We start from the raw sequence: 328,541 nt of genomic DNA on the forward strand, positions 1-328,541 counted from the left end.
ATTCTTCGTGGTTCACCCGCGCGGTGACAAAGTGATCTCCTGATGCGCCATCGGCAGCGATCGCAAAAGCTTCGGGGCGAATGAACATCATGGCGTCATCGCCCACTTTCAGCTTTCCTTGGTTGGCGGTCGAGATACGTGCAACCAATTCACCAGACCGGTTTGTTGAAATCAGCGCTTCGTTCCCCATTATCTGTTTAATTTTGCCGCGGAACACGTTGTTTTCACCTACGAAAGAGGCGGCGAATGCAGTGTTGGGGTCATTATAGATGGTCTTGCCATCGGCGATTTGATCGATGACACCAGCCCGCATGACCGCGATATTGTCTGACATGGTCAAGGCTTCGCCCTGGTCGTGGGTGATATAGATGAAGGTGATGCCGACGCGCTTTTGAATCTCACGCAGCTCGGTGCGCATATGCTGGCGCAGTTTGAGGTCCAGCGCGGACAACGGCTCATCCAGCAGCAGTACATCCGGTTCCGCACATAGCGCGCGGGCGATGGCAACCCGTTGTCGCTGACCGCCGGACAGTTCACTTGGCAGCTTGTCACCTTGATCGGGCAGCGCGATCATGTCCAGCAGCTCATCGGCACGCTTTCGGCGCTCTTTTGCGCTTGCGCCACTGATCTCCAATGAGAAGGTGATATTTTCCCACACTTTCATCAGCGGGAACAACGCGAGGTTCTGAAAAATCAGGGCGGTCGGGCGTTTGTTCGGGCCGATGCCCCGCATATCCTTGCCGCCGATCAGAACTTTGCCTTCGCTTGGTTCAAGAAAGCCCGAAACTGCCCGCAGGATCGTTGTTTTGCCGCACCCCGAGGGACCGAGAAACGAAAAGAAATCGCCCCCGTTGATGTTCACGTTTGCATCCCTCACGGCAACAAAATCACCGAAACGGATCCACAGGTTCTCAAGATCTACACCGACCCCTGCACTCATTTTTGGTATCTCCGTCAGGTACAGTCCATGACCGCACCGAAATAGCGTCCGTCACGCCGTTTTGGCATGCGGGTTGATAGCCCTCCGCACAGTGGCGGAGGGCACCTTGTCAAAGCAATCAGGCGCTTTTGAACTTGTTGACGAACTCGGTCCGAGTTTCGGCATACCACGGAGCCTCAGCAGGCCATGGGTTCAGGTTTGCCAGCGAGTCGCCCGGATAGGCCTCGGCGAAGTTCTTCTTGTAGGTGTCGCCCGCATATTGGTCGGCACCCAGTACTGGCGAGTTGTACCCGTGGCTGTCGATGGCGACACCTGCAGGCTTGGCCTGATAGGCGAAATCGATGAAGGCATAAACCTGATCGATGTTCTGCGCACCGGTCGGCATCGACATTCCGTCGACCCATGCCATCGCACCTTCGACCGGAGCCTGATAGTGCACCGGCTCACCCGCTGATTTCAGCGCCAGCGGCGGACCATCCCAGGTCTGGCCGACAATAACGCCTTCGTTCAACAGGCCGTTTTTCTGGGTGTCGGCATCGTTCCAGATCAGCTTGATCCGGTTCTTCCGCTCGACGCACCAGTCAGTGATTTGGCCCCAGACCTTGCGCATGGTGTCTTCGTCGCCGTACGCGGCCCAGACAGAGCCAGGCTCCATCTCGCCAGAGGCTTCCATATACAGACCCGCACCCAGCATCATCGAATGCGCGCGGCCCATGGTCTTGCCTGCGTTTGCTTCGGACCAGACGTCCCCATAGGACGGGGCGTCGCCCTCGGGCAGCCACAGGTCGGTGCGGTAGGCAATACCTTCTGTACCCCAGATATGCGGCAGCCAGTGCACGCCGCTGTCAGCAAAGTTCCAGGCGTCAGTGCCGATCTGCGCCATCGCAGGGTTCACCAGATCAATCGGAACCTTATTCATGTCGAAGGGCTGCAACAGTTCTAGCGGCCCCCACTGAAGCGAGCGGTTGTTCGTCGGCGACACGATGTCAAAGCCTTGACCCTTGGTGGCCTTCATCTTGTTGATGATTTCTTCGTTCGACCCGATACCGGTATAGTTCACCTTGATTCCGGTCAGAGTTTCAAACTCTTGCAGGAATGCGGGCGGCAGATAGTCCGACCACATCAGAATGTTGATTTCACCCGAAGATGCCAGCGCGCTTTTGCTGTAAAGCGGTGCTGCCAGCGCTGCTGCGCCTGCGCCTTTCAGGACCGAGCGTCTGGAAACGGTTTTCCGTTCAGCCATATTTTGTTCTCCCGTTATTGGACTGTGTTGTTTTGTTATTATGGTTGCCACGCTAGAACTTTGCGGGAGCATTGTCAGGCCAAAAGTGACGGATTGGCAATTTCGTATGTCCAGATTGCGATTTAATCTAGCAAATATGGCTAGTTACCCCCTGGGATCGCAGTCACATATTGAGACCGGAGCAGCTTATTTTGGCAATGTTTCGTAAGAAATTGACACGGCTGCCCGTCAAGCTCGGGACTAGGCTTTGCGCCGCAATTCAAAAGGGGAAAAGAAGTATTTGCCATGCCCGACCGAAAGAATTCACACCAAAAACAGTCGTAAACTGCATGCATTTGGCAACGCACGCAGAACTCGGGACTTACTACTGCGGGGCATAGACAACGTTCCACACTGTACAGTAAGCGGCATTCGCGTACTGTGCCGCACCTTTCGATCATCAGGCGCGGCTCGCGGTCATTTCCTCATAGACAGGCCCTGGTGAAACAGATGAACTTTGCCCGGATCTGCCGAAATGGCAACGGTTTGGCCCCGCATGTTTTTTTGGACCCCCGGCAGTTTTGCGATTGTGGGGTCCTCCCCGTCCTTGGCCGCAAAATACAACAGCGTGACCTCGCCAAGTGCTTCGGTAAAGTCCACAATTCCTTCCATAATCGGATTGCTTTCAACGGGGTGAAAGTCTTCGGGACGCACTCCGATATTTACCTGTTTACCCTCGTCAGCTGCATCGGTTGGGATGCTGGTCACCGCAGTCCCACCGCCATCCAGTTTTACGACGGTGCGCTCACCAGTCTGCGTGATGACCCCCGGCAACAGGTTCATCGCAGGTGAGCCAATAAATTGCGCGACAAACTCATTGTCGGGCGTTTCATACAACTCAAGCGGAGTGCCGACCTGCGCGATCCCCTTGTTGGCCAGGACGACAATCCGGCTGGCCAATGTCATCGCCTCGACCTGATCGTGGGTGACATAGACCATCGTGCTGTCGGGCATTGCCTCTTTCAGACGCGCGATTTCAATGCGGGTCGCGACGCGCAGCGCTGCGTCAAGATTGGAAAGCGGTTCATCGAACAGATAGACCTTTGGATCGCGCACGATCGCCCGACCGATTGCAACCCGTTGCCGCTGGCCACCAGAAAGTGCCTTTGGAAGCCGATCCAGAAACGGTTCCAGCTGAAGGATACGGGCGGCGCGATCAACCGCCGCGTCGACCTCGGTTGACGGCATTTTGGCAATTTTCAATGCAAAAGCCATATTTTCGCGCACCGTCATGTGCGGATACAGGGCATAGCTTTGAAAAACCATCGCAATGCCCCTTTGCGCGGGCGGTACATCGTTCATCACCTGACCTTCGATCTCAAGCGTTCCGCCCGAAATCTTCTCTAATCCCGCAATCATGCGCAGCAACGTAGATTTTCCACAGCCAGAGGGCCCGACAAAAACGATCAGTTCACCGCGTTCGATGTCCAGGTTGATGTTTTTGAGCACATCTACGTTGCCATAGGTCTTTGCCACATCCGTGAGATTGAGTTCCGACATGGCTTACTCCTTTTCGCGCATCATCAAACAGAATTGAGCCGCGTCGAGGGTGATTGTCCCCGCCCCTTCGACGCCGCCCAACTCTTGCCCGATTGCCTGCCAGTTACCGTCGGGCAGTGTGATTTCCGCGCTGTCAGATCCCAGATTGAATACGCAGAATATCTGTTGGACATTGTCCTCACGCAGGAAGGCAAGGATCGGTCCAGACTGCGCCATCTCGCGCTGTTGGCCTGACATCAATGCGGAATGCGCGTGGCGTAGCGCAATGGCACGGCGATAATGTTGCAGCATGGAGTTTGGGTCTTGCTCTAACCTGTCTACTGCACGCTCGGCCTGCGTTTGGCTGACGGGCAACCAGGGGGCTCCAGTACTGAACCCGGACTGTTCGTCCTGCGCAGCCCAAACCATTGGAGTGCGGCAGCCATCACGGCCCTTGAACTCCGGCCAGAATTCTATGCCGTAAGGGTCCTGCAGATGTTCAAATGGTACGTCCGCCTCGGGCAGGCCAAGCTCTTCTCCTTGATACAAGCACGCTGACCCACGCAGGCACATCATCAAAACGACGTGCTGACGGATGGCAGCGTCGTCTAGCGCCCACCGCGACGCGTGGCGCTGAACATCGTGGTTCGAGAAAGCCCAGCATGGCCATGCATCGCCAGCCTTTTCTTCCAACTGATCAAACACCTGCTTGGCGTACGCGGCGGTCAAAGCGCGTTTTTCGAGAAACTCAAAAGCATAACACATATGCATGCGTTTATCGCCGCTGGTGTACTCGCCCATGATCTCAAGACCGCGCTGCGCGTCGCCAACCTCGCCCAAACAAGCGCGGCCTTCGTATTCGTCCGTTAGTGCACGCAACCGCTCGAGGAAGGCGATGTTTTCCGGCTGGCTTTTGGAATGAAGGTGATCCTGATGGTTATAGGGGTTCACCATCGGCGCGATCGAGGCATTTCGCTGATCCATCGGCAGGCCAGGGTTGTCGCGCAGTTGTTTGTCGTGGAAATAGAAGTTGATCGTGTCCAGACGAAAACCATCAACGCCCAAGTCCAGCCAGAACCGTGCAACATCCAGCAATGCATCCTGCACGTCCGGGCAATGGAAGTTCAGATCCGGCTGCGACGTCAGAAAGTTGTGCAGATAATATTGCAGGCGTCGGGAATCCCACTGCCATGCGGACCCACCAAAAATCGACAGCCAGTTGTTTGGCGGCGTGCCGTCGGGCTTGGGATCAGCCCAAACATACCAATCGGACTTGGCATTTTCGCGATTGGATCGGCTCTCCTTGAACCATAGGTGCTGATCCGACGTGTGCGACAACACGAGGTCGATCATCACCTTCAGCCCAACTGAATGCGCCTGATCCAGGAGATACTTAAAGTCCTCCATGCTGCCAAACATCGGATCAACATCACGGTAGTCGCTGACATCGTATCCAAAGTCCTTCATCGGCGATTTGAAGAATGGCGAGATCCAGATGGCATCGACGCCAAGCGAAGCGATGTAACCAAGCCTTTGGGTGATACCCCTGAGGTCTCCGATACCATCGCCGTTGCTGTCTTGAAAGCTGCGCGGATAGATCTGGTATATCACTCCGCCCCGCCACCAATCGGCGGACGCTTTGGTTGCTTTATGTAGTTCTACGGTGTTCTGCACGTTCATCAGACGCCTCTACTTGACGGACCCGGCCAACAGACCGCGGACCAGATATTTTTGCATTGCGAAGAAAACAATCAGCGGGACGATGATCGAAACAAAGGCCGCTGTGGCAAGGATTTCCCAATTCCCACCGCGCGTGCCTAAAAGCTCAACGATGCGGTTGGTCATGACAGTGGTCTGTCCGGATGCGTCGATCAGGAACACCTTGGCGACCAGCAAGTCATTCCACGTCCAGAGAAACTGGAAGATCGCAAAAGACGCCAACGCTGGAAAGCTGAGCGGCAAGATCAACTTGGTAAAGATCTGAAACTCGGTCGCGCCATCGACCCGCGCGTTTTCGATCAGATCGCGGGGCAGACCCGCCATGTAGTTACGCAAAAGATAAATCGCCAGCGGCAACCCGAACCCGGTGTGTGCCATCCAAACCCCCAGATATCCTTTGCCAATCCCGATATTTAGGTGGAATTTCAGCAACGGGATCAGGGCCAGTTGCAGCGGGACAACCAACAGGCCAACGACAGCCGCAATAATCAAAGCGCGCCCGGGGAAATCCATCCAAGCCAGCGCGTAGGCTGCAAAAGCCGCCACGAGAATCGGAATGATCGTTGCCGGTATCGTCACGGTCAACGTGTTGAAAAATGCGCGTCCCATACTGTCGGTGCTGTCTTCTGCCAGAAGAACCTTGTGATAATTGTCTAAGGTAAACTCAGGCGGCAATTCTGCAGTTACAAAAACACGCGATCCGCGGCTGCCGGTGAACTCGTCCGGGTTCTCCATGCGGTAATTCCCTGCGGCATCTACGGTGATTGTGCCGCCCTTTCGCAGCTCAGCTGTTTCGCCGGGGGCAAAGGCATCAATCGCGCGAGAGCTGATCCCCCATTTTGAGATTGTCGCCTTCGTCCCTTCGTCAAACAGATTGCCTTCGATCACGTACAGCCCGTTTTTGAGTACCTGGGTATCCGGGGCAGCGCTGCGCAGTGTCAGGTTCTGCTCGGACGGAAACAGCGACCGCCACCAGCCGCTGGTTGCGATTTGATCCGCTGTCCGAAAAGACGAGATCAAAAGACCCAGAGTTGGCACAACCCACAGCACCACCAAAAAGAGGACCGAGGCATGGACGACCCAGCGAAGGGCGGGTTTGGTTCCTGCAATATCGCTCATGACCCTACTCCATCTCTTTCCGCGCGTTGCGCACATTCCAGACAAGGATCGGAGCCACTAAGAGCATGATCACCATGGCCGAAGCCGACCCGACGCCCCAGTCGTTGGCGCGGAACAGCTTGTCATACATGTAGTTGGCCAAGACCTGCGTTTCCCACTGGCCATTGGTCATTGCAAAAACGATGTCAAAGACCTTGAGGACGGTGATCGTAATCGTGGTCCAGACGACAAGGATAGTGGTTTTGATCTGCGGCACTTTGATCCGGAAAAATATCTGAAACGGATTAGCCCCATCCAGAATTGCGGCCTCAATCGTTTCCTCGGGGATTCCGCGCAGGGCGGCCGATAGGATAACCATGGCAAAACCGGTTTGGATCCAGATAAGGACAACCATCAGCAAAAAGCTGTTCCAGAACGGTATCGTCAACCAAGTCTGCGGCTCGGTCCCGCCAAAGAAAATATAGAGCGCATTGAGCATGCCAATCTGGTCTTGCTCAGCCGGACGAGTGTCATAGACCAGCTTCCAGATAACCGATGCCCCCACGAACGAGATCGCCATTGGCATAAAGATCAGCGACTTGGCGAGATTGCCCCAACGAATGCGGTCAGTTAGCTGTGCCACCAACAGGCCAAAGGCCGTCGACATTGCAGGCACAATGATCAGCCAGAACATGTTGTTGCGCATCGCCTCCCAAAACTTGGGCTCCTTGGCCATCTGGACATAGTTGTCCAGCCCGACCCATTTGTAGCCGCCGCCCGGGACACGATCAGTCAGTGACAGGCGCAGGGTTTCGACAACCGGATAGGCCAGATACAAGCCCAAAGCAGCCAGCGCTGGGAACAGAAACAACCAAGGCCGGATCATGTTCGCGCGGTTGATATTGCGGCCAGCATTCGGCCCCCGAGGCGGGAAAAGAACTCTGTCCAGAAACTGATTGGATAGATAGAAATAGCCCACGCAACCTGACACGCCGATGGCGATGGTCAGCAGGCCTTGAAATGCCGGGTGCATGCCGCTCTCCCTTGCGACGATGGGTTCGGGCAACCCGACAGAGCGGGTTGCCCAATCTCAGACGCTTTAGTCCAGCGCGTCCCATGAGGACTGGATTTCGTCGGCGACGTCCTGGGCAGGTGTTCCGCCCGTATAGTCGACCATTCCAGTCCAGAAGGTGCCTGCACCCACGCCGCCCGGCATCAGGTCGGAACCGTCAAACCGGAAGGTGGTGGCCCCCAGAAGAATGTCGTTCATCTTCTTCAGCGTTGGGTCTGAGAAGACCGAGGTATCGACGCCTTTGTGCGGCGTCAGGAACCCGGTCAGAGCCATCCAGGCTTCATGCGCCTCGGGCGTTTCCAGGTATTTCATCAGCGCATGCGCGCCCGGGCTGTCATTGGTAATGGCCCAAACTGTGCCGGCCCCAAGGACCGGGCTGCCGAGGTCTTTGCCTTCATAGGCCGGGAAGTAGAAGAAGTCAGCATCCTCGCCCACAACCGTACCTTCGGGGAAGAAGGCGGGAATGAACGAGGCCTGACGGTGCATGTAACACTGCGGAGGCGAGCTGAACATACCCTTCGGGCTGTCGCGGAAGTCAGTTGTCGCGACCGCACCGGCTCCGCCGGCCACGTAATCATCGTTGCGCGCAAACGCTCCGAATTCTTCAATCGCGGCGACAACCTTAGGATCGTTAAATTTCAATTCGTTGGCGACCCAGGCGTCATAATCTTCGGGCGGCAACGTGCGCAGCATCATGTCTTCAACCCAGTCAGTCGCTGGCCAACCGGTCGCTCCGCCGGACCCCAGCCCGATGCACCATGGCGTTTCACCATCTGCAACGATCTGATCGGTCAGCGCCTTCAGTTCTTCCATTGTGGTCGGGATTTCATAGCCGGCGTCTTCGAAGTTCTCCGGCACAAACCAAACCAGCGATTTCACGTCGACCTTGTAGAAAAACCCATACAGATGGTCCTGCCCGTCCGGGCCCTGATAGGTTCCCAGATCCACCCACGACTGGCCGGCCGCATAGTTGTCGCGAATCCAATCCGCAGTTCCTTCACTCAGGGGCGTCAGGAATCCCGCCTTGGCCATATCTGATGCCAGACCGGGTTGGGGAAACACTGCTACGTTGGGCGCCGATCCGGCTTCGGCATCAATTCTGATCTGCTGCTCAAAGCTGTCCGAGCCGACATAGCTGTACTCATGCCCGGTCGCTGCGGCAAAGCCGTCCAAAACCTTTTCGACATTTTCCTGATCAGGCCCCAGCCACGGGCCGAACACGGTGACCTTGTCGGCATACGCTGCGCCCGCCATCAGGGCGAACGTGGCCGCGCCCGCATAAAGCGAGTGTTTCATGAAGTTTCCTCCCAACTTTGCTCGCGCTTTTGAGACTCTTTTTCAAAGCGCTTTGGATGACGCACTTTATCCGCTAACATTCAAATTTTGTCAATAATCTGTTTACTGATGCCCATATTATAAATATTCAGGGCAGTGTCAGCAAGATGTGACAGTCGGGCGGGAAGCGCCTGCAAATCTGCAAATGATCAAATTTGAAGGCGCTTTGAGGCGAAGATGAATCTAAAGCAGCTCTCAGAAATCCTTGGTTTATCTCAAACCACTGTCAGCCGCGCGCTGAATGGCTACCCCGAGGTGAACGAGGACACGCGCCTGCGCGTCCAAGCCGCCGCTGCCAAGCATGGCTACCGGCCGAACAGCCGGGCCAAGGGATTGGCAACAGGCCGCTCGATGGTGATTGGGCACGTGATTCCCTCCTCATCCCAGCATGAAATGGTAAACCCGATTTTTGGTGATTTTGTCGCCGGTGCTGCACGCAAGTATTCGGATCATGGATATGACATGATGTTCACAAATGCAGATGACACCTCGATCGAGGAAGCCTATCGCAGTCTTTTCCAGCGTGGCGCGGTCGATGGTATTGTTTTGCAAGGCCCCAAAGTCAACGAACACCGGATCGAGGTCCTGACCAGAATGGGCGTGCCCTTTATTGTTCATGGCAGGTCAACCGGGGTGGACGTGCCTTATGACTGGATCGACGTGAACAACAAAAGTTCGTTCCTGCGCGCCACCCGGTTTCTGATCGACCTTGGGCATCGTCGCATTGCCCTGATCAACGGGCTTGAGGATATGGATTTCGCTCAACGTCGCCGCGACGGATATCTTGAGGCCCTGCATGAGGCAGGTCTGTCCCCCGACCCGGAATTGATGCGCAGCGCCGAGATGACCGAGGTTTATGGCCACCATGAATCCCGCGATATGCTTCGCCTGGATGACCCACCTACGGCCATCCTGACCGCATCCATGATTTCCGCGATCGGTGTGCGCCGTGCTCTCAACGAGGCGGGGTTGAAGATGGGCAAGGACGTATCAGTCATCGCCCATGACGACGATCTTTCTTATCTGAAAAACGGTCAGGATGTGCCAATTTTCACGGCCACACGGTCATCCGTGCGTCGAGCCGGAGAAATAGCCGCTGAAATGCTGATCGAACGCATCAAATCTCCGGAAGACCCGGTAAAAACTAGATTGCTGGAGGCCGAACTGGTAGTTGGCGGCTCGACCGGCCCCGCTCCCAACAGGTTCTGAAAAATGAAATACACTCGTTCGGACTTCCCCAAAGACTTTCTCTTTGGTGTCGCAACCTCTGCCTATCAAATCGAAGGCCACGCACAGGGCGGTGCGGGGAAAACACATTGGGATAGTTTTGCCGCTTCACCCGGAAACGTAGTGCGAAACGAGAATGGAGATCTGGCCTGTGACCACCTGAACCGTTTTCCACAGGATTTCGATCTGGTGCGGGACGCGGGTTTTGATTGCTACCGGTTCTCGACAAGCTGGGCGCGCGTTTTGCCTGAAGGGCGTGGCCCGGTAAATCAGGCAGGTCTGGATTTTTACGACCGGCTCGCCGACGCGCTGCTGGAACGCGGCATTCGCCCCTGTGCGACCCTGTATCATTGGGAATTGCCCTCTCCGCTTGCAGATCTGGGCGGCTGGCGCAACCGGGATATCGCAAATTGGTTCGCCGATTTCACCGAGGTCATCATGGGCCGCATTGGCGACCGTATGTACAGTGTTGCGCCGATCAATGAGCCGTGGTGCGTCAGCTGGCTGAGCCATTTTGAAGGGCATCACGCGCCCGGAATGCGCGACATCCGCGCCACGGCTCGCGCGATGCACCATGTTCTGCTGGCTCATGGCCGCGCCATCGAAGCGATGCGTGGTCTGGGCATGTCAAACCTGGGCGCTGTGTTCAATCTGGAATGGGCCGAACCTGCCGATGACAGCCCCGCTGCACGCAAGGCGGCCGACCTTTATGACGGGATTTACAACCGGTTTTTCCTAGGTGGTGTGTTCAAAAAAGCCTATCCGCAAAATGTTCTGGACGGGTTGGAACCTCATCTTCCGTCCGGCTGGCAAGACGACTTTGACACCATTGGTGCACCCGTCGATTGGTGCGGTCTGAACTACTATACCCGAAAACTGATCGCGCCTACCGATACCGTATGGCCAAGCTTGGAAGAAGTACCCGGCCCGCTTCCCAAAACACAGATGGGGTGGGAGATTGAACCCGATGCCCTGACCCGCTTTCTGACCCGTACGAAGCGCGATTATACCGGCGACTTGCCGATTTATGTCACCGAAAACGGCATGGCGAGCCCGGAACGCAAGCAAGATGACGACCGAATTGACTACCTCAACCAGCACCTTGGTGCGGTACAGACGGCGCTGGACGAAGGTGTTCCGGTCAAGGGCTATTTCATCTGGTCGCTGCTGGACAATTACGAGTGGTCCTTTGGCTATGAAAAGCGGTTCGGGTTGGTTGATGTAGATTTCGATACGCTCGAACGAACGCCAAAAGCCTCGTACAACGCGCTGAAATCGGCCTTGGCCGGTGGGTCTGTTTCCCTGCCGATGGCTCAGCCTGCCGGAACCATGCACGAGCACTGGAATCTTGTCGCGGACATCGGTGGCACAAATACACGACTGGGTGTCATCTCGAACGGACAACTGACGGACCTTCGCAAATACCCAACCGGGTCGTTGCAAGAGCTTCTGGATGCATTTCACAGCCTTCGTGACGAGGTTGGCACAGACCCACGCGCCGTCGTTGCGGCCGGAGCAGGTCCGGTCAAAGATGGGACAATCCGCCTGACAAATGCGCATCTTGATTTGTCCGAAAGCGACATCGGCAAGGCAACAGGCGCGCAACACACCTTTGTTATCAATGACTTCACCGCGGCCGCCTGGTCGGTCGCCGAAATCACCGGTGACCATGTCGAGGTCCTGCAAGGGGCTGAGACACCGCCGGTCGGAACCCGGCTGGTTGTCGGCCCCGGCACTGGCCTAGGCGTAGGCGCATTGCTGTATTCCCAAGGGCGATACCATACCGCGTCGGGCGAAGGAGGCCATGTCGGGCTGTCCCCACGCCACGAGGATGAGGTCGAAGTCTTCAAAGCGGCACGCCATATCGCGCCCGAATGCTTCTTTGAAGACAGCCTAGTGCTCGAAGCGGAAATGTTCCTCAGCGGAACCGGCCTTCCCATTCTGTACCAAGCCGCCAGCATGGCCGCTGGACAGTCCGATGCTCCAAGGCGCAACGCCAAGGATATACTGCAGGACGCGCTGGCGGAATCCGACCCGATTGCGGTCAAATCTGCGCATATGTTCAAAACCCACCTTGGGGCTATTATGGGCGATCTGGCTGTCGCCTACATGCCGACAGGAGGTGTTTTCCTTGTGGGTGGCGTCGCCGAGAAAAACCGGTGGCTGTTCAAGGATGCGTTCCGGGATGCCTTTAACGCCGGCGGGCGGTTCAGTGACTTGCGGCGTTCAATGAACCTGTATGTGTCCGAGCAGGATGAATTTGGCATTGTTGGCGCTAACAATTTCTGTAAAAGTGCGCTCGCGCGGTAAACTGGCCGCCTGACCCTGTTACAGAAAGGACCACGGCATGATTCTGTGCTGCGGTGAAGCCCTGATAGACATGATCGCCGAGCCAACCGTTTCTGGGTCGCGCGGATTCGTGCCCCACTCCGGCGGCGCAGTGTTCAACACAGCCGTAGCGCTGGGTCGGCTAGGCGCGCCAGCGGGTCTTTTGACCGGGCTATCGTCGGATATGTTCGGACAGCAACTGGCGGACGCGCTGCAAACCAGCCATGTAGACGCCAGCCATGTGATCCGATCGGATCGCCCAACGACATTGGCGTTTGTCCAGCTGGAAGATGGCCATGCCAGCTACAACTTTGTCGACGAAAACTCGGCCGGGCGCATGTTGACCCCTGAGGATATGCCAAAACAATTGCCTGCTGCATCGGCGCTGTATTTTGGCGGGATTAGCCTGGCGTGCGAACCCTGCGCTGATGCTTATGCAGCCCTGCTTGAGCGTCACGGAGCGGACCGAGCGGTCATGCTGGATCCAAATATCCGGCCGGGATTTATCAAGGATCAAACGCGGTATCGCACCCGGCTAAACCGTATGATTGCACAATCTGACATCGTCAAAGTCTCGGATGAGGATCTGGACTGGATCGTTCCGGGACCTGAAACACTGGCGGAGAAAGTACCTTTGCTGCTGCAAGCAGGACCGTCCGTAGTTATCGTAACACGCGGCAGTGATGGGGCCTCGGGATATCTGGCGGACGGGTCCGAAACCTCGGTGCCAGTCAAAGCGGTCGAGGTGGTCGATACGGTGGGTGCCGGTGACACGTTCAACGCCGGAGTCCTTGCTGAATTGGACCGAACAGGTCGATTGACCAAGTCCAATCTGCGGACGTTGGGCCAGGACGACTTGCGCGCGGCGTTAGCCAAAGGTGCAGACGTCGCCGCCATCACCGTTTCCCGCGCAGGCGCAAACCCGCCCTGGGCGCATGAACTTTGACCCCCTGAGGGACCGAGATGAAAAGATCAGATATCAACAACATCAAGACCGAAGCCGAGGCCTTCATTCGCTCGTTCGGGGCCGTCCTGCCCCCCTTTGCAAACTGGTCGCCGGAACAAATGCGCAGCGCACAGGCACAAGGCATCCGTGACCGCGGCCTCGGGTGGGACATTACCGACTATGGTCAAGGCCGGTTTGATGAACTCGGCCTGTTCCTATTTACCCTGCGCAATGGCGATGTGCAGGATCTGAACAAAGGTCGCGGAATGCTATATGCGGAGAAGCTTTTGGTTTCTCGGGACAAACAACTATCCCCGATGCATCGCCACATCATCAAGGCCGAAGACATCATCAACCGGGGCGGAGGTGATCTGGTCATGGAGATTTATACCTCGGACCCGGACGGCGGTATAGACCGGGATAACCCGGTGGTTGTTCCCAGTGACAACTGCCCTGTCACCATCCAGCCTGGTGAGTTGCTGCGGCTGAAACCCGGTCAGAGCGTGACCCTGATGCCGGGTATCTGGCACGCATTCTGGGCGGAACAGGGCGACTGCCTGATTGGCGAGGTATCGACTGTCAACGATGACCGGACCGACAATGTGTTCGAGGATCCCATTCCGCGCTTTGCAACGATTGAGGAAGACACAAAGCCCGATTTCCTGCTGGTATCGGACTATTGATAAACGGATAGCGCGTGCGCCGGCTTGATCACATCCGGACCGGGTGCTGATCGCTGCATCGGGATAACACCCTTTCCCGAATTCAAAAAATCGAATTAACATGGCCCTCGACAAAGGAAAAAGTCGCGAGCCTGATTTTTGCGCGACCATCAAAGGACCCAAGTGATGGTAACCAAAGCACAGCTAGAAGCCGAAGTCGCAGAGTTGCGGCGTCAGCTGGCCGAACAGTCCAGCGCACGAGATGGCGTCGCAGATTCGAACAGCGGTAAACAAGCTGATCCACACAAATCGATGACGGACGGAATTGTCGAAAGTTTGGATGAGTGGTCAACGCAGTTAGAAGAGGTCATGACTGAGCTTGAGGAGTTTCCACATAAAAGGCCGATCCTATTCGCCCTTGGGATTTTCACGCTTGGCTATCTTCTGGGCCGTTCCCGGTAGGAGTCTGAATTATGAGCCGTATTTCACGTAACATTTCGATCATCCTGCGCGCTGAACGGTTGATTGCACAACGGCAACTGGCCGTCGCGGCAAAGCGCACGGGTTTTTATGCCGCTGCCGGGTTGGCCGTTGGGCTGGCGGTTATCATGCTAAACGTCGCCGGGTTCTTTTGGCTGTCCGAGACCATGTCAAAGTCTCTGGCGGCAATCATAGTGGCCGGGGTGAACTTTGTTCTGGCCGTAATCCTCGCATTGGTCGCAAATTCCATGACGGCCGAAACTGATACCTCAGCGGCCGTCGAGTTGCGGGATATGGCGCTGCACGACATTGAGGATGAAGTCCGGGACAATGTCACCGAAGCGCGCAACATGATTGTCGGTCTCAAACGCGATCCGATCGGGATGCTGTCGCCTGACATTATCAGCACGGTTCTTGGCGTCCTACTCAGATACGCGCGGCGTGGAAAAAACAAAACGAATTAGTAGCGATTATGCCATTCTGGCCGCTGCACGCGCGATCACCATCTCTTCGTTTGTGGGAATGGCCAGAATACGCACCCGGCTGAAATCAGTGGACAGAACCGTGGCGTTGTCTGCATTTCGGTTCGGGTCCATATCAATCCCGATCCAGCGCATCCCTTCGCAGACCATCTGTCGGATACGGGCGGCATTTTCACCGATACCTCCGGTAAAGACCAAAGCGTCGATGCCTTCCAGCGCAGCAGACAAGGCACCCAGTTCCCGACGGATGCGGAAGACGTAATACTCAATCGCTTTGCGCGCATCCGGAGTGTCAGCAGCCAACAGGGTGCGCATGTCTGAGGACATGCCGGACAGACCAAGCAAGCCAGACTTTCGATAAAGAAGCTCGGCGATTTCGTCTGCCTCCATCCCTTCTTGCTGCATCATGTAAAGCACGACCCCCGGGTCCAATTGCCCGCTGCGGGTGCCCATGGGCAGACCGTCGAGCGCCGAAAACCCCATGGTTGAGGCCACGGCCCGACCGCCCGACACCGCACACATCGACGCGCCATTTCCCAGGTGCGCAATGACGACGCGGCCGTCGTACAAACCCGGCGCAATTTCTTTAAGCTTTTGCGAGACATAGTCGTAGCTCAGCCCGTGAAACCCGTATCTGCGCACACCCTTCTCGTAAAAACGTTGCGGAAGGGCGAAAGTATCATTCACCCAAGGATGCGTCCGGTGAAACGCGGTATCGAAGCACGCAATCTGGGTGGTACCCGGAAAGGCTGCCGCGGCCGCCTTGATACCCGCAAGGCTGTAGGGTTGGTGCAAAGGCGCGAAGGGAATGAAACCGCTTAGCGTATCAAAGACGTGCTCGTCCACCACGACAGGTTCCGAATAGACTGGTCCGCCGTGAACGACGCGGTGGCCCACGGCCCGGACGTGAATGTCCGGCAGGTATTCGCGGGTAAGTTCAAGAAACGCATTGATGGCCTCGTCATGTGTTTTGGCTCCAGACAACTGACGGTCGACAGACCGCCCCCCTGCTGATTGGGCCAACAAGCGTGGTGCATCCCCCAACCGCTCGATCTGACCGCGCCAGCGCATACTGGGACGTCGGTCCTCGACCAGTTCGTAAAGCGCGAATTTCAACGAGGACGACCCGGCATTCAGTGCCAAAACATGTTCAGCCATGGATTTTGCCTTCATTCGCAATTGCATGCAGCGCCGCGACAGCACAAGACGCCAGCCGCGAAGCATCATCATCTGCCCGAGATGTCAGGATAATCGGTGCCGCAGCACCTATCACGACGCCGGCAGCCTCGGCATGCGAGATATATGTCAGCTGTTTGGCTACCATGTTGCCGGCTTCGATATTCGGAACAACCAGAATGTCTGCGACCCCCGCGACCGGTGAGGTGATGCCTTTTGTCCGCGCGGCGTTCAGATCAACCGCATTGTCCATGGCCAAGGGGCCATCGACCAGCCCGCCGGTGATCTGTCCACGCTCGGCCATTTTCGACAACAGCGCCGCATCGACAGACGACGGTAAATGCGGGTTGATGGTCTCAACCGCCGACAAGACGCCAACCTTGGGCATCTCGATGCCAATAGAATGCGCAAGATGGATGGCGTTTTGAACGATATCGGCCTTGGTTTCGAGATCCGGTGCGATATTCACCGCCGCATCGGTAACCATGATGGGCCGGGACATGCCCGGCACGTCCATAACGAACACATGCGACAAGCGTCGCCCGGTCCTCAGGCCGTTTTCGCGGCGAAGAACGGCGCGTAAAAGGACATCTGTGTGCAAGTGACCTTTCATCAGCATCCGGGCCTTGCCTTCGACGACCAGATCGACGGCGCGACGAGCAGCCACATCGTGGCCTTTGGCTTGGATAATTTCAATTCCGGCCAAATCCGCTCCAAGCTGGGCGGCAGCGGCGGTGATTTTGTCCGGGTCGCCCACCAAAATCGGCGTAATGATGCTGTTTTCCAACGCCAGCAACGCCCCGCCCAGCGAATTTGGCTCCTCTGGCGCAACGATCGCTGTGGGCATCGGGTCCAGAGGACGTGCCTTTTCCAACAAAGCGTCGAAGTGCCGGTGACGTTGAACGATCAGTCCCGGCATCTCAACCGAGTCGAAGGTCAAATGCCGCGACGGTGGTGTGACCTGTACGGTACCGCTCAGGATCAATGCGTTATCCCCGACCCGGCGCACCTCGGCGGAACAGGTCAGGTCGCCGTCTTCACGCTTTTCGGTAACAGCCACAAAGGCGGTCAGTTCTTCGCCCGCCATAACCGGAGCATGAAAACTCAGGTCCGCCCGACGTGTTTGCGTACCGGCCCCCGGTAAGATGTTTCCAATGACTGCAGCCACCAGACCCGCGGGCCACAAGGCGGGCGCGACAGCCTCGGGGTGTCCATCTCCATCTCCGTCATAGGCCGCCAGATTCAGCGGGTTGTGGTCACCCGAAGCCGAGGCAAACGCGTACAAGTCGTCCACGGTGCACAATCGGGTGACCTGCGCCTTGTCGCCTACCTTCAGTTGAGAATAGGTTCTGTTTTCTTGAATTTTCATCTCAACCGGCTTTGTTTACGAATGCGTGTTCGTCGTTTTAAACATTGGATGTGCGGCCCTTCCGGAACCAGAACATATCCACCTTTGTCCCTACATTTCTGCGACGCAGCGTAGTCAGATCGTTGGCAAATGACAAATGACCTCTGTGCGTGGGGCGCTGAGTATTATCGCTTGACCCAAAATCGGAACTCGGGCAAGCATCACCCACGATGGTTCCCTATGGTTCGCCAAGGGATGAAAAGGGAATACGGTGAGGTTGCCAACAAGCGCCAAGTCCGTGACTGCCCCCGCAACTGTAAGCGGTGAGCGACGCCAAATACCCACTGACCCCAAATGGGTCGGGAAGGATGGCCAAGCCACGACCCGCAAGTCAGGAGACCTACCATCCGATGTTCAACCAACCCGGGGCGGGGCGTCCTGGAAGGAGGCTTTATGACACGTCTAAGACGTGATGACATGATTGGCACCTTCTGCCCGCGCTTGGCAACAGGCGGAGTGGGCTATGTCGATCAGTCCTGATCATTTCCTTCTGATTTGCGAGACCTGCGAGGGTTCTGACCGGGCGGATTCATTGCGCGCTGCGCTTGCAAGCAAGCTTCCATCCAGTTTTGACATCCAAAGCGTTTCCTGCATGGCCGGTTGCGGTCATCCCACAACCGTCGGGTTTCAGGCATTCGACAAAGCGCAGTACCTTTTCGGTGACATCCAATCGACTGAGGACGTGGATGCTTTGGCCGAATTTGCACATCAATACCATCGCAGCGCGGATGGGTGGACCAACGCAACGCAGCGCCCGCCTGCCCTTCTTGAAAAGACCCTGGCGCGCCTGCCCCGGCTGAAGCTGGAGACAAGCGCATGACCTGCGGAGCTTTCCTTGAGGCGCGCGGGCTGGAGTATTACGCCCTGAACGGCGACGTACTGCTGCAAAACATCAATTTCGAACTGAGTGAAGGGGCCACTCTGGCAATTGCCGGCCCAAACGGTGCGGGTAAGACAACGCTGCTGAATCTTTTGTGCGGCGGTGAAGAGATTGTGCTGGGGGACGTTTTGGTAAAGGGGCGCAGCCTTCGGCAGCTTTCGGCGATGGACCGCGCCCGAATGATCGCCGTGGTCAGTCAACAGGAATCGCCGGACGGGCGTTTGTTTCTGCGCGACTACGTGGCCCTTGGGCAAATCCCGATCCGCGCCGATCGATCTGCGGCTGAGCACGCCTTGGAATTGGACCGCATCCTGAAGCTTACCGGACTGGTTGCCCTCGCTGACAAGCGGATGGCCGTATTATCCGGGGGGGAACGCCAGCGCGCTCATATCGCAAGGGCGTTAGCGCAGAACCCGTCGCTGCTGTTTTTGGATGAGCCGACGAACCATCTGGACCCGGACGCCAAGGGACGCATGCTGTCGCTGGTGGCTCAGCTGGGCATTACGGTGGTCATGATCGTCCATGATCTGGTCATGATCCCGGAATTCGCGACCCATGTCGCGTTGATGAAATCCACACGCCTGACCGGTTTCGGCCCAGTGCACGAAGTGCTGACACCCGAAAGGGTCCGTGAAACGTTCGGTGTCGATTTTCTTAGCTTTCAGCATGAAGGCCGCATGATCCCGGCACTGGATATCCGAAGAACCACTACCTCAAACTAGGGAAAGTAACATGAACAAAACTCTCTGGTGCGCTGCACTGATCAGCGGCATTGCAAGTGCCGCAACAGCGCGCGAGATCACCGTCGACAATTGCGGCGAGCCGATGGTGTTTGAAACTCAACCCGAGCGGCTGGTCGTGCACGACATGAACATGACCGACATGGCTTTTGCACTGGGTTTGCAGGACAAGATCGTGGGCCTGACGGGCATCACCGGCTGGTACAAAACCAGCCCCGAGTTTGAAACCCTGCGCGGCGACATCCCGGAACTTGCGCCCAAGTATCCAACAGTAGAAAATCTGGTCGCTGTCGAACCCGACCTTTTCTTTGCGGGCTGGTACTATGGCATGAAGCCGGGCGGTGACGTGACCCCCGACACTCTTGCGCCGTTTGGCATCAAAACGATGATCCTGACCGAAAGCTGCGTACATCTGGATAAGGATCGCCCCGAAGCCAGCATGGACCTGCTGTTCACCGACGTTCTTCGCTTGGGCAAAGTCATGCGCGTTGAGGACAAGGCAGAAAAGCTTGTTTCCGGCTGGAAAGAGGAACTGTCCGAAATTGAAACACAGACAGCCGACCTGCCGAAACCCCGCGTTTTCCTGCTGGACGGCCCCGCCGATGCCCCGTTTACGGCTGGTAAGTTTGCCATTCCCGACGCGATGATTGCTGCCGCTGGCGGCGAGAACGTCACCCATGATATGGACACCAGCTGGGGTCGTTCCTCGTGGGAGGCTGTTGCCGCTTCGAACCCGGAATTCCTGGTTTTACTTGATTATCAAACTGGAAATGGCGCCGCAGATACCTTCAAGTTCCTGCAGGACCATCCCGTGATGTCTCAGACGGATGCGGTCAGGAACGAACGCTGGATTGGTCTGCGCTACGAAGAACTGACACCCGGACCGGCAAATATCGAAGCAATTTCGAAAATGGCCAAAGCCATGCACCCGGGCCTGAACTGATATGGGCCGTCTTGGCCTTACACTCTTGCTGGGGGCGGCTGTATTGGCCGCCCTTTTGCTGACCTCGACTATCTACGGAACCACATCCATTCCGGCCTCTGACGCGCTAGCCGGTGTCTTGTTGGGCACAGGATTGATGGACGGAGAGATGTCTCCGCTCCACCGCATCGTGTTTGACCTGCGCTTACCACGCGCGCTGTTTGCCGCGGTGATCGGTGCCGGATTGGGCGTCGTTGGCGTTGTCCTGCAAACCACCACACGCAACGATCTGGCGGACCCGTTTCTGTTCGGACTGTCCTCTGGCGCTGCGGCGGGAGCTGTCTTTGTCATTACAGTAACCGGAGATGTGCTGGGCTTTTGGACCCTGCCACTGGCCGCGTTTTTCGGAGGGCTTGTCGCATCAGGCATTGTGCTGGCTTTAGTTCATGGGCTGCGCACAAGCGCGCCCGAAAAACTGATCCTTGCAGGGCTTGCAGTTTCGTTTTTGTTTTCAGCCATTACCAATTATCTCATTTTCGCGGGCGACAGCCGTGCGGCCCATTCGGTAATATTCTGGATGCTTGGGGGTCTGGGTCTTGCCCGGTGGGAGACATTCCCGCTTGTCTGCGCCGGTTTAGTATTGATCCTCGCCTATGCGATGTACCGCAGCCGCTGGCTTGATGCGCTGCTGACTGGTGATTTGACCGCCGCCACCCTGGGTGTGCCCGTTCAGGGCTTGCGGTTCCGAATGTTCTTCGTGGCCGCTCTTGCGACTGCTGTGTTTGTCTCCGTTGCGGGCGTGATCGGTTTTGTCGGCTTGATGGTTCCCCACATCGCGCGCGGTATCGCAGGGCCATTGCACAGCCAGCTTGTGCCTACCGCCGCCATTGTTGGGGCAGCGTTGCTTACAGGTTCGGATATCCTGAGTCGTCTGTTGCTTGCCCCGCAAGAGCTGCCTGTTGGTATTGTCACGACATCGCTGGGATCGGTTTTTGTCTTTCTTCTGTTGATCCGAACCGCTCGACCTCGGCGCTGATCGCCAAAGGTCGCATAGGTGCAAAAGTTAAAGTTTCCCAAATGACTAATAATAATCGGGCAAAATGACCTAAATCAAAAAAGACCCCCACAGATCACGGTATGCGATACACTCGATTACAGGAATCGAGTGTAGCCAGGTCGCATGCAATGCAACAATTGACCAGCCGACGCGCGTTTCTAAGCGCCAAAATTAGACCAGAGGACGGCAATATCGCCAGACCTCCGGGCTCGGTTGAGCTGTGCTTTGTTGAAACATGCAGCAAATGTGGTGATTGCGCAGATACTTGCCCCGAAGATGCGATCGTCATCGGGACAGACGGATACCCCCTGTTCAAGCCAACTGACACTCCCTGCACCTTCTGCGGTGACTGCGCCCGGATTTGTCCAACCGAAGCGTTATCGATTGACCGTCTGCCAGATTGGCCATGGCGCGCCGCGCTGACAGCGGACACCTGCCTATCCATGAACGGCGTGAGTTGCCGCATCTGCCAGGACAACTGCGATCAGGGCGCCATCCGTTTCAAACTGATGACCGCTGGCCGCGCAGAGCCCGTGCTTGACCTTGATACATGCAATGGGTGCGGGATTTGCCCAAGTTTATGTCCCGCCGATGCCATTGCGCTTAAACGCCAATCTCAACCACAAATGGAAACTACTCAATGAACATCTGCGGTTGTCTTGCCCATGTCGCACCTGATCACACAAGCGCAGCAGCGCGGGTGATGAGGGACACACCGGGTATCGAAATTCACGCCGAAACAGACGATGGGCGATTTGTTGTCGTTGTCGAAGACACGCCATCACGCCTTGCGTCCGAGATCATCATGGATCTGCACCAGATCCCGGGCGTCATCTCACTGACACTGACTTATCACCATTTCGAGGATCCTGCGGACGCCCGTCCGCAGCCCGATGCCCCAAGCCCAACCCCCAGCCGGAGGCCCACGCAATGACACATTCTGAATCCCGTCGGACTTTTCTCAAGGCCTCTGCGGCCGCAGCAACGGCGTCTGCCGCTGGTATTCCGCTGGCAGCCGGTCAAGCCAATGCCCAAGCCGGAGCGCCGGACATCCGCTGGGACAAGGCGGCCTGTCGGTTCTGTGGTACAGGCTGCTCTGTTCTGGTTGGCACCAAAGAAGGTCGCGTCGTTGCGACGCAAGGCGACCCCGACGCGCCCGTGAACCGAGGGTTGAACTGTATCAAGGGCTATTTCCTATCCAAGATTATGTACGGCAAGGATCGACTGACCACGCCTTTGCTGCGCAAGACCAACGGCGAATACGACAAAAACGGTGAGTTCGAGCCGGTCAGCTGGGACGAAGCGTTCGATGTCATGGCCGCAAAATGGAAAGAAGCGCTGGTCAAGAAAGGCCCGACCAGTGTCGGTATGTTTGGTTCCGGGCAATGGACGGTTTGGGAAGGCTATGCGGCCTCCAAACTGATGAAAGCCGGGTTCCGGTCCAACAACATCGACCCCAACGCCCGGCACTGCATGGCCTCGGCCGTCGTAGGTTTTATGCGAACCTTCGGCATTGATGAGCCGATGGGGTGTTATGACGACTTTGAGCACGCGGACACCTTCGTGCTGTGGGGCTCGAACATGGCTGAGATGCACCCGATCCTGTGGTCGCGCCTGACGGACACGCGCCTGACCAAGCCGGGATGTGAGGTGCATGTGCTGTCCACTTTCGAACACCGCTCGTTCGAACTGGCGGACAACGGCATTGTTTTTGAACCGCAAACCGATTTGGCGATCCTGAACTACATCGCCAACTACATCATTCAAAATGGCGCGGTAAACGAAGACTTCGTCAAAAAACACGTTAACATCACCAAAACCGCCACCGATATCGGCTATGGCCTGCGCGACACCAACGCGCTGCAGCAAGAAGCCGAAAATCCGAACTCGGGCAAGATGGATCCGATCAGCTTCGAAGAATACGCCGAAGCCGTCGCGCCCTACACGCTGGAATATACCTCTGAACTGTCTGGCGTCCCTGCAGACAAGCTGGAGAAACTGGCCCAGCAATATGCCGACCCGAACCGTAAAGTGATGAGCTTGTGGACCATGGGCTTCAACCAACACACCCGCGGGTCCTGGGTGAATTCGCTGATGTATAACGTGCACTTGCTGGTGGGCAAGATTTCCGAACCCGGCAACTCTCCCTTCTCGCTGACGGGTCAACCGTCGGCCTGTGGCACGGCGCGTGAGGTGGGGACCTTTGCCCACCGTCTGCCGGCGGACATGGTTGTTACGAGTGATAAGCACCGCGAAATCTGCGAAACCGCATGGAACATCCCCGAGGGCACTATCCCGCCCAAGCCCGGCTTCCACGCCGTGTTGCAGCACCGCAAACTGAAGGACGGCGAACTGAATGCCTATTGGGTCCAGTGCAACAACAACATGCAAGCCGCGCCCAACATCAACGAAGAAGGCTATCCTGGTTACCGTAACCCGGAAAACTTCATCACAGTCTCGGATCCTTACCCAACTGTCACCGCAGTTTCGGCCGACTTGATCCTTCCCACGGCCATGTGGGTTGAGAAAGAAGGCGCCTATGGCAACGCCGAACGCCGTACGCAATTCTGGCGCCAGCAGGTGCAGGCACCGGGTGAGGCCAAGTCGGACCTGTGGCAGCTGATGGAATTCGCGAAACGTTTTACCATCGAAGAGGTCTGGGGCGAAGAGCTGCTGGCCAAGATGCCCGAGCATCGCGGCAAGACCATGTATGACGTGCTTTATGCCAACGGTAAGGTCGACCTGTTCCCGCTGTCGGAAACGGCGGAAGGGTTCCACAACGACGACGCGGAGCATTTCGGCTTCTACGTTCAGAAAGGTCTGTTTGAAGAATATGCCGATTTCGGACGCGGCCACGCGCACGACCTTGCTCCGTTCGAGATGTATCACGAGGCCCGTGGCATGCGCTGGCCTGTCGTCGACGGCAAGGAAACACTCTATCGCTTCCGCGAAGGGTATGATCCGTATGTGCCGGAAGGCGCAGACGTTAAGTTCTACGGCTACGAGGACGGCAAGGCCAAGATCATCTTTGCCCCTTATGAGCCTGCCGCCGAGGAACCGGATGAGGAATTCGATCTGTGGCTGTCCACCGGTCGTGTGCTGGAACACTGGCATTCGGGTTCGATGACCCGCCGCGTGCCCGAACTGCATCGCGCGTTTCCGTCAGCCGTTGTCTACATGCACCCGGAAGACGCCAAGGATCGCGGTCTGCGCCGTGGGCAAGAGATCGTACTCTCCACCCGCAGGGGCGAGGTGACCAGCCGGGTTGAAACGCGCGGCCGCAATAAGGTGCCACGCGGATTGGTCTTTATGCCATGGTTCGACGAGCATCAGCTGACCAACAAGCTGACGCTGGACGCAACTTGCCCGCTGTCGAAAGAGACCGACTACAAGAAATGCGCCTGTAAGGTCGAGCGCGCGTAACGGACAAGCGAGGCAAAGGCCGTCCCCATGCCCTTTGAAGGTAAACCTCTTTCGCCGCAAAGGCGTCGCTTCCTGCAGGATGCGGCGCGTGCGTCGGGCGGCTGTGTGGTCGCCGGGTCATTGTTGGCCTGGCTTGCCCGCGATGCTCGGGCGTTACCGGCCGAAGCGTTGCGCCCCCCCGGCGCGCTACCGGAAGAGGCGTTTCTGTCTGCATGCATTCGCTGCGGGCTTTGCGTGCGGGATTGTCCTTACGACACATTGAAACTGGCGGAATTGGGCGTGGATGCGGTTGCTACAGGGACGCCCTATTTCACAGCGCGGGATGTGCCTTGTGAAATGTGTGACGACATCCCTTGCGTGGCCGCCTGCCCCACCGGTGCATTGGATCCAGCCCTCTACAATATTGATGATGCCAAGATGGGCGTTGCCGTCCTTGTCGATCAGGAGAACTGCCTGAACTTCCTCGGCCTGCGCTGCGATGTCTGCTATCGCGTCTGCCCCGTGATTGATGAGGCAATCACGCTGGAAACGGCCCATAACGAACGTTCAGGCCACCACGCACTGTTTATCCCAACCGTTCATGCGGACCACTGCACAGGCTGCGGCATGTGCGAGAAAAGCTGTGTTCTGCCCGAGGCCGCGATCAAGGTCCTGCCTGCGCGCTTGGCCCGCGGCAGCAGTGCCGATCACTACCGCAAAGGCTGGGAAGAGAAAGAGGCCAAAGGCGGTCCCCTTGTTGAAGGCCTCATCGATCTGCCGGACCGACTGCCCGGACCGGGCACCGACAACCTTGCCGCACCGGGCGGGTTCGCACCAGCATACGATTTGCCGGGGGTCGGACAATGAGTGCACGCACACATATGCCGGCCGGAATGGAGGCCATCGAAGAAAAAGGTTGGGTGCGCGCCCACAAATACCTGCTGCTGCGCCGCGCAAGCCAGTTGCTCTTTCTGGCTGTGTTTCTTCTGGGGCCGTGGTTCGGCATCTGGATCGTGCAAGGCACGCTCGCGGGTTCTTTGACGCTGGGCGTGCTGCCGCTGACCGACCCGCTTATCCTGCTGCAAAGCGTGATCGCTGGGCATTGGCCGGAATGGACGGCCCTAATCGGGGGTGTAATCGTTCTGGTCGCCTACGCTCTGATTGGTGGGCGCGTCTATTGTTCGTGGGTTTGTCCGATCAACCCAGTCACCGATGCAGCCAACTGGTTACACAGACGTTTGGACCTGCCCAAAGGCTGGCAACCCAAGCGCAGCACCCGCCTTTGGATACTGGCCACTGTTTTAATCGTCTCGGGCATGACAGGCGTGATCGCCTGGGAGTTGGTCAACCCGATCACCATGCTGCATCGCGGGCTGATTTTCGGCGCGGGGTTCGTGTGGGCCATGATCATTGCCATCTTCGTGTTCGACCTGTTCGTTTCGCGCCACGGCTGGTGCGGTCACATCTGCCCGGTTGGCGCATTTTACGGCCTGATTGGTGCCAAAGGTTTGCTGAAGGTCAGCGCCTCAAATCGCGCAGCCTGCGATGATTGCATGGATTGCTATGCCGTTTGCCCAGAAAATCAGGTCATATCTCCTGCGCTGAAGGGTAAGTCGGGTTCCACACCACTGATCCTTTCCCCTGACTGCACCACCTGCGGTCGTTGCATCGACGTATGCGCTGTCGACGTTTTCAAATTTACTCACCGGTTCGACGACAAGATCGCCGCACCTACCGATCCAGTTCCCGCGCCCGATCCGCGCGCAGCCAGACCTATCTGAGGGAGTGCCAAGATGAACAAGCCAACCCGAACAGGCCTTACAGCCCTTATCCCCGTTTTGCTTTTGGGCGGATTCGCCCTTGCGCAATCAGCTCAGGTAGAAACCCTGCGGGGTGCCGATGTGGATGAACTGATCCCCTTGGAACAGATCCACAAGAACGTCGAAGGGCGCATGCAGCGCAACTATCGCCAACAACCGCCGCTGATCCCACACTCGGTCGAGCAATATCAGATCGACACGCGCACAAATCAGTGCCTGTCCTGCCACGACTGGACCAAAGCCGGCGAACGCAACGCCCCGACATTGTCGATGACTCACTATCTGGATCGCGACGGCAACGAGTTGGATCACATCGCAGGCACCCGTTATTTCTGCAACCAATGCCACGTGCCGCAAGCAGACGCACCGCCATTGGTTGACAACGTCTTTCAACCGTCCTCGGGCAATTAATCCAACGCAAGAATGAAAGGGGCACCAACATGGCAGACTCTCCTGAAAAACGTGGGTGGATTGGCCGCATCTGGAACTGGATCTGGACCCCGGCGGTTGCCTTTAGCTCGGGCTTTCTGATCCTTGCAGGCTTTTTAGCTGGTATCCTGTTCTGGGGTGGCTTCCACTGGACGCTTGAGCTGACGAATACCGAGGAGTTCTGTACCTCGTGCCATACGATGGAGACCAATCTGGGCGAGTATCGCGAGACGATCCACTACAACAACCACTCCGGTGTGCGGGCCATCTGTTCTGATTGCCATGTGCCGCATGAATGGAACCACAAGATCAAAGCCAAGATCATGGCGGTCAAGGACGTCTATCACGAGCTGGCAGGCACGATCAGTACGCCCGAGAAATACGAAGAGCACCGTCTGAGCATGGCGACCGCCGTCTGGAAGAAGATGAAGGCCTCCGACAGTCGCGAATGCCGGAATTGCCACAACTTCGACTATATGGATTTCACGTTGCAGGAAACGCGCGCTGCCTCTGAGCACCAACGTGCCATTGATGAAAACATGACCTGTATCGATTGCCACCAGGGCATCGCCCATAGCCTGCCACCCGGCTATCAGGAGCGGTATCAGGAAGTGACCGAAACCCTGGCCAGCAAAGCGCAGGGTTCGTTGCAACAACAGGCCGCAGCTGACGGCGATGACATCAAATCATTCCTGAGTACTCGGGCAGACTGAAAAAGGGACGCGACATGCTGGAAATTCTGGGAACAATCGGGGCCAACGTCATCAGTCTGCCGGGTATCCTTGGGCTGGCCCTTGGAATGATGACTCGCCGCGTTTGGCTGGGTGCATTGATGGGGGGCATTGTCGGGGTGTTGGCGACCTTCGTTTTCGCCCATGGTTCATTTGCCGCGGTCGATACATTCGAGCTGTTGATTGCTATTGGCATTGGCCTTTGCGCCGGTAGCGTGGGATCGGCCATACGCATCAAGGGCGCAACGGTCTGACATTATTGGCGAACTAAGCTCCCAATAAATCTACTTTGCCGCATGTGAAACTGCGGCAAACACGCCCAACGATGCCTCAACGTAAAAGTTCAGGAAACGCGACAAACGAAATCAATTCAGTAGTATAAACCTGTTAGGGCCTATGGGCTTTGCGTGATGGTCAATAAAATCAAACCATTCAGACGGGGGCATCTATGCTGCGAACATTACAATATTTGCGTTTTTTGACCTTTGTTTTAGCGGCTTCGATTGCATTTACGTTTGCTGACCAAAGTTTGGCCCAGTCAGATGCAGTAGCACCCGGCGCGACCATTGTCGACAAGCAGGAAAATGCAGACTGGGCCGACGTGCAGGATATCCTGAACCACCGCTGCGTGGTCTGTCACAGTTGCTACGACGCGCCCTGCCAACTCAAGCTGACATCCCCTGCCGGCCTTTTGCGCGGTGCCAGTAAAGAGGCAGTTTACCACTCCGAACGACTAAAAGATGCGCAACCAACGCGGCTTGGAATCGACGCGCACACAATCCCTGGGTGGCGGGATCTTGGGTTCTTTTCCGTTCTTCCGTCGTCCGAGGTGACCGGCGCGGGTGGATCGGTGTTAGAGCGCTCCATTAAGCTCGGCAGGCAAGCTCGATTGACGGCTAACACGCCTGTCCCAACCCAGCTTGGTTTGTCGATTGATCGCCCCCTGACCTGCCCTACAACACAGGAATTCGACGCCTTCAGCACGGCAAACCCAAGGGCGGGAATGCCCTACGCCACGGCCCCACTGAGTGAACAAGAATACCAGACCCTCATGTCATGGCTTAAAAATGGTGCGCCCTTGCCATCGGCCACACCACAAATCCCTCAGGACATTCAGGATCAGATCACAGAGTGGGAGGCCTTTCTGAACGCGCCCGACCTGCGCCATCAATTGATGAGCAGATATATATACGAACATCTGTTTCTGGCGCGTCTCCATTTTCCGTCCGACAATCCAAGACTGTTTTTTCAGCTGGTGCGGTCCGCCAGCCCGCCAGGATCAAAGATTGAGATCATCGCGACACGCCGTCCCTTCGATAGCCCCGGCGCAGGGCCGTTCTATTATCGACTGCAGGCATTCGACGAAACGATCGTGCACAAAGATCATCTGGTCTATAGTTTTGGTCCGGATCGTCTGGCGCGATACCAGCAGCTATTCCTTGATCCGGCGTGGTCCGTCACCGAGTTGCCTGCGTACGGAGAAGACGAAGGCGGCAACCCGTTCAGCACCTTTGCCAACATACCGGCCCGCAGCCGTTATCAGTTTCTCTTGGACGACGCATTGTTTTATGTGCGCAGCTTCATCCGCGGACCGGTCTGTCACGGCGAAACCGCTGTTGACGTGATTGAAGACCGGTTCTGGGTCAGTTTCCTTGATCCGGATGCCGATCTGTCCGTCACAGAACCCAGCTTTTTGGCGGACGGGGCGGCCTTTCTGGAATTGCCGGTGAGTACTGCAGATATAGGGTTCTTGGGGGACATTCAGGGAATGTCCCATGAAAACCAGATTAAGTATCTTGAGTTCCGGGATGCCCGATATCGCAACAGCGCGGCGCACAAAAACGGGTTTGGATATGACGCAATCTGGGATGGCGAGGGCACCAATCCCCAGGCGCTGATTACCGTGTTCCGGCATTTCGACAATGCCTCTGCCATGACCGGGTTCCACGGCGGCATCCCCGAAACCGCATGGGTTATCGATTATCCGGTGTTCGAACGTATCTATTACGACTTGGTCACAGGTTTTGATGTTTTCGGTCGGCTCGAACACCAGCTTTCAACCCGGTTATACATGGATGAGTTGCGGATGGAGAGTGAGGACACTTTCCTGAACTTCATGCCGCGAGGCGACAGGCAAAGGATGCATAAAACCTGGTACCAAGGAGCTCTGGCCGAGCTGCACACCTATTGGCACCGGCGTCGTGCCGATGACAGTTTTCCGACTGGCATAGATTTTGGAACGGACAAGCCAAAGCAGGAATTCCTTCTGGAACTTCTAAATCGCGGCAACGGTCTTTGGGCCCTCGAGGACACGATCAACAGATGCAAAGGTGCCGACTGTTCGAATGGCAATTCAGAAGTTGTGGACGACTTGCGGGCGCTCGCGGATCAAACCGGCGATTGGGTCAGGTATCTGTCAGATGTTTCCCTGCTTTTGGTGGACAACGAAAATGGTTCCACGTCTCTCTATTCGCTGCTCCACGACAAGGCCCATTATAATGTGGCGTTCCTGTTTGAAGAAAAAGATCGCAGGAATCCGCAAGCCGACGTGCTGACCATCCTGCCAGGGGTGATCGGAAGTTATCCAAATTTCTACTTTCGACTTCAGGAAGCCCAGCTGGCGTCCTTTGTAACCGACCTCAAATCAGTGCGGTCGCAGGCCGAATGGCTCGATTTAGTAGCCACTTATGGCCTGCGCAGGACAAGCCCGGGTTTCTGGGAAACCAGCGATCAGGTGATGACCATGTTTCTGGCAAGCGACCCCATTCAGGCAGGCGTGCTGGACCTGAACCGGTATAAGGACCCTCGATCCGATAGCAATCCTGAAAACAACTAAGTCTGCCCATTGAAACAGGGTCACCATATCATTCGCACTCTCTCAACGCGACGCAGAAAGAAAGCCTAATACCTGTGCCAAGTTATCGGGCCAAACTGAAGTAGCGGTAAGCACAGCAAACGCGGTTGCTGCGGCAGTTTTAAAAGCCAATGCGGCCTCGTTTGCTTTATTTTCTGTCATGACAATATATTGTACGCAAGAGTTCGGTTAGCCGCAGAAAATCAGCGGGAAATCTTGTCTGCAACCCGAGCGAAATCAGAGTGAAAATACGCCCGGGCAAGCGAATAGCAAGATGGCGGAGTATTGGTCTGCACCTTACTTTTCACCCGTCAGGTAACCTAAAATGCGTTTTAGGCGCTGCGCGATGTCCTCGGCGGTTATTGGCATCCCGGCTATGCTTTGCTGGATGTAATACCGATAGGCGCCGTCCAGCATCACATAGATTTCGACACCACGCACATCATCAACAGCAAATTTCTTTCCGAGCTCATCACAAATTGCGACAAACCGGGCCTCGACGTCAGCAACTCGCGGCCTGAGCTGGTCATCGAACATGGCCTGATTGCGGATGTCATACCAAAGCCTGTGCAGATGCGCATAGTTGACGATCGAATAGGCAAACAGCTCGATATACGCGCTGCGTGCCTCGCGAGGGTTGAGTTCTGCATTCAGAATCTCGTTCAGCTGTGACGTGAACTTGTCGACCGACAGATCTACGCAATACAACAGCAACCCCTCTTTTTCGGGAAAATAATACTGTATTTTGCCCAGCGATACGCCGGTCGAGGCCGCAATGTCCCGCAAGGTGGTGTTGGCGTATCCAGCCCGCGCAATTGTCGCAATCGCGTTCTCGGCAAGTTCACGTCGCTTCTGTTCTCGGTTTCTGTCGCGCTGTTTGGCCCGATTCTCTGTCAAATTTTGCGTCATCCGCCTTTCCTAGCGCAAATCCCGCAAAAGTGTGAGCGGAACCCTGGTGATTGTGAGAATTGGATCAAAGCCCTGAAAATACAACGTTTGCCACGAAATAATATTCCAATTCAAACGTACAATACAAACGTATTGAAAAGATATCAGCTATGTGCAACAAATAACTGTCAGAACCGACAAACAAATAGCCAGCAGGCAAGCAACAGGGGCAGTTCCATGACCAATCCACGATACATTCTGGTCGTTGGTAGGGTTCGCGCAGAACAGTTGTTCCGCAACGCTGCGCAGACCCAAGAGGAACGCGCCAATCAAAACATCTAAGCAACGAGGAGGTGTCACCCCGGGGCCACTCGCAACGCAATAATCAGACCAAAAACCCGGCCTAAGACTGGGCTGCAAAAAAACGACAGGGACTATGAAAAAACGCGCAATCGGCTTGTTTGCCGAACCAATTGGTATTGCCTGCTGCAAAACGGCCCGCTTCAGAGGCGCGGCGTTGCATTCAGACGGAAGACCACATTCCCGCATCTCATGCAATTGCGACGGCCACACGCTGCGCGCCTCCCTACTGCACCGCAAACAGTTCCACAGGCCAGAAACGCAATCATTTGAAGACACATCATTCGATGGTTGCACGACCATGCGCAAACCACGGCGCTTTCAACAGGCCGAAGCGCCCTTGCGCCACGGTCATATCAGATCCCCTCGGCACAATTAAAGAAACAAAGCCGAGGAAAGGGAGGGAAGAATGAAGAAAATCGCAACTTTGGCATTGGGCGCAGGCTTGATTTCAGGCCCTGCATTTGCTGGCGGAATCGAGGGGTTTCCGTCGGCAAACCGGTTCCTTTTTGAGCAGGGCCGATATGTCGAGATCACCGGAGGATGGGCCGATTCAAAAACCGAAGGCACTGAATTCGGCCAACCGACCGGTGACGTCACACCCAGCATCAGCGGCCTGTCCCTGGCTTACAAACAGGACGTAGGCGACAAATGGGCAGTCGCAATCCACGGGTTCAATTCGGTCAACTATAAGCTACTATACCCAACCGGTACGGGTGCTCCGTCTGCTGGCACCAACGTCCGGTATCGCGGCACCGAAGTCGCGCTTATGGCACGGTACAAGTTCAATGAAAATTTCAGTGCCTTTGCTGGGGTGCGCTTTGAAAAGTTGAACGACTTCAGCGGTGCCTTGATCAATCCTTCACTTAGCTACTCGCTGGACTCCGAAGGGGACTTCAATCCTGGCTTCCTCGTGGGTGCTGCGTATGAGATCCCGTCGCTCGCGTTTCGCGCCGACCTGACATACTACTCGGAAATCAAACACGATCTGGACGGCGTCGAACAGTTGCAACCTCTTGCTCCAGCTGACGTGACCACGCAACTATCCACTCCTCAGACGGTCGCCCTGAACGTACAAAGTGCAATCAGCGGTCCTTGGGGCGCCTTCGGGTCGGTCCGTTGGAGGAACTGGGATGACGTCAGCGTGGAGTCTCCGGCCCTCGGCGGTCCGCTTGCGGAATTCGCGGAAAACTCGATCGATTACCAAATTGGCGTCGGATACTTGCTGAACCCGAAGTGGTATTTCTACGGCATTCTATCTCGGTCGCAACCTGAAGGCGGTTTTGTTGGCTTTGACTATGAAGGCGGCGGCAAAGGTATCACGCTTGGTGCCGTGCACTCGATTGGTCAGACCCGAATTCTGGTTGATGTCACATATGGTACGCTTGGCGATGTGAACGAACCTGACGCTGCCCTACAGATCCGGGATGTTTCCGGGACCGCTGTACGTGTGAGCCTGTCACATAACTTTTGATCAAGCACCCGACTGCGAACGCGGTCGCGATTGACACTCCACTACGCGAATGGCCGCTGGCTGTTGCCTGTTGCTTCGGCGGTCATTTGCTTCTCAAACGGGGTCGTTAGGTACCTTTATCTAACACCTTTGACAAAAAACGATCCTTGTGATCTGCTTTGAGTGATCGATCACTCACCGTCTTGCTGCAAGAAGATCCGGAGGAAAAATGAATACCAATACTGAAAGCCCGCCGGTCGGCATGCAGCTGTTTTATGGGGTGGGCGGCATAGCCAACGGCATCTTGTCGAACGGGCTGAGCTTTTTCCTGCTTATCTACTACAATCTGGTCATCGGCCTTCCGGCCGAGACGGTGGGTTTTGCGCTTTTCATTGCTCTGATGTTCGACGCTGTATCCGATCCTGTTGTCGGTTACCTGTCGGATAACACGCGTTCTCGTGCCGGCAAGCGTCACCCGTTCATCTACGCGGCGATCATTCCTGTCGCACTCCTGTTCTGGTTTATTTGGAACCCACCTGCAGCACTGAGCTCAGAGACCCAGCTGTTCTGGTTCCTGCTGATCACAACGATCCTTCTGCGGACGGCGATGACGTTGTTTGACGTACCACACAACGCGATGGTGCCAGAGTTGACCAAGGACTATGGTGGACGAACCATGTTGTCTGGCCTCAAGGTCTCGGTCACCTGGATTGCCGGTCAGATCATGGTCATCGCGATGTATGTGATCTGGTTGGTTCCGACCGACACGATGCCTTACGGCATCCTCAACCAAGCCGGCTATCAGGAAGCAGGCCTTGTCGGTGCAATCCTCATAGCGCTGGCTATCACTATCACCGCATTGGGCACGCGCAAATGGCAGAACAGAATGCTGGATATTTCGCATGCGGCAACCTACAGCATCTCTGGATTTTTCAGACAGTTTTTCGCAGCGTTCAAGCTGCCTGCACTACTTGCCATCTTTGTCAGCTCGGCCGTTTTCGCGGTGGGCGCCGGGATCGGAGCAGCTTTGTGGACCTACCTGACCTCGTTCTTTTGGGAGCTAAACAATGACCAAATAGCTCTGATCCTGATGGCCAACCTGATCGGCGCTTTGATAGCGGGCGTAACCCTGAAACCTATCGCACGATCCGGCGACAAAAAATCGAGCGCCATATACTTGTCGATCCTCTCGGCAATTGTCGGTGTCGCCCCTTACGTGCTGCGTGAAATCGGGTTCTTCCCTGCAAATGGCACCGAACTTCTGATCTGGTTGCTGTTTGTTCACGGCATTCTGCAAATCATCCTGATTGTCTGGACCACATCTCTGCTGACGTCGATGACCGCGGACGTCGTTGAATTGGGTATCAGCCAGAACGGTTTCCAGAACGAAGGGATCATCACATCGGTCATCACATTCGTGCTTAAGGCGGGCACGGCTGGCGGGTTAGCGATCTCCGGAATGTTTCTGGCATATGTAGGCTTTCCGGAAGCGCCAGACCAATCGAACCTGACCCCCGAGGTCACCCGTGCACTGGGATGGAACTATGCCTGCCTTAGCCTCTTCATTTACATGGCCTCGATTGTTGCCCTGATGTTCTACCGGTTGGACAAGGCGCAGTTCGACCAGCTTCAGGCAATCCATGACTAAACAGCTGGCAGGTCGCCCACGTGGACGGAGCTTCAACTGATCTGCAATGGGCGTAAGCCAGAAAATTACACTGCCTCTTCAAAGCCACGCAGTTTTTTGAGGCATAGGTATCCCTTCGTCGTGCCCACTTTGATGCGGGCACAAACCCCGAAAATAGATAGAGAAGTTCAATGCAATACCTCAAATCCCACCCTTTTTCCTGGATCATCTTCTTATGCTTGCTGTTGGCAACATGGTTTCAGATCTACGCAATCTGGGGGCTGCTGTTCATGTGGTGGGCCGCCTCATCCTTCATGACAGGCCAGGCCTTTTTGATTGAGACAATCGACAGCCAGGAAAACCCGCCCCTTTTCTACGCCATCACGATCATGTGGTTCGCCTTCGGGCTGCTTTACGTCGTGCAGGATCTCGCATGGCGTCTGTTTGGAATTTACATCGGTTAACTGTTCAGGAGAAACTCAATGACCAAAACTGCATTCATCGCTGGCCTTATGGCTCTTGCAGCATCTCAGGCGGCGGCCGGGGATATACAGATCGATATCTCTGGTGTCGATGCTGGACGCGGAGGCGTCATTCACATCCTGGCCTTTGACGATAAGACCGCGTTCGACCAAAGCCAGATGGCGAAAATCGTAGGCTACGCGAAGATCCCCGCCTCAGGTAGCACAGTTTCCGGCACGCTCGAGAACCAGAAACCCGGACAGCTTGCGATCATGATACACCACGACCAGAACGACAACGGCCAGTTCGAGATGAAAGGGCCGATCCCGCAAGAAGGTTGGGCATATTCCAAGGGCGCAGGCGTCAGATCGTTGCCGGCGTTCGAAGACGCGGCGATTGAATACGATGGCAATACCTCATCGCTTGGTTTGAAAATGAATTACGCAAACTAAAGCTACCTTACAAATTTGACCCCAACTGCCCCGGGAACGGGGCATTTTTTTGCGGATATCGAATTCTTCGGGTTGAAACGGCGGGGCTAAGTTTTATTTTGTCTCACATGACAATTTATGCCAATCCCAGCTACTGTCGTCAGATCTAAAGGACCGCCATCCACCATGAAGTCATCCTTGGAAGACACCAGTCGATTCTTGATGCAGGCCACGCTTGGGGCCGATCAGAGGTTACTGCATCAGGTTAGCAAGACCGGCCCGGAACGCTGGTTGGATGATCAGCTGAACGCCTCGATCGGTAACAAAGGGCCGTTCGAAAAGTCCACTCGCAAGATTTGGAAGAGCTTCCGAAAGCGCCTAAAACGCGCGCATGGCGAATGGGCGATCAACGGCGACGGCAACAACCCCGCCCTGCCCTATAAATGGTATTTCCACATGGCCTGGTGGAACCACACCCTGACGCAACGCGACGATCTGCTGCGCCAGCGTGTTGCGCAGGCACTGTCCGAGATCCTAGTCATCTCGGACGCGTCATCGTTGGAGCTGGATGCCATCGGGATGGCGAATTACTATGACCTGCTCTATAAGCACGCGTTCGGCAGTTATTCAGACCTTCTGTACGATGTGTCGGTGCACCCGATGATGGGTATCTACCTGTCGCATATGACCAATCAAAAGGCGAACGAGGCCAAGAACACCCATCCGGATGAAAACTATGCGCGTGAGATCATGCAGCTGTTTTCGATTGGCTTGTTCGAGCTGAACCCCGATGGCACGGAAAAACTGGATGCCAGTGGGGATCCGATCCCGACCTATGACAATCGCGACATCAAGGAACTGGCTCGGGTCTTCACCGGCTTGCTGCCCGCAGCCTATGAATACGAGTGGAACACGTCGTTCTGGGAAGACAGCTATAATGGTTATCCAGTTCAGTTCGATGATGGGGTCGAAAAGGCCTATAAGACAGTGCCCTTCATTGACGCGACCAAACCGATGATCGTGGAAGAAGCCTTTCACGACCGCGGCGCAAAATCCCTGCTGAACGGTCGTCTGACCTTGCCCGGCGATCAGTCCGGCCCGAAAGAAATTCGTTCGACCATCGACCAACTGGTTGCCCACCCTACGACCGCGCCGTTCATCGCAACCCATCTGATCAACCGGCTGGTCACATCCAATCCCTCGCCCGCCTATGTCGAAGCGGTGTCGCAGGCATTTGGCTCAAACGGAGATCTGAAAAGCGCGGTTCGCACAATCCTGACCTACCCATTGACCAATGAGGTTGCCGCCAAACGTCTTCCTTCGGCATACAAATCCCCGACAAAATTAGTACAGTCCCAAAAGCTGAAATCGCCCCTGCATCGAGTCACGCAGGTTCTGATTGCGTTTGGAGCGCATAACCAGACCGGCAAGCTGTGGCTGCTGGGTGATGACATTCAAGAGGCGCTGCAGATGCATCCACTGTCCGCGCCCACGGTGTTCAACTTCTACAAACCCGATTTCACCCCGCATGGCGCATTGCAGAAAATGGGCTTTCGCGCGCCCGAGTTCGAGCTGCACACGGCCGCGACCTCGGTCGCTTATGTCAACAACATCTACTATTGGTTCTTTGGTGGCTACTTGCCGCTGGTTTCGACGCAAATCGGCGCGGGTCCCGAGCAGATGATGGTGATGGAGTTTGACCCTGATACACTATGGGCCAATTCCAAGAACGCGCTGCGTTTCGAATTGAGCGAAGAGATCAAAATCGCAAAGAACCGAGGCCGTCATGATGAGCTGATAGATCGGATTTCGGTCCTATTGACCGGTCGGACTGATGCCGAAGTGCGCAAACGGATCAAACAGGCTTATGTGCAATATGCGGACAATCCCGAATGGGTGGTGCAGACCATCGCCTTCATGATTGCCGTTTCCCCAGAATTCACCGTGCAGGAGGCCTGAGCCCATGCTGACCAAATCCTTTACGCGCCGGCAGTTTTTGGCCTCGACTGGTGCTGCCGCAACTGGCGCAATGATGGGTGCCGCCCTGCCCGGCTTGGCGCAAGCTGGGACGGGAATGATCAAGCCCGCCCGCAGGGCGCTTGTTTTTGTTATGCTGGATGGCGGAAATGACAGCTTCAACATGCTGGTACCAAATGACAAAATCGCGCACGGCCAATACTCGGAAACGCGGGCAAATCTTGCCCTTTCGCGAGGTGAGTTGCTGGACTTGGACACGCCCAAGGATCAGTTGGGCCGCAGCTTTGGCCTGCACCCGTCGATGCCCGAGATGGCCGAGCTGTTCGATCAAAGGCGCCTCTCTTTTGTTGCCAATGTTGGGCCTTTGGTCGAACAGGTCCGGAAAGAGCAGTTCTATGACGGCTCGGCCGCACTCCCCCTGGGACTGCTGAGCCACGCGGACCAGTTCAAACACTGGCAAACCTCGCGCCCGGATCTGCGTGTGAACGACGGATGGTTCGGGTTCTTTGCTGATGACCTGCAGCCCTCAAAGTCGGCGCACGAGATCGGAATGAACATCTCATTGGCCGGAAACAACATTGCGCAAAACGGCAAGATAGACTTGCCATATGCAATCACGGACAAGGGCAGCGTCGGTCTATACGTGAAAGAAGAGAAGAGCCCACTCAACGACCTGCTTTTGGACAGTTTCAACCGAATGATGAACGCCGATCAAAACGGCGATCCCTTCCGCGCGACATATCTGAACCTGACCCGCGACGCGCAGTCCAAACACGAGACGTTCAAATCAGCGACCCGCGGGATCAAGATACCCCGGTCCTTCCCGTCTTCGGACCTTGCACAGCAATTGCGCATGGTCGCCAAAACGATTGCCGCCTCGGACCGGCTAGGCCACGAGCAGCAAACATTTTTTGTGCGCTATATTGGCTGGGACCATCATGATGAACTGTTGGCGAACCATGCCCGTATGCTGCGCGTATTGTCCGAAGCGTTGGGAGCGTTTCAGGCAACGCTTGACGATATGGGCTTGGCGGATCGTGTTGTGACGTTCACGGGATCAGATTTCGGCCGGACGCTGACGTCGAATGGCAACGGTACGGATCATGGTTGGGGCGGCAATACCCTGGTTATGGGCAATGCTGTCAAAGGCGGGCAGATTCTGGGGGACTACCCCGAGCTTGGCCTGGCCAGCGACAACGCGCTTGATGTGGGCGACGGCGTTTTGATTCCAACGACCTCGACCGATCAACTTTATGCTGACCTGTCTCTTTGGTTTGGTGTGCAACCATCGGCATTGAACACTCTGTTCCCAAATCTCAACAGATTTGCGGATGTGGCGGGCGGAGAAAGGCTTGGGCTTTTCACCTAGGCCCACCGCCCTCAAACACTTCGCCCCACCGGGACGCTTGAACAATGCTTGCGTTAGATTATCGTCTGGAACGATGGGCACTAATGTAGAAAGCGCTGAAGAGTGGTAGACACTCTAATCTTAAATTGACTGTCAGTCTTGACAGTCAATTTCAACTAAGATATCTCTAAAATTCCGTTTCTGTGTAAGGGTAATCGCATGGGTCGCCCCTCGGTACAAGATCAACGTAAAAAAGAAGTCCTCGATGCCTTTATGTCGTGCGTCGTTCGCTACGGCGTCGAAGGCGCCACACTTGAACATATCGCGGCACAAGCCGGGCTGAAGCGCCCACTGATCCGCCATCACCTTGGCAACCGCAAAGCCATGGTCCTGGCGCTAGGTGAGCATGTCGTCGAAACGTTTAGCAAACAGACCGAAACATTGCGCGTTGCGCTGGACGAACATCCCGATGTGCGCAATCTGATCGAGGCTCTGTTCAACTCTGACGGTGAGATGGATCCCCGGATCAACATTTGTTACCAGGCCCTCGTCAACTCGATTGAGATCTACCCAGAGCTTCGCAAACCGTTGTTGGAATCAATGGAGGCTTTTTACAAGGTCGCGATAGACATCGTTCTTGCCTCACACCCAAAAGCCGACAAACAAGCCTGTGAGATCGTCGCGCACGGAATCATAAACCTTTTTATCACCACGGATGCTTTCATTCCGCTTAAACCTCCGAAAACATGGGGTTATTCGTCCTATTTCGCTGCGCTGAAATTGGCTGAAACATTGGAAGAAAAAACCTGACAGCGACTGCCTGGCCAACGGCCGGGTTAATCGTAACTAACCGCAAGCTTGTCTGTCGTGGCAACCGCCTGGCAGGACAGCACGGCACCTTTCGAGATCTCATTATCATCCAAAGCGGTTCGTGCCCGCATATGAACCGAACCCTTTTTCACCTTACACCGGCACGCCCCACAGACCCCAGACTGGCAGGAATATGGCGGCTCCAACCCCGCCTGTTGAGCAGCTTGTAAGATCGTCTGACCAGATGCCATCTGAACCGATTGTCGCTGACCGTTCAGCGTTATGTCCACAACAGCATCAACGCCCTTGATACTGTCATCGGTCTCTTGCGCGCCGCCGTAGCTTTCCATGTGAATCCGATTGGCGGGCACATCCAAAGACATAAGCGCGTCTTTGACCGCTTTGTTCATCCCGCCGGGACCACAGATGTAGTACTGGGCATTCTGGGCATAAGGCGGATTTTCCGTGATCAGCGCCTCGATCGCATCCTTGTCGATGACACCCCTACGCCAATAGGCGAAACTGGACCACATTGAGGGTTTGGACAGAAGGTGATGCACCGTCAGGCGTTCCGGAAACGTCTGCTGGTATTCGGCAAACTCGTCTTTGAACAGGATACTGTCCGCGTTCGCATTGCCATAGGCCAGATGTGCAACCGACCACGGTTCGGCCAATAGCACAGACTTAAGCATGGAATACAATGGGGTGATACCGCTGCCCGCCCCAAAGAAGTAGTGTGTGCGCCGTTCCTCCGGGTCTGTATCCAGACAAAAACGGCCGAATGGCGGCATGACGTCGATCACATCACCCTTTTGAACCGTATCGTTGATATGGTTGCTGACGAGCCCCTTTTTCACCCGTTTGACGGTGATACGCAGCGGATCGCCTGGAACGGGCGAAGACGAGATCGAATAGCTTCTGCGCACCTCTTCACCCTTGATCCAAAATCGAAGGGTCAGGTGCTGACCGGCACGCCAGGCAAAGTCTTTGGCCAGATGTAGCGGCACGTCAAACATGACGGATTTGGCCTGCCCGCCGATCTCACTACGCGTTTCAAGCACCTCAAGCGGGTGAAAATCTCTGGTCATTTGAGCCTCCGAAATTCGTGCCGTGCGAAAGGGCAGGATGTGTGATGATACCCGATATGGGACGGGTGTTTGAATTGAACGGTTTAGGCATTGGCACCCTGTTTCGATGCCGGTGCGTTGATCCGCTCGGTGATCTCGGACAAGCGCGCGAGGCTTTGCAGGACCATCGGTAAAATCACGACCGATTGCACAAACTCGAACGAATAGGTGACAACCGAGAAGATCTGCCCTGCCGTCGCCCCGCTTTGCGTCGCCGCAAACCACAGGTTGAAGGCCAGCATGCTGAGCAAGACAGCAAAAATCGCAGCATAGACAAGTGCCTCGGAATCCGACAACCGAACCTCATGCGTGCGCAATCGGAACAAGTGCTGGCCGATCTTTTTCAGATCCATGCTTTGCAACGCAGTCACCTGTCTTTCTGACTGGTGGTTCAACAGCCCATTCAGGCGGAAGAAGCGACGCGAAAACAGGGTAAAGATGATCAGGATAATCACAGCAGCGGCCCCTGCGGCGGTGGCAAGTGCCCCGTGAAAGGACATCAGAATACCAACCGAGACCAGAACCTGCACGACTGCACCCATCGATTCAGGGGCCTCATTCTCCAGAAAATCAACCAACTCGCGGGCCATCAGTACCCGCGCATTTAGCACCGAGACCTCGCGCCCCGCATCCCGTTTGGCCTGCGCCTTACCCAATTCGACGCGGATCGTGCCATAGGCCCGCGTGTCGTAAACACGCCGCAACGTCGACACAACCAGCAGCGCTGCCATCGCAACACCGAAATGGATGAACGACGTGTAGTCCCCATTCGACAGGCCGTCGATCGAATAGCCGATCAACAGGGGAAGGAAGATAAACAACCCCGTTTCAACCAGGGTCAGACCCCAGGTCGTTACGATTTTTGTGCGGAAGACCCGCAGCAAGGTCGCAATCGACAACCGGTCGTCGGGGTTGATCATTCTTCTTGCAACCAATCGCGAACGACCCTTTGGTGTTGAACCACGGGGCTTTCCCCAACGGCGGCTGGACCAACTTCGAAATAAGGCGAGGTCAAGGATTTCTGTTGCTGTTCACAGGCATAGATGTCCTCTTGCGTGAAATCGCCCGAGGCCATCGGATCGTTTTCATCATACGCATCATCACCTTCATATTTGCCTTTGATGCCAAAATTGTTCCAGAAGGACGCCGACCGGGTGGCCTGTTTCGAAAACTCCCAGCCCGATGCATTGGCAACACGCGTCCGGTTCAGAATCCGCGTCCTGTCCGGAGCAAGCGGGGTAATGATAAAGACGTTCCATACGTCCTCTGACGCGCCAATTCCGACCCCTGGAAACAGCATCGGCACCCATGCACCATTCTGATCTTCGGGAACGACCCGCGGCATCTGAAGCTTTTTGTTCTGATCTTTGGCGAACTCTTCGACCGGCGGCTCCCAAAAGATGTAGTGCGGCCCGTACCAACCATATTGCGCATTGGCGTGGTCATACATTTGTAGGGTGTTCGAATGAAGGTGGCTCAGATGGTAGACGTCGATGTAATTCTCGACAACGATCTTCCAATTGGCCTTGATTTCATAGGTGTTCGAGGTGTCCTCGTGTTCCACCAGCTCTTCTGGCACATGTGGTCCGACCTTATCGTCCACGTCGCCAAACCATTTCATGATCGACCCTGCGTTCGGGTCGGGATGCACAAACAACATACCTTTCCAGATATCGACCGAAGCAGGTTTCAGGCCAAGGCAGGATTTGTCGACGGACTTATATTCGCGATGCTCATCCGGGACTGAGATCAGGTTGCCCTCAAGATCATAGGTCCAGTCGTGATAGGGGCAGGTCAGCGCTTTTTGGGTCTTTCCCACGGCGCGGATCAATTGGGTGCCCCGATGTCTGCAGATATTGTGGAAGGCCCGCAGCCTGCGATCCCTCCCCATGACGATGAACAAGTTGTTCAATCCCGCCTGAACCGAAAGATAATGGCCTGGCTCGGGCAAATCTTCCATAAAGCCAGCAAAACGCCATGTTTTTGAGAATATCTCTCGCTGTTCACGGTCAAACCACTGCTGCGATGTATAAGCTTCTGCGGGTAACTCATGGTACATTTGTGGCATGCTGTCCCCTCCTAGGGCCGTCGTCTTCACGGTTGGCAAGCTAAACGTTTTGACCCCAGCAACAGTGTTTAACACATGCCCGATCTTACGGTGCTTTGAAACGAAATAGGCAAACAGCAATCAACTGTCAATGGTGACAATTTAAAGAATAAGATCGGCCGAAACGAGTAAGCGCATTGTTGCAATGTCTGCCGTTTCGATCGGTGTCATCTCGCACAAGACCTAACGATACAACGAGATTTAGGCACCTGCGGAGATTTGGCACTCAACAAAATATGTTTGGCACTATACAGAGCGGCACCACTTTCAAGACGGACAATTCACCGATGCCCTCACTCAAGATTTACGTCAAATTCGTTCTCTTGCTGATGTTAACCGCCTGTGCCGGCAGCTATGATCGTTCAGCACTTACACCGACGTCCGAAAATTACGAGACCTTTCTGCCGGTTGTCACAACCCCGGACAGCCGGTATTTCGAAGATGATAGCCGCGACCGTCTGGCAACTCTCAATGCGGAAATGCACAAGACGCTAGCACAGGTTCCAAGGGGGCAAGGCCTGAACATTCTTGCGCTATCGGGCGGCGGCCAGCACGGCGCTTTTGGGGCCGGCGTTCTAAATGGTTGGACCGACAAGGGCACACGCCCGTCCTTTGATGTGGTCACCGGAATCTCCACCGGCGCGCTAATTGCGCCCTTTGCATTCCTCGGCCCGGATTATGACAGCCGCCTGAAGCGGTTCTACACCGAAACCGCGACCCGGGATGTCGTGCGATTAGACGTTTCGGGTGCCGTCTTTGGGCGCGGTTTTCTGACCAAAGCAACGCCACTGAAAGCGGCAATCAAGCAAGAACTGACCGACGATCTGATCCGCGAGATCGCGGAGCAGCACAGATTGGGCCGCCAGCTTTTGATCGGCACCACCAACATCGACGCGGAACGTCCGGTGCTGTGGAACATCGGGGCGATCGCCCAAACCGACACGCCGGGCGCGCGGGATCTCATCCGGGACGTAATTCTGGCCTCGGTCTCGATACCTGTCGTGTTTCAACCCGTTACAATCAAGGTGACCAATGGCGAAGTTCAACGCGAAGAACTGCATGTGGATGGCGGTCTGACCCGCGAGATCTTTGCCTATCCATACGACTTGCAGATGCGTCAGCTATTGCGGGACGCTGGGCTGAGCAACCAAAAGAACCGCATTTGGTTAATCCACAACAAAACGCTGGAACCGAGTTTCGATCCATTGCCCGGAAATGCAACCGCAGTGGCTAACCGCGCGTTCGAGATGCTGATCCGTTCGCAAAGCCTTGGCAATATCGAAAGCATCCTGACCCTCGCGAACCGGGACGGGTTTCAAGCCAACATCACCTATATCCCCAAGGAATTTCAAAGAAAGCCGCAGGAACCCTTCGACCCCGAATTCATGACCAAACTGTTTGCGATCGGTTATTGGGCCGGACAGCATAAGGAAGGGTGGATCTATGATGCGCAGCAGTGGCAGTGACGAGGACTTAAGGCCCGGCCAATTACTGAAGCAGACAATCAACAAGATGTTTGAACAAAGCGCAAATAACTGCAAGATAACGGGGCAATTCATGAGCAGACCGCATAGATGGTAACGCCACGCCGCCTCTTCCCCTCAATTTCATCACTCCGCGCCCTTGAAGCGCTGGATCGCTTAGGCTCGGCTTCTGCGGTCGCTGATGAGCTTGCCCTGACCCAAAGTGCCGTCAGCCGGCAATTGCAAACATTGGAAGCCCAGCTAGGTGTCGATCTGATCCGTCGGGATCGCAAGCGCCTGCTGCTGACGCCAGTTGCGCAGGAATATGTTGCCGAAGTTCGGCAAGGCCTGAACCAGATCGCTCAGGCCTCGCTAAAGCTGCACATGGCTCCTATTGGTGGCACCTTGAACCTTGCGATTTTGCCGACGTTCGGAATGCGGTGGCTAGTGCCCAGATTGCCGGAATTTGCCCGCATGCACCCGGAAATAACCATCAACATGTCGACACGCCTGCGTCCGTTTAGTTTTACCTCTGAACCCTTCGACGCGGCGCTGCATTTTGGTGAACCCGATTGGCCCGGCACGGATCGGCTGTTGCTGCGCGTGGAAAGTGTATTGCCGGTTTGCGCGCCATCCTTGCTGCCCAAAGGCGCGCCGTCATCACCGCGAGATCTGCTGAAACTCCCATTGCTGCACATCCAGACTCGGCCCCATGCCTGGCAAGAATGGTTCAGCCATATGGGGACAAGCCATCCCGACGCGTTGCCCGGAACGATTTACGATCAATACACAACGATCAATCAGGCGGCGGTTCACGGTCTCGGCGTTGCGTTACTGCCAAATTATTTGATCGAACAGGACCTCGCGACAGGCAAACTGATCGCAGCCTTTCCGGACGCGGTCGAGATGATGGGCGCCTACTATCTTGTTTGGCCAAAAACCAAGTCGGACGATCCGTCGCTGCGCAGCTTTCGTCACTGGCTGTCTACGCAGGCCCAAACTGAAGAGGGTCTGCCGCGCTGACGGTGTCGAATGCGACCCGACTTGGCAATTACAAAGTTTCCGTCAGCAATGAAACCGCCCGCTTCAATTCAGTACGCCAATTTGACGGCGCATCAAGTGCGGCCAGTGAATCGAGGGACAGGAAGATCGTTGAAATGCCCTGCGCCACGGCCCTGACCCGTTCTGGTCTGGCATCGGGCGACACGCGACCAAGGAACTTCTCAAGAACCGCCACAAAACGTGCCAGGACTTCCAGCAACGGCTCGGCAAGTTCGGGATGATCCCCGACTGATGCGGATAACCCCTGCCACGCAGCAGCAAGCCGAGGGTCGATCTCTTCATCTTCGGCAAAAAGGATTTCCAAGAGCTGATCGCCTGTTTCTATCTGTGTAAGATGACAGTCCAGCTCCAATGTCAGCTCGTTGAGCGCGTCTGCGACATGCTGATTCAGCGCAGCGATCATCTGGTCACGATTGCCAAGGTAGTGCCGTAGCAATGGTCGCTTCACACCAGCCTCGGTCGCGACACGCTCTTGGGTGGCACCATCAAGCCCGTACCGGGCCACGCAGGTCATATAGGCATCAAGGATTTCTTCTGACCGTTGCGGTTTTAAGCTCGGGCGCGGCATGGCGTTTCCAATCCCTTCATCAGGCTCAGGACAAGAGCCTATGAAATCTTGATTAACCGCAATTTTTGCGGCCAATTTCTTCCAATTTTTCCACTTTAGTGAACGATCACTTTGCATTGACATATGGCGCATCTACAGTTATCTGTCAACAATGACAATAATGAAAACTTAGCAGCCATTTGTGAGAACATTCATGCAACAGCCGAACCAAATGCCAGAGGTCGCCACCCAGGAATTGCCTTCTGAAGCCTACACATCGGATGAATGGTTGGCGCAGGAAAACAAAAACCTGTTTTCGCGCAGCTGGGTGTTTGCTGGCGTCGAGTCAAAGGTTGCCAACGCGGGCGATTACATGACGGCCAAGGCAGGGCACTTTACCCTGGTCGTAATCCGCGGGAACGACGGCGAACTGCGGGCGTTCCACAACATTTGTCGCCATCGCGGAACCGAATTGCTGGACCGCGGCTGCGGAAATGCAGGCAAAACGATCGTGTGCCCCTATCACTCGTGGACTTTTGGCCTGGATGGCGCGCTGCGTGGCATCCCTGACCAGAAGGCCTGTTTCCCGGACATCAACAAAAAAGAAAACGGCCTGCACAGAGCTTCGGTCGCGGTGTTCAAGGGCATTGTCTTTGTCAATCCCGAACCCGATCAGGACCTGTCCGATTGGCTCAGCGGATTGGAAGATGTCGTCTGGCCGCACGACATCACCAGCCCTGAACTGATATCTTACGGTGAACCTGTAACCTATGAAATGCAGTGCAACTGGAAAGTGTTCTTCGAGAACGCCATCGACGGATACCATCTGGCCTATCTGCACAAGAACACCCTTGGCGGCCCAACTCAGGACAAGAACATCTGGGACCCCTATGGCGACAATCAGGTTTGGTACTCGACCGAGAATGAAACCGTGCGTTCGCGTGTTCCGAATTTCGTGTGTACGCGCATGGACAAATGGAACGCGAAGAAGATCCCGCATGCAGAGAAAGAAGGCTATGGCGGCGTCTACATGTTGTTCCCGACGACCCTGATCGTGGCAAGCCCCTGGTCTTTTTCGATATCTGTGATGGAACCTGTAAGCGCCGGTGTGACACGGTTGCATGCTTATGTCTGGGCCGCAAAATCATGGATGTCGAGCCGCGGATCCGTCAAGGATATCCCAGGCTATGACAAAGTATCCGGCATGATCAAAAGCTCGCACTGGAAAGTGCATCCGCTGGAAACGCAAGACTTCCAGACTGAAGATGTATATGTCGTCGAGAAAATGCAGCGTGCGATGATGTCGCCCAAATACACGGTCGGCAAAATGGCCTCTGGTCCTGGGGCGGAATCTCCGCTGACCTACTTTCAGAGATCGGTTCTGCGGCACATAGAGGCGTAGGTACACGCGGCAAGCGACAGAGATTTCACCGGGTCGCTTGCCCAACCGAATGGCCTGCATCATTTGAGTTGGGCCATTGAAACGAAGAGGCTTGATCGCATTTCAACGATCAAGCCTCACACTGTTTTTCGAACTTTCATCCCCTGACCATGAGCATTCAGTCAGGAACGGTGCTTAAGCCGCACCGCTTTGATCGTCGCGGCTGCAAATCTCGATGATTTCGCGCTTTTGAATTTTGCCGGTCGGTCCTTTGGGCAATGCGTCCCAAATCTCGATATCTTTCGGGACTTTGAAGTTGGCAATCTTACCCCGGCAGTACTCACGCAGTTCTGCGCCACTAACAGCCGTATCAGAGTTCAGGGTGACAACGGCATGAATCCGATCCCCCCATTTCGGATCCGGCAGGCCGAACACACTGACTTCGTCGACTGCATCATGTTCAGCCAGACAGTTTTCGACCTCGACCGGGAACACGTTATAGCCGCCGGACTTGATGCGGAACTTTGCCCGGTCCTTGAGATGGACGTAGCCCTCTGCATCGATAACAGCGATATCCCCGGTATGCAGCCAACCATCGCGGACGGTTTCCGAATACTCCACCGCCTGATTCCAATAGCCCGGGATCACGTAAGGCGAGTGAATCAGCAGCTCACCTGCCTCTCCGCTGGGAAGGTCATTGCCCTGCTCGTCAACGACACGGACGTCCACGTAGAAAAGTGGCCGGCCCGCGCTTTCGAGACAATTGTGCCCGTCTTTCAACGCGCGCTCATGATCCGTTGCGGTCAACATCATGCCCATGCCCATCAGCTCGGTTGTGCCAAACATCTGCAAGAACTTGCACCCGAAAGCCTTGAGCGCATCGCGCACTGTCGCGGGTGGAATTGGCGCAGACCCATACCCCAGCTGCCGGATCGACGAGCAATTGTATTGCGTAATCAGGCCGGACGACAGCAGGTCGTTCAGCATCGTTGGCACCAGAACGCAGATCGTCACCTGCTCACGGTCAATAAGCTTTAGCGCCGTTTCAGCATCCCATTCGCCGACAATGGCGCATTTGGTACCGTGGAATATGTTACGCAGCAGGTGAATGATCGGAACGCCCGATGCCGGCATCGCGTGCAACCAGACATCGTCCGGGCCCGCACCTTCCGTCAGAGCGATTACACCCATCGACTCGATCATCAACGCGTGAGGATAGATCGCACCTTTCGGCAAACCGGTTGAACCGGTGGTGTAGCAGATCATCAATTGCTCATGCGGAGCATGGGTGAAAGCCCCGCGATCAGATGCCGCTGCGATCAGGGTTTCATAATCCCGCTCCAGCGTATGCTGGGCACCGACACCCACCAGCACCGGTTGGCGCTTGCTGAATGTCAACGCGTCTTGGGCGATTGCAACTTTCGTGTCCTGCACGATCAGAACATCCAAGCCCGCGTCGTCAATCAGCGCGCCGATTTCGCGCGGGGCGAGGCGATAGTTCAGACCCACTCGAATCGCACCGGCCTTGGCGCAAGCGCCTATGGTTTCCGCAACCTCTATGCAGTCAGGCAGGATCACCCCGACCCGATCACCTTTGCGGACATCCAGCGACCGCAACGCATGCGCCAGCGCATCCGTTCGCTGGCCCAACTCGCGCCAACTGCGACGGCGATCCAGTTCCACATAAGCATCCTGATCCCCAAAGCGGTCTGCGTTTCGGTCGATCAGTTGTCCAAGCGTCGGCATTGGTGTCTCCTCCCGGGCATCATCACGGCAATTCTTAAGTTACGTGATTGTCGTTTTTTTGGTGGTGTGGGGCGTGCGAAGTCAGTTGAAAATTCACTTTGACCCTACATCAGCCTTCCAGCGGTGTGAGTTTGTGAAATCCCTTGCGCCCATAAATAAGCGCCGACTTTTCCGGGTTCAGGTGAACTTCTTTCACCATACCGAAGAACACCGCATGTGTCTTCGTATTTGCCCAGTTGTCGACCACGCATTCAAAGGACACGACGGACTCTTTCAAAACAGGCAGACCCAGATCTCCTTTGATCCATGTCCCGGCTGCCTGGAACTGTTGTTCCTTGTCCATTTTCGACGAAAAGGCACCGACAACCTCGGTCATGTCATCAGGTATGAGGTTTACGGCAAACTTTCGGCTGTCCATCACGACGCCATATGTTCGCGCTGTTCGGTTGATGCAAACCAACAAAGCTGGCGGATCGGCCGTTAGCGAACATACCGCCGTCGCCGCCATTCCAGCGCGCGAATCTTCGAATTCTGAAGTGATGATGGTCGTTGAGGCCGCCAGCAACTGCATGCCGGTCTTGAACCTGTCTTCTGTGGTCAGGGTCATACTGCGCTCTTGCTAATTAGTGAACGATCACTTACCTTCCACATCGCCGGATAAATGTCAACGCAGACTTCGCAGCCCGGCGGCAAAGAAACGAAACCCGACCCTTGTGACCAAGGGGACAGAACGGGCACACAGACCAACAGGAAGGCGGTTGCGCACCGCAAAACCAACCGCAGGAGACGCGTATTGAACCAGCATAGCCCCAACCCCGCCGAGAGCCTCGCGACGCTTTTGGAGACACAAAAAGCCCACCAGGCCGAATATGACGCGCCAAACGCGGCTGAACGCAAGGATCGCATCACGCGGTTAATCGACCTGGTACTGGATAATCGCGATGCCATGATTGACGCGATCTCGGCCGATTTTGGCAATCGGTCACAACATGAAACGATCGCGGCCGACATCGTTGGCACGGTAAAACAGTTAAAATTCGCGCGGGACAACCTTGATCGCTGGATGCGCCCTGAGAAGGCAAAAGTCGAGTTCCCCCTTGGATTGCTGGGCGCGCGCGGTCGCATCCATTATCAACCCCTGGGTGTCATTGGAATTGTCAGCCCCTGGAACTTTCCGATCTATCTGGCCATCGGCCCAATGGCCGAAGCCTTTGCGGCAGGCAACTCGGTTATGCTGAAGCCGTCAGAGTTCACACCCCGCACATCCGACCTTTTGAAGTCGCTGATAGAAGCAGACTTCGCCCCGCACGAAGCCGTGGTTGTGACCGGTGGCGTCGACGTCGCACAGGCGTTCACTGCCCTTCCCTTTGACCACCTGCTGTTTACCGGCGCCAGCACCATTGGTCCGCACGTCCTTCGTGCAGCAGCTGAACATATGGTGCCGACAACACTGGAACTTGGTGGCAAGAACCCGGCCATCATCGCCCCCAGCGCAGACATGAACCTTGCGGTCGCCCGGATTGCGGCGGGCAAAGGGTTCAATGCGGGTCAGGTTTGCCTGGCACCGGACTATGTCTTGGTTCCACGCGCAAAGATGGAAGAATTCGCCACCCAGCTTGCAGCAAAACTTGCCGAGGCCTTCCCGACTCTGTCCGGCAACCCGGATGTCACCCATATTGTGACCGACCGCCAATTCGATCGGCTCAAGGGCCTTGTGGAGCAAGCACGCTCGGCAGGGGCGAGGGTCGTTCAGGTCAATCCCGCCAATGAAGATCTCTCAGCCACAAATGAGAAAATTCTGCCTCCGACACTGATCGTCGACGCCGATCCGGCGCTGGACGTCATGCAGGATGAAATCTTTGGGCCGATCCTGCCAATCCTGCCTTACGACTCGCTGGATCAGGCCATTAGCTTTGCCAACACCCGTCCGCGCCCTCTGGCGGCTTACGTATTTGCCAAGGACGCGGCCGAGCAGGAGCAGGTGATGGAAAGTACCATTTCCGGCGGAGCGTGCATCAACGAGACCATCATGCATTCGACGCAGAACACCCTGCCCTTTGGCGGTGTCGGAAACAGTGGCATGGGCGCTTATCACGGCCTGCATGGTTTCAAACGGTTCAGCCACGCAAAGGCTATCTTCAAGCAGATCAACATGGATGGTGTCTTCAAGGCTCTTCGCCCGCCCTATGGCGAGAAATTCTTTAAGACAATGGCACCGTTCCTGAAAAAATAATCTGGTGCACCAAAAAAGAAGGGAACTCCGCATTTACGAAGTTCCCTTCAATCTTTTTGCGGTATTGCTGACAGCGCAGCTTACTATGGGCAAGGTGCCTGTGGCACTGCCTCAGACCTCCAGCCATTCCTTCCGGATTTCGTCATTTTCGCGCAATGCCTGCGGGGTGCCTTCGTAAACCATGTGCCCGTGACCCATGACGTAAACCCGGTTGGTCACACGCAAAGCGATGGTCAGCTTTTGCTCGACCAACAGGATCGAGACGCCACGCTCAGCAATCTGCAGCAGCAGATCCCCCACTTGCTCAACAATCTTCGGGGCCAGACCTTCGGTCGGCTCATCGATCATAATGAAATCGGGGTTGCCCATCAAAGCGCGACAGATGGTCAGCATCTGCTTTTCGCCGCCCGACATGACTGAGGCATCCACATCCGCACGATTTCGCAGGTTGGGAAACATCTCGAACATGTCCTCGATACACCAGCGGCCATCGCCGTCCTTTTGGCCCGGCTTCAGCCCCAGTATCAGGTTTTGGCGCGTTGTGAGACCGGGAAAGATATCCCGGTTTTCGGGTACGTAGCCAATCCCCGCCTTGGCAATTTCAAAGCTCTTGCGGCCAGCGATCTCCTGGCCGCGGAACTTGATCGACCCATGAGGCGCGACCTCGCCCATGATCGCCTTGCAGGTGGTTGATCGCCCAACCCCGTTGCGTCCTAGCAGCGAGACGATTTCGCCCTCGCCCACTTCAAGGTTCACCCCCTGAAGAATGTGACTTTTTCCGTAATATGCGTGCAAGTCGGTGACCTGAAGCATTACACCGCCTCCTCTTCCAAACTTGCGCCCAGATAGGCTTCTTTCACTTTCGCCGATGCGCGCACTACGTCCGGCGTGTCGGATTCGATCACTTCGCCATATACAAGGACCGAGATCTTGTCCGCCAAATCGAAAATCACGCCCATGTCGTGTTCAACAATCAATAGCGTCTTATCCTCGGTCACGTTGCGGATCAGGTCGACGATCAGGTCGGTTTCCGAATGGCTCATCCCGGCGCAGGGTTCGTCCAGCAGTATGATATCCGCCCCGCCTGCGATCGTGATCCCGATCTCAAGCGCGCGCTGTTCGGCATATGCCAGCGTGCCAGCCAGTTCATTCCGGCGCGAACTCAGATTGATCTGCGCCAGAATACCCTCAGCCTTTTCGGTCACGTCCTGTTGGCGGCCAATCATGTGCCAAAAAGAATAGCGATACCCCATTGTCCACAACAACCCACACCGAATGTTTTCAAACACGGTCATGTTGGGAAATATGTTGGTGATCTGGAAAGATCGGCTGAGGCCACGGCGGTTGATCTCGAAGGGCTTCAATCCGGTGACATCTTCGCCGTGCAGAAACACCCCACCCGAGGTCGGCGCGAACCGCCCGGTGATCAGGTTGAACAGGGTCGATTTCCCGGCCCCGTTTGGCCCAATAACCGCGTGGCGTTCACCCCTGGCGATCTGCAGGTTCACACCCTGAATGATCTTGGCCAGACCAAAGCTTTTTTCGAGGTTTTTCAGCTCAATAGCAGGAGCGCTCATGCCCGATCCTCCGCATGGTTGGCATTGTCCCAGGCTTCACGGATTTCTGGCAAAACGCGGGACACAAGGAATAGCGAGATCGCGGCGATGATTACTGCGAACGCTACGGCCTGATAGCCACCACTGTCAAAGGCAATGCCATAGAGGTGCATCTCGTGATCGCCACCGTATCCGTGGCGCTTGTGGAAAAGGATTTCCAAAATGGCGGCCAGGGACAAGACACTCGTGATCGCAGGGATTGCCACCTTGAGATACGGCTTGATCAGCAAATTCAGTTTACCCAGGGCAAGTGGGCGTCGATGCATCGCGATCAACCCGGCAAATCCCGACGGGAAGAACATCACACAGGCCACGAATAATATGCCCAGATACAGCGCCCACAATTCGGTATGCAGGCCAAGAACCGTTTGAAGCAGGGTGAACACGACCGCCCCGATGATCGGCCCGACAAAGAAGCCTGCACCACCAATGAAGGTGATCAGCAGGATTGAGCCTGACGTTGCAAGGTTCAGGTTTTCCTCGGTCAAAATCTCAAAGTTGATCGCGAACAACGACCCGGCAACACCGGCAAAAAAACCCGAAGCACAGAAGGAAATCCAGCGAACGTTGCGCTGAGAATACCCCAAAAACTCGGCGCGTTCTTCGTTGTCGCGCACTGCGTTGGCGATCCGCCCGATCGGCGTGCGCGAGAACAGATACATCAGCAGCGCTGCCACCAAAAGCCACACGACCGTAAGGTAATAAACCTCTTGCTGTGTAAGGAATTCATAACCGAACACTGGCGGACCCATGGTCCGGTCGCCCGAGATGCCTTCTTCGCCGCCAAAGAACACGACGATGATGACGGAACAGGCGGCGATCAGCTCTCCGACACCAAGCGAGATCATGGCGAATACAGTGCCTGCCCGGCGGGTCGAAAAACTACCGATCAGGAAGGCGAAGACCATGCCGAACAAACCCCCGACAATCGGCAGAAACGGCAATGGCAACCACAGCCCGTCCTCGACCATGTTCATCACGTGCATGGCGAAGAACCCGCCAAGACCCATATAGACCGCATGACCAAAGGACAGCATGCCGCCCTGCCCCAGCAACATGTTGTAGCTCAGCGCGAAGACGATGGTGATTGCCATCTGGTTCATGATCGTCAGCGCCGAACTGGACTGGAACACAAACGGCAGGCACAACAGGAACAAAGCGGCAAAGGCCCAGGGCATCACGTTCGATAGCGATATCAGCCGCGTAGTGCCCGCAGTTAAAGGCGTCTTACTAGCGATACTCATGATTCACGGTTCCCCATAAGACCTTGCGGGCGCAGAACAAGAACGATGATCATCAACAGGTACGGTAAGATCGGACCAAGCTGAGGCAGCGTCAGTGTCCACAGATCCTGCAGCGGATGATCCCAGATCATCTCCGGCTTGGTAAAGCCGATCGCGGTCAGCACCTGCTCGGCCGTGACGTCATAGGCAGTGGCAAAGGTCTGAAGCCAGCCGATAATCAGGGATGCAACCAAGGCGCCCCAAAGCGAGCCCAAACCGCCGATCACAATGGTCACGAAAACGATTGAACCAAGCTGTACCGCCATGCCAGGGAATACGCCCAGAACCGGACCAGCGATGACGCCGGCCAGCCCGGCCATCGCGGTTCCTACGCCAAACACGCACATAAAGACCAACGGTACGTTATGACCCAGGTTCTGGACGGTTTCGGGATAGCTGAGCGCGGCCTGAATGGTCATGCCTATACGGGTCTTGGTCAGAATGTATAGCAGCGTCAGGAATATCCCCATCGCAACGGCGATCATGAAAACCTTGTAGGCAGGAAAGGCATTTCCAGCGATGGCGAAAGCTGCAAAATCCAGCGCGGCAGGTTCCGAGAAGGGAAGCTGGCTCTTGCCCCAGAAGAATTGAATCGTTTCTTCAATCAGCAGCGCAAGACCAAAGGTAAAGATAAGCTCCGGCACATGCCCGTACTTGTGAACGCGTCTTAACCCGTATCGCTCGATCAGAGCTCCGATCAAACCGACAATCAATGGCGCGACAAGCAAGCCGACCCAGAACCCGGTGACGAGGCTGATCTGATAGGCGAAATAGGCACCCAGCATGTAAAAACTGGCATGAGCAAAGTTCAGAACGCCCATCATGGAAAAGATCAGTGTCAGACCGCTGCATAGCATGAACAGCAACAAACCAGTCACAAATCCATCCAACACGTTCACGAGGAACAGCGCCATTACGTGTCTCCCTGCATTTTATTGAGTGGTAGCCTGACGGCCCGCCCGGATTTCGGACGGACCACCAGAGTGGTTAGAGGGTTATGGGCGTTTCATCTCGCACGTGGTGGGCGAGTCATTGGACGCCAGTTCGACAACCGTTTCTGCAACCATACCACGGCCAGAATTGTCATAGTCGAACGCAGCCTCAGGTGTCTGCCCTTGCACGGTCACAGTCTGGATCGTCTGGTGATCGCTTTCACGCATCACAGTCTTGCCAGTGACAATACTGTCGTATTCCATACCTTCCAGCGCGTAGGCGATCGCCTTGATGTCCGTGGCGCTGCCAACTTCGTTGATCGCGGCTGCCAGCATCGGTGCGACATTCGCCATCTGAGGCTGACCGAAGTCCAGATCCGGGAAGCTTACATAGAAGGCTTCGATGAACTCCTGCGCTTCAGGAGTTGGGGCCGGATTGACCTGACCTGCTCCGACCAGCTTGACGATACCGTCGCCTTCTTCACCAAAGGCCGCGGTGATGCCCGAGGTCGCGCCATAGTAGGTGTAGATCGGCTTGTCGAAACCGGCACCCATGACCGCCTTGCCCAGGCCGACCATATCGCCACCCCAGTTACCGGTGATCACGGCATCTGCGCCCGAACCAACAATCTTGCGCGCGTAGGGCGTGAAGTCTTTGACTTTGCCGATCGGGTGCAACTCGTTCCCGACAATCTCAATATCGGGGCGCTTTTCCTGAAGGAACCGCTGAGCGGCCGCAGCAACAGCCTTACCGAACGAATAGTCCTGACCGATCACATAGACTTTTTTGATATCCGGGTTGGCTGCAATGTCATCGGTCAAAGCGTCCATTTTGATGTCGGCATTGGCGTCAAAGCGGAAATGCCAGAACTGGCACTTGTCATTGGTCAACGCAGGGTCAACGGCCGAGTGGTTGAGGAAGATAACCGGATCATCAGGGTTGCGACGATTGTGCTTGGCAACCGCTTCGGTCAGCGCGTTCGCCACACCGGATGATGCGCCCTGAGCGATGATGCGAATGCCCTGATCCATGGCAACCTGCAACTGGATGAGCGATTCCTTTGCGCTGATCTTATTGTCGAAAGGCACCATCTCGAATTCGGCATTCCCATCCAACAGCCCGCCAGGTTCGTTCACCAGCTCTTTGACGCTGTGGCGATAGATCGCCAGGCCTTGTGTGCCCGTCGTCGCAAATGGCCCGGATAGCGGATCAATGAAAGCGATTCGTACTTTTTCCTGTGCCGCAGCGGCCCCTGCAACAAGACCAGCAGCAAGTGCGGTCGCCATCATCAAATTGAACTTGTTCATTTATTCCTCCCTATTGACACCAGGCGGTAGGTTTCAGCCTGTTGTAAGATCCACACATGGGTGAGTGATCGATCACTATCTTCATGGCTGTTTGTTAGTGTGTCAACGAATTACTGATGAATTTTTTGAACTTCTAGGCGTTCGCGAAACAAATTGAGCAATGCGCTGTCATATCGCTCAATTTTATCGCGACTAATGTGAGTTTTCCTCAATTCTCTTTGAAAATAAGGGAAAAGATCAATCGACTGAATATCCGTGATCCAATCTCCCGCCGGCGCTTATGTTAAACAAAACTGACCCAAACAAATCGTTGACATTTTTTTTGTTCGCGTAATATCATTTGTGTACTAACGAGAAATTTCTCATCAGGATAGACACTTTGCGGTATCTCTCTCCCAACACGCTCGATGATGCATTTGACTTGCTGATCAGCAATGATCTGACGGTTGTCGCTGGCGGCACTGACTTTTTCCCATCCCGGCAGCGTCATGAGCTGCACACCGACATATTGGACGTCACACGCATCAATGGTCTTTCGGGCATCCAACTTGTGGATGACCGTTGGAGAATCGGAGCCGCAACAAACTGGACAGACATTGCCCGGGCCGATCTGCCCGTCGCATTTAGGGGTCTGCAAATGGCTGCGCGGGAAGTCGGTAGCCTGCAGATCCAAAACAGCGGCACGATTGCAGGGAACCTGTGCAATGCCTCGCCTGCCGCTGACGGCGTGCCGCCGCTGCTGACGCTGGAGGCCAGCGTTGAGCTTGGCTCGGCCCGAGGCTTTCGCGAGGTTCCGCTGTCAGAGTTCATCACTGGCGTGCGCAAAACAGCGCTGTTCGACGATGAGATTGTGACCGCGATCAACCTGCCCGATCCGCCCAAAGGGACTGTTGGACATTTCGAAAAACTTGGCGCGCGGCGTTACCTTGTGATCTCGATCACGATGACTTCTGTCATCATCGGCCTGGATGAAACCTGCCGGATCAACTATGCGCGCGTCGCTGTGGGGGCCGCATCAACCGTGGCGCAAAGGCTGGAACAGCTCGAAGCCGATTTGATCGGGAAATCCCCAGAAACGGTTGAAGTTTCATCAGAGCATTTGGCACCGCTCAGCCCCATTGATGACGTCCGTGGGGACGCCGCATTTCGACTGCACGCGGTGGCAGAACAATGTGTCCGGGCAATCGCAGAGGCGGGACAACACCATGGATAAACGCGCTGATGAATTCACGACCGAATTCACCTTGAACGGCCACCCTGTCAGCACGGTGCCGCGCGTGGGTGAGCGCCTATCGGAAATGCTGCGCGAGCGGCTGTCAGCACGCGACGTCAAGATCGGATGCAATGCCGGCGACTGCGGTGCTTGCACCGTTCTGGTCGATGGTGATCCGGTTTGCGCCTGTCTGGTTCCGGCGCAACAGGCTGCTGGGCGGTCCATCGAAACGGTGTCCGGGCTGACGCAGGATGACCAGATTGCCAAAAGTCTGGCAGACAGCTTTCAGAACCACGGTGCGGCGCAGTGCGGAATCTGCACACCCGGCATGATGACCGCCGCCGTCGCTTTGCTGCGCGAAACACCTGAGCCAAACAATGAGCAGGTCCAGGATGCCCTAGGCGGCGTTTTGTGCCGCTGCACCGGGTATCGCAAGATTATCGACGCGGTTGTTGCCGCTGGTGCGCCTGCTTTTCCAGAAACAACACTGGGGCACGCGGGCGACGCCATCTGGCGCGTGGATGGGCACGATAAGGTCACAGGCACAGAGCTTTTTGGCGATGATGTTGCCCCGGCAGGTACGTTGGAAATCTATGTCATCCGTTCCCCCTATCACCGTGCCGGATTTACACTTGGCGATCTGGACACTTGGGCCAATAAGACCCCTGGGATCGAAGCAGTCCTGACTGCGGCCGACATTCCCGGGCGCAACAACTTTGGCGTTATTCCCGACTTTGCCGACCAACCTGTCTTCGCGGAAACCGAGGCTCGGTTCCGTGGCGAGGCCGTCGCCGCCATCATTGGCCTGCCCGAGGTTCTGGCAACATTCGATCCAGCAGATTTTCCAGTAACGTGGGAAGAGCGCCCCGCCGTGCTGGATTCACTTGACGCAATGACGCCCCAAGCCGCGCAGCTGCACCCAGATCGCGACGGAAACGTTATGTGCGCCGGTTTCGTGAAATGCGGGACACCAGAAACCGCGTTGGCCAACGCAGATGTTGTGGTCGAAGGCCATTTCCGCTCGGGCTTTGTCGAACATGGGTATATTGAGCCTGAGGCCGGGTTCGCCGAGATCGTGAACGGGCGGGTCGAAGTCCATGCCTGCACGCAAGCTCCGGTGATGGACCTAGACGCGCTGGAGATCATTCTGGGGATGCCGCGCGATCAGATCCGTATTGCCCCGACCGGGGTCGGCGGCGGGTTCGGCTCAAAACTCGATATCTCGGTGCAGCCTTATCTGGCACTTGCCGCGCTCAAAACCGGCAAGCCGGTGCGACTGACCTATTCCCGAACCGAGTCGATGCAGTCCACCACCAAACGCCACCCTTCCGACCTGCGGGTCAAGATCGGGGCAACCAAAGACGGTCGAATCAGTGGGATGACTTTTGATGGGCTGTTCAACACAGGCGCCTATGCCAGCTGGGGTCCGACGGTGGCCAACCGGGTCCCCGTGCATGCCTCGGGTCCCTACAGAATTGCCGACTACCGCGCCGAAGCCAAAGGCATCCATACGCATTGCCCGCCGTCGGGCGCATTCCGCGGCTTTGGCGTTCCGCAATCAGCCATCGCGCAGGAATGCCTGTTCGATGAGTTGGCGGACAAGCTAGGCATCGACGCGCTTGATTTCCGCATCAACAATGCCCTGGAAAACGGTGTACCCACCGTTTGCGGACAGATTTTCGATCAAGGTGTCGGCATTCGCGCCTGCCTCGAAGCGCTGCGTCCCGCGTGGACCGAAGAAAATGCAGCAGTTCGGGCATTCAACGCACAAAACAATACCTTGAAGCGCGGTGTTGGGCTGGCGGCAGGCTGGTACGGGTGCGGCAACACTTCGTTGCCCAACCCGTCGACGATCAAATCGGGTATCCGGTCAGATGGCAGTTTGGTTTTGCACCAAGGGGCGATGGATATCGGCCAGGGGGCAAACACCGTGATCACGCAGATCTTTGCCACGGCACTTGGTGTCCCGGTTGCGCAGATCGAAATCATCGGGGCCGATACGGATGTCACGCCAGACGCGGGCAAAACTTCGGCCTCACGTCAGACCTATGTCTCTGGCAGCGCTTCACGTCTGTCGGGTGAATCGATGCGGACGCAGATTCTGTCCCGCGTGAACGCCGGGCCTGACGCCGTGATCACCCTGAGCGCAGGAACGATTGTGGTGGACGACAACGGGCAACATCACTCTATCGACCTGGCCGTGCTGGAGCCTGACGCCGAAGGTTACGTCCTGCGCGCCGAAGAAACCTATGACCCGCCCACAAAACCGTTGGACGGAAACGGTCAGGGGATACCTTATGCTCAGTTTGGTTATGCTGCGCATCTGGCGGTTGTCGAGGTGGACACAAAGCTGGGCACGGTGAAACCGATCAAATTCGTGGCCGCCCATGACGTTGGCAAGGCGATCAACCCGATGCTGGTCGAAGGTCAGGTACAGGGCGGTATCGCGCAAGGCCTCGGCATGGCGCTGATGGAAGAATACCTGCCCGGCCGCACCGAGAACCTGCATGACTATCTGGTCCCGACCATTGGTGACATCCCTCCGATCGAAACACTGATAATCGAGGAAAAGGATGCCCACGGCCCCTATGGCGCCAAAGGCTTGGGAGAGCATGTGCTGATCCCTACGGCCCCGGCCCTATTCAACGCAATCAAGCGCGCCTGCGGCGTTCGGCTGACCCAAGGTCCCGCCACACCAGCAAAAATGCGCGCAGCAATCAAGGAATTGACAGATGGCAACTGAGCGCACAATACCGGAAAAAATCCGCTGCGACGCCTGCCCGGTGATGTGCTATATCGCAGATGGCAAAATCGGGGCTTGCGACCGCTATGCCAACCATGGCGGCGATCTTGTCCGACTGGATGCGCTGACCATCATCGAAAGTGCAGAAGACACTCGTCTGGTCCCGTTCCTGAAGGGTGGTAAGGACCCCGAAGATTGGGACGGCGACATCGTGCAGGGAAAACGGCCCTTTGTGACGGCCGTCGGCGCGGGCACGACCTATCCCGACTACAAACCCGCGCCCTTCATCGTCAGCCAGAACGTGGCGGGCGTGGATATGGTCACTGTCGTGACCGAGGGGATATTCTCGTATTGCGGCGTCAAGGTGAAGATCGACACCGACCGTCATATCGGCCACGAACGCGATGTTGTCCGCGTAAATGGTGAGCCGGTCGGGCACGTCATGACCTCGGAATACGGATCCAAGATGTTGTCGCTGGGCGGTGTGGAACACCTGACAGGCGGCACCAAGAAAGAAGGCCGGATCACCTGCGATGCCCTGCTTCGGCTGTGCAATCGCGAGGCCGTCGAAATGGTGATCGGCGATGAAGGTCATGAGACCACGGTTGTTGTACAGGCCGGCAAGGCGCCTATCATCAATGGGGTCGAGGAAAAACTGATGCGGGTGGGCTGCGGCTCGGCCACAATCGGGATGTTCGCCAAGCAGTGGATTGAACATGTGGATGAGGTGGTGGTGGTCGACGACCACATTACCGGCGTTCTGTCCGAGCATCAGGCAGGCAAACTGCTGGACGTCGAACCCACGGGGATCAAAATCAATGGCCGTCGTTCTACTCCGGGTCGCTATTTTCAGGTCGCAGAGCCCGGCACCGGCTGGGGCGGTACGGATATCGAGGATCCGTTGAAAATTCTGGGCGATTTCAATCCGAAAGTCGCGCGTGAAGGTATGAGCCTGTTGATGGTATCCACCACGGGTGAGCAATATGGCTATTTTGAGCTGGATGCCGAGCTAAAACCTCAGCCCGTCGAAATTCCCCCGGCGCTGAAGGCGTCTGCTGAGCTGATTGCCGAAAACTGCGAACCTTCGGTCTGCTCGGTTCTGTTCATGGGCGGCGCAGGCGGCAGCCTGCGGGCAGGCGTCACGGAAAACCCGGTGCGGCTCACGAAATCGGTCAAGGACTCGCTTACCTTTGTATCCTGCGGCGGGGCCGAAGCTTACGTTTGGCCTGGCGGCGGCATCACCGTGATGGTGGACATTCTGGATATGCCCACAGGATCGTTCGGATATGTTCCGACCCCGGCACTGGTCGCCCCCATCGAGTTCACAATGCGTGTCAGCGACTATGGCACGCTGGGGGGGCACATGGATGAGATCAAGCCAGTTGCAGATGTCATCTCGGACGAAACCCGCAAGGTAGATCAGTTCGAAAACCAGCCCGACCCCATGTCTTCGAACAATTACCGCTGGGCGAAAGGAGCATAGGGTCAGATGCAACCCATCTCTGCCATATTGCCGTGTGGCCGCAGATTGCATCTGCAACACGGCCCGATCGACCTGATCGTCGAGGCAGATGGGGCGCGCGATATCGCATTTGAAGCTGCCCAGTTACGTTTCCAATCCTTGCTGCAAGGCTTAGTGGATGAACTGGCTTTGTTGAAAACGCCCATGACAGCTGAATGCGCCCGCCCTCAAGGACGGGTAGCGCGCCGTATGGATGAGGCTGCGCGCCCTCATTCCAACGTGTTTGTTACACGCATGGCCGCCGTTGCCGGAGCCGTTGCAGACGAAGTACTGGCGGCCATGCTACAGGCCACGCCCCTGGATCGCGCGTCGGTCAACAATGGCGGAGACATCGCCGTGCATCTGTGCTCGGGTCAGGACTATAGCGTCGCTATGAGTGGGCTTGACGGGTGCGACCTGGGCCGCATTGCAATCCGTGCAAGCGACAAAATTGGTGGCATAGCCACGTCGGGTCGCGGCGGACGTAGTCTGAGCCTTGGCATCGCCGACAGCGTTACAGTGCTGGCCAGCAACGCAGCAATGGCCGATGTGGCAGCGACTCTGATCGCCAACGCGGTTAATCTGCCCGGGCATCCGGCCATCCGGCGCCTTCCGGCCAATCAACTGCGCGATGACAGCGATTTGGGCGACCTGCCGGTTCCGGTTTCTGTCGGCCAACTCTCTGCCCAAGATATTCAAGATGCCCTGTCACACGGCCTGAATACTGCCGAGAACATGCTTGGGCGTGGTTTGATCTCTGCCGCCCATCTGTCTCTTGGCTCTCATTCCTGCCAGACGGGCGCGTCCCGATTGGTGATCTCAACCACACAGAAGGTTCCACAATATGCCTGACGTTCAACTGCGAAAAAAGCTGTTTTCGCTTGAAGAAATCTATCACGAAGGCGGACCACTGTCCGACACGCCGCTGGTGCGGGTCGCTGCGACGGCCGTGATCGCCAACCCCTTCGCAGGGCGCTACGAACCCAAAATTCAGGGCTTTATGGAAGACCTCAAACCTTTAGGTTTGGAAATGGCGCAAACACTGATCGACATGTTGGGCGGTCCGGAAAACGTCCAAGGCTACGGCAAAGGGTCCTTGGTTGGCGAAGGCGGCGAGCTGGAACACGGCGCGCTGTGGCACGCCCCCGGTGGTTACGCGATGCGGCAGTTGCTGGGTACAGCCAACGCGATTGTGCCTTCATCGAAAAAAGTGGGCGGCGTGGGTGCGCGGCTGGATGTGCCGATCACGCATATCAACGCCTCATATGTGCGCAGCCATTTCGACAGCATGGAGGTGGGTTGCAATGACGCCCCGCGCGCAGGCGAGCTGGCTTTCTCGCTGGTCATGACAACCGGGCCGCGGGTGCATTCGCGCTCGGGTGGGCTTGAGGCCTGGGACATCAAGGGAGAGGACGGGTTAAGATGACAAAGATCCGAAAAATCGCCGTCAATATTGAAGAAACCCATATCGAGGCAGGGCGCTCGATCTCGCCCGCCACGCGCAAGGCGGTGGCCGTGGCCGTGATCGAAAACCCCTTTGCCGGGCAATATGTCGAGGATTTGACCCCGCTGATGGAAACCGGGGCTGAGTTGGGCGCCCTGCTGGGCCGCCGTTGCGTCGAGGCCCTTAACATCACGCCGGAACAGGCTGAAAGCTATGGAAAGTCGGCGATGGTCGGTGAGAACGGCGAGTTGGAACATGCCGCCGCCATCCTGCACCCCAAGCTGGGCGCACCACTGCGCAAGGAGGTCGAAAAGGGCGCCGCCTTGGTGCCTTCTTCCAAGAAGATGGGCAGCCCAGGGCAAGTACTGGACGTACCGCTCGGTCACAAGGACGCGGCCTATGTGCGCAGCCATTTTGACGGCATCGAAGTGCAGTTGAACGACGCGCCCCGCGCCAATGAGATCATGGTGGCAGTCGCGGTCACCGACAGCGGACGACCGCTCCCGCGTGTAGGCGGGCTGACGAATGAGGAGGCAGAAGGCAAAGACGGGCTGCGCTGAATGTAGCAGCTGCGCTCTTTAGGGCTGACAACACATTAAGAAGCCGGGATAACTGGCCGTGAACAATGATCATTGGGAGGAATTTGAAATGAATCTGATCAGACGCACGGTACTGGGCGCGCTTGCGGCGCTGCCCTTCGCCGGTTTGACGGCTGGGGTCAGTCTGGCCCAGGACACAATCGTTTTGGGTGAGGTGAACAGCTATACCCGTCTGCCCGCCTTTACCGAGCCCTACAAGAAAGGTTGGGAACTGGCGGTCGAACAGATCAATGCCGCAGGCGGGATCGATGGCAAGCAACTGGAAGTGATCAGCCGGGATGATACCGGTGATCCAGCCACCGCAATTCGGATCGCCGAGGAACTGGTCTCAAAAGACGGTGCAGTTCTGATCTTTGGCACCTTCCTGTCCAATATCGGTCTGGCGGTTTCCGATTTTGCCAAGCAGAAAGAAGTCCTGTTCATCGCTTCCGAGCCCCTGTCCGACGCGATTGTCTGGTCCAAAGGCAACAAATACACTTATCGCCTGCGCCCCTCGACCCACATGCAGGCCGCGATGCTGGCCGAACAGGCCGCCAAGTTGGATGCCGTGAAATGGGCGACTGTCGCGCCGAACTACGCCTATGGGCAGGATGCGGTGAAGGCCTTCAAATCCGAACTGACCAAATTACGCCCCGATGTGGAATTTGTCGAAGAACAATGGCCACCGCTGTTCAAAATCGACGCGGGTTCCACCGTACGCGCGCTTGAGGCCTCGAAACCGGATGCGATTTACAACGTGACCTTCGGCGGCGATCTGGCCAAATTTGTTCGCGAAGGTTCGCTGCGGTTCCTGTTCGAGGATCGCGACGTGGCATCATTGCTGACTGGAGAACCGGAATACCTCGACCCGCTGGGGGCTGAGGCTCCTGAGGGTTGGATCGTCACCGGATACCCCTCGACCGACATCACTACGGATGAGCACAAAGCGTTTGCTGATGCATATATCGAGAAGTTCGGCGAAGCGCCAAAAACCGGTTCGATCGTCGGCTACAACTCGATCCTCGCCATCGCTGCAGCGCTGAAAACAGCCGGCTCCACAGATACCGACGCCCTTTTGGCCGCGATGGAGGGCCTGACCGTCGACAGCAGCCCAACCGGCCCCTTTACCTTCCGCGCGGCTGACCATCAGTCCACGATGGGCGCCTATGTTGGCAAGACTGGGACAGTCGACGGCAAACCATCGATGGTCGATTGGTCGTACGCCGACGGGGCTGATTACTTGCCCAGCGAAGACGACGCAGCGGCCTTGCGTCCGGCGGAATAAGCCGGCTGTGGCGGGGCAATATCTGCCCCGCCCTACAAAAAGAACACGAACAAGGGACGGTGGCCCGATGGGGTTCTATTTTGCACAGCTACTGACTGGATTGGCGAACGCTTCTTCGCTTTTCCTGATCGCATCCGGGCTTTCGATCATCTTCGGCGTCACGCGGATCGTGAATTTTGCGCATGGCTCGTTCTATATGGTCGGCGCTTATCTCGCTTACACACTGGTCACTCTCTGGAGCGGCAGCATTCTTGGATTTTGGGTCGGCGTAATTTTGGCGGCAATAATCGTCGGGGTGATCGGCCTGATCATCGAACTCACTATCCTGCGCCGCATTTACCACGCGCCCGAGTTGTTCCAACTGGTCGCAACGTTTGGCGTCGTTTTGATCTTTCAGGATGGCACGCTGGCGATCTGGGGCGCAGAGGACCTGCTGGGTCCGCGCGCGCCGGGGTTGGATAGTGCCGTTCGCATTATGGGAGAACCAATTCCCGAATATGACCTCGCCTTGATCGCTATCGGGCCGGTCGTATTGCTGGCCATCTGGCTGCTGTTCCACAAAACCCGCTGGGGTGTTCTGGTGCGTGCCGCGACCCAAGACCGCGAGATGGTCGGGGCGCTAGGCGTCAACCAAGCCTGGTTGTTTTCGGCAGCATTCGTATTGGGGTCATTCCTGGCTGGATTGGGCGGCGCGCTGCAAATCCCGCGCGAGGCGGTATCGCTGCAGATGGATCTGTCGATCATTGGTGAGGCCTTCGTTGTGGTTGTCATCGGTGGTATGGGCAGCGTGTCCGGCGCGTTTGTGGCGGCGGTTCTGATCTCGGTCCTGAACGCATTTGCCATCCTGATCTTCCCGCAGATCTCAATCGTTTTACCCTTCATTATCATGGCGATTGTCCTGATCTTCCGCCCGCATGGTCTGTTTGGCAAACCGGGCAGCGAAAAAGGAGCACCCGAGGAGCCGGACCAACCACTTGCGCTGATGGATCAGAAATCAGCAATGGTGCTGATGGCTGCGCTGTTGGTTTTGGCCCTTAGTCCCTTGTTCACTGCAGATTTCACCTCGGTCCTGATGGTCGATGTGATGGTCGCGACGCTATTTGCCGTATCGCTTCATTTCATGATGGGCGTCGGCGGCATGGTCAGTTTCGGACATGCCGCCTATTTCGGCGTTGGTGCCTATGGTGCCGCGATGGTGGTCAAATTCCTTGGGTTCGGCATGATCTCGGCTATGTTTTTCGGCCCGGTTTGCGCGGCCATAGCAGCGCTGTTCTTCGGCTGGTTCTGTGTTCGGCTGTCGGGCGTTTACCTTGCCATGTTGACCCTGGCCGCAGCCCAGATCCTATGGGGTGTCACGTTCCAATGGCAGGAATTCACGGGCGGGGATGATGGCATCCTTGGTGTATGGCCTGCGAAATGGGCCAGCTCTGACAAGGTTTATTTTTACATCGCCTTCGTCCTTTGTATTGGCGGAATATGGGCGCTGCGTCGTGTGGCCTTCTCTCCGTTCGGCTATATCCTGCGCGGCATACGCGACAGCCAAACCCGGGCTGAATCGATCGGCATCGATACCCGGTTTCATCAATGGATGGGCTTTGTGCTGGCGGGTGGCTTTGCCGGTTTGGCCGGGGTCGTCTTTGCATTTTCAAAGGGCAGCGTCTTTCCTGACAGCCTCGGCATCGCGCTGAGCATCGACGGTCTGATCATGGTTCTTCTGGGTGGCATTCACGCGCTGGCGGGTCCGATCCTTGGGGCCGGTGCCTTTGTCCTGATCGAAGATTGGGTCACGCGGTTAGACTATTGGCGTTTCATCTTCGGGGCCATCATTCTAATCGTTGTCCTAGTGGCACCTGACGGAATTGCGGGCGGTGTCCAGCGCCTGCTGCGCGGCCTGAAAGGAGGCCGCGCATGACCAACGTTCTCGAAGTCCGCAACCTGTCTAAATCCTTTGGCGGCGTGCAGGCCGTGAAGGGTGTGAATTTCGATCTGAAGGAAGGGGAATTCCTTGCCCTGATCGGTCCCAACGGCGCGGGCAAAACCACATGTTTCAACATGCTGAATGGCTACCTGAAACCGGATGCAGGCTCGGTATCCTTGCGCGGTCAGGCCCTGATCGGCCATCCGCCGCGCAAGATTTGGCGTATGGGCGTTGGTCGAACGTTCCAGATTACGGCGACCTTCCTGTCGATGACCGTTGTGGAAAACGTCCAGATGGCGCTGATCTCGCATCACCGCCGGGTGTTCGACCTGTTTTCCCGGGCGACGCGGATGTATGTGGATGAGGCAATGGCGTTGCTGGAACTTGTTTCGATGCAGGATCAAGCCGGGCGGGCATGTTCGGAACTGGCGTATGGCGATCTGAAAAGGCTGGAACTGGCGATTGCCTTGGCGCATGAACCCGCCCTACTGCTGATGGACGAACCGACGGCGGGCATGGCACCGTCCGAACGGCTAGCCCTGATGGCGTTGACCGCGGAAATCGTGGCTAAAGGCGGCGTGAGTGTCGTGTTCACCGAACATGACATGGACGTCGTTTTTGCCCATGCCCATCGTATTCTGGTGCTGAACCGGGGTGAGTTGATCGCCGAAGGCACAGGGTCTGAAATCCGCACCAACCCATTGGTCCAAGAGGTATATCTGGGCGGTGGCTCAGTCTTTGAAGCGGAGAGCGCCCATGCTTGATGTCAAAAACCTTGGGGCCTGGTACGGCCGTGCGCAAATCCTCAACGGTGTTTCGCTGAGCGTCGGCGAAAACGAGGTGGTTGCGCTGATGGGCCGGAACGGCGCGGGCAAATCGACCACCATGAAGTCCATCATGGGATTGGTGCGTCACATCAATGGCACCATCCGCTATGCCGAACGCGAGGTTCAGGGGAATACCCCTCATGCGATCTGTCGCCTTGGCATGGGTTATGTCCCCGAAGACCGTCGGATTTTCGGGGATCTGACCATTGAAGAAAACCTCGAAGTCGGACGCCGCGAACCACGTCCAGATGCACCCGAATGGACACAGGAACACTTATTCGATCTGTTCCCAAATCTGGCTGAGCGTCGCAAGAACCTGGGCAAGCAACTTTCGGGTGGAGAACAACAGATGCTGACCATCGCCCGTACATTGATGGGCAATCCCAAGCTGGTCTTGTTGGATGAGCCATCAGAAGGGATTGCGCCGGTCATTGTTGAACAGATGGCCCGCGTGATTGCGGAACTGAAACGAGAGGGGCTGTCGGTGCTGATCAGCGAACAGAACCTACACTTTGCGCGGATCGTGTCGGACAGGGCTTATATCATCGAAAAAGGCGAAATGCGGTTTGAAGGCAGCTTTGCTGACCTCGACGAAAACCCAGAAATTTCAAACACCTATCTTGCCGTCTAATACCTTAGTCTTGTGGGAAGGACTAGGCTTTGTTTATTATAGTACAAACAATTGAATCAGGCAGGAGCCGTCATGACGGAATCCATTGAAAGCTATGCGCTTGACGAGCAGGTCGGCTACCTTTTGAGGCTGGCCAATCAGCGCCACGCGTCGATTTTCCAGTCACACACATTGGACGGCCTGACGCCCACGCAGTTTGCTGCGCTGATCCGTATTGCCGATTTGGGCAAGTGCTCTCAAAACCGGTTGGGGCGGCTGGCGGCAATGGATGTTGCGACGATCAAAGGGGTCGTTGATCGCTTGCGTCAAAAGGGATTTGCGGTTGTCGAGCCCGATCCGGACGACAAGCGACGCACACTGATTTCGCTATCCCCCGAAGGCGAGGCCATGGTCGCGCGCATGAAGGATGTTGGTCAGCAGATCACCAACGAAACGCTCAAGCCGCTGACGGCCGCCGAACAGCGCAACCTGATTCGGATTTTGCGCAAAATCTCATGATTTGAAGGGCCGTTTGGCAGACGCCTTATCCAACTGCAATTCAGACCGGGAAAACCGGATCGGAGTGCGCAGACCGGGCACGCCCTCCGGGTTAATCTGCATCTCGCGATGCTGAATCTGCGGGTCGCTTAGTGCCTCGTGCACTGAATTGATCGGGCCACCGGGCACGCCATGTTGTTCAAGGGCCGCCAACAGATCGACCTTGGTCCATTTCAGACAGGAACTCGTCAGCAATTCAGTCAACGCAGCGCGATTTTCCACACGGTCCGCATTGGACATGAATCGGGTATCGTCGATCAACCCCGACAGGCCCAGTATTTCGCACAGGCTTGCATATTGCCGGTCGTTTCCACAGGCGATGATGATGTGCCCATCCGCCACCGGAAACACTTGATAAGGCACGATATTGGGATGGGCGTTACCCAGTCGCGTTGGGCACACACCCGAGGCCAGATAATTCATCGCCTGATTGGCCAGAACGCCCGTCATGCAATCCAGCAGGCTCAGATCCACGTGTTGTCCCTGCCCCGAACGCTCTCGTTCAGCAAGTGCAGCCTGAATGCCGATTACCCCGTAGAGGCCCGTGAAGATATCTGCAAAGGCGACGCCGATCTTTTGCGGCTCTCCCTCGGGGTCGCCTGTCAGGTCCATGATCCCGCTCATACCCTGGATAAGAAAATCGTACCCCGCCCGATGGGCATAGGGCCCATCCTGACCGAACCCAGTGACGGATGCGTAAACAAGTCCGGGGTTGATCTGTTTGACGCTATCATAATCCAGGCCGAATTTCTTCAACCCGCCGACCTTGAAGTTTTCGATCAGCACATCCGCATCGCGGATCAGATCCAGCAACTTGGCCCGATCACCCGCATCCCGGAAATCCAATGCGATACTGTCCTTGCCCCGATTGGCCGCGTGGAAATAAGCGGCTGTCTTATCGCCATCGCGTTCGATAAACGGAGGGCCCCATTTTCGGGTATCATCCCCCTCGGGGCTTTCGACCTTGAGCACATCCGCCCCCAGATCGGCCAATGTCTGCCCGATCCAGGGCCCGGCCAGAATGCGGGCAAGTTCGATCACTTTCAGTCCGTGCAAGGGGGTGCTCATGGGTTGAACCTTTCAAAACTCTGCTGCGATCGGCCAACTTGTGTCCGGGATCGAATCCTGCATCTCCCCAACAGCATAAGTCCGATGTTTCGACAACCCGCTTGTCAGTCATGCCACCCTGCCGAAGCGCAGCATTTTCGTTAGCACACTAACTTTTTTCACATTTGGGTCAAGAGTCCGACTCAGGAAAATTTCATTCGTACAGAAACGTATTGACAGGCACGCACTTCTCACAATACTCATTCGTACACTAACGAATAGGCATTCCATGACTTACGTCGTCACCGAAAACTGCATCAACTGCAAATTCACCGATTGCGTGGAGGTTTGCCCAGTAGATTGTTTCTACGAAGGGGAAAATACACTGGTCATCCATCCCGACGAATGTATCGACTGCGGTGTGTGTGAACCGGAATGCCCCGCCGACGCAATCCGCCCGGACACTGAGGACGGGATGGAGACGTGGGTCGAACTAAACGGGAAATACGCAGAGGCGTGGCCCGTCATCACCGAAAAGAAAAACCCGATGCCTGACGCAGACGATTGGAACGGCAAGGACGGCAAACTGGAGCTTCTGTCCGAAGCCCCGGCAGAATAGGAGATCAAGATGTCGCTGGATTCTACGACCAAAACTGGCTTCCCCATTCCGGCGGGCGTGTTCGCCCAAACCGTGACCGAGGTGAAGCACTACACCGACCGGTTGTTCAAATTCCGCATCACCCGTCCAGCGTCCTTCCGGTTTCGGTCGGGTGAGTTTGTGATGATCGGTCTGCCGAATGCGGAAAAACCCGTGTTCCGCGCCTATTCCATTGCCTCGCCCAGTTGGGACGAAGAGATCGAGTTCTATTCGATCAAGGTTCCCGGCGGCCCACTTACCGAACACCTGCAGAAAATCCGCGAAGGCGACACGGTTTTGATGCGCAAAAAGCCCACCGGCACATTGGTCAATGACGCGCTATTGCCGGGCAAACGGCTTTGGATGTTCTCGACCGGCACCGGCATTGCGCCTTTTGCCTCGCTGATCCGCGACCCCGAAACCTATGAGAAGTTCGGCGAAGTGATCCTGACCCATACCTGCCGGGAACAGGGCGAACTGGACTATGGAAAAGAACTTGTCGCGGCGCTCAAATCCGATCCGTTGGTAGGCGAGATGGCACAGAATTTGCGGCACTATTGCACCCTCACGCGTGAGGACTATCCGTTCAAAGGTCGGATCACCGATCTTATGGCATCGGGCAAAGTGTTCGATGATTTGGACCTGCCGCCAATCTCACCTGAAACCGATCGCGGAATGATCTGCGGCTCGATGGCGATGCTGCAGGATACCAAGGCCGCGCTGGAAGGGTTCGGTCTGGAAGAGGGCGCGAACAACAAACCTGCAACTTTTGTGGTCGAACGCGCCTTTGTCGATTAACCAACCGGGGCTCTGCCCCGCCCTACACCGGGATCTGGTGAAACGCTCTCACACCAGATCCCGCGTGTCTCGGGGCTTACTGATTGTCCCGCTTTCCTGTCTTGTTCAGAAACGCCTCCATCCCGGCCCGCGCTTCGGGTGAGGATTGGGCAATCGCCGCAGCCAGGCTTTCGGTAAAGAAGCCATCACTGGCCGACATGTCATTGATGCGCGTGATCGCCTGCATCATCATGTAGTTTGACAGCGGTGCGTTCTCGGTCACGCGCCGGGCCAGCTCCATCGCTTTGTCGAACACGGTTCCGTCCGGCTCAACATAATGTGCCAGCCCCAGTTGCAACCCTTCGTCCGAGCCATAGCGGCGGCCGGTCAGCATCATCTCCATCATCCGGCTGGCCCCGATGATCCGGCCAACACGTACCGTTGCGCCGCCACCTACAAAGATCGCGCGGCGTCCTTCGGGCAGCTCATAGAATGTGTCCTGCTGCGAGACGCGGATATGTGCGGTCATGGCCAGTTCCATCCCGCCGCCCAGCACACCGCCGTTCATTGCGGCCACAACCGGAACCCGGCCGTATTCGATCTTGTCAAAAATCCGGTGCCATAGGCGACATTCATGCATCGCCCCTGCGGCGTCGCGCATCGAATGTTCCAACAGGTCTAGCCCGGCACAGAAATGCTGACCGGAACTGCGGATCACAACTGCGCCGATCTCATCGGGAAGGGTGTCAAAATAATGCTCGATCTCTAACAGCAGCCCGTGATTGATCGCATTGAACTTGGCAGGTCGGTCCAGCGTCAGGATACCAACCGGGCCGTCTGTCTCTGGGGTGATATGTGTATATTCCATTGCAAAGCCTTACTTGGGTTCCAGACGGATCGCGCCGTCCAGACGCACGCATTCACCGTTCAGCATGGTGTTTTCGATCATGTGCCCTGCCAAGCGCGCAAATTCAGCCGGCTGCCCAAGGCGCGACGGAAAGGGAACCTTGGCACCCAGACTGTCCTGAATCTCTTGCGGCAGCAAATCCATCATCGGGGTCGAGAAGATACCCGGTGCAATCGCCATGACCCGAACGCCCGAGCGCGCAAACTCCCGCGCCGCAGGCAAGGTCAGACTGGCCACCCCACCTTTCGAGGCAGAATAAGCCGCCTGCCCGATCTGCCCCTCAAAGGCCGCCGCCGACGCGGTGTTGATGATAATCCCCCGCTCGTTATCCTCAAGCGGTTCATTTTGCATGATCCGCTCAGCCGCCAGGCGCATGACATTAAAGGTGCCGATCAGGTTGATCTGAACCGTTCTGGCGAACCCGTCCAGCGCCGCCGGGCCGTTGCGCCCTACGATCCGCTCGCCATGCGTTACGCCGGCGCAATTGACGACAACACGGGGCAAACCATTGGCGGCAGTTGCCGTGTCCAGCGCCGCAGCAACCTGGGCCTCTTTGGTGACGTCGCAAGGCGCGGCAATTGCCCCCATCTGCTTTGCGGCCTCTTCCAGCTTGTCGCCGGGCAAGTCGAACAGGGCCACTTTCGCCCCGCATGATGCAAGATATTCGGCCGTCGCGAACCCCAACCCCGAAGCACCGCCAGTCACGATTGCGGATGCGTTTTCGATTCTCATTCCATGTCTCCCTGTGTGCCCCGTACGCCATGACGCAACGAAATCAGGCTTCGGTCTTGCGCGATTTCCTGATGCATCATACCCGTTAAGTCAGAACTTAGTGAACGATCAATAATACATTTGCATACTAACAAATTTTTGGATAGCCTGATTTTCAAAATATGCATCATGTCGTGTCCATGGCGACCAGATGACAGGGAGAGGAAAGATGAGCATTTCAGCCCGGCAAAGTGAAGACGGTGTTGTGCCTATCCAAAAATTCGCGCCTTCAAAGGTGTTGCGAGAAGACCTAAGCGATGGCGCCTTTGTTTTGCGCAGCCCATACCCGCTGAATGTGGATGTACAGTGCGTTTCTGAATATCTGGAACGCTGGGCGGAAGAAGCACCCGATCGCCTGTTTCTGGCCGAACGTGGGCCAGACGGTGAATGGATCAGCGTCACCTATTCCGAAGCTTTGACGCAAACCCGCTCACTGGCTGCGTTTCTTCTGAACAAGGGACTGGGTAGAGATCGCCCGCTATTGATTCTGTCAGGCAACTCGGTCCGGCACGGTCTGCTGATGCTGGCTGCTATGCATGTGGGCATTCCTGTGGTGCCGGTTTCTGTCCCTTACTCTCTGTTCGACGAGTCGCTGGCCAAGCTGCGCCATATCGTCCGGACCACAAATCCCGGCATGGCCTACGCCGATGATGCCAAGGGCTTTGCCCATGCTTTTGAGTTTCTCGCCTCGGAAGGCATCGAACAGCTGTCGGACAATGGCGCACTGACCTTTGAACACGCCCTGGAAGCCACAGCTGACGTACCGGTTGCCCAAGCGCGGGCCACGATTGACCATGACACGCTGGCCAAGATTCTGTTCACTTCCGGCTCGACCGGGTTGCCCAAGGGCGTGATCGTAACGCAGCGCATGATGTTGGCCAATCAAGAAGCCGTGGTGCGGATTTGGCCGTTTCTGGAAAGCGCCCCACCTGTCGTGGTTGATTGGCTTCCCTGGAACCATACGTTCGGCGGCAATTTCAACTTCAACATGATGCTGCGCAACGGCGGCAGCTTCTATGTCGATGATGGCAAACCCGTGCCGGGTGAAATCGAAAAGACAATTCGCAACGTGCGCGACGTATCGCCCACTCTGTTCTTCAACGTCCCGCGCGGTTTTGACATGCTTTTGCCGGTCCTGCGCGAGGACGCAGCCTTTCGCAACGCTTTTTTCAAGCGGCTTGATCTGATCTTTTTCTCTGGTGCGGGGCTACCCGACCATCTTTGGGAAGGTCTGGAACAATTGGGCGTGCAGGAACGGGGCGAGAAAATCCCGTTTGTAAGCGCCTGGGGCCTGACCGAGGCGATGATGGCCACATGTGTGCACTTCCCTATCGAAAAGGCAGGAGTCATCGGGGTGCCGGGTCCGGGATCCGAGCTGAAGTTTCTGCCCAATGGTGGCAAGTTGGAAATGCGGGTCCGCGGACCGCATGTGACAACAGGTTATCTGAACAACGCCGAAAAAACCGCCGAGGCATTTGACGAGGAAGGGTACTTCCTGACTGGCGACGCGGGCCGCCTGCAAGATCCAGATGACCCATCAAAGGGCATCGTATTCGATGGCCGCATCTCTGAGAATTTCAAACTGATGACCGGCACTTGGGTCGCCGTCGGCAACTTACGCGTTGCATTGCTGCAGGCCCTCAGCCCGATTGCCTCGGATGCCGTCATTACCGGTCATGACCGGACCGAAATTGGTGCGCTGCTGTTCCTGAACGTAGATGAATGCAAAGTCCTGACCGGACGGGGCGACACTTTGGCTGGCTATGCCGACGATCCGGCAATACGCGCCTTTCTCACTGAAAAGCTGGCTGCATACAATGCCGGGCAAACCGGCAGCGCCACACGCGTGAAGCGCGTTCGCATCGAACACGACGCCCCGTCAGTTGAAAAGAACGAGATCACCGACAAAGGCTATATCAATCAACGCCTTGCGCTAGAGCTTCGGGCTGGCGCGGTCACTGGCTTGTATGATGGAGCCGCGGATGTGATCGTATCAGGAAAGGCCGCCACATGATCGACTACACCGCCTCTGAAGCCGAGATTGCATTCGTCCTCAAGCATATCGGTCGGCCCGAGCGGCTGCCAGATTGGAGCGACGATCTGGCCGAGGCCGTAATCCCAGCCTTGGGCCGCTTCATCAACACCGAAATTGCCCCTTTGGACATGATCGGCGAGGAACACGGCGCGCGTCTGGAAAATGGCCGTGTACGGATGCCACCGGGCATGGTTGCCGCCTATAAACGCTATGCCGATGCCGGTTGGCCGGGCCTTTGTGCGCCTGAAGAATATGGCGGGCAAGAACTGCCACACATTCTGGGTGCGGTTCTGGCGGACATGCTGGCTGGCGCGTGTATTTCCTATGAGATGGTGCTGAGCCTGGCGCAGGGCTGCATTCGAACTCTGAATGCCTCGGGCAATGACGATCAAAAGGCGCGGCTGTTGCCGCCGCTGGTGTCCGGTGAATGGATGGCATCGATGTGCCTGACCGAACCGGATGCGGGGTCAGATCTGGGTCGGATCAAAACAACCGCTACGCCCGATGGTGATGACTACGTGCTCAGCGGCACCAAAATCTTCATTTCGGGCGGTGACCACGACTATACCGACAACGTCTTGCATCTGGTGCTCGCGCGCACCCCGGATGCGGCACCGGGGGTCAGGGGCCTCAGCCTGTTCGCCTGCCCTGCCGTGTTACCCGATGGGACACGTAACCGGGTTCAGACCGTGCGGATCGAAGAAAAGATGGGGATGCATGCATCACCCACCTGTCAGATGGCGTTCGACGGCGCAAAGGCCGAATTGTTGGGCCATGAAGGCCAAGGTCTGGCCGCCATGTTCACCATGATGAATGCCGAGCGCCTGGATGTGGCCCTGCAGGCCGTGGGCCAGATGGACGTGGCCTTTCAGCGTTCGCGTTTGCATGCCGCAGGTCGGCGCCAGGGAACGACATCAGAAGGCACGGCGCTGATCACCGAACACGGTGACGTTCAGCGGATGTTGCTGGATATCTACGCCTATACGCTGGGATGCCGGGCGATGGTCTATCGCACTTTTGTGGATATGGATTTGGGCGGCGATCAGGGGTTGCTGGATATCCTTACTCCGACCTGCAAGGCCTTTGCGACCGACGCAGTCAACGCGGCCTCAAGCCAAGCGGTACAAATCCACGGCGGCTATGGATTCTGCAAGGAATACCGCGTTGAACAGATCATGCGCGACAGCCGCATCATGGCGATTTACGAAGGCACCAACGGCGTTCTGGCGACCGGAGTTGCCCGCCGCGCGATCCGCGCAAATGGCGGCGCGGCGGCGCAAGCTTTTGCCGATTTGGCCTCAACGGGCCCCAGCTCGGTCGAGCTGGCCGATGCGATCGACGCCTGGAAATCCGCAACCCAAGTCATGCAAAGCTATACGGATATCGGACCGTCGGTCTCGGACTATATGCGGCTGACCGGGCTGGTATATTTTGGTCGCGCCTGGGCGGATCTCGAGGCCGCCGCGGACAATGCCCCGGAGCCCGAATTGTTGCGCGCCACTGCGGCCCATGTCCGGGCGCGCATCCTGCCGGAAGCCGGTTTGTTGCGGCACCGCATCCTTAATCCAGAACCCACGCATTCTGCGGCGATCTTTGCCGCGTGAACATCAAGGACGACACATGACTGACTTTACTCTTCCCGAAGCCAGCCCACAGGCCGACGCGGCATTCCGTGCCGGTCTGGCCGCTGGAAAATTTCTGATCCAACGCTCAAAAACCACCGGTGAATACAACTTCTACCCACGCGCCCTGTCCCCCATCACCGGAGCAGACGATCTGGAATGGGTCGAAGCCTCGGGCCGCGGCACTGTCTTTGCCTCTACCATCATCCGGCGTCCGGCAAAATACGGTGGTGACATCAACAACGTGCTGATTGATCTGGACGAAGGCCCGCGCATGTTCAGCCGCATTGTGGACGTGGACAACGAAGCGATCACCATCGGTATGAAAGTACAGGCCGTTGTCATGACCCCCGACTTCGGACCCAACGCAAAATCCGGCGAAGCCGCCGTGTTCTTCAAGCCCGCGGAATAAGGAATTCAATCATGGCACATGCACTTCGCGGCAAATCCGCAATCGTTGGCAAAGGCTATTGGGGCCTGGGCAAAACGCCCAACACCTCACCAATGGAACTGATCGCCAAAGCCACGCAAAACGCGCTGACCGATGCAGGTATGGACCTGTCCGAGATCGACGGCGTCTGTGGCGGAACATTCTACCACTTCTTCCCCACCCTCTCGATCGCCGAGTATCTGGGCGTCAAACCAGCCTGGGCGAACTCGGACATGGTGGGCGGATCGTCCTTCATGTCCTATCTGGTCGAAGCCACCATGGCGATTCAGGCGGGCTTGTGTAAGAACGTTCTGATCTGCTACGGCTCGAACGCGAAATCCGCGCGCGATCTCAACGGGTTGATCGAAACCCCGCAATGGGAACGCGCCTATGAACCAATGGTGCCGGTGCCGGGGTATGCCTTCACCGCACAACGCTATATGCACGAGTTCAACGTACCCAAAGAGCATTTCGGCCATGTCGCCATCTCGGCCCGGAAATGGGCTCAGCTGAACCCCGATGCGACAATGCAGGATGACCTGACGATGGAGGAGTATCTGAACTCGCCCATGGTTGCTGATCCACTGGCGGTTCTGGATTGCTGCCTGATGTCGGATGGCGGTGCGGCGATCATCGTGACCTCAGCCGACCGCGCAAAGGATTATCAGGAAAAACCTGCCTATTTCCTGGGTGGCGGCAATGCCATTTCCCACCGCGAGATCAGTCAGGCCGCCACGCTGACCACTACCTGTGCCACCGAAAGCTCGAAACGCGCGTTCGAGATGGCCGGCGTCACCACCAAAGACGTGGATGTGGTCGAACTTTATGACGCCTTCACCATCAATACGCTGCTGTTCCTCGAGGACATGGGCTTTGTGAAGAAAGGTGAGGCCGGGGCCTTTGTCGCCGATGGCAACATCGGACCGGGTGGCTCGCTGCCGGTAAACACCAATGGCGGCGGGTTAAGTTGCGTACACCCCGGCATGTACGGCCTGTTCTGTCTGATCGAGGCTGCGACCCAAATCCGGGGCGACGGCGGCGATCGTCAGATCGACGATGTAAATATCGCGATTGCCCACGGCAACGGCGGCACGTTCTCGAACGAATTTACGACCGTTCTGGGCAGCGAAGCTGCGCTTTAAGCGATCAAAATGGGGCGCAAATGCGCCCCCCAAAGCTTGAAATTTTGCTAATACGATAAAACGGAACCTGCCGAAGACGTACCCTCGTCAAGGGTCATCTAGCGATTGAAGCAGACAATCCAAGTTCGTTTTGTTGGTAAAGCCCTAAGCCCGACCGCCAATCTGGCGGCCGGGCTTAGGCTTCAAACCTACGTTTCCCGTGTCTTTAAAGTACAGGTACGCGCGCTGCAGGAGGGGTCGAGCGCGACCGTCCGGTACGCATCTTACCATCGATCATAACAGCCCCAACTCCGGGGATGTTACCGACGGCCATGCCTTCCAAAACGTTCTTACCGTCCGATCCTTCAGGGCGGTCCATGAACACCAAATCGGCTGGGCGGCCAGGTGCCACGATCCCTTGTGCAAGATCCCGTCTCTTCGCCACGTTTCCGGTGCCACAGCACCACGCCTGTTCGGCAGGCAATCCGCCAATACTGGCCAGCAGAGTTGCCATTCGCAGCATTCCGTTCGGCTGTACGCCGGACCCCGCTGGGGCATCTGTTCCAATCAGAAAATCGGCAAGGCGACCTTCGGCCACAGCGCCTTTCAGTGTCACAAGTACCGATTTCTCGTTACCATTGTGTACCGCTTCAAGCGCTCCTTTCGCGTGACGGCAAAGCTCTCGGATTTCATCCTGCGAAATTGAGGTTGGTCCGCCATTGATATGACTGACTACGTCCGGTTGCGCCTCTAGCACATCTGCAGCTCGAACATCGTGAGAGCCCGCAATCGAAGGGCCGCCAGTATGCATAATAGTTTCAATTCCCAATTCCCGACACCAGCCAGTGACGCGTGCCGCGTCCGGGCCTTTGGCTACTGTCCCAAGGCCGATCTCACCAATATGCCGGATACCGGCCGCCTTTATTGCCGCATAGAAATCGCGATCAAAATCAAGTTCAGGCACTGGCGCTCCCGCCAAAACCTTGGCACCGGACGGGCGGAAATTTGAATAGCAACGTTGTGCCACCATCGCCAATGCCTTAACGCCTTCGGCATCCTTGGGGCGACCGGGCAGATGGACTTCGCCCGCGGAAATAAAGCTTGTGACGCCGCCGTTAACATTCATTTCGATCCAGCCGATCTGGCTTTGGCGTGGGGTCCAATCGCCGAAAACCGGGTGGCAATGGCCATCAATCAGGCCCGGTGCGACCGCACAACCAGAGGCATCGATGATGCGATCCGCATCGCCGGCCTCGAGGCCCACAATCACTCCGTCTTCGATGAGAAGGCAATCGCTGTCCGCAATAGGCGAGTCCAGATCACCGGTCAGAAGCAAACCGATGTTGCGGATTAGTGTGCGACCCTGTTCCGGCGTGTCTTTTGGTGCGTCAGCCATCTGATCCCCCATTTGGCGTGTGATTTCTGGTTCATATTTGGATCAAAAAAAGCACGCCAAGTAACCGTTCGGCCGTCGTGCTTCCTTCAGACATTTTCATTAGTATACAAGCGATATTTAAAGGCCTGTGTCAAGGCCTTCTAGTTGGCGCTACGCCGGGAATGGCTACCCTTGAGCGGTTGATTGACCAGAGCCAACCAATCCTCGCCTGTCAGATAGAAACCTGCATTCCCCAAGCCGCAGTTTAGTACCGCGGCTTGGGGGTTGTTGGCCCCTTTTGCCCCGGTTCAGGAAAACGCTTTGATGACTTTGGCGTAGTTGTCCAGCATCTCAAGCTCTTCATCCTGCGTGAAGTATCCGACGTGATGCCAGACGACGAATTCTTCGGTCCCGTATTTCTCTTTCAATGCACCAACCTGATCAATCACCTGGTCTACGGTGCCTTTCCAGACCCGCCCCATCGGCACATGATATGGCGGGGCGTTATAGGCGAAATTGAACAGTTCCTCGAAATCGCGATAGTGCCGTTCGGCCTGCGCGTCGGTCGATCCGATTGTCAAATGCCCGCCCAAAACCAGAGTGTTTCCAACCGTCAGATCGGTATGGCCATGGTGGTGCGCTTCTTCCAGATAGATCGGCATCGTCATATCCATGAACTCATCCTTGGACACAAAAGACACCAGCTTGGCGCCTTCCTTGGCCCAGAACTTCGCTGTCTCCATCGACCACGAAAACGGCACGTAAAGCGGTGGAAAATCCCGCCCGTCGGTCCGCTTACGCGGGCGCGGAACAATACCCATTTTGCGCAACGTGCCATTATCGTCCACCGCACCTTCGCCGCCATACTTTGCGGTCGGGGGGAAGGGCCATGTGATGTTGTCGGCAGGGATGTTCCAAAACTCGCCATGATGACTGAAGGTTTCGTTGGTCCAGGCCTTTTTGACCACGGCCCAACTTTCCTCCATCAATCGACGGTTCCGGGCATCTTCCTTGGATCGGTCAGATTGAGTTGTTGTGATATCAAGATGCTGCGCCAATGTATTCAGCCAGCGCGGCGTGTTGCCCCGAACAAACCCACAGAACAATCGGCCACCGGACATGTGATCGATCATTGCCAGATCCTCGGCCAGACGCATCGGGTGATGCGCCGTCAGCGCCATACCCACCTGCCCCACCATCAGATTCTTGGTGTTTGCAGCGATGTGCATGTTCCACAAAAGCGGATTGGTCGTGGTTTCGATTCCTTCCACCTGAAAGTGATGCTCGGTCATGCAAAACCCGGCATACCCATTTTCGTCGGCAAACTTCATCTGCTCGGTTGTCCGCTCCAACAGCGTTTCATACCGATCCGGGTCCGAGCCCGGCAAAACGACATCTTCGCCCTTTGAACGCATGTAGGGTTGCACAAGGATATGGGATTTCATGGTATTACCTAAAATTAGTGACCGTTAACTAAATACTATTCTATGACCTCTCAGCGGAACTTGATTTGGGTCAAGAAACGCAAAAAGGGCGCCCTGTTTCCAGAACGCCCTTTAGAACCGCTGTCTGTGAAGAAGGAGGAGTTACAGACAGCGATCAGCCCGACATACAACGCCGGGTTCACCGGCCTGCATGATCAATTCGTGGCTGACAGCCCGGGGCAATGCCCGCGCCATAAAGGCGCGCGCTGCATCCACCCGATCCGCATAGTATTCTGGCGATTGAGAACCTGCTGCAGCGGTGGCCACCCGTGCAATCCGGGCGGACATCCAGGCCGATACGCTCAACGCCACGATTTCCAGATAGTCGCACGCCCCGGACAGCACGTCACCTTGCGCCGTGCCCAGCACCCAATCGGTCGAGCGCCCAAGCCGGGATGCCGCATCGCGCAAGTTATTCTTTAAGTCAGAGACGTCGTCGCCCAGTTTGCCCGCCTCGTCCAGCATATCGGCCACCAGACCCTTGATGGCGGCGCCATTGTCGCCGCGCACCTTACGCATAACCAGATCACGGGCCTGAACGGCATTGGTACCTTCGTAGATTTCAGTGATCCGCACATCACGCACCAGCTGTTCGACGCCGTAATCCTTGATGAACCCATGCCCGCCATGCATCTGCACAGCCTCATTCGCCATTCGCGATCCCATGTCCGAAAGGTAGGACTTGATGACCGGCGTCAGTAGCGAAAGGCGCGCGTCTGCCACTTTGCGCTGCTCGGACGTAGCGGCACGATGAGCTTCGTCCAACAGGCCCGCTCCGAAATAGGCCAGCGCACGGGCAGCGTCCATTTCGCCCTGGGCGGTCAGCAGGCGGCGGCGTACGTCCGCATGGGCAATCAGCGGATCCGCAGGACCGTTCGGGTTCAACGGTTCCCCGTCCGCGCGCCCCTGAAGACGTTCGTGGGCATATGTCGACGCGGTTTGCACAGCGGCCTCAGCCACGCCCAACCCCTGCAAGCCGACCGACAGGCGCGCGGCGTTCATCATTACGAACATCGCGGCCAGGCCTTTACCCTCGTCACCGACGATCCAGGCCTTGGTGTCTTCAAACGAAATCGCGCAGGTGGGTGATCCGTGGATACCCATCTTGTTCTCGATCCCGGCAATGGTGATCGTGTTTTGCTGGTCCGTCGTGTTGTTGTCCGCATCCAGCATGTATTTTGGTGCCAAAAACAGTGACAGTCCACGCGGTCCGGGCTGAGCGCCCTCGACCCGTGCGAGGATCAGATGGGCGACATTTTCCGACATGTCGTGGTCGCCCCAGGTGATGAAGATCTTGTTACCGGTGATGGCATAAGATCCGTCATCATTTCGCACGGCCTTGGTGCGGATCAGGCCCAGATCGGTGCCGCAATGCGGCTCGGTCAGGTTCATGGTTCCGGCCCAGTTGCCGGACGTCAGCTGAGGGCAATAGACCGCCTTTTGTTCGTCCGACCCATAGGCCATCAGCGCTTCGACAACGCCAAAGTTCAGTTCGTGGATCAGGGCAAAAGCCAGATTGGTTCCGGCCATCCCTTCACGCAGGGCGGCATGCAGGACGAAGGGCAGTTGTTGGCCACCATATTCTTCTTCCAGCGCCAGCGCGTTCCAGCCGTCTTCGCAGAATACCTTATAGGCATCACTAAACCCGGGGGCGGCATAGACCTGACCGTTTTCCAGCCGCGCGCCCGGGCTGTCGCCGGCTTCGTTGCAAGTGGCGAGGTTGTCGCGCACAAAGCCGTTGATCGCGTCAACGACCGCAAAGAACGTATCTTTGTCGCAATGCTCATACCCAGGCAGTGCCAGCGTTTTGTCGAGGTCAAGAACCTCGTCCAACAGAAAAGTAATGTCCCGCTGCGGGAGTTGATAGTCCATACCTATGATCCCTCAGTTTTTGAGCGGCTTGCCGGTCGTCATGGTGTGGCGCATTCGTTCGATTGTCTTATCCTTTCGGATCAGGCGCATCATGCCTTCGGCTTCCAGCCTGTGCAGCGCTTCTTCATCCAGAACGCCGCCCTCACCCCCGGCCAGTACGTGCGCCGTTTCACGCGCAATCTCGACCGTGTAGGGCGCGTCTGGCATAGCCTCGGCCAGTGCGGCCAGTTTGGGCTCCAGCGCGGCATTGATAGCGGCGGCATCCAGCGTGATCTCGGCCTTTGGCGCGGGTTTGTACCCGTCAGCCAGCGCCAGAGCCGCCGCCTTGGCCTCGGCCAGAAGGCGGTCGCGGTTCATGACAACGCCGTCCGTCGCGCACAGATAGCCCGCGTGTTGCGCCATCGGGGCAGAGCCGGTCATCAGCGCCACAGAAATCACATCGAACGCAGCCTCGGCCCCTTTGACCGGATCACCCAACTCCGCCGCCTTGAGCAGCAACAGGGCTGTGGTTCCGCCCCACGCGGGCAGCAGGCCAACATTGGCCTCGACCAACCCGATATTGCTTTCCAAAGCGGCCATGACCCGATCCGAGTGCATTAGGATTTCGCAGCCGCCACCAAGGGCCAGACCACAGGCGGCCGAGACAACCGGGAACGGCGCGTATTTAATCTTGCGCATCGTGGCCTGACCGATGGCTAGTTGCCCTTCGACCAGATCCAATTCCCCCGCATCAGCACGATCCAGCGCTTTTTTTAGGTTCGCGCCCACAGAAAAGTGGTTGCCGTCCGACCCGATGACCATCGCTTTGAAGTCTCGGCCTACAACGTCCAGTGCTTCGCTCACACCTGTCATCACCTGATCATCCAAAGCCGCATTAGGTGCCGTGATCGTCAGCAGAGCGACACCATCACCCATATCGCGCAGCACAACGGCCTCGGTCTGGAACACCGGAGCATCCGTCAGGTCAGATGCAAAGATCACCCCGGGGCCACGCGGCACGTCCGCCTGTTCGCCCGAAGGCAACAGCACCTTACGGTCACGGCCCTGGCCTGAATAAATCCCGCCGCGTTCAGCGGCCAGCGCCAGCAAGGGCGGCACGTCCTGACCCTCGGCCTTCAAGCGAGCCACAATCTTGTCCGCACCAATCTTGTCGATCAGCTTGAATGGGCCCATACGCCAATTATATCCCAGCTCCATCGCTGCATCGATATCCGCCGGGTTGGCGGTAATCTCGGGCACGCAGTATGCTGCGTAAGACAAAGTCGGCCCCATTACGGCCCAGGCAAAATCAGCCAACCGATCACCGGCCTGATCAATAAAGTCGACACCAAAGCTTTTGGCCGACTCCGGACCCTTGGCCTGCGCACGATACTCTAGCGTTGCCAGATCAACGGCTTCGGCGACTGGTTTGCCATTTTCGTCCTTGGATCTGCGATAGAAACCCGCACCGACCTTGCGACCGGCCAAACCATTGGCGGCCATCTGATCGAACAGCTCCAGACTGTCGGTATGGAATTGCTGCGGATCATCAGCCTCAAGCAAATTGCGCATAGACAGGCGCGATTTGCCCATCAGGTCGATACCGATCAGGTCCATCAACGCGAATACACCCGTTCCGGGCACGCCGAAGGGACGGGCCAGCACTGTATCAGCCTCTTCAACTGTGATGCCACGCGCCACGGCCTCGCGGGCAGCGGCGTTCATCCACAGCCCGCCCAGACGGTTGGCGATGAAACCGGGGCGGTCGTTGCAGGGCACGACGGTTTTGCCGAGGCGTTCATCGCTGAACGCACGCGCACGTTCCGCAGCAGCCGGATCTGTGTCCGGTCCGGTCACAAGCTCAATCAGGCGCATATAGCGCGGCGGGTTGAAGAAATGCACGATGATGAACCGCTTGCGCAGGCTGTCATCCATTTGGTTGACCAAATCGGCCAGCGGAATGGTCGAGGTGTTCGAGCTCAGCAGTGCATCGTCGCGCAGGTAAGGCGCAATTTTCGCATAGAGCCCGTGTTTGATGGCGAGGTCTTCCAGAACGACCTCAACCACCCAATCACAGGTCGAAAGCTGATCCAGATCATCATCCAGATTGCCCGCTGTCAGCCGGGCCGCATAGGCCGGGTCGGCCAGTTGCGGCGCGCGGCCCTTGGTCATGCGTGCAATGGCACCTTTGGCCAACATCGAGCGGTCTTCGGCATCCTTTGGGACGATGTCCAGCAAAACGACTTCGGCACCTGCATTGGCGAAATGGGCGGCAATGCCTGCCCCCATCACGCCCGAGCCGATGACAGCAACTTTTTTGATCGCAGTCATTTACAGAACCTCGAACAGACCAGCAGCACCCATGCCGCCGCCGATGCACATAGTGGCAACGATGTACTTCGCGCCGCGTTTCTTACCCTCGATCAGCGCGTGACCGACCATACGCGTGCCCGACATACCATAGGGGTGGCCCACGGAAATCGCGCCGCCATCGACGTTCAGGATCTCATTCGGGATGCCCAGCTTGTCACGGCAATACAGGGCTTGCGATGCAAAGGCCTCATTCAATTCCCACAGGCCGATATCGTCCATCTTGAGGCCATTGCGTTCCAGCAATTTCGGCACTGCAAACACCGGACCGATACCCATCTCATCGGGCTCACAACCCGCGACGACATAGCCCATGTAGCGACCCAACGGCTCGAGCCCGCGCTTTTCAGCCAGCTTCTCTTCCATCACGACCTGCGCCGAGCCACCGTCGGACAATTGCGAGGCGTTGCCAGCCGTGATCCACTTGTCCTCGCCCATCACTGGGGTAAGACCCTGCAGGCTTTCCAGCGTGGTCGAAGGACGGTTGCACTCGTCCCGCGACAGCGTGACCTCTTCATAGGTGATCTCGCCGGTTTCCTTGTTCTTGTTTGCCTTGGTGACCGTGATTGGCACTATCTCGTCATCGAACTTGCCCGCAGCCTGCGCCGCGGCGGTGCGCTGCTGAGATTGCAGGGCAAACGCATCCTGCGCCTCGCGGGTGATGCCATAGCGTTCGGACACAGTATCGGCGGTCGCGATCATCGGATCGTAGAACCCACGAATATTCTGCGCGATCCAGTCCTCTTTCAGGCGATAGGTGTTATCGCGGCCCATCACCAGTGAAATGCTTTCCGCTCCGCCGCCAACAACAACGTCACAGCCATCCACCATGACCCGAGAACAGGCGCGCGTCAGGGCCTCAAGACCGGACGAGCAGAACCGGTTGATGGTTTGACCCGACGCGGTCACGGGTAGACCGGCGCGCATGGCGACCTGACGACCCAGATTGCCGCCGTTTGCACCTTCGGGAACGGCATTGCCGATGATCACGTCCTCAATTTCAGACGGGTCAACACCGGCGCGTTTGACCGCCTCGGCGACAGCATGGCCACCATAAACGGCGGGGTGAGTGTCGTTGAAAGCACCACGAAAGGCTTTGCCAATTGCAGTACGGGCGGTCGAAACGATTACAGCAGAACGCATTAGATTGATCCTTTAAGGAAGTATTAGATGTCAGTGGGCAGCTTGTAGTCGGCGTATTGCTCACGCAGATGCAGCTTTGAAACTTTGCCGGTCGCGGTGTGCGGAAGCTCGGCCTGGAACACCACGTCGTCGGGCGTCCACCACTTGGCGATCTGACCCTCGTAGAGCGTCAGGACATCCTCGCGGCTGACATCCGAGCCCTCACGCCTGACAGCAACGATCAGCGGGCGCTCATCCCATTTTCGGTGTTTGGCGGCGATACAGGCGGCCTCCAGAATTTCCGGGTGGCTCATGGCGATGTTTTCCAGATCGATCGAGGAAATCCACTCGCCGCCCGATTTGACCACGTCCTTGGTTCGGTCGGTCAGGCGCAGATAGCCTTTCGGGTCGATCGCCGCGACATCACCGGTGATGAACCAACCGTCCTCGGTAAAGGCATCAGCACCGGCCCCATCCCAATAGCTTTCGGCAACCCAGTGGCCGCGCACCTGCAACATACCCGAGGCAACGCCGTCATGCGGCAGCAACTCGCCTTCGTCATTAACGATGCGCATCTCGACCCCATAAAGCGCACGGCCCTGTTTGGTCTTCAGCGCAAGACGGTCGTCGATTGGCAGTTTATCCTCGCCCCATTTGGGCACCGAAAGCGTGCCGACGGGGCTCAGCTCGGTCATACCCCAGCCATGCACCACGTCGATACCGTGGCCTTTTTCGATCTGCTCGATCAGTGACAGAGGTGCCGCTGAACCTCCCATCATCGCGCGTTTGACTGTTTTTAGCGTGGCGCCCTGCTGATCCAGATATTCGAACAAGCCCAGCCAGACAGTCGGCACACCCGAGATCATCGTGACCTCTTCGTCGTCCATAAGTTCGCGCAGCGGGGCCGGATCCATGCCCGGTCCGGGCATAACCAGTTTGGTGCCGTTCATCAGGGCCGCATAGGGAATACCCCAGGCACAGGCGTGGAACATCGGCACCACGGGCAAAGTGGCATCACGCGAGCTGAGCGCAAGCCAGTCGCCGCCAGACACGCCCATGGCGTGCAGCACGGTCCCACGATGGGAATACAAAACGCCTTTGGGATTGCCTGTTGTGCCAGATGTGTAACACAGCGCCATGGCCGCGTTCTCATCCAGTTCGGGCCAGTCATAAACCTCGGGCTTGCCCGCGATCAGAGATTCGTAGTCAAGGACCAGGGTCTTCATCTGCAGCACCTGATCCGGGCCAGTCAGGCTGAACCAGGCCTGAACGCTGGGGCAGCGGGCCGAGACAGCATCGATCAGCGGCGCAAAAGTCGTGTCGAAGAACATTTGCGTGTCTTCGGCGTCGTTGATAATAAACGCGATCTGATCGGGATGCAGGCGCGGATTGATCGTGTGGCAAATCGCACCGATGCAAGCCAATGCATAATAGAGTTCCAGATGCCGATTGTTGTTCCAGGCCAGCGTCGCGACGCGGTCACCCGGCCCCACACCAAGTTCGGTCAAAGCGTGCGCCAGTTGTTGGGTCCGTCGCCCCATATCCGCAAAGCTGTAGCGATCAATCGCCATGTCCGAGTTGCGCCAGACAATCTCCGCCTCGGGATGCGCACGCATGCCATGACGGAAAATGCTGGTCACCGTCAGTGGCATCGTCATGATCTGACCGGGAATCGTCGTTTTTTCTGCGCTCATTTTTTGCCTCTCAATGTGTTTTTCTGCATCTGCGTCCGTCACAGAGGCGCAGGCGGCATTTCTCCGATGTCCCGTTCGATCCGCCACGACATTTGCAAAACGCCCAGATCGTCAAAGCGGCGTCCGACCAATTGCATACCGATCGGCAGCCCGTTTCGGTCTAGCCCGACCGGAATACTGGATGCCGGTTGCTCAGTGAGGTTGAACAGGAAGGTATTAGCCCAGCTTTCGAACGGCTTATCGGGGTCAGACCCCGGCAGGTCAGCAGCAAAGGCGGTGTCAGGTGTCGATGGCAACAGGACAAAATGATGGCCGTCAATCAGCGCCAACGCACGTTCGCGCAACGCCTGCGTGTGATCGAAATTCCGCTGATGCTCAACAGCGGACAATGCGCGTGCATCGTTGGTCCAGTTGCGGATATAGGGCGTTTTCGCCTGTTCGGCCTCGGGTTGGCGCGTCAGTTCGGACAGGGTACGTATTTTGTAGAATGCCTCGGCGGGTTCCCAGTCCGTTCGGCTGAACGGCGCGGTTTCAAGATAGGTGACCTGAACGCCCATATCCCGCAAAACCTGTGCCGTCCGTTCCAGCGCTGCCTGAACATCTTCCGCCACCGGTTCGCCCAAGCCCAGCTCGGGGATGACCAGAACCGACATGCCTTTGCGGTCGCCGCGCGTCAGGCGCGAAACATAGTTCGCGCCGTCCCGTGCCAATGCCGCGAAATCGCGCGTATCCTCTCCGGTCAGAACATTCATATGCAGCGCGACGTCGCCAAAATTGCGGGCCAACGGCCCCGCCGTGATCGCCGGGCTGTTGCAGACGTAATAGGGCACACGCCCTTGGCTTGGCTTCAGCCCGGCCAGGCCGCAATACGAGGCTGGCAGACGGATGGATCCCACGATGTCGGTCCCAATCGAAACCGGCTCGATCCCAGCGGCAACACTGGCCGACGCGCCCGAAGATGATGCGCCTGTCGTGCGCGATACATCCCATGGATTGCGGGTAACCCCATGCTTTGAGCTCACTCCGCCTGCAAGAATGCCATAATCGCACATGGTATTTTTGCCCAGGATCACGGAACCGGCCTCACGCATGCGTGCTACCGTGGGATGATCGGTTGTGCTGACCGATGCCTCACCCGCCGCCGAGCCGCGATAGGCGGGCATACCGATGCAATCCATTGCGTCCTTGACTGTTGTCGGCACGCCATCCAGCGGCCCCATTGGTATGTTGTCGTGCCAACGTTTCTCGGACGCCCGCGCCGATTCAAGCGCGCCCTCGGCATCCACATGGTAAATCGCATTGATCCTAGGATTTACCGACTCAATACGGGCCAGCGCAGCCTGCGTGACTTCGACCGGAGACAACTCCAGCCGGGCAAAGGCCTGCACCATGGCACGCGCCGAAAGTTGGGAATATGGGGCGGTCATTCGGGGGCTCGATCAGATAGAGGGGATCAGTCTTCGGTGCGCTGGACGTAATAGACCTTGGCCGCAATCTTCCAGCCCTCGCCGGTGCGGATCAGCGACAGGTAGTCGATGAAGTATCGCGGCTGCACGGCGCAGTCGATCTTGACAAAGGCTGTATTCGGCCCTGATTGATCGATCGAGATTGTGTGCCCATAGACAGGATAGCCCTTGGATTTCGGGCTTTCGCGACCGCCGATGACCTCTTTGTATTTCTCCAGCGTCATTTGGATATAACTGCCATCCTCGTTGGCGCAGCAAAGATCACATTCCGGCAGAAACATCTGGTCGGTCTTGCTGATGTCTCCGTCATGCAGGTTTTCGATATACGCCTGCATCAGGGTTTCGATCTCGGCAAATGCGGTCATTGGATATCCTCGGTCATGAGTGTCTTGAAACGCAGGTGGTATTGGCTGTCAGGCGGCCTTGTTGGAAAGCAGGTCCTGGCGAAACCGTTTGAGGTCTTCGATTGTGCCGACCTTAAGGCCGTGCCGGGCCCCAAATTCCAGCAGATCCGGCAGGCGCGCCATTTCACCGTCATTATTCATGATTTCGCAGATCACGCCGGCATCCCCCTGCCCGGACAGGCGGGCCAGATCAACTGCGGCTTCGGTGTGGCCTTCGCGTTCCAGCACACCGTGCGGTCTCGCCACCAATGGAAACAGATGCCCGGGCGAAACCAGATCGACCGAAGAGCCGCTGTCGGATGCCAAAAGTGCAATGGTCCGCGCCCGGTCGCTGGCGGAAATGCCGGTGGTCGTGCCTTCTTTCGCATCCACCGAAATGGTGAACGCCGTATGATGTGGATCCGTGTTCAACGCTGTCATCGGTCCAAGACTGAACTGCTCGGCCCGTTCGGGCGGAATGGCCATGCAGATCAAACCCCGACCAAAGCGTGCCATGAAATTTACCGCGGCCGCATCCGCGCAGGCGGCGGGGATCACCAGATCGCCCTCATTCTCGCGGTTTTCATCGTCGACAAGAATTACCATACGGCCTTGTTCGCAATCCGTAATGATCTCTTCGATGGGCGACAGCTGATAAACTTCATGCAGATCGAACACGGTCTTCCCCTTATCCGTTCAGAGGCTTGATGACGCCTTCGGCAAATTCGATCAGAGCTTCCTGCTCGATCTCGTCGCCAAAGTAGTTCACGTGGTGCCAGACAAAGAATTCGTCGATCTGATAGCGCTCGGCCAGTTCACCGACCTGGTCCAGAACCTGTTGACGCGAGCCGTCCCAGACGCGGCCCAGTGGGACGTGATAGGGCGGCGCGTCGTAGGCCGAGAACCACAGGTTGTCGAACATTTCGCGGTACTGTTTGGTCTTGGCCGGAGTCTTGCCCATCATCAGATGCGCACCCAGAGCCAGGACGTCGTTGTTGGTGGTTTGAGGCAGCCCGTTTTCATGCGCAGCCTTCAGGCAGTTCTCAAGAATCACCGGCATGAATTCTTCTTTGTCGGCGGTCACGAAGGACACCATCTTGGCCCCTTCCGAAGCCCAGAACTTGGCAGTTTCCATCGAATACGAGAACGGCGCATATACTTTTGGGTGCGGCTTTTGCAGCGGACGAGGCACGATGCCCGATTTGCGCAGGATCTTGTTGCTATCAACCGGACTGTCACCACCCCAGAGTTTGGTTGGATTGAACTCCCACTCGACATTCGACGGGAAATTCCAGAATTCGCCCTGATGTTCGGTCAGGTCGTCCGTCCACAGCGACTTGATCAGACGCCAGTTTTCGTACAGCGCGCGACGGTTGCGCTGGTCGGCCTCGGACTTGTCGGATTCAGCCGAGGTGATGTCCAGGTGCTGCCCCATGGTCGCCGTCCAGCGCGGCGTGTTCCCGCGCGAGAACCCTGCGAAGACGCGGCCGCCGGTCATATGGTCCAGCATGGCGATGTCTTCGGCCGTCTTGATCGGGTTCATCGCGGTCAGGTTCATCCCCAACTGACCAACTTTGAAGTTCTTGGTGTGCTGGGCGATGTACATGTTCCAGAACAGCGGGTTCGTGGTGCATTCAACGCCTTCGACCTGCATGTGGTGCTCAGTCAGGCAGAAGCCGTCATAGCCCAGCTCTTCGGCAAGGACCATCTGATCACGCATCGTGTGCATCATCTTGTTGAACCGCGCAGGGTCACGTCCAGCAAGCTGAGTGTCCTCGCCATGCTGGCGTGCGAATGGAATGGCGAGAATCTTGAACTTCATGCAGGCGTCCCCTAACGTGTGATTGAACGTTCACTAACACTCCCATACGGCCGGCAATTTCGTCAAGCCCCGAATTGTTTTTCCCTACGTCGCAATGACACTGCGACGATTTCCAACTGGACAAGAGATAGGGATTTCAACATGTTGCCCTCAGGTAGGGTCCTATGGAGGCAAGCCACGTGTTTTTGTATTCCGCTGCGCAAGTTGATGAATTTATTAATAAATCGCAGCTAGATGGCGTGTGCGTTGCGTTGGCGATTGATGCTGCGCGCGAGGAACTCAAACGCCTCGGAGACACTTTGCATCCAACACTGGTCAACACCTCGGCCACGAATCTGGCAACTGCGGGACAGGGGCAAATCGAGGCTCAGGCCATCCGCATGTCGCCAGAAGATTCGCTGCTGACCACATACCGTGTCTCGATCGTTCAGGCCGGACACAATCCCGGTGAAGCCGCCACGCTGATGGAAGTGACCTGCACCTTCTCAGTCGAAGCGCAACTGGCGGAAACGCCAAAATCCACTCAGGCTGAAAAGCCGCCCCGCGCCCTGTCCGACACCGCCGAGGAACGGCGGCGGCAGATCTTTGAAGGCGCGTGCAAGGTGATTGCCAAGCATGGGTTCGGAAATGCATCGATGCGCGAGATTGCCAAAACATCCGGGCTGTCGGTTCCGCTGATGTACAAATACATCAAGGACAAGGACGATATACTGCACCTGATCACTACGATGTGCATGCAGGACATCATCGACTTTTTCGATACCGGAGAACTGTTCACCGGCCCCGCCGATCAGAACCTTGAAAAAGCGGTTGACCGGTACATCGATTACATTGGTGAAAATCGCCGCTATATCAATCTGGTCTATTCGGAAACACGGTCAATGTCTGCCGAGAACCGCGCGCGTGTATTTGATATGGAGCGTGAATTCATGGGCCGCTGGAAAGGCATTCTGGACAAAGGGGTCGAGCAGAAAGTGTTCCGCCCTATGAACACAGAGCTGATGGCCAATTATCTGTATTTCCTGTGCAACGTCTGGTCACTCCGGCATTGGAGCATCGGAAAATTCCCGGAAAGCGAAATCCGAACCAGCCTGAAGGCGCTCATCATGGATGGTGTTTTAGTCAAAGCTGCTCCCTCCAAAAAATCCTGAGCGAACTATCGACCGATCTGGTTGGTTGATGCACAAACGCTTAGGCAATCAAGATGCAAATCTCTGTCGCTTCCAGGCGATTTGGTCGCAAATTAACTTGCGACACGTCTTGGGCGTGTCAAACTGCGTACATGACACCGCTCTCTAGTCCGAACCCTCTGGATCGCCGCGCAACCGGTTGTGATCTCGTCGTCTGTGGATGATGGCAGGCGCCCTGCGCCTTTTGCCCTCTGCCCAGACAACGGACAATTCGGACACCCTCATGACATCTCAAACCTTACGCCTGGCCATTGATATCGGCGGTACCTTTACCGATACGGTGCTCGTCTCGGACGATGAGACCATATTGGCTTCGACCAAGACGCTCACGACGCACCAAAATCCTGCAGATGGCGCGATGGAGGGCGCAAAACGTGTCATGGCGGAATCCGGCCGGTCGTTGAATGAAGTGACAAGTTTCATCCACGGAACGACGCTGGCGACCAATGCATTAATCGAACGGCAAGGCGCTGTTGTGGGAACTGTTACGACTGAAGGGTTTCGCGACATTCTGGAAATCGCGTATGAGCGGCGATATGCGCAATATGACATCAACCTGGAAAAGCCGGACCTGCTGGCACCACGCGAACGGGCGCTGACCATTCGCGAAAGAATGGCTGCCGATGGGAATGTGCTGATCCCGCTGGACGCCAGTTCGATAGGCGCGCTGTTGGCCGAGTTGGACGCCAGCGGCGCGGAAGCAGTCGCAATCTGTTTAATGCATGCCTATGCCAACCCGTCGCACGAACGCAGGCTGCGTGACATACTGGCCGAACGGCGCCCTGGCCTGACAATTTCTATTTCCTCTGATGTTAGCCCCGAGGCGCGCGAGTTCGACCGGCTTTGTACCACGGTCGCAAATGCCTACATCCAACCCCTGATGGAAAGCTATCTGGCGCGCTTTGCCTCACGGTTTCAGGAGGAAGGCGTGGCCTGCCCGATCCTGATGATGACGGCAGGTGGCGGCATGTGCACCGTTCAAACCGCCTCACGCTTTCCGATCCGGCTGGTCGAAAGCGGCCCCGCAGGTGGGGCTATTTTGGCGGCCCGGATCGCGGCGCGAGCTGGGATTGACGAGGTGCTGTCGTTCGACATGGGCGGGACGACTGCGAAGCTCTGCCTGATCGACAATGCCCGGCCTCAAACCTCGCGCCAATTCGAAATCGCGCGGGCCGCGCGGTTCATCAAGGGATCGGGCATGCCGGTACGTATCCCTGTGGTCGAAATGATCGAGATTGGCGCGGGCGGCGGCTCAATCGCCGGGGTTGACCGTCTGGGTCGGTTGACTGTGGGTCCAAAATCGGCCGGATCAGAACCCGGTCCGGTAGCTTTTGGGCGGGGCGGCACAGAGCCAACCGTGACCGACAGCGACATTACCTTGGGCTATATTGTGCCGGACACATTTGCCGAAGGGTTTATCAAGATCGCCCCCGAAGCGTCTGAAGCTGCGCTGAACCGGGTCATCGCCGCGCGTCTGGGCACGAACGGCACTGCGGCAGCGGACGGCGTCAGTCGCATCGTCGATGAAAGCATGGCCAGTGCGGGCCGAATGCATGCGGTGGAGTCGGGCAAGGACCTCGGTTCGCGCACAATGATTGCTTTCGGCGGCAACGGCCCCCTGCATGCAAGCCGGATGGCCCGATCCGCCGGGGTCCGTCGCATCGTGATCCCGCCCAATCCAGGCGTCGGGTCCGCGGTCGGGTTCCTATTTGCTCCGGTCAGTTTTGAGATCGTCAGATCAAGTTATTCTCTACTTGAATCCCTAGATCTGGAGCGGGTCAACTCCCTGCTTTCCGACATGATCGACGAGGCAAGCCGGGTGGTTGCCCAAGGCGCGGGTGATGCACCCACCGAAACCCAACGCACGGCTTTCATGCGCTACAACGGTCAGGGCCACGAGATCGAGATTGCCCTGCCCGATCGCGATTTAACTTTCGAAGACATAGAGCCGCTGACTGATGCGTTCGAGGCGGAATACCGTAAACAATTCTCGCGTCCCGTGCCGGGAATGCAAATCGAGATCCTGAACTGGGCGGTCCGCGTCGCAACCCCAGATGCGGATGTTCCAGATTTGCCGGAAACACCAGTTCTGACAACGATCACACCAGCCCAGACCCGCCCCATCACCTGCGATGTAGATGGTCAGACAAAGCAGGCTGGTTTTGTGTCACGCGGCAGCCTGAACCCGGGCGACCGGGTTTGCGGCCCGGCGCTGATCACGGAACCGCAGACGACGACCTTGGTCTCTGCTGATTTCTCGGCGCATGTGGACGCCATTGGAAACCTCATCCTTATCCAAGATCAGAAAGGAGGTGTATGATGACTGCCGATCAGTCCCCCGCCCGCCTGCAAGTCATGTGGAACCGCCTGCTTGCGGTGGTTGAAGAACAAGGTCAGACCCTGATCCGCGCCGCATTCTCACCCATTGTACGCGAATGCGGCGACATTTCTGCCGGGATTTTTGACGCCGAGGGTCGGATGCTGGCACAGGCGGTCACCGGAACGCCCGGGCACATCAACACGATGGCCGAAGCCGTGATGCATCTGCGCGGTCATTTCCCGGTTCAGAACATGAAGCCCGGTGATATCTACATGACCAATGACCCTTGGCTGGCTTCGGGACACCTCAACGACTTTCTGCTGATGATGCCTGCCTTCAAAAACGGCAAAGTTGTCGGCTTTACTTCATGCACTTCGCATCTTGTGGATCTGGGCGGCCTTGGAATGGGCCCCGAAGGGTCAGATATCTATGATGAGGGCCTGCTGATCCCACCCTGCAAGCTGGTCGAACAAGGCGTCCCGAACGCTTTGCTTTTGGACATTGTCCGCGCCAACAGCCGCGAGCCTATTGCTAATGAGGGCGACATATATGCACTGGTCGCTTGTTGTGAAGCGGGCGTGAACCGCCTGCTCGATATGATGGATGAGTTCGGAATCGACGATCTGGATCAACTGGGCAGCTACATCATCGACACCTCGCGCCGAGGCACGCTTGAAGCCATCGCTGAAGTGCCCGCAGGCACCTATAGAAACTTTCTGAGGATGGACGGTTATGAAAAAGAACTGGAACTGCACGCCACCCTAACGGTCAGCAAAACGGGCATGCATGTGGATTTCACGGGAACGTCGGGCTGTTCGGGCAAGGGCATCAATGTGCCGCTGAACTATGCGACCGCCTATACCGTCTTCGCCCTACGCTGCATCGTCGGGTCTGACATCCCCAACAACGCCGGATCGCTGGAGCCGTTCACAGTGGACGGGCCAAAAGGCTGCATCCTCAATGCACAACGCCCCGCCCCGGTAGCAATGAGACACACACTAGGACAGGTAACACCAGATCTGGTGCTTGGATGCCTGCATCAGGCACTGCCGGATCAGGTCCCCGCCGAGGGCGCATCTTGCATGTTCGATCTGCCGATGCGGCACGCACCCGAAGTGGCGCGTGATGGAGGTCGGGAATTCGCGGTTGAACCTGTACATAATGGCGGCACCGGTGCCCGGCCACACGCGGATGGCTTGTCTGCCACAGCCTACCCTTCGGGCGTGTTCGGATCTCAGGTCGAGATCACGGAAAGCGTGGCCCCGGTCACAATCTGGAAACGCGAACTACGCCAGGATTCAGGAGGTGCAGGCAAGTATCGCGGCGGTCTCGGCCAACGGATCGAGATGACCTCAGCCAATGGCGCGCCTTTCCTCGTTTTCCTGTCGGTTGAGCGCCTCAAATTCCCCGCCCTCGGACGCATGGGTGGAAAACCCGGCGCACCCGGTCGTATTCGTTTCCGCGATAGCGAAAGTGATATCCCGGGCAAAGGAGAACTGCGCGTTGAAGCTGACGACTACCTGATCTTTGAAACCCCTGGGGGCGGTGGTTTTGGCGACCCGGCCGCGCGAGACCCACAGGCAATCTCCCTAGACCTCAAGCGCGGTCTGATCAGCGCAGAAGGCGCAAAATCCTATGGGGGCACATCATGATCCGCCCGGTTCCCCACATAAGTGCAATGGCGGCCTATGCGCTGGCCGACCTTGGCGGTGAAAACACTATCTCCTTGGCCCAGAACGAAAGCGCCTTTCCCGCAAGCCCCGCTGCCATCAAGGCGGGTCGTGACGCACTGGCCGATCTGCAATTGTATCCTGATCCGGAATGGTCGGAACTGCGCACAGCAATTGCCGATGTGCATGGACTCGATCCGGCACGGGTGCTGTGCGGAGCGGGCTCGATGGAGCTGATCGGCTGTTTGATTCGCGCCTATGCCGGGCGCGGTGATCGGGTCCTTGGCACGGATTACGGATATGCGTTTGTCGCCTCATCAGCAGCTCAGGTTCAGGCCGATTACGTCAAGGCGCGTGAAGTGGATCTGACCGTATCCGTCGACGATATCATCGCCGTGGTGACACCTGAAACGCGGATCGTCTTTGTCTGCAACCCTGGCAACCCGACCGGCACCCTGATCCCCAATTCCGAAATCCTTCGTCTGCGCGATGAACTGCCCACCGATGTTCTGCTGGTCGTCGATCAGGCTTATGCTGAGTTTTCCGATCACATACATGATCCGGCCGACATATTCGCGCTGAGCGATCGAGGGGACACCGTGATCATGCGCACCTTTTCCAAGGCCTATGGCCTGGCGGGCGCGCGTGCAGGATGGGGGTACTTCCCGCCCGAGATTGCGGCTGAACTGCGCAAATTGCTGAATCCAAACAATATTTCCATCGCTTCACAGGCGGCGGCAACTGCAGCGATCCGCGATCAGGCGCATATGCAAAATGTGGTTGCCCGCACGACTGAAATCCGTGAACGATTTGCCGTGGAATGTCGTGCGTTGGGCCTAATCGTTCCTCAAAGCCACACAAACTTTGTGCTATTGCGCTTTGCCTCAACGCTGGATGCGCAACGGGCAGACGCGGCGCTGCGGGCGGACGACCTACTAATGCGCGGCATGGGAGTATACGGCTTAACCGACTGCCTGCGCGCCACAATCTGCGAGACGCCGATCATGGATCGGTGCCTGACCGCCCTGAAGGGAGCATTGAAGTGACCGAAACACGAACCGCAGCCAAAATCGGTGTTCTGGTACCTTTCACCAACACCAACCTCGAACCGGATATGGAGTTGTTGAGGCCGCCCAACACCACAGTCCATTTTCAACGCATGGGCGGGTATGACGTGGATGAAATTCCCGGCTCGGATCAGATGGCGGGGTTGGGTGCATCGGATATCACTCACGACCTGCGGATGATCTCGGGCATACGCCCCGATGTGGTATTGTATGGCTGCACCTCGGCGACGCTGACCCACGGACCGTCCTTTGATGCAGAGCTGGCCCAGCAGATCAAGGCGGGCTCGGGTGCAGTTTCGCTGACCGCTGCAGGGGCGTTGATCGCTGGGATCAATGCGGTTGGCGCAACAAAGGTCGGCTTTTCATCGCCCTATTTGGGCGAGATCAATGCACAAGCGATGGATTTCATGGCCCTTAACGGCATTGAAACTGTCAAATGTGCCGATGTCGGCCGCGAGCTTGGCAATTATGGGCAAGGTGAACTGACCCCGGGCGAGGTGTTCGATCTGGCGTGCAGGGCCGATCACCCGGACGCGCAGGCAATCGTCCTAAGCTGCACAGACATGCGCTCGGTCGAGGCAATTGAACGAATTGAAGCCGCGCTGAACAAACCCGTCGTTTCCTCCAATCAAGCAATGGTCTTTGGATTGCTGAAAGCGCTGAACCTGCCGCGTCACGAAACGTTACCTGGGCGTCTGTTCGACACTCTTTGATCAACAGCGAAGGCAAGTGGCACTTCTACGCCTCTCTCACATAAGCTGCAGTTTTTAGGCGACTGTCAGGAGTTGGTATGACGCTGCCAACCAAGCAGGCTGAAACAGGCAAACAAAATGGCGGCAACACAGACAATCGAGGGCCCGGCCGGCGTGTCGAAGACATAAGCCGCCCTCAACCCAGCCACAGCAGACGTCGCCCCAATTGCCGCTGCAATCAGGGCCATCGTTTCCGGTGACCGCGCCAGATTGCGCGCCGCAGCGGCTGGAATAATGAGCATCGCCGCTATCAGCAGAACACCCACAACTTTGATCGCGACTGCCACCGTGATGGCCAGTGCAAGCGTCAATATCAGTTGTTCGCGCTTGGGGTCGAAGCCGCTGGCATAGGCCAGTTCCTCGTTCAAAGTCGCCGTCAACAACTGGGACCAACGCCAGGCAATCAAAACTACGACCAGTGCAGCGCCGCCCCAGATGACGGCCAGATCCGAACGGGAAACCGCCAGAATATCTCCAAACAGATAGGCCATCAAATCAATCCGGACACCGGAGAGGAATGAAACCGCCACAAGGCCAAAAGCCAGAGCGGAATGTGCCATGACACCCAGCAACGTATCCATTGCGTACCCACGACCTGCCAACAGCGTCACGGTCAGCGCCATCAACAAGGCGACGGCCAGCGCACCTGTAAAAACCGACATCTGAAACGTTAGCGACAAGGCCACGCCAAGAATGGCTGCGTGCGCTGTGGCATCGCCGAAATAGGCCATACGGCGCCACACCACAAAACACCCCAACGGCGCCGCAGCAAAGGCCACGCCTACACCGGCCAGCGTGGCTCGGGTCATGAAATCATCAAGCATTATTCTGCGGCTTCCTGTGAATCTGTTCCATGGTCATGATGATGATCGTGGTTGTGATCATGATCATGGCGGTAAAGGGCAAGCGCACCACCTGTTCCGGTTCCGAACAACGCGCGGTATTCGGGGGCCGAGGCCACAACCGCAGGTGAGCCCTCGCAACAGACATGGCCGTTCAGGCAGATCACCCGGTCCGAGGCGCTCATTACCACGTGGAGCTCGTGGCTTATCATGATGATAGCGCACCCTGTTTCCTGACGCACGTCTTCGATCTGGCGATAGAACGCAGCCGACCCGGGCTGATCCAACCCCTGCGTGGCCTCATCCAGCAACAGGATTTCGGGTCGGTTGATCAAGGCCCGCGCCAACAGCACGCGCTGGAATTGCCCGCCCGAAAGCTGTGACATCTGGCGCTTGAGCAGATCGGGCACACCGGCCGTTTCCAGCGCAGTCGCGCAATCCTTCTTTGACGCGCGATGGGTCAGCCGCATAAACCGTTCGACGGTGATCGGCAGGGTCGGATCGATATGCAGCTTTTGCGGGACGTAACCAATTCTCAGCCCCAGCTTTCGCTTTACCCGCCCGGCAGACGGTTTGATTGCACCGATTATGGCGCGCAGCAGGCTTGTCTTACCCGAACCGTTAGGGCCGACGATGGTCACGATTTCACCAGGTTCGACCCCCATGTTAATGTGCCGTAACACGGTATTGGCCCCATAGCTAACGCTGAGGTCTTCTACGGTAATCAGGTTCATTTCTACGCCTTTTCGGTGCAGTCGGGGCAAACGCCTTCGGCTTCTACAACGGTCCGCTCAATCTCGAAACCCACCGCCCGCGCGGCTGCGCCCAGCTCTCCTTTCGCGGGTGTTGAATGTGCTTCGGCCACGGCATCACATTTCCTACAAATCATGAAGGCCGGGGAATGCGTTGCCCCGGGATGCGCGCAGGCGACAAATGCGTTCAACCGTTCGATTTTGTGGACGAACCCGTTCTCGACAAGAAAATCGAGGGCGCGGTAAGCCACTGGTGGCTGCGATCCGAAGCCTTCGTCGCGCAATCGATCAAGGATTGTATAGGCACCCAAGGCCCGATGTTCCTGCAGCAGCATTTCCAAAACCTTGCGCCGCACGGGAGTCAGCCGCAGACCTTCTTCTTTGCACCGGGTCTCGGCAACGGTCAGGCTGCTTTCGACGCAGTGCGCGTGGTCGTGCTTTTGGAATCCGACAAGGGCGGAGTCTTCAGCAGGTGCAGGTCTCATCTCACTTGTCATGTTATTCCATATCATATATGCCGCTCGCAACGTTATAAAATCACATAGAGGGTTTGATGTCCAGAAAGCTTCTTCCTGTTTCGATCACGGCTGCGTTGATGGGGGGCACAGCAGTGGCCGATGTCCCAAATGTTGCAGTTGATATTGCACCGGTGCACTCGTTAGTGGCGCGCGTGATGGAAGGTGTTGGCACACCGAACCTGATCGTACAAACCGGCGCGTCCCCGCATGAATACAACCTCCGCCCTTCCGAGGCGGCTGCCCTGCAGAATGCGGATTTGGTATTCTGGATGGACGAGGACCTGACCCCATGGATGGAAGGCGCCGTCGAGAACCTGGCCAACGGAGCGACAGTCACCCCCCTGCTGGAAGTGGATGGCACCGTCCTACTGGATTTCCGCGAGGACGCGCTGTTTGAAGCGCACGATCATGACGATGAAGATCACGCCGAAGAGGAGGAACATGACGATCATGGTCACGAGGATCATGCCGACGACAAAGACCATGACGATCATGACCACGAAGAGCATGCCGAGGGCGATGACCACGATCACGAGGATCATGCGGAACACGACGACCACCATGACCACGCGCACGGCGATCATGATCCGCATGCCTGGCTTTCGCCCAAAAACGCCGACACCTGGCTGAACGTGATTGCCGCTCAGCTTTCCGCTGCGGACCCGGACAATGCGGGTGCATATTTCGCAAACGCGGCGGCTGCGCGCGAAGAGATGGCAGCCCTCTCTGCTGAAGTAAGTGCAACTCTGGAACCTGTACGCGGAAGCAACTTCATCGTGTTCCACGATGCCTATCAGTACTTCGAGAACGCCTTCGACATCCCCGCGTCGGGTGCGATTTCGCTCAGCGATGCGTCGGATCCAAGCCCGGCGCGGATTTCAGAAATTCAGGTGCGCATTCGCGAAGAAGGGATCAATTGTGTTCTGTCAGAGCCGCAATTCAACCCCGGCATCGTCGCCACTGTTTTGGACGGAACCGAAGCAAATACAGGTGTGATAGATCCGCTAGGTTCTGATCTTGAACCTGGGGCCGAACTGTACCCGCAAATGATCCGGAACATCGCAAAAACTTTGGCGGAATGTCTATGACCTGACCGGGCAGCCCGTTTTGGCATGAAAACCCAGAACGGGCTGAACATAGCCGGGGACACCAGGGCATCTCGGACACTTGCTTTTTTTGCGTTTCAGTGCTCGGGGTATACGCCCGTTTGGGAACGCATCCAGATGTCTTATTGAGTTCCCAACAAAATGATGCAGTCAGAAGCTTTAGCGGTGTCCGGATTAACGATCCTGACACTGTCTAGGGTCAGGCATGTGCCATCTCAGATCACGACGCGCGCCCGTAAAACCCGATGCGTTCTTCGTGTGTGAACTGAACATTTGGCCGATCATAAAAGGAAAACACGGCGATCATGCGGTCGCGGTCGCCTTGAACAGGCGAAACGCGGTGCGCCGTGTTTTTGCCTTTGAAGATGTTCAAAGTCCCCGGTTGCAGTTTCATGAGCGTGGGCTTGCGCCGACCTTCCAACAATTCAGCCACGCCGTCATAATTAGGGTTGTCATCACTACGTAGGTCCTTTTCGTACTCGAATTCACCGCCCGCTAACGGCGCTTGCAACAGCAGCGTTGTGGTGAATTCGGACCTGTCGAAATGCCAGTTCAGGGCCTGCCCGGCTGAGTAAGCCATTACATTCACGCGGGCCAGCGGATCATCCATGACAAAAAGCTTAGGCTTTTCCATGACCGCAGCCAAAAACTGCGCAAATGGCGGCCATTCATAAAGGCGGATGACAAAGGCCTGCCCCAACTGATCGGCGCAAATCGTCCTGTTAGACGTTTCAAATTGGGTCAGGGCCGGATGGTTGCTACCGAGGCCCTCGATAGACGTCCTGAAATAGATGTTGTGCCGCCGTGCATGGACAAAAGCCTCTTCAGCGAAAACCGGTTGCAGCTCAGACACCGCCGATTCCAGCGCACTGTCGCGAACAAAGCCAGGCAGGTTGAAAAGTCCATTCTCAGAAAGATCGGCTTTGCAGCGTTCGATCAGGCTGTGCCAGGCCATGCTGCCCGGCTGGTCCAGCGGATACAAATCTAAGTTTATGACATCACGCATCTTCGACCCTCCTTTCCTGTTATCCTGAGCAGGGCTTGAAACAGAGTTTTATCAATGGATAGTCTTTTTGGAGAGCATAAGAAATTCAAAAGCTCTGACCGGAAACGGATTGCCCCGCGGAAAGTGCCTGTTCCTGAGGGCGCTTGTTCAGTAGAAATAGCGGCGATGGATTTAAAGTCGGAGACCCTCATCAGGATGAGCATGTCGCCGATCCCTTTGCGGCAGGAGTACCGGATAGCTTACGCAAAAAGACGTAGATCTCCTCCAGATGTAAAAATAGTCGTAGCTGCGCTGCATAGTTAAGGCACCACTGAATTCAACAGTGGGGATCAATCTGGCACACTCGCCCAGCGACGTGAGGTAACTGCCCTGATTTGTTGACGCAGGCTATTTGCCCGCATACGAACTTGCCCACATGCAGGAAACCCACAGCCGACGCGACACAAATACCGCCGGGCATCCAAGGAATAACGCCATGAGCGAACATATCATCGTCAGCACTCAGGATCGCGTCACCACAGTCACGATTTCTCGCGCAGACAAGAAAAACGCGATCACTTTTGCCATGTATACCGCGATAGCTGAAGCCATCGAAGAATACGGTCAAACCGATCAAGCCCGGGCGCTGGTCATCACTGGTCAAGGCGATATGTTCACAGCCGGGAATGACCTGCAGGACTTTATGACAGGCGGGCTTCCGGCGGGTGACGTTGAAAATCCGATTACTCGGTTCCTGAATACGATCCGGGATTGTCCGAAACCCCTGATCGCCGCAGTAAACGGTCCTGCAATTGGCGTTGGCCTGACCATGCTGCTGCACTGCGATCTGGTCTATTCCGCGGACAGCGCTACATTTAGCGCGCCATTTGTCCAACTGGGCCTGGTGCCCGAGGCCGGTTCGTCGTTGCTTCTGCCTGCGTCCCTCGGCATGGCTGTCGCCAATGACGTCTTGCTGGCCGGGCGGGTTCTGACGGCATCCGAGGCCCTGAACCACGGGTTGGTCGCGCGCGTCTTTGCCGACAATGAGTTGATGAGCAAAGTCCAGGAGATCGCACAAGCCATTGCGGCCTCATCCCCGGTAGCGCTCAAACAGTCCAAGGCCCTGATCCGCAATCAGCGTGACACAGTGGCCGGACACATGGCCGCAGAAATCAAGATCTTTGCCGCGCAACTACAGTCCCCCGATTTTGCCGAGAGTATTGCGGCCAAACTGCAAAAACGCGCACCAAATTACAGCTGACCCGCGCCTTTGAGCGATTACGGCTTTCCACGCCCGACGGCAACCCGGACTAGATGTAACGGCAACTGAGGCACAAAACGCCGCTGCACTAAACCCAAGCTGAAACCAACCTTCCGTCATTGGCCGGCGTCGCCAATGACGGAAGGTTATCAACTTAATTTCATTACCGGGCTGGTCAATTTCGCCCGGCAATGGAATCAGTGCGCACCAACAAATTTTGATTCGTCCTGACACGCTTTCACAAGCCGAAAAGGGCGTGCCCTGCGGCTTTTGGATACCGTTTCACCCGAATGCCGCGTGAAGTCAGAGGAAAAGCATGGGCCTAACCTGCTATGACGTGATGGTACCGTCTGAGGTACAAAAGACCATTCTGCCGGATGAAAGCATCGCCACGGCCTTCAACATCATCAGGGGCAGCCGGGCACGATTTCTGCCTGTCGTGGCTGAAGACGGAACTTATGTTGGCGTCTTTACTGCCCCAACGCTGCTGAAACTGATCCTGCCGAAAGCGGCGACAATCGGTCTGAATGATGATGCGTCGCGCGTCGCGATCGACTCGCTCAGCTTCATGAACCTGACGCGGGAAGATTTCGAACAACAGATGGAGCGGCTGAAGACCGAAAAGGTTCGCGACAACATGTCGAGGCCCTCGAACATCCCCGTTGCTGCACCCGACACGCCAGTGATGGAAGGTATCTTCCTGATCTACAAATACAAACGGCACGTGATCCTTGTTGAGCCCGAAACCAACCGTTTCGTTGGCACCGTAAGCGCCAACTCGCTTTTGGATCGCGCACTCAGCTAACCCTATACAAACCGGACTAAAACCTTGGCTACGCATTCGACGTCACATGGAGAGGCCGCTCTCTCTGTTCCACAACTATTGGGCATAGATCCGCTTTGGGCCGCGACCGGAATTCTGATTTTGGTTTATGCGGTCCTGATCACAGAAAAGGTCAACCGCGCCATTTTAACGATGCTGGGCGCGTCCCTGATGGTCCTGTTTGGCATCATCAATCAGGAACAGGCCGTGGCGGGTGTGGACGCCAACACTCTGGCACTACTTATCGGCATGATGGTCATCGTGGGGATCACCAGCAAATGCGGATTGTTCCAATACGTAGCGATCAAGGCCGCAAAAGCGGTGAAAGCCAATCCAACCGGCATCCTGATCATGCTGACGCTGATTACGGCGGTGTTTTCGGCCCTGCTGGACAACGTAACGACCGTATTGCTGATCGCCCCGATTACGCTGCTGATCACTGAAGCCCTGGAAACGCGTGTGTTCCCGTTCTTTGTCGCCGAGATCCTGGCCTCGAACGTGGGGGGAACAGCGACGCTGATCGGTGACCCGCCCAACATCATCATTGGCTCGGCCGCAGGGTTGAGCTTCAACGATTTCGTGGTGAACCTGGCGCCTATCTCGGCCATATGTCTGGTTGTCCTGACCGGCATTATTTACCTTATGAACCGCAAGGAACTGGCCCGCATTCCGAAATCGGCCAGCGATCGGATTATGGGGTTCAACGAATCCGAAGCGGTTACTGATGTTGTCTTGATGATCAAGTCTCTGGCCGTATTGGCTCTGGTTTTGCTGGGGTTCACGCTGGGGCACAGCTACGGCATTCAGCCCGGTACGTCAGCGTTGGCCGGTGCAGGCCTGTTGATGCTGCTGGCCTATGGCCACCAAAGCGGTGAAGAACAATCCGAGTCGGTTCACCACATTTTTGGTGAAGTTGAATGGGTCACAATCTTTTTCTTCGGTGGGCTGTTCGTCATTGTTGCCGGTGTTGAACATGTTGGCCTCTTGGCATTCTTTGGTGAGAAAGTGCTGGAGCTGACCCAAGGCGACATGATGTGGACCGCGTTCTTCATCTTTTGGGCCTCCGGCATTTTGTCCGCAATCCTCGACAACATTCCTTTCGTGGCAACGATGATCCCTCTGATCGAGTCCACCGCAGACACGTTCGGCGGCAAGGACGCGATTGAACCCCTGTGGTGGTCGCTGGCGCTTGGCGCCTGTCTAGGCGGCAACGGCACACTGTTGGGGGCAAGCGCCAACCTTACGGTGGCTGCTTTTGCGGAAAAGGCCAAGCAGCCCATCGGCTTCATCGCCTTCGCCAAAATTGCATTCCCGATCATGATCCTGACCTTGATGATCGCAAACGTTTATATTTGGCTGCGTTACTTCTGACCCTATGGCCCTTTGAACCAAACGCATTACAGGTTCAAAGGGCGTCCGGCTCCGGACAGGCTTACTTGCCCACATACGACACGCGCCGCGCCGAGGCGCCGAATTTGGTTGTCTTTCTGGCCAATCCCCCCTAGTGACGGCCTCACCTCGGGGAGCACGGCCTGCCGCGCTGAGATGCTTATCAAGCGAACCCGTAGAACCTGAACCGGCTAGAACCGGCGGAGGGAAGGGTTTCGGTTTCATCCATCCTTGCCCTCTCGCCGCAATGGAGGATGACATGAAACATCTGCTAATTGCTGCGGGACTTCTGAGTGCAACTTCGGCTATCGCCGCCGACAAGCCTCAGCTTACCGTTTACACCTATGACAGCTTTGTATCCGACTGGGGCCCTGGCCCGCAGGTCAAAGAAGCCTTTGAGGCAACCTGCGACTGCGAGTTGAACCTCGTGGGCGTTGAAGATGGTGCCGCGCTTTTGTCGCGTGTCCGGCTTGAGGGTGAAAACTCTGACGCCGACGTCGTCCTTGGGCTGGATACCAACTTGATTGCATCGGCCCGGGAAACTGGCCTGTTTGCGCCCAATTCCGTTTCTGCCGACTTCGCGCTGCCGATCGAATGGACCGATGACACGTTCACACCGTATGACTGGGGCTACTTCGCCTTCGTTCACAAAGCGGATGCGACCGCGCCTGCGAACTTCCGGGAGCTGGCGGATAGCGACACCAAAATCATCATCCAGGACCCTCGCTCGTCCACGCCGGGTCTGGGTCTTCTGATGTGGGTCAAAGCGGCTTATGGTGACGAAGCACCCGAAATCTGGGCAGGTCTTTCCGACAACATCGTGACGGTCACCAAAGGTTGGTCCGAGGCATACGGCCTGTTTCTTGAGGGCGAGTCGGACATGGTTCTCAGCTACACGACATCTCCGGCCTATCACCTGATTGCCGAGGACGATGACAGCAAGGCCGCGTCAGCTTTCGACGAAGGCAATTACTTGCAGGTCGAAGTCGCTGCAAAGCTGGCTGCAACAGATCAGACCGATCTGGCGGATCAGTTTTTGCAGTTCATGGTCTCGGACGCGTTCCAGCAAATCATTCCGACGACCAACTGGATGTATCCGGCCGTAACCCCGGCAGACGGCCTGCCCAAAGGGTTCGAAACCCTGACAGTGCCGGCAAAGTCGCTTCTGTTCTCTCCCGATGAAGCCGCCGCCGTGCGGGATCAGGCCCTGGCAGAATGGCAGAACGCGCTCAGCCAGTAAGCCCATGGCCCGGTATCGGTGCGGCGGCCCTGGTCGCCGCGCTGATCCTGGGCACTCTTTCGGCGGTTGCACTGCGTGCTGAAACCAGCGGCGGGTTCACTCCCGCCGACTGGGCTGCGCTGCGGTTCACGCTGACCCAAGCCACACTGTCCGCATTGTTCAGCGTGGTATTGGCCGTGCCGGTTGCGCGGGCTTTGGCACGTCGGAGGTTCCCCGGCCGACGGGCTTTAATTGCGCTTTTAGGCGCGCCCTTCATCCTGCCGGTCATCGTTGCCATTCTGGGTCTGCTGCAAGTCTTTGGCCGGTCGGGATGGATCTCGGACAACCTTGGCATTTTCGGCCTGCCGCCCATACGCATCTACGGCTTGCATGGGGTCGTACTGGCGCATGTTTTCTTCAACCTACCCCTGGCCACACGCCTTGTGTTGCAAGCCTGGCAGGAAATTCCTGCAGAACGGTTTCGCCTGGCCGCACAACTGGGCTGCAATGGCATGGCCATGTTTCGACTGATCGAGATGCCCATGCTCAAACGGACCCTGCCCGGGGTTCTGGCGGTAATCTTCGCCATCTGCCTGACCAGCTTCGCCGTCGCCCTGACCTTGGGCGGAGGACCACGGGCTACAACGATCGAACTGGCGATCTATCAGGCCTTCACCTACGATTTCGACCTGGGCCGCGCCGCCCTGTTATCCGCCCTGCAACTTGCCCTGACAGCTGCGACCGCTTTAGTGGCGCTGAAGTTTGCGCGCGGGGACGGTTTTGGAACAGGTCTCGATCGCGCCTTGCGCCGCTGGGACGGGGGTGCGCCGACGATAGATATATTCTGGATCGTCGCAGCGGCCGTCTTTTTGCTGCTTCCTTTGGCATCGGTCGTAATTTCGGGAGCTGCCGGGTTGTTTGACATGCCCGCAATCGTTTTTAGGGCCGCGCTGATCTCGGTCCTTGTTGCCGCTGCAAGCACCGCAGTCCTGCTTTTGCTTGCTTTGCCTATGGCCACCGCCGTCGCGAGCGGCCGGTACGGGCTTGTGGAACTCAGCGGCATTTTGGGTTTGGCGGCATCACCACTGGTGATCGGTACGGGCCTGTTCATCTTAATCCGGCCTTTGGCAAACCCGACGACATTGGCTCTGCCTGTCACTGCTTTTGTAAATGCTGCGATGGCCCTGCCGTTTGCTTTACGCATTCTGGTCCCCACGGCGCGCGACATAACCGCTAGGCACGGACGTCTCGCGCTTTCATTGGATATGACAAAATGGACGTTTTTCACACGCATCTTGCTACCGCGCATGCGTCCACAGATCGGTTTTGCCGCTGGCCTTGGGGCGGCTCTGTCAATGGGTGATCTGGGCGTGATCGCACTGTTCGCCGATCCGCAGATCGCGACCCTGCCCTTGCAAATCTACCGCCTGATGGGCGCCTATCAGATGCAGGCGGCTGCCGGCGGGGCATTAATGCTGTTGCTGCTGTCCATGGGCGCATTCTGGCTATTGGACCGAGGAGGGCGCTGGCATGCTGAAGCTTGACGACTGTGTGATTGAAAACGGGAATTTCACCCTAAACGCCGATATCCAGATCGAGGTTGGCAACAGCATTGCCATTATTGGCCCGTCCGGCGCGGGCAAGTCCACATTGCTGGAGACTATCGCCGGATTTCGAGACCTAAAAAAGGGCCAGATTTTTTGGGGTGGGCGACAGATTTCCAACCAGCATCCCGGCAAGCGCCCTATGGCGATGCTGTTTCAAGACGGAAACCTGTTTCCGCATCTGACGGCTGAACAAAACATCGCCCTGGGCCTGCGCCCAAATGGTCGGCTGTCGAGGGACGAGGATGCACAGGTTCAGTCCGCACTGGACCGGGTTTCATTGCATGGTATGGGCGCGCGCAAACCCTCGGAACTGTCCGGAGGACAGCAAAGCCGGGTTGCCCTGGCCCGCGTACTTGTGCAGCGGCGCGACCTGTTACTTTTGGACGAACCGTTTGCCGCCCTTGGGCCAGCCCTAAAGGTCGAAATGCTGGATTTGGTGGCCGATCTGGTAGCCGAAACCCAAACGACCCTATTGATGGTCAGCCACGATCCGCAGGATGCACGCCGAATTGCCGACCAGACCGTACTTGTTGCAGACGAAACAGTGCATGCCCCCGTTCAGACAGCGGAACTCTTTGACAACCCGCCGCCAAGCCTGCGTGCCTATCTTGGCTAGCGGCGATCCCGCCTGAGACGTCAACGAGACGTTGTAACGGGTCGCCAAGCTAAATATCGTTCAAAGATGGTCAACGAAGATAGGCATACGCAGCACACTGGCGTGATCGACAAAAGCGCCCGGGCGCAAAGCTACCGCCAGTCAAGGTTGAAGATCCGAATTTCTACTCTGCTGGCGCTGACCATTGGCGGACTGGTGGCAATATCGGCTGGGGCAGTTCTGTTGGTTTCGACTTATGCCAATTTTCAGAACACGACGGAACTGTTGAATACGTCTGCCGCGATGATCGTCGAATCCATCGAAGACGATATCTTCAGCCTGACGACACCGATCGAGGAACTGGCACAATCCCTACAAGAAGACGCAAGCACGGGCGAAGTCGATCTGCACGACACCGATTTTCTGAAAGCCTACTTCAAAGGTGTGGTGGCTTCGGTCCCGTATCTGACCGATCTTGCCATCGTGTATCCTGACAGCAGTCTGTTCATTTCAACACATATAACCGATGTTGAGGGGCCACGTTTAATAACGTCATACGAGCCTCCTGCTGCAGGCACGCTTCAGTATCTTAAAGATGTCAAAGGCTATGATGGTTTGTTCTGGAACGAACCCTTCTTTGACCAGGGCCGGACACATATCTCAGCGACTGTACCTGCCTATAAAGACGGTATTTTCCTCGGGGCCGTGCTCGTTTCTTCTACCGTTCACCATTTCTCGGGCCTGGTCGACGAGTTAAGCGGGAAATACGGGGCAACCGGTTTTGTTCTGTACGGTGACAACCGCGTTCTGGCCCATCCCAAATTGCTGAACCTGTCCGCAAACACGTTAAGCTCAAACGCCCCCTTGCATTCGGTCGCAGCACTTGATGACGCGGTCATCTCACAAATGCTGATGCAGCCACCCGAGTTTCAGGGCAACGATGGAACATTTGTCGGATATGTGGTCGAGGCGCTGGACGGAGAACACCTGGTTTTGACAAGCATCGTCAGCGGCTTCGGATCTGAGCCGTGGGTGATCGGGCAGTATTCTCCACTAAGCGATTGGAGCAACCAGTGGTCCCGGCTGAGTGACGCCGCCCTGGTCAGTCTTGGTTTGCTGATCGCTTCGGTCATTGCGGCGCTTGTGTTGGCAAGACGATTGGCGGCACCCATTCACAGGTCGACCGAAGAAGCCATCAAAATCAGCGAGCTGAATCTGAACCAGATCGACCACCTGCCCCCCTCTCGGGTCTCAGAACTGAACCTTCAGGCTGTGGCCTTCAACAAGATGCTCGACGGGCTGCGCTGGTTTGAAACTTACTTGCCCCGAACCCTTGTACGGCAAATGCTAAAGACCGGGGATCCTAACCTTGTGTTGCCGCGCGAAGTCGAACTGACGGTGATGTTCGCCGATATCGTGGGGTTCACACCCGCATCCGAGGCCATGACGCCACAAGCCACGGCAGCAATGCTGAACCGGCATTTCGAGATCCTGAACCGCTGTATCGAAGCCGAAGGCGGAACGCTCGACAAATACATCGGCGACGCGGCGATGGCGTTCTGGGGCGCCCCTCAGGACCAGACGGATCATGCCGAGCGCGCCTGCCGGGCTGCATTGGCAATCAAGCAATCTCTGGCTGAGGCTGGCGTCGAGTACGGCGTCAAGATCGCGGTGCACACCGGACCGCTGATTGTCGGCAATATCGGGGCCGTCGACAGGATGAATTACACAGTGATCGGCGACACGGTGAACACCTGTGCCCGGATCGAAACCCTGGTAGGCGAACTGCCAAGTGACGAGCAAACCAGGATTTTGATCAGCGATGCCACAGCGCGACTGATCAGCCCGGTTTTTCATCTGATCGACTGCGGCGAATTCACGGTCAAAGGACGTTCAAGGAAAGTGAATGTCTACCGCCTTTGCGATGCAGATAAGACCCTTGGCCCCTCAGCATAACCTGCCAGAAATTCCGGAGGCCATATAAAGGTCATTCGGTGCGCCGCAATTGCTTTGGTGTTTTGCCGTATTCGGCCTTAAATGTCTGGGCAAGCGTAGAGGTTGATGCAAAACCGCAGGCAATGGCGATGTCAATAATCGGCATTTGCGAGTTCGAGACCAGGGTAAACGCTTTTTTTAATCTGATCTTTCTATAAAATTTTCCGGGCGATGTGCTCAAGTGCAGCATGAACTGGCGCTCTAACTGCCGGGTGGATACGCCCACGCGGCGGGCAAGACTGGCCGTTGGCAACGGGTGTTCCGTGTTTTCTTCCATGATGCGGATCGCGTTTTGCAGCCGCTTTTCTAGGAAATTCGGGTTCGCGCTCACGCCTTTGGGTTGCTCTTGCGCGTGGCCCCGAACGTCGTTCAGCATCAATTGACAGGCCAGTTCAGCCCTGTCCTGAGGCTCAAGAACCTCGGCCAGAATGCCGATGATCGCCTCGACGGTATGACCGTGCCCGGCGCAAGTCAGCACCGTTCCATTTCGGGCAACAAGACTTTCAGAAAGCATGGGGTAATCCCCAATCTCACGCAGCAAACCTATGTCGCGCCAATGTGCCGTGACCGGCCCGGATTGTTGCACTGTCGCCTTGATATATTCGCGCGCCGCGTCCGAAAACAAGGCAACCGGTCGTTTATGCTTTTGCATTGCCCGGACGCGTCGCAACCATGTACTGACATTTCCCAATTGACCGCCCACGACACACAGGCAATCGCTCAGATACTGGTCAGAGATGGCAGGCGTTGCCCGCACAATCAGGTCTGAACTGCTGGACACCAAGCCGGGCGTGTCCGACGTAATCTGCCACCGAAAAAGATCGCGGTTGAGAACATCATTTGCCGTCTGCAAAACTGCAATGATGGATGACAGCTCCAGATAGGCAAATTCCGCCTGAACAAAAATCTCGAAAGCTATTTGCTGTTCGGTCTTCGATTTGTCTGTGAGTGCTAACATTCGACGAGATCTTGTTGTTCTTTATCAGCGCGATAGCCCCTTTCAAGACCCGATCAATCTTTGGGGCAGCCGAACATCAATTGGCAAGGACCTAGTTTGAACCGATCGTGGGGTTGAAAGCAAGGAACAAGTCCGCAGGGGTCGTCGCGGCCATGCGTTTCCGATCGTAGTCGTAAAATCGAAACGCAGGGTCTGAACGACCCCGCGCCAAGTGATGCCTGGTCTACCTTGGTTTATGCCGCCGCTATCTGGCCTGCCTTTTCGACCAATACTTCTGCCTGACGGATCGAGGCATAGTCGATCAATCGTCCATCCAGCGACACAGCACCTTTCCCGGATGCCTCGGCCTCGGACATGGCGATAAGGATACGCTGTGCCTTGTTCACCTCAGCGTCAGATGGGGACATGACCTCGTTGGCCAATGCAATCTGGCTGGGATGGATGGCCCATTTGCCTTCGCAGCCCAGAACGGCCGCACGTTTTGCCGCAGCCTTGTAGCCGTCAGGATCCTGAAAGTCTCCGAAAGGCCCGTCGATTGGGCGCAGACCGTTAGCACGGGCAGCAACGACCATGCGGGCTAGTGCATAGTGCCACATGTCGCCCCAATGAGTCAGACGGCCACCATCAGCATCCGCGTCTGTCAGAACCGAATAATCCGGGTTCACCCCACCGATGATCGTCGTCCGCGCGCGGGTAGAAGCGGCATAATCGGCAACCCCAAAATGCAGGCTTTCATTGCGTTTTGAGGCGGCCGCGATCTCGCTGACGTTCTGCATGCCCAATGCAGTTTCGATAATGTGTTCAAAACCGATCCGCTTCTTATATCCTTTGGCATCCTCGATCTGAGTGACAAGCATATCAACAGCATAGACGTCTGCGGCGGTGCCTACCTTTGGGACCATGATAAGGTCCAGCCGCTCACCAGCCTGTTCGACCACATCGACCACGTCGCGATACATGTAATGGGTATCCAGCCCGTTGATCCGAACCGACATGGTTTTGGAACCCCAATCGATATCATTCAGTGCCTCGATGATATTCTTACGCGCCTGTTCCTTTTCGTCCGGGGCAACAGCGTCTTCGAGGTCAAGAAAAATGACGTCCACATCTGATTTCGCGGCCTTTTCGAACATACCAGGCTGGCTGCCCGGAACGGCAAGTTCGCTGCGGTTCAGGCGGGCGGGCGCCTGGTCGATGGAATGAAAGCTCATGGTTTGGGTCCTTCGTCTTTTGGTTCAGAGTGATCGGGGTTGGCCTCAGATCACGCGATCTCGGGGCGCGCGTCCGGCGAAAAAGTCGTTGAGGTTATCCAGAACGCGAAACCCCATCGCTTCGCGCGCCTCGCGCGTGGCGCTGCCCAGATGCGGCAGCATCACGAGGTTGTCGCATTGCAACAGGTCCGGGCTGATGCGGGGTTCGCCATCGAAAACATCCAGCGCCGCTCCGCCGATCATGTCAAACATCAGCGCCTGGATCAGTGCCCATTCGTCGATCACCTCACCGCGCGCGGTGTTGATCAGAAAGGCGTCGGGTTTCATCAGGCTTAACCGGCGCGAGTTGATCAGGTGCCGGTTCGCAACACCACCAGGGCAATGCAACGAAACGAAGTCACACTGCGGCAACAGATCGTCAATCGTATCTACCTGAGTTGCGTTGCATCGGGCCAGTACATCCGGCGCAACCTTGCTGCGGTTGTAGACAATGATATCCATCCCGAACCCGTGGTGCGCCCGGCGGGCCATCTCTTGTCCGATGCGGCCGTAGCCGATGATGCCCAGAGTTTTGCCACTGACCTTGGTGCCCACCAGATGTGTAGGCCGCCATCCGGTCCAGTTGCCCGAGCGCAACTCACGCTCTCCCTCACCTGCACGGCGCGCCACCATCAGCAGCAACGTCATCGCAATATCAGCAGTGCATTCGGACAGAACGTCAGGCGTGTTTGTCACCGTCATGCCCAATTCGCGGGCCGCGGGTTCGCAGATGTGGCTGTAGCCGACCCCGTAATTTGCAAGGATCCTGGTTTGCGCCGCTGAAACGTCCAGTGCCTCGGCGTTCAGCGTATCTGTGACAGTGGGCAACACCGCATCATAGCGTTTCAAGGAATCCCGTATTTCAGCCGGGGACATGGGCTTGTCCCCGGTATTCAGAACGACGTTGTAATTCTCGGCCAACTGCGCCTCGACGGCAGCAGGCCAGCGACGGGTAACAAGAACCGAAGGTTTAGCCATTACGCAGCCTTTCCCATGACGCGGGCGATGGTTTCGCCGATAACAGCGGGATTTTCAGCGACCGTGACGCCGGCTGCCGAAAGGATTTCGACTTTCTCGGACGCGCTTTCGCCAAAGGCCGAGATGATCGCGCCCGCGTGGCCCATCGTCCGGCCTTTGGGTGCGGTCAAGCCTGCGACATAGGCGACGACGGGTTTGGTCACATGATCGCGGATGTATTCCGCGGCTTCGGCCTCCTGTGGGCCACCGATCTCGCCGATCATGGCGATGACTTCGGTGCTTTCGTCCTGTTCGAACCGTTCAAGGATATCGCGGAACGAAGATCCATTGATCGGATCACCACCGATACCCACGCTGGTCGAAATGCCAATACCCCGTTCCTTGAGTTGGGCCGCAGCCTCGTACCCAAGCGTCCCCGAGCGGCCAATGATCCCAACATTGCCCGGCAGATAGATATGTCCGGGCATGATCCCCAATAGCGCTTTACCTGGGCTGATTGTACCCGCGCAGTTTGGTCCGGTCAGAACCATGCGTTTGTCTTTTGGATACCGATACATGTAGCGCTTGACCCGGATCATATCCTGCGCCGGGATGCCATCGGTGATGCACACGCAATAGCGAATACCTGCGTCGGCGGCCTCCATGATGGAATCCGCGGCGAACGGTGGGGGTACGAAAACAAGGCTGGCATCCGCTCCGGTGGCTTCGACGGCCTGTTTGACGGTGTCAAAAACCGGCACACCCTCGACGGTTTCGCCGCCTTTGCCGGGGACAACACCGCCAACGACGTTTGTGCCATAGGCCAGCATGTCCTTCGTATGAAAGCGCGCCATGCGTCCGGTGATGCCCTGAACGATAACCCGTGTGTCGCGGTCGAGAAGAATGCTCATTACACAGCCCTCATCTTGGTGTTTTGGGACAGATCGTTGCGCCACGCGCCGACAGCGCGTTCTGCGGCCTCCATCAGAGTAGTGGCGCGGATGATCGGAAGACCGGATTTGGCCAGAATTTTCTGACCCTCTTCGACATTCGTTCCAGCAAGGCGCACAACGACCGGAATGTCGATCTCGATCTCGCGCAGTGCCTGCACGACGCCTTCGGCAACCCAGTCACAACGGTTGATCCCGGCGAAGATGTTGACCAGCACCGCCTGAACATTGTTGTCCGACAGAACCAGCCTGAACGCCTTTGCTACTCGTTCTGGAGACGCTCCACCACCGATGTCGAGGAAGTTTGCGGGCTCTCCTCCGGCCAGCTTGATCGTATCCATCGTGGCCATAGCCAAACCAGCGCCGTTCACGATGCAACCGATATTGCCTTCCAGCCCAACATAGGAAAGACCACGATCCGCCGCGCGGCTTTCGCGCGGGTCTTCCTGGCTTTTGTCACGCAGTTCAGAAATCTGGGGATGCCGGAACAGGGCGTTGTCGTCAAAGCTCATCTTGGCATCCAATGCCAACACGCGGTCGTCACCTGTGACGACCAGCGGGTTGATTTCAACCATCGTGGCGTCCAGTTCGCTGAACGCGGCATAGCAGCCCTGCAATGTCCGCACCATTTGCTGAACCAGACGCGGTTCCAGCCCAAGGTTGAAAGCGATCTCGCGCGCCTGAAACTCTTGCAAGCCGACGGCGGGTTCCACAATAGACCGCACGATACTGTCGGGGCGCTCGGCCGAGATGTCTTCGATCTCCATCCCACCTTCTGACGAGGCAACGATCATCACCCGCTGGCTGGAGCGATCCAGCACGAAGCCCAGATAAATCTCGCGGTCGATAGGCACGGCAGATTCGACATAAACACGGTAGATACCCTTGCCCTCGGGTCCTGTCTGATGTGTCACAAGCTTGCGGCCAAACAGATCGTGGCAGGCTTGATAGATCTCGTTTTCAGTGTTGCACAGCTTGACGCCGCCCGCTTTGCCACGGCCACCGGCGTGGACCTGCGCTTTGACGATCCACTTGTCACCGCCCAGTTCGCGCGCACGGTAGGCCGCCTGTTCAGGGCTGTAAGCCAATGCGCCCGACGGCACGGCAACACCGAAATTCGAAAGAACCTCTTTCGCCTGATATTCATGAATATCCATCTGCAATCCTCCCGTTCATGCAGTGTGATTAAGCCGCGATCGACGTGCCATAGCGGCTTTCGAGCAGCGCCTCGATTTCTTCGAATTCGACCTGACCGCCCAGTTCCCGGATGGCTTCCGCAAATAGACGCACGATGCGGCTGACAGCCTGTCGGTTGAGCTGATTGAGAATGCCAATACGAACCTGAACCGGCGCGCTCAGCGTCGGCCAGATGCCAAAGCCCTGTGCCCGGCAATGCTGCACCAATTCCATTTCGCGACCGGCCAGTTCCGGCGGCAAGTTGAGCACAACAAGGCTGGGCATATCCGAGGTCACCTCGCACCCCATGGCTGTCACGGCGTCGCGCAGCACGCGCTCGTGGGTCTTGTAGGATGCCGACCGTCTGGCCAGACCTTCCTGCAATGTCAGACGCAGGGACTCATGGAACGCGGCGACGGCGTATCCGGAATGCGTTCTGTGATAGGTCCCTTTTTCAACATCCTGACCGTCGACAATGCCCCAATGGCGCGCTTCGAAAATCGGATTGTGCACGTAAGTGTAGGCACCTGTGGTCTTGAGAGATCGGATAAAGGTATCCGTAAAACTGACCGGCGCGTAAGTCAGGGGCAGACAACAAAGCCCCTTTTGCGGACATGACGCCCAACCGGCGATCCCCGGATAGTCATCGATCGAAAAGTCATCCACACCCAGCGATGAAACTGCATCAATCAGACCCATTACACCGTGACGCTCGCACGCATCCGAGAACGCGCGCAGGTCGTTGACGCGACCAGATCCGGTTTCCCAATGCGCCATGAAAGCCCATTTGGGCTTGTGTTCCGCCAACGCGTCCTCGGCCATTTCACCGGTCACCGGCTGACCATGCGGGACATCAATCACTGTGACACTTGCTGCCTGAGGATCCAGCGGATTGGCGGCATGTTCCTCTGGTGTGGCCGCCTTGATCCGCAAAGTCAGCGCGTCGATCCCGGAGAAGGTTCCGTTGGCAAAGGCCACGACCTTGTCACCGGGCATGACGGCAGAGAACATGGTGTCCAGCGCGCTCCAACCTGTCCCGGCGACGGCGAAAGTATATGCGTTTTGGGTGCCCCAGACCTTGCGAAGCATGTGTTTGCATTCAACCATGCCCCTGAGAACATCGCCCTGCATGTGATCGGCCACGCCCGCGTTGGTGAAAGCTTGCAGAACACGTGCATCCGTATTGCCCGGCCCGGGACCGGCGGCCAAGGTCTCGGGGATCTCAAGCGGAGGGAAAATCTGAAATGTCATCGGTTGACGTCCTCGGCATTTGAAGGGGCATCTGGGCCCATTGGGTTGCATTGCCAATTAGGAAACGCGGACTTGCCTCGTGACACAACGTAACTTACTACTGCTTTAGGATGGCTATTTGGGTCGGAAATTTCCCACCCTTATTGGTAAAAATACAAAGGTATACCGAAATTTCACCTACCTATACGGGTAGTTTTTGCGGAAATTGGACAGAAATCAGATGGTTGAAACCGTACAGACACAGATTGACGTCATGCTGGCCGACAGCAATCCTCTGGTCCTGTCGGCCATGTCGGAGATCTTTGAACGCGACTCACGATTCTCGCTTGTTGCGACCTCGGCGACGGCCGAAGGCTTTTTGGGGACGGTGATGCGGGTTCCCGTGAAAGTCGGAGTTATCGACTGGAATCTTCCCGTTTTGGGTGCAGCCAAACTGATTGAGGTGCTACGCGAACAGGCCAATGCACCACGGTTTGTCGTTTACGGCGATACGTCCGGTGACGTTCCAAGACTGGCAATGCAAGCGGGGGCCGCCGGGTTTGCTGCGCGATCTGGCGAGGTCGAAGGCTTGCTGAAAACTTGTGCAGACGTCGCCGATGGCAAGATGGTGTTTCCCTTCGTTGACGTCCGCAAAATGCAGCAGGACCCCATCCAAAGCCTGTCCCGCAAAGAGCGCGCGATTCTCGAGGCTCTGGCACAGGGTATGTCCAACCGGGATTTATCGAAGGAGCTTCAGATTTCCACCAACACGGTCAAATTTCACTTGTCCAACATTTATGAGAAACTGGCCGTAAAGAACCGAACCCAAGCGATTGCATACTACTATTCATCTCGGTTGTCGCGCGAGTAAGCCAAGCGTTTCCCGGCTTAGCCGGCCATGAAAGTGCTGTTCAGATCACCGCTGAGACAAACGACCGGGTTCGTCGCCAGTCTCTTGCACCTGATCGGGTTGAAAAGATCTATTCCGGATTTCAGCACACAGTGTCGACGTCTAAAGACGCTGAACGTAAGAATACTGTGTCATTGTTCCAAAGGTCCATTGAAACCCGCGGTCGATCGAGCTGCGGCAACGTCAAAGATGCTCGCACGTTGCCGAAGTTTCTGGATCAAATTCCACCAGAATAGCCAATCGGCTCTGTCACGACCGAACTGTGCGCGGGTAATCTGGACTGAGACACAGCCTCAATGGTTGTCACTGTACATGAGGCATTTTGCGAGAAACGCCATTAGATCGGGTTGTTGATGTCCGGCAAAAACCGAAAGGTGGTCGCTGAAACTTTGAAATTGCAATCCTGTCAAGCCGGGCCTTTGCAATGGCCCTGCGCCGCAGGCATAGTCCTGACAAAGCCAGTCGCCAAAGGCCGAAAAGAATGGACAGGATCAAAGTAAATCTGATCGGAGCGGGCCGGGTCGGTCAGACATTTCTGAGCCTTCTCAGCTCTTTGACGGATTGCGAAATACAGGATGTCCTTAGTGCAAGTCGGAACTCGGCAGAAAACGCTGTTCAACGCGTCGGCGCAGGTCGGGCCGAAACTGACCTATCAGATATGCGGCCAGCCGATCTCTGGGTTATCGCAGTACCAGACACGCAAATCTCTCGCGTCGCCTCCGACCTTGCCGCGACGCAGACAGCGATAAAACAACGCCCCACAGTCTTTCACTGCAGCGGATTCTTCCCGGCTGATGAACTGGCCGCGTTGCGTAGGCTGGGCTGGCGTTTGGCCAGTGTGCATCCGGTCCTTTCCTTCGCTGACCCTGATACAGCGATAAAACAGTTCACGGGCACCCTGTGCGGCCTTGAAGGTGACGCCGATGCATTAGCTATCCTTCAACCTATTTTGGAAAGAATGGGGGCCGAGTGCTTTTCGATCCGCTCTGATGGCAAGAGCCTTTATCACGCGGCGGCCGTGATCTCGAACAACTTTGCCGTAGTGCTTCAAGCCATCGCGCGCGAAGCCTGGGCCGAAGCCGGGGTCAGGGCCGATGTGGTCCCACTGCTGAATGCAAGGCTTCTTGAAAGCACTGCGGAAAATGTCGTTGCTTTGGGACCGCAACAGGCATTGACGGGCCCGGCCGCGCGCGGAGATGAACGAGTCGTGACCACTCAGGGACGCGACGTGGCAAACTGGCACCCCCAGGCCGGAGAGGTTTATCGCACCTTAAGTGACATGGCCGGGTCTTTAAAAAAGACCGGTTCGACCGATGCCACCCTTAAGTTGTCAAAAGAATAAGCCGCATCGCTCGCGTACTGAGGCCCACGCAATTCAGTTGGCACCAGTTCGGGGTGTCTTCAACACAGAGATCCCCCTCTCCTTGGGTTGCCAGCATGGTACGAGCACGTCGACCCCCGACATCTAAGTCGGCCGTCACCTGTCGCAAAGGTGTGTAGTTTGCAGTCAAATGGCTGAGAGGCTGATCAGAACTATCAGGCACAACTGAAGGCGCACATTTCACTCCGTCTTCAGTGCTCGACAAACCCCGCTGAATCTCTTTGAACAGCAGCGTTATCCCAGTTTCGTCGATTCTTATTTGGCCCGAGGCGACCTGGCGGCAATGCCGACCGAGTGGCATTCTAGGGGGCACTAAGATCTGCGCATAACCTGACCGATACATTCGATACCGCTTCGGAATTCCTGTGATAGCCTCACAGCGCTCAGGGTCTTGAAACGGCACCGTACTCCATTTCATGAAGCCGTTCGAGGAAGGATGCATTCAGAATAATGATTGAGCGATCCTGAATCCGAATTGCGTCGGCGCGCTCCCACTCTTTCAGGCATCGATTCACGTTGCTGCGGGTACTGCGGACCATACTCCCGATATCGGATTGCGTAACAAACGCCCCGATCCTGATCGCCTGCCGTCCGTCGACCGAGATCGGCTCGCCGACCTGACTGGCAACGCGCAACAAAGCTTCCGCAAGGCGCGCCGACAGGCTGTTCATTGTCAGACAACGCGTGGCGTCAACGAACGTTCGGAACCTTTCCGCGACCAGATCGCTCAGGGCCTGACAGGTCGACATATTGGAGCGGCTGAGCATGTTCAGAACATCTCTGCGAATGCGGTAGACAGTGACAGAATTCAGCGCGGTTGCGGTGCCTGCATATTGGCTTTTTTGGAATACACCCAACTCACCAAACGTGTCACCGGGGCGCAGAATAGCATAGGTAAACTCGGAACCGTTCCGTGTCAGGCTGCTCAGGCGGACATAACCATCGGCCAGAAAGTAAAGGTAGTTGGCGTCGTCTTATCGCTTTCAACGATCAAAAAACGACTTGCGTTGGTCTGTAATCAACTTAAACAGAAAAAATGAAATGCCACCAAAACCCCACCTTGCTTGAACTAGGAAACAGCCCTGTTATCGCGAAGGGAAACAGGCAATTCGTGTATGAACACCCATTTGATAAGGGGTTGCTGTTAAAGGTTCCACAACCTCATACGATGGACGCAGGTTCGAGGCTTGTAACCGACAAATGGTATGACCGGCTGTTTCGTAGAGCTACCGCTTTTAAAGGTTTCATGCGTGAGTTTGATGAAGCCTTTTTTCTGATGGTCCGCCATCAGGAAAGCCCGGATGTTATGCCCGTTTGCAGGGTGTTTGGCACTGCACCGACAGACAAGGGTCTGGCGCTGGTCTATGAACGCATTTCTGATCCGGATGGGCAGCTTTCCCCAAGTCTGTCTCAGTTAATCGCCGAAGATCGTCTCACCCCTCAGCATCTGAGCGATCTCGATAGACATTTCGACCAACTGTCAGATGAACGTGTCATCATAAGCAACAAGAACACTGGCAATCTTGTCTATCAAACATGGCCCGACGGATCCGGGCGATGGGTTTGGATTGACAGTTTTGGGTCTAAACAAGTCATTCCTCTGCGAAGATGGGTTCGCAGTTACAATGACCGCAAGCTCGGCCAAGTTCGAAAAAAGTTCTTTGATTTGATAGACGCCGCAAAAGGCTAATCGTCTGGCTAACCCAGTTGATTGTAGTCAACAGGTCCTTGTTGGTTCGGGCAGGAAGGCGCCTATTCGGCTGGTGGCTTATGAAGCGAAGCCAAATCGGCGCCAGTAGTTGGTCGCAGAGCGGGTGTTACTAGCTCAGACCAAATGCCTGGCCCATGCGCGTCCGACGACGCTCGATGGACTTGCGGAATGCTAAATCAGAAACCAGCGTCAGCGGAAACAGCACTCGTTCGCCCAAACCATCGATAACGACCAGCTTCCCATCGCGTTCTTGCGCCCGTACAATGTTTTCAAAACTCAGGTCGCCCACGATAATCCGGCCACGTTCAAGGTCGTCCATGAGTTCCATAAACTCACCGTGCAGCTGTTTGCGCTCTGACAAATCATCGCCCAATGCGGCCCGTTCAGACTCCAGCGTTGGTGCCAAATCACCATCTGGGCCGGTCATCTTTTCGACCACCAGTGCTGGTCCTTGAGATGTCGCAGCATACCCCATAAAATCCGCAAGGCGTTCAATCTCGGGGCAGCCTCGAGTCAGCGCGGCTAAGTATTCGTTTGCTTCCCGGTTCCACTGACGGAGGTTGCCATAGCGTCTCTCGGCATAACGAGGAATCACGTGGTTGCGCACCGGTTCATCCACTCTGACTTTCAACAGCGCGCGCTCAACAAACGGATGCTGATAAATCTCGTAGTTGCGGCTTCTTCGCATTGGCCGAATTTTACTTAAGTCTATCATGTTGTTTTGCCGATCCTAATAAAGAAGATCACTGATTACAGCGATCCTCTCAAACCAAAACCTCCAATTAGTCCTTTTCATTATTGAGGACAACCAGATGTCGAAGCCAATTGTTTAGTACCGGCATCCGGTGGACCGAATCGAGAATGAATCGATACGGTTCTTAAGTCCAGATTTTGCAGATTTTTCGTATGGAGCGAGGCGACTTGGTGTCTTCAATCGGTGGCGCAATTGTAGGCATATGGATTTCAGTCAAGTTCGAGCGAAGCTGGTCATGGCAGCTGGATGCCATTGACGGTCAAGGTGGTGTGGATCTGGCAGGGAACCGTTTCGAGCAGGTGCTCCAGAAAAGCTCAAGCTTCCTTTGTGTTTGCGATTTCCACCAGTTGAGCCGCAGCAAAGACGCAGGTCCAGCCAATGGCCAAATGTTTGCAACAGATCCCTTAACGAAATCGTTCGACCGGTTCCTGAGAAGTTTTGCGATTGGCCGCTAAATTCATTGTACCGTCTCTCATTCCAATGAAAATTCCCGGTCATCACACCGTGGGATCAAACGCCTAGACAAATCCCCCTGCGCATAAGAACCTGTGACCAAACAAAAACAGGGAGAAGATTGATGAAACTGATTGCTGGCCCAGCTCTGGCCTTACTTTTCTCGACGACCTCGGTGCTTGCTGCGGGCGATGGGACCTGCGCCAAAGGCAAGACCCTAACAGAGGGCACCCTGACAATCGCAACAGGTAATCCGGCCTACTATCCTTGGGTTATGAATGACGCGCCCGAAAGCGGCGAGGGATTCGAAGCCGCCGTCGCTTATGCAATCGCCGAAAAAATGGGCTTCGACCAGGACAATGTTACCTGGGTTCGTACAAGTTTTGACGAGGCGATTCAGCCCGGCGCTAAGAACTTTGACTTCAACATGCAGCAGTACTCGATCACTCCCGAACGGGAAGAAATGGTTGATTTCAGCCTGCCCTATTACACCTCGGCCATGGCGGTTCTGACCACCCAGAACGTTGTCGATTCCGGCGCAGAAGCGACGTTGGACGGCCTCAAGGATTTGAAGTGGGGCGCTGTGGCCACGACGACAGCGATCCCGATGCTGAACGACGTGATCCAGCCGTCTAGTGAACCGCTGCTTTACAACGACAATGCTGATGTGAATGCGGCCATCATGGCTGGCCAGATCGATGCCGCAATTTATGACCTTCCTACGGCACTCTATCTGTCGGCCGTCGTGGTCGAAAACGGTGCATTGCTTGGCCAGTTCCCTGCGGGGCAATCCGAAAGTCCTGATCAGTTCGGCGTTTTGATGGAAGAGGGCAACGCGTTGAAGGAATGCGTCAACGCGGCCATCACAGAACTGACCGAAAGCGGCGAGCTTTCCGCGATTGAAACCCAATGGCTTTCCGAGGCTACAGGTGTGCCGGTCATCGAGTAGATGGAAGAAACGTCATTGCAAAAAGACTCGGTTGAACGCCCTGCCGCGACGCCCACGCGTCGCGAGGTTTATGAAGCTGAGGTACGGCGTCGCTCAAATCGCATCGCGCTGATTTCAGTGGTCAGCGTGGCTCTTGCCATCGTCGTCCTCGTCCCCCTCGCGCCCGGTTGGGAGGCCGTACAACGCTCGTTTTTTAACGGCCGGGTTTTCGCCGAGACGTTTCCTGGATTGCTCGAAGCCTTTCTGATGAACGTGATGATTTTTGCCTGGTCTGCACCGCTTATCGCGATCACGGGTCTGGTTATCGCGCTGTGTCGGGACACGCGCGCACCAGCACTTTTTCCGCTGCGGCTTTTCGGCATTGCATATACGGACATCTTCCGCGGCCTGCCCGTGGTTCTTGTTATCTACATTATTGGCTTTGGCGTGCCCGGGTTGGGCCTGCCGAGGCCCTGGAACAGCCCCTACATTTGGGGCACGCTGGCGCTGGTTTTGGTCTATTCGGCCTATGTGGCCGAAGTGATCCGCTCGGGCATTGACTCTATCCATCAGTCGCAGCGATCCGCCGCGGCCTCGTTGGGGCTAAGCGATCAGGACACCATGCGCTATGTGGTCCTGCCACAGGCCATACGAAACGTCGTTCCTGCAAATATGAACCTGTTCATCGCTTTGCAGAAGGACGTGGCGCTTTTGTCCTTTATCGGCCCGGTTGAGATTTTCCGTCAGGCTGGTGTTTACAAATCGCTCTATGCCAATTTTACGCCTTATGTGGGCGCAGCGCTTATCTTTCTTGCGCTGACCATACCAGCAACGCGGTATGCGGACTACCTTATGAACAAGCAGAACAGGGCCCGTACATGACAGCGAAGCTATCCTTGCGCGGGGTGCGGAAACGGTTCGATGATCACGAGGTATGCAAGGGCATTGACCTGGATGTAGCTGAGGGCGAGATGGTGTGCCTGATTGGCGCCTCAGGCTCTGGCAAATCCACACTCTTGCGCTGCATGAACCTGCTTGAACCCATCGATGACGGCGAGATCTGGCTGGACGGGAAAGACATCTCTGAACCGGGACTTGACCCACAGCCGGTGCGTCAACAGATCGGCATTGTGTTCCAGAGCTACAACCTCTTTCCTCACATGACAGCGGCAGAGAACGTAATGCTCGCGCCACGTCGTGTACGCGGGCTGAGCAGAGATGACCTGCGCCCGAAGGTGACCCAGCTTTTCACGCGCTTTGGGCTGGGTGACCGGATGGAGCACTATCCAGACCAGCTATCGGGCGGTCAGCAGCAGCGGGTGGCTATCATCCGCGCGCTGGCGATGGAGCCGCAGATCATGTTGTTTGACGAGATTACAAGCGCGCTGGATCCCGAGCTGGTAGGCGAGGTTCTGGACGTGCTGAGGGACCTGCGAAAGCAGGGTATGACCATGGTACTTGCCACCCACGAAATGGGCTTTGCACGCGAGCTGGCGGACAAAGTGTGTTTCCTGGACGCCGGACGCATCCTGGAGCAAGGCCCGCCCGAGGTGCTCTTTTCCCAACCAAGCGAACCGCGCACCAAGGCATTCCTGTCGCGCGTGTTGTGATACCGCGGATATCGTGCAGCGTCACGCCTGGGGCCTATGTTAAACAATGTACCGGTATTCCAAACCGATGCTCATCTGCGTTTCCCACCCACGTCCAATTCGTAGGTTCTGCCAAGGCAGGCGGCTTAAATTACATGAATGAAAAGCCTATTTTGCGTGACACAATATCGACACGCTATCGATCAGCGTCAGCGGATTGTTAGCCAGTGCTTGCACTAGGATTTCACGTTCACCAGACAAGGCATAGTTTCGAGGCTGAGGCATGCACAATGGAAACCGACCGACGCACGCCAGTCCTTCATTCTTGATTGTGGAACCAAATTCTCAGATTGGCAGCGTCTAAGTGACGGGATCGGCGCGGATGACTGGTTTTGCGACCCACAAGCGGCTTATCAAAATGCACCGTCGAAACCACTCACAATAGGCTACGAAAACAGCTTCGAAGATCGAATGACCCGTCGGCGCTAAAAAATCGATACTTTGTCATCCCATCATTTCTAAGCCGTGCAAATGTTTCGGTTACGGAACATCTGCAGAAGTCTTCGAAAGCAACCCGATGGAAACACTGAACTGGATGACCCGACAAGATACGTCCGAGATCGCGCTTCAACGTGGGTTCACGTGAATTTATCTGAATGAATTGGGGTTTTCACCCTGCCGACCGGGCAATTCGCAGTTTGTTCAGAGGCTACAGTGCAGCTGTCCAGACCCGGTAACGCCCCTGCCCCGTTACCTCTCGGATCAAACCCCGGTTCATAAAACGGTCGATATTGCGTTGCACCGCAGCGCGCGAAGCCTGTGTCAGGGCCTCGGCCAGCGGTGCCGACACCATGGGCCATGCGGTCAGCGCGTCGATCAGGCGCGGTGGCGTGCGGCCGCTCAGGTCACTTGTCGCCTCGCGGGCGCGCTGATCCCAGGCGCTGACCCGATCCAGGTGCAACAAAGCCGCTAATATCGACTGCCCTGCCCCCCTGATCCAGGCCGCGAGTTTTTCCTGCGGCTCACCAACCCCACGCAACGCCCCCGGACCCGACAACGCCAACGGCATGAAGATCGCTCCACCCCGCCCCATCGACGCAGCATGTCGGGCTGCAATGATCGCTGCCTCAGTGTCCTGACCAGGGCTTTCCGAAAGGGCGCGCCAAGCATGAAACCCGATGGCTGCCTGCGTGACGGGATGCAAGCCTTCCACATTCTGCATAATCTCAGCCAAATCGGCGACGGCCTCTGGCATGTCTTCGATGCCCTGTGCCATGCGATCAAGAAACGCGGTCAGGCCAGTCGCCCAGCCGCCCTCTGATGGCCCAGCCCCTGCAGTTAGTCGGCGCACAGCCCAGCCTGCCCGGAACATCGCCTGGACATCATCGCCGGTTGCGCCAATCCGTAATCCCACCCACAACGCAAGCCGGTCGACACCGATCCTATCCCCTGTCCACCAACCCAGATCAGACACATCCATCAGCGCCAGCCGGTGTCCCCACCCGGTCGGGCCTGCGCGCAAACGTTCGTCCAACGCCCCGAACGTGGCCGCCAGTTCGGCCAGTTCATAAGACAGCTCGGCCTGGGCCGCACGCCAGTCCCTTGGATCAAACAGCAGGCGGCGATCGACCACCGGACCGGGCGGCAGAAAAACATCCTGCGCCAGGTCCTCATCCGGGGGGAGGAACCAAAGATCATCATCCTCAGGCGGATCTGTGTCATAGATGCTGGGAGGACCAACCACATCGTCGTCGTCGTCCGGGTCCGGCATCACAGGTTTCGTCGTCATGCCCGCTATATTTCGGACATTTCGTGCGGTTCACAAGACGTATTTCGCCCTGCCCCCGGTTAGCCGGCGAATGTTGTCGTCAGAATGTCCAGTTGCTGGTCAAGATCGGTCTGCTCGCTGCTGCCGATCAGCATATAGCCATATCCATCCTGCGCCCATGTCGCAGTGGCAACACCACTTATCGCCGCAAGTTCGACATCCTTTGCCGGCGCACCTTCACCCTGACGGATCACACAAAACGCCAGCGGCTGACCCTGATCATCCGCGAAGACCACCTGAATCAGAGGTTTCCCCTTAAAAGACAGAACCTGAGCACGTTTCAATTCCAATCCGGGCAGCGTCTCAAGCGCATCCCGGTTAAGCGACCGGCCCAGCTGTGCCTCAGCCCGCGCAAATTGCGCATCAAGCGCAACCGGAGAATTGTCCAACGATGCAATCGTGTCCGGCGAATAAAGTGACTGGTAGATTGCCGCCTGTTCGGCCCACCCCATCGGCTCGGGGCGTGTGGCCCAGAAAGTTGCGGACACGGCCACGATCGTCACTGACGCCGCAACTGCCATCAAGCGCCAGGGGCCGCCCGAGGTGCGGACGGTACTGACCGGCATTGGTTGCGGCAATTCAATCTGTGGCGCGTCTGCAGGAATGTTTTCGAACACTGATTGAACCACAGGTGCCAGCAGGTCCAGTGTCATCAGGCGTTGTTCCAGCGCAAGATCGGTCTCGATCGCCGCTTCGATTGCGGCGGCCTCGGCCGCATCCGCATTGCCTTCCAGATACGCCTTCAGCGTCTCGTCGGAAAACTTCATTTGCCACTCCGTCGAACGGTGTCTGCCGCATCATGCTGCATCACGTTTTTCAGTTTCTGCCGGGCGTTAGACAACCGGCTCATAATAGTCCCTATCGGAACCTCCAGCAACGCGGCGGCCTCGCGGTAGCTATATCCCTCAACAAACACAAGCATGACTGTCTCCCGCTGCGCTTCTGGCAACTGCATCACTTGTGTAAACACCTCAGCGGCGAAAATATTCGTTTCTGAATCCGGTCCGACCGAAATTAATTCGGCTTCGGGCGTCACGGACAGCGCTTGGGCCTTGCGCACCGAGCGTGCGCGCACCTCGTTCAGCCAGATCGAGCGGCAGATCGTCATCAGCCAACTGTCCAACCGATCATGCGATGTGACCTGATGATGACGCTCCAACGCTCGCAAACACGTCGATTGCAAAAGATCATCTGCAACGTCCGACGCCCCCGATAGTGCAAGACCAAACCGCCAGACCCGCTTGGAATGCGTCTGGATTGCGCCGCGCACGGCCTGTTCGGAGTTAATTTCGGGACTCATCGAATAAATCGCGACCTGTGTGTGTTTGTCATTCACGGACCGGGCCCGCGTGGTCAGGACTGACATACAAGATGGAGGAAGGAAATGAAACTTCTGTTGAAGGCGGTCACAATCGCGTCGACAATTGTTGCAACCCCTGTTCTGGCACAGAACTGGACGCTGGACCCTGAAGGCTCGCAACTGGCTTATGGTTCGATCAAAAAAGACACCGTAGGTGAGGTCAATTCTTTCACAAAACTCTCTGGTCTTGTCAGCCCTGATGGCAAAGCTGAGATTGAAATCGATCTTTCCTCGGTTGAGACCAATGTCGATATCCGCAACGAACGCATGATCGAACACGTATTCCGCAATGCCGGCACCGCGTCGCTTGTCGCAGAGTTCGATATGCAGGAGGTTTCGGCACTTGCAGTAGGCGAAACCACGACAGTCGATGCCGAGGCGGTTTTGTCCCTGGTGGGCAGGAATATCGAATTTGATGCCGAGATGTTTGTTGCCCGGCTATCCGATACCTCTGTGATGGTATCCACCAATGACATGGTGTTCATCAGCACGGAAGACGCAGGCGTAAACGCGGGTATCGACAAATTGCTGGAATTGGCCGATCTGCCGAGCATAACCAGAACCGTTCCGGTCACGGCGCGATTTATCTTCAAGTCGGAAAAACAAGAGGCCGCAGCCGCGCCAGTGTCATCTGTTGCAGTCGCCGCTGTCGATGGAGACATCAAGGCGGGCAAGAAAGTGTTTCGCAAATGCAGGGCTTGCCATCAGCTGAAACAGGGTCTGCACGAAGTTGGTCCATCGCTTTTCGGAATTATTGGTGCAGCCGCTGGTCAGACCCCGGGATACAGCTACTCGAACCCATTGCGACAGTCTCGTACCGTTTGGACAACCGACACGCTGGCTGCCTTTCTGGCTGATCCCAAAAGTTCCATCCCCGGAAACAGGATGCAGTTCTCTGGCCTGAGAAACGCCAAAGACATCGCAGACGTCATTGCCTATCTTCAATCTGAATCGCGGGGGTGACCCCCGCCCCGGTAAAAACCGGGTTTCCATTGTCCGCAGTGCCACGCTATCCATTGTGCAACTCAGACAAGGGAGACGCGCGGCATGAGCGACACGGTCACACTGACACTGGACGAGATCCGGGACCTCAGCCTGTCCATCCTGGCCAAGTCGGGGTTTGGCCCGGAACATGCGGCGGCCATTGCCGATGTATTGACGACCTGCCAGATCGACGATTGCCAATCTCATGGGTTGTTCCGCCTGTTCATGTGCAATGACACCATGAAGGCAGGCAAGATTGACGGGCATGTGGCCCCGGTTGTTGCGCCTTCGGATAATGCCATTGTTCGTGTTGATGCGCGCGGCGGCATGTCTTTGCTGGCTTTCCGTGAAGCGTTGCCTGTGCTTATCGAAAAGACCCGCACCCACGGCATTGCTGCAATGGCAATCAATCACTGTTTTCACTTCTCGGCCCTTTGGCCCGAAGTGGAAAGTCTGTCTTCAGAAGGTCTGGCCGCGATGGCGATGGTGCCCAGCCACAGCTGGGTCGCACCGGCTGGGGGAACTCGGGGCAGTCTGGGTACGAACCCTTTGGCTTTCAGCTGGCCGCGCCAGGGCAAAGATCCGTTTACTTTTGATTTTGCGACCAGCGCCTTTGCCCGTGGTGAGATCGAGCTCTATCGCCGGGCAGGCAAGCCCCTGCCCGAAGGCGTGGCCATAGACAAGGACGGCAATCCGACCACCGATCCGCAAACTGCGATGGAGGGCGCGATGCTGACCTTCGGCAGCTACAAAGGGTCTGCCCTGTCGATCATGATCGAGCTGTTGGCTGGTCCGTTGATCGACGACCTGACCAGCCTCGAAAGCATGGAATTTGCGGAAGGCCAAGGCGGAGCGCCCTATCATGGCGAGGTCATTCTGGCCTTTGACCCCGCACAGTTCAGCGGTGGTCGTGCTGCAGCAAATGATGAGCGCGCCGAACGTTTATTTACCGATATCATCGATCAGGGTGCGCGCTTGCCGTCGCAAAGACGTTTCGCGGCGCGCGCACGCAACACGTCCCGCGGTTACGTTGAGATCGCAAAAACCATGCACGACGATTTGCTGGTTTTGGCCGAACAGGCTTAACGGCTTCGATCGTCTCTTTCCCTTGGTGGAGCGGCTGGCCAAGAAGTGCCTCCCAAATGAATTCAGGGGGCATCCTTGGACCGCATCGCCCGCACCATCGCCACCGAAATCAACGCCCGCCCTGAACAGGTCGCTACAGCGAATGGCGGAAAATCGGGCTGCGCCCGCAGCATCACGATTGGCTACTGGATGTCGGCTGCGATCCCCCAATTTTTCACCAAGCGTTACTCTTCTAAAAGTTCACGAATATTGGCATCTAACTGAGCCGTGAAACCTTTGTCATTGCCTGGGTTGGCAGCGCAATGACCCCAAGGGGAATTGTAAGGGCGGAAGATGGCGCGAGGTATGTGGTGGGCCTCAAATTCATTGTCCTCTGGAGGGAAATAGAGGTCCTGAGTACAGGGCATCAGAATGGCACGAGCCTTGATGGCACTCAGCGCCAGTTCGTAATCCCCATTGTAAAGCGGCCCGGCTGAGATGTCGCCTGCCTGCCATGTGGCAAGCTTGGCCAGCAGATTGTTTGCATCCCAGCCCTGCACATGGTCCTGTTCCCAATCCTGCATCAGCTCTTCAATCGATTGGAATCCCAGCTGCCGATATAGCCCCTCGCGATAGAAGGTCTGAGAGAAGGCCCAGCCTGCGTAAACCCGGCCAAAGGCTCTAAGCCCGGCCTCAGGTGGGCTGTCATAATTGCCGCCGTTCCAACTCTGATCCGCGCAAAGGGCGGCCTTGACCCCCTCGAGGAAGACGAAATTATGCGGTGAGGTTTTGGCTGAGGCGCAGAAAGGCAGGATCGCCTGCACTATGTCCGGGTATTGCGCCGCCCACTGGTAGGATTGGCAGCCCGCCATTGACCAGCCCGCGACAAGGGCGATTTTATCGATCCCCAGGTGATCATGGATCAACCGATGCTGGGCAGTGATGTTGTCCCACATCTGCACCAAGGGAAAACGCGGGCCGTCCTGCGGCGCAGGCGCATTCGATGGCGACGACGAACGACCATTGCCGAACAGGTTCGGGCTGACGATGAAATGGCGGCTTGGATCAATCGCGCGACCCGGGCCAAAGAACCCCTCGTTACGGGAATTTGTGCCTGTGTAAAACGTGGGCAGAACGATGACGTTGTCACGGGCGGCCGACAATGTGCCATAGGTCTGATAGGCAAGCCTGGCATCCTTCAATACCTCGCCCGACAAAAGTGGAAGGTCGCCAAGCTCGTATATCTCAAAGTCCGACACCATCTGGTCATCTCCTGCCTCAGTAGAGTCGCAAATATTCCTGCACTTCCCAATCGGTGACCGATTGGTGATACCGCTCCCACTCGTCGTTTTTGTATTCGAGATATGAATTACGCATCACCGGACCCATCACATGTTCCGCCATGGCATCGCCACGCAAGGCCTCGATCGCGTTAAACAGGGTCCGCGGCAATCGGCGGATTCCGAGCTCGGCAAGTTCAGCTTCGGTCTTTGAGTAGAGATCAAAATCCGTTGGTTCGCCCGGATCGGTCTTTTCTTTGATCCCCTTCACACTGCAGCTCAGATGCATCGCCATTGCCAGATAGACGTTCATGGTCATGTCGCAGGCACGGTTTTCGATGCAGTGACGGCTTTGCGGCAGGCGGAACTGGGCCGAGCGATTGTTGAAGCCATATGTGATATTGGTCGGAGCCCAGGTGACGGTGCCGCCTTCAAAACCTCCAACGCGCGGCACCAACCCGTTATAGGAGTTCACGGTCGGACAGGTGATCGCCGTGATTGCTTCGGCATGCTGCATCAGCCCGCCAACAGCCCAGCGGCTTTCGTCGCTCCAGTTGCCATCGGGTGTCTCAAAAATGTTTTCGCCGGGGCGACTTTCATGCTGCATCGACATGTTGATATGCGCCCCGGACCGCCAGTCCCCCACAGTTGGCTTGGGCATGAAGGTCACAAACAACCCATGCTGTTTGGCCACCTCTTTCAACGTGATGCGCAGAAAAGCCAACCGGTCAGACATTTCCAGCAGGTTGGTATAGTGGAAATCAAGCTCAAACTGGGAATATGCACCCTCGGCCACCACGTCATGCAGGTTCCATCCCAAACCTTCGATGATGTCGATCAGGGTTTTAAGGAATGGCATCGAGTCGATGGAATACTCAACATCATAGCCAAATGCCTGACGACGTGGACGAAGCCCATCTGCAGGGTCATCGTCAAATGCCTTTACCGGCTGCCCGGCGTCGTCATATTTCATCACGATAAACTCGGGTTCTACCCCGGCGTAACCAGTGTACCCTTCCAGCGCGGCCTCGTGCATGGCACGTTTCAGGGCCTGACGCGGGCAGACATTATAGGGTGCGTCTTCCCAGTAGAGATCCGAGAAGATGATCGCCATCGATGTGTCCCACGGACAGACGTAGACGGCATCGAGATCCGGAACCACCACCTGATCGCTGTCGGCGGGGCTTAGCTCGGGCACGTACGAAATCGAATGCACCGCGAATTGCGGGCCTTTTCCAAGGCATAGCGGTTCAAAATCACTCATTGGTACGGGTTTGGTTTTTGGAATACCGTGCAGGTCAATCCAGGCGGCCATCACGTATTTGACACCAGCCTCCTCCAGACGTTGCCGTACCTCTGCGATACGCGGGCGGTTACGCTCGACAGCGTCATGGAAAGTCTCGTAGTAGATGCGGGTGCTGGCATTATCTTTGGGCATTCGGCGTCCTCCCATCGAATGGCAATCAGATTTGGTTCACCGAGGGTGACCCCTCAGTGTTGGTGCTGGTTTCGGTTGTTCTGTCGCTCAGCGAAAAGGTGTTCAGCCGGGGACAAAATCGTCTGGGTCGATGCCCGGAACCTGCGTGATCCCGGCAAGCTGTTTCCAGTTGTGAGGGTAGGCGGCATAGAAGATCACGCATTTGCCGTCCGACTCGTAGGAAATGTGGTTGTCCTTGGGGACAAACAGCACGTCACCACGATTGCAAACATAGCTTTTGCCATCGCAAACAAGTCGGAACGTGCCCTCAAGGCAATAAATGATCTCGTCGCAGGTCAGATCCCAAGGCACCTTGATATTGTTCAGGACGTTGATGCCACCGCACATGGACTTGCTGAATTCGCTGGTGACCATCGGTTTGATGTAGGTGTCGCTGTCGCCCATCGAGTCGTAGCGATTTTGAACCAGATCGAATTTGAAAAGTTGAGGTGTGTCACCCATTTGGTCAGCCTTCCTGTGCCAGGTGTTTCAGTATGGATTCGTTCAATTCGACCTTGTAACCGTCAGGGTCCTCGCAAAAGGCGATGACCCTAGTGCCGTTTTTCATTGGCCCCGGTGGACGGGTGATGTTTACCCCCGCTGCAGCCAGCTGTTCGCACGCGGCATAAACATCCGGCGTTTCGATGCAGATGTGACCCCAGCCGTCGCCTTTGTCATAAGGCGTGCCCTGATCCCAATTGGCGGTCAGCTCCAACGTGGGAAATTCGGCCTCAGGCCCATAACCGATAAAGGTATTGGTGAATTTGCCTTCGGGGTAATCCGTGCGCCGCTGCACTTCCATACCCAGAATTCCGCAATAGAAGTCCAGTGACTTCTCCATATCTGTGACCCGCATCATCGTATGGGCCAGACGAAACCCTTTTGATATGGACTTGTTCATCGATATTGTTCCTTCTTTCTTAAGCACCGGCCACATCACGCTCGATCAGATCCTGAAAGGCGCGGACGCTGTCCTCCCAGGCGGGCGACAACAGCCCCCCATCCTCAGCAACCGGGGATTTGCGGCCCTCAAACATGCGCTCAACCATCTCGTGATCTTCCTTGTGGACATCCCACCATAGGTTTTTGAGGGCTTGTACTTCCTCGGCGCTCAGTTCCTGGCCTTCCGTTGTGTAAAGAGCTCGGTACTGGCGCATTTTTCCGGCACCGATGGGCACGTTCAGATAGACGCCCAGCTGATCCGGGAAATAGCGGCCCAGAATGAAATTGGGGTACAGCGTCAGATAGCGAGAGCTGACGCCCAGACTGCCGGATGTGCCCAATTCTTCGTTCAGATCCACGGCGCTGCCGATGCAGTTGCCATCGATGAGCGTATAGTGGTTTTCCAACGGCTGATCGGTGGTTGAGGCATGGACAAACTGGACGTGGTAAGGCTCGATAAAGTTCTCCATGATCAGCTTCCAGTTGGTGCCAATCTCACCAAAGTCGAGCAGGCCAATTGGTTCCACTCTGGTGAAATCCATCCCCTCCAGCCGGCTGATCAAAGGCGCGGCATAATCTTCGAAATCAGGCGCGTTCCCATCAAGATTGACGAAAATCCAATCATGCCAGACATGGGTGCGCACGGGCTTCAGGCGGTGCGCTTTGATGTCAAACCCGTCGAACTCCTGCTTTCCGGTTCCGGCAAAATGCGGTGCAGCACGCAGGTGGCCATCCAGATCATAGGCCCAGGCATGATAGGGGCAGCGGATCAGCTTGCCGACATTCTTGGGCTTGTCGACCAATGTCATGCAGCGGTGCAGGCAAACATTGTGAAACACCTGAATATCGCCATCACGACCGCGCACCGCCAGCAGTGGCAAGTCTGCGCAGGTGATTGGATGTGCATCACCGGGATTGGCCATCTGATGGGCAAAGCCGATGAACACCCAGTTCTTTGCCAGGACAGTCTGGCATTCCCTCTGCCAGAACTCTTCGCTGCGATATGCCCCGGCAGTCAGCCCGTGCTGAGGCCCGCCAACGGCCTGCGCTCTTTCCTCGGCAATTGTCATTTGTCCTCCCTTCGACACTGCCACCAGCACCCGCCTGTTCAACGGTATGCGCATGGTTTCCACCGTTTCTCGCGGTCTTCCTACTTGCCGGCTCTGTCTCGCCGCGCCGGGACTTGAGGTTTTGACTGCGAATATCGAATTTCTCGTCCAGTTTTTTCCGTTTTTCGCGACTAATTGGAATTCTGAGGCAAGAATCAGAAATAATCTGGTCAAAAAACGGCATAGTGGTACGAATTTCGCATAGCGGGATCGTGTGGATTGCGAAAGGCGCAATTCCAACGGAATTTTACAGAAAATCTGGCAATCGACTCGCGTCACCGTCCTTGGAATCTACGGTGTCGAGGGCAATGGATGTCGTTTTCTGCACTTCCCGCCACAGAATTCACAGGGGAGAATTGCGGATTTCGATGTCCTCACCTAGTCTCAGCTACGAATGCAGCAATCGAGCATCGGGTATATGGCAGTCAAAAAGCAATCAAACATGCGCGCCACCGCACAGAGCATTAGGTCCCCAAAGGATGACTTGAACCAACAGATCATCCGGCTACTGCAGCAAGATGGCCGGATGGCCTTTTCTGAGATTGCGCAGCAGTTGAACGTGTCCGAAGGAACCATCCGCAACAGGGTGAGCGGTCTGCGAGACAATAACATGTTGCGGATCGTCGCGATGTCCGATCCTGTGGCCACGGAGTACACAACCGACGCGATGATCGGGTTGAATGTGGCTGTTGGTGTGACCCCACGCCAGGTGGCGGAGCGGCTTGAAAAGAACCCGAGGGTAGTTTTCATCCTGTGGGTCGCGGGCCGTTATGACCTGATTATCGAACTCGTCAGCGACGACGGTGACGCACTAAAGGAATTTCTTGAACATGAAATCCACGCGAGTGACGATATTGCCAAGGCCGACGTTATGCCGGGGCTGCAAAATTTCAAGAACCAGTTCCTGCTTAAGCAGGGTGTGAGGGAATGACTAGGGAGCTGTCCACAGATGGAAATGCCGGCGACACATAGTTCTGCCTCCAGCGAATGAACTCATCCATTTTCGCAGCGCGTCCTTCATCCAGCATCTAAACCGATTTCTTTGATCCTGACCTCGATTTGGCAAAATTGGCGCTGATTTGTAGATCAGACGCCGAAGACGACTGTTCCTGTTGATCTGCCACGTGGCGGTCGCGGATACCGTTCATCGCCACGATGTGAGGGCCGGATTTCGGAGCCCCCGCGAGATTGTTCGCACCCGAAAAAAGCGGAACGGTGAACCAAGCGGAAAGGCGACGACCGGAAAAAACCGTTGTCGCAAGTTCGTATCGAATCGCAAAATATGTTAGGATTTATCATCAAGAACGCCGGTCTATTAACCTCAATTCTTCAACCAGTATTAGTTTATCGTCGCATTTCTCCACTTGTTCTTGGAGGTCATATGTCAGCCGATTCAACACTTTACAACTTTGCCGTAGAATTCTTGCGAAACCAGGACGAGCGGCCCAACACACCAGATACCGTTCCCGATTCCAATGCCCTGGACGTGCGGCGTGCAGCGCTGACAGGGTCGAGCGAAGCCTTCGCTGCGGCGCTTTCAGGGGCTGCTCCGGCGGAAATCAGCGTAACCGAAGCTGAGGAAGCGGCTGCGGCCCTTCGAACACTTTACGTCGATAGCGCCCAGGATCGCGATACGCTTGCAAGTCTTGCAGAGCACGGGCTTTCTTGGGACCGGATCGACGGCGCGGAGAGAGTACTGCGCTCCGGCTCCGACCGCGTGGTGGCGGTGCGCCGGGTTCCGATCTTCAGTACGCAACTGAATGACGCTCTTCCGGCCTGGACCAGTGGCTTAGCGGCCGAAGCGGTCATCGGGCCAGCACGTGATGCTTTCGGTCGTGACATTTGGATCCATATATTCCGGATCGTCCGCCAGGTCCGATTTGTCCGTGCCCCCGGCGGTGTCCCGTTCCTAAGCGTCCCGCACGTCCAGTTTGCCTCAGTGTTCCATTCCGCCGCACAAGTCGATCACGACCTCGCGGGCGGCAGCTTTTGGATGGCAACGAACCAATTTGCGACTGTGGCTGGCGACACCTACACTGGCATCCGGATCAAAGGCGGCTCGCTGTCTTTTTCTTCGCCGATTGCGGTCAATGGCGACGAGGTCGTCGTCCCGACCACTGTCACCTGCAAGCTCGATATCTTGCTGGATCCGCCCGCGCGGGGCACTTCGGGCGTCCCATTGGACCACGCCGGCACGGACGCGCGCGCCTCGATCTTCGATCCACCAGAAGCCCTGCAGATCGTCATTGGCTCTGGCGGCAATCAGATTGAAGCGACGGCAGACGCCACCATTGGTGCCTTCGGTGAAGAGGTGGAATTAACGCCAGCGCAATCCGCAGCACTGTACCTGCCGGAATTCAACCGACTGTTGGTGCCAATGACCCCGACCGAAACGGAGTTCACGGTCACCGCCTCTGATGCCAAGGATTTTGCGATCGCGGGCGACGCCCCGATCACCGGCGGTGGCCTTGCACTGCCGGCCGCGCGCATCGTCCCCGCGCTTTTGGGCGAGGCGGCGGGAGTCGGCGCATTGATGCTCCGGATCGACCCTGGACTTTCGGCTCAAATATCTTCTGAAATTGCGCCCGGACAGCTTGGGCTAACCACTTTGATGGTCGATCAGGAGCGACTTGCACTCACCGCCCTGCAAGCCGAACAGGATGGTCGCCGCACACTGATCGAAATTGGCGACGTGACACCTGAGTCACGCGCTGAAATTGGGCGCGCGACCCAAGGTTCGGTGCGTTACTTCGCCCAGACTGGCGGGCAGGAGGCCGTCCAGTATGTGGCCGATGTCAGCCTGCGCCCGGACCTTCCGCGCGATGTCGCAGGCGATCGTGTGCCGCTGCGCTTACTGGATGCGGTCGTCATCATCGCTCAGATTGGGGATATCGGCGCGCTCGCAATCTATGGTCGAAATCGCGGGGACCGGCGACGGTGCTTTCAGATAAAGAATGGTCTCCTGCGCACCAACGACCCGATCAACGCCCTTCTATACGGCTTTTTCGATGGCGAGCGCATAAACTCCGGTGCCCTTTGGGCAGGCTACAGACTGGAGGGGATCGTACCGACATTGCCTGACCCTTATGCCGCCAACGTCGGTATCCGCGACACGTCCGAGAAACGGGGCGCTCAGCTTCTGATCAGCCGGTTCGCCGTCCAGCCAGGCAGCCGGACACTGGACTTTTTCCTCCCGGGCCCAGCGCCTGTAGCGGCCCCCAACGATGGCGACACCGGCGCATCCATGAACCTACTGTCGAACTCCGTTGCGGCTGTTGCCTCGGTCACCGACATCTCCTTCGCCGCGCGTCCCAACACCGCCGCGGCCGCCGCTGATCCGAGTTGGGGGAAAGCGCTTGGCGATGCGCTAGACTTCGAATTTGTCCCTAAGATCACCCTTCTCGATGTCTCCAGTGGCGCGGGCCAGTTTGGTGTCGCGCTGCGCCCACCACGTGGCCCGCGCGATCCTATCGGAGTTTCCAGCACTGCGCCGACGACTGCAGTCAACCAGGTCGTCGCCATTGAGGACCTGGCTTTCGAGGTGGATCCCAATTGGATGGTGCTGCTGACCCTTCCTGCGGTTCAATGGGAACCCGCGGTCGTCGTTCCGCCGGAGCCTGCGGACGCTATCGCCTTTCCCGAACGTGTGGTGTTTCTCAATTCCGGCGTCCCCGCGGTCATCGACCTGCCCGACGGGGACCGCGTACCATTCGCACCGGTGCCCGCCTATGACACGATCCTCGACCGGCTCCGCGGCGACACCCACCCGTCTAGCCGGGCGCGAGTCACCCTCCCCTTTGGAATGATCGCCTCCGCTCGATTGACGGCGCCGACCGATACCGAACGCGGTGTGCGGGTGCAGGAAACCCGCCCGGAGACCCCTGATGACATGCAAGGCGCCCACCAGCTTTCGCTGCGCGCGCGGGACCGCACGCTCGCAGGTCGCCAGACCCCGGCCATGCCCGGCCATACGGTGCAACTTCCCGTTGCCGTGCCTGCGGATGTACCCGGCGCGCCAGTCAGCATCCTGGGAACCAGCGCGACGAGCATCTTCAACTCTAGCCTTGGTGCTGGTTCACCCAGCACTGCGCTCGTCCCCGTCACGCGGCTCGACCTTTCGGGCTATGGCGAAAGCATCTTCAGCAAGTGGAACAACCCACTGAACGCCACAACTCAGGTCGAGAAGGTCGAACTGGACGTGCCCGTCGGACGCACCGCGCGGGAAGTCGTCACCGTCAAATCGGTTCTGGTTCCCTACGGCGTGCCTGTTGTGCGCACGATCACGCTTCAGCGTAAGGCAGACGCCATTGTCGGTCGCAGCGACACCGGCTGGGTTGCGGGCGGCGATGGCCTGTATGACTTCCCAGGTCTCGGCCTGATCACTCATCCCGGAGTCGTAAGCCGGATCACAAATGTCACCGAGATCGCCGAGACCGGCCAGATCGTCACCGCCAATGGGCAGGATTTCATGGCCGTCTACTTCCAAGGCGATCTGGTCATGGATGGCGCCGACGCTCCTGTACCGGTCAAACAGCACCTGGGCTACGTGCGCATTACCGCCGACCCGCCGGCCTTCGACGTCGCCACCTACACCGACCTGATCAATCAGGTCGGGCCGATGTGCGGCCCTGTCGAAGCGGTTTGTGCCGTCGCAGGCGGAGAGCAGAAGATGCGTATGAACCGCGTCGGCATTGCTGTCGCGGGAACCGAGTTCGCGATGACTGCATGGGGCAGCCTCGTCTTTCCCGGCGGCGAATGGTCTGTGCTCGAGACGCTCGACGCCAGCGGCGCCCCTTCGCCGGTGCCTGAGGATGAAGGCTTGCCGCTGATCCGGCGCGGCGCAGCTGGCCTGCCGACAGGAGAACCTTACCGCTTTGCCGACCCCGAGGATCTCTTCGCCGTCAACCCGGCCAAGGATTACGGCATCCTGCACTCCATGGGGATGCAGCGTGCCTTCTTTCGCCGACCCCGGATCGAGCCGACCGAACCCAATCGCATCGTCTCGACCGAACGCCCGATCATCGCCGATCCTTTCGTCCTCGCCGACTCGTTGTCCATGTTCCCCGAGCAGTCCGACTGCATCCCCTTCCCGAGTGCCAACTTCGCATTGGTGGCTGATAGCGGCAGCTTCCGCCTTGACGGTCCCGGCACTTTCAATGCGGGGATCGGGCGACGCACGACCGCGTCTGCCGGAAGCGTGCAAAGCGACGTTGATTACACCAACTCAGAGGTCTTATACGAAGTCGACACCAGTCAGCCAACTCAGTGGGAGTTCCGCCTAACCAACGCCACCCGCATCATGGCGCATACTGATATGGGCGATGTGATCACAACGGTTGCGCAGGTCAGCGCCCTTGGTGACCCAGACACCCGTTTCGAAGCGCCCGAACTCCGAATGGGCGGACCCGTACAGATCGTGCAGGACCTTCTGACAATCCTGCAGGAACTGGGTATCTCCGGCGAACCGGATGTCCGGATGGAAAATAAATGGAAATTCACGTTCGGAATGAAGGTTCCCTTCAAAACCAGTAGCGGTGCCGATCTTCAGATCCCGCCCTCACCGCTGCCGGGAGACATCATCTTTGCGGACACCGGCGTAGAAGTCCTGGTTACCTTGGCGAAGGAAAAGACCAAAGCGAAGTTCTCGCTCGGCGGCAAACCGATGTTCGCAATCAAGGCTGTTCCCGGCCTATACGCCGTCGCGATCATCAAGTTCTCGCTCATCATGTCTGTGAAGGACGGCACGACCTTCGTGGTCACTATCGGCTTTGGGATTGCCTACATGAAAAAGGTCGGACCGGGCGACTTCCTCAAGCTTAAGGGTATGGTTGGGTTCACTTTCATCGCCATTATAGGTGAAACCGTAATGGGTTGGGGCGGAGGGATTCTGCTACAGGCCGAGGCAGCCATCAAACCAATCATATCCGTCGCCATCCGGTTCGAGGCAATGGGGGCCCGACTACTCGCGCAACCGGGCACCGGCAACGAGACCGTGTTCTTCGTCTCGAAAGTTACCGTATCGATCGACATCTCGGTCTTCCTGGTCTTGAGCTTTTCCGCCTCCTGGGACGCAAAGATGGTTGAAATCACGCGCGGCCCCCTCGGCAAAGAGGATGCTCCAGATGTGCTGTAATAACCAAAAGGGGAGGATCGCCCCATGACTGCCGTGTCCCGCCTTGTGCTGCTGCCGTTCCTCCAGAATTGGGATGGCGCAAATCTCTCGCTACGTCTGATGGTGACCCCCCAGACCGATCCGACCTCGGCCCCCGCACCGGGCCTGCCACCCTATGCGACAACGGATTTCGACGTTGTTGTTCGCACCATCGCGGACCCGACGGTGCTGCCGTCACCGGCCAGCGTCGCCACCGGCGAGACTGCGATCACGTTGCCCGCAATGCCTCAGGCCGAAACGCTGTTTCAATCACTGGCGTCCGAGCTCCCCATCGACAACTCCGTCACGCCTACCGACCCACGCACCGCCTCGATCCGGATCATGAAGTACGCGCCACCGCCCTATCGCGAGGCCACAGGCTATGGCCAAGGTGCCAATCCCTTCCTTCTGACCGATGACACGTATCGCTGCGCGCTCAAGGCCGTTCCGCCAGCAGGCACGTCCATCGCCGATACGGCACCACCGTTGTCGTGGGGCCAGGTTCTGGCCGGCGTACTTCGCCAGCCTTTACTTGCCGAAGCCGTAGGTCTCATTCGCGCAATCGACATCCCCCTTCCTGCAGACGTCGTCTCACAAGGGGGCTGGGTCTATGTCGATCTCGCCCCCGGCAGTCCGTGGCAGTCGCTTGCCGGCATTCCCGGAGCGCTGCGTCTCTACGCCGCGCGGCTGTCCCCGCTATCGGGGCCACGCCCGCTGTTCACGGCCGTACAGTTCCCCGTCACAGCAGCACCCATCCCAGGCTACGACGATATCTTCGCCGAGGCCGTACGTTATGACGACGGCTTCGCCAAAGAGGTCTATGGCGCGCAACCGGCCTGGGCCGACCCCTTCGACGAGGACGGTGAGGACGAAGCGGAGCGTCCCGCGACAGAACGCGGCCTGCTTGTCGGGTGCGACGACTCGCAACTAGTCACCTGGTTCAACCGTCAGATTAGCCCCGGTGCTGCGCCGTTGGATGCGCCGATGGGCGTACGCGGCTATCGCATCGATGCCCGGGAAACCGGCAATTCAGACTGGGTTCCTTTGACGATGGGGGAAACCGCTCTTGTTCTCGGCGGCAATGACCTTGGTAGTGTTCAGGCCAACTTCCCCGTCGAGGTCGGACCGAACAAGATCCTCGGCGATCCCACTGCCAACATGTGGCTTCCCTCGTACTTTGCTGCCTGGAACGGCCGGCCGCTTGTGGGGGTCGACCGCTTCGCCGACCGGCTGATGGGCGGCGACGATGAACCTGAACCTGTCATAGGCGTGCCCCCCGATATCCCGTTGCGCTATGGCACCACATACGATCTGCGCATTCGACTTTGCGATCTTTCCGGCGGTGGCCCCGGCATCGAAACCGAGGCCCTGAACCCTGGCGCACAGCCTGTCTACACCGCAACGATGAAGCGCTACGTCCGGCCCGCTGGACTGCGTACGACGCCCGCCCTGCCTTCGGCAGCCGATCCCACCGACCCTCCAGCCTCGCTCACAGTTAGCAAACCCCGACTGCACTACCCCGCGTGCCTCGTGGCCGGCGGAACCGAGGCCGAGCTTGAGGCAGATATGCCCCAGGCCGCCGCCGAGCAGCGCGCACCTGGCCTTCCGGACCCAGATGTGGACATCCTCGAGATCTCGGTTGAAGTGCTGCGTCCAGACGTGAACCCGGAAGACGATGAGCCGGTCTACGAACAGCTCTACACTATAGAGCGCGCCTTCGATGCCGATGGTCAGGCCCTGCTAGATCTCGAATACGTTGACACCGCCGACATCGGGACCATGGCAATCCCCACAGACGGCGCGATCACTATTCCGACTTCGCGCAATGTGCGGCTGAACCTGACCCCTATCTGCTCGGACAAACCCAACTACTTCGGTGCCGATGACGTGCGCCGCGGCGAAACTGCGCGGCGCTACCTACGCAGCCCGGCCCAGGACGAACGCGGCCTCATTAGCCTGCCACGCGGATGGGTGGCCGAGGGTTTCTATCTGCAACCTACGGAACCGGGAAGCCGGGCGCTTGTCAGAGCCAACCGTGCCGGAGGTCGTACCGGTCAGGGGGCCGAGAACCCGATCGCGCGGCTTGCCTCCGCGCTCGACCTCGATCATGTGGGCGCAAGCCTGCGCGCTCGCCCGGGACAGCGCTGCCTATTCGGGCTGCACTCAAGTCTGAACGCAGTTATCGGTCCCGACGGCGGTTCAGTCCGCTTCGCAACCAAATCCGAAGTGACCAGCCAGTGGATCGTCGCGGTCGTTGTCAACATCGAAAGGGACTGGACATGGGATGGGCTAAGTGGGTTGCGCATCGAGCGTGACGGCAACCAAGTGGGCCGCGTGAGCTGGCGGCAGTCCGCCCCGCACGAAGTCGCCCGTGCCGCCGCCAATGGAGAAACGACGCTGATCTTCCTCGATGCGATCGACCCCGAGCCCGCGGACGGCAGCTTCCCGCGTCCTTTGCAGTTAAAATACACCGCCATCCCCGAATACAAAGTTGACCCCGCACAAGAGGACGGTGCCGAAGAGGTCGATCTGACCTTGCCCGTCGCCCGGCCTCCGCGCCAGGTGCCCAAAATTGTCTCGGCTGGCATCGCATTATCACCCTACTTGCGCGACCCAGCGTATTCCCACTCCGAGGAACGAACCCGGCTGGTCTGGCTCGAGTTCGACCGCCCGCCCGACGATCCGAATGATAGCCTGTTCGCGCGCATGCTCGCCACCAGTCCGGATCCGGTACTCACCGGGGATCTTACCGGCGATCCGACGCTGGGTAACACGCCCCTGCCCATCGACCTTGAACTAATCCGCACGATCATACCCGAGCAGGCCGATGACCGCAGCGGACTGGGCGCGATGCAGAAGCTTTTGCCCACGAACAGTCCCCGGCACTTCATGCTACCGCTGCCCCAAGGGCTGCCGCCCGAAGCGCCCGAACTCTTCGGTTTCTTCCTTTACGAATTCCGTGTCGGTCACGCCGAGATGTGGAGTACTGCGCAAGGCAGATACGGGCGGCCCCTGCAAGTCGCAGGCATCCAGCACGCGCCTCCTCCGCTTAACTGCGGCGTCACCCGCTCGACCCAGCGGTTGACCGTCAGCGCCGAATTCGCCGACCCGGTCAAGAATGGTCGCTCCGTGCAACCTGTGGTGCCACGCACCGACCTTTGGGTGCTGCTTTACGTACAAGCGGTGCAAGCAGATGACGAAGACCGGCGCAACGTGCTTCTGGGTCGTCGCCAGCTTGCAACTCCGCGCCGCCCGCGCCAGCCCTTCGATGACAGAAGCTTTGGATTTACCGCCACAACCGAGCCCGCCGGCCAGACAAGCTGGTCCGCCGCAGAGATCACGAGTCTTCTGGCCGACATAACGCTTGGCCCCGATGCACCGCTCAGCTGTCTCGTTGTCGAGACCCTGCCCGGCGAGGTACCGCACAAGGATCCGCTAGGCGCGCATCTTGGCTACGAACGCATTCTGCGCGCATCACCTCTGACGAAGGTGCCCGAGGTCTGTTAGGCCCAAATTTTTCTGCCTGCGACTGATCGCAGGGTTTGGCGACGTGTACAGGGGTGCTGGTCGGATCGGATACCTGCGGTAAGAGGACTGTTGCGTTAATTGGTTGAAGCTGGGTCAAGTGCAGCGCATGCGGCCGGACTATACGCGCTCGAACAGTTTGAGATGAAGCCGGTCTCTCCTCGAACACCGGTCTATTTGTGTCAAATGTGACCGCGCTTGTTGGTCCGGATCGTCTCTATCCCACTCAGTGTTGCCCTCACGGTTCGCAAGGCTCGAATGCTCTGACGGTACCTAAGTAGGCGCTTCATCGCGACATGATCACTTTCGACCAAATTGTTCCGCCACTTTCGATCAATTTGCCTGTTGCAGTCAAAATGCGGATCGTATCGGTGGTTGATTTCGCAGATGATACGCCGATAAGCGTAGGCCTTGGGAGCCTTAACGTCTCGCGAACCGAGAGCCGGAAAGCGGACCGTGGTTGGGCTCAGGACACATTGATTTTTGGTTTTAGCGTGATTCACGTTGCCGAAAACAAGCGGTTACCATGCCTGACCTTTTCTGGCTGAGCGACGAGCAGATGGCGTGCCTTGAGCCCTTCTTTCCTAAGTCTCATGGCAAGCCACGTGTAGATGATCGACGTGTTCAGAGTAGGATTATCTCCATCAATAGCAATGGGTTGCGCTGGTGCGATGCGCCAAGGAATACGGGTCGCACAAGGCGCTATATAATCGCGCTCGCGGCTCTCGTCATTTTTTGGTTACGAGGCCCGACCCTAACTGCACATAACCTAAATCAACAATTCAAAATTTTTGACTTCCGATACTGGTCAGATGCAATTTAATCGCGTCTATCAGACCATCCTCTCCGGAAAGAAGTTGGCGCCTCGCCGTAGCGTTTCTTGAATCGTACGGTCAGCTGAGTAGCGCTGCTAAAGCCAGTGGCTGCCGCAATTTCGGCGACCGACATCTCGGTTTCGCTGAGCAATGCGTATGCCCTCGCGACGCGCAGTTCGATATAGAACTGGACCGGCGAGGTTTCGACATATTTTTGAAAAAGACGTTCCAGCTGACGACGCGATATCTGCACGGCTTCCGCGATTTCAAAGATATCCAGCGGCTCTTCCAGGTTTTCATGCATGATCTGCATAGCATTGATCAGGTATTGATTGCGGCTGCCCAAGGCCACCGAGAAGGCCGATTTCTGAAGCGTTTTGCTATTGTTGGATCGAAAGTGGATGCACATGTCCGATACGATGACCGCCAGATCGTTTCCGAAATCGGATTCGATCATGTCCAGCATCATATCGGTTGCCGCATTTCCGCCGCCACATGTCATAAGCTCGTTGTCGATCTCATACAGGTTTGCCGACGGTTCGAGATCAGCAAAGTTTTCGATGAAAGCCGGGTGGTTTTCCCAGTGCAGCGTAAACCTTTTTCCCGACAGAACCCCGGCCTCGGCAAGGGCAAAAGCGCCAGTGCAAATCCCACCCAGATTGCAGCCAAAGGTTCGCTGACGACTGATCCAGGACAGAACTTTGGAGTTCGTACTCTCGGCTGGTTCAATGCCTGAGCACACAAACAGCCGCGAGGATCGCGGCAGATTGCGCAAAGCGGAGTCCGGCGTGATTTCGATCCCGTTTGAACAGGAAACCGGTGTTCCGTCTTCAGTGATCAGAAACCACTTATAAAGCTCTTTGTTGGTGACCTGATTGGCTATCCTCAGAGGTTCCACTGCGGCGCTAAAGGCCAGCATGGTCAGTTTCGGCAACAGCAGGAAGTAGATCTCTTTGGCCGATCCATCATATTCTATGCGATAACTGGCCGCACCCTTAGGGACAAAGTTTCTCGGGTTCATTTTCTCTCCTCCCAGTATCGACCAAGGCGGGTGAAGGGCACCAACACCTGTTGCGGTGTTGGTGCAAAATGGTCAGGCACTCATCTGCGCGACAGGCTCTCCGCTTTCTTCCCATGAGCGGATCTCTTCCTCGCTTGCCTTTGGTGAGAAGAGACCGGTCATGGCGTAGAGGATACCGATGACAGGTGACAGCCAGCAAGCAAATGCGAGCGGGATGTACAGCAGGTTCTCAAAGTTCCCGTCCGCGATCCCCAGGCCCAGTGCCGTGATGACAAAGGCGCCACCCGCATTCCATGGGATCAGAGGGGACACCAGCGTTCCGCCCTCCTCGACGGCGCGGGACAGGTTCAGCGGGGAATAGCCCATCGCGCGATAGACAGGCGCATACATTCGGCCCGGCAGTGCAATGGACAAGTATGGATCACCTGCAACGGTATTGGTGGCAACAGACGTCATGATAGCGGAAATCTGAATGCCGGCGAACGACTTCACCTTCGATATGACAACTTTGATGATAGCCTGAAGGCAACCCACGCGTTCAAGCGCTCCGCCGAAACCCAGGGCCAGCAGCACCAGTGAGATGGTCCACATCATCGACTGAATGCCCCCGCGATTTAGCAAAGGGTCTATCTCCGGAACCCCGGTATCGATTGAATAGCCGCTGTTGGCGAAAGTGAACGTCTCATGAAGCCCGGCCCCCTGACAAAAGATTGCTATAACACCGCCCGCAACAGCCCCCGCAAACAGCGACGGGATCGGAGGTTGCTTCATGACCGCCAGAACGATGACCAGAACCGCCGGAAACAGCATGATCGGTGAAATCCAGAATGCGTCGTCCAGCGCGGTTGTGATCGCGTGAATACGATCAAACGAAACCTGCGACGTGTCGATCAGTGTGAAACCGACGACAAAGTAAATCACCAACGCGATCAGCATCGAAGGAACTGTGGTCGGAAGCATGTTCCGAATGTGATCGAAAAGATTGGTCCCCGTCACGGCAGGGGCAAGGTTAGTTGTGTCCGACAAAGGCGAGATCTTGTCGCCGAAGAACGCGCCAGAGACCACCGCCCCCGCCGTCCAATACATTGGAATACCAAACCCGGCACCAATCCCCATCAGCGCCAAACCAACTGTACCGGTTGTTCCCCACGATGTGCCCAATGAAACAGAGACAATGGAGCAAAGGATCATTCCTGCGGCAAGGAAAAGCTCGGGCGACAATATCTTGAGGCCGTAATAGATCAGCGTCGGGACGGTGCCGCTTGCGATCCACACGCCAATGATCATACCTACCGTGATCAGTATCGAGACCGACGGCAGGGATATATTAATGACGTGGAACACGCCTTCTTCGATGCTGGGCCATTTGTGACCCAACATAAGGCCAACGATGCCGGTGATCGCGATCCCGAAGGCCAAAGGGATGTGCGGGGTAAAATCGCCGAAATAGAATAGCTGCAGCCCAAGCACACACAGGGTCAGCACGATTGGCACAAGCGCCAGCACTAAGCCGGGTTGACGTATGTTGTCTTCATTCGCAGACATATGGGTCTCCTCCATTGGAATGATCCAGAAGCGGTATGATCTGCGGAAGAAACCAAGTTTAGCAGTGTGGGACCGTCGGTCAGAGCGCACATCCTATTAGAATTTGCGACACAGATGCGTCGGGGTTCGGCTTCTTCGGGTGAACTGAAGGCCGACCAACGCGATCAAGCGCAACAAATTGGCTCCAATTACTGCGCACTCCCAAGCCCCGAACGACAGCAGGCTGTACTACGGGTATTGGCAACAACCCTTGGCAGACGTCCGCCTCATTGATCGTTGCTGCGGTACGGCAGCCGTAATTTTGATTTTTTTTGCAAAGCAGGCTTGGAAGGTGGTTTTGCGGATAGCTTACAAACGTGACTTTGTCGTTTCATGTAAATGCGCCCTTCGAAATTCCGAAGGTGTCATTCCAGTTTGAGCGCGAAAGGCGCGGTTGAATGGCCCCAGTGAGGAAAACCCCACATCGTAAGCGATGCTCAAGACCGAGCGCTCTGCCAGCTCGGGCGATGATAACATGGATTGCGCCTCTTGAATGCGGAACGCGTTCACGAAGCTCGCAAAATTCCGGTGCCCCAAGCCTTGATTGATTGCGGACCTAATGCGGTGTTCCTGTGTCCCAAGATGTTCGGCCACTTGGGCAACGGTCAGCCTTTCGCTGCGCCACAGACCCTCAGACATCGCGGCTTCAATACGCGTTATGAGCGCGGACTGCGCCGGGTTGGCTTGGTCATCCCGCTTTGGAGTGCTCGGTATCCAGATGTCTGGAACCACGCGAACCGACCACAGCAGGAACGCGCTTGCAGACAGGAAAAACGCACTTGCCTGTAGTGCAAATACCCAGACAGGAAGCGCTTTATCCAGATGGGTGATTTCAAATCCGGTAATGAGAATTCCCAAACTGAGGATCCAGACCAGAAACCAACGCCGAAACCGGCGACGGGCCTCGATCAGATCCCCTGCCTGACCTGAAACTACGATCCACAGGCCATGGAAAAAGAAGATCAGTACGCAGATACCGCGAACTGCACCAAGTTGCAGCTGTAGTTGAGAAAGCCACGCCAAACCGACTATCAACGCAGCGGTCAAAATCTGCCAAGGTTGAACAAAAACGTCATCCTGGAACAGCTCAATCACGGCCCAATAGAGCAAGACAGGGATCACACCTGCGATCATCACAAGCACAATCCGAACCGGGTTGTCGGTTAGATCAATGCTTGGTGAGGACACAATCAAGTAGGGGCCAAAACTGAGGCACAGCAAGACTACTGCCATGCTTTTGCGCTGGAATCCCCCGTTTCTCATGAAGACAGCGGCGCATAACGCGAGTGTGCCGATGGCACTGCCGCGCAGGAAGATATCCAAAATCATTGGGTCTGACATAACAGGCGCAATCGAAGTCGGATTTACCCCGCCGGTCAACGGTATAGCCATACTGAAACTGAAAAATCCTCGCCGATTTTGCAAGAAACGGATCGGTTTTCAAATTCAGCGCGCTCTGATTTGCGTCGCCAGCCAGTGTCCGCCACATGTCAATTCGCATTCGGAGCAGACAATGACTCAGTTAGCCACACTCTTATCCATCTACACGGATGTCTTCGGCGGAGACCTCTTACGGTATATTCTTGGCGCCGGCGGCACGTATCTATTGATCAATATCATGCTGGCACGGCGTCTTGGTGCGCAGAAAATTAGACCCTCTGCAGTGCCACAAGGTCAAATCCTGCGCGAGATTCTAACGAGCCTGCGCACAGTGCTTATCTTTACTGCCGCAGGGACATCCATCGCGCTTGGTGCGAGGGCAGGTGTCATCACAATCTACCAAGACATAGCCGCATATGGCTGGACCTATTTCGCGTTCAGTATCGCGGTGCTGATTATCCTTCATGATGCGTGGTTCTATTGGACGCACCGCGCCCTGCACTACCCGCCCCTGTTTCGCCGGTTTCACCGCTTGCATCACAAGTCACACCAACCGACTCCCTTCACCTCCTACAGCTTTGACGTTGGCGAGGCCGTGGTGAACGCCGTCTACTTGCCTTTCGTTCTTATCATTCTGCCAACACACCCTGTCGCGCTTTTCATCTTTGTGACCCATATGATGCTGCGCAATGCAATCGGGCACTGCGGGATCGAAATCTTCCCTGCCAATGCAAAAGGCAGGCCGGTCTTTGGCTGGCTCACGAGCGTTACTCATCACGATATGCACCATGCACATGCGGGCTATAACCACGGGCTCTATTTTTCGTGGTGGGATCAGTTCATGAAGACCGAGCATCCAAGATACTTGACCGAATTCGCCCGCGTCGCGCCGCGATTGCGCATCCGAATGGTCAAAACAGCTCTTTTGGTGATTGCGGTTATCGTGGGTATGTTGGCCACCCAAGGACATGCCTTTGACCTAAAAGGCCACTACGCGTCCCCCGGACTCGGCGTGATCGTCGCGTTTGAAGATTGCACATCGAATAAAGCAATAAAGTGTGGACGTCTTGTTTGGGTTTGGAACAAGGACGATACGCCCCATGCGCAGGTTGGTGATATGATCCTGACCGAATTGGTCTTTGACGGCACGGTATGGAAAGGCGCGCTACGCGATCCAGAAACTGGACGGACATATCGTGGATCCATCCAGCAATCGGCCAAGCATCAGTTGACACTTAAAGGCTGCGCCGGGGTATTCTGTGCATATCAAACCTGGCATTCGACCGAGTACCTCAGAACTGTGCTCAGGCGTCATGGAAATTAGGTACAAGGCCATCCCTAAAGATGGCCCATTCCGGACCTTCACACTGCCTTAACAATTCTGCGCTCGCAGTTCGCTTACCGGTCATTCGCTGCAATCGCGAAGACACAGCCCAGTGTGGATGTTTGGGTCGTTAAGGTCGTTCTGCCGGACCACCCTGATACGCTTGTTTTCTCCGCAACCGGACCTCGCGGTCACCAGCTGCTTGATCAAGAATCCAGTCAATCCCGCGCAGAAAGTCATCTATTGTCAGGGGATTGTTTTCTCCGCTGGAGGCAGAGAGTACAAACCCATGTGCATAGTCTATTAGCACGTGAACAAGGACGTCGCCGCCATCGCTGTTTTCAAGCTGGTCCGTGCTGGCCTTTAATTCCACGGCCACGTTTATGAGATCCGCGCTCATCAGCGTCACATCCTCAAGGATCGCGCGCAGAAGGTTGGCGTTCTTCAAGGCGTATCCATAGTAGGTCATCATGATGCTTTGGGCGCGTTCAACCGGAGTATCTCCGTCCACGCCATCCAGAACGCCGGCGAAAGCACTTTCCACCAGACCGGATAAAAGCTGTCTCTTGGTGCCAGCGTGATAGGTCACCGCCATCGGGGTGACCCCAAGCTGATTGGCGAGCATGCGAAACGATAGCGCGTCAACGCCTTTGCTTTGGACAATCGGCAATGCAGTTTTCAGGATCAGCTGTTTCGAAAGGCGCTGCTCAGCCTTTGGCGGCCGCCCCGGTGGGGCAGTTTTCGTCATCTGATTTTCAATCTGTATTCGAGATCCACCAGGCCAGAGGGAAAGCTGCTAACCGAAACCAGTTCTAGATCAACATCGCCTTGTGTCTCGCCGAATATCCGAATGCCTTCACCAATCAGGATGGGAATCAAGGTGATCCGCATGTCTTCAATCAGCCCGGCTTTGAGGAATGAACAGATGATGGCTCCGCCATCCACGTAAACTCGACTGAAACCACGCGCGTCAAAGCTCTTCATCAATTCGGGTGGTGTTTTGTCTGAAACCTCAACCTTCTCGCGCAGGTCACTAGGGATGTCGTCGGCTGTCATCGAACGACTGAGAACCACCACCGGTTTCGTGTATGGCCACGCTCCAAACCCCCTAACCGTCCGGTATGATCCCGATCCCATTACGATCACGTCGACACTGTCCTGAAAGGCTGTGAACCCGTGGTCTTCATCCTTGGTGGGTTGCTTATCCAACCAATCCAGCCTGTGATCCGGCCTTGCAACAAAGCCGTCTAGACTCATTGCCATCATAATATGTCCCGTGGGCATCGTCTGGATCTTCCTCATATTATTTATATGCCGTATAATATTTTTCTTGACGCCGCTCAAGGGGGAATACCATCAGGCCTGGCTCTGAACCCAATCCGAGAATGCCCGCACTGCGCCAATTGGGGCGGTTCTGTGCGGTTGAACTAAGAAATACCCGTATTCAGGCAGAACGGTTGCCGACAATCTAAACAGCCTTTCCGCATTCAAATCGTCCCCAACCAAGTCATCCATCAAAGCGATGCCCTGCCCGTCAATGACCGCTTGCACCCGGACATTCGGGTCAGGAACGATCAGCACATCTCGCCTTGATTGCCGAGGAAGCTTTGCGACGTTCAGCCAATCTGACCAGGCGCTGCTGTCATCGCGATCTCTCAGCAACGTAAGTTGCGACATTGCGCCTTCTATTCCCAACTCATTCACCAGGTCGGCTGCCGCCCGATTACCTACTGGATAGGGCCGTAAGTGCATGAACGGTGTAACTGTGCCGTCACTCCAATTCCCGTTGCCCCACCTGATTGCCAGGTCCACTTCCTGCATCTCTGCCTGCGAAAACTCGACCATCGGCTGAATGCGAAGCTGCACGTCCGGGTGGCTTTGCATAAATGACATCAGGCGTGGCGACAGCCAACGCGCAGCGAAATAGGTCGAGACACCAACAGTCAAAGAGCGCGATGAAATCCCTTTCAACGCCTGAATTTCGGTTTCGATCTCTTCGTATCGGGTCTGGCAGATTGCGAGCAGTTTCAGTCCTTCACCGGTGAGTGTGACACCCCGCGTTGTGCGCTGAAACAAGGCCATCCCCAGATCGGCCTCAAGCGTTTTGATCTGATAACTGATCGCACCCTTTGTCATATTGAGCGCCGACGCCGCCGTCGAAAAGCTGGAATAACGGGCGATCTCAGCAAATAGCCTAAGCAAGTCGTGGTGATGAAAGCGGGCAGCCATGAGTATAGCGTACAAATTTTCTAAACACTGAGAAAAGAAATTTTCGATTTTCAACATAATTTTTTAAGCCCAAAATTTGCACCTGGTTGCGCGAAACGAACAAATGACGTTGGACCCTTTGAACGCTGTAGCAGACACATCAACACTGACGGGGCACCGCAGACGCGTGCGCCGACGCCGCTTGGCCCGTGACAATGAGCCCGCTGAGGGCACGCCGTTCTCGGGGCGCAAAATACCTGCATACGATCTTCTGAGCGAAACGGCACTGACCCAGATCGAAGATCAAGCCGATTGGATTTTGAACAATATTGGTGTCGAGTTCCGGGGGGATCGTACCGCGCTTGATCACTTCGGCCAAACCGGTGCACGCATCGATGGCGAACGTGTACGGTTTGAACCGGGTCACGTCCGCGCGCTTTGCGCTACCGCCCCTTGTGAATTTCAGTTGCATGGTCGAGACCCGGCCAAAACAGTGACACTTGGCGGCGACAACGTTGTGCTGATGCCGGGATATGGCTCTCCGTTTGTCAGCGATCTGGCGAATGGCCGCCGCTATGCGACGCTGGAGGACTTCCGCAACTTCGTCAAGCTGGCCTACACTGCGCCTGCCTTGCACCATTCCGGCGGCACGGTGGTCGAGCCGACAGATGTACCGGTGAACAAACGACATCTGGACATGATGCTGGCGCATCTGACGCTGTCGTCCAAACCCTTTATGGGATCTGTCACAGCTCCCGATCGCGCCCAGGATAGTATCGAGATGGCGCGCTTGGTCTTTGGGCGCGACTTCATGGAGCGCCACGCGGTGATGCAGGCCAACATCAACGTCAATTCGCCGCTGGTTTATGATGATACGATGTCTTCGGCTCTGCGCATCTATGCGGAGGCAGGGCAATGTGTTTGTGTCTCCCCTGCCATTTTCGCGGGCGCTATGGGCCCGCTTTCACCTGCAGCGGTGTCGGCGCAAACTCTGGCCGAAGCGATGGTCGGCATTGCGCTTGCGCAACTGGTGCATCCTGGCTGTCCGGTGGTATTCGGCTCATTCCACTCCACAATGAACTTGCGCACAGGCGCTCTGACCTTTGGATCGCCCGAGGCGAATATGACCACGATGGCGCTTACTCAATTGGGACGAAGGCTTGGCGTGCCTGTGCGGTCCGGCGGCGGACAGATCACCGCCTCCAATGCGCCCGACGGGCAAGCGTTGCAGGATAGCACCGGTGCAATGTGGTCCACGCTTTTGTCCGGGGCTCATCAGGTTTGGCATGCGGCGGGCTGGCTCGAAGGTGGGCTTGTGATGTCCTACGAGAAATTCATCATGGATCTCGACCACTGTGGCGCGATGCTGAAACTGTTGCAGGGCTTCGAAACGGACGACGAGGCCTTTGGCCGTGATGCCTATTTCGAAACGGGCCCGGGCGAAAATTTCCTGTCGACCAATCACACGCTGCGGCACTACGCGACGGCGAATTTTGAGCCACAGATTTCTGACGCCGGACCCTTCGAAACCTGGTCTGAAAATGGTGCTCTTACAGCAGATCAACGCGCCGCCACCCGGTGGCGTCAGTTGTTGAACGACTATCAACGCCCCGAAATGAAACCCGACATCCAGGCCGCGCTTGAAGACTTCGTGTCAGAGCGCAAAGCGCGAATGCCGGACGAATGGTACTAGAGAGAGGAACCCCCATGGCCGAAGAACTTAGCCGCACGTCCGCGCTTGCATCCCGCCACCAGAGCCTTGGCTCGGGACTAGAGGATTGGAATGGTATGGGCACCGCCTGGACCTACCACACCGATCCCAACGATGAACACGATGCGGTTCGCGAGCGCGCGGGAATGTTTGACATGTCGCCTCTGAAAAAGGTGTTCGTGCGCGGCCCTGACGCCCAAGCGGTTCTTGATCACCTAACCACACGCGATCTTTCCAAGGTCACACCGGGAAAGGCGGCTTACCTGTGCGTGCTGACAGATGAGGGCGGGATCGCCGACGATGCCATAGTGTCCAATAACAGCGGCGACGAATGGATGATCGTGCATGGCTCGGGCAACACGATGGCGCTTCTGGAGAATTCGGCGGAAGGGCGGAACGTGCAGATCGAATTTACCGATGATCTGCATGATCTGTCAGTACAAGGGCCAGCCTCGTTGGAAATTCTCAACGCGAACGCGGATTTTGACCTGGCCGATCTGGCCTATTTCGAACATGCGCCTGCGGTGCTTTTCGGTCACCCCTGCCGTATCTCGAGAACCGGATATTCCGGCGAACGCGGCTACGAGATTTTTGCCGATGGCTCTGTGATCACCGACATTTGGGACAAACTGGCGGAGGCAGGCGTCATGCCCTGCTCCTTTACAGCACTCGACAAGGTGCGGATCGAGGCGGGGCTGCTGTTTTACGGATATGACATGACCGAAGTCAACACGCCCTGGGAGGTCGGCCTTGGCTTTACTGTCAACAAATCCAAGGGCGATTTTCGCGGCAAATCGGCCGTCATGGCCGCAAAAGGTTCCGAGAAGGTCAATAACTTCTGCCTGGATATCGATCATTCTGACATGGTCGAAGGCGGAGAAAGACTGTCATTGAATGGCGCGGAGGTGGGCGTCATCAACAGCCCCTGCTTCTCGCACCGATTGGGCAAATCGCTTGCCCTTGCGCATGTTCAGCCACAGCTTGCCATCGGAACCACGCTAAAGGTTTCAGGAAATGATTTCGCGACAAACGCAACAATTGTGTCCAGCCCAATTTACGACCCCGAAAAAGCTCGCACACATAGTTAGGGAGGTCTTGGCAGGCAGCGAGGGTTGCGTCAACGTCGGGTTATCCTCCTGGGTGGGCATGACGGATTGGAGGATCAGTCAAGGAAACACTAAACTTCCCGGCCATTCGCGCACTTCGCCCAGCCTGGAACAAAGGCCGTGTCGTGGGTCAGAAGCGCCCCCTGAAAACAAAAAATGTCTGGGCGATCCGAGTGCGCCTCGAGCTTGCCGAAAACCATCGCGATATTGCGCTCTTCAACATGGCAATCGACGGTAAGCTCCGCGGTTGCGATCTGGTAAAAATGAAAGTGGCAGATGTTATGTCATTGGTTCAGATCAAGGAACAGGCTTCAGTACTTCAAAGCAAGACGCAGAAACCTGTGCGCTTCGAAATATCCAAGGGCACCTGCGCCTCTATTGAGAAATGGATGGAAGACGAACTCATGGTCGAGTCAGAGTACCTTTGGCCGGGCGATTCACACTTTGCGGACAATGTACCAATTCCTCGATTGCGCCAATGGCCGCTTTCAAAAATTGATCGGGTCGAAAGCCTTGGTTCGTGACGGGGCTGCGACGTTTGGTTTTATACCTGCAGCCTTATTGGACAGATTCGGGAACGCGGTCCTGTCTTGGGGAACGTCCAAATTTGCGGACATACTCTCTTGAGAATTGAGCCGAGCTTTCATATCCAACCCCGTAGGCAATCTCTGAGACTTTTGAGCCGGTGGTTTGAAGCTCATTCCGGGCTTGGAGCAAACGCAGGTCTTTCTGGTATTGCAGCGGCGAGGTTCCCGTAACAGCCTTGAATTGTTCGAAGAATGCCGAAGTGCTCATACCCACGCGCCCTGCAAGTTCTCCAACGACTAGGGATTTAGCTAAATCTGACCGGATTTCGTGTGTAGCTGCGAAAATCCGGCTTGCCGTGTTTTCGTGCCACGCCAGTTTTCGGAGCGTGCCACCATGTCGCCCAATCAGCAGGCGGGCATGGATTTCCCGCACCGTGATCGGAGCGAGCATGTGACGTGTCTCTTCGGTTTCGCACTGGCGAATATATCGCAATAGGGCGCTTTTCATTTCGTGATCGGTTTCAGCGAGGCAGATCGAAAATGGATCCGACACTTGATGGGTGGACGACCGCGACCCTGACGAGGCCAGGACGCGCAAGAGTTCCAGATCGAGGGGGAACACGAGCGCGACGTAGGGACGTTCGGGTGTGGCCTCTGTGATCCTTGAGACAACCGGCAGCGCGTTACTGACGATCAGCGACTGCCCGGCCCGAACAGTGAGTGTTCTGTTACTGGTTCCTACCTCTTTGGCGCCTTGTAGGACCGCGCACAACAGCGGGCGGTAGACATTGGCGTCGGATAGGGTGGTCGACGGGTGAGTGAGAAAAACCGTCTCGCTTTCGTTCTGTGTCAGTACGCCCTGCGCGACGCCCGCGCGGTCAAGCAGAGCCAGAACATAGTCCAATAGTGTCTGAGATCCCATATACGCCTCCAGTGGTTGCTCTTATCGATAGCACGGAGGTGGGAAAACCTTTACAGAAGATCTCCGCTTCTGGAGCATTGTGCAAGAAAACTGGATAATGCTTAAAGACCCATCCGTACCCAATTACTATTATGTGTTTCGTAACTTGCGGAGCAAAAACATGAAAACCATTCTGATCACCGGGGCCTCATCCGGAATTGGCGCGGCAACCGCCCGACATTTCCAAGCGAAGGGTTGGAATGTCGTCGCCACGATGCGCAACCCTGCAGGCAGCACGGATCTTGGGGCTTTGGATAGCGTGCATCTGGCCCAACTGGATGTGACGGATGCGGACTCAATTGCAACGGCCGTGCGAGATGGCATCGAACGGTTTGGACAGATTGATGTTTTGCTGAACAATGCGGGCTATGGCGCATATGGTGCGTTAGAGGCCTTCACAATGGACCGCATCCGGCGTCAGTTCGACACCAACGTGCTCGGGTTGATGGAAGTGACCAAAGCGGTTCTGCCTCATTTCCGCCAGGACCGGTCCGGCACAGTCATCAACATCTCCTCCATCGGCGGACAGATCGCATTTCCACTCGGCGCGCTCTATCATGGCACCAAGTTCGCAGTAGAGGGGCTTTCTGAAGCACTGCACTACGAGTTGGAACCCCTTGGCATTCGGGTCCGTATCGTCCAACCTGGAATGATACGGACTAACTTTGGCGGCAGCTCTTTCGATTTCGCAATGGATGAGAACCTGCCGGACTATGCACCAATGGGCGAAGCCATGAGGCGCCTGTTCGGCAAACTGGCCGCGAACCCTTCAGCACCAGAAACTGTCGCGCAGGTCATTTGGGATGCGGCAACCGAGACCCGAAACCGCCTGCGTTTTCGCGCAGGGCCTGATGCTGAAGAACTGCTTGATGCGCGCAAACAACAGAATGACGAGACGTTCATCGGCGGTCTCAAGCAAAAGATGGCGCCTTGAAGGGCCGTTCAGTCATTCATAGGAAAAGAGGATGATCCATGTACCGCGAAGCTATCGAAAAAGGCGGCTTTGCCGTTGTAACCGGGGCGGCCAGCGGCGTCGGCAAAGCCGCGGCCCAACGATTTATTCAGGACGGTCTAGGGGTTGTGCTGGTCGATTTGGCGGGCGAGGCCTTGGCCAGCGCCGAGGCGGAATTGCGCGATCAAGCTGGGTCGTCCGCAACTGTTCAGGCAGTTCCGACTGATGTCACCGACACCTCTGCTGTGAACACCTTGGTGGATCAGGCTTTTGCGCTGGGTGAGGTGGCTGTCCTGATGAATAATGCCGGTATCGCCGCGCCAACCGGTAGTTGGGAAAACACGGAAAACTGGCGCAAACTACTAGAGGTCAATCTTTTCGGCGTCATGAATGGCGTGCATGCTTTTCTGCCGCGCATGATCGAAGCGGCGCGCCCGGCTGTCGTGATCAACACCGGATCAAAACAGGGCATTACCACACCGCCCGGAAACCCTGCTTATAATACCAGCAAAGCCGCCGTAAAGGTCATGACAGAAATGTTGGCACACGATTTGCGACAGGCTGAAGTGCCTATCACCGCTCATCTGTTTGTGCCGGGATTTACCTATACCAGAATGATTGAGAAGTTCATGCCGGAAAAACCTGCCGCCGCTTGGACCAGCGAAGAGGCAATTGACTATTTGCTGAAGCGCATGTCGGACGGGGATTTCTATATACTTTGCCCGGACAATGATGTGCCCGAAGAGCTCGACCGCAAACGGGTTGAATGGGCCGCGGGTGATATTATCAACAATCGCCCGGCTCTTTCACGATGGCATCCCGACTATGCGGATGCCTTTGCGGCGCATGAGGTCTCAGAATAGTCGAATTAAACAAGAGGTCTAAAAAACACCGAGTGTGCTGGTGGATGGCGAGAGTAAGACTGTTGTGCATACAAAAGGGTTCACGCCTCAATTTGAAACCTAGCGGAAAAACCGGGTACTGTATCCCAATCTTAGTAATCAGACGTTCGTACGACGCGCTGTCTCAAATACTTTGGACTCACAACCGACCTCAGAGGCAGCGCAGCATCAGTAGTGGCGCGGCGGGTTGGCTCATCTTTGACGGTCCCTAGCGGTCGTTCGACATTAATCACCGTCGCTGCGGTGTGGCCCGTCAAAGGAGACATTCGCTGCGCGAGCGAAACTGGAAAACGGATGGAGGTCCCAAGAGCGCAAAGATGCCACCGTTAAACAGCATTGCGTCAGCGACCGCTTTGCCTAACATTGGCAATGATAAAACCTCGCCTATTCTGTAGCCAACTTTCGAAAATTATGACAGCAACACGTTCCTGATCGCTGGGCGGTTGAAAACCCTGAGCGAGGGATTTTCACAGCGACCGGCTGCCTCACAATGGTGGTTTCGATTAATAGTCGCCCAAGCATCATTCTTATTACTATTGTTTCTCTTGTTGGAACTCCAACGCCATTTCGTCCAGAATACTGAAAGCCACCGGGTAAAAATTCTCAAATAGATCGATTACTGCAGCTTCCTCTGCTGGATGATGTTTGCCGTTGGCGCCAGTCAGCTGCCCCATCCGAAACACGATCTCGGTTCCTTCTTCTACCGGGACCAACTCATAGGTCTCCAGGTTTGTGAGGCCCTCAATGAAAGAATTGTGGAGGATGTCGGTCACGTATTCGAAAGGATGCCAGTCGACGATCAGCATCTGAAAGTGAGCCGCTTCATGCACGCAGTGCAGGCGGACGCCGGCGGATGTTCGCGACGCGTCCCCTTCCCGATAAGCGTCCCTCAACATCATCCAGCGCATCTTGAGCCGGGGGTCCGTCAGCATTTCCCAGGCCACTACCGGTGGTGCCTTCAGTGTGTGCCGGGTTGTGAACACAGCATCCTCATCGGAAACGCGGACCGGCCCGGCAATCTCGCGGTACATTTGCCAGGCGGCTGCAAGGTCATAGACCCGCATGGGCACGTCACCAAAGTGCTCGAACTGAGCGCTGTATTGCATGAGGTCAGACTCGATGCCCATTGCCCGGAACGCGTCTTCCGAGAACAGGGCGTAGCTGAGGACACCAGTATCCTCCTTCACATCTGTCTTCGCCATACGATGCACGAGTATGACGTCAGCACCGGAAATATCCTTCATCGGTCCGATCGACAGTTCTTCATATTTTCCGTGATGCGCGAGGATCTTCAGATCAAGATCGGCTACGTTGCGGCAAGCATTGCAGGGGCAAGTTGTGTTCTGCACGATGTTCCGACGGCGTTCGGCGAACGCCCGATAAAGGCTTTCACATATATTGAGGAAAGTCTCGCCAGAGGGGAAGGGCCCGCTCGAGTAGGCAAGAACGGCGTCGCCTTCGAGACCTCGCAATTTCATTGGGTCCTTTAGTTCAATTACAACCGCCTCAAGCAAAGAACGGATGATTGGGTTGGCGTGCTCCAACTCCGACCGGGTCAGATATCCGGTATAACCGGTAATATCAGCGATTAGCAGGTAACCGGTTTGAACAGACATCCGAGCTTTCCCATTTGCATTACATCCCTTGACCGTAACTTTCACCATAGTGCCGGACAAGCGGGTCTGCCCCGTCCAACATATCAGATAGAGGCTGCTGAAGCCGCAACACCTGCTGTTTGGTGTCGGACGCAGCCCAGAGAACACCACCGGCGCATTTCCATCGCGCCCCTCCGCATGGAACGGGATACGTTTGACGGCGCTGACGAAGACAACGAATATCAATTCGAACTGGACCAGGCGAATGTTTTGGAGCCCTACGAAGGGCGAGACGCGAAGTGTTGTGAGCAGCGGCAAAATTGATTCAACCGAAGTCACCGTATTTGGTGCATAGCCGACATTCGTCGCGCCGCAGCAAATTTTGCGATGCACTGATTTCCAGTAACTGTGGGCGACCCAATTATTTGTACCGCCTGCTGTTCGTAAACGATTTGCGGCATGTTCTCGGAAGTTGCTCAAATGTATCCAGCCTATTGATCGGCCCGCAGGCCGTGGCCTTGTTGGAGTTACGCACGCGCCGTGATCTAGTCACCGGCAAGGTCGATGTAGACCGATTGCACCGTCCGACTCTGGGGGCGTAATTGTTCCGTTCGATACCTTCTTTCATTCGCGAACTCCTTTGGGTCGATCCGGCTAACCGACCTTGATGGATCGAGCGGCAACTGTCGGGCCTCCGTCTCTGCTCAACGAGTTTTCCACATATGAGTCTCGTCGCGGAGTCGTCTTTTCATACAACCATGTCGGAAGCTGCGAATTCTCACACGTTGTATCCCGAATAACATTCCCTCGAGAACGAAGCTCATCAGGCATGGAATTTGACCAGCGGACCCGACCCTGGACAGTTTTCAAACTGAAGATTTGGCCGAAGGGATACGAATGTGGCAAACCTACTTGATCCGTTTCAATTGAAACATCTGGCTTTGCGCAACCGTATCGTAAGCACTTCCCATGCACCGAATTTTGTCGAAGCTGGCCATCCCCGGGACCGTTACAGGTTGTATCACGAGGAAAAGGCAAAGGGCGGAGTCGCCCTGACCATGGTCGGCGGGTCGACCAATATCGCCCCTGATAGCCCATCGGTGTTTGGCCAGCTCTATGCCGGCGATGACAGCATAATACCTTGGTTCCGTAAGCTTACGGATGGCGTTCACGAACATGGTGCCGCGATCATGTGTCAGATCACCCATATGGGGCGCCGCACAGCATGGGATGATGGGCATTGGCTGCCGGTTTTGGCTCCATCCGGTATCCGCGAACGCGCTCACCGCGCCTTTCCCAAAGTGATGGAACAAGAGGATGTCGACCGCATTATTGGCGATTTTGCAGCTGCTGCGCGACGCTGTCAGCAAGGCGGGTTCGACGGAATTGAGCTTCTGTCCCACTCACACCTTCTGGGGCAATTCCTGTCCCCACTTACCAACAAGCGCGACGATGACTATGGCGGGCCGTTGGAGAACCGCATGCAACTAACCTTGCAGGTGCTTGACGCAGTACGTGCTGAAGTCGGCTCCGAGTTCATCCTGTCGATGCGTATCACCGGTGATGAACTAACCGAGGGAGGGCTGAACTCAGAAGATTGCGTTGCCGCCGCCCGGATGTTGGAAGGCTCCGGCCATGTCGATCTGCTCAACATCCTTGCCGGCGCACCTTACGATGATCTTGGCTTGGCCGAATGGGTGTGCCCCATGGGTTTGCCAGCGGCCCCGCATATCACAGTGGCCGGACGCATCCGTGATGCCGTCGATCTACCGATTCTGCACGCCGGAGGGATTGCTGATATTGCCACGGCTCGCCACGCTGTCTCTGGCGGCCATGTCGATCTGGTGGGCATGACCCGCGCACAGATGGCCGACCCCTATCTGGTGGAAAAACTCGCACGCGGGGAAGAAGAGCGCATCCGCCCCTGTGTCGGCTTGGGCTACTGTGTGGACCGGGTCAATCAGGGCAAACCTGCCGTGTGCGGACACAATGCTGCGACGGGGCGTGAGCAGACCTTGCCGCACATCATCACCCCCAGCGACACCCCTAAAAAAGTGGTTATCGTTGGTGGCGGGCCCGGAGGCCTGGAGGCCGCGCGGATTTGTGCCTTGCGTGGCCACGACGTGGCGCTGTTCGAGGCGTCGGATCGCCTGGGCGGGCAGTTGGTTCTGGCCGCCAAGGGTTTGACGCGCAGGCAGGTCTGGGGCGTTGCTGACTGGTTGATTTCTGAAGTGACGGTGCTTGGGGTCAATATCCGCCTGAACACTTTTGCCGAAGCCAATGACGTGCTGTCCGAAACTCCCGATTTGGTGATCATTGCGACAGGTGGCTGGCCTGAAACATTAGCCATCCCCGGCGGAGAACTGGCGATCTCCAGTTGGGAAGTTTTGTCCGGTGAGGCACGTGTCTCAGGTGAGGTGCTGTTATTTGACGAAGTCGGCGATCACCCTGCGGCCGTTACGGCTGACGCGTTGGCTGGTTCCGGTTGTAGCGTAAATCTTGTAACCCCGGACCGGACCCTTCTGCATGACCTCGGCCCAACGACCTCTGCCGTTGCATTGCGCGATCTGGCCGCTAACGGGGTTGCCTTCACCTGTCTGCAAGAGCTTACCTCTCTGACGCGCAAGGGCGACCGAGTTCGCGCCAGCCTGCGGCATGTGTTTACGCGGGATGTCACTGAACGTCTTGTCGATTACGTGGTCGTTGAACATGGACTTTCCCCGATGGCGGAACTCTATCACGAACTCAAACCAATCTCGCGCAACCTTGGGCAGGTGGAACACAAGGCACTCATTGACGGAACGTTTCCATTCGTTGACACCAATCGTAGCGGTCAATTCTATCTGGCGCGCATTGGCGACGCTGTTACAAGCAGAAATATGCACGCCGCAGTTCTCGATGCCTTGCGCATATGTGCTCCGGTCTGAAAGAAACCATGCTCCTCCGCCGATAAAAAATGGGAGCTGACTATAAGTTCTGGCGCAGCGAATGACCGGAAAGTATCCACTTTCATGGGTATCGAGTGGCCCATAACGAACCTTGGCCCTGCCGCTCCTGCGTCACGGTGTGCTCATCGAACAAAACATTCGATGCACGATGTTCCAACGCTTTGGTTTCCAGTTGGCGCAACAAAACTGCCGTCATATCTATGGATCGAGAAACGCTTCTTTCGGGTGGGCATTCAATTGTCTCTTGATTGAATCTATGTCACCCAGAGCCCAAAGGCTCCCGATTTTTTTGGTCCCTAAAGTAAAGAACGCTGCCCCGGACCACTCGATCCGCTGCTCTGTTCCGTTAACCCCGAAAAATTTGCCTTGGTGCGTGCCGACGAAGGACATTCGTGCAGCTGCGTTTTCTCCTGCATCGACAATTTTTTTTATGATATTGCATTAAAATCTGAGAGAGCCGCTCGAACTTCCTCCATGTATCGAATGAATTCATCCGACCCCGAGCGCTTAGTGCCGAGGCTCCGACGACAATCGAACTTTTGGGTGTAGGATTTCCCAGGCGCAGCCATTGTCCGCGATGTTCCATATATCGTGATAAAATCTCTTAATAGGATTGGACAGCGTCATGAGGTTTCCCCAACTTTGGTGATTTAATCCAAATACCACGCCGCGAAATCCAGCGCTAAGGGCTCACTACAGACCTTAGCATCTGACGCGCCTTTCATTGGTACATTCCAGCGCCAACGTTGGATTGGCGTTGAGGCGGATAGGAGTAACGCCAAAACAATTGCGAATTTACCTGCCATTCGAGCCTGCCGACCAGCGTGGAACAAGGGCCGCGTCACTGGTCAAAAACGCCCCTTGAAGCCTAAGCACGTCTGGGCAATCCGCGTTCGCCTTTCCCGGAAAGGAGTAGGGCCGATGAAAAAGAACCGTCTCTGATCTGAGGGCTAGGGGTCAGGCTGAAATTAAGAATATTTGGGAGGGAAACGCGCGGGCTGCGTGGGAGGAACCGGGATTTTCGCGATTTCTGCTTGAGCCGCATTGGAGTTAGAAATTTGAGTCGGACAATCGGTGCGGCTTTCACTTCGCGCTTTCCCCAGGATCGGATGCGAGAGATTTTCGACCCCTGACGCCCGGAAAAACAATCACCGCAGACCGCAAGGCGGTCTGCTATCGCAAAGACAAGGGTCGCGGTGCGCGCGCTGTGGCGCGTTGGCCCCCTGCCCTGTCAATTGATCAATGTGAGCCACGCGGATCTCAACACACCCTGGGCATGACGCCGTCAGCGGCTGGATGCGTTGACTTGTTGCCAAGCGAGAAAAATCAATGGATCACCGCAGTTTGTGTCACATGACATCCAAATCACAATTTGATTGCGGTTAAGCAGGAGTACCTGTTGGGAAACAATGGGAGGTTTGACCAAGCTGGTAGTTTGGAGATAAATCCTCATATGGCTCACCACCCTATCTTATGGACGTTCCGTCGTTGCCCATACGCGATAAGGGCTCGCCTCGCATTGGCGAGTTCACGAGTTACAGTCGAGCTGCGCGAAATTGTTCTACGGGACAAACCAGAGGCCTTCTTACAAACATCCCAATCCGGAACAGTGCCCACGCTTCGACTTCCAGACAAAGTTATAGATGAAAGTCTGGAAATCATGGTTTGGGCGCTCCAACAAAATGATCCACAGCGGCTTTTGGACATGCCTCAAGAAGGTTGGGATCTGATTAGGGTAAATGATGGTCCCTTTAAGGCCGCTTTAGATCACACGAAATACGCTACGCGGTATCCGGATTTAGATGCCAAAGAGGAACGCAGGAAAGCGGCAAGCTACTTGCTCAGTCTCGACGAGCGGTTAGTTGGGCAGGCTTGGCTTTTCGGAGATCGCCCCAGCCTAGCCGACCTGGCGCTTCTACCATTTGTGCGCCAGTTTGCGTTTATAGATCGGGCGTGGTTTGACGTGCAGGAGTGGCCGAATATAACAGCATGGCTGGATCAATTCCTGGATAGTGAAGTATTTTCGCTTGTGATGAGAAAATACGCAACTTGGTCAGAAGGCGACGCTCCGATTTGGTTCAACAGCTGAGCCGAACACGTTGTATCACGGCCCAGTGCTGACCTTGGGCACCAAGTTAAAATGATGCAGTCGCAGCCATTCGCTATGAACGCAAACCTGAGAAAAGTGTCAATGAAGAGACCTAAAACAAATTTCCCTTCTACTACATCTGTCTAAATAACCGGTCCTCACCTTTTGCTACCAATTACAAGTCGTCGCCTTTTAACGCTACGACTGTGCCTCAGCCATTCAGATGCTGAGTAGGCCCAGGCTCCAGACCAATCGCTGCGGCGTCGCGCCGTTCGGATAGCATGAAATCAAGGGTTTTCCGATCGCGATCATCCGCCCGATACAGATACATCCAGTAACCCTGACCGTGTCGGGGAACTGTGGGACAATCAAAACCAAAAGTTAGGGGCACAACCAAAGCACTCATGTCCATCCAAGCTCAGAGCTTGCAACACAATCGCTACTAGCTTTCGAACGCCGCGTCGAAACCCCAAATTTGCCGCAGATAACCCAAAGTCATTTCGCTGGTCTTTTTGTCCAGCGGCACACCATCACGCACAGAGTGATGCAGTCTGAGGTGGCGATCCCCCATTAAGTCCACATCAACGATCTGAATATCGGGATCGTATTCCGAAACATCGAAGCCGCGCGCCAGGGTGTCGCGCACTTGGTGATAACCGCGTTCGTCGTGAATCGCGTCGACTGTGTAGAAGGGCTTCCCCTCGTCATCAGTTAGCGAAAACATCCGGAACCGGCGCATGACATTGGGGCTGAGGAACTGCTGAACGAAACTCTCGTCGCGATAGTGGGCCCAGGCATCCTTTAATATTTCGCGCCACGCACGGCTGCCCGCTATGTCCGGAAACCATTCCCGATCCTCATCGGTCGGGTCGGTGCAGATGCGCTTGATATCCTGCATCATCGCGAAACCCAACGCATAAGGGTTGATCCCGATCGCGTTCGGGGCGTCAAAGTCGGGCTGGGACAGAACATTGGTATGGCTGTGCAATATTTCGAGCATCGCGCCATCCGTCAGCAATCCAGCGCGGTGCAACTCGTTGGTAATATAATAGTGGACGAAGCAGGCGCATCCTTCATTCATAACCTTGGTCTGACGTTGCGGGTAGAAATACTGTGCTATGTTGCGAACGATGCGTAGAATTTCGCGTTGCCAGGGCTTCAGAACCGGGCTGTGACGTTCGACGAAATAGAGCAGGTTTTCTTCCGGCAGCCCCATTTCGCGCTTGCGCTTTTCCGCTTCTTCATCGGTTTTCGAAGACTGTGTGGGATGATCGAAGGCGTCCCACAGGTAATGGACCGCCCGCTCTTCTTCGATTTGCCGCTCACGCTGCCGGGTTCTCTCCTCTGCGAGCGATAAGTGGGTTGGGCGCCTGTGCCGGAAAACGCTGGACGGCATAAGCGCATGGGCCGCGTCGAGTAAATGCTCGACCTCGCGTTCCCCGTGCTGTTCTTCGCATTGGGCGATAAATCCGCGCGCATAGTCGAGGTAGTCGAGTATACCTTGCGCATCGCTCCACTGGCGAAACAAGTGATTGTTCTTGAAGAAGTGATTGTGCCCGAAGGCCGCGTGGGCAATCACAAGGACCTGAAGCGCCATCGTGTTGTCTTCAAGGCAGTAGGAAATACATGGATCGGAATTGATCACGATTTCATAGGCAAGGCCATTTGCGCCTTTGCTATAAGCCTTTTCTTCGTGAACAAAACGCTTCCCAAAGGACCAATGCCGATACATGAGCGGCATCCCTGTCGACGAGTAGGCATCCAGCATTTGCTGATACGAGATGATTTCGATTTGGTTCGGATAGACGTCAAGTCCGAGGTCATCAATCGCCACACGCTCGATTGCATCATAGCTGCGCTGGATGGTCTCAAAATCCCAATCCGCGCCGTCAAACAGCGGCGCTCCAGTTTCGGCCCGATCAACCATTGGAAACTCCGTTCGTCTTGCGCGCAAACAGCTCGTGCAGAACCGGGTAGATGTCACTCGCTCGCGCGATCCGTTTCATGGCGAAGTTTGGCCAAGCCTCTGCAACTTGTCGGTACGAACGCCATAGTTCCATGCCGTTTTCTTCGCTGTTCATCAGATCTGCTTCGGTCTCGTCGACAATTTCCGTATAGGCAAAGTATTGGCAGCGCTTCATCAGATCGCTGGTCAACAGGTCGGCGCATAGTTGTGAATCTCCGCTGAAATTCTCACCATCTGATGCTTGCGCGGCATAAATATTCCATAACGAAGGCGGATAGCGGGCTTCGATTATCTTTTTCATTTCGGTGAGCGCGCTGCTCACGACCGTACCGCCAGTTTGGCGCGAGTGAAAAAAGGTGTCTTCATTAACTTCCGCTGCGACCTGGGTGTGGCGGATGAATACAAGTTCGATCTTATCGTAGCGTTGCTTAAGGAAAAGATGCAGCAGGACGAAGAACTGCTTGGCAAGGTTCTTCTCACGCTCCCCCATCGAGGCCGAAACATCCATCAGGCAGAACATCACCGCGTTTGCCGCCGGTTCGGGGCGCATCTCGAAATACTTGTAACGCACATCAAGCGGGTCAATATAGGGAACGATCCGGCGTCGCCGTAGCATCTTGTCGAGCTGCTCACGCAGCAGTTGCCTTTCCGCCTTTCGCGCTGCATCTGGCTTTTCCAGCGCCTCCAGTTCTTCAACCTGTTCTGTAAGAGCCTGAATCTCGGCGTTGGTCGGTCGTCGCATCGCAAGACGTCGGCCAAAAGCATTGCGCATCGTTCGGGAAACACTGAGGTTGGCGGGCGTCCCGGCGGCAGTATAGCCCATGCGATGCGGCTTCGAGACGGTGACCTCTTTGAGACTGCGTTTGACCATGTCAGGCAGTTCGAGATCCTCGAAGAACAGGGAAAGAAACTCGTCCCGCGACAGAACGAACATGAACTCGTCCTCGCCCTCCCCTTCGGGCGCCCCCTCACGTCGCCCCTGCCCGCCCTTGCCGGACGGAGGTTTCTTGAGACGGTCACCCGCCTTAAACTTCTTGTTTCCGGTCAGAACCCTTTGTTTGGAACCGCCTTTGTTGTCATGCTGAAAATGCGGTTCACCGATCCCTTCTGACGGTACCGAGATGTTTTCCTGCTGGCCGACATCCGCGATTTTCCGGCGCCGGACACTTTCTTCAACCGCCTCTTTGACGGCAGAGCGAACCCGGCGCAGAAATCGCCTGCGGTTCCCAAGATTCTTATCTTTGGGGTTTAGCCTTCGGTCGATGAAATGGGCCATTTGAGCATAGACTCCTCATCCTGCCTTGTTGACCCGCATGTACCATTCAACCAAGCGCCTGACCTGTCGGCGCGTATACCCGCGACCGATCATGCGATCGATGAACTCGTTATGCTTGGCTTCAGTTTCCTTATCCCTTTTGGCCCCAAAACTGATGACCGGCAGCAGATCCTGAATCTGACCAAACATGCGCTTTTCGATAACGCGTCTCAGCTTCTCATATTTGCGCCAGTCGGGGTTACGACCGCGATTGTTGGCCCGCGCGCGCAGCACGAATTTGACCACTTCGTTCCGGAAGTCCTTGGGGTTGGAAATTCCGGCCGGTTTTTCGATCTTTTCAAGTTCCTGTTCCAGAACACTACGATTGAGGATCTGGCCTGTATCCGGGTCCTTGAAGTCCTGATCTTCGATCCAGGCGTCAGCAAACGCGATGTATCTGTCGAAAAGGTTCTGACCAAAGTCAGAATAGGATTCCAAGTAGGCTTTTTGGATCTCATTGCCGATGAATTCCGCATAGCGCGACGACAGATCGTCCTTCATGAAAGACAGGTATCGGCTTTCAACCTCATCGGGGAATTGTTCGCGTTTCACCGCCTGTTCAAGAACATAGAGCAGATGAACCGGATCGGCGCCGACTTCTTCGGTGTCATGATTGAAGGTCTCGGACAGCACCTTGAACGCGAAGCGGGTGGATGTGCCCGTCATCCCCTCGTCCACCCCGGCCTCATCCCGATATTCTTGCACTGATCGTGCTTTGGGATCGGTATCCTTCAGTGTTTCACCGTCATAGACGCGGAGCTTGGAAAAAGCCGGTGAGTTTTCGTGTTCCTTCAATCGTGTCAGAACACTGAACTGGCTCAGGATTGACAGCGTTTCCGGTGCACAGGGGGATTCGCCCAGACTGCTTTCCTCAAGCAGCTTCTCGTAAATCCTGGTTTCATCCGAGGCACGTAAGCAGTAGGGGACTTTGACCAGGCTGATCCGGTCCAGGAAGGCCTCGTTGTTCTTATTGTTTTTGAACTGCTGCCATTCCGCTTCGTTCGAATGTGCAACAATAACACCTTGGAAAGGGAAGGCACCGATGTTCTCTGTCCCCGCATACGACCCCTCCTGCGTGGCGGTCAGCAAGGGATGCAATACCTTGATCGGCGCCTTGAACATCTCCACGAATTCCATCAGCCCCTGCGTGGTGCGGTTCAGGGCACCGGAATAGGAATATGCGTCTGGATCGTTCTGGCTGAATTCTTCGAGCTTGCGTATATCGAGCTTCCCAACAAGCGAAGAAATGTCCTGGTTGTTTTCGTCACCCGGTTCAGTCTTCGCCACGCAAATCTGGCGCAGTTTGGACGGATAAAGTTTGACAACCGAAAATTTGGAAATATCGCCGTCGAATTCCTGTAAACGCTTGATGGCCCAAGGCGAAATCAACCCGTTCAAAAGCCGTTTGGGAATGTTGTATTTGTTCTCCAGCAGATCCCCCATTCGCTCGCGGTCAAAAAGACCAAGCGGCGATTCAAAGATTGGGCTGATCTCGTCACCTGCCCGCAGCACATAGATCGGCTGCCGCTCCATCAGGTTTTTGAGAATTTCGGCAAGCGTTGACTTGCCCCCGCCGACCGGCCCCAGCAGATAGAGGATTTGCTTGCGTTCCTCGAGACCCTGGCTGGCATGGCGGAAAAAGCCAACGATGCGTTCGATGGTTTCCTCGACGCCATATATGTCCTGGAAGGGTTTGTATCGCTTGATTGTCCGGTTAAGAAATATGCGACTGAGCCGAGCCTCTTGACTGGTATCGATAAGCTCTGGCTCGCCAATCGCGGCGACCATCCGTTCGGCGGCGGTAGCCCGCATCGTAGGGTCTTCTCGACATTCCAGCAAATAGTCCTGCAATGTCATTTCGATGAGCTTTGTCCGCCCATACCCTTCTGCAAACTGCTCGAAAATCTCCATTTTTAAAGTTCCTCTAGGTTTCGTACTCCTTCGTCCCAGCGCGCTAAGTTCATCCTAGTCTACCACAAATATGATCCGTAATTGTCTAATTTCTAATCACAATTTGTTTCCCGGCCGACGTTCTGTTGAAATTTTTTCTGATTAAAGCCTGCGAAACCCGTTGCCGCGCTGCTATTTGCAGTCGTAGCCTTTGTCTTTAGAACGCCGAATGACCGGTTGAGCATTGGCATCCGAAGGCGAGTGAAGTCTATCGTATCCTCAGCAAATTGGTTCGCACCCTCAAAACAAGCTTCTCAACTGGAGCCCGTTCGCAGGGCTTAGTTGCAAACTTTTCACGATTGACGCTCACTTCTCTTTCGGCTGGTTGGTTGCCAATCCGGCCACAGAAACAAGTTTTTTTCAATCGGCTTTGCATGCTACACTGCGCCGCCAAAACCGAACGAACCTCCAAAGACCCATGCCTTGAGGCGTCCCAAGTTTGGCCGACAGTGCACGAAATCGCGCCATAAGCGCATCCATCGGGGCAGGGTCATCAAAACACATAAACTCAGGAACCAATCATTGCGGCAGGCTGTGCAATCCACGGTGAAATTGCGAAGCCCGCTTTCTGCGCAATGCCGGCAACGGATCAGCGAGCAGCGCAAATGCCATAGAGCGCCCGTCAAACCAGACTTTCTCCGTAAGCGCAAAATCTGGAGGTGGTCGACTAACAGTCTGCTGACAAGGCGGCCGCTTGAGAGATGACAACAAGGAGCGCCTGATCTCACCTATGCCGCTGCGGTTGCTTCAATCTCAAACAGCAATCCGGGGATAGCGAGGCGTGTGACACCCAGCAAAGTCATGGGCGGGGCGACCCGATGCGGGCCAAAGCGCGTCCCCAGCAGATCGAAATTCTTCAATGCCTCATCCACATCAGTAGCAAAGACGCCCAACTTGATGACATTGCTCAGATCCATGCCGGCGCCTTTGATTACGGCTTCCAGATTGTCCAGGGCCAAGGCGATCTGCGCGCGCATATCGTTAGGGTGCTGGGGCGCGCCGTTCTCGTCAACAGCTGTCTGCCCGGCGCAAATGACCTGATGTGTCATGCCCTTGGTCACCTCGGCCTGATTGTAGCCCAGCTTGAGCGACCACTCCCAGGGGTTCACGGCTGTCCGCTCCATGTCGCATTCTCCTTTTTGTTGCGTTGCTGGACCAGGTGTAGATCAAAACGGTGACAAAACTTGTCACCATTTGTGTTATCCTGTCAGAATGAATGTTCGACTCAGACATGAAGCGATTGTGCGGACCCTCCGCCGAACCGGTACATCCACTATTGACGCCCTTGCTGATGAGGTGGGCGCGTCCCGCCGCACCGTGCTGCGCGATATCAGCGCGCTTCGGGATGAAGGCTATGTGATCCATTCCGATGTGGGGCGCGGTGGCGGCTTGCAGCTTGATCCGCAATCCATGCAGACAACAGCCAAGCTATCGGTGCCAGAGGTCTTTGCAAGCTGTTGTCACGTTAACCTCCTGTCCACCAAAGAATGCTGAAGATCAGATTTCAAGCTGCTCGAGTAAAGGACAATTCCGACAAATGTTACATTGGATGGCAGGAGAAGAATGATGGTTTCGGTGGGTCCGCGGCGCAGATTGCGCTGATACACCGAATCGTGGCGGAAGTACGCAATTGGCTGAGGGCGTTTTAGTCAAACCGGAGCAACCGTAGTCGCTCAGTTGTCACGGCCCAAAGAATACGCGGGCGGCGCCAAAACCACCGCTCGTCGATTGCGCAGCATCCTGTGTTATTGGATCGCGTCAATGTCGGGTTGTCGTTGTGGGTGGGCATGGCGGATCGGAGGATCAGTCATGGAAACACCAAACTTACCTGCCATTCGCGCACTTCGCCCAGTCTGGAACAAAGGACGTATCGTGGGTCAAAAGCGCCCACTGAAACCAAAGCATCCCTGTTCGCCTTGAGCTTGCTTACAACCATCGCGATCTTGCACTCTGCAACATGGCCATCGACAGCAAACTTCGCAGCTGTGATCTGGAGAAGATGAAGGGGGTCGATGTCATGTCATCGGGGCAGATCAAGGAACGCGCTTCCCTACTGCAAAGCAAGACACAGAGACCTGTGCGCTTCGAGATATCCGAGGGCACCTGTGCCTCTGTTCAGAAATGGATGAAAGATGAACTCATGATCCGTTCGGAATATCTTTGGCCTGGCAGAATCCACATCTCAACGCGTCAAAATGCGCGGATTGTTTGAGACTGGGTCTCATCGATCGGCGTTGAAGCAAGCACATACGGAATCCATTCAATGAGGCGCACAAAAGTCACCCAAATCTACAAGAAAACCGGCAAACTTAGATCGGTCCAGCTCTTGCTAGGCCCCGCCAAGATGGACGGTAAGGTCCGGTACCTCGGCGTCCAACTCGCGGGTACCTTGGCTATTGCCGAAGCCATTGAGACTAGTGCCAATAGGTTGCATTCGTAGGCGGCCCAGACTGGACGAGCGAAGGTGCGCATATTGATTCCACGTGTTTGATCCGGCTTTAAGAGTGGATTCCACTTACTCGAGTTCTCAGGTAATACGAAACTATGGATATCGTCGTCGTTACGACCATCATCACTTCTCTTTTTGTTGTCATCGGCGTGGCGGAACCGCTGGCCGCGCGAATGCGCCTGCCTTACAGCGTTATCCTCGCCGTCCTGGGGATAGTGATCGGGCTTGGCGCGACGTTCTTTCTCGACACAGACCTGACGGATGCATTGAACCCGGGGGCGCAGGCGATCATAGATCTGCCGATCCGGTCAGACGTCTTCCTCTATGTTTTCCTGCCCACGCTGCTCTTTCAGGCGACACTCGGCATGAACCTGCGCAGGATGCTGGATGACTGGATGCCCATCCTGATGATGGCCGTTGTGGCAGTGATTGTCGCGACCCTCTCAATTGGCTATGCGCTGAGTTGGGCAAGTGCGCTGCCGCTGGCCGCCTGCCTGTTGATCGGCGCCATTGTGTCAACAACGGATCCCTCGGCAGTTGTCAGTATATTCCGGTCGATTTCGGCACCGCGCAGGCTGTCACGAATAATCGAGGGCGAAAGCCTTCTTAACGATGCTGCTGCTGTGGCTCTGTTCGGGTTATTCATGAGCTTTGTCATGCTCGGAAGACCCAATCCATTGCTAAGTGAAGCCGTGGGGCAGTTTCCGCTGTTGATCGCAGGCGGAGCACTCACTGGTTGGCTCATGGCGCGCATGGCGGTTTGGACGATGGCTTTTGTCGACCGCTGGGAAATGGCGCAGATTTCCATTTCCATCGCGCTGCCATACCTTGCCTATATCGTTGCAGAACAAAGCGTTGGGGCTTCGGGTGTCATTGCGGTGGTGGCTGCGGGGCTTACGCTCAACCTCACAGGCCCTGGTCGTTTGTCACCGGTCGCCTGGACAAATCTGCAAGAGGTTTGGGACCTTCTGGCACACTGGGCCGGCGCGCTGATTTTTATTCTTGCCGCATTGCTGATACCGCGATTGCTGGAAGAGGTGCGGCCGTCTGATTTTGGCTTGCTGGTTGTGGTGGTTTTGGCCGCCATGTTCGCGCGGGCGGCAATTCTGTTCGGGTTGTTACCATTGCTGACAGCAATTGGACTATCGCCCGCTGTTGAACGCCCCTATCGCACCGCAATACTGTGGGGTGGGCTGCGTGGTGCCGTGACGCTGGCTCTGGCGCTGGCCGTCACCGAAAGCACACATATCCCGCTTGAGACGAAGCGCCTGGTCGGCATTCTGGCCACTGGCTTTACGCTGTTTACACTGATTGTTCAGGGTACAACTTTGCGCATGGTGATCACAAAATTGGGGCTCGACAGGCTTTCTCCGCTTGATACTGCCCTGTCGCGTCAGGTGGTCGCGGTCGCCTTGCAATCGGTTCGCGAGGACGTGTCCCGCACCGCAGAAAACTATAACCTGACCCACGATATCGTCAGAAACGAAGCCAAGCAGTTTAGCGAACGCCTGGACGAGGCGGTAAAGGCCGCCGAGGACAGCGCGCAGATCCTTGATCGTGACCGGGTCACACTTGGCCTAATCGCGCTGGCCGGTGCAGAGCGGGACTCTGTTCTGGCCCGGATGCGGGAACGCACCATGTCATCGGTTCTAAGTGAGAAGATTCTGTCCGACGCCGATCGGCTCATTGAAGGCGCACGGACTGGCGGGCGGATCGGCTATCAGCGCGCATCAAATCGGTCGGTCGTTTACGGCAGATCTTTTCGGATCGCCGTGTTTCTGCACAATCGGCTTCGAATTTCGTTCCCACTCACGCGTATCACAACGGACAGGTTCGAAAGATTGCTCATGCAACGTCTGATCTTGCAGGACCTAGATGGGTTCGTCCGCGGCCGAATCCGCCGGATCCATGGCCGCCGGGTTGCGGAATTGCTGGATGAAGTGTTGGCGCGTCGATCCGAGGCGGTTAAGACGGCGCTTGAAGGCCTGCGACTGCAATTTCCCGGTTATGCCGAAAAGTTAGAGCGACGATTCATCCAGCGAACCGCGTTGCGCCTTGAAGAACGTGAATATGCGGTCATGCGCGAAGACGGCCTTGTGGGCGAAGAACTTTATTCTGTGTTGATGCAGGAAGTGGCGACACGACGTACGTTATCTGAAGGACGTCCGAAATTGGACATCACTCTTAAAGGACGGGATCTGGTCCGGCAGTTCCCGCTATTTTCCGATCTCGACAAGTCTTCGCTTAGGAAACTCAGCCGGGCGCTGCGGACCCGATATGCCAACGCGGGTGATACCATCATTTCCAAAGACGAATTCGCCCAGAGTGTATTCTTCATTGCTTCCGGGGCGGTCGAAGTGGAACTCGGCCGGCACACCTCGCGGCTGGGTCGTGGTGAAATGTTCGGGCAATTGGCCATGTTATTGAAACGGCCGCGTCGCGTAAACGTGCGGGCATTGGCACCGTCGACGCTGCTTATGCTCGACGAGGCAAGTTTCCGACGCTTGCTGCGGCGAAGCAAGGCCATGCGAAACTCTGTCAAGATGAGCGCTGACAAGCGCATGATCGACCCCGCGGTGTTGGATCTGGATGAGGCCGAGGTATCCCCTGAAAAAGGGACCAAATCTTGAGAGGCTCTCAATTGGAAAGGAGCCGCGAAATCAAAAGTACTGGTTCACGGGCACCAGTCGGGTCCTGTTTTGTTGAACGCCTACTCCAGTCAGAGGTTTGTTCCCTCGAAAAACCCGTCACTACCCTCAACATCTTGTACAATCCGCGGCAGGTCGCAGCCCGGAGCGGAAATTGGCAACGGCCAATCACCGAAGACATAGAAAAATGGGCGTCGCCTACCCTGCCAAACCAGCTTGGCGCAGACCAGAGGCAATGTGTTCCCAATCCGACAAATTGCGCCACATCGGTTGAAAGCCACCGGCCAGAGCAATCAACGTGTTTTCCGGAACTGCCATCCCGCGGCTTGAAAACTCCTGATGGCGGTGTCGAACAAAGGCTTGCAACGAGGACTCCGCCTCTTTTTGTCGGCCCGAGTGCGCGTAGGCTGCCACTAAAAACGCAGCGGCCAAAGAGTTTAGCCGTGCTTCGCCAATCAGCTTGCTGACAGCGTCATCATATCGACCCAAAAAGAAATAAACCTGTCCGATAATCCAATCGAGAGAAGGCGGGTGCAGGGGGTCAAGTCGCATGGCCTCGACAACTATTTCATGGGCCTTTTCATGCTGCCCCAACAACAGAAAACCATATCCGCACCAGGCCATCGATTCCGCTTCATTTTCAATCAATGACAGTGTTTTTTGAAACTGCGTATCGGCCTGATCCCAGAGGCCCGCGCATAGGTACGCATATCCAAGTTGGTCTTGAATATAGACGTCCTTGTTGTCCAAAGCCGCCCCCTGACGCGCGATTTCCAATGCCTGGGAGGGCGCATCCGCGTCTGCAAGACCGAGCCAAAGGTCAACGACATAGGTATCGGCCAGATACATATAGATTCGCGCATAATTGGGATCGATGGCCAACGCTTTTTCAAAATATCCCTTGGCCGTGGCGTTGTCGGCGGCGTTCAACCCGTCTCGGAGTGCTTTCCCTCGCAGCAAGAGTTCGTATGCCTTCATCTTGTCTGTAGGCTTGTTCAAGACATTGTTGGCCACGTCGCTTTGAACCCGACCTGGAAGAACCGCGACGACGCTTTGGGTCACCTCATCCTGAACCGCAAAGATGTCTTCCAGTTCGCGGTCATAACGCTCGGCCCAGATATGTTTGCCGGAGTCAGCCGCGATCAGCTGAGCCGAAATACGCACTCTGTTTCCGACTTTTCGAACACTGCCTTCGACAAGGTATTGTACCCCCAACTTTGCCGCGATTTCACCAATCTCCAGATCTGAGTCCCGAAACCGAAACGACGAATTGCGCGCGACCACAAACAAGGTCCGAAAGCGGGAAAGTCCGGTAATGATGTCTTCGGAAATGCCGTCGCTGAAAAACTGCTGCTCAGCATTGCCGCTTACGTTTGAAAACGGCAAAACCGCGACTGAGGGCTTATCCCGTCCAGTTTGATTTGACTCGTATTTCTCAGAACCTTCATGTGCCAAATGGTATATTTGGACAGGCTTTGTTATGTTTTTGAGATGCTGGGCACCGCCATCTTCAAAGGTCTCTTCAATCAGGTTTCCCAGGCTTTCATAAACTATAGAAGAGATGCAAACACCGCCCACTTTTGCTGCGGCTTCCAGGCGCGACGCCAGATTGACACCGTGCCCATAGACATCGCCCTCATCAACAATCACGTCGCCCAGATGCACTCCGATGCGCAGTTTTATCGCTGAGTTTTGAACCGTCAGTTCTTTCTGGATCTCGATGGCACACCTAACAGCATCCACGACTGAGGGAAACTCAACCAATGTGCCATCCCCAATCAACTTGATCACCCGGCCTTTGTATTGGCTGACTTTGGGATCAAAAACACATTCGCGATGGGTCTTGAGGTGCATCAAAGTGGCATCTTCGTCTTCGATCATCATCGAAGAGTATGCAACAACGTCAGCGGCGAGTATGGCGGCGAGTCTGCGTTCCAAAAATGACACCTTTGGTTGGGAGGTCATATTCAACTTTGGAAAAGATCATAACAACACCTTTCTGGGAACATCGCGCAAATACAGATTGCCGAGGTTTTTAGCGGGTGGAGTGGGTGGCTCCTGCTCCACCGGCGTCGCGATGCGCCATACTGCAGTTGCTACCGACTGCTAGAAAAGGAGCCACCCAAAGACAGTTAAAACAGTTGGACTGGATCTGGCCAAGGACGTGTTCCAGGTTCATGGAATTTCGGCCGCTGGCCGCAAGATATTTAACAAGCAGATCAGGCGCCCGAAGCTGCTTGCGTTTTTCGAGACACTTCCGCGCTGTGTTGTCGGCATGGAAGCCTGCGGCTCCGTCCACTATTGGGGCCGTGAACTCAGCAGGCTGGGCCATGACGTCCGCCTGATGCCAGCAGCCTATGTAAAACCCTATGTAAAGCGCGGCAAGACCGACGCCGCTGATGCCGATGCCCGGCGCCTGATGCGCATGCCGGGCGTCGGCCCTATTATCGCCTCCACCATCGTGGCGATCATCGGAAGTGCTAAGCAATTCAGGACCGGCCGCGACCTTGCAGCCTGGCTGGGGCTGACCCCGCTCAACAAATCCAGCGGCGGAAAGGAAAAGTTAGGCAAGATCACTAAGAAAGGCGACCGATACATCCGAAAACTCCTGATCACCGGCATGACGTCACGGGCGCTGATGGGCAGGAAGCATCCGGAGCGCCTGGATAATCTGGGTGATGCTGACAAAACAACAGGAATACCGGCAGCCGACCGCCTGACAAGGCCGACCAGCCCAGAGATGCAAGGCATTTGATGTGATGATGCGGACCTAAGTCAACCAAAGGCCAGGACACTTCGACCAACGTCGCGACCCAAACTGAGGTCATTTAGTGGCACTTTTTCCCTTGTATTGCCCAATGGCTTGCAGGCGCGGCGAATGTCGGCAAAGTCCGCGTGTCGGGAATTGAAGAGCCTCGTTGTGAGCGGCCTATTGGGTCGTTTCTCGCCGCTGCATGTTGCAATACTACCGTTTCATTGTGTTAGCTGGTTAATGGCATCGCTGATGGAACTTGTCAGTCGGTTCAATTCTGCGAAACATGCATTACAAGCATGCGCATATTTGACGCGCATATTTCATAGCGATACAGTGCGTGCATAGGGAGAGCAATACAATGAACGCTCAAACGCGAAAGCCCACGAATCTGTCGCTCGATAGCGCGTTGCTGTCAGAGGCCAAAGCGCTGAAGGTAAATCTGTCCCGCGCGGCCGAGGAGGGCGTGCGCGCCGCAGTCATCGCAGCAAAGTCTGAGCGTTGGAAAGCCGAAAATGCTGCAGCACTCAGAAGTTCTAATTCATATGTTGAGCGGCATGGTCTTCCGCTGGAACGTTACAGGCAGTTCTGATGCCAAAACACGACGTCTACCCTAATCCATCCGGCGATGGCTACCTTCTGGATGTCCAGACCGACCTCCTAAGCGATCTGAATACGCGTGTTGTTGTGCCGCTGCTACCGAAGTCAAACGCACCAAAGCCAGCGGCACGTCTCAATCCGGTTTTTGACATTGATGGTGGGTCAGTCGTTATGGTCACACAATTCATGGCCGCAGTACCGGTTGGAATCCTCAAGTCCCAAGTATGCGACTTGAGTGACGAGTTCGATCAGATCACTGTCGCGGTCGATATGCTGATGCAGGGATTCTAGCACGGTGTGACCTCAATGTTGGTCAAGTTCTCTGATCGTCACCGTTCAATTTCGAGGATGGCTGCAGCGAGCTGCACCAGTTTCAAATGCCTCATACTCGCGAAAGGACGGGGCCGCATTTGCGGTTTTTAGGAATTTAGCCTCGGTGAGTTAAGATTGTGGCAGTAGGTGTCGGTACTTGGCAACTCGTTTATCAGAGACCGCCAAAGCCGGTCGGAGAAGGAATTATCAAGGGTGTTCAGTCAGTTTTGATCTGTAGCCTGGGGAATGCCGGACGTCCTTTAAAAGCCTTGTTTCATTGGAGTCAACGGTGAGTTTCCAAGAAAAAAATGGACTCAATAATCTCCTGATGTCATTTTGAGATTGTGGGCGGCATGTCTATTTTAGCACGTACTGGTTTTCCCGACCGGATTTTAGAGGGGGTATTTAGTGTGATGTGCCGCCCCACGAAACCCCAAAAACAGCGGTCAGCGTGCTCGGGTTTCTGCAGAGATTTATGATCTTCTAACAAATTGAATCAGGAACAGGATACATGGCATGAGGCGAGTTTATTGCCGACTTCTTGGACAAAGATGGCTGGTTCGTTTCGCCGGAGGTGCGTCTGTTCATCAGTGTGCGCGGTGTGGTGTCGCCGGTGATGCGTATGGCAATGAAGTTCGCTGACATTACCGCGCGCTTCGCCTCATCCTACCATATCGTCCATTGCATGAGTTGAAGTTGTAGCCGGGGTGGATTCACAAACGAAGTGCAATTATGCCTTGATGTTGGTCAAAGAGAGTTAGTCCGAATTCGGGCCGACATTGGCCGCAGAGAAGTTAGCTGAGCATCACGGCTTCACATGAGACATTGCGCAATTGGATGGTGGAAGATTGAAGCTGGCTATCTCGCAAGCAGCACCGAACATTCCATCAGCCGCGCCTGCAGCGGGAATGCCGTGGTGAGTTGACCCAGATCGACGGCTCCGATCAACATTAGTTCGAGGATCGTGGCGACCCCTGCACCCTTCTCGTCTTCATGGATGACGCGACCAGCACCTTGATGGAACTTTGCTTTGTGAAGTCAGAAAGCACCTTCAGCTATATCGATATGCTTGAAAGCTATTTGCATAAACATGGCCGTCCGGTGGCGTTTTATAGCGACAAACACACGGTGTTCCGTGTGGCCAGCAAAGATGCCAAGGGCGGCGCTGGCATGACCCAGTTCGGCCGTGCGCTAAAGGCGCTGAATATCGAGACCCTGTGCGCGAACAACTCTCAGGCCAAAGGCCGGGTTTAACGCGCCAACCGCACGCTCCAGGATCGACTCGTCAAAGAGCTGAGGCTAGCCGGTTTGAAGTGCGCTGGGAAGGCCGGGCCCTGCCCTATCGGATCTTCGAAATGGACCAACGCGTCACCCACGCCGCAGTCACTGAGAGCAAGCGGTTCGGGGCTGTGCTGGCGCATATCAAGGATACGCAAGAACAAGCTCCCCAAAACCTAAAGTGAGGACAAATTCCGAGAAGATGGGTTACAAGCCCAACGGCAGGAAGCCCGATCAGCCGCCGAGAACACGGGCCAGTAAGAGGACTGCACTAGAATCTGAGTTAGTGCAAAAATAGCAGCTGCGCAGAAGACAGCGCACCCTTCAGGTAATCTTGAAGCTAACGCCAATGGCCTGATTGGGTGTGGCTTCTTCAAAAACTGACTGCATCTAAAATTGTAATAGAGCTACCACATCAGACACTTTGTTTTTCCCGCTCACTTCAATAGCGTAAGGTGGCCTGCGTCATTGATGTCACTGGTAATGCAGTCCTACAGCGCATCCAGATTGTGCCTAGCTAGTTTGGAGCAGCAAGCGCAGACAGCAGCATCGTAAATACGTCATCAAAACTTCCTCCACCCCAATTCAGGGAGTTTACAGGAAGTGTCCCAAGTGTCCGTGAATATCTACAGGAAATTAGATGCCTCCGCACCCCAATCCTCCTAAGATCTGGTTTTCCGAGGCAAACTGGATAGCAAGCAGACGCGATAGCGTAAAACAGCTGCAATATTCCCTGATCGTGTCGCGTTGTCGCTTGACAGGATGGCTGCATGCGGCCTGATCAATTCAGTTCGCCGAATCTATGATGAAAACGTCAACGATTTTCCGGACAAAACCTTATCGCGGTGGCCTAGCTCTGCCGCACGATCGTGAACCGCTTTCTGACTAAGCACAGGACAAACCTATGATCCAAGACAACCCTGCCCTCATCGAGGCCATACGCGGCCGGTTCGCCCATGTCGGCACCTGTCCCTTTCAAGGCGAACGCATCTTTTTTGAGAATGCGGGCGGAGCACTGACATTGAAATCCGTCGCTGAAACCTCGGCTTTTTATGCAGCAATCCCGGACAATCCGGGGCGCATAAATCCTGCAGGTCAGGGAACCCAAGGCGTCATCAACAAGGCCAAAGACGACTTGGCCGTGTTCATGAACGCATCTTCTGGGCAGTTCTTCGCAGGTGAAAGCGGAACCGAGCTGCTGTTTCGCATGATCCGCACCGCGTGTCTGGTCGCCCCCAAAGGTGCAAAAGTGATCGGTTCATCAATCGAGCACCCGGCCACCCGAAGCGCAGCACGTCGCTGGGCTGAAATCGCCGCGCTGGAGTACGTTAATGTGCCCCACGACAACGACACCGGATTGGTTACGGCCGAGGATTATACTGCGCTGATAACGCCAGATGTCGCAGTGGCAACGATCCTGCATGCGTCGCCCGTGACAGGCATGGGCATGGACGTAGCCGCGATTTCCGCGGCGATCCGTGCTGTGGCACCGGATTGTTTGATAATCGTCGACGGCATTCAGCATGCGGCCCACGGGCAACTGGACCTGGACGCCTACAATGTCGATGGCTACGCGATTTCACCTTACAAAGTGTTTTCCCGCCACGGATACGGCATCGCCTGGATCTCCGACAAACTCAGCGCTTTGCCACATGACATGTTGATCGATGCACCCGCAACTGGGTGGGAGTTCGGGACCCGCGATACGGGATCGTATGCAACCGTATCAGACGTAGTAGCGTATTTTGACTGGCTCGGTGGCGAAGTTTCGGATGAGACCGAGCCGCGCAAACGGATCGAGGCTGCGGGCCGAGCCATTCACGCCTATGAAACCCACTTGACCGATACTGCTATCAACGGCACCGGCAATCTGCCAGGGCTGAGTGATATGGATCACGTGACCATTCTGGCAGGCGCCGATAACCCGGCACGCGAAGGGCTGGTGTCAATCGTGGTCGAGGGTCATGCATCCGAGGACGTGGTCGAGACACTGAATCAACAGGGCATTCGCACCCATACTCGAAAGGCTGACCACTATTCCGGCAACGTTCTTACACCGCTGGGCCTGTCGGATTGTATCCGCATTTCTTTTTGTCACTACAACACGGAACAGGAAATCGCGCGGTTGCTGGGGGCCATCAAAGTTATGGGCGAAAGCAGTTGACCAGATCCGATTTGGTCGTAGCAAACGGTTACATAGCTGGCGGTTCTCAACCCAAACCTGCAACGGGCTTTTGCAGAGTTACGAAAAAAGCGTCGCGTTGTTCCGACACCTCGGCCGGAGTATTTCCGCATGCCGCAGCTTTGACGTTGTCCACCAGTTGCCGGTTCACGTCGTGACCCGTTGTCCCCAAATTGATTGCTTCGCCCAGGATTGCAGCATGCAAGCGATTGACCACGTGTCCAGACACTTCTTTGTTGTCGTGGCTAGGTTTTCATAGAACGATTGAGCTGCCTCAATGACCTCGTAGGCGGTTTTGTCATTCCCCAGAACCCCGACCAGCGGCATCAGGTGCGGGGGTTCGAACGGGCACCCCAAAACAAAGCGGCGGGGTTTCTTCAGCCCTGTTGCATCTATCCCAGCGTCAAACCCAAGGCTGGCCTGGCAACTGACGCATCCAGCGGAATCCAGATGATGTTGTCCCACAACCCTTCGGATTCTGACCTGCGCCCGATCCCTTGCCGACCCCCGGTAACCAGCGCTCGTTTTCTTACCAACCGCATCAGCGTGCACCCAACACAAGACGCGCTGACGTGTGGGTATCCAAAACAGGGACCGATATGTTGCAAGCCGCGCCTTTGCCTTTCAATGCGGCCCATTACCTTTCCGTCGCGGGCATCTCATGCTTCGTAAACTAGGTCTTTCCGCAGCGCAGTTGAGACGTCATTTTCATCGCCATCGAAACAACCTTGGTCAAAACTGTTGAAGCCAGATCATAGCGCCTGGCGTTGGCGATCCGACGAGCGTTTTTCGCCTCGCCAATGTGCGACGGGGTGACAAGAGGTCCGAACACCTCATTATACGCATTCTCCGCATTGTTGTTGGCATTCACTGCGACCGTCGGCGGGTAGAAGAATCCGACCTGTTCGCCCAGCTCGCCGCCTATCGCGATTTCGGATCGTTTCAGCCACGGCATCAATATCGGCATCGACCCGTTGGCCCGCTCATAGTGCAGACAATCCGACAAACTGCGTGCCCGATCCAAACGGATATCCCAGCAATACAACGTGGGCGTTTTTTTGATGTATGTTTCGAACGCCCAGTTCAACCGGCTATGCGATATACCAGCCCTCATGCAAATCTCGGGCGATGGTATCGGATCTTCCAGATTAGTTTCCCTTGCCGGATTGGCCGCCCTGAGCTTGGCGGGAACCGATGTACCCAAATATTCGCCGAGGCGCTGCCGCCACAACATGAAACCCGGTTTTCATCAATCACCAACAGGTTTTCGACCACTTCAATAACCGAGTAAAACTCCTGAAAGCCATCAATATGTTCCTAGTGACCGGTCGCCCGCCGCGCATTCAGAAGTCCGGACCGCGCCGGCATGAATGCCCTCATGTCCAGCTTGTTAATACCACCACGATGTCGGCCACATCAACGTCACCGAAGACAACCCTTCTTTTCCCTGCACCATTGCTTGCGACACAATTGCCGCCTCTCTCGGCCAAGAAGCCTCTTGAAAACTAGGGCTTGCCATCCAATTTTGTTGGTCGCGCGAAACAGATCGGCAAACACTATTGTAGCGGCCAGATCAGGCCGGACGAGACCGCAAAAATCACACGGGCAGTAAGGTCTGAGATGTTTGCCACCTGGTCTTCGCCTCAATTGCACTACGTAGAGATAAAGAGAGTATCACTTCAGTCAACGCGCAAGTCAGATGTCGATAAGCCATTGCCAAAACACCGATTGCGATCTTGGTCGGCGGTATATGGACAATCTGCAACGAGATGTATTTCCACTATTGGGACATCAGTCTAGGATGCGCGCAAATACTAGCCCATTCGAAACCTGCGCAACAAAAACGAGAAGCTTCGTTCGTGAATATTAAGAACCACATGGCAGCACAGCCAAGACGTGAAATGCAATCTGCGCGCAACCAGGGGATCACATTCCTGGCGCTTGCGTTTTTGTTCAGCATCTTCGTCAACTTGTTGATGTTGACCGGACCTTTGTTCATGTTGCAGGTCTATGATCGCGTTCTTGGGTCCCGAGCGGTCGAGACTTTGGCTGCGCTGTTTCTGCTGGTGGCACTTTTGTACGGCCTTATGGCCATGCTCGATTTCGCGCGGGGGCGAATCGTGGCGCGTTTCGGCGCACGCTTTCAATCGCAGTTGGACGAACGCGTCTTTGATGCGACCCTGCGCCGATCTCTACACCCGCGCGCGCGGGCTGCACCCGCAACAGCGTTGCGGGATCTGGAGTCCATCCAAAACCTGTGTTCTTCTCCAGTTCTGCTGGCCGTCATGGACATCCCTTGGACGCCTATCTTTATCGCGGCAATTTTTCTGTTCCATCCTCTTCTGGGCTGGCTGGCCGTTGGTGGTGGCTCGCTTTTAGTTGTGATCGCGTTGCTGAACCAAATACTGACTCGTCGCAAGGTCGCCTTGGCTCAATCAGCGTCGGCAAAAGCCAACATCTTTTCCGAACATGCCCGACAGGCAGCCGAGGTAGTACACTCGCAAGGCATGCAAGAGGACATCACGCGTAGATGGCAGCGTCAACGAACAGACGCCTTGCAACAAACAATCGCCGCCAGTGACTGGACCGGCAGCTTTACGTCAGTGACGAAATCGCTGCGGCTGTTTTTGCAATCTGCAATGCTGGCGCTTGGGGCTTTGCTTGTTCTGCGCAATGAATTGACCCCCGGCGCGATGATCGCAGGTTCGATCCTGCTGGGTCGTGCTTTGGCACCCGTCGAGCAGGTTGTTGGGCAATGGGCTGTCGTTGAACGCGCCCGAACCGCGTGGAACTCGTTGAGCCAGTTTCTGGATGCCACGCCGCCCGAAAAACAGCGCACCAAGCTGCCTGTGCCCCAAGCCCGGTTGAAGGCCAAGGGTCTGACGGTCATCCCGCCTGGAGCGAATACTCCAACCCTCCGCAACGTCTCATTGAACCTCGAGCCCGGGCGGGCACTTGGTGTAATCGGAAAAAGCGGGTCAGGAAAGTCCACTTTGGCCAAGGCGCTTCTGGGTATTTGGCGTCCTGCAGCAGGCGAGATCCGTCTGGGAGGCGCAACGCTGGATCAGTACGATCCAACTGATCTGGGCCAACATATCGGATACCTTCCGCAAGAAGTTACGTTGTTCAACGGAACTGTCGCCGAAAACATCGCGCGTATGTCGGAAGACCCAAACCCGGAAGCCGTTGTAGCGGCCGCCAAAAAAGCCAATGCGCATGAGCTGATTCTGACGCTGGAAAAAGGCTACGATACCATTCTGGAAGGCAATGACAGTCAGCTGTCAGGCGGTCAGAAGCAGCGGATCGCGCTCTCGCGCGCGTTGTACGGAGACCCCGTTTTGTTGATTCTGGACGAACCGAACTCGGCGTTGGATGCCGATGGAACCGAGGCGCTGAACGCCGCTGTCCGCGATCTTAAGGCCGCAGGAAAGTCTACGATCATTATGACTCACCGTCCCCAAGCGATCTCGGAATGTGATGATCTTGCGGTGGTCGAACGGGGACAGGTTGTCAGATCCGGCCCAAGGGATGAGGTTTTGGGTGCAGTCGTTCAAAACGCCGGATCGATCAAGCGCAACCTCAGCAAGGCTGGCAACTGATGCAGGACAAAACAAATAATCAGCGCCCCGTATGGCGCATAACCATCCCTGCCCTGGTCGGATTTACGGCCCTTGGTATCCTTGTTGGCGGTTTGGGTGTTTGGGCAGTCAACACGCGTTTGGCCGGAGCCATTATCTCTCAGGGCATTATCGAGGTCGAAAGCAACCGTCAGGTGATTGAACACCCCGACGGCGGCGTTGTTGGTGAGATCTATGTGCGCGATGGCGATGCCGTCACCAGCGGCGAATTATTATTGCGGTTGGATGATACGTTTCTGTCGTCCGAGAAGACCATTGTCGAAGCCCAGCTGTTCGAACTGTTGGCCCGCCGGGCCCGTTTGGAAGTCGAGCGCGATGGCGCAAATGCCGAAGCTTTGGCCACCCGGTTGGCTGAGATTCAGCAACAGGAAAACATCGACCCTGATCTGATCGCCGGTCAGCAACGCCTGTTCGAGGCGCGATTGAATACATTGGACCAGCAAACTGAGCAACTGGGCAAACAGACCGTTCAAATCGAAAGTGAAATCGACGGTACCGAAGCGCAGCTTGTCTCGCTGCGGCGTCAGGTTGAATTGATCCAAACCGAACTGGACGATCAGCAAAGCTTGCTTCAGCGCGGCCTTACCCAGGCCAGCCGTGTTTCGGCCCTACAGCGTGAAGAGGCCAGCCTCACAGGGGATATCGGTCGGTTGGAAGCTGCCGCCGCGCGCCTAGGAGGCCAGATATCAGCGACCGAAATCTCGATACTTGAGCTTGAAGCAACACGGCGAGAAGAAGCCATAACGACCCTGCGTGATATTCAGTCTCAGATTGCCGAATTGGCCGAGCGCCGTCTGTCGCTGGACACCCGCCTTTCGCGACTGGATATCCGCGCCCCAGTTTCGGGAACGGTGTACGGCAGTCAGGTCTTTGCGCTGCAGTCCGTGATCCAACCCGCGGAACCTATGATGTATCTGGTACCGCAGGATACGCCCCTGGTCGTCGCCGCGCGCGTCGATGCAATTCACGTGGACCAGTTGCATGTTGGTCAGCCCGTTTTGTTGCGGTTTCCCGCGTTCAATCAGCGTGAAACGCCTGAAATTGACGGACAGGTTATGAATGTCTCGGCTGATACGTTTACCGACGAAAACACCGGCCAGACGTTCTATCGCGCCGAAGTCGTTCCACAAGACGGGCAAGTTGATCGTCTGAAAGGGCAGGAACTGCTGCCCGGTATGCCAGTGGAAACGTTGATCAAGACGGACGAACGTACGCCAATGTCTTATTTGGTCAAACCACTGGCAGATTACTTCAATCGGGCGTTCCGAGAGTGACCGCCCGGTCGCACTAAGGCGCTTCGAGGTTGCCCAGCAGGATCGAGGTCATGTCGGTGGCAATCACGCCATCCACAGCCACCACATTGGCCCCGGTATCATAAGAAACGTCGGTGCGCGTGATCCCTGAAAGGTCCGCGTCACTGTCGATGAAAACCCATTCCGGGCGAACGGCAGTCGGCTGTCCGACTGCTACTTGCAGAATCGACAAAGCATCGAGCGCATTCACCGAACCATCCCGGTTGAAATCTGCCGCGATCAAATTCTCCGGCGAGGCCGGTCCCCATGTCAGGTCCAGTCCGACCGAAATTCGCAAAACTTGCAGCGCGTCCAATGCGTTGATGTCCTTGCTCGCAGTGGAATAGGTCTTGATGACGTCAAACTCGCCCTCAAAAGTGCCGGACGGTAAATTCAAATCGAACCGTCCATTGCTGTCTGCACGAGCACTGATTGTGGCTCCGCCATTTGGGGTGAAGCTGATTTCAGCGTCACTGAGGCTGGGGTTGGCGGTTTCTGAATTGATTGAGACATCCCCTAAAACCCCATCGGAACTGCCCGGATCGAGCCCCCCGAAATCGCCGAAATCGACGGGAATGTGATCGGGGCCGCCAAAACCCGCGCCAAACACCTGAGCGCTGGTTAGCGGACCACCTGAGGCTGAATTCACGTATATTGTCTCATTGAAGTATTCAATCCGGGCGCCTTGCGCCGTCACGGTAAAAGTCAACTGTCCAGGCGTTCTGAGCAGCGGATAATCGAACATGTCCAACCGGTCGATACCAGCCTGAAAGTCCGTGATAGTGGTGGTTTCCGCTCCGTATTGCATGACAAAGATGTCTGCACCGGATCCACCGGTCATCGTGGTCTCGGCCGAACCGGCAATCAATATGTCATCCCCTGCCCCAGCAATAAGGGTCGTTGGAAGAATATTGCCGCTGAGCATATCGTTACCAGCTGTACCGTTAACTGTTCCCAAGCCACTACGCACGACACCCAGTTCTGCGACATCCACCGTTAGTTGGGTCAGCCCCGCATCCTGTTGCGAAGCGACCAGAATCTGTAGCTCATCACCGACCTGCGCGACGCTGAACGACTCCACATTCTGCAAACCGCTTTGAAGCGTATCGGCAAAACTGTCCAAATGCACCAGTTGTCCACCGGGCGTCATGGCGAACAAGGTTATTCCATCATCGCCACCACCCGCGACGACGAACACATGCCCGTTGATCTCGACCACAGAAAGGTCCTGAACCGACTCGAACCGTGTGTGCAGCGAATCCAGGGCATGGTCGGTTGGAATTAGACGGCCATCGGCGGCTAATTCCATGACACTGAGAGAGTTACTTTCAGCCCCCGCGACCACCACCCAGGACTTGCCATATGCCTGTATCACTTCAACCGCTGTGGGCGTCGCGATTCCCAAAGTCGTCAGGGCCTCGCTGTTGTCTACCACTGCTATGGCTGCGGTTCCCCCGTCAACCCTGTAAGTCGAGACAGTGTTGCTGGCCCCGTCGGTCGCAATAACAAAGTTGTCTGCACCAATGTTCAATGACTGCATCGAATCAGATCGTGCCACGATTACGCCCGAGGACGTCAATGTGCCGTCCCCATTCACGGTATAAGTGACAATCCGCCCGGTATCTTCATGCGCCATCATCAGCAGATCGCCGGACCCGGTCGACAGTTTCACCAAGGCCGAAATGTCACCGCCGCCGGTCAATATCCCGGTTTCCCGCAAGGATCCAACGGTCCCATCCGGGTTCAAATCATACCCCACCAGCCCATTTGCCGTGTCGATATCCAATACGAGCTGATCACTGCCACCAAACGAAACCGGAGTCCCCGTGCGGCCCACCTGAAACGTGATCGAACCGCTGAAATACTCGGTATCGACCAGTTGCGGAACCGCGCCATCGACAAGCTTCCAAACAGCAACACCGCCGCCGGGGCCGGTCAAACTGTACAGATACGTGGTCCCGTTAAACGTTTTTAAAGCCGTATCACGGATACCTGAATCGAGCGCTGCGCTTCCTGTTGCAACCACGCTTTCGAACTGAAGCATCATACTACATCACCCCACGCCAAAATTGGCAATGACTGCAGGATGATCCGATGCCCGGCCCGATACCAAAGCGGAATTGTGGTGAAAACGAGGAGTTCGGTTTCAGTTTAACACAATTTTTCCTGGTCCGACCGCATGAGTCACAAACGCGAAAGACTGATGAACAAAACCTGGCCCATCCAGGCGGACACAGACATCACATGTGAGGGTAAGATGACCAAAGAACATGATCCCAAAGCCAAAACTGCAGACGCCGGATCAGACAATGGTCGCAAGGACCACATTCGCCGGTGGATTGATGGCAAGATGCGACGCTGGATTGGACGCGGTATCGCTGGGGGGCTTGGCTCGACTCTCATGGCGCTACCCGCCTTGGCGCAGGCAACGATAGAAGAGCTTTATGCCTATCAGTTTGCAGAAACGATTCCCGGCGTTCAGTCAGTGAAGCTCCTAAAAAACGGGGATGTTCTGCTGAAGATGATAGATGGCAGTACAATGATTGTCGCTGCGGAAAACGTTCAGGTTCTGGACAGCGGCGCGATCATGATCGCCGAAAATGCCGTGAGTGAAATTGCGCAATTCAGTCTGGCTGCCGAAGCAGGTGGTGCCGCTGCGGCGGGCGGCGGCATCAGTGGCGTCGGGGCTGCATTGGGCGGATTGGGCCTCGCGGGGGCCGCCGCTGCGGGGGCCGGCGGCGGCGGTGGTGGAGACGATGGTGATTTTCAACCCGCGCCGCCTGCACCGCCTCAGGTTTTGAACCTCGCGCAGGCACAATCCACTGCGCTCAGCAGCACGGAGGCGAATATCAGGGTCCCGGATGGAACCGAAACAGTGGAACTTACGATCGGGTCTTTGGTCAAGTCCGTGCCACGCAATCCCGATGGAAGTTGGAGCATTTCGCTGACAGCCGTCGAAGCGGCCAGTCTGCCACAAGGTGTTCAGAACGTCACGGTTCGTCACTTGGACAGCGGCGGGCGAGAACTTTCGGTAGAGACCGTATCTTACAACATCGATACAGTACCCCCTACTCTGACAATTTCCGGATTGTCGGACGGTGCGGTCATAAATGCGGCGGAAAGCGCAACGGATCTGACCGTTTCCGGGACGACAAACGCGGAAAACGGTCAGACCGTGACGGTAACTCTGAACGGCGGAACATACTCTAGCACTGTGACCGACGGTCAATGGGCCGTCACTGTTCCTGCCAGCGATCTTGCCGCGTTGCCGGATGGCGAAACCATCGTGTTGACCGCAGATGTTTCAGATATGGCGGGGAACCCGGCAGCACAGATCGGTGACAGCATTGAGACAGACTTTACGGCGCCGACCGTTACCTTGGATCCTCTCCCCGTCGACAAAATCGAATTGGTCGACGTTCAGAACGATATGGAGCTGAGCGGATCGACAACAGCAGCTGATGGCCGGACAGTTATGGTCGAATTCGGCGGGCAAACCTATTCGACAACCGCCTCTGACGGTAGTTGGAGCGTCACTATTCCATCCGCTGATCTCGCAAATCTGCCCTCAGGTACTCCTGTGTCAATAAGGGTCGTCGTCAGCGATGAAGCAGGAAACACTTCGGTTCCGGCAATGACCTCCGTTCCGGTAGATCTGACTGGCCCTGCAATTTCCATATCGCCGCTATCAGTTGGATCCGCTGTGAACGCGGCTGAAGTCGGTTCGGATTTAACGGTTTCGGGAATTACCGGGAACGTAGAAGACGGCCAGCAAGTAACAGTCGTGCTGGACGGCCAGAGTTACACCGGTGCAGTATCCGGCAACAGCTGGTCGGTGACCATCCCAGCGACCGACCTTAGAGCATTGGCAGATGGGGGCACATTCACCATCACCGCAGATGTATCCAATACGGACGGGCTCGCAGCCAACCAGGCGAATGCACCCGTGTCCAAGGATGTCACCGCCCCGACCCTTACCATCGACGGATACTCTGATGGTGCCGTCCTGAATGCCGCTGAGCGTGATACGGACCTGACAATCACCGGGTCAACTGATGCAGAGGACGGACAGACCGTAACCGTATCGTTAAACGGCCAAGATTATACTGGTACCGTCTCTGGTGGCGTCTGGAGCGCGACTGTATCCGCAGCAGTTTTGACGGCACTGTCCGATGCCGCAACAATCCCGGTGACTGCAGACGTGACAGATGCCGCCGGAAACCCAGCACTGCAGGCAAGCGGCAATTTTGACACTGATTTCTCACCTCATTCCATCACCATCACCAATTTGTCCGACGGCCCGGTCATGAACTTGGCGGAACGCGGCACGGATCTGACGGTCTCAGGCACGTCGGATGCCCCGGACGGCACCACCATCACCGTGGAAGTCGTCAGAGCGGATGGCACTGTAGACCTGAGCAATACCACTACGGTCAGTGGCGGCACCTGGACGTTGGTTTCGCCGGCGGCCGGCTTAAATGCCCTGCAAGACGACGAAATTTACAGTGTGAATGCGACGGTTTCAGACACGGCTGGGAACAGCGCCAGCGCGAGTGATGGGTTTGGAACAGACTTCACAGCACCAACTGTGACGATCAACCCATTGGCTGTAGGATCTGTTTTGGACGTCTCCGAAAAGGGCAACGATCTGTCCATTTCCGGGGCGACATCGGCGGAAGAAGGACAAATAGTCACCGTCATGCTGGATGGCCAATCATATACCGGTGTCGCCACTGGTGGCACTTGGTCGGTCACTGTACCTGCGGCGGATCTTTCCGGATTGGCGGACAGTACAAATTTCCCCATTTCTGCAACGGTCAGTGATCAGGCCGGCAATAGCGCCAGTCCAGCGACCACAACACTCGCTACGGATTTCCGGCCGCTGTTAGACCTGAATTCTATAGGGGCGAACAACTCAATCTCACTCGGCGACGCACAGAGTTCTGGCGTTGTTGTATCTGGAACATCCGTTGGCCTCGCCGCTGGCCAAGCGGTGAACGTAACACTCAATAGTAACTCTGTCGGCACCGCTACTATCGCAGCTGATGGAACCTGGTCGCTTGCAGTTCCGGCGTCGGATTTCACAGGTATTTCAGCAGGTGATGACCTGAACTTTCAGGCGCAGGCCACGGTTTCCGGCGGCCCTGATCCTTTACCGGTAACCGGTGAGACGACGGCGCATGTACCGGGCGCATATGTCATTGCAGAAGCGGGTCGGAGCGGTTCAACTATCACGTACCAAATCTTCGCAGACGCTGACCGCGACGTTTCCAGCGGGCTAGCGATGACGATCGAGTTGGGATTTGATCCGTCAGTTGTGACCTTCGACGCAGGATCCGATGTTGGGAACGGGGCTTTCGGTCTGTATCTGTCCAACCCAGTTGGGGGCTCCGTGATCAACTTTGCAGGTGTCGCGACCAGCTTTACGGATCTGAACCAACCCCTGGTGACATTCACCATGACCGTTCAGGATCCCAGCAAACCGGTTGAACTGTCGCTTACCACCCCGGATGGGGGTCCGACGACCGTCATAATCGGCACTGATGGAAATGACACCCTGGTCGCCAGCGATGTGGACAGCTTTGTTCGTGGTCAGGACGGCGACGACGCCATCAATGTCTCGGACGCGGGTCGCGACGTCGTTGTGTTCGAAGCCGCCCCTGCGGCAAACGGGGTAGACACGATCACCGGCTTTTCACTCGGAGCGGCAGAGGATGTGGCAGATGCGTTGATGTTCAATGGCCTCGATCACTCTACCTTGCGCGGCGATGGCACGGGCATTGAGACATTAAATGTAGGCGGCGCGGTTGGTGCCAACACGGGCGTCATCGGCTTAACCACAGTTCTGGCAGACCTGTCGACCAATACAATTGAAACTGCCGTCGAAAGTTTGACGGGACTTCAGGCGGGTGACGAGATGTACGTACTCGCGACAGATGGAGACGATAGCGTTCTGGTCAGGGTCGACTATTCCTCCCCGACTGCAGCCACCGTTGAAACCATGGCGCAATTTTCGGGGTTAGACGATCTGAGCGGATTGAGCGCGGACAATATCCTGATCGCCGACCCGACCGGAGCAACGGCTTGATCAAAACACGGACTGCCGGCTTTTCAACCGGCAGCCACTCCATACACCAAAGGATCAAACATGGCAGAGAACGGCCTGTTTCCAGTCACATATGAGCGGCACGGTGACAAATACTGGAAGCGTTTTTCATCTTACCACTTTGCGGAAACCCAGCAGGCTTGCTCGATTGTCGAGAAAGAAATTCTGCTCGTCGCGGCCACGTATCCGGTAATGTTTCGCGAAATCAGGGGGGAAATTGAACCTGTAGCACTAATGTCATTGAATCCGGACGCGCCAACCCCTTTTGTGTCCGACGAAGGGCGATGGTTGGCCGCCTACATTCCGTCCGCGTTGCGGTGCCCGCCATTTCAAGCGGGTTTGCCGAGTAAAACGGGTTGTGATCCGCAACTTCTGATCGATGAATCTTCTGGTCTGGTCACCGATGCTCCGAAGGACGAACCGTTCTTTACCGATGCTGGTGAGTTGACCGTTGAGCTTTCAAACGTCCTCAGATTTTTTCAAGCACGAGAGGCCTCGGCCAAGGACATTCGGTCCGTGTGTAACGTCATTCAAGGGATGGGTCTTTTTGAACAAATGGCAAGCTACGATGACGTCGCGCTGCCGGCAGGGTATCTGGTCCTGGATGTCCGACGCTTGAAGGCTCTTTCGCAGACAGAGAAACTTGCATTGTTCGATGTCGGTGCAATTCAATTACTGCACGCCCATCAAGTATCACTTTCACACATTTCTTGGCTGTCGCAGGCGCAAGAGCAGCTGGCGAAGCCAAAACTTCAAAACCAATATACCGAAAATTCAGACATTTCGCGTTTCCTTACCGCCATGGCACACGCTCAAAATGACGAACTTTTTATGGCTGGTGAGGTGTGAAAATGCCTCTGATCTCCTGCAACTCTGGCCTAAAGTATCTTGCCTGTCTGTGTATTCCTTTGATGGCGGCTTGCGCGCCTCCACCCGACCTTACGGGCGTAGAGGTTTCTCTGTCAGCAGGTTCTGTCGGGGCTGGTGCGCAGCCCCCCCTTCCACGTCTGACGCAAAGCGAGTTTGGTCAACGGGTGCGGGCGGCCGTCGAAACCAACCCAAACCTCGCACAAAGCGCGACACGACTGGAAATCGCAGACGCTGACGAAAATGCGGCCAAGGGTGCTTTCCTTCCTCGCGTATCAATGGGAATCAATGCGCGATCACAGCGTGTGAATTCCGATATTGCAGACTTCACCCCGTATCTGCGCGTTTCGCAACTCGTCTATGACGGAGGCGCTGCGTCGGGCGAACTGGCTGCGGCTCAGGCTCGCGTCCTCGAAAGCCGGGGCGGTCAACTGCAAACCGCTGCGGCGCTGGCCCTTGCCGCAATCGAAGCGTATGTTGTGGTCCTTGATCGACGAAAGATCCTGGAAATCTCAGCCCAGAATGTTGAGGTGCACGCCGAGATCGTGCGCCAGATCACCGAACGCAGCACGCAGGGCGTGGGCTCAAATGCAGACGTTTTGACCGCACGCTCGCGCATGGCAGACGCGCGAACGCAGCTTGCCGATGCAGAGGCTCGGACAGACAGGGCGGAGGCACAGTACCAGGAAGTCTTCGGACGCCCACCGGGGGCACTTACCGCTCCGGTCGCTGCGCCCAAATTGGCCAGAACGGATTCGCAAATCGTTTTGGACAGCCCACAAGTACGACGTGCGAATGCCGCTTTGATCGCTGCAAAGGCAGAGCAAACTGCAGCCATTGCGCGGCGACAGCCAGGTGTAGAAATCGCGGCTTTTGCAGATCGCGATGACAGCAATGATGCTAATTTCGGTGTCGACCTGTCCGTAAACTATGAACTGGACAGCACCGGTCAACGTAAGGCCGCCATAGCTGCTGCCCAAGCTCAGGTGAAAGAGGCCGAATTCGCCCGTGAGACGTTAATTCGAGAAATCCGCCGCGAGTTAGAGTTCATCCGGTCAGATCAGGACGCAGGCGCGGTTCGCCTGCAAGCGGCTCGTTTAGCTGCCCATGCCAACGCCGAAAGCGTGGAAGCTGCACGGGCCCAATTCACCATCGGCCGACGCAGCTTGGTCGAGATACTGGATGCACAGCGAGACTATGTGAACGCGCAGCAAAGGCTGATTTTGGCGGAGCAAAGCTTCTTCCTCACAAACTACGCTGCCCTCAGCCTGACTGGGGACATTCTGGATTACCTCGGCATTTCGATTGCAAACACAGGTGAAGATTCATGGCCGCGTTGAACCCTTTGGCACCTAAACAAGATCTTTCTCCGTTGGAAATTTGCCTGCTGCACGTCGCCTCGCATCTTGGTCGCTCAATCACGGTTGGGGCACTTCACGCTGCGCAATCCGGCACAACAGGTCATTTGAGCCAGCGAGATGCAATTGAGGTTGCCCGCCATGCCGGGTTGCAGGCGGGATTTGGGTCGCGAAAACTTGCGGATTTCGATGACACACTGGTCCCAGCAATTTTTCTGTTGGACGACAATAAAGCAGTTGTATTTCACGGGCGTACCAAGAGCGGCCGTTTTCTGATTTTCGACCCTGAGATGGGGGAAGGCATCGGAGAGGTTGAAGAAACAGTTTTAGGGAAAAGCTACACCAGCTACACACTTTTGTTTCGGCGCAGCCACAATGAGGAAACACCAGGTCGAAACAGGACCGCATCCGGGCATTGGTTTTGGTCGGCCATGTTGGCAAACCGCTGGTCCTATGCGCAAGTGGTGCTTGCCGCCGCGGTAGCGAATTTTTTGGGTCTTTCCACATCCGTTTTCATCATGGTCGTCTATGACAGGGTTCTTCCGAATGAGGCGACGGAATCCCTTATCGCACTGACCGCAGGGGTTGGTCTTGCCCTTTCTTTCGATTTCGCCCTCAAACTCTTGCGCGCTGGCTTTATTGATCGGGCCGGGCAAAAGGCCGACATGTTTATGGGGCGGCGCGTTTTTGACCAGGTTTTGAATATCAAAATGAAATCGCGGACCGGATCGACCGGTGCTATGGCCAGCACGATCCGCGAATTTGAAACTCTGCGCGAGTTTTTTACATCGGCAACTCTGGTCGCCCTCGTGGACCTGCCCTTCATCGCCCTCTTTATACTGGTCATTCACCTCGTTGGTGGACCTCTGGCGCTGATACCTGCCCTTGCCGTTCCGATTGTTTTGATTGCGGGCCTGGCAGTGCAACCAATGTTATCGCGCTTGGCCGAAAAAAGTTTTGCGGACGGTCAGTCAAAACAATCCGTACTGGTCGAGACCGTTTCCGGTCTTGAAACCATCAAAACAACCGCAGCGGCAAAACAAATGCGGGCGCGATGGGAAGATGCTATCGAGCGGCAGTCCTCCCATGGAATCCGCAGCCGGACAGTTACCCAATTCGCATTGAACCTGACAGGATTCACGCAACAGGCGGCGCAGGTCCTGATTGTTTTCTTCGGCGTGTTCCTGATCACTGAAGGGCAGGCAAGTATGGGTGCGTTAATTGCGTCTGTAATGCTGACTGGACGCGCGCTGGCGCCACTGGGGCAGCTTGCCCAGACACTCACACGTGTGAACCAGGCGCGCAGCGCGTATCGCAATCTAAACGCTTTGATGCGGGCGGAAAATGAGCGGCCCGAAGGACGCAACTGGATCAGTCGACCACATGCAAAAGGCCGCATTTCTTTCAAAGATGTGCATTTTGCCTATCCTGAACAAGCCGATGATGCCCTTTCAGGTGTCTCATTCGACATAGAACCGGGTGAAAAAGTTGCCATTCTGGGCGCGATCGGATCCGGGAAAAGCACCATCGCGCGTTTGATGCTCGGTTTATTCGAGCCGAGGACCGGTTCGGTAATGCTGGATGGGGTCGATATCCGTCAGATTGACCCCGGCGACTTACGTCGCAATGTCGGTTCGGTTTTGCAGGACGTTTGGCTTTTTTCCGGCTCAATTCGCGAAAACATTGCCAGCGGTGCGATCCGGCCCATGGATCAAGATTTGATCAGAGCGGGCCACGTGGCCGGGGTTGAAGATTTTATCGCGCATTGCCCCAACGGCTATGACCAACAACTGGCAGAACGTGGCGAAGGAATATCGGGCGGCCAGCGTCAAGCCATCGCGCTGGCCCGCGCGCTGATTGGACGCCCACCAGTGTTGTTGTTGGATGAACCGACCAGTGCAATGGATGTGAAGACCGAAGCCGAGGTTATCAAGCGTCTGAAACAAGAAACCAAAGACACCACAATGGTTATCGTCACACATCGGACCAGCCTGCTTGATCTGGTCGACAGGGTCATTGTGGTCGAACGCGGCCGGGTCGGCGCAGACGGTCCAAAAAGCATGCTGACCCAGCGCGCGCGCGCAACAGGGAGGCATCTGAATGTCGCGGCATCCTGACCTTGCCATGATGGCAAGAGAAATGCGGGGGAAATCTCCGTTGGGGGGATCTCTCCTGTTGCTTGTTATCCTTGCCTGCCTCGTCTCCGCCGGGCTTTGGGCCTACATGACGGAACTCGACGACGTGACCCGCGTGGATGGCCGGATTGTGCCGTCGGCGGACGTGCAGTTGATTGAGGCAACAGAACCCGGAGTATTACAATACTTGCACGTCGCGGAAGGGCTGGTTGTCGACAAGGGAACGCTGTTAATGGAGTTCGACACAACGCAGATCGACAGTCAGTTGAGCCAGGAACAACAGCGCGCATATGGATTAATGGCTCGGGCCCAACGATTGCAGGCAGAGATTGACGGCACCCAGCTTACCTTCTCAGGAAAGCTGATTGAAGGCGCGCCAGAAGTGGTCAGAACCGAAACTGCTTTGTATCAGGGCCGTCAGGCGGAACTGGCCGCTGAAATCGCCATCCTGGAGCGACAGCGTGAGCAGCGCCAGCGCGAGTATGAGGAAGGGCTGGTAGACCAGGTGACAGCCGAAGAGACGCTTGGGATTCTGGCCGAAGAACACGCCATCATGACCCCGTTGGTGAAAAAACGGATGGAGCCTGCGACAACGCTTTTGTCGCTGCGCCGCAGTTCCGCTGAATGGGAGGGTCGCAAGGTCCGTGCAGTTGCAGTGACCAACAGGTTGAAAACCGGACTGGAAGAAATCGACGATCGTATTCAAGCCGCACATAGCAGGTTCCGGAGCGCAGCGCTCACCGACCTTGCGGTCTCGACAGCCGAACTCGCGGCACTTCGGCCGTCCTTACCGGCCTTGCAAGACCGCGCGGATCGCGCACAGATCAGATCACCCGTGCGTGGAATCATAAATCGCGTTCACCGGACAACGATTGGCAGTTTGGCACGCAGCGGTGAAGAACTGATCGAGATTGTTCCATTGGACGACAGGCTTCTGGTCGAGGCCTATGTTCGCCCCGAAGATATCGCGTTTCTACACGCAGGCCAGCCCGTTAAGGTGAAAATTACGGCCTATGATTTTGCGCGTTACGGCGCGCTGGACGGTGAGATCACCCGCATAGGCGCCAACACGGTGACAAGGCCCGAACGCAATGATGAAGAGGTCTTTGTCATCGAAATCCAGACACGTCACGCTATTTTGGACGCAAGCGGCGTAGCCGTCGAGATCATCCCGGGGATGATTGCGGAAGTGGATATCTTATCTGGCAAGAAAACGGTTCTAGACTACTTTTTGCAACCCGTAATCAAGATCAAAGATCGCGCCCTGCGTGAATAATCAAGCGCTGTGTGAAACGCAGGATCAGCGATTGTGCCGCGAGTTTTTGAGTGAACAAAGTCGGCTTCTTGGAGGGTGCACCTATCCCGCAATCTCGGCAAACACCCGAAATCCGGTTGTTGAATTGCTAGGGTAACTGGCGTTTTAGAACTATGTTGGCAACTTCAATTGTAGTGGTTCCGATGTGATCTGACCGTTGGCTGTTTTTCCGGCAGTGTCTGTCCGTTCAAGTTTGATTCAGGAACTTTTCCTTCCAGATCTCTTTGCCCTTGATTATGATTTGGAATGGCGTTTGTGGGGTATGGCTGCTCCCGGTACGATTATGGCGGTCTTCGTTCGATCAATGTTCCATGCCCGGCACGATCAAGGGTCCGATTTCGATGACCAGCACCAGACAGATGCCTGTATGCAAAAAACAGTCGTTATGGCAGAATATCTGATACCTTGCTGAATCCCGTCAGATCGAAACCAAAGGAGATTGGATCTCTTGCTGTGTTTTTACTTTCGATCGTAAATTGCTTACCCGCCCGCATCGCAGACATCCACTCTGTTGAGACAGCGGAACGAGCAAAGCAGCCTTGAGCCTCGCAGGTCAGAAACTCCAGACGGGCGACTTCGACGTCATCGACCATTGCGATCACCCCTTCGGAAAACAGAAGACCAAACGGCAAGGTCAGCACGGCTTCGGTCTCATCTTTTCCCGCAGGCTTCACGAACGCAACGGAGGTAAGCCTCTGATTGTTTTCGGTCAAAACAATACTCTGGGTCATTTCACAGACCAGCTCGGTTCCGTTGCCCGGATTTCCACAATTTACCGACCACGGGAGTGTGCCGTTCTCTTGCGCGGCAAGAGGATGTGTCAAACCCAGTGAGATTCCTAGCGCACCAAGCCAAATTTTCATACTGCCGTCCCTCATTGCTCAAAATTGTAGCCCAAGGCCCAGACCAACCTGGAGAGCCTTGGTTGAGTCCCCGAACATATGGTCCAGGCTCAGATTGATAAAGCTGCTGTCATCCAACGCATACAGCCCCAATCGCGCCGAAACCAGCCCATGGGCGTCTCCGATAAAGCTGGTATTCGTAAACCCACCATCAGCTGCGCTTGCGCCTGCAAAACCGGCGCTTACTGATACCGTGTCGTTCGACGAGATGATGGCGCCGGCACGGAAGCTTACGCGTAGCTTTTGAGAGGCGCTGAGAATCTGTTCCGTCCCGATCTCAAGCGATGGGGTCAGGGAGTAGATCATCTCGCTATCATCCTGCAGGACAATCCCCGAAAGAGTTGCATCACCGTTGCTTTCTGTCGCCAGACGGGTGGCGTCAACAGCGATCTCGGGTCGCAGATAGGAACTGCCACCGGCAAATCTGTGATCATAGGCAAAACTCAACCGCAGGTTCTGCTGGTTCATCTTGTGCTTGATCGAACTGACGCCAACGGTGTTAACCACGTTTCCGTTGGGCAGCACACCACTGATCCCACCGGACCGGTCGGAGTCATAGTCTGACCAACCGGCTGACAGCATGGCCGCGAACTCCCACGGGCCGGTGTATTTGGTCAGCGAAGCACCCAGATTGAACCGGTCACCGGTCGCATTGTACTGCGATCCGTTCCGAAGGCTTATTTGGTCGTGACCCAACGCGAAACCGGCATAGAGCTCATCCCCAACCGGCAAACGGACACCGGCAGACAGGTTGGTATTGTTGATGTCCAACTCATCGTAGATACCAGTCTGCTCGCGGTCGTAGAAAGACCTTCCTCCGGAGAACCAGACACAATTGCGTGGATCGTCTCCGGCTTGGTAATCGGTAAACCGCTCGCAATTGTGCAGTGCGTCTGCGAATACCCGTGTACCGTAGTAGGCATCAACTGCATCCGCTGCGTAGTCAGCCACAGTGAATGCACCGATTGCCGCGATGACGTCAGCTTCGGAGGTCATGTTCCCGATCAGGGCGAACAACTCACCTTGCGCAGCAGAACCCTGCCCGTTCAGCACCTGGTTGATGTAGTCACCAACGGCCGCCTCGTTCGCGTTCATGTTCGCGGTCGAATAGTCCGGAGTTATCACCAGATCAATCGAACTGCCGTCCGATGTCGAGCCGTTCAAGCCAATCGAGTAATCCAACACTACTGTGTCCTGAATCGTCGTACCCGCATCCGCAGCTGTCCCACTCGGGTTGACGATGACTAGAGGTAACGCCCGTTGAAGCGTATTGAGCTGTGGTGTCAGTGTGCCGCCTATAGTGGCATTGCCGCTGACATTAACCAGATCGCTATTGCCACCCGATGCACCCGTGGTGAGGTAATATACGTCGAAGGTCGAGGATGCCGTCGCACCAAAGGCTAGGCTTCCCGTCAGGTTCGTGGTCTGGCTGACGTTACCGGTAAAGACAAAGTCACCCGACTTAACAGTCGGCGTCATGTCCGTATTCAGACCCCAGTTCGCCCCCAAAACAAAGTCGCCATTCACTTGCATCAACCCAGAAGCGCCCAGATTGATCGTGTCCAGCGCATAAAAGGCGCCCTGTTCCTCGACGGTCAGACCGTTGGTACCCGCGCCAAGGTCCAGATTGCCCAGTGCCTTACCCGCCAACGAAATCTGTTCATTGCCGTTTCCGCCGTTCACCAACTGGTTATTCCCGGCGAGAAGCACTGTGTCCTTGGACAAAGTCAGCGCGTTGTTCGCGCCGCCGTCCACAACGATTGATGCAATTGCGTCTGCTTGCCCGGTCCCGCCCATGACGACGCCATCGAAGCCAAGCGTGATTGCACCCGCTCCGTCACGCCCTTCGGATTGGGCCAGAACGCCGATGCCGCCTTCGCCCACGGACAGGATATTGCCATTCAGCGCCATGTCGATGGTGCCACCGGCCCCAGCACCACCCGCAGATCCACGGAAAGCCGAATCCACCATGCCACCACCACCGCCCAGTGACTGCGCCACAACACCAATCGCGTTTTCACCGGTGGTGACGATATTACCGTTTTGGGTGAACGTAATGTCGCCACCGTCACCACCATTAGCAGGCGAGAGATTCACTGTGATTTGGCTTGCATCCAAATCTGTAGAGACCAGACCGCCGCCGCCGCCTATGCTTTGGATTACGAAACCATGCGACCCAGAGCCGCTGGTGGTGATGCCCCCGATATTGGTAAGACCAACAGTTCCGCCGTCACCGGTTGAATCGTCTTGTGCACCCAAAGTTACATCCAAACGTCCTAGTCCAGCAACAACGACCTCACCGCCACCCGCACCAATGCTTTGAACACTCTGACCAAATGACCGATCACCCGTAGTGGTAATGTCTCCGTCCAGAGAGAGGTCGATATCACCGCCGTCATTGCGGAAACTTGGGTCGGAACCCAGGATCACCGAAGCAGCTTTGTTTGTATTCGCGGTGCCAGCGCTGTTCAGCACAAGCTTACCACCGCCGCCTCCGATAGACTGCGCTGCACCCGCCGAGGAAAATGCGCCGTCTGTGCCCACATCTCCGGTCCGGCTGCCGGTCACGTCGCCGCCACTGGCGTCATCCGTGTTAATCGCACCCAGACGTGCGGTGATGTCGATACCGTCACCGTCCTGAACATTGACGTTGTTCGCTGATATACCACCACCACCGCCAACGCTCTGCAGCATCAAGCCGGTCGAGCGATCGCTTGTCGTCGCGATATTGCCGGTATGTGATTGCGCAACCTGACTGCCAGCCATGTCTGAAACTTCATCGCCACCCAAAGAGATGTCGCTGATATAGGAAGTGCCGGTTCCTCCAGCACTGGCAGTTTCGGTGGTGAAATCGACTGATGTTTCGGAATTACCACCACCGCCATTTACGGACTGAGCGAAAATAGCCTCGCTACTTGTCCCATTCACAAGAATGTCCCCGGTCGAATTGACGGTAACGGTTCCAACCGACCCAGTGGCACCCTCGCGCGCACCAAGCAGTTGCGACACCGTGTAATCCAACGCAGAGACCAGCGGGGATGACACTGAATATCCGGCGTTTCCGCCGCCGCCACCAACAGATTGCGCAAAGATGCCAAACCCGTTTTCTGCATTCACGACAATCGCGCCTGTATGGTTGACCGTGACGTCTCCACCATCTGCGCCATCCCCGCCCGAACCGCCAATGGCGATCTTCGAGTAGGACTTGCCTGTCATGGTGTTTTTGAGGTCATTTACATCCATCGCAACAGCCAGCCCGCCATTGCCGCCACCGCCGCCAACGGATTGCGCCATGATGCCGTATGCACCCGCACCATCAACCCGGATGTCACCGCTGTTTGTTACGACCACGTTGCCGGCGATGTTGCCGCTGCCACCTGAACCGCCAATATTCAACTGCGCGGTCGGAGAACTGCTGTCGCCCGTCTTCAGTCGCAGCGTCCCAGTGATCGAACTGCCACCATTGCCACCACCACCACCGATGGATTGGGCGAAAATACCATGCGCACCTTCACCAGTTGTCACGATCGTCCCTGCATTGGTCACCAAGACGTTGCCGCCCGTGCCCCCAGTACCACCCGATCCGCCAAGACCGAATTGTAGTGCTCGCCGCGTGCTGGCCTCTGCCCCGCCATAGCGCCCGTCGACCGAGATCGTAGAGCCACCATTGCCGCCGCCGCCACCGATGGACTGCGCAAGGATGCCATGGCTCTCCTTACCGGTGGTGCGGATAGTGGCATCAGCTTCATTGACGACAGTTACCGTGCTGCCAGACCCGCCAGTGCCACCCGTGCCACCAATCAGAATTGCATTTGTCGTTGCCCCGTCCGAGGACCGGCCCAGAATGATGTTGCGCACCTGTTGCGCATCGCCACCCCCGCCGCCGACGGACTGCGCGTAGATACCAATGGACTTGTCACCCGTCGTCTGGATTAGGTCCCGATTTGTGATGGAAACCGCTGCAGACATTGCCCCGGTTCCGCCATTTCCACCAATGGACAGAGTCGCTGTGTTCCCGATGTCCTTGCGCAGGCTGATGATCCGATTTTCAACCAGACCACCCATACCGCCACCGCCGCCAACGGACTGAGCGAAGATGCCATGAGCCATCGTGCCCTCGGTCGTGATGATCCCATCGCTGACGACAGTCACGGTATCCGAAGTCATGCCGTCGCCGCCTGTGCCACCGATGTTAACCGAAATAGTCGTGCCGACCGTCGACGGATTGACCACGGCTTTGATGGTGTCGAGGTTCGATTGACCCGCCTGAACCATGCCGCCGGTGCCACCCGCACCACCGATGGATTGCGCCATCAAACCAACTGAACGATCGCCGAAGGTCGCAATTCGTGCAGTGTTGGACACGTCGACTTTGCCGCCTACGCCACCTGTGCCGCCCGTGCCGCCAATGGAAAGCGCAACAGACGTACCCTTACCGGCTGAATTGCTGGCCTTGCCACCATTGCCACCGCCACCACCGACGGACTGGGCAAACACGGCGTGAGCATCCGTCCCCTCTGTGACGACTGTTCCTGCGGCAACCGCCGTCACATCGCCCGCTTCGCCACCAGTGCCTCCTTCAAGCCCGACTGACAAGCTGGCTTTGTTGCCCTTGCTGTCGCCGGTCTTGGGCGTACCTATGCTGACTGATGTCGAGGACGAATTGCCGCCGCCGTTGCCGATGGACTGAGCGAAGAAGCCATATGAGCGGTTACCGGCGGTGCGAACGATGCCATTCGAGCTTGCATAGACATCGCCGCCGCTTCCTCCGGTGCCACCGGTCCGACCGATTTGAATGTTCACGTTGCCGCCATCTACGGATGTCGAGGCAGAGTTGTAGCCCGCATTGCCGCCGCCGCCTCCAACAGATTGAGCGAACAGACCATGAGAGTCTGCGCCGCTGGTCGTGATGTCCCCGGTATTGCGAACATCAACCGAACCGCCGATACCACCCTCACCCGTACCGCCACCGATTGCTAAGCCAAAGCCCTTGTTGGTCGCGTCTGAGGCCAGTTCGTACGTCATACCAAGGTTCAAAGCCGCGTTGCCGCCGCCTCCACCAATGGATTGACCAAAGACCCCGTGGCTGCCGTCCTGCAGCGTAACGATGTCACCATAGTGATCGATATCCACGGTGCCGCCGTCCCCGGCCGTTCCAGCATCACCGCCTATGGCGATAACAGCCGACACGCCGGTTTTATTGCCGGAGGAGTCGGCAGGGTTCACCTTGCCCTCCAACTCATCGAGAACGGCGTTGTAGTTGGCAATTACCGAGTCATCGACGCCCGTGTTGGTGGGCGTTTTCCGGTCAGTTGAATCGCCGGTTCCGCCATTGCTCTTGCTTCCGGTGGTTTTACTGATGCCCACAACCGCGTTGATACCGGCATCACCGCCGCCGCCGCCAATGCTTGAGGCTTCGATCCCGTGCGAACCGGCACCGTCAGTCGTGATGGTACCCGCAGCCGCAGCCGCGGATCCACGCGCAACCGTGACATCGCCTGCATCGCCGCCGCCACCGCCAAAGCCGCCGATACCCATAGCAATTGGCGAGCTGTCTTTCGTGCCGACGAAGGTCGCATTAATCCCACCGGTGCCGCCGCCGCCGCCTATGCTTTGGGCAAAGATACCGCGCGCGTGATAGCCATTTGTCGAAATATTTCCAGATTGCGTAACTGAAACACCACCAGCATCAGCGCCGGTACCACCGTGGCCACCCAGACCGCCCACAATGCTCAGATCGGTTTTACCGTCGGAGTTGTTAGAGTCGCCATAGTTCAGCTGCCCGGTCACGTTCAACGCGCCGTTACCACCACCGCCGGCGATGGACTGCGCCAAAACACCGTGCTTCCAGTTACCTGCCACCGAAACGGTGCCGGTATGACCCACGGTCACATCACCCGAAACATTGCCGTCGCCGCCAAAGCCGCCGACGCCAAAGGTAACCGAAGGGATCTTGCCATCTTTGCTCAGCGCAATACCGCCCGAAACGTTCAGACCGCCGTTACCACCCCCGCCGCCAATGGACTGTGCCATCAAACCAGCTGAGCCATCCGTATCCGGTTTTTCTTCGTTGAAGACACCCATATCGATGAACAAACGTTCGAGCCCGAAGGACGAGGCCAGCTCTTCGGTGTCGTCGACAATCGTGTCGCCGAGGAAATCGCGCAGCTTGTCTTCAAATGTTGTCGTATCGGGAATAGAGATATCGTCCGGGTTGGTTGTGACTGTGATGTCAGCCTGCGACGTGAGCGTGACGTCTCCTGCCTTGCCGCCGTCACCGGCGAAACCCCCAACACCAACAATCAACGAGCTGTCGGATACGATACCACCCGACACATTCAGGCCGCCATTGCCGCCACCGCCGCCAAGGGATTGGGCCAACAGACCGGATTGGCCGGTTCCGTGCGCCCTGATCGTGCTGCCTGCGCCGATATTCACATCGACATTCCCGGCATCACCGCCGCCGCCGCCGAACCCACCGACGCCCACGACCACCGCATAGGACTTACTGCTGTCCGTTTGGCCCGCACCTGGCTTGCCGCTGATCGCGATACCGCCGGAGACATTGGTGCCGCCATTGCCACCGCCACCGCCCAGCGATTGCGCGATAATACCGCTGGCGCCTTTGCTTTGGTCGACGGCAAATGTGCCGTCGGGTTGCCTGACCATCGGAACGGCCTGAACATTGCCGGTGTAGTCCAGATCAACATTGCTGGCATCGCCACCCGATCCGCCAAAGCCGCCAACACCAGCCGCGACCGAAAAGATTGTGTCCGACCCCGAGGGCTTTGTCAGCGCCAGAGAGCCCGAGATATTCACGCCTCCTGTGCCGCCGCCACCACCGAGGCTCTGGGCGAACACACCATGCGACCCGTCACCCGCCGTGACAACATCGCTCTCCACATCCAGAGTTACTGCCCCGGCATCACCGCCGCCGCCGCCAAAGCCACCAAGCCCCAAAGCAACCGCCGCACCGGATTTACCTGTCAGGTTGACGGCACCCGAGACGTTCAGGCCGCCATTGCCGCCGCCGCCGCCAACGGATTGCGCCATGACACCGATGCTGTCCGCCCCTATTGTGACCACCGAGGTTGTGCCGCTGCTATCTGTGCTGGACCGCAGGGTGCTGATCACGTCACCCGCGTTACCGGCCCCGCCCCCGAAGCCACCCACGCCCAGACTGACCGAGCCGCCATTTTCCTGACTAATGCCCAACGAGGCCGAGATATTCGTGCCGCCATTGCCGCCACCGCCACCGACGCTCTGTGTCAGAATACCTGTACTGCGATCGCCGACGGTGCCAACACCGCCCGTAACAGTCGACTGAACCAGGGCACCAGCATTTGCGCCGCCGCCACCAAAGCCGCCTACGCCGATACCCACGGCTGCATTGGCCGACCGAGACAGGGACAACGCGGCCGAAATGTTGGTGCCACCATTGCCGCCGCCGCCACCAAGGCTTTGTGTCAGAATCCCGACCGAGTCGTCTCCTGTTGTTACAACACTGCCGGTGACTTGTTGCGTGACATTGTTTGCATTACCACCGTCACCTCCAAAGCCACCAACACCAATCCCGAGACCACCTGAATAGTTGCTGGCCACCGAAATCGCGCCGGAAATATTCGTGGCACCGTTGCCGCCGCCGCCGCCGAGGCTTTGGGCAATAATACCAGCCGAGCGTGTGCCCGAAGTGCTGACATTGCCCGAGAACGTATTGTCGACGGCCCCACTGGTACCGCCGCTACCGCCAAAGCCGCCCACTCCGATTCCTGCAGCACCGGACCCCGTGCGCGCAATGCTGAGCGCACCCGAGATGTTGACGCCGCCATTGCCACCGCCTCCGCCAACAGACTGAACCAGAACGCCGGTTGCGTTTTCACCGCTGGTGGTAACGTCGCCGGTAACCGAACCAGTGGCCGCACTTGCATTACCGCCGTCACCGCCGGATCCACCGATGCCAACGCCAATAGCACCGCCGCCGGTGCCCGAAATATTCACGGCCGCAGAGACATTCAGCCCTCCGTTACCACCGCCGCCCGCGGCGGACTGGACCAAAACACCGCCCGAATTGTCGCCGGCCGTTGTGACATCACCCACAACCGTTCCGTCGGCCGTACTGGCATCACCGCCATTACCCCCGCTGCCGCCAAGCCCGACAGACGCACCACCGCTGCCGGTTCCCGCAACCGTGACTGTGGCAGAGACGTTCATGCCGCCGTTGCCGCCGCCGCCGCCAAGGCTTTGAACTATGAAACCGCCGGACTCGTCCCCTTGCGTCGAAACGTTGCCGTTCAAAGAGGCCTCAGCCGTTCCTCCGTCGCCGCCCGTTCCAGATGCGCCGCCCAGACCAACGGATGCGCCGCCCGATCCCGTACCTGCCGCGGCAACCGCGACTGAGATGTTCATTCCGCCATTACCACCTCCGCCGCCGACGGACTGCGCCAGCAAACCGGTCGAGGCTTCGCCCAACGTCACAAGGTTCCCGGTCACGTTTGCGGTTACCGCTGAGGCATCGCCGCCGCCGGTTCCCCGACCACCAAGCCCAACGGCTGCTGCGCCAGAACCTGTGCCCGCGCCGCCAACTGAAGCCGAGACATTGAAGCCGCCGTTACCGCCGCCGCCGCCGATGGATTGGGCAACAACCGCGCCGGATTGTGCGCCTTCCGTTTGCACACTGTTCGCAACGGTCAGACCAACGACACCGCCGGTGCCGCCGCTACCGCCAGACCCGCCCAGTCCGACACTGATCGCGCCTGCCCCGGTGCCCGCACCTGCCAAGGCAGGTGAAATGTTAAAGCCACCATTGCCGCCGCCGCCACCAACGGACTGTGCCAGAATACCAACCGAAGCATCTCCCTTGGTCACTACGTTAGCCGTTGTGCTCGCGGTTACCAGGCTGCCGTCGCCGCCGCCGCCGCCTGAACCTCCTAGCCCAACCGAAACTGAACCCGCTCCGACGCCTGCACCTGACAGGGTTGGCGAGACGTTAAAGCCGCCGTTACCGCCGCCACCGCCAAGGGACTGCGCCACAAAACCGCCAGAGGCAAAGCCGTCAGTCAGAATGGTACCGTTCGACGTCAGTGTCACGTTGCCGCCATTGCCGCCAGTGTCGCCTGACCCGCCGAGCCCGACGCTGACGGCTCCGCTACCAGTTCCTGCACCTGACAGAACCGGAGAAACATTGAACCCGCCATTGCCGCCGCCGCCGCCGATGGATTGCGCCACTACGCCCGAGGACTGATCACCACGGGTTTCGACCGAATTGTTCGAAGTTGCGATGACGGTGTTGCCATCTCCCCCGCCAGCACCATCGCCGCCAAGGCCAACCGAAACTCCGCCCCCGCCAACGCCAGATCCCTGGACCGAAGCACTGACGTTGAACCCGCCATTGCCGCCGCCGCCACCGATGGATTGGGCCAGAAACGCCGTCGCCGAGTCGCCCTGAGTCAGGATTGTCCCGCCGGAGGTCAGAGTGACCGCGCCGCCATCGCCGCCTCCAGCTCCGTCGCCGCCAAGCCCCACGCTAACTGCACCGGACCCGACACCGGCGCCTGCGCCTGTGCCCGAGACGTTGAAGCCGCCATTGCCGCCGCCGCCGCCAATGGACTGAGCGACTACGCCAGACGACCTGTCCCCAGCCGTTACGATTGCATCCGTGGTTGTCAGATTTACCGTGCCACCAGTTGCACCTGTGCCGCCGCTGCCGCCCAGCCCAACTGAAACGGCACCGCTGCCCACACCCGCGCCCGCGAGTGAGGCGCTGACATTAAAGCCTCCATTACCGCCGCCGCCGCCGACGGATTGCGCCAGAACCGCTGTTGAATCCGCACCAGTCGTGCTGACAGTTCCGGTAACCCGACCAGTCACTGATCGACCGATCCCACCGCCGGACGCGTCGCCGCCCAAGCCAACCGTAACCGCGCCGCCACCAGCGCCTGCACCGGCTACCCCGGCGGTTACGTTGAAACCGCCATTGCCGCCACCGCCGCCGATAGATTGGAATACGACACCGCTGGAATTGTCGGAAAGCGTGGTCACGTTGCCCACGACCTGTCCTTCAACAATGCCGCCATTGCCGCCTGTTGCACCGCCGCCGCCAAGTCCGACACCAATCGAACCAGCGCCTGCGCCACCAGCGGCCACACCGGCCGTCACGTTGAAACCGCCGTTACCACCGCCACCGCCGATGGACTGGATCACAACACCGGTCGAGCGCAGTCCCTCGGTGCGGACATCACCATTGACAAGAACACCGGTCACGCTGCCGCCGATACCGCCGCTGCCGCCTTCGCCGCCAAGCCCGACACCAACGGTTCCTGCACCGGCTCCGCCTGCGGCCAGACCCGCGGCGACACTGAAGCCGCCATTGCCGCCACCGCCGCCGATGGACTGAACTACAACAGCACCAGAGTCATCGCCCCGCGTTGTGACGTTTGCGTCAACCTGTGCGGTCACTGCGCCGCCGTCACCGCCACCGCCGGCTTTGCCGCCAAGGCCCACACTGACAGACCCAGCAGCCGCCCCGCCAATATCGGCGCTCGCGCCGACGCTGTAGCCGCCATTGCCGCCGCCGCCACCCACGGACTGTGCGACAACACCGCTGGAAAACGCTCCGCTGGTTTCGATGTTTGTCCCGCCTGCAATCAGGGTGACGTCGCCGCCGATCCCGGCACCGCCGCCATCTCCGCCAACACCCACGTTGATCCCAATTGCCGCCACGCCGCTTGCGCTGACACCGGCTGCAATGCTGCCACCGCCATTGCCGCCGCCGCCGCCAACGGACTGTGCGATCAAAGCACTCGAACTGGTTCCCGTCGTTGTGATGTCAGCCTTGGTATAGACCTGCACATCGCCGCCGTCGCCGCCACTGCCAGCCTCACCGCCGATACCAACCGAGACATTGCCGGAAAACAGCGCCGAGGCACCACCGGTTGCTGCCACAGCCAATCCGCCATTACCACCACCGCCGCCAACGGATTGAAAAAGCATACCGGTCGAGCGGTTCCCGGTTGTGACAACGGTGCCTTCAAACCCCGCAGCCGTCGGAGAGCCACTGCCGTCAAACTGGCCGACCGTGACCGTGCCGCCTTTGCCACCCGTGCTACCATCGCCGCCGACGCCAACCGCCAAAGAGCCCGAAACCGGACCGCCAGACACCGCAACAGACACCGCAAATCCACCATTGCCGCCTCCGCCGCCAACGGATTGCAGCATGACGCCAATTGCATCGTCGCCGCCGGTTTGCACAGATGCAGACCCGCTGCCGCTGATTGACACATCGCCGCCGTCGCCACCACTGCCGGCGGAGCCGCCGACCGAGACCGAAGCAGCGCCAAAGGCACCGACCGCTACTGAAACAGCGCCGCCGCCATTACCGCCACCGCCGCCGACGGATTGTGCGAACACACCAGTGGAGCGAGCGCCCGAGGTTTGAATTGCAGAAGGCTGGCTGCTGTCGGTGTTCGACAATGTGACGTTCACGTCGCCGCCTTTGCCTCCGGACCCGCCATCGCCGCCGATGGCGACGCCCACAAATGCGCCGACCGCTCCAGAAGAACCGCCATTGCCGCCACCGCCGCCGATGGACTGGGCCAGAATGCCCATCGCATCATCTCCGGTCGTGGTAATGATCCCGTCATTGACGATGGTCACAGTTGATCCAGCGCCACCGCCGCTGCCGTTTCCGCCAACGGATACCATTCCTGCGGACGAGCCACCGTCGCCGCCACCGCCGCCAATCGACTGAGCGATGATTCCGCGCGCGCCGTCGCCCCCGGTCTGGATTTGTCCGTAGTTACTGACGCTTACTGCAGCTCCTGTGCCTCCTCTTGACCCGGTGCCACCGATTGCGACCAACCCGTATGAGTTCGCACCCGTGCCACCACTGCCGCCAATAGATTGCGCCATGACCCCATCGGCACCTTTGCCTGAGGTCAGAATGCTGCCGCTGCCCTGAACCGTCACGCTAACGGCGCTGCCGCTGCCACCATTCGATCCGACCCCGCCCAGAGACAGCGAAACCAGGCCACCACCTGTTCCGCCAGACCCACCGCCGCCGCCAATGGACTGCGCCACAATCCCGCGCGAAAAGTCTCCCTGTGTCTCAATGGCGCCAGCATGGGAAACCGTGACCGTCCCGCCGTTACCGCCGTTGTCGGCACCGCCGATCAAGGACACCAATAGGTTGCCGCTGGTCCCTGCGGACCCACCCGAACCCCCAATCGACTGTGCATAAATCCCGTTCGCATAGTCGCCGGTTGTCAGAATGCTGCCGGTTGATGTGGTATTGACTGTCACAGCTCCGCCGCTTCCGCCATAGCCGCCGTCACCTGAAGATCCTACCAGGCCCCACTGCGCGCCGCCGTTGCCACCATTGTTCGAAACGCTCAGGGCATAGATACCATCGGCGGAATCTCCGGACGTCGAAATCTCACCTCTCTGCGTGACGGTCACATTGCCGCCATCCGCTGAATGCCCGCCAGTACCACCGCCGGGGGCGGCGAACCCGCTGCCGCCATTCCCAGCCTCGCCACTTCGACTGAATGCGAAAATGCCGTAATTGCCACTGCCCGAGGTTTGGATTGTGCTGCTGCTGGACTGTGTTGCGTTGACGGTGCCGCCCTTGCCGCCATCGCCGCCATCGCGTCCGTCCCAGAAGCTCAGGTAGGAGTCACCACCATTGCCACCATCGCCGCCGACGCTGCCGACCTGCCACCCTATGTTGCTGGTGGCGTTGACATCACTGCTAAGGGTCTTTGTTTGCGTCGGACCAGTTGCGCCATTGCCGCCTGAGCTAGGCGGTACAACCAACGCGCCGTCACGGCCATTGCTCCCATCCTGACCATAGACAACTTGGTTCACGCCGTTCGGTCCCGACACATCTTCAGGTGGTGTCACCGCACCTGGAGTCCCAGAGCTGTTGAAATTGCTATTGTACTGCGACAGCGTCAATTGAGTGGACAAACCGGCCGTACCGGATGCTCCGGAATTGCTAATTTGAGCCGTTGTTCCTGAAATGGATACAATTTCGAATGCTAGCGGAGGATTGTCGGAATTGTAGATTGTGTCCCCGGCATCTTTGACTAGGAAAACGTATCCATCTGCTGTCTCTACAAATGCTGTTGTTCCGGCTGTGGGCGTCGAGGCCGGGTCGACAATCAGTGCGCTGACAGTGGTATCCATACCTGTCACCGGGTTGGCCACCGTGTCGCCTACTTTCAAGTCTGCCGTGGGCGCTGCGAATAAAGGTGTTGAAATTAAAGTATAAAAAGAAACAGCCAGCAGCAAACTTGACTTCTTGGACACCCTTGCACCCCACATACGACTTAGTCACAACACATGGGGGCAAACCGCGTTCGCGCAGAACGGCAACCTACAATTCGAATTTCCCCATCACATATCGGAATAAAATAAACACAAGATTAAGGCGATAATTCGAATTAAATTCGCTCTGTTGGAGTTACTCCGCGCTCATTGCCAAAATGCAACATTGAGTCTCAAATCATTACTAAAAATTTATCGGAAGTGTTTTGCACGCAAAAACCCCTTTCTGACACAATTCACGACGGAGATTCACTCTAAGAAATCAGCAGGGCAACTCGGTCGGTGCCGTCACGCTGACCGTCGTTTAGTTGCACATGTTGGCAATTGTGCATTGATGACTTCGATGAATTTTTCGTTAGTCTGCTACTTGCGCTATCGATTGCCTCGTTTGGACAACACTCACACGGTGTGGCTCTCTTTTTTGCTTCAATTCGAGCCTGCGTGAAGTAGAAGAGATGATACTACGCGTAACCAGCGCGCCCTTGCGATGTCTTGAATAATGAAGTTGTTATGAATCCCTCCGAACGCAATTACCGGCTTTGGCGCGTGATCGATCTGGCTGGAGCGTTGCGCTGGCCTAAGGTGATATACAGCTTGAAACCCACACTCCGGACCTGACTCTCGGCCGGATGGGTAATGCCGATGCTACGGCACTGGAAAACTACGAGATTCTGGATGTTGGTCTGGAAGACGGACCATTGACCGAACTTCTGCGGTCCAGGGGATTGATCGTAGCGGGACGTGAGGAATAGGCAGGCGTTTTGCCCGCCTAGTCAGACGAGGACGCGACATGGCTATTGCCGATGGATGGCGCGCAAACCCAGATCAACAATTGGAGGCACGACTATTATGAAAACAGGTCATATTCTTCGCTCGGAAACTTGACGCTGAACGTAATCGTGGCCAACTAACCGAAACCCGAAAGGCCGCATGAATACCTGACCGGAAACCGGGAGAGGTCAAGGCCAACCGTGCACTAACTTTCAATTTGAACCGCTCAAGTGGCGCTGCTCCTTGCCAATTGAGCAAGCCGCAGAAACAGAGGGAGTCCGGGTGTGAACTGACTTTTTCATGCTATGTTGACGCCTCAATAAATTTGCACCCACCTACCGCGAACTCGCAGATAGGTTTCATCCAATCCCGTGGGTAAGTGGCAGCCTTTCAAGGAAATCACTCAGAAACCTGCTCGCGATTGATTAACATCAACAAGCACCAAGGCATGCGTTTACCTCTACCTCAGTCAAAAAACCGCGACACGACCGGAACAGCGCCCTGTCTTTTTGTGCGGCAAGTCGTCGTTTTGACCAGTGCTTACCATTCAACATCGCCCAAAAAAATATATCCGGCACCATAGATAGTTTTGATCAGGCGAGGGTTTTTGGGGTCTTCGCCCAGTTTGGTCCGCAACCTGGAAATTCTGACATCCATCGCACGATCAAAACTGTCGCCGGCAGCACCACCCAGAGCATCTTGCATCTGAGTGCGGCTGATCAATCGCTTGGGACTTTCCAGAAACAGCTTCAGAACTTCGCCCTCTGCATGGCTGAACGGAGTTTCGGCACCGGATCCGTCTTCTAGGATGTAGCGATCAAAGTAGGCCGTCCAGCCGTTGAAACGTGCCACGTCAGATTGTGCGGTCTGCGCCTTGGGGGATCGCAACCGCGCCCGAATGCGTGCCACAACTTCGGCCGGGTCGAACGGCTTGGTAATATAGTCATCCGCCCCCAGTTCCAGACCGGTGACGCGATCCTGTACCTGCGCACGACCAGAAATGATGATGACCGAAGCCCCCTGCTCCAATGCCAGCCGATGGACCAGTGCCAACCCATCCGTATCCGGCAGGGACAAATCAACCAGACATACGTCCGGCGTAACCCGTTTGAGCGACGCTTCGAATTCCCGCGCGCGCGCAAAACTCTGGGTGCGAAAGCCTGCTTCTTCAAGCGCGTCGGTCAGAATGCGCCGGATCTCGGGCTCATCATCGACGATGGTCACCAGCGGTTGGGTCATCAGGCAGCCTCGTCACGGATCAGGGCGGACAGTTGGGCCCGGGTAAAGGGTTTCCGCAGCACCGGCGCACGTTTCAGCGCCTCGCGATACAACGGATCGGAATAAGGCAAGGATGTCATAAGGATACGGGGCAAGGCGGGCTCCAGTTTTGCCAAAAGATCCAAACCCGTCTCCTGCCCTTCAAGGCGAATATCGGACAGCACCAAAGCAATGTCTTTGACATCTTTTGCCAGGGCGATGGCTTCGTCACAAGACGTCGCCTCAATCACTGCAAACCCGATGTCGACCAACATATCGCGGAATTGACTGCGCAGATCGTTGCTGTCTTCGACCAACAGAACCAACCCTTCCTGTACTGGCAGGGCTGCTCGGTACGGCAGTCGCAAAATGACCGATGCACCTGACGGAGTATTGCGCAAACTCAGGTCGCCGCCGGCCAGCTTGACGGTGTCGTAGACCATCGGCAGACCAAGACCCGACCCTTTGTCGCCTTTGGTTGTGAAAAACGGGTTCAACGCCTTTTCCAATGCATCTTTCGAAAACCCGGGGCCAGTGTCTGACACTGCGATTTCGGTCCATATCTCACCAATGGTATGGGCGCTGATTGTGATCTGGCCGGATTCTCCACAAGCATCCCGCGCGTTCAAAACCAGGTTCAGCAAGGCGTCCTGAACCATCCCGGGATCCAGCATCAGAGCTTTGTCCGGCAACGTATTAACCACCGACAAGCCGACCCCGCGCGGCAGGGATGGAGAGGCCAGAATGCGCAAATCCTCAAGCAATCCGCGCATGTCCGTCGCTTTGGGTTGAGGTGTCCGGTTACCCGTCATATCGGCGATGCGATTCAACAGTTGCCCACCCCTGCGCGCTGTCTGCTTGGTAGCGTCAATCAGCTCACGAGCATCTTCCGGCAAATCCATCTTTTCCAGCCTGGACTGCATGCCCAGAATAATGGTCAAAAGGTTCGAGAAATCATGCGCCAACCCGCTGGTCATTTGTGCGGCCATCGCGCGGCGACGGGTTTGTTGCAGCGCGACGCGCGCTTGCGTTTCCTCAGTGATGTCGACGGACATGATGTAAACACCACCTTCGCCATCAGGTGTGAAGGATACGCGAATGCGCCTGGAATCCTGATCTTCGGTAAATTCGAAAACAGAGGTTTCCCCGGCATAGGCCTTTTGCAGATGCGCCTGGACCCGTGTAAAAGCGGCAGAGCCCAAAGCCTTAGAAATATGCATACCCAAAATCTCGGACGGGCGACCTGGCATGACCGAGTTTAGCCGCCGGTTGGAGTAATCGTAGCAGCCTTTGGCGTCCAGATGTGCAATATGGGCCGGCATCATCTCGGTCGTCATACGGGTGCGCGCTTCGATCTCGGTCAATTGGCGTTTGGCTTCTTCCAAAGCCGAGTTTGTGGCCGCCAGTTTTCTGTTCGCTGCTGACAGCTCTTCAGCCCGGTCGAACAACTGACCAGAAAGCTCCTCGGAACGGGCGCGCAACAGCGCCTCAGCCTGTTTCGTATTGGTGATGTCTGTATAGACCGCCACCCATCCGCCTTTGGGCAAGGGGGCACCTTCAACCGAAATAACCTGACCATTGGCCCGAACGCGTTCGATGTAATGAGGTTCGAATGTCAGCGCCTGATTGACGCGCAGATCGACAGCCGCTTCGACATCATCGACATCGCCGTATTCGCCACTGGATGCGAGGTGGCGGATCGTGTCACTGAACAAAGCGCCGGGCTGTACGAGATGGTCCGGCAGATCAAACATCGTCTGAAACGGTCGATTGCTGACCACCAGCCGAAGCTGGCTGTCATAAATTGACAGGGCCTGGCCGATCAGATTCAGACCAGCCGTCGTCATGGACTTTATCTGTTGCTCGGTTATTTCCAAATCCATCCTCCCCGCGACACATGCGTAACACTGGATCTGTTACAGGTGTAGAGGGCAAGAGCGCGACAGGTTGGAAAAACGGGTCGCACATATTTTGCGATCAATACCTGGATTTGGTCTTGGGACCATCCGCCGTAATGGAATCCAGAGACAGTGTATGATCCATATTTTGCATCCGATGGCGCAACATTTTTCTGGATAGGCGCATCAAGACCGACAAATATTCGGGATCATTCGCCTTGTTCCGCAATTCTCCACCATCCTGGTGATCAAACAGCATGGGCGGAAGGTCTGCGGCGAACTCGACCAGAGTGAAACGCTCATCCCTCAGGATGCCCAGACATGAATCGCTATTACCCGTACCCAAAACCTGCTGCCAGATCGTAGGTTGCTCTGGTTCGGCAAAATCCAACTCGCTGAAGGAATAGCTGCGCCAATCGTCAGGGATTTGCCCTTGCATCAGCGGCAGCAACGATCGACCGTCCATGGAATTTGGGATCGGCTGGCCGATCCAATCCAAAATAGTCGGCGTTATGTCGATGGATTCCGTCGGTACCGAGATCACCGACCCGGCATGCGGTTGATTGTCCGGCATCCTGATCATCAACGGTGTTTTGTAGGCGGCGTCAAAGACAGCCATCTTGCCCCAGCTGTGTCGGTCGCCCAGCATCTCTCCGTGGTCCGCAGTAATGACAACCATCGTGTTGTCATATTGGCCACTATCCTTCAAGAATTGGACTACACGCCCGATGTGATGGTCAACCTCAGTCGCAAGGCCCAGATAAACGGCGCGCAGCGTTTGGATGTTTTCAAGCGTCGACTCAACCTCTTCAAAGCCCAAAACAAAGTCACCGGCGGACGTATTGTCAATTGTCGGGCCAATAAACGGATGCATCGCCCGTTCATCCATCGGATCAGAGAACCCTGCGGGCCGAGGCAGGGTCGCTGGGTCATACATATCGTTGTAGCGTGCCGGGGCGACCAATGGCGGGTGTGGTCGAATATAGGTCAGATGGGCAAACCAGTCTTGGCCAACATAAGGCGCCATGCTGTTCAAGAACACGTCCGTCAGAAAGGCTGTATCGCTGTCTTCAGCCCGGTACATCGCCGGGTCATTCAACCGGGGTTCACCCCCATCCGGTGCGACCGGCTTGTGAACATCCCAGTAATCCTCGAACGCATAGCCCTTTTGCATCAGATGTCCGCGCCAAGGATAGGATTCCTCCAACCGCATTTCGAGGACCTCGTGAAACCCAGCCATTGGGTGTTCATAGGATTTCAGGATCGGATCGTTGTGGTCATGTACCCTAGGATCGGCGGATGTATCCGTGTATCCAAACAGCATGGGCAGATAGCCGGCTTTGCGCATTTCGGTCGCGATGTTCGGGGTGTCATGCCGCAACGGGGTTCCATTGCGAACCGATCGGTGGTTCATCGCATATTGCCCGGTCAGGATTGACACACGCGATGGACCACAGGGGTTGGTCACCGAAAAATGCCGGTCAAACGTCACCGCCTCGTCCATGAATGCACGCAGGTTTGGCAGATCGACATGGGCCGCTAAAGCGCCGTTCAAACAGTCGGCGCGCAACTGATCTATGATGATGAACAAAACATTCTTAGCGTGCCGCATTTCGCTCTCCCTGATTCCACGTCAGTGGCGCCAGAGCGAACTCTGTCTTGGTTCGCAGAACCCCGCAACACCTGAGTCACGACCCATCGGATTTTCGCCCGGCGCGCCCATGCAACAGAAGCAACAGATTTATTTGAAATGATCTTGCGCCGATCGGCCCAGTTGAGCGCAAAACCAACCACAACCACGACCTTCGTGTCTGGAGATGTCACTTAGACGCTATTGAGCGCCAATAAATACAACACAGTTCGCAAAAATCCGTTGCAGGTCAATGTCCTTTGCCATCACATACGCTCATGACGCAGCCAGTGATACAGTCGGACCGTGACGCCAACGGCGTTTACCTGCGGGTTTCGGGTGATTTGGTGACTCAATCCCTGGACACGGTCGAAAAGGCGTTTGAAGAGTTTAGCGCTGACAGAGACGAACTAACAGTCGATCTTTCGAAGGTCGGAGCACTGGATACCGGTGGCGCATGGCTGATTGCCGATGTTGCACGGCGCGCAAAGGCAAGTGGCGCGACCGTACATTATGAAGGGTTAAAGCCCGCCCATTCCGCTCTTTTAGACACCGTGGCGGAAAACATTCCCGACGACCCCGGTGTGGCAACTGAAAAACGCAGTTTTACCGACTGGGTCGCAAGTGTCGGGGAACGCACCGCCCAGGCCGGAAAAGACATGCTATCCCTGCTGGGCTTCCTGGGTCTGACGCTGCATCGCCTTGTCCGTACAATTCTAATGCCGCGCCGTCTGCGCAAAGCGGCCTTGGTCTCGCAAATGGAAGAGACCGGACTCAAGGCCATCCCGATCGTTGCCCTTATGGGGTTCCTGATCGGCGTCGTACTGGCCTTTCAGGGCGCAACCCAGCTAAAGCAGTTCGGCGCCGAGATTTTCGTGGTCGAATTGATTTCGATCTCAGTTTTGCGTGAGCTCGGCATTTTGCTGACAGCGATAATCGTTGCGGGGCGTTCAGGATCGGCTTTTACCGCCTCGATTGGCTCGATGAAGGTTCAGGAAGAGATCGACGCAATGCGCACGTTGGGTTTGGACCCAATCGAGGTGTTGGTGATCCCGCGTGTTGTTGCCCTGTTGATCATGCTGCCGATCCTTGGTTTCATCGCCGACCTTGCCGCCCTTATCGGCGGCGGATTGATGAGTTGGATTGACCTGGGTGTTAGCCCGGGCATGTTCGTCACACGCCTGAAAGAGAACACCGGTATTTGGCAATTCGCCATTGGCATGATCAAGGCCCCCTTCTTTGCTTTGGTCATCGGCGTAATTGCTTGTTGGCAGGCCATGCAGGTCAAGGGGTCTGCCCAATCCGTCGGGCAACGAACCACGGCTTCGGTTGTGCAATCCATCTTTCTGGTGATCGCTTTGGATGCTTTGTTCTCGATCTTCTTTTCGGTGATGGAGGTCTGAGTTGGACGGTACGACGCTGGAACAAACTTCTAAATCCGACGCTCAACGCGAAGCGGTTATCCGCGTTCGCAATCTTACAAACCAGTTTGGGCCTCAAGTTGTACATCAGAATCTGAATCTGGATGTGTGGCGTGGTGAAGTTCTGGGGATCGTCGGCGGATCGGGAACTGGCAAATCGGTTCTGCTGCGCACGATTGTGGGCTTGAACAGACCCGCGGCGGGCAGCATCGAGGTGCTGGGTGTCGACGTATTGAATGGCCCAGAGCAGGAACGCCGCCGGATTGAGCGTCGCTGGGGCGTTGCCTTTCAGGATGGGGCATTGTTTTCCTCGCTGACGGTCTTGCAGAACGTGATGGCGCCACTGCGCGAACATACAGGGCTGAGCGAAAACCTGATGTGCGCGCTTGGTAACCTGAAGATCAGCCTTGTCGGTTTGCCGCAACTGAGTTGCGGGAAATTGCCTTCCGAATTGTCCGGCGGAATGCGCAAACGCGCCGCCCTTGCCCGCGCCTTGGCGTTGGACCCGGAAATTGTGTTTCTGGACGAGCCAACCGCGGGCCTCGACCCAATCGGCGCGGCTGCGTATGACGAGTTGATCGGCGAATTGCAGCATGCATTAGGCTTGACGGTCTTTATGGTCACGCATGACCTCGATAGTCTTTATGCCATTTGCGATAGGGTCGCAGTGCTCGCAGAAAAACGGGTTCTGGTTGAAGGTCCGATTGAAGAAATGACCAAAGTCGACCATCCTTGGGTTCAAGAGTATTTCACCGGCCCCCGGGCCCGCGCGGCGCAAGAGAAGGGTCAGGATAGGTAAAGGCTATGGAAACCCGGGCAAACTATATCCTGATCGGCGCGTTCACAATCGCGGGCATCCTTGGTGCCTTCGGGTTTTTCCTATGGCTCGCGAAATTCGAGGTGTCGCGCCAATACGCATATTACGACGTTCTGTTCGAAAACGTATCGGGCCTCTCCTCCGCAGGTGGCGTAAGCTTCAACGGCTTGCCCGTGGGTCAGGTGATTTCGTTGAACCTGGACGAGGACGATCCGTCAAAGGTGCGCGTTAAGCTTGAAGTAGATGCCGACATACCTGTCACCGAAGATACCATCGCGCAGCTACAATCTCTGGGTGTTACTGGCGTCAGTTATGTTGAGCTGACGGGCGGCAAAAGCGGCGAAAAGCCCTTGCCGGAAAACAGCGTAATCAAAAGCAAGCGCAGCGCGATTCAATCCTTGTTCGAAGGTGCCCCGAAAGTTCTGGATGAGGCGGTTACCCTGCTTGAGAGTCTGAACTCGGTCGTTGACGACAAGAACCGCCAATCCGTCAGCGAAATTTTGGACAATCTGGCTTCTGCATCCGGTAGACTGGACAAAACGCTGACAGATTTCGAAAGCTTGTCCACCGACCTCGGCGGCGCAGCCAAGCAACTGGGCAACTTTACAACGCGGCTTGATAAATTGGCCGACACAGCCGAAACCACCCTGACGACAGGGACAGACACACTCAAAAGCGTAAAAACTGCATCCGAGTCCGCGACAGAAACACTGAACAGCGCCAAGACCACAATTGATTCCGCCGATCGTATGATACAGGAGGACGTGAAACCCTTCATCGATCGCGCCTCGAAATTGGCAGAACGCCTGACCGGCCTGTCCGACGAAGGCAGCGTTGCTTTGGCGACCGCGACCGAGACCTTTGTGAATGCAAACAAAACACTGGGGTCGATCACGGCAGCGATGGATACAGCAAACACCACATTGGCTTCTGCGGAACGCGCTTTTGACTCGGCCAATGAGGTCATCAACAAAGACGTCGGCGCAGTCATGGACGATATCCGCAATGCGGCCAATCAAGTCGCCTCAACAGTGTCAAATGTCACAAGCAAGTTGGACGAAATTTCGGCCGATATCCTTAATGCATCGCGATCGGCGTCCGAGTTGCTGGGCACCATCGACGGCATCGTTCAGGACAACCGACGGCAATTGTCCGACTTCCTCCGCGTCGGCCTGCCGCAATTCACACGTTTCGTAGAAGAGTCGCAACGATTGGTAATCAGCCTGGATCGGCTGGTGGACAAGGTCGAACGTGACCCGGCACGCTTCTTACTGGGAACCCAAGCTTCGGAGTTTCGCCAATGATCAGGCTGTTTCTTTTGGTTCTGGCGTTGGGGTCGCTGGGCGCGTGCACCGGGTTGGGCACGCTGAGGCAGGCATCCAAGCCAAACGACCTGTATCTTTTGACGCCGAAAAGCACCTTTTCGTCTTCTTTGCCGCGTGTGCAGAAACAAATCGTTGTACAGGAACCAACTGCAACGGCGGCGGTCAATACCGATCAGATCGCTATTCAGCCGACCCCATTGCAGGTGCAATACCTACCGCGTGCCAGATGGGTCGACCGTGCACCGCTTATCGTGCAGGCGTTACTGGTCGAAAGCTATGAAAACAGCGGCAAGGTGGCCGCTGTTGGTCGCTCAACCGTAGGCCTGCGCGCCGATTATGTCATCGTTCCGGACCTGCGCGAATTTCAGGGGTTCGTCGTCAGCGATGTTGAGGGGACAAAAACCATTCGCGTCGAAGTGCGCATGAACATTAAGATCATTGATGAATTCGAAGACAAGATCATCGCGTCCAGTTCATTTCGCGAAGTTGTTGCCTCTGCTAGCGATGCGACGCCTGACCTTGTGAAAGCCTTTGACGATGCTTTGGGCAGGACCATGCGCGACGCCGTAGAGTGGAGCGTGCGCCGGATCAATACACATGCGGCCAACAACCAAAGATCGTATTGACGGGACACGGGCGCTGCCCAACGCAGCGCCCCATTGCCCGCTGTTACCTTGACAACGTTTGCGCAAGCCGCATGAGCGTGGCGGCTTCGGCCCTGTACCCAAAGGGATCTTCACCGCGGGCTGCGTTTGCCAATCCGATCGCATCGTCGTAGGACCAGTTCCCCAGATATTCTGCACCGCGCAATAACTGCCCGAACCCGGCGATGGCATAGGAAAAGCGGACATCGTCTGAAACCTCGTCCTGCGCCGCCGCAATGGGCTGTTCGATCAACTGGCTCTGATCGGACCCCGGCGTTTTATAACGCAGTTTGAAAAACCCGATCTCATCCGAACCGTCACGTACCGCTTGGGCATTATAACGCAACGGATCGTTCAGGATCGCGTCTGAACCAACAGGCGTGACCTCGAAAATCGCCGTAACCGAGTGGCCTGCGCCGATATCGCCGGCGTCCACTTTGTCATTGGTGAAATCTTCCCGACGCAACGCGCGCGTCTCGTATCCTATCAGGCGATACTCAGCGATTTGTGACGGGTTGAATTCGACCTGAATTTTTACGTCGTTTGCGATTGGGAACAATGCGCCGGTCAACTGGTCCACCAGGACTTTTTGCGCCTCGCTCAGCGTGTCGATATACGCGGCCTGTCCGTTTCCGTTCTGCGCAAGTGCCTGCATCGTGGCATCGTCCAGATTTCCCCGGCCAAAACCCAAAACACTCAGAAACGTACCGCTGTCACGTTTATTTGCTATGAAGTCTTTCAGCGCATCAGGATCAGACAAGCCAACATTAAAGTCGCCATCCGTTGCCAGGATGACGCGCGTGACCTCGTCGTCGGCGCTCATGCTTTCGGCTACCTGATATGCCTGTTGCAACCCGGCCTGACCTGCGGTCGAACCGCCTGCCTCCAACTGGTCGAGCGCGCCGAGGATTTTGTCACGTTCCACGGCCGCGGTGGGTTCCAGAACCTGCCCCGCGCTTCCGGCATAGGTCACGATCGAGACCTCGTCCTCATCTCGCAACTCTGACAGCATCAAACGGAACGATTGTTTTAACAGAGGTAGTTTGTTGGCATCATGCATCGATCCCGAGGTATCGATCAGAAAGACCAGATTAAGCGGTGGTCGGTCCTCAATCTGCGGCAATGCCCCTTGGATACCGACGTGCACAAGCTGTGTACCCTCATTCCAAGGCGTCGGTGTTACTGTGATCGTCGGCCGGAACGGCGCGTCCCCTTCTGGTGCGGGGTACGAGTAAGGAAAATAATTTACCATCTCTTCGACACGGACGGCGTCCTTGGGTGGAAGCTGACCGCGCATAAGAGAGGACCGGACGATCGAATATGAGGCCGTATCAACGTCAATTGAAAAGGTGGAAACAGGCTCTTCACTGGTGACTTTCAGAGGATTGGCTTCAGCGTTTGAAAACACCTCGGTATCCGGGAGGGGCAGAATTCCCACCTCTGTTTCAACCATCATATGAGTGGCATCGCCCGAAGTGACGCCAAGTCGCGCAGTGTTTTTAGCAACCAAGCCCGAAACGCCTTGCTGAGGGGCGGCCGCTTTGGATCGCACGGGCGCGGCATACTCTTCAACTACGACCGGGGCCTCAACGACGAGATCTTCCAATGCGGCAGAATCTGCTTCGGGTGCGGGCGCAGGGCTTTCACTGCGCGATAGGGGCTGCACAACGATGTCGCGGGACTGCGGCACGAACATGATCAGCGCAACAGCGGCAATTGCGGTTGTGGCGGTCAGGGCGCCGCGATGGGACAAGGCATTCAACATGGATTTCGCTCCTTCTGTCATGCGGGCCATTGGGCCTCGCTTAACAGTCGGACGCACCGCAGCATGCGATCCTTGGCTGTGTGCAAATTTTTTCTGAGCCAATTTCAAGTTTTTCGCCCGCCGTTCGGCATCTGGTGCCGGCGTCGCGACATCCATCAAGGCTTTGAAGTCATCAAGATCATCGGTCATTGTGCCAATTCCTCTTGTCGCAGGGCGCGCAGACGTTTGCGAATGTCGGACATGCGCCAGGACACGGTGCCTTCGGACACGCCCAGAACTGCAGCAGCTTCGGCGTGAGTCATTTCATCCTCTAATGTCAGGGCCAGTGTGTCTTGCAAATCGAGTGGCAGAGACCGCATGGCGCGCTGCAACCAATCCATTGCTTGGGCCGTTTCGGTCGCCTCTGCCCGTCGCAATTGCTCCACATCACCCCACCCTGCGACGGCGCGGCTGTGACTTGCCTGGCGACGCCGAGCGTCCTCGGCCGCGTTGACGACGACGCGATAGAGCCAGGTCGTGAACTTGGCCTGCGCCCGGAAGCCCGCGATTTTGGTGGGCAGCGCCGCACAGATATCCTGTGTGAGATCCTCAGCCTGATCAGCCCGTCCGGTCAGACGAAAAGCCAGACGAAAGACCCGATCGTAATGGCGCTGCAACAGGGTCGCAAACGCATCAGCGTCCCCGTCCGCGGCGGCCCTGGCCAAGTCCTCATCCGATGTTTTCATACGCATCACACTGAGTATGACGGATCGAAAACGTCAATCCTTGGCGAAATAGCCAAAAAAAATTAAAAGCGGTCCGCCGACGCGAGTTTCCAATCGGCCGCGAAGTCGGACGGTATTGCGTCTGTCAACAAAACGCCTTCGTCGATAAGGGTATATAGTTCGGCATAAGACCGTTCCCGCTCGTCTGCCGTGCGGCGGCGGATATCCACCGGGTGAAGCTCGGACACCTTGTCTTTGCCCATAGCGCCCAAAAGTTCGCGGAAGCTTTCCAAGGTCGCATCGTGAAAGCGGTGTACGCGCTGGCGTTTTTGGGGAACATTGACCGCCCTGCCCCGTATCGGGTCCTGAGTGGCAACGCCGGACGGGCAGCGGTTGGTGTTGCAATGCAACGCCTGAATACACCCCACGGCAAACATCATCGCGCGTGCCGCGTTGCACATGTCGGCCCCCAGCGCGAATTTCTCGACCATGTCGTAGCCGGTGGCCACCTTACCCGAACAGATGATCCGGATTTCGTCGCGCAAACCGACGCCACGCAGGCAGTTGTTTACGAAAATCAGCGCCTCGTTCAACGGCATGCCCAAACGGTTGGTGAATTCGACCGGGGCGGCACCGGTACCGCCTTCGGCACCGTCAATTGTGATGAAATCCGGCAGGATTCCTGTTTCCAGCATCGCCTTGCAAATCGCCATGAATTCGGACGGTCTGCCAATACACAGCTTGAACCCGATTGGTTTGCCGCCAGACATTTCCCGCAGATGCTGCACAAAATGGATCAGACCGGTCGGGCCTTCGAAGGCAGAGTGGGTGGGCGGGGATATCACGTCCTGATGTTCGGGCACGCCGCGAATTTCGGCAATTTCCTGATCCACTTTTGCGGCAGGCAGCACCCCGCCATGCGAGGGTTTGGCCCCCTGCGACAGCTTGATTTCAATCGCTTTGACAACGTCCTTTTTGGCCTTTTCGGCAAACAGGTCCTTGTCAAAACCACCCTCGGGCGTGCGGCAACCAAAATAGCCTGTTCCGATCTGCCAAATGATGTCGCCACCCTCGGCCAGATGGTGCGGGGACAGGCCGCCTTCCCCGGTGTTGTGCGCAAATCCTCCGTCCTTGGCGCCGCCATTCAAAGCCCGGATCGCATTGGCGCTGAGTGCCCCAAAGCTCATGGCGGAGACGTTCAGCCGCGACGCGCTGTATGGCTGCGTGCATTGCGGCCCACCCAGCATGATCCGTTCTTCGCTTTCATCCACATGCTTGGGCGCAAGCGAGTGGTTGGCACGATGATATCCGACTGACAGGACGTCGTATTGTGTACCAAATGCCTGCGTATCCACCTGTCCTTTGGCACGCGAGTAGACAAGTGATCGTACGATTCTGTTAAAAGGGCGGCCGCTTTCGTTGGTTTCAACAAAATACTGCCGGATTTCCGGGCTGACGAACTCCAGCATGTACCGGAAATGCCCCAGGACCGGATAATTGTTCAGAACGTTGTGCTTGGTCGTCAGCATGTCGTAAAGGCCGATTACGGCATATGGAATAAGCACTACCAGCAACCAATGGGCGGGCGGCCAGAAAAAACCCCACAACAGAGTCAGCGGCAGACACACATATGCAATGAAGTAATAGAGTCTGCGTACAATCATTCGTGCTCTCCCAGGATCGCGTGCTTTCCGGTCTGCGGTAGCAGCCGAGGTGTTTGCCAAACGTGGGCCAAATCGCTGTTAGATTGCAAGCGATTGTGCCCGCCTTCACGTAATCGGGCGAAGATGTGAAATAAGGCGCGGACATTGGTCACGGTTGATCCGGGCAACGTCAGCCATTATGCCCGAAGAAACGGGATTGGGGCAGGACGGCAGGCTGTGACACAGAAACGAACGCATGTTCGGACCACGGCATTGATGTTCGGAGCCGTGTTCTTTGGTGGCGCAGTTGGGTCGCTGCTGCGCGAGTTGTTCTCGGTGAGCATACCGCATGCCGGATTTCTGACGCAGACCTTTGGCATCAATATAGTGGCCTGCTTCATACTGGGGTGGCTGTATTCGGTTCGAAACCGCGTCCATGCCCATGTGCTGCATCTTGGAGCTGTCGGCTTTTGTGGTGGCCTGTCGACCTTTTCCTCGTTTGTTGCGGAATTGGAGCGGTTGGCGTTGTCCAACATCTGGGTTGCGGCTTCGGCCGCCGCGTTGGAAATCGCGGCGGGACTGGCAGCCGCCATTCTGGGTGAGGCTATCGGACGGCGCTTTCATCCGCCGAGGGCGACTGAATGAACGAATTGTTCCTGCACGCGATGTTCGGATTGGGCGGCGGTTTAGGGGCTGTTTTGCGCCACTGGATCGCACTGCGGATTGTTCATGACCTGCCGTTTTCGACCCTGATTGTAAACGTTCTGGGTAGCCTGCTGCTGGGTTTGTGGATCGGCTATCTCGGCGGATCAATAGAGATGGGCGAAGAACAAAGACGCCTGGTCTTTGGCTTTTGTGGCGGCTTCACGACTTTTTCCAGTTTTGCCTATCAGTCGCTGGAACTCAGACGCGAACGGACCATCGCGCTGGCGGCGGGCAATATAATGCTCAGCCTGGGTCTTTGCTGGGCGGCATTGGCATTTGGCTTGTTCGTAATGCGTTAATGTGCAGGCACCGACGTCTGCATTCCAGGTTTAGGTGCTTTGCAAAAGAACAGCAGCGGAATGGTCGCCAAAGCCAAAAGCCCCAGATTGTTGAAGACGGTTAGATATGAAATCAGTTCAGCCTGCTGCGCGATCTCCTGCCCCAGAATGGCCGCCCCCTGCGCACTGTCTGGCGTCAGGTTCAGTGGCGCAAGATAAGCTTGCGCGGCCGGGTTATAGGGCGTCACATTTTGGCTGAGAATAGCTGTGTTTGTCTGAAGCCCACGAACGACCCAAGTGCCCACCAGAGAAATACCAACCGATGACCCAAGCTGGCGGGTCACATTGAACAGGCCGGATGCTTCGTCCTGACGGGTCTTCGAGATGCTCTCGAAAGCCAAAATCGACATTGGCACAAACACCAGCCCCATCCCCAGACCACTTACTGCTCCTGGCCATGCCAGTTCCCAAAAACCTGCATCCATGTTGAGCCTGCCCATCATGAAATTGCTGACGGCCGTCAGAAACATGCCCAAACCAGCCAGAACGCGCGGGTCAAATCGCGTGACCAGAACTGCGCCGGTCAGAACCATCGACAGCCCCGCCGCGACGCCTCGCGGTATAAACAGATGTCCGGATGTGATGACCGGATAATCCAGCAGATTCTGAACGAAAGTCGGCAGGATCGCGATACCCCCAAAAAGGGAAATCGCAAATCCGGCGATTACCAGATTGCACAGCGCAAAATTGCGATCCGCAAAAAACCGCAAATCGACTACCGGCTTCTCGGTGGTCAAAACATGAATGATGAAACCAAGCGCACCCAAAATCGACGCGATTACTGCAACCTGAATGACACGCGATGACAGCCAGTCCTTGGTTTCTCCCTGATCCAGAAAAAACTGAAGGCAGCCAATTCCGATGGCCAGAAGGGCAAGACCGGTCCAATCGATGCTAACTTCTTCTGTTTCATCGTCTGGCAACTCTCCGGCCAACAAAAGCAACGCCATCGCGGCTACCGGCAGGTTCACGAAGAACACCATTCGCCACGAGAAGTATTCGGTCAGGATTGCTCCTACCGTGGGACCCAACACCGGGGCCACGACGACTCCCAAACCGAAGACCGCCATCGCCTGCCCACGTTTTTCACGGGGATAGGCGTCGAATAGAATGGATTGGGACAACGGGATCAGAAACGCCCCGAACATGCCTTGCGCCAGGCGAAAGGCAACAATGGTCTCAAGGCTCCAGGACAGGCCACACATGACCGACATCGTCGCGAACCCGGTCACAGCGGTCAGGATCAGACGTCGACGGCCGACACGGCGGGCGACAAAGCCCGTCAGTGGCATGACCACAACGGCCGACACAATATAACTGGTCAGTATCCACGTGGCCTGATCGGTTGTTGCGCCGAACGCCGCCTGAATATGGGGCAGCGCGACATTGACGATTGTACTGTCGAGCACCTCAAGAATAGCGCTGAGGACAACAGCAACCACAATCACCGGATTGATGTGGCCTGCTGCCGGGGATGTCATTTTTGGGCCTGCGGTGTGGTATCCACGGTCACCTTGCTACTGCCACCCACTCGCAATGGGGCATCCGTCGGATCAAGTTCAACCCGCACCGGAAAGCGCCTCGTCACCTTGACCCAATTGCCGCTGGCATTTTCGGACGGCAGAAGCGAAAACGTATCCCCCGACCCCCGTCCGATTGACGCAACTTTGCCCGTCAGGGTGACGCCCGGCATCATGTCGATCTTTACCGTGACCTGCTGACCCGGACGAATGCGCGGCAGTGATGTCTCTTTGAAATTGGCATCTACCCACCAATCAGACGACTCGACGATCGAAAACTGCGGCGCGTTAGCTGAAACCGACGATCCGGGCCTGAGAGTCAGGTTGGCGATCCACCCATCTGCCGATGCAAAGATCTTGGTCCAATTTTGATTGGCCTGAGCAATTTCCACTTGGGCTTGCGATGACAGTATATCGTCCTGTTTGGCCGCCAAACCACTTTGTAAGGCCAACAGGGCGGATTGGCTTGTGGTAAGTTGCGCCGCGGCGCGCGCAAATTCCGAACTGGTCTGATCCAGTGACGCCTGCGCCAGATCACCATCTGAAAACAGCGCCTTAGCACGTTCCAGATTGCTCTGAGCCGTATTGTAGGCCGACTGCGTGCTGTCGACCACTGCTTGTGCAGCCGCGATCTGCGTACCGTAAGACTGCGCCTGCTGCACCGCGCTGTCGAGGTTGGCCTTGGCCTGATCGACCGAAGCTTTGAATTGCGTATCGTCGATTGTGAACAGCAAGTCCCCGGTTTTGACCGGCTGGTTCTCAATCACAAGCACTTCGGCAACCTGACCGGTGACTTGTGGTGCCACGTATATGATGTTCGCCCCCACATAGGCGTCATCGGTCGAAGGGTATCGTTCCTGATGGCGCCAGTACTACAGCAGCCCGACGGCAATTGCGCCCAAGATGACCACCGCGCCAACGACCTTAAGAGATTTCATGAACCAGCCCCCTTCATTTGGCTTGGCCGAACGTCACATTGGAAACGTGTGCATCCGAACCGCCAGATTACCCATGATCCAAACAGTTCCAAGAATGATGATCAGCAGCACCATCGTGGAAAACAGGATAAGGTCCAGATCTTCGCGGCTGCTGCGACGTCGGTCGATGTGCAGGAAATAAACCAGCTGTACGATCAGCTGAGCCAACCCAAGCAGACTGATTGCAAGGTAAACGCCCTTTGTCTCAATGCCGTAACGATAAGCGATTCCGAAAACTGCAAAGGTCAACAAAAGCGACCCACCATAGCCGATCACATAACGGCGGCGCTCGCGGCGATGCATTTCGCTACGTTTATCCATAAGTCAGCCCTCCGAAATAAACGATCGTGATGATGCCGATCCAGATGAGGTCCAGAAAGTGCCAGAACAACGCCAGCCGCACCACGCGTGACATCAGGAGATCAGTCAGGCCAAAGACCCTTAGCTGAATGCCCAGCACGATCAGCCAAATGCACCCTGCTGTAACGTGCAGGCCGTGAAGGGGTACCAAGCCATAAAACGCGGACAGAAAACCGCTACGCTGAGGGATACCGCCCTTTTCCGCCATCGCCATGAAATCGCGGATCTCCAGAACCAGAAAACTGAGACCAAGAACCAGAGTCACGAAGAACCAGAATATGATCCGCCACCGCGGAAGATTGTATTTGAGCGCAAGCATCGCCAGACCCACGGTAAGGCTGCTGGTCAAAAGGATCAGCGTCTGCGCAAAGATGCTTTTAAGGTCGAACAGTTCGTGCGGCCCGAGTCCGCCTGCCTGTGCGTCGATCATCGTGATGTAGATCGCGAACATCAGCCCGAAATAGACCAGATCGCTCATCAGAAAGACCCAGAACCCAAAGGTGACGACTTCGCTTGCCTTGTCGGCACTTGCGTGCCGCCGTCCAAGGTTCAGGCCGGGATAGCTGTGGGTGGGCGCGCGTTTCATGTCACGGCCTCCAGATCAGAGCGGGCCAATCCGCGATTTTCCGGGGCTGTTTCGTGATCACGGTCAACCGGCGTAGAATTGTGAACCAGATCCAACCAGGCTTCGTGCTGCTTACGCACGTCGTCTGCCGGGATGACCCGCTCTGTTTCGGCCTTAAACGTCCATGCGATAAAGGATGCAAGCATCAAGATTGTCATCAGCGCCGCCAGCCACCAAATCCACCAGACCAGCGCAAACATCCAAACCCCGCTGAGCACGCAGAGACTGAACCCAATGCCAGTGTTCAACGGAACCGAGATATCCTCATAGGCCTCAGGCGACGGATACGCGTTGCCGCGCTCTTTCGCGGCGGCAAAATCGTCTCGATCGGTCACATGGGGGATGATGGCAAAATTGTAGGAGGGAGGCGGGGCCGGGATCGCCCATTCCAACGTGTGCGCATCCCACGGATCACCGACCGGAACGCGTGCGTTTTCCCGATCACGGATACTGACCCACAGTTGCACGACCACCGACAGCAAAGCCGCCAATATGATCAGCGCGCCGACGACGGCGACGATCATGTACGGGTGGAAACTCGGGTCCTCCCAACTGAATGACCTGCGTGGCATTCCCATCAGGCCGACGAAATACAGCGGCAGGAATGTAAGCATGAACCCGACGGTCCACAACGCAACCGAGATACGGCCCCAGAACTCGTTCAGGCGGAACCCGAATGCTTTGGGGAACCAATAGTTGTATCCGGCAAGCAGTCCGAACAGCACGCCTGGCAACAGGACGTTATGGAAGTGGGCGACCAGGAACAGTGTGTTGTGAACCTGATAGTCCACCGTCGGGTTGGCGAGGATCACGCCGGATAGCCCACCTATAACGAACAGCATCAGGAAAGACAGGCCATAGAGCATGGGAACGGAAAACCGGATGCGCCCCCGGAACAGCGTTGCCATCCAGTCATAGACTTTCACGCCGGTCGGGATCGCGATTAGCATTGTGGCGATGCCAAACACGGCATTGATCAGCGCGCTTTGACCCATAGTGAAGAAGTGGTGTAGCCAGACGGTGAATGACAACACCGCAATCGACATGGTGGCGATAACCAGTGAGTTGTAGCCATACAAGCGCTTGGCCGAGAATGTTGCGAAGACCTCTGAGTAGATACCGTAGGCCGGCAGAACCAGCAAATAGACTTCGGGATGACCAAACAGCCAAAACATATTGGCATAGTTCATCATGTTGCCACCAAGGTCGTTGGTGAAAAAATGAAAGTCCAGATACCGGTCTGCTGCAAGCATCAGTGCGGCAACGCCCAGAGGCGGCATGGCAAAGACGATCAGGATTGAGCTGCAGATGATTGTCCAGCAATACATCGGCAGCCGCATGAATTTCATGCCCGGCGCGCGCAGCTTATAGATCGTGACTGCAAAATTGATGCCCGTAAGTGTGGTTCCGACACCAGAGACGACGATCGCCCAGATCCAGTAGTCAGGGCCAACACCGGGATTGAACGCCGCACCAGTGTACGGCGGGTATGCTGTCCAGCCGCCAGTCGAAAACTCGCCCACCACAAGCGAGACCATCAGCATCATCCCGGCTGAGACGGTCAGCCCAAGGCTGATTTGGTTCATCACGGGGAAAGCCACATCGCGAGCGCCGATCATCAGCGGTATCAGGAAATTCGCAAGACCGAACACAAATGGTACGGCGACGAAGAAGATCATGATGGTCCCGTGAGTACTGAAGAGCTCGGCAAAATGCTCGGCCTCTAGAAACCCGTCGCCCGGCCCTGCCGCCTGCTGCGCACGCATTACCACGCCTTCCAACACACCGCGCGCCAGCATGACGATTGCAAAGACGATGTACATGATGCCGATCTTCTTGTGATCCGAACTGGTCAGCCAATCGCGCCACAATGGTCCCCAAAGACGAAACCACGTTAATGATCCGACGACGACGATGACACCGACGATCACTATCGCAGCGGCCGTGTTGGCGACAATCTCATTTGTGTTGGGATTCTGAATAAGCCCTGTGATCGGAAACGCGTCCCAATCCAGGCGGCCGAAGAAGCCAGAACCATTGGTGGTCATTGCTGCGCCTCCCGTCCGAATTCTACCGTCCCTGGCTGCTGGTCGGCGGTCAGAGCATTGTTGCCGTGATACCGATGCACAATTGAATGAAACAGGTTGCTGTCCTCCAGCGTGAAATACAACGCGTTATCTGGCATTTGCGCGGTTCCCAACGCGGCCTGCACCTCGTCCCGGTCCGTCCGCATGGCTAAAATGCGATAGGTCTCGTCATTCAGCGCAATGCCGTTGCTGCGGACCTTGTCGGCCCATTCGTTGAATTCCTCAGCGGACATGGCGACGGTTTGGAACTTCTGTTTGGTGAACCCGCGCCCGTTATATTGGGTGTTCTCGCCCTGCATTGTTGCAGCCACATCCGACACGACATGCAGTTCTGTCGTCATACCGGGCATTGCATAAATCTGGCCAGCCAAAGCAGGGATCATGAAGGACTGCATCACAGTGTCGGTCGTCAGTGTCATTGCGACCTGCTGTTTGACGGGAATGCCAAGCTCTCCGACGCTGGCGATGCCTAGGTCAGGGTAGATGAACAGCCATTTCCAATCCAATCCGACGACCTGAACGTTCAGCGCAGGCATTTCGCCAAAGCGATCCGAATATGGGTCCAATCGGTGGGTCGCCTTCCACAGATAGAAAGACAGCAGCGCGACAATCAGGACCGGCACGCCCCACATAACGAACTCCAACGGACCGGAGAAATCCCACTTGGGCCGGTATGTGGCTCCGCCTTCTTTTCGGCGGCGATACCGAAAAGCAATCAGCGGCACCAGAACAAGAACCGGAATAACTGCCAATAGGATCAGGACAGTTGCCCGGAAAAGGTGCACTTTTTGGACAGCGGCAATCGGACCTTGTGGGTCCATGAAACTGTCACTTGCACCGGCAGCTTGCGCCGTAGCAGAGAGAGCCGCAGCGACAATCACAACTTGCATCGCCTTTGGTGACATTCGGAATAGGGCCACGCCTGATTGTCCTCCTAAAGCAATCTCTCGCGCCAACTATCAGCAGACAAATGAAATTTCTCAAGGCTTTTTCCCAAATAGGTCGGTGCTCTGCCACCGACCCTGATCAACTGTGGGAATAGGTGCAGACAAAACCACGGGAAAACCGCTGTTGACTTGCGGCTTTGACCAAGCCAGACCTTAAGCGATGCGATGGATTATGTTCGTCCTGGGTCTTTGGTGCCTGTCCACAAGCGCAACCGCACAAGATCGTGCTGCGGTTGAAAAACAATTCCAGGCTTGGCTGCAAGAAACCATCTGGCCAAAGGCCAGAGCCAAGGGTGTTTCCAGGCGCACGATGCAGCAGGCCTTTGACGGTGTGACGCTGAACTGGAAATTGCCGGATCTCGTGCCGCCGGGGCAACCGATCAAAACCCCGAAACGGCAAAAACAGGCTGAATTTGGCTCTCCGGGTCGTTACTTCAAGGCGGGTTCCGTACAGGGAGCGACATCAGTCGGGCGGCAGATGGCCCGGCGACACGCCGCAACCTTGTCGCGCGTCGAGGCCGAAACAGGCGTGCCCGCCCGCATCATTCTGGCCATATGGGGTCGTGAGAGCGGCTATGGGCAAGTTCCCATTCGGCACAACACGTTCCAGGTGTTGGGCACCAAAGGGTTCATGAGTACCCGCGCTGACTATTTTACCAAAGAGCTGATCGCGGCACTGCAAATCGCCGAGGCGGGCGATGCACCACCGGGCACAATGAAAAGCAGTTGGGCGGGCGCTTTGGGTCAACCGCAATTCATGCCCTCCAATTTCCTGACCTATGCGGCCGACGGGAACGCGGACGGGAAAGCTGACATTTGGACCTCTGCCGAAGACACTATTGCTTCTATCGGGAATTATCTGGCGCAGCATAGCTGGAGGGCCGGGCGCGATTGGGGGTTCGAAGTCGTTGTTCCTGACACCATATCCTGCGCGCTGGAAGGTCCTGACCAGGGCAGACCCATTAGGGACTGGGCCGCAATGGGAATTGCGCGCGTGTCAGGCAAGCCGTTTCCAAAACATGAACTGGCCGGAGATGGGTATTTGATGATGCCCGCAGGGCGGAACGGCCCTGCCTTTGTCGTCACGCCGAACTTCTATGTCCTCAAGGAATACAACAAAAGCGATCTGTATGCCTTGTTCGTTGGACACGTCGGAGACCGCATTCAATATGGCGTTGGCGATTTTTCTGGTCGCTGGGGCAAGATCGACGCCATGTACCGATCCGATATCGCTGCCATGCAACGCACACTGGAACAACAAGGACACGACGTGGGCGGAGCAGATGGCCTACCGGGTTTCAAAACCCGTCGCTCGATCGGACGCTGGCAAGAATCGATCGGCCAGGCTCCTACCTGCTTTCCTGATGCGGGAATGAAGGCCAGCCTGAAACAGTAGCGATTCGCCCTGTTCCTGAGACCCTTCAGCTGTTTGACCCGACGGCAACAGCCAAACGAAAAACGTCGCCTTTCACGAAAATGTCACGAAGCCTTCGAGTTTCAACATAAAATTTCCACTGCACCCCCGTTTCCATTCACAATCCACCTCTGGTTGCCCAATTTTCAGGCAAAGGCTTTAACCTTTTTTGAAATAATGCCACGTTCGACGTCAGTGAAAGGCGACTTTTGCAAACACGTTCCCGACTGCAAACCGAAAGACTGCGACGCGGTGTTCATTGCGATCTGAAAAAGCAAAATTCGAACCAGTCCCGGTCTCTTTCTGGGTCGGACAAACATGGTGGCCTTCAGCCATCCTGAAGGGATGCGCGTGGGTTGCCGAATAAAAAACGGGAGTTGAAAAACATGAACAAGTATATTCGTACATCTCTTGCGGGGCTGTTGACCTCGACCATGATTACCGGCGCTGCCTTTGCCGCCGGAACCCATCCAGAAACCGGCGAAGCGTTGGCGGATGACCAGACCTTTACCTATCGTATTCTGGACGAGCACAGTTCAGTCGACCCTCAGGTTGTTGAAGATGTATCCGGCGCCGAGATCGTGCGTGACCTGTTCGAAGGCCTGATGAACCAGGACGAAGACGGCAATCTGGTCCCCGGTGTTGCCACCGGTTACACGACCAACGACTCTAAAGACGTTTACACCTTTACCCTGCGCGACAATGCGAAGTGGTCGAATGGTGATCCGGTAACCGCCAGCGATTTTGTTTTCGCCTGGAAACGTGCCGTCGATCCCGCCCTGTCCTCGCCCTATGCATGGTTCATGGAACTGATGTCGATCGAGAACGCATCTGAAATCATCGCAGGTGACAAGTCGGTTGACGACTTGGGCGTTAAAGCCATCGACGACCACACGCTTGAAGTGACGCTCAGCGCACCACTGCCGTACTTCCCGCAAATGACCACGCATTCGACCACTTTCCCTGCCCCGCAGAAAGTCATTGAAGAGTTTGGCGACGCCTGGACCAAGCCTGAAAACATCGTATCGAACGGTGCATACGTCCTGACCGAGCATCTGCCGCAGGAACGTTCGGTTCGTGAGCGGAACGAAAACTACTGGGATAACGACAACACGATCATCGAAAAAGTCGTGGCACTGGTCATCAACGACGAAAACGTCGCGCTGACCCGTTACCTGGCAGGTGAGCTGGACCGCACAGAAGTTCCGGCAGGTCAGTTCCCACGCTTGCAAAAAGAGCATCCGGAAGAAGCAATCAGCTTCCCGCGCCTGTGTAACTATTATTACACGTTCAACCTGTCCGATGGTGGCCCCGAAGCCTTCAAGGACCCGAACGTCCGTCAGGCGCTGTCCCTGGCAGTTGATCGTAAGATCATCACCGAGAACATCATGGCAGGTGGGCAACCGCAAGCTTATACCTTTGCCCCGGCAGCAACCGCTGGCTTTGACGTTCCAGACGTAGAAATGGCGTCCATGTCGCAGGCCGAGCGCGACGAACTGGCCAAGGAACTGCTAGCCGCAGCTGGTTATGGTCCCGACAACCCACTGAGCTTTGAGATGGTTTACAACACCTCGGAAGCGCACAAAAAAGTTGCCGTAGCCCTGAGCCAGATGTGGAAGCAAAAGCTGGGCGTAAATGCCGAGCTGGCCAACATGGAATGGAAAATCTTCCTGGAAGAGCGTGGCAACCAGAACTTCGATATGGCACGCGGCGCATGGTGTGGCGACTATAACGAAGCCTCTACCTTCCTCGATCTGCTACAGTCGGATTCCGGCTATAACGACGGCAAGTACAACAACGCCCGCGTTGATGAATTGCTGTCCGAAGCCAAAACCTCTGACGATGCGGCACCTCTGTACACCGAGGTCGAGCGTATCATCGCGCAAGAGACGCCCGTTATCCCGATCTATCACTATGCTGGCGTTTACATGATGGACAGCGATGTCGGTAACTGGCCGGTCAAAAACGTAGAGCAGAACTGGTATTCCAAGAACCTCTACAAAACCGCCGAATAATCTTCCTTAGACCAAGCTTTGCCCCGGAGTTCTTTCCGGGGCAAAGCCAATAATGGGGGCATGAAATGCTTGCCTATATCGTCCGGCGATTGCTGATCGCCGTCCCAACGATCCTTTTGCTGATCGTTGCAAGTTTCTTTCTGATGCACTTCGCGCCAGGTGGGCCTTTCACCTCGGAGCGGCCACTGCCGCCCGCGGTTCTGGCCAATATCGAGGCGCGGTACGGGTTGGACCAACCGCTGTGGAAACAGCTGTGGGACTATCTGTACAACATCGTCGTGCATTTTGATTTCGGCCCGTCCTTTAAGTTCAAGGACCGGGATGTGAATGACATCATCGCGCAGGGTTTCCCGATCTCGCTGACCTACGGTTCGCTGTCCTTCCTGGTGGCAACAACCGTCGGAGTCGCGCTGGGGATTGCCGCGGCGATCAAGCACAACAGCTGGATCGACTATTTCGCTGTTGGCTTGGGTATCGCAGCGCAGGCGCTGCCGAACTTCATCATGGGTCCGATCCTGATCCTGACCTTCACCTTGTGGCTGGGATGGCTGCCGGGCGGTGGCTGGAATGGCGGCCAGTGGCCGTACCTGATCATGCCCGTTATCGCGCTTGCGACCTCATACATGGGGTCCATTGCGCGGATCACGCGGTCATCGATGCTGGAAGTTCTGAACTCGAACTTCATCCGCACGGCTCGCGCCAAGGGTCTGCCGACAAGAACTGTGATCTGGCGCCATGCACTGAAACCAACCTTGCTGCCCGTCGTGTCTTATCTGGGTCCGGTTTTCGTCTATGTACTGACCGGTTCGGTCTTTGTGGACATCTATTTTTCGACCGGTGGGCTGGGGCAGGCCTATGTGGGGTCCGCGCTATCGCGTGATTACGCGGTGCTGTTGGGTGTCACGATCCTATATGGCGTCCTGACCGTACTCGTAAACCTGCTGACCGACCTGGCCTATGCCTGGTTCGATCCGAAAATCCGTTACTGAGGGGCTGGCAATGCTTGGTAAATCACAAAAAGCCGCCCACCTGGCCGAAGACATCACCGATTACACGGTCATTCAGGGGCGTTCACTCTGGCAGGACGCACGGATGCGTTTTGTTCGCAACAAAGCCGCCATGGCGAGCCTGTTCATTCTGGCGATGATCGTGTTGTTCACGATCATTGGCCCCTACTTTGCCGTTTGGAGCAACGAGGAAATCGACTGGAACGTCATGGGCGACGTACGCGGCATGGGAATGCCGTCCGCAGAGACTGGACATTTCTTCGGCGTCGACGATCTGGGGCGCGATCTATACAGCCGTGTCATTCAGGCGACGACAACATCACTGCTCGTCGGGCTGATCGGTGCCGCGACGGCCCTGATCGTTGGGACCTGCTACGGTATTGCCGCGGGCTATATCGGAGGCCGCACTGATGGCGTGATGATGCGCTTCGTCGATATCTTGCTGGCCATTCCGGCGACGCTCGTCATCATCCTGTTGCTGGTTGTCGCGGGTCGATCGTTCGTTATGCTGTTTATCGCACTCGGCGCGGTTGGTTGGCTGACGATGGCACGGATTGTTCGAGGCCAGACCCTGACCCTAAAAAATCGCGAGTTCATTGAGGCCGCACGCGCAGCTGGGGTTAGCGAGTTCACCATCATGTATCGCCATATCCTGCCCAACCTTCTGGGCGTGGTGATTGTATATGCCTCGCTGCTGGTACCGGAAATGATCTTGACGGAAAGCTTCATCTCTTTCCTCGGTCTCGGGATTTCTGAACCCTACACGTCGCTGGGTCGCTTGATCGCCGAAGGGGCCGGGACGATGGGCTATGGCACCTTGTGGCAACTGTTGTTCCCGCTGACATTCTACGTCGCAATCATCATCACCATGTTCTTCATAGGTGATGGCCTGCGTGACGCTCTGGACCCGAAGGATCGCTGATATGAGCCTGTTTTCCGTAAAAGACCTGGGCGTCCAGTTCAACACCGCCGATGGCGTAGTCGAGGCCGTCAAAGGCATCAGTTTTGACATCAATCCAGGCGAATGCCTGGGCATCGTGGGCGAAAGTGGGTCCGGCAAAAGCCAGACATTCATGGCCGCGATGGGCCTGTTGCCACCTGCGGGGCAGGCAACTGGTTCTGCCATGCTGAACGGTCAGGAAATTCTGAACCTGCCGGTCAACAAGCTGAACCAGATCCGTGGCGACGATGTCGGCATGATCTTCCAGGATCCGCTGACCGCCCTGACCCCGCATCTGCGGATTGGCCAACAAATGCGCGAAGTTCTGCAGGTTCACGAAGGGCTGCAAGGTTCGGCTGCTCGGGCGCGATGCCTGGAATGGCTGGACCGTGTACGCATCCCCGAGGCCAAACGGCGCCTGGACCAGTATCCCCACGAACTGTCAGGCGGTATGCGCCAGCGCGTGATGATCGCAATGTCCATGCTGTGTAACCCGAAGCTGTTGATTGCGGATGAACCCACAACCGCGCTGGATGTCACCGTTCAGGCAGACATTTTGGACCTGATGGTACGCCTGCAAAAGGACGAAGGCACGGCGATTGCCCTGATCACACATGACATGGGCGTTGTCGCGCGTATGTGCGACCGCGTTCAGGTCATGCGTCTGGGTCAATTCGTCGAAGCTGGTGAGACGCGCGAAATCTTCCGCGCGCCAAAGCATGAGTACACACGAACATTGCTGGAAGCGATGCCGCGTATTGATGCCGGCGATGCGCCCAAGGCTCTTGATAAGGTCGATGACCCTCTGCTGAAAGTTGACGATGTCAAAGTGCACTTTCCAATCCATGTCTCGGGCGGATTGTTTGGGCACAAAGTCCCGCTGAAAGCCGTTGATGGCGTCAGCTTTGACATCCGCAAGGGTGAAACACTGGGCGTGGTGGGCGAGTCCGGCTGCGGCAAGTCAACGCTGGCGCGGGCCGTTCTGCAATTGATCGAACCCAGCGCGGGTAATGTCAGCTGGCTGGGCCATCCTATTGTCGGGTTGAAACGGCGCGAACTGAACAAGTACCGCAAGGACTTGCAGATCGTGTTCCAGGATCCACTGGCCAGCCTCGATCCGCGGATGACCATCTCGGCCTCAATTGCGGAACCGCTGAAGACCTATCGCCCTGACCTGACCGAGCGGGAACGCAAGAAGCTGGTCGCCGAAATGATGGAAAGGGTCGGCCTGAAAGCCAACATGATCAACCGCTATCCGCACGAGCTTTCGGGCGGTCAGAACCAGCGCGTCGGCATTGCGCGGGCGATGATCAACAAACCCAAGCTGATCATCTGTGACGAAGCCGTGTCGGCATTGGACGTGTCAATTCAGGCGCAGATCGTGGAACTATTGCGCGAGTTGCAGCAGGAATTTGGTCTGTCGATGATCTTCATCAGTCATGACCTTTCCGTGGTACGCGCTGTGTCGAACCGGATCATGGTCTTGTATCTGGGCCGGATCGTGGAGTTGGGTGACGGAGAAGTGATCTGCTCCGATCCGATCCACCCATACACGAAATCGCTGATCTCGGCCGTGCCAATTCCGGACCCGGACGTAGAGCGCAGTCGCACACGCCTGAAATTGCCCGGCGAACTGCCCTCACCGATGGATCCGAAAGCCGCGTTGCGTTTCCTGCCCAGTCGTTTGGCGGCTGGTCAGAATGACTATGTTCCGCAACTTAGCGAAGTAAAGCCCAATCATTTTGTGGCCGAGCACGACTCGCTCGAAGCGATCATGGCTAAGGCATAACTTTCCTGCCCCGAAGCAAGTCCTTGCATTCGGGGCGGGTTCTTCCTGGCAATATCAAGGACGCCAAATTGTTTCCTTTTTGAAGCCAATACATGCCGATAAGCGCGCTTTATACTAATTTAGCGCCGCAACCGAGGCTATGATTTGGCCGCCTTGAACAAGGCATTTTGACTTCCCAATTCAACGGTGGCACGATTTCTCCAACTTGGCTGGCTTTGCCTATTTGCGTTGATTGTTCCAACCGCGCGCACTATTAGGTGGCGTCGACAAAGCGCATTCATTCGGACAAGACATTTAGTTGAGAGGTAGTATGGGACGTAAGGTCACAAAGGCAGTTTTTCCGGTAGCGGGTCTTGGCACACGCTTTCTGCCTGCGACAAAGTCGGTACCTAAGGAAATCATGACCCTGGTCGATCGCCCGCTGGTTCAATATGCCATCGACGAAGCCCGGGCCGCCGGGATCACCGAATTTATCTTTGTGACATCCCGCGGAAAATCGGCGCTTGAGGACTATTTTGACCACAATCAAATCCTTGAACAAACGCTTAAGGAAAAGGGCAAAGACGACCTGTTGGAAACGCTGAATGCCACCAACATGGAAAGCGGGGCGATCGCCTATATCCGGCAGCACAAGGCCTTGGGGTTAGGTCACGCTGTTTGGTGCGCGCGCCGCTTGATCGGAGATGAACCATTTGCGGTCATGCTGCCTGACGACGTTATTGCCGCGGAAAAACCGTGTCTGCAGCAGATGATGGAAGCTTATGAAGAAACCGGTGGCAACATGGTTGCCACAATGGAGGTTCCTTCTGAAAAGACAAGCTCTTACGGCGTTCTGGATGTAGGCGATAACATCGGGACAGTTGTCCGCGCGCGCGGCATGGTCGAGAAACCGAAACCCGAGGAAGCACCGTCCAATCTGGCGGTTATCGGCCGTTACATTCTGCGTTCATCGGTGCTGTACAACCTCAACCAGAATAAGCAGGGCAGTGGCGGCGAGATTCAACTGACGGACGCAATCGCCGAAGACATCAGAAACGGTGTCCCGGTCTTCGGGTACAAATTCGATGGGCAGCGGTTTGACTGCGGGTCCAAAGCGGGTTTCCTGCAGGCGACCGTCGCCTTTGCGCTGGCGCGCGATGACCTTCGAGAGGATTTGCAGAAATACCTGCACGACGTTGTCGCCACGGGTCAGGCAGCTCAGTAACCAGGGATGACGGCCTCGAAGACGAGGTAAACGGTATCGTTTAAAGGGCAAACTGCGGGCATTGCAGTTTGCCTTTTTCTTTCGGTGTGGATGAAAGGCCCAGGGGGCGATTGGATAGCCCTTCACTCAGCCAGAATATTGGCACGACATTAACCGAGCGTTCGTACCGGTCAGGTGGGATTCACGTGAGGCACGGCAGTCTGGCGCGCAACGCAATTGTCGATCCGACAACCAACGGAGAATGCCCTTTGTCCCAAAATTCGCCCAAATTGAACCTGCCATTCCTGCAACCTTCGCAAGCGCAAAAGCACATCACACATAACGAAGCCCTGAGACGCCTTGATCTGATCGTCCAGCTGAGTGTTGCGTCTACCAATGCCTCAACCCCGCCCGCAGTTCCGGCACAGGGTGAGCTTTATGCCCTTGGATCGACACCCATCGGCGATTGGTCGGATCATGCCGGAGACCTTGCAGCCTGGTTGGACAATGGCTGGCATTTTATAACCCCCAAATCCGGCTGGCGCGCGTGGGACCAAGAGAATAACCGTCTGACAATTTGGGACGGGTCAGCATGGATCGAACCCCCGACCACGACGCAGAACCTGCCAGGCATCGGAATCGCCACCGGGCACGACACGACCAACCGTCTGTCAGTGCGCGCGCCGGCAACCTTGCTAAGCCACGAAGGTGCCGGGCATCAACTAAAGATCAACAAGGCAAATGCCGATGAGACCGCATCCCTGTTGTTTCAATCCAATTGGACCGGTCATGCAGAAATGGGTCTGTCCGGTAGCACGGGATTTTCTATCAAGGTCTCGCCGGATGGGAACAATTGGTTTGAGGCGTTAAGCTTTGATCCAGCGTCCGGGGTCGCCTCTGGCACGGCCGTGCAAAACAGCGCAGAGGACACAACAGCTGGCCGCCTGATGCGGGCTGACTATGGCTATGGGCCCGGAAATATTTTGGGGGCGGTCACGCAAAGTAGCGGAACCCCGACCGGCGCTGTGATTGAGCGAGGAGCCACACCAAGTGGTGATTTCGTCCGGTTTGCTGATGGCACCCAGATTTGCACCGCTACACTAGATGCAACGACTTGCACAAACACCGAAGGTGCACTGTTCGCAAGCTCGTCGGAAACATGGGATTTTCCAGCCGCCTTTGCTGCCGGCACCAACCCGGCAATCAGCGGCAGTGGGGGCGCGATCAGCAGGTTCATGGGCTTTGATGAACCGTCCGAAACTCAGGTCGTGTACAAAGTTCTTTCGTCTGCTTCTGACGCGACGGCTTTACCACCAACGGCCATAGCTATTGGCCGCTGGTTCTGATCCGCCAGACTGCCCGGATCTTTGTCCGAGCGGTCACTTCGCGCGAAGTTCTGCCTCGGCTTGCTCCAGAAACCAGGCATAGGTTTCACGAATCCCGTCTTCGATCCCGATAGTCGCGCGCCATCCCATGTCGGCCAGCCGGGAAACATCCATCAGCTTCCGCATAGTACCGTCCGGCTTGCTGACGTCTTGCGTAATCCGCCCGGTGAACCCGGTGATCTTTGCCACCATCGCCGCCAGTTCCGCGATCGAAATATCTTCGCCACATCCCACGTTGATATGGCTCAGCATGGGTTGGGTATTTGCCTCATACTCAGCACGGGGCAGGTCCATTACGAACAAAGACGCCTCAGCCATGTCGTCAACATGCAGAAACTCGCGCCGGGGCTTACCTGTGCCCCAGATGACAACCTCCTTCAGCCCATTCCGCTGTGCCTCGTGAAATCGGCGGATCAGGGCGGGTAGGACGTGACTGTTTTCAGGGTGAAAATTATCGCCAGGTCCGTACAGGTTTGTCGGCATCACGGAACGATAGTCCACGTCATGTTGTCGATTGTAGCTTTCACACAGCTTGATTCCGGCAATCTTTGCCACGGCATAGGGTTCGTTTGTCGGCTCTAGCACACCTGTCAGCAGGGCATCTTCGCGCATTGGTTGCGGCACAGCGCGCGGATAGATGCAGGAACTACCCAATTGCAGCAGGTTTTTGACCCCCGCGGCAAACGCCTGATGGATCACGTTGCACTCGATCATCAGGTTTTTGTAAATGAAATCCGCCGGGTAGGTGTTGTTGGCATGGATTCCGCCGACTTTAGCCGCCGCCAGAATGACAACGTCTGGGCGCTCGGCCTGCATGAAATCGGCGACAGCGGCTTGACTGGTCAGATCAAGTTCCGCATGGGTCCGTGTTACAAGTTCTAGCGCCTCACCTGATGCCTGACGGTCTTGCAAGCGACGCAGGATTGCGCCGCCGACCATGCCGCGATGCCCGGCGACGTAGATCTTGCGCATGCCCCCCGCCTCAGCCATTTTCCAGAGTGACCGGCAATTCATAACCATGCTGTTTCAGCAAGGCATGCCGTTTGGCTGTCTTCAGGTCCTCGGTGATCATTTCAACGCACATCTGCTGAACCGTCAGTTCCGGTTCCCAGCCCAGTTTGTTTTTGGCGTTCGAAGGATCGCCAAGCAATGTTTCCACTTCGGCCGGGCGGAAATATTGCGGATCGATGCGCATGATGACATCGCCGGGCTTCAACGCAGGTGCACTATCGCCCTCGACGGATTTGACCGTAGCGATTTCATCGACGCCTGTACCTGAGAATTCAAGCGTCACGCCCAGTTCAGCGGCAGACCATTCGATGAATTGCCGCACTGAATACTGCACACCCGTTGCGATAACAAAATCCTCGGGGGCGTCCTGTTGCAGCATCAACCATTGCATCCGGACGTAATCCTTGGCGTGCCCCCAGTCGCGCAGGCTGTCGATGTTGCCCATGTAAAGGCAGCTTTCCAGACCTTGTGCAATGTTGGAGAGACCACGGGTGATCTTGCGCGTCACAAAGGTTTCGCCCCGGCGTGGGCTTTCATGATTGAACAGGATGCCGTTGCAGGCATACATGCCATACGCTTCGCGGTAGTTCACTGTAATCCAATAGGAATACAGCTTGGCCACCGCATAAGGGGAACGCGGATAAAACGGCGTTGTCTCGCGTTGCGGTGTTTCTTGGACCAATCCGTACAGTTCGGACGTGGACGCCTGATAAAAGCGTGTCTTTTTCTCAAGACCCAGAAAGCGGATCGCCTCGAGAAGGCGCAACGTACCGATCGCGTCGACATCAGCGGTATACTCGGGCGATTCAAAACTGACCGCCACGTGGGACTGAGCGCCAAGGTTATACACCTCGTCCGGCTGAACCTCTTGAATGATGCGCGTCAGGTTCGATGTATCGCTTAGGTCACCGTAATGCAGGTGCAGGCGCGGATTGGGCACATGCGGGTCCTGATAAATGTGGTCAATGCGCTGTGTGTTGAACGAAGATGCACGGCGCTTGATCCCATGGACTTCATACCCTTTTTCCAGCAATAGCTCAGCAAGATAAGATCCGTCCTGCCCTGTAATACCAGTCACCAATGCTGTTTTTGTCATAGCCGCGATCCGAGAATATCTGATTTGCTTTTCGCCGCCTCAGAAACAGCAATATACCCCTGAATGCAACCCTGCGCCACGATCGGGCTTTGATTCAACTGCAGTTGACCACCGTTTGCGCAAGCGCTTCAGAACGACGCATATAACGGTACTGAGCCTTTTGCACCTTCTGCCAGCGCTGCGCTTTGATCGCTGCGAACCCTGTCGTACAGCGCAAGCGCATCAGCAGAAAACAACTCGGTTGGTGGCTCGACATGAACAAAATTGCTTTGGCCGTCCTGACCGCGCGCCAGCATGGCATAGTCTCGCTCGGCAACCAGTTGCTTGGCATTCGGGTTAAGATAGCGGATTGCAAGACCAATACGCCGGTCACCCGATTGATTGGGCCCCGAACCGTGGATTGTCAGCCCATGATGCAGAGACATCTGCCCTGGTGCCAATTCGATGTGGGTCTTGTCTTTCTCGGCGACATCCACAGCAACCTCTTGTCCGCGCGACAGAAGATTGGTGTCTGAATACGTGTCCTTATGGGGAAGGATCGGGTTCTTGTGGCTGCCGCGCACAAAATCCATACACCCACTTTCAACCCTTGCCGGCGACAACGCAATCCAGGCGGTGACCTGATCCGGGGTTTCACCCATACCCCAGTAGGTCAAATCCTGGTGCATCCCGACGGTATGGGCTGTGTGCGGCTCTTTAATGAAGAATTCAGCTGACCAGACCATGATATCCGGCCCCAATACACCCTCAACCACATCCAATACGCGGGGATCCGTCGCGACACGCGCCGCAAGCGGCATCACCAGATGTGCGTTGACCCGTTTATAGGTGTTCAACGGCAAGGGCAGATCCGCGTCAAGCCACTCCCGCTCTATCCGCTCAAGCTCAGCGCGGGTTTCGGCAGCCTCCTTTTCGGAAAAGATGGTCAGCGGAAAAAGAAACCCATCCCCCCAATATTTGTCGGATTGCGCCTGGCTAAGTACGACGTCACGCGTTGGGGTGCTTTCAGACATCTGGCATACCTTCTTGAAAACTTGCTTTCCCAGAGTTTTACCCTGCGCTGCCCGCAGGGTGCTTATCCTACGTGCGACGATAAGTTCAGCTTTGCCTTTGGGGCAAGTCACCTCGCGTTTCATTTCTGAAACGCTTTCGTGCTTTCAAAACTCCGGCCGGATCCACACGGATCAGACCTTATGATTAGATTGACGGCACGACTAAACCCTCCCGGATCAAACGTGTCGCCGGAAAGCCAAAACCAGAGTTCACGTTTCAGCATCCCAGCTGAGCGAAAGCACCTATGCTGCCTGCATTCACCAACCCGCTGCCGTCGCCGCAGCGGATAACAAGGGTGTTCGGGTCTATCATCTCGGGCTGATCGCTATAGGCGATCAAGCCACTTCCCAGCACCGTATACAACCCACTGGGCTGGGGTTCCGAGTAATAGCCCTGAACCTGAACAACGCCGACCGCACCGGCGAACAGCCCGGCTTCTTGACGCTCGGCCATAATCCCGTCGCGTGTTGGCTGCCCGACAACTCGAACAAGATCACCCGGCGACAGATGTTGCGGCTCAAGCCCACTGACAACGCTTGCCCCGATCACTGTTTGGGCCTGAGGGTCAGACCCAAGATATGTGCCGGACAACCGCGCCTGATGCCCAACGCTTGTCAGTTTTTCAATGTGTGAAGCGCGCACTGACTGACCTTGCCACAATCCGCTGATAGCGACCCAATCGCCGACCTGAATGTCTGCACGCCGTTCAAACGCAACTTCGGTCCCAAGAACCGATATCCTGCCGTCCTGCACGCTGGACACTGGTCCGACCAGCGGCAGGACCTGACGGATGTGTTTTGCGTGCCACCCACCATTTTCCTGAGTTACAACAACCGCAACGGTATGACCCGGCTTCAACTCGCCCGCAGTGATCAGAGGAGCCGAGCCGGCAACCGGCATCTGGTCATCGAACAGAATATGCTGCCCATTTACATGGATGCTGCCCAGATGGGTGATCGTGCCCACGATACCGGTGCCGATAATGCCACCTTCACGATCAGTTTCACCTTTGTCTTCGGCCTGAATCGGAGCGGGCAGCCAAAACACCATAAAAAACGCCGCGAGCACACGAAGAAACACACCCATGCCTACTCATCCTCTTTCGTGTTTTTACTTGGCACCCTTTGCGGAGAGGGCAGGACAAAGGCGCCCATTGCAAACCGACCGCTGTGATCGCCGTCACTGTCCTTTTCCTGTAACGCGCGAGCGAGGGCATTGATTTCTAGCAACAATGATTGCGCCCGATCTGACGAAAATTGGCGCAACTCTTCAATTGATTCAGGCGACATATGAGAATACCGAACCGCGCGGTCGAAATTTCTTGGAGCATCCGGCTCGGCCAGCAGGTTCTGTGTTGCCGCCGCAAGGTGCGCAGACAGTGTCGCCTCGTAGGCCGCCACCTGTTCAGCGCTGCCAGCAGAAGGAAGAAAGGCTTGGGACAACAGGCGAAGATTGCCTTTGCCGACCTGTTCCACGTTCTTTTGGTCGATCAAGGTTTCCAGAACGGTACCTGGGGCCATGTCCACACGCGCGCGCCGCACCAAATCATCAAATCCCGGGCCAGTTTCGTCGCCTTTGCGGCTCAGCAGCCGTGGCGCGCCCAAGTCGTCCAAAAATTCGGGCGTCGTCGACCAAAAGCTGATGACCAGTGCCGCCGCATTACAACTGCGTTTCAAAGGGGCATCATCGTCGGTGTTGCGCAGCCTTTTGACATCCTTGCGATGCAGGCCCGTCAACAGGCTGGCGCGGCTGTCGCTTAGCTTTCCGTCTGTGCTTTGCTCAGCTGCCGTCAGCAGGGCTTGTTTGAGCGCTTCGGTCGCGGTGCCAAGCGTCACCCCATGCGCAACCATTGCCTGCGCCAGTGGGACCAGCAACGCAGACAGGGCGGTTTCAAGAGGAGGTTTGGGATCATTCGACATTAGGGAACTCGTCACGGATTGGTAGTTGATAACATTTTCCTAGAATTAACGAATTCAACGCTTTCGTGTTCAAAATGTGATCGAATGTGATCTTTAATGGGAATTTTTCCCATTATCACTAAGGTGTGACCCCTTCTTGAACTGGAGAATGCCATGCACCTTATCGCAACCGATCCCCAGACAAACTACCCCCCCCTATCTCAAACCGATTTAACCCGCACAAAAAAACCGGGTGCGTTGGACGCGCTCAGCCCCGAAGATCAAGAGCTGTTTCTATCCTTTGGTTGGGGCCCGCAGGTTCCGCCACGCTATGCCACCATCGCCGACGCGCTGCGCCAGTCGTTGCGAGATCAACCCGATGCCACCGCGGTGGAATGCGCGGACCATAACCTTAGCTACCGGGCGCTGGACGAGGCCTCGAACCGATTGGCAAATGTCATGCGCGCCCATGGCGTGAGACGCGGCGACGCGGTGTGCCTGTTCCTGCATCGTTCGGTCGAAATGGTCGTAGGTATCGTCGCCGCCATAAAGCTTGGGGCCGCTTATATTCCGCAGCATGTCGGTGTCGCGCCGACGGAAACCTTACGCCATGTTGCGAATGTAACTGGTGCAAAAATCATACTCAGCCTGAGCGAACTGGCAGATCAAATCCTCGTTGGACTAGACCAGACCCTGATCACAATTGATACGACGATGTTCGACCCGATGCTGGACGCCCCGGCCCCCGGCCCTGCTTATCGGGCCAGCCCCGACGATTTGGCGATGATATTGTTCACGTCCGGCACTACCGGCGTTCCAAACGGCGTACAGGTCAGCCATCAGAACCTGGCCAACATCCTGCTGACCGCCCCCGGGGATCTGGGGATGCGGCCGGGCTTGCGGGTCGGACAGATCCTGTCGATCTCATTCGACATGGCCGCGTGGGAGATCCTTGGCGCTTTGTCCAATGGCGCAACTTTGGTGATCCGTGGCAAATCGATTCAGGAAACGGCCGAGAAGGTGGATGTACTGATCGCCACACCTTCGATACTGAATGCACTGGACCAGACCCGCTGCACGCAGGTCAAGGCTGTCGCCGTAGCGGGCGAACCTTGCCCCCGCCCGCTGGCCGATCGCTGGTCAACCTTTTGCACTTTCTACAATTCCTGTGGTCCGACCGAGACCACCATCATCAATACGGCCGAACCGCATCACCCCGACAAACCGGTTCTGTCGATCGGGCGCCCGACACCGAACAACACGGTCTATGTTCTGGACGACAACATGCGCCCTTTGCCCATCGGCGAAAAGGGCGAGATGTGGGCTGGCGGCGATTGCGTCACAGCCGGTTACCTCGCCAACCCCAAACTGACGGCCGAGCGTTATCGACCCGACCCATTCCGACCCGGCCATATGATGTTCCGCACCCGGGATCTGGGACGCTGGACGAAGACCGGTGAGTTAGAACATTTCGGGCGCGTTGACGACCTAGTCAAAGTACGGGGTTTTCGGGTTGAGCTGGACGGCGTTACATCCGCGCTTGAGGCCTCGCCCTGCTGTCAGCAGGCGGTGACGTTGCAATATGACAGCCGCAATCTGGTCAGCTTTATCTCACCGTCGTCGGCCTGCCCCAAGCAGGCGGCACAATCCGTTTCGGATCGCTTGCCATATTACTGCAGCCCCGCCGTTGTAGTCCCGATGGACACGCTGCCCCGCACTCCGCGCGGCAAACTGGACAAGCGTCTACTGCTGGATCTCGCGCGCACCCATATTGCGACAACTGGTGCGGAGTTGAGCTGATGACGACCCAGACGACAAATCTTGACACAGGTGGCCTGAACTGGCGGCGGGTGACCCGCCACCCGGCCCTGATGGAATACCGCCGCCTGGTGATGCTTGTTGCATTGGTGAATCTGGCCGCCTTTGGGTTTGGATTGCGCGATGGGACTTGGTTCGCTGAGAATGCATTCACGCTCGGCCCTATTGCGGATATGGCGCTGATCAACCTCAGCCTCGGTATCCTGATCCGACAACAGCGGGTGGTCAACGCCCTGTTCTGGCTGGCCACACGCATTCCCACATCATGGCCACTTTGGATCCGTTGGGGGGCCGGCAAGGTGTTCCACTTTGGCGGGTTGCATTCCGGCGGCACCGTCACTGGGACCATCTGGTTCGGTTTTCTTCTGTTTGCGATGATTTGGAACCGCTCCAACGGCGCCGCCGTGCCCTCAGACCTGACACTGGGCCTGAGCGCCACAATGGTTGTCTTGATGACATTGATGGTGATTTCGGCCCTCGGCCCGATCCGCGCCCGGTTTCACAATGCATTCGAGAAAACGCACCGCTTTGTCGGCTGGACGGTTTTAGGATTGTTTTGGGCGCAGACGATCTCGATCACTAAGGACATGGGGGGCATGTTGTTGCACAGCCCGGCCTTTTGGATGCTCTGCCTGATCACCTTGTCGATCCTGTCCCCTTGGCTGACCCTGAAACGCGTGAATGTCCGGATCGAAAAGCCGTCAAACCATGCGGTGATTGCGCAGTTTGACTATGGAGATACTCCGTTCCCCGGCAGTTCGAACGCGATCAGCCACACCCCGTTTGGCGAGTATCACTCATTCGCCAATATCCCATCCCCGGACCAGCCGGGTTACCGATTGGCCATCAGCCGTGCGGGCGACTGGACCGGGCGTTTTATCGACAATCCGCCCAAGAAGGTTTGGGTCAAGGGTATCACCACATCAGGTGTCGCACGGATCGAAGTGTTGTTCAAAAAGGTGGTGTATGTAGGCACCGGTTCAGGCATCGGACCGATCCTGCCGCATCTGCTGGCTAAAGAGGTGCCAAACCGCCTGATCTGGTCCACCCGCAGCCCACGCAAAACCTATGGTGACGCGCTGGTGGATGAGATCGAGGCCAACACCGAGCAGCCTTTGATCTGGGACACCGACGAAGACGGCAAACCGAACCTTTCGGCCCTTGCCTTGCAAGCCGTTCGCGACAGTGCGGCTGAGGCGGTCATCGTGATCTCAAACCAAAAGCTGACCCGCAAGGTAGTGCATGACATGGAAAGCCTTGGCATTCCCGCCTATGGCGCAATTTGGGATAGCTGATCATGTTTGAGACAATTGAAACCGAAACACGGGGGCGGGTCGCAACGATCCGCTTCAACCGTCCCGATCAGCTGAACGCGTTGAACACTCAACTCATGAACGAAGTCCTGGCCGCCGCGACCGCGTTCGACAAGGATCCCGGCATCGGCTGCTTGATCCTTATGGGCAGTGATCGTGCTTTTGCCGCCGGGGCAGATATCGGCGAGCTTGCGGTGCAAACCTACGCAACTATGCAAGCAAGTGACTACTTTGCCGAATGGGATAAGTTTGCAGCGCTTCGCCTGCCCAAGGTGGCGGCGGTCAGTGGCTATGCCTTGGGCGGTGGATGTGAAGTTGCGCTGATGTGTGACGTCATTCTGGCCTCGGGCACTGCCAAATTCGGCCAGCCCGAAATCAAAATCGGCTGCATTCCCGGCATTGGTGGCACGCAGCGGCTTACACGGCTGATCGGTCGTGCCAGAGCTATGGACATGATCCTGACCGGGCGCATGATCGACGCGTCAGAGGCCCTGCAGATGGGCTTGGTCAGTCGAGTTGTCACGCAGAATACCCTTTTGGACACAGCACAAGAGGTGGCCGAAACCATTGCAGATTACGCTGATGATATCGTCAATATGGCGCGCACCTGCGTAAACATGGCCGACCAGAGCACACTTGAATCGGGTTTGCGGTTCGAGCGGCAGATGTATCACGCGCTTTATGGATTGCCGGCCCAACAAGAAGGCATGAATGCCTTTCTGGAAAAGCGAAAACCGCAGTTCAGGCGCAGGACCCTGTGATCTTATCCCACGTCGTTAATCACCGCTCGAAAAAAGAGCGGTGATATGACCAATCTTATCGCTTCAGTGCGTTTTCCCAGCCGTGCTATACTCAAAGTCGGAAACCTTGCGGGCCATGGATTCAGAGTCCACAACCAGGTTCGCAAAGATCGTTTCGACCCATGACAAAGCGCCCGAAGTCAGCAAGAACGTCTCTGGGATGACGATCCATTCGCCGATCCACATACCACCCGAACGTTCGTGTTGATGGGTGGTGAATTCGCCGATCTGTTCAGCCCGCTGTCGTCCAAGCCGGGCGACGGCCTCTCCGAATTCTGACGCGCGCTGGTTCTGTTTGTGCGCCATAGCCGAAGACGCGCCTTTACCGGCTTCATGCACCTCGGAACATTCGGAAATATCCGATGAAGACAACAGATTGACGTTATGCGAGATCTTGCACAGCGTCGCACACAGCCCTCCCAGCGCAGTTACAACATCGGCAAGCCCGTCACGGGCGTTTTGCCAATGGGGTTCAACTACATTCAGACCCAAAGTGGCCGCAACGCCTTCCTTGATGCGATGTCCGGTCCCGTTTTCGTAACCGCGCAGATCGCCAACGGGGCCACCAATCTGGGCATTCAAACCGCGAACGCCCGCTTCTTCCAACGCTTGTGAACGCCGCTGCAGTTCAACTTTCCAGACGGTCAGTTTGGTTTCAGCCCGAATAGGCAAGGCATGCTGTCCATTCGTGCGACCGATCATGATAGTATCACCAAGCTGATCGATGTGTTGCTCAATAGCGGTGGTCAGTCTTTGCAGTCCGGTCTGGATGTGCTCCAGACCGATCTTCATTTGCAGGGCCAGAGCGGTGTCCATAATGTCCTGCGTTGTCGCCCTATAGTGGACCTTTTCCGCATGGTCGCCGACCTGCCTTCGCAATTGTTCGACAAGACCAACGATCGGGCGCCCGACAAGCATCATGTCTTCGTGCAACCGCTCGGTATCCAGATTGCAGACTGACACCGCATCCAACGCATCTGCAGCCTCTTGCGGGATTAGGTTTTCCAACGCCTGGTGATGGGCCAGTGTCTGTTCAACCTTCAACCAGGCCGAGATCGTGGCGTGTTCCGACCAGACGGACCGCATATCGGCGCTGGAAAAGCAGTCGCGATAGAGGGAGTGCTCAAGCATCTTCCAACGCTCCCTTCGCGATCTTGCGTTCTTTCATGATCCCGCGGATGCGGAAGGCAATTGCCCCTGCGCCGATGACCAGAAAGGCCAAAGCGATTGGACGTTCAACGAAGATCAGGGCGCCACCCTCCGACATCAGCAACGACTGACGGAATGTCTCTTCAGCACCTTTGGCCAGCACGAACGAAATGACAAATGCCGCTACGTTGAAGTCGTATTTCCGCATTAGCCAGCCGGCAAAGCCCGCACAGGTCATGACCGTGACATCAAACATTGACCCCCGCGCCGAATAGGCTGCGACAAACGCGGTCAGGAAGATCAGCGGGTACAGGACATTGGTCGGGATCTTCAGGATAATTCGTGCAACCTGAGTGGCACCGAAATAACCGATCAGACCATAGGCCACGATACCCAGCATCCCGCAGGCGAACAGTTTATAGACCAGCTCTTTGTCAGTCAGGAACAGGGTTGGTCCGACCTGGATGCCGTGGATCAGGAAAACACCCAAAAGGATCGCACCAATTGTCGAACCCGGGATGCCCAGCGTCAGCAGCGGGGCCATCGACGGACCGGACACCGCGTTGTTTGCGGCTTCGGGTGCTGCGACACCTTCCAGCGCGCCCTTGCCCCACTTCTCGGGGTTTTTGGCGCGGCGTTTGCCTTCACCGTACGAAATGAACGCCGCAATAGCTGAACCCAGACCTGGCAGCACACCGATGCCTGCACCGATGAAGCCACCGCGGAACGCATGGGGCAAGCAAGGTTTATACTCTTCCCATGTCAGGTTGTTGCCGTCTTCCGTGCTTTCATTTTCTTTGGTTTCACCGGTTGCTTTGCGGCGCGTTTCCAATTGGGCAAAAACTTCGCCCAAAACGAATACACCGATCATCAGGGGTACAAGGCCAATCCCGTTGGACAAGTCAAACGAGCCAAAGGTATAGCGCTCTTCGCTTGAGATTGGGTCCAATCCGACCATAGCGATCAAAATACCCATCAGGGCAGATGCCAACCCTTTGACGATTGAACTGCCGATGACCGAACCGATGACCACGAAGGCTGCAAAGTAGATTGCAAAGGTTTCGGGCGGTCCAAGCTTTAGGGCGATAGCCGCAATAAAACCGACGCCGACGACCAGCAGGATATCCCCCATGAGATCACCGATGACTGATGATATGGTCGCGACCTTCATCGCCTTGCCAGCCTGACCAGCGCGAGCAAGGGGATAACCGTCAATCTGTGTCGCGGCACTGGCAGCGGTGCCCGGCGTGTTGAACAGAATTGCCGCGATCGAGCCGCCATAGCGACCGGATTTACCGATCACATACAGAAAGGCGAGCGCGAATAGTGGCGACATGTAAAAGGTGATAGGCAGCAGCATGGCAATCGCTGCCGATGCGGTCAGACCGGGCGTGGCCCCAACGACCATGCCCACAGCTGCGGCCAACACGATGGCAAACAGCAAACTGGGGTCGGTAATGACCGAAAGAAGTGCGGGAAAAATTTCCATGACGATTTACCCCTGTATCCAGCTGAGCAGGTCAAAGACCTCGCCATAAGGCGGGTACACACCAAGCAGCACAAAAAAGATGAGGTGGAAGATCAACGGGCACAGAACGACGGAAACCGCCAGACCGATCCAGCTTCGAACTCCGAAGAAGTACAAAACGACCGGCGCAGCGATCGCTGTTGGCAAAAGATAGCCAAACCAGCGGAATGACTGCTGATAGATCAGGGCGATGATGAACAGACCAATGATCTGGAGGGTTGCGCCGTTATCCTGTTCCTGACCGGTATCGCCAGCCGGTTGACGGACGGCACCTAACAGTAACAGGCCGGAAAGAAACAGCAGCGCGATGGATGCTGAGAATGGTACGATGCCAGCCCAGGTATCCCCCGGCGAAGCTGCTGGCACTTGCCAGGCGCCCCAAATGGCAACGATGGAAATAAGGGCAAGCACAAGGCCTTCTGCATAGGCGCGCATATCGTTCCTCCCTGATTGCGTTAGATACAAAAAGGCCGGGGGAAGAATATCCACCCGGCCCCGAGGACTTTAGTTGGTCAGACTTTCGACCAGGGGAGCGGCGTCCTCTTTCATGGCGGACAGCGTTGCTTTGGCGTCCGCACCATTCTGATAGACCGGGCCTGTTCCGCGCGAGGCCAGCAGTTCGGCAAATTCGGGTTTCGCGGCGATCTGCTCCAGCGCAGTTTCCATCGCGGCAACGACCTCGGCCGGGGTGCCCTTCGGGGCGAAAACGATGACTGGCGAAGATACAGCGGCAAACGGGATGCCCAGCTCACCAAATGCAGGCACGTCTTTCATGATGCCATCACGTTCTTGGCTGTTGACCGCCAGAGCGCGAAGCTGCTCTTCAAACCCTGCCAGCTGCTGAACACCCAGGAAACCAAAGTCAGCCTGTTCACCGATCAGTGCCGCGCGGGTCGGTCCGCCACCTTTGAACGGTACATCCTGCGCTTCGATGTCATTGCTGGCCAGGAAGCCCATGCCGCCAACGTGGTGGAAGCCTCCGCGACCCGAATGGGCCCAACGCAATTGACCGGGGTTGGCTTTGGCCGCGTCGATCACGTCCTGAACGGACTCGAACGGGCTGTTCAGCGGCACCATCAGCGACGTTTGCAGCTGACCGACCTGAGCAACAAACTCAAAGCTGTCCAGCGCATCGATATCGGTGTCACGTGTCATGGTCGACAACAGGAACGAACCGCCCGAAGTCATCATCAAAGTATAGCCGTCAGGGCGTGCACCCACGACCGAGTTCGCACCATTCAGACCGCCCGAGCCGGGTTTGTTCACGACGACTACTGGAACGTCCAGAATGCCTTCGGCTGCTGCCGAAATAGCGCGGGCATAAGCGTCTGTACCGCCGCCGGCTTTGTAAGGAACAACCAGGTTGATCGGGCGCTTCGGCCAGTCGGCTGCGAAACTTGCTGTTGCTGTTGCAACCACGGTTACTGCCGCCAGAACAGCAGTGAGAATTGTTCTACGCTTCATAGCATCCTCCCTAAGATGCGATCAAAATTAGCTTAAATTCAGTGTTAATAAAAATGCAAAGATGTTATCTTATCTTGCAAAATAGTAAAGAGTCTGCCTGATGAACATCAAAGCCCTTCGCGCCTTTCGTGCCACCCTTTCCGAAGGAACGCTGGTTGCTGCCTCTGAAATCCTGCACCTGAGTCAACCTGCAATCAGCCGACTGATTTCCGGGCTTGAGGCAGAATTGGGCCTGACCCTGTTTGACCGCAGTGGCCGCAACTTGACTCCGACACGCGAAGGGTTGGCATTCTACCGCGAAGCCGGGCGTATCCTGGACAACCTTGATGAAGTGCCCCGCATCGCTGCAGAGATTAAAGCCGGACGTACGGAAACACTGCGCGTGGTCACGATGCCGCGTATCGCACGGGCAATTTCGGCGCCTGCACTTGCGATGTTTTTGCAAGCCCACCCTGATACAAACGTAACCCTGGACATCCGGGCACGACGTGAGGCCAGCAAATGGCTTGCCGGACGTGAATATGACATCGGCATCGGAGCATTGCCGGTTGAGCATCCGGGCGTCAGGACAAAACCCCTGCTGCGGGTGCGGGCGCAGGCCGTTTTGCCGGTTGCGCATGCATTGTCTGATCGCAAGTCGGTTACGGCGACAGATCTTGCCCGCGAGCCGGTCATTCGGCTGATGAACGGGCTTCTATTGCGCGAACAGCTTGATGACATCTTCCGGTCTGCGGGCGTCAATCCCAGACATACCTGCGAAGTCGCGGCGTCCCAGCTTGCCTGTTCGCTTGTCGCGGAAGGCGCCGGTATAACCATTGCTGACGAGTTGGTCGCAGCACAGGAAACAAAAGAACGTCTGGCCCTGGTTCCGATCGCGCCAGAGCGTTGGATGACCTTTGGTTTGTTGTACCCCGCAACGCAGGAGAAATCTCAGGCGCTTCAGGATTTTGAAGATGTTCTGTTTTGGCAGGCGTCCGAGCTATGCAAGAACAGCCCAACTTTGTTTCTTGCCTGACAATCGTTGCCAGGCGGGTTCAGGCCCATGTCCCATGCCATACATAGGCCAAAGCAACGATTGCAACAGAGCCGATGCTCAAGCATCTTGAAACCCCCGATCCACGATCATTCATGGGCTGCGCGAATTGCGTGGCGCAGCTGACGGACACCAAAATGAAAAAGTTGAGCGCAATCGTCGCAGACTGCCGGGTCATCAATTCACCCGATAACAATAGCAGACGACTTCATATGACCAACTTGATGAACAAGCACGGCATCAGGTTTTCATTTTCAGAAGGCAGCACCGGACAAAGCCATGCCTTAAACTGCGCCCGTGCCCACCTTGCAGCGCTTGAGTCACTCAAAACGCTCCCGGCATTGGTTCTGGAGGATGATGTCTCCGCGTCGACCGAAGACCTGACCATTCCTGAAATTCCAAAAGATGCGGACGTTGTTTATTTGGGGGTTTCGCCCTTCGGCTGCTTTCCCTGGACACGTCGCTATGTTCAACGTTTCGGCCACCGCGCGCATTACAACCTTGCACTCGCTTCGACTGAGAACAGTAATTGGCTGAGGCTGCATTCTATGGCCGGTGCAATAGCTATTCTCTATGTGTCACCAGCAGGTCTGGATGCGTGGCGGTATTCCATGCGGGCGGCCATAAAACGGAGTAAGCCGTTTGATTTGTTCACAGCCTACAAGATGACGTCCCTGAACGTTTATGCACCTCACCGCCCCGTTTTTTACGAAGAACCCAGCCTGCAGCGCCCTCTTAAGCATGTTACCCCGGAACAAAGACTGCAATGGACGACAACACCCTTGTCGCCCGTCAAAGAAGGCACAATCGTCACTATGCCCACCAAAAGCGGGGCAATGCGCGCTCGGGCTGAAGTGTGCGGAGATAACCGTCTTGAATGGTCACTGCTTCAATGAGGTCGGAAAAGGGGTATTCTCAAGTTGCTGGCCACATAGTGTCGGGGTTGTTAAGTACGGTGCGCCTTCTGATACCACCTTCGACACAGCGCCTGGACCCACAGATTGCAACCAAGTCCGAGTGCCAAAGCCCTGGCATGCCCCTTTGCAAGGAACCCAACGTCTTTTCAGCGCAGCGTTGCAACCGATTGCAAACCTGACGCAATGCGGCGTAGTATTTTCCCATGAATTTAACTGAAAGCCACCCCCGAACCTATCGGTGCCAGCCATGAGTGTGACCCTCAAAGAAGTGGCCGCGCTGGCCGGTGTATCCCGCTCTGCCGTGTCGCGGACCTTTACCGAAGGCGCATCCGTCTCACCAAAGACACGTAGCAAGGTGGAAAAGGCTGCAGCCGAACTAGGGTACAGCCCGAATGCCTTGGCTTCTTCGCTGACAACCGGACGCACCAAGTTGATCGGGTTGATTTCCAACAACTTCCACAACCCCATTTTTCTTGAGGTCTTTGACCAGTTCACCCGCGCCCTGCAGGAACGCGGCCTGCGTCCGCTGATCGTGAACCTGACCGATGAAACCGAGCCGACAAACTCGGTCCGGATGCTGCGGCAGTATTCTGTGGATGCTGCCATCGTCGCCTCATCTACCTTGCCCCCCAGCTTTGCCAAGGCGTTCCACGATGCAGGCGTTCCGGTTGTGCACACTTTCGGTCGATCAGCGACGTCGCCAGAGGTGCATGTTGTAGGCATCGACAATGTTGAATGTGGGCGCATGGCCGCGCGCGAGCTGTCGTCGCGGGGGTATCGTCGAATCGGCTATCTGGGCGGCCCGAAAGATGCGACATCGGCGATGGATCGGTATCGCGGCTTCATGGAAGAAGTTGAAAAGCACCCGGGACTCGAAGTGACGCATTGCTTCGCAGGCGCCTATTCATTTGAAGCCGGGCGAGAAGAAATGCTTCAGCAACTGGCGGAAGGCCCTGCAGAAGGGTACTTTTGCGGCGACGACATTCTGTCCATAGGTGCCCTGTCCGCATTGTCCGATCACGGGCTGAAACCGGGCAAAGATATTGGCATCATCGGCCTGAACGACATGGAGATGTCGCGCTGGGAAAGCGTGGACCTGACGACGATCCATCAGCCTATCAAGCAAATCATTACCGCCTCCGTCGATCTGGTCGAAGAGATGCTGAAAGACCCCGAGCGTTACCCCGAGGCCCGTATTTTCCCCTGCCGTGTGATCGAGCGGGGCACACTGCGACCCCGACCCTGATCAGCGAAACATTGGCGGGCGCGCGTCCGTCCATGCCCCGTCATTTTTCGCCGAAGCCACTGCGGCATGCACGGCTGCAATCGACCGCACTCCGTCGGCAGGTGTCGGCAGACCATCACGCGCCTCTCCGCGAATAGCATCGGCAAGATCGCAATAGATGTTGGCGACGGCCAGCGGGAACCCTTCGGGATGGGCGATCGCCACACGGGACAATCGTTGCGCATCATCGTGAAGACCGCCTTCGCCTTTTTCGATGATCTGCGTGCGGCTACCTACAGGCGTATAGATCAACTGATTGGGCTGCTCGGACGTCCAGCGAAGACCTCCGGTTTCGCCAAAGACCTGAATGTCAAACCCGTGCTGACGCCCAATTGCCACCGAAGAGGTCCACAAACGCCCGACAGCACCGCCTTCGGTCCGGAAGTTGACCATGGCGTCGTCCTCAAGTTCGCGGCTTGAAATGGTCGATGCCATATCGGCAGACAGGGACTTAACTTCATCGTCACTGATGAAGCTGGCCATGTGAAGCGCATGGATACCGCAATCTGCGAACTGGCCAGACACACCCGCCATCGCCGGATCATAGCGCCACCGCACCCGCGGGTTATCGGCGTCAGTCGCGTCACCATGGTGGCCATGGCTGAAATTCGTCACAACCAGGCGAACCTTGCCAATATCCCCGGCGCGAACCATCGCACGCGCCTGGCGCACCATCGGATAAGCAGAGTAGCAATAATTCACCGCACAAATCTTGTCCGAGGCCTCTGCAACGCGAACGATCTCTTCGCCCTCTTCCACGGTCATTGTCATTGGCTTTTCGCAAAGCACATTGAACCCGGCTTCAAGGAACGTTTTGGCAATCTCAAAATGGGTGGAGTTCGGAGTGGCGATGGTCACCAGATCAACCCGGTCGGGGCGGTCCTTTTCCCCGGCCAGCATTTCCTGCCAGTCGCCATAGGCGCGATCCGACGCCACTCCAAGTCGTTGCGCATATTCTCGCCCAACATCGGGTCGGTGATCCAAAGCACCCGCAGCGAATTCAAACATCCCATCCGCCAACGCTCCTAACCGGTGTGCGGGTCCGATCTGACTGCCTTCACCACCACCAATCATGCCCCATTTCAGCTTTGCCATGGTTCTCGTCTCTCTTAGATGATCTCTTAGTTTTTGTGTTCAGACGGTGCTGACGTCCTGCCATTGCCGCTGCTCTGACGACATTAGCGCAGCAGCAAGGACGCAGTTGACCTCATGCCCATCTCGGAATGTGGGCCAGATTGATTTGCCCGTGTGAATGGCCTCAAGAAAATCTTTGGCCTCGATGATGATCTGGTCCTGATAACCTGTTCCATGACCCGGGCCCTGACAGAAAGGCTCGTAGTCGGGGTGCGCCGGACCCGTCAGGATCTTGGTGAAGCCCCTTTCTTCCTCTGGTCCTTCGCGTCGATAAAGCCACAGGGCGTTCTGATCTTCCTGATCGAACCGGATTGCGCCTTTGGTGCCTGTAATTTCATAGGCATAGCCCATCTTTCGCCCCGTCGCGATGCGGCTGACATAGATATTACCCATCGCACCACCGGCAAACCGGCACATTATCTGGGCGTGGTCATCATTGGTAACGGTGCCGCCTGGGCGTTCACTATGAACCGTTTCCACTTCGGCCATAACCTCGACAATCGGACCGATCAGGGCCAAAGCACCGTTGATCATATGTGGGGCAAGATCTCCGATCGTGCCGTTGGCCATTCCGGACGTCCGCCATGTGGCCGGGGCGTCAGGGTCGGCATAGAAGTCCTCAGTATGCTCGCCGCGAAACCAGGTTATGTCCCCCAATTCACCGTTGGCGATCAATTGACGAGCAAACTGTGTTGCGGGCGTTCTGACATAGTTGAACCCGACCATATTGGTGACGCCCGCGGCCTCGGCCGCGGCAATCATCGCGCGTCCATCATCCAAAGAAGATCCGAGGGGTTTTTCGCACAACACAGGCTTGCCCAAGGCTAACGCGGCCTCTGCAATCTGTCTATGCGTTGTTTGTGGCGAAGCAATCACGACAGCATCCACTGCCGGGTCATTGACCAGCATCGACCAATCGGAGGTCGCGCGACGAAAACCGTAAGCCGCGCGGTATCGCTCGGCGCTTTCGGGTGTGGATGCGCAGATCATCTCAAGTCGTGGCCGCAAGGCTGTGTTGAACACTGCGCCTACGGCTGACATCGCGACTGAATGAGCTTTGCCCATATAGCCACCGCCGATTATTCCAATTCCGATTTCAGGCATCTGCAACGGCTCCGAACAATGTATTTGCAACCGGTTGCAAAATCAGTATCGTGTGAATCGATTCAACGCAAGGACCAACGATCCTCGCCAGCCCATTTTTGCCGGAGGACATGACGTGAGCGCTTTGATAGACGGTATCAAAGGAAACCGGTTCGCGGTCTTTGGACGCGCGGGCATGGACCTGTATGCCGATCCCGTTGGTGTTAAAAGCGAAGACGCCGACACGTTTCACGCCGATCTGGGCGGGTCATCAGCAAATATCTGCGCCGGGCTGGTCAAACTGGGCAGCCAGGCATCCTTGATCACTTCGGTCTCAGATGATGCGGTTGGCCGCTTCTGCCTGAATAAGCTTGCTCATTACGGTGTAGACACGTCCTATATCCACGTCGTCGGCGGTGAATACCGCATGTCTCTGGCCGTTTACGAAAGCCGGATCGAAGAATTTCAAAATGTCATCTACCGCAACGGCGCAGTCGACTTTCAGGTGACCGAGGATGACATGGACAAGGTCGACTACGGCAAATTTTCAGCCGTGATATCTGCCGGAACGGTGTTTGCCGCTGAACCCTCGCGCAGCGCCACGTTTCGCGCGTTCGAAAACGCCCGCAATGCGGGTTTGCCGGTAATTTTTGACATAGACTACCGTCCCTACAGTTGGCCATCACCGGAGGTTGCCGCCGAAGTCCTGTCGCGCGCGGGCGAAGCAAGCGATCTAATCGTCGGCAATGACGAAGAATTTGGGTTCATGGCAGGCGGCATCGACAAAGGCTTCGCCAAAGCCAAGGAGTTGGCGGCGAAACCGGGCCGGATCGTGATCTACAAGATGGGCGAAAAGGGCGCAGTCACGTTGCTCGATGATCAGGAAATCGAAACCGGCATCTATCCCGTCACAGCAGTCAAACCCAACGGTGCTGGCGACAGTTTCATGGCCGGCCTGCTGGCCTCGATCGCCGCTGGAAGCGAGCTTAAGGATGCGGCTATGCGCGGCTCAGCCTGCGCCTCAATCGTCGTGTCCAAGCCCGGCTGCGCTCCGGCCATGCCAACAACTCCGGAACTGGACGCATTTCTTGCCGCCCATCCCGGCCCAACGACATAGGAACCTCTCATGCACATCGCTCCCTATGACAATCAGAACAAACCGATCGTCGACGCCGATGATCCAACGGTTCCGCTGAATTACTTCAACATCGTCAAACTGAAAAAAGGCGAAGCGTTCGAGTATCAGGTGCCCGGTTACGAGACGTGTATCGTACCTGCCACGGGCAGTGTCGATGTCGATGTAGAAGGCGAGCAGTTCGCCAAGCTGGGCAAGCGGGGCGAAGACGTCTGGGATGGGGATCCGGAAGGCGTTTATGTGCCGGTCGGCGCTAAGGTCCAACTGGTCTGCGTGTCGGATGAAACCGAAATCTTCATAGCGGGCGCCAAGTACGACAAGGTACTGGATCCGTTCGATGTGCGTGAACACGACCTTGTGCAATACGGCAGCGACGACACTAAAACTCATCGCAAAATCAAACATATCCTCGGCCAGAAACAACACGACAAAGTGGGTCGCCTGCTGGTCAGTGAACTGTTCACCGTGGGTCAGGGCGGCTGGTCCGGCTTCCCCAGCCACAAGCATGACACGAACCGTCTGCCCGACGAGACGCGGCACGATGAGACCTACAATTTCCGTTTCAAACCCAACTGGGGATCGGGCCTTCAGATGTTGCAGCGTGAGGACAACGAACCGGGCGATGCGTACCACATCGTCGACGGCTCAACGATCTGCATCGACAAGGGGTACCACCCCTGCTGTGTTCTGCCGGGATACGAGATGTACTATTTCACCATCCTGGGCGGTCTGACTCAGCGTTCGCTGGTTCAGTACTTTCAACCAACCCATGCCTATCAGGTCGAGGCCATTCCGGGCATCAAAGACATGATTGCCAAATTCAAATGACCCTCGCTACGCTCAAAGACGTCCTCACCCCCGCATACGAAAACGGCTACGCTGTTGGCGGGCTTGTTACGCTGGGATGGGAGGATATGCGTGCCTATGTAGCCGCAGCCGAGGCGGAAAATGCGCCGGTGATCCTTCAGGCTGGTCCAAGCTGCCGCGAGCACACACCCCTGCCTGTTCTGGGCAAGATGTTTCGCTTCCTGGCGGAAAATGCCTCGGTTCCGGTCGCGGCCCATCTGGATCACGGTTATACATTCGAGGACTGCAAGATCGCATTGGACAGCGGGTTCACATCGCTCATGTTCGACGGGTCACGCAAGCCGCTGCAGCAAAACATCGACGAAACTGCTGCCATTGCCGAAATGGCCCATGCGGCAGGTATTTCCTGCGAAGGTGAGATCGGCTTTGTCGGCTATTCCGGCGGCGAAGGATCGAACGGGACAGATCCAAACGAGGCCGCGCAGTTCGCTCGTGAAAGCGGCGTGGACGCAATGGCCATCTCAGTCGGAAACGTTCATCTGCAACAGAACAAAGAAGGCGGTTTGGATGAGGTCCGCATCGCCGAAATCGACGCTGCGACAAGTGTTCCGTTGGTCATTCATGGCGGCTCTGGCGTGCCTGTGGAACAACGCAGCCGGTTGGCGCGGGAAACGTCGATCTGCAAGTTCAATATCGGTACCGAACTGCGCATGGCATTTGGTAACGCGCTGCGCGAGGCAGTCAACCGAGACCCTGATAGATTTGACCGCGTGACGATCCTGAAAGAGACCCACGACCCGGTTGAGGCGGCAGCTCGCATGGTCATTCGCGCCTTTGGTGCCCCTGTGCAAAGGTAGGCGTCGGCGTTACGCGTCGCGCTCCATGATCCATTCAACTTCGGGGGCCGGAACAAAGCGCCATTTGCGCAGCGGTCCGGCCATAACGTTCAGATAATACATCTCGAACCCATAAGGTGCGCCGCAGGGATGATGACCGCGGGGCACGCAGACAACATCGCCATCGGAAACAGCCATAGTCTCGTCTAATTGCCCGTCATCGGTATAGACGCGCTGAATCCCGAACCCATTCGCCGGGTTCAAGCGGTGGTAGTAGGTCTCTTCCAGATAGGTGATCCGCGGAAAATCATCTTCATCGTGTCGATGGCTGGGATACGACGACCAATGCCCGTTTGGCGTAAACACTTCGGTCACCAGAAGACTATCGGCAAAGTCCTCATTCTCCATCGCAATGTTGTTGATATAGCGCGTATTTACGCCCTTGCCGCGCTCGGTCAGAGTAATGCCTTCGGGGCCGATGCGTCGCGCAGAGTGGCCACTCTTGCCCGGGGCTGTACACACCGCAATCACGCAATCCGTTTCGGCTGTGGCCGTCCATTCTGTGCCGTTCGGCAGATAAAGACAGTGCGGCGGCGTCTTCTCAAAAACGTTCATCCGATCGCCCAGAACACCCCAGTCCCGCTCAGCTCCGGCGATGCGGGCCTTGCCCTCGACCATGACCAGAATGACCTCGCGATCACCCGTTGCCTCGGCCACTGTATCGCCTGCCCGAAGGTGGTAAAGCCCAAACCCCACATAGCGCCACCCGGCACTGGCCGGAGTGATGTCATGCACTTTACCTCGACGCCCAAAGGGCTTTTTGAGTAGGTCAGCCATGTTTTCTTCTCCGTATTGGGCGGGTTTGACTAACCCGTCCTTATTGTCTCAGGCGGCTTGCCTTGATTGCAGTGCCGAAAACGTCTCGGCCAATTGTGGTTCGGTCCAGCCTTCTGACACAGCACGACGCAAAATGTCGGCCTGACTTTCCGGGGCGTTGCCACCTACGGGCGGGTCCGTATCCAGATTGGTTGGGAAGGGATACCCCTCGGCTGTGGCAGCAATGGCCGCGTCCAATTCGGAAGCGACCAACGCGCCGCGCTGTTTCAACGCAACAAGCGACGGAAACACCACCTCGGACATAGACCGTCGGTCAACAACTTCCATTGCGCGGCCAAAGGCGGATGAGATTTGCAACAAGTTCGCCATCCGGTCGATATCCGCACTGCGATTTTCACCTGCCGCATGGAACAGTGCCGGATTGAAGAACACAGCATCCCCCTTGTCCAGCGCCAGCTGGATATAGCAGTCTTCGAAATGCGCGCGGTGACCCTCGTCATGAAACGCCAGGTAGCCCGGCGGATAAAGCTGCGAGAACGGCAGCAGCTTGGTTGGCCCGCTTTCGACCGGCATATCGCAATGGGCGACCGCCCCCTGCAACGTCAGTGATGCCGTGACCAGATGTGCATGTGCGGGATAGCGCGCAGCACTTTCTGCGCTCTGAAATCCAAGGTGGTAATCCCTGTGCGCCTGCTGCGCGTTACCGCCTGGACGCACTTGATTGATCTGTGCCGTGACCTGATAGTTTGGCCCCAACCACGCCTCGCAGGCTGCAGCAACAGCCGTGTTCCCGAAATAGAGGGCAAAGCCCTCGGGGTCGCGCAGGCATTGCTTTTGCAGGGCGTTCCAGATCCGATCATTGGCCCCGGACGCCGCAAAGTGGTCACCCTCTCCCGCGCCGCTTTGGCTTTCGTCAACTATGATCTGGCGAAAGACATCGGTTGCGCGGTCAATCACGGACGTATCGGCGAACGCACGTTTCAGAACGATCACGCCCGACGATTTGTCCAACACATGGCCCCACTCAGCCAGCAGAGCCTTACGCTTACCTACGTTTTCCAGCGCAGGGCGCAGCTCGTCCATGTCATAGACTGGAACGTTCTTTTCGATCGTCGTGGCGTACGGGACGACATCGGCTGTAAGGTTCTGCGAGGTCAACACCTTGAATTCATCCAGATCACAGGATTCCCGGTCGAAATAGCCGATAAAACCTAACTGTTGATCTACCATGATCTTCTCCTTTTTCATGGCTTAGGTGTTAACCCCGTAGGGAGAGTCGTTACGCCTGGACCTCCAAACCCGCCTGTCCACAGACGTCGAGAATGTGCTCGTAACCTTTCTTGGAGTATTCATATGGCGGTGCCTTGGCCGGGTCCTGTTCGGCCTCGACAACGATCCATCCGTTGTAACCCAAGGATTTGAGCGCATTCGCCACGGCCTGAAAATCGATACAACCATCGCCCGGCACGGTGAAAGCTCCGGCAACGACCGCGTCCAGGAAACTGCGGTCATTTTCTTTTACGTCCTGCACAATGGCCGGGCGGATGTCTTTGAAATGCACATGATGCACGCGATCACCCCAACGGTTCAGCGTTGCCATCACATCGCCACCACCGAATAGCAGGTGACCAGTGTCAAAGCACAACTTTACTTCGGGTCCAGACCCTTCCATCAACCAGTTCACGTCATCCTCTGTCTCGATGACCGTGCCCATGTGATGATGATAGGCCATCGGCATACCCTGGTCGGCCATCCATTTGGCCAGCTCGGTGATCTTGGCGGCATAGGCCAACACTTCGTCTTTGGTCAGCCTGGGTCGGTTGTTCACCGGCGTACCCGCTTGACCCTGCACGGTATTCGAGCATTCCGCATAGACGATGCACGGGCTGTTCAAGGCGACAAACTGCTCAACCTGTTCCCGCACGGCCTCACGTTCTGCAGCGAAATCATTGACCAGCGAGGCACCCGAGCACCACCCACCACAGAGCGCGATGTCGCTGCCTTCCAGATAGGCACGCAACCCTTCAGTATCGCTGGGCATCCGCTGGCCACGCTCGACACCGGTGTACCCGATCTCGCGCGCCTCTTTCAGGGCCTGTTCCATCGTGTACGCCGCCGTCAGGTCCGGCAAATCGTCATTTTGCCAGGCGATCGGAGAAATCCCGATTTTCACGCTCATTTCGTGTTTCTTTCCTTAATCGCCAGCTCATAAGCCGCGCGTTTTTCGTTAACTTCAGGACGGATGCTGACCTCAGGCACCGCCACTTCCCACCATGTGCCGCCGAACTCGGTCGACGGATACGGATCGGTGTCGATGACCACCACGTAAGGCCCTTTGACTTCGCCACGTTTGGCGAGTGCGTCTTCCAGTTCTGCAATCGAAGTGACCTTGATCGAAGTCGCCCCCATCGCCGCCGCATGGGCCGCGAAATCGATAGCAGAGGGGGTCTCATGCACGGCATGATCCAGCAGGTTGTTAAACTCGGCACCACCTGTGCCCATTTGCAGACGGTTGATGCAGCCAAAGCCGCGATTGTCGGTAATGACGACGGTAAACGAAACGCCCATCATCGCCGCCGTCGCCATTTCTGAATTCGCCATCATATAGGTGCCGTCGCCGGTAAAACAGATCACATCGCGATCCGGTTGCGCCATCTTGATGCCCATCGCACCGGCAATCTCATACCCCATGCAGCTAAAACCATATTCCATGTGATAGGCACCGGGACGTGGCGCTTTCCATAGTTTGTGTAGCTCTCCGGGCATGGTGCCCGCCGCGCACATGACGACAGTGTCATTGTTCGAGGCACGCTGGACCGCACCAACAACCTGCATATCTGTCGGCAATGCATTCCCGTCGCCGGGGGCATCGGTCAACTTGTCGACCTTGCCAAACCAATCCGCTTTAATTGTATCCGCAACCGGATCGGCGCGGTATCCCTGCAAGGCCGCTCCCAGCTCCTCTAGCCCAACGCGCGCATCGGATTGCAATGGCATCGCACCGTGCTTTTCCGCGTCATAAGCCGCAGTATTCAGGCAGATCATCTCGCGCTGAGGGTTTGAGAACAGGCCCCACGATCCGGTAGTGAAATCCTGCATGCGAGAGCCAACGGCCAGCACCAGATCCGCTTCAGCGCAAACAGAATTGGCCGGTTCGCAGCCAGTCACCCCTACAGGCCCGAGGTTCAACGGGTGATCCCATGCAAGCGCAGACTTACCTGCTTGTGTCTCGGTGATCGGGATATTGTGCGTTTCCACGAAACTCTGCAGCGCATCTGTAGCGCCAGAGTAGTGAACACCGCCACCCGCCACGATGACCGGGCGCTTTGCCGCCTTAATGGCCGCCACTGCACGAGCCAACTCTCCCTCATCCGGGCGAATGCGGCGCTGATACCAGACGCGCGGCTCAAAAAAGCTTTCGGGATAGTCATAGGCTTCAGCCTGCACATCCTGACAAAAGGCCAGAGTCGCCGGGCCACAATCGGCAGGATCCGTCATGGTGCGGAACGCCCGCGGCAATGCGGTCAGCAGATGTTCCGGCCGGCTGATCCGGTCGAAATACCTGCTTACGGGTTTAAAGCAATCGTTGACGCTGACTGTTCCGTCGCCAAAACTCTCGATTTGCTGCAACACCGGGTCGGGGCCACGCGTTGCAAATACGTCGCCGGGAATGATCAGAACCGGCAAGCGGTTCACATGCGCCAGCGCGGCGGCTGTCACCATATTGGTCGCGCCCGGCCCAATGGACGAGGTCACGGCCATCGCGCGCGTGCGCCGCATCTGCTTCGCATACGCGATAGCACAATGCGCCATCGTCTGTTCGTTATGGCCGCGATAGGTCGGCAGGCTGTCTTTTACAGCATGCAGCGCCTCGCCCAGGCCAGCTACGTTGCCGTGACCGAAAATAGCCCAGACACCTGCGATAAAAGGCTCTCCGGCCTCATTCATCTGCGCGCCCAGATAGCGAACCAGAGCTTGCGCTGCGGTCAGTCTGATAGTTTTGCCCATATTGATCCCTTTCAACTCAAGGCCACCCGGCCAGTCCGTTGAATACCAGTTTTTCGAAAGCTGGGTCTGCGCGGGACCGCGTCAGACCGTTCCACCCAAAGACCCTTCCAGCTGGGCCAGTTCCTGACCACCTGCCATCAAGTCCTGCAGTTCTTCGGGCGAGATTTCGCCGCGTTTGGCCGTGCCCAGAGTTTGACCCCGGTTCAACACGGTAAACCTATCGCCGACGGCCAGCGCGTGACGGACATTGTGGCTGATAAACACCACACCCACACCCTGACTGCGCACTTTGTCGATGGTTGCCAGAACGTTCGAGGTTTGGCGTACTCCAAGGGCCGACGTCGGCTCGTCCAGGATCAGGATCTTAGCGCCAAAGTGCACGGCACGTGCAATCGCAACTGTCTGACGCTCTCCGCCTGACAACGTTCCCACAGCCTGATCGGGGCCACGCAGGTTTATGCCCATCTTACGCATTTCTTCCATGGTGATTTCGTCGGCAAGTTTCTTGTCGAAGAAATTGATCCCTGCGACCTTGCGGGTCGGCTCATTTCCCATGAAGAAGTTCCGACTGACACTCATCAGCGGGATCATTGCCAGATGCTGGTGCACCGTCGCGATACCGGCTTCGATAGCATCGCGCGGGTCCTCGAAGTGCATAGGTTTGTCTTCGAAGATGATCTCACCTGCTGTCGGCTTGTGGACCCCGGACATTGTCTTGATGAAGGTCGATTTACCCGCACCATTGTCGCCCAGCAGGCAGTGACACTCCCCTGGCTTCAGATCAAAGCTGACCCCAGCCAAAGCAATTACGGAACCGAAGTGCTTTTGGATGTCGATCATCTGGATGATCGGCTTTTTGTCCTGTGCATCGCCGTGATGGAATTTGCTATCTTCAGTCATCTCAGCGTTCTCCTGTGATGATGCGACGAATGTAGGTGTTCAGGATCACGGCACCCAGCAGGATCACACCCAGGAACACCCGGAACAGAGAGCTTTCGACCCCGGCAAAGAACAGCCCCTGCTGCACCACGCCAAAGATCAAAGCCCCAAGGGCCGCACCCAGAACCGAGCCGTATCCGCCAGTCAACAACGCACCGCCGATCACCACGGCGATGATCGCCTCGAATTCCTTCAGCAACCCGCGATCCGCACCGGCGGAACCGAATTCCATCACCTGACAGGTCGCAAAAACCGTCGCGCAGAAGGCGGTGAACATGAACATCAGAACTTTGACTCTGTTCACCGGAACACCCGAGTTTCGCGCAGCCTCAGCGTCACCGCCAGAGGCGAAGATCCAGTTGCCAAATTTTGTTTTGGTCAGAAGCACATGGCCGAAGATGATAATCACGATGGCCCAAATGATCAGCATCGGGATCCCATCAACCACCGGCTGACCCTCGCGCGTACCGCGTTCGAAAGTTTCTATAATGCCATTATCGCCCAGCCAGACGAAAAAGCCCTGCCCAATCTTGCCGCCAAACATCGATGCCAGCCAGTCACCTTCGGCCACATCCCGGATGCCGCCAATGATGGTCTTCCGCTCGATGGTTTGCGGCAGGAAAATGGTAAAGCCACGCAGGATGAACAGGAAGGCCAGCGTTACGATAAAACTTGGCAACCCGGTGCGCACGACGATAAAGCCGTTCAACGCCCCAATCGAGACGCAAAGTACAAAGGTCACCATAATAGCAATCCAGACCGGCCAGCTAAGAGTAACCGAGAAAATCGCGATCATCATGCCTGCGAACCCGATCATTGAGCCGACGGAAAGATCAAACTCACCCGCGATCATAAGCAAACAGGCACCAACAGCGATGATCATGAACTGCGCGGAAACCACGGACCAGTTCATCACGCCCTGGCTGGTGAACATGCCGCTGTCAAAAGCGAACAGCAGGAAAAACGTGAACACCGCGACTGTGCCGACCATTCCGCCCAATTCGGGGCGTATCAGGGCCTGGCGCAGGGGTGAGATCTCTTTTACCCGCTCGTCGCCGCCGACTGCGGATTGCGCTGACTCAGCCATTGTTGCCTCCTTGGCGCGTTCGTCTGAATGCTTGCATCAGGTGGTGCGGACACACGTCATGCGTCCGCACCGTTTTGAAGGTCAGCGGTATTCGCCCGCGAACTCTTCGATCTTTTCCAACCCGTCAGCGGTCACGAAACCGGGGCCAGAGTTGATGTTGTTGCCCGGCAGAACGCCGTAACGGTGGTAGTTCGTCATCACGACAACTGGCAGGTAGGCCTGCAGGAAAGGCTGTTGGTCGATGCCCCACTGGATCACGCCGCTTTTGATGCCTTTGACGATTTCGCCACCCAGATCGAAGGTGCCGAAGTAGATGTCACCGGCCATGCCATTTTCTTCCAGTGCCAGAATGGTCGGGTCAGCCGAAGTCGGGCCAAGTGTCAAAACGGCTTCCGTTTCGGGGTTTGCCGACAAGTAGGCCAGAACTCGGTTCTTGATCTCGGCCGGGTCTTGACCCGCGTCGATCATCTGCTCACCCAGTTCAATGCCCAGACCGTCTGCAAAGCCCTGGCAGCGTTCTTGGCTGGATGGCTGCACGATATAGTGGTTCACGCACAGGAACGAGCTGATGCCATCGCCTTTGGCGCGCTGGCCAGCAGCCAATCCAGCGTCATATTCCGGCTGTCCGACATACATCAGCGCACCAACTTCGCGCGCCTTTTCCGGCGTGCCGGTGTTCATGATGATGACGTCGATACCGGAATCCACGGCGGCTTTGATCGGACCTTCCAGAATGTCCGGGTCGGCAAGCGTGGTGATGATACCATTGGGTCCCGAAGCGGCGGCTTGATCGATAATCCGCGCCATGTCGGCAAGGTCACCGGTGGGCGGGTTGCGATATTCAACCTCAACACCCATCTGATCGCCCGCCAGGGCAATACCGTTCTTGATGGTGTTCCACCAGCTGTCACTGTCCGGAGCATGGCTGACCAGAATATATTTCTCGCCTTCTGCCGCAACGCCTGTGGCGCCGGCAAATGCGACTGCGCTGGCCATCAGCACACCTTTTACGATTTTTTTCATTTCCATTCCTCCCAATAGAAAATTCAATCTTGGTGCCGGATCCGCCCGGCCATTCGGCTAAACCGAATCTCGTCTGCTCCGATCGGTGATCGGGCTTCCTTCAGTTTCCGGATATCCGATCATTTTGCAACCGGTTTCAAAAAACTTCCTCCATCGCAACGGGCCTTCCGGACATCGCCGAGCGCGTTGCGGCTTCGGCCATCGCCAACGCCGCGACACCATCCTCAAGTGTTACCGGCACGTCCGAGCCGGACTGAATGGCGCGCGTAAACGCATCCCATTCGGCGCGATAAGCGGCCATGTAGCGTTCAAGAAAGAAGTATGTTGGCTTCGCTCCGGTCACGCCGTCGGCTGTTGATTTAACAACTGAGTTCTCAAGGACATTATGCGCCTGCAAAAGACCTTTTGAGCCTAGTAGTTCGACCCGTTGATCATACCCGTATGCTGCCCGCCGCGAGTTCTTGATCACGGCCAGACTGCCATCCGGATAAGTCATTGTTACCACAGCCGTATCCACGTCACCGGCCTGCCCTATTTCCGGATCGACGACCGAGGTTCCCACGGCTGAAATGGTGACAGGAATTTGTCCCGTCAGGTAGTTGGCCATGTCAAAATCATGGATCATCATGTCCCGGAACAACCCGCCTGATACCTTGACATAACTTACCGGAGGCGGCGCCGGATCAAACGACGTAATGGACAATAGTTCAGCTTTACCGACCTCGCCCGCATCATAGGCGGCTTTCAGCGTCTGGAAATTTGGGTCGAAGCGACGGTTGAAGCCAAGCATGACCGGTTGACCAGTCGCGCCCGCGGCTTTTTGGCAAATTTTTGCTCGCTCAAGGTTCAGATCGACGGGTTTTTCGCACAGGACCGCTTTGCCGGCCTGCGTTGCCGCTTCGATCAGATCGGAATGCGTATCGGTAGGCGTTGCGATCAGAACCGCATCAATGGTGGAATCACCGATAATCTCGTCAGAGCTTTGCACCCTGGCCCCGTACTCAGCAGCCAATCCGACAGCGGCATCATTCACCGCGTCTGAAATAGCTGTCAATTCGGTTTTGGGGTGTGCCGAAATCGCTTCCGCATGCACGCGACCAATACGTCCAGCCCCCAGCAATCCGATCTTCAACATACGGTCCCCCGAATCAATTCTCAGGTGACACAATCAATATTTTTGCAACCGGTTGCAACATTTAATTTCGACCGCCCTATTCTGCCTTGAAAGGCTCAAGGCTGTCTCGGAACTGTTCGATGAATTCCAGAGTCACCAGTGAAGGTTGCTTCAAAATTGGTCGAACAAGAGAAAGAGTATGCGGCAGAAATGGCTTGAACGGTCGATAGCTTAATCCGTGCGCTGCGTATTGGACGGCGTCAAGTTCGCTCACGACGGAGACACCAACGCCTTTAACGGCCAATTCACATGCCGCCGTGAACTGCCTGACTTCAATATGGGAATTCAATTCCACATTGGCACTTTGAAATGCTTTTGACAGCCGTCCGAAAAAGTCGCTGTCGCGTCGAGTGTGGATAATTTTGCTGTTTACAAGGTCCGTCGGTGTGACCTCAGAGAGGTTTTCCAATTCATTTCCGGTGGGGAACACACAGACGGTTCGGACCTCGATATCCCAGCTTTCGACGGCGGGGTGACCGTTAAAGCTGTCGGTGATCCCGAAATCATACTGCTCGCCAATCATCCATTCAAGAATGCGCTCGGGTCTGTCAGGTTCGATCGTCAGGGTGACGCCGGGCCGATCCTTCAAGAATCTGGCGACAACATCGGGCAAATGGCTGGTGGCGAACCCGGGCAGGCATGCAACACGGATGTGCCCTGCTTTGCGCTGTGTGATGTCCTGGCTAACGTCAGATATTTGCCTCATCAGTTCCAGAACACGCTCGACACTGGGCAAAAGATACCGAACCTCCTGCGTCGGCACCAACCGGCCTTCGCGTCGATCAAAAAGCTGAAACCCAAGTGACTTTTCAAGATCCGAAAGCAACCTGCTGACGGCTGGCTGGCTCACCCCCAGGTCGGTCGCTGCCGCCGTAACAGAGCCGTTGGTGGTTACAGCCATAAGGGCTTCTAACTGCCGGACCCTAAGAATTTGACTCATTACCGATCCCAATCTGCCGCCTTCGCCTCATAACACTATGTTATTTTTTTATCCAGTAAATTGGGCTTGAATTATATTTCTGTAACGTTAACGTCGTGAAATCGTCATGTGTGCCGTTTACCCGTTGCGGTCGGTATTCAACGAAGCATCGAACCTGATGCATGGGAGGAATCATGAAAAAGAATTTTCTCGGCGCTCTTGCCGTTACAACTGCATTGTCCCCAGTGGCGGCAATGGCACAAACCGAGGTTCAGTTCTGGCACGCCTTTACCGGCCGCCTTGGTGAGCTTGTCAAAGCGCAAGTGGAAGAATTCAACGCCAGTCAGGACGAGTATGTCGTGGTTGAAAGCCACAAAGGCAACTACTCGGAAACCCTGAACGCGGGCATCGCTGCCTTCCGCGCCGGTGAGCAGCCGCAAATCCTGATGGTATTCGAGGTCGGCACGGCAACGATGATGTCAGCCGAAGGTGCGATCCGGCCGGTCTACGAAGTGATGGCTGAAAGTGGCGCGTCTTTTGATCCCGATGCGTATATCGGTGCCGTCAAAGGGTACTATACGACCACTGACGGAGACATGCTTTCGCTGCCCTTCAACTCATCCACGCCGGTTTTGTGGGTCAACCGCGACGCCATGCAAGCCGCCGGCGTTGATCCAGATACGGATCTGTCCACCTGGGAAAAGGTTGGAGACGTACTTGAACAGCTCAAGGCCGGGGGCGAAGACTGCCCGCTGGTCACCGCATGGCAAAGCTGGATCCATCTTGAAAACATGTCGGCCTATCACGACGTTCCGTTCGCGTCTCAGGACAACGGTTTTGCCGGTCTGGATACCGAGCTGATGCTGAACGGTCCGGCGCAGGTGGCACACCTGACCGCGATGGGTGACTGGGCCAAGGATGGCAAGTTCATCTACACCGGTCGCAGAAACGAAGGCGGGGCGAACTTCCGGTCAGGCGAATGCGCATTGTTCACTGAAAGCTCAGCCGGTTACGCGGGCATCAAGGCAGAGGCCGAATTCGATTTCGACGTCCGCCCGCTGCCTTATTGGGAAGCTGTCACGAGTGAGCCGCAGAACACCATTATCGGTGGCGCATCCCTTTGGGTAATGGAAGGTCATGACCCTGAGGAGTACAAGGGCGTCGGAGAGTTCCTGAGCTTCCTGTCATCGTCTGACGTGCAGTCGGCCTGGCACCAGAACACCGGCTACCTTCCAATCACGGCCGAAGCGGGTGATGCGACACGTGCAGCAGGTTTTTATGACGAAAACCCCGGCACCGACATCGCTGTGAGCCAAATGACCGCGAAAGAGCCGACTGCGAATTCCAAAGGTCTGCGTCTGGGATCATTCGACCAGATCCGCGGTATCATCGACGAAGAGCTTGAGGCCGTCTGGGCCGGTGAGAAAACTGCTCAGGAAGCGATGGATAGCGCGAAGGAACGTGGTGACGCGCTGCTGCGCCGCTTCGAATCCGCCAATCAATAAGTCATAAATTCATGCGGGCCCTTCTCGGGCCCGCATTATCTTTCTTCGGTGGAAATTCAGGATGGAAAAACGCGTCACCTTTCGCGGCTGGCTATTGCCATTGGCGCTGATCGCCCCTCAGGTCATCATTTCCGCCGTCTTCTTCTTTTATCCCGCCGGTCAGGCGGTGTGGCAGTCCCTGTTCATTCCCGACCCGTTCGGTTTGTCGTCGCAGTTTGTGGGGCTCGGCAACTTTGAGTTTCTTCTGAGCGACAAGTATTATCGCGCATCTTTCGTCACAACCGCCGTGTTTTCGACGCTTGTGACGCTCTGCTCGATGATACCGGCGTTATTTCTGGCAGTTATCGCGGACAGGCTCATCAAAGGTTCGGGTGTCTATCGCACATTGCTGATCTGGCCTTATGCCGTGGCCCCCGCCGTGGCTGGTGTGCTGTGGCTGTTCATGTTCAATACACGCGTTGGCGTGGTGGCGTGGTATCTCAGTCAACTTGGCTATGACTGGAACCATGTCCTGAACGACACCGAAGCTATGGGGTTGGTTGTCGTCGCCTCGGCCTGGGGCCGCATCAGTTATAACTTCCTGTTCTTCTTTGCAGCGCTGCAATCCGTTCCCCGCTCGGTCATCGAAGCGGCGGCGATTGACGGCGCGCATTTCTGGCGCCGGTTCTTCACGATTGTGCTGCCGCTCCTGTCTCCGACTGCATTCTTCCTGCTGGTGGTGAATGTTGTCTATGCCTTCTTTGAGACCTTCGGGGTGATCCACACGATCACCGGGGGCGGCCCACAACAGGCTACGACAATCTTGGTCTACAAGGTCTTCTCAGATGGATTTGTTGGGCAGGATCTTGGGTCATCATCGGCACAATCTGTCATCTTGCTGATTGTTGTCGGCCTGCTGACCGTCATTCAGTTCAAATACGTGGAAAAGAGGGTGCATTACTGATGGCAGCCCAACAACACGGAATGGTCGAAAAACGGGGCGTAGGCATCTGGTTCACCCATGCGTTCATGGTCCTAGGCGTTCTGATCATCTTTTTTCCGATCTGGCTGGCCTTTGTGGCCTCGACCGTGACCCAGGCGGACATCGTCTCGCCACCTATGCCCGTAGTGCCGGGTGATCAGTTCTGGGTGAACTACAAAGCGGCGCTGTTCTCGGGTGTAAACGTGCCCGTTGCGACGATGTTGTTCAACAGCCTGGTGATGGCAATTGGCATCGCGGTGGGCAAAATCATCATCTCGCTGCTGTCCGCTTTTGCGATTGTCTACTTCAAGTTTCCAGGCCGTACGACGTTTTTCTGGCTGATCTTCCTGACCCTGATGCTGCCGGTCGAGGTGCGGATCGTTCCAACCTTCGAGGTTGTGGCCGGGTTTGGCATGCTCAACAGTTATTACGGTCTGATCTTTCCCCTGATCGCTTCGGCAACGGCGACCTTCCTGTTTCGTCAGTTCTTCCTGACGATCCCTGATGAACTGGCCGAAGCTGCCCGCGTGGATGGCGCGCGACCGATGCGGTTCTTCATCGACATCGTTGTGCCCATGAGCCGGACCAATATCGCGGCGTTGTTTGTGATCTTGTTCATCTACGGCTGGAACCAATACCTGTGGCCGCTGCTGATCACTACAGATCCTGAAATGAACACCATCGTGATGGGCATCAAGCAGATGTTCCCGTCGGGTGATGATTTTGCGCATTGGCCCACAATCATGGCGACCTCAATTCTGGCAATGATCCCGCCGGTCATCGTGGTGGTGTCGATGCAAAAGCTCTTTGTCCGCGGCCTTGTCGATAGCGAGAAATAAGAAATGGCAACAGTAACCCTAGAGAACGTCAAAAAGAGTTTTGGCCCGACGGATGTGATCCACGGTATTGATGTCAATATCGCAGACGGAGAGTTCATCGTGATCGTCGGCCCCTCGGGCTGCGGTAAATCCACGCTGCTGCGAATGGTGGCGGGGCTGGAAACGGTTACGTCCGGGGAAATCCGGATCGGCGAGGAACGGGCCAACGACAAAGAGCCTATGGATCGGGACATCGCGATGGTGTTCCAGAACTATGCGCTCTACCCGCACATGTCCGTGCGTCAGAATATGGGTTACGGCCTGAAGATTGCCGGACTTCCCAAAGATCAGATCGATCAAAAGGTGACTGCCGCGGCAAAGCTATTGCAGTTGGAACCTTTGCTGGATCGTAAGCCCAGACAACTGTCTGGCGGTCAACGCCAAAGGGTGGCCATGGGCCGTGCCATTGTCCGCGAACCAGCAGTCTTCCTGTTTGATGAGCCGCTCTCGAACCTCGATGCCAAACTGCGTGTTCAGATGCGCCTGGAAATCCGTGAGCTCCAGGAAAAGCTTGGAGTCACCTCCCTGTACGTTACGCACGACCAGGTCGAGGCCATGACGATGGCGGACAGGATGATCGTGATGAATGGCGGTATCGCCGAGCAGATTGGAACGCCACTGGAAGTTTACGAAACACCCAGAACTCTGTTCGCGGCGCAGTTTATTGGCAGCCCTGCGATGAACGTGTTTGATGCCCGCCGTGAAAACGGGACGGTCAAGATCGGAGAAATTGAGGTTGGCGCATCTCAGGGGCCTGATATCGCAGTAAAGTTGGGGATACGGCCAGAGCATCTGTTGTTGGATGAAAACGGTCCGCTGGAAGCTACGATTCAGATTGCGGAACCGTTGGGCGCAAACACACTTTTGCACGGTCAGCTCATAGGCTCTGGCAGCGCGATTACGATAAGCCTTCCGGGTGTCCACCCAATCGAAGGCCAGCATCCGAACATGCGGTTTTCAGTCGCCTCAGAGAATATGCACCTGTTTGACCATTCAACCGGTGAAAGGCTGCAAGGCTGATGACGTTTCCACAGGTTGAAGCCTTTCGTGGCGGTGAAAACCTGATCCGGGTTGTGGGGCATCGGGGTGCACGCGGCGTTTTACCAGAAAACAGTATGATTGGCTTTGACTTTTCGCTGTCCATCGGCGTCCCGCTCCTGGAATTTGATGTCGTTCTGACCGCAGATAGCATTCCGGTCATAACCCATAACCACCGACTGCACGCACCGACATTTCGTGACGCCAATGGTCGATTTTTGGTCGGAGAAGAGCCAAAGGTTTCCTCGCTGACCGTCGAACAGATGCAGCAATTCGACATCGGACGGTTGGATGGGCATTCGGCCTATGGTCGTCGTTTTCCAGACCAGGCCCAAATGGACGGTGTTCGTGTTCCAACGCTGATGAACCTGCTGGAATTGGTCGATGACCCAAAATACCGCGATGCCTGCCTGATGCTCGAACTAAAGTCTGATCCTGATTTGGCACATGATGCGGCTTACAGACAGAGCTTCGTCGGCCGGGTTCTTCAAGACGTTCGCGCCAAGGATATGTCGTCGCGTGCGGTTCTGCACAGCTTTGACTGGACTCTCTTGGAGGAATGTCAGCGACAGGCCCCCTATATGCCGTCTTCGTACTTGACGCAGCTTCCAGAGAACGCAGCCGATGTGGGCGAGGACTCATCAAAAACAGTTTGTCCGGACTTTCGTGGCCGTCGCGATGAAATTCCAAAGTTGGTCAAGGAAGCGGGTGGTGGGCTTTGGTGCCCGTACTTTGCAGATGTGACCGCAGAAAATGTTGATCATGCAAAATCGTTGGGCCTGTGTGTTGCAGTGTGGACCGTCAACGAACCCGACGACATAGACAGGATGATCAATCTTGGTGTGGATTCAATCGTGTCGGATTATCCCGGACGAGTTCAAAGACATCTTTCGGATTTCGGCATCAGGTGGAATACCGCGCGATAGGACAGCCAGAATTTGCATGAGTGCAAAGGGCACTGTCCTGTCCGGACTTTAAAAACCGGGTGTCCAATCCTCTCCCCAGACCTCACGCCATAGGAAAGATCGGGGCGAGCTCGATTTGACATGCCCCACATTCCAAAGGGCCCATTTCGGATCCGAATATGGCCCCCACTGCTGATCCAACCGAGCACAAAGCTCTTTCACAACAGACGCATATTTCGGATCATCTGCCATGTTCACACGTTCATCAGGGTCATTCGCCAAATCAAAGAGCGTATGTCCAAATCCAAAAGAGGTGGGCTAAAAGCGGCGCATGAAGTTCAATCGGCGGGTTCGGATCGAGCGAATTTCCTCCTGCTCCATGAAAATCTCATCGGCCCAATCCGCCGTATCCTGTTCAAGCAGAGGCCGCATCGTACGCGCGTGGCTTTCTCTCGCTCCAATGGTTTAGCGCCCGTGTAATCAAACATCGTGGCAGTGATGTCCGCTGTCCCAACCAGATGATCGCAAACCTGTCCACGGCGCGGCGCGTGCTGTGATTTGATGATCATCGGGATGTGGTTGGCCTCGCAATGCGTATTTGACGGCCGGCTATCTTCGCCATGACCCCAAAAGCCATGCTCACCCAACGCCATGCTATGATCGGACGTATAGATCACCAGCGTATCGTCGGTGAGGCTATGCGCCTCAGACGGACCTGTTCGGGTGCCTTTGACGTATAGCAAGGAAGATTTCAGACCCGAGACCTAAAGGAATAGCTCATATGCGCACATGGCCCGCAAAGGTCGCTCAAATGCTTCTCAACAGATCCGTCATTGTTCCGAACGCAACCGCATCTTGTGATGGGCGGCAATGCGGCGGGATACATCTGTCGGATTGCCACAGGGATCAATTGCGCCAACTCTTGCGAAGTAACCGCGATCCACATCCGCAAGCGTATCGCAATACACCCTTGTCGATGAGGACCGTTCAGAAAACGCCAACACTTGTTCGATACGTCCAAGCAGATTTTTCCGGTCCGTCGCAGGTTCGGCCGGGTTCGCGGCACCGCATTTGAAATGTACGGAGGCCTGCAGACCGCGTGCCGATGCGGCTGCATTGATCTCGGCCAAGCCAGATGGCACATCCTGATCAGAACCAAGACGGAAAACAGCCCCCGATATTCCCTTGTCCCGATGGTCGGCTAATGTGTCCAGCATACCGATATCTGATGCGGAAAAACCGTGATTGATCACATGGTAATACACTGATCCAGCCGCCAGATCGTCTTTGGACCTCATCCGGGACAGATAAATCGGCAACCCTGTGAACGCTTGCGCAACCGAAATGGCAGGTAGGCAGTCTTCAAACCGACCCCAATCGATGGTGATTTCCCAGCCTGTAAGGACCCCGTACAACGATTGGGCCAACCCAACATCGGCCTCCGTCGGGGCACCAAAGCTAAATAAGGTCGGTCGGATACCCAAACCATGCAGCGCCCGCAGTCTGTCGACGCGATCCGGTCGTCGGATGTCGGACAAGGGTATTCTGATATCGCGGACACCCATCTCAATCAGGGCCAGCAGCGGATAGTCATTTCGGGCCAGTTTGCGGTCAAACTCATCCAACCCGCCGGACGGGGGGATTTCGCTGATTTCAGCCCAGTTGGCCCGCAGGTCGAAACCGATGGATGGACGCATGTTTTCCAATGGGGTTGGCCCTGCCGGACACGCCAGTGCAGCCTCTTGTTCGGCACCCTGCTCTGCCCCCTGCGTTCTGACGATCTGAACCGTATGCCCATTTTCGTAGATGTTGACGATAAAGTAACCAAGCTTTCCCCGGTCATCCCGTCCATACTCGGTACCTTCCGGTGGCGCAGCGCGCAGCATTTCACTGTAGTCCTGCCGCACGAAACTGGTTGCCGGGGCAAGGTAATAGTCAGTCCCCAAAACGCGGTCGTACCAGAAGTTATGGGCATGACCGCAGAACATCAGATCCACTTTGTGTGTCTTGAGCAATCCAAGCAGCCACTCACGGCCCGGAGGATCGGTGTTGTCGTAATGCGGAGCCTCATCTGGCGTGCAGATATAGGCCGGATGATGATAGGCCAAGACAATGCGCCCAGTTGCCTGTTTCAAAGTGGTCTCAACCCATTGGCGCTGCTCTGCTTCCTCGGGCAGGCCCGAATTGAGCAGTTGGGCATTGAACATCACAAATGTGATACCTTTATGGATAATGCTTTGGTATTGTGGCCCGAACTCCTGCGTCCAGGCCGCGATCATCGGCGGCGTGGTCGGGGCGGCAGGGGCTCCGGATACGGGTGTATCCCCAATATCGTGGTTTCCCGGCGTGAAATAGATCGGAACCGAAAGGTCCGAAGCTATCCTGCGAAATGCCTCGGCGGCTTGACTGTATATCGGTCCGGATTCGGGAACGGGGTGCACCAGATCACCCAGATGCAGAACAAAGTCGATGTCACGCTGGTTGAGGTCGGACACCACGTGCCGGAACCTGCGATTTGCGCGCGCGTTTACAGGGAAGGGTGAATTGCAGCTGTCTTCATCGACATTGACATGTGTATCAGAGATCACGGCGAACGAAAAAATCCGCTCGCCGAGATGTGTTTTTTGTGGAATGGCCATCGCTCAGCCGCCCGTGGTCAGGACTGACGCCTTGCCAGTGCGTGCCGCCTCGATCCGACTGCGGATCAGGACAAATACCGACAGTGCAGTCAGACCCCAAAAGACAATACAGATCGCATTGCGAAAGAAGATCGTCGGATCACCATCAGAGATCAAAAGCGATTGTCGGAAGTTGTCTTCAAGCAACGGCCCCAGCACAAAGGCGATAAGGAAGGGTGCCACTGGAACATCCAGCTTAAGCATCAAATAACCGACCAGCCCCATCGACAGCATGATGAAGACATCAAACAGTGTGTTGTTCACCGCATAGGCACCGTAGACGCACAATACGAAAACGATGGGGTACAGGATTCTGTTCGGCACCGTAGCGACCCGGCTGAAAAACTTGATCGCGACCTTGCCGACCACAAACAGGTAGGCTGAGCTGAGCAGGATACCCATGAACAAGGCGTAAATCATCGGCAGGTTCTGGTCGAACATCAGCGGACCAGGGCGCAAGCCGTGGATCATGAACGCACCCAGAATAACCGCCGTAATCACATCGCCCGGGACACCCAGAGCAAGCAACGGGATCATGGTTGCACCGGCAACCCCGTTGTTGCCCGCCTCAGCGGCGGCAATGCCCTCGATTTCACCCTTACCGAAGTTTTCCGGGTTCTTCGAGTTCCGGCGCGCCTCGGAATAGGACAGAAACGCTGCTGGCGCACCTCCGATCCCGGGAATTGCACCCAGGATAACGCCAAAGATACTGCCGCGCACAACGGACTTCAGAACGCGCTTAAACTCGGCAAAAGTCGCGCCTGCGCCCAATTCTTGCTTGGACGCTCCGGGCGGTCGGGCACGTCGCGTCGCACGGTCAATGATTTCGGGCAAGGCAAAGAGCCCGATCAGAACCGGAATAAAGCTCAGGCCGCTCATCAGGCGATAGTCGCCAAAGACAAAGCGTTCCGTGCCATAGATCAGATCCAGACCGACTGTCGCCAAGATCAGGCCAAGCGACGCGGATACGATGCCTTTTGACAGGCTGGGACCTGATACACCGGCGATGATTGTCAGAGAAAAGACAATCAGCGTGAAGAATTCTGGCGGACCAAACCGCAGCGCGAAGCTGGCCAGAACGCCAGCAAACAGGATCAGCGCGATGTTCGAGATCAGATCCGCCACACAGGACGAATACAGGGCGATGTCCAGTGCCTTACGCGCTTGCCCTTTCTGTGTCAGCGGATAGCCATCCAAAACGGTACAGGATGCCGCCGGTGTCCCTGGCGTCTTGATCAGGATCGCGGTCAGAGAGCCACCGTAAAGGCCGCCTTTGTAAACACCCAGCAACAGCAAGATGCCCGCCACCGGAGGCATGCTGAACGTAAATGGCAGCGCCAGCGCCACGCCCATCGGCGTGGTCATGCCGGGGATTGCCCCGATCACTGTCCCAATCGCAACACCGATGCCTACGACAAGAATGTTTTGAAGGCTGAAGAAAATCGAAAAGGCTTCGAGAATGATATCCATAGGTTACGACTCCTTTTCACCCAAACATGCCAAGCGGAATTGGAACGTTGGCGACATAGCGAAAGAACAAATACAGCAACACCGGCACCCCGATGCTCAGACAGGCGATCATCACGTATTTTCGTTCGCCAAAAAACAGCATCATCGCTGCAATCAGAAACACCGATGTCACCACCATGCCAAGGGTCGTCAGGCTGAAATAAAAGCCGAACAGAACGACGATCAAAACAAGTGTGCGCAACACCGCTGGGAGTGTGGCCAACTTGTATTGGGCCGCTGCCTCGGCATCTTCCTCATCATCAGCCGGGGGCTGTTGCAGAAAAACGCTTTCCAAAATCAGGGCCACTGATGCGAGCACTGCTCCCCAGGCGATTATTCTTGGCCAGAAATCCGGAGACAACGCCGATATCTTCACGCTTCCCGGCACCGCAACGCCTTTTGGAATAAACAAGAATATCGCCGCAAGCCCCACCGCGCAAAAAATGACCCCGGCCAAAAGGTCTTTGCTTTTGGTGAATTGCATTTCGTTTCCTCCCTGGATGGCCATCATCTGCACAGTCCGCAAAGACACACCACCTTTGACTTTCGCCTCCGCGTTGACATCCAGAACCGCACCTCACCCAAACCCTCCGACGGTATGATGCGCTTCACTAAATAGTTGCCAACGGTAAGTAAATAACATATGGTTTTGATAAGGGCAATAAAAAAAACACGTCCAAACAAACCTAGTTTAGGGAGGTAACCTTATGGTTTTTTTCAATAAAATAGCTGCAGCCGCCGGATTCGCTGTGGCGCTTACCGCATCTGCGGCGGTGGCGGAGTATCCATCCAAACCCGTCACGCTGGTTGTTCCATACGGCCCAGGCGGCGCAGCTGATCTGGCGGCCCGCATCATCGGCGCCGAGGCCCCGGAATACCTGGGCGGCAATGTGCTTGTGGTCAACCAGGCCGGCGCCGGTGGCGTCACCGGCTCGACCATGGTGGCCAAGGGAAACCCTGACGGGCACACCCTGTTGATGTCACGCGTTGGCTCGCAGGCTACGGTGCCCGCTATGAACACCACCATTCCCTACACGTGGGACGAGTTCACCTTTTTGGGGCTGGTGGAGACCAACCCCTTTGTGATCGCAGTTGGCGCGGATTCCGAATACCAGTCCTTCGAAGATCTGGCCAACGCAATCCAAAGCGGTGAACGTCTGACCTATTCCTCCGCTGGCGTCGGAACATTGCTGCACATGGCTGTTTTGATCCTGCTGGATGATCTGGGCGTCGATCCCGAAGCGTTGATCCACGTGCCCTTCAAAGGGGGCGGTGCAGCAACCACAGGTGTTGTCAGCGGAAATGCCGACTTCATCTTCCACAACCTCTCAGGTCTGATCGGTCCGATCGAAAGTGGTCAGCTTCGCCCCCTGCTGACCAGCACGACCGAACGCGTACCATCTCTGCCCGACACGCCGACCGCTGCAGAGGCCGGTCACCCGGCGCTTGAAGCGGTGGTAGGCTGGTCCGGCGTCTGGGGTCCGAAAGACATGCCGCAGGAAGCTGCGGACAAGTGGATCGCAGTTCTGGAAAACTTGTCCACTGATGAAAGTTGGATCGCATCCACAGAAAAGCTGGGCTCAATCCCGCAGGTTATGTCTCCCGAGGACACCAAGATCTTTGTCGAAGCCCAGTATAACAAATTCCGCGAAGTGGCGGACAAGTTGGGAATGGTTGTGCGCTAACGCCACTCGGTAACCGATGAAGACAAAATGGGCCTCTCGGTTAAGCCGGGGGGCCTTTTTTCTCGTAGAGCTTTCACTCAGGGGTACGCCGAATGACGGCCACAATCATTCAGGCAATTTTGCCGTTGTGGGGCTATCTGATCGTCGGCTACCTGCTGCGTCGGGCCATCCCACGATCACAGGTTTTCTGGCGCTGGCTGAATCAGATAAGTTATCTGGTGCTGTTGCCGCTGACCATCTTCGCCCTGCTTGTCGGGGCTGGAGCGCTGGCCGCCTTATCGCTCAAGCTGGGCTTGGTTCTATTTGCTGCCTATCTGATCCTGTTCACGGCGCTTGCCCTGTCTTATCTGCGCATTTCCGCTCTGCGACAACATACCGATGCCTATAGCAGCATGGTGCAGACTGCCACCCGCCTGAACGTACCTGCTGGGGTGTTGCTCACTACCACTCTGGTCGGAGCATCAGCGGATGCGGCAGTGGGAACGATCATTATTGCAACCGTACCTCTGATCAATTTCGCCAATGTTCTGATGGTTGTGATCTGCCATCGGCCGCCACATTCCTCGGCCCTGACCATCGCGCGCATGACTGCGTTCAACCCTTTGGTCATCGCCTGCACCGCAGGGCTAGGATGCCTTTTATTCCGCGTAGACCTTCCGGCAGCCCCGGCCGAGCTACTAACCATCATCGCCGAGATCGGACCCCCAGCAATGCTAGTGGGGATCGGGGCATCGCTGGACGGGCTACGAATGCAAGGGCAAATGCGCTTTGTTGTGGCCGCAAATATAGCCAAGCTGCTCGCACTGCCGATGTTGGTTCTGGCATTGGGGTGGATGGTGGCGTTGGGACCACTGCACTTGTTAATTGCCGTGATCTTTGCTGCCCTACCAACCGCACCCAACGGCCTTGTGTTGGCGCTGCAGTTTGGCGGGGACATCCGGACCTATTCCGCAGCCCTGCTGTGGCAGACAGTGGCGGCAATCGCAACGCTACCATTCTGGATCTGGCTTGCCGCTGCTGCCTGAAGGCAAAAAAGCGGCCCGCGCAAACGGGCCGCAGACACAAAGCCCAGCCAGGATCAGACCAGATCAGGCTTTGCCGGAGGAACATAAGGAAGCCGCGCCTTTGCTTTGGTATCAGCGGCCCCCGCGTTTCGGATATAACGGTTGTCATCGTCGGCCCGAACGATGTTGACCCAGGTCGGGCTGCCACCGGTGGCGCGATGAATCATTAGGCGGCGCTGCTGATCCAGTGCGATTTCCTTGGACAGTGCCTCTGGGTCCCAATTGTGCATTGCGATTTCACGCAGCTCGGCCAGGGTTTCGGCATGGGTAGGATCGTCGATCAGATTGTTCAACTCATTGGGGTCGGCATCGATATCATAAAGCAGCTCATCCACGCCTTCGAGATACATGTATTTCAGCGGCCCTTTCTTCACCATACGACTGACACCAGTCGACCCATCGGCAGCGAATTCAGAGATACAGATGTCATCCATCCCGGAGGTATCGCCGTTCAGCGCGGGCACCAGCGATTCACCATCGATACCGCCACCTGCATAATCATCGAACGGCTTTCCTGCAGCCAGATCCAGCAATGTGGGCATCAGATCGATCAGCGAGGCATTCTGCTTTACACGCCCCGGCTTGAAACGGTTGGGTGCATGAACAACGAAAGGTATCTTTGCGGCCCACTCAAAGAAGTGCTGTTTGAACCACATGCCACGCTCACCCATCATGTCGCCGTGATCGGCGGTCAGAATGATGATCGTGTTATCGGCCAGCCCACATTTCTCAATCGTTTCGCGCAGCTGAGCCACCTTGTCGTCGACATATGAAATCATACCGTAATAGCCATGCCGCGCGATCCGGCGGTTTTCCGGGGTCACCGTGAATTCGTGGCGGCCCTGACAATAATGAAGGTTCCGGCTGAGGTGATCTTTCTCATCCAACGGGATCTCGTCGACCGCCGGATATTCGATCTCATCATGATCGTAACGGTCCCAATAATCCTGAGAGATGACGTAGGGAGAATGCGGTTCCGTAAAGGAAACGGTCAGATACCAAGGCTTGCCGTCACCTTTGCGAGCCAGATCGTAAATCGCCTGCACGCCGTTATAGGCGACCTCGTCATCGTAATCCATCTGCATGGTCCGGATCGCAGGGCCACTTTCCAGGATCGGCGCCATGGTCAGGTTGGTCGGGCGATACTCGCGCCCCTTTGTCCAGTCGACTGTCCAGGCAAAGTTTGCAGGGTAAATCTCGGTCGTGTGCCGCTTTTCATAGCCATGAAACTGATCGGCGCCGACAAAATGCATCTTGCCGCTCATCTCGACATGATAGCCCAGTGACCGCAAGTAATGCGCAAATGTGGGAATCGATGACTGGAACTCGCTGGCATTGTCATACATGCGGATGTTGAACGGCAATCGTCCCGCATGCATCGATGCACGCGAAGGTCCGCACATGGGCAAGTTGCAATAAAAGTTTTCGAAAACAACACCCTCTTCGGCCAGACGCGCCATATGCGGGGCCTTTACGGTTTTGTTTCCCTGAAAAGGCATGGCCGGTCCGGCCATCTGATCCGCCTGGATAAATAAAATATTCGGTTGTTCAGTCGCCATTGTCTTGCCTCGTTCAGCTTCCAGTCCCGAAGTTCGCCCCAACCCAATACGTGGGAGGTATATCGCCGGGAATTGCACCGGGTCACGGCGGCACTATTCGCGGGCATTAAGTACGCGGGCAGCAATAAATTCGAAACAACAGTAGGGTAACTCACTGTGCTCCCCGCCAAGAATGACGCTTGTGCCGCCTCAAGTCATTGCCACCAAAGGTCAATCTTACGATACAGATTATCTTTGCGCTTACGTGCAGTCAATATTTAATTACCGTCTTTAATTAACTATAAAGCGGTTAGAATACATTTTAAGAAGTGAATTGTAGGAGAGCGGCTGTGCAGGATGGCAAGCCCCAAGAACACGGTCAGCCCGAAAAGGGTACAGCGGCCTTGCGGCGACATAACAGGGAATGGCTGGTCAGCCTCATTGCCCGCAGCGGGCCGGTGACGCGTGGTACACTCGCAGGTCTGACCGGCCTGACTGGCGCGGCAATTTCCCGAATTACGCGCGAACTGATCGACGCCAAACTGGTCAGAGAAGGAGACCCCATCGCCGTACCCGGCCGGGTGGGCCGAAGGGAATACAACCTGTCGATCAATCCCACAGGGGCATTTTTTCTGGGAATTTCGCTGACCGCCAACCGTCGCAGTGTAAGCCTGGCAAACGCTGATGGTGAAGTTTTGCGGGCAGCGGATTGCAGCGACATACCCATAGATGATCCGCTGGCCTTTCTTACTGAATTGGGAAACCGGGCCAAGACGTTGGCCTTTGACGAAGCGATGGAACGTGATCGCCTTTTGGGTGTCGGGGTTTCTTTTGCCATGTCAGCCGGTCCCGACAGCAGCTCAGGTAACGGCCTCGTCAGTTCAGAACCTTTGGGCTGGAAAGACATCCCCGTGCGCGATACGCTTTCGCAGTCCCTGAATTTGCCTGTGCAGGTGGAACATCGCGCTAGTGCAATCCTGTGCGGTGAACTTCTTGGGGGGCAAGAGTTAAAAAGCGTCTATCTGATAAATGCAGCTCTTGGCCTGGGCAACAGCGCCTATTTCGATGGTAGATTTCTGACCACCTCGGATCGCGGGTTTGGGGATCTGTCGCACTATTCGACATCGCATTCGGACAAACTTTGCACATGTGGTCGCACTGGGTGTATGGAGGTTGCCGCCTCGGGGAAAGCCATCCTGAACGCGCTCGGTTCCGAGTTTGCGCCTTCGGAACGCGTTGCGACGCGCTTGGCAAAAGCGATAGAAGCCGCGAACGCCGGTGACCCGAGTGTTCGAACCCACTTTCGCGATGCTGGCACGCAGCTATCTTTTGGCGTTGATGCAATACTCTCTCTTTTCGATCCCGAAAATGTCATCGTCGCCGGTGAAGTGGGGCGTCAGGCTGATTACTACCAGGGCCTTGTTGACGGACTTGAAAAAGTCGGACGACCCAATGCCCGCGACATCATCATGCAAAGCTCGATAACCTCGGAAGAGGCCGCTGTCAGCGTGGCACTGCAGAATTTCCTCTATTCAGGAAGCCTGATTGGTACGTTGACGCATGCCCTGTAAGCGACCAATTGGCTTGAACCTCAGAAGAACAGGTTCAGCGCCGCGATCGAAACGATCAGGAACAGGATAGTCATGACGCCGCCAGCGCGTACAAAATCAACGACACGGTAACCGCCCGGTCCCATCAAAAGCGCATTGACCTGATGGGTCGGGATCAGGAACGAATTCGAGGTGGCAATCGCCACAGTCAGCGCAAAAATTGCCGGATCAGCCCCGGCGCCCAGCGCGATATTGACGGCCAATGGCACCAACAGGACCGTGGCACCGACATTTGACATCACCAGCGTGAAAAAGGTCGCAAGCGCCGCCACGCTGGCCTGAATGACCCAGACCGGCATCCCGTCCAGAACCACAAGCACCTGATTAGCGATCCAAGCTGCCGTCCCCGAGGATTGCACTGCCTGTCCTAGTGGAATGAGACTGGCTAACAGAAAAACTGTCGTCCAACTGACCGCGTTATAGGCCTCATCCATAGACAAAACACGGCTTACGACCATGCCCATCGCTCCGACCAGAAGGCACAGCGAGAGACGCAGGTCGGAAAACAGGATCAGCGACACAGCAACAATAAAGAACAACAAAGCCCAGCCGATCTTTTTCGGGCGCAGATCCTCATGGGGGAAATCGGTGGTGACCACAACGAAATCGCGGTCTTTCTCAAGCCGTGCCAGTGCTTCCCAAGCAGTGTGGCAGACCAGGGTGTCACCGGCCTGATACGGGATCTCGCCCAGATCTTCCTGGTCCCGCGACAATGTTTCGCCACCGCGGTAGATCGCCAGAGGTGACAGGCCATAGACTTTTCTCAGCCACAGCCCCCTGCCGGTTTGACCAATCAGACCAGAGCCGGGCGGGATCACCACCTCGGCGATACCTGCCTTTCCAGCTCCCAGCGTTTCGACAAATTCATCCAGCTCCGAACTTTCAGTCAAACCGTATTCATCCAGAAACGCGGTTACGGCCTCGTCCGCTGCGATCACGGCGATTGTGGCGGGGGCGACCAATTCAGTATCTCGCGGCGGCGCAGGATAAGTGCGCCCCTGATAGTGTGTGGCAATGATTTGCAGGTGGTACTTGCGCTGAACCTCATCGATGCTGTGACCCACAAGCGTGCTGCCTTCGGGGATGCGTATCTCATGGATCTGCCCATCCAGCCCGTAGGTGCCGTTGACATAGTCCAACATTGAGTTGCCCGCTGGCCCGTCTGTTGACTTGGTGCTCGGCAGAACGAACCGGCCAAAAATGATAAAATACATCAAGCCGGTCGCCAAAAGACACAGGCCGATAGGGGTTACGGAAAACAGTGAAAAGGTGGTGATCTGCGCATCAGCCGGCAGGGTGTCGTTGATCGACAGGATCAAGTCGTTGAGCAGGATCAGAGGGGACGAACCCACCATGGTCATTGTTCCACCCAGAATGGCACAGAACCCCATTGGCATCAGCAGCCGTGACATCGGAAACCCGGTTCGGGTTGAGATGCGACTGACCACCGGCAAGAACAGAGCCGCCGCACCGACATTCTGCATAAAGCTGGAAATCACCCCAACCGCACCCGAGATCATCAGGATCAACCGGTTTTCGGTGCCGCCACCGACCCGCGTGATCCAGGCTGCGACGGTCGACATCACGCCCGTTCGGTCCAGCCCTGCGCCGATAATCATGACTGCGATGATCGAAATCACTGCGTTACTGGCGAAGCCGTCAAACAGGCTGCGCACATCAATCAGGTTTTCAAGTCCCGGCACTGCCGTCAGCAATCCCAAGGTGACCATGACCAGCACAGCCGCTATATCGACACGGACAATTTCCGAAACAAAAAGCCCGATCGTTGCTGCCAACAGCAACAATACGACGACCATCTCAAATGTAAGCCCCAGCGCGTCCATGCCTCACCTCAGTTTATTCTTGTCCGTATCTCTTATGCCCGGGCACGCCCGTAATAGAGCTGACTGACATGCTCAGCCTCGGCGAAAAACAACCAGCGTTCAGCAAAGACGCCAAAGGCCGATGCAACCGTCGCCACGAGGAACATTGCCCAGCCCCAACTGACCAGCAATGACCCAAGGCACAGAACCACCGGGGCCAGGAACAAAGCCATCAGTACGCTTTTGCGCAGTTGGACCGCGTGTTTGCGTGCCACGGAATATCCCATCTCGCGCATCACGAAATTCGGCATCGTGTGGGGTGGATCAAGCGGGCGTACCTGGCCCAGTTGCCCCAGTCCGGTCGCCATCTCGGCCGTGTATTGACCCGGTTCTGTGTCGATCGCGGCCCAGTACTTAATCTTTAGCAGCGCCGATACTGCAACACTTGCGATAGCTGCGACTGCGATCCACGCAGGCGTATAACCGAACAAGCTCAGCAAAAGCGCGAACAGGATCGCTCCGGTGGCGGCGGCCAGAGCCAAATAGATCAACGGCACAGACGGTTTGTTCCATTGGCGGATCGTCCGCAGCGAGGCGTAGATCATGCTGGTGCAGTACACCGTGGCCACCGCGCCTGCCGCCGACAGCAGCGCAAGCAAAGACGCAAAGGCGCTGTTCGCATCCAACAGCCACAACAGCCACAACAGACCGGATGGCACGTAGGTCGCCACGGCCAGAACCCCCTCGCGAGACAGCCACGAGGTCCGCCACTGCGAAAATGCCCCTACGGCGCGTTCTGGATGACCCAGATGGAAGGTTGACGCCAGCAAGCCCAGTGTGACCAACCCCAGCGCGACGGTCATAGCGACAAAGCCAAGCCATCGGGTTTGCGGCAATGCGCCCAGCAGTTCAGCCAGCGACAGCCAGAACATCAGCCCATAACCCGCGCCCGAGGCGGTGGTGAAGCAGATGACGGAATAGGCGGGATGCATGATATGTCCTCGCTTAGTTCGACAACGCCCGGTCAACCCAGGCAAACAGTTTTTCAATGGCAGTCCCATTTGGGGCCGCAACGCTCTCCTCGGCCTGAGGCTTGGGCGTTGCATCCACCGTTTTAAAACGCGGCGGCAGGTATTTGTTGACGGGCTCGTAGCCAAACTCGTCCAACAGGTTGAAACCCTCACGCTCGGCGACCGATTTCGACACATCGCTGTCGGGATCGCCCAGATCACCGAAGGCGCGCGCGCCTGTGGGACAGGCGCGGACACAGGCTGGAATGCGATCTTCCTCGGGGATATGTTCGTTATAGATCCGGTCGACGCACAGGGTGCATTTCTTCATCACACCATCGTCGTGATCATATTCACGCGCGCCATAGGGACAGGCCCAGGAACACAGCTTGCATCCGATACAGGTGTCCGGGTTGACCAGGACAATGCCATCCTCGGCCCTTTTGTAGCTGGCACCGGTCGGACAAACCGTAACGCAATCGGGCTTTTCGCAATGCAGGCAAGAGCGTGGGAAATGCACGGTCTTCGCTCCAAGATCACCTGTCACCTCGAACGAATGCACCCGGTTCAGCCACGCCCCTGACGGATCGGCCCCATAAGGGTCATGATCGCTTAGCGGCGCAGAGTAACCGCCGGTGTTCCATTCCTTGCAAGATGTCGCACAGGCCTGACAACCCACACAAATATCCAGATCTATGACTAATCCCAGCTTCTTTTCAGTACTCTCGGGTAATGTCGTCATTTACCTGCCTCCCGCCATTCCTTGCCAAATGCCAGCTTGTCGGGGGAAGGAGCCTGAGACGATGCTCCGACCGGCTCAAAAAACGGCTCGGTGTGACCTTCGCCTTCTGCCCGTACGATATCAACGCGCAGGTCGAACCAGGCTGCCTGCCCCGTGATCGGGTCTGAGTTTGAGTACCGGTATCCCCCGCCCCCTTCGGGCAGGAGTTCCGAAATCAGATGGTTCAACAAAAAGCCCTGATTGCTTTCGGGTGCATCATCATCCAGCCCCCAAGCTCCGCGGCGCTTGCCGATGGCGTTCCAGGTCCAGACGGTGTCGGGGTTCACGCCCTCCATCAAGCGGACCTGACATTTGACCCGTCCCAGATGTGAGGACAGCCAAACCCAGTCATCGTCCTGTGCCCCGATCTGCTCACCCACATGGTTGTGAATGTATAGCCGGTTCGCGGCCGTGATTTGCCGCAGCCAGGCGTTTTGCGAACCCCAGGAATGGTACATGTGCATCGGGCGTTGGGTCAGCGCGTGCAGCGGGTACTTTTCTGTATCGACCATCGACTCTTCGAAAGGTGGGTACCAAAAGGGCAGCGGGTCGCAATACGTCTCGATCCGTTCACGAGCCCGTTCTGGCGGCTGCCGCTCACCATGACCGCGCGCCGCCAGGCGGAAAGCCTGCAAGGGTTCGGAATACAGCTGAAAGACTGTCGGGCGCGGCTCGACCCGGAAACCCATCGAACAAGCCCATTCCAGATAGGACTTGTTGGCATGTTTGTAGTAGGCCTGCTCCGGTTTCAAATGATGCGCGAAAAATGCACCATTTTCGATATACTTATCCAACTGATTGGGGTTTGGCGCCCCCTTGCCGGTCTTGTCCCCCTGTTCACCGCGCCATCCGGCCAGTGGCCCCACACCGGGTCCGCGCTGATGGTTAACGATGTAATCGGGATAGCCGCCGGGATACTTTGCAGTGCCATCCTCATTGGTAAAGGCGGGAAGTCCAAGCCGCGATCCAAGATCAATCAGCACCTCCTGAAAACCGCGCACGTGCCGGTCGGGCTCAACGACCGGATGGCGAATGGAATCCGCCGCCATGTCTGCCTCGGATATCGGCCGGTCCAGCAGCGAAATGCAGTCCCACCGCTCCAGATAGGTGGTATCGGGCAGGATCAGGTCGGCAAAGGGCACGGTTTCCGAATAATAGGCGTCCGAGTAGATGAATTTGGGAATCACATACTCGCCGTTTTCATCCTTTTCGGTCAGCGCATCCAACGTGCCCGGAACGTTCATAGACGAGTTCCAGGCCATGTTCGCCATATACATGAATAGCACATCGACGCCATACGGGTCCTTCTTGGCGGCGTTGTTGATGACCATGTGCATCAGCCCGTGTGCCGACATCGGTGCATCCCACGAGAACCCTTTGTCGATCCGCGCCGGGCCGTTCTCATCATCCAGCAACAGGTGCTGCGGGCCCAGCGGAAAGCCCAAATGCGGGCCGCCCAGCGGCTCCTCGGCGCGAACCTGCTTTGGCGCGCCGTGCGGCAGCAGCCAGGGCGGGGATTGTTTGGGATAAGGCGGCTTGTAACGGAACCCACCGGGGCAATCGATCGAGCCCAGCAGGATTTGCAGGATGTGGATCATCCGGCAAGTCTGAAACCCGTTCGAATGCGCCGATATTCCGCGCATCGCGTGCATCGAGACAGGACGCCCCGTCATCTTTTCGTGCTTGCGGCCCCAGACATCGGTCCACGGCTGGTCCAGCGTGATCTCTTCCTGAAACGCGACATGAGCCAGTTCCGCGGCGATCCGCTGGATCTGATCGGCTGGAATACCGGTCGATTCAGCGACAGCTTCGGGCGCGTATTCATCGCTCAGATATCGCTCGGCCATCAACTCGAATACAGGTCGTGCATTGCGGCCGTCTGGCAATGTGCGTGTGCCGGTCAGGGCGGCCTTGTCATCCGGTGTCATGCCGCTGGCAAAACCGTTCGCGGTGCCAGACCAGATCAGCGGCTCACCATCATCATTGCGTGCGAACAGCCCGTCATCTGCCGCGCCCGGGTCCTGAATCACCAACCAAGGCGCGTTGGTATAGCGGTTCAGATAATTCAGATCGATCTGCTGGGTACGGAACATTTCATGGATCAACGCTCCAACAAACTGGCCATCTGTGCCCGGGCGGATTCCCAACCATTCGTCGGCTATGGCGTTGTATCCGGTGCGGATCGGATTGATCGACACCACCTTGGCACCCCGGTTCTTGAGCTTGCCGATACCGATCTTGATAGGGTTCGAGGCATGATCCTCGGCCACGCCGAACAGCATGAAATACTTGGTATGTTCCCAATCCGGGTCGCCGAACTCCCAGAAAGCTCCGCCAAATGTATAAAGACCGCCCGCCGCCATATTGACCGAACAGAACCCGCCATGTGCCGCGAAATTCGGGGTGCCGTATTGCATAGCCCAGAACCCGGTCAGCGACTGGCTTTGATCCCGCCCGGTAAAAAAGGCCAGCTTGCGTGGGTCGTTTTTGCGAACATCACCCAGCCATTTTGTCGCCAGTTCCAGCGCTTCGTCCCAGCTGATTTCTTCGAATTGGCCGGATCCGCGCGGCCCGACGCGCTTCAACGGTGCATGAAGGCGTGCCGGTGAATAGTGCTGCATGATCCCGGCACTTCCCTTGCCACAAAGCACACCTTTGTTGACCGGGTGATCGCGGTTGCCCTCGATATAGCGGACCTTGCCATCGCGGATATGCACGTTGATGCCACAGCGACAAGCGCACATGTAGCAGGTGGTCTTGGCAACATGGTCGCCGACCTTGGCATTGACGTCGATTCTTGGCTCGTGTCCCATTCAGGCACCTCGCTAAGTTTACCTCTGGGCGGCCTGCGCACCCGTGATTGCAATCATCTGATAGACGTCTTCCGCCGTGCAGCCGCGCGACAGATCATTCGCTGGCTTATTCAGACCTTGCAGAACGGGACCCAGCGCAATGGCGCCACCCAATCGTTGCGCGATTTTGTATCCGATGTTGCCGGCACTCAGGCTGGGGAAGACAAACACATTTGCATCCCCACCCAATGCCGAACCGGGTGCCTTGCGTTCGGCCACATGCGGCACGATCGCGGCGTCGAACTGAACCTCGCCGTCGATGATCAGGTCCGGGGCGCGTTCCCGCACAGAGGCAACCGCGCTGCGGATGCGCTCGATGGATTCGTGCACCCCGGCGGCAACGCTGCCCATAGTCGAAAAGGACAGCATTGCGACACGTGGCTCTTGCCCGGTCAAGGCCCGCAAGGACTGCGCCGAAGACAGCGCGATACTGGTCAGCTGCGCCGCGTTAGGTTGCGGGATCAGCCCGCAATCGGCAAAGATAACGGGCCGATCAAAGGGCGGCCCCAGCAGCATAAGAAAGCAGCTGGAGACAACATCGGCTTGGGGGTCCTTACCCACGATCTGCAAGGCCACCCGCACCGTATCAGAGGTGGTGGCAACCGCCCCGCCAATGGTGCCATCGGCATCACCGCGGCGTAGCATCATGGCAGAAAATCCTAGCCCCGTTTCCATCACTGCACGCGCGGCGGCCGCATCAACACCCTTGTGTCTGCGCAGCGCGTGGTAATCCTCGGCATAGGCCTCTAGATCGGGTGAGACGCGCGGGTCGCAAATTTCAACCCCCTCGCCGATTGTCTCGCCGGTTTCCGCACGGATTTTTTTCGCGTCACCAACCAGCACGATACGGGCAAGCCCGTCCTTGGCAGCGCGTATTCCGGCTCTGGCCACACGCGGGTCCTCGCCTTCGGACAGCACAATCCGGGGATTGGCGGCGCGTGATGTTTCGCAGATTTGATCAATCAAAGACATGGTCTATCCCAGTCGGTCAGGGACAGGGCGACACATGGCCGCCCTGCTCTGGTGAGTGGTCACAGCCGAGGCTGCTGGGGAATAAAATCATCTTTGTTGATGCCGGCCACCGAAACGGGTTTTTTCATCGCGTCGCGACGGAATGGCTCGCCCAATTCCTGGTTCAGAACGACCTCGATGAAAGTGGTCACGTTGTCGTTCATCTGCTCTTTGACGGCTGTACGCAGGGCCTCGGTCAGATCGTCCATCGAAGTGACCTGTACGCCCTTCAGTCCGCAACCTTCCGCGATTTTGGCATAGTTCACGTCCAGGTTCAGTTCGGTGCCGACAAAGTTGTCGTCAAACCAAAGTGTCGTATTTCGCTTTTCCGCCCCCCACTGATAGTTGCGGAAGATCACCATAGTTATAGGCGGCCAGTCGTCGCGACCACAGGCAGTCATTTCGTTCATCGAGATGCCGAATGCACCGTCACCCGCAAACCCGATGACCGGCGTGTCGGGGTTGCCGATCTTTGCACCCAATATCGAGGGCAGACCATAACCGCACGGTCCGAACAGGCCTGGCGCCAAATATTTCCGCCCCTTTTCGAATGTCGGATAGGCGTTGCCAATGGCGCAGTTGTTGCCGATATCCGAACTGATGATCGCATCCTCGGGCATCGCCGCCTGTATCGCGCGCCAGGCCATACGGGGGCTCATCCGCTCGGGGTCGCGGGCGCGGGCGCGTTCGTTCCAGGTAATGCCCGGATCGTCATCTTCGTGATCCATTGACGCCAGTTGCTGCGCCCAGGTGGATTTCGCAACGGCAATCGCGTCTTCACGTTCCTTACGACCAGCGTCGCCCGCGTGTTCGCCCAATTTGTCAAGAATCTGCTCGGCGACCATGCGTGCGTCACCCTGAATGCCCACTGCAACCTTCTTGGTCAGACCGATCCGGTCTGCATTGATGTCGACCTGAATGATCTTGGCTTCGTTGGGCCAGTATTCGCTCTGATAGGCGGGCAGCGACGAAAACGGGTTAAGCCGTGTGCCGAGGCATAAAACCACATCCGCTTTCGAAATCATCTCCATCCCAGCCTTGGAGCCATTGTAACCCAGCGGGCCACAGGACAGCGGATGCGAGCCGGGGAAAGCGTCGTTGTGCTGATAGTTGCAACAAACCGGCGCTGAAAGACGCTCGGCCAAACGTGCGCTGGCATCGACGCCGCCAGACAGGATCACGCCCGCACCGTTCAGGATTACAGGGTGTTTGGCGTTGCTAAGAAGGTCCGCAGCCGCGCTGATCGCGTCAGCATCACCGCGCGGATGTTCGATCCGTACCACCTGTGGCAGTTCGATGTCGATGACTTGCGTCCAGTAGTCGCGCGGAATGTTGATCTGCGCCGGGGCAGAGCCGCGGAACGCTTTCAGAATGACCCGGTTCAGAACCTCGGCGATGCGGGTTGGATCACGCACCTCTTCCTGATAGCAGACGGCATCCTTGAACAGGTTCATCTGCGGCATTTCCTGGAACCCGCCCTGCCCGATGGTTTTATTGGCCGCCTGAGGCGTGACTAGCAACAGCGGCGTATGGTTCCAGTAGGCGGTCATGATTGGCGTTACCAGGCTGGTGATACCGGGACCATTTTGGGCGATAGCCATGGACATCTTGCCTGTGGTGCGGGTGTAGCCATCGGCGCTCATGCCGGCGTTAACCTCATGCGCGCAATCCCAGAACTTGATCCCCGCCGCCGGAAACAGGTCCGAGATGGGCATCATGGCAGACCCGATAATCCCGAATCCATGTTCGATCCCATGCATCTGCAGAACTTTTATAAAGGCTTCTTCAGTCGTCATTTTCATGGCACTGTTCCCTGTTGAGAGTTGAAGTCAGTCTTAAACCCGGCGGTCCGGTATCACCTGTGATCCTCAAGGATCATGTCACTGGCTTTTTCACCGATCATAATGGCCGGAGCGTTGGTATTGCCGCTGACGATCGCGGGCATGATCGAGGCGTCCGCCACCCGAAGCCCGCGTATTCCGTGCACGCGCAACCGGTCGTCGACCACGGCCTGTGGATCATTGCCCATACGGCAAGTGCTGGTGGGGTGATAGATCGTCTGGCTGATATTGCGCGCGGTATCCAGCAGCTCTTCGTCGGTCTGCGGGTTGTTGTTGGGGACATGTTCGCGCACGACGTAAGGCTTCAACGCATCGGTTTTCGTCATCGCCCGTGCAAACTTCACAGCCCGGATCGCGCAAAGCTCATCCGCAGGGGCCGACAAGTAGTTGGGCACGATCTTTGGATAATCAGTCGCGTTGGGGCTGGTGATATGGATATGGCCGCGGCTTTCCGGCCTAAGCTGGCAGACAGATGAGGTGATACCCGAAAACGGGTGCATCTCGATCCCAGGCTTGTCCGCGCTCAGCGGCTGGAAATGGAATTGGATATCGGGGGTTTCGAGTCCCTCCATCGACTTTGCAAACACCGCCACTTGGCTTGCGCCCAAGCTCATCGGTCCTTTCCGGCGGAACATATAGTTCATACCGATGCCAATGCGCGGGATCAGCCGGTTAATGGCGTCATTCAGTGTCGGCACATTGACTTCGTAAACCAGACGAATTTGCAGGTGATCCTGCAATGCCTCGCCAACGCCCGGCAACTCGTGGCGCATATCCACGCCAGCTCGGGTCAGAACCTCACCACGACCGATCCCCGAAAGCTCTAGAATTTGCGGCGAACCTATCGCGCCAGCGCTCAACACCACCTCTCCGCCGGGATTGAGCTGAGCGTGCTGCGGGCGCCCCTTGATGCTATAGCTGACGCCATCAACCCGCTTGGGATCCTCTGCGTCAAAGGTCAGCCCTTCGGTCAGCGCATGGGTAATGATGGTCAGGTTGCCGCGAGATTTTGCCGGATTCAGAAAGGCACGCGCGCTTGAACATCTAAAGCCACCGCGGGCTGTCTGATGAAAATACCCCGTGCCCTCCTGATCCTGACCATTATAGTCTTCGGTTCGGGGGACGCCCATTTCAACGGCGGCACCAATAAACGCCTCGGCAATATCACTTTTGGCGCGAATGCGCGACACCGACAATCCGCCACTGGCGCCGTGCAGATCGGTTTCACCATCCTCATGCTGCTCTGACCGCTTGAACAACGGCAGAACCTCGTCCCAGCCCCAGCCCTTGTTGCCCAATTGGGCCCAATGGTCGTAATCCTGCTTTTGCCCGCGGACATAAAGCAGCCCATTGATTGAACTTGAGCCCCCAAGTGTCTTGCCCCGCGGCCAATCCAACGAGCGGCCGTTCAGCCCTTCGTCAGGTTCGGATTTGTAGCACCAGTCTGTGTTGGGGTTGTGCAACGTTTTGAAATACCCAACCGGAATATGAATCCATGGGTTGATGTCCTTGCCACCCGCCTCGAGCAGCAACACCCTGTTTTTTGGGTTCTCTGACAATCGGTTGGCCAGAACACAGCCTGCGGAACCCGCCCCGACAACGATGAAGTCATACGACATAAACTGAAACCTCGCCCAAGTTTGCGGCATGGCGCCAATAGGCGCACCATTCGCGATGCACATGTCCCGGTTGAGCGAAGAAATGCACTTGCGTCCAAACTGGAATCACCGCAGATCCTTATTGATTACCGTTGTATATTATTACTCTTGATAGAATCAATAATTTTTTCGATTGGCGGATTTCCAGTGCTCCATTTTCTCTAATAGCGATGATTTCTATGTTTTATTTAGCGCCACACGGCCCGTGTATGTTTCGACACCCTCTTCAAATTGGGCCAGAAAACTATTTCTTGCTATCGGTAATTTTAATAATTCTCCGGACGCCCTTCGCTATCTCACCCCAACCAAATCAACACCATGTTCTGCCGCCGCTTATGCCCCTCTACCGTTTTCTTCCGCCACACACGATCAGACGCGCACGCTCGTTGGAATGGCCATGCCTTTGAGCTAACAGCCTGGCCGCGCCTTCCGCGGTTTCTTTCAAACGCTGTCAAGCAACTTGGCAATGCCGAGCTCAACACAGTACGTATGCTGGCTGGTTCCGAAGCGGGCTGAAAGACAACGGGATACATAACTGCACCCCCGGCGCGCTCAGCACCAAATGGAGCAATTTGACACCGCCTCGGTCCAGCATTGGCCCAACTGCGGGTTGGCGTTCCGGCATTCTTTCGAATATCGCTCGAAACATCATTCAAACCCCGGCAAATTTCAAAACGGATCGCGTATTTTGCTCTTCACAATAGCTGATAGATTCGGTTGCTTTTCCACGGGGCATTGCGCGAGTGCGCGGTATTCTGGCGCTTCAGCGCTGTGTTTTGACAACAAATCATGTGTCGTGGATACAGTCGGCACGGCGGCCGGGCTGATTGCCAACAAAGAAGATGTATTGCGGCCGGCTTTTCTGAAAGATCTGGACATCCGCAATATATGCCCCGGCTTGGGCAACCTGAAAGTCATCAAAGACGTTTTGTCGGAACTGCGCGTCGGTAGCAGGTACATTGACATTTCGAGTGGTATTAGCGGCTGCCTCCTCCCTTTGAGCGCCGGCCAAATAATGCTCAAATTCAAAGCCCTTCAGCAAAAATTGACCCTCGCCTTTCAGAAACCAAACCGCATTCGCAAGGATTTCCCGGTCGATCATTCCCTGGCGACCAGAGCGAGTTCCTTAGGCACCTACGATCTGACAGTGGACACTAGTTCGAACAATTTCACACCGACCACTATCCAGAAATTTTTGAGGGCGCTGAAGACCAAGAGAATAAACGTGTTCGCCTATCAATCAGTGTTGCAAGATCAGGAAAATTTCGGCCACTCCGCAGGCCTTCGCAAATTGTCTTTCCTGGAGGTTTTCGGTTCGCCCAGAGGCGTGTCTGCCCAAGATATTGCCCGAGGCCTTTTTGGCGGCAATCAAGGGCAGGTAGCGAATTGGATCCAAGGAGCCAGATCGTGGCATTGACGCTTTCTGGCAGCATATCTGCGTTTGCGGTTCGGGGCAGCGTTGTGGGTTGCAATTTCATTGCGATGCTCGCGATCGGCTCGATGGCAGAGCCGTCAACCTATGGCGCATTTGTTTTTCTATGGTCCGGCGCACTCTTGTTCTCCTCACTGATCTCTTTTGGTGCGCCGCTATACCTGCTCAAGGAAATGGCACTCTCTCTCACGTCTGGCGGGTATGACGCCAGCACTGCGGCCCGGCTTATCTTTGTCTTTCCTTTCGCGCTGACTGCAGTTGCTGTCCCGGTAATCCTGCACGCCGGACCCCACATCATCGCGTTCTTTCCCGATTTACCCGGCACCGACAGCACCGCGCTGATTCTGCTGGTACTGCTAGGCTTTCTGATCAACCTGAACAGCTGCATGTGCAGCCTGTTTCACGGTCTGAACCTATTGAATACCTCGATGTTTCTGAAGGACGCCGCTCCTCAGCTTTTTGCTCTGACCAGCACCGCAGTCCTGTTTTTCACGGCCGAGGTGAAACTGACCTGGATGCTTAGAAGCACTGCAGCCTTGCTGACGCTGTTATGCCTGTTTGAAGCTGTTTTATTCCTGAGCCTCAACCGAAAGGCCGGGCTGATCCGCCGAAAAGGGCGGCGCGGTTCGTTCACGCCTTATTATTGGGGCGGCACGATCACAGGCATTGCTTGGGCTCAGATCGATATTCTGATCGGAGCGTACCTGATGAGTGCCGAACAGCTGGGCCTTTACAATATCGTGCGTCGCATCTGCAATTTCGTGACACTGCCCCTGTCGATCGCAACCTGGCTTACCGTTGGCAAGTTCTCGCGCGCGTTTCAGGCTAAGGACGCCGGAGCCCTGCAAGACACAGTGCGCGCCTCGCTGGTGCTGTCAAACGGAGCCGGTGCGGTTCTGACGCTGGTCGTCATCGCGCTGATCCTGCCAATTCAAAGTTTCTACGACTTTCCGGCCCACACAAATTTCCTGCCGGTCTGGGGTATCCTGATCATCCAATCCGTCACCAGCCTGCTCTTTGCTCCGTCGACGACCATGGCCCAGACATCGGGGTTGGAAGCCAGCGCCATGTTTGCCCGTCTGTGGGGAATTGCCGCTTACCTGCTTTTGGCAGCAACCTTGTCAGCATGGTTCACCGGACCGGTGCTGAATGGTGTAGCTTTGCTGGCGGGCACTCTTGCGCTCAACCTCTATGTCTGGTGGAGAGTAACAGAACGCTTCGGCATCGATTCATCAGCGTTCAGTTTAGTTCGGCGGGCGTAGTAGAGATGATGTTTCTAGCCAGTTTGTTGACGGTTGTGTTCGCCTGCTTGTGCACTCTGTTACCTTTATGGTGCGCTAACAAATATGGCGTTATCCGATACTTCTCACCGCTTCACATCTGTTGCGGGTTAGCTTTTCTCGGGATCACACTGAAAGTAGTGACGTATCAGATTTATCCGGATATTGCATTTTACCTGCGTTACACTGCGGACTCTTTTGCACTTTTTTGGGGAACCTTCTACGTAACGCTATTTATCGTTGCCTTGTGTTGCGGCTACCTGTTGTTGTGCACCAAAGGGCGCTTTGTACCAGCTCTATTCAAGCCCGAACATATGCCGGCCCTACGAATTCGCTGGCTGCTTTTGCCAATGGCTATTGGGACCACGTTATTCATAACTCAAGTGCTATTCTCCCAGCGTGGGCTAAGTGTGTTCAATCCTTATTCATTTCTGATTGTAAACACGGTCAAACAATATGGGTTGAATGCAAACAGCGTGGGATCCACCGGCGCCTTGGTCAAAGTTTTCTACACTATTCCCAGAACACTATTCGTTCTCTGCGTCCTGTGGGCCATGGCGACTGGCCAACGCAAAGCAGTCTTTGCCGCTTCGGTTACGTTTGTTGCCTTAGTTTTTGCGGCATTGGCATCAGGCGACAGGTTCGACCTAGCCCGCTTGCTGTTGTTTACTGGAATTTCGCTTGCCTGCGCGGGGTGGGTGTTTAGGGCAAGATCGTTGATCATGAGTGTCATTTTGGTCTGCGCGATCGTTGCGGCCGTAGGCTTAATGAGTTCGCTACGTAAAGCAAACCAACAAGACACCGTCGATTTGTCCATCGCGTCTAGTATCGCGAATATTGTCGAACAAGTAACAGGATCGACATATTTCATGGACGTTAACGTCTCAGCAATACTCGTTACAACAATGGAGCCGCGTCACAACTTGTATGGCGAATCTTATACTTGGTGGACATTTGGCTGGATTCCCCGAGCATTTTGGCCGGACAAGCCATCAACTGATGCAGGCACATACCTAAAGCGTGATGTTCTTGGACACGGCAGCACCTCCGTTGGAGCTATCAATGTAACTGGACCAGGAGAGGCGTTTATCAACTTTCGATGGGCCGGGGTCGCAATGGGGTTCTTTCTTGGAATCTTGTTTCGCTGCTTAGAATTGCTGTTGCTACTTCATAGGCATTCAACGCGTCACACCTTCATTTTTTATTCGGTTGTAGCAGTTCCACTGATCGTCTCATGCCTTCAATCCAGTTTCAGTGCGGCGCTCGTGTCTGCCGCGTTGGCAACTGCGTTGTGTGCAGGAACCAAAGCTATCTTTTTATCCGACGGTCGACGACTTCGCCGACACCACAGATTACTTTCGCGTAAACTGGCTGAACCTAATATCTGAACTCAAAAAATCCGCTTTGACGAAAGCTCTCCTAAATGAAAATCCTACACGTCAGCCCGGCATTTTATCCGGCCGCATATTGGGGTGGACCTATCTATTCGACCAAGGCGATCTGCGACAGCACTCATGAGGCCGGGGCCTCGATCACGGTGTTAAGCACAGACTCGGCAGGGCCTCGCCGCAGCGACAGATTGCCCTCTGATGCCGGGCAAACAATGCCCTACCCCGTCCGCTACCTTCGCCGTATCGCCGGTGCCAGCATATCGCTGATGCTTCTGGCCCGCCTGCCGGGCGCCATTGCCAAGGCCGATCTGGTGCATTTGACGGGAACCTTCAGTTTTTCAACACTGCCGACCCTTCTGTTGGCCAAGCTGATCGGGCGACCCGTGGTCTGGTCACCTAGGGGTGCTATCCAGGCGACACTCGAGTGGAAAGACAGTCCCAAGCAAGCGACCAAGCGGCGATTTCTGGCGCTGGCATCGCGACTTCTGCCCCGCCGCAGTCGGTTGCACGCCACGGCGGCCGTCGAGGCCGAAGCCAACGGGCATTTCTTTCCCGATGTTCCCGGCGCAGTAATCGCCAACAGTGTCCAGATGCCGATAGAGATGCCGCCCCATCAGGACAGCGATACATTTCGCCTGATCTTTGTCAGTCGGCTGCATCCTAAAAAAGGCCTGGACCTTTTGATCAAGGCGATGGGCGAGTTGCCAAAGGATGTCACGTTGGACATTTATGGCAGCGGAGATCCTGCGTATTCGGAAGACGTCCATTCCATGGCCGCCAGCCTGCCCGGACGTGTCATGGTGCATGGTCATTTAACGGATGACGCAAAGGCGCGGGCCTTTGCCAATGCCGATCTCTTCGTCCTGCCAAGTCATTCCGAGAACTTCGGGATAGTCGTGGCAGAGGCTTTGGCGCATGGCGTCCCTGCCCTGACTACGACGAATACGCCTTGGGCCCTGTTGGATGAAACCGGTTGTGGACGCTGCATCCCCCTGTCCGCAGAAAACCTGACCCGGACAATTGCCGAACTCAGAAGCGATGATCTGCAGGCGATGGGCGCGCGGGGACGCACCTTGGCTGCCGAGCGGTTTTCGCAAGCGGCAATGGGTGAGCGGTTCATGGCACTGTACAAAGAAGTGCTGTCGAACGCGCCCGAAGGGGCATATGCGAATGGTTGACGTCAACCTCAACCGCAAGGCCCGCAAGTGGAGTCGGAAAGAACAAGTGGCACGGGTGCTGTGGGTACTGGCCCAGCCATTGTTCAGGCTGGTTCCGCGTCCCTGTTGGGGATGGCGCCGCATGTTGTTGCGCTGTTTCGGTGCGCAGGTCGGGCCGCAGGTTCATATCTATCCCAGTGTTCGGATCACAATGCCCTGGAACCTTAGTCTTGGGGCGCAATGCGCGGTTGGAGACAGAGCTATTCTCTACGCGCTCGGGAGGATCGAAATCGGGGCACGGGCGACGATATCGCAGGGCGCGCATCTTTGCGCTGGCAGCCATGACCTCTCTGATCCCAGCCGCCCTCTGACAAAGCCGCCGATCTGCATCGGCGAAGATGCGTGGATTTGTGCTGATGCCTTTGTCGGCCCGAATGTCCGGGTCGGGGTTGGTGCAATCGTCGGTGCGCGGGCGGTTGCGATGCGGAATGTTCCCGAGCGCCGGATCGCCGTCGGAAATCCGGCCCGGCTTACAGAACGGGAACTTCCATGACAGAAAGTAAAACGGTTCACGGCGGACACCTCACCGTTGTCATACTGACGTATAACGAAGAGCGCCACATCGCCCGTGCAATTGGCTCTGTGCGCGACGTTGCGCAGCGGATTGTGGTGGTCGACAGCGGATCGGACGACCGTACGACAGAGATCGCCCGAGGTCTTGAGGCTGAGGTCCTGAGCAATCCATGGCGCAACCACGCGACCCAGTTCAATTGGGCACTGGACCAGCTGCCCGATCAGACAGAATGGGTGTTGCGGCTGGATGCGGATGAGATTGTCTCGGATAAGCTCGCAGGCCAGATCTCTGCGGCAATATCTTCCGCGCCAGACACAACTGACGGCTTCACTGTTGGTCGCCGCATGTGTTTTCTGGGGCGGCCCATTCGCCATGGCGGCTTGTTTCCGACCGCGATGCTGCGCCTGTTTCGGCATGGCAAGGGACGATGTGAGAACCGTTGGATGGACGAGCATATCAAGGTCGAGGGCAACACCGGCGCGCTGTCCGGCGAGCTGCTGGATGACAATCTCAACAGCCTTTCCTGGTGGACGGACAAGCATAACGCATATGCCAGCCGGGAAGTCGTCGACATGCTGAACCACGAGTTCCAGTTTATGCCCATTGATACGGTGGCGGGCCTGGGCCAGGGGCAAGCCGGTGTGAAACGGTGGCTGAAGGAAAAGGTCTACGCCCGAATGCCGGGGGGTTTACGGGCGTTTTTGTACTTCCTCTACCGCTACGTTCTGCGCCTTGGATTTCTGGACGGGCGCGAAGGGTTGGCATTTCACGTGCTGCAGGGGTTTTGGTACCGGTTTCTGGTCGATGCCAAGCTGCAGGAAGTGCGCGGGTACATGGACCGGACAGGCGACAGCGCCCCAGAGGCGATCCGGGCCGTATTGAGAATTGAAGTTTAGGCAGGACCCGAGTTCAAAAATAATGAAGTTTTCAATTCTTACAGCGGTTTGGAACCGTGCCGAAACTCTTCCGGATGCCTTGAAAAGCCTCGATACTCAGAGCTACGACAACTATGAACACGTGGTTCAGGACGGAGCGTCTAACGACGGAACGCTGGAGTTACTAAACGGGCGAACTGATCCTCGGATGCGGCTTGTTAGCGAGCCGGACAAAGGGATCTACGACGCGCTGAACAAGGCGACAGCCCGGGCGACCGGCGATGTGATCGGCTTGTTGCATTCGGATGACTTCTTTGCGCATAGGGATGTGCTGGCGCGGGTCGCGCAGATGTTTCAGGACACCGATGCAGATGCGGTTTATGGTGATCTGGATTACGTCTCGGGACAGGATACCAACAAGGTTATCCGCCATTGGGTTTCTGGAACTTACAGCCCCGACAAGTTGAAACGCGGGTGGATGCCGCCGCATCCCAGCCTGTTCATCAAACGTGATGTCATCACGCGCTGGGGTGCTTATGATGACAATCTACGAATATCGGCCGACTACGAGAGCATTCTGCGGTATTTTGGCAAAGGCGGTATTTCCGCCGCCTACATCCCGGAAGTACTGACCAAGATGCGCCTTGGTGGAGCAAGCAACGGGAGCATCCGTCGGATTCTCCTGAAAACAAAAGAAGACTATGAAGCAATTCGGCGCAACAGGGTTGGTGGAGCCTCCACACTTGCTCTGAAGAATGTGCGGAAGGTGCCGCAACTTTTTTTGAGTAGAGCCCCATCAAAGTAAGATTGCTTCGCAAAATTATCACCTTGGCCGAATTTAGGGCCATCGCCTCGATCTCTACAAAGCTACAATTTGATCTCGCCGAGATTGGATCGAGGCGGAGTTAGAAAACGAACTTAATCGCAATGTCAAAAACGAACCTCACGCTCTACTTTGTGACCGGTGAGAGAATGCTTAGAAACGAGGAAGCGCAGCGCTAACCGGTTCATGGATGTCCCGCCAAGTCCTAACGTCTGCACCGCGCATACCGGCGGCTTTCAAGGGTTTGAAGCCAAACTTGACCAAAAAGCACGGGTGAAGTTGACGGCATTGGCGTGCACCTAAGTTTTGTTGCCTTTGCAATTTAGGGTCCAAGCCCAATCCCTGAACTTTTATTTCAAAGCAGCTTGCAATGCCGCGACACATTCCGTTGCCTTTCGTCCTGCGGATCATTTTCCTGCAACACTCTGAAAATGTTTCCTTTGATGCCCCAAGCAGCGTAACCTTAGATAAGTTTTGACGTCGCCGGTTTGGAATTGCAGGCTTGTGACGCAGAAAACCGGGGGAGTGAGCATGCATAAAGTAACTATCGTCGGGGCCGGGATTGCCGGGCTCACCGCGGCTCTTCGCTTGTTGGAGCGGGGATACCACGTCACACTGTATGAGCAGGACAATTTCATTGGTGGAATGTTGCGGTCCCATAAGGAGCACGACCACGGTGATTACCCGCGCGAGCACAGTTATCACATGCTGTGCAATTGGTATTACAACTTCTGGTCGGTCGCCAAAGACCTTGGGATCGAAGATAACTTCACACCACGCGAAGCCTTCAAGTTTCTCTATGACGGCGATCTCGACAACATGCCCGAAATGGTGAACCCGGGCGGCATTCAGGATTTTTACCGCAACCTCACCGGTGGCGCAGCGCCGCCTGCTGAACTATTCCTGTTCATGTATTCGATGGTCGATCTGCTTTCGATCCCGGACAGTGAAGATGACAAGCTTGACCGGATGTCGTTCAACGGCTGGCTGCGTGGACGGCCCTATTGCACCGATGAAGTCGCCCAACTTCATGAGAAGATCTGGCAAACCGTGTGGGCGATTGACAGCTGGCAAGCTTCGGCGCGCAGCTACAAGACCTTCCTGAAGTACGGCAACCGCGTTCCGGTTCCGCAGCTTTGGCTGTTTGATGGGTCCAAGAAAGAAACTCTGATCGATCCCTTCCACAAAAAGCTTGATCAGTTCGGAGACCGGTTTGAGCTCAAGTACCGCCACCGAATTCGCGAAGTGCATCCCAACGCAGACGGCACTCGGATCGAACGGCTGGTGTTTGACAAGGTAACCAAATCGCCATCAGTTAACCCCAAATGGGGGATCGCAAAGAAAGACATCGAAGTGGATGTGAGCGATGAGAACGTGATCATCAGTATTACACCCGGTGCAATGGCATCGATGGTGACCGATGATTTGTACAATGCCGACCCTGCCCTAGGCCAGTTGAGGTATCTGGAGGCCGAGCCGATGGCGTCGGTGGAGCTTTATCTCAAGCGGAAACTACCCGGCATCCCTACGGAAGTGGTGGTTTTCATGGATACGCCCTATGAGATGACGTTCCTCAACTACTCGGCGACGTGGGGCCTCAAAAACACCTTCCTTTATGTGACGGTATCGGATTTTAAATCGCTGTTGTCTGTAAAACCCGAACGCCGAGACGAAAACCAGAACCTCATTCTGGATCTCAAAAACCCCAAAACCGCGATCGACTATATTCTGCGAGAAATCACTGCCAAGTTAGAAATAACCGAGGCCGATATCGATCTGTTCCAAACCTCTGTCGACACAAATACGGGCGAAGAGCTTTTTGCCAATCTAACCGGCAGCTGGGAACATCGCCCCGAGGTCAACACCAAGTTCGAAAACCTGTTTCTGGCAGGAACTTATGTCAGAAATTTCGCGGATGTTTCGACCGTCGAAGGCGCTTGTGCAACAGGGTTGATCGCAGCCGAAGGCGTACGTCAGGCCGCGCAGAGAGAACCGGACAAAGGCGATGCAGGTAAACCGGTAGAGGTGATTACACCCGATTTCTATCCCAGTCAGATGTTTCAGACGCTCAAGATCGCTTGGGCACCTTATGCCGCCAGTGCAAAAGCCTGGACGCTTGCGGACAAAGCGCTGGGTATCAACAAGCTATGGCCACCAAAAGACTTCAAGTTCCCGAAGTCGAAATTCACGCCAAGCCCAGAGAACCTTGGTTCCCTGTTTACGGATTGGCTGCCTGCAAGTAAGTGGAACGAAAAGACTTTGGGCCTTGGTCCAATGTTCTGGAACTATACAGAAGACGGCAAGCCCCGTAAAAAGTAACCAAGAATAACTCGCACGAGTAAGAGACGACTGATGACTACTAAATCGATTGCGGCATGGCTGAACGAAATTGGCCTGCCACAATACACCGAACTGTTTGATGAGAACGGCATCGACCTGGACATTCTTGAAGATGTGACCGGCGACCATCTCAGAGAAATGGGTGTCACGGTGTTGGGTCATCGGCTCAAGATCAGCAAGGCGATCGCGGCGATGAAGCCGGACGCGGCACAGCCCAGACCCAGCGGAGCCATGACGGGCGAGGAAAGCGCCGAACGGCGGCACCTTACGATCATGTTTTGTGATCTGGTTGGCTCGACCGCCCTGTCGGCGCGGCTTGATCCTGAAGATTATCGCGACCTTATGGCGTTGTATCAGGATACCGTGTCGCAGTTGATCAAAGATGCCAGGGGGCACGTGGCGCAATACCTTGGTGATGGCGTTGTAATCTATTTTGGCTATCCGGTCGCCCAAGAGGACGCGGCAGAACGCGCATGCCGCGCGGCTTTGGAGATTGTCGAGGCCGTCACCGGCCTGGATACTGCAGCTGGTGATCGCCTGCAGGTCCGCATCGGCATTGCAACCGGATTGGTGGTGGCCGGCGATCTTGACCAGCTCGGAGTGAACTCGACGTCTGCCGTGGCTGGCGATACGCCCAATCTTGCCGCCAGATTGCAGGGCCTGGCAAAGCCGGGACAAATTGTAATCGGCAAAAGGACGCACTCGCTGCTGGGGGATATGTTCGTCTATGAAGCGCTGGAGAACATCCATCTGAAGGGGTTTGAGCCCGGTCAGGTGGCGTGGCGTGTCATATCCACAGCACAGCGCCAGGACCGGTTCGCCGTCACCTCGGCACGGCGGCAGCTTACGCCTCTGGTCGGTCGCACGCAGGAACGGACACGCCTGATGTCGGCTTGGGAAGATGCCAAATCCAAGAAGGGGAATGTTTGCCTTGTCTCAGGTGAGGCTGGCATCGGCAAAAGCCGCCTCACATATGAGGTGGTGGATCAGGCCAAGGGCGAAGGTGCAACCGTTCTCCACCTGCAATCCGCACCTTATTTTGAGAACACGGCCCTGTACCCTATCCGCCGTCAGATCGAAAACGTGCTCGGGTTCAAGGAAGACGATGACAGCGAAGCCCGGCTGGACAAGCTGGAAAAACTGGTCGTCGCCGAAGACGATCTGAACGAAGCCCGCGCGCTGATGGCGTCTTTGTTTTCGCTGCCCTGTGACAGGTATCCACCGCTGAACCTGTCGCCCGAGCTGCAAAAGACCCGCACGATCGACATGCTGATCGAACAGGTCATCGTTCTGTCCAAGCGGGCACCATTGTTGGTGCATTTTGAAGACTTACACTGGATCGACCCCACATCGCTGGATTTGCTGACCAAATTCGCAGCCAAACTCGCCGATCATCAGATCTTGTTGCTTGTGACCTGCAGGCCGGAATTCACCCATGATTGGCAGGTGGATCATCTGGAAACCTGCGAACTCGCGCGCCTCAAGCCAGCCGAAGTCGAAGAGCTGTTGGACAGTATGACAGGTTCGGATGCTTTTTCGGCCGAGCAGCGCCAGCAATTGCTGGAACGGTCAGATGGCGTACCGCTGTTTGCCGAAGAGCTGACCCGCTCTGCGATGGAATTCAGAAACAGCGCGGATTTGGTGCCTGAAACACTGCAAGACAGTTTGATGGCGCGTCTCGACAAGCTGGGGGCCGCCCGCGAATACGCCCAGATCGGGGCCGTGATCGGCCGGGAATTCGATGTCGACCTGCTGTCTCAGGTGACCGGAACTCCGCTGCCCGAGCTCTCAGACTCGCTTTCGCAACTCGGTGACGCAGACCTCGCATACCCGGACCAAACCGGTCACAGCCTGATGTTCCGCCATGCCTTGATTCAGGAGGCCGCGTACCGGTCCATATTGCGGCGGCGGCGGCAACAATTGCATGGCAAGATTGCCGAAACACTGGAAGAAAAATTTCCCGAACGCTGCAAGTCCGGTCCGGAACAGGTGGCAAACCATTTTGTTGCCGCCGGTCTGGGCGACCGGTCAGTTCCCTATTGGCTGACAGCTGGTAAATCTGCCTGGAGTCGGGCCTCGATGAAGGAGGCACTGGCGCAGCTTAGCAACGGATTGGAATATGTCGGCGAGGTCGACGACCTGGCTGATCGCGCCAAGTTGGAGCTGCAATTGCAGTCAACCATCGGCGTCGTGCACTTTGCGGCGACCAGCTATGCCTCGCCACAGGCGCAGACCGCTTTTGAGCGCTCCCGCGAGCTGTTTCTGGATGTTGACGACCCCGACCTGCGCGTTGCGGTTCTTTACGGCATCGGGGCATTTGAAACCATGCGTGGCGATGTAAGCTCGGGGCACGAGACCTTTGCGGCGCTTGCTGACGAGGCGACGCGCAGCGGCAATGCCCGCTATGAAGTCTATTCCGCCTCGATGCAGGCATGGTCCCATTTCAACCGTGGCGACTACGCCGAGTCGGTGCGTTATGGCGAACGGGTGCTGCAGCTTTATGAAGAAGGCATTTGGGACCAGCCGGGGCCGCGCCTGTCGGCCGCAGAGCCCAAAGTGATCTCAGAATGTTTCCGGGCAGCGGCGCTTTGGTCTCTGGGCCGCCCGGATCAGGCGGTGAAGGTCGGCAACGACATCCTTAATTACACCCGGTCGCTGCCAGACCCCTATTCGCTTGTCTATGCTCTGTCCAACGGTGTGATCCGCATTCACGACTGGAACGGTGACTGGAAACAGGTCATGGACCTGACCGAAGAATGCAGCGCGGTTGCCGGAGAATATGGCTACAGGTTCCTGGGTGTCTGGGCATCGTTCTGGCGCGCCCGGGCGATGGCAAAACTCGGTCAACTGGAAGAGGCCGAAAAGATCACGGCCACGGCTGTTGCTGCCTGTAAGAATGCTGGTGTCCATTACCACCGCGTCTGCTTCGAAGCCAATCACGCGCGCTTGCTGCTGGCGCAGGACCGGATCGAGGATGCTGCACGTGTTCTGGACGGGCTAGACCAACCATTGCAAGATGGAGGCGAACTGAACCACGTCCTTGACTTGCGTCTGGTCAAAGGGGAACTGGCGCAGAAACGTGGCGATACCAGTGGCGCAGAGCGACATTATCGCGCTGCCTTTGACGCGGCCGAAAGCCGGTCCGCGCTGGCATGGCAACTGCGCGCGGCACTGGGTCTGGCAACCTTGCTACCTACAAAAGACGCGCAACGCGCGCTTATCGAACCGCTGGTGGCGCAGTTCGAAGAAGGGTTCGACAGCCAGTATCTGAAAGCGGCACGCGCCTATTTGTGATCAGCGGGCTTCGCCCAAAGCCCGCGTGCGATCCACAAGTGTGATCAGCTTTTTGGGGTTCCGGGCAAATCGATTTGCCTCAGCTATCGCGCTTGCAGCGATCCGGTCCAGTTCGGCCTCGGCTTCTGGCAATGCGGCGCGAAAGGCCTCGGCCAGGGCGTCGTAATTTTCCGGGTTTGGATCGCGGAACATTTCAGCGATCACAGGCTCGCGCACGGCGATCGCGGCTGGCAGGGTTAGAATCCCGTCGCGGATATCCTCTTCACCCCCACCGCCCAGGGCTTCGGTTCCACGCACGTCGGACACGTCATCACAGGCGTGATACAGGGTGCCCAGCAGACCACCGAAATGGCGCAACCCCTCGCTACGGTCACCGAGACAAGCAGCCACCTCAAACATCGAACCAGTGTCTTCCTGCGCCAGCTTGCGCCAATCCTCGACCCCGCGCGGCATCGTGCGGCTGTTCCACTGCGCGATCTCGGCCGCGCCAAGCCGGGACATTAGCTCGGACAACAACCCGACCACCTTCGGCTCGGTCGCCATCATCCGATAGCCTTCCGCAACCATGAACCCGGACGTCATCAGCGCCGCAAGTTGCCCAAAGGCCGTGTGCATGGTCGGTTTGCCGCGCCGTTCGTCCGACTGGTCCAGAATGTCGTCCACAACCAGCGTCATGTTATGAAACAGCTCAAGCGTTACGGCCGACTGGATGGTCTCATCCGTGATCTCCTCGCTGCCGACAGCCGTCTGACAGGCAAAGATGGTCAATGGGCGAAAATACTTTGAGCCGGCCAGAAATTGTTCTTCCAACTGCGGGCGCATCTCTTCCGGCGTGGATTCAACCCACGCGCCGATGGCTGTGCGCAACCGTTCGGTCTCAGACTCAAATCCCAGTTCCGGTATCACCCAATCGGCGCGGGCACCTTCGTTATTCATGGTTTGGATTTTGCATAGCGATGGGGGCCTTCCCGGTCGTCACCCTCGGGGCCGACTGACTTGCGAAGCTCAGCCTCGATTTCCATAAGATCACGTTGCAACAGTTTTGCCTCGCTCAGCGACAGATCCGATATTTCGCGCAACACGGCACGGGCCTTGTCCAGCACGATCAGCTGTCTGGCCTCCAATGACGGGCCATCCGCACTGGGTATGGTTGCTTCGATCGCGTCTGTCCCTTGGGTCGAGACGATGGTCGCAATCTGCTGCCAGTACCGCAAAGCTGAACTGAGCCACCGGGCTTGTGCCTGTGCAAGCAGAAACATCACGTCGGGTTCGACCCGTGCACCCTTTTCGCTGTAGTCCCGCAGCGAGCCTAGAACACCCTCAAGCGCTTCCAGATACATCGCCACCATATCGTCAATCGAGCCGGGGTTCCCAAACTCATTGCGTGATGATCCATCGTCTTGATTCATCTTGCTACTCCATTGCCCGCATCGTCATAAAGTTCTGTAGATTCAGAGTTTTGTTACCGATTGTCACTGTATATTCACACCGCGTTTGGGCATGGGTTGATTTGATTTTCAGTAAAACAAGAAGATCGCCGCGCAATCAAGTACCGAGATATGTTAACCATCTATTAACCTTTGGGATCTGCCGTCGGCGTAAGAAAAAAGCACCCGCCTCGCAGGTTTTGGTTCATATGGCGCGGAAGACGATACGAAACAGAGTCGCCGCGATCTGCCGGGTCGAAGTTCGTGACCATGAGGCTTTGCGTCACCTGCTTCCCACAATGTTTCTGGGTCTCGATGCGACCGACCCTAGCGGTGGTCACCAGATGAAGTGGCCCAACAAAGAGAACATTTGCCGCATGAGATCAGCCGAAGGTTCGATTGGGGACAGCAGGGGTGGAAAAATTGCCCATTATTGACGTTTGCTCAGGCGTCACTTGCCATCAAAATTCCCGTCGTGCCGTGCTGGTCCAGAACGCAATCCCGTGCCTGATTGCTTCATCGTTAAAATCATACGACGGGTTATGAAGCGGCATCGAATTGTTGCCCTCCACTCCGTTGCCCATCAGGATGAAGGCCCCGGGGCGGTGGGCAAGAAACTCTGCAAAATCTTCAGAGAATCCTACCCGACCGTAATCCGCATCAACGCTGCCAACCTCACGAGCGGCACCCGCGATCATGTCAGTGGCTCTGGCATCGTTCACCAATGGCCGGAAGGAAGTCGAGTAATCAACCTCCGCCTCTGCGCCTTGCGCGGCACAAACACCGGCGACAATGGTGCGCATTCGGCGCTCGATATTTTCGGACACATCCCTGGAAAAGCCCCGGCAATCCCCCCTTAGGGTTACGTTGCTGGGCAAGATGTTTCGTGCACCGTCTGTCAGGAACTCCGTTACGGAAACCACCGCATGCTCGCTCGCCGAAACCGAGCGAGAGACGATCGATTGCAGCTGCTGCACAATTGCGGCCCCAGTCACAATCGGATCAACGCCTTTTTCCGGCATCGACGCGTGCCCGCCCTGACCCTGAACGCGTATCTCAAAATTATCCTCGAACGCGCAGAATGAGCCCGCTTGAGTGGCAAAGTGACTAAGCTCCATTCCAGGCATGTTGTGAAGGCCGAAGATCGCAACCATCGGGAAACGTTCGAACAATCCGTCCGCGATCATCGCGGCTGCCCCGTTTCCGTTCTCTTCGTCGGGCTGAAAGATGAAGTGAATGGTGCGGTCAAAAGACGGGTCCGCCGAAAGCTCCAGCGCTGCACCCAGCAGCATGGTGCTGTGGCCATCGTGGCCACATCCATGAAACTTGCCTTCCGCTCCCGAGCGGTACGGCAAGTTGGTGGCCTCTTGTATCGGCAACGCGTCCATATCGGCTCGAAAACCGATTGCGGTTTCGTCCGGACCACGGCGCAAGGTGGCCACAATGCCCGTGCGGCCCACACCCCGGGTGACCTCAAGCCCCGCGCGTTCCAACTCGGCCGCGATCAGATCCGAGGTCCGGCCGAGGTCGAAGCCTGTTTCAGGGTGGGCATGCAGATCACGGCGAAACGCAACGAGATCAAGCATCGGGAACATCTCCTTCGGACAGCACGATCAACGGCAATTTGGCCTCGTCCGTCAACAAGGCTGCAAGCCCCGCTGCGCCAGATGGCGTAGTGGAAAAGCCCAGATCGCGAGCATGTTTTACAGCGTCCACGGCCTGCAGGTCAGTGACCGTTACCCAGTCGTCGGCGCACCGTTCCAGAATTTCGAAAGCCAACATAGAAGGCGTTTTGCAGTCCAAGCGCCCCATATTGGACACGGGGCCCTCAACCGTTACGATCTGTCCCGCCCGGGCGCTTGTCGCAAGACAAGGGGCCGCATCAGGTTCGACCACTATGATCTTTGGCTGAACCGCCCAGGTGGACCGGATCATGTAGGCGATCCCCGCAGCCAGCCCACCAACACCTGCCTGCAAGTAAACGTGGCTGGGCCAATTTCCGGAGCTTTCCAACTCTGTCCGCATTTCTTCGGCGATGACGGTATAGCCTTCCATTACCAACCGCGGAGGTTCCGTATATCCAGGCCAAGATCCATCGGCGAGGTGGATTGCGCCGGACGCCTCGGCGTCGGTTATGGCTGCCGCAACGCTCGCCTCGTAATCGTCACCTGATCGGACAACTTCAGCACCCTTACCCCGAAGGCGAATTGCAAAATCCTCTGGCACCGTTTCGGCAAGATGAATGCGGGCTTTTGCGCCAAACAGCCGCGCACCAGCGGCCACGGCCATGCCATGATTGCCGGCACTGGCACAGACAAAAGTCATCGAGCGTGCGATGGCCTTCACGGAATCGTCCAAAAAAGCGTTTGGTTCCAAAGGGTGACCAACCCGCGCTTCTATAAGCTTAGCAACAGCGTAAACGCCCCCGAGCGCTTTGAAAGCACCCAATCCCATCCTGTTGGTTTCGTCCTTGATCAGAATAGGTCTGTCTTGGAGACTGCGTGTCTCCAACGGACTTGGTTTATAGGCGGGGCATGCAGCCAGCAGAGCCAGCGGTTTTGCAACATCGAGTATCGTTGGATTTTTCATACAGAAAGTTGTACACGCGAAAGGTGATCTATTATGGTCATTTTTTCCTAATCTTCGGGAAATTTTCTCGCGCCAAGGGAAATCATCATGAAACTTGATCAGTTTGACCGAAATCTGCTTCAGTTGATGCAAACCGATGCCAAGATGGGCCTCGAAGCGCTTGCGTCCGAAACCGGCTTGTCTGTGGCCTCTGTTCAGCGGCGATTGAAGGCGCTCAGAACCTCGGGCGCAATTCTTTCAGAAGTCGCGATCGTTGATCCCAAAAAGCTGGGTGTCGCGATGAGCTTCATAGTCATGGTCGAATTGGAACGCGAGCGTCAGGATCAGATCGACGCATTCTCACGTCAGACGCAATCAGAGCCTATGGTACAGCAGTGCTATTACATCACCGGAGACGCCGACTTCTGTCTGGTCTGCACAGCAAAGGATATGGATGATTTTCAGGAACTCACGAAGCGACTGTTCTTCGACAACTCAAACGTCCGTCGCTTTCGCACATCTGTTGTCATGGGGAGAAAGAAAGTCGGTTTGGGCATTCCTGTTCAGGATGTTGGGTTAGAATGATAAAGATCAACATTTACGTCAGCTACCGCTTCAAAGCGGCCCTTCGAATGCTAGGCAGCAGATGCGCTCATTAACCAGTGTCACGCGTCCTCGGGGTTAGGGCCCAGATTGGGCCCCTTGTTATTTTTCCCAGTGCGGGATCCAATCCCCGTCAAGGCGAAGTGACACGCCGGCATTGTCTTCTTCAAGCTTCACCACATGCAATTCGCCCTTGTCACCCCCGTATTTTTCGCGGGCTGCTTCGAATTGCGTGCATACCAGCCGTGTGGCAGGGGCGGCGGTGCCGGCGTCGTCGCAGGCCTCGACGATCAGGCCCAGATCCTTTTGGCACAGGTCCAGTGTGAAGGACGGATCATAATGTCCGGCAAAAACGGACGGGGCGTCGTGATGCATGCACCAGCTTTCGCTGGCTCCGATCTTGAGCGCGTCCCAGGCCCGTGACAGATCAACACCTGATTTCACCGCCATTACAAGTGCTTCACCCATGGCTGTCGCATGGATGGCCCAAAGCTGGTTGCTGGCCAGTTTCGTCACGGACCCACTGCCGCTGGAGCCCATGTAGTGAAGCGGCCCCATCAGTTCCATCACGGGGCGAATTCGCGCGACGGTCGCTTCGTCCCCACCTGCAAATTGGGGCATGTTGCCGGTGCGTGCACCATCGACGGCACCAGTGACTGGCGCATCAATCAACTGCACTCCGATCTCAGCAAAGGTGGCGGCAAGCTCGCGCACAAAGGCGGGTTTGTTGGTTGTCATATCCACCCAAACCTGCCCTGCGGACATGGCGGATCGCAGCCCATCGTCGCCACCTGCTACTTGTTCGATTTGCTTTGGTCCAAAGACCATGGTGAACACGATGTCCGCCGCTTGCGCGGCTGCCGCAGGGGTCTCTGCCCACTTCGCCCCAAGCGCCAGGTGCTCTTCTGCCCGATTCCGATCAAGATCGCAGACCGTCAGGTCATGCCCGCCCTTGATCAGGTTCAGGGCTGCCGGGCCGCCCATGGTGCCAAGCCCAATAAATCCAATGCGCATCTTCGCGGTCCTCGGGGTTAGTTATATTGCTTACGCGTTAAGGATGGTGTCGGTCGAACATACCTCACCAAACTCACCCTGCAGGTTGGCAAGCGTGACGGAATGGATCTGTTCGGCGCTGTGGGTCACCCCGTCCGGCCCGGTCGCGTCATAAGCCCAGACGGCGTCAGAGGCATAGACCATCTCAAAGCCCAGACTGCTTGCAGAGCGCGCGGCGGACTCGGCGCAGTGATTGGCCGTGGCCCCGCAGATGACTACACGCTCGATGTTGTCAGCGCGAAGATCGGCCTCGAGCGAGGTTCCGGCAAAGGCGCTGGAGACGTATTTGATGATCACCGGCTCGTCCCCTTGCGGTGCTGCAAAGGGTTGAACAACAGCACCAGGCGCATCCGCATGAAATGGATCATCGGGGTCAAGCCCGTGGTGGTGCACATGGACGATCTTGTCACCTTGCGCGCGAAACCGGCTGAGAAGTCGGCCAATACTTTCGCCTGCCTCGGGGCACGATCGCACGGCACCGGCGGCATCCTCATGGGCCAGCGCCATTTGCACATCAATGACGAGTAGAGCAGTTTTCATGGCTTGGTCCTTTATGCGTTGATAGTGGAGGCTGCGCGCTCCGCGAGAATATTTTTGACGCGATCACCATAGATCCGGATGTTGATGTCGTCGCTGATCACGCGGCCTTCCTGTTCGTCATAGGTCATGATCGCGGTGACGCGGGGGGTCGACCCTTCGACCTCTGTCACCCCGTGCAAAGAATAGCCACCGCGAAACAGGGTAAAAGTACCGGCGCCCCGGTCAAACTTCTGTGCATGGGACATATCGCCAGCAAGCAAACGATCCACCGCCTCGCGGTCTTCGGTTTCGTCGGTGCGCGAGTTCGGCAAGAAGGCAAAGTCACCACCGGTTTCAGCGGCCTGCAACAGCAGCGTCACGGTGCATTCCGTCGTATCATAGTGCCAGGCGTGCCAGCTTCCTGGATGCAGGGCGACGACATTCAGCGCCTGAAACTCATCGGCACAGCGATGCAGAACCTCTTTCTTTTGGACGCGGCGCACAAAGTCTGTCAAACGCGGCGACTGATAAAGCTGTTGGATGAGTGTTTCCTTTGGCAGCTGATCGTCCGCCAATTGCGTTGCCACATGCGTATATTCCTTACGGCGCGGATCATCCTTGGGCAGCGACGGATCAATTGCGCCCTGGTAGATGTTGCGCTTGATAGTCAGCACGTCAGCGGTGGGCAGCAAGGCGTTGGATTCATCGGCCAGTGCTGCCAGTGCCTCGGGACGGATAAACCCATCCAGATTGCACCAGCCATTTTCCTCCATCTGGTCCTGACAGGTCTTGAGAAACGCAGCGCCTTCGGCACTTTCCAGATCCACAATGGGATAGCGCTCCAGATCCACAAGGCTCAATACCATGTCGGTGTCTGTATCTTGATTGATCTCCGGCATAGATCGCTCCTTTTTTCTGGTCGACTTCGTCGTCGGTTGCTTTTGTCTAACTGCCGACCGGAATGAAGGAAAATGAAACAATTTGCGTCCATGCACATAAAAAACTTATGAATGGGCAATGAAAAGCAATCTCAATCTGAACTGGCTTCGCACTTTCGAGGCCGCCGCACGTCATTTAAGCTTTACCGCCGCCAGTCGAGAGCTGGGGCTGACACAAACGGCTGTCAGTCAACACATGAAGGCGCTGGAAGGTCAGCTGGGGCAGAAGCTGTTCATTCGCAAGGCCAAAAGCCTGCAACTGACGGAAATCGGCCGGGCCTATTTGATATCAGTCCGGGATTCACTGGAGCACATCGCATTTTCCACAAACGGGCTGTTTAGGCCTGCCTTGGAGACGACGATCGTTGTGCGGGCGTCGGCGGCCATGATCATTTGGCTGGCGCCGCAACTTGCGACCTTTCAGACAGCTCATCCCGGTATCGGGATCAAACTTGTCACCTCTCTGTGGCAGAGCGGCCAGGAAGGGCATCCCGTGGACGTTGACATCCAGTTGGCTCCGCAAACCCATTCCGACACGCGCATGGTCAAGCTTTCTGATGAATTCATCGTTCCAGTTTGCGGTGTGCGCACCGCGCCAATGATCAAAACACCCGAGGACCTGATGGCGCACGCTGCCATTCACGTTCTCGGGTTCGACGACCATTGGGCGCGGTATCTGTCGGCCCGTGGTCTGCCCAATGCTGATATATCTCCGCGCCTTATCGTCGATACCTCGGTCGCCGCTTGCGAATTGGTGGCCGCGGAAAGCGGCTGCACTATTATGATCAACCGGTTCGCGCAGCAGGCCATCGCGAGCGGGCGCCAGATCAGAATTGTCGGTGCCCCCGTTGATACGGGTCAGGCTCACTACGTCTTGCAACACAAAACAGGTACGGCCGGATCACACGATTCCACCGCTTTTTGCGAGTGGTTAAAAACCCGTTTTTTAACCTGATCTTCTGTCTGGCTCCAACGCCAGTGAGACAGTTTAAATTTATTCAATTAGAGAAGGTTGCTGGTACATAGTATGCGCCAATGAGATTATGTACCGGCACGCCGGATTCCTCTTGGTTCTCATAGTCGCTGGCCGTCAGCGCGGCAGTGGTGAACCTATCAGGTGCACTCACTCCCGCTTCGACCAGATCGCGATCGACTCTTGATAGATGCTCGATTCCCGCGGCCGTCAGGTTGCGCGTTGCTGGGTGCCCGCCGAATGTACAGATGCGCTACAATTCAGCCGTTTTTTTTATTCAGCGGCTTCGCGTTCAAAACCTTGCGGGATCACCTCGTAACCGGGTTCTTCCGGCTCATCATCCATCATTTCCGGCGGAAACCCGGGGGCGAGAATATCCAGACCTGTGGCCTCTTCCAGACGTTTGATGATGTTGGGCGAAAAACAACGCTCGCCATAGCGCTCGATGCCGTCCTCGAAAATCTGCACCAGCATAGGCGAGATTTCCAGCGGCACGTTGTGGCGGTCGGCCACCTGCTGGAACAGACCGGCATCCTTTTTGACCAGGTCCATGGTAAAGGAAATGTCCCGGCTGCCGTTCAGGATCACCTGGCTTTCGGTTTCATGCACAAAAGACGTGCCGGAGCTGATCTTCATCGCTTCATAGGTCGTGTTCAGGTCCATGCCGGCTGCCTTGGCGGTGACCAGCGCTTCGCAGCAGGTGACAAGATTGGCCGTGGCCAGATAGTTCGTCACAACTTTCAGAACCGAAGCCGAGCCCAGATCGCCAGTGTGCAGAATGCGGCGACCCATGGTTTTCAGGAAAGGCGCGATGCGGTCAAACGTAGCACGATCGCACCCCGCAAAGATCGAGATATTGCCCGTCGCCGCGCGGTGGCATCCACCCGAAACCGGGCAATCCACGGCTGCGCCTCCTGCGTCCATCACCATTGCGCCCAGGCGTTTGACCTCGGCCTCGTCAGTGGTGGACATCTCCATCCAGATTTTGCCCGGTTTCACCTCGGGCAGCATCTGTTGCATGACAACATCCGAAGCGGCAGGAGACGGCAGACAGGTGATAACAGCATCGCAATCGCGCATCAGTTGGCCCGGGCTTTCACCCCGGGCTGCCCCACGCGACACGAAATCATCCACAAGTTCGGGATTGAGGTCATGCACCGTTAGATCAATGCCGTTCCGCAGCAAACTGCCACTGAGTTTCCCGCCGACATTTCCAAGACCAATAAACCCAACTTTCATGTGCGTGCTTCCCTGTTCCAGTTCCTGCCGGATGATCGGCAAAGATGTTACTTTGAAAAAAACTACAGACGTTGATGGCAAGGTGTAAAACGAATAAAACCGGCAGGTATCAGCGAAAATTTTCGGTGCTAAGAATGCCGCGATCTCCTAACCCTATCTGGCTTCGGTCCTTTGAATGCGCAGCGCGGCATCTGAGCTTTACTGCTGCCGCAGCCGAGCTGGGTATCACACAATCGGCACTCAGCCTTCATGTCCGCTCGCTGGAAGCACAACTTGGCTGCCCCTTGTTCTATCGTGCCGCACGCAATCTTAGCCTGACCGAAGTTGGTCAGGCATACGCTTTTTCCGTGCGGCAAGCCCTGAGAGATATCGATCTGTCAACGATCAGCCTGTTCGGATCAAACCAGAAGCACGAGCTGGTCGTGCGCGCGCCAATATCTACAGCGACCTTGTTTCTCGCTCATAGGCTGCCCGAGTTTTTGCGGATTCATCCCGATATTTCCATAAAGCTGATCTCGAACATTTGGGCTGAATCCGCAGGCCGCGAAAATGTCGATGTTGAACTGAGGACAGGAAGTGGCGATTGGAATGAAATCCCCTCTCGGAAAATATCTACTGAACGTATCGTCCCAATTGCCCCCAAGATGGTCGCGGAAGAAACCCCTTCCATCGAAGATCTGCAACAACGGCCACTCATTCACATTCTGGGTTTCCAGCAAATGTGGGAACGGTATTTTTCCGCAATCGGGGTTCGACAAACCCAATTCGCATCAACCTTTGTGGTCGACACGACAATAGCCGCAGTGGACATCGTGGCCGCAGGTGGCGGCAATGCGATCGTTATCGAGAGGTTTGCCAAAACCGCAGTTGAGACCGGAAGAAAGGTCGCCATAGTTGGTGAAGCAGTTCCTATAGAACAGAGCCACTATTTGATTTCAGGGCAAAACACAAAAGCGGATGCGGTAGCCAAACAGCGTTTTGAAGCTTGGCTGGAAGACATCTTTCGATAAACTATGGAAATTCTCCTTCGTCTAAACGTCTGTTGTTTATGAGTGTTCAGTTCAGAGATTTTTGGGATAGTAAATGGTGAGCCAGCGACGACGCGCCCGCTATGAACAGTATTCGGACGTTGGAGTCAGCGCAGCAAATGATCACTCGGTATCGCATTTCCTGTTAAAACCTACTAATCGCAGACATCCAAACATGTCTGACGTCAGAGCCTATCGGTCCAAATAGGTTGATTTGCTAAGGGTGGGATTATTGCTCTGCATAGCCACAGAGAAGTAGACGATGAGAAAGCATTGATCGGACCTGCTTCAAATTCTCGGTTGTGCATTTGAACCCAACGAGTGTCTCATCAGGTTGTAATGTGTTCATTGGATCTTAGCAGTGTTCGACGCGTC

At 56.4% G+C, this 328,541-nt stretch carries 263 protein-coding genes, 12 pseudogenes and 2 riboswitches (1 of these 277 only partly in view); of the genes and pseudogenes, 145 read left to right on the top strand and 130 right to left on the bottom strand.

Features of this window, described 5'->3' with window-relative positions; genetic code table 11:
- The 7 genes from AC2FJF_RS08860 to AC2FJF_RS08890 all read right to left on the bottom strand — a co-directional run.
- Positions 1-940 carry the 5' portion of an ABC transporter ATP-binding protein gene (locus AC2FJF_RS08860; RefSeq protein WP_496724752.1) on the bottom strand. The gene continues 173 nt to the left of window position 1, outside the view, so the window shows 940 of its 1,113 coding nt (coding positions 1-940); the start codon lies at positions 938-940; its stop codon lies beyond the left edge, outside the window.
- 118 nt (positions 941-1,058) lie between these two features.
- Positions 1,059-2,183 (bottom strand): extracellular solute-binding protein, encoded by a 1,125-nt coding sequence (locus AC2FJF_RS08865; protein ID WP_108859641.1) that lies wholly within the window; start codon positions 2,181-2,183, stop codon positions 1,059-1,061.
- A 456-nt stretch (positions 2,184-2,639) separates the two neighbouring features.
- The gene (locus tag AC2FJF_RS08870; RefSeq protein ID WP_496724754.1) at positions 2,640-3,722 is read right to left on the bottom strand and encodes an ABC transporter ATP-binding protein; all 1,083 of its coding nucleotides are present in this window, start codon (positions 3,720-3,722) and stop codon (positions 2,640-2,642) included.
- A gap of 3 nt (positions 3,723-3,725) precedes the next feature.
- The gene (locus tag AC2FJF_RS08875; protein ID WP_282169571.1) at positions 3,726-5,381 is read right to left on the bottom strand and encodes an alpha-glucosidase; all 1,656 of its coding nucleotides are present in this window, start codon (positions 5,379-5,381) and stop codon (positions 3,726-3,728) included.
- Positions 5,382-5,390: 9 nt separating this feature from the next.
- Entirely contained in the window at positions 5,391-6,539 is a 1,149-nt protein-coding gene (locus AC2FJF_RS08880) for a carbohydrate ABC transporter permease (RefSeq protein WP_282169572.1), read from the bottom strand.
- 4 nt (positions 6,540-6,543) lie between these two features.
- Positions 6,544-7,551, bottom strand: a complete 1,008-nt coding sequence (locus AC2FJF_RS08885; protein ID WP_496724756.1) for a carbohydrate ABC transporter permease — start codon at positions 7,549-7,551, stop codon at positions 6,544-6,546.
- Positions 7,552-7,617: 66 nt separating this feature from the next.
- A complete protein-coding gene (locus AC2FJF_RS08890; protein ID WP_058276650.1) occupies positions 7,618-8,886 on the bottom strand; it encodes an ABC transporter substrate-binding protein in 1,269 nt (422 codons plus the stop codon).
- Positions 8,887-9,102: 216 nt separating this feature from the next.
- Between AC2FJF_RS08890 and AC2FJF_RS08895 the strand changes: the two genes are divergently transcribed.
- The 7 genes and pseudogenes from AC2FJF_RS08895 (at position 9,103) to AC2FJF_RS08925 (ending at position 15,032) form a co-directional block, all read left to right on the top strand.
- Complete coding sequence (locus AC2FJF_RS08895; protein ID WP_496724758.1) at positions 9,103-10,134, top strand: LacI family DNA-binding transcriptional regulator; 1,032 nt, start codon at positions 9,103-9,105, stop codon at positions 10,132-10,134.
- Positions 10,135-10,137: 3 nt separating this feature from the next.
- Positions 10,138-11,439: pseudogene (locus tag AC2FJF_RS08900) on the top strand (GH1 family beta-glucosidase); the annotation flags it as partial.
- Positions 11,440-11,481: 42 nt separating this feature from the next.
- Entirely contained in the window at positions 11,482-12,462 is a 981-nt protein-coding gene (locus AC2FJF_RS08905) for a glucokinase (RefSeq protein ID WP_496725214.1), read from the top strand.
- A 37-nt stretch (positions 12,463-12,499) separates the two neighbouring features.
- Entirely contained in the window at positions 12,500-13,426 is a 927-nt protein-coding gene (locus tag AC2FJF_RS08910; RefSeq protein WP_496724760.1) for a carbohydrate kinase family protein, read from the top strand.
- A 17-nt stretch (positions 13,427-13,443) separates the two neighbouring features.
- Positions 13,444-14,109 carry a D-lyxose/D-mannose family sugar isomerase gene (locus tag AC2FJF_RS08915; RefSeq protein ID WP_496724762.1) on the top strand — a complete coding sequence of 222 codons (666 nt, stop codon included), beginning with the start codon at positions 13,444-13,446 and terminating at the stop codon, positions 14,107-14,109.
- Positions 14,110-14,274: 165 nt separating this feature from the next.
- On the top strand, positions 14,275-14,550 hold the full coding sequence (locus AC2FJF_RS08920) for a hypothetical protein (protein WP_496724764.1): 276 nt from the start codon (positions 14,275-14,277) through the stop codon (positions 14,548-14,550).
- 11 nt (positions 14,551-14,561) lie between these two features.
- Positions 14,562-15,032: a phage holin family protein gene (locus AC2FJF_RS08925; RefSeq protein WP_496724766.1), complete on the top strand. Its 471-nt coding sequence runs from the start codon at positions 14,562-14,564 to the stop codon at positions 15,030-15,032.
- Between the two features lie 6 nt (positions 15,033-15,038).
- Here AC2FJF_RS08925 and AC2FJF_RS08930 read toward each other — a convergent pair whose 3' ends face one another.
- Both AC2FJF_RS08930 and AC2FJF_RS08935 read right to left on the bottom strand, forming a co-directional pair.
- Positions 15,039-16,208: an acetate/propionate family kinase gene (locus tag AC2FJF_RS08930; RefSeq protein ID WP_496724768.1), complete on the bottom strand. Its 1,170-nt coding sequence runs from the start codon at positions 16,206-16,208 to the stop codon at positions 15,039-15,041.
- Complete coding sequence (locus AC2FJF_RS08935; protein WP_496724770.1) at positions 16,201-17,595, bottom strand: bifunctional enoyl-CoA hydratase/phosphate acetyltransferase; 1,395 nt, start codon at positions 17,593-17,595, stop codon at positions 16,201-16,203. The genes AC2FJF_RS08930 and AC2FJF_RS08935 overlap by 8 nt, the downstream gene beginning before the upstream one ends.
- A gap of 193 nt (positions 17,596-17,788) precedes the next feature.
- Positions 17,789-17,996: riboswitch (cobalamin riboswitch) on the top strand.
- A 101-nt stretch (positions 17,997-18,097) separates the two neighbouring features.
- On the opposite strand from AC2FJF_RS08935, the gene AC2FJF_RS08940 reads away from it, so the two are divergent.
- The 13 genes from AC2FJF_RS08940 to AC2FJF_RS09000 all read left to right on the top strand — a co-directional run bounded on the left by AC2FJF_RS08940 (position 18,098) and on the right by AC2FJF_RS09000 (position 30,451).
- Complete coding sequence (locus tag AC2FJF_RS08940; RefSeq protein WP_496724772.1) at positions 18,098-18,454, top strand: DUF1636 family protein; 357 nt, start codon at positions 18,098-18,100, stop codon at positions 18,452-18,454.
- On the top strand, positions 18,451-19,236 hold the full coding sequence (locus AC2FJF_RS08945) for an ABC transporter ATP-binding protein (RefSeq protein WP_496724774.1): 786 nt from the start codon (positions 18,451-18,453) through the stop codon (positions 19,234-19,236). The genes AC2FJF_RS08940 and AC2FJF_RS08945 overlap by 4 nt, the downstream gene beginning before the upstream one ends.
- Before the next feature lie 10 nt (positions 19,237-19,246).
- Positions 19,247-20,197, top strand: coding sequence for an ABC transporter substrate-binding protein (locus AC2FJF_RS08950; protein ID WP_496724776.1), 951 nt, complete (start codon positions 19,247-19,249; stop codon positions 20,195-20,197).
- A gap of 1 nt (position 20,198) precedes the next feature.
- Entirely contained in the window at positions 20,199-21,212 is a 1,014-nt protein-coding gene (locus AC2FJF_RS08955) for a FecCD family ABC transporter permease (protein WP_496724778.1), read from the top strand.
- Positions 21,213-21,361: 149 nt separating this feature from the next.
- Positions 21,362-21,877, top strand: coding sequence for a ferredoxin-type protein NapF (locus AC2FJF_RS08960; protein WP_496724780.1), 516 nt, complete (start codon positions 21,362-21,364; stop codon positions 21,875-21,877).
- The gene (locus tag AC2FJF_RS08965; protein WP_496724782.1) at positions 21,874-22,167 is read left to right on the top strand and encodes a chaperone NapD; all 294 of its coding nucleotides are present in this window, start codon (positions 21,874-21,876) and stop codon (positions 22,165-22,167) included. The genes AC2FJF_RS08960 and AC2FJF_RS08965 overlap by 4 nt, the downstream gene beginning before the upstream one ends.
- Entirely contained in the window at positions 22,164-24,656 is a 2,493-nt protein-coding gene (napA, locus tag AC2FJF_RS08970; protein WP_496724784.1) for a nitrate reductase catalytic subunit NapA, read from the top strand. Before AC2FJF_RS08965 ends, napA begins: the two co-directional genes overlap by 4 nt.
- A 27-nt stretch (positions 24,657-24,683) precedes the next feature.
- The gene (gene napG, locus AC2FJF_RS08975; protein WP_496724786.1) at positions 24,684-25,502 is read left to right on the top strand and encodes a ferredoxin-type protein NapG; all 819 of its coding nucleotides are present in this window, start codon (positions 24,684-24,686) and stop codon (positions 25,500-25,502) included.
- Positions 25,499-26,416, top strand: coding sequence for a quinol dehydrogenase ferredoxin subunit NapH (napH, locus tag AC2FJF_RS08980; RefSeq protein WP_496724788.1), 918 nt, complete (start codon positions 25,499-25,501; stop codon positions 26,414-26,416). Before napG ends, napH begins: the two co-directional genes overlap by 4 nt.
- A 12-nt stretch (positions 26,417-26,428) precedes the next feature.
- A complete protein-coding gene (locus tag AC2FJF_RS08985) occupies positions 26,429-26,866 on the top strand; it encodes a nitrate reductase cytochrome c-type subunit (RefSeq protein ID WP_058272026.1) in 438 nt (145 codons plus the stop codon).
- A 29-nt stretch (positions 26,867-26,895) separates the two neighbouring features.
- Entirely contained in the window at positions 26,896-27,597 is a 702-nt protein-coding gene (locus AC2FJF_RS08990) for a NapC/NirT family cytochrome c (protein WP_058272027.1), read from the top strand.
- A gap of 14 nt (positions 27,598-27,611) precedes the next feature.
- Complete coding sequence (locus tag AC2FJF_RS08995; protein ID WP_108859619.1) at positions 27,612-27,869, top strand: hypothetical protein; 258 nt, start codon at positions 27,612-27,614, stop codon at positions 27,867-27,869.
- Positions 27,870-28,063: 194 nt separating this feature from the next.
- A complete protein-coding gene (locus tag AC2FJF_RS09000) occupies positions 28,064-30,451 on the top strand; it encodes a fatty acid cis/trans isomerase (protein WP_496724791.1) in 2,388 nt (795 codons plus the stop codon).
- A 315-nt stretch (positions 30,452-30,766) separates the two neighbouring features.
- Here the strand turns inward: AC2FJF_RS09000 and AC2FJF_RS09005 are convergent, their stop codons facing one another.
- Complete coding sequence (locus tag AC2FJF_RS09005; protein WP_496724793.1) at positions 30,767-31,378, bottom strand: TetR/AcrR family transcriptional regulator; 612 nt, start codon at positions 31,376-31,378, stop codon at positions 30,767-30,769.
- A gap of 748 nt (positions 31,379-32,126) precedes the next feature.
- Here AC2FJF_RS09005 and AC2FJF_RS09010 point away from each other — a divergent pair.
- The 7 genes from AC2FJF_RS09010 (at position 32,127) to AC2FJF_RS09040 (ending at position 39,825) form a co-directional block, all read left to right on the top strand.
- Entirely contained in the window at positions 32,127-33,191 is a 1,065-nt protein-coding gene (locus AC2FJF_RS09010; RefSeq protein WP_496724795.1) for a hypothetical protein, read from the top strand.
- Positions 33,192-33,399: 208 nt separating this feature from the next.
- Positions 33,400-34,818 (top strand): MFS transporter, encoded by a 1,419-nt coding sequence (locus AC2FJF_RS09015; protein ID WP_496724797.1) that lies wholly within the window; start codon positions 33,400-33,402, stop codon positions 34,816-34,818.
- A gap of 224 nt (positions 34,819-35,042) precedes the next feature.
- A complete protein-coding gene (locus AC2FJF_RS09020) occupies positions 35,043-35,261 on the top strand; it encodes a hypothetical protein (protein WP_496724799.1) in 219 nt (72 codons plus the stop codon).
- Between the two features lie 18 nt (positions 35,262-35,279).
- On the top strand, positions 35,280-35,711 hold the full coding sequence (locus AC2FJF_RS09025; RefSeq protein ID WP_282119331.1) for a DUF2141 domain-containing protein: 432 nt from the start codon (positions 35,280-35,282) through the stop codon (positions 35,709-35,711).
- Between the two features lie 165 nt (positions 35,712-35,876).
- Positions 35,877-37,649, top strand: a complete 1,773-nt coding sequence (locus AC2FJF_RS09030) for a DUF1800 family protein (protein WP_496724801.1) — start codon at positions 35,877-35,879, stop codon at positions 37,647-37,649.
- 4 nt (positions 37,650-37,653) lie between these two features.
- A complete protein-coding gene (locus tag AC2FJF_RS09035; RefSeq protein ID WP_496724803.1) occupies positions 37,654-39,036 on the top strand; it encodes a DUF1501 domain-containing protein in 1,383 nt (460 codons plus the stop codon).
- A gap of 252 nt (positions 39,037-39,288) precedes the next feature.
- Positions 39,289-39,825, top strand: coding sequence for a TetR/AcrR family transcriptional regulator (locus AC2FJF_RS09040; protein WP_496724805.1), 537 nt, complete (start codon positions 39,289-39,291; stop codon positions 39,823-39,825).
- Between the two features lie 26 nt (positions 39,826-39,851).
- Here AC2FJF_RS09040 and AC2FJF_RS09045 read toward each other — a convergent pair whose 3' ends face one another.
- From AC2FJF_RS09045 to AC2FJF_RS09055, 3 genes are all read right to left on the bottom strand, one after another.
- Complete coding sequence (locus AC2FJF_RS09045) at positions 39,852-40,913, bottom strand: 2Fe-2S iron-sulfur cluster-binding protein (protein ID WP_496724807.1); 1,062 nt, start codon at positions 40,911-40,913, stop codon at positions 39,852-39,854.
- An 83-nt stretch (positions 40,914-40,996) separates the two neighbouring features.
- On the bottom strand, positions 40,997-41,872 hold the full coding sequence (locus AC2FJF_RS09050; RefSeq protein ID WP_496724809.1) for an ABC transporter six-transmembrane domain-containing protein: 876 nt from the start codon (positions 41,870-41,872) through the stop codon (positions 40,997-40,999).
- Complete coding sequence (locus AC2FJF_RS09055) at positions 41,869-43,020, bottom strand: aromatic ring-hydroxylating oxygenase subunit alpha (RefSeq protein ID WP_496724811.1); 1,152 nt, start codon at positions 43,018-43,020, stop codon at positions 41,869-41,871. The genes AC2FJF_RS09050 and AC2FJF_RS09055 overlap by 4 nt, the downstream gene beginning before the upstream one ends.
- A 326-nt stretch (positions 43,021-43,346) precedes the next feature.
- Between AC2FJF_RS09055 and AC2FJF_RS09060 the strand changes: the two genes are divergently transcribed.
- Both AC2FJF_RS09060 and AC2FJF_RS09065 read left to right on the top strand, forming a co-directional pair.
- A complete protein-coding gene (locus AC2FJF_RS09060) occupies positions 43,347-44,525 on the top strand; it encodes a patatin-like phospholipase family protein (RefSeq protein ID WP_496724813.1) in 1,179 nt (392 codons plus the stop codon).
- A 108-nt stretch (positions 44,526-44,633) separates the two neighbouring features.
- Entirely contained in the window at positions 44,634-45,545 is a 912-nt protein-coding gene (locus tag AC2FJF_RS09065; RefSeq protein WP_496724815.1) for a LysR family transcriptional regulator, read from the top strand.
- Positions 45,546-45,573: 28 nt separating this feature from the next.
- On the opposite strand, the gene AC2FJF_RS09070 is transcribed toward AC2FJF_RS09065, so the two are convergent.
- A complete protein-coding gene (locus AC2FJF_RS09070) occupies positions 45,574-46,152 on the bottom strand; it encodes a TetR/AcrR family transcriptional regulator (RefSeq protein ID WP_496724817.1) in 579 nt (192 codons plus the stop codon).
- A 193-nt stretch (positions 46,153-46,345) separates the two neighbouring features.
- On the opposite strand from AC2FJF_RS09070, the gene AC2FJF_RS09075 reads away from it, so the two are divergent.
- The gene (locus AC2FJF_RS09075; RefSeq protein WP_496724819.1) at positions 46,346-47,533 is read left to right on the top strand and encodes an aromatic ring-hydroxylating oxygenase subunit alpha; all 1,188 of its coding nucleotides are present in this window, start codon (positions 46,346-46,348) and stop codon (positions 47,531-47,533) included.
- A 174-nt stretch (positions 47,534-47,707) separates the two neighbouring features.
- On the opposite strand, the gene AC2FJF_RS09080 is transcribed toward AC2FJF_RS09075, so the two are convergent.
- Both AC2FJF_RS09080 and AC2FJF_RS09085 read right to left on the bottom strand, forming a co-directional pair.
- A complete protein-coding gene (locus tag AC2FJF_RS09080; protein ID WP_496724821.1) occupies positions 47,708-49,258 on the bottom strand; it encodes a class I adenylate-forming enzyme family protein in 1,551 nt (516 codons plus the stop codon).
- Positions 49,259-49,367: 109 nt separating this feature from the next.
- A complete protein-coding gene (locus tag AC2FJF_RS09085; protein ID WP_109311127.1) occupies positions 49,368-49,865 on the bottom strand; it encodes a flavin reductase family protein in 498 nt (165 codons plus the stop codon).
- A 186-nt stretch (positions 49,866-50,051) separates the two neighbouring features.
- Between AC2FJF_RS09085 and AC2FJF_RS09090 the strand changes: the two genes are divergently transcribed.
- Positions 50,052-51,491, top strand: a complete 1,440-nt coding sequence (locus tag AC2FJF_RS09090) for a coniferyl aldehyde dehydrogenase (RefSeq protein ID WP_496724823.1) — start codon at positions 50,052-50,054, stop codon at positions 51,489-51,491.
- 111 nt (positions 51,492-51,602) lie between these two features.
- Here AC2FJF_RS09090 and AC2FJF_RS09095 read toward each other — a convergent pair whose 3' ends face one another.
- From AC2FJF_RS09095 to AC2FJF_RS09115, 5 genes are all read right to left on the bottom strand, one after another.
- Positions 51,603-52,304 (bottom strand): ABC transporter ATP-binding protein, encoded by a 702-nt coding sequence (locus AC2FJF_RS09095; protein WP_496724825.1) that lies wholly within the window; start codon positions 52,302-52,304, stop codon positions 51,603-51,605.
- The gene (locus tag AC2FJF_RS09100; protein ID WP_496724827.1) at positions 52,304-53,068 is read right to left on the bottom strand and encodes an ABC transporter ATP-binding protein; all 765 of its coding nucleotides are present in this window, start codon (positions 53,066-53,068) and stop codon (positions 52,304-52,306) included. Before AC2FJF_RS09100 ends, AC2FJF_RS09095 begins: the two co-directional genes overlap by 1 nt.
- Positions 53,065-54,351 (bottom strand): branched-chain amino acid ABC transporter permease, encoded by a 1,287-nt coding sequence (locus tag AC2FJF_RS09105; protein WP_496724829.1) that lies wholly within the window; start codon positions 54,349-54,351, stop codon positions 53,065-53,067. Before AC2FJF_RS09105 ends, AC2FJF_RS09100 begins: the two co-directional genes overlap by 4 nt.
- Positions 54,348-55,304: a branched-chain amino acid ABC transporter permease gene (locus tag AC2FJF_RS09110; RefSeq protein ID WP_496724831.1), complete on the bottom strand. Its 957-nt coding sequence runs from the start codon at positions 55,302-55,304 to the stop codon at positions 54,348-54,350. Before AC2FJF_RS09110 ends, AC2FJF_RS09105 begins: the two co-directional genes overlap by 4 nt.
- A gap of 81 nt (positions 55,305-55,385) precedes the next feature.
- Complete coding sequence (locus AC2FJF_RS09115; protein ID WP_496724833.1) at positions 55,386-56,630, bottom strand: branched-chain amino acid ABC transporter substrate-binding protein; 1,245 nt, start codon at positions 56,628-56,630, stop codon at positions 55,386-55,388.
- 379 nt (positions 56,631-57,009) lie between these two features.
- On the opposite strand from AC2FJF_RS09115, the gene AC2FJF_RS09120 reads away from it, so the two are divergent.
- From AC2FJF_RS09120 to AC2FJF_RS09170, 11 genes are all read left to right on the top strand, one after another.
- The gene (locus AC2FJF_RS09120) at positions 57,010-57,843 is read left to right on the top strand and encodes an FAD binding domain-containing protein (protein ID WP_496724834.1); all 834 of its coding nucleotides are present in this window, start codon (positions 57,010-57,012) and stop codon (positions 57,841-57,843) included.
- Positions 57,836-60,586, top strand: a complete 2,751-nt coding sequence (locus AC2FJF_RS09125; protein WP_496724836.1) for a molybdopterin-dependent oxidoreductase — start codon at positions 57,836-57,838, stop codon at positions 60,584-60,586. The genes AC2FJF_RS09120 and AC2FJF_RS09125 overlap by 8 nt, the downstream gene beginning before the upstream one ends.
- Entirely contained in the window at positions 60,576-62,069 is a 1,494-nt protein-coding gene (locus tag AC2FJF_RS09130) for a 6-hydroxynicotinate reductase (protein WP_496724838.1), read from the top strand. The genes AC2FJF_RS09125 and AC2FJF_RS09130 overlap by 11 nt, the downstream gene beginning before the upstream one ends.
- Positions 62,070-62,075: 6 nt before the next feature.
- Positions 62,076-62,939, top strand: a complete 864-nt coding sequence (locus AC2FJF_RS09135) for a UPF0280 family protein (protein ID WP_496724840.1) — start codon at positions 62,076-62,078, stop codon at positions 62,937-62,939.
- Positions 62,932-63,513, top strand: a complete 582-nt coding sequence (locus AC2FJF_RS09140) for an amino acid synthesis family protein (protein ID WP_496724842.1) — start codon at positions 62,932-62,934, stop codon at positions 63,511-63,513. The genes AC2FJF_RS09135 and AC2FJF_RS09140 overlap by 8 nt, the downstream gene beginning before the upstream one ends.
- Positions 63,510-64,091 carry an amino acid synthesis family protein gene (locus tag AC2FJF_RS09145; RefSeq protein ID WP_496724844.1) on the top strand — a complete coding sequence of 194 codons (582 nt, stop codon included), beginning with the start codon at positions 63,510-63,512 and terminating at the stop codon, positions 64,089-64,091. The genes AC2FJF_RS09140 and AC2FJF_RS09145 overlap by 4 nt, the downstream gene beginning before the upstream one ends.
- A gap of 88 nt (positions 64,092-64,179) precedes the next feature.
- Positions 64,180-65,394 carry an ABC transporter substrate-binding protein gene (locus AC2FJF_RS09150; RefSeq protein ID WP_496724846.1) on the top strand — a complete coding sequence of 405 codons (1,215 nt, stop codon included), beginning with the start codon at positions 64,180-64,182 and terminating at the stop codon, positions 65,392-65,394.
- Positions 65,395-65,461: 67 nt separating this feature from the next.
- Entirely contained in the window at positions 65,462-67,306 is a 1,845-nt protein-coding gene (locus AC2FJF_RS09155; RefSeq protein ID WP_496724848.1) for an ABC transporter permease, read from the top strand.
- A complete protein-coding gene (locus AC2FJF_RS09160) occupies positions 67,303-68,076 on the top strand; it encodes an ABC transporter ATP-binding protein (RefSeq protein WP_496724850.1) in 774 nt (257 codons plus the stop codon). Before AC2FJF_RS09155 ends, AC2FJF_RS09160 begins: the two co-directional genes overlap by 4 nt.
- Complete coding sequence (locus AC2FJF_RS09165) at positions 68,069-68,770, top strand: ABC transporter ATP-binding protein (RefSeq protein ID WP_496724852.1); 702 nt, start codon at positions 68,069-68,071, stop codon at positions 68,768-68,770. The genes AC2FJF_RS09160 and AC2FJF_RS09165 overlap by 8 nt, the downstream gene beginning before the upstream one ends.
- Before the next feature lie 72 nt (positions 68,771-68,842).
- Entirely contained in the window at positions 68,843-69,268 is a 426-nt protein-coding gene (locus AC2FJF_RS09170) for a MarR family winged helix-turn-helix transcriptional regulator (RefSeq protein ID WP_108859585.1), read from the top strand.
- On the opposite strand, the gene AC2FJF_RS09175 is transcribed toward AC2FJF_RS09170, so the two are convergent.
- Positions 69,263-70,375: a CaiB/BaiF CoA transferase family protein gene (locus tag AC2FJF_RS09175; RefSeq protein ID WP_496698049.1), complete on the bottom strand. Its 1,113-nt coding sequence runs from the start codon at positions 70,373-70,375 to the stop codon at positions 69,263-69,265. The two genes, AC2FJF_RS09170 and AC2FJF_RS09175, sit on opposite strands and share 6 nt — an antisense overlap.
- A 268-nt stretch (positions 70,376-70,643) precedes the next feature.
- Here AC2FJF_RS09175 and fdxA point away from each other — a divergent pair, with 268 nt between their 5' ends.
- Both fdxA and AC2FJF_RS09185 read left to right on the top strand, forming a co-directional pair.
- A complete protein-coding gene (gene fdxA / locus AC2FJF_RS09180) occupies positions 70,644-70,973 on the top strand; it encodes a ferredoxin FdxA (RefSeq protein ID WP_282119302.1) in 330 nt (109 codons plus the stop codon).
- Between the two features lie 9 nt (positions 70,974-70,982).
- A complete protein-coding gene (locus tag AC2FJF_RS09185; protein WP_496724854.1) occupies positions 70,983-71,789 on the top strand; it encodes a ferredoxin--NADP reductase in 807 nt (268 codons plus the stop codon).
- Between the two features lie 76 nt (positions 71,790-71,865).
- Here AC2FJF_RS09185 and AC2FJF_RS09190 read toward each other — a convergent pair whose 3' ends face one another.
- The gene (locus tag AC2FJF_RS09190; protein WP_496724856.1) at positions 71,866-72,636 is read right to left on the bottom strand and encodes a crotonase/enoyl-CoA hydratase family protein; all 771 of its coding nucleotides are present in this window, start codon (positions 72,634-72,636) and stop codon (positions 71,866-71,868) included.
- Between the two features lie 9 nt (positions 72,637-72,645).
- Positions 72,646-73,407 (bottom strand): SDR family NAD(P)-dependent oxidoreductase, encoded by a 762-nt coding sequence (locus AC2FJF_RS09195; protein ID WP_496724858.1) that lies wholly within the window; start codon positions 73,405-73,407, stop codon positions 72,646-72,648.
- A gap of 208 nt (positions 73,408-73,615) precedes the next feature.
- On the opposite strand from AC2FJF_RS09195, the gene AC2FJF_RS09200 reads away from it, so the two are divergent.
- The 4 genes from AC2FJF_RS09200 to AC2FJF_RS09215 are packed head-to-tail and all read left to right on the top strand — an operon-like array spanning position 73,616 to position 78,675.
- On the top strand, positions 73,616-75,460 hold the full coding sequence (locus AC2FJF_RS09200) for a feruloyl-CoA synthase (protein ID WP_496724860.1): 1,845 nt from the start codon (positions 73,616-73,618) through the stop codon (positions 75,458-75,460).
- Positions 75,457-77,085, top strand: coding sequence for an acyl-CoA dehydrogenase family protein (locus AC2FJF_RS09205; RefSeq protein WP_496724862.1), 1,629 nt, complete (start codon positions 75,457-75,459; stop codon positions 77,083-77,085). Before AC2FJF_RS09200 ends, AC2FJF_RS09205 begins: the two co-directional genes overlap by 4 nt.
- Before the next feature lie 16 nt (positions 77,086-77,101).
- Entirely contained in the window at positions 77,102-77,515 is a 414-nt protein-coding gene (locus tag AC2FJF_RS09210) for a Zn-ribbon domain-containing OB-fold protein (protein ID WP_496724864.1), read from the top strand.
- An 11-nt stretch (positions 77,516-77,526) separates the two neighbouring features.
- Entirely contained in the window at positions 77,527-78,675 is a 1,149-nt protein-coding gene (locus tag AC2FJF_RS09215; protein ID WP_496724866.1) for an acetyl-CoA acetyltransferase, read from the top strand.
- A gap of 205 nt (positions 78,676-78,880) precedes the next feature.
- On the opposite strand, the gene AC2FJF_RS09220 is transcribed toward AC2FJF_RS09215, so the two are convergent.
- The 10 genes from AC2FJF_RS09220 to AC2FJF_RS09265 all read right to left on the bottom strand — a co-directional run bounded on the left by AC2FJF_RS09220 (position 78,881) and on the right by AC2FJF_RS09265 (position 92,221).
- Entirely contained in the window at positions 78,881-80,050 is a 1,170-nt protein-coding gene (locus AC2FJF_RS09220; RefSeq protein ID WP_496724868.1) for an amidohydrolase family protein, read from the bottom strand.
- A gap of 287 nt (positions 80,051-80,337) precedes the next feature.
- Entirely contained in the window at positions 80,338-81,474 is a 1,137-nt protein-coding gene (locus AC2FJF_RS09225; RefSeq protein ID WP_496724870.1) for an LLM class flavin-dependent oxidoreductase, read from the bottom strand.
- Between the two features lie 141 nt (positions 81,475-81,615).
- Positions 81,616-83,385 carry an acyl-CoA dehydrogenase family protein gene (locus AC2FJF_RS09230; RefSeq protein ID WP_496724872.1) on the bottom strand — a complete coding sequence of 590 codons (1,770 nt, stop codon included), beginning with the start codon at positions 83,383-83,385 and terminating at the stop codon, positions 81,616-81,618.
- 12 nt (positions 83,386-83,397) lie between these two features.
- Positions 83,398-85,695: a 3-hydroxyacyl-CoA dehydrogenase/enoyl-CoA hydratase family protein gene (locus AC2FJF_RS09235; protein ID WP_496724874.1), complete on the bottom strand. Its 2,298-nt coding sequence runs from the start codon at positions 85,693-85,695 to the stop codon at positions 83,398-83,400.
- Positions 85,696-86,877: an acetyl-CoA C-acyltransferase gene (locus AC2FJF_RS09240; protein WP_496724876.1), complete on the bottom strand. Its 1,182-nt coding sequence runs from the start codon at positions 86,875-86,877 to the stop codon at positions 85,696-85,698. It abuts the gene before it with no gap.
- A 23-nt stretch (positions 86,878-86,900) separates the two neighbouring features.
- Complete coding sequence (locus AC2FJF_RS09245) at positions 86,901-88,550, bottom strand: long-chain-fatty-acid--CoA ligase (protein WP_496724878.1); 1,650 nt, start codon at positions 88,548-88,550, stop codon at positions 86,901-86,903.
- Between the two features lie 38 nt (positions 88,551-88,588).
- Entirely contained in the window at positions 88,589-89,977 is a 1,389-nt protein-coding gene (locus AC2FJF_RS09250; RefSeq protein WP_496724880.1) for an amidase family protein, read from the bottom strand.
- Positions 89,978-90,003: 26 nt separating this feature from the next.
- A complete protein-coding gene (locus tag AC2FJF_RS09255) occupies positions 90,004-90,381 on the bottom strand; it encodes a nuclear transport factor 2 family protein (RefSeq protein WP_496724882.1) in 378 nt (125 codons plus the stop codon).
- 48 nt (positions 90,382-90,429) lie between these two features.
- A complete protein-coding gene (gene ribB / locus AC2FJF_RS09260) occupies positions 90,430-91,077 on the bottom strand; it encodes a 3,4-dihydroxy-2-butanone-4-phosphate synthase (RefSeq protein ID WP_496724883.1) in 648 nt (215 codons plus the stop codon).
- A 10-nt stretch (positions 91,078-91,087) separates the two neighbouring features.
- Positions 91,088-92,221: an LLM class flavin-dependent oxidoreductase gene (locus AC2FJF_RS09265; protein WP_496724771.1), complete on the bottom strand. Its 1,134-nt coding sequence runs from the start codon at positions 92,219-92,221 to the stop codon at positions 91,088-91,090.
- Between the two features lie 179 nt (positions 92,222-92,400).
- On the opposite strand from AC2FJF_RS09265, the gene AC2FJF_RS09270 reads away from it, so the two are divergent.
- The 5 genes from AC2FJF_RS09270 to AC2FJF_RS09290 all read left to right on the top strand — a co-directional run bounded on the left by AC2FJF_RS09270 (position 92,401) and on the right by AC2FJF_RS09290 (position 99,181).
- Positions 92,401-93,372 (top strand): TetR/AcrR family transcriptional regulator, encoded by a 972-nt coding sequence (locus tag AC2FJF_RS09270; RefSeq protein ID WP_496724886.1) that lies wholly within the window; start codon positions 92,401-92,403, stop codon positions 93,370-93,372.
- A 262-nt stretch (positions 93,373-93,634) separates the two neighbouring features.
- Entirely contained in the window at positions 93,635-95,731 is a 2,097-nt protein-coding gene (locus tag AC2FJF_RS09275; RefSeq protein ID WP_496724888.1) for a hydantoinase/oxoprolinase family protein, read from the top strand.
- A complete protein-coding gene (locus tag AC2FJF_RS09280) occupies positions 95,731-97,383 on the top strand; it encodes a hydantoinase B/oxoprolinase family protein (protein WP_496724889.1) in 1,653 nt (550 codons plus the stop codon). Before AC2FJF_RS09275 ends, AC2FJF_RS09280 begins: the two co-directional genes overlap by 1 nt.
- Positions 97,380-98,447 carry a pyridoxal phosphate-dependent aminotransferase gene (locus AC2FJF_RS09285; RefSeq protein WP_496724890.1) on the top strand — a complete coding sequence of 356 codons (1,068 nt, stop codon included), beginning with the start codon at positions 97,380-97,382 and terminating at the stop codon, positions 98,445-98,447. Before AC2FJF_RS09280 ends, AC2FJF_RS09285 begins: the two co-directional genes overlap by 4 nt.
- Positions 98,444-99,181, top strand: a complete 738-nt coding sequence (locus AC2FJF_RS09290) for a maleate cis-trans isomerase family protein (protein ID WP_496724891.1) — start codon at positions 98,444-98,446, stop codon at positions 99,179-99,181. The genes AC2FJF_RS09285 and AC2FJF_RS09290 overlap by 4 nt, the downstream gene beginning before the upstream one ends.
- A gap of 65 nt (positions 99,182-99,246) precedes the next feature.
- Here the strand turns inward: AC2FJF_RS09290 and AC2FJF_RS09295 are convergent, their stop codons facing one another.
- Genes AC2FJF_RS09295 through AC2FJF_RS09305 form a run of 3 tightly spaced genes read right to left on the bottom strand, consistent with a single transcriptional unit; the run spans position 99,247 to position 101,299 of the window.
- A complete protein-coding gene (locus AC2FJF_RS09295) occupies positions 99,247-100,044 on the bottom strand; it encodes an iron chelate uptake ABC transporter family permease subunit (RefSeq protein WP_496724893.1) in 798 nt (265 codons plus the stop codon).
- On the bottom strand, positions 100,044-100,796 hold the full coding sequence (locus AC2FJF_RS09300; RefSeq protein WP_496724895.1) for a metal ABC transporter ATP-binding protein: 753 nt from the start codon (positions 100,794-100,796) through the stop codon (positions 100,044-100,046). Before AC2FJF_RS09300 ends, AC2FJF_RS09295 begins: the two co-directional genes overlap by 1 nt.
- Positions 100,797-100,798: 2 nt before the next feature.
- Positions 100,799-101,299 (bottom strand): Fur family transcriptional regulator, encoded by a 501-nt coding sequence (locus tag AC2FJF_RS09305; protein ID WP_496724897.1) that lies wholly within the window; start codon positions 101,297-101,299, stop codon positions 100,799-100,801.
- A gap of 68 nt (positions 101,300-101,367) precedes the next feature.
- Here AC2FJF_RS09305 and AC2FJF_RS09310 point away from each other — a divergent pair, with 68 nt between their 5' ends.
- Positions 101,368-102,420 (top strand): zinc ABC transporter substrate-binding protein, encoded by a 1,053-nt coding sequence (locus AC2FJF_RS09310; protein WP_496724899.1) that lies wholly within the window; start codon positions 101,368-101,370, stop codon positions 102,418-102,420.
- A gap of 238 nt (positions 102,421-102,658) precedes the next feature.
- On the opposite strand, the gene AC2FJF_RS09315 is transcribed toward AC2FJF_RS09310, so the two are convergent.
- Entirely contained in the window at positions 102,659-103,444 is a 786-nt protein-coding gene (locus AC2FJF_RS09315; protein WP_496724901.1) for a HalD/BesD family halogenase, read from the bottom strand.
- Positions 103,445-103,919: 475 nt separating this feature from the next.
- Between AC2FJF_RS09315 and AC2FJF_RS09320 the strand changes: the two genes are divergently transcribed.
- From AC2FJF_RS09320 to AC2FJF_RS09350, 7 genes are all read left to right on the top strand, one after another.
- Positions 103,920-104,684, top strand: coding sequence for an enoyl-CoA hydratase (locus AC2FJF_RS09320; protein ID WP_496724903.1), 765 nt, complete (start codon positions 103,920-103,922; stop codon positions 104,682-104,684).
- Between the two features lie 316 nt (positions 104,685-105,000).
- The gene (locus AC2FJF_RS09325; protein ID WP_058276691.1) at positions 105,001-105,489 is read left to right on the top strand and encodes a CBS domain-containing protein; all 489 of its coding nucleotides are present in this window, start codon (positions 105,001-105,003) and stop codon (positions 105,487-105,489) included.
- 24 nt (positions 105,490-105,513) lie between these two features.
- Positions 105,514-106,878: an ArsB/NhaD family transporter gene (locus AC2FJF_RS09330; RefSeq protein WP_496724906.1), complete on the top strand. Its 1,365-nt coding sequence runs from the start codon at positions 105,514-105,516 to the stop codon at positions 106,876-106,878.
- Between the two features lie 138 nt (positions 106,879-107,016).
- Positions 107,017-107,122, top strand: a riboswitch (TPP riboswitch).
- Between the two features lie 33 nt (positions 107,123-107,155).
- Positions 107,156-108,136 carry a thiamine ABC transporter substrate binding subunit gene (gene thiB / locus AC2FJF_RS09335; RefSeq protein WP_496724908.1) on the top strand — a complete coding sequence of 327 codons (981 nt, stop codon included), beginning with the start codon at positions 107,156-107,158 and terminating at the stop codon, positions 108,134-108,136.
- Positions 108,112-109,659 carry a thiamine/thiamine pyrophosphate ABC transporter permease ThiP gene (locus tag AC2FJF_RS09340; protein ID WP_496724910.1) on the top strand — a complete coding sequence of 516 codons (1,548 nt, stop codon included), beginning with the start codon at positions 108,112-108,114 and terminating at the stop codon, positions 109,657-109,659. The genes thiB and AC2FJF_RS09340 overlap by 25 nt, the downstream gene beginning before the upstream one ends.
- Entirely contained in the window at positions 109,646-110,338 is a 693-nt protein-coding gene (locus AC2FJF_RS09345) for a thiamine ABC transporter ATP-binding protein (protein WP_496724911.1), read from the top strand. The genes AC2FJF_RS09340 and AC2FJF_RS09345 overlap by 14 nt, the downstream gene beginning before the upstream one ends.
- A 66-nt stretch (positions 110,339-110,404) precedes the next feature.
- Entirely contained in the window at positions 110,405-112,273 is a 1,869-nt protein-coding gene (locus tag AC2FJF_RS09350) for an adenylate/guanylate cyclase domain-containing protein (protein ID WP_496724913.1), read from the top strand.
- A 31-nt stretch (positions 112,274-112,304) separates the two neighbouring features.
- On the opposite strand, the gene AC2FJF_RS09355 is transcribed toward AC2FJF_RS09350, so the two are convergent.
- From AC2FJF_RS09355 to AC2FJF_RS09380, 6 genes are all read right to left on the bottom strand, one after another.
- Positions 112,305-113,270 carry a GlxA family transcriptional regulator gene (locus AC2FJF_RS09355; protein WP_496724915.1) on the bottom strand — a complete coding sequence of 322 codons (966 nt, stop codon included), beginning with the start codon at positions 113,268-113,270 and terminating at the stop codon, positions 112,305-112,307.
- A gap of 233 nt (positions 113,271-113,503) precedes the next feature.
- Entirely contained in the window at positions 113,504-114,481 is a 978-nt protein-coding gene (locus AC2FJF_RS09360; protein ID WP_496724917.1) for an HpcH/HpaI aldolase/citrate lyase family protein, read from the bottom strand.
- A 45-nt stretch (positions 114,482-114,526) separates the two neighbouring features.
- Positions 114,527-115,498, bottom strand: a complete 972-nt coding sequence (locus AC2FJF_RS09365) for a 2-hydroxyacid dehydrogenase (RefSeq protein WP_496724919.1) — start codon at positions 115,496-115,498, stop codon at positions 114,527-114,529.
- Positions 115,498-116,388 carry a succinate--CoA ligase subunit alpha gene (sucD, locus tag AC2FJF_RS09370; RefSeq protein ID WP_496724921.1) on the bottom strand — a complete coding sequence of 297 codons (891 nt, stop codon included), beginning with the start codon at positions 116,386-116,388 and terminating at the stop codon, positions 115,498-115,500. The genes AC2FJF_RS09365 and sucD overlap by 1 nt, the downstream gene beginning before the upstream one ends.
- Positions 116,388-117,584, bottom strand: coding sequence for a malate--CoA ligase subunit beta (locus tag AC2FJF_RS09375; protein ID WP_496724923.1), 1,197 nt, complete (start codon positions 117,582-117,584; stop codon positions 116,388-116,390). Before AC2FJF_RS09375 ends, sucD begins: the two co-directional genes overlap by 1 nt.
- A 28-nt stretch (positions 117,585-117,612) precedes the next feature.
- The gene (locus tag AC2FJF_RS09380) at positions 117,613-118,854 is read right to left on the bottom strand and encodes a pyridoxal-phosphate-dependent aminotransferase family protein (RefSeq protein ID WP_496724925.1); all 1,242 of its coding nucleotides are present in this window, start codon (positions 118,852-118,854) and stop codon (positions 117,613-117,615) included.
- Between the two features lie 220 nt (positions 118,855-119,074).
- Here AC2FJF_RS09380 and AC2FJF_RS09385 point away from each other — a divergent pair, with 220 nt between their 5' ends.
- From AC2FJF_RS09385 to AC2FJF_RS09395, 3 genes and pseudogenes are all read left to right on the top strand, one after another.
- Positions 119,075-119,704, top strand: a complete 630-nt coding sequence (locus AC2FJF_RS09385; RefSeq protein ID WP_496724926.1) for a response regulator transcription factor — start codon at positions 119,075-119,077, stop codon at positions 119,702-119,704.
- Between the two features lie 27 nt (positions 119,705-119,731).
- Positions 119,732-119,911: pseudogene (locus AC2FJF_RS09390) on the top strand (transposase); the annotation flags it as partial.
- A 313-nt stretch (positions 119,912-120,224) separates the two neighbouring features.
- A complete protein-coding gene (locus tag AC2FJF_RS09395; protein ID WP_496724928.1) occupies positions 120,225-121,085 on the top strand; it encodes a Rossmann-like and DUF2520 domain-containing protein in 861 nt (286 codons plus the stop codon).
- 422 nt (positions 121,086-121,507) lie between these two features.
- Here AC2FJF_RS09395 and AC2FJF_RS09400 read toward each other — a convergent pair whose 3' ends face one another.
- Together AC2FJF_RS09400 and AC2FJF_RS09405 are read right to left on the bottom strand one after the other, a co-directional pair.
- Entirely contained in the window at positions 121,508-121,891 is a 384-nt protein-coding gene (locus AC2FJF_RS09400) for a Crp/Fnr family transcriptional regulator (RefSeq protein WP_496725216.1), read from the bottom strand.
- A pseudogene (locus tag AC2FJF_RS09405) lies at positions 121,892-122,086 on the bottom strand (cyclic nucleotide-binding domain-containing protein); the annotation flags it as partial.
- 98 nt (positions 122,087-122,184) lie between these two features.
- Here AC2FJF_RS09405 and AC2FJF_RS09410 point away from each other — a divergent pair.
- Positions 122,185-122,814 (top strand): YrbL family protein, encoded by a 630-nt coding sequence (locus AC2FJF_RS09410; RefSeq protein ID WP_496724930.1) that lies wholly within the window; start codon positions 122,185-122,187, stop codon positions 122,812-122,814.
- A 130-nt stretch (positions 122,815-122,944) separates the two neighbouring features.
- Here AC2FJF_RS09410 and AC2FJF_RS09415 read toward each other — a convergent pair whose 3' ends face one another.
- Entirely contained in the window at positions 122,945-123,550 is a 606-nt protein-coding gene (locus tag AC2FJF_RS09415; RefSeq protein ID WP_496724932.1) for a YrbL family protein, read from the bottom strand.
- Positions 123,551-123,741: 191 nt separating this feature from the next.
- On the opposite strand from AC2FJF_RS09415, the gene AC2FJF_RS09420 reads away from it, so the two are divergent.
- The 5 genes and pseudogenes from AC2FJF_RS09420 to AC2FJF_RS09440 all read left to right on the top strand — a co-directional run.
- On the top strand, positions 123,742-124,044 hold the full coding sequence (locus AC2FJF_RS09420) for a hypothetical protein (protein WP_496724934.1): 303 nt from the start codon (positions 123,742-123,744) through the stop codon (positions 124,042-124,044).
- A 122-nt stretch (positions 124,045-124,166) separates the two neighbouring features.
- Positions 124,167-124,991, top strand: a complete 825-nt coding sequence (locus tag AC2FJF_RS09425) for an ABC transporter substrate-binding protein (RefSeq protein WP_496724936.1) — start codon at positions 124,167-124,169, stop codon at positions 124,989-124,991.
- Complete coding sequence (locus tag AC2FJF_RS09430; protein ID WP_109311164.1) at positions 124,992-125,852, top strand: amino acid ABC transporter permease; 861 nt, start codon at positions 124,992-124,994, stop codon at positions 125,850-125,852.
- A complete protein-coding gene (locus AC2FJF_RS09435) occupies positions 125,849-126,580 on the top strand; it encodes an amino acid ABC transporter ATP-binding protein (protein WP_496724938.1) in 732 nt (243 codons plus the stop codon). The genes AC2FJF_RS09430 and AC2FJF_RS09435 overlap by 4 nt, the downstream gene beginning before the upstream one ends.
- Positions 126,581-126,856: 276 nt before the next feature.
- Positions 126,857-127,205 (top strand): annotated as a pseudogene (locus tag AC2FJF_RS09440) (hypothetical protein); the annotation flags it as partial.
- Positions 127,206-127,268: 63 nt separating this feature from the next.
- On the opposite strand, the gene AC2FJF_RS09445 reads toward AC2FJF_RS09440, so the two are convergent.
- Genes AC2FJF_RS09445 through AC2FJF_RS09455 form a run of 3 tightly spaced genes read right to left on the bottom strand, consistent with a single transcriptional unit; the run spans position 127,269 to position 129,687 of the window.
- Positions 127,269-128,348 (bottom strand): helix-turn-helix domain-containing protein, encoded by a 1,080-nt coding sequence (locus AC2FJF_RS09445; protein ID WP_496724940.1) that lies wholly within the window; start codon positions 128,346-128,348, stop codon positions 127,269-127,271.
- 59 nt (positions 128,349-128,407) lie between these two features.
- Entirely contained in the window at positions 128,408-129,154 is a 747-nt protein-coding gene (locus AC2FJF_RS09450) for a hypothetical protein (protein ID WP_496724942.1), read from the bottom strand.
- Positions 129,151-129,687, bottom strand: a complete 537-nt coding sequence (locus AC2FJF_RS09455) for an RNA polymerase sigma factor (protein WP_496724944.1) — start codon at positions 129,685-129,687, stop codon at positions 129,151-129,153. Before AC2FJF_RS09455 ends, AC2FJF_RS09450 begins: the two co-directional genes overlap by 4 nt.
- 84 nt (positions 129,688-129,771) lie before the next feature.
- Between AC2FJF_RS09455 and AC2FJF_RS09460 the strand changes: the two genes are divergently transcribed.
- The 3 genes from AC2FJF_RS09460 to AC2FJF_RS09470 all read left to right on the top strand — a co-directional run bounded on the left by AC2FJF_RS09460 (position 129,772) and on the right by AC2FJF_RS09470 (position 132,081).
- Positions 129,772-130,710, top strand: coding sequence for a c-type cytochrome (locus AC2FJF_RS09460; protein ID WP_496724945.1), 939 nt, complete (start codon positions 129,772-129,774; stop codon positions 130,708-130,710).
- Positions 130,711-130,794: 84 nt separating this feature from the next.
- Positions 130,795-131,817 carry an Ldh family oxidoreductase gene (locus AC2FJF_RS09465; RefSeq protein WP_496724947.1) on the top strand — a complete coding sequence of 341 codons (1,023 nt, stop codon included), beginning with the start codon at positions 130,795-130,797 and terminating at the stop codon, positions 131,815-131,817.
- A 75-nt stretch (positions 131,818-131,892) separates the two neighbouring features.
- Positions 131,893-132,081, top strand: a complete 189-nt coding sequence (locus tag AC2FJF_RS09470; RefSeq protein ID WP_496724949.1) for a hypothetical protein — start codon at positions 131,893-131,895, stop codon at positions 132,079-132,081.
- On the opposite strand, the gene AC2FJF_RS09475 is transcribed toward AC2FJF_RS09470, so the two are convergent.
- The 5 genes from AC2FJF_RS09475 to AC2FJF_RS09495 all read right to left on the bottom strand — a co-directional run bounded on the left by AC2FJF_RS09475 (position 132,042) and on the right by AC2FJF_RS09495 (position 136,565).
- Positions 132,042-133,058: an alpha/beta fold hydrolase gene (locus AC2FJF_RS09475; RefSeq protein ID WP_496724951.1), complete on the bottom strand. Its 1,017-nt coding sequence runs from the start codon at positions 133,056-133,058 to the stop codon at positions 132,042-132,044. The two genes, AC2FJF_RS09470 and AC2FJF_RS09475, sit on opposite strands and share 40 nt — an antisense overlap.
- A gap of 16 nt (positions 133,059-133,074) precedes the next feature.
- Complete coding sequence (locus AC2FJF_RS09480; protein ID WP_496724953.1) at positions 133,075-134,514, bottom strand: glutamine synthetase family protein; 1,440 nt, start codon at positions 134,512-134,514, stop codon at positions 133,075-133,077.
- Between the two features lie 102 nt (positions 134,515-134,616).
- Entirely contained in the window at positions 134,617-135,015 is a 399-nt protein-coding gene (locus AC2FJF_RS09485) for a cupin domain-containing protein (RefSeq protein ID WP_108859955.1), read from the bottom strand.
- Positions 135,016-135,019: 4 nt separating this feature from the next.
- Entirely contained in the window at positions 135,020-135,454 is a 435-nt protein-coding gene (gene gloA, locus AC2FJF_RS09490) for a lactoylglutathione lyase (protein WP_085823161.1), read from the bottom strand.
- Positions 135,455-135,473: 19 nt separating this feature from the next.
- Positions 135,474-136,565, bottom strand: a complete 1,092-nt coding sequence (locus AC2FJF_RS09495) for an aromatic ring-hydroxylating oxygenase subunit alpha (protein ID WP_496724955.1) — start codon at positions 136,563-136,565, stop codon at positions 135,474-135,476.
- A 457-nt stretch (positions 136,566-137,022) separates the two neighbouring features.
- On the opposite strand from AC2FJF_RS09495, the gene AC2FJF_RS09500 reads away from it, so the two are divergent.
- The 3 genes from AC2FJF_RS09500 (at position 137,023) to AC2FJF_RS09510 (ending at position 146,262) form a co-directional block, all read left to right on the top strand.
- Positions 137,023-137,535, top strand: coding sequence for an Lrp/AsnC family transcriptional regulator (locus AC2FJF_RS09500; RefSeq protein ID WP_496724957.1), 513 nt, complete (start codon positions 137,023-137,025; stop codon positions 137,533-137,535).
- A gap of 450 nt (positions 137,536-137,985) precedes the next feature.
- On the top strand, positions 137,986-142,737 hold the full coding sequence (locus AC2FJF_RS09505) for a hypothetical protein (protein ID WP_496724959.1): 4,752 nt from the start codon (positions 137,986-137,988) through the stop codon (positions 142,735-142,737).
- Between the two features lie 24 nt (positions 142,738-142,761).
- Complete coding sequence (locus tag AC2FJF_RS09510) at positions 142,762-146,262, top strand: hypothetical protein (RefSeq protein ID WP_496724961.1); 3,501 nt, start codon at positions 142,762-142,764, stop codon at positions 146,260-146,262.
- A 203-nt stretch (positions 146,263-146,465) separates the two neighbouring features.
- Here AC2FJF_RS09510 and AC2FJF_RS09515 read toward each other — a convergent pair.
- A pseudogene (locus AC2FJF_RS09515) lies at positions 146,466-146,693 on the bottom strand (DDE-type integrase/transposase/recombinase); the annotation flags it as partial.
- Between the two features lie 113 nt (positions 146,694-146,806).
- On the opposite strand from AC2FJF_RS09515, the pseudogene AC2FJF_RS09520 reads away from it, so the two are divergent.
- Positions 146,807-146,994 (top strand): annotated as a pseudogene (locus AC2FJF_RS09520) (transposase); the annotation flags it as partial.
- Positions 146,995-147,099: 105 nt separating this feature from the next.
- On the opposite strand, the gene AC2FJF_RS09525 reads toward AC2FJF_RS09520, so the two are convergent.
- The 3 genes from AC2FJF_RS09525 to AC2FJF_RS09535 all read right to left on the bottom strand — a co-directional run bounded on the left by AC2FJF_RS09525 (position 147,100) and on the right by AC2FJF_RS09535 (position 151,092).
- Entirely contained in the window at positions 147,100-148,116 is a 1,017-nt protein-coding gene (locus AC2FJF_RS09525; protein WP_496724963.1) for a GlxA family transcriptional regulator, read from the bottom strand.
- A gap of 72 nt (positions 148,117-148,188) precedes the next feature.
- A complete protein-coding gene (gene nhaC, locus AC2FJF_RS09530) occupies positions 148,189-149,661 on the bottom strand; it encodes a Na+/H+ antiporter NhaC (protein ID WP_496724965.1) in 1,473 nt (490 codons plus the stop codon).
- A 348-nt stretch (positions 149,662-150,009) separates the two neighbouring features.
- A complete protein-coding gene (locus tag AC2FJF_RS09535; RefSeq protein WP_496724967.1) occupies positions 150,010-151,092 on the bottom strand; it encodes a helix-turn-helix domain-containing protein in 1,083 nt (360 codons plus the stop codon).
- A 121-nt stretch (positions 151,093-151,213) separates the two neighbouring features.
- Between AC2FJF_RS09535 and AC2FJF_RS09540 the strand changes: the two genes are divergently transcribed.
- A complete protein-coding gene (locus tag AC2FJF_RS09540; RefSeq protein ID WP_496724969.1) occupies positions 151,214-152,404 on the top strand; it encodes a sterol desaturase family protein in 1,191 nt (396 codons plus the stop codon).
- 130 nt (positions 152,405-152,534) lie between these two features.
- Here AC2FJF_RS09540 and AC2FJF_RS09545 read toward each other — a convergent pair whose 3' ends face one another.
- The 3 genes from AC2FJF_RS09545 to AC2FJF_RS09555 all read right to left on the bottom strand — a co-directional run bounded on the left by AC2FJF_RS09545 (position 152,535) and on the right by AC2FJF_RS09555 (position 154,633).
- Entirely contained in the window at positions 152,535-153,152 is a 618-nt protein-coding gene (locus tag AC2FJF_RS09545; protein ID WP_496724971.1) for a TetR/AcrR family transcriptional regulator, read from the bottom strand.
- Positions 153,149-153,667 carry a dihydrofolate reductase family protein gene (locus tag AC2FJF_RS09550; RefSeq protein ID WP_496724973.1) on the bottom strand — a complete coding sequence of 173 codons (519 nt, stop codon included), beginning with the start codon at positions 153,665-153,667 and terminating at the stop codon, positions 153,149-153,151. The genes AC2FJF_RS09545 and AC2FJF_RS09550 overlap by 4 nt, the downstream gene beginning before the upstream one ends.
- Before the next feature lie 93 nt (positions 153,668-153,760).
- On the bottom strand, positions 153,761-154,633 hold the full coding sequence (locus tag AC2FJF_RS09555) for a LysR substrate-binding domain-containing protein (RefSeq protein ID WP_496724975.1): 873 nt from the start codon (positions 154,631-154,633) through the stop codon (positions 153,761-153,763).
- A gap of 103 nt (positions 154,634-154,736) precedes the next feature.
- Here AC2FJF_RS09555 and AC2FJF_RS09560 point away from each other — a divergent pair, with 103 nt between their 5' ends.
- From AC2FJF_RS09560 to AC2FJF_RS09570, 3 genes are all read left to right on the top strand, one after another.
- Positions 154,737-156,305 carry a trimethylamine methyltransferase family protein gene (locus AC2FJF_RS09560; protein ID WP_496724977.1) on the top strand — a complete coding sequence of 523 codons (1,569 nt, stop codon included), beginning with the start codon at positions 154,737-154,739 and terminating at the stop codon, positions 156,303-156,305.
- Between the two features lie 14 nt (positions 156,306-156,319).
- Complete coding sequence (locus AC2FJF_RS09565) at positions 156,320-157,411, top strand: aminomethyl transferase family protein (RefSeq protein ID WP_496724979.1); 1,092 nt, start codon at positions 156,320-156,322, stop codon at positions 157,409-157,411.
- 143 nt (positions 157,412-157,554) lie between these two features.
- On the top strand, positions 157,555-157,953 hold the full coding sequence (locus AC2FJF_RS09570) for a site-specific integrase (protein ID WP_496724981.1): 399 nt from the start codon (positions 157,555-157,557) through the stop codon (positions 157,951-157,953).
- Between the two features lie 34 nt (positions 157,954-157,987).
- On the opposite strand, the gene AC2FJF_RS09575 is transcribed toward AC2FJF_RS09570, so the two are convergent.
- Positions 157,988-158,878 (bottom strand): AraC family transcriptional regulator, encoded by an 891-nt coding sequence (locus AC2FJF_RS09575; RefSeq protein WP_496724983.1) that lies wholly within the window; start codon positions 158,876-158,878, stop codon positions 157,988-157,990.
- A 160-nt stretch (positions 158,879-159,038) separates the two neighbouring features.
- On the opposite strand from AC2FJF_RS09575, the gene AC2FJF_RS09580 reads away from it, so the two are divergent.
- A complete protein-coding gene (locus AC2FJF_RS09580; protein ID WP_496724985.1) occupies positions 159,039-159,851 on the top strand; it encodes an SDR family oxidoreductase in 813 nt (270 codons plus the stop codon).
- A gap of 38 nt (positions 159,852-159,889) precedes the next feature.
- Complete coding sequence (locus tag AC2FJF_RS09585; protein WP_496724987.1) at positions 159,890-160,732, top strand: SDR family NAD(P)-dependent oxidoreductase; 843 nt, start codon at positions 159,890-159,892, stop codon at positions 160,730-160,732.
- Positions 160,733-161,304: 572 nt separating this feature from the next.
- Here AC2FJF_RS09585 and AC2FJF_RS09590 read toward each other — a convergent pair.
- Positions 161,305-162,846, bottom strand: a complete 1,542-nt coding sequence (locus tag AC2FJF_RS09590) for a DUF2652 domain-containing protein (protein WP_496724989.1) — start codon at positions 162,844-162,846, stop codon at positions 161,305-161,307.
- A gap of 419 nt (positions 162,847-163,265) precedes the next feature.
- Between AC2FJF_RS09590 and AC2FJF_RS09595 the strand changes: the two genes are divergently transcribed.
- Entirely contained in the window at positions 163,266-165,293 is a 2,028-nt protein-coding gene (locus tag AC2FJF_RS09595) for an oxidoreductase (RefSeq protein ID WP_496724991.1), read from the top strand.
- 82 nt (positions 165,294-165,375) lie between these two features.
- Here AC2FJF_RS09595 and AC2FJF_RS09600 read toward each other — a convergent pair whose 3' ends face one another.
- Positions 165,376-165,510 carry a hypothetical protein gene (locus AC2FJF_RS09600; RefSeq protein ID WP_496724993.1) on the bottom strand — a complete coding sequence of 45 codons (135 nt, stop codon included), beginning with the start codon at positions 165,508-165,510 and terminating at the stop codon, positions 165,376-165,378.
- A 2-nt stretch (positions 165,511-165,512) separates the two neighbouring features.
- Entirely contained in the window at positions 165,513-165,749 is a 237-nt protein-coding gene (locus AC2FJF_RS09605) for an ester cyclase (protein ID WP_496725218.1), read from the bottom strand.
- A 351-nt stretch (positions 165,750-166,100) separates the two neighbouring features.
- Here AC2FJF_RS09605 and AC2FJF_RS09610 point away from each other — a divergent pair.
- A pseudogene (locus AC2FJF_RS09610) lies at positions 166,101-166,214 on the top strand (integrase); the annotation flags it as partial.
- A 553-nt stretch (positions 166,215-166,767) separates the two neighbouring features.
- Complete coding sequence (locus AC2FJF_RS09615) at positions 166,768-167,403, top strand: glutathione S-transferase (RefSeq protein WP_496724995.1); 636 nt, start codon at positions 166,768-166,770, stop codon at positions 167,401-167,403.
- Between the two features lie 253 nt (positions 167,404-167,656).
- Here AC2FJF_RS09615 and AC2FJF_RS09620 read toward each other — a convergent pair.
- The 5 genes and pseudogenes from AC2FJF_RS09620 to AC2FJF_RS09640 form a co-directional block, all read right to left on the bottom strand.
- Positions 167,657-167,746, bottom strand: a pseudogene (locus tag AC2FJF_RS09620) (IS6 family transposase); the annotation flags it as partial.
- A 99-nt stretch (positions 167,747-167,845) separates the two neighbouring features.
- A complete protein-coding gene (locus AC2FJF_RS09625; protein ID WP_496724996.1) occupies positions 167,846-169,330 on the bottom strand; it encodes a SpoVR family protein in 1,485 nt (494 codons plus the stop codon).
- Complete coding sequence (locus tag AC2FJF_RS09630) at positions 169,323-170,645, bottom strand: YeaH/YhbH family protein (RefSeq protein WP_496724998.1); 1,323 nt, start codon at positions 170,643-170,645, stop codon at positions 169,323-169,325. The genes AC2FJF_RS09625 and AC2FJF_RS09630 overlap by 8 nt, the downstream gene beginning before the upstream one ends.
- Positions 170,646-170,660: 15 nt before the next feature.
- On the bottom strand, positions 170,661-172,595 hold the full coding sequence (locus AC2FJF_RS09635; protein WP_496725000.1) for a PrkA family serine protein kinase: 1,935 nt from the start codon (positions 172,593-172,595) through the stop codon (positions 170,661-170,663).
- 767 nt (positions 172,596-173,362) lie between these two features.
- Positions 173,363-173,758: a RidA family protein gene (locus AC2FJF_RS09640; RefSeq protein ID WP_496725002.1), complete on the bottom strand. Its 396-nt coding sequence runs from the start codon at positions 173,756-173,758 to the stop codon at positions 173,363-173,365.
- Between the two features lie 88 nt (positions 173,759-173,846).
- On the opposite strand from AC2FJF_RS09640, the pseudogene AC2FJF_RS09645 reads away from it, so the two are divergent.
- The 3 genes and pseudogenes from AC2FJF_RS09645 to AC2FJF_RS09655 form a co-directional block, all read left to right on the top strand.
- Positions 173,847-174,086 (top strand): annotated as a pseudogene (locus AC2FJF_RS09645) (HTH domain-containing protein); the annotation flags it as partial.
- A gap of 357 nt (positions 174,087-174,443) precedes the next feature.
- Positions 174,444-175,074 (top strand): annotated as a pseudogene (locus AC2FJF_RS09650) (tyrosine-type recombinase/integrase).
- Positions 175,075-175,178: 104 nt separating this feature from the next.
- On the top strand, positions 175,179-177,713 hold the full coding sequence (locus tag AC2FJF_RS09655) for a cation:proton antiporter (RefSeq protein WP_496725004.1): 2,535 nt from the start codon (positions 175,179-175,181) through the stop codon (positions 177,711-177,713).
- 216 nt (positions 177,714-177,929) lie between these two features.
- On the opposite strand, the gene AC2FJF_RS09660 is transcribed toward AC2FJF_RS09655, so the two are convergent.
- A complete protein-coding gene (locus AC2FJF_RS09660) occupies positions 177,930-179,669 on the bottom strand; it encodes an adenylate/guanylate cyclase domain-containing protein (RefSeq protein ID WP_496725006.1) in 1,740 nt (579 codons plus the stop codon).
- 208 nt (positions 179,670-179,877) lie between these two features.
- Between AC2FJF_RS09660 and AC2FJF_RS09665 the strand changes: the two genes are divergently transcribed.
- The 6 genes and pseudogenes from AC2FJF_RS09665 (at position 179,878) to AC2FJF_RS09690 (ending at position 184,837) form a co-directional block, all read left to right on the top strand.
- Positions 179,878-180,486 carry a transposase gene (locus tag AC2FJF_RS09665; protein WP_496725220.1) on the top strand — a complete coding sequence of 203 codons (609 nt, stop codon included), beginning with the start codon at positions 179,878-179,880 and terminating at the stop codon, positions 180,484-180,486.
- A gap of 358 nt (positions 180,487-180,844) precedes the next feature.
- The gene (locus AC2FJF_RS09670; RefSeq protein WP_496725008.1) at positions 180,845-181,075 is read left to right on the top strand and encodes a type II toxin-antitoxin system CcdA family antitoxin; all 231 of its coding nucleotides are present in this window, start codon (positions 180,845-180,847) and stop codon (positions 181,073-181,075) included.
- On the top strand, positions 181,075-181,374 hold the full coding sequence (locus tag AC2FJF_RS09675; protein ID WP_496725010.1) for a CcdB family protein: 300 nt from the start codon (positions 181,075-181,077) through the stop codon (positions 181,372-181,374). The genes AC2FJF_RS09670 and AC2FJF_RS09675 overlap by 1 nt, the downstream gene beginning before the upstream one ends.
- Before the next feature lie 562 nt (positions 181,375-181,936).
- Entirely contained in the window at positions 181,937-182,089 is a 153-nt protein-coding gene (locus AC2FJF_RS09680; RefSeq protein ID WP_496725012.1) for a hypothetical protein, read from the top strand.
- Between the two features lie 67 nt (positions 182,090-182,156).
- Positions 182,157-182,646, top strand: a pseudogene (locus AC2FJF_RS09685) (transposase family protein); the annotation flags it as partial.
- Positions 182,647-183,577: 931 nt separating this feature from the next.
- Complete coding sequence (locus tag AC2FJF_RS09690) at positions 183,578-184,837, top strand: aminotransferase class V-fold PLP-dependent enzyme (protein WP_496725014.1); 1,260 nt, start codon at positions 183,578-183,580, stop codon at positions 184,835-184,837.
- Between the two features lie 46 nt (positions 184,838-184,883).
- On the opposite strand, the gene AC2FJF_RS09695 is transcribed toward AC2FJF_RS09690, so the two are convergent.
- The 3 genes from AC2FJF_RS09695 to AC2FJF_RS09705 all read right to left on the bottom strand — a co-directional run bounded on the left by AC2FJF_RS09695 (position 184,884) and on the right by AC2FJF_RS09705 (position 185,969).
- Positions 184,884-185,084 carry a hypothetical protein gene (locus AC2FJF_RS09695; RefSeq protein ID WP_496725229.1) on the bottom strand — a complete coding sequence of 67 codons (201 nt, stop codon included), beginning with the start codon at positions 185,082-185,084 and terminating at the stop codon, positions 184,884-184,886.
- A complete protein-coding gene (locus AC2FJF_RS09700) occupies positions 185,003-185,407 on the bottom strand; it encodes a 3-hydroxyacyl-CoA dehydrogenase NAD-binding domain-containing protein (RefSeq protein WP_496725016.1) in 405 nt (134 codons plus the stop codon). Before AC2FJF_RS09700 ends, AC2FJF_RS09695 begins: the two co-directional genes overlap by 82 nt.
- Positions 185,408-185,528: 121 nt before the next feature.
- Complete coding sequence (locus AC2FJF_RS09705; protein ID WP_496725018.1) at positions 185,529-185,969, bottom strand: aldehyde dehydrogenase family protein; 441 nt, start codon at positions 185,967-185,969, stop codon at positions 185,529-185,531.
- A 787-nt stretch (positions 185,970-186,756) separates the two neighbouring features.
- Between AC2FJF_RS09705 and AC2FJF_RS09710 the strand changes: the two genes are divergently transcribed.
- Positions 186,757-188,454: a type I secretion system permease/ATPase gene (locus AC2FJF_RS09710; protein WP_496725222.1), complete on the top strand. Its 1,698-nt coding sequence runs from the start codon at positions 186,757-186,759 to the stop codon at positions 188,452-188,454.
- The gene (locus tag AC2FJF_RS09715) at positions 188,454-189,767 is read left to right on the top strand and encodes an HlyD family type I secretion periplasmic adaptor subunit (RefSeq protein WP_496725020.1); all 1,314 of its coding nucleotides are present in this window, start codon (positions 188,454-188,456) and stop codon (positions 189,765-189,767) included. Before AC2FJF_RS09710 ends, AC2FJF_RS09715 begins: the two co-directional genes overlap by 1 nt.
- A 13-nt stretch (positions 189,768-189,780) precedes the next feature.
- Here the strand turns inward: AC2FJF_RS09715 and AC2FJF_RS09720 are convergent, their stop codons facing one another.
- A complete protein-coding gene (locus AC2FJF_RS09720; RefSeq protein WP_496725022.1) occupies positions 189,781-191,832 on the bottom strand; it encodes a dockerin type I domain-containing protein in 2,052 nt (683 codons plus the stop codon).
- A 210-nt stretch (positions 191,833-192,042) separates the two neighbouring features.
- Between AC2FJF_RS09720 and AC2FJF_RS09725 the strand changes: the two genes are divergently transcribed.
- The 5 genes from AC2FJF_RS09725 to AC2FJF_RS09745 are packed head-to-tail and all read left to right on the top strand — an operon-like array spanning position 192,043 to position 201,527.
- Entirely contained in the window at positions 192,043-195,873 is a 3,831-nt protein-coding gene (locus AC2FJF_RS09725) for an Ig-like domain-containing protein (RefSeq protein WP_496725024.1), read from the top strand.
- Positions 195,874-195,933: 60 nt separating this feature from the next.
- Positions 195,934-196,740, top strand: coding sequence for a SapC family protein (locus tag AC2FJF_RS09730; RefSeq protein ID WP_496725026.1), 807 nt, complete (start codon positions 195,934-195,936; stop codon positions 196,738-196,740).
- A 2-nt stretch (positions 196,741-196,742) separates the two neighbouring features.
- Positions 196,743-198,098 (top strand): TolC family protein, encoded by a 1,356-nt coding sequence (locus AC2FJF_RS09735; RefSeq protein WP_496725028.1) that lies wholly within the window; start codon positions 196,743-196,745, stop codon positions 198,096-198,098.
- Complete coding sequence (locus AC2FJF_RS09740; RefSeq protein WP_496725030.1) at positions 198,086-200,233, top strand: type I secretion system permease/ATPase; 2,148 nt, start codon at positions 198,086-198,088, stop codon at positions 200,231-200,233. Before AC2FJF_RS09735 ends, AC2FJF_RS09740 begins: the two co-directional genes overlap by 13 nt.
- A complete protein-coding gene (locus tag AC2FJF_RS09745; protein WP_496725032.1) occupies positions 200,217-201,527 on the top strand; it encodes an HlyD family type I secretion periplasmic adaptor subunit in 1,311 nt (436 codons plus the stop codon). The genes AC2FJF_RS09740 and AC2FJF_RS09745 overlap by 17 nt, the downstream gene beginning before the upstream one ends.
- Before the next feature lie 422 nt (positions 201,528-201,949).
- Here AC2FJF_RS09745 and AC2FJF_RS09750 read toward each other — a convergent pair whose 3' ends face one another.
- Entirely contained in the window at positions 201,950-202,429 is a 480-nt protein-coding gene (locus AC2FJF_RS09750) for an invasion associated locus B family protein (RefSeq protein ID WP_496725034.1), read from the bottom strand.
- 18 nt (positions 202,430-202,447) lie between these two features.
- Positions 202,448-215,689: a hypothetical protein gene (locus AC2FJF_RS09755; protein WP_496725036.1), complete on the bottom strand. Its 13,242-nt coding sequence runs from the start codon at positions 215,687-215,689 to the stop codon at positions 202,448-202,450.
- A 731-nt stretch (positions 215,690-216,420) separates the two neighbouring features.
- Between AC2FJF_RS09755 and AC2FJF_RS09760 the strand changes: the two genes are divergently transcribed.
- A complete protein-coding gene (locus AC2FJF_RS09760) occupies positions 216,421-216,543 on the top strand; it encodes a hypothetical protein (RefSeq protein WP_496725038.1) in 123 nt (40 codons plus the stop codon).
- A gap of 559 nt (positions 216,544-217,102) precedes the next feature.
- Here the strand turns inward: AC2FJF_RS09760 and AC2FJF_RS09765 are convergent.
- The 3 genes from AC2FJF_RS09765 to AC2FJF_RS09775 all read right to left on the bottom strand — a co-directional run bounded on the left by AC2FJF_RS09765 (position 217,103) and on the right by AC2FJF_RS09775 (position 221,329).
- A complete protein-coding gene (locus tag AC2FJF_RS09765; protein ID WP_496725040.1) occupies positions 217,103-217,801 on the bottom strand; it encodes a response regulator transcription factor in 699 nt (232 codons plus the stop codon).
- Positions 217,801-219,666, bottom strand: a complete 1,866-nt coding sequence (locus AC2FJF_RS09770) for a PAS-domain containing protein (RefSeq protein WP_496725042.1) — start codon at positions 219,664-219,666, stop codon at positions 217,801-217,803. The genes AC2FJF_RS09765 and AC2FJF_RS09770 overlap by 1 nt, the downstream gene beginning before the upstream one ends.
- Before the next feature lie 130 nt (positions 219,667-219,796).
- A complete protein-coding gene (locus AC2FJF_RS09775; RefSeq protein ID WP_496725044.1) occupies positions 219,797-221,329 on the bottom strand; it encodes a sulfatase-like hydrolase/transferase in 1,533 nt (510 codons plus the stop codon).
- Positions 221,330-221,625: 296 nt separating this feature from the next.
- Between AC2FJF_RS09775 and AC2FJF_RS09780 the strand changes: the two genes are divergently transcribed.
- Genes AC2FJF_RS09780 through AC2FJF_RS09795 form a run of 4 tightly spaced genes read left to right on the top strand, consistent with a single transcriptional unit; the run spans position 221,626 to position 225,536 of the window.
- Positions 221,626-222,750, top strand: a complete 1,125-nt coding sequence (locus AC2FJF_RS09780; protein WP_496725046.1) for an ABC transporter permease — start codon at positions 221,626-221,628, stop codon at positions 222,748-222,750.
- Between the two features lies 1 nt (position 222,751).
- Complete coding sequence (locus AC2FJF_RS09785) at positions 222,752-223,567, top strand: ABC transporter ATP-binding protein (RefSeq protein ID WP_472725066.1); 816 nt, start codon at positions 222,752-222,754, stop codon at positions 223,565-223,567.
- Positions 223,568-223,572: 5 nt separating this feature from the next.
- On the top strand, positions 223,573-224,889 hold the full coding sequence (locus AC2FJF_RS09790) for an MlaD family protein (protein ID WP_496725048.1): 1,317 nt from the start codon (positions 223,573-223,575) through the stop codon (positions 224,887-224,889).
- The gene (locus AC2FJF_RS09795) at positions 224,886-225,536 is read left to right on the top strand and encodes an ABC-type transport auxiliary lipoprotein family protein (RefSeq protein WP_109310978.1); all 651 of its coding nucleotides are present in this window, start codon (positions 224,886-224,888) and stop codon (positions 225,534-225,536) included. Before AC2FJF_RS09790 ends, AC2FJF_RS09795 begins: the two co-directional genes overlap by 4 nt.
- Positions 225,537-225,579: 43 nt before the next feature.
- Here the strand turns inward: AC2FJF_RS09795 and AC2FJF_RS09800 are convergent, their stop codons facing one another.
- From AC2FJF_RS09800 to AC2FJF_RS09810, 3 genes are all read right to left on the bottom strand, one after another.
- Complete coding sequence (locus AC2FJF_RS09800; protein WP_496725224.1) at positions 225,580-227,475, bottom strand: vWA domain-containing protein; 1,896 nt, start codon at positions 227,473-227,475, stop codon at positions 225,580-225,582.
- Between the two features lie 29 nt (positions 227,476-227,504).
- Positions 227,505-228,044 (bottom strand): RNA polymerase sigma factor, encoded by a 540-nt coding sequence (locus tag AC2FJF_RS09805; protein WP_496725226.1) that lies wholly within the window; start codon positions 228,042-228,044, stop codon positions 227,505-227,507.
- Between the two features lie 62 nt (positions 228,045-228,106).
- Complete coding sequence (locus AC2FJF_RS09810; RefSeq protein ID WP_496725050.1) at positions 228,107-229,687, bottom strand: FMN-binding glutamate synthase family protein; 1,581 nt, start codon at positions 229,685-229,687, stop codon at positions 228,107-228,109.
- Between the two features lie 216 nt (positions 229,688-229,903).
- Between AC2FJF_RS09810 and AC2FJF_RS09815 the strand changes: the two genes are divergently transcribed.
- Together AC2FJF_RS09815 and AC2FJF_RS09820 are read left to right on the top strand one after the other, a co-directional pair.
- The gene (locus AC2FJF_RS09815) at positions 229,904-230,311 is read left to right on the top strand and encodes a fluoride efflux transporter FluC (protein ID WP_496725052.1); all 408 of its coding nucleotides are present in this window, start codon (positions 229,904-229,906) and stop codon (positions 230,309-230,311) included.
- The gene (locus tag AC2FJF_RS09820) at positions 230,308-230,670 is read left to right on the top strand and encodes a fluoride efflux transporter FluC (RefSeq protein WP_496725054.1); all 363 of its coding nucleotides are present in this window, start codon (positions 230,308-230,310) and stop codon (positions 230,668-230,670) included. Before AC2FJF_RS09815 ends, AC2FJF_RS09820 begins: the two co-directional genes overlap by 4 nt.
- Here the strand turns inward: AC2FJF_RS09820 and AC2FJF_RS09825 are convergent.
- From AC2FJF_RS09825 to AC2FJF_RS09850, 6 genes are all read right to left on the bottom strand, one after another.
- Positions 230,667-232,190, bottom strand: a complete 1,524-nt coding sequence (locus tag AC2FJF_RS09825) for a DHA2 family efflux MFS transporter permease subunit (RefSeq protein WP_496725056.1) — start codon at positions 232,188-232,190, stop codon at positions 230,667-230,669. The two genes, AC2FJF_RS09820 and AC2FJF_RS09825, sit on opposite strands and share 4 nt — an antisense overlap.
- A complete protein-coding gene (locus tag AC2FJF_RS09830) occupies positions 232,187-233,035 on the bottom strand; it encodes an HlyD family secretion protein (protein ID WP_496725058.1) in 849 nt (282 codons plus the stop codon). The genes AC2FJF_RS09825 and AC2FJF_RS09830 overlap by 4 nt, the downstream gene beginning before the upstream one ends.
- A gap of 165 nt (positions 233,036-233,200) precedes the next feature.
- Complete coding sequence (locus tag AC2FJF_RS09835; protein ID WP_113790775.1) at positions 233,201-233,527, bottom strand: cytochrome o ubiquinol oxidase subunit IV; 327 nt, start codon at positions 233,525-233,527, stop codon at positions 233,201-233,203.
- Positions 233,520-234,152 (bottom strand): cytochrome c oxidase subunit 3, encoded by a 633-nt coding sequence (locus tag AC2FJF_RS09840; protein ID WP_496725061.1) that lies wholly within the window; start codon positions 234,150-234,152, stop codon positions 233,520-233,522. The genes AC2FJF_RS09835 and AC2FJF_RS09840 overlap by 8 nt, the downstream gene beginning before the upstream one ends.
- Complete coding sequence (locus AC2FJF_RS09845; protein WP_496725063.1) at positions 234,149-236,239, bottom strand: cbb3-type cytochrome c oxidase subunit I; 2,091 nt, start codon at positions 236,237-236,239, stop codon at positions 234,149-234,151. The genes AC2FJF_RS09840 and AC2FJF_RS09845 overlap by 4 nt, the downstream gene beginning before the upstream one ends.
- Complete coding sequence (locus tag AC2FJF_RS09850) at positions 236,236-237,198, bottom strand: cytochrome ubiquinol oxidase subunit II (protein WP_496725065.1); 963 nt, start codon at positions 237,196-237,198, stop codon at positions 236,236-236,238. Before AC2FJF_RS09850 ends, AC2FJF_RS09845 begins: the two co-directional genes overlap by 4 nt.
- A 199-nt stretch (positions 237,199-237,397) precedes the next feature.
- Here AC2FJF_RS09850 and AC2FJF_RS09855 point away from each other — a divergent pair, with 199 nt between their 5' ends.
- The 7 genes from AC2FJF_RS09855 to AC2FJF_RS09885 all read left to right on the top strand — a co-directional run bounded on the left by AC2FJF_RS09855 (position 237,398) and on the right by AC2FJF_RS09885 (position 246,919).
- Positions 237,398-238,621, top strand: coding sequence for a lytic murein transglycosylase (locus AC2FJF_RS09855; protein ID WP_496725067.1), 1,224 nt, complete (start codon positions 237,398-237,400; stop codon positions 238,619-238,621).
- 404 nt (positions 238,622-239,025) lie between these two features.
- Entirely contained in the window at positions 239,026-240,654 is a 1,629-nt protein-coding gene (locus AC2FJF_RS09860) for a peptide ABC transporter substrate-binding protein (protein WP_496725069.1), read from the top strand.
- Positions 240,655-240,719: 65 nt separating this feature from the next.
- Positions 240,720-241,643, top strand: a complete 924-nt coding sequence (gene oppB, locus AC2FJF_RS09865) for an oligopeptide ABC transporter permease OppB (protein WP_058277210.1) — start codon at positions 240,720-240,722, stop codon at positions 241,641-241,643.
- Between the two features lie 10 nt (positions 241,644-241,653).
- Positions 241,654-242,583, top strand: a complete 930-nt coding sequence (locus tag AC2FJF_RS09870) for an ABC transporter permease subunit (protein ID WP_496725071.1) — start codon at positions 241,654-241,656, stop codon at positions 242,581-242,583.
- Between the two features lies 1 nt (position 242,584).
- Complete coding sequence (locus tag AC2FJF_RS09875) at positions 242,585-244,390, top strand: ABC transporter ATP-binding protein (protein ID WP_496725073.1); 1,806 nt, start codon at positions 242,585-242,587, stop codon at positions 244,388-244,390.
- A gap of 310 nt (positions 244,391-244,700) precedes the next feature.
- Positions 244,701-245,594: a UTP--glucose-1-phosphate uridylyltransferase GalU gene (gene galU / locus AC2FJF_RS09880; protein WP_496725075.1), complete on the top strand. Its 894-nt coding sequence runs from the start codon at positions 244,701-244,703 to the stop codon at positions 245,592-245,594.
- Between the two features lie 248 nt (positions 245,595-245,842).
- Positions 245,843-246,919, top strand: a complete 1,077-nt coding sequence (locus tag AC2FJF_RS09885) for a DUF2793 domain-containing protein (RefSeq protein ID WP_496725077.1) — start codon at positions 245,843-245,845, stop codon at positions 246,917-246,919.
- A gap of 33 nt (positions 246,920-246,952) precedes the next feature.
- On the opposite strand, the gene fcl is transcribed toward AC2FJF_RS09885, so the two are convergent.
- From fcl to AC2FJF_RS09910, 5 genes are all read right to left on the bottom strand, one after another.
- Positions 246,953-247,930, bottom strand: a complete 978-nt coding sequence (gene fcl, locus AC2FJF_RS09890; protein WP_496725079.1) for a GDP-L-fucose synthase — start codon at positions 247,928-247,930, stop codon at positions 246,953-246,955.
- A gap of 10 nt (positions 247,931-247,940) precedes the next feature.
- Positions 247,941-249,065: a GDP-mannose 4,6-dehydratase gene (gmd, locus tag AC2FJF_RS09895; protein WP_113790783.1), complete on the bottom strand. Its 1,125-nt coding sequence runs from the start codon at positions 249,063-249,065 to the stop codon at positions 247,941-247,943.
- A 128-nt stretch (positions 249,066-249,193) separates the two neighbouring features.
- Positions 249,194-250,078, bottom strand: coding sequence for a phytanoyl-CoA dioxygenase family protein (locus tag AC2FJF_RS09900; RefSeq protein ID WP_496725081.1), 885 nt, complete (start codon positions 250,076-250,078; stop codon positions 249,194-249,196).
- Positions 250,079-250,334: 256 nt separating this feature from the next.
- Positions 250,335-251,204, bottom strand: a complete 870-nt coding sequence (locus AC2FJF_RS09905) for a DUF5666 domain-containing protein (protein ID WP_496725083.1) — start codon at positions 251,202-251,204, stop codon at positions 250,335-250,337.
- A 2-nt stretch (positions 251,205-251,206) separates the two neighbouring features.
- The gene (locus tag AC2FJF_RS09910; protein WP_496725085.1) at positions 251,207-252,052 is read right to left on the bottom strand and encodes a DUF6502 family protein; all 846 of its coding nucleotides are present in this window, start codon (positions 252,050-252,052) and stop codon (positions 251,207-251,209) included.
- Between the two features lie 138 nt (positions 252,053-252,190).
- Between AC2FJF_RS09910 and AC2FJF_RS09915 the strand changes: the two genes are divergently transcribed.
- Genes AC2FJF_RS09915 through AC2FJF_RS09925 form a run of 3 tightly spaced genes read left to right on the top strand, consistent with a single transcriptional unit; the run spans position 252,191 to position 255,908 of the window.
- On the top strand, positions 252,191-253,816 hold the full coding sequence (locus AC2FJF_RS09915; protein ID WP_496725087.1) for an amino acid adenylation domain-containing protein: 1,626 nt from the start codon (positions 252,191-252,193) through the stop codon (positions 253,814-253,816).
- Positions 253,816-255,129, top strand: coding sequence for a ferredoxin reductase domain-containing protein (locus tag AC2FJF_RS09920; RefSeq protein WP_496725089.1), 1,314 nt, complete (start codon positions 253,816-253,818; stop codon positions 255,127-255,129). The genes AC2FJF_RS09915 and AC2FJF_RS09920 overlap by 1 nt, the downstream gene beginning before the upstream one ends.
- 2 nt (positions 255,130-255,131) lie before the next feature.
- Positions 255,132-255,908, top strand: a complete 777-nt coding sequence (locus tag AC2FJF_RS09925; protein WP_496725091.1) for an enoyl-CoA hydratase-related protein — start codon at positions 255,132-255,134, stop codon at positions 255,906-255,908.
- A gap of 63 nt (positions 255,909-255,971) precedes the next feature.
- On the opposite strand, the gene AC2FJF_RS09930 is transcribed toward AC2FJF_RS09925, so the two are convergent.
- The 4 genes from AC2FJF_RS09930 to AC2FJF_RS09945 form a co-directional block, all read right to left on the bottom strand.
- Complete coding sequence (locus AC2FJF_RS09930) at positions 255,972-257,078, bottom strand: lyase family protein (protein ID WP_496725093.1); 1,107 nt, start codon at positions 257,076-257,078, stop codon at positions 255,972-255,974.
- Entirely contained in the window at positions 257,071-258,585 is a 1,515-nt protein-coding gene (locus AC2FJF_RS09935) for a tripartite tricarboxylate transporter permease (protein ID WP_496725095.1), read from the bottom strand. The genes AC2FJF_RS09930 and AC2FJF_RS09935 overlap by 8 nt, the downstream gene beginning before the upstream one ends.
- A 6-nt stretch (positions 258,586-258,591) precedes the next feature.
- Positions 258,592-259,059: a tripartite tricarboxylate transporter TctB family protein gene (locus AC2FJF_RS09940; protein WP_109310957.1), complete on the bottom strand. Its 468-nt coding sequence runs from the start codon at positions 259,057-259,059 to the stop codon at positions 258,592-258,594.
- Positions 259,060-259,128: 69 nt separating this feature from the next.
- Positions 259,129-260,088 carry a tripartite tricarboxylate transporter substrate binding protein gene (locus AC2FJF_RS09945; RefSeq protein ID WP_496725097.1) on the bottom strand — a complete coding sequence of 320 codons (960 nt, stop codon included), beginning with the start codon at positions 260,086-260,088 and terminating at the stop codon, positions 259,129-259,131.
- 100 nt (positions 260,089-260,188) lie between these two features.
- Between AC2FJF_RS09945 and AC2FJF_RS09950 the strand changes: the two genes are divergently transcribed.
- The 3 genes from AC2FJF_RS09950 (at position 260,189) to AC2FJF_RS09960 (ending at position 263,284) form a co-directional block, all read left to right on the top strand.
- The gene (locus tag AC2FJF_RS09950) at positions 260,189-261,103 is read left to right on the top strand and encodes a LysR family transcriptional regulator (RefSeq protein WP_496725099.1); all 915 of its coding nucleotides are present in this window, start codon (positions 260,189-260,191) and stop codon (positions 261,101-261,103) included.
- Positions 261,104-261,177: 74 nt separating this feature from the next.
- Positions 261,178-262,017 (top strand): hypothetical protein, encoded by an 840-nt coding sequence (locus AC2FJF_RS09955; protein ID WP_496725101.1) that lies wholly within the window; start codon positions 261,178-261,180, stop codon positions 262,015-262,017.
- 268 nt (positions 262,018-262,285) lie between these two features.
- Positions 262,286-263,284 (top strand): LacI family DNA-binding transcriptional regulator, encoded by a 999-nt coding sequence (locus tag AC2FJF_RS09960; RefSeq protein ID WP_496725103.1) that lies wholly within the window; start codon positions 262,286-262,288, stop codon positions 263,282-263,284.
- Here AC2FJF_RS09960 and AC2FJF_RS09965 read toward each other — a convergent pair whose 3' ends face one another.
- Both AC2FJF_RS09965 and AC2FJF_RS09970 read right to left on the bottom strand, forming a co-directional pair.
- Complete coding sequence (locus tag AC2FJF_RS09965) at positions 263,285-264,418, bottom strand: Gfo/Idh/MocA family protein (RefSeq protein WP_496725105.1); 1,134 nt, start codon at positions 264,416-264,418, stop codon at positions 263,285-263,287.
- Between the two features lie 39 nt (positions 264,419-264,457).
- Positions 264,458-265,561 (bottom strand): Gfo/Idh/MocA family protein, encoded by a 1,104-nt coding sequence (locus tag AC2FJF_RS09970; protein ID WP_496725107.1) that lies wholly within the window; start codon positions 265,559-265,561, stop codon positions 264,458-264,460.
- A gap of 115 nt (positions 265,562-265,676) precedes the next feature.
- Here AC2FJF_RS09970 and iolC point away from each other — a divergent pair, with 115 nt between their 5' ends.
- From iolC to AC2FJF_RS09985, 3 genes are read left to right on the top strand one after another with little or no spacing between them, the layout of a single operon-like run.
- Positions 265,677-266,657 carry a 5-dehydro-2-deoxygluconokinase gene (gene iolC, locus AC2FJF_RS09975; RefSeq protein WP_496725109.1) on the top strand — a complete coding sequence of 327 codons (981 nt, stop codon included), beginning with the start codon at positions 265,677-265,679 and terminating at the stop codon, positions 266,655-266,657.
- Between the two features lie 9 nt (positions 266,658-266,666).
- A complete protein-coding gene (locus AC2FJF_RS09980) occupies positions 266,667-267,503 on the top strand; it encodes a 5-deoxy-glucuronate isomerase (RefSeq protein WP_496725111.1) in 837 nt (278 codons plus the stop codon).
- Complete coding sequence (locus AC2FJF_RS09985) at positions 267,500-268,339, top strand: class II fructose-bisphosphate aldolase (protein WP_496725113.1); 840 nt, start codon at positions 267,500-267,502, stop codon at positions 268,337-268,339. The genes AC2FJF_RS09980 and AC2FJF_RS09985 overlap by 4 nt, the downstream gene beginning before the upstream one ends.
- Before the next feature lie 9 nt (positions 268,340-268,348).
- On the opposite strand, the gene iolB is transcribed toward AC2FJF_RS09985, so the two are convergent.
- From iolB to AC2FJF_RS10030, 9 genes are all read right to left on the bottom strand, one after another.
- Complete coding sequence (gene iolB / locus AC2FJF_RS09990; RefSeq protein ID WP_496725115.1) at positions 268,349-269,155, bottom strand: 5-deoxy-glucuronate isomerase; 807 nt, start codon at positions 269,153-269,155, stop codon at positions 268,349-268,351.
- 48 nt (positions 269,156-269,203) lie between these two features.
- Positions 269,204-270,385 carry a phytanoyl-CoA dioxygenase family protein gene (locus AC2FJF_RS09995; protein WP_496725117.1) on the bottom strand — a complete coding sequence of 394 codons (1,182 nt, stop codon included), beginning with the start codon at positions 270,383-270,385 and terminating at the stop codon, positions 269,204-269,206.
- Positions 270,386-270,434: 49 nt separating this feature from the next.
- Positions 270,435-271,334: a myo-inosose-2 dehydratase gene (gene iolE, locus AC2FJF_RS10000; protein WP_496725119.1), complete on the bottom strand. Its 900-nt coding sequence runs from the start codon at positions 271,332-271,334 to the stop codon at positions 270,435-270,437.
- Positions 271,331-273,163, bottom strand: a complete 1,833-nt coding sequence (gene iolD / locus AC2FJF_RS10005; RefSeq protein ID WP_496725121.1) for a 3D-(3,5/4)-trihydroxycyclohexane-1,2-dione acylhydrolase (decyclizing) — start codon at positions 273,161-273,163, stop codon at positions 271,331-271,333. The genes iolE and iolD overlap by 4 nt, the downstream gene beginning before the upstream one ends.
- Positions 273,164-273,244: 81 nt before the next feature.
- Complete coding sequence (locus tag AC2FJF_RS10010; protein WP_496725123.1) at positions 273,245-274,063, bottom strand: ATP-binding cassette domain-containing protein; 819 nt, start codon at positions 274,061-274,063, stop codon at positions 273,245-273,247.
- A gap of 1 nt (position 274,064) precedes the next feature.
- Entirely contained in the window at positions 274,065-275,189 is a 1,125-nt protein-coding gene (locus AC2FJF_RS10015; RefSeq protein ID WP_496725125.1) for an ABC transporter permease, read from the bottom strand.
- Positions 275,190-275,270: 81 nt separating this feature from the next.
- Entirely contained in the window at positions 275,271-276,212 is a 942-nt protein-coding gene (locus AC2FJF_RS10020; protein ID WP_496725127.1) for a sugar ABC transporter substrate-binding protein, read from the bottom strand.
- Between the two features lie 136 nt (positions 276,213-276,348).
- Complete coding sequence (gene iolG / locus AC2FJF_RS10025) at positions 276,349-277,347, bottom strand: inositol 2-dehydrogenase (protein ID WP_496725129.1); 999 nt, start codon at positions 277,345-277,347, stop codon at positions 276,349-276,351.
- 76 nt (positions 277,348-277,423) lie between these two features.
- Positions 277,424-278,326, bottom strand: coding sequence for a LysR substrate-binding domain-containing protein (locus tag AC2FJF_RS10030; RefSeq protein WP_058277233.1), 903 nt, complete (start codon positions 278,324-278,326; stop codon positions 277,424-277,426).
- Positions 278,327-278,499: 173 nt separating this feature from the next.
- On the opposite strand from AC2FJF_RS10030, the gene ugpB reads away from it, so the two are divergent.
- The 5 genes from ugpB to AC2FJF_RS10055 all read left to right on the top strand — a co-directional run bounded on the left by ugpB (position 278,500) and on the right by AC2FJF_RS10055 (position 283,613).
- Positions 278,500-279,810: a sn-glycerol-3-phosphate ABC transporter substrate-binding protein UgpB gene (ugpB, locus tag AC2FJF_RS10035; RefSeq protein ID WP_496725131.1), complete on the top strand. Its 1,311-nt coding sequence runs from the start codon at positions 278,500-278,502 to the stop codon at positions 279,808-279,810.
- A 61-nt stretch (positions 279,811-279,871) separates the two neighbouring features.
- Entirely contained in the window at positions 279,872-280,753 is an 882-nt protein-coding gene (ugpA, locus tag AC2FJF_RS10040; protein ID WP_058274560.1) for a sn-glycerol-3-phosphate ABC transporter permease UgpA, read from the top strand.
- Positions 280,754-280,773: 20 nt separating this feature from the next.
- Positions 280,774-281,610 carry a sn-glycerol-3-phosphate ABC transporter permease UgpE gene (ugpE, locus tag AC2FJF_RS10045; protein WP_282119525.1) on the top strand — a complete coding sequence of 279 codons (837 nt, stop codon included), beginning with the start codon at positions 280,774-280,776 and terminating at the stop codon, positions 281,608-281,610.
- A 3-nt stretch (positions 281,611-281,613) separates the two neighbouring features.
- Entirely contained in the window at positions 281,614-282,669 is a 1,056-nt protein-coding gene (ugpC, locus tag AC2FJF_RS10050) for a sn-glycerol-3-phosphate ABC transporter ATP-binding protein UgpC (protein WP_496725133.1), read from the top strand.
- The gene (locus tag AC2FJF_RS10055; protein WP_496725135.1) at positions 282,669-283,613 is read left to right on the top strand and encodes a glycerophosphodiester phosphodiesterase family protein; all 945 of its coding nucleotides are present in this window, start codon (positions 282,669-282,671) and stop codon (positions 283,611-283,613) included. The genes ugpC and AC2FJF_RS10055 overlap by 1 nt, the downstream gene beginning before the upstream one ends.
- Positions 283,614-284,119: 506 nt before the next feature.
- On the opposite strand, the pseudogene AC2FJF_RS10060 reads toward AC2FJF_RS10055, so the two are convergent.
- The 4 genes and pseudogenes from AC2FJF_RS10060 to AC2FJF_RS10075 form a co-directional block, all read right to left on the bottom strand.
- Positions 284,120-284,245: pseudogene (locus tag AC2FJF_RS10060) on the bottom strand (hypothetical protein); the annotation flags it as partial.
- Between the two features lie 177 nt (positions 284,246-284,422).
- Complete coding sequence (locus tag AC2FJF_RS10065; RefSeq protein WP_496725137.1) at positions 284,423-286,231, bottom strand: metallophosphoesterase family protein; 1,809 nt, start codon at positions 286,229-286,231, stop codon at positions 284,423-284,425.
- A 3-nt stretch (positions 286,232-286,234) separates the two neighbouring features.
- A complete protein-coding gene (locus AC2FJF_RS10070; RefSeq protein WP_496725139.1) occupies positions 286,235-287,740 on the bottom strand; it encodes a tripartite tricarboxylate transporter permease in 1,506 nt (501 codons plus the stop codon).
- 16 nt (positions 287,741-287,756) lie between these two features.
- Positions 287,757-288,263, bottom strand: coding sequence for a tripartite tricarboxylate transporter TctB family protein (locus AC2FJF_RS10075; RefSeq protein WP_496725141.1), 507 nt, complete (start codon positions 288,261-288,263; stop codon positions 287,757-287,759).
- Between the two features lie 223 nt (positions 288,264-288,486).
- Between AC2FJF_RS10075 and AC2FJF_RS10080 the strand changes: the two genes are divergently transcribed.
- The gene (locus tag AC2FJF_RS10080; protein ID WP_496725143.1) at positions 288,487-289,464 is read left to right on the top strand and encodes a Bug family tripartite tricarboxylate transporter substrate binding protein; all 978 of its coding nucleotides are present in this window, start codon (positions 288,487-288,489) and stop codon (positions 289,462-289,464) included.
- A 92-nt stretch (positions 289,465-289,556) separates the two neighbouring features.
- Positions 289,557-290,489, top strand: a complete 933-nt coding sequence (locus AC2FJF_RS10085) for an AEC family transporter (protein WP_496725146.1) — start codon at positions 289,557-289,559, stop codon at positions 290,487-290,489.
- 53 nt (positions 290,490-290,542) lie between these two features.
- Here the strand turns inward: AC2FJF_RS10085 and betC are convergent, their stop codons facing one another.
- The gene (gene betC / locus AC2FJF_RS10090; RefSeq protein WP_496725148.1) at positions 290,543-292,087 is read right to left on the bottom strand and encodes a choline-sulfatase; all 1,545 of its coding nucleotides are present in this window, start codon (positions 292,085-292,087) and stop codon (positions 290,543-290,545) included.
- A gap of 329 nt (positions 292,088-292,416) precedes the next feature.
- Here betC and AC2FJF_RS10095 point away from each other — a divergent pair, with 329 nt between their 5' ends.
- On the top strand, positions 292,417-293,637 hold the full coding sequence (locus AC2FJF_RS10095) for an ROK family transcriptional regulator (protein WP_496725150.1): 1,221 nt from the start codon (positions 292,417-292,419) through the stop codon (positions 293,635-293,637).
- Between the two features lie 20 nt (positions 293,638-293,657).
- Here the strand turns inward: AC2FJF_RS10095 and AC2FJF_RS10100 are convergent, their stop codons facing one another.
- From AC2FJF_RS10100 to AC2FJF_RS10130, 7 genes are read right to left on the bottom strand one after another with little or no spacing between them, the layout of a single operon-like run.
- Positions 293,658-295,520: an SLC13 family permease gene (locus AC2FJF_RS10100; protein WP_496725152.1), complete on the bottom strand. Its 1,863-nt coding sequence runs from the start codon at positions 295,518-295,520 to the stop codon at positions 293,658-293,660.
- Positions 295,521-295,552: 32 nt separating this feature from the next.
- Positions 295,553-296,491, bottom strand: a complete 939-nt coding sequence (locus AC2FJF_RS10105) for a dimethyl sulfoxide reductase anchor subunit family protein (protein ID WP_496725154.1) — start codon at positions 296,489-296,491, stop codon at positions 295,553-295,555.
- A 13-nt stretch (positions 296,492-296,504) separates the two neighbouring features.
- Positions 296,505-297,251 (bottom strand): 4Fe-4S dicluster domain-containing protein, encoded by a 747-nt coding sequence (locus AC2FJF_RS10110; protein ID WP_496725156.1) that lies wholly within the window; start codon positions 297,249-297,251, stop codon positions 296,505-296,507.
- On the bottom strand, positions 297,248-300,103 hold the full coding sequence (locus AC2FJF_RS10115) for a molybdopterin oxidoreductase family protein (protein WP_496725158.1): 2,856 nt from the start codon (positions 300,101-300,103) through the stop codon (positions 297,248-297,250). The genes AC2FJF_RS10110 and AC2FJF_RS10115 overlap by 4 nt, the downstream gene beginning before the upstream one ends.
- An 18-nt stretch (positions 300,104-300,121) precedes the next feature.
- Entirely contained in the window at positions 300,122-301,114 is a 993-nt protein-coding gene (pta, locus tag AC2FJF_RS10120) for a phosphate acetyltransferase (RefSeq protein WP_496725160.1), read from the bottom strand.
- 59 nt (positions 301,115-301,173) lie between these two features.
- A complete protein-coding gene (xsc, locus tag AC2FJF_RS10125; protein ID WP_496725162.1) occupies positions 301,174-302,955 on the bottom strand; it encodes a sulfoacetaldehyde acetyltransferase in 1,782 nt (593 codons plus the stop codon).
- Positions 302,956-303,008: 53 nt separating this feature from the next.
- A complete protein-coding gene (locus AC2FJF_RS10130) occupies positions 303,009-304,613 on the bottom strand; it encodes a GMC family oxidoreductase (RefSeq protein WP_496725164.1) in 1,605 nt (534 codons plus the stop codon).
- 601 nt (positions 304,614-305,214) lie between these two features.
- Here AC2FJF_RS10130 and AC2FJF_RS10135 point away from each other — a divergent pair.
- The 9 genes from AC2FJF_RS10135 (at position 305,215) to AC2FJF_RS10175 (ending at position 317,818) form a co-directional block, all read left to right on the top strand.
- The gene (locus AC2FJF_RS10135) at positions 305,215-306,069 is read left to right on the top strand and encodes a UDP-glucose 6-dehydrogenase family protein (RefSeq protein ID WP_496725166.1); all 855 of its coding nucleotides are present in this window, start codon (positions 305,215-305,217) and stop codon (positions 306,067-306,069) included.
- Positions 306,060-307,346 (top strand): polysaccharide biosynthesis protein, encoded by a 1,287-nt coding sequence (locus AC2FJF_RS10140; RefSeq protein ID WP_496725168.1) that lies wholly within the window; start codon positions 306,060-306,062, stop codon positions 307,344-307,346. The genes AC2FJF_RS10135 and AC2FJF_RS10140 overlap by 10 nt, the downstream gene beginning before the upstream one ends.
- 158 nt (positions 307,347-307,504) lie before the next feature.
- Positions 307,505-308,752, top strand: coding sequence for an O-antigen polymerase (locus AC2FJF_RS10145; protein WP_496725170.1), 1,248 nt, complete (start codon positions 307,505-307,507; stop codon positions 308,750-308,752).
- 35 nt (positions 308,753-308,787) lie between these two features.
- A complete protein-coding gene (locus tag AC2FJF_RS10150; RefSeq protein WP_496725172.1) occupies positions 308,788-309,933 on the top strand; it encodes a glycosyltransferase in 1,146 nt (381 codons plus the stop codon).
- Positions 309,926-310,465, top strand: coding sequence for an LbetaH domain-containing protein (locus tag AC2FJF_RS10155; protein ID WP_496725174.1), 540 nt, complete (start codon positions 309,926-309,928; stop codon positions 310,463-310,465). Before AC2FJF_RS10150 ends, AC2FJF_RS10155 begins: the two co-directional genes overlap by 8 nt.
- Positions 310,462-311,382, top strand: coding sequence for a glycosyltransferase family 2 protein (locus AC2FJF_RS10160; protein WP_496725176.1), 921 nt, complete (start codon positions 310,462-310,464; stop codon positions 311,380-311,382). Before AC2FJF_RS10155 ends, AC2FJF_RS10160 begins: the two co-directional genes overlap by 4 nt.
- 22 nt (positions 311,383-311,404) lie before the next feature.
- Entirely contained in the window at positions 311,405-312,166 is a 762-nt protein-coding gene (locus AC2FJF_RS10165; protein ID WP_496725178.1) for a glycosyltransferase family 2 protein, read from the top strand.
- 549 nt (positions 312,167-312,715) lie between these two features.
- A complete protein-coding gene (locus tag AC2FJF_RS10170) occupies positions 312,716-314,503 on the top strand; it encodes an FAD-dependent oxidoreductase (RefSeq protein WP_496725180.1) in 1,788 nt (595 codons plus the stop codon).
- A 33-nt stretch (positions 314,504-314,536) separates the two neighbouring features.
- Positions 314,537-317,818, top strand: a complete 3,282-nt coding sequence (locus AC2FJF_RS10175) for an adenylate/guanylate cyclase domain-containing protein (protein WP_496725182.1) — start codon at positions 314,537-314,539, stop codon at positions 317,816-317,818.
- Here the strand turns inward: AC2FJF_RS10175 and AC2FJF_RS10180 are convergent, their stop codons facing one another.
- The 4 genes from AC2FJF_RS10180 to AC2FJF_RS10195 form a co-directional block, all read right to left on the bottom strand.
- Complete coding sequence (locus tag AC2FJF_RS10180; RefSeq protein ID WP_496725184.1) at positions 317,819-318,754, bottom strand: polyprenyl synthetase family protein; 936 nt, start codon at positions 318,752-318,754, stop codon at positions 317,819-317,821. It lies immediately after the preceding gene.
- Complete coding sequence (locus tag AC2FJF_RS10185; protein WP_496725186.1) at positions 318,751-319,227, bottom strand: hypothetical protein; 477 nt, start codon at positions 319,225-319,227, stop codon at positions 318,751-318,753. The genes AC2FJF_RS10180 and AC2FJF_RS10185 overlap by 4 nt, the downstream gene beginning before the upstream one ends.
- A 479-nt stretch (positions 319,228-319,706) precedes the next feature.
- Positions 319,707-320,831, bottom strand: coding sequence for a M20 aminoacylase family protein (locus tag AC2FJF_RS10190; RefSeq protein ID WP_496725188.1), 1,125 nt, complete (start codon positions 320,829-320,831; stop codon positions 319,707-319,709).
- Positions 320,824-321,834 carry a pyridoxal-phosphate dependent enzyme gene (locus tag AC2FJF_RS10195; protein WP_496725190.1) on the bottom strand — a complete coding sequence of 337 codons (1,011 nt, stop codon included), beginning with the start codon at positions 321,832-321,834 and terminating at the stop codon, positions 320,824-320,826. The genes AC2FJF_RS10190 and AC2FJF_RS10195 overlap by 8 nt, the downstream gene beginning before the upstream one ends.
- Positions 321,835-321,921: 87 nt before the next feature.
- On the opposite strand from AC2FJF_RS10195, the gene AC2FJF_RS10200 reads away from it, so the two are divergent.
- The gene (locus AC2FJF_RS10200) at positions 321,922-322,398 is read left to right on the top strand and encodes an Lrp/AsnC family transcriptional regulator (protein WP_496725192.1); all 477 of its coding nucleotides are present in this window, start codon (positions 321,922-321,924) and stop codon (positions 322,396-322,398) included.
- 120 nt (positions 322,399-322,518) lie between these two features.
- Here AC2FJF_RS10200 and AC2FJF_RS10205 read toward each other — a convergent pair whose 3' ends face one another.
- The 3 genes from AC2FJF_RS10205 to AC2FJF_RS10215 are packed head-to-tail and all read right to left on the bottom strand — an operon-like array spanning position 322,519 to position 324,887.
- On the bottom strand, positions 322,519-323,430 hold the full coding sequence (locus AC2FJF_RS10205) for an NAD(P)-dependent oxidoreductase (RefSeq protein ID WP_496725194.1): 912 nt from the start codon (positions 323,428-323,430) through the stop codon (positions 322,519-322,521).
- Positions 323,431-323,460: 30 nt separating this feature from the next.
- On the bottom strand, positions 323,461-324,009 hold the full coding sequence (locus AC2FJF_RS10210; protein ID WP_496725196.1) for an isochorismatase family protein: 549 nt from the start codon (positions 324,007-324,009) through the stop codon (positions 323,461-323,463).
- Positions 324,010-324,020: 11 nt separating this feature from the next.
- Positions 324,021-324,887: a HalD/BesD family halogenase gene (locus AC2FJF_RS10215; RefSeq protein ID WP_496725198.1), complete on the bottom strand. Its 867-nt coding sequence runs from the start codon at positions 324,885-324,887 to the stop codon at positions 324,021-324,023.
- Between the two features lie 118 nt (positions 324,888-325,005).
- Here AC2FJF_RS10215 and AC2FJF_RS10220 point away from each other — a divergent pair, with 118 nt between their 5' ends.
- Positions 325,006-325,881, top strand: a complete 876-nt coding sequence (locus AC2FJF_RS10220; protein ID WP_496725200.1) for a LysR family transcriptional regulator — start codon at positions 325,006-325,008, stop codon at positions 325,879-325,881.
- 291 nt (positions 325,882-326,172) lie between these two features.
- On the opposite strand, the gene AC2FJF_RS10225 is transcribed toward AC2FJF_RS10220, so the two are convergent.
- On the bottom strand, positions 326,173-327,138 hold the full coding sequence (locus AC2FJF_RS10225; protein WP_496725202.1) for an NAD(P)-dependent oxidoreductase: 966 nt from the start codon (positions 327,136-327,138) through the stop codon (positions 326,173-326,175).
- Between the two features lie 134 nt (positions 327,139-327,272).
- Between AC2FJF_RS10225 and AC2FJF_RS10230 the strand changes: the two genes are divergently transcribed.
- Positions 327,273-328,148, top strand: coding sequence for a LysR substrate-binding domain-containing protein (locus AC2FJF_RS10230; RefSeq protein WP_496725204.1), 876 nt, complete (start codon positions 327,273-327,275; stop codon positions 328,146-328,148).
- The last annotated feature ends 393 nt before the right edge of the window (positions 328,149-328,541 follow it).

The sequence above is a fragment of the Ruegeria sp. CDSB013 genome (assembly GCF_059611165.1).

Excerpts from the sequence above, each read along its gene's own strand:
- AC2FJF_RS08865 (WP_108859641.1), bottom strand. The coding sequence starts at position 2,183 with ATGGCTGAACGGAAAACCGTTTCCAGACGCTCGGTCCTGAAAGGCGCA.
- AC2FJF_RS08870 (WP_496724754.1), bottom strand. The coding sequence starts at position 3,722 with ATGTCGGAACTCAATCTCACGGATGTGGCAAAGACCTATGGCAACGTA.
- AC2FJF_RS08875 (WP_282169571.1), bottom strand. The coding sequence starts at position 5,381 with ATGAACGTGCAGAACACCGTAGAACTACATAAAGCAACCAAAGCGTCC.
- AC2FJF_RS08880 (WP_282169572.1), bottom strand. The coding sequence starts at position 6,539 with ATGAGCGATATTGCAGGAACCAAACCCGCCCTTCGCTGGGTCGTCCAT.
- AC2FJF_RS08885 (WP_496724756.1), bottom strand. The coding sequence starts at position 7,551 with ATGCACCCGGCATTTCAAGGCCTGCTGACCATCGCCATCGGCGTGTCA.
- AC2FJF_RS08890 (WP_058276650.1), bottom strand. The coding sequence starts at position 8,886 with ATGAAACACTCGCTTTATGCGGGCGCGGCCACGTTCGCCCTGATGGCG.
- AC2FJF_RS08895 (WP_496724758.1), top strand. The coding sequence starts at position 9,103 with ATGAATCTAAAGCAGCTCTCAGAAATCCTTGGTTTATCTCAAACCACT.
- AC2FJF_RS08905 (WP_496725214.1), top strand. The coding sequence starts at position 11,482 with ATGCACGAGCACTGGAATCTTGTCGCGGACATCGGTGGCACAAATACA.
- AC2FJF_RS08910 (WP_496724760.1), top strand. The coding sequence starts at position 12,500 with ATGATTCTGTGCTGCGGTGAAGCCCTGATAGACATGATCGCCGAGCCA.
- AC2FJF_RS08915 (WP_496724762.1), top strand. The coding sequence starts at position 13,444 with ATGAAAAGATCAGATATCAACAACATCAAGACCGAAGCCGAGGCCTTC.
- AC2FJF_RS08920 (WP_496724764.1), top strand. The coding sequence starts at position 14,275 with ATGGTAACCAAAGCACAGCTAGAAGCCGAAGTCGCAGAGTTGCGGCGT.
- AC2FJF_RS08925 (WP_496724766.1), top strand. The coding sequence starts at position 14,562 with ATGAGCCGTATTTCACGTAACATTTCGATCATCCTGCGCGCTGAACGG.
- AC2FJF_RS08930 (WP_496724768.1), bottom strand. The coding sequence starts at position 16,208 with ATGGCTGAACATGTTTTGGCACTGAATGCCGGGTCGTCCTCGTTGAAA.
- AC2FJF_RS08935 (WP_496724770.1), bottom strand. The coding sequence starts at position 17,595 with ATGAAAATTCAAGAAAACAGAACCTATTCTCAACTGAAGGTAGGCGAC.
- AC2FJF_RS08940 (WP_496724772.1), top strand. The coding sequence starts at position 18,098 with ATGTCGATCAGTCCTGATCATTTCCTTCTGATTTGCGAGACCTGCGAG.
- AC2FJF_RS08945 (WP_496724774.1), top strand. The coding sequence starts at position 18,451 with ATGACCTGCGGAGCTTTCCTTGAGGCGCGCGGGCTGGAGTATTACGCC.
- AC2FJF_RS08950 (WP_496724776.1), top strand. The coding sequence starts at position 19,247 with ATGAACAAAACTCTCTGGTGCGCTGCACTGATCAGCGGCATTGCAAGT.
- AC2FJF_RS08955 (WP_496724778.1), top strand. The coding sequence starts at position 20,199 with ATGGGCCGTCTTGGCCTTACACTCTTGCTGGGGGCGGCTGTATTGGCC.
- AC2FJF_RS08960 (WP_496724780.1), top strand. The coding sequence starts at position 21,362 with ATGCAACAATTGACCAGCCGACGCGCGTTTCTAAGCGCCAAAATTAGA.
- AC2FJF_RS08965 (WP_496724782.1), top strand. The coding sequence starts at position 21,874 with ATGAACATCTGCGGTTGTCTTGCCCATGTCGCACCTGATCACACAAGC.
- napA (WP_496724784.1), top strand. The coding sequence starts at position 22,164 with ATGACACATTCTGAATCCCGTCGGACTTTTCTCAAGGCCTCTGCGGCC.
- napG (WP_496724786.1), top strand. The coding sequence starts at position 24,684 with ATGCCCTTTGAAGGTAAACCTCTTTCGCCGCAAAGGCGTCGCTTCCTG.
- napH (WP_496724788.1), top strand. The coding sequence starts at position 25,499 with ATGAGTGCACGCACACATATGCCGGCCGGAATGGAGGCCATCGAAGAA.
- AC2FJF_RS08985 (WP_058272026.1), top strand. The coding sequence starts at position 26,429 with ATGAACAAGCCAACCCGAACAGGCCTTACAGCCCTTATCCCCGTTTTG.
- AC2FJF_RS08990 (WP_058272027.1), top strand. The coding sequence starts at position 26,896 with ATGGCAGACTCTCCTGAAAAACGTGGGTGGATTGGCCGCATCTGGAAC.
- AC2FJF_RS08995 (WP_108859619.1), top strand. The coding sequence starts at position 27,612 with ATGCTGGAAATTCTGGGAACAATCGGGGCCAACGTCATCAGTCTGCCG.
- AC2FJF_RS09000 (WP_496724791.1), top strand. The coding sequence starts at position 28,064 with ATGCTGCGAACATTACAATATTTGCGTTTTTTGACCTTTGTTTTAGCG.
- AC2FJF_RS09005 (WP_496724793.1), bottom strand. The coding sequence starts at position 31,378 with ATGACGCAAAATTTGACAGAGAATCGGGCCAAACAGCGCGACAGAAAC.
- AC2FJF_RS09010 (WP_496724795.1), top strand. The coding sequence starts at position 32,127 with ATGAAGAAAATCGCAACTTTGGCATTGGGCGCAGGCTTGATTTCAGGC.
- AC2FJF_RS09015 (WP_496724797.1), top strand. The coding sequence starts at position 33,400 with ATGAATACCAATACTGAAAGCCCGCCGGTCGGCATGCAGCTGTTTTAT.
- AC2FJF_RS09025 (WP_282119331.1), top strand. The coding sequence starts at position 35,280 with ATGACCAAAACTGCATTCATCGCTGGCCTTATGGCTCTTGCAGCATCT.
- AC2FJF_RS09030 (WP_496724801.1), top strand. The coding sequence starts at position 35,877 with ATGAAGTCATCCTTGGAAGACACCAGTCGATTCTTGATGCAGGCCACG.
- AC2FJF_RS09035 (WP_496724803.1), top strand. The coding sequence starts at position 37,654 with ATGCTGACCAAATCCTTTACGCGCCGGCAGTTTTTGGCCTCGACTGGT.
- AC2FJF_RS09040 (WP_496724805.1), top strand. The coding sequence starts at position 39,289 with ATGTCGTGCGTCGTTCGCTACGGCGTCGAAGGCGCCACACTTGAACAT.
- AC2FJF_RS09045 (WP_496724807.1), bottom strand. The coding sequence starts at position 40,913 with ATGACCAGAGATTTTCACCCGCTTGAGGTGCTTGAAACGCGTAGTGAG.
- AC2FJF_RS09050 (WP_496724809.1), bottom strand. The coding sequence starts at position 41,872 with ATGATCAACCCCGACGACCGGTTGTCGATTGCGACCTTGCTGCGGGTC.
- AC2FJF_RS09055 (WP_496724811.1), bottom strand. The coding sequence starts at position 43,020 with ATGCCACAAATGTACCATGAGTTACCCGCAGAAGCTTATACATCGCAG.
- AC2FJF_RS09060 (WP_496724813.1), top strand. The coding sequence starts at position 43,347 with ATGCCCTCACTCAAGATTTACGTCAAATTCGTTCTCTTGCTGATGTTA.
- AC2FJF_RS09065 (WP_496724815.1), top strand. The coding sequence starts at position 44,634 with ATGGTAACGCCACGCCGCCTCTTCCCCTCAATTTCATCACTCCGCGCC.
- AC2FJF_RS09070 (WP_496724817.1), bottom strand. The coding sequence starts at position 46,152 with ATGCCGCGCCCGAGCTTAAAACCGCAACGGTCAGAAGAAATCCTTGAT.
- AC2FJF_RS09075 (WP_496724819.1), top strand. The coding sequence starts at position 46,346 with ATGCAACAGCCGAACCAAATGCCAGAGGTCGCCACCCAGGAATTGCCT.
- AC2FJF_RS09080 (WP_496724821.1), bottom strand. The coding sequence starts at position 49,258 with ATGCCGACGCTTGGACAACTGATCGACCGAAACGCAGACCGCTTTGGG.
- AC2FJF_RS09085 (WP_109311127.1), bottom strand. The coding sequence starts at position 49,865 with ATGACCCTGACCACAGAAGACAGGTTCAAGACCGGCATGCAGTTGCTG.
- AC2FJF_RS09095 (WP_496724825.1), bottom strand. The coding sequence starts at position 52,304 with ATGCTTCAGGTCACCGACTTGCACGCATATTACGGAAAAAGTCACATT.
- AC2FJF_RS09100 (WP_496724827.1), bottom strand. The coding sequence starts at position 53,068 with ATGAGCGCTCCTGCTATTGAGCTGAAAAACCTCGAAAAAAGCTTTGGT.
- AC2FJF_RS09105 (WP_496724829.1), bottom strand. The coding sequence starts at position 54,351 with ATGAGTATCGCTAGTAAGACGCCTTTAACTGCGGGCACTACGCGGCTG.
- AC2FJF_RS09110 (WP_496724831.1), bottom strand. The coding sequence starts at position 55,304 with ATGGCGCTGTTCCTCGTGAACGTGTTGGATGGATTTGTGACTGGTTTG.
- AC2FJF_RS09115 (WP_496724833.1), bottom strand. The coding sequence starts at position 56,630 with ATGAACAAGTTCAATTTGATGATGGCGACCGCACTTGCTGCTGGTCTT.
- AC2FJF_RS09125 (WP_496724836.1), top strand. The coding sequence starts at position 57,836 with ATGGATAAACGCGCTGATGAATTCACGACCGAATTCACCTTGAACGGC.
- AC2FJF_RS09130 (WP_496724838.1), top strand. The coding sequence starts at position 60,576 with ATGGCAACTGAGCGCACAATACCGGAAAAAATCCGCTGCGACGCCTGC.
- AC2FJF_RS09135 (WP_496724840.1), top strand. The coding sequence starts at position 62,076 with ATGCAACCCATCTCTGCCATATTGCCGTGTGGCCGCAGATTGCATCTG.
- AC2FJF_RS09140 (WP_496724842.1), top strand. The coding sequence starts at position 62,932 with ATGCCTGACGTTCAACTGCGAAAAAAGCTGTTTTCGCTTGAAGAAATC.
- AC2FJF_RS09145 (WP_496724844.1), top strand. The coding sequence starts at position 63,510 with ATGACAAAGATCCGAAAAATCGCCGTCAATATTGAAGAAACCCATATC.
- AC2FJF_RS09150 (WP_496724846.1), top strand. The coding sequence starts at position 64,180 with ATGAATCTGATCAGACGCACGGTACTGGGCGCGCTTGCGGCGCTGCCC.
- AC2FJF_RS09155 (WP_496724848.1), top strand. The coding sequence starts at position 65,462 with ATGGGGTTCTATTTTGCACAGCTACTGACTGGATTGGCGAACGCTTCT.
- AC2FJF_RS09160 (WP_496724850.1), top strand. The coding sequence starts at position 67,303 with ATGACCAACGTTCTCGAAGTCCGCAACCTGTCTAAATCCTTTGGCGGC.
- AC2FJF_RS09165 (WP_496724852.1), top strand. The coding sequence starts at position 68,069 with ATGCTTGATGTCAAAAACCTTGGGGCCTGGTACGGCCGTGCGCAAATC.
- AC2FJF_RS09170 (WP_108859585.1), top strand. The coding sequence starts at position 68,843 with ATGACGGAATCCATTGAAAGCTATGCGCTTGACGAGCAGGTCGGCTAC.
- AC2FJF_RS09175 (WP_496698049.1), bottom strand. The coding sequence starts at position 70,375 with ATGAGCACCCCCTTGCACGGACTGAAAGTGATCGAACTTGCCCGCATT.
- fdxA (WP_282119302.1), top strand. The coding sequence starts at position 70,644 with ATGACTTACGTCGTCACCGAAAACTGCATCAACTGCAAATTCACCGAT.
- AC2FJF_RS09185 (WP_496724854.1), top strand. The coding sequence starts at position 70,983 with ATGTCGCTGGATTCTACGACCAAAACTGGCTTCCCCATTCCGGCGGGC.
- AC2FJF_RS09190 (WP_496724856.1), bottom strand. The coding sequence starts at position 72,636 with ATGGAATATACACATATCACCCCAGAGACAGACGGCCCGGTTGGTATC.
- AC2FJF_RS09195 (WP_496724858.1), bottom strand. The coding sequence starts at position 73,407 with ATGAGAATCGAAAACGCATCCGCAATCGTGACTGGCGGTGCTTCGGGG.
- AC2FJF_RS09200 (WP_496724860.1), top strand. The coding sequence starts at position 73,616 with ATGAGCATTTCAGCCCGGCAAAGTGAAGACGGTGTTGTGCCTATCCAA.
- AC2FJF_RS09205 (WP_496724862.1), top strand. The coding sequence starts at position 75,457 with ATGATCGACTACACCGCCTCTGAAGCCGAGATTGCATTCGTCCTCAAG.
- AC2FJF_RS09210 (WP_496724864.1), top strand. The coding sequence starts at position 77,102 with ATGACTGACTTTACTCTTCCCGAAGCCAGCCCACAGGCCGACGCGGCA.
- AC2FJF_RS09215 (WP_496724866.1), top strand. The coding sequence starts at position 77,527 with ATGGCACATGCACTTCGCGGCAAATCCGCAATCGTTGGCAAAGGCTAT.
- AC2FJF_RS09220 (WP_496724868.1), bottom strand. The coding sequence starts at position 80,050 with ATGGCTGACGCACCAAAAGACACGCCGGAACAGGGTCGCACACTAATC.
- AC2FJF_RS09225 (WP_496724870.1), bottom strand. The coding sequence starts at position 81,474 with ATGAAATCCCATATCCTTGTGCAACCCTACATGCGTTCAAAGGGCGAA.
- AC2FJF_RS09230 (WP_496724872.1), bottom strand. The coding sequence starts at position 83,385 with ATGGACTATCAACTCCCGCAGCGGGACATTACTTTTCTGTTGGACGAG.
- AC2FJF_RS09235 (WP_496724874.1), bottom strand. The coding sequence starts at position 85,695 with ATGACTGCGATCAAAAAAGTTGCTGTCATCGGCTCGGGCGTGATGGGG.
- AC2FJF_RS09240 (WP_496724876.1), bottom strand. The coding sequence starts at position 86,877 with ATGCGTTCTGCTGTAATCGTTTCGACCGCCCGTACTGCAATTGGCAAA.
- AC2FJF_RS09245 (WP_496724878.1), bottom strand. The coding sequence starts at position 88,550 with ATGAGCGCAGAAAAAACGACGATTCCCGGTCAGATCATGACGATGCCA.
- AC2FJF_RS09250 (WP_496724880.1), bottom strand. The coding sequence starts at position 89,977 with ATGACCGCCCCATATTCCCAACTTTCGGCGCGTGCCATGGTGCAGGCC.
- AC2FJF_RS09255 (WP_496724882.1), bottom strand. The coding sequence starts at position 90,381 with ATGACCGCATTTGCCGAGATCGAAACCCTGATGCAGGCGTATATCGAA.
- AC2FJF_RS09265 (WP_496724771.1), bottom strand. The coding sequence starts at position 92,221 with ATGAAGTTCAAGATTCTCGCCATTCCATTCGCACGCCAGCATGGCGAG.
- AC2FJF_RS09275 (WP_496724888.1), top strand. The coding sequence starts at position 93,635 with ATGACATCTCAAACCTTACGCCTGGCCATTGATATCGGCGGTACCTTT.
- AC2FJF_RS09280 (WP_496724889.1), top strand. The coding sequence starts at position 95,731 with ATGACTGCCGATCAGTCCCCCGCCCGCCTGCAAGTCATGTGGAACCGC.
- AC2FJF_RS09285 (WP_496724890.1), top strand. The coding sequence starts at position 97,380 with ATGATCCGCCCGGTTCCCCACATAAGTGCAATGGCGGCCTATGCGCTG.
- AC2FJF_RS09295 (WP_496724893.1), bottom strand. The coding sequence starts at position 100,044 with ATGCTTGATGATTTCATGACCCGAGCCACGCTGGCCGGTGTAGGCGTG.
- AC2FJF_RS09300 (WP_496724895.1), bottom strand. The coding sequence starts at position 100,796 with ATGAACCTGATTACCGTAGAAGACCTCAGCGTTAGCTATGGGGCCAAT.
- AC2FJF_RS09305 (WP_496724897.1), bottom strand. The coding sequence starts at position 101,299 with ATGAGACCTGCACCTGCTGAAGACTCCGCCCTTGTCGGATTCCAAAAG.
- AC2FJF_RS09310 (WP_496724899.1), top strand. The coding sequence starts at position 101,368 with ATGTCCAGAAAGCTTCTTCCTGTTTCGATCACGGCTGCGTTGATGGGG.
- AC2FJF_RS09315 (WP_496724901.1), bottom strand. The coding sequence starts at position 103,444 with ATGCGTGATGTCATAAACTTAGATTTGTATCCGCTGGACCAGCCGGGC.
- AC2FJF_RS09320 (WP_496724903.1), top strand. The coding sequence starts at position 103,920 with ATGAGCGAACATATCATCGTCAGCACTCAGGATCGCGTCACCACAGTC.
- AC2FJF_RS09325 (WP_058276691.1), top strand. The coding sequence starts at position 105,001 with ATGGGCCTAACCTGCTATGACGTGATGGTACCGTCTGAGGTACAAAAG.
- thiB (WP_496724908.1), top strand. The coding sequence starts at position 107,156 with ATGAAACATCTGCTAATTGCTGCGGGACTTCTGAGTGCAACTTCGGCT.
- AC2FJF_RS09340 (WP_496724910.1), top strand. The coding sequence starts at position 108,112 with ATGGCAGAACGCGCTCAGCCAGTAAGCCCATGGCCCGGTATCGGTGCG.
- AC2FJF_RS09345 (WP_496724911.1), top strand. The coding sequence starts at position 109,646 with ATGCTGAAGCTTGACGACTGTGTGATTGAAAACGGGAATTTCACCCTA.
- AC2FJF_RS09350 (WP_496724913.1), top strand. The coding sequence starts at position 110,405 with ATGGTCAACGAAGATAGGCATACGCAGCACACTGGCGTGATCGACAAA.
- AC2FJF_RS09355 (WP_496724915.1), bottom strand. The coding sequence starts at position 113,270 with ATGTTAGCACTCACAGACAAATCGAAGACCGAACAGCAAATAGCTTTC.
- AC2FJF_RS09360 (WP_496724917.1), bottom strand. The coding sequence starts at position 114,481 with ATGAGCTTTCATTCCATCGACCAGGCGCCCGCCCGCCTGAACCGCAGC.
- AC2FJF_RS09365 (WP_496724919.1), bottom strand. The coding sequence starts at position 115,498 with ATGGCTAAACCTTCGGTTCTTGTTACCCGTCGCTGGCCTGCTGCCGTC.
- sucD (WP_496724921.1), bottom strand. The coding sequence starts at position 116,388 with ATGAGCATTCTTCTCGACCGCGACACACGGGTTATCGTTCAGGGCATC.
- AC2FJF_RS09375 (WP_496724923.1), bottom strand. The coding sequence starts at position 117,584 with ATGGATATTCATGAATATCAGGCGAAAGAGGTTCTTTCGAATTTCGGT.
- AC2FJF_RS09380 (WP_496724925.1), bottom strand. The coding sequence starts at position 118,854 with ATGACATTTCAGATTTTCCCTCCGCTTGAGATCCCCGAGACCTTGGCC.
- AC2FJF_RS09385 (WP_496724926.1), top strand. The coding sequence starts at position 119,075 with ATGGTTGAAACCGTACAGACACAGATTGACGTCATGCTGGCCGACAGC.
- AC2FJF_RS09395 (WP_496724928.1), top strand. The coding sequence starts at position 120,225 with ATGGACAGGATCAAAGTAAATCTGATCGGAGCGGGCCGGGTCGGTCAG.
- AC2FJF_RS09400 (WP_496725216.1), bottom strand. The coding sequence starts at position 121,891 with ATGCTCAGCCGCTCCAATATGTCGACCTGTCAGGCCCTGAGCGATCTG.
- AC2FJF_RS09415 (WP_496724932.1), bottom strand. The coding sequence starts at position 123,550 with ATGATAGACTTAAGTAAAATTCGGCCAATGCGAAGAAGCCGCAACTAC.
- AC2FJF_RS09420 (WP_496724934.1), top strand. The coding sequence starts at position 123,742 with ATGGAGCGAGGCGACTTGGTGTCTTCAATCGGTGGCGCAATTGTAGGC.
- AC2FJF_RS09425 (WP_496724936.1), top strand. The coding sequence starts at position 124,167 with ATGAAACTGATTGCTGGCCCAGCTCTGGCCTTACTTTTCTCGACGACC.
- AC2FJF_RS09430 (WP_109311164.1), top strand. The coding sequence starts at position 124,992 with ATGGAAGAAACGTCATTGCAAAAAGACTCGGTTGAACGCCCTGCCGCG.
- AC2FJF_RS09435 (WP_496724938.1), top strand. The coding sequence starts at position 125,849 with ATGACAGCGAAGCTATCCTTGCGCGGGGTGCGGAAACGGTTCGATGAT.
- AC2FJF_RS09445 (WP_496724940.1), bottom strand. The coding sequence starts at position 128,348 with ATGACGACGAAACCTGTGATGCCGGACCCGGACGACGACGACGATGTG.
- AC2FJF_RS09450 (WP_496724942.1), bottom strand. The coding sequence starts at position 129,154 with ATGAAGTTTTCCGACGAGACGCTGAAGGCGTATCTGGAAGGCAATGCG.
- AC2FJF_RS09455 (WP_496724944.1), bottom strand. The coding sequence starts at position 129,687 with ATGAGTCCCGAAATTAACTCCGAACAGGCCGTGCGCGGCGCAATCCAG.
- AC2FJF_RS09460 (WP_496724945.1), top strand. The coding sequence starts at position 129,772 with ATGAAACTTCTGTTGAAGGCGGTCACAATCGCGTCGACAATTGTTGCA.
- AC2FJF_RS09465 (WP_496724947.1), top strand. The coding sequence starts at position 130,795 with ATGAGCGACACGGTCACACTGACACTGGACGAGATCCGGGACCTCAGC.
- AC2FJF_RS09475 (WP_496724951.1), bottom strand. The coding sequence starts at position 133,058 with ATGGTGTCGGACTTTGAGATATACGAGCTTGGCGACCTTCCACTTTTG.
- AC2FJF_RS09480 (WP_496724953.1), bottom strand. The coding sequence starts at position 134,514 with ATGCCCAAAGATAATGCCAGCACCCGCATCTACTACGAGACTTTCCAT.
- AC2FJF_RS09485 (WP_108859955.1), bottom strand. The coding sequence starts at position 135,015 with ATGGGTGACACACCTCAACTTTTCAAATTCGATCTGGTTCAAAATCGC.
- gloA (WP_085823161.1), bottom strand. The coding sequence starts at position 135,454 with ATGAACAAGTCCATATCAAAAGGGTTTCGTCTGGCCCATACGATGATG.
- AC2FJF_RS09495 (WP_496724955.1), bottom strand. The coding sequence starts at position 136,565 with ATGACAATTGCCGAGGAAAGAGCGCAGGCCGTTGGCGGGCCTCAGCAC.
- AC2FJF_RS09500 (WP_496724957.1), top strand. The coding sequence starts at position 137,023 with ATGGCAGTCAAAAAGCAATCAAACATGCGCGCCACCGCACAGAGCATT.
- AC2FJF_RS09505 (WP_496724959.1), top strand. The coding sequence starts at position 137,986 with ATGTCAGCCGATTCAACACTTTACAACTTTGCCGTAGAATTCTTGCGA.
- AC2FJF_RS09510 (WP_496724961.1), top strand. The coding sequence starts at position 142,762 with ATGACTGCCGTGTCCCGCCTTGTGCTGCTGCCGTTCCTCCAGAATTGG.
- AC2FJF_RS09525 (WP_496724963.1), bottom strand. The coding sequence starts at position 148,116 with ATGAACCCGAGAAACTTTGTCCCTAAGGGTGCGGCCAGTTATCGCATA.
- nhaC (WP_496724965.1), bottom strand. The coding sequence starts at position 149,661 with ATGTCTGCGAATGAAGACAACATACGTCAACCCGGCTTAGTGCTGGCG.
- AC2FJF_RS09535 (WP_496724967.1), bottom strand. The coding sequence starts at position 151,092 with ATGGCTATACCGTTGACCGGCGGGGTAAATCCGACTTCGATTGCGCCT.
- AC2FJF_RS09540 (WP_496724969.1), top strand. The coding sequence starts at position 151,214 with ATGACTCAGTTAGCCACACTCTTATCCATCTACACGGATGTCTTCGGC.
- AC2FJF_RS09545 (WP_496724971.1), bottom strand. The coding sequence starts at position 153,152 with ATGACGAAAACTGCCCCACCGGGGCGGCCGCCAAAGGCTGAGCAGCGC.
- AC2FJF_RS09550 (WP_496724973.1), bottom strand. The coding sequence starts at position 153,667 with ATGGCAATGAGTCTAGACGGCTTTGTTGCAAGGCCGGATCACAGGCTG.
- AC2FJF_RS09555 (WP_496724975.1), bottom strand. The coding sequence starts at position 154,633 with ATGGCTGCCCGCTTTCATCACCACGACTTGCTTAGGCTATTTGCTGAG.
- AC2FJF_RS09560 (WP_496724977.1), top strand. The coding sequence starts at position 154,737 with ATGACGTTGGACCCTTTGAACGCTGTAGCAGACACATCAACACTGACG.
- AC2FJF_RS09565 (WP_496724979.1), top strand. The coding sequence starts at position 156,320 with ATGGCCGAAGAACTTAGCCGCACGTCCGCGCTTGCATCCCGCCACCAG.
- AC2FJF_RS09575 (WP_496724983.1), bottom strand. The coding sequence starts at position 158,878 with ATGGGATCTCAGACACTATTGGACTATGTTCTGGCTCTGCTTGACCGC.
- AC2FJF_RS09580 (WP_496724985.1), top strand. The coding sequence starts at position 159,039 with ATGAAAACCATTCTGATCACCGGGGCCTCATCCGGAATTGGCGCGGCA.
- AC2FJF_RS09585 (WP_496724987.1), top strand. The coding sequence starts at position 159,890 with ATGTACCGCGAAGCTATCGAAAAAGGCGGCTTTGCCGTTGTAACCGGG.
- AC2FJF_RS09600 (WP_496724993.1), bottom strand. The coding sequence starts at position 165,510 with ATGACGGCAGTTTTGTTGCGCCAACTGGAAACCAAAGCGTTGGAACAT.
- AC2FJF_RS09615 (WP_496724995.1), top strand. The coding sequence starts at position 166,768 with ATGGCTCACCACCCTATCTTATGGACGTTCCGTCGTTGCCCATACGCG.
- AC2FJF_RS09625 (WP_496724996.1), bottom strand. The coding sequence starts at position 169,330 with ATGGTTGATCGGGCCGAAACTGGAGCGCCGCTGTTTGACGGCGCGGAT.
- AC2FJF_RS09630 (WP_496724998.1), bottom strand. The coding sequence starts at position 170,645 with ATGGCCCATTTCATCGACCGAAGGCTAAACCCCAAAGATAAGAATCTT.
- AC2FJF_RS09635 (WP_496725000.1), bottom strand. The coding sequence starts at position 172,595 with ATGGAGATTTTCGAGCAGTTTGCAGAAGGGTATGGGCGGACAAAGCTC.
- AC2FJF_RS09640 (WP_496725002.1), bottom strand. The coding sequence starts at position 173,758 with ATGGAGCGGACAGCCGTGAACCCCTGGGAGTGGTCGCTCAAGCTGGGC.
- AC2FJF_RS09655 (WP_496725004.1), top strand. The coding sequence starts at position 175,179 with ATGGATATCGTCGTCGTTACGACCATCATCACTTCTCTTTTTGTTGTC.
- AC2FJF_RS09670 (WP_496725008.1), top strand. The coding sequence starts at position 180,845 with ATGAACGCTCAAACGCGAAAGCCCACGAATCTGTCGCTCGATAGCGCG.
- AC2FJF_RS09675 (WP_496725010.1), top strand. The coding sequence starts at position 181,075 with ATGCCAAAACACGACGTCTACCCTAATCCATCCGGCGATGGCTACCTT.
- AC2FJF_RS09690 (WP_496725014.1), top strand. The coding sequence starts at position 183,578 with ATGATCCAAGACAACCCTGCCCTCATCGAGGCCATACGCGGCCGGTTC.
- AC2FJF_RS09705 (WP_496725018.1), bottom strand. The coding sequence starts at position 185,969 with ATGAGGGCTGGTATATCGCATAGCCGGTTGAACTGGGCGTTCGAAACA.
- AC2FJF_RS09710 (WP_496725222.1), top strand. The coding sequence starts at position 186,757 with ATGCAATCTGCGCGCAACCAGGGGATCACATTCCTGGCGCTTGCGTTT.
- AC2FJF_RS09715 (WP_496725020.1), top strand. The coding sequence starts at position 188,454 with ATGCAGGACAAAACAAATAATCAGCGCCCCGTATGGCGCATAACCATC.
- AC2FJF_RS09720 (WP_496725022.1), bottom strand. The coding sequence starts at position 191,832 with ATGATGCTTCAGTTCGAAAGCGTGGTTGCAACAGGAAGCGCAGCGCTC.
- AC2FJF_RS09725 (WP_496725024.1), top strand. The coding sequence starts at position 192,043 with ATGACCAAAGAACATGATCCCAAAGCCAAAACTGCAGACGCCGGATCA.
- AC2FJF_RS09730 (WP_496725026.1), top strand. The coding sequence starts at position 195,934 with ATGGCAGAGAACGGCCTGTTTCCAGTCACATATGAGCGGCACGGTGAC.
- AC2FJF_RS09735 (WP_496725028.1), top strand. The coding sequence starts at position 196,743 with ATGCCTCTGATCTCCTGCAACTCTGGCCTAAAGTATCTTGCCTGTCTG.
- AC2FJF_RS09740 (WP_496725030.1), top strand. The coding sequence starts at position 198,086 with ATGGCCGCGTTGAACCCTTTGGCACCTAAACAAGATCTTTCTCCGTTG.
- AC2FJF_RS09745 (WP_496725032.1), top strand. The coding sequence starts at position 200,217 with ATGTCGCGGCATCCTGACCTTGCCATGATGGCAAGAGAAATGCGGGGG.
- AC2FJF_RS09750 (WP_496725034.1), bottom strand. The coding sequence starts at position 202,429 with ATGAAAATTTGGCTTGGTGCGCTAGGAATCTCACTGGGTTTGACACAT.
- AC2FJF_RS09760 (WP_496725038.1), top strand. The coding sequence starts at position 216,421 with ATGGGTAATGCCGATGCTACGGCACTGGAAAACTACGAGATTCTGGAT.
- AC2FJF_RS09765 (WP_496725040.1), bottom strand. The coding sequence starts at position 217,801 with ATGACCCAACCGCTGGTGACCATCGTCGATGATGAGCCCGAGATCCGG.
- AC2FJF_RS09770 (WP_496725042.1), bottom strand. The coding sequence starts at position 219,666 with ATGACGACGGCTGGTCTGAATCTGATCGGCCAGGCCCTGTCAATTTAT.
- AC2FJF_RS09775 (WP_496725044.1), bottom strand. The coding sequence starts at position 221,329 with ATGCGGCACGCTAAGAATGTTTTGTTCATCATCATAGATCAGTTGCGC.
- AC2FJF_RS09780 (WP_496725046.1), top strand. The coding sequence starts at position 221,626 with ATGACGCAGCCAGTGATACAGTCGGACCGTGACGCCAACGGCGTTTAC.
- AC2FJF_RS09790 (WP_496725048.1), top strand. The coding sequence starts at position 223,573 with ATGGAAACCCGGGCAAACTATATCCTGATCGGCGCGTTCACAATCGCG.
- AC2FJF_RS09795 (WP_109310978.1), top strand. The coding sequence starts at position 224,886 with ATGATCAGGCTGTTTCTTTTGGTTCTGGCGTTGGGGTCGCTGGGCGCG.
- AC2FJF_RS09800 (WP_496725224.1), bottom strand. The coding sequence starts at position 227,475 with ATGGATGTCGCGACGCCGGCACCAGATGCCGAACGGCGGGCGAAAAAC.
- AC2FJF_RS09805 (WP_496725226.1), bottom strand. The coding sequence starts at position 228,044 with ATGAAAACATCGGATGAGGACTTGGCCAGGGCCGCCGCGGACGGGGAC.
- AC2FJF_RS09810 (WP_496725050.1), bottom strand. The coding sequence starts at position 229,687 with ATGATTGTACGCAGACTCTATTACTTCATTGCATATGTGTGTCTGCCG.
- AC2FJF_RS09820 (WP_496725054.1), top strand. The coding sequence starts at position 230,308 with ATGAACGAATTGTTCCTGCACGCGATGTTCGGATTGGGCGGCGGTTTA.
- AC2FJF_RS09825 (WP_496725056.1), bottom strand. The coding sequence starts at position 232,190 with ATGACATCCCCGGCAGCAGGCCACATCAATCCGGTGATTGTGGTTGCT.
- AC2FJF_RS09835 (WP_113790775.1), bottom strand. The coding sequence starts at position 233,527 with ATGGATAAACGTAGCGAAATGCATCGCCGCGAGCGCCGCCGTTATGTG.
- AC2FJF_RS09840 (WP_496725061.1), bottom strand. The coding sequence starts at position 234,152 with ATGAAACGCGCGCCCACCCACAGCTATCCCGGCCTGAACCTTGGACGG.
- AC2FJF_RS09845 (WP_496725063.1), bottom strand. The coding sequence starts at position 236,239 with ATGACCACCAATGGTTCTGGCTTCTTCGGCCGCCTGGATTGGGACGCG.
- AC2FJF_RS09855 (WP_496725067.1), top strand. The coding sequence starts at position 237,398 with ATGTTCGTCCTGGGTCTTTGGTGCCTGTCCACAAGCGCAACCGCACAA.
- AC2FJF_RS09860 (WP_496725069.1), top strand. The coding sequence starts at position 239,026 with ATGAACAAGTATATTCGTACATCTCTTGCGGGGCTGTTGACCTCGACC.
- oppB (WP_058277210.1), top strand. The coding sequence starts at position 240,720 with ATGCTTGCCTATATCGTCCGGCGATTGCTGATCGCCGTCCCAACGATC.
- AC2FJF_RS09870 (WP_496725071.1), top strand. The coding sequence starts at position 241,654 with ATGCTTGGTAAATCACAAAAAGCCGCCCACCTGGCCGAAGACATCACC.
- AC2FJF_RS09875 (WP_496725073.1), top strand. The coding sequence starts at position 242,585 with ATGAGCCTGTTTTCCGTAAAAGACCTGGGCGTCCAGTTCAACACCGCC.
- galU (WP_496725075.1), top strand. The coding sequence starts at position 244,701 with ATGGGACGTAAGGTCACAAAGGCAGTTTTTCCGGTAGCGGGTCTTGGC.
- fcl (WP_496725079.1), bottom strand. The coding sequence starts at position 247,930 with ATGCGCAAGATCTACGTCGCCGGGCATCGCGGCATGGTCGGCGGCGCA.
- gmd (WP_113790783.1), bottom strand. The coding sequence starts at position 249,065 with ATGACAAAAACAGCATTGGTGACTGGTATTACAGGGCAGGACGGATCT.
- AC2FJF_RS09900 (WP_496725081.1), bottom strand. The coding sequence starts at position 250,078 with ATGTCTGAAAGCACCCCAACGCGTGACGTCGTACTTAGCCAGGCGCAA.
- AC2FJF_RS09905 (WP_496725083.1), bottom strand. The coding sequence starts at position 251,204 with ATGGGTGTGTTTCTTCGTGTGCTCGCGGCGTTTTTTATGGTGTTTTGG.
- AC2FJF_RS09915 (WP_496725087.1), top strand. The coding sequence starts at position 252,191 with ATGCACCTTATCGCAACCGATCCCCAGACAAACTACCCCCCCCTATCT.
- AC2FJF_RS09920 (WP_496725089.1), top strand. The coding sequence starts at position 253,816 with ATGACGACCCAGACGACAAATCTTGACACAGGTGGCCTGAACTGGCGG.
- AC2FJF_RS09925 (WP_496725091.1), top strand. The coding sequence starts at position 255,132 with ATGTTTGAGACAATTGAAACCGAAACACGGGGGCGGGTCGCAACGATC.
- AC2FJF_RS09930 (WP_496725093.1), bottom strand. The coding sequence starts at position 257,078 with ATGCTTGAGCACTCCCTCTATCGCGACTGCTTTTCCAGCGCCGATATG.
- AC2FJF_RS09935 (WP_496725095.1), bottom strand. The coding sequence starts at position 258,585 with ATGGAAATTTTTCCCGCACTTCTTTCGGTCATTACCGACCCCAGTTTG.
- AC2FJF_RS09940 (WP_109310957.1), bottom strand. The coding sequence starts at position 259,059 with ATGCGCGCCTATGCAGAAGGCCTTGTGCTTGCCCTTATTTCCATCGTT.
- AC2FJF_RS09945 (WP_496725097.1), bottom strand. The coding sequence starts at position 260,088 with ATGAAGCGTAGAACAATTCTCACTGCTGTTCTGGCGGCAGTAACCGTG.
- AC2FJF_RS09950 (WP_496725099.1), top strand. The coding sequence starts at position 260,189 with ATGAACATCAAAGCCCTTCGCGCCTTTCGTGCCACCCTTTCCGAAGGA.
- AC2FJF_RS09955 (WP_496725101.1), top strand. The coding sequence starts at position 261,178 with ATGCTCAAGCATCTTGAAACCCCCGATCCACGATCATTCATGGGCTGC.
- AC2FJF_RS09960 (WP_496725103.1), top strand. The coding sequence starts at position 262,286 with ATGAGTGTGACCCTCAAAGAAGTGGCCGCGCTGGCCGGTGTATCCCGC.
- AC2FJF_RS09965 (WP_496725105.1), bottom strand. The coding sequence starts at position 264,418 with ATGGCAAAGCTGAAATGGGGCATGATTGGTGGTGGTGAAGGCAGTCAG.
- AC2FJF_RS09970 (WP_496725107.1), bottom strand. The coding sequence starts at position 265,561 with ATGCCTGAAATCGGAATTGGAATAATCGGCGGTGGCTATATGGGCAAA.
- AC2FJF_RS09980 (WP_496725111.1), top strand. The coding sequence starts at position 266,667 with ATGCACATCGCTCCCTATGACAATCAGAACAAACCGATCGTCGACGCC.
- AC2FJF_RS09985 (WP_496725113.1), top strand. The coding sequence starts at position 267,500 with ATGACCCTCGCTACGCTCAAAGACGTCCTCACCCCCGCATACGAAAAC.
- iolB (WP_496725115.1), bottom strand. The coding sequence starts at position 269,155 with ATGGCTGACCTACTCAAAAAGCCCTTTGGGCGTCGAGGTAAAGTGCAT.
- AC2FJF_RS09995 (WP_496725117.1), bottom strand. The coding sequence starts at position 270,385 with ATGGTAGATCAACAGTTAGGTTTTATCGGCTATTTCGACCGGGAATCC.
- iolE (WP_496725119.1), bottom strand. The coding sequence starts at position 271,334 with ATGAGCGTGAAAATCGGGATTTCTCCGATCGCCTGGCAAAATGACGAT.
- iolD (WP_496725121.1), bottom strand. The coding sequence starts at position 273,163 with ATGGGCAAAACTATCAGACTGACCGCAGCGCAAGCTCTGGTTCGCTAT.
- AC2FJF_RS10010 (WP_496725123.1), bottom strand. The coding sequence starts at position 274,063 with ATGACTGAAGATAGCAAATTCCATCACGGCGATGCACAGGACAAAAAG.
- AC2FJF_RS10015 (WP_496725125.1), bottom strand. The coding sequence starts at position 275,189 with ATGGCTGAGTCAGCGCAATCCGCAGTCGGCGGCGACGAGCGGGTAAAA.
- AC2FJF_RS10020 (WP_496725127.1), bottom strand. The coding sequence starts at position 276,212 with ATGAAAAAAATCGTAAAAGGTGTGCTGATGGCCAGCGCAGTCGCATTT.
- iolG (WP_496725129.1), bottom strand. The coding sequence starts at position 277,347 with ATGTTGAAGATCGGATTGCTGGGGGCTGGACGTATTGGTCGCGTGCAT.
- AC2FJF_RS10030 (WP_058277233.1), bottom strand. The coding sequence starts at position 278,326 with ATGAGTCAAATTCTTAGGGTCCGGCAGTTAGAAGCCCTTATGGCTGTA.
- ugpB (WP_496725131.1), top strand. The coding sequence starts at position 278,500 with ATGAAAAAGAATTTTCTCGGCGCTCTTGCCGTTACAACTGCATTGTCC.
- ugpA (WP_058274560.1), top strand. The coding sequence starts at position 279,872 with ATGGAAAAACGCGTCACCTTTCGCGGCTGGCTATTGCCATTGGCGCTG.
- ugpE (WP_282119525.1), top strand. The coding sequence starts at position 280,774 with ATGGTCGAAAAACGGGGCGTAGGCATCTGGTTCACCCATGCGTTCATG.
- ugpC (WP_496725133.1), top strand. The coding sequence starts at position 281,614 with ATGGCAACAGTAACCCTAGAGAACGTCAAAAAGAGTTTTGGCCCGACG.
- AC2FJF_RS10055 (WP_496725135.1), top strand. The coding sequence starts at position 282,669 with ATGACGTTTCCACAGGTTGAAGCCTTTCGTGGCGGTGAAAACCTGATC.
- AC2FJF_RS10065 (WP_496725137.1), bottom strand. The coding sequence starts at position 286,231 with ATGGCCATTCCACAAAAAACACATCTCGGCGAGCGGATTTTTTCGTTC.
- AC2FJF_RS10070 (WP_496725139.1), bottom strand. The coding sequence starts at position 287,740 with ATGGATATCATTCTCGAAGCCTTTTCGATTTTCTTCAGCCTTCAAAAC.
- AC2FJF_RS10075 (WP_496725141.1), bottom strand. The coding sequence starts at position 288,263 with ATGCAATTCACCAAAAGCAAAGACCTTTTGGCCGGGGTCATTTTTTGC.
- AC2FJF_RS10080 (WP_496725143.1), top strand. The coding sequence starts at position 288,487 with ATGGTTTTTTTCAATAAAATAGCTGCAGCCGCCGGATTCGCTGTGGCG.
- AC2FJF_RS10085 (WP_496725146.1), top strand. The coding sequence starts at position 289,557 with ATGACGGCCACAATCATTCAGGCAATTTTGCCGTTGTGGGGCTATCTG.
- betC (WP_496725148.1), bottom strand. The coding sequence starts at position 292,087 with ATGGCGACTGAACAACCGAATATTTTATTTATCCAGGCGGATCAGATG.
- AC2FJF_RS10100 (WP_496725152.1), bottom strand. The coding sequence starts at position 295,520 with ATGGACGCGCTGGGGCTTACATTTGAGATGGTCGTCGTATTGTTGCTG.
- AC2FJF_RS10105 (WP_496725154.1), bottom strand. The coding sequence starts at position 296,491 with ATGCATCCCGCCTATTCCGTCATCTGCTTCACCACCGCCTCGGGCGCG.
- AC2FJF_RS10110 (WP_496725156.1), bottom strand. The coding sequence starts at position 297,251 with ATGACGACATTACCCGAGAGTACTGAAAAGAAGCTGGGATTAGTCATA.
- AC2FJF_RS10115 (WP_496725158.1), bottom strand. The coding sequence starts at position 300,103 with ATGGGACACGAGCCAAGAATCGACGTCAATGCCAAGGTCGGCGACCAT.
- pta (WP_496725160.1), bottom strand. The coding sequence starts at position 301,114 with ATGTCTTTGATTGATCAAATCTGCGAAACATCACGCGCCGCCAATCCC.
- xsc (WP_496725162.1), bottom strand. The coding sequence starts at position 302,955 with ATGAAAATGACGACTGAAGAAGCCTTTATAAAAGTTCTGCAGATGCAT.
- AC2FJF_RS10130 (WP_496725164.1), bottom strand. The coding sequence starts at position 304,613 with ATGTCGTATGACTTCATCGTTGTCGGGGCGGGTTCCGCAGGCTGTGTT.
- AC2FJF_RS10135 (WP_496725166.1), top strand. The coding sequence starts at position 305,215 with ATGGAGCAATTTGACACCGCCTCGGTCCAGCATTGGCCCAACTGCGGG.
- AC2FJF_RS10150 (WP_496725172.1), top strand. The coding sequence starts at position 308,788 with ATGAAAATCCTACACGTCAGCCCGGCATTTTATCCGGCCGCATATTGG.
- AC2FJF_RS10155 (WP_496725174.1), top strand. The coding sequence starts at position 309,926 with ATGGTTGACGTCAACCTCAACCGCAAGGCCCGCAAGTGGAGTCGGAAA.
- AC2FJF_RS10160 (WP_496725176.1), top strand. The coding sequence starts at position 310,462 with ATGACAGAAAGTAAAACGGTTCACGGCGGACACCTCACCGTTGTCATA.
- AC2FJF_RS10165 (WP_496725178.1), top strand. The coding sequence starts at position 311,405 with ATGAAGTTTTCAATTCTTACAGCGGTTTGGAACCGTGCCGAAACTCTT.
- AC2FJF_RS10170 (WP_496725180.1), top strand. The coding sequence starts at position 312,716 with ATGCATAAAGTAACTATCGTCGGGGCCGGGATTGCCGGGCTCACCGCG.
- AC2FJF_RS10175 (WP_496725182.1), top strand. The coding sequence starts at position 314,537 with ATGACTACTAAATCGATTGCGGCATGGCTGAACGAAATTGGCCTGCCA.
- AC2FJF_RS10180 (WP_496725184.1), bottom strand. The coding sequence starts at position 318,754 with ATGAATAACGAAGGTGCCCGCGCCGATTGGGTGATACCGGAACTGGGA.
- AC2FJF_RS10185 (WP_496725186.1), bottom strand. The coding sequence starts at position 319,227 with ATGAATCAAGACGATGGATCATCACGCAATGAGTTTGGGAACCCCGGC.
- AC2FJF_RS10190 (WP_496725188.1), bottom strand. The coding sequence starts at position 320,831 with ATGCTTGATCTCGTTGCGTTTCGCCGTGATCTGCATGCCCACCCTGAA.
- AC2FJF_RS10195 (WP_496725190.1), bottom strand. The coding sequence starts at position 321,834 with ATGAAAAATCCAACGATACTCGATGTTGCAAAACCGCTGGCTCTGCTG.
- AC2FJF_RS10200 (WP_496725192.1), top strand. The coding sequence starts at position 321,922 with ATGAAACTTGATCAGTTTGACCGAAATCTGCTTCAGTTGATGCAAACC.
- AC2FJF_RS10205 (WP_496725194.1), bottom strand. The coding sequence starts at position 323,430 with ATGCGCATTGGATTTATTGGGCTTGGCACCATGGGCGGCCCGGCAGCC.
- AC2FJF_RS10210 (WP_496725196.1), bottom strand. The coding sequence starts at position 324,009 with ATGAAAACTGCTCTACTCGTCATTGATGTGCAAATGGCGCTGGCCCAT.
- AC2FJF_RS10215 (WP_496725198.1), bottom strand. The coding sequence starts at position 324,887 with ATGCCGGAGATCAATCAAGATACAGACACCGACATGGTATTGAGCCTT.
- AC2FJF_RS10220 (WP_496725200.1), top strand. The coding sequence starts at position 325,006 with ATGAAAAGCAATCTCAATCTGAACTGGCTTCGCACTTTCGAGGCCGCC.
- AC2FJF_RS10225 (WP_496725202.1), bottom strand. The coding sequence starts at position 327,138 with ATGAAAGTTGGGTTTATTGGTCTTGGAAATGTCGGCGGGAAACTCAGT.
- AC2FJF_RS10230 (WP_496725204.1), top strand. The coding sequence starts at position 327,273 with ATGCCGCGATCTCCTAACCCTATCTGGCTTCGGTCCTTTGAATGCGCA.